Source organism: Curtobacterium sp. MCBD17_032 (genome assembly GCF_003234855.1).
In the GTDB taxonomy this organism is placed as follows: Bacteria; Actinomycetota; Actinomycetes; order Actinomycetales; family Microbacteriaceae; genus Curtobacterium.
Genome location: NZ_QKTO01000001.1, coordinates 1 through 452,252, shown reverse-complemented (window position 1 = coordinate 452,252; position 452,252 = coordinate 1). Strand labels below are relative to the sequence as shown.

Here is a 452,252-nt window from a genome sequence, read left to right as displayed (position 1 = left end):
TCGACGCCACCGGCGCCCGGGACGAGCGGACCGGTGCCCTCGACCTGCTCGCGCGGGGAGCCGGGGTCGTCGTCGTCTCGGCGGGGTCGGCTGGCATCAGCGCGCACACGCGGGACGGGGTCGTCTCCGTCCCGGCGGTCCCCGACGTCCACGGCAACCCGACCGGTGCGGGCGACGCCGCCACGGCCGGGCTCGTCCTCGCCTTGACCGCGCGCGGGAGCCGTCGCCCGGCGGGCGTCCCCGGACCGGACCTCCTCCGTCGGTCCCTCGGGTCCGCCGCCGCGTACGGCGCAGCCGCCGTCCTGCGCCCGGTCGCGGGCGAGGTCGACCTCGCCGCCGTCGACCGATTCACCAGCCAGCTCGACCGAACCGGGAGCACCGCATGACCACCGCCCTCGCCCTCACCGGCCTCCTCGACACCGCCCGCGCCGCCCGCCGGGGTGTCGGCGCCTTCAACGTCGTCCTCCTCGAGCACGCCGAGGCCATCGTGGCCGGTGCCGAACGGGCTGCGCTGCCCGTCGTCCTGCAGATCAGCGAGAACTGCATCCGCTACCACGGTGGGGTGACGCCGATCGTCACCGCGACCCAGGCGATCGCGCGGTCCGCGGACGTCGAGGTCCTGGTGCACCTCGACCACGTCGAGGACCGGGCGCTCGTCCACGCCGGCATCGACCTCGGCGTCGACTCGGTCATGTACGACGGCTCGCACCTCCACCACGACGCCAACCTCGCGGCGACCCGCGAGCTCGCCGACGCGTGCCACACCGCCGGCATCGCCATCGAGGCCGAGCTCGGAGAGGTCGGCGGCAAGGACGGCGTCCACGCGCCCGGCGTCCGGACCGACCCGGCTGAGGCCGCGGCGTTCGTCGCGGCGACCGGTGTCGACGCCCTGGCGGTGGCCGTCGGGACCTCCCACGCGATGCAGACCCGCGAGGCGTCCGTCGACCGCGACCTGGTCGGCCGGCTGCGGGCCTCCGTCCCGGTGCCGCTCGTCCTGCACGGGTCCTCGGGGCTGTCCGACGACGAGCTCCGCGGCGCGGTCCACGCGGGCATGACGAAGATCAACATCTCGACGCACCTGAACGGCCTGTTCACCCGCGCCCTGCGCGACGTGCTCGACGAACGACCGGACCTGGTCGACCCGCGCCGCTACGTCGCCGCGGGTCGGGACGCCGTGGCCGCGGAGACCTCCCGGCTGCTCACGCTGCTCGACGGGTGAGCCGGATGACCCGGGGCGCTCAGCCCCGGGTCCCGCTCTTCCAGATGACCGTCGAGCCCTTCCGGAGCACGAGGTTGCCGTCCGACTGCATCCGCAGGACCACGCCGGTCCCCCCGCGCTTCCCCGTGGCCGTGGACCACCGGGTCTGACCGAACGGACCCGCGAGCACGAGGTCGCCGCTCGGCAGCAGCAGGAGGGACGCCCCCTGTCCGCCGCCGGACTTCCGGAAGAGCACCCGGCTGCCGGAGCCGATGACGAGGCTCCCGTCGGAGCGCACACTGAGCCGCCGGCTGCCGGACGTGCCGTCACGCAGCGACTGCCCGGCGACGAGCGTGGCTCCGGCGACGAGCCGATCGGCCCCGGGGGCCTTGTTGCGCCAGAGCACGGCGCCGTTCCGCGCCGTCACGCGGACGTCCCCCGCGTCGTCGACCGTCAGGCGCGCGCCACCGGAGGTGGTCGTCACGGTCGTGGACCAGAGGACCGCGCCGGACGGGGCCACGACGGACAGCCGCCCGTCGGTGGCGAGCCGGAGACCGGCCCCCTCTGCCCGACCGCTGCTCTGCCAGAGACGTCGGCCGTTGCCCCACTCGACCAGGGAGCCGTCGCCCTGCATGTCGAGCCAGTACTGGCCGTTCGGCGAGTGGATCGACGTCCCGGACGGCACGGTGCCGGTCCCCGAGGTCACGGACGTGGCGTCCGCCCCGGCCGCGGCCGCGGTGGTGGCCGGCAGGGTGCAGTCCGCCGCGGTCGGGAGCAGGCGGCCGAGGGCGGACCAGTTCGGCGACCCGAGCCCGGTCGCTGCGTCCCAGCCGCGGACCGCGGACCAGGTGCCGTTGCCGCCGGAGACGACGTCGCGGAACGCGGCCGGGTTCGCGTACAGCGCTTGGTGCACGTCACCGACGCCGGCGGCGCACCCGCGGGCGGTCAGCGCGACGGCCAGCTGCCCGGCGAGCACCGGGGACGCCAGGCTCGTGCCGCCGCCGAGCACGAAGCCGTGCGCCGTCGACATGTAGACCGCGGGGCCCTTGGCGGGGTCGGCGAGGGCGGCGACGTCCGGCAGCAGGCGCTTCGAGCCGCTGATGCCGGTGCCCGTCTGCCATGCGGGCCGGGCGTAGGCCGAGGAGGTACCGCCACCGCCGGCCCCGAGGGAGTTCGACCACCCGGACTCGGTCCAGCCGGTCCTCGTCCGGCTCAGCGAGGTCCCGCCCACGGCCACGACCGCGGGTGAGGACGCCGGGTACGAGACGTCGCGGATGCTCGTGGTCGGGCCGGTCGGGCACCGCGCACCGTCGTCACCGGTGGCGGCGAAGACCGTGGCACCGGCCGCGACGATGCGCGACAGGGCCGCGTCGAGCGCCGCCCGTGCCCCGGCGGGGGTCCGCGTCTCGCAGCTCCCCCACGAGATGCTCACCGCGGTGATGCCGGCGGTCCGGACCTCGTCCGCGATCCGGCTGTAGGCGTCGTAGCTCCCCTGGAAGGAGTTCTGCGTGACGTACACCCGCTGCCGGGCACCCGGCGCGACGGCGAGCAGCGCCTGCTGGTCGAGCGCGACCTCGTTCTCGCCCTGGTTGCCGTCGCCCTCGTGCGGGTCCGCACCGTCGACCGCGATCTGGTCGAGCGCGGGGAGCTTCCGTCCGGTCACTGCGGCGTAGGCGCTCAGGTCGTTGCGGTCCCAGCCGGAGAACTGCACGGTCGCGATCGTCGCACCGGCACCCGCGGTGGCCGACCCGGAGGACCGGTACGCGCTCGCCAGGTCGGCGGGGGCGTACCCGCCGGGGACGGCCGCGTGGGCCAGTGCCGGGCGGGTGTCGAGCCCGAGCACGGCGACCACGGCCCCGCCGAAGGCCTGCGGCAGGGCCGGTTCGGCGGTCGGGTGCATGCCGTCACCGGTGCCGACCAGGTCGACGCCGAACAGGGCCTCCGCCTGCGCGGCCGTGCCGTGCGCCTCGACCTCCCATGTGTCCGGGTCCGTCACGGTGAACCCGGCCTCGGTCAGCACCGCTCGCGCACGGGACCGGGCGTCGTCCACGGGCGCGACCGCGTCCACCGCGGCCGCACGCTGGTCGGCGGTGTCCCCGGTCGTCTGCGCGGGCAGGGCGGCGAGGGCTGCCGGGTCGACCGGCCGGAGCACGAGCGTCAGGTCGACCGCCGTGTCCCCCGGCGTCGCGCCGACGGTCGCGTCGTTCGGGGCCGGCACACCGCCGGTGGCCGGTGCGGGGACGGGGGCAGCCGCGGCGACGGACGACGCCTGCGCGGGGAGGCCCGTGCCGGTGACGGCGAGCGCCACCACGACGGCGGTGGCGAGGAGGGTCGGCGTGCGGGGTGACATCAGCGCTCGCTTCCGGGATCGGAGACGACGGCCGTCCCGGGCCGCCGGTCCGCACGGCGACGGACGCTGCACGCTACCCCGGGCCGACGCGGGCGCCGCAGCCCCAGTTCCGGGGGCTGCGGCGGGAGTTCAGCAGAGCGGGACGTTCACCGCGAGGCCGCCCATCGCGGTCTCCTTGTACTTGGTGGACATGTCGGCACCGGTCTGCCGCATCGTCTCGACGACCTGGTCGAGTGACACGTGGTGCACCCCGTCGCCGCGCAGGGCCATCCGGGCGGCGTTGACGGCCTTGTTCGCGGCGATGGCGTTCCGTTCGATGCACGGGATCTGCACGAGGCCGCCGATCGGGTCGCAGGTCAGCCCGAGGTTGTGCTCCATGGCGATCTCCGCCGCGTTCTCCACCTGCTCGGGGGTGCCGCCGAGGACCTCGGCGAGCCCGGCAGCCGCCATCGAGGCCGCGGAGCCGACCTCGCCCTGGCAGCCGACCTCGGCGCCCGAGATGGACGCCCGCTCCTTGTAGATCGAGCCGATCGCGCCGGCGGTGAGCAGGAAGCGCACGACGGCGTCCTCCCGTTCCGTCGGGGACCCGTGTGCGATCGGTCCGACGTAGGTCAGTGCGTAGGCGAGCACCGCGGGGATGATCCCGGCGGCACCGTTCGTCGGCGCGGTGACGACGCGGCCGCCCGAGGCGTTCTCCTCGTTGACCGCCATCGCGGTGAGGTTCACCCACTCCATCGCGAACAGCGGGTCGTGGTCGGGGTCGTCGCGGGTGAGCTGCTCGTGCCAGTCGGCCGCGCGGCGCCGGACCGCGAGCCCGCCGGGCAGCGTGCCGCTGCGCCGGACGCTGCGGTCGACGCACTCCTCCATCACGGCGTGGATGCGCAGGAGTCCGGCGCGGACCTCGTCCTCCGTGCGGGTCGCGGTCTCGTTCGCGAGCGCCACCCCGCTGACCGGGAGGCCCGTGGTCGCGCAGGCGGACAGGAGCTCGGCTCCGCTGGAGAACGGGTGGGGCACGGTGTCCTCGACCGGGATCGCGGTGCCGGCGACGTCCTCGCCCGGCTCCTCGTCCCCGTCGCGGGCGATGAACCCACCGCCGATCGAGTAGTACGTCTCGACGGCGGTCTCGGTGCCGGTCGCGTCGAACGTCCGGAGCCGCATCGCGTTCGGGTGTCGGGGCAGCATCGTCAGCGGGTGCAGCACGACGTCGGCGAGCCGGAACGGCACGACGGTCCCGCCGGTCAGGGTCAGGCGTCCGGTCGACTCGAGGGCGTCGAGCGCGGCCGTCATCACGTCCGGGTCGACGTCCTCGGGCCGGTGCCCCATGAGCCCGACCGCGACGGCGCCGAGCGTGCCGTGTCCGTGACCGGTCGAGGCGAGGGAGCCGTACAGGTCGACGCGGATGGTGTCGACGGGGCGGTCCGCCGTCCGCGCGGCGAAGTCGGCGGCGGCGCGCATCGGACCCACGGTGTGGGAGCTCGACGGGCCGACACCGATGCTGAACAGCTCGAAGACGGAGACCGGCACGACGACGAGCCTACGCCGTCCGGACGGATCGGCCGCCGGCGCCCGACCTGCCGACGGACGGCGCCCTCAGCGGCGCTTCCCCTCCGTCGGCATCACGATCCAGAGCACGACGTAGGCGATCCAGAGCGGCCCGGGGAACAGGCTGAGCAGGACCCAGAGCACGCGGACGGCGGTGCGGGACCAGCCGAAGCGGTCGGCGATGCCGGCGCAGACCCCGGCGAGCAGGCGACCGGAGCGGGGGCGGTGGAGTGTGTTCGTCATGTCCCCGACGCTACGGGGTCCCGCTGCGCGGCGGCAGCCGGGCGGCACCCCACTGTGGGGTGGGGCTGGCCCCACCCACGCTGGACGGGCCTCCCGGCCGTCGCCCTACGGCAGCAGGACGATCTTGCCGCGGGTGTGCCGCTCCTCGAGCTGGGCGTAGGCGTCCTGCACCCGGTCGAGCGGGAAGGTCGCGGCGATCGGCACCTCGATCGACCCGTCGGCGACCATGTTCGCCAGGGCCGACAGGATCTCCGGGTCGGCGGTGTCCGCGCTGCCGGACGCCTTCGCACCGACCTCGGCCGCGGCCTCGAACGCGATGACCGTCTCGATGCGGTCGGCCGGGATCCCGAGCGTGATGCCGAGGTGCACGTACTCCGGGCCGAAGGTGTCGATGAGCGCGTCGATGCCGTTCGTCGCCAGTTCGCGGACGCGGTCCGCGAGGCCGTCCCCGTACGCGACCGGCCGGGCCTTCTTCCCGCGCAGCCAGTCGTGGTTCGCCTCGGAGGCGATCGCGATGACGTCGACGCCCTCGTTGGTGAGCAGCTGCGTGACGAACCCACCGACACCACCGGCGGCACCGGAGACGACGACGGTCTCACCGGCGCGGGGGTCGACGGCGCGGACGGCCGCCGCGGCGGTGGTCGCGATCACGTCGAGGCCGCCGGCGACCTCCCACGGCAGCAGGCGGGGCTTCGGGACGAGCTGTCCGGCGGGGACGGACACGTACTCGGCCTGGCTCGAGCGCTCCCACGACCAGCCGAGGACCTCGTCGCCCTCCTCGAACCCGTCGACGTCGAGGCCGATCGCGGCGACGGTGCCGGCGAGGTCGGTGCCCTGCCCGGACGGCAGACGCTCGGGGTCGTGGTCGTCCACCACGCCCTGGCGGATCGCCGACTCGCCGGGGTTGACTCCGGCGGCGCGGACCTTCACGAGGACGCGGCCGGGAGCGACCTCGGGGACGGGGACCTCGGCCACGTGCAGGACCGAACGGTCGCCCCACTCGTCGAAGCGGACGGCGCGCATGGTGTCAGGGAGAGCAGTCATCCCGCGTCACGGTACGCCAGCGAGCCACCCCTTGCCCGGTACAACCGTAGGTGGACCGCTCCATCGGCGGCTTCATGGGACACTGATGGCATGCCCATCCTCCACAAGGACATGCAGCTGTGCATCTCGCTCGCCGCCCGGCCGAGCAACATCGGCACCCGCTTCCACAACTTCCTCTACGACGAGCTCGGTCTCCCGTTCGTCTACAAGGCGTTCACCACCACCGACCTGCCCGGTGCCGTCGCCGGGATCCGGGCGCTCGGCATCCGCGGCTGCTCGGTGTCGATGCCGTTCAAGGAGGACGTGATCCCGCTCGTCGACGCCCTCGAGGAGTCCGCGCGGGCGATCCGCTCCGTGAACACGATCGTCAACGACGGCGGGGTCCTCACCGCGTCGAACACCGACTACGAGGCCGTCGCGTCGTTGCTCGACACGCACGGCGTCGACCGCTCCGCGCGGGTCCTGCTGCGCGGCTCGGGCGGCATGGCCAAGGCCGTCACCGCCGCGTTCCGGGGCGCCGGGTTCGAGCACCTGACCGTCGTCGCCCGCAACGAGGCGACCGGCAGCGCCCTCGCCGACCAGTACGGCTACGTGTGGGTCGCGGACGAGGACGGGGCGGGCGATGCCGACCTGCTCGTCAACGTGACCCCGCTCGGCATGCGTGGCGACGACGAGGCGACGCTGTCGTTCACACCGGACCGCGTCGCGGCGGCGCACACGGTGTTCGACGTCGTCGCGTTCCCCGCCGAGACCCCGCTGGTCCGGGCCGGTCGGGAGGCCGGTGCGCACGTGATCACGGGCGCCGAGGTCATCGCGCTGCAGGCCGCCCGGCAGTTCGAGCGGTACACGGGCGTCGCGCTGACGGCCGACCAGGTCGCCCGGGCGAGCGCGTTCTCGCGCGAGGAGTAGCGGGCGGCGTCGGGGTCTCTCCCGCGAGACGCCCCCGTCTGCCCGGGACGCCGCCACTGCGGCGAGACACCGCCGTCTGCGGCGGCGTCTCGCCGCGCTGCGCGGTGCCGCCCGCAGACGGGGGCGTCTCGCGCAGGCAGCGCGTCGGACCGGAGGCTCGGGGCGGGGCTGCACCGAGCCTCCCGTCCGTGACGTCAGCCGAGGCGCGACGGACGCTGCCGGTCCTGCTGGTCCTGCTGGTCCCCGGCCGAGACGCCCCCGTCAGCGCGAGACACCGCCAGCGCCACGAGACGCCGCCGCACTCCACGGCGTTCCGCGCACCGCGCGGCGCCGTCCGCTGACGGCGGCGTCGCGCCGCCAGACGGCCCCGTCTCGGCGCTCCCGGGTCAGTGGCTGCGCGCGCGCCCCGCGGCGACCCACCCGAGGCGGCGGGCGGTCTCGTGGTTCCGCAGCCAGATGCCCGGCTGCGCGATGAAGCCCGGCACGAGCGAGCCGGGGCCCTTCACCGGGTTCTCGCGGATCGTCACGCGGCTGCCGCGCGGGTGCGGTTCGACGTCGACCTCGACGCGTGCCTCACCGACCGGCCAGCCTCGTGCCTGGATGACCAGCCGTCGCGGCTCGTCGTACTCCAGGACGTGCGTCGTGTCGTTGATGACGAACGGCCAGACGCCGAACGAGTGGTGGATCTTCGTGCCGACCGCGGGCCAGCCCGGGTCCTCGCCGCGCATCCGGGAGGCGCCGACCACCCACGTGGGGTAGAGCCAGCCGTCGCGGAGGACGTCGAACACCTCTTCCGGCGTGCAGTGGATGATGCGGACGTTCTTCGCCATGTCAGCTCCTCGGTGCCAGGTCGACGTCCACCGGCAGCCCGTAGGTGTGCCGGAGGGCGCTCTTCGCCGCGTGCCAGCCTGCCATGCCGTGCACCCCGGGCCCGGGTGCCGCGGACTGCGAGGCCAGGTACATGCCTCCGCCCATCCGCCACGGGTCACTCGAGAGCACGGGACGCTTCACCAGCTGCCAGAAGCTCGCGGCACCGGAGGCGATGTCGCCGCCGGAGTAGTTCGGGTTGTACTGCGCCATGTCGGCCGCGGTCCGGCTGTTCGTCGCGACGATGGTGTCGCGGAAGCCCGGGGCGAACCGCTCGATCTGCCGGATGACGGACTCCTGGTGGTCGACCGTCGACCCCGCGGGGACGTGCGCGTACGCCCAGAAGACGTGTCCGCCCGCGGGGGCCCGGCTCGGGTCGACGACGGTCGGCTCGGAGCCGAGGACGTAGGGGCGGTCGGGGTCCTGACCGCGGGCGACCTGCGCCTCGGCCTCGGCGATCTCGGCGCGGGTGCCGCCGATGTGCACGGTGCCGGCGCGGTGGAGCTCGGGGTTCGTCCACGGCACCGGCTCGGACAGCGCGAAGTCGACCTTGGCCGCCGCGTTGCCGAACCGGAAGTGCCGCAGGGCACCGCGCTTCGGTGCGGGCAGCTGGTCGCCGGCGATCCGGAGCATGGACGGGACGCTCGTGTCGAAGAACACCGCCTTGGCCGGGGTGAGGTCACCGAGGGAGTGGACCTCCCGCCCGGTCTCGATCGTGCCGCCGTGCTCGACGAGGTCCGCGGCGAGGGCGTCGACGATCGCCTGGCTGCCGCCGATCGGCACCGGCCAACCGCGGGCGTGCGCGTACACACCGAGCGACAGCGCTGCGGCAGCGGTGGCGAGCGAGGGCATGTGCTGGATGGAGTGCGCCGCGACACCGCTGATCATGGCCGGGGCGACGTCGTCGCGGAAGCGGGCGTTCCACGCGCGGGAGCCCTGCTCGAGCGCGCGGAGGCCGAACCGGGCGACGGTGACCGGGTGCCGCGGGACGTGCAGCAGGGCGTCCGTGGCGAAGTCGGACACCTGGTCCGCGTTCCGCACGAGCGGGGCCATGAGCTGCCGGTAGGCGCGGCCGTCGATGCCCAGCGCGTCGGCGGTCCGGTCGAGGTCCTGGTACGCGATGCCGGCGCGGCCACCGTCGAGGGGGTGGCCGAACTGCACTTCGGGCAGCCGGAGCTCGATCCGCTGCTCCATGCCGAAGGCCCGGAAGAACTCGGACTGCAGCGCCATCGGGTGCACCGCGGAACAGACGTCGTGCAGGTAGCCCGGGAGCGTCAGCTCCTTCGTCCGGGCACCACCGCCGATAGTGTCGTTCCGTTCCACCACCTCGACGCTGAGCCCCGCCCGGGCGAGGGTCACCGCCGCGGCCAGCCCGTTCGGTCCGGCTCCGACGACCACCGCATCAACCATGCCGGTGAGCCTACGGAGCGACGGCTGGACGCGGTACCGGCACCCGGTCAGCTCGTGGTGGTGTCCGCCTCGGCCGGATCCGTGCCGTCGTCCGACCCGTCGACGTCCGTCGGGTCGTCGTCGCCGACCGCCCGACCGGTGCCCACCGGGTGCTCGGCGACGAGGGCCGCGAAGTCCTCGTCGAGGAGCTGCTGCACACGCTCCTCCCGCCCGACCTCGTAGTCGTCGGCCGGCCGCTGCGCCCATCCGAGCCGTCCGACGACGGTGGTGCCGATGTCGTCCCATGCCCGGGCACGGGCGGCGAGGACGATGCCGTCGACGAAGTACTGGTCGTCCCGGCGGGCGTCGAGCCGCCTCGCGAGTTCCTCGTAGGTCGCCTCACGCGTGCGGAGCTTCAGGTCGTCGCCGCGGCGGTAGTCGTGCTGGTGCTGCGAGCGCCCGCCCTGCTTGCTCGACCGGACCCGGATCGCCCGCATGCGCTCGGCGTCGGCGCGCTGTTCCTCGGCCATCCGGTGCAGCTCCTGACGGGTGGCGTCGGCGATCAGGGCGTGGTCGAAGTACCCCTGGTCGCGGAGGGCGTTCGTGATGATGCGGTTCGCCACGGCCACGGTGACGGCGGCCTTCGCGATGAGGAAGCCCTCGTCCACGGCGCGCTTCAGTTCGACCTCGCTGACGGGTCGGTCGCGCACGTCGGGCTTGCGTCGTCCGAACAGTGCCATGCGACGACGATACCGGCGACGGACGACGGTCCGCCTGGAGTCGGAGACGGATCAGCGTCCGGAGGGACGACTCCGACCCGACCCCGCTCGTAGCGTCGAGCACATGGTCACCACGTACGACTCCCAGCGCACCGGACTCGGCACCGCCAGCCTGGTGCTCGGCATCTGCTCGCTCCTCGCCGGGTGGACGTTCGTCGCCCCCGTGGTCGGGCTCTGCCTCGGCATCGCCTCCCGCGGTCGGGAACCCGCCGCTCGCGGGCGCGCCGGGTGGGGCATCCTGCTCAACCTCGTCGCGCTGGCCTTCTGGATCCTGCTGGTCGTCTTCGGGCTCGCGATGGGTGTGCTCGCGACCTGGCAGTCGGTGCTGCAGGGGTCCTGACCGGCGCGACGACGGACGGGAGGCCCGTGGCGACACCGCCACGGGCCTCCCGTCCGTCGTCTGCCGCACAGCGACCTACGGCTTCGTGATGAAGCCCTCCTGCACCATCCACTCGAAGGCGACGTCGGCAGGCTCGCGCCCCTCGACGTCCACCTGGCGGTTGAGTTCCTGCAGCACCGCGTCGGTGAGCTCCGGTGAGATCTGGTCGAACACGCCCTTCAACTGCGGGTACTCCTCGAGCGCCGAGGACGACAGGACGGGGGCGACGTTGTACGCCGGGAAGAACCCGCGATCGTCCTCGAGCACGCTCAGCCCGAGGGACTTGATGCGGCCGTCGGTCGTGAAGACCTCGCCGAAGTTGCACGTGCCGCGGTCGGTCGCCGTGTAGACGGTCCCGGTGTCGAGGATGTCGACCGCGTCCTTCGCCACCGCGCTGTCGCCGGAGCCACCGAGGTCGAGTCCGTACTTCTCGAGCATCGGCTTGAAGCCGTCCGCGCGGGAGTTGAACTCCGACTCGACGCAGAACGTGCGCTGGTCGGCGGGCAGCTCGGCGATCTGCGACAGCTTCGTGATGCCGCCGAGGTCCTCGACCGCCTCCTCGCGCACCGCGAACGCGTACGTGTTGTTCATCGGCGCCGGGGCGAGCCAGGTGAGTCCGTTGCCGGCGTCCTCGTCCTTGACCGCCTGCCACTGCTCGGTCTTGTCCGGGATGCCCTCCTTGTGGCCCATGAAGGTCAGCCAGGCGGTGCCGGTGTACTCGTACGTCATGTCCGCGTCGTGCGAGGTCATGAGCTGCCGGACGGCGACCGACCCGGGCACGTTCGTCTCGTCGGTGACGTCGAAGCCCGCTGCCGAGGCGGCGAGCACGGCGATCTTGCCGAGGACGAGCTGCTCGGTGAAGTTCTTCGACGTGACGGTGATCCCGGCGTCCTCGGGCAGACCGTCGATCTGCTCGATCGTGCCCGGCGCGGCGGCCGGAACGAAGGACGCGGCGGGCTGCAGACCACACCCGGCCAGGAGGCCCGTGGTGACGCCCGCCAGGGCGACGGCGGTCAGCAGGCGGCGGGGTCGCGGGCTGTGGGTGCGTGCCGTGCGGGTCATCGGAGTCCCTTCGGTCGGGCGAACGTCTCGACGATGCGGCCGAGCCAGTCGATGGACAGGGCGAGCAGGGCGATGAGGAGCGCGCCGGAGACGAGCACCTTCGGGAGGAACAGGTTCACGCCCGTGGTGATGAGCAGCCCGAGGCCGCCGGCACCGATGAACGTCGCCAGGGCGGCCGAGCCGACCAGGAGCACGAGTGCGGTGCGGATGCCGGCGAGCATGACGGGCACGGCGAGCGGCAGTTCGACCTTGAGCAGGACGGCAGCGGCGCTCATGCCCATGCCCCGGCCGGCCTCGACGAGTCGGGCGTCGACGCTCTCGATGCCGATGATCGTGTTCCGCAGCACGGGCAGGATCGCGTAGAGCACGAGGGCGACGACGGCGGCCCAGAACGTGAACCCGAGCCAGAACGCCAGGAGCACGACGAGGCCGACCGCGGGGGCGGCCTGGCCGAAGTTCGCGACCGCCAGGATCGCGCCGCTCGCCTTCCGCAACGGTCCGCGGGTGAGCGCGACGCCGAGCGGGATGGCGACGACGAGCACGATGACCGTCGAGACGACCGTGAGCAGGACGTGCTGCCACGCGAGGTCGAGCAGCCCGGACGGGTTCAGCGTGCTGCGCTCGGTCGCCGTCAGGTCCGCGGTCGCGAGCCAGACCGCGAACGCCCCGAGGACGGCGAGGATCACGACCGGCTGGATGACCAGCCCGCGCCAGCTCGTCCGCTGCCCGGTCGCCGGGGACGCGGTGACGACGTCGCTCACCGGTCGTCCCGGCCGTCGGACGGCACGGCGTCCGTGTCGAGCGAGTCGTCGGCGGACCCGGCGGGCTCGTCTCCGAGGGCGACGGCCGGGCTGCTCGGCATCGTCTGCAGGGGGTTCGTGTTCGTCCCGACCGGTGTGTACGCCTGGTCCTCGGCGGCCGCGGCGCGCGTGCGGGTGATGGCGTCCATGACCGTCTCGACCGTGATGACGCCCTGGAAGGCGTCCCGACGACCGGTCACGAGCGCGGCACCGGCACTCGAGACGAGCATGGTGTCGAGCGCGTCGTTCAGGGTGGACGCCTCGGACACGACGGGCAGGTCCGCCTCGATGCCCTCCGGGATCCGGTCGAGGCGCTCGAGTTGGCGACGTGACGGCCACCCGATCGGCCGCTGCCGCCGGTCGACGACGACCGCGTGCCCGTGGCCACCGGCTTCGCGCATGCGCTGCAGGACGGCTTCGGCCTGCTCGCCCGGCGAGCACGTCACGGCGTCGGCGAGCCCGACCTCGCGGACGCGGGTGAGCGTGAGCTGCTTCAGCCCGGCGCCGGAACCGATGAAGTTCTCCACGAACTCGTTCGCGGGCTCGGCGAGGATCCGCTCCGGGGAGTCGTACTGCACGATGTGCGCACCCTCGGAGAACACGACGATCCAGTCGCCGAGCTTCACGGCCTCGTCGAAGTCGTGCGTGACGATGACGATCGTCTTGTGCAGTTCGGCCTGGATCCGGATGAGCTCGTCCTGCAGGCGCTGGCGGGTGATCGGGTCGACGGCGCCGAAGGGCTCGTCCATGAGCAGGACGGGCGGGTCCGCGGCGAGCGCACGGGCGACGCCGACGCGCTGCTGCTGACCGCCGGAGAGTTCCCGGGGGTAACGGTCCCGGTAGGTGTCGGGGTCGAGCGACACGAGGTCGAGGAGCTCGTCGACGCGGGCGGCGATCTTCTCCTTCGACCAGCCGAGCATCTTCGGCACGACCGCGATGTTCGCCGCGACGGTCATGTGCGGGAACAGCCCGCCGGCCTGGATGACGTAACCCATCCGTCGGCGCAGCTCGTCGCCGTCGATCTTCGTCACGTCGTCGTCGCCGACGACGATGCGACCCTCCGTCGGCTCGATGAGGCGGTTGATCATCTTCAGCGTGGTCGTCTTGCCGCAGCCGGAGGGGCCGACGAGCATGACGATCTTGCCGGCCGGGATCTCGAGCGTGATGCCGTCGACCGCGGGCTTCGCCTGGCCCGGGTACCGCTTCGTGACCTGGTCGAGCAGGATGCTCCGGCCGGTGACGTCGGTGTCGGGCGCGGTGGTCGGGGAGTCAGTGCTGGACACGGATACCTCTCGAGGTGGTCAGGCGGCCGAGGCCGAGGAGCAGGAGGTCGAGGACCAGGGCGAGCAGCACGACGCCCACGGTGCCGACGATCACGGAGTTGAGGGAATTCGCGCCGCCGAGGCGGGAGAGCCCGGAGAAGATGAAGCTGCCGAGCCCAGGGCCGAGCGCGTACGCGGCCACGGCGGCGACGCCCATCACCATCTGCGCCGAGACCCGCACGCCGGTGAGGATGATCGGCCACGCCATCGGCAGTTCGACCTGCACGAGGGTGCGGAACCGGCTCATCCCGATGCCACGAGCCGACTCGACGACCGCGGGCGGGATCTCGTTGAGCCCGACGACCGCGTTCCGGAGGATGGGCAGCGCGGCGAAGAACGTCACGGTGACGACGGACGGCACGACCCCGAACCCGAGCGGCACGAGCAGCAGACCGATCACGGCGAACGAGGGCAGCGTCAACCCGATCGTGGACACCTCGTTCGCGGCGGACCGCAGACCGGGGATCCGGTAGACGAGCGCCGCGAGGACCACGGCGATGACGGTCGCGAGCACGACGCACTGGACCACCAGCGAGAAGTGCTGCCAGGACGAGAACCAGATCTGGTCCCATCGCTCGGCGATGTACTGGAACACCGGTTCTCCGCTCCCTCCGGTCGGCTGTCCGCCCCACGGAACGGGGTACGGACTGCCCCAAGCTACGCAGGTCGCCAGCCTCGGGCCGGCGGCGCGGCGGCCGTTCCTGCGTGGACACCCATGGATCGCGCGAGGAGAACCCCTGATGAGGGCACAGCTGTACCGGGGACCCTGGGAGAACGGTAACGATCGGGCGGGACGGTCGGCTACAGGCCGGATCCGCGCCTGCTGGCCTCTGCCAGGAGCGCGACCGACCGCAGGGCCACCCGTGCCTGCTCGTGCACTGCCACACGCTCGGCCGTGAGGAGCAGCCCGGCGACCTGTTCGGCGGTGCGGTCGCCACAGTCGTTCCACCGGGTGAGGTCCCGGACGCGGGCCATCCGGACGTCCGGTGCGGGACACCACGCCACCGGGGACCCCTCGGGCACGGCGAGCGCGTGCCACACCAGGTCGAGCGAACGCTGCACCGACTGGGCGTGCACGGCGTGCGGGCCGCCGGCCGCGTCGACGACGGCACCGACCAGGCATGCCCCGACGAGCGGTCGGCCGACGACCTCGGTGGCGGCGGCGCTCGACGCGGTGCGGGTCCGTCCACGGTCGTCCAGGTAGGCGAACCAGGCGTGCTGGATCCACCCGCGCTCCACGACGGCCCGCGCGTCCGAGAGCAGGCGCTGCAGGTCGACGAGTTCCGCCCGCGCTGCCTCGAGGCGTCGCAGTCGGGCGGCGGTCCGTCGGGCGGCGAGGGAGTCGAGGACCCGCCGCACCCGGCCACGCCGGTCGGGGACGGGCCGGGGGGAGGGAGCGGCGTCGGTGGCGACGTCGTGCTGGACGCGGAACTCGAGGGTCATGAGGCCCCTCCCGATCTTCACGTGCACGGATGGTGTGGGGAGACGGTAACCCCGCGCCCGCGGCGGCGGTAGCCCCCGCCGGACGGTCCTGCGTGAAGCGGAGGGCCGACTGGTCGGTCAGTCGTCGAGCACCGCGTCGATCGCCCGCCGCGCGACCGCGTGGAACGACGCCTCGTCGCTCACGGCGAGCGCCGAGGCGATCGAGACGGCCCACCCACGCGCGCGACCCCAGGTGTGCGGGTCGAGGCTGGCGTCCCGCGCGGTGACCCGACGTCGGAAATCGGCCCGGGCCTCCCGGCCGAAGGTGAGCCAGGCGGTGGCGAGGTCGACCGCCGGGTCCCCCGCGGTCACGTCGCCGAAGTCGACGACGGCGGTCAGGCGGTCGTCGGCCGGGGCGGGCCCGACGAGCAGGTTGAACGGGTGCAGGTCCCCGTGCACCCAGACGGGAGGCCCGACGTGTGCGGGCAGGTCAGCCGCCGCCCGCCAGACGGCTGCGAGTTCGACCGCGCGGGGGACGGGGTGCGACGCGAGCCGTTCGGTGACCGCCTCGGTCCTGGTGTGCAGCGGGACGGCGCGCACCGGGTTGACCGGTGCGTCCGCCGGCGCCGGGACGTGCAACGCGGCCACGAAGGCGGCGAGCGTCCCTGCGACGTGCGGGCTGCCGGTCCGGGCACCGACGGGGACGCCGGAGAACCACGGCACGACGCTCCACGACCACGGGAAGCCGGAGCCGGGTCGACCGGTGCGGACGGGGACCGGCACGGGGACGACGTCGCCGACGAGACGGGCGAGCGCGGGGAGCCACCGCTGCTCGTGCTCGACCAGCGTGGCCGCGGCCGCCCGCCGGGGCAGCCGGACGGCGAGGTCGGGGCCGAGCCGGACGATGACGTTGTCCCAGCCGTTCGCGACCACGGTGAGCGGGCGGTCGGCGAGGTCGGGGTGCTGGTCGGCCAGCAGTGCGCGGACGAGCACGACGTCGACGTCGACCTCGGCTCCGGGCGTGGGCATGACGGCGATGCTAGCCCGGCGGTCGTCCGGGTTCGTGTCGTACCGTGCCGCCATGCATGCTTGGCGGGAGCCCGCGCGGTGGGCGAGGACCGGACGGTGGCTGCTGGTGCCGATCGCCGTGCTCGACTGGTTCACACTCGTCCCGCAGCCGGTGTTCGTGGTGGCCTTCGTGATCGCCGTCGTGGGCTTGGTCGGCATGGGTGCGGCGCTCGTCGTCCGCGCGCTCCGACGGCGGCGCGGCACCATGGCGGGACTCGGAGTCCTCATGCTCCTGGGCGGTCTCGCGATGTTCGGGCTCGACCCGTTCCCCGGGTCGGTGCCGTTCCTCGACCCGTGGTGGCCGGAGGTCCTGACGCAGCCGCAACACGTCGGCAGCGCGTACTGGCAGCTCAGCGCCCTCGGCGTGGTCCTCGCCGGTTTCGGGCTGCTCGCGACCCTGCTCGTGGCCGCGTTCACCGACGGGCCGCGCCGCACCGTGCGCTGACGCGACGGATGCGCGGCCGCTGTGCCGTGCCGATCCGTGCGGACGCCCCGCGTGGAGGCCCGGTGCGGTCAGGGCCCGATGCGGTCAGGGCCCGATGCGGTCAACGCCCGGTGCGCTCGGGCGCCGCTCGGCGGGTGACGACGACGAGCGTCACGTCCGTCGCCGGGTCCTCGTGTCCGAGCAGTTCGGAGACGCCGTCGACCAGGGCCGCCGCATCGGGCGCTCCGGCGAGCGCAGCCGCGAGGGCGTCGAGGTCGGCGAGCCCGGGCACCGTCGTCAGGCCGTCCGAGGACACGACGAGCCGGTCGCCGACGGCCAGCTCCAGCGTCACCACGGGTCGTTCCTCCGCCGCATGGCCGACCCCGATCGGCAGCGCGGACGGGAGCTGTCGGGAGGTGCCGTCCGACCGGACGAGCAGTGCGGTCCCGAGCCCGGCGTCCACCAGGTCGACGTGGCCCGACGTCGGGTCGAGCCGGGCGTGCACGAGCCGGGCGACCGCGTCCGCGACCCGCAGGTCGGGGGCGACCTGGGCCTCCAGGCCGGGCAATGCGGACGCGAGCGGTTCGCCCACCCGCGCGACGAGCGCACCGCGCACGGTCGCCGCCAGCAGTGCCGAGGCGCCGCCGCCCGCCGCGACCGTCCCGACGGTCACCGCGAGGGTCCCGTCCGCCGCGACCCGCCAGTCGGCGACGTCACCGCCGCCGTCCGGACGTCGTGCCGTCATGGTCGCGAGCTCGAGTCCGGGGACCGTGACGGGATCGGGGACCAGACCGGCACGGACCCGTCCGAGTCGGTCGCGCTCGAGCGCGTGGCCGAGCTCGCGCTCCGCCCAGTGCGCCAGGTCCCGCAGCAGCGCGAGGTCCTCGTCGGAGAACTCGCGTGGCTGCGCGTCCATGATGCACAGCGTGCCGACGCGGGTGCCGTCGTCCGTCGACAGCGGCGCGCCCGCGTAGAAGCGGATGCCGTGCTCGGCCACGGCGGCCGTGTGGGCGAACCGCTCGTCGAGGGTCGTGTCCGGGATCACCATCGGCGCCGGGGTGAGCACGGTCGTGGCGCAGAACTGCTCGCTCGCCGGGACGCTCGAGCCCTGGTTCCATCCGAAGGTCGACTGCGTCGTGACGAGGTCGTGGTGGACCAGGTTGAGGAACGTCAGCGGCACGCCGAACGCCTCGTGGGTCATCCGGGTGATGCGGTCGAAGCGTTCCTCGGGCCCGGCACCGAGGACGCCGAGCGCCTCGACCAGTGCCGTGCGGTGCTCGGCGTCCTGCGGTGTGCTCACACGCCCTGTCTACGCGCTCCCTCGTCCGTGAACCAGTCCCTCGGGTGGGGGTCGGCCGTGAGCTGTCGTCGGGGGCCGGTCGGAGCGGCCCACTGCGCGGCGTTCGCCAGCACCCGCTGGATGTCCGGGTGGTGGTACACCGGGTACTCCTGGTCGCCGGGCGAGAAGTAGAACACCTTCCCGAGACCGCGACGGTAGGCGACGCCGGAGCGGAAGACCTCGCCGCCGGCGAACGTCGACAGGAAGACCTCTTCGTCCGGGCGCGGGATGTCGAAGTACTCGCCGTACATCTCCTGGCGGTCGATGACGATCGGGTGCGGGACCCCGGCGGCGATCGGGTGCTCGGGCGCGATCGTCCAGACGAGTTCCCGCTCCCCGTCGTTCCGCCACTTCAGCGAGCACGTCGTGCCCATCAGCCGGGTGAACGGCTTCGAGTAGTGGCCGGAGTGCAGCACCACGAGGCCCATGCCGGCGTGCACGTGCCGGACGACTCGCTCGACGACCTCGTCCGCGACCTGGTCGTGGGCGATGTGCCCCCACCAGAACAGGACGTCCGTGTCGGCGAGCCGCTCCTCGGTCAGGCCGTGCTCCGGCTCCTGCAGCGTGGCGGTCGTGACGGTGTGCGTCGACGCGTGCTGGCCGTGGGCCGGGTGCGAGCCGTCGGCGCCGTCCGCACCGGGGGCGAGTCGGGCCTCCAGGCCGGCGGCGACGACCGCGTGGATGCCGTCCGGGTAGTGCTCGCGGACGGTCTCGTCGCCGCGGGTCTCGTGGACGTTCTCGTTCCAGACGACGATGTTCACCGGACGACCTCCACTTCGTGCCCGGCCTGCGCCGATGCGTAGATCGCGTCCACCACGCGGCTGCGGTGCAGGGCGAACTCGCCGTGGTGCCCGTCGTGCAGACCGGAGCGGATGGTGGCGAGGAACTCCTCGATGACGCGCTGGTGGTGACCGGCGGGGACCTGCACGCCCGGGCGGGTGACCGTCGGGACGCCCTGCTCGTCGGAGTACAGGGTCACGGTGCCCTCGGTGGCGTAGTCGCGGACGAACAACCGCGCGCCGCCGGTCGAGCCGAGCAGCTCGACCTCGATGTCCTCGACGTCCTTCGAGTAGCTCGCCCACGACGCCTGCAGGAGCAGGCTCGCGCCGTTCTCGAACCGGAGCAGTGCGCTCGCGAAGTCCTCGACGTCGAACGGACGGCCGGTCGCGGCCGACACCGGGTCGCGGTCACTGCCGCCCCGGCCGGCGCGGCCGAGCTCGTTGTACGTCACGGCGCTGGCGGTCACGACGCGGGGCTCGCCCATCAGGTGCAGGGCGATGTCGAGCACGTGCGAGCCGAGGTCGATGAGCGGTCCGCCGCCCGCGGTCTCCTTGTTGACGAACCAGCTGCGGATGCCCGGGATGCCGGCACGCCGCATCCAGCTCGCACGGGCGTGGTAGACGTCCCCGATCGGTCCGGTGCCCGGCTCGGCGAGGGCGCCGTCGTCGGTGGCGTCGACGGCGGTCCCGGCGGTCTGCCCGCCACGCAGGTGCGTCGCGAGGAACTGGACGTCGGCACGGCGGCGGTGGTTGTAGGCGACCTCGAGGACGCGGTCGTTGCGGACGGCCGCGTCGACCATCTCCTGCGCCTGCTGGCCGGTCGTGGCGAGGGGCTTCTCGCAGAACACGTGCTTGCCGGACTCGAGCGCGGCGATCGCGATCGGGTGGTGCAGGCTGTTCGGCACGCCGATCGAGACGATGTCCAGGTCGTCCCGGGCCACGAGGTCCTGCCAGTCGGCGACCGCGTTCGGGACGCCCCGGCTGGTGGCGAGTTCGCGGAGCCGTTCGGGTTCCTGTCCGGCGAGGGCGACCACCTCCACGCCGGGGAGTGCGGTGAAGGCGTCGAGGTGCGTGGTCCCGGCGAAACCGAGCCCGACCACCCCGACGCGCAGCGTCTTCGATGCATCAGTCGTCTGCGACATGCGTCCACGCTACCGAGATCCGGCTCGAATCGATACGACGGGAAAAACCTGGTGTTCTTTGATCGATTCACCTACTTTCAGATCACATCCGCGCAGAGACGGCGGCACCAGGGGGTGCCGGCCAGCGTCCGCGCCGAGGACAGGGGCTCGTCCGATGCAGCACCGCACCATCACCACCGCCGCGCTCGCGGCCGTGATCGCACTCGCCGTGCCGACCAACGCGTGGGCGTCGCCCGGCGGGCACCACGCGACGCCGACCAGCAGGACGGTGTCGTACACCGCGAGCGACGCGGTCATCCCGAACCCGTCCCGTGGGTTCGACCACACCACCGAGACGCACTTCCGCGCCGACGGTACCGGGTACACCCCGCTCGACGCCGCGACCCTCCGGGGCTACCGCAGCGAGGGCGTCACCCAGATCGTCCGGGTGTTCTACATGGAGGCGTTCGTCGACCAACGGCGCCTCAGCCCGGCCTGGCTCCGGCTCGTGCAGCACGACTACGACACCGCGCGCGCGGCCGGGGTCGGCGTGATCACCCGGTTCGCCTACGTGCAGGGCGGCGCCTGGCCCTACACGGCGCCGTACGGGGACGCCGACCTGCCGACGGTGCTCGCGCACATCGAGCAGCTCACGCCCACCCTCCGCCGGAACGCGGACGTCATCCCCACCCTGCAGGAGGGCTTCATCGGCCTCTGGGGCGAGGGGTACTACACGGACCACTTCGCGAGCGACCCGGCGAACCCCGGCGTCCTGACCGAGGCCGACAAGGACGCCCGACGACAGGTGGTCGAGGCCGAACTCGCCGCCCTGCCGTCCAGCCGCTCGATCCAGGTGCGCACCATGCAGATGAAGCAGGACGCCCTGCGCACGCCGTCCGGGACCGCCGGGGCCCTCACACCCGCGCAGGCGCACGACGGCTCGGCAGCGTCGCGCATCGGCCACCACAACGACTGCTTCCTCGCCTCGCCCGACGACTTCGGCACCTTCCTGAGCTCCCCGCTGTCGCTCGACCAGGACTACCTCGGGGCCGAATCGCGGTACGTCCCGGTCGGTGGTGAGACCTGCGCGGTGAACGCGCCGCGGTCGGAGTACCCGTCGGCCTCGGCGGAGATGGCGAAGTACCACTTCAGCTACCTGAACCTCGACTACAACAAGGACGTCCTGGCGTCGTGGGGCGGAGCGGGGATGACGGACGCGGCCAAGAAGCTCGGCTACCGGTTCACGATGACGTCGAGCACCGTGACGTCCGGCAAGCACGCGTCGGTGTCGGTGTCGGTCCGGAACGACGGCTGGGCCGCGCCCTACAACCCGCGCCCGGTGCAGCTCGTCCTGACCGACGGCCGCCGCCGCGTGACCGTCCCCGTCCGGGCGGACGCATCGTCCTGGCAGCCCGGGACGACCGCGACCGTCACCGCCTCGCTCGCCCGGGTGCCGTCCGGGAAGTGGCGCGTGGCGCTCGCGCTGCCCGCACCGGAACGGTCGATCGCAGCCGATCCGGACTTCGCGATCCAGACCGCGAACGTCGGCACGTGGAACGCCCGCACGGGCGTGAACGACCTCGGCCAGGTCGTGTCCGTCCGGCGCTGACCGCAGCCCCTGCGACGCCCCGGACCGGTCGGTCCGGGGCGTCGTGCTGTCCCCCAGCGCGATCCGCCACGATGGACGACATGACGCCTCGATCCCTGTTCCGCGGCCTCGCGATCGCCGAACTCGTGACCTGGACGATGCTCCTGGTGGGCATGCTGCTGAAGTACGGCCTCGGTGCCGGGGACTGGCCCGTCCGGGTCGGCGGCGGCGTGCACGGCTTCGTGTTCCTCGCCTACCTCGTCGCCACGACCGTCGTCGCGGTGAACCAGCGCTGGTCGTTCGGCGTCACGGCCCTCGGTTGGCTCAGCTCGATCGTGCCGTACACGACGCTGCCGTTCGAGGTCGCGGTCGCCCGGCGTGGCATGCTCGACGGCCCGTGGCGTCGGGAGCCGGCAGCCGGGGAACGTCCTGGTCCGCTCGACCGGTTGCTGTTCGTCGTGGTGCGGCACCCCGTGCTCGCGGCCGTGGTCGGCGTCGTGCTCGTCGCGGCCGTGTTCGGCGTGCTGCTCGTGCTCGGGCCACCGGTGCCGTCCCGCTGACGACGGGCCGCCGGCCGGGCTCGCGCGCGGGAACGGGTCGCGAAAGCGACAGGTGTGCGCGGAAGGATCCCCGCGGATTGTCGCTTTCGCGCCGGGGTCAGCGTCGGGCCGCAGCGGGTCCGCGGGCCCGCCGAGCGCGAACGGACGGGAGGCCCGGTGCCAGCCGGCACCGGGCCTCCCGTCCGCGTGGAGCCGCGCCTACAGGCTCGCGAGCGCCGCGTTCAGCGTCGCCGACGGGCGCATGACCGCGCTCGTCTTGGCGTCGTCCGGCCGGTAGTACCCGCCGATGTCCGCCGGGTGGCCCTGCACCGCGACGAGCTCGTGGACGATCGTGTCCTCCTGCTCGGCGAGGGTCGTCGCGAGACCCTGGAACGCCGCGGCCAACTCGGTGTCCTCGGTCTGCGCGGCGAGCTCTTCCGCCCAGTACTTCGCCAGGTAGAAGTGGCTCCCGCGGTTGTCGATGGAGCCGAGCTTGCGGCCGGGCGACTTGTCCTCGTCGAGGAACGTCCCGGTGGCGCGGTCGAGCGTGTCCGCAAGGACCTTCGCCCGGGCATTGCCGGTCACCCCGGCCAGGTGCTCGAGGCTGACGGCGAGCGCCAGGAACTCCCCGAGGCTGTCCCAGCGCAGGTAGTTCTGCTGGACGAGCTGCTGCACGTGCTTCGGCGCGGACCCACCGGCACCGGTCTCGAACAGTCCGCCGCCGCCGAGCAGCGGGACGACCGAGAGCATCTTGGCCGACGTGCCGAGCTCCATGATGGGGAACAGGTCGGTCAGGTAGTCGCGGAGCACGTTGCCCGTGACGGAGATGGTGTCCTCGCCGCGGCGGATGCGCTCGAGCGAGAACCGCATGGCGTCCTCGGGCGACAGGACCTCGATCTGCAGGCCGTCGGTGTCGTGCTCCTGCAGGTACGTCCGGACGAGGCCGATCAGCGCGGCGTCGTGCGCGCGGGTCTCGTCGAGCCAGAACACCGCGGGCGAGCCGGTGGCGCGGGCACGGGTGACCGCGAGCTTGACCCAGTCCCGCACGGCGACGTCCTTGGTCTGGCAGGCACGCCAGATGTCGCCCTGCTCGACGTCGTGCTCGAGGACGGTCTCACCGGCTGTGTTCGTGACGCGGACCACACCGGCACCGGCGAGCTCGAAGGTCTTGTCGTGCGAGCCGTACTCCTCCGCCTTGAGCGCCATGAGGCCGACGTTCGGCACCGAGCCCATGGTCGCGGGGTCGAACGCGCCGTTCGCACGGCAGTCCTCGATCACGGCCTGGTAGATCCCGGCGTAGCTCGAGTCCGGGATGACGGCGACCGTGTCGTGCTCCTCGCCGTCCGGACCCCACATGTGCCCGGAGGTGCGGATCATCGCCGGCATGGAGGCGTCGACGATGACGTCGCTCGGGACGTGCAGGTTCGTGATGCCCTTGTCCGAGTCGACCATGGCGAGGTCGGGGCCGGCGTCGATGCCGTCCTGGAACGCCTGCTTGATCTCGGCACCGTTCGGCAGCGCGTCGAGCCCGGCGAGGATCGAGCCGAGGCCGTCGTTCGGCGTGAGCCCGGCCGCGGCGAGGTCGGCGCCGTAGCGGGCGAAGACGTCGGGGAAGAACGCGCGGATGACGTGCCCGAAGATGATCGGGTCGGAGACCTTCATCATCGTCGCCTTGAGGTGGACCGAGAACAGGAGGTCCTCGTCCGCGGCGCGCTGGATCTGCTCGCGTAGGAACGTCTCGAGCGCGGCCACGTGCAGCACCGTGCCGTCGACGACCTCGCCGGAGCGCACCGGGATCGGCTGACCGAGCGTCTGCTCGGTGCCGTCCTGCGCGACGAACGTGATCGTCAGGGTGTCCTCGGACGGGGCGATCCACGTCTGCTCGTTCGACCGGAAGTCGTCGACGCCCATCGTGACGACGTTCGTCTTCGAGTCGGCGCTCCACGCACCCATGCGGTGCGGGTGCTTGCGGGCGTAGTTCTTGACCGACAGCGGGGCCCGACGGTCCGAGTTGCCCTCGCGCAGGACCGGGTTCACGGCGCTGCCCTTGACGCGGTCGTAGCGGGCGCGGGCATCGCGCTCGTCCTCCGTGGTCGGCTCGTCCGGGTAGTCCGGCAGGTCGTAGCCCTGCGCCTGGAGCTCCGCGATCGCGACCTTGAGCTGCGGGATCGACGCCGAGATGTTCGGCAGCTTGATGATGTTGGCCTCGGGCGTCCCGGCCAGTTCCCCGAGCTCGGCCAGCGCGTCGTCCAGGCGCTGCTCGTCGGTGAGCCGCTCCGGGAACTGGGCGATGATCCGTCCCGAGAGCGAGATGTCGCGGGTCTCGACCTCGACCCCCGCGGTCTTCGCGAAGGACGCGATGACGGGCAGGAAGGAGTGGGTCGCGAGGAACGGGGCCTCGTCGGTGAGCGTGTAGATGATCTTGGCCATGCTGGCGGGTACTCCCTTGTTCGCGCGGTCCGTGCCCCCCACGCTACTCGCGGCGCGAGATGTCTCGACGTCGAGACACCGACGCTGGGGAAACTGTCGGCCAAGCTCGCGCCTGTGGACGCCGGCGCACTGCCGGACGTACGGCGGACCTCCCGGCCGTCAGACCGTCAGACGGAACACCCGCAGGCCGGCGGTGCGCAGCCCGGCGGTCCCGAGCCGGGTCCGCAGGTTGCGGAACGGCCGACGGAAGCCGGACACCGCCGTGGCCGCTCCGAGCTGGTGCAGGACCTCCGCCGTGAGGGCGCGCTCGAGCTTCGGCACGAGCCGGGTGCGGCCCGACACGGTGATGACGATGCGCACGGCACCTGGTCGGAGCATCGGCGCGATGAGCTCCGCCGTCTCCTGCGCACGGTGGAACGCCGGGTCGTCCCCGGAGCGGCGGATCGCGATGACCGCGAGTTCGGCGTCCGCCCGGCCGTCCGGGTCCGGGACGTCCTCGACGCCGACCACCCGCATGCGCGCTGCGTCGACCCCGGCACGCACGGCCGCCGACCGGAGGACGGGGAGCAGGTCATGGGTGCCGGCGAGCACGACCTCCGCCGACCGCAGGTCGATGGGTTCGTGCCGCTCCCGCGGCGATCGGGCCATGAGGGGTCCTCTCCGTCGCTTCCCCCGACCCTACCGACCGGCCGGCCGGGAGGCCCGGATCGCCCGTGACCGCCGGGTCGACTCCCAGCGGGGCCGCCGCCCACCCGCCGTGACGGCGACCACCGGCGACGCCGCGTGCTCGACGGAAGAGGGGCTGTACAAGCGGACAGCTTCGTGCAGAATGGGCTGCGGCCATGACTCCCCCCGACGCAGACCACCCCAGCAGCACGCCCGTCGTGCACCTGACCCGTCGCGCTGCCCTCGCCGCCGAACGGGCCGCGCGGGCGGAGCACACCGGGCGGACCCAGCCAGCCGCGGGCACCGGTCGGAGCGAGCAGACCGTGCCGGCTCCGTCCGCCGAGCAGGCCGTGCCCGCTGGGCAGCCCGCCCCGGCCGAGCCGCCCCGCGTCGCCGCCCCCGCGCCGCGCGCCCATGTCGACACCCGCATCCGCCGCGTGCCACGCCGCCGGGTCACCCTCGCGCCGCACCACCGGACGCCGGCCGTCGGCACCACGACACCGGCCCCGCCGAGCCCCCGTCGCGCCGCCCGCGCCAGCCGCCTCACGGTGACGAGCGCCGTCGCCGCCCTCGTCATGTTCGGCGCCTCCGCCATGCCCGCGCATGCCGGCACCGGCACCTCGGCCGCCACCTCGACGCTCGCACCGGCGGTCACCACCCAGGACTTCGCCGTCACCCAGGTCGCCCTCGCGAGCACGAGCCGCGACGGCTTCACGGTCGGCGGTGGCCTCGCGGCAGCCGACGCCACGGCCGGCGACACGGTGACCTACGGCGGCGCGGTCCGCTCGCCGTTCCCCGGGCCGGTGCGGATGAGCTCCGGGTTCGGGTACCGCACGGCACCCTGCGGCGCGTGCTCGTCCCTGCACCAGGGCCTCGACTTCAACCCGGGCATGGGAGCGCCGATCGGGGCCGTGGCCGCGGGGACGGTGCGGGTCTCGGGCGTGTACTTCTCGTACGGCGAGACCGTCATCATCGACCACGTCGTGGACGGCCGGAAGGTCTCGACCCTGTACGGCCACATGATCCCCGGCTCCTCACCACTGCGGGTCGGTGACCGTGTCGAGCCCGGCCAGTTCGTCGGCAGCGTCGGGTCGTCCGGGGTCTCGACCGGAGCGCACCTGCACCTCGAGGTGCTCATGGACGGCACGCTCCCGATCGACCCGGCCGCGTGGATCGCCGCGCACACCGGGCAGGCGCTCTAGGCCGGTCCGGGTCCCGCCGCGGCGGCGCCGCCGAGGGCGGAGCCGCCGAGTGGACAGCTGCGGCACAGCAGTCCTGCGGTGTCTCCCCAGTCATCCTGTGCAGGATCACAGGATGGACGATCACCACAGACCGCCCGCCCACCTGACGACCCCGCAGGCGTCCCGCTCCGAGCAGCCCCGCTGATGGGCGCCGACACCTGGATCGCCTTCGGACTCGTCGTCCTCTTCGTGCTCGTCGGCGGGGTGTTCGCCGCCGCCGAGATCGCACTCGTCTCCCTCCGGGAGTCCCAGCTGCAGCAGCTCGAGCGCCGCGGCTCCCGCGGGGCACGGGTCGCCGCACTCGGACGCGACCCCAACCGCTTCCTCTCCGCCGTGCAGATCGGCGTCACCGTCGCCGGGTTCTTCTCGGCCGCGTACGGTGCCGCGTCGATCGCGCCGGACGTCGCCCCGCTGTTCACCGCGCTCGGACTCGAGCAGGGCGCTGCCGAGGCGGTCGCCCTCGTGGGGATGACCCTCGTCATCGCCTACCTCTCGCTCGTGTTCGGGGAACTCGTCCCGAAGCGCCTGGCCCTCCAGCGCGCCGAGGGGTTCTCGATGCTCGTCGCACCGACGCTCGACCGCTTCGCCGTCCTCATGCGTCCGGTGATCTGGGTGCTCTCGACGTCCACGAACGCCGTGGTCCGGCTCCTCGGCGGGGACCCCGACGCCCGCAGCGCGTCGATGAGCACCGAGGAGCTCCGCGGCCTCGTGACCGACCACGACGCGATCGACGCGCAGGGCCGCCGGATCGCGCGCAGCGCCCTCGACGCCGGGGACCGCATCCTCCGGGAGTCCATGCGCCCGTGGTTCGACGTCGACGTCCTCGACGCCGATCTGCCCCTCGCCCGGGCGGCAGACCAGGCGATCGACCGCGGGCACACGCGGTACCTCGTCACGGCCGGATCCCGGGACGACGTCGTCGGCTTCGTGCACCTCCGCGACCTCCTGCGACCGGCCGACCCGAGCGCGGCCGTCGCGACCGTGGTGCGGCCCGTGCTCGCGATGCCCGAGACGAAGTCCCTGACCGGGGCGATCGCGGACATGCGTGCCGACGGACACCAGATCGCCCTCGTCGTCGACGAGTACGGCGGCAGCGCGGGCATGGTCACGCTCGAAGCCCTGCTCGAGGACCTGGTCGGGACCATCCGCGACGAGTACGACGACCGCGCCCCCGTCCGGCACGACGAGGTCGACGGGGCACTCGTCCTCGAGGACCTCGCGGCCGACGGCGGTCCGGTCCTGCCGGACGGCGACTACGAGACCGTCGGCGGCCTGGTCCAGGTCGCCCTCGACCGTGTTCCGCACGTCGGGGACGTGGTCGAGGTCGGCGGGCACCGGCTCGAGGTGACCGCCATGGCCGGTCACCGCGTCGCCCGCGTGCGGATCAGCGCAGTACCGGCCGGAGCAGCGGCCGACGTCCCGGGGTGACCAGCACCGGACGGGAGGCCCACCACCGGACCGGTGTCGGGCCTCCCGTCCGGCGGTCCCCGACCACCGCACCGTCGCGGCCGGCAGCGCCGGCACCGGCTCCGCCACGTAGCCTGACGTCATGGGTATCGACGTCCGCAACGAGATCCGCGACTTCCTCTCCAGCCGACGAGCGCGCCTCACCCCCGAGCAGGCCGGCATGCCGTCCTTCGGCGGCGGGACCCGGCGCGTCCCCGGGCTCCGGCGCCACGAGGTCGCGATGCTCGCCGGCGTCAGCGTCGACTACTACACGCGCCTCGAGCGCGGCACGCTGAAGGGCGTCTCGGAGGGCGTGCTCGACGGGCTCGCCACCGCGCTGCAGCTCGACGAGGCCGAGCGCGCGCACCTGGCCGACCTCGCCCGGCTCGCGAACGCCGGCGTGAAGAGCACCCACCGTGCCGTGCCGACCTCGGTCCGCCCCGCGGTGCAGCGGCTCCTCGACGCGATCACCGGGGCACCCGCATGGGTCCGCAACGAGCGGCTCGACATCGTCGCGACGAACACGCTCGGCCGCGCGCTCTACGCGCCCGTCTTCGCCGGGGCCGGACGCCCGGTCAACACCGCCCGGTTCGCGTTCCTCGACCCGGCGGCCCGCGACTTCTTCCCGCGCTGGGAGCAGACGGCCCGGGACGCCGTCGCCGTGCTGCGGACGACGGCGGCCTCGAACCCCTGCGAGCCGGGCCTGATGACCCTGGTCGGCGAGCTGTCGGTGAAGAGCGAGGAGTTCCGCACGTGGTGGGCCGAGCACGACGTGCACGTGCACCGCTCGGGCCGGAAGCACCTGCACCACCCGATCGTCGGGGACCTCGAGCTGTCGTTCGAGGCGCTCGACCTCGTCGCGGACCCCGGGCTCACGGTGTTCACCTACGGCGCCGACCCCGGATCGGAGTCCGAGCGCTCCCTCGCCCTGCTCGGCACGTGGGCGGCCACCGAGCTGGCGGAGCAGCGGGCGGCGTCCCGGTCCTCGGAGTCGGTCGACTGAGCCGCCCCGGTGCCCGTCGGTCCCGCTGTCGAGCCCCCGCCGTAGGCTGACCGCGTGACGAGGACTGCGGACGGATCAGCCGGGGACGCCGACTACGGCACCATCGGTGACGGGTACACCCGGTACCGCCGGCCGGAACCGTCGTTCGAACGGGCGATCCGGTCGGCACTCGGGCAGGCCCGCACCGTGCTGAACGTCGGGGCGGGTGCCGGGTCGTACGAGCCGCGGGACCGCGAGGTCACCGCCGTCGAGCCCTCCGCGACCATGCGGGCGCAGCGTCCGGTCGACCTGCCGGAGGCCGTGGACGCGTCCGCCGAGGACCTGCCCTTCGCCGACGACGCCTTCGACGCGGCGATGGCGACGTTCTCCGTGCACCAGTGGTCCGACCTCGACCGCGGCCTGGCCGAGGTCCGGCGCGTCACCCGCGGCCCGGTCGTCCTGCTCACGTGCGACCCCGCCCGCGTCGAGGACCTCTGGCTGGCCGAGTACGCGCCCGAGGTGATGGCGACCGAGGCCCGGCGCTACCCGTCCCTCGACCGGATCACGGCCGCCCTCGGCGGCGACGTCACGACCACGCGCCTCCCGATCCCGTTCACGTGCGTCGACGGGTTCTCGGAGGCGTACTACGGCCGACCGGAACGACTCCTCGACCCGGGCGCCCGCAAGGCGAACTCTGCCTGGGCGTTCGTCGACGAGATGACGGCGCAGCGCTCGGTCAACGCGCTCCGAACCGCGCTCGAGGACGGATCGTGGGACGCCCGGCACGGCCGGCTCCGCGTGCAGCCGTCGTACGAGGGGTCGCTGGTGCTCGTCGTCGCCCGACCGTAGGGTGGACGACGTGAGCACCCGTTCCGAGGAGGTCGTCGGCGTCAACGCCGGCATCAGGGCCTGACGCCCCCGCCGTGTCGTCCGACACGGCGTCATCGTCGACCCCTCTGAACGACCGCACCGCTGCCGCACGACGCTGCGCCGGTGCCAGAACGACAGGCTCACCATGCTCCCGATCACCCCGGAGGCCGTCCGTGCCTCCTTCGTCAACGCCTCCCGTCGCGAACTCGCCGACATGACCGTCCCCGACCTCGACGCCGTCGTGTGGGACGACCTCACCTTCCTCGGCTGGCGCGACCCGAAGACCGCCCGCCGCGCCTACACCGTCGTCCCGACGCTCGACGGCGACCTCGTCGGCATCCTGTTCCGGCAGGCCGAGGCCTCGCCCAGGTCCCGGGCCCAGTGCTCGTGGTGCCAGGACGTCAAGCTGCCGAACGACGTCGTCTTCTACGCCGCGAAGCGCTCGGGGTCGTCCGGCCGGAAGGGCAACACGGTCGGCACCCTGGTCTGCCAGGACTTCCAGTGCTCGCGCAACGTCCGGACGACCCCGCCGCCCGCGTACGAGGGCTACGACGTCGAGGCCGCGCGCCTCCGGCGGATGGAGGACCTGCAGCTGCGCGTCGCGGCCTTCGCAGCCGAGGTCTGACGGCATACCTGTCCGGTATATCCATGTCGTGTTCCACCCTCCGATGCGCCACTCTGGCGCTGAGGCTGACGTCAGTCCCGTCGAAGAGAGGAACACGATGTCCAGAACGAGTCGGTGGGCTCCGGTGGCTCTCGCCGCTGCCCTCGTCATGGCAGGAACAGTGGCAGCCCCGTCGGGCGCGCACGCTTCCGGACGGGAGCAGTCGGACTACGAGGAGCTGGTGTCCTCGCTTCCGTCGGTGACGTCTGAGACAGCTCACCGAGCGGTGGCAGAGGCACGGAGCGGAGGAGCGCTGGTCGGAACGACCGTGCGGCCTGACGGTTCGCGTACGTTCACCATCGCTGTCGGAGCGGAGTCGATCGACCTGGTGGAACCGAGGTCCACAGCGCGGCTGGGAGCCGGCCGCGACAGGAACGGCCTGTACGTCGACGTCAACTCGTACGACCAAGGGGCGATCATCGGTGGAGGAGCCGCTGCCGCGAACTCCGGACTGTGTCTGCTCGGTCCTGCGGTGTGCGCCGTCGCGACAGTCGCCGTCGTCCTGGCCTCGACTGCGATCACGACACACGGCATCCGCTGCGGAACGCAGGTCATGCGCGTCCACCTGAGTGGCAGGCCCGGCCCGAAGTGCGTGTGACCCGTCGCGAGGTCCACCGCTTCGTCGTCCATCCGCTGGTCGCCGGGAGCATCGCGACCGCGCTGGTCATCGGTGGAGCCGCGGTCGCGGCTCCACTCATCGGCACTGCACAAGCCACTCTCGGGGGAGCGGTCATCGGCGTGACCGCGGCGGGCAGCGGTGCGTACCTCGCTGCCGCCCACCGCGCACGGCGGCGACGCCCCCGCGACTGACCGCAGCACGCGATGAAGGCGGTCCCACGCAACGCGTTCGCGTTGCGTGGGACCGCCTTCGTCGTGTGGGGCGGGAGGGTCAGCGCCCGATGCTCGACATGTCGGGGTAGCGGTCCCCGGTCGGCAGCGGCAGCGCCGACAGGCGCTCGACCTGGTCGGCGGAGAGCGTGACGTCGGCCGCACCGACGTTCTCCTCGAGCCGGGAGACGCGCTTCGTGCCCGGGATCGGGACGATGTCGTCGCCCTGGGCGAGCAGCCACGCGAGGGCGACCTGGGCGGGCGTGCCGCCGACCTCGTCCGCGATGCCCTGCACCGCGTCGACGATCCGCATGTTCGCCGCGAAGGCCTCCTCCTGGAAGCGCGGGTTCGCCGACCGGAAGTCGTCCTCGCCGAGGTCGGACGGCTTCGTGATCGCGCCGGTGAGGAACCCGCGGCCGAGCGGCGAGTACGGCACGAGGCCGATCCCGAGCTCGCGGAGGGTGTCGAGCACGTCGCCCTCGGGGTCGCGCGTCCACAGCGAGTACTCGCTCTGCAGCGCGGTGACCGGGTGCACGGCGTGGGCCTTGCGGATCGTCGCGGCGGAGGCCTCGGACAGCCCGATGTGGCGGATCTTGCCCTCCTCCACGAAGCCGGCGAGCTGCCCGATGACGTCCTCGATCGGGACGGCCGGGTCGACGCGGTGCTGGTAGTACAGGTCGATGTGGTCGGTGCCGAGGCGACGGAGCGACCCCTCGAGGGCGACCCGGACGGACTCGGGGGCGCTGGAGATCGCCCGGGTCTGGGTCGGCGTCTGCTCGTCGGCCTCGTGGTGGTAGAGCCCGAACTTCGTGGCGATGACGACCTCGTCGCGACGACCCTTGAGGGCTTCGGCGAGGAGTTCCTCGTTCGTGTACGGGCCGTACGCCTCGGCGGTGTCGAAGAGCGTGACGCCGAGGTCGATGGCGCGCTGGATGGTCCGGATCGACTCGGCGTCGTCGGAGCCGGCGCCGGAGTAGAAGGCGCTCATGCCCATGGTGCCGAGGCCGATCGCGCCGACCTGGAGGTCGGAGAGGGAACGTGTCTGCATGCGTGGTCCTTTCATCAGGTCCGTTGTCTGCAGATCCCGGTGTACTCGCCCGGGTCGTCGCGGAGGGAGGCCCTGACCGTGCCCGTCTGCCGGGAATGCACCGAGCGGACAACGGGAAGCGGCAAGCGCGAGGCGGCCGACGAGGTCGTCGTGCGTGGGGAACCTCCAACCTCCTCGCGCCCAGGCCGCGGTGGTGGTCGTATCGACCCGTGAACCTGACCTTCCGGCTCCTGCTGCTGACCCTGCGCATCCGGTTGTCCCGGCGGCGGCTGTCGCTGTGGGACGAGTCGCGGACGCCGTTCCGCGTGACGCTCACCGACCTGGACCCGCTGCGGCACGTCAACAACGGGAAGTACCTGTCGCTGCTCGACCTCGGCCGACTCGACCTCATGCTGCGCTCCGGCTTCTGGCAGGTGGTCGGCGCGCGCGGCTGGTACCCGGTCGTGGCCGCACAGACGATCACCTACAAGCGGTCGCTGACGCTCGGGCAGCGCTTCGAGCTGCGCTCGCGGGTGCTCGGGGTGGACGAGCGGGCGGTGTACATGGAGCAGACGTTCACGCGGCACGGGGACGTCGTGGCCCGGGCGGTCGTGCAGGCCCGGTTCCTCCGCCGGACTGGAGGCACGGTCCGGCCCGACGAGCTGCTCGCCGCCGCCGGTGGCGCACCCCGCGACCTGACCCTGCCGGACTGGGTGTCCGCGTGGGCCGACGCCGTCCGCATCAGTGGTTCGGGAGGCGACCGCGTGCGACCATGACCGGCATGGAGATCGAGCCGTTCGTCGTCGCCGACGCCGCCGCCTGGCGCGCCTGGCTGGACGGGCACGAGGACACGTCCGACGGGGTCTGGCTCGTCCTCGCCAAGAAGGGCACGACCAGCCCGACGAGCCTGACGTACGCGCAAGCCCTGGACGAGGCGCTCTGCTCCGGGTGGATCGACGGGTCGAAGCGCGGGCTCGACGCGGCCACGTTCCTGCAGCGGTTCACCCCGCGGCGGAAGGCGTCCCTGTGGTCGAAGCGGAACGTCGGACTCGTCGCCGCGCTGGTGGAGGCCGGACGGATGCGGCCGCGCGGGCAGGCGGAGGTCGACCGCGCGAAGGACGACGGTCGGTGGGACCGCGCGTACGCGGGGGCTGCGACCGCCGAGGTGCCCGAGGACCTGCGGGCAGCGCTCGACGCCGCACCGACGGCCGCCGCCCTGTTCGCGGAGCTCGACGCGACGAACCGGTACGCCGTCGTGCACCGGGTGGTGACCGCCCCGAGCGACACCGCGCGGGCGAACCGCATCGCGAAGCTCGTCGGTGGCCTCACGCGTGGGGAGACGCCGTACCCCCGTCCCGGTGCGCAGCCTCCACGGGTCATCGACCCGGAGGCGTAGACCGGGATGCATGACCACTGGCACTGACACCACGAACCGTCCGGCCGCGTCCTCCGGCACCTTCCGCATCGGCGGGGACCTCGAGGTCAACCGCCTCGGCTACGGCACCATGCAGCTCACCGGCCCCGGCGTCTGGGGACCGCCGAAGGACCACGACGAGGCGATCCGCGTCCTGAAGCGCGCCGTCGAGCTGGGCGTGAACTTCTTCGACACGGCCGACTCGTACGGCCCCTACGTCGCCGAGGAGCTCCTCAAGGAGGCCCTCCACCCCTACGGCGACGACGTCGTCATCGCGACGAAGGCCGGCCTGACCCGCACCGGCCCGAACGAGTGGCCGCCGGTCGGCCGCCCGGAGTACCTGCGCCAGGAGGCCGAGATGAGCCTCCGCCGCCTCGGCCTCGAGCGCATCGACCTGTTCCAGCTGCACCGCATCGACCCGAAGGTCCCGCTCGAGGACCAGATCGGCGAGCTGAAGAAGCTGCAGGACGAGGGCAAGATCCGCCACATCGGGCTGTCCGAGGTCTCCGTCGACGACGTGAAGGCCGCGCAGGAGATCGCCACGATCGTCTCGGTGCAGAACCTCTACAACCTCACCGACCGCTCGGCCGAGGAGCTCCTCGACTGGTCCGAGGAACAGGGCATCGGCTTCATCCCGTGGTTCCCGCTCGCGACCGGCGGTCTCACCGGCGAGGACTCGCCGCTGACCGAACTCGCGAAGCAGAAGGACGCCACCCCGGCGCAGGTCGCACTGGCCTGGCTGCTCAAGCGCTCGCCCGTCATGCTGCCGATCCCCGGCACGTCGAGCGTCGACCACCTCGAGGACAACCTCCAGGGCGCGACGATCGAGCTCAGCGACGAGGAGTTCCAGGAGCTGTCGAAGCTGCACAGCTGAGCCGGCGCCGCTGCGGCGGCGACCAGCGACCGACGGGAGGCCCGTGGCGACACCGCCACGGACCTCCCGTCCGTCCGTGTCCGGGATCGTGACCGGCGTGACTCGTCGCGGCATACCGGACCGCACGCGCCGCTCTCGAACGCGGTGACGCCGTCTCCATGCGGTCCGCGTACGTGCGCGACGGCGTGGTCCGGCTCGACACCCGACCCCCCGCAGGGCGCCCAGCGGCACGGGCTCGAGACCGAGCGCTCCTTCCTGGTCGGGTCCTTCCCGGGCGGCATTACCGACGAGCAGACGGACACCCTCGCGGCGACCTGGCAGACCGCGGCGGGTGCCGACGCCGACCTCTGGTACCCGTGGTTCTCGGTGGAGAACGGCCCCGAGGACCCGTTCCGACCGATCGCGGTCGTCGTCACGCTCCTGGCCGGGATCGTCACGCTCGGTGCCACGACCGTGGCGATCGGGCTCGCGCGGGCCGACGGGCGTCGTGACGACGAGGTGCTCGACGCGGTCGGCGCCTCGCCCGGTGTCCGCCGCCTGGTCTCGACATGGCAGGCCGCGCTGCTCACGCTGGTCGGCTCGCTGGTCGGGGTCGCGCTCGGGACCCTGCCGCTCCGCGCCCTGACGCTCCGGTTCACACCGACACCGGACGGCGTCGTCCACATGCCGTTCGCCCCGGACCCGGTGTCGCTCGCGGTGCTCGGACTCGGGCTGCCGGTCCTCGTGACCGCGGGGGTCTGGGCGGTCGCCGGTCGGCGACGGCGTGTGGCGGTCCGACGGACCGCCTGACGACCAGGAGACCCGCTGCCAGCTGGCTGCGGGCCTCCTGTCCGGCGGTCACGTCGCCGCCAGCGGACACGGCGCGCTAGTCGGCGAGCCGGGCGAGCAGGGGCAGGAACAGCCCGGCCAGCCAGGACAGCACCAGCACCGACGCACCGATCGCGAGGATCCGTCGGCGTCGGCGCTGCCGAGGGGTCTCGTCGACGCCCCACACGCCGGCCCGGACGAGGACACGGTTCGCCTCGCCGACCAGGCGGCGGACCTCCGGGTCCTCCATGTCGAGACGGCCGGCCTCGGCGTGGTCGGCGATCGCGGTGGCCTCGTCCACCGTCAGCGCGGTGTCACCGGTCGGCCGGTCCCTGCGTCGCATGCGCACCACGGTAGCCCGCCCGGTGCGGTCGTCGACACCCCGGAACGGCCACCGCACCCCGCACTCGCGCGGTGCCGGGTCCGCTGCGCGATGTCGGGCGCCGCGACCCTCTACTCGGGGAGCGGTTCCGCGTACGTGCGGAAGTCGCCGCGCTCGGTGTGGATCGACCAGAGCCGCTCGGCGATCGCGGCGCCCGAGTGGGCCTCCTGACCGTCGTCGATGCCGAACGGGATGATGAGCTGGCCGACGTGGACCTGCTCGTCCCGCACGGCGTCGTGGAGCAGCTGCGCGTAGGCGCTCTCGCCGGCGAAGGCGACCGACGTGCCAGTGACGCGCGCGCCCGGACGGACCGCGCTGCCGCCGTTGACGAACAGGATCGTGCCGGAGCCGATCGCGCGCATGCCGGGCAGGACCTGGCGGACGGCGTTCACCGAGCCGTAGACGGAGAACTCGATCGGGCCGACGAGGTCCTCGGCGGTCGTCTCGAGCACCGGCCGCATGTACTCCTTCGCGGGCAGCGGGCTGTACTGCAGGACCTCGATCGGGCCGAGCTGCTCGGTGGCCTGCTCGAGCGCACGGCGGAGGGAGTCCCCGTCGCAGACGTTCGCGGCGAACCCGGCGGCCTGGTGCCCCTGCTCCCGGAGCGAGGCGGCGAGCTCGTCGAGGCGGGCCTGGTTGCGGGAGATCAGGGCGACGGCGAAGCCCTCACGGGCGAAACGTTCGGCGACGGCGAGCCCGAGGCCCTTGCCGGCGCCGACGATGGCGATGGTGGTCATGTGGTCCTCCAGGGACTGGTGGTGGTCGTTCCACTGAACCAGGCGGCCTCGTGCGGCAGTCAGGTCCGGTCCGGCACGCACGCGTCGGCCGACACCAGGGCTTCGATGCGCGCCGGTCGCCGCCGGCCGGACAGGTAGTCGTCGAGCGTCTCCCGCCGTGCCCGGAGCCGCTGTTCCTGTCGGAGCAGGTCGTCCCGGACCTGCTCGACCCGGGCGAGGAGGTCCGCCGGTGGGGCCCCGGCCCCGTCGCCCGCGACGCAGGGCATGACGTCACGCAGGAGCCCGGAGGAGAGCCCGGCCGCGAAGAGGTCCTGGATGAGCGCGACCATCTCGACCGCGTCCGGGTCGTAGTCCCGGTAGCCGTTCGGGCGTCGCCTGCTCGTGATGAGCCCCTCGTGCTCGTAGTACCGCAGCGCCCGCGTGCTCACGCCCGTCGCCTCGCTCAGTTCGCCGATCCGCACGGTCTTCGCCGCCTTCCGCTTGACCTTGACACTGACGTCAATGTCTACCGTACCCGCATGACCACAGCAGCACAGATGCGCGACCGCACCGCCCTCGTCACCGGCGGCTCCACCGGGATCGGGGCCGCCGTCGCCGACGCCCTCGCGCGAGCGGGAGCGCACCTCGTCCTCGTCGCCCGGGACGCCGCACGGCTCGAGCAGACCGCCGACGGCATCCGCGACCGGCACGGTGTCCCCGTCACGACCATCGCACTCGACCTGGCCGAGGACGGAGCCGTCACCCGCCTGCTCGACCGCCTGGCCGGCGACGGGACCGAGATCGAACTGCTGGTCGGCAGTGCCGGCGTGGCCTCGCGGGGCCTCGTCGTCGAGAGCGACCCGGCGGCCCTCCACAGGATGGTCGACCTCAACGTCGGAGCACTCACGGAACTCACGGCAGCGGTGGTGACGAGGATGGTCGAGCGCGGGCACGGCTCCGTCGTCTCGATCGCGAGCACCGGCGGGTTCGCCCCGGCACCGGTGCTGGCAGCGTACGCGGCCTCGAAGGCGTACGTCCTGTCGTTCACGCAGGCGCTCTGGGCCGAGACACGGCGAAGCGGCGTGCGGGTCGTCGCCGTCAGTCCCGGCCCGACGCGGACCCCGATGAACGCGGCCACCGGCCGGTGGGGACGGCGACCCGAGCAGGTCGCCGCGACCGTCCTCGCCGCGCTCGACGGCTCCGGCCCGTCCGTCGTCGACGGGCGGGCGAACGGGATCGCCGCGACCGTGCTGCGGCTGCTTCCGACCCGCGTCGTCACGGCGCTCGCCCTGCGCGTGCTGGCGCGGTAGCGGCTGCCGGCCACGGCCACGGCCACGGCCACGGCCACCCAGCGGTTGTGCACCTGCGCGGGGTGCAATCGACGGACACGCACCGGGAGGCACACCATGGGCAGGACACGTCGTACCGTCTCGGCTGCGAGCGTCGCGCTCGTCGCCCTGGCCATCACCGCCTGCACGGGTACACCCGAGGCCGGCCCGGACCGCGTGCCCCGGGCCTCCGCACCGACCGACCTGGCTGCCGGGCAGCTGGCGCCGGACGGCGAGACGACCGACGTCGTCACGGGGCTGGAGGCCCCCTGGTCCGTCGTGCGCACCGGTGACGGTCCCGACGCGCTCATCAGCCTGCGGGACTCCGCGGAGGTGCTCGAGCTGACGGCCGACGGCGAACGCCGCACGGTCGGGACGGTCCCCGGTGTCCGACACGGGGGCGAGGGCGGCCTGCTCGGACTCGCCCTGCACGAGGACGACCTGTTCGTGTACTCGACCGGCGAGGACGGCAACCGCATCGAGCGCTACGACCTCGTCGGGTCGGCCGGGTCGACCACGCTCGGTGACGCCACGACGGTGATCGACGACCTGCCGGCGAACACCTTCCACGACGGCGGGCGCATCGCCTTCGGCCCGGACGGCATGCTCTACGCCAGCGTCGGGGACGCCGGTTCGAGCGAGGACGCGCAGGACCGGGACTCGCTCGCGGGCAAGATCCTCCGCCTCACCCCGGACGGCGACGTGCCCGACGACAACCCGTTCCCCGGCTCCCCCGTGTGGAGCCTCGGGCACCGGAACGTGCAGGGCCTCGGGTGGAGCGCGGACGGCACGATGTTCGCGTCCGAGTTCGGGCAGGACGCCCGCGACGAGCTCAACGTCATCGAGCCGGGCAGCAACTACGGCTGGCCGGAAGTCGAGGGCACCGGCGGCGAGGACCGGGGGTTCGTCGACCCGGTCCAGCAGTGGTCGACCGACGACGCCAGCCCGAGCGGCCTCGCCGTCGTCGGGGACACCGTGTTCATCGCGAACCTGCAGGGCCGGGTGCTCCGCGGCGTCCCGGTCGACGACCCCGGTACCGCACACGAGTACTTCGCCGGGGAGTACGGCCGGATCCGCACGGTGCTCGCCGGGCCGGACGACACGCTCTGGTTCGTCACGAACAACACCGACGGACGCGGCGACCCGGGCGAGGGCGACGACCGGATCGTGCAGGTCCCGCTGACCACGGGCTGACCGCCCGGCCGGTCGAACGGCTGCCGACCGGCCCGAGCATCAGGGGACGAGCCGCTCTGCCCGGTAGCGGTCGAACAGCCGGGTGAAGGAGTCGAGCGTCCGGTGGTGCTCGGTGAACCCGGCGAGCCGGCTCTTCGACATGTCGGTCATCACCTCGATGTCGCGGCCGAGGTCGGCGTCGGTGTGCCACCACGACGCCAGGCGCTCCAGGTCGGGCTCGACGAGGCCGTGCTCGGCGACGACCTCCGCCCAGACCGGGGCCGCGTCCGCCATCTGCTGCTCGAACGGCCGCGGCGCGGTGTCGAACCCCTCGGCTTCGACGCCCAGGTGTGCGGCGATCCGCGGCCACATCCAGCGCCAGCGGAAGACGTCGCCGTTCGCGGTGTTGAAGGCCTCGTCGGCACCGGCCGGGTCGGTCGCGGCCCACACCATCTGCGCGGCGAGCAGGTCGGCGTCGGTGACGTCGGTCAGGCCGTTCCACTGCGTCTCGCTGCCGGGGAACACCATCGGGCGCCCGGTGTGGCGGCTGATCGCGGCGGCGACGGCGATCGTGAGGCCCATGTTCATCGCGTTGCCGACGGCGTACCCGAGGACGGTGTGCGAGCGGTGCACCGACCAGGTGAACCCCTGGCGCGCCGCGGCGGCGAACAGCTCGTCCTCCTGGGCGTAGTAGAAGTTGTCGACGTCGAGTCGGGGCTCGTCCTCGTGGAACGGGGTGTCCGGCATCGCGCCCTGGCCGTACGCCTCGAACGGGCCGAGGTAGTGCTTCAGGCCGGTCATCAGTGCGACGTGCTGCACCGGCGCACCGGACAGTGCGGCGAGGAGGTCGCGCACCATGCCGCCGTTCACCGCGATGTTCTCGGCCTCGGTGGCCTGGCGGGACCAGGCCGTGAAGAAGACGTGGGTCGCCGGGACGTCGGCGAGCGCCGATGCGAGGGACGCCGCCGAGCGGAGGTCGGCCGACTGCCAGGTCACCCCGGGGCGGTCGGCGCCCGGACGGCGCGAGAGCGCGGTGACGGTCCAGCCGTCGTCGACGAGGTGGTCGACGATCGCCGATCCGGCGATGCCGGTGGCGCCGACGACGAGGGCGTGCGGGGTCGCGGTGATGCGGGTCCTTCCATGGGGGCCGTGGACCGGAGACAACACCTGTCGCCTGGTTGTATTCCGGTGCCCGGTCGGGAGGATCGCCGGGACCGGCAGGACGGACAGCTCCGAGACGTGGTCTCCGTGAGGCGCAGGGGCGACGTCGCGGTCCCCTGGTCGGTCCGGAGGCCATCAGTGGACCGCTGGTCCGGAAGTGGCTATGGTGGTGGTGCGGACCCGCCCCACACTCGTGGACAGGCGGGTCTTGCTGTACGGCCGAGCGAAACCCCATCGTGGAACGGTAGGCGTAGTATCCCGCATCTCAGCGGAGGTGTCCGGGAGCCCGGGCCCGTGCGTGCCATGCGTCATGCCGAGGTCGGCTGATCACGGCGAGGCGCAGGAGGCCCGGCTCACGTCGCACGGGCCTCGCCCAGATGGAGTCGACTCGCCGCCCACGCGACGACCGCGGGGACGTGCGTGGCGACGACGACGGCCGCGCCGTCGGCAGCGAACTCGTCGAGGAGGTCGAGGACCGTCCGCGCGTTCCCCTCGTCCAGGGCGCTCGTGGGTTCGTCGGCCAGGACGACGTCGGGCTGCTTCACGAGGAGCCGTGCGAGGGCGACGCGCTGCTGTTCCCCGCCACTGAGCTCGTACGCGCGGTCGGTCGCCCGCCCCGCGAGCCCGACCCGCTCGAGCGCCGCCGCGGTCGGGACCCCGCGGCCCCGATCCCGTCGTGGCACACGCCCGATCTCGACGTTCGCCTGCACGGTCATGTCCGGGACGAGGCCGAAGTCCTGGAAGAGGTACCCGAGGTGGTCACGTCGGAGCAGGCGTGCCCGACGTCCGCTCCGCGCTGCGGTGACGCCGGCGATGCTGACCGTCCCGGCGTCGAGCACGTCGATCTGCCCGATGCAGTCGAGGAGCGTCGACTTCCCGGTACCACTCGGACCGGTCAGGGCGAGGACCTCTCCCGGTTCGACGTCGAACGACAGTCCGTCCCACAGGGTCCGACGACCGCGCCGCTTGCGGGCGTCCCGGACGCAGATCGTCACGACCCGGTCCCCCGGAGGCGCACGACCGACCGGGACGACCCGACCATCACGACGACGGAGACCACGCTCAGCATGAGCACGACGAACGCGGCCACCGCCGCTGCCGGGCCGGCGGCCAGCGCCGCGGGGTCGAGCACGGAGACCGCGCCAGTGCCGTCCGGTCTGCGCTGCCACCAGGCGTCCACCGTCACGACGGCGGCGACGGACAGGAGGGCGCTTTCAACCGTGAGGAGCAGCCGGTGCATGTGGAAGAACGACCTGCCGGCGGCGGCGTCCGCGAAGACCGACCGTCCGTGACGTCGCTGGTGCGCGGTGACGGCGAGGCCGGCGAGCACGACCGCGACCACGGCACCGCTGGTCACCGTGAGGACGTCGACGACCACGAGGGTCCCGGCGCGGCGTTGCTGCTCGGCGGCCACCTGCCCGACCGGCACGACGGCGCTGAACTCGTCCCGCAAGCCCGACTCGTCGATCGCCCGGTCCGCCGCGTGCTCGGAGGTGAACACCACGTCCCCGGTCGACAACCAGGAACCGAGTTGGTCCGGGGTGAACACCCGGGACGGGTCGGGTACGACGACGACCACGGCCCCCGTGAGCCAGGACCCCGTGGAAGCGTCACCCGGGTACGTGTACGACGGTCGGGGAGCGAGCGCACCACCCCCGACGCTGCTCTTCTGCACAGCCGATGCTCCGCGGAGTTCCCACTCCGTCAGGGCCCGGACGAGCGCGGCGCGGTCGATGTCGGCGCCGGAGGGTGTCCACACCGTGATCTCGTCCCCCGTCCCGGTGATCCGGTTGCCCGCAGCCGTCCGGAGGTCCTGACGCCGCAGGTACCCGGCGTCGACGAACAGGGCCGGCACCGTGCTGCGACCGACGCCGGTCGAGACCTCGGTGGGCGCGGACAGCAGCGCCCGGTGCTGGTCGAGCGCTCTGCCGGCGAGACGCCCGATCCGGTCCCAGTACGGCTGCGTGTGCGATCCGGGGCGCGGGTCCGGCGTCACCCAGAGCTGGACGGTGTCCCCGGCAGCCCGGAGGTCCCGCTCCGCGGACGCCGACCGGGCGAGCGCCGTCGCCGACGTCAGGTCGAAGACCGCCATCACCAGCACCACGACCGCCGGGAGCCGTGCAGCCTGTGCCACCAGGACGAGCGCGGAAGACGGCCGGTCACCGCGGAGCGTCAGCGCGATCGACCGTCGGGAGGCGATGACGGTGCCGAGCACGTGGGCGGTCAGGACCGGGACGAGCAGCGCGGAACAGCACACCACGGCCGCCACGGCGAAGACCGACCACACCGCGAGCCCGTTGTGCGCCCAGAGCACCAGCGCGACGACCGGCACCAGGGCGGACGTGACGACGAGCGTCGTCCGGACCTCCGCGACCTCGCTGAGCACGACCGCGATGACGCCGTGTCCGTGCAGTCCCCGGACGGCGGTCCGCCGCGGAGTGCCGACCGTCCCGACCAGGCAGAGCACGACACAGCCGAGGACCAGGGCCCCGACGAGGCCCTCGCTCCCGTCCGCGCCGCCGGTGATGCCGAGACGGGTCAGGACGGGGACGCGCTCGGACGTCGTCTCGAAGCCCGCCGCGACGAGGGCGTGCTCCGTCGCACGTGCCGCCTGTTCGTCGCCGACGACCTCGTACGGCCCTGCCGGGTCGTACCGGTCGAGTGCTGACATCGGTCGCACCGCAGTCGTGATCGACGGGTCGAACTCGGCGTAGCCGTTCCGGAGCCACTCAGCTCCCCGCGTCCCCGGGGCACCGGTCACGAGCGCTGTCCGTCGGCTCGTCGGCGCCGAACGATCGGCGACGGTCCGGACGATCGTCGCGTCGTGCTCGCGCGCGACGCGCTCGAGCGACGCCGCGACCGCACCATTCGACGTCGAGCCGGATCCCACGGCGGCCGTCACGACGGTCGAGACACCGACGACGCCGGTCTGGCTCAGCTGCTCGCACCCGAGGAAGGCGAGCACGACGGCCAGGACCGGTGGGACGACGTACGCCAAGCGCACACTCCGCACCCGTACCACGCTCAGCAGTTGTGGTAGTACGCCTTGTTGCCGCTGCGGGCCTTCGGCGTCGTCGCCAGTGCGTACCGGCCCCCGGGCACACCGCTGACCCGCTTGCTCTTCAGCCCGACGGCCGTCGCCCCGTGACAGCGTCGCTCGCGGAAGTAGTTGGACCAGGTGTCGTCCCGGCCGACCCCCCACTGCCAGAAGCTCCCTCCTCCGCCGTCGTCACGCCGACTCGCCGAGCCCCGCACCTCTCCGGTGGTACCGGTGCCCCCCGTGATGACGACCCCGCCGGATCCCGGGCCGGATCCGAGGACGTTGTCCGCCGACGCTCCCACGGCCGGTGCGTCGACCAGCCCGGTCGCCAGCAGCAGCCCGGTCACCACTGCGCTCTTCCTGTTCCTCATGTCGCTCCTCTCACGCCCCGGACGGGGCTCTGCGGAGCGTGTCAGACCAGCGCGTCGAGAGTCAAGTATGTTACATACACATCTCAGGCCGAGCTCGGCGTCGGTAGTGCAGTTCGACCGCTCCCCCGTCGAACACCGTCGTGCCGACGAGGTCGAGCACGCCGGTGTCGGACGCGACGGGCAGGAGCGACGTGCCGGCCCCGAGCGCGATCGGCATCACCGTGACGCGGAGTTCGTCGAGCAGCCCGGCCCGCTGGTACTGGGCGGCGAGCACGCCACCGCCGACGATCCAGAGGTCGCGGCCCCCGGCGGAGGCGACGACCTGTCCGTGGTGGTCCCGCACGTCGCCGCTGACCACGCGGACGTCGCCGTCCGTCGGGACCCCGAGGCTCCGCGACGAGAAGACCCATGTCACCTTGTCCTGGTACGGCCAGGTGTCCTCGTGCGCGCGGAGCCACTCGTAGGTCGTGGACCCCATCGCGACTGCACCGACGCCGGCGGTGAAGCGGTCGTGGTGTTCCTGGAACGCGTCGAATCCGAACTGCAGGAGCCAGTCGAGGTCGTCACCGGGCGCGGCGACGAACCCGTCGAGGGACGCCGCGACGGAGTAGATCGTGCTCATGCCGGGACGGTACCGAGCAGCACCGACAGCAGCGTCCGCCCGCTCCGGCTCAGACGACCAGTGGCCCGGCGACCGCCACCTCGTCGTCGTCGACGAGCCACCGCACCGCGTCGAGCACCGTCTCCTCCGCGGTGTACCGGGGCGCGTAGCCGAGCAGCCGCTGTGCCTTGTCGATGCTGAACACGTGGCTCCGCGACAGGTGCTCCCAGCTCGCCTCGGCGTGCTCGGCCGGGACGACCTGGCGGAACCGGTCCCACGAGACGGACTCGAGCCGGGCCTCCCGGCCGAACCAGGACGCGGCGAGCGCGGCGTACCCGCGCACCGTGAGCGCGGTCGGGGCGACGACGGTGAAGTCCTGCCCGGCGGCTGCGTCCCGGTGCTCGACGGCGAGCTCGAAGGCCTGGGCGACGTCGTCGGCGTGCACGTGGTGCATCGACTCGGCCCCGAGTCCGGGCACGAGCAGGGGCTCGCCGGCGGACAGCGTCTGCCAGACGGAGGGGTCGAGGTTGCCGACGGGGCCGATCGGCGCCCAGCCCGGACCGCTGATGTGGCCAGGGTGGAGCGACGTCGTCGCGACACCCCCAGCGGCGGTTTCCTCCTTGAGCATCCGGGCGATGGCGTCCTTCTGGATGCCGTACTCCCCCTGCGGCGGCGTGCCGTTGTCCTCGGTCACCGGGAGCACCGCGCTCGGCCCCGCCCGCCAGATCGACCCGCAGTGCACGAGGTGGACGTCGGTGCCGCGGAGCGCCGCGACCAGTGCCGCAGCGGACGCGACCGTGAAGCAGACGAGGTCGACGACGACGTCCGGCCGCAGCGCGACGATCCGGTCACCGAACGTGCCGTCGCGGTCCTCCTGCTCGCGGTCCGCCGTGACCTGCTCGACGTGCTGCCACTCCGGGGCGTCGACGTAGGCGGAGCGGGTGCCGCGGCTGATGGTCACGACGTCGTGCCCGGCCCGCACCAGTCGCGGGACGAGGAAGGTGCCGATGTGACCGGTCGCGCCGACGACGACGATGCGCTTGCTGCTCATGTCGTCACCGTACCCGCGGCACTCCGGCCTCCACGCGGAGCGGATGAGCGGACGGGCTCCTCGGCGTGCAGGGGCTACCGTCGGGGGCATGCAGCGACGCACCCTCGGCCGTACCGGCCGCGACGTATCCGTGATCGGTCTCGGCACCTGGCAGTTCGGCGGTGACTGGGGTCCGGTGGCCGCGGAGGACGCCTTCGCCGTGATGGACGCCTCCGCCGAGGCCGGCATCACCCTGTTCGACACCGCCGACGTGTACGGCGACGGCCGCAGCGAGCAGCTCATCGGCCGGTGGATCGCCGCGCATGCCGACGCCGGTGTCACGGTCGCCACGAAGATGGGCCGCCGGGTGGACCAGGTCCCGTCGAACTACGTGGCCGCGAACTTCCGGCAGTGGGTGGACCGGTCGCGGGAGAACCTGGGCCAGGACACGCTCGACCTCGTCCAGCTGCACTGCCCGCCCACCGCGGTCTTCGAGGACGACGCGGTCTACGACGCCCTCGACGCACTGGTCACCGACGGGTCGATCGCCGCCTACGGCGTCTCCGTCGAGACCGCCGACCAGGCCCTCACCGCGATCGCCCGACCCGGGGTCGCGAGCGTGCAGATCATCCTCAACGCGTTCCGCCTCAAGCCGCTCGACCGCGTGCTCCCCGCCGCCCGGGAGGCCGGGGTCGCGATCCTCGCCCGCGTCCCGCTGGCCTCGGGGCTGCTGTCCGGCAAGTACACGACGGACACCACCTTCGCGCCCGAGGACCACCGCACGTACAACCGCAACGGCGAAGCGTTCGACCAGGGTGAGACGTTCAGCGGCGTACCGTTCGAGGACGGCGTCCGTGCCGCCCAGGAGTTCGCGGCGGCCCTGCCCGAGGGCGTCAGCGTCCCGCAGGCGGCCCTCGCCTGGGTCGTCACACAGGACGGCGTCACGGCGGCGATCCCCGGTGCCCGCAACGCCGAGCAGGCCCGGTCGAACGCCGACGCCGGCTCGCTCGACCTGCCCGCCGACCTCGGGGCGACGGTCCGTGACCTCTACGACCGCTGGTTCCGCGCGACGGTGCACGAGCGCTGGTAGGCGCCGACACGACGACGGACGGGAGGCCCGGCTCACCAGGTGAGTCGGCCCTCCCGTCCGTCAGGTCGTGCGACCGGCAGACCGCGGCTCAGGCGCCGCGGACCACCGCACGCGAGCCGGCGATGACGGCCGCGTCCTCGGCGACGGCGACCACCGGGTCCGGCAGGACCGAGCCGACGGCCTTCCGGGCCGCCCACGCGACGTAGGAGCCGACGAGTGCACCGATCGCGCCGACGATGGCGCCCTCGATCCGCAGGTCGGACTTCCCGGACTTGGTGGTCGTGCCGAAGGCCGCTCCGACGAAGGCACCGGCACCGATGCGGCCGAGCAGTGCGGGGAGCGCGATGCGGTTCGGGGTCTTCGGCATCTTGTCGCCGATGATCTCGCCGGCGGCGCCCGCGACGAGTCCGGCGCGACCGAGCGACGAGTCGAACGTCTTCCACTTCTGCCAGTCGCCGGACAGACGCTTGTCGCCCTGGTGCAGGCCGAGGACGGCAAGCGGGGTCGCGGACCGGCCGCCGCTGAGGACCCCGAGCAACAGGGCGCGGGTGAGGGTGCTGGTGGTCCGGCTCTTCTTGGACATGCGGGTGGTCTCCTTCGTTCGCTGGCGGCGTCGTCACGGTCCGGACGCCGCCGTGGTGCGGACGTCATCGCAGTGCGGACGTCGGCTGCGCCCTCGACGCTACTCAGCTCGGCTGGTGACGGTCAGTGGTGGGCGGGCACGGCGACGGCCCCGGCATCGCGTGCGTCGTCGGGGACGACCGCTGCGGCGTCGTCCATCGCGTCGGTCATCTCGGCGAAGAACGCGCTCATCTCGGCGATCGTCGTCGGGGAGAGCCGGTCGGCGGCCGCGATCATGCGCGCGTGCACGGCGGTGAGGTTCGACCGCACCGTTTCGTCACCGGACTCGGTCGCGACGAGCAGGAAACCACGGCCGTCGTCGGGGTCGGGCTGCCGGACGACGTGCCCGGCGACCACGAGACGCTTCACGAGCGCCGTGGTCGATGCCGTGGTGATGCCGAGGTGTGCGGCGAGCCCGGTGGGCTTCACGGTGGTGCCGCGCTGCCGGGCCTGCAGGAGGAACCGGACGGCGGCCATGTCGGTCGCGCCCATCCGCATCGTGTCTCGGGTGCGCTGGCGCATGGCGACCTCGGCGGAACGGTAGCGGCGCATCGCGTTGAGCAGCTCGACGCCGGTCTTCGTCGGCCGGTCGGGGTACCAGTACCCGGACTCGTCGTAGGTCCTCGCATCGACCACGGCGTCCACCTCGTCCTCGGTCGCTCCACGTCCGGACGCTCGTGCGGCCGGTCACCCAGGAGTACCAGGTGGTCCCGTCGGCGACTCAGCCGGATCGGGGCCTTGTCCCCCGGACTCAGCCGTAGCGGTAGAAGCCCTCACCGGACTCGACGCCGTACTTGCCCTTGTCCAGGTACTCGGTGCGGAGGTGCTCCGCCCATGCCCGGGAATCCGGGTCGGACGACGCGCTGGCGATCGCGTGAGCCGTCCGGAGGCCGACGACGTCGAAGACCTGGAACGGACCGACGGGAGCGCCGGTGCCGATCCGCCAGGTCGTGTCGACGGTCTCCGGGTCGGCGACACCGCGGAGCACGAGCTTCGACGCCGCGTCGAGCAACGGCACGAGCAGGGAGTTGAGGACGTACCCGGGCTGCTCCTTGTGCAGGCGGATCGGGACCATGCCGATCTCCTCGGCGAACGTGGCGACCCGGTCGTACACGGCGGGGTCGGTCTGCTCGGTCCCCATCACCTCGGCGGTGTTCTGACGCCACACGTGGTTGGCGAAGTGCAGGGCGAGGAAGCGGTCGGGGCGTCCCGTGGCGTCGGCGATCGCACTCGGCAGCAGCGTCGACGAGTTCGTGGCGAAGACCGTCTCCACCGGTGCGACGGCGGCGAGGCGCTGGTAGACGTCGCGCTTCAGCTCGAGGAGTTCGGGCACCGCCTCGATCACGAGGCCGGCGTCGGCGACCGCCTGCCCCAGGTCGGTCGCGAAGGTGATCCGCGCGACGGCGTCCTCGGCGGCGGGTCGCTGGTCCTCGCCCACGTCGCCGAGGTACTGCTCGACGACCGCGTCGAGCCGACGCCGCCCCGAGCTGACCGCGTCGTCGCTGACGTCGTACACGACGACGGGGACGCCGTGGTTCGCGGTCTGGAAGGCGATCTGGGATCCGAGGACTCCGGCACCGAGGACGGTGACGGACGTGAATGTGGCCATGGCGACGAGTCTGCTCCGCCGGGCATGACGGCAGCGCCGACCGGACATCCGCGCAGACGGGAATGTCCGCAGCCGCTCGCGTGTACTGATGAGCACCCCCGAACGGAAAGGAGTCCGCCGTGATCGACGACGACCGCACCCCTGGTCAGCGTGATGACCTCACCCGCCTCCCGCAGGTCCGCCTGCAGGACGACGAGCACACCGGCTTCGGCCGCTGGCTCGGACTCATCAACGCCGGGGACTGAGACCCACCGGCCCTGCCCGGCAGACGGGCAGCGCCGCAGGCGTGCGCCAGCACCGACGGGAGGCCCGTCACCGGTCCGCGGACCGGTGGCGGGCCTCCTGTGTGTTGCCCCGGCGACCAGGGACCGGTACGCCCGCGCGGGTACGGTCGGAGCGTGGACGGGATCGGTGTGGTCGACGAGGCCGGGCGGTTCCGGTTGCTCGGCACCGCGGTGGCGGGTGCGGCGTTCGCCCTCGTGTTCACCATGCTCGTCGTGTCGTCGTTCCGCACCACGACCCCGCAGGTGCTCGTCTCGGTCGGGCTGCCGGCTGCCGTCGTCGGTGCCGTGGTCGCCGGCTGGTTGCAGCTCCGGTCCTGGCGCGCGGCGGGCGGCTACGAGCGCGTCGTGATGGTCGAGCGTTGGGTGACCGACCGGCACGTCCCGGCCGGCGTCCCCGCCGAGGTGTGGGTGCCGCGGCTGCAGGCCCTGGCGGACCAGCAGACCGCCGGATGGGGCAAGATCGTGCTCGCCGTCTTCTGGAGTGCGATGACCTGGTCGATGCGCGACCAGCACGGCCCCGTGGTGACCCTGCTGCTGCTCGGTCTCTGGGCCGGGCTCGCGATGTGGAGCGCGCTCTGGGTCATCCCCCGCGCCCGGGTCGCGCGCAGCATGCTGCAGCAGGGTGTCGTCGCGCGGGACTGAAGCGGCCGTCAGCGCGGCGCACGTCGCTCCCGGCCGGGATCAGCCGAGCGCGGCCGTCGCGGTGCGGAGCTCCTGCAGGACGTCGAGCGCGTGGCGTGCGAGACCGTCGTCGTCGCTCCGTTCGCCCTCGGACCACCGCGCGTACCCCTGCTTGAACGCGAGGACGCCCATCTCGCTCGCCAGGTGCGCGGTCGTCTCGGGCACCCCGCGCTCGAGCAGTGCCGCCGTCATCGCCGCTGCCATGCCGACGCTCTTCAGCGCGTCCCGCTCCTGGAGTTCGGTGCTCGCGGCGACCGCGGCCTTCAGTCGGGGACCGAGCTCCCGGTTCCGCGGCCCCATCTCGCCGGACGCCCGCTCGAGTCCGGCGGCGACGGCCTCCAGGGGGCTGGCGTCGGCAGGAGCGCCGGCGATGCCCTCGGCGAGCAGACGACTCAGGGTCTCCTGCCCGGCGACGAGCAGTTCGCGCTTGTCCGGGAAGTGCCGGAAGAAGGTGCTCTTCGTGACGCCGGCGCGTTCAGCGATCTCGGTGACGGTCGTCGCGTCGTAGCCCTGCTCGGTGAACAGGTCGACGGCGGCGATGACGAGCCGTTCCCGTGCTCCCGGTTCCCATCGCGCCATGTCGACCATCCTACTGACGGCACTGTTGTCCCGTCAGCGCAACCGACGGGACAAGAGTGCCATCACCGTCCTACAGTGATGGTACCAACGTCCCATCACTCGAGGAGTCCACATGCACGTCTTCGTCACCGGCGGCACCGGCACGATCGGCACCGCCGTCGTCGCCGAGTTGCTCGCCTCCGGCCACACCGTCCTCGGCCTCGCCCGGTCGAACGCATCCGCCGCCACGCTCGAGGCGGCCGGCGCCGACGTCCTGCGCGGCTCCCTCACCGACCTCGACGCCCTGCGCGAGGGAGCCACCCGCGCCGACGGCGTCATCAGCCTCGCCTTCAGCCGCGACTACGGCAGCGCCGAGGCGCTCGAGCAGGGGCTCACCGAGGAGCGCGACGCGATGGCCGCACTCGGTGACGCGCTCGTCGGTACCGGCAAGCCGATCGTCACCGTGTCCGGTACGCCCTGGGTGCCCGGACGCGCTGCGACCGAGGACGACCCACTCCCGGTCGAGGGGCCGGTCGCCAGCCGCGCGGCCGCGGTCACGGACCTGCTCGCGCTGTCGTCGCAGGGCGTCCGCACCTCGGCCGTCCGCATGCCCCGGACCGTCCACGAGGACGGGCAGGGCGGGTTCGCCGGGCTGCTCACCGAGGCCGCCCGTCGGACCGGCGTCGCCGGGTACCCGGGCGATGGGGAACAGCGCTGGCCGGCCGTGCACGCGCGCGACGCAGCCATCCTGTTCCGGCTCGCGCTCGAGTCGGCTCCCGGCGGGACCGCGTGGCACGCCGTCGCCGACGAGGGCGACCGGGTCATCGACATCGCCACGGTCGTCGGCCGTCGCCTGGGGCTGCCGGTGCGGTCCGTGCCGGACGACACGTTCGGTCCCTTCGGGCCGATCTTCGCCATGGACCAGCCGGCGTCGAGCGCGTACACCCGGCAGGCGCTCGGCTGGGAGCCGACGCACCCGAGCCTCCTCGAGGACCTGGAGGCGCTGCAGCCCTGAGCGGGCAGACGACGGACGGGAGGCTCGGTGCCAGCTGGCACCGGGCCTCCCGCTGTCAACGCCTGGGCTTCCGGTAGCGGTGACGCGCGACGGTCCCGACGTACATCCCGCTCAGTCCGGTAGTGAGGCTCGAGACCAGCACGCCGATCCACTGTGCCGAGGTCCCCACCGTCGCCGCGAAACACGCCGAACCGGCGACGATCGCTCCGACCGAGACGACGATCGCGAGCGTCAGGGTCGTGAAGACCTTCATGATCCCGCCAGCCCTACGCGCACCGTGGCGCCCGGTGCGACACCGCTGGACCGACGACCAGTCCGGCGGTCCCGAAAGCGCTGATGAGCGCGATGGCAGCGGAGGCACTCCACGATGTCCACGTCTCTTCCCCTCCGGGCCTGGGAGCCGCGCGACTGACGACTCGGGAAGCAACGGTAGTACGGGAACGCCACATGTCACGTGTTGATGTTTCGATTCCAGCCCTGAATGGTCGGGAGCCGACAGACGGGAGGCCCGGGACCAACCGGTCCCGAGCCTCCCGTCCGTCTCGTGGTCGCGTCGCGACCGCCGGTCAGTTGTAGTTCGCCACCCGGTTCGGCGACGTGTTGCCCGCGGGCGTCGGGACGGCCCCGCCGACCCCGTTGATGACGCTCGAGATGGTCCCGACGTCGCCGAGGGACACCGTGACGAGCCCGTGCGCCTTCACGCCGGGCGTCTGCGGCACCTCGAACGCGCGGTCGGCGTGCACCGACTTGTTCGTGTTGAAGAAGCAGTAGACACCGCCGCCCCAGATCTCGTGCGTGGTGACGTTCGACGCGACCTTGTACGCCGCGTACCCGGCCCCGGTCGGGCTCTGCCACGAGGCGTTGTCCGGCACGTCGTACGGCATCTCGTTCTGGAAGAAGATCGTCTTCCCGTTGTTGCCGTTCCACTGCACTTCGTACTTCTGGTAGTGCTCGACGAAGAGCCCGGTGGCGAGGACGTCGTTGCCGTTCACCTCGACGCCGGTCGCCCCGGTGTTGACCGTCCAGCCCGTGGCCGCGCCACCGTGGTCGGCGCGCCAGGCCCAGATGTGGTCGACGAGGGTGTCGTCGGCGTTGACCTGGAGGGTCGTCGTCGCCCTGCCCTGGATGCTCGAGCCGACGCGGAAGAAGACGTCCTGGATGCTCTGCGGGTTCGCCGCGTGGTCGAGGTGCGAGCCGCTCGTACCGAGACGGACCAGCTGCGCGCTGTTCTGCGAGCCCGCGTCGACCACGAGGTTCGACACGTTCACGCCGGCGACGTCGTTCGACGTCAGGACCGCGTTGCCGGCCGTCGGCACGAGCGTCGGGAAACCGATGCCCGTCACCACGGTGTCGGCCCGCGTGACGTTCAGCGCGGCGTTGAGCTGGTACGTGCCCGGGGTGAAGAACAGGTTGAGACCCTGGGCGAGTGCGCTGTTGATCGTCGCCGCCGAGTCACCCGGGTGCGCGACGTAGAAGTTCCGCATCGGGATGTCCGTACCCGCGGTGTTCGGCCAGGTCACACCACTGGAGTTCTGCTGCAGCGACGGGACGAACACGTGGTACTTGTTCGACGAGTCCACGTACAGGTACGGCTTCTCACGGGTCGTCGGCGTGGTGGCCAGCGTCGTGTAGCTCTTCGAGAAGTCGTTCGCCGGGGCGCCCTGCACGCCCGAGAACGTCATGTTCCAGTTGCCGCCCTGCCACGCGCCGAGCGTGGAGTTGCGGGTGTACCACTGCTGCTGCGACCCGGAGGTGACGGTGCCGTCGACCTTGCTGTCCGCGATGTAGCCGCCGGACGAGTAGCCCTGGCCGCCGTCCTGGTTCGAGGGGCCCATCGTCAGGTTGCCCTTGATGTGCACGCGCCGCATCGGAGCGGCCTGGGACACGGCCCAGCGGTCGGTGCCGCCCTCGGGGACGACCGCCACGTTCTCGACCGACCGCCAGAAGTTCTGCGTGGCGTTCGACTCGTCGCCGGCGTTCCATCCGGAGTCGACGTTGACCGCCCCGGTGATCGTGACGTCGTCCGGGTTCTTCCCGAGGCCCGCGACCGTCGTGTAGAAGCCGAGGTTCGCCCAGACGCGGTTGTAGCTGCCGGGCTTGAACAGGAAGACGTGCCGCTGCGACCCGAACTGCGCCGTCGTGCTGCGGAGCTGCGAGGTGAACGCGGCGTCGACGTCGGCCTGGATGGTCGAGGTCGGGGTCGATGGGCTGTAGACCTTGACGTTGCTCCCGAAGTCCGGGGTGTCGCTCGTCGTGACCGCCTGGGCCGAGATCGCCGGGACCAGGGCCCCCACGACGCCGACGCCCACGGCGAGGGCGACGAGACTTCTCATCCGTCGTTGCATGATGCTCGATTCATGACCGGTGCGGCGTCGTTGCCGCACGGACGCGACGGTAGACCCGACCAGCGGCGTTCCGCAGTCGGGCGAACGGCGGACAAGCGCGGCGCCCCCCGGAACGTGTTCGGCCGTCTGATCACCACCCGAAGGCGACCAGACGGCCGGTCTCACCACCCTGGGTGAGCGAGCAGGGCGCGGATACCCGGTCCACGCCCCAGTGACCATCCTGCCCGATCAGTCAGCGTGCCAGCGCCCCCACTGCCGGGGGAGAACGGTTGTTCTCTCGTCACGGTGCCGACGTCACCGGGATCTCCCAGTAGCTCGGCTGCTCGTACTGCTCCGCCCAGCCCCGCCGCATCCGGGCGGCAGCACGGTCGAAGGCGTCCACGGGGTCGGTGTCGCCCGTCAGCAGGGCCTGCAGGCGGAGACCGTCGTACAGGGCCAGCAGCTGCTGCGCACCCCGCTCGGGGTCCATCGTCGCCGGCTCCCGGCCCTCGCGCACGTCCGCGGCGAGCGCCGTGCGGATCGTCTCGCGGAACTGCCGGTACGCGGACCGGTAGTAGTCCGCACCGTCCACCTTCGGGTCGGTCGCCGCGGCGAGGGTGGAGGCGAGCAGACGCATCAGCCCCGACTCCTCGACGTGGGCGGCGAGCAGGGCGTGCATGAACGCCACCGTGCCGCGTTCCGTGATCATCGGGAGCAGGGGCGCCGAGACCGCACGGGTCCACCGCTCGACCGTCGCCGCGAGCAGGGCGTGGTGGTTCGGGAACAGGCCCTCGATCTCGGAGACGCTCATGCCGCTGCGCTCGGCGACCGCTTCGATCGAGAAGCTCGTCGTGCCGCCGTCGTGCAGGACCGCGATCGCGCCGTTCAGGGCGCGGGTGCGCGGGACCTCGTCGTCGGCCGCGCGCTGGTTCGTCAGCGGGGCGAGCGGGTGCTTGCGGAACCACTCGAGCAGGGCGCGGGCCCGCGAGGCGCCGAACTCGGCGTCGCTCGGCCGCTGCGTCTCGAACAGGTCGCTGAACCCCGGCACCTCGCGCAGGAGCGGGTCGAGGGGCTGGAACGCCATGGACCAGTCCGGGAAGGACCGCTGCTGCACCGGGTCGTCGCAGAGCACCCGGACGTTGGTGTGCCGGGGGTCCAAGCGGATCTGCTCGAAGCGCTCGCGGACGACGGCGTCCTCGCCCTCGATGATGCCGATGCAGTTGCTGTCGCGGTGCGCGAGCATCCCCGTGATGCCGAGCCGGGTGTTCTTCTCGCGTCCGACCGCCAGGATCTGCGCGAGTTCGGAGTCCGAGATCGGTCGGGTCTGCGTGCTGGTGTAGACGAGTGTGCGCACGGTCGGCCTTCCTGGTCGTGGCAGGGCGGGTGCCCGGGAACGAGTCAAGCGCGCGACGAGTGGCGGCACCAGTCCCGTGTTCGGGTCGCGTGGCAGGACGGCGCGGCGGCGCCGGACCGGAGGCACGAGCCGGACGGGAGGCGCGGGGCGGGCCGGCGCCGCGCCTCCCGTCCGGCTCGTGCCCGCCCTGGTCGCTTCGACCCACGGACGGTGTGGTGCGGCGACATCCCGAGGTCGGTGAGCTCGTCCGTGACGGTCACCAGGACCGCATCCGGCACCTCGGGGTGAGCAACGCCACGGTCGAGCAGGTCGAGGAGGCGCAGGCGATCGCGCCGATCGTGTCGGTGCAGAACATGTACAACCTCGCGAACCGGCACGACGACGAACTCGTCGACCGACTCGCGCGGAGGGGGTCGCCTACGTCCCGTTCTTCCCGCTCGGCGGGTTCAGGCCCGTGCAGGCGGACGCCCTGACGGCGGTCGCCGGACGGGTCGGTGCCACGCGGATGGCCGTCGCTCTGGCGTGGCTCCTGCAGCGCTCATCGAACGTGCTGCTCATCCCGGGGACGTCCTCCGTGGCGCACCTGCGGGAGAACATCGTCGATGCGGGGGTCCTGTTGTCCGAGCGGGACGTGACGGAACTCGACGGCATCGTGGGGTGACGACCTCACCACGGAGGGCCGGCCAGCTCATCCACCGTCGCGCTGGATGTCCGCGGCATCACCATCGCCGCACACCGACACCGCATCGATGCTGTAGCCCCGCACGTCGGCGAGGAAGTCGATCGACCCGGTCGGGCCGCCCACTCCGCGGACACCCGGCGTCGGATCTGCCCCACCACTCTCGTAGCGCTCGGTACTGATGCCCCGCTTCTTCCACAATGCCTCGACCGTTGCGACGTCCTTCGCCGGGTCACCCTCGGTCTGGCCGCGTGTCCTCGTGTACGCGTACGCAGCCCCGCTCCCGCCACTGTCTCGGTCACACGCCTCCACTGCAGGGCCGCTGTACACCTCCCAGCTCCCGCCGACAGCAGTCGCTGAATCATCGACGATGCCGGTCACCGCGTCCTTCGGCGGCTTCGTCGTGTCCGTCGTTCCCATCTGTGTCCCTCCGTTGCAGCCGACGAGCACCAGGGTCGTCGCACTGATGATCGTCGTGGCGAGAGCGAATCGCGCCACACTTCGTGGTCCTGCTCGCACCCTCAGCGCCTCGATTCCATGTAGTCGATGACGTCCTCCTGGAGCGCGGCAATGCCCTTCGGGTGGTACGCCGTCATCTCGTCCGACTGCCCTGTCGTGGCGTGAGCGACATCCCTGAGCGACTTCCGCGCCGCCGCTCCTCGACTGCGCTGCCCTCCGCACACTCGGAAACGCCGACGATGCTGAAGCGCCGCTCATCAGCAAGGAAGTCCATCGTCGTCGCAGGACCACCCCGGCCACGGATCCCGACGATGGGATCCGCTGCACCCGTTCGATAGCGCTCTGTCGTGATCCCCTTGTCCTTCCACAACTCCTCGACGGCGTCGACCGCCTGCATCGGGTCCGCGCTCGGCGCATCGTTCATGAGGATGTAGGTGTACGCGAGGCCGTCTCCGGCGACATCCCCGCAAGTCTCAGCCGTCGGCTTGCTGTAGACCGACCACTCGCCACCTACCGTCGACGCCGTTTCGTCCACGACTCCCAAGATCGACTTCTTCGCGTCTTCAGGTTCCACGCGCGCACTTCCGTCACAGGCGGTCAAGAGCAGCACCATCGCCGCTGCCGGTGCGATGGTGAGACCGCGGAGGCCGGTCTTCGGACTGTTTCCTCGGTTCATCAGTCTCCATCATCCCGGTCACGAGCCTCCATTGCCGGCCCGCTGTACGCCTCCCACGTCCTGCCGACAGCAATTCTCGAGTCGTCGACGACGGCGTTCTCCATGTGGCCGACGGCCTGCTCTCGGGAGGCAGCATCACCCTTCAGTGGTACGCCCTCATCTCGTCGCATTGCCGGGTCCCAGCATGAGCTCCACCACCCTGCGACTCGGTGCCCTCGGCAGCCCGGTCCGACCGAAGATGTGCCGCCGGTGACCAGTGACGTCGAGCATCGAGGTGGGTACAGTCGTGAACGTGCACTCGCGAGGGGGCACAGGGGGAAGGACATCATGGGGGACATCCAGTACGACGAGGCGGCAGCGGACGCGCTCGTGAAGGCATCGACGGCAGCCGCCGAGAAGCTCCGCGGGCAAGCCGCTGGCCGTCGGTCCGCCGTCGAGCAGGGCACGGACGACTTCTCCGGTGCCTACGCGACACGCTTCGAGGAATCGGCCCGGATCGAAGCCGAGGATCGGCCGAAGCTCGCGTCCGTGCTCGACGACCTGGGCGACCAGGTGAACGAGGTGACCGCTGCGGCGAAGCGGGAACGCGAGCGTCAGGCCGACCTGGCCGCATGGCAGGTCCGGCAGGACGAGCGGGAGCGCAAGGCCGCGGAGTCTCCCCTCGGCGTCTTCGAGGTGCCCGCGGGCATGGGGTTCGACTTCAAGCCGTCCGACACGCCCATCGCACCGCCGGCCATCTCGGCGTCGTTCTCGGCACGAGGGCGGACCCGCACCGGCGACGGGACGTCCGGGGGGAAGAGTTCTGCCGACCCCGACCACCTGCGGTCCTTCGCGACCGCCTAACGTGCGCTGGACCGCGGCGCCGCCGAGAAGCTGAGCACGCTGCGGAGTGCGTGGCACGGCTTCACGGGGTCGTGCGGATGGGCGCGGATCGAGTCCGCCACCTTCCTGACCGGGTTCGATCGGCTGCTCGAGGAGAACGGCGAGGACGCCGCGTGGGCGGAACGCATCGCCGAAGCGTTCGAGCGCGCGGGCGGCCACGGATCGCTCTCGAACGCGACGCTCGACGTCTCCGCTGCCGCCGAACTCCCGGCAGCCTTCGAGAAGATGCTGGATCCCGACCTCTCCCCGGCGGAGGTCGCGGCGCTCTGGGCCAAGCTCGGCTACTCGAAGGCGGACGCGAACGACCTCAAGGCCCTGCCGATCCCGGTGCTCAGTCGGCTCGGGAACCTGGAGGGCGTCGACTACTGGGCGCGGGACACGGCCAACCGAGTCGTGCTCGATTCCATGATCACCGCTGCCGAGAAACGGCTCCGTGAACTCGAAGCGTCGACGGCGTACGACGCCGGAGGATCGCAGTACGCGACCGCGTGGAAGAACCTCACCGCCCTCAAGGAGATCTGCACCGCCGCCAATGAGACGGCCAACGGAGGGAAGCGGTTCGTCACCATGTTGCGCGATGACGAGGTCCCTCCGCTCGCGGCTGTGTCGATCGGAGACCTCGACACCGCGACGAACGTCACCTGGGCTGTTCCCGGCATGGGAACCGACACCACCGGGATGACTGGTTGGACCGATGCGGCCCAGAACATCTGGAACGAGCAGGCGAAACACCATGGTCCTGTCGACCGAGCGGTTGTGTCTTGGGTCGGCTACGACACGCCTCCGCAGCCCGTCATCCACGGCCAGCTCGACTTCGGAGTCCTGGGGAGCAGTTACGCCGAGGCCGGTGGAGATGCCCTTGCTGATGCGCTCCGCGGCCTCGACGCGGTACGTGGCGACGACTCGTTCGCAGAGCACGTCGTGGCGCACTCCTACGGATCGACGACCGCGTCCTACGCGCTCACGGAGCGCGGAGTCCATGTGGACAGCTTCACGACAGTCGGATCAGCAGGCATCCCGAACTCCGTACCGAATGCTGACGCCCTTCACGCCGATCACATGTACGCAGGTCAAGCCCAGAACATATGGATACCTGAACCCGGGCGGGGCGACCGATGGGCACAGACAGGACGGCTGAGCTTCGTCCACAGCCAGGACCCGACGGACCCCGACTTCGGCGCAACCGCTTTCGGTACGGACGGTGTCGACGGCAAACCGGAACTCAACTCTGTCGATGACCACAGCGTCCACACCGACGAACTACGCGGTTACCTGGACCCGAACACCGAGGCCTTGTCCAACATCGGCTGGGCGACGACCGGACGCCCGGAGCGGATGACCGAACACCACCCGAAGGGGATGACGGAGTGGGAGAAAACAGTGTTGGAACAGATACAGGGGCAGCCTTGACCACATCTCTCGCTCGCCGCCGATGGATCACGGCGCTCACTGCGCTCTCCGCTTGCGCGACCCTCATACTCACCAGCTGCGCCAACGATCCCGGAGAGCCTGCCGTGCAACCCTCAGAAGCGAAGAAGTCGATCATCCAGCTCGTCGAGCAGTCGACCGCCGCTGTCGGTGGTGATTGGGCGGTCTTCAGCGGTCCGGCTGTACGGAACTGTGGACAGCCGGACGGCGCAGATGGAGCGGCCTACATCTACATCGTCGAGCGGATGGACACGGAGGGCGCCGACCCCGAGGCCGATGTGGCGGCGATGACGGCGTTGTGGGAACGGCTCCACATCAACGTCGAGCAATACCACAGTGGCGGAGCTGATCCCATCAAGGGAGTCCGCGGTACAGGTGGGCCGTTGAACTCGATCGCATTCGAAGCTGACCCGGAACGGTACAGCGTCACCGGAGTATCAGAATGCTCCGACGGTGATCCTCTCCGGTTGCGGCTCGAAGACTGAACAAACCCGACTGCTGCAGATGGTCCGGATCATCAAGGGGGTTCCGCATGAGCTCCGTCGGATGTGTCTGCATCGTGACGACGGTGTTGAGTATGACGCTTGTCACACGTACCTCGGAGGGAGCACTGTCCACCCATCCAACGCGGAGAAGTCGATCGTGGACCTTGTGAACGAGTCTGCCGTCGACGCCGGCGGCGCGTGGACGCTCTACCGGGGCCCCACCGCTGAGGCTTACGAGCAGCCCGGCGGGGAGGGAGCACACTTCCCTCTCGGACCTGTTGGCCGGCCTGAACGGCGTCGGTGGTCCCGTCACCCCCGTGGGCCTCGATGCGCACTCACAGGGCCACACCATCGGCGGATCGTCGAGATGCTCGAACGGCGACGCCGACGATTCCGAGGCCTCGTGAGGAGCAGCATCAGCGTCGCTCTCGTCCTGACGGCGTCCCTCACCATTGCCAGCTGTAGTGACAACCCCGGAGGCACCACCGTGAAACCGTCCGATGCGAAGAAGTCGATCGTCGACCTCGTCGAGGAGTCCACCACCGCGGTCGGCGGCGAGTGGACGCTCTACCGCGGTCCCGCAGCTGAGGTCTGCGAGCAGCCCGACGGCGGAGAGGGCGCACACTTCGTCTACATCCTCGAGCGGGAGGGCGCCGACGGCCCCACACCGGCAGCTGACATCAGCACCGTCGAGGAACTCTGGAAGAGCAAGGGGATCACGACCGAGCGCTTCCAGAGCGGGAGCGCGGACCCCTTGACCGGCGTGAACGGTAGGGGCGGTCCCGTCACCACGGTGGGCTTCGACGCGTACCCGCAGGGCTACACCATGACCGGCGTCTCGAAGTGCTCGGACGGCGACGTCAAAGAACTGCGTCGCGAAGAGTGACCCGGCCTCGATCGCGGAACAGGAGGACCACCACCGTCGCTCTGGTCCTCGTGGGTGCGGCACTCGCGCTCACCGCTTGTGGGAACGACCCGGCCGGACGCGTCGTGCCTCCCGGTCAGGCGAGGAGCACCGTCGTCGACGTCGTCGAGGAGACGACCGAGGCAGTCGGCGGTGACTGCACGCTCTACCGCGGCCCTGATGCCGAGGTGTGCAAGCAGCCGGACGGGCGGGACGGCGCTCGCTTCGTCTACGTCCTCGAGCGGAAGGGCACCGACGGCCCCACGCCTGCGACGGACATCCGCACGGTCGAGGAGCTCTGGGAGGGCAAGGGGATCACGACGGAGCGCTTTGCCAGTGGCGGTGCCGACCCGCTCACGGGTGTCCGAGGCGCCGACGGCTCCGTGACCTCGGTGGGCTTCAACGCCTACCCGCAGCGCTACAGCGTCACCGGCGTCTCGACGTGCTCCGACGGCGACGTGGCCGAGCTGCGACAGTCGGAGTGACGCCCCGGTCCGGCACGCCGCACGGCACTCCACGCTGACCGCAGCGAGCAGGGCCGCACCCTCCCGGGTACGGCCCTGCTCGGGATCACCTCACCGACCTCACTCGGTCCGGCGACGACGACGCGCCACGGTGACCCCGACCCCGGCGGTCAGCAGCAGGAGCGCCGCGAGCGCCGCGGAACCGATCTCGGCACCGGTCCAGGCGAGGGACCCGGGACGGTCGGCGATCGAGCCGCCAGCCGGTCCGGAGGCGGCGCCGCCACCGACGGTGTCGATCGGGCCGCTGCCCGTCCCACCGCCCGGCGTACCGGCACCCGGCGTACCGGGGCTCGGCGTCGGGCTCGGCGCCACGGGTGCCGCCGCGACGGTGACGACCACGGGGTCGGACGTGGAGGCGGCCGCGGTCTCGGTGGCCCCGAAGACCGCCACCAGGGTGTGGTCGCCGACGCTCAGGCCGTCGGTCAGCGTCAGCGTGGCGACGCCGTCCGTCACCTCGGCGGTGCCGAGGGTCACGGCGGCGGCGCGGGCTCGGGCCGACGGGTCGCCGTCGCGGAACGTGACCGTGCCGTCGGTGTCCCGGCCGGTGACCGTGGCGGTCAGGACGACCTCGTCGCCCTCGTCCGGTTCGGCCGGGGTGACGGACAGGACCGTCTCGGTGGGTGCGAGGACCGCGATGGTGGCCCGGGCCTCCCGGCCGGAACCGGCCCCCTCGGCGGACACGGCGAGCGCACCGAGGTCGGCGTCCTCCGCGACCCGCAGGGTCGAGGTGGCCGTCCCGGTGGCGTCGGCGACCACCGTGTCGGTGACCGTCGTGCCGGAACGGAAGGTGACGGTCTCGCCGGCGCGGAAGCCCGTGCCGGTGAGCTCGACCGACCCGCCGGGTGCGACGCTGTCGGCGGACGTGCCGAGGGTCACCGGGGTGACCGCGGCGGCGCGTTCGGCGCACACGTCGCCCTGCGCGCCGACGGGCGGCAGCTCGGTCGCCGGTGCCGTGACACCGTCGTCCTCGCGGACCGTCAGGTTGGTGAACGCCGTGGCGCCCATGACCGCGTTGCGGGTGTTCGTGACGCTCACCTTGAACGCCGAGCTCGGCGTCGCGGAGACCGCGGTGTTGCCCGCGGTCGGGACGGTGACGGCCTTGCAGGTCTCACCGGGTGCGAAGGTCACACGCTCCATGCCGACACCGACCGAGCCGGTGGCGGAGCCGAGCACGCTGACGTAGCCGGTGACCGGTCGGTCGGAGGCGCGGGACAGGTACACGGCGACGTCCGCCGTGCCGGGGCCGTCGCCCTCCTCGACCGTCGTGGGGGCGACGTCGATCGTGGTGCGGGTCGCCGCGACGGCGGTACCGACGCTCGGGGTGTCGAAGGCCAGGTCGGACAGGTACACGCCACCGGTCCCGGTGCCGTCCGCGCCGACGCCCGCGGTGAAGCGGACCTCGCGGACGTCCGTCAGGTCGACGCCCGTCATCGAGGCGGTGGGGATCGTGAGCTGCTGCAGCACGATCTTGTTGAGCGTGGTGTTCGTGCCGCCCGGCATCCGGTTGACCGCGAGCGGGTTGATCGCCGATGCGGCCGTCGACCAGCTGCCGCCGGACCCGTCGAGGACCGTGATCCGGAAGTCGGTGCCGGTGGGCACGGCCTCGTCGGGGGCGGTCTTCAGCGTCATCTGGGCGCTGCCGGTGACGTTGCGCGCGGAGGCGGGGACGGACACCCGGAGCTCACCGGTGCTCGGCACCGCGGGGTCCGTCGTCGACGCGCCCGTCCAGAGGAAGCGGGTGGTCGGGAACGTCGGCACGTTCGGGGCGAAGGAGCCCGGCGTCCAGTGCGGGACCTGGGCCGAGGCCTTCGTCGTGGCGCAGAACGGGTTCGACTGCGGCAGCGTCCGACCGGTCAGGTTGGTGCAGACCGCGGCCGTGGCACCGCCGACCGTGCGGACGAGGGAGCTGGACGTCGTGAAGTCGGTGATGAGCTTCGTCGTGGACGACGGCTGCGCGGCCATGGTGCGGACGTCGGCGTACGGCGTCGCAGTGGTCGACGGCTTCACCGAACCGTCGAACATCGACTGGAACTGGGTCTCGCCGCCCATCGTCAGGCGGAAGAAGCCGGTCATGTAGCTGACACCGACCTGGTACTGCTGCGCCGCGGTGAGGCGGGTGGGGTCGGTCGTCGAGCAGGTGGACGTGGTGTCGCTCGTCCGCCAGTCGTCGCCCGTGGCGGCCGGGTACAGGCCTGGGGTCCACACGGTGTTGAAGAAGTTGTGGTTGGCGCCCATCACCCAGACGGCGGACCGGAGCACGTCGTCGTCGAAGGCGTGCCGGGAGTCGTCGAAGAAGTGCTGCCCCTGCTGGTTCGACACGTCGCCGTCGCAGTACGGCAGGAAGACGGACGTCGGGACGTCCGGCAGCGTCATGCGGCCGAAGTCGACGGGGGCGAGCGGCAGGACCGCCTCGATGCCGTACGGCTTCGGGAGCGCCTGGTTGAGGGTAGCGGCCGAGACCACGCCCTCACCACCACGCGAGTGGCCCATGATGCCGACGTGTGTCAGGTCGAACCGGCCCTTCAGCGATGCTGCCGTGACACCGGCGGCGGCGGCCGGCTGGTCGGCACGGGTGGTGGCGCGGACGAGTGCGTCGTCGAGCGTGCGGGTCGTGGTCGTGGTCGTGCTCGGGGCGGCGTCGGTCGCCGTGGTGACGTCGTCGTACGAGACGGCTGCCCCGGCGTCGGCCTTGCCGAGCATCTCGAGCGTGTCGAGGACGAGCTGGCCTCGGGCCTCGGCGCCGTAGTCGAGCGCGAGCTGGTTGTCGTTCGAGTTCACCGCGTTGGCGGCGATCGACACGACGTTGTAGCCGCGGGTGGCGAGTGCGCGCGCGGTGCCCTCGTAGCCGAGGTACGAGCGCACGTTCATCTGCGTCGGACCGCACGGCCAGCGGAGCGGGTTCGCACCGGTGCCCGAGCACGAGGTGTGCCGCCCGTGCAGCAGCACGACCGTCGGTCGGTGCCCGGCTGCGCTCGTCAGGTACATCTTCCCGGTGAGCTCGCCGCGGATCCCGCCGATCGCCGCGAGCGGGACCGCCTGGTCGCCGAAGTCGTACTCGGCTTCGGTCACGGTGTAGGCGCCCGGGGTCGAGGGGTCCTCCACCGCGGCGGCCGTCGCGAGCGACCGCATCTGCCGCTCGAGCGTCCGGTTCTCCGGGACGGGCGGGGTGACGGGAGCGGTCGTGGTCTCGGTCGCCTTGTCCTCGTCGCCGCTGGACCACGCCTTCGTGACGTCCGACGCGCTGGCGACGGACCGGTCGGCGGTGAGGACCTGGAGCGTCTTCCCGTCGGCCGATTCCGTCGCGAAGCCGATGGGTTCGCCGTCGACGACGAGCGTGGGGGCGTCGTCGACCATCGGCAGCGGCTCGTCGAGGTCGAGGGACACCAGGTAGCCGCCGGGGGTGGTGGTCACGTCCCAGTCGCTGCCGGAGGCGACGACGGGGTCAGGGGTGGGCGCCGCGGACGCAGGGACTGCGGTCAGGGCGAGGGCGGGAGTCAGCGTGGCGGTGATCGCCAGGGCGGCGAGCCGACTCCGGGACAGGGTTCTGGACAAGGGTCTCCTCGAGTGAAGGGGTTCTCAGGAGACAGCTTCGAGGTTCCTTCGAGTCCGCTGACCCCCGGAAACGGGGTCGTAACGAACACTTGACGGCCGGGAAACACGCCGCCGACGGCTGGGCCGGAGAACGCGGACGACCGTCCCGACGGGTCGTGCTCAGGAGGCGGAGAGGAGCGCGTCCGTCTCCGCGGCCGTCGGCGCCGTCGCCGGCCCCGGCCGGGTCACCGCGAGCGCGGCCGCCGCGTTGGCCCGTCGGACCGCGTCCTGGAGGCCCGCCCCACGTCCCAGCGCCGCCACCAGCACGCCGGCGTGTGCGTCCCCCGCCCCGTTGGTGTCGACCGCGGCGACGGGGAACCCGGGGACCAGGACCGGAGCGCTGCCGTCCTCGACCACCCAGCAGCCGGCCGCGCCGTCCCGGACCAGGGCGGTGCCCCGGGCGGCGGAGGCGATCGCGGCGGTGGCCTCGGCGAGGGTGGCCGAGGTCGGGGACAGGAGCCGCGCCTCCCGGCTGTTCGCGCTGACGACGTCGGACCGGGCCGACACGGCGGACCACACCGCGGGCGGCAGGGTGTCGACGAGTGGCGACGGGTCGGACACCACCCGGACCGACGCCGGCACGGAGCGGAGCCAGTCGGCGATCGCCGCGCCGTTCACCGGGTGCGCCAGGCCGTAGCCCGACACGACGACGGTGTCGTCGTCGTGCAGGTCGACACGGTCGAGGTCGGCCCGGGTGAGCTGCCCCTCGGCGCCGACGCTCGTGACGAAGGTGCGCTCGGTCGTGGCGTCCACGAGTGCCACGCAGTACCCGCTGTCGACGTCGGGGAGTCCGGGCTGCACGACCGTCACACCCGAGTCGGCGAGGGCCCGACGGACGACGTCCCCGAACGGGCCGGTGCCGTACTGCCCGGCGAACACGACGTCCATCCCGTCGCGACGGGCGGCGACCATGGTGTTCAGGCCACCCCCGGCGGTGAGCTCGGACGCCCGGGCGATGACGTCCCCGCCCGGCTCGGGCAGCGCGTCGATGCGCATCACGATGTCGACGATGACGTTGCCGACCGAGACGAGGCGGCCCATCAGACGGTGTGCTCGGTGTGCGGGAGCGGAGCGGACTGGTCGGGCTGCTCGTGCAGCGTGCCGCGGGGTCCGCCGGTGAGCAGGTAGACCGCGGCCGCGACGACGAACGTGACGACCCAGCCGAGGCCGTTCGCGCCGATCCACGTGTCCGAGAACGCGCCGACGAACACCGGGTCGGCGTCGCCCACCTGGACGTTCGTGAACAGGAAGCCGACGACGATCGCGACGACCCAGGCGATGACCGCCCGCCAGGCGACCCCGCCGGCGTACCAGTAGCGGCTGCCGCGGCGGAGGTCGAGGAGCGCTACCGGGTCGTACCAGGTGCGGCGGACCATGTCGGCGATGAATACGCCGAGCCATGCGGTGATCGGCACGGCGAGCACCGAGATGAAGGTGATGAACGGGGCGTAGAAGCCGTCGGCGACGAGCATGAAGTACATCGCGCCCAGCGTGGTGATGACGACGTCGACCGCGACGGCCCACACCCGCGGCACCTTCACCCCGAGGGTCAGCGTGGTGAGGCTCGCCGAGTACACCGACAGGTGGTTCGACAGCAGCAACCCGCCGAACGCCGCGATCAGGTACGGCACGGCCATCCAACTCGGCAGCATGTCGCGGATGGCGGCGACCGGGTCGCCCGCCTGCGCCAGCGTCGGGTCGCCGGCGGACACCAGCGAGCCGAGCCCGACCAGGACGACGAGCGGGATGCCCGCACCGGCCGCACTCGCGGCGACGAGCTTGCCGGCGCGGACGCTGGTGCGGGTGTACCGAGCGATGTCGGCGCCCGCGGTGGCCCAGCCGATGCCGGTCCCGGCCGCGATCGTCCCGATGCCGATGACCATCGCGGCGACCGGGCCGGCGGGCTGCGCACCGACCACGTCCCAGTCGATGCGGGCGACGAGGAACACCGCGACGAAGACGTTCAGGGCGCCGAAGACCCACGTGGCCCACTTCTGCACGGCCACGATGAACGCGTGCCCGAGTCCGGAGATGAGGACGGTGGCGGCGACGAAGACCAGGATCGCGACGATCGTGATGGCCGGGTGCGCCTTGGACCCACCGTCCGTCCCGAACAGGATCGTGAACAGCGACAGCAGGACGAACGCCGCAGTCGTGGTGTTCACGGTCTCCCAGCCCAGACGGCTGAGGAGCGAGATGAACGTGGGGCCGACGTTGCCGCGGACGCCGAACACGGCGCGGCTCAGGGTCAGACCGGGCGCTCCCCCGCGCCGTCCGGCGATCGAGATGACGCCGACCACGGCGAACGAGCCGGCGGCACCGATCACCGCGACGAGCAGCGCCTGCCAGACCGTCAGCCCCTGGAAGGCGACGAGGGTGGCTCCGAGGGGCAGACCGAGGATCGAGATGTTCGCGGCGAACCAGACCCAGAACAGCGCGCCGGGCGTCCCGGTGCGCTCGGCGGCCGGCACCGGCTCGATGCCCCGCTGCTCGACGGTGGTCAGGGTCCCGGCGCGGGTGGTGGCGTCGGTCGGGGTGCTCGTCATCTGGTCCTCTTACGTCATCGGAAGGGTGCGAGGGGGAAGCCGGGCGGCGGCAAGGGGGGAACCGCCGCCCGGCGGTCGGGGACCGCTACCGGCGGGTGCCGGTGCGGAGGTCGAGAAGCTGCTCGGTGAGCTGCTCGAGGTGCAGGTCGTTGACGGTCTCCACCTGCCGGACGGCATCGGCGGACCAGGCCGCGGAGCCGTGCACGGCACCGAGGACCGCACCGGCCATGGCGGCGATCGTGTCGGTGTCGCCACCGATGCTCGCTGCCGTGCAGACGGTCCGCCAGGGGTCGAGGTCGAGCGCCACGAGTGCGAGCGCGGCGACGACGGACTCCTGCGACGCGACACTCGTGCCGATCAGGCCGGACACGACGTCGATCCGCTCGGCATCGGGGACCGTGGTCAGGTACCCGCGTGCCCACTCGGTGCGATCGGCGATCGAACCGCCTGCGACCCAGTGGCCGCGGGTCTCGCCGATCCGGGCCGCGGCCACGGCGACGTCGAGGGCCTCGGCGCGGCTGGCACCGTCGATGCCGGCCGAGACCGCTGCCGCGACCGCACTGGCCCCGGCGATGCCGAGCCCGGTGTCGTGGGTGACGCGGCAGGCGTCCTGCACGGCGTCCACCAGGCCGACGAGCCCGGCGGCACCGGTCCCGAGCGGCGTCGCGATCCCGACCGGGGTGATCCGCATCGCGGCACCGTTCGTCGTGCCCGTCGACCCGGCTTCGGACGCGGGGACGCCGTCGAGGATCCGCTGCACGGCGGTCTTCGTGCTCGGACCGAGCAGGTCGAGCGAGCCCTTGGCCGCCATCGTCCGCTCCCAGTCGATGAGTGCCCGGGCGAACCCGACCGGGTCGAGCCGGCCCTGTCCCTGCACGAGCAGCTCGGCGACGAGGACGGCCTGCTCGGTGTCGTCGGTGATGCTCGCGGCCGGCATGCCGTGGGCGATGCGCTGGTTCGGCCCGGCGTCGACGAACCCGTCGACCACGCCGTGGTCGGTGCGGATCTGCTCGAGCGACATCGACTGCGTCGGCATCCCGAGCGCGTCGCCGATCGCCAGGCCCCGGAAGGCGGCGAGGGCGTGCTCGGCGGCGGTGCTCGTCGTCGTCATCGTGCGCTCCCGAAGGTCATGTGGATGCGGAACCGGCTCGGGTCGAGCAGGCTGTCGACAGCCTCCACGAACGTGCCGTCGGCCGTGCGCGAGACGCGTCGACTGTGGAGGAAGGGCTCCCCGGCGGTCCTGTGGAGGAGCACCGCCTCCTCCTCGGTCAGCGGGAGCACGTCGACCCACTGTTCGGCGAGCGCCGGCACCAGGCCCGTCTCCGCGATGGTGGCGGTGAGCGACCCGTCGACGAGTCCCTCGTCGACGGCGCGGGCGAGCCTCCCGTACGGCGGCACCAGGCTGCGTTCCAGGGAGATGTCCGGTCCCCCGGCCACGTGGCGGACGCGGTCGACGGCGATGAAGTCCGCGTCGTCGAGCCCGAGCTCGGCGGCGAGCGCCGGTGCACTCACCGCGGCGATCCGGAGGACGCGGACGGCGACCTCGGTGCCGGTCGCCTCGAGGGACCGAGCCCAGCCGCTCCTGGGGTCGAGCGCAGCGCCGTCGAACGTGACGACCGAGCCGATGCCGCCGCGGATCGCGATGTACTCCTCGTCCGCCAGGTCGGCGAGGGCCGCACGGACGGTGCCGCGGCTCACCGCGAACCGCTCCGCCAGGTCGTGCTCACCGGGCAGTCGCTGCCCAGGCACGTACCGGCCCGACGCGATCGCGTCGCGGAGGGCGTCGGCGACCAGGCGTCGCTTCGGTGGGACGGGCATGCAGGAGAGACTACATGTACAAGACCTGTCCAGTCGAGTTCACGGGATCGCTACCGCGTCCCACGCGCCGGAGAGCCGGAGGGCGAACAGCGGCGGCTCGTCGTTCGGCCGGAACGTCGAACTCACGCCGAAGTCGAGGCCACCCGACGTCGGCACGCTGATGCCGGCGCCGATCTGTTGTGACGCTTCCACCGGGTCGATCGAGTCGGCCGAGGCGACCTTCTCCTCGAGTTCACTGACCGAGGTCTCCGGCAGGTCGAGCTGCCGGAGCACGTCGCGGTACCCGGCGACGCCTGCCGCGGCACCGTCCACCGGCACGGTGTGGACGTCGAGGTGGAACGACCGCCCCTCGGGCAGGGTCACCTCGCCCGATCGGTCGGTCATCTCCTCGTCGTTGTCCAGCGCGTCGAAGATCACCTCGGTCGCGGTGACGCGGACCTCCCGGCCTCCGGGCAGCAGGAACCGGACGGGCCGACCTCCCGGTGTCGTGGCCGAGTAGGCGCCGACGAAGGGGCTGGCCCCCTCGGTCCGGATGCCGAACGCCTCGACGGAGGGTGGCCCGGTCAGGTCCCAGGTCTCGACGCCGTCTCGGCGGCTCATCGCCGTGGGTGCCGGACCGGTGTGGCGCACGCCGTTCGTGACCGAGACGTCGCTGCGGGACGGTGCCGGCGAGGGCCCGCTGATGATGGGGACACATCCGGTGAGCAGCGCGATGGTCACGGTCGCGATCGCCAGGACGGACGCGCGACGGCCTACCCACGCCGTGCGTTCGGCGCAGGTCGTGTCCGGCCGCTGGTCGTCGTCCACGTGTCACTCCCCCGGTCTGCGGGCGACGGTCCCCCTCCGGGACCGACGCCTGCTCCAGCTTGCCGCGTGCCGCTGGTCCGTGTCCGGCCTGGCCCCCGTCACGCAGGCGGTCGCCACCGCGGACGGGAGGCCCGTCCCGGCCTGGCCACGCGCCTCCCGTCCACGACGCGGTCGCGACCACAGGCGGACGGGAGGCCCGGCCCGGCCTGGCCACGCGCCTCACGTCCGCGACGCGGTCGCGACTACAGGACGACGACCGTCGTGCCCGCCGCCGTCGCGGGCCGGTCCATCGCGGCGAGCGCGACAGGCACCTCCTCGAGCCCGATCGTCCGTCCGACCAGCGGTGCCGGGTCGAGGCGGCCCGCGGCGATCTCGGCGAGCATCGCCGGGTACTCGTGCGCGGACATGCCGTGGCTGCCGAGCAGTTCGAGCTCGAGGCCGATGACGCGGCCGAGGTCGACCTGCGGGGTGGCGTCCTCGCCCGCGAGGAGCCCGACCTGCACGTGTCGTCCGCCGGGGCGGAGTGCGGCGATGCCCTGCCGCACCAGGGCGGCCCGTCCGAGTGCCTCGACCACGACGTGCGCGCCACCGTCCGTGGCCGTCCGGATCCGCTCGTCGACGTCGTCGTGGTGGGCGTCGACCGTGGTGGTGGCGCCGAGCGTCGCGGCGAGGGCGAGCGCCTCGGCGGAGACGTCCACCGCGACCACCCGCGCACCGCGGGACACCGCGACGACGATCGCCGAGAGCCCGACGCCCCCGCAGCCGAACACGACGACGTGCTCGCCGGGAGCGGTGCGGGCACGGTCCACGACCGCGCGGTAGGCGGTCGCGAACCGGCACCCGAGGCCGGCGGCGGTGGCGTCGTCGACGGCGTCCGGCACGGCGACGAGGTTCGTGTCCGCGTGGTGCACGACGACGTACTCGGCGAAGGACCCGGGGCGGTCGAAGCCCGGCTGGGTCTGGTCCGGGCAGATGCTCTGGCGGCCGGCGACGCACGTGGGGCAGGTGCCGCACGCGTTCACGAACGGGGCGGTGACGCGTGCGTCGGACTGCCACTGCCGGACGTCCTCACCGACCCGCTCGACGACGCCGACGAACTCGTGTCCGGGGACGTGCGGCAGCGACACCGTGTCGTCGTGCCCGTGCCAGGCGTGCCAGTCACTGCGGCAGACCCCGGTCGCGACCACGCGGACCACGGCGGCATGCGCGGGGCACTCCGGATCGGGGACCTCGGTGACGGCGGGCATCGCGGAGAAGGTGTCGAAGGTGACGGCGCGCATGCGGACGATTCTCCCATCCGGGCCGCGTGCGCAACCGTCAGGGCAGCGCGGCGGACACCTCGTCGATCGTCTCCGTCAACGACCGCTCCCCCGTCCCAGCTGCCCACCGTTCGAGCGCGACCTGGAACACGAGCACGCCGACCTCGGCGACGACGGTCGCCTGCAGTGGGGTCTCACCCCGCTCGACGAAGGCGGCCTGCGCAGCCCGGACCAGGTCGGACCGCTTGCGGGCGTCCCGGTCGCGGAGGTCGTCGTTCCCCTCGATGACCCGGCGCCAGGCGGCGGTCTGCTCGTGGTTGCCGTCGAAGCGCGCCGCCGCGACCTGGTGCAGCACGTGCCGGACGACCTGCATCGGCTCGAGGTCCGCCGATGCGTCGGTGATCAGTCGTGCTGCGGTCTCGGGGATCTCGGACCCGGCGAACACGACCTCACGCTTGTCGGCGAAGTGCCGGAAGAACGTCCGGGTCGTCAGACCGGCGCGCGCGGTGATCTGCGGCACGGTCGTCGCGGCGAACCCCTGCTCGGCGAAGAGCTCGAACGCGGCGCGCTCGAGTCGTCCTCGTGCATCCGGAGCCCATCGCATCGTCCGATGGTAGCTGACGACACGTCGTGTTATGAGGCGTACGATGACATCGCGTGTCATCACGTCGATCGACACCCGGAGAGCGAGGAGCTCGCATGACCACCGACGGCCCCACCACGAACGCAGCACTGTTCCTGCTCAGTCCCCGTGGCCCCTTCGAGGTCCGCTCCACCCCGGTGCCGACCCCCGCCGCCGGCCAGGTCGTCGTCCGCGTCCGTGCTGTGGCGGTGAACCCGGTCGACGCGATCACGGGACCGCTCCGGCGCCTCGTGACCCCCTGGGTGCGCTTCCCCACCGTCCTCGGCAGCGACGTCGCCGGCGAGGTCCTCGCCGTCGGACCGGACGTCACCGACCTCGCGGTGGGCGACCGGGTGACCGCCTTCGCCGCGGGACAGGAGAAGCCGCGGAACAGCGGGGCCGAAGGCGGGTTCCAGCGGATCGTGACGGTCCTGGAGCGCGTCACGACGCGCCTCCCGGAGGACCTGTCCTTCGAGCAGGCGGCCGTCCTGCCGCTCGCCCTGGCGACCGCGGCGGCCGGCCTGTACGAAGCCGACCAGCTCGCGCTCCCCCTGCCCGCCGACGGTGCGGACCGGACCGACGAGGTCGTCCTCGTCTGGGGCGCGTCGACGAGCGTCGGGTCCAACGCCGTCCAGCTCGCCCGCGCGAGCGGCTACACGGTGGTCGCCACGGCCGGCCGGGCGAACCACGAGCTGATCCGCTCCCTCGGCGCCGAGACCGTCCTCGACTACCGGGACGACGACGTGGACGCCGAGGTCGTCGCGGCACTGCGGGGTCGGCGGCTCGCGGGCACGATCGCGATCGGTAGCGGGTCACTCGGGCACGCCCTGCGGATCACCCGTCGTGCGCCCGGCGCGAAGCGCATCGCGTCCGCCTACCCGGACCCGGTGACCGCGGTGCGGTCGCGGATCGCCCGCCTCCGCGGCATCCGCGTCTCCGCGATCTGGGGTGGGACACCGGTGGTCTCCCCCGTCGGTCCGGCCGTCTTCCGCGACTTCCTGCCCGCGGCGCTGGCCGACGGACGCTTCCGCGCGGCCCCGGAGGCGATGGTCGTCGGACACGGACTGGAGGCCCTCCCCGGCGCCCTGAGGACGCTGCGGGACGGCGTCTCCGCCCGCAAGGTCGTGGTGTCGATGAGCGACTGAGTCCGCGCCTCGAGGCGCCAGATCAGGCGAGCGAGCCCACGACGCGGTAGCCGTACCCGTCGGCAGCGAGGGGGCGGTGCAGCCGGGCGTGCGTCGCCGCCCACATCCGTCCCAGGTAGCGGAGGCGTTCCGGAGCCATGCCGCGGACGGTCAAGTCCACGTCCTGGGCTCCCGGCTCCTGCAGCACCAGGGTGCGCAGGGTGCCGGTCGGGTCGAGGGTGACGTGCTTGGCGGTGGTCGTCATGGTGGAGCTCCTTCGTCGCGTCCCGTCCGGGACCCGGAGGGTCCGTGACCCGGAAGGTCCGCCGTACGGAAGGTCGGGGGCGCGCTGTGTCCCACGCTCCTCGGTCGGGCATGCGCGTGGCCACAGGCGCAGCCGCGGTGCGGGTCGCTCGACGCGGCACCCCGGCGTTACCGACCGCCCTTCCCGAGCATCGCGACGAGCGCCGTCGCCAACCAGGAGTCGACGTCCGCCGGCACGGGTCCGGCCCCGGTCCACGGCACCTCCCCGCGCGCGATCGCCGCGAGGCTCCGCGCCTGCAGCGACAATCCGAGGTCCATCGCCTGGATCGGGTTGCCGGCCGCGGCCGTGAGGTTGATCATCCGTGTCCCGTGCAGCGTGACGACCTCACGCCCGTCGACCAGGCGGTGCAGGACGCGCGCGTCCGGGTCGGAACCCGGCCCCGACAGGCCTGTGGTCTCCGCGGTCACCGTGAGCAGGGCCTCCCGGTCGAGCTCGAGCCCTTCGTGACCGACGCCCGAGACGACGACGCCGTCGCGGAGCAGCGCGATCTCGGCGGAGCCGATGACGCCCCGCGCGCCGGTCGCGAGGAAGAGCAGTTCGGTGCCGGGCAGCACCGCCTCCATCGGGCCGACGCGGTGCCCGCGCATGATCGCCTCGAGCGCGCGGAACGGGTCCGTGTCGACGACGCTCACGACGGCCCCGAGGTTCCGGAGCGTGTCCGCGACGCCCTTGCCGCACGGGCCGTACCCGACCACGGTGGCACGGGCTCCCGGCACCATCGCGTTCGTGGCGTTCATGAAGCCCTGCACGATGCTCTGCCCGACGCCGTGCTCGTTCTCGACGATGAGCTTCAGCCGGCTGTCGTTGATGACGACGACCGGGAAGTCCGGTGCCTGCGGCAGGGCTCGGATCGCGATGCCGCCGGTGGTCGTCTCCTCCGTCGCGCCGAGGAACGTGCTCGACCGCGGCGCTCCCCTGGTCAGCTTCGCGATGAGCTCGCCGCCGTTGTCCATCACGAGGTCCGGCAGCGCAGCGAGCAACGCGTCGAGGTTCCGGTCGTGCTGCTCGGCGTCGTCGCTGCGGCCGCCGATCACCGTGACGCCGAGCGTCCGGAGGGTCTCCGCCGTCTCGGGCACGGTCGTGCCGACGTTCCCGGTGATCGTGACGCGGGCGCCCTGGTCGAGCAGCCACCGGCACAGGACGGCGGTCTTCGGCTCGATGTGGATGCAGATGCCGATGTGCAGCCCGGCGAACACCGGGGCGTCCTGTTCGATGCTGGCCGCGAGGAGCGGCATGGACCGGGTGGCCCAGTCGATCGCCGGGGAGCCGGAGGGGGTGAGGGTGCGTGCGGGCATGACGGTGCTTCCTGTTCCGAGAGGTGGGAGGTGCGGGTCGGGCCGGGTGCTCCCCCGCCTGCGGTGCAGGGTGGGGTCGTCGGCCTGGAGGCGCGGGGGGCGCCCGTCACGCGTCTACGGATGGAGCTCGCGGCGGCTGTCGTCGCTGCCGTACAGGTCGGCCTTCTCGGAGGAGACCACCGGCGTCCAGCTCGGGGCGGCGACCGCTGCGCGCTGGCGCGGCGGCACCGCGGTGGCGGTGCGGACACGCGTGGTCATCGGGGCTCCGGGAGGCTCGTGGGGACGGGTCGATCCTGTCACGTCCGGTGCGTGGCGTGGCCGTCCCGCGGATCTGGTCGCTCGCTAGTGTCACTGCTGTGAACGCACCCTCGCCGTCCGTGGTCGCCTTCTGGGAGGCGCGTCGCCGCGACGCCCCCGAACTGCCCGCGACTGTTCCCCTGGCGTGGTCGTTCGGTGCGACACCAGATCACGCGGACGCCCTGCTCGACCTCGTGCTCGCCGGCGTGAAGGACGGGACCGCGTCCTTGCTCTGGGACTACGAGGCCACCGGTGAGCCCCTGCCGGAGGTCGGCGAGTACAGCGTCATCCTCGACGGCACCGACGAGCCGCGGGCCGTGCTCGTGACGACCGACGTCCGGATCGTGCCGTTCGACCAGGTGGGCGCCGAGCACGCCCGCGCCGAGGGTGAGGGCGACCGCACCCTCGCCTACTGGCGCACGTCGCACGAGCGGTACTGGCGGGAGCACTCGGAGAACCCGCGGGGGTGGGCGTCGGACATGCCGGTGGTGTGTGAGCGCTTCCGGCTGCTCTGGCCGCGAGCAGGTGACCGGCTCAGCTCGTCAGTGTCCTGAGGACGCTGATGCCGGCTGCTGGTCGGCGCTCCCGCTGACCGGCTCCTCGGCAGGGCCCACCTGGGGCAACCGCGACTCGATCGCCCACACGACCGCTCCTGACGCGCAGGTCAGCCCGGCGAGCAGCAGGCCCAGCGCAGCGAGTGCTCCGCCCCACCACACGCCCGAGTCGTCCTCCGTGCAGCCCTGCCACGTCTGGCCCCCGTCGCTCTCGGTCGGCCCGACCTGGCACCAACCGTCGGCGGTCGAGGCGACGACACCGACGACGACGAGGCCGACGACCAGGCAGAGGGCGGCGAGAGCGGCGAGGGCGAGTACCCAGCGCCGCGCACCGGAGAGGTTCTTCACGGGGTGACAGTAGCGGGCTGGATCTCGATCGGCGATCGGGAGGGGCCTGTTTCCTGGCGCTGTTGCGTACCGTACGAACATTGCACAGTACGTGCGTGGCTCAACGCCGACGACTGAGTCGACGGCAGACCGAGGAAATCCGTCGCTCCCGGGACCCGGGACTCGGGAGACGGGGAGAGCGGGTCGCCAGCATGGGGGCGATGAACCAGCGCAACCTACGTTTCGATGGCCGATCGGCTATCAGGAGACGTCGCGTACTGACCCGACCTTTGAAGGACAGTCAGGCGATCTGCTTCCGCGCGAAGATCATCCCTGAGGTGGATGCCCCATGCTGTGTGCCCTCATAGTTTCCTCCGTAGACAAGGGTGTTCGGCACCCACCAACTCAAGGGGGAATTGATGTTGGAAGTCGGAAGAGCAACTGGGGTAGCTGGTGTGGGGCTCCTGTGCGTAGCGACGATGCTCGGCTCGTAAGCAGTCGCGTTCGCAGAGACCCAGCCGAGCGATGCGGAGAAGGCTACCGCAGCCATCGTCGAGGTCGCCCCAGAGGTGTTCGAGGGAGCTGCAGAGACATCGAGCACTGCTAGTGCAGCAACGGCCTACGCCACCGAGGACGTTGTGGTCGCCGTGCCGAAAGACGCGAGCGACGGCGCCGTCTTGAGCACGGGGGACCGCGAATTGACCGTCTCGCTACCGTTCGCAGAAGAAGCGGCGTCCGCTGACACTTCCACGGACGGAGTGGCGACGTTCGACAATGGGAACGCGTCGTCGACGACGCCCGTGGTACACGACGACGGAACCCTGCAGATCGTGACTGTCATTGACGACGCTGGTGCACCCACCAGGTACGACTACGACCTCTCGGTGCCCAGCGGTGGCGAGATGGTACTGCGGGAGGACGGCGTGGTCGTCATCATCGACGGCGACGGCGGCTTCGCGGGCGCAGTCGCTCCGGCCTGGGCGAAAGACGCTGATGGGACCGCAGTCCCGACCCGGTACGAGGTCGATGGGAACAGGTTGACCCAGGTCATCGACCATGCCGAAGCGGCGCAGTACCCGGTGGTTGCCGACCCGTGGCTCGGCATCACGCTCTTCACGAGCTTCAAGCGCGACACCTACCACAGCGACTACCGCTACAGCGCCTGGGTCACCGGCCCTGGTGCCATCGTTCTCAGCGGTGGTGGCGGGGTCGGCGGCTACGCCGCAGGCCAAGCTGTCTTCCGCGGATCCGGCTGGGATGAGTGGAAAGCCAAGTGGCCGGCGATCACGAACAAGGCCACCTTGCAGCAGCAGTACAACTGCCACGTCGCCGCCGGTCTTTACGGCCTTCCTTTCACACAGGACTACAACCTCGAGCGTTACCGCGTGAACCGGTCGAACTGGGTCAGTGGCGTCGCTTCCCACCGCTGCAACTGGTGATCGAACACCACTCTGGACAGGACATCGAGCACATGAAGAAGTTCATCATCACGTCAGTGATCGCTGCTGGGGTCGGAGCGCTCATCACGATCGGGTTCCTCATCGCGAGCGGCGTCGACTACCGGATCCAGGAAGACTCCGGTGTCGAACCCGGATACACGCCGGAGGTGATCGTTGGCGGGATCGAGGCCGGGCTGTGGCTGTTCGGCATCGGTGTGGTGGCGCTCATCGTGAGCCTCATCGTCGCTGGAGTCCACCGTCGACAGGAGCACGACAGGCCGGCGACGTCGACTCGATGACGCCGCTCTCCGAGCACGGCGCCGCCCCAGCTGCTCCAGCTGGGGCGGCGCCGTGCTCGCGCGTGGGAGCAACGCGCGAGAGTCTCCAGTAGGGCGACCCGGCGGTCCTGGTCAGCTGAGCCGACCTAGTCCACCGCCCAGGACTTGACGTGCTCCCACGGCATGTCCTCCCACCACTTCCCGTCCCAGTCGGCCTCGAACCGGAAGAGCGTGAACCACCGGTCGACGAACGACGCCGGTGCACTGATCGGCAGCCCCGCGATGAGCTCCCCGACCTCGTCCGACAGCCGGTCGTCGACGGCGAGCTCGAAGCTGGCGAGACCGAGATGTCCAGCGAAGAAGGAGTCCTGCACGTTCGGCGCCATCGTGTCCCGAAACGCGACGGCGCTCGTCCTCCTGGTCTCGCCTCGGCGCGGACGCTCGCCCGGCGCCATGAAGCGCCGGACCACCGCACGTGTCGCCGTCGCGACAAGACGGCTTCACCCGCGACAAGTTGCCGGTCTGAACGACAACTTGTTTCTTACTTCACAGTCAACCGAGGTCCAGTGTGGTCGTCGACGCAAAGTGTCGCGTCACATCGCATTCCGACTCGGGTTGCAGATTCGTTGTCGTGACCTTTTTGAAGCGTCTCGTGTCGCCTGCGGAAAACCCCAGGTCGAACGCCTTCAAGCGAGACCTGGCAGGGTCGTGTCGCTGGCCGAACTACCGCATCGAAGTCGCGAGCTGACCCATGTCGCGCTCACCGGCGGCGTCGCCCTGCAACAGGGTCGGTCTCCCGTCTGAGCGCTCTGTCTACGGTCGCTCACCACGCACGACTCGGGCAGCGGCTGCCAGCTGCTTCTGTGCTCAGCAAGGCGGTTCGGGATGCTGACCGCTCAGCTTTGGTGCGGAGCCTTCCTCGACGGACGCACGGGCTGCTTCCGCTGCGAGGTAGGCGGTGATGTCGATGGGCTGAGTCGGGGGGAGGTGGATGTCTCCGGGGCGGACGGGGTGCTGCATCAGCTGGTCACTTTCGTTCGACGAGCGGAGGACGAAGGGCCCCGGTGTGTTCACCGGGGCCCTTCGGAGTGTCAGCCGACGAGGACTCGTGGCTGGTCGTGCGCGGCGGGTGCCGCGTCGTCGTGCTTGTCGAGGGCATGGCCTTCGACGTCGACGTCGGGGAGGACCTTTTCCAGCCACTTCGGGATCCACCAAGCGGAGCGTCCCAGGAGGGACAGCGCAGCCGGCATGAGGACCATGCGGACGATGAACGCGTCTGCGGCAACACCGACGAGGAGACCGAACGCGATCGAGGCGCCGATTGCGAACTCTCCGGTCGCGAACCCGCCGAAGACGACGATCATGATGCTCGCCGCGGCGACGAGGACGGGTCCGGATCGGGAGAAGCCCTCGCGGATTGCCTGCTTTGGGTCGAGGCCCTTGCGGTACATCTCCTGGATGCGGGAGACGAGGAACACCTGGTAGTCCATCGCGAGTCCGAAGAGCACTCCGACGAGCAGCAGCGGCAGGATGCTCAGCATCGGGTCACCCTGCGGTGCGGGCAGGAAGTCCAGCCAGCCCCACTGGAACACCGCGACGCTCGCGCCGAAGGATGCGCCGACGGAGAGCAGGTAGCCGAGCGTCGCGATCACGGGGATGAGGAGCGATCGGAACAGGACGATGAGCAGGATGATCGAGATGACGACGATGACGATGACGTACTTGACCAGCGCCTGAGCGAGCTGGTCGTCGGAGTCGATGCCGATCGCGGTCTCACCGGTGACCTCGAGGTGCGCGCCGCTGATGGTGTCAGCGGCGTCACGGATCTGGTGCACCAGGTCCTTGGTGGAGTCGTCGATCGGCCCTTCGGTCGGGATGACGGTGATCCGTGCGTAGTCGCCGTCGGAGCTGACCTGAGCGGGAACGACCTGCTGCACGCCATCGAGAGCAGTGAGTTCCTTCTCGATCGCGGCGGTCTTCGAGGTGATGTCGTCGCCCTCGGCCAGGACGATCAGGGGGCTCTGGACGCCGCCGAACTCGTCGACGATGAGGTCGTAGGCGGTGCGTTCGGTGGACTCCGGGTCGGATCCGCCAGGGACGTTCGAGGCGGTCTTCATGCTGAGCATGGGGAGCGCGACGATGACGAGGACGAGGACGCCGCCCAGGAGGGACACGATCGGGCGCCTCACGACGAAGCTGCCCCACGAGCGGAGGACGCCTCGCTTCTGCAGGCCGTCTTCGGTGAAGAGTTCCCCGCGCTGCAGCGCCGCACGGTGCTTCTTCGACAGGGCCTTGACACCCATGAACCGCATCAGTGCCGGCAGCAGGGTGAGGGAGAGCAGGACGGCGACGGCGACGGCGAACGCGGCCGCGACACCCATCTCGGTGATGTAGCTGAGGTTCGCGACCAGGAGCGCGACGAGGGCGACGACGACGGTCATGCCGGCGAAGACCACGGCGGTACCGGCGGTACCGGTTGCCCGGGCGATCGCGTCGTCGACCCTTCGTCCGGAGCGGAGTTCGGTCTTGAAGCGGGACAGGATGAAGAGGCTGTAGTCGATCCCGACGGCGAGGCCGAGCATGGTGGCGAGGATGATCGCGTTGTCACCGATCGGGGTGAGTGCGCCGTAGGCGAGGACACCGATCAGGCCGACGCCGACGCCGTAGACGGCGACGAGGAGGTTGATGCCCGCGGCGAGGAGCGAGCCGAACGTGATCGCGAGGATGATGAACGCGATGATGACCCCGGCGCCTTCACCCGGGCCGGTGGCCGGGGCGCCGAGGGGAACGAGGTTCCCTCCGAGCTCGACGCCGAGCCGCGGAGGAGCGTTCTCCTCCAGGTCGAGGGCCGCGTCGTAGAACTTCGTCTGCTGGGCCTTCGTCAGGTCGCCGTAGGTCAACGTGGCGACGGCGATCGTGCGGTCCTTCGAGATGTACGGCTGTTCCGCGTTCAGTGGGTCGCTGACGGAATTGACTCCGTCGACTTTGTCGGCCTTCGCGAGGAACGACTCGATCTGCTTCGCAGTCGTCGCGTCCGTGACGTCGCCGGACTCTGGTTGGAACACCAGCTGCAGGGACGCGGTGTCCGCGCCGGTCGTGGAGGGGAACTCCTTGTTCATCCGCTCCAACGCCTGCGATGCCTTGGTGTCGGGGATGCTCGTGGTCGCGGCGTCCTTCTCGATGCCGCTGCCGACGACGAAGATGCCGATCAGCACGGCCATGATCAGGAGCCACGCTCCGATCACCAGCCATCGGAACCGGGCACTGAAGCGCCCGAGGTGGGACAGGAACGTGGACATGCGGTTTCCTTCGTCGTCGTGGTCCGCGAGGTGCGAACAACGTCAACGATCCCGGCCGGGACGCCTCGGTACGGCCTCCTTTTGCACCGTCCGAACTACTTCATCTGCAGTAGATCCTGCCCCCCGCTCGCACTGTCAAGACAGGCGACATCCTCCGCTGGCTGAGCGATGGGTGGAGGAAACGACCAGGTGGTCGAGTCAGGCGATGAGGCCAGCTCGGTAGGCATACGCGACCAGTTGGGCTCGGTCGCGGGCGCCGACCTTCGCCATCGCACGGCTCGCGTGGGTCTTCACGGTGAACGGTGAGACGAACAACTCCGCTGCGATGAAGTCGTTGTCGTGGCCCTCTGCGATGCTGAGGACGACGTCCCGTTCACGGGCTGTCAGAGCAGTGAACCGGTCGGCGAGGTCGGTGTCGATGACGCGGCTCGGGCTGTCGGTGACGTGCCCGATGAGCGCGGCAGAGGCAGCTGCGGACAGGGCACCTCCCCCGGCGATGACTTCCTGCAAGCTCGCGATCAGCTCAGCTGGTCCGACGCCCTTGCCGAGGAACCCGTTCGCGCCAGCCCGGAGCGCCGCGAGGACGGTGTCGTCGTGTTCGAAGGTGGTCAGGACGACGATGCGGGTCTGTTCGGACGGGATCCGCTCCCGGATCCGTCGCGTCGTCTCGACGCCATCGATCCCGGGCATTCGGACGTCCATGAGGACAAGGTCGACATCGTGGTCCCGGAGGAAGGCGAGCGCGGCGAACCCGTCCCCTGCTTCACCGACCACGGCGAAGTCGGGGTGCACGTCGATGATGGTCCGCAGTCCGAGCCGGATCATCTCTTGGTCATCGACCAGCAGCACGCGTGTCACAGGGTTGCTCCTTCGCTCCATGGGATCCGTGCCGTGACGGTGAAGACGTCGTCGTCGGTGCCGAGCTGCAGGGTGCCGCCGGCGGACTCGACGCGTTCGCGCATACCGACGAGTCCGTACCCGCTGCCGTGGGCGGTCCCCGGCGTGGACGCGATCGGGTTCGTGACGCTGATGATCAGGTCGGCCTCGTCCGTCAGCACCGTCAGCGCGGCCTCACCGGTGCCGTACCGGTGCGCGTTGGTCAGCGCTTCTTGCGCCACGCGGAACACCGTCACCCCGCCGGCCTCGTGCACTCGGCGAGCTTGGTCGGTGATCTGCGCGTCGATCGACAGGCCAGCGTCCTGGAACGAGGCGACCAGCTCGTCGATCGTCGACAGGCTGGGTGTCGGGCGGCCCGCGTGATCGTCGTCGGCGTCGTCGCTGCGGAGCATGGCCAGCGTCCGTTGCGTGTCACTGAGGATCGACTGCACCGCTGTGCGCGCCGCGACCAGCGACCGTTGGGTCGCGGCATCGTCACGGCCGGCGGTGACCTCGACCGCGCCGAGGTGCATGCTCACGACGGCGACCTGATGGCCGACGATGTCGTGCAGGTCACGGGCGATGCGGACCCGCTCCTCCGCCACTCGCCGCTCAGCTTCGGCCTCCCGGGTCGCGATCGCGTCGCGGGTGCGCTGCTCGAGCGACTCCCAGTACTGGCGCTGCAGCCGCAGCGCCGCGCCCACGGCACCACCGGCGACGACGGCGACGATGACCGCGACGGCGTCGAGACCGACCGCGCGGCCAGCGGACAGGAAACTCGCGAGCCCGAAGATGACGGCCATCGCCAGCGCCGTGATCCCGGTGCTGCGCGTGGGCGGCAAGCCGCGCAGGGTGAGTGCGAACAGGACGAACACCACGACGGTGCATTCACCGATCGGGTCCCGCCCTCCGACGATCACCACGACGACGCCAGCCATCGTCAACGCGAGACCGACCTGCGGCAGCCGGACGGCGACGAGCGCTCCGGTGAGGGTCACGAGTGCGCCGACCCCGGCGAGCAGACCATCGCCGTCGGTGGCGATGACGACCAGTTCCACGATCATCGCGGTCACGCTCACCCACAGCGGGAGGCGCTCGAGCACAGATCGCGCGCGCAGCCACAGCGGGCGTGGCGTCGCGGACACGCTGGGCGTCGGAACGGTCATCCCTTGAGTCTGAGGGAGGCCGGTGCCGGACACGTACTCCATCTGCATCAGGTTCTCCAGTTCCGGGGAACGACGCCGGCGGGTGTCGCTGCGCTGATGCTGTTCACCAGTCGCACCGATGAAGGGACACCCCATGACCACGCTTCTTCCCGCTCCACCTGCCACGGCGGCGATGTTCGTCTCGACGCCGGCGGAGCTCGACGACGGGTACGACCAGCAGATCCACCGTTCTCGAGCGGGGACGATCGCGCGCGTGCCGTTGCTGCCGCTCTGGGCAGCGGTCGCCACCACGAGCGCGGTGTTGCGGTTCGCCGGCTTCATGGTGCTGGCCACGTCGATGCTCCTCGAGAGCGCAGCGCGGGGCATCATCTCCCGCTGACCAACCCGCCCGTGCAACAACGCCTTCGAGCGCGCGGATCAGCGGAGGTGTTCGAGGAGGTGCGCGGTGAACGCGGCCATGAGCGTGTCGAGCGTCACCTTCGGGGTGGATCCGGCGTAGTAGAAGTCGTGGTCGACCCCGTCGAACCGTCGGGTCTCGACCGGCGCACCGACCTCCACAGCACGCGCGGTGAACTCCTCGATCGAGGGACGGAGCGTGTCGTACTCCGCGGTGACGACCAGGGTCGGTGGCAGTGCGCGGAGCTCGGCCTCGGGGAGGAAAGCGGGCGAGACGAGCGGGTTCTTGCGGTCCGTGCTCGGCAGCGGGTAGGCCGTGTCGACCATCTCGAGCATCGCGGCGTTGACGAACGGCTTCTCGGTCAGGAAGGTCGCTCCGGCGGGCGGGATCGACAGGTCCACGGCGGGAACGATGAGGGCGGCAGCGCGAACAGCAGGGCCGTGCTCGCGTGTCGATTGCGTGAGGGTGCCGAGGGCGAGGTTCCCACCTGCGCTGCTGCCGGTCACCGCGATCCGGGTACCGTCCCACCCCATGGTCTCCCCGGAGCGGGCGACCCACGTGAGCACGTCGAAGCACTCCTCCAACGCCTGCGGGAACCGGGCTTTCGGTGATGTGCTGTAGTCCACGTTCACGACGACGCTGCCCACTTCGCCCGCGATCCCTCGAGCGAGGTGGTTGTCCTGCAGCGGGTTCCCGATCACGAACCCACCACCGTGGGTGTTGATGACCACCGGCGGCGTGGCACCGTTCGCGGCGAGGGGGGCGTCAGCGGGAGGCCGCGTGATGGAGCAGCGGATCGAACGGTGACGGGTGGGGACGTGCACGATCTCGTTGTCGGGAACGGCACGGGAAGTGAGCTCCACCTTCGGTGCCCGGATGATGCGTGTGACGAGGGTCGACATCGCCCAGGTCCGGACGCGCATGCCGAGGGGGGCGGCCATGATGTGCTCTCTCTCATTCGGTCGGGGCTGCTGATGTGATCTGTGGGTCGAGCGTCCTCGCTGGTGCGTGCGACGGAGGCAGTGAGGGGGCGCCTCGCAGCGCCCCCTCACTGCGTCCCGGCTACTCGTCGCGCGGCGCCCCGGATCGGACGGAGTCAGGAACGGACGGTGCTGCCGTTGCGGCTGAGTGGCCACCGGCGGCGGCGTCCTGTCGCGCCTTCTCGAGTTCGTCGGCTTCTGCGCCGCCGATGGCTTCGCCACGAGCGACCATGCCGGCCGTGTCGGAGAGCTTGATCTGCGGCAGGAACAGGGCGAGCAAGAACGCGACGGCGATGAAGGGCAGCAGGTACCAGAACACCGGCGCGAGGGAGTCGGCGTACGCGTTGACGATGCCGTCCTGTACCGCCTCCGGCAGCTTCGCCACGGTCGCCGGGTCGATGCTGCCCGCCGAGGACGCGGCATCGGTCGCGGAACCGCCGGCGTCGCGGAACACGTCGGTCAGCGATGTGGTCAAGCGTGCGGTGAACAGTGCACCGAACACGGCCGTGCCGAGAGAGGCACCGACCTCACGGAAGTAGTTGTTCGTCGAGGTGGCGGTTCCGACCTGCGAGGCGGGCACCGCGTTCTGCGCGACGAGGACCACCACCTGCATGATCAGGCCGAGGCCCGCGCCGAAGACGAACAGGTACACGCAGATCAGCCAGATCGGGGTGTCCGCGGCGAGCTGCGTGAGGCAGAGCATCGCGGCCGCGACGAGGATCGTGCCGACGATCGGGAACGCGCGGTAGCGGCCGGTCTTCGAGATCAGGTTGCCGGACGCGATGGAGGTTCCGATGAGGCCGACCATCATCGGCAGCATCAGCAGACCCGAGACCGCGGCCGAGGTGCCGGATGCCATCTGCAGGAACGTCGGAACGAAGCCGATGGCGGCGAACATGCCGATGCCGAGCACGAGACCGATGCCGGTCGCGAGCAGGAAGGTGCGGTTGCGGAAGAAGGACATCGGGAGCACCGGGTCCTCGACGCGGGTCTCGACGAGCACGAGCAACGAAGCGGCGACGACGAGGCCCGCGAACCAGGCCCACGTCTCGAGCGCGTCCCAGCCGTGGTCCTTGTTGCCGCCGAACTCGGAGAAGAACACCAGGCACGTCGTGGCTGCGGACATCAGGAGCACGCCGAGGACGTCGATCCTCTTCTCGGCCTTCTTGGTCGGCAGGGTCAGTGCGAACCAGGCGATGCAGAACGCGGCGATCCCGACCGGGATGTTGATGTAGAACGCCCAGTTCCAGGTGAGGTGGTCGACGAAGAAACCACCGAGGAGCGGGCCACCGATGGCGGAGAGGCCGAAGATCGCACCGAGCGGGCCGAGGTACTTGCCGCGCTGTGAGGCGGGGACGATGTCCGCGATGATCGCCTGCGACAGGATCATCAGACCACCACCACCGAGTCCCTGCACCGCGCGCCACACGATCAGCTGTGTGAAGTCGCCGGCGAAGGCACACCCGGCCGAGGCGATCGTGAACAGGGCGATCGCGATGAGGAACAGGTTCCGGCGTCCGAGGACGTCCCCGAACTTGCCGTAGATCGGCATCACGATCGTCGACGCGAGCAGGTACCCCGTCGTCAGCCACGCCTGATGCGCGACGCCGCCGAGCTCGCCGACGATGGTCGGCATCGCGGTCGAGACGATGGTCTGGTCGAGGCTGGAGAGCAGCATCCCCGCGATGAGCGCGGAGAAGATGGTCCAGATGCGGCGCTGGGTGAGCAGGAGCGGTCCGTCTGACCGTCCTGCTCGTGTCGCGCTCTTGGTCGAGCTCATGGGGTGTGCTCCAGTTCGTTGGTCGAGTGGGCCGCTCCGAGCGGCGTGCTGGTCGGGACGGTCGCGCCGTCGGGGTTCGCCATCGCTGTGACGAGGCGGAAGTTGGTCCGGAGGATGTCTTCGAACGGTGGGCCGTCCTCATCGGCGAAGAAGCGCCACGCGGTCGCCTTGAGGAGCGCACCGACGATCTCAGCGACCAGGCGTCCGCGGTCGTCGGCCGGGTCGGTCCATCCGAACCGGGAGCGCAGGGCGTCCCCGACGAGTTCCATCTGCCGGTCGGTCGCGGACACGAACCGGGCCACGAGGGAGGGCTCGCGATCGAGCACGTCCCGCATGAGGGATTCTTCGCCGCGGTCGAGGCCGACGACGTGCAGGTGCTCGATGGCCAGGGCGACTGCCGCGTCGATGGGGGCGAGATCTGGATCGACCGCCGTTCCGGCAGCGAACGCGGTCAGGAGGTCGTCTTCGACGCCGATCTCGATGCCGAGCACGACGTCCTCCTTGGAGGCGAAGTGGTTGAAGAAGGTGCGACGGGACACGCCGACTTCTTCGCAGAGCTGCTCGATGGTGAAGCCGTTCAGCCCATCGGAGATCGTCCGACGACGGGCTGTGGCGATCATGCGACGGCGAAGCAGGCGGGTCCGCTCGGATGTCTTCACGGTCTGCAGTTTTGCACTTACAACCCGACAGTGCAAGTCTTCGTCACGCCCGTTGCGGTGAGTTCTCCAAGCTGCGGCGGGTGCCGAGAACACGAGAACGCTCCGTGGTGCCGTCTGTCGTCCGGCACCACGGAGCGTTGTCGTTCCGCGGATGGGTCAGGCCCTGTGGAGCCTTCGGAAGGTCTCCTCGAGTGTCACGGTCGGGTGACCGATCAACGTGGAGAGGACCGGCGAGGGGCCGTCGAGGGCGCCGTCGGCGACGGCTGCGTCGAGGCCGACGAGGAACCCGATCGTGCCCTCGTCGAGACCGGCGGACACCAGAGCCTGCTGGTGCTCCTGCGACGAGACATGGGCGTACGCGACGTCACGTCCGAGCACGCGGCCTGCGGTCGCGGCGAACTCCGCGCCGTCCCAGGCGGTGTCACCGGCGAGCTCGAGCGTCTCGCCACGGTGGGCACCCGTCGCAGCGACGACGGCGGCCGCTTCGGCATAGTCGGAGCGAGCCGCCGAAGCGATCCGTCCGGTACCGCTGCTGGCGAGCCACTGTCCGGTCGCGGCGATCTGGGCGAAGGCCTGCTCGTAGTTCTCGTTGTACCAGTTGTTCCGGAGCACGGTCGCAGTGACGGGCGAGGCCGCGAGGAGGTCCTCGGTGGCCTTGTGCTCGGGAGCGACGAACAGCGTCGACGTGTCGGCGCGGGGAGCGCTGGTGTAGACGATGTGCTGCACGCCGACCTGCTCCGCGGCGCGGATGGCGTTGGTGTGCTGCGGGATCCGCTGGCCGACCTCGCTGCCGGAGACGAGCACCAGGGTCTCGACGCCGTCGAACGCGGACGCGAGAGCCGCCGGATCGGCGTAGTCGGCAACGGCAGTGCGGACACCGGAGTCAGCGAACAGCGCGGAGAGGCGCTCGGCGTTCCGGCCGATGGCGACGACGTCGTCGGCTGCGATGCCACGAGCGAGGAGGTGTTCGACGATCAGGCGACCGAGGTTGCCGGTCGCACCAGTGACGGCGATCGTCACTTGATGACCCCGAGGCCGTCGGTCCAGCTGATCTGCTCGGAGACGGCGAGACCCATCTGGAGGTAGCCGATGCCTTCGAGTTCGTGGGCGCGGGCGAGGGGGCCGGCGTCGAAGGCGTCGAGACCACCGGCGGTGATCGCGTCGCGGAGAGCGGCCTTCGCGTCGGCGTCGTCGCCGGCGATGAGCACGGCGGTCTTCTTGCCGCCGACGCTCTTCGTGGCCAGCGCTCCGGCGAAGTTGGTGTTGAACGCCTTGACGACGTGCGACTCGGGCAGGCGGGCGGCGAGGTCCGCGGCGCCGCTGCCGGCGTCGAAGGCGACCGGCTGGAAGGTGGCGAAGTCGACGGTGTTGGTGATGTCGACGACGGTCTTGCCGGCGAGGGCGCTCTTGTACTTGTCGGCGATCTCGGGGAGGGCGGCGTACGGGACGGCGAGGACGACGATGTCGCCGGCGAAGGAGGTGGGCTCGTCGGAGTGCTTGATCGACTCGACGGTGGCGCCGCCGTCGGAGAAGACGGAGGCGATCGCGGTGCCCATGTTGCCGGTACCGAGGATGCTGATGCTGGTCATGATGCGTGCTCCTGTTTCAGAGGTGGTGCGGTTGGAGAGGGTGTGGTCAGAGCGCGGCGAAGCCGAGGATCGCGCTGACGATCGAGAGGATCGCCAGGACGATCGGGGCCGCCGGGGACTCCTTGCGGCGCAGGTGGACGACCACGGCGCCGAGCATGAGGACAGCGAGGAGGATCGCGGCGATCGGGGTGAGGACCGGTGCGACGTCGAGCAGCAGCGGCAGGATCAAGCCGATGGCACCGAGGACCTCCGCGAGGCCGATGAGCTTGACGTGGCTGCTGGCGAAGTCGGCTGCCCAGCCCATGCCGCTGCTGGCCAGGGCCTCCGCGGGACGGGCCAGCTTCATCAGGCCGGCTCCGAGGAACGCGAGTGCCAGGAGGCCGTTGATGATCCAGAGTGCGATGAGCATGATCTTCCTTGTGCTTGAACGTTGAAGTAACCAGGCCGACAGTACACAGCGTTTTGTTGAACGGTCAAGTTTTATCTGCGACGATGTGCGCATGGACGAACCGCGCTGGCTCAACAAGACCGAGGCGGCAGCCTGGATGGATCTCCTCGCGATCATCGAGCTGCTGCCCTCGGCGCTCGACGCGCAGCTCAAGCGTGACTTCGCGATGACCCGCTTCGAGTACAACGTCCTCGCGATGCTCAGCGAGTCACCCGACGACAGTGCTCCGATGAGCAGCCTGGCTTTCCTCACCAACGGATCACTCTCCCGTCTGTCACACGCGGTGACGAAGCTCGAGAAGCGTGGGTGGGTGCGTCGCGTGCCGTCCGAGACGGACAAGCGCTCGCTCGTGGCCACCCTGACAGTGGACGGACGAGCACTCATCGAGCGAGCGGCTCCGCATCACGTCGAGGAGGCTCGACGCGCGTTCTTCGATGCGATCCCGCCCGAGCGGGTCGGCGATCTCGCCGAGATCCTGCGGCCGATCGCCGCGAACCTCCTGACACCGGACGCCGACTGCGGGCCGGCGGCGCGCGCCGCCGCTGCGCCGGTCGCTCACGACTGATCGACGACTCCACAGGCCGCCCACTCCACAGACCCCCGACCGCCCGGACTGGCACTCGCCAGCCCGTTGCTCCGTCGCGCCCGCTCGTCCGATGCGGCCGCGCCTCCCAGAACGGAAACTCCCATGAGCACGATCGACACGACAACCCGCCGCCCGAGCCGCCTCCGCGGGGTCCTCGTCGCGACTGTCCTCGCAGCCGTCATCGGCAGCATCGCCAACGCGATCATCGCCGTCAGTGCCCTCGCGGCCGGCGCTGACCCCGCAGTGCAAGGCCTGACGCCGCCGGCCTACATCACCTTCACGGTCGTCGGGGTCCTGATCGGCGCGATCGGGTGGGCGCTCATCAGCCGTACGCGTTCGGCTGGGCGCGCGCTCGCGATCCTCGTCCCGGTCGTCCTGGTGCTCTCCCTCATCCCCGACGTGCTCCTCGCCTTCAGTGGTGGCTCCGCTGCGATGACCGCGGGAGTGGCGCTGGGCATCATGCACCTCGTGACGACGGCGGTTGCGGTGCCGATCTACCGCACGTTCCTCCCGATCGCACGCTGACTCCTCCTCCCGCCCGCCAGAAGTTTGTTGACAGTTCAACAAAACGGCGTACATTGATCCTAGGTACTTGATGATTCAAGTACCTAGGATCCGGCAGCAGCTCGCGGCCCGGGACCTACGCCGACGTCGAACTCTGCAGGAGCAGCAATGAACCCCCTCGACACTTCTTCGGACCCGCGTTCCGCCCCGAACGCGGCCGCGCCTGGCACGCCGGACCGTGAGGTCGCGGAGTTCGGTGCCGTGCACCTCGAGGTCACCGACCTCGGCCGTTCCACCGCGTTCTGGACCGATGTCATCGGTCTCGTCCTACGGTCCGAGTCCCAGGACGAGGTCGAGCTCGGCACGAAGGCACAGACCCTCGTCACCCTCCACCCGGGCGCCCAGACCGGGTTCCTGCAGGGCCACAGCGGGCTCTACCACCTCGCCGTGCACCCGCCGACAGAAGCCGACTTCGCCCGGATCCTGCTCCGCCTCATCCGGGTCGGCTGGCAGATCTCACCGACCGACCACATCATGTCGAAGGCGATCTACCTCCTCGACCCGGACGGCATCACGGTCGAGATCACCCTCGAGACGCCGGAACGTCTCCGCGGGTTCCACTTCGACGACAACGGCCCGTACGTGCTGCGCCAGGACGGCAGCCGTTCCAACGGTCGTGAGCCGCTCGACGTCCGCGCCGTCCTCGCCGCACTGCCCGATGACGACATCACACTCCCGGTGCCGGAGGGCACCAAGATCGGCCACGTCCACCTGTACGTCGGGGACCTCGAAGCCGCCTACGGTTTCTACCGCACGTTCGGGTTCAACCAGGCCGTCTGGGCACCCCGCTTCCACATGGGCGACCTCGGTGGCGGCGGCGCGTTCAACCACCGCATCGCAGTGAACACCTGGCAAGGCGTCGGCGCACCGCAATCCCCCGCAGGGACCGCCCGCATGCGCGCCTTCACCCTCCGCCTCGACACCCACGAGCGCCTCGACCACGTCCTCGGAACCGTCGACGGACCCATCGAGGAATCCGACGCCGGCTTCCTCGTCCGAGACCCCAGCCTGAACACGCTGCTGCTCTCCGCCAACTGACCGACACTCCCAGCCGAAGGACAAGACCATGAGCACCACCGGCGACAACAAGACCATCGCCCGTGCCTTCTACGACGCCTACAACACCAGCGATCTGCAGGCCGCGTTCGACACCTACATCTCCCAGGATCTGGTCAACCACACCAACGGCGGTGCGATGGACAGGGACATGTGGATGGGTTCCGACCTCGCCGCGAAGACCGCGGTCCCCGACCAGACCATGACGATCCTCGGCCAGTCCGCCGACGGTGACACCGTCTACACCCACTGGGTCCTCGAGGGCACCTTCAGCAACGGTGACCTGTTCGGCATCCCCGCCAACGGCAACGCGACCCGCCTCGAAGCCGTCGCCGTCGACGTCATCCGCGACGGCCAGATCGTCGAGCACAACGCAATCGGCGACTTCACCGCCTTCATGAGCCAGCTCACCGCTCAGTGAGCATCGTCCACGAACTGATGCGGTAGCCGGCTCACTCGACAGTCGGCGGAAGCGGAATGATCGCTGGCGGGACCGCACCGGATGTGAGGCGGCAGCCGAGGTCGACGTGGTCATCGACCACGTCCGGGGGCAACCGGCCGCGGACGTGATGCGATCCCTCGTCACGGCTCGACAGGACCGGGGGCGTCGGCTGGACTGGATCGCGATCGGCTCGACCGCAGGGCAGGAGACCCCAGTCCCGTCCGCAGCGCTTCGCGCATCTGAACTGAGCATCGTCGGTAGTGGGCAAGGCGCCGCCGGGCGTGCTGCGTTCGCTGCGGAGCTGCCCGGCATCGTCTCGCAACCGCAGACGGCACGGCGACCATCGACGCGCAAGCTGCACCGATCCGGGAGGTCGAGTCCCGCTGGGCCGGCGACGCTGCGACGACGGGACGCGTGGTGCTCACGACAGCCGCCCGGTAGAGGATGGGCTAGCGAACGCTCGCTACGTCCATGCCGGGTCCGCTTTCGGCCCGGCGCTCGAAGCCGTGGCGTTCGTAGAACTCAGCCCGACCTCGGGCCGCGAAGAGCTGTACGTCGTCCACTCCGCGGCGACGTGCCTCGTCGACTAGGCGCGCGAGGACTTGTCCGCCGATACCTCCACCTCGAGCCTCTTCGGTGACGATCATCTCGGTCACGAAGGCGTGCAGCGCCCCGTCACTGATGAGCCTGCCCATGCCGACCAGGCGGCCGGCGTCATCCCTGACGGTGCAGACGATCCAGCTCCCAGACAGAGCGCGCTCGAATCGGTCCAGAGTCCAGTCCCCCAACCAGTCTCGTCGTAGAGCGTCTTGAACTCCATCGCGGTCGGCGCGGAGAAGGAGTAGTCCATCCCGGAACGGTACTGCGAGACCGTCCCGCAAGCCGCTCGTCCACCGGTACGCGACTGGCGGCGACAACCACGACGACTTCCCTGTCCTGCTTGGCCGGAGTATCGCCGTCTCACACTGCACTACTGCGGCATGTCCACGAACCGCGAGAACATCCCGTGGAACGCCACCGTGATGGTGTCCGTCGGCCCGTTGCGGTGCTTCGCCACGATCAGGTCGGCTTCACCCTGCCGCGGGTTGTCCTTCTCGTACGCCGACTCACGGTGCAGCAGGATGACCATGTCGGCGTCCTGCTCGATCGACCCGGATTCACGCAGGTCGGAGATCATCGGCTTCTTGTCGGCACGCTGCTCGGGTCCACGGTTCAGCTGCGACAGCGCGATGACGGGGACCTGGAGCTCCTTCGCCATGAGCTTGAGCGCACGCGAGAACTCGGAGACCTCCTGCTGGCGGCTCTCGACCTTCTTGCCCGAGGTCATGAGCTGCAGGTAGTCGATGACGACGAGCTTCAGGTTGTGCTGCTGCTTGAGGCGCCGGCACTTCGCCCGGATCTCGACGAGGGTCATGTTGGGGGAGTCGTCGATGAAGAACGGGGCGTCGTTGATGCGCCCGCGGGTCTGCGCGATGGTGGTCCAGTCACGGGTGTCGACGGTGCCCTTGCGCATGTTCTGCAGCGGGACGCTCGACTCGGCGGAGAGCAGGCGCATGGCGATCTCGGCGCGACCCATCTCGAGCGAGAAGAACGCGGCGGTCTGGTTGTGCTTGAGCGCCGCGGCGCGGCACAGGTCGAGCGCCAGGGTCGACTTGCCGAGTGCGGGTCGTGCGGCCACGATGATGAGCTGTCCGGGGTGGAAGCCGTTGGTCAGGGCGTCCATCTGGGCGAACCCGGTCGGGACCCCGGTCATCTGCCCGTCGCGGCCCTTCGCGGCCTCGATCTCGTCGATCGCGGTTCCGATGGCCTCGGTCAGGGGGACGTAGTCCTCGGTCTGCACGCCGCCGGCGACGTTGTAGACCTCGGCCTGCGCGCTGTTGACGAGGTCGGTGACCTCGCCCTCGCTCGCGTAGCCCATCTGCACGATGCGGGTACCGGCCTCGACCAGGCGACGGAGGACGGCCTTCTCGGCGACGATGGCGGCGTAGTACCCGGCGTTCGCCGCGGTCGGCACCATGCTCGTCAGGCTGTGCAGGTACTCGGCGCCACCGCCGCGGGACAGCAGGCCCGTCTTCGTGAGCTCGTCGGTGACGGCGATGACGTCGGTCGGCTCACCGTGCGAGTACAGCGACAGGATCGCGTCGAAGATCACCTCGTGCTTGGGGATGTAGAAGTCGACACCGCGGGCGGTCTCGATGACGTCGGCGACGGCGTCCTTCGACAGCATCATGCCGCCGATCGTCGACTGCTCCGCGAGCATGTCGTGCGGGGGAGTCCGGTCGGCGTTCCGCTCGGCGTACTCCCGGGGGGCCGGCTCCAGATGCGCGATCGACACACGTGCTCCTCAGTGTTTGGCGGTGCTGGCGGACGGCCTGTGGACCGTTCCCGACCGAGCAGTTCTACCCCGGGCGACCGACATCCCCGAGTCGCTGGGTCAAGCTACGGGTACAGAGTTATCCCCAGCAACAGCACCTGTGGATAACTCTGTGGACGGAGTGCGGAACACGCCGGAGTCCTGTGTGGATGGTTGTGCACTTCGCTGTGGAGAACTCGGCAGGAGAACACACGTTCGACGCCTGAACTGGGATTTTTCGTTCCACACCATGTGTGGAGAACTCTGCTTCAAGTGGCGGTCGAAGGTTCCTGTTCGGGGCTGCGATTGTGCAGAACCGACTTGACAAACGGCCCTGCCACCCGGTTGCACTCGGGTTGCTCCCAGGCAGGCTCGGCACCGGAACGACGGAGGGCGGGCCTCCCGAGATGGGAGACCCGCCCTCCGGCGGTGCTGGTGCTGCCGCGGCAGCGACCGGACTACTTCGCGGCGACGACCTTCAGCGAGATGGTCGCGACGATGTCCTCACGCAGACGCACGGTGGCCTCGTGGTCACCGACGGTCTTGATGGTCGCGGGGACCTCGACCTTGCGCTTGTCGAGCGAGCCGACGCCCTGCGCCTGGACGGCGTCAGCGACGTCAGCCGGGCGGACGGAGCCGAACAGACGACCGTCCTTGCCGGCCTTGACCGACAGCTGGATGGTGGCGTTCTCGAGCTTCATCTTGAGGTCCTGTGCCTCTTCGATGGTGGCGAGCTCGCGCGCGGTGCGAGCTGCACGGATCGACTCGATCTGCTTCTCGCCGCCCTTCGACCACGACACGGCGAAGCCCTGCGGGATCAGGTAGTTGCGGGCGTAGCCGTTCTTGACGTCGACGACGTCACCGGCGGAACCGAGGCCGGAGACCTCGTGGGTGAGGATGAGCTTCGACATGTGTCGACCTCCGATCAGCGGCCGGAGCCGGCGTAGGGGAGGAGCGCCATCTCACGGGCGTTCTTCACGGCACGGGCGATGAGGCGCTGCTCCTGGACGGAGACGCCGGTGATGCGACGGGCGCGGATCTTGCCACGCTCCGAGATGAACTTGCGCAGGGTCGCGACGTCCTTGTAGTCGATGACGCCGACCTTGATCGCCTTCGCGGGAGCGGCGTTCTTGCCGCCCTTGCCGCGAGGCTTCCGGCGGTCGCCGGTGCTCTTTCCAGCCATTGTTCTTCCTTACAGAGAGAGAAGTTGTGTGTCCGTCAGACCGAGTGGTCGCGGATCAGAACGGGGTCTCGTCGTCGTAGGTGCCGCCGGGGGTGCTCCACACGTCGTTCGACTGTGCGTTGCCGCCGCCCTGCTGACCACCCTGCGGGGACCACGGTGCGTCGGACTGACCGCCGCCACCGTTGTTGCCGCCGAAGCCACCGCCGGAGTTGCCCCCGCCGCCGACCTGGCCGCGCCCGCCGCCACCGCCGCTGCCACCCGGTGCACGGGTGATCTGGGCGGTCGCGTACCGGAGCGAGGGGCCGATCTCGTCGACCTCGAGCTCGATGCTCGTCCGCTGCTGACCCTCACGGTCCTGGTAGGAACGCTGACGGAGACGGCCCTGCGCGATGACGCGCGAGCCCTTCGTCAGCGACCCCGCCACGTGCTCGGCGAACTCGCGCCACACACTCGCACGGAGGAACAGCGCGTCGCCGTCCTTCCACTCGTTCGCCTGACGGTCGAACGTGCGAGGGGTCGACGCGATGGTGAAGTTCGCCACGGCGAGCCCGTTCTGCGTGTAGCGCAGCTCCGGGTCCGCGGTGAGGTTGCCCACCACCGTGATGACGGTTTCGCCGGCCACGGGCTACTCGGCGCTCGCGGTCGTGGCGGCCGAAGCCGACGCGTTGGCGGCCTTGCGGGCGGCACGGGCCTCGTCGCGCTCCTTCTGAGCGGCGACCTGGGCCATGCCCTCTTCGGCGCGCAGGACCTTGGTACGCAGGACGGCCTCGGAGAGACCGAGCTGGCGGTCCAGCTCCTTGGCGGAGTCGGCGGACGACGTGAAGTTCACGACGGCGTAGATGCCCTCGGTCTTCTTCGCGATCTCGTACGCGAGCCGGCGACGGCCCCAGACGTCCACGTTGTCGACGGTGCCACCGTCGTTGCGGATGACCGCGAGGAACTTGTCCAGGCTGGGAGCGACGGTGCGCTCATCGATCTCGGGGTCGAGGATCGCCATCAGTTCGTACTGGTGCATGCGGAACCCACCTCCTCTGGTCTCAGCGGCCCCGGGCAGTTCCCGGGGCAGGAGGGTTGATGCATGTGCCTCGGCACGCTGCATGCGCGCGAGACAACCTGCCCATCGTAGCGGACGGCCTGGAGGCGCGCCACCGGCTGTGCAGAGCGACCGGCGTCGGTCAGACGGACGTGTCGCGCGTCGCCCACCAGGCGCGGAGCCGCGCCTCGGCGTCCTCGGGGCCGAGCGGCCCCTCGTCCATACGGGCCTCGAGCAGGAAGCGGTAGGCCTCGCCGACGGCCCGCCCCGGCGGGATGTCGAGGATCCGCATGATGTCGTCGCCCGTCAGGTCCGGACGCATGGAGTCGAGCTCCTCCTGCTCCGCGAGGACGGCGATCCGGGCCTCCAGGTCGTCGTAGGCGAACCCGAGACGGTCTGCCTTCCGGCGGTTCCGGGTGGTGACGTCCGAGCGGGTGAGCTCGTGCAGCCGCTCGAGCTGGTCGCCGGCGTCCCGGACGTAGCGGCGGACGGCCGCGTCGGTCCAGGCGCCCTCGGTGTAGCCGAAGAACCGCAGGTGCAGTTCGATCAGGCGGGACACCGAGGCGATCGTGTCGTTGTCGAAGCGCAGGGCGCGGAGTCGCTTCTTCGCGAGCTTGGACCCGACCAGGTCGTGGTGGTGGAAGCTCACGGCGCCGCCCGGTTCGAGCTTCCGGGTCGCGGGCTTGCCGATGTCGTGCAGGAGCGCGGCGAGCCGGAGCACGGTGTCGGGGGCGTCGCCGGGGTGACGCTCCGCCTCGTACCCGATCGCCTGGGTCAGGACGGTGAGCGAGTGCTCGTACACGTCCTTGTGGTGGTGGTGCTCATCGATCTCGAGCCGCATCGCCGGCAGCTCGGGCAGGATCCGCTCGGCGATCCCGGTGTCGACGAGGAGCCGGAGCCCCTCGACCGGGTCGGACGTGTTGAGCAACTTCACGAGCTCGTCCCGCACGCGTTCGGCGGAGACGATGTCGATCGAGTCGGCGAGGTCGGACATCGCGGCCCGGACCTCGTCGGACGCCGTGAACCCGAGCTGTGCCGTGAACCGTGCCGCCCGCATCATGCGGAGCGGGTCGTCCCGGAACGAGACCGGAGCCGCCTGCGGGGTCGCCAGGCGGCCGGCGAGCAGGTCCTCGACGCCGCCGTGCACGTCGACGAGCTCACGCTGGGGGAGTCGGAGCGCCATCGCGTTGACGGTGAAGTCGCGGCGGAGCAGGTCGTCCTCGATGGTGTCGCCGAACGTGACCTCGGGCTTGCGGGTCTCGCCGTCGTACACGTCACTGCGGTACGTCGTGATCTCGACCTGCTCACCGCGGACCAGCGCGGCGATGGTGCCGAACTGGCGCCCGACGTCCCACGTCGTCTTGGCGAGAGGTCCGACGATCGCCAGGATCTCGTCCGGCCGCGCGTCGGTCGTGAAGTCGAGGTCGGTCACCGGGCGGCCGAGGAAGGCGTCACGGACGGGCCCACCGACGAGGGCGAGCTCGTGACCGGCGGCGGCGAACGCCCGTGCGAGGACGTCGACGGTGTCGGTGGCGGCGAGTGCGTCGAGTCGTTCGACGGCCTGGGCTACGGACTGCATGACGCCGTCGATCATCCCAGATGATGGCGGTGAGCACCTGCGCGCCCGCCTGCTGTCATGGTCGCGCCTCATACACTCGTCGTGGCCCGCTCACGACCAGGGCCCTCTCACATGCAGATACTCCGTACCGTGCTCGCCGCCGCCGCGTCCGCCCTGGTCGCCACCGGTCTGGTCATCGCGCCCGCCGCGGTGGACGTCGCCGACGCCGCCACCACCACGAAGCCGGCTGACCCGAGCGCCGCACAGACGGGGACGACCTCGGTCGAGCTGACACCGACCGGCCGGGGCGTCCTCGAACTCGGTGACGACCTCTCGCTCTCGCTCACGGTGACGAACGACACGGACGTCGCGCTGCCGGCCGGTGAAGCCGACCTCGACATCATCCGTCGAGCCGTGGGGACGCGGGACATCCTCGCCGACTGGCTGGGCGACACCTCGTCAGACGGTTACGTGGGGGAGCGCATGGACCGGGTCACGGTCCCGGAGGTCCCCGCTCACCGGTCGGTGACGATCGACTCCATCTCCGTGCCGTTCGCCGACGTCGGCATCGGCACGCTCAACCCGTTCGGCGCACGGCGCATCGCGGCCTCGTACGCGGCCGGTTCGACGTTCGCGGTCGGACGCTCCGCCTTCACGTGGAACCCCGAGTTCGACCGGGCCCCGGTCGACGTCGCCGTCGCGATGCCGGTGACGGTGCCGGCCACCGAGGACGGCGTGCTGTCCGCCGGCGCCCTCGCCTCGGCGACCGCCGTCGACGGCACCCTCACCCAGCAGCTCGACGCGGCTGAGGGCCACAGCATCGCCCTCGCCGTCGACCCGCGGATCATCGCCTCGATCCGGCTCCTGGGGGACGACGCACCGAGCACGGCGACCGCCTGGCTCGAGCGCCTGCAGGGACTCCGGAACGAGAAGTTCCCGCTCGCCTACGCCGACGCCGACGTCGCCGGACTCCACCAGGCGGGGGCGCCGGGCATCGCGGCACCGATCTCCTTCGACCAGGCGATCGCCGCCGCGGTCGAGGACGACCGCTTCCCGGGAGCGACGCCGAGCCCGACCGCCACCCCCGCCGACGGTGCCACCACCGGGACCCCGGGCACCGATGCGTCCGACCGCACCGGCGCCGGGGCCACCGACACGGCGACCAGCCCCGCGAACCCCGGCACGCCGTCGACCGACGGCACGGGTGCCGGACCGGGCGCTCCGGCGATGATCCCCACCTCCGAGTCGCTCGTCGCCTTCCCCTGGACGGTCGACACGGTCGCCTGGCCCGCCGACGGCACCGTCGCCACCGACGACCTCACGGCCCTCGGCGCGGCCGGTTACCGGTCCACGATCCTCGCGAGCGGGAACACATCCGCCGGTGCCGGCACGACCGTCGCCGCCTCGGAGGAGATCGGCGCGACGCAGGGACTCGTCGCCGACCAGACGATGTCGGCGCTCCTGCGTGACGCCGCCGGGGCACCCGACGGGCGCGCCTACACGAACGCGATGACGGAGCTCTCCGCGACCCTGGCGACCGTGGCCGTCCAGGGCACCGCGACCGGGCCGCTCCTCCTGACGCTCGACCGGTCCTGGCCCACCGACTCCGGTCGACTCGACCAGGCCCTCGACACCCTCGAGAGCAGTGGTTGGGTCTCCCCGACGGACTTCTCCACCGTCGTCGACGCGACCCCCGGATCCCTGACGCTGCAGAGCGCCAGCGTCGGCGACGACCGAGTCGAGACGCTCCGCCGACTCGTCCGGTCCGAGCAGGACATCGCCGACTTCGCCAGCGCGGTGCAGGACCCCGCGACGGTCACCGCCCCCGTGCGGCTCGCGACCCTCGCCGCGGCCTCGAACGCGTGGCGGGCCGACACCGAGCGCCTCTCCACGGTGGTGGACCGACTCGTCGCCGACAACGACGAGGTCGTGCACAGCGTCGGCATCGTCAACTCGAGTGACATCACCCTGCTCGGCGACCGGTCCTCACTGCCGATCTCGGTGCGCAACCGGTCCGACCACGCCGTCACCGTCTTCCTGACGGTGTCGCCGTCGAACTCGTTCCTCCGCATCGAACAGAACGCTGTCGAGGTCACGATCCAACCCCGCTCCTCGACCCGCACCACCTTCCCCGTGCAGTCGGTCGCGAACGGCAAGGTCGCGCTGTCGATGTCCCTGACGAGCGCGACCGGAGCCCGGATCTCCAGCCCCGCGACGGTGGAGATCAACGTGCAGGCGCAGTGGGAGACCGTCATCACGGCCGTCGCCGCCATCGCGGTCATCGCCGTCTTCGGCTTCGGCATCGTCCGCAACGTGCGGCGCCGGCTGCGCCGCCGCAACGGGCAGGCCGAGGCGCAGGACGAGGACCCGAACCGACCGCTCGAGGTCCAACCGGTCGCTCCGGGGGAGTCCGCAACGGCCACCCGGCCTGGAGGCCCGACCACGGTCCCCGGGGCCGCCACCGCCATCGCCGCGGCCAGCTCCGGCACCGACACGGTCGGCGCCGACGGCGACCGCCTGGAGGACGCGATCATGCGCGCCGGGGTGCGGTCGAGCCTCCCGTCCGACGACCACGACGACGACCGCAGTCCCGACGGCCGCGGTCAGCCCGCCGACCGCGGGCACCCCGCCGACCGACGCGCACCCGAGGAGCCGACCATCAGCACCACCCCGCCCACCGCGACCGGGAGCGTCGACACCGCACCGGAGGGCGGACGCGACCTCGGGCGCGCGAGTGCCCTGCTCGCGGTCGGGACGATGGTGTCGCGCCTGCTCGGCTTCGCGAAGACGTTCGTGCTCGCGTACGCCATCGGGCAGGCGAACTCCCGTGCGGCGGACGCGTTCGCGGTGTCGAACCAGCTCCCGAACAACATCTACGCGCTCATCGCGGGTGGCCTGCTGTCCGCGGTGCTCATCCCGCAGATCGTCCGGTCGATGGGCCAGAACGGCGACGGCGGGCGCGCCTACGTCAACAAGATCGTGACGCTCGGCGGCTCGGTCTTCGTCGTCATCACGATCGTCGCGACCCTGCTCGCCCCGGTCCTGGTCCGCGTCTACGCGGCGCAGGCGGACGACGGCAAGGGCTTCTCGCCGGCGGCGACGGACCTGGCGGTCGCGTTCGCGTTCTGGTGCCTGCCGCAGATCCTCTTCTACGCGATGTACTCGCTGCTCGGGGAGGTCCTCAACGCCAAGCAGGTGTTCGGTCCGTTCACCTGGGCCCCGCTCATCAACAACGTCATCGCCATCGCGGGCCTCGTCGTCTTCATCGCGCTGTTCGGCAACCGCACGTTGAACGCGGGGACGGACGACTGGACGCCGCTGAAGATCGCGGTGCTCGCGGGCAGCGCCTCCCTGGGCGTCCTCGCACAGGCGGCCTTCCTGCCGTTCTTCTGGAAGCGCGCGGGTCTGACCTTCCGGCCCGACTTCCGCTGGCGGGGCGTCGGCCTCAAGGCCACCGGGACGGCGGCCGGATGGCTCTTCGCGATGATCCTCGTCACGCAGCTGGCCGGGATCGTGCAGTCCCGCGTGGCCTCGCTCGGGTCCGGGAACGCCGGCAACGCGGTGCTGCAGAACGCCTGGCTGCTCTTCATGCTGCCGCACTCGATCATCGCCGTGTCGATCGCCACCGCGTACTTCACGCGGATGAGCCACGACGCCGAACGCGGTGACCTGGCGGCGGTCCGGCGCAACCTGTCGCTGTCCCTGCGGATCGTCGGCCTGTTCACGGTCTTCTCGGCGGTCGCGCTCATGGTCGTGGCCGTGCCGTTCGGTCGGATGTTCTCGAACACCTTCGACGGCGCGCTCGCCATCGGCGGCGTGTTGCTCGCCTACATGCCCGGCCTGGTGCTGTTCAGCATGCTCTTCATCATCCAGCGGGTGTTCTGGGCCATGCACGACCACCGGACGCCGTTCCTCATGCAGCTCGTGCAGTCCGGCCTGTTCGTCATCGGTGCCCTCGCCGTGACCGCGCTGCCCGGCGACGTCATCGGTCTCGCCGTCGCCGCGTGCACGACCGTCGCCGGGTCCGCGCAGACGATCGTGGCGCTCGTCATCGTCCGGCGCCGACTGGACGGCATCGAGGGCCCGGTCGTGACCCGCTCGCACCTGCAGTTCGTCGCCGCCGCACTCGTGGCCGGGGTCGTCGGACTCGTCGTCGTCCACTTCTTCGGGGCCTTCCGCGAGGACGGGTTCGCCATGGCGGACTTCACGAGCGCGGCCATCACCGTCGTCCTCGCCGGGGTCGTCATGGTGGCCGTGTACTTCGGCGTCCTGGCCCTCATCCGCAACGCCGAGGTGCGCAGCGCCGTCGACCTCGTCCGGGCGCGACTGGGGCGCTGAGGCGGGGCGCGTCGGGGGACGTCCTGGCGCCCCGCGCTCACGGCTGCCCGGGAATGGCCCGCGGCTACCATGGGTTCTCTCGGTGGCACGCAACGGAAGGGCAGTCATGCGCGAGCTCATCATCATCGGTTCCGGTCCCGCCGGGTTCACGGCCGGCATCTACGCCGCGCGCGCTGAGCTGAAGCCGCTCATCGTCGCCTCGAGCGTCGAGACCGGCGGCGAACTGACCAAGACGACCGAGGTCGAGAACTTCCCGGGCTTCCCCGAGGGCGTCCAGGGCCCCGACCTCATGATCAAGATGCAGGAGCAGGCCGAGAAGTTCGGTGCCGAGGTCCTGTACGACGACGCCGTCTCGGTCGACCTCACGGGCCAGGTCAAGAAGGTCACGGTCGGCTCGGGCGAGACGTACGAGGCGCTTGCGGTCGTCTACGCGACCGGGTCCGCGTACCGGCACCTGGGCCTCCCGGACGAGGAGCGGCTCTCCGGACACGGCGTCTCCTGGTGCGCCACGTGCGACGGTTTCTTCTTCCGCCAGAAGAACATCGCCGTCGTCGGCGGCGGCGACTCCGCGATGGAGGAGGCGACCTTCCTCACGCGCTTCGCCGACAAGGTGACGATCATCCACCGCGGGGACTCCCTGCGCGCGTCGAAGATCATGCAGGACCGCGCCATGAACGACCCGAAGATCGAGTTCGCCTGGAACAAGCAGGTCACCGGCATCACGGGTGACTCCGCGGTCGAGGGCGTCACGCTCACGGACACGGTGACCGGCGAGGAGTCCTCGATGGCACTCGACGGCCTGTTCATCGCGATCGGCAACGACCCGCGCACCCACCTCGTGCACGGCCAGCTCGAGATCGCCCCCGAGGGCACGCTCGCCGTCGAGGGTCGGTCGTCCCGCGCGGTCGGCGTCCCCGGCGTGTTCATCGCCGGTGACGTGCTCGACCCGACCTACCGCCAGGCGATCACCGCCGCCGGCTCCGGTGCCGTGGCAGCACTCGACGCCGAGAAGTACCTCGCCGACCTCGACCACAGCATCACCGACGAGGCCGAGGGCGTCACCCCGACCGAGGCGATCATCGACGTCACCGCGCGGGTCTGACCCGGGCGCGGCCGGCCGGGGGAATGCCCGGTCGGTCGACCACGTTCACCTCACCGAACCGACTTCCGTCGAAGGAGCAAGCATGAGCAACGCAAAGGCCGTCACCGACGCCACGTTCGAGGCCGAGGTCCTCAAGTCCGACAAGACGATCCTCGTCGACTTCTGGGCCGAGTGGTGTGGCCCGTGTCGTGCGGTGTCGCCGATCCTCGACCAGATCGCGGCAGAGCACGCCGACAAAATCGAGATCGTCAAGCTCAACGTCGACGACAACCCGCAGTCGGCCATGAACTACCAGATCACGTCGATCCCGGCGATGAAGGTGTTCAAGGGCGGCGAGGTCGTCAAGACCGTCATCGGCGCCAAGCCGAAGCCGGCCCTCGAGGCCGACCTCGCGGACTTCCTCGCGTAGGCACCGCAGCACAGACCCGGACGCCCCGTCCTCCATTCCATCGGAGGGCGGGGCGTTCGCCTGTTCCCGGGCCGATGTCCACCCGCCTGGCGGGGCGGACGCGGGGCGGGCCTCCAGGCAGGAGCGGGCCACCGATCGACGATCGGCCTCGTCGCGGACCAACGGATGTCCGGTTGCATGTCGTACTGTGGCGAGAACGACCGAGTGGAGGTAACTCGATGACGAACGGCAACAGTCTCGACCCCTGGTACGACTCCTACGCCCAGCGCACCGCCGGGTTGAGCGCCTCCGAGGTCCGAGCCCTGTTCGCCGTCGCGTCGCGGCCCGAGGTGGTCTCGCTCGCCGGCGGCATGCCGTACGTGTCCGCACTGCCCCGCGAGCTCGTCACCGGCTCGATCGACCGTGTCATGCAGGACGACGCGGCCATGGCACTGCAGTACGGCGGCGGGCAGGGACTCCGCCCCCTCCGCGAGCACATCGTCGACGTGATGAGCCTGGAAGGCATCCGTGCCAGCCCGGAGGACGTCGTGGTCACCACGGGGTCCCAGCACGCCCTGGACCTCGTCACGCGGCTGTTCATCGATCCGGGCGACGTCGTGCTCGCGGAGTCGCCGTCCTACGTCGGGGCCATCGGCGTGTTCCGGTCGTACCAGGCCGAGACCGTCCACGTGACGACCGACGAGCACGGCCTGGTCCCCGAGGCCCTCCGAGAGACGATCGGCCGTCTCCGGGCTGCTGGCAAGCGGATGAAGTTCCTCTACACGATCCCGAACTTCCACAACCCCGCAGGCGTCACGATGAGCCGCGAGCGCCGTATCGAGGTCCTCGACATCTGTCGCTCGAACGACATCCTCGTGCTCGAGGACAACCCGTACGGGCTCCTCTGGTTCGACGAGCCCGCACCGCAGGCGATCCGGTCGATCGACGACGAGGGCGTGGTGTACCTCGGATCGTTCTCGAAGACCCTCGCGCCCGGGTTCCGCGTCGGTTGGGCCCTCGCGCCGCACGCCATCCGCGAGAAGCTCGTGCTCGCGAACGAGTCCGCCGTCCTGGCACCGAACTCCTTCGGCCAGTACGTCGTGAACGCCTACCTCGACGCCGCCGACTGGAAGGGCCAGATCGACACGTTCCGCGGGCTCTACGCCGAGCGCCGGGACGCCATGCTCTCCGCCCTGGGGGAGTTCCTGCCGGACCTGCGCTGGACGGTCCCGAACGGTGGCTTCTTCGTCTGGCTGACCCTGCCGGACTCCCTCGACTCGAAGGGCATGCTCCCGCGCGCCGTGAAGGAGCTCGTCGCCTACACACCAGGGACGGCGTTCTTCGCTGACGGTCGCGGAGCGGGCAACATCCGCCTGTCGTTCTGCTACCCGACGTCGGACCAGATCCGCGTCGGCGTCAAGCGCCTGGCATCCGTGGTCAACGACGAGCTCGAGCTCATCGAGACGTTCGGCCCGTCGGCACGTACCACGCCGTCGGTTAGCCGCTCGACGGTCAGCTCGCCGCCGCCGAACCTGTCCTGATCAGGACATTCCGCTCCATCGCTCGCCTTTCGCAGAGGATCCCACATGGCTGAGTTCGCCCGCCGCCACGTCGTCGTCGTCGCCGGGGGGATCTCCCACGAACGCGACATCTCCCTGCGGTCCGGTCGACGAGTCGCGGACTCGCTCGCCGGCTACGGCTGGCAGGTCGACCTCCGCGACGCAGACGCGTCACTGCTCCCCGCTCTGGCCGCGGACCGCCCCGACGTCGTGTGGCCGGCCCTGCATGGTGCCTCGGGAGAGGACGGTGCGCTGCGCGGCATCCTGGAGGCGCTCGACATCCCGTACGTCGGCTCACGCTCGACATCGGCTCGGCTGGCGTGGGACAAGCCGACGGCCTCCGCCCTCGTCTCCCGAGCCGGAGTCCGCACCCCGCGGTCGGTGACGCTGTCGCACGACGTCTTCCGGGAACTCGGCGCCGTCGGCGTGCTCCAGGCCATCGCCGCCGAGCACCCGGTCCCGCTCGCGGTCAAGCCGGCGCGGGGCGGCAGCGCGCAGGGCGTCACCCTGGTGGAGGACGTCGACGACCTGCCACGGGCGATGGTGTCGGCGTACACCTACTGCGAGGACGCCGTCGTCGAACAGCTCATCCGCGGCACCGAGATCGCCGTCGGCATCATCGACACCGGCGACGGGCCCCTCGCGCTCGCACCGGTGGAGATCGTGCCTCGCAACGGCGTCTACGGGTACGAGGCGCGCTACAACGCGGGGGAGACGACGTTCTACACGCCCGCTCGCCTGCCGGAGGAGGCCTCCAGCGCCGCCTCGGCAGCCGCCGTGCTGGCCCACCGGGCCCTCGGGCTTCGACACATCTCGCGCGTCGACATCATCGTGGACGGTGCGGGGACGCCCTGGTTCCTCGAGGCGAACGTGCTCCCGGGACTCACCGAGACGTCCCTCGTTCCGCAGGCGCTGACGGCTTCCGGGTTCGACCTCGGGTGGACATATGCCGAGCTCGCGGAGCAGGCCATGCGGGACCACGCGGCCTGACTCCTGCTGCTCGGCAATGTTCCACGTGGAACGTCGCGGGTTCGACCACCCGCGGTGAGCGGTGTCCGGTTCAGCTCCAGGCTCGAGCAGGATCCCAGCGGTCGACTATGGGGGTCGCGCTGCTGACGCCCGCGGACCTGCGTCGATGAAAGTCGCCTCTCCCACCGTCCACCGTCCGACCGGCTCCAGCCCTCGTCCAGCTCAAGCGTCGCCCTCACACGGGCTCGGAAGGGTGGGCGGTCATCGGACCAGCCAGACACACACCCATCGAGAGCCCACCGCGGCACACGGGTTCTGTTCTGCCATCGAGCGCCCGCCCGGAGGTCGCGGCTTGCTGCCCGACGCGCGAGTGCGCCCTCCGTGCCGGTCGGCACCACCCCGCGCACCGCACGCTCCTCCACCGAGCACGAGTCCTGCGCGCCCGCCCGCCTTCGTCGGCCACAGCCCTGCACATCTCGCCGACGTGATGGCAGACGGCGTCCACGGAGCGAGCCGACACCCTCTCGCCACAGCGCTGATGCCGTCGATCCATACCAGGTCTGTCGCCGCACGAGCAGCGGCGCCAGAGGGACAGCGCTCGGGTAAGACCGGTACGCGTCGACGTGTGTCACCTGCCGCGGGATCACCAGGACTCCGCGCCGTCACGGGCGGCGTACACCAGCACGTCCGTGGTCGCGATCGCCGCACCCCGATTCGGCACAGTACGCCACACAGGGCGGCGGTACCGGCAATGCTCGATGGTGATCGAGCATGGAGCCCAGTCACACCCACCCATCGAGCACGGGACCGATCGGACACGGGGCGTCCTGCTTCGGCCTCAGCGTCCTTCCTCCACGAAGTTGATGGGAATGAAGCGTGCCGCTGTATCGAGGCGGTCACCCCGAGACCTTCGGCTGCACCACCGCTGGCTTCGCCACGGACCGGGTGCAACGACGACTCGTCCTCGTGAGCGCGCAGGATCCCGGCGCCCGGGGGAGTGGCAGCAGCCCTCTTTCCAACCGGCCGTCGGACCAGCGTTCATGGCATTCCACGTGGAACATCTCGGGGAATTCCGGCCGCCAGCCGTTGCGGCCGGGACCGTGTCAAAGCGCTCCGCGGCTCCGCGACCAGGCTCGCGTCGGCCTTTGATGGCGCTCACCTCCGGCCGCCTCCACCAGGGGCGCGTGTTCCACGTGAAACCTCGCGGACCTGCCGGCGAACATCGCGTCGGCCCGCCGTCGCGAACCACGTACACCCGAGCGATCCAGGTGCCGTTGCATGTCCGGTACCTCACTCGGTTGACGCATGGCCGGTCAGCCAGCCGACGCCCACGGGGCGACGACCAGCGCGCCCAGCGCGGTGCCGTCCACCGCACGCGGAAGGTCCCCGCACCCGGGCGGATCGGCATCGCCACCGACTTGCAACCATGTCCTCAAGCCCGCAGGGGCCGGCAGCGCGGTGCGACTGCTTGCATGCTCACGGATCTCGATCGGCGCTCGCCCCGTCGTGGCGCCTCGCAGTCCGACGAGCTTCCCCACCCTCGGTCCGACCGACCGACCGACCGACCGTTGCGTGGAGTCAGGAGTGCGGCCCGCGGAGTGGCGCGCTCCTCACGCGACACCGTGCCGACGCGGACCCCAACGGCATCGCTCGTGGCGTCCAAACAGCCCTCTGCGGGCCCGGGACGGTCCTCGCGACTACAGGGGAGTCTCCTGTCCCGTTCGGCGCTCAGCGAGCCGCTCAGCCGCTGGCAGACCATAGCGGTCTCGCCGCGGCTGCCACGCGGGACAGACCGGACGTGAAGGCTTCCTCATTCTGTTCCGCAGCCGCTCGGTGAACTCTCACCATGCCGTGGAGCGTTGACCTCGAGATCGCGGGACGTCACGAGTGGTCGTCAGCCGGCCAGGTCCTCGATGCCGAGCTCCCCGAGGATCCGATTCAGATCGTCGGCGGTGGCGAAGTCGATCGTGACGGAACCCTTCCGTGCTCCGACCGCGATCTTCACGCGCGTGTTCAACCGATCGCCGAGTCGCTCCGCCATGTCGTTGAAGTGCACCTGCCGCTTCGAGGGCTGGGTCGGCGCCTTCGTCGGCGTCTTCGAGGACAGCTGCTGGGCGATGGCCTCGGCGGCGCGAACGGACAAGTCCTCGTTCACGATCTTCTCCGCGAGGTACTCCATCGCTTCCGCGTCCGGCGCTGCGAGGATCGCGCGGGCGTGCCCGGCCGAGAGCACGCCGGCGGCCACGCGGCGCTGCACGGGGGAGGGGAGCCGGAGCAGGCGGATGGTGTTCGTGATCTGCGGTCGGGACCGGCCGATGCGCTGCCCGAGCTGCTCCTGCGTGATCCCGAAGTCTGCGAGGAGCTGCTGGTACGCGGAAGCCTCTTCGAGCGGGTTGAGCTGAGCACGGTGCAGGTTCTCGAGCAGCGCGTCGCGCAGCATCGCGTCGTCCGGGGTGTCCTTGACGATCGCAGGGATCGTCGCCAATCCGAGCTCCTTCGTCGCCCGGAGACGACGCTCGCCCATGATCAGCTCGTACTGCGGCTCGGTCCCCGCAGCGCCGCTGATCGGCCGCACCACGATCGGTTGCAGGAGCCCGATCTCGCGGATCGAGTGGATCAGTTCCTGGAGTTCCTCCTCACGGAACTCCTTGCGGGGCTGTTGCGCGTTCGGGACGATGTCGAGCGGATTGAGGCTGGCGAGCCGCGCGCCGGGGACCGCCAGGAGTTCTTCTGCCGTTGCCGGCTGACCGGATGCGGCGTTCGCGTCCGCAGCCGTGGTGCCGCCCGTCGGGAAGAACACGTCGACGGGCCGCTCGTGCTCGTTCGCGGTGGGGATGAGCGCGCCGATACCGCGCCCGAGTCCGGTTCGCTTGGGTGCCATCAGTGCTTCGCTCCTCGTTCTGCGATCTCGGCTGCAGCCTCCAGGTAGGACAGCGAGCCACTCGAGTTGACGTCGTACGAGACCACACTCTGCCCGTAACTCGGCGCCTCACTGACGCGTACGGATCGCGGGATCATCGCCTTCAGTACCTGGTCGCCGAAGTGCTCGCGGACGTCGTTCGCTACCTGGTTCGCCAGGTTCGTCCGACCGTCGTACATGGTCAGCAGGATCGTCGACACGGCCAGGTTCGGGTTGAGGTGCCGCTCGATGAGGTCGATGTTGCGCAAGAGCTGGCTGAGTCCCTCGAGGGCGTAGTACTCGCACTGGATCGGGATCAGCACCTCCTTGGCGGCCACGAAGGCATTGATCGTCAACAGCCCGAGCGACGGCGGGCAGTCGATGAAGACGTAGTGGTAGGGCTCCTCGACCGAGGCCAGGTACTGGTCGAGTGCGGTCCGGAGGCGCTGTTCGCGGGCAACCAAGGAGACCAGCTCGATCTCCGCGCCAGCAAGGTGGATGGTCGCCGGGACACACCAGAGCGTCTCGGACTCGGGGGACCGCTGGACAGTGTCCGCGATCGGTGCCTCGTCGACGATCACGTCGTAGATGCTCGCCACCTCGGCCTGGTGGTCGATCCCGAGCGCAGTCGACGCGTTGCCCTGCGGGTCGAGGTCGATCACGAGCACTCGGGCCCCGCCGTGTGCGAGGGCAGCGGCGAGGTTCACCGTCGTGGTCGTCTTCCCGACCCCGCCCTTCTGGTTCGACACCGTGAAGACACGGGTCGCATCCGGCAATGGGAACTGCTGCGTGGCGATCGCCCGGCGTCGGCGGTTCAGGTCGGCTATCTCCCGCGCCAGGGGCGTCGAAGCGTCGTAGTCGGTCGATGAACTCAACGAGTGCCTCTTCCCCGGTCGGTGTTTCACGTGGAACATGGGCCGTGGGCCCGGACGCGACTCCAGCGCTCAGCGGCAGGCTGCGGTCAGACCTGACCGGTGGCGTCAATCAACTGTAGCCCGGAAGACGCGCGTGGTCTCCTCGACCACTCCGACTCCGAGCTCGAGGACCTCGACGTCTGCCAGGCGCTTTCGGAGGATGACCTTGCGTGCCGCTGCGACCTCGTCATCGACGCGAGCGCCCTTCATCAGGATGAGCTCACCGCCAGACCGGACGAGCGGAACGGTGAGGGGGATCAACTTCGAGAGTGCGCTGACCGCGCGAGCCGTGACCTGGTCCAGCACGAGATCGTCAGCGACGTCCTCTGCCCGAGCACGAACGACGGTCACGTTGTCGAGACCGAGCCGCGCCGCTTCACCGCGCAGCCATTCGACGCGGCGCTCCATCGGTTCGATGAGGGTCATGGAAACGTCGGGGCGCGCGATGGCCAACACGAGTCCCGGCAGCCCCGCACCCGAGCCGACGTCGCCCACGGTCCCGCCACTCAGGAGCAGCGGGGCGAGCAGCGCGGAGTTGAGGATATGTCGCGTCCACAGCCGGGGGAGCTCGAGTGGACCGATGAGACCGAGCTCCTCGCCGCGACGGGCCAACTCGTTCGTGAACGACCGGGCGACGTCGAGACGGTCGCCGAACAGTGTCGCTGCAGCTGCCGGTTCGACCTCGAGGACCGGAGCGTCAGCCGACCCTGCCTCGGTCATCGCGTGATGACCGTGTGCCGGTCGCGACCCTCGCCCTCGGACTCCGAGTGGAACCCCTTCTCGGACACCAGATCGTGCACGAGCTTGCGCTCGTAGGAGGACATCGGCGGCAGTGCCGCCGTCGTCGAACCCGCTTCGATGCGCTCGATCGCGGTGTCGACGAGGCGCTGGAGCTCCGTGGCCCGGGCGTCTCGCGACCCACCGATGTCCAGGATGAGACGGCTGAACTCGCCGGTCTCCGCCTGGACCGCGATGCGCGTGAGTTCCTGCAGCGCGGACACGGTGTCGGGCTTGGCGAGCACGCGGAGCGCCTCTCCGTCGTCCGTTACCGTCAGGTAGACACGTCCGGCGCGCTCCTCGATCTCGATGTCACCGTCGAGGTCGCAGATGTCGAGCAGCTCTTCGATGTAGTCGGCAGCGATGTCCGCTTCGTCGCGGCTCTCGTCGTCGCCGTCCTGGGCCGCAGACTGGTCGAGCACCTGCTCGTCCGCTGTGTCGACGACGGTGGTGTCCTGCTCGGTCACTTGCTCTTCCCGTTCTTCTTGGCGCGCGACTTGCCGACCGGCTGCTGGCGCTGCGTGGTGACCCGTGCCTGCACCTCGGCGACCGAGGCGCCCGTGCCGGCCTCGGTCAGGACCCCGGCCGATGCGGGAGTGCCGCGGCGCTGGGCCTTCTTGGCGAGCCGCGCTTCACGAGCCAGGGCCGCTTCCGAGCCCGGCGTCGGCATGCTGCGGATGACGAAGTACTGCTGGGCCATGGTCCAGATGTTCGACGCGAGCCAGTAGAACATGACGCCCAGCGGGAAGGAGAGACCGGAGATCACGAAGACCAGCGGGAGGATGTACAGCATCATCTTCTGCTGCCGGTACATCGGAGACTCCTTGGTCTCCGGCGACATGTTCTTCGCGACGAGCTGCAGCTGCGTGATGAACTGCGACGCGGTCATCACGACGATCATGATCCCCGCGATGATCCGGACTTCCCAGCCCGACGCGTTCGTGAAGGTCTCGTGCAGCGGGGCACCGAACAGGGCCGCGTTGCCGAAGTCGGCCGCGAGCTCGTTCGTGAGCAGACCGATGCCGGCCTTGTTGATCTGCGCCTCGTGCAGCACGGAGTACAGCGAGAAGAAGATCGGCATCTGGATGAGCAGCGGCAGGCAGGAGCTGAGCGGGTTCGTCCCGGTCTCCTTGTACAGCGCCATCGTCTCGCGGGACATGGCCTCGCGCGAGAACTGGTCCTTCTTGCCCTTGTACTTGTCCTGGATCTTCTTCAGCTGCGGCGCGACCTCGAGCATGCGGCGCTGCGACTTGATCTGCCGCACGAAGATCGGGATCAGCGCGGCACGGACCACGAAGGTCAGGAAGATGATCGACAGGACCCATGTGATGCCCGCGGACGGGTCCATCCCCATGGTCTCGAAGAGCCAGTGGAACCCGACGAGGATCGCGGACACCACCCACTTGAGCGGCCAGAGGAGAGTGTTCAGGATCTCCATGAGGAGGTCACGCCTTTCGAGTGCGCTGAGGGAACAGCACCGGTCGGGTCATCCCGGCCGTGTCCTGCTGTTGCTGCGGGCTCGGTGCGAGCACGAACCCGAACCGACTGACGTTGAAGGGGCGGCGACGTTCCCTGACGTCGTCGATCCCACCGGCGGCCCAGGGGTTGCACCGTGCGATCCGCCACGCTCCCATGGCCGAACCGCGGACGACCCCGTACTGCTGGATCGCCTCGAGTGCGTACCGGGAGCACGAGGGGTGGTACCGGCACACGTTGCCGTAGAGCGGCGAGACCACCGCTCGGTAGGCCCGGAGCACGACGACGCACGCGTTGCGCGGGAGCAACGCGACGACCCAGAGGAACCGGTTCATGCTGCCTTCTCCACACCCCGTGCGAAGGAACGCGAGATGTCTCCGAGCAGGGTAGGCCATCCGGCCTGCGCAGCGGCTGGCAGTGCGCGCACCACGACGTCGTACCCGGACGGAGCGCTCGGGAGCAGGTCGTGTGCGATCGCCTTCATCCTGCGCCGTACGAGGTTGCGGGTGACCGCGTTCCCGACGGTCTTCGCGACGATGAACCCGAACCTGGTGGGACCACCATCGTCATCGAGGCGACGGACCACGGACACGACGACGTGCGCCGTGGCGCTCCTGCGGCCACGACGCACGGTCGATCGGTAGTCGTCGCCTCGGACGATGCGGTTGGCCCGGGCCAACACGGCGAGGACCCCGCGGATCAGGCGGAGAGCTCGGTGCGCCCCTTGCCGCGACGTGCGGCGAGGATGGCGCGGCCGGCGCGGGTGCGCATGCGGGCGCGGAAGCCGTGCTTCTTGGCGCGGCGGCGGTTGTTCGGCTGGAAGGTGCGCTTGCTCATGATGATCTCCACACGGCTGCTCGCGGCGAGCCGTCACGTATGCATTGGTTGACGCGGATGGCGCGACCGAACGGCCGCAGTCAACTGGACAACGGTACGTGACGACGGCTGGGAGGTCAAACGTCCTCGCTCACGGCCGCACCCCGTGCCCGGGACGTCGGGGTTCTCCACACTGGGGACAACTCCCGTTGGGTGGGAGGCGGTGCGGTCCCGTACAGTTGGGGCACTGCACGGCTGGATGCCCGGTACTGCGGGGGAGTACCTCACCCGTCCCGGGCGGACCAGCCGGACACCACACTGTGGACAACCCTGTGGGAAGCTCGATGTCGGACCAGCGCCGAGGACACCGCGGCAGCCGTCCACGGAACGCGGGGACGGCACCACCCGTCCCCGCGTGTCGCCGGGTCTGGCCGCCACTGCCGTACCGAGGCGGGCGCGACACCACACCCGAAGCCGCAACCGAGCAACGAGACCAGGAGACGAGCGCGACATGACGCCGGCCGACCCCGTCGAGGACCTCTGGTCGTCAGTGCTCGGCATCCTGTCCGACGACGACCGCATCACGCCGCAGCTCCACGGCTTCCTCAACCTGGTCGAGCCGAAGGGCGTCCTGGCCGGCACCCTCTACCTCGAGGTGCCGAACGACCTCACCCGCGGGATGCTCGAACAGCGCATCCGGGTGCCCATCACCGAGGCGGTCTCCCGCATCGGGGACGACTCGGTGGCGAACTTCGCGATCACGGTGAACCCCGACATGGCCTCCGAGCCCCGGGTCGACGCCGTCGCAGTACCGTCCTACGCCGAACCGGTACAGGAGCAGGTGCAGCAGACCGCGGCTCCCCGGCAGTACATCGAGGCACCGTTCGTCCCGAGCCAGGTCGACTCCCCGGGGACGAGCGGGCGCCCCGAGTCCCGGCTCAACCCGAAGTACAACTTCGACAACTTCGTCATCGGCGCCTCGAACCGGTTCGCCCACGCAGCCGCCGTCGCGGTCGCGGAAGCGCCGGCGAAGGCGTACAACCCGCTCTTCATCTACGGCGACTCGGGCCTCGGCAAGACCCACCTGCTCCACGCGATCGGCCACTACGCGGAGAGCCTGTACCCGGGCATCCGCGTCCGGTACGTGTCGAGCGAGGAGTTCACGAACGACTTCATCAACTCGATCGCGAACAACCGCTCGAACCAGTTCCAGCAGCGGTACCGCGACATCGACATCCTGCTCATCGACGACATCCAGTTCCTGCAGGGGAAGGACTCCACACAGGAGGCCTTCTTCCACACCTTCAACACCCTGCACGACCACAACAAGCAGGTCGTGATCACGTCGGACGTCGCCCCGAAGCACCTCACCGGGTTCGAGGACCGGATGCGCAGCCGCTTCGAGTGGGGGCTCATCACCGACGTCCAGGCACCGGACCTCGAGACCCGCATCGCGATCCTCCGCAAGAAGGCGCAGTCCGACCACCTGCAGGTGCCGGACGACATCCTGGAGTTCATCGCGTCGAAGGTGTCGAGCAACATCCGCGAGCTCGAAGGCACGCTCATCCGGGTCACCGCGTTCGCGAGCCTCAACCGGACGGCCGTCGACATGGCGCTGGTGCAGACGGTCCTCAAGGACCTGATCACCTTGGACGAGGACAACGTCATCGCGCCGACGGACATCATCAACCACACCGCCGAGTACTTCAAGCTCTCGGTCGACGACCTCTACGGCTCGTCCCGGTCCCAGGCGATCGCCACCGCCCGTCAGATCGCCATGTACCTCTGCCGTGAGCTGACGAGCCTGTCGCTCCCGAAGATCGGTCAGCTGTTCGGCAACCGCGACCACACGACCGTGATGTACGCGAACAAGAAGATCGCCGAGCTCATGAAGGAGCGGCGGTCGATCTACAACCAGGTCACCGAACTGACCAGTCGGATCAAGCAGGACCGCCGGTACCGGTAGGCAGTCCCTCCACGCCACCCCCCGTCCAGGAGGCCCGTCCAAGACCCGGGATCGGCCTCCTTCTGCGTGCGTCCACCATCTGAGACGGTTCCATGCGCCGGATTCCCCACAGTGTGGAAAGCCTGTGGATAACTGTGGAGGACACGCCGCTCCGTTGTTCACAGCTGGAGGGCTGCTTGTGGAAACTGGGGATGGAAGTGGATAGACGAAGAATCCTCATCCAGAGGCCGTGCACATGCCGCCAACAAGTCACACCGGTGTAGTTCCCTGTCGACGAGCGGCATCCCCAGAGTTGTCCACAGTGTGCACAGGCGTTAAGACCATTACTCCTCTCTTCTCTCTCCCTCTCCCTGGGCCAACCCCTGGGGACGGCGGATGACACGGATCGGCGGTCTGCCGCCGCTGTGCCACAATGGGGCGGCCGGACAGTCAACCGATCGACAGGGGTCCACGCTGTGAAGTTCGAGGTCAACCGGGACGTCTTCTCCGAAGCCGTCTCCTTCGCGGTGAAGCTCCTCCCACAGCGCACGACCCTCCCGATCCTCTCCGGCGTGCTCATCCATGCCGACGGTGATCGACTCACGCTCTCCTCGTTCGACTACGAGGTGTCGGCGCAGACGTCGATCGCGGCTCAGATCGACGACCCCGGCACGGTGCTCGTCTCCGGTCGCTTGCTGAACGACATCGCGAGCCGTCTGCCGAACGCCCCGGTCACGTTCTCGACGGATGACTTCCGCATCACCGTCACCTGCGGATCGGCGCACTTCACCCTGCTGTCCATGCCGGTCGAGGAGTACCCGACCCTCCCGGAGATCGGCCCGCAGACCGGCGTCATCCCGGGGGACTCGTTCTCCGAGGCCGTCTCCCAGGTGGCCGTCGCCGCAAGCCGCGACGACGTCACCCCGGTCATCACCGGCGTCCAGCTCGAGGTCGGGGAGAGCGACGTCTCGCTCATCGCGACCGACCGCTACCGTGTCGCCGTCCGGACCATCCAGTGGGACTCCGGCCGACCCGGTGGTGACGACGACGCTGCGCCGACGCTGCACGCGCTCGTCCCGGCCCGCACGCTGCAGGAGGTCGGCCGTACGTTCGGCTCGGCCACGACCGTCTCGGTGTCGATCAGCGGTGGCTCCGACCGTGAGCTCATCGCGTTCCAGGCCGATGACAAGACCGTGACGTCGCTGCTCATCAAGGGCAACTACCCGCCGGTCCGTCGGCTCTTCCCCGACACTGTCCAGGACCACGCCGTGATCAACACCGCCGAACTGGTCGAGGCGGTCCGACGGGTGTCCCTCGTCCTGGAGCGCGAAGCCGCGCTCCGGTTCTCCTTCTCGGTCGACGGGCTCACGCTCGAGGCGATCGGTTCCGAACAAGCGCAGGCGTCAGAGTCGATCGATGCGTTGCTGACTGGTGAGGAAACGGTGGTCTCCCTGAAACCGGCCTTCCTCCTGGACGGGTTGAATGCGGTGCACTCCGAGTTCGTCCGGATCTCCTTCACCAAGACGGAGAACCCGAACAAGCCCGGACCGGTCCTGATCACCGGGCAGTCCTCGCGAGAGGAAGCTGCCACGGACGGGTACCGGTACCTGTTGCAGCCCAACCTGCTGCTGCGCTAGCCGCAACAGCCATCCAGCGCTGACGCGTGGACACCAGCATCAGCGCGACATCGACGAAGAAGAGGAAATCATGCAGATCGGTCTTGTCGGCCTCGGGAAGATGGGCAACAACATGCGTGCGCGTCTGCGCAACGCAGGGATCGACGTCGTCGGGTACGACGCCAACCCCGCCGTCTCGGACGTCGCCGACCTCGGCGCACTGGCAGAAGCCCTCACCGACAGCAAGCGTCTCGTGTGGGTCATGGTCCCGCACGGCAAGATCACCCACGACGTGATCTCCGACCTGGCCGGCGTGCTCAGCGAGGGCGACCTCGTCATCGACGGTGGCAACTCGAAGTGGCTCGACGACACCGTCCACGCCGAGCAGCTCGCTGCCAAGGGCATCCGCTACATGGACGCCGGCGTATCCGGCGGTGTCTGGGGCAAGGACAACGGCTACGGTCTCATGGTCGGCGGTGCTGCCGAGGACGTCGAGTTCGCGATGCCCGTCTTCGACGCACTGCGCCCCGAGGGCCCGCGCGAAGAGGGCTTCTCGCACGCTGGCGGCATCGGCGCGGGCCACTACGCGAAGATGGTCCACAACGGCATCGAGTACGCGATCATGCAGGCGTACGGCGAGGGCTACGAGCTCCTCGAGGCGAAGGACATCATCAAGGACGTCCCCGCCGTGTTCGCCGGATGGCAGCGCGGCACCGTCGTCCGCTCCTGGCTGCTCGACCTGATGGTCCTCGCGCTGAACGAGGACCCGAAGCTCGACGCCATCGAGGGCTACGTGGAGGACTCCGGCGAGGGCCGGTGGACCCTGGAAGAGGCCATCGAGCACGCGGTGCCGATGCCGGCGATCTCGGCGTCCATCTTCGCGCGCTTCGTCTCGCGTCAGGGCAGCGCGTCCCCGACGATGAAGGCCGTCGCGGCACTCCGCAACCAGTTCGGCGGCCACGCCGTCAAGAAGGCGTAACCGGTCGGGGTAACCCCCTCGACCCGTTTCGGCCCGCGTGCACGTCGACCATCTGCAACTCTCCGACTTCCGGAACTACCGGGAGGCGGACGTCGACTTCGCACGCGGGCCGAACCTGTTCGTCGGTCGGAACGGCCAGGGCAAGACGAACCTGGTCGAGTCGATCGGGTACCTCTCGACCCTCGGGTCGCACCGCGTCCCCACCGACGCGGCGCTCGTGCGACAGGGATGTGACTCGGCGATCGTCCGGGCACGGCTCGCGCACGAGGACCGCAGCATCCTCGCCGAGGTGCAGATCAACCGGACGGGGTCGAACCGGGCGCAGGTGAACCGGTCCGCGATCAAGCCCCGCGAGCTCCCGCGCTACTGCACCAGCGTGCTCTTCGCCCCCGAGGACCTGGCACTCGTCCGCGGCGAGCCGTCGGGGCGCCGGCGGATGATCGACGAGCTCCTCGTCCAGATCGCCCCGCGCATGCAGGGCGTGCTCGCCGACTACGACCGCACGCTCCGCCAGCGGAACACCCTGCTGAAGTCGGCCCGCGCGACCGGGGTGAAGGCCGGGGCGCTCTCGACGCTCGACGTCTGGGACGACCGGCTCGTGGCGTTCGGCGCCGAGATCATCGCCGCCCGCGACCACCTCACCCGCCGGCTCGCCCCGTTCGTCACGGAGTCGTACGCGACGGTCGCCGGTGAGCGGCACCAGGCGTCGATCGCCGGTGTCCTCAGCGTGCGGGGTGCTGATCCGGAGGACGCGGCGGCCACCGACCCGGTGCTCGGGACGCCCGAGGAACCGGTCACGACCGCGTCCGCGGCAGAGGCGTTCCGCGTGGCGCTCGAGCGCCGTCGGCGGGACGAACTGGACCGCGGCCTGACGCTGACCGGACCTCATCGGGACGACGTGCTCTTCGAGCTGAACGGGTTACCGGCCCGCGGGTACGCCAGTCACGGGGAGTCCTGGTCGTTCGCGCTCGCGGTGCAGCTGGCGTCGGCGACGATCCTGCGTGCCGAGTCCTCCCTCGGCGACCCGATCATCATCCTCGACGACGTGTTCGCGGAGCTCGACGAGTCACGGCGGGAGCGCCTGGCCGGGGCGGTCGCGGACTACGAGCAGGTGCTCATCACGGCGGCGGTGCACGGTGACGTGCCGGACCAGCTCGCCGCGCACACCGTGCGGATCGAGGCGGGTGCCATCGTGCCGGACGCGGAGGACGGGAGTCGGGCCTCCCGTCCGGGGGTGCCGGAGGCGATCGACGTCACCGCGGCGGCGGACGTGCCCGCCGCGGCCGAGCCGCACGAGTCAGACCCGTCCGAGTCAGACCCGACCGAGCAGGGTCCGGCCGTGCCCACGCCCACCGATCGCGCCCGGTCGGACGACCCCGCGCACCGGGCGGCACCCTGATGCCGAAGCCGTGGAAGCCGGCCGAGCCCTCGCGGGTGTACCAGCACTTCAAGGCCGTGTTCGGCGACCCGTCGAAGCGGGGGGTCGACGCGCGTCGGCGCCGGGCCGCCGGACAGGACCCGGATTCGGTGCCGTACGGGAAGGGACGGGAGCCCACCGGCCTCGGCGACGTGATGGGTGCGCTGACCGCCGAGCTCGGATGGACGGAGCCACTGGCACGCTCGGAACTGTTCGTCGACTGGCCCAGCGTGGTCGGGGAGGAGCTGGCGAAGCACTCCACCCCGGTCACCATCGAGGACGGCGCCCTGGTCATCCGGTGCGACTCGACGGCGTGGGCGACGCAGCTCCGACTCATGCGCGGGACCGTCACGACGACCATCGCACAGCGGTACCCGGCGGCGGGCGTGGAATCGATCCGGGTTTCCGGCCCGGACGCCCCCACGTGGAAACGGGGCCTCAGGTCGGTCCAGGGGCGCGGCCCCCGCGATACCTACGGTTGACCAGACGAAATCATCCTTCCGTCGGGGATTCGTCGCTCTGTGAGGCGTACGGCCCCCGGTCGGAGCCCTGCCTGCGGTAGACTGGGACGTGCAGTGTGCGGGTGTTCCGCGCGCAGGCAGGAGCACTCCCGACATGACATCTGAATCTGACGACGACCAGCGAGACCCGCAGAACGACGAGGCCCAGCCGCAGGCCCCGCAGAGCGAACCATCGTACGGCGCAGACCAGATCCAGGTGCTCGAGGGGCTCGAGGCCGTCCGGAAGCGTCCGGGCATGTACATCGGGTCGACCGGACCGCGTGGTCTCCACCACCTGGTGCAGGAGATCGTCGACAACTCCGTCGACGAGGCCCTCGCCGGCTACTGCGACACGATCGACGTCACCATCCGCGAAGACGGCGGTGTCCGCGTGGTCGACAACGGCCGCGGCATCCCGGTCGACATCCACCCGAACGAGGGCATCTCGACCGTCCAGCTCGTGCTGACCGTCCTGCACGCCGGCGGCAAGTTCGGCGGGGGCGGGTACGCCGTCTCCGGTGGTCTGCACGGCGTCGGGTCCTCCGTCGTGAACGCCCTCTCCAGCGAGCTCGACGTCGAGGTCCGGCGGCAGGGCCACGTCTGGCGCCAGAGCTACACGGACGGCGTGCCGGTCGCCCCCCTGTCCCAGGACGAAGCCTCCGACGTGACGGGCACCACGATCACGTTCTGGCCGAACGCCGAGATCTTCGAGTCCGTCGAGTTCGACTACGAGACGCTCCGGACCCGGTTCCAGCAGATGGCCTTCCTCAACAAGGGGCTGCGCATCACGCTGACCGACGAGCGGACGCCGGCCGAGGGCGAAGAGGCGCGCAAGGACTCCTTCCGCTACGAGCGCGGTCTCGCCGACTACGTCGAGTACCTCAACGCGCAGAAGAAGGCCGACCTCGTGCACCCCGACGTCATCGGGTTCGAGGCCGAGGACCCGGAGCGCAAGATCGCGCTCGAGGTCGCGATGCAGTGGAACACCTCGTACCAGGAGAGCGTCCACACCTTCGCGAACACGATCAACACGCACGAGGGCGGCACCCACGAAGAGGGCTTCCGCGCTGCACTGACGACCCTCGTCAACCGCTACGCGCGCGAGACGAAGATCATCAAGGAGAAGGACGACAACCTCACGGGTGACGACATCCGCGAGGGGTTGACCGCCGTCATCTCCGTGAAGCTCGGCGAACCGCAGTTCGAGGGCCAGACCAAGACCAAGCTCGGCAACACCGAGGCGAAGTCCTTCGTCCAGCGCGTGGTCGGCACCGAACTCGTGCACTGGTTCGAGAGCAACCCGTCGCAGGCACGCGACGTCGTCCGCAAGGCGATCCAGGCCTCGCAGGCGCGGCTCGCCGCCCGCAAGGCCCGCGAGACCACCCGTCGCAAGGGGCTCCTGGAGTCCGGCGGCATGCCGGGCAAGCTCAAGGACTGCCAGTCCAAGGACCCGACGGTGTCGGAGATCTTCATGGTCGAGGGTGACTCCGCCGGCGGTTCCGCCGTGCAGGGGCGCAACCCGATGACGCAGGCGATCCTGCCGCTGCGCGGCAAGATCCTCAACGTCGAGAAGGCCCGCCTGGACCGCGCCCTGGCCAACCAGGAGATCCAGTCGATGATCACGGCGTTCGGCGCCGGCATCGGCGAGGACTTCGACCCGGACAAGGCCCGGTACCACAAGATCGTGCTGATGGCCGATGCCGACGTCGACGGCCAGCACATCACGACGCTGCTGCTCACGCTGCTGTTCCGCTACATGCGTCCGCTCATCGAGCGCGGCTACGTGTACCTCGCGCAGCCGCCGCTGTACCGCCTGAAGTGGTCGAACGCGGCCGACCAGTACGTGTTCAGCGACCGCGAGCGCGACGCGATGCTGCAGTCCGGCATCGCCGCCGGCAAGCGCATCCCGAAGGACAACGGGATCCAGCGCTACAAGGGCCTCGGCGAGATGGACTACAAGGAGCTCTGGGACACCACGATGAACCCGGACACCCGCACGCTCCTGCAGGTCACGCTCGAGGACGCCGCCGCGGTGGACAGCGTCTTCGCGACGCTGATGGGCGAGGACGTCGAGTCCCGTCGCCAGTTCATCCAGCAGAACGCGAAGGACGTCCGCTTCTTGGACATCTAGGCCGGGAGGCGCGGCGCACACCGCGTCGACCCGTCCCGACCCCTCGTGGTCGCGCCCGGCGTGACCAACGGACGACGAGCCTCCAGGCTGTCAAGGAAGGCAACGCAAGCACATGGCTGACGACAACGAGAACGGCGCCGACGAGCCCGAGATCGTGCACGGCTCGAGCGGGGACATCGTCGTCTCCGGTGACCGCATCTCGCAGGTCGACCTGCAGTTGGAGATGCAGCGCTCGTACCTCGACTACGCGATGTCCGTCATCGTCGGCCGTGCGCTGCCGGAGGTCCGTGACGGCCTGAAGCCCGTGCACCGCCGCGTGATCTACGCGATGTACGACGGCGGGTACCGGCCGGACCGGGCCTTCTCGAAGTGCTCGCGTGTGGTCGGCGACGTGATGGGCCAGTTCCACCCGCACGGCGACAGCGCCATCTACGACGCGCTCGTCCGCCTGGTGCAGCCGTGGTCGCTCCGGTACCCGCTCGCGCTCGGCCAGGGGAACTTCGGGTCCCCCGGCAACGACGGCGCCGCTGCCCCGCGGTACACCGAGACCAAGATGGCCCCCCTCGCGCTCGAGATGGTGCGTGACATCGAGGAAGAGACCGTCGACTTCCAGGACAACTACGACGGTCGCACGCAGGAGCCGTCGATCCTGCCCTCGCGGTTCCCGAACCTGCTCGTCAACGGCTCGGTCGGCATCGCGGTCGGCATGGCCACGAACATCCCGCCGCACAACCTGCGAGAGGTCGCTGCCGGTGCCGTGTGGGCGCTCGAGCACCCGGACGCCTCGCGTGAGGAGCTCCTCGAGGCGCTCATGCAGCGCATCAAGGGCCCGGACTTCCCGACCGGTGCGCAGATCCTCGGCACGCGGGGCATCGTCGACGCCTACCGGACCGGTCGCGGCTCCATCACGATGCGCGCGGTCGTCAACGTCGAGGAGATCCAGGGCCGCACCTGCTTGGTCGTCACCGAACTGCCGTACCAGGTGAACCCGGACAACCTCGCGATCAAGATCGCCGAGCTCGTCAAGGACGGTCGTCTCGCGGGCGTCGCGGACATCCGCGACGAGACCTCGGGTCGGACCGGGCAGCGACTCGTCATCGTGCTGAAGCGGGACGCGGTCGCCAAGGTCGTGCTGAACAACCTGTACAAGCACACGCAGTTGCAGGAGAACTTCGGCGCCAACATGCTCGCGATCGTCGACGGCGTGCCCCGCACCCTCGCGCTCGACGGGTTCATCTCCGCGTGGGTCGACCACCAGATCGAGGTCATCGTCCGACGGACCCGGTTCCGTCTGCGCGAGGCCGAGAAGCGCGCGCACATCCTGCGCGGGTACCTCGCGGCACTCGATGCCCTCGACGAGGTCATCGCGCTCATCCGTCGCTCGCCCGACGTGGAGGAGGCGCGCAACGGCCTCATGGAGCTGCTCTCCGTCGACGAGATCCAGGCCCGTGCGATCCTCGAACTGCAGCTGCGTCGTCTGGCCGCCCTCGAGCGCCAGAAGATCCACGAGGAGGCCGAGGCCCTCGAGCTGAAGATCGCGGACTTCGAGGACATCCTCGCCCGGCCGGAGCGCCAGCGGACGATCATCGTCGAGGAGCTCACCGAGATCGTCGACCGCTTCGGCGACGACCGCCGGACCGAGATCATGCTCGGCTTCGACGGCGACATGAGCATGGAAGACCTCATCCCCGAGGAAGAGGTCGTCGTCACCATCACCCGGGGCGGCTACGTCAAGCGCACGCGGAGCGACCAGTACCGCTCGCAGCACCGCGGCGGCCGTGGGGTCCGTGGGGCCCAGCTCCGCGCGGACGACGTCGTCGAGCACTTCTTCGTCACGACGACCCACCACTGGCTGCTCTTCCTCACCGATCAGGGCCGCGTCTACCGGGCGAAGGCGTACGAGCTGCAGGAAGCCGGGCGCGACGCCAAGGGCCAGCACTCGGCAAACCTCCTCGCCATGCAGCCGGACGAGCAGATCCAGCAGGTGCTCGACATCCGTGACTACGAGGCCGCGCAGTACCTCGTGCTCGCCACCGAGCAGGGTCTCGTGAAGAAGACCGCGCTCACCGAGTACGACACGAACCGTACCGGCGGCATCATCGCGATCAACCTGCGCGAGGGCGACACGCTCCGCTCGGCCCTGCTCGTCGACGAGCACGACGACCTGCTCCTCGTGTCCCGCCACGGGATGTCGCTCCGGTTCACCGCGACGAACGACGCCCTGCGGCCGATGGGCCGATCGACCTCCGGCGTGAAGGGCATGTCCTTCCGTGGGGACGACTCGCTCCTCTCCGCGTCGGTCGTGTCGGACGACGGGTTCGTCTGGGTGATGACGGAGGGCGGCTACGCGAAGCGCACCTCGGTCGACCAGTACCGCATCCAGGGACGCGGCGGACTCGGCATCAAGGTCGCCCGTCTGGCGGCCGATCGTGGCGATCTGGTCGGTGCCCTCATCGTCGGTGAGGACGACGAGGTGCTCGTCGTGCTGCAATCGGGCAAGGTGGTAAGGTCTGCCGTGGCCGAGGTCCCCGCCAAGGGACGCGACACGATGGGGGTCGTCTTCGCGAGGTTCGCGGAGAACGACCGGATCATCGCCGTGGCCCGTAACAGCGAGCGGAACCTGGACGACCAGGAGGACGCCGAGATCGAGCCCGCCGGCCCGGTCGAGACCGTCAGCCCGGACGAAGCGGTCGCCGACGCCGCCGACGCAGAGCTCGTGGAGGAAGTCTCCGCGGAAGCGCTGCCCACCGACGCCGAGCCTGCCGAGGCCGGAGAGGACGAGTCAAGCAATGAGTAGTGTCGCCGAGAAGCTCCAGCGGAAAGCGAAGCGGCCGGTCGGGACTCGTCAGGTCCGACTCCGTCTGGTCTACCTCGACTTCTGGTCGATGGTGAAGATCTCCTTCCTCATCGCCCTCGCCGGCTCGATCGTCATCGTCGTCGCCACGGCCCTGGTCTGGGTCATCCTCAACCAGACCGGTGTCTTCGAGCAGATCGACAGCCTGTTGAAGGACGTCACCGGGCAGAACAGCTACTCGATCATGGACCAGTTCTCGCTGGGCCAGGTCCTCGGCTTCTCGATCGTCGTCGGCATCCTCAACGTCGTCGTGGGGACGGTGCTCGGCGCGATCGTCAGCGTCCTGTACAACCTCAGCGTGCGGATCACGGGCGGCGTGCTCGTGGGCTTCACCAACAACTGACCCGGTCCGGGTGGCGCCGATCGCCTCGATTTCGCTCCAGCGCGATCGTGCGGTAGGCTTTCATCCGGTCTGAGGGGCTATAGCTCAGGCGGTTAGAGCGCTTCGCTGATAACGAAGAGGTCCAAGGTTCAAGTCCTTGTAGCCCCACCACAACTCAACTCCCGCGTCGGTGTCACCGACGTGGCGGCCGGTTCGGTCGCTCCGGGGCCTTAGCTCAGTTGGTAGAGCGCCGCCTTTGCAAGGCGGATGTCAGGAGTTCGAATCTCCTAGGCTCCACTCGAGAAGCCCCTGGTTGCGACTGCGTCGCGGCCCAGGGGCTTCGTCATGTGCTCATCCGCGGCGAGCCGTGGGTCTGGCGTCGGAAGGTCACGAGTCGTCGGTCGGCGGGCCTCCAGACGACGGGTCGTGACCAGTGGACGGGAGTCCTGCGGGGTGTCCCGGCCGGTCGGAGCGCGGCGTGACCGCCCCGGGAACGACGAAGGGCCCCGGCACGGCGGTGCCGGGGCCCTTCGAACGAACCAGGAGGTCAGGCGGCGGGCTTGCCCGCGGTGTCCGCGTCGTCGGCGACCCAGAGGTCGTCGTCCGCGCGGAGCGTCTGGTACGCGGCGTAGGCAGCACCCGCGACCGCGACGACACCGACGACGATGAGGGCGACCCCACCGAACCCGATGCCCTTCTTCTGCGGCACGGGAGCCTGCTTGAGGAACTTCCCGCCACGCTTCTGTGCTTCCTGCACGATCTTCTGCACGCGGGGGTCCTTCGCCAGGTCCCCGACGCTGAGCACGGAGCCAGCGGTCGAGATGAGGCCGGGCACGACCTCCGACTGGAACCGGTGCGAGGCGCTCTGCGCGGCAGAGGTCGCTGCGTGCACACCGGAGGCCACCGCGGGACGGAGCCCGTTGTCGATGGCGTTCTGGACGCGGGGAGCGAGGTCCTTCCGGGCAGCATCGGCGGCGTGGCCCCGGGCTTCGGCCAGGATCGCGTTCGCGTGCTCGAGGACCTTCCGCTGCTCACCGAGGAGCGTGGCGGTCTTGCCCTTGAGCTTCTTGATCTGCTTCCGACGCTTGCGCGGGATCTCGATCGACATTCGGTACCTCCATGGGTCGACGTGCCCCCATCCTGCCACCAGGACGCCTGACAGGTCACAGATCACCGGCTGTGCGTCCCGTGCACATCCAGCGGCACATGCGAGAATCGGGACATGTCTCTGCACACCGCTGTCGCAACGATCCACACCAACAAGGGCGACATCCGCGTCAACCTCTTCGGCAACCACGCCCCGAAGACCGTCCAGAACTTCGTCGGTCTCGCGACCGGTACGCAGGAGTGGACGCACCCCGGCACCGGCAGGGTGTCGACCGACAAGCTCTACGACGGTGTCGTCTTCCACCGCATCATCAAGGACTTCATGATCCAGGGCGGTGACCCGCTCGGCCAGGGCATCGGCGGCCCCGGGTACCGCTTCGACGACGAGATCTCCCCGGAGCTCACGTTCCAGAACCCGTACATCTTCGCCATGGCGAACGCCGGCATCCAGGGCGGCCGCGGCACGAACGGCTCGCAGTTCTTCATCACGACGGTCGCGACCCCCTGGCTCCAGGGCAAGCACACCATCTTCGGCGAGGTCGCGGACGACGAGTCGCGCGCGGTCGTCGACGCAATCGAGGGTGTCCAGACCGACGGCCGTGACAAGCCCGTCGAGGACGTCGTCATCCAGAGCATCGACGTCGAGGACGTCTGACCCGGGTGACCGATCCGACCTCGGCCTCGTCGAACACCTGCTACCGGCATCCGGACCGACAGAGCTTCGTGCTCTGCCAGCGCTGCGGGCGGACCATCTGCCCGGAGTGCCAGACACCGGCGGCGGTGGGGGTGCACTGCCCCGAGTGCGTCCGTGAGCAGCGGGCGAGGTTCACGGAGAACCGTCGCGCGTCCGGCCCGAGCAGTCTGACCGTCGCGCGGCGCCGCTTCGCGACGGTCGACCAGAAGGCGACGGTCGTGTTGATCGCCGTCTCGGTGGTCGTGTGGCTGCTCGACCAGCTGTCCGGCGGCTTCCTGGCGCAGTGGCTCGCGTACAACTCCGCACTGGTGCCGACGCAGCCGTGGCGCATCGTCACCGCGTTGTTCGTGCACTCGGGCTTCTTCCACATCGCGTTCAACATGTGGGCGCTGTTCGTCTTCGGCCGGATCCTCGAGAACATGCTCGGCACGTGGCGGTTCCTGGCGCTGTACTTCATCGCCGGGATCGGCGGGTCGGTACTCGTGACGTTCCTGGCTCCCGGGACATGGGTGGTCGGTGCATCGGGGGCGATCTTCGGCCTGTTCGCGGCGTTCTTCGTCCTGCAGCGCAGCCTCGGCAACAACGCGGTGTCGTTGCTGGTGATCATCGGACTGAACCTGGTGATCGGGTTCCTGCCCGGGACGAACATCTCGTGGCAGGCGCACGTCGGCGGCATCCTGGCCGGCTTCGTCACCGGGTTCGTGTTCGCGCGGACGCGCAACGTGCGTCAGCGTGGCCTGCAGGCCACGCTGCTCGGCCTGGAGGTCGTGGTCGCCATCGCGCTCTGCTTCGTCGGGTACGCGCTCACCTCCGGCTGACGCCTACCAGCACGACCACGGGAACGCCCCGTCGCTTCTGCGACGGGGCGTTCCCCCTTGCGCCGGCTACCGATGAGGTGTTCGTGCGGCGGGCACCGGCCGCTCTCCACAGCCGCCCGCCGACTTCTCCACACCTGTGGAGAAAGCGGTGAGTTACACGCGTGTGATTATCCCCACTGTGGAGGAGCCTGTGGAGAACTCGCCACTCGAGGTGTGGAGCGATGTGTGGAGAACGCGGCTCCCTGTGGAGAACTGGCGCGGAGCCTCCAGGACCGTCTCCGGGAGGCGGCGCACTTGTGGACAAACGACGACGCCCGCCGCACCACGAGGTGCGACGGGCGTCGGACGGGCGGTGGCGCTCAGCGCCACCGGGTCGTCATGAGGAAGCCGATGAACATGATGCCGAAGCCGATGAGGATGTTCCAGGAGTTGAGCGTCGGGACGGGGAGCGTGCCGCCCGAGACGTAGAACACGATGACCCACGCGAGCCCGATGAGCATGAAGCCGAACATGACGGGCTTGAACCACACGGGGTTGGGCTGGTCCCCCGCGGTGTCGACCGAGTCGGCTCGGGTCGTCCGGGCGGGCTTGGTGCGGTCCTTGTCCATGGCCATGGCCGGTATCCTACCGTCACCAGGCGTGAGCGCGGGCCGACGGAGGCTGCTCACATCCCCCACGAGTACGGTGAACGGCCCATGACCAAGATCCTCGTCGTCGACAACTACGACAGCTTCGTGTACACCCTCAACGGCTACGTCCAGCAGCTCGGAGCCGACACCGACGTGGTGCGCAACGACGCGTTCCCCGACGACGAGATCGCGGACCGGATCGCCGAGTACGACGGCGTCCTGCTCTCGCCCGGCCCCGGTACCCCGGCGGACGCGGGCGTCTCGATCCCGACGGTGCGCGCGGCGATCGAGGCGGACAAGCCCCTGCTCGGCGTCTGCCTCGGGCACCAGGCCATCGCGGAGGCCCTCGGCGCGACCGTCACCCACGCCGAGGAGCTCATGCACGGCAAGACGTCGCAGGTCGACCACGACGACAGCGTGCTGTTCGCGGGCGTCCCGCACCCCTTCACGGCGACCCGCTACCACTCCCTGGCGATCGTGGACGGCACCGTGCCCGACGACCTCACCGTGACGGCGAGGACCGCCGGCGGCGTCATCATGGGCGTGCAGCACCGCGGAGCCCCGGTGTACGGCGTGCAGTTCCACCCGGAGTCGGTCCTCACCGAGGGTGGCTACCGGATGGTGGGCAACTGGCTCGAGACGACCGGCCTCGGTGGAGCGGCGGAGCGGGCAGCCGGACTCGGCCCGCTCATCTCCGGACGCTGATCGACACGGACGGACCGTCGCCGGCTGCTGATCGCGACGGCTGCTCACCCTGACGGTGTGCCCGGCGGAACGGTCCGTCAGTCGTCGTCGCCCTGGAACCCGGCGCCGTCCTGCCCGCCGTTCCCGTCCTGCCCGTTCCCGTCCTGGCCGTCCGACGGTGCTGCCGGTGCGTCGGGCTGTCGGGAGGGCTGCGACGACGCCGAGCAGTACGTCAACACGACCGTGCTGCCCTGGGCGACGTCACCGCGCGGAACGCTCTGCTGCGTCACGGTGTTGCCCGCGCAGACGTAGGTGGGCGCCCCTTGCACGGTGAGGCCGAGACCCCGCAGCGTCGCGTCGGCGGTCGTGAACGGCTGCTGTGTGACGTCGGGGAGCTGGACCTTGCCGTTCGACACGACGAGGTCGACGACGGTCCCCTTCGGCTGCGTCCCGTTCGACGACGGGTCGCTGCTCAGGACAGTGCCCTCGGGGACCGTCGGCGAGTAGTCGGACGTGACTGCACCCACGGTGAACCCCGCGGCTTCGAGCGCCTCGGTCGCGGCGTCCTGGGTCTGCGAGGTCACGTCCGGGACCGCGACCTGCTCCGGCCCCGTGGACACCACCACCCGGATCTCCTGCTTCCGCGCGACGGATGTGCCGGAACCGGGTTCCGACCGGATCACCGTGTCCTTCGGTACGTCGTCGGAGGGCTCCTCGACGCTCACGGGCGTCAGGCCCCGCGCGAGGAGCCGGTCCCGTGCCTCGCTGAAGGACTGGCCGGCGACCGACGGCACCTCGACCGAGGAACTCACCGGCGGCTTGCCCGGCTCGAGGTTCACGACGAAGTACGCGACCGCTGCGATCACCGCGATCGTCAGGAGGATGCCGAGCCAGATCCAGGCGACGGGTGGACGGCTCTGGGTGCGCTGCGGGGGCCGCTCCTGCGTGTCGTCGAGCTCACGGAACGCCACGTCCGCGGACGCCGCGGCGCGCGGGTTGACCCCGAACAGCAGGGAGGCGTCGTCCGCGGCAGCGGCCGCGAGCTTCTTCGACGAGGTCGGTACGTGTCCCGCAGCGGCCTGCTGGAGGTCGCGACGGAACTCCGCGGCGTTCTGGAAGCGGCGCGTGCGGTCCTTGACGAGGGCGTGCAACGTGACGGCATCGAGTGCGGGCGACACGGTGGAGGTGATCGTCGAGGGGGCGACGGGCTGCTCACTGACGTGCTGGTACGCGACCGCGACCGGGGTCGCACCGAGGAACGGCGGTCGGCCGGTCAGGAGCTCGAAGAGGACGATGCCGGTCGAGTAGAGGTCGGTGCGGGCGTCGACGAGCTCACCGCGGGCCTGCTCCGGGGAGAAGTAGGACGCGGTGCCGAGGATGGACGTGGTCTGCGCCACCGTGGCCGATGTGTCCGTGATGGCGCGGGCGATCCCGAAGTCCATCACCTTCACCTGGCCGGAGTGCGTGATCATCACGTTGGCGGGCTTGATGTCCCGGTGGACGACCCCGGCACGGTGGGAGAACTCGAGGGCGGTCAGGATGCCCTCGACGATGCGGGCCGCTTCCTCCTGCACGACCGGGCCCTCGGCCACGATCTCGCTGAGCGGACGGCCCTCGACGTACTCCATGACGATGAAGGGGACCTGCACCTCCGAGCCCGTGGACTCGCGGACGGTCTCCTCACCGGCGTCGTAGACGCGCACGATGGTCGGGTGCGCCATCCGGGCCGCCGCCTGCGCCTCCTGCCGGAACCGCGTACGGAACGCAGGGTCGTTGGCGAGGCTCGGCTTGAGCAGCTTGACGGCGACGCGCCGACCCAGTCGAGTGTCGGTCCCGACGTGGACGGTGGCCATGCCGCCTCGACCGATGACCTCACCGATCTCGTAGCGGTTCGCGAGGAGCGTGATCCCCGCGGTCACACCTTCTGGCACGTACTCCTCCGAATGTCCGTCCGGGCAAGTGTACGGCAGCGGTTTCTGGTGAGACCCTGGCCGGCGGCGCCCGGAGCCAACCGTTACCGGAACGTGCCGAGGCCCCGACGCGCATCGTGTCGGGGCCTCGGCGACGGTCTCCTGCCGGCTCAGTCCTGCGGGGTCGCGGTCGAGGTCGGCGCCGAGGTCGGGTCCGGCGGCTGCACCCAGGTGGCCGTGGCCGGGTCCGAGCTGCTCGACGCGGCGAGGTTGCCGCAGGTGACCGTGTACGACAGCGTGACGTCGGTGCCGGGCTGGTCGGCCTGGATGTCGACCGACGTCTCGGAGGTGTCACCGCTCGTCGCTCCGGAGCCGTCCTTGCCGCCGGACACGGTCCACGAGTACTTCGAGACGGTGTACCCGGTCGGGCACGTCGCGGTGGACCAGCTGAACGTCACGGCACCCGTCGCCGAGACCGCGCCGGCACTCGGGGTGTTCGGCTTGTTCACCGACGGAGGCGCGGTGTACTCCCGCAGGGTCACGAGCGCACCCTCGGCGAGGCTGCCGGTGGGGCTGATCGACTGCACGGTGTTCGCCTGCTCGGCCGAGGCGGCCGGGTCGCCGTCCTGCACCTGCACGTCGAAGCCGAGACCGACGAGCTCGGTGCGGACCTCGGCGGTCGGGCGCCCCACGTAGTCACCGGGGTTGATCGTCGTGCGCACCTCGACCGGGGTCGGGGTGCGGGTCGGGACCGGGGACGGCGTCCTCGAGGGCTTCGGCGTCGACGAGGAGGTCGAGGCACGTCCGGGATCGGCCTCCCGGTCCTGGTTCGCGAAGACGAGTCCGCCGACGACGAGGGCGGCGACGACCACGGCGGCGACGACCCACCAGATCCAGGCGCGGCTCTTCCGGTCCTCGTCGTCGTCCTCCGGTCCGACGGGCGTGCGAGGAGCGCCGCCGACCACCGGGGCGTTCGGCTGCGTGCCGATGAGGGCGGTGGCGTCGTCGTTCCCGGCGGGCGGGTTGAAGGCGACGGTCCCGGCCGCGGCCAGGGCGGGCACGGCGACGGTCGCGGCCGCGACGTCACCGCGACGGAGGGCCTGAGCGGCGCGCGCCAGGTTCGCGGCCGTCGCCGGACGGTCGGCGGGCTTCTTCGCGATGCAGGACATCACGAGCGCGGCGACCGGCTCCGGGACGGTGCCCGGCAGCGCGGGCGGCTGCTCGTTGATGTGCGCCATCGCGATCGCGACCTGCGACTCGCCCGTGAAGGGTCGGCGTCCGGCCAGGCACTCGTACGCGACGATGCCGAGCGAGTAGATGTCCGTCGACGGGGAGGCCGGGTGCCCGCTGGCCTGCTCGGGCGAGAGGTACTGCACCGTGCCCATGACCTGGCCGGTGGCCGTCAGGGGGACCTGGTCGGCGATGCGTGCGATCCCGAAGTCGGTGATCTTCACGCGGCCGTCGGGAGTGATGAGGAGGTTGCCCGGCTTGATGTCGCGGTGCACCAGTCCGACCGCGTGCGCGGCCTGCAGCGCGTTCGCCGTCTGCGCGACGATGTCGAGGACCTTGTCCACCGGGAGGGTGTGCTCCCGCTCGATCATCGTCGAGAGTGCCTCGCCGGGGACGAGCTCCATCACGAGGTAGGCGCTGCCGTCCTCCTCGCCGTAGTCGAAGACGTTGGCGATGCCCTCGTGGTTGACGAGTGCGGCGTGGCGGGCCTCGGCGCGGAACCGCTCGAGGAACCCCGGGTCGCCGAGGTACTCGTCCTTGAGGATCTTCAGGGCGACGGTGCGACCGATGACCAGATCGGTCGCCTGCCACACCTCTCCCATGCCGCCGATGGCGACCCGGGACGAGAGCTGGTACCGCCCACCGAAGGTGAGTCCGCTGGTGGGTCTCATTTGTTCAGCACCGCCTCCATGACTTTCTTCGCGACGGGAGCCGCGACCGTGTTGCCGACCCCGGACTGCCCGAGTCCGCCGCCGTTCCCGACGACCACGGCGACCGCGACCTCGGGGTCCTTCGCCGGGGCGAAGCCCGTGAACCAGAGCGTGTAGGGATCACCCGTCCCGCCTTCCGCGGTCCCGGTCTTGCCCGCGACGTCGACCCCGTCGATCTTCGCATTCGTTCCCGTGCCGGCGGCGACGACGCTCTGCATCGCCTCGGTCAGGTCAGCTGCCTGGTCCGACGACAGCGGAGCGCTGTACTGCTCCGGGGAGAAGGACTCGACGGTCTTCAGGTCGCTCGTCTCGATCGACTCGACGAGCGAGGGCTGCATGACGCGGCCGCCGTTCGCGATGCCGGACGCCACCATCGCCATCTGCAGCGGGGTCACGCGGTCGTTGGCCTGGCCGAACGCACTCAGCATGAGCTGCGCGGTCGACTCGGGCTCGGGGTACTGGCTGGGCGTGGCCGAGGTCGGGATGTCGATGACGTCGCCGAACCCGTAGGCGTCGGCGGTCTTCTTGATCGTGTCGTACCCCAGCTTCTGCCCCAGTTCCGCGAAGGGGATGTTGCACGAGTACTGGATCGCGACGCGCAGCTTCACCTCGTCGCCGCCACCACAGCTGCCGCCCTCGGCGTTGTTGATCCGCGAGCTCGTGCCCGGGAGCGTCAGGGTCGACGGGTTCGGCAGCGTCGAGTCGAGGGTGAAGTCACCGCTCGCCAGCGCGGCCGAGGCCACGACGAGCTTGAAGACCGAGCCCGGGGTGTACAGGTCGCCGGCGATGGCGCGGTTCTGCAAGGGCTTGGTCGGGTCGGCCTCGAGGTCCTGGTACCGGGCGATCACCTCGTCCGTGTCGTGCGAGGTGAGCGTGTTCGGGTCGTACCCCGGCTTCGACACCATCGCCAGGATCTTGCCGGTCTTCGGCTGGATCGCGACCACGGCGCCGGTGTTCGACCCGAGGGCGTCGAAGGCGGCCTGCTGCACGTCGGGGTCGATCGTCAGGTTGACGTTGTCACCACGGACGTCCTGACCGGTGAGGATCGCGTTGAGGTTCTGGAAGAACGACTCGTCCGAGTTGCCGGAGAGCACCGCGTTCTCGGCGCTCTCGATGCCGGTGTTGCCCTGGCCGATCGTGAAGTGCCCGGTGACGGCCGAGTACAGCTCGCCGTTGTTGTACGTGCGCTGGTACTGGTACTGGTCGTCGACCGCGGTGGACTCCGCGATGGGCTTGCCGTCGACGAGGATCGCACCGCGCTTGGTTGAGTAACTGTCGAGGATGGTGCGCGAGTTCCGGGAGTCGGCACGGAGTGAGTCCGCCGAGAAGAACTGGATCGACGTCGTCGACACGAACAGGGCCACGAACATGAGGACGATCACGGTCGAGACGCCGCGGAGTTGGCGGTTCATCGGCGCTCCTTCCTGGACCGGCGGCGGCCGGTGTCGCCCCGGTCGGCCAGCGCACCCTGCTGGATGCGCTGCTCCGCCGGGATGGAGTCGGTCAGCCGCAGCAGCATCGCCGCGATGATCCAGTTCGCCACGAGGGACGAACCACCGGCTGCCATGAACGGCGTCGTGAGGCCGGTGACGGGGATGATCCGGGTGATGCCGCCGACGACCACGAAGACCTGCAGGGCGATCGTGAAGCCGAAGCCGATCCCGAGCAGCTTGCCGAAGTCGTCCTGCGCCATGAACCCGACGCGGATGCCTCGGGACACGAGGATCACGAAGAGTCCGAGGATCGCGAAGACGCCGATGAGCCCGAGCTCCTCGCCGAGGGAGGCGATGATGTAGTCGGCGTTGGCGACCGGCGTGATGTACGGACGCCCCTGACCGAGGCCGGTGCCCGTGATGCCGCCGTTCGCGAAGCCGAAGAGCCCCTGCACGAGCTGGTAGCTGCCCTGGGTCTCGCGGGAGAAGATCTGCTGGTCGAACGGGTCGAGCCACTGCTCGAACCGGCCCTGCACGTACACGAGGGCGCTCGCCGCAGCGAGGGCACCGCCGATGAACAGGCCGAGCCCGATGACGACCCAGCTGAGCCGTGCGGTCGCGACGTAGATCATCACGAGGAACAGGCCGAAGTAGAGCAGGGCGGTGCCGAGGTCGCGCTGGAACACCAGCACGCTCATCGCGGCGCCCCACACGATGAGGATCGGCCCGAGGTCGCGCGCCCGCGGGAACGTCATCCCGAGGAACTTCCTGCCGACGATCGACAGGCTGTCCCGCGCGGTCACCAGGTACCCGGCGAAGAACAGGGCCATCGTGATCTTCGCGAGCTCGCCCGGCTGGAACGAGAACGGTCCGATCTGGATCCAGACGCGGGCACCGCCGATGTTCGTGCCGATGCCGGGCAGCATCGGCAGCAGGAGCAGCACGATGGTGAGCAGCATGAAGATGTAGCGGTACCGCTGCAGGAACCGGTGGTTGCGGACGAGCAGCAGCGTCGCGATGGCGAGGACCATCGCGAGCAGGGTCCACACGATCTGCTTGACGCCGATCGCGTCCCAGCCGGAGTCGCCGGCGTGGATGTCGATGCGGTAGATCTCGGCGATGCCGATGCCGTTGAGCACGAGCGCGACCGGCAGGACGAAGGGGTCGGCGTTCTTCGCGACGACGCGGAGCACGACGTGCATCACGAGGGCGAGACCGAGGATGGCGGCGCCCGTCCAGAAGACCGAGGTGTCGAAGATCCTGCCCTTGGTGCCGAGCTGCACCAGGACCATGGCGCCGGCGCAGATGCCGCAGGCGATGACGAGCAGGACGAGTTCGAGGTTCCGGGCCCGGGCGGGCTCGCGGAGCTTGATCGTGATCGCCTGGGTCAGCGACGGTGCGGTCGTGGCGCTCATCGTGCGCTCCTGGACGGGGAGGGGGACGGCGACGGGCTCCGCGTCGACGACGGGCCGGCCGTGGGCGAGGACGACGGACCGTCACCCGAGCCTCCGGTGCCGCTCTGGTCCTGCCCGGTCTCGGCCGCGGTGCGGAGCCGTTCGACGATCTCGCGGGCGTCGTCGAGGGACGTCGCGTTGATCGTGGAGCGGACGTTGTCACGCGTGAAGTCCGGCAGCTCGGCGATCGCGATGTCGGTGTCCTCGTAGACCTCGGACAGGGACACCGGCCCGATGGTCTGCTGGACGCCCTTGTAGATCGCGACCGAACCGTCGTCGGTGCCGACGTAGTAGTGGTCCTGCACGATCCGGTAGCCGATGAACACCGCTCCGACGAGGACCAGGACCGCGACGACGAGTGCGACCGACCACGAGATGCGACGGCGGATGCGACGACGACGGTCCTCGGCGATGAGCTCGGCGAAGTACTGGTCCGACTCGGGCTCGAAGTGCGAGTCCTCCGGGGCGGCGGAGACCTTGAGCGGGTGCAACAGGATCGTCGGGAGGCGGATCGGCTTCCGGCCGGTGGGTGCCTCGAAGGTCAGCGGAGCCGCGGCGGACCCGACCGTGGTGGCGGCGTCGTCGTCCTCGCCGGGCTCGGAGTCGGTGACGTCGAGCACGACGACGGTGACGTTGTCGGGGGCGCCGTGGTCGAGCGTCTCCTTCACCAGGCGCTGGGTGACCTGGTTCGCGTCCATCGTCGACGCGAGTGCGTGCCGGATGCGCTCCTCGGCGAGGTACGAGGACAGGCCGTCCGAGCAGAGCAGCCAGCGGTCGCCCGGGCGGATGTCCATGACGGCGGTGTCGACCTCGGGAGCCGCGTCGACGTCGCCGAGGACGCGCATCAACACGGAGCGCCGGGGGTGCACGGCGGCTTCCTCAGGAGTGATCCGGCCGCTGTCGACGAGCCGCTGCACGAAGGTGTGGTCCGACGTGATCTGCTGCAGTTCGCCGTCGCGCCACCGGTAGATCCGGGAGTCGCCGATGTGCGCGATCGCGAGCTGGTCACCGACGCGGATCATCGCGCTCACCGTGGTGCCCATGCCGGTGAGCTCCTGGTGCTCGAACACGGTCTCGGTGATGAGCTGGTTCGCGGCGATCAGGGCGGACTGCAGCGCGAACTCGGCGTCGTGCGCGGAGGGGAACTCCCGGTCGACCTCGCGGATGCGTCGGATGGCGATCGCCGACGCCACGTCACCGCCGGCATGCCCGCCCATGCCGTCGGCCACCGCGAACAGGTGCTGCCCGGCGTAGCCGGAGTCCTGGTTGTTCGCGCGGATGCGCCCCACGTGGGACACAGCGGCGCTCAGCGTGCGAGCCGGCATCCGGGACTACCGCCGCAGCTCGAACGTCGTTGTCCCGATGGTGATCGGGGTGCGTTCCGCGACGGTGGTGGGGGCGGTGACCTTCTGGCCTGCCACGAACGTGCCGTTCGTCGAACCGAGGTCGGTGAGCACCCAAGCACTGCCCTGCAGGTCGAGCCGGGCGTGGTTGGTCGAGGTGTAGTCGTCGCGGATCACGACGTTGCTCTCACTCGATCGACCGATCGTGATCGGACCGCCGCCGAGGGGCATCTCCATGCCCTCGCGGGCGCCCTCCGTGATGACGAGGCGGGTGGCGACCGGCGCGGCGGGGGAGGAGTTCCCTGCTGTCTGGCCGATCAGCTCGGTGAACGCGTTCGCGGAGGAGCTGTTCCGCGCTGCGGCCGCGCCGGCTCCGGCGGGGACCGGCGGTGTGGTCGGCGCGGAGGGGCCGGCCTTCGGGTCGGTGGGGATCGCCCGCATGCGCTGGCCGAAGAGGTCGCTCCGCAGCGCGAAGACGATCACGAAGACGAACAGCCACAGCACGGCGAGGAACGCGAAGCGCAGCACGAGCAGGGTCAGGCCTGTGGTCATCGCGCACCTCCGTCGTTCTCCGGGATCACCCGGAACACCATACGGGTACGACCGATCTCGATGGTGGAGTCCGGCTCGAGGATCGCCTGTCCGAAGCGCTCGCCGTTCAGTTTCGAGCCGTTCGTGGAGCCGAGGTCGTTGACCTGGGCGTGCTTGCCGTCCCACAGCACCTCGACGTGCTTCCGGCTGGTCCCGGTGTCGGCGACGGTGATGTCGGCGTCGGTGCCGCGCCCGATGACCGTGCGTCCGCGGTGCAGTCGGTGCCGCTGGGAGCCGATGTCCAGCACGGCCACCCAGGCGACGTCGCGCTGCACGGTGGTGGAGTCGATCTCGAGGATGCCGGTGGAGAGCGTGCCGTCCTGCTGGAGGCGGATCGTCACGGGGCCGGAGAACGAGTAGTTCTGTGCGACGGCGTGCTGCTGCACGCGTTGCGTGAGCTCGTCGAGCAGGGGGCGACCGACGTCGTTCATGCGCGTGTGGTCCGGCGGTGCGAGGCGAACCGTGAACTCGTTCGGCACGAGGATGCGCTCGCGGGAGACGACGGCCGCCTTCGTGTCGAGTTCACGTCGGAGGGCCGCAGCGATCTCGACCGGCTGCACACCGGAGCGGAAGGTCTTGGCGAACGCTCCGTTGACGGCGCGCTCCAACCCCCGCTCGAAGTTGTCCAGTAGGCCCATGGTCTCCACGTTCTCGGTCGCTGACCACTGCATGGTAGTGGTTGGCTCCGGGGGCCGTCTGTGCATGGTAGTGTTCTCGTCGCTGGCGCGAGTGGCGGAATTGGTAGACGCGCACGGTTCAGGTCCGTGTGCTGGAAACGGCGTGGGGGTTCAAGTCCCCCCTCGCGCACCAGGGCTCTCCGGTGGAGAGCAGCACGACGAAGGCCCCGATCGAGAGATCGGGGCCTTCGTCGTTCCCGGACCGGACCGGTCCGGCCATAGGACCCGTCCGCGCGATCTGAACACTCTTGACGGGCACACAGCGAGCCCGGCCGACCATCGCCCTCGAACGACGAACACATCCGTCACGAGGGAGCCACATGAGCGATCAGCAGCAGCAACCTCCGGGTTCCGAGCAGGCGATGACGCCGAAGCCGGACCACGGCGAGACGAGTTACACCGGATCGGGCAAGCTCACCGGCAAGCGTGCCGTCATCACGGGCGGGGACAGCGGCATCGGCAAGGCAGTGGCGATCGCCTACGCCCGGGAAGGCGCGGACGTCCTCATCTCGTACCTCCCGGAGGAGGAAGAGGACGCGCAGGAGACGAAGCACTGGATCGAGGAAGCGGGCCGGAAGGCCGTGCTGTTCCCCGGGGACGTGAGCGACCCGGCGTACTGCCGGAGCGTCATCGACACCGCGGTGTCCGAACTCGGCGGCATCGACGTGCTCGTCAACAACGCCGCGTACCAGATGACCCACGAGACGCTCGAGGAGATCTCGGACGAGGAGTGGGACCACACCCTCGCGACGAACCTCAGCGCCTACTTCCACCTCGTCAAGGCCGCGCTCCCGCACATGTCCGCGGGTGCCTCGATCATCGGGTCGAGTTCGGTCAACTCCGACAACCCGGTGCCGACACTGCTGCCGTACGACGTGACGAAGGCCGGCATCGCGAACTTCTCGGCCGCGCTCGCGCAGCTCGTCGGGGAGCGCGGCATCCGCGTCAACAGTGTCGCTCCGGGACCGATCTGGACGCCGCTCATCCCGGCGACCATGCCGCCCGAGCAGGTCGAACAGTTCGGCAAGCAGACGCCCCTCGGTCGCGCCGGACAACCGGCAGAGCTGGCCCCGGTGTACGTCCTGCTCGCGAGCGACGACGGCAGCTACGTCTCCGGTGCGCGGATCGCCGTCACCGGCGGCACGCCGATCCTCTGACCGCCCACCAGAACCGACACAGAAACAGGAGAACGATTTGTACTTCCACAAGCAAGAGCTCCAGTTCAAGTCCACCCCCGACAAGCCCGACGCGGTGTACGCCCGCAAGCTCCAGGAGGTGCTCGGCGGCCAGTACGGCGAGATCTCGGTGGCGATGCAGTACCAGTTCCAGGCGTGGAACATGCACATCCCGGGCAAGTACCGCGACATGGTGTTCGGCATCGGCGCGGAGGAGATGGGCCACGTCGAGATGCTCGCGACGATGATCGCGCAGCTGCTCGAGAAGGCCCCGCTCGGCATCACCGGCGACGCGGTGCAGGACGACCCGACGGTCGCCGCGGTCCTCGGCGGCACGGACATCCAGCACGCCATCGTCGCCGGCGCCGGTGCGCGTCCGGTCGACAGCATGGGCAACCCGTGGCAGGGCTCCTACATCACCGCCAGCGGCAACCTGCTCGCCGACTTCACGGCGAACGAGAACGCCGAGATGCAGGGTCGCGTCCAGGCTGCCCGGCTGTACCACATGACCGACGACCACGGCGTGCGGGACCTGCTGAAGTTCCTCATCGCCCGCGACACGATGCACCAGAACATGTGGGCGACCGCGGCTGCGGAACTCCGCGAGTCCGGTCTCGAGACCATGCCGGTGCCGAGCAACTTCCCGCAGCACAAGGAGAACCAGGAGGTCAACTACCAGTACCTCAACTTCTCCGACGGTGCCGAGGCGAAGAACGGCCCCTGGGCGAGCGGCCCCTCGTTCGACGGCAAGGGCGAGTACTCGTACCACGACGGCCCCACCACGTCGTCGCCGATGCCTCCGCCCACGCACCCGGACTCGCGCTTCTACGGCACGACCGAGCTGCCGAACACGGTCGAGAAGATCGCCGGCACGGTGCAGGACAAGCTCAACAAGGAGTAGTCCGACACCGGTCCGATCACGAGCCCTTCCTCGCCTCGAGGAGGGGCTCGTGTCGTTCCACCAGCCTGACTGGTGGTTCGGCGCGCGAAATGTACAGACGCACGAACAGTTCGTTGACCACATAGTTCACGATGTGAAAGAGTCTCCTCGTCCGGACGGACAGCAGTCTCTCGACGAGGAAGGCGCCATCATGCAGAGCACGTACCACACCACGTCACTCGACACTCGCTTCGGCGGCTCCCACCCGCGCGTGGGCCTGACCGACCCGGCCGTGATCGAGGCCTACGTCGCCCGACGGATCCAGGACCCGTCGCTGCTGTCCCGCCGCTCGGAGGTCTCGTACGCCGACTTCTTCGTCGCCCCGGCCGCCTGAGCCGAGCACGGAGCACCAGCACGACCGCCCGAGTGGGTGAGGGAGACCACGACCCATGCCGTTGACCGTCGTCCGACGCGAACACGTCCACCTCTACGCCCGTGAGCCGCGCACCCGGTCCGCGAAGACCGCCGTCGACGCACTCCTCCGCCTGCAGCATGCGGAGGAGGACCAGCTCGAGCGCGCCCGCGTCGAGAGCGGTCTCACGAAGAACGAGTTCCTCACTGTCCGGTACATGCTCCAGGCACACCGCGACGGCCGGTCCATGGGGCCGAAGGACCTCGCCGTCATGCTCGGGGTGTCGAACGCGTCGGTGACGAAGATCGTCGACGGGCTCGTGGAGAAGGGCGACCTCGTCCGCTCGCCGCACCCGACCGACCGTCGGGCGCAGGTGCTCGAGCCGACCGTTCAGGCGGCCCGGAAGATCGACGTGTCGTACGAGACCTTCCACCAGGCCGTCGTCGAGGTCGTCGACCACCTCTCGCCCGAGGACAACGAGGTCCTGACACGTTGCCTCGGCCTGGTCACGGCCGCGCTCGACGCGAGCCTGCCGACCCCGGTGGACGAGTACACGGCCGACGAGTCAGCCGTCCGCGCCCTGCCGGACCCGGTGGCGGCGGACGACGCGCACTGAGACGCACCGGACAGGAGGCCCGCACCGGCGGTGATCCGTGCCTCCCGTCCGGCACTGGCCGCGAAAACCTTCCAGCGGTAAGTTGGCAGGATGACGCACGCCGCCGATGAGGACGACGCGGTCCCGCCGCGCCGCGGCGGGTACCGCAAGGGCACCGAGCGGCGCGCACAGATCCTGGACGAGATGATCCGGATGGTCGCCGAACAGGGGGTCGACGCGTCCTCGCTCCGGTCCGTGGCGGACGCCCTCGGCATCACGCACGCGGCGCTCCGCCACTACTTCCCGAGTCGAGACGACCTGCTCCTCGCCGTCTACCGCGAGCACGAGGTCCGTGAGCAGGGTGCTCCGGAACGCATGAAGTCCGCGATCGGCGACATGCGGGAGAGCGCCGCCCGCAACCGAGCCGTCCCCGGACTCGTGCAGCTCTACACGACCCTCTCCGCCGACGCCGTGCAGGAGGGGCACCCGACCACGCGCGAGTTCATGCGTGACCGGTTCACCCGGTTACGCGCCGACCTCGCGGAGCTCATCCGCCGGGACCAGGCCGCCGGCCGGATCCGCGACGACCTCGACCCCGAGGACCTCGCGAGCCTGAGCATCGCGGCCTCGGACGGGCTGCAGGTGCAGTGGCTGCTCGACCCGGGCGCCGTGGACGGGGAGCGGGTGCTGCGCCTGCTCGAGCGGATCGTGCCCGCGGGTGGCGCGGAGAGCGACGCGCCGCACTGACCCCGGCGGAACACGGAACGGCCGACCCCTCGCGAGGAGCCGGCCGTTCCGTGTACAGCGGGTGGACTAGGCGTCCACGCCCGCCGTGAGCACGGCGGCTGCCGGGTCGAAGTCCTCCGCCAGCGGCGCAGGTCGGTCGACCGAGGAGCTGATCGTGACGGCCTGGCCGGACTCTGCCGCGTCACGGATGCCGAGCAGGACGTCGAGGACGTGCAGTGCGACCTCGCCGGAGGCGCGCTCCGGGCGGTCCTCGGCGATGGCGCGGGCGAGGTCGACGACGCCGGTGCCACGACCCCAGGTGGAGCCGACCGCCTCGAGCGTTTCGGGCTCCTCCTGGCCGGTGCGCCAGAGCTGCGAGGAGCCCTCGAAGGTGTTCGGGTCCGGGAGCGAGATCGTGCCGAGCGTGCCGTTGATCTCGACGAAGCCCATCCGCGGCAGGGCGTGCTGGAACGAGAACGTCGACTGGGCGGACTGCCCGCCGGCGAACTCGATGAGCGCGGCGTGGTGCGTGGGGACCTCGACGGGGAAGGTCTCGCCGGCGCGGTCGCCCGAGGCGATGGTGCGGCGGTCGAGCGACTTCGACGACACGGCCTGCACGCGGGACGCGGTGCCGAAGGCGTGCACGAGCGTCGTCACGTAGTACGGCCCCATGTCGAACAGCGGCCCGGCACCCTTCGCGAACAGGAAGTCCGGGTTCGGGTGCCACGCCTCCGGACCGGGGACGTGGAACATCGTCGTCGCGGTGAGCGGCTCGCCGATGTCGCCGCGGGCGATGGCCCGGAGCGCGGTCTGGATGCCGGCGCCGAGCACGGTGTCCGGTGCGGTCGCGACGCGGAGGCCCTTCGCCTTCGCGGAGGCCAGGACCGCGGCGGCCGAGTCGTGGTCGGTCGCGATCGGCTTCTCGCTCCAGACGTGCTTGCCGGCGTCGATGATCTGCTGGTCGACCTCGGCGTGCGCGGCCGGGATCGTCAGGTTGATCACGATGGCGATGTCCTCGCGGGCGAGGAGCTCCTCGACGGTGCCTGAGGCGGCGACGCCGTATGCCTCCGCCTGGGCGGCGGCACGGTCGAGCAGGACGTCGGCGACGAAGCGGACCTCGACGTCGGCGAACTTCGTCAGGTTCTCGAGGTACTGGGTGGAGATGTTGCCGGCACCGATGATGCCGATCCCGACGCGGCTCACGCGGCGTCCCCGGCGGTGTCGTTCGCCTGCAGCCAGGTGAGGGACTCGGCGATGCCCTCGAAGACGTCGCCCTTGTACGCGTCGAACTCGACGACGCGGATGGCCTGCGGCGCCGCCGCGAGGATGCCCGCCACGTCGACGTCGCCCTGGCCGGCCGGGGTCTGGTTCTCGAAGGCCCGCTGGAGGGCCTCGGGCACGATGAGTGCGCTCTCGGACGAGGGCAGCGCGGTGCGGATGTCGCCGTCGACCTTGCCGTCCTTGACGTGGATGGCGACGACGCGCTCGCCGAGACCGCGGAGCACGGCGGGGGCGTCCGCGCCGCCGACGGTGGCCCAGAAGGTGTCGACCTCGAGGACGGTCTCCGGGGACAGCTGCGACACGAAGAGGTCGTAGACCGTGCGGCCGTCGACCTTGTTCGTGAACTCCCACTGGTGGTTGTGGTACCCGAACCGCAGGCCGCGGGCGGCGGCCTCGGCGGTGAGGACGTTGACGCGCTCGGCGATCTTCGCGACGTCGTCGGCGGTCTGCCAGCGGTCGGTCGGGATGAACGGGTCGATGACGGTCTGGATGCCGAGGCGCTCGGCGGCGTCCCAGATCGGTGCGGTGTCCTCGGCGTCGATCACGGCGACGTGACCCGACGGTGCGTGCAGGCCGGTGGCGGCGAAGGCACGTTCGAGGTCGGCGGCACGCTCGACGAACGCGTAGGGCTCGACGTTCTCGTAGCCGATCTCGCGGACCCGGGCGATGGCCGCGTCGAGGTCTTCGGCGATGGCGTCGCGCAGTGAGTAGAGCTGCACAGAGGTGGTGGGCATTGCAGAGGCTCCTTCGATCCTGACTGGTGTGCGGCCGACGGAGACACTGCTCCACGGCGAGACGATGACGACGCTACCGCAGAAACCACCCGGTGTGTAGTTTTCGCGGTCGCGGAGTTCGCGCCGGCATGTATGCTCGCCCTCGAAAAACCGTGCGAGGTATGGTTTTCATCGACTCAAGGAGGCGTCATGAGCACACCCGAACCCGCGGAGACCCCGGTGCTGGTCCACCCGGAGCAGGGGATCACCCAGCCCGTCAGCACCCTGCGCGTCAGCGTCGGCTACCAGATCGCCCTGTTCCTCGGGCAGTTCGGGCTGTTCGTCGCCCTCATGGCACCGGTCTACGTGAGCATGCAGCTCAAGGCGGAGGCACTCGTCGGCGACGACGCCGCGAACGTCATCGGGTCGGTGCTGCCGATCGGCGCATTCGGCGCGCTCATCATGAACCCGCTCGCTGGCGCGCTGTCCGACCGCACCCGGACGCGCTGGGGTCGGCGGCGTCCGTGGATGCTCACCGGCGTGGTCGTCTTCGCGGTCGCCCTCGCCTGGATCGCGTACGCCCCGGACACCCTGCAGCTGACGCTCGGCTGGCTCCTCGCGCAGCTCGCGGCCAACACCGTGCTCTCCACGCTCACCGCGAGCTTCGCGGACAACGTGCCCGAGTTCCAGCGCGGGAAGTCGTCGAGCATCATCGCGCTCGCCCAGAACACCGCGGTCCTGGCCGGCACGTACCTGTCCGTGTTCTTCGTCGCGAACCTGCCCGTGCTGTTCATCGCGCCCGGCATCCTGGCGATCGTGCTCGTGGTCGTCTACGCCGTCGTCGCCCGGGACGAACTGCCGACGTACCCGCTGAAGAAGTTCACGTTCCTGAACCTCATCTCGTCGTTCTGGACGAACCCGGTCAAGAACCCCGACTTCGCGTTCGCGTGGTGGTCGCGCTTCCTCATCATCTTCGCGACGTTCATGTTCACCACGTACCGCCTGCTCTACATGAAGGAGCACATCGGCCTGTCGAGCGACGCCGAGGCCACCGCCGCCGTCGCGTTCGGCGTCCTGCTCTACACGATCGCGCTCCTGGTCAGCGCTGCCCTGTCCGGCTGGGCCTCGGACCGGCTCGGGCGCCGGAAGGTGTTCGTCGCCGGGTCCACCGCGTTGTTCGCCGTCGGGCTCATCGTCCTCGCCCACGCCGAGACGGTGAACGGGTTCTACGTCGCCGAGGTCATCATGGGCTTCGCCTACGGCATCTACTCCGCGATCGACACCGCGCTCGTCGTCGACGTGCTGCCGAACGCCGACCGGCCGGGCAAGGACCTCGGCGTCATCAACATCGCGAACGCCCTGCCGCAGTCCCTCGCTCCCGCCGCGGCGCTGTTCTTCCTGAAGTTCGGCACCGGGGGCACGCCCGACAACTACGAGCTCATGTGCTGGGCGGCAGGAGGCGTCGCCATCATCGGTGCACTGGTGGTGCTGCCGATCAAGCGGGTCCGCTGACGCGACCCGGACCGGACGGGAGGCTCCCCACCGGTCACGGCCGTCCCGCCGCTGGCGCGTCGGTCCGGGACCGGCCAACGTGGGCCGAGCGGCCACGCGGCCACGGGCCTCCCGTCCGTCGTACGGTTGCGGGATGACCACCGCGCCGACCCGCACCTTCACCGCACCCGTCGGCCGGATCGTCGGGCACCGTGACGGCGCGGTCGTCCGCGCGCTCGGCATCCCGTACGCCCGGTCGGAGCGATTCGCGCGTCCGGAGCCGGTGCCGCCGTTCGCCGAGGACTTCATCGCCGACACCCCCGCCCCCGTGCCGCCGCAACCGTCGACGCCCGTGCTCGAGGCGCTCATCCACCCCATCGAGGCCGAGGTCTCCGAGCAGTGCCAGGCGCTGTCGGTGACCGTGCCGGCGGACGTCCGCGACGACGAGCGGCTACCCGTCATGGTGTGGATCCACGGCGGTTCGTACGTCGTCGGCGGCGGGGACATCCCGATCCACGACCCGCGCGCCCTCGTCGAGGAGCAGCGCGTGGTCGTCGTGGCCGTGACGTACCGGCTCGGGGTGCTCGGGTTCCTCGGCGACGGGGAGCGGGTACCGGCGAACCTCGGGCTGCTCGACATCGTCCAGGCGCTCCGGTGGGTGCGCGGGAACATCGCGGCGTTCGGCGGCGACCCGGAGTCCGTCACCCTGTTCGGCCAGTCCGCGGGCGGCGACGCGATCGCCCACCTCATGGCGGCGGACGGCACGGCCGGGCTCTTCCGCCGGGTGATCGTGCAGAGCGCGCCGCTCGGGTTGTCCCGGCGACGTGCCCGGATGAACCGCGCCATGGTCCGGGCCGTCCGCGCGGTCGGGCCGGAGACCGGACTCGACGAGGTCCTGTCGCTGCAGGCCGCGGCGGAGCGGGTCGCGCTGCCCTACGGCCTCCGCGGCGGGATGCCGTTCGGCACGCAGTACGGGCACGCGCCGCTGCCGGCCGAGCGTCACCTCGACGCGGCCTGGCGCCGGGCAGCACCACACGTCGAGGTCCTGATCGGGTCCGCCTCGGACGAAGCCGCGCTCTACCTCCCGATGATCCCCGGCCTGGCGGCGCTCTGCCGGACGCGCACCGGCCGTGCGCTCGTCCGCTGGCTGCTCGTCCGACCCCTCACCGCGGTCATCTACGGCCGGGACGCCCGGGCGTTCGCCGCACGACACCGAGCTGCCGGTGGCCGTGCCGTCGTCTACCGGCTGCACCGCGGGGTCACGGTCCGACCGACCGGGGCCGTGCACATGAGCGACGTGCCGCTGCTGCTCGGCGACCGTCAGGCCTGGGCCGGCAGCCGCTTCGTGCCGGAGCGGGACTGGGCGGCCGTGGAGCGGCGGGGTCCGGGGATCCGCGCGGTCTGGGCGGAGTTCGCCCGCACCGGACGCGTCACCATCGCCGACGACGAGACGCTGACGTTCGACCGGGGCTGACCCGCCGCACCCCTCGAACTGGCGGTCGCGCCGTCGCCGCCCGCGACGGATGATCGACCTCATGCCCGACGCCGATCTCCGCCACCGCATCGTCACGGCAGCGGTCGAGGCCTTCCGGCGGTCGGACTTCCACAGCGTCGGCCCGGCCGAGGTCGCGGCGCTCGCCGACGTCACCGTCGCCCAGGTCACCGACGCGTACCCGGTCTGGGAGCTGCTCGTCGTCGCCGTCATGGACCGCTGGGACAACGGGGACCGCCGGCGACTGTGGCACCTGGCCGAGGAACAGGGGGCAGCCGCCTACCTCCGCGCACGCCTGCAGTCCGGTCTTGCCGACCCCGCGCTCGTCCGGATGCGCATCGCCACGCTGAGCGCCGCCTCCGCGCCGTCACACCCCGCTGCCGGGTGGTTCCACACCCAGTACGAGCACGCGTTCGACGACGTCACCCTGGCCCTCGTCCGCGACGTCGTGGCCGGACGCGAACCGCGCGGGACCTCCCCGAGACACGCTGCCGAGCAACTGGTCGCCCTCTACGAGGGGTTGCAGCTACAGGCCATGCTCCGGGACGACGCGGACCTCCTCTCCGGCTGGGACCGGGCCGTCGCCCGGATGCGCGCCGGATGGGGTGCGGTCGCGCTGGTCTGAGCAGCCGCCGGCGACCTGCCGGGACCGGCGGTGACGGCCGGGAGGCGCGGTGCAGGTGAGCCGGTCAGCCCTCCTGCACCGCGCCTCCAGTCCGGACCGCTGCGGACGCAGCGACGCGGTGTCAGCCGCGGATGAACGCGAGGATGTCGGGGTTGATGACGTCCGCGTGGGTCGTCAGCATCCCGTGCGGGTAGCCCTCGTAGATCTTCAGCGTGGCGTCGCTGAGCAGTTCGGCCTGCTTCACGGCGGCGTCCTGGTACGGCACGACCTGGTCGTCGTCGCCCTGCAGGACGAGGACGGGCACGGTGATGGCGCGGAGGTCCTCGGTCTGGTCCGTCTCGGAGAACGCCTTGATGCCCTCGTGGTGTGCGACGGCGCTGCCCGTCATGCCCTGACGCCACCAGTTGTCGATGACCGGTTCCGACGGCGTCACACCGGGACGGTTGTAGCCGTAGAAGGGGCCGGAGGCCACCGCGCGGAAGAAGTCGGCGCGGTTCGCCGCGAGGGCCCGACGGAACCCGTCGAACACCGAGATGTCCGTGCCCTCGGGGTTCGCCTCGGTCTTGAGCATCAGCGGCGGGACGGCGGCCACGAGGACCGCCTTCGCGACGCGTCCCTGCGGCTGGCCGTACTGCGCCACGTACCGGGCCACCTGACCGCCACCGGTCGAGTGACCGATGTGGATCGCGTCGTGCAGGTCGAGGTGCTCGACGACGGCGGACACGTCGCTGGCGTAGTGGTCCATGTCGTGGCCGGTGCCGATCTGCGACGAGCGCCCGTGCCCTCGGCGGTCGCTCGCGATGACGCGGAAGCCCTCGGCGAGGAAGTACAGCATCTGCGCGTCCCAGTCGTCCGAGGACAGCGGCCAGCCGTGGTGGAACACGATCGGCTGCGCGTCCGGGTTCCCCCAGTCCTTGTAGTAGATCTCTGCACCGTCGTCGGTGGTCACGAATGCCATGGTCGTCCTCCTGTTGTGGGGTGGGGTGGGGTGGGGTGGGGTCGGGGTGGTCTTGGTGGGGTCGTCAGTCGAGGTCAGCGACGGCGTCCGTGATGAACGCGGCGACCTCGGCGGGGTGGGTCTGCATCAGCAGGTGCGGGCCGTCGATCTCGATGACCTTCCGGCAGCCTGCGCGCTGGTACCCGAAGCGCTCGACGTCGGAGTTGATGGTGTGGTCGGCGCCGGCGACGATGCCCCAGGACGGCTTGGTCTTCCACGCGGCCGCGGAGGCGGGCTCGCCGAACGCGACGGCGGACAACGGACGCTGCGAGACCGCCAGGACCGCGGCCCGCTCCTGGTCGAGCCCGCCGGCGAACACGGCGGGGAACGCGTCGACGGCCACGGAGACGTCCGTGCCGGGCTCCGCCCCGTCGACCGGGTAGGGCGCGTAGACGAGGTTCGCGGCGAGGTCGCTGTCGGGGAAGCCGCTCTGGAGGGTGCCGAGGCTCTCGCCCTCCTCGAGGGCGTAGGCGGCGACGAACACCAGTCCGACGACGTTCTCGGCCATGCCGACGACGGTGAGCACCGCACCGCCGTAGGAGTGCCCGGCGAGCAGGACCGGTCCGTCGATCTGCTCGACGAACGACCTGATGGAGGCCGCGTCGCCGGACAGGCTGCGGTTGGACACCGGCGGGACGAGGACCTGGTGGCCCTGACCGAGCAGGAGCGCCGTGACGGGCGCCCAGCTGGCGGCGTCGGCGAAGGCCCCGTGGACGAGGACGATGGTGGGTGACGATCCCGGCATGGCGCGAACCTATCCGCGGGGACGGCCGGCGCACATCGGTCACGACGACTGAGATCGTGACCGACCGACTCAGCCGTCGACGGAGGTGCGCGCGGCTCACCCGGTCGCGAGGACGTCCGACAGCTGCCGCCGGTCGGAGATCCCCAGCTTCTGGAACGCGGCGTAGAGGTGTGCGCCGACGGTCCGGGGCGAGACGAAGAGGTGCTCACCGATCGCCCGGTTGCTCAGTCCCTGCGCCGCGAGCGTGCAGACCCGGAGCTCCTGCGGGGTGAGCAGCTCGTCGCGTCGTCCGGGTACCGCCAGGCGTTCCCCGGTGGCGCGGAGGGCGTCGCGCGTGCGTTCCTCCCACGCGGGCGCGGGCATCTCCCCGAACAGGGCGAGGGCCGCGTGGAGGGCGGCACGGGCGTCCTCGCTCCGGCCCGCAGCGTGCAGACGCCGTCCGAGACGGAGGAGCGTCCGGGCCTTCGCGTACGGGATCGACCAGCGCGCGTCCCGGACCGCGGCCCAGGTGGTCGCGAGTTCGTCGTCGGGGACGAGCGCGGCCCTGACGTGGTCCAGGGCGGTCCGGACCATCGGCGCGTGCCACCGGTCGTGGAGCTGCTCGAGGTCCGCGAGCCGCTGCTCGGCGTCCTCCCGTCTCCCGGAGTCCAGCGCGGCGTCGACGAAGTCGGGCGACGTGATCACCGCGAAGTCGGGGTGGTACGCGTCGTGTCCGGGGTCGGCGATGCACCGGAGGCGCTCGAGGGCCTTCGCGGGTCGGCCGGTCACCAGGTACGCCGCACCCTGACTCCCCAGGACGGTGGCGCGCATCGCACTCGACCGGAGCACCTGGGCGCCGACCTCCGTCCCCCCGGAGATGACGTCGACGTCCGGCTGTCGGCCGTCGAGGGCGTCGAACCACGCGAGCGCGCACCGTGCCGCGGCGGAGAACCCGGCGTCGCCGAGGTCACGGCCCAGCGACACCGCCTGTTCGGCGAGGAGACGGGCCTTCGCGACGTCCCCGGCCAGGTACGTCGTCATCGACGTCCCCATGAGCGCCTGCGGGAACGTCCGCAGTTCGCCGCGCGCCCGCATGCTCGCGAGGGCCCGGTCGAGGAGCACACGGGCGGTGTCGATCTCCCCGACCAGGTTGAGCGCGTACCCGAGGAGCCACGCCGACTCCTCGTCCTCGGCGGACGGGGCCGCCTCGAGGGCGAGTTCCAGGACCCGGTCGCCCCGGACCACCGGCTCCGTCCGCGCGGCGAGGAGGATCGACCGCGGGTCGTCCTCCGGCAGCGCGAGCGCCTCGACGACGGCGAGCATCGGGTCGCCGGGGCTCGGCTCCAGGGTGTGGTCCCACGCGATCGCGGCGAGGTGGAGGAGCGCAGCGGTGGCGTGCTCCACACCGCCGGCAACCTGCATCTCCGAGACGGCGTGGAGTGCCGGGCCGAGGTCGCCCCTGGCCAGCCCCGTCCGACCGGTGGGCAGCGTCTCGGCGACCCATGCCGCCCGTGCGGCCAGCAGCCGGTCCGGGGCCTCCGAGCTGGCCCGGTGCGCCAGGAGCGACGCCTCCGACGTCCGCCCGGACAGACCCGCCAGCTCCGCCGCGACGATCAGCCGTCCCACGCGCACCGCCGGGTCCGGAACCGGATGGCCCGAGGAGCGACCCACTCGAGGAGTCCGGACGCCGACGCTCGGTCCGTCCACGTCGGAGCCGGGACCCGCCCGAGTGCCCGACCGGCGGCCCGGGCGGCTTCCTCTGCGGTCGCACCGCTGGAGAGTGCCACGGCGAGGAGGGCGAGCCTGGTGGGCTGGTCCAGTTCCGCGTACCGGTCGCCGAACTCCTGTTCCACCCGGCCGACGACGGGCCGCTGGCGCGGGCGTCCCCCGGCCCGTGCAGACCGAGCTCGCGGAGCGCGAGTGGGTTCCCCGCGGCGCGGGCAATGAGCTCGCGCCGCGCCTGGCCCGTGGGCGCACCGGGGACCGCGTCGAGCAGCTCCGCGGCGGCCGCGTCGTCGAGCGGCGCGAGGTGCAGGCGTCGCAGCCCGGGCTCGTCCAGGGCGTCCGTGTTCCGCGTCGACATCACCATGACGATCGGGTCCTCCGTCACGCGACGGGCGATCATGCGCAGTGCCCATGCGGACGGGGTGTCGATCCAGTGCAGGTCCTCGGCGACGATCAGGAGCGGGGTCGCGGCCGCGGCGTCGGAGAGCAGGGTCAGCGCCGCGAGCCCGGCGAGGAGCGGTGACGGCTGCACGCCCGCGGCGACACCGAACGCGACGTCCAACGCCTGCCGCTGCGGCGCCGGCAGGTCCGGGATGCCCGCCCGCAGCGGGTACAGGAGCATGTGGAGGGCGGCGTACGGTTCCGCCGACTCGTCGAGCGTGCCGGTCGTTGTGAGGACCCGCACGCCACGGCTGTCCGCGTACTCGACCACGTCGGCGACGAGCGACGACTTGCCGATCCCCGCCTCGCCGTCGACCACGAACGCCGAACCACCGCTGTCCACGTCCCGGATCGCGGTGCGGAGGGCCGCGATCTCCCGCTCGCGCCCGATGACGGGCTGCGCCATCGTCATGCCGTCAGTATGCCAGCGGCGCTGCCCCGGTCACGTCCGGGGCAGCGCCGCACTCCCGCTGACCCGTCACCGCCCCCGCGCGATCCGCCCCGCCACCGGCAGCACCCCCACGACCGCCACGACGACCGCCGCGAGCGAGAACCCGGCCCAGGACGCGAGGTCGAACCCGGCTGCCGGAGCACCGGCGAGCCCGAACCCGACGCCGACCAGTGCCGGCAGGACGGCGAGGGTCCCGATCACCACGGCTGCGACCGCGGTGTAGGCCGTCTCGACCCCGGCCATCCGCAGCAGCTGGACGCGGGTGGCGCCCGTCCGCTGCAGCAGCCCGAACTCGTCGCGGCGACCCCGGGTGGTGGTGAGCAACGTGTTGCCCGCGGCGGCCGCCACGAAGGCGAGCAGGGCGACGACGAGGACCAGGGACAGTCGCCGGTCGCCGTCCCCTGACCGGAGGGCGGTCGTGACGTAGCCGTCGACCGAGGTGACGCCGACGCCGGTGGCGAGCAGGGCCTCCCGGACGGCGGCACGGTCACCGGCGGCCGTGTCGACGAGCAGCGTGCCGGCCGGGCCGCTCGTCCGGTCGCGCACGAGGACGTCACCGAACGCCAGGCCGCGGTCGTAGACCGCGACGACCCGCGCCGGGGTCGCCGGTCCGTCACCCGTCCGCATCCGGATGGTGTCCCCGAGGCCGGTCGGGGTGAGGGCGATGACGTCGCTGCTCACCGCGACGGTGCCCGGCTCGTCGAGCGCGCCGAGGGAGCCGTCGCGCACGGAGGGGTCTACGGCACGGTCGTCGCCGGACAGCGCACGGATCGCCGTCGGCTCCCACTCGAGGTCGCCGAGGGCGGGGAGGTCCTCGTCGGCCTGCTCGATCTGGATCGAGCCGGCGGTGTCCCGCATCGTCGTCGTCGCGCGGACGCCCGGCATCGCCGCGATCCGGTCCGCCTCGGCAGCGGTCACGCCGTCCGCTCCGGTCACGACGAGGTCGGCCTGGAGGCCCGCCCGCAGTTGGTCCCCCGTCGCACGCTGGAGCGCGGCATCCGTCCCGGTCTGCACCGTCCCGAGCGCGACGAGGAGCGCGAGCGGCACCACCGCGGCGCTGAGCCGGCGGGAGGCCCCGCGGGCGTTGAGGAGCGCGAGCGTGACCGCCGGTCCGGAGGCCCCGCGGAGGGCGCGCCGCGCACCCCACTGCACGAGGAGCGGCCCGGCGAGGGCCGCCGCGACCACGAGCACGATCGCGGAGGTGGCGCCGGTCGCACTGCCGACCAGGCCGGGGGTGAAGAAGGGCGTGGTCGCGGTCGCGAGGCCGATGAGCGCGGTGACCCCGGCTGCGATCCGTCGACCGCGCGAGAGCGTGGGGACGTCGGTCGTGCTCGCACGGACGGCGTCGGTCGGGCTCGGGCGGGTCGCTGCCCGCGCGGCCATCGCTGCGGCCAGCAGTCCGGTCGGCACGAGGACGACCAGCGTGCTGAGCAGCGGGACGACCGTCGGCGCGAGGGTGAAGCCCGCGGGGACGAGGTCGCTCGACGCCAGCAGCGGCGTGACGAGCGGTGCGACGAACGTGCCGACGACGGCACCGAGCGGGGCGACGAGTGCGAGCAGGACCAGGACCTCGGTCCGGACCGTGCCGCGGATCTGACCCGCGGTCGCACCGACTGCCCGGAGCAGGGCGAACTCGCGGCGCCGTTCGCGGAGGACCCCCGAGAAGACGCCCGCCACCATGAACACCGTGATGAGCAGCAGCGTCCCGGCGAAGGACCCCGCGACGGTGCTGAGGAACGGCGCTTCCGGGTGCCGGACACCGGCCTCGAGCCAGGCGGCCGTGACCGCGAGGAGCACGGCGGCCAGGGCGACCACGACGCCGGCGCCGAGGACGGCCGCGCGGTTGACGACGAGCAGCGAGCGGAGTGCGGCGCGCACGGCTCAGCGCCCCAGACCGACGAGGCGGGCGGTGACCGACTCGAGCGTGGGGGCGTGCAGCTCGTCCCGCACCCGACCGTCGGCGAGGAACACGACCCGGTCGGCGAAGGCCGCGGCCCGGGGGTCGTGGGTGACGAGCACGAGGGTCTGCCCGAGTGACCGCACCGCGTGCTGCAGGAGCTGCAGGATCCGTTCCGCGGTCGCGGTGTCGAGCGCACCGGTGGGCTCGTCGGCGAACACGACGTCCGGCCCGGCGACGAGGGCCCGCGCGATGGCGACACGCTGCGCCTGGCCGCCGGACAGCTCGCCCGGCAGACGGTCGGTCATCCCGCCCAGGCCGACGGCGTCGAGCAGCTCCCCGATCCGCTGCTCGTCGGCGCGGGTGCCGGCCAGTGTCAGGGGCAGCCGCACGTTTTCGCCGACGGTCAGGTGCGGCACGAGGTTGTAGCCCTGGAACACGAAGCCGACGTGGTCGCGGCGGAACCGCGTCACGGCGTCCGGGCGCAACGCGCCGAGGTCGACGCCCCCGATGACCACCCGGCCACTCGAAGGGGTGTCGAGCCCGGCGGCACAGTTGAGGAACGTGGACTTGCCGGACCCGGACGCACCCATCACGGCCGTGAAGCTGCCGGACGCGATGTCGAGCGAGACGCCGTCGAGCGCGGTCACGGTCGACGGGCCGTTCGGGTACGTCTTGGTGACCCGGTCGAGGTGCACGGCGGTGCCGGTGCGGGCGGGTGAGAGGACTGTGGACACGAGGACTCCTGACGAGGACGGTGCGGGACGGCGTGCGTTGTCCACGCTAGGAAGCCGCACGCCCACGGCCGACACCCGGAGGGTGGGACCCGGCGATGTTGCATCCTCCGATGCAGGCGCGGTGGTCGCGCGGCCGTCGGACGGGAGGCACGGCGCGGCTCGCCGGCATCGGCCCGCCTGCTGCGATGGTCGGGTCATGGAGTACACGGACTACGACACCCGGCTGGCGTCCTACGCCGTGGTGACCGACGGCGACCGGGTGCTGCTCGCGCGGCTGAGTTGGCCGGACGCGGGGCTCTGGACGCTGCCCGGCGGCGGGGTCGAGCTGGACGAGACCGTCGAGGAGGGTGCCGTCCGCGAGGTCCGCGAGGAGACCGGCTACGACGTCGTGGTCGAGGGGCTGCTCGGGATCCGGTCGCACGTCGTGCCGCCGGAGCGTCGGAAGCACCAGAACGGTCGACCGATGAAGGCCGTGCAGGTGGTGCACCGGGCTCGGGTGGTCGGGGGAGCGCTGCGCCACGAAGCGGTGGGGACGACGGACATGGCGCGGTGGGTGCCGCTCGACGAGCTCGGGGCGCACCGGCACGGGCTGCTCGTGGTGCAGGCGCTGCGCTGGGCCGGGGTCGGCGGGGGCACCACGGTCTGACCGCGGAGGACCGCCGGCACCGAGCGGTCCGGTGCGCTGGCCGGACCGGGGCGCAGCCGTCCGGTGCGCTGGCCGGTCGGGGCGCAGGCCGGTCCGGGTGGTGCCTAGGACCGGGAGACCTCGGGCTCCGGGTCGTACCGGATCGCGAGCACGGTGACGTCGTCCTCGTTGTGGCCGGCGCGACCGCGCTCCTCGAGCCGCTCGACGAGGTGGTCGGGGTCCGGGTCGGCGACGGCGAACTCCGCGAACCGGTCGACGGCTGCGAGGGAGTCGCCGAAGAGGTCGAGGACCCCGTCGCTGACGCTGAGGACCACGTCGCCCGGTCGGAGCACGGTCTCCTGCGTCGTCCAGGACGTGCCGACCCCGATCGGCAGGTCGGAGCTCCGGAGCCACGTGTGGCTGCCGTCGGCGCGGAGCAGCAGGGTGAGACCATGTCCGGCGTCGACCCATCGGGCGACTCCGTCGGTGCTGAGGTGCAGGTGGAAGCAGGTCGTGAACTGTTCGGTCGCGGGGGCGTCCAGGCCGACGTCCAGGCCGGTCGCCGTCCGGCTCACCGCCTCGTCGGGTGCCCCGACCCGGACGGACGACCGGAGGACCGACCGCACGACCGCCGCGATCATCCCCGCGCCGACGCCCTTGCCCATCACGTCACCGAGCGTGAAGGCCGCACCGTCGGAGGTCGGGAACCAGTCGTAGAAGTCCCCGCCGACCGACCGGGTCGGCAGACACACGCCACGGACGGTGAACTGCGCCGGGATGTCCGCGGCGGTGACGGGCAACAGCGAGCGTTGCACGAGCGCGGCTTGGCTGATCTCGGCCTCCGCCTGTCTGCGCAGGTCCGCCATGCTGCGCAGCCGGGCCGCGCCCTGCCGGGCGAGTTCGTTGGTGACGCCCGCCACCGCGGTGAAGATGACGAGGACGAACACCAGGCGCACGACCTCGCTCGCCCCGAGCTGCGTGGGGCCGAGGAACATCGGGACCAGGAAGGTCGCGGCCGTCCCGACGAGGGGGTAGACGATGTTCAACCGTCCGGGTCGGGCGGCGATCCAGATGAGCGGCAGGAGCACCGCGGCCAGGAACGGCGAGCGCGCATCGCCGGTGCCGAACCGCAGCAGACCGATCGCGACGAAGTCGAGCGCGGGGACGAGCAGCTCGAACCGTGCGAGCCCGGGTCGCGCCACGAGCAGTCCGGTGAACGCCAGCCCGAGGAGCGCGAGTCCCGTCCCGGCCCACATGCTCGGCGCGTTCGTCACCGTGAGCCAGGGGAGCAGCACGCTGCAGACCGCGGCGACCACGGACACCGCGGCGATGACCGCCTGGTTCGTCAGCGGGGTCGTCCTGGCCGAGGACCGCACGGCCAGCGGCGCCGCACGGTCGGGAGCGGTGACCTGTGCGACGGCCGGGCCGGATGTCGTCTGCGCCATAGGTGACGAACGCTACCGGCCGTCCGCCGCCGTGGGAACGCGCCCGTTCGTGGGGCACGGCGCCCGGCGACGGTGAGCGGACGCGTCGGGGGATCACCCTCCGTCCGGGCACTCGATGCACGAGGATGGACCCGTGCGCACCCAGGAGACCCTGTCCGTCGACCAGGCCGTGGCGCGTGCGGTGGCGCTCGCCGAGGCGGGCGGCCGCAGCGTCGTCGGCATCGCCGGCGCTCCCGGGGCGGGCAAGTCCACGCTCGCCCGTCGGGTCGTCACCGAGGTCGTGACGCGGCTCGGTCCGGGCGTCGCCGTGCAGGTGCCGATGGACGGGTTCCACCTCGCGAACGCGGCTCTCGACACCCTCGGCCGGCGCGGACGCAAAGGCGCGGTCGACACCTTCGACGCCGCCGGGTACGTCGCACTCGTCCGGCGGTTGGCCGCGACCGGGGGGACCGACGGCACGGTCTGGGCGCCCGACTTCGACCGTCGCGTCGACGAGCCCGTGGCCGGCAGCATCGCCGTCCCGCCGGAGACCGTGCTCGTGGTCTCCGAGGGCAACTACCTGCTCGACCAGACCGCCCCGTGGCGGGAGTTGCCCGACCTGCTCACCGAGACCTGGGCCTGCGTCGTCGACGACGCCGTGCGGATCGACCGCCTGGTCGGCCGACACATGCGGCACGGCCGCGACCACGAGGCCGCCCGACGGTGGGCCGTGGAGGTCGACGGCCTGAACGCCGAGCGGGTGACGGCGGACCTGCACCGGGCCTCCGTCCTGGTCCGGACCTGACCGGACCCACCGACGACAGCAGCACCGACCGACAGGAGCACGACGTGACCATCGCCATCACCGGGGCCACCGGCAACATCGGCGGCGCCGTCGCCCGCGCGCTCGCCGCGGACGAGGTGCCCTTCCGCATGGTCGTCCGCGACGCCTCCCGGGCCCCACGGCTGCCCGGGGCCGAGGTCGCCGTCGCGACGTACGCCGACGGCGCCGCGGCCCGCGCCGCCCTGGAAGGCGTCGACGTCCTGTTCCTGGTGTCCGGCGCCGAGGCCCGTGACCGGCTCGACCAGCACCGCACCGTCGTGCGCGCCGCGGCCAGTGCCGGCGTGCAGCACGTCGTCTACACGTCCTTCCAGGGCGCGGCCCCCGACGCGACCTTCACACTGGGCCGCGACCACTGGTGGACCGAGCAGGCGGTGCGCGACACCTCGATGGCGCACACGTTCCTGCGGGACTCGTTCTACCTGGACTTCGTCGAGGACCTCGTCGGCGAGGACGGTGTCATCCGGGGCCCGGCGGGCGACGGGGCGATGGCCGCCGTGGCCCGGGCCGACGTGGCACGTGTGGCGACCGCGGTCCTCCGTGCGCCGGAACGGCACATGGACCGCACGTACGACCTCACCGGACCCGCGGCGATCACGCTCGAGCAGGCGGCCGCGACCGTCAGCGCCGTCCGGGGCCGGCCGGTGACCTACCACCGCGAGACGGTGGAGGAGGCCTACGCCTCCCGGCAGCGCTGGGACCCGGAGCCGTGGCAGGCCGACGCGTGGGTGAGCACCTACACGGCGATCGGCGAGGGCGCGCTGGCGAAGGTGTCCGGGGACGTCGAGCGCGTCACGGGTCGGGCGCCGATGTCGCTGCGGCAGGTCTTGGAGGCCCGGAGCGCCTGAGCACGTCCGCTCCGGCCCGCGGGCGGCCGCGACACCCGGCGCCCGGCGCTCAGCGCACCTTCCGCGCGGAGACCGACCCGACGACGCCGAGGAGCAGCACCGCCACGAGGACGGTCAGCAGCGGAGCCGTCCAGCCGCCGGTCGCCCCGTGCAGGGCCCCGGCCACGAGCGGCCCCGCCGACCCGAGCAGGTACCCGCCGCCCTGCACGAACGCGGACAGCCGGCGGGCATCGTCGTCGTTCGACACGAGCCGCACGATGACGATGAAGATGATCGTGATGCCGCCGCCCTGGGCAGCGCCGCCGAGCACCGACCACAGCAACCAGAGCTGCGGGGCGACGAGCAGCCCGAGGGGCATCGCGAGCCAGAAGAACGCCACGAGGGCGATGATGGCGCGCGGTCGGAACCGGCTGGCGAGCACCGGCACCCCGAGCGCCCCGACGACCGCCAGGATCTGGAACACCGAGGAGCTCGCCCCGGACGACGCCGTGTCGAATCCGATCTCGTCGTGCAGCAACGTCGGGATCCAGGCGGTCAGCGCGTAGTACGAGAACGCCTGCCCGCCGAACGCGAGCATGAGCCCCCACGTCACCCAGCGCTTGGCGGGGTGCGGCAGGGTCGCCACGACGGGGGCCGCCGGGACCGTGCGGACCGCACCGGTGTCCAGGACCTGGTCGATCGGCCCGGTCGCCGGCACCGGTCCGGAGTCGCGGTCGGCACCACGCCATGCGGCACCCGCCCCGACCGTGAAGGTCCACGCGGCACCGGCGACGACCGCGAGCACGGCCCAGATCGCGATCGCGACCGGCCAGCCCCAGACGGCTGCGATCGGTGCCGTGCCGAGCGAGGTCGTCATCGACCCGACGTTGAGCGCGGACGTGTACACGCCCGTGACCAGGCCGACCCGTTCCGGTGACGTGTCCCGCCGGATGACGACCGGGATCACCACGTTGCCGATCGTGATGCCGATGCCGATCACCGCGGTGCCGACGAGCAGCGCGGCCTCGTGCGGGACCGACCGGAGGACGGTGCCGACGAGCACGATGAGCAGCGACAGCGACACGGCGCGCTCCGCGGTGAACCGGGCGATCACCCAGCTGGCGAACGGCGTCGCGAGGGCGAAGCAGAGCACCGGGATCGTGGTGAGGAGCCCGGCGACCGTCGCGGTCATGCCGAGGTCGGCTCGGATGTCCCCGATGACCGGCGCCGGCGCGACGATCGGGCCGCGGAAGTTCAGCGCGACGAGGACGATCGCGGCGGGCAGCAGCCACGCGGCCCCGCGGAGTCCGGCACGGCGAGCTGCCGCGCCGGTGGTCCCGCCGCCGCCGCTCACGTGCCCGGCAGCAGGATCGGCAGCAGGTCGAGCGGGGTCGCCGCCTGCGCGACGGTGCCCGCGGCCTCGGCGGGGGAGCCGTACCCCCACTCGGCGAAGACGGTCGGGACGCCGTGCGCCGCCGCCCCCTCGACGTCGTGCAGGCGGTCCCCGACGAGCACCGGACGGGTGATGTCGAACCCACGGGCGTCGAGCCGGCGCAGCGCTTCCTCGACCACGTCGGCCTTGGCGGAGCGGACCTCGTCGTCGCTCGCCCCCGTGATGACGTCGATGTCCCCGGTCAGGCCGTAGTGCTCGAGGATGTAGGTCGCGGGGGTCTCGGGCTTGCTCGTCGCGGTCGAGATCGGCATGCCGGCCTCGTGCAGGGTGTGCAGGACGACGTCGATGCCCGGGTACATCCGGGAGTCGAGGGCTCCGTGCGAGAAGTAGTGCTCGCGGTACACGGCGAGGGTGCGCTCGGTGAGCTCGTCGTCCATGCCCATCGCGATGCGGAAGGTGTCGAGGATCGGCGGTCCCACGAACGACATGAGCGTGTCCTGGTCGGGCACGGGGACGCCGACCTGCCGGAACGTGTGCGTCAGGCTCTCGATGATGCCCGGCGCCGAGTCGCTGATGGTGCCGTCGAGGTCGAACAGGACGGCGGTGAACGGGCGCTCCGGGCTGCTTGTCATGTCCCACCCAGCCTAGCCGCGCCGCCGGAGCGGCCCCGCGGCGAGGTGAGCCGCGCGCCGGGGGCGGGTCGGGCCTCCCGGCCCGCGCTCGCGGAACCGGGTCGCGGCGCCGGCGCTCAGAAGAGCCGCGCGTGCCCGCCCTCGATGCCGCGCATCTCGTCGTAGTCGAGGACGAGGCAGCGGATGCCGCGGTCCTCGGCCAGGGTGCGGGCCTGGGGGGCGAACGACTGTGCTGCCAGGACGCCCTGCACCGGCCGCAGGTGCGGGTCGCGGTTCATGAGCTCGAGGTAGCGGGTGAGCTGCTCGACGGCGTCGATGTTCGCGTTCCGCTTCATCTCGACCGCGACGCTCGCTCCCGCGTCGTCCCGCGCGAGGATGTCGACCGGACCGATGGCGGTCATGTACTCGCGGCGGACCAACGTGTGGCCGTCACCGAGGAGCTCGATCTGCTCGGCGAGGAGCTGCTGGAGGTGCGCCTCGACCCCGTCCTTCACCAGTCCGGGGTCGACGCCGAGGTCGTGCGACTCGTCGGCGACCACCTCGTGGATGCTCACGATGAGGCGGTCCTGCGTCTTCTTCTGCGTGACCGTCCACACCTGCGTGATGCCCGCGGACGCCTGGTCCTCGTCGGGTTCCGCGATCGCGACCGAGCACGGCGGGCTCATCCAGTTGAGCGGCTTGTAGCTGCCGCCGTCGGAGTGGACGAGGAGCGAGCCGTCGGCCTTCAGCATGAGGAGCCGGGTCGCGAGGGGCAGGTGGGCCGACAGGCGACCGGCGTAGTCGACGGAGCAGCGGGCGATGACGAGACGCACCCGGGAAGCCTAACGGGGATCGCACGGCGGCCCGGCGGGTCGCCTGTCGGTTCCTGGGCCCGATGCTCGTGGCGGACGCCGTCGGTGCCGTCGGCGCGGTCGGCTCAGCGTCGCCGGTCTGCCGTGTCGGTCCGGTCGGCGGCACCAGCCGCGTCGCCCGCGCCGGCCTGGAGGCCCGGGTCGCCGTCTGTCCGTCCGTCACCCGACCGGGTGGTCGCGGCATCCGAGCCGGACCCCGACTCCGTGGTCACGGTCCGCTCCCGGGCGGCGCCGGAGGCGAGACCGGCCGCGATGATGAACACGAACACGATGAGGAGCCCGTTGAGGAGGCCGACGTGTTCGCCGGCGAACCCGATGATCGGCGGTCCGGCGAGGAACGCCACGTAGCCGATCGTCGCGACGGCGCTGACCTTGGCGGCCGCGGTGCGGGGGTCGTCCGCGGCGGCCGACATCCCCATCGGGAACCCGAGCGAGGCACCGAGCCCCCAGAGCACGACGCCCACGATCGCGATCGGGACGTTCGGCACGAAGATGAGCATGCCGAGGCCGATGACGGCCACGACGGCGCTCGCGCGGAGGACCGGCACCCGACCGAACCGGTCGATGAGGGGGCTACCGGCGATGCGTCCGACGGTCATCGCGGCGAGGAAGACGGCGAGCACCGCCGAACCGCCGTCGTTCGCCAGGCCGTGGCCGTCGATCATCGCGAGGGGGAGCCAGTCGTTCGCGGACCCCTCGGCCAGCGCCATGCCGAGCACGACGACCCCGATGAGGAGGGTCGACGGCTGGCGCCAGATCGCCCACCGCGAGACCGGCAGTGCCACCGGGCTGGTGTCGGTCGGCTCGGGCTCGACGTGCCGGTCGTCGCCGAACCAGCGGATCGCGACGAGCATGGCCAGGCTGGTGAGGACGCCGACGACGACGAAGTGCAGCGCGACCGGGACCGCGAAGCGCTCGGCGAGGGCGCCGAGGCCCGCGCCCGCGAGCGTGCCGACGCTGAAGGCGGCGTGGAACAGCGGCATGATCGTCCGGCCACCGAGGCGTTCGGCGGTGGCGCCCGAGACGTTCATCGACACGTCGCACAGGCCGTTGCCGAACCCGAACGCGATGAGGCAGATCCAGATGGCCGCGAACCCCCAGTCCATCGTGACGGCGACGCCCGCGGCCACCATGCCGAGCGCCAGGCAGGCGGCGGCGACGAGGACACCGCGACGGGCACCGAGCCGCGCGACGATGTGGCCGGCGAAGGTCAGGCCGGCGATCGACCCGACCGACATGCCGAGGACGAGCAGGCCCATCGTGAAGGTCGAGGCGTCGAGCGAGTCCCGCACGCTCGGCACGCGTCCGAGCCAGGTCGCGATGTCGAGCCCGGACAGGGTGAACACCACGAACACCGCGTTGCGCCAGGCGCGGGTCGTCGGAGCGGGGCGGGTGCCGGCCGTCGTCATGGAACTGTCCGATCGAATCGATTCGAGTAGGGGTAGCCGTTACGCTAACGAGCGATGGACGACACGGCAAGTGACCTCGGCGCGTCGGGCTCCGGCCCGGATGCGGACCGCGCTGACGGTCCGGACGGCACCCCCGGGGCCGCGGACGCGCGTCGGCGACCCGATGCTGCCGAGGTGAGCCGCGCCTCCCGGTCCGCTCGTGCTGCCCGGCCGACGCTCGCCGCCGTCGCCCGTGCGGCCGGTGTCGCGCCGTCCACGGCCTCCCTCGCGTTCAGCGGCAGTGGCCCGGTCTCCGAGGACACCCGGCAGCGCATCCTCGCCGTCGCGGCCGACCTCGGCTACGATGGGCCGGATCCGCGGGCCCGCTCCCTCCGGCGCGGGCGCTCGGGTGTCATCGGCGTCGTGCTCGACGACCGCCTCAGCGACGCCTTCCGTGACCCCGTGAACGTCCTCACCCTGGACGGCATCGCCGAGGTCGCCGGAGCCGCGGGGGTGTCACTGCTCCTCGTCCGGAGCCCGCTCGACGACGAGCGCGGCATGGCACCGCTCGTCGACGCCCCGATGGACGCCGTCATCCTCATCGGGTGCAACGTCAGGATCGACCCGGCGGTCGCAGTCCTCCGGCGGCGCTCGATCCCCGTCGTCGCGATCGAGGCGGACACCATCGAGGGCGCCGTCCCCGTGCACCTCGACAACCGTGACGCGTCCGCACGCGCTGCCGTGTACCTGCACGACCTCGGCCACCGGCAGGTCACCGTCGTCACCCTGCCGCTCGACAGTGCCCGGGAACGCGGACCCGTCGACGCCGAGCGGGCGCGCGCGTCGTCCGCCTTCACCACGACCGAGCGGCTCCGGGGGGTCCGGGACGTCTACCCGGACGCGCCGGCGGTCGCGTCGGCGGGCAGCTCCGTCGAGGAGGGCCGCATCGCGGGCGCGACGCTCTTCGCACCGGGTGCCGAGCCGCCCACCGCGGTCGTCGCGCAGAGCGACCTGCTCGCCGTCGGGGTGGTCTCGGCCGCGCTCGAGGCCGGCCTCCGTGTGCCCGAGGACGTCAGCGTCGTCGGGTTCGACGGCATCCACGTGGACGACAGCCTGCTGTACCGCTCACCGATCCGGCAGCTGACGACGCTCGTGCAACCGTTCGTGCCGAAGGGCGAGGCCGCCGCCCGGGCCGCGCTCGCCATGCTCGACGGGGAGTCGCCGGAGCCGGCGTCCTTCCGGTCCGAGCTGCGGATCGGCGACACGACGGGACCACCGCGGACCTGACGGTCGTCCGCGGGGCCGGCCCGGCCGTTCCGCAGGCAGGCCGGGCGGACGTGTGCCGGGTGTGCTCCAGCCGTCCGGGACGCCGAGCTACTGCGGCATGTCGTCGAACGCCTCGAAGTCCGGGACGTCGAACGGGTTGTCGAGGTCACCGTCGTCACGGTCGTCGTCGGGGACGTCCTCGACCTCGAACGTGATCGGCACACCGGGGGTCACGACCACGTCGAGCGACCGGTTCCCGTAGAGCGTCACCGTCACGAGGTCCGCGCCGGCCCGGTCCGCCGCCACCACGGCTGCTTCCAGCGTGTGCAGGTCCTGGCCCTGTGCCAACGGGTGTGCGGTCCCGTCGACGGTCATCGTGATCCGGCGCAAGGGGTTCCCGTCTGTCGACCGTGCCCGAGTAGGCTGCGGCTACCGGCCATCCAAGCAACACGGTCCAGGAGCCATTCCCAGCTACCGGGTGGTTCGAGCAGCGGCGGCTCCCGTCATCACCCGGTGGCCTGGCGAGGTCGGCATGGGATCCATCAGCTACGACAGTCTGGTCGTCGTCGTGGACGACCGCACGCTCACCCATCTCCAGATCGTCATCGTCAACAAGCTGCGTCGGGGCGAGGCGTTCCTGATGTCCTGGAAGGACGCCGCGGACGTGGGGTCCGGGCGGAGCTCGATCTGGTTGCACCCGAACGTGCTCGTGCACTTCAAGTTCGACGGCAGCCGTGTCCCGGCGATCAACGAGCGGTGGTTGCGGGAACTCGCCGCTTCCGCTTCGAGTTCTCGGGGGCTGGTCGTCACGCGCGAGGACGGCGACGTGACGGACCTCCGTCCCAAGCCCGGTCCGCCACGCCGCACGACGGCACTCGCCGCCACCGCACCGGGCGACGAGACGGCGCCGTAGCGGGACCACCGCCCGCACAGCGCGGCGATCTCGGAGGGAGCGGAGTGGGATCCGTGGTCAGAACTGCTGGCCCGTGCCCGACGGGTTCCGGGTCCTGCCGCTCGCCTGGTCGTGCGTGGCTGCGTCCGGGGCGTCCATCGCCGGACCGACGCCGACGGGGACGCCTGCCTCGGGGTGGTTGAGGTCGAAGGCCGGGGACTCCGAGCGGATACGAGGGACCGCAGTGAAGTTGTGCCGAGGCGGCGGGCAGGAGGTGGCCCACTCGAGCGAGCGGCCGTAGCCCCATGGGTCGTTGACCCGCACGCGCTGTCCGTGGCGCATCGTCTGCACGATGTTGAGGAAGAACGGCAGCATCGAGGCGGCGGTGAGGAACGCACCGACCGTCGAGACCTGGTGCAGCCAGGTGAACCCGTCGCTCGGCAGGTAGCTCGCGTACCGGCGCGGCATGCCGATCACGCCCAACCAGTGCTGGATGAGGAAGGTCATGTGGAACCCGATGAACAGCATCCAGAAGTGGATCTTGCCCAGGCGCTCGCCGAGCATCTTGCCGGTCAGCTTCGGCCACCAGAAGGTGAAGCCGGAGAACATCGCGAACACGACCGTGCCGAAGACGACGTAGTGGAAGTGCGCGACCACGAAGTAGCTGTCGTGGACGTGGAAGTCGAGTGGCGGTGACGCGAGGATGACCCCGGTCAGGCCGCCGAAGGTGAACGTGACGAGGAACCCGATCGCCCAGAGGATCGGCGTCTCGAACGTCACCGAACCGCGCCACATGGTGCCGACCCAGTTGAAGATCTTCACGCCGGTCGGGACCGCGATGAGCATGGTGAGGAGCGAGAACCACGGCAGCAGCACGCTTCCGGTGGCGAACATGTGGTGCGCCCAGACCGTGACGGACAGTCCGGCGATCGAGATCGTGGCGTAGACGAGGGTCTTGTACCCGAAGATCGGCTTGCGGCTGAAGACCGGGAAGACCTCGGAGACGATGCCGAAGAACGGCAGTGCGATGACGTAGACCTCGGGGTGGCCGAAGAACCAGAAGAGGTGCTGCCAGAGCAACGGGCCGCCGTTGGCCGGGTTGTAGATCTGCGCGTCGAAGGCGCGATCGAGGAGGAGCCCGAACAACGCCGCTGCGAGCACGGGGAACGCCATCAGCACGAGGATCGACGTGATGAGCACGTTCCATGTGAAGATCGGCATCCGGAACATCGTCATGCCGGGAGCGCGCATCGTGATGGCCGTCGTGATGAAGTTCACCGCACCGAGGATGGTGCTGAACCCGGTCATGCTCAGGCCGGCGACCCAGAGAGTGCTGCCGAGTCCGGGCTCGAAGGTGGTGTCGGACAACGGCGCGTACGCCGTCCAGCCGAAGGACGCTGAGCCCGCCGGCGTGAGGAAGCCGCCCATCGCGATGGCGCTGCCGAACGCGTACATCCAGTAGGACAGGGCGTTGAGTCGGGGGAAGGCGACGTCCGGTGCGCCGATCTGCAGCGGCATGATCGCGTTCGCGAAGCCCGCGAACAGTGGTGTCGCGAACAGCAGCAGCATGACCGTGCCGTGCATGGTCATGAGCTGGTTGTACTGCTCACGGGTGTCGATGACGTCGAGTCCGGGTGTCGCGAGCTCGGTGCGCATGACCACGGCCATCAGCCCGGCGACGCAGAAGTAGCCGAACGCCGTCACCAGGTACAGGTTGCCGATCGTCTTGTGGTCCGTCGACGTGTGCCAGTTGACGGCACGGATGCCGGTGCGCAGCGGACGACGTCCGAGGAGTTCGTCGGGTTCCTCGCCGAGGGCCGGCGGTGTCGTGGTCTGCGTCATGGGGATCCTCCGACGATCGGTGGCTGCGTCGACGATCCGGCGGCAGTGGGGCCACTCTCGCCGTCATGTCCGCGGTTGCACAGGGGCACTGGTGGACGTGCCGCGTGATGCGGACTCCGGAGCGGCTTCCAGGGCGGAACCCGCGGGATCCGGCTCGGACCTGCTCCGGGCATGACGGGACGCGAGCGGTCGCGGCTCCCGGACGACGCACGCTGCGGTCGTCACCGTGGGGTCCGCACGGCGGTCTCCGGGAGGGTCGACGTGGTCGGCTGCGCGCGTGCGGCTCGGACGGCGACCTGGCCGAGGTCCCCGGACGTGGCGTGGACGGCGCGCTGGCGGGTCGCACCGTTGCCGGAGACGAAGGCCTGGTGGACGGCGTGTTCGACGAGCTGGTCGTCGCCGTTGGCCGTCAGGGCGGGTCGGAGGTGCTCGAGCAGCATCAGGACCACCTCGTGCGCGGGGAGCGGCCGGTTGGTGAGCGGTTCGATGAGGTGTCCGTCGAGTCCCTCGATCGCTGCGCGCCAGTTCGCGAGCCGGATGATGCACGCGGGCGTGGCGGCAGGCGGCTTCCCGGCGTGCCACTCCGCGACGGCGGTGTCCACGAGCGCCCGGACGAGCCCGGCGACGGCGACCGTCATCGTCGGGTCGAGCGGCACGTCGGTCACCCGGACCTCGACGGTCGGGTGGTTGCGGGACAGTCGGGCGTCGAAGTAGAGCATGGCCGGGTCGAGGAGTGCTCCGGTGCCGTTGATCGCGGCGGTGAGTCCGCGGTACCCGGCGACGGTCTCGTAGCGTTCCGCCGGTCCGGCGGTCGGCCATTGGTTCCACGTGACCGATCGGAAACTCGCGTGACCGGTGTCCTCGCCCGCGTGGAACGGCGAGTTCGCGGTCAGGGCGATGAGGATCGGCAGCCACGTGCGGATGCGGTCGAGGACCGCGACACCCTCGTGGTCGGACTCGACGGCCACGTGGACGTGCAGTCCGCAGGTGAGACTGTGCCGGGGCACCGCGCCGAACCGCTGCACCATGCGTTCGTACCGGTCGGAGGAACGCAGGTGGGGGACGGTGGGCAGCGGTGAGCTCGCGAGCGGCGCCGCGAGGGCACCGTGCTCGGCGGCGAGCCGCGCCGCGAGGGCTCGGTTGTCGAGGACCTGTCGACCGAGCGTCGCGAGCGTCGAGTGGGGGCGCGTGATCACCTCGAGCATCTCCAGCTGCATCTCGCCGGCGAACTCGGCTCCGTCGAGCGGCAGCCGGTCCGTCCGGGCACGGTCGAGCACGAGGTCCGCGATCGGGACCGGAGCCCCGGTGGTGCCGTCCACGAGGAGCAGCTCTTCTTCGACGCCGATGGTCCGCATGCCCTCAGCCAAGGCGTCCACCGCCGTGTCCCCTCTCCGTTCCCGCGTTCGGTGGCCCATGTCCGCCGTGCGAGTCGTCTGGGAGCACCGCAGCCCCCCGTGCGTGGACCCTGTGCGGGGAGCCCCTTCGACGTCAGGACGGAACACCATGGACTCCACGCCCTCCCAGCCGCTTCCCCACGAGGCCGACCCCTCGGGCGTCGGACGGTTCCTCGCCGACAACCGCGCGGCGGTGCTCGGCCAGCTCGGGGAGTGGGTGCGGATCCCGTCGGTCGCGTCACAACCGGAGCGCAGCGTCGACGTGGAGCGGTCCGCCCGGTGGCTCGCAGCGGCCATGCGCGAGGTCGGGCTCACCACGGAGATCCTCTGGGCCGGTCCGTCACCGACCGTGGTCGGCGAGTGGGTCGTCGACCCGGCGAAGCCGACCGTCCTGGTCTACAGTCACCACGACGTCCGGCACGCCAAGCCGGAGGAGTGGGCCGAGACGGAGCCGTTCCAGCCGGTGCTGCGCGACGGGCGGTTGTACGGGCGGGGTGCCTCCGACGCGAAGGGACAGGTGATCGCGCACCTCTGGGGGCTCCGCGCGCACCTCGCCGACCGGGGCGACGCGGGCCCGGCGGTGAACCTGAAGTACGTCGTCGAGGGCGAGGAGGAACTGGGGTCGACGCACTTCGCCTCGCTGCTCGCCCAGGAACGTGACCGCCTGTCGTGCGACGTCGTCGTCTTCTCGGACACCCTGCAGTGGAAGGACGGGGACCCGGCGGTGGTGACCTCGATGCGTGGGATGACCGGCGCGACGCTCACGGTGACCGGTCCCCTGCGCGACGTGCACAGCGGCGCGGCATCCGGACCCACACCGAACCCGGTCCACGCACTCGTCACCGTCCTGGCCGCGATGCACGACGAGGACGGGCGGATCACGTTGCCCGGGTTCACCGACGACGTGGAGGAGCTCACCGACGAGCGCCGGGCAGAGCTCGCCGACCTGGCGTTCGACACCGACGTCTGGCTCGAGCGCACCGAGACCCGGAGCGTCACCGGCGAGGCGGGCTACTCGGTCGAGGAACGCCTGTGGGCGCGGCCGGCGATCGAGGTGCTGACCCTGCTCGCCGGCGACCCGACGGGCTTCCCCCGGGCGGTGATCCCCCGCGAGGCGACGGCGGAGATCAGCATCCGCACCGTCCCCGGACAGCACGTCGCCGCCGTCGCGGACCAACTCCGGCGCTTCGTCGGGGCGACCATGCCCGAGGGGGTCGAGTACGAGCTGACCATCCCGGAGGAGTCCGGTCAGGACCCGTACGTCACCCCGGACGGTCCGGCCCTGGACGCGCTCGTCCGCGCCATGGAGCGCGGTCACGGGAGCAGGACCGCCGGCCGGATGGGGAACGCGGGCGGCGGTCCTGCGGAGCTCCTCGGACGCACCTTCGACGTGCCCGTCCTCTTCATCGGGACCGGTTTGCCGGAGGACCACTGGCACTCGAGCGACGAGAGCATCGACGTCGGGATGCTGCTCGACGGCGCGGCGTCGATCGCGTACCTGTGGGACGAGCTCGCGGACGTCGAGCGCGGGTGACGGCGCGCGGGTGGGACCCTCAGCCCCAGGCTGCCGGGACGGGGGCGTCGGCAGCGGCACTGAGCTGCGCCATCAGCCCGGCGAAGTCCTCGAGGTGCCAGGTGGTGACGATCTTGCCGTCACGGACCTGGTGGACGTCCATCGTCCGCATCTCGATCCGCTTGCCGGTGGGTTCGTGGCCCATGAAGGCGCCCTGGTGGGTGCCGGAGACGGTGTTGCGGACGGCGACCTCGTCGCCCTGCACGATCACGTCCTGGTGCTCGACGGTGTAGTCGGGCATCGCGTGCCGGAAGAGCGCGATCTGGGCGGCCATGCCGGCGGGCCCCTGCTGCTGACCGGGGGCGAGGGGCAGGTCGAGCCAGTCGTCGGCCAGGACCTCGTCGTAGGTGGTGGTGTCACCGGTGCGGAAGGGCTCGTAGAAGGCGCGGACGAGGTCCTCGGTCGCGGTGGGGTCGGTGGCGTTCTGCTGGTTCGTGGCGTTCATGATGGTCGGCCTTTCACGGGGTTGCGGGTTGCGGGGTGCGGAGGAGGAGCGGGTCGCGGCCAGCTGGGCTGCGGCCGGCGTGCTGGTCGGCCTAGCCGAGTGCGAGGACGAGGCCCGCGATGACGAGCACGAGTGCCGTCGCGCCGTGCACGCCGAGGGCCTGGCGGAGCGTCCCACCGTTCGTGACGACGATGACGGCGTCTCCGATCGGGGTGATCGCCGCGGCGAGGAGCGCCCAGCCGAACACGTGCGGGCCGGCGACGAGCAGGACCACCAGCGGCACGATGCCGGAGGTGATGTCACGGACGCCCTTGATGCTCGTGAAGGCCCGGCGTCGGTCCTGGTCGACGCCGAACCCGGCGGTGGCGATCGCCGGTGCCACGAGGAACCGGCCGCCGATGAAGAGGATGAAGAGGCAGCCGAGGACGGCGACGACGAGGGCGGCGAAGAACATGGAGGAGCCTTCCAGTGATGGCTAACGCTGTTATGCAACGAACCTACCACCACGTCGTCCGGTCGTCTACCACTGTTAGGTAACGAGCGAAGTAGACTCCACCCGTGTCCCCACGACCAGCCCCCGACCTCGATCTCCGACGAGACCAGATCACCCGAGCGGCCCGGAGCGTCGCCGAGGCCGAGGGGTGGGACGCGGTGACCATGCGCCGGCTCGCGTCCGAGATGGGCGTGACGCAGCCCGTCATCTACTCCGCCTTCGCGGGCGGCCGACAGGCGCTCGTCGACGCCGTCGCGGTCAGTGGGTTCGATGCGCTCGCGACGGCACTCGACGGCGTGCCCGCCGAGCCGCGGGCGAGGATGCAGGCCTACCTCGACTTCGCCACCGACCGACCGCGCGTGTACGAGGCGATGTTCTCGATGCCGTCGGGGCTCGAGTTCGGGACCGGGTCCGGACCGGACGCGCTCCGACGGGCGTTCGCCGCGCTCCGTGCGGCGTTCCCCGGGCCCGACGACACCGACGCCGAGGTGGCGTGGGCGACGGTCCACGGTCTGGCGACCCTCGAGCTCAGCGGGCGGTTGCCGGCCGCGCGGTCGCGCGCGCGACTCGACCGCGCTCACCGCGCCCTCGCCAGCGACGCGGACTGACCGCGGGCGCGGACGGCGCCGTCACCGGGCCCGTGCCGTCACCTGGCCAGTGCCGCCGCGATCCACCCCGACCGGTGCGCCCGCACGCCGAGCGTGACCGCGCGGACGCCGATGTACCCGAACGAGAACACGGCCCACAGCGCGGCCAGCCCGTCCCCGAGCCACCACAGCAGCGGCAGGTACACGGCCAGGTTCACGACCCCCGCGAGCGCCAGGTACCGGGCGTCACCCGCGCCGATGAGCACCCCGTCGAGCACGAACACGTACCCGGCGACCGGCAGCCCCACCGCGATGAGGACGAGCACGAGGGGGAGGGCCGCCCGTACCTCGGCGGAGTCGGAGAACACCGGCCCGAGCACGCCGCTCACCGCGGCGGTCAGCACCCCGAGCAGGACGCCGCCGACGATCCCGAGCACCACGAGCCTCCCGGTCACCAGGCGCACGCGCTCGACGTCACGCGCACCGAGGGCGTGACCGACCAGCGCCTGACCCGCGATCGCGAGCGCGTCGAGCGCGAAGGCGAGCGTGCTGAACACCGTCAGTCCGATCTGCGTCGTCGCGAGGCCGATCGTGCCGAGCCCGGACGCGGTCGCGATCGTCGCGAGCATCGCGACCCGCAGCGACGCGGTACGGAGGAACAACCACGCGCCGGACCGCAGCGCCCGCCCGACCCCGGACGCGCCGGGTCGGAGCGGCGCGCCCGATGCCCGCGCGGCGCGGACGGCGATGGCCACGTACACCGCGGCCATCGCCCACTGCACGACGACCGTGCCCGCGGCCGACCCCTCGACGCCCCACCCGAACCCGTAGATGAGCAGCGCGTTGAGGAGCCCGTTCGCGACGAACCCGATGCTCGCGACCACGAGGGGCGTCCGGGTGTCCTGCAGACCGCGCAACAACCCGGTCGAGGCCGTGACGACCAGGATGCCGGGCAGCCCGACCAGCGAGACGGTCAGGTACGCGGTGGCGGCCGCGGCGACCTCGGGTGTCGCTCCGAACAGGTCGACGAGCGGCCGGGCGAGCGGCCAACCGACGAGCGCGAGCACCACCCCGAGGCCGAGCGCGAGCCACATCCCGTCGATGCCCGCGCGCACGGCACCGCGACGGTCACCGGAGCCGAGTGCCCGCGCCACCGCCGGCGTGGTCGCGTAGGCGAGGAAGACCAGGAGGCCCGTCACCGTCTGCAGGACAGCGCTCGCGACCCCGACGGCCGCGAGCGACGTCGCGCCGAGGTGCCCGACGAGCGCCGTGTCGGTCAGCAGGAAGAGCGGCTCGACGACGAGCGCCCCGAGGGCGGGCAGCGCGAGCCGGACGACGTCGCGGTCGACGGCTCGTCGCGCGGTGCGGAGGTCGGTGTCGGACGCGGAGGGCACCAGGACATCCTGCCGTCGCTACGGTCGAGCCGTGGACGTCGCTGCTCTGGTCCCCGCCGTGGTCGGGATCGCACTGAGCCCGCTCGTCGTCGCCTCGGTCGTGTTCCTGCTCGGGCACCGCGGTGGCCTCGCACCGGCTGCGGCGTGTGCGAGCGGGTGGATCCTCTCCGTCGCTGCGGCGCTCGTGGTGGCGGTGTCCCTCGGCGAGCGGCTGCCGTCCCCGGCCGAGGGTGAGACGGACGTGCGGGCGGTGGTCGAGGTCGTCGCGGGTGTGGTGCTGCTCGGCCTGGCCGTCTGGCAGTGGGTGGTGCGCCGGCTGCCGGACGGGCGCCCCCGGAGCACGGGGTGGGCGGACGCGGTCGGGGCGATCGGACCGGTCCGCGCGTTCCTGATCGGCGTCGCCTGGTTCCTGACGAACCCGAAGGCGCTCGTGCTGTCCCTGACCGCCGGGTTGGTCGTCGGCGAGGCGGACCCCTCGCTCGGCACGCTGGCCTGGATCGGGACGGGCTACGTGCTGGTGTCCGGGTCGACCGCGCTCCTGCCGATCGCGGTCGCGGCGGCGCTCGGTCCGCGGGCCGACCGTCCGCTCACGGTCGTCCGGCGTGCCATCGCCCGCTGGGGCTCGCTGGCACTCGTCGTCGTCCTCACGGTGCTCGGGCTGGTCCAGCTGGTCGCCGGCGTGCTCGCGCTGCGCTGACGGGAGGCCCGTCCCGGCCGGTCAGGTCCGCTCGCGCCCGTCGGCGGTCACCGCGACGTCAGCCGCCACCACGTGGCACGGGGCAGCCGGTCGAACGCGCGGCGATCCGTGCCGACGAAGACGGTCTCGGCACACGCGGCCGAGACGGGCAGGTCGTGGAGCGAGTCCGTGAAGAACCGTGCGCGAACGAGCGGGACGTCTCGAGCCAGGAGGGTCGTGCGCTTCTGGCCGCCGACGTTGTGGAGCGCGAAGCGCAAGCCGCGCGGAGTCCGCTCGAGGTCCGACCCGAGCACCCGGACGTCCTCCATCCCCAGTGCTGCCATGAAGGCGCGCACGAGCCCGGTCTCACTCGCCGTCGCGATGACGGCCCGGCCCGATGCCGCCTCCGTCCGGAGCTCGGCGACGAGCTCGGCACGGAGCCAGCCGGACGCGATGAACCGCGCGACGACGCGCCGGCTCAGTTCGTCGTACCCGCTGTGGTCGAGACCGAGGAGCGCGGCTTCGACGACCGCGCTGTCCGCTCGCTGCCGAGCGCCAGGGTCCCGGGCCGTCACCCGACGGACGAGCGACGGCAGGGCCGCTGCCAACCGGCGCGGGTCACGCAGCAGGCGGAGCCGGCACACGGTCGCCATCGTGTCGCGGGTCGTGATCACTCCGTCGAAGTCGAACACGACCACGTCGTGAGCATCCATGGCGATCAGTGTGGCAGCAGCCGCGGAGGTCGATCACACCCACTGCGACGCGACGGCCGGTCAGGCCTCCCGGCGCCGCTCGACCGGCGGTTCGACGGGGATGCCACCCGTCGCGGCCCGCTCGGCGTCCGTCGCGTCCGGCGTCGCCGGGTCGGTGCCACGGGCCCGGCCCACCAGGTCCATCAGGTGGTAGACGACGATCGCGGCGATCGTGCCGATGATGATCCCGCCGAAGGTCGCCCCGCCGAACGCGAACGTGAAGTCCGCGATGCCCATGATGAGCGCGATGCCCGCGGTGAGCTGGTTCTTCGGCTTGGCGAAGTCGACGCGGTTCTCCACCCAGATGCGGATGCCGATCACGCCGATGAGCCCGTACAGCGCCGTGGTGGCACCACCGAGCACGCCGGCCGGCACGGTCGAGATGACCGCACCGATCTTCGGCGACAGCCCGAGCAACACGGCCGCGACGGCCGCGACCCAGTACGCCGCGGTGGAGAACACCCGTGTGGCCGCCATGACCCCGATGTTCTCGCCGTAGGTCGTCGTGGCCGAACCACCGCCGACCCCGGCGAGCACGGTCGAGACCCCGTCGGCGAGCAGCGCCCGCCCGGTCAGTGGGGTGAGGTCGCGACCGGTCAGCTGGCCGACGCCCTTGACGTGGCCCACGTTCTCGGCGACCAGGGCGAGCACGACGGGCAGGAACCCGAGGTAGACGGCGGTCTGGGACAGGTCGAACGCCGGGGCCGTGAAGGTCGGCAGCCCGACCCAGGCGGCGTCCCGCACGGCACCGAGGTCGACCTCACCCGCGACGAGTGCGGCGAGGTAGCCCACGACGACGCCGACGACGATCGACAACCGACCGACGAGCCCCTTGAACAGCACCGTGCACAGGACGATCGCGGCGAGCGTGATCGCGGCGATGACGGGTGCCTCCACGAAGTTGTCGCGGGCCGCGGGCGCGAGGTTGAACCCGATGAGCGCGACGATCGCCCCGGAGACCACCGGCGGCATCAGCCGGTCGATCCAGCCGGCACCCGCCAGGTGGACGATCAGCCCGACCACCGCGAGCAGCGCCCCGACGACGATGATCCCGGACAGCGCGAGCGGGATGCCGCCGATGTCCGTCGCGGCCCCGATCGGTGCGAGGAACGCGAAGGACGAGCCGAGGTAGCTCGGCAGTCGGTTGCCGGTGATGAGCAGGAACAGGATCGTGCCGATGCCGCTGAAGAGCAGGGTCGTCGACGGGGGGAAGCCCGTGATGAGCGGCACGAGGAAGGTGGCGCCGAACATGGCGACCACGTGTTGCACGCCGAGGCCGACCGTCCGGCCCCACGTGAGTCGTTCGTCCGGCGCCACGATCGCCGACGCGGACACGGTGCGGCCGTCGCCGTGCAGCTTCCAAGGGAGTCCCATGCGACGACCGTAGCGGGCGACCGGCGCTCCGTGGGCGCGGACCGTGCCCTGTGGAGGACCGTGACGTGGGACCGACATGCTGGATATGGTGTGTGGGACACCACGAGGAGCCCCATGCGAACCACCAGACACGTCGTTGCCCACGTCCTTGCCCCCGCCGTCGCCGCGCTCGCGGTCGGCGCGGTCGTCCTCACGCCCCTGCTCGTCGCGGGCCCCGCCCTCGCAGCGGGTGCCGACCGGCAGCCGGCCGGGACGCACCGGCCGGTGGCGTCCGAACCGCCCGCTCGCGTCGACTTCACCGCGGGGGTGCGGTCGACCGACCACGGCGCGGGCATCGTCACGGTGACCGGGACCGTCCCGCCGGGGGAGAGCGTCGAGGTCGCCGGGGACGTCGTGGAACCGGTCTGGACCGCAGGGGACGTGGACGGGCACTGGACCGCCCGGGTGCACGTGCACCCGGGTGAGCACGTCGTGCGTGCGACGTCCCAGGTGTCCGGGCAGTCGATCGACCTGCCGGTGCGGATGCTCGTCCTGCTGCCCCCGGCGATGGCGGCGACCGTCGACGGCATCGCACGGACCATCACGCTCGACGGCACCGGTCACCCCGGTGCGCACCTCGTCGTCCGCGACGGCGGTGCGACCCGTGCCGAGACGGACGTCGCCGCGGACGGCACCTGGCACGTCGTCCTGCGCGACCTGGCCTTCGGCCACCACCACGTGGCGGTCGGCCAGTACTTCGACGGCGCCCTGAACGGCGGGGTGGACGACGTCTACGACCTCTCCGGCGCCCCGGCCGTCGAGCACGCGACGGCATCGCGCCAGACGGAGCACATCGTCCTCGACGGGCGTGCCCCCGCGCGCAGCGCGCTCACCTTCACGGACCGACGGGGACCGGTCACGGGGGCGGACGGTGAGCCAGTCGTCGTCCACGTCGGGGACGACACCTCGTGGCGTGCGGAGCTCCCGATCCCGGACGACGTCCGCCTCGACGTCATCACGGTCACCGCTCACGACGGAGCGGACGAGATCGGAGCGACGGACGCCCACGTGGCGATCCCGTCCGCACTCACCGGCACGGTCGAGCAGCTCGACGACGGTCGTGTCCGCCTCAGTGGGACCGGAGAGGCCGGGGGCACGGTGACGCTCGAGGACGAGAGCGGGACGACCCTCACCGACGCGGACGGCGAACCCCTCCGGACCGCGATCGGTCGGTCGTGGGAACTCGTCGTCCCGCGCGATGCCCTGCCCGGGGCCGCCGTCGTCGCCCAGCAGCGCGTGCAGGACGTCGAGCAGGGCGCCCTCCGGCTCGTGCTGCCGGGCACGTCCGGCCGCCCGGGCCCGGGGACCGGGAGCGACACCGGTCCGTCGGCGGGAAGCGGCACGGCCCTCCCCGAGGGTGCCCACCGTCCGACCGCAGGCCGGATCCACACCGGAGACGCACGCGCCACCGCCGCCGGGCGGCTCGCGTACACCGGTGCGGACGTCGTGCGCCCGGCCGTCGCGTCCCTCGTCCTCCTCGCCCTCGGGGCCGCCGCCCTCCCGCTGGCCGGGGTGGTGCGCCGACGTGCGACCACCCGTCGGTGAGGGCCTGACAACGTGGACAGGTCGGTGAGCGAGCACCGGGTGGCGGAGGAGGGACCGGTGGCTATCGTGGAGCCCATGACCGACGTCGCAGGCACCACCGGAATCCGCACCGACGAACTCGACGAGTCGGTGCGACCGCAGGACGACCTCTACCGGCACGTCAACGGCAGGTGGATCGCCGACACCCCGATCCCGGACGACAAGGCCCGCTACGGGTCCTTCACGGTCCTGGCCGAAGAGGCCGAGGCCGCCGTCCGCACGATCATCGAACGCGCGCAGACCGCGGAGCCGGGCACCGAGCAGCGGAAGGTCGGCGACCTCTTCACGTCCTTCACGGACGAGGTCGCGCTCGAGTCCGCCGGGTCGGGGCCGATCGAGCCGCTCCTGGCCGACATCGCCGCGATCGAGGACAAGAACGACGTGCTCCGCATGGTCGGTCGCTTCGAGCGGCTCGGGCTGCCGAGCTTCATCCAGCTCTTCGTGGACAACGACCCGGGGGACCCGGACGCCTACATCGTGTTCCTCGAACAGTCCGGACTCGGTCTGCCCGACGAGTCGTACTACCGCGAGGACCGGTTCGCCGACATCCGTGAGAAGTACCGCGAGTTCGTCGGGTCGATGTTCCCCCTGGCGGGCTACGACGAGAGCGGCGACCGCACCGAGCACGTCATCGCCCTCGAGACCGCCATCGCCTCGGCGCACTGGGACAACGTCGCCACCCGCGACAGCCAGAAGACGTACAACAAGCTGCCCTGGGACGAGGTCTCGGCGCTCGCCGAGGGCGTCGACCTCCGCATCTGGTGGGACGCCATCGACGCACCGGCCGGCGCCTTCGACACCGTCGTGGTCCGGCAGCCGTCCTTCATCACCGGGCTCGCGCAGCTCTTCCGCGAGCAGCCGCTGCCGGTCTGGAAGGACTGGCTCTGCTGGCAGGTGATCCGGGCCTCCGCGCCGTACCTGACCAGCGCGTTCTCGGCGACCAGCTTCTCGTTCTACGGGACCGCCCTGACGGGTGCGCCGAAGCAGCGCGACCGCTGGAAGCGCGGTGTCTCCCTCGTCGAGGGCGCGATGGGCGAAGCGGTCGGGCGGATCTACGTCCAGGAGCACTTCGACGAGACCTTGAAGGCGACGATGGACGACCTCGTGGCGAACCTGGTCGAGGCCTACCGGCAGAGCATCACCGGGCTCGAGTGGATGACCGACGAGACCCGTGCCCGTGCGCTCGACAAGCTCGACAAGTTCACGCCGAAGATCGGCTACCCGGTGAAGTGGCGCGACTACAGCGCCCTGCCCATCCGCGCGGACGACCTGCTCGCCAACGTCCGGGCGATCGCGTCGTTCCAGGTCGACCGTGAGCTCGGCAAGATCGGCAAGCCGATCGACCGTGACGAGTGGTTCATGACCCCGCAGACGATCAACGCGTACTACAACCCGGGGTTCAACGAGATCGTGTTCCCCGCGGCGATCCTGCAGTTCCCGTTCTTCGAGGCCAGCCGCGACGCCGCCGCGAACTACGGGGCGATCGGTGCGGTCATCGGACACGAGATCGGCCATGGCTTCGACGACCAGGGTTCGCAGTACGACGGCGACGGTCGCCTGCAGAACTGGTGGACCGAGGCCGACCGCCAGGCGTTCGAGGAGCGCACGAAGGCCCTCATCGCGCAGTACGACGCCCTCGTCCCGACCGAGGTGCCGGACGGCCACGTCAACGGCGCCCTCACGATCGGTGAGAACATCGGCGACCTCGGCGGTCTCTCGATCGCGTGGAAGGCGTACCTGATCTCGCTCGACGGCGCCGAGCCCCCCGTGATCGACGGCATGACGGGTGCCGAGCGGTTCTTCCTGAGCTGGGCGCAGGCCTGGCGCATGGCGATCCGTCCCGAGGAAGCCGCACGCCTGCTCAGCATCGACCCGCATTCGCCGAACGAGTTCCGCTGCAACCAGATCGTGCGCAACATCGACGTGTTCTACGACACCTTCGCCGTCTCGGACAGCGACGCGATGTACCTGGCTCCGGCCGAGCGCGTCGCCATCTGGTGATGGTGGAGCCGGACGCGCCGAACTCGTCGCGCCGGCGCCGCCCGGGACGCCCCGCCGACGACGGCACCACCGCGGGAAGCGGGGGTGCCGCTCGGTCCGGCGGTGGCCGCGCCGGTGGTGGCGGTCGCAGTCGGGGGAAGCACCGTGGGGGTGCGGACGAGCGCTTCACGGCGACGACCGAAGCACTCGGTGCGATCGCCGTGGACGGTGCCGGGGTGAGCGCGTCGATCATCGACACGTCCACCGGGCGGGCGCTGCTCGCGATCGACGACCGTCTCGTGCAACCGGTGGCGAGCCTCGGGCGGGTGCTGCTCCTCATCGAGGTCGCCGCGCAGCTCGAGGACGGTCGCCTGCACGGTGACCGCCTCCAGCGGATGGCCCGCGACACCGCGACCGGCGCGGGCCTGTGGCAGTTCCTGCAGGAACCGACCATGCAGGTGTCGGACCTGGCGACCCTGGTCGGTGCGACCGCGGACGCCTGGGCGACGAACGCGCTGCTCACCACGGTCGGGATGGACGCCGTGCGGTCCCGCGCGGAGTCGCTCGGCATCGAACGAACGGCCCTGATCGACCGCGTGCGCGACCGCCGTGGGCCGGACGACGCCCCCGACGTGTCCGTCGCCGCCTCGGGTGAGCTGAGCTGGCTGCTCAGGGGTCTCGCGCTCGGCGAGGTCGTCGACGAGGCGGTGTCGAACCGGGTGCTCGGCTGGCTGTCGCTCGCCGCCGACCTGTCCCTCGTCGCGGGGTCCTTCGGGCTCGACCCGCTCGCGCACCGGGCCCTCGACCACGGTCTGCAGTCCGTCGCCGTCACCGGGTCCGGACCCGGCGTCCGCGCGGAGGCCGGGGTCCTCCGTGGGCCGGCGTCGTCGGTCTGCTACGCGGTCACGATCCGGTTCGAGGACGACTCGCTGCAGCGTCGCCTCGCGGTCGTCGACGCCCTGCGCACCATGGGGACCGAGGTCCTCGAGGTCGTGCACGCTCCCGCCGAACGCTGACGGGGGCCCGCCCCCGCAGAACCGAGACGCAGACCCGAGCGCCGGCCGTGCTCAGGCCGCTGCGTCCCCGTCCCGCTGCCGGTCGTGCGCCTCGCGCATCCGCTGCCCGGCCATCGCCCGCGTGACCCGGCCGTCGGCGGAGCGCGTCAGGGCATGCCACACCCCGACGACGCCGCAGACGACCGGGACGCTCACCACGGCGACCAGCACCCGCTCGGCCACGGAGTCGGGTCCGAGCGGTGTGGGCACGAGGTGCAGGAGTCCGAAGACCGCCGGACCGACGACGGCGATGAAGAGCCCGCGCCACAGTGACCGGACGGAGTCACGGAACCCCTCGTCGAGCGCGGCACCGTCCGCGAGTTCGACCGTCTGCCCGACCGTGAACTGGTGATCGCCGGCACGGAGGGCCTTCCGCTGGCCTTCGGGCAGGTCCGGCTGGCCGCGTCCGGGGCGCTCCCACTCGACGTCCTCGAGCCGCTCGACCTCGCCGTCGACGACGAACCAACCGCCTTCGAGGTCATCGGGGCCGGTGACGGTGCGGAAGGTGCTCACCCGGTCATCCTGGCGCAGGACGCTCCCGTGGCGCACGTCCTCCCAGGAGCGCACCGCCGTCCAGCGACATCGGGCAGGATCGGCAGCGTGCACGTCGACGACGACGTGCCGGACGGAAGGACAGACCCATGGCAGCAGGCAAGCACGAGGCAGCACGCGGCGACGAGGACCGCGCGGACGGCGTGGACGAGCGCGCCGGCGAGTTCGTGGACAGCGAGATCCCCGGCGAGCACCGCGTCACCGATGACGAACCGGTCGGCGAGTTCGTGTCGAGCGACATCCCCGGCGAACGGCGTCCGGAGTCCGAGGGCGAGCGCGGTGAGTACGTCGAGTCGGACATCCCCGGTGACGTCGAGCCCGGCGGCCCGGAGACGGCCGGCGAGTACACCGACCGCGACCAGTAGCGGCGAGGCGGGCCGACCTCAGTCGACGAGGTCGGCCTGCGTGAGCAGGCGCAGCGTCTCGACCCCGGCGGGCGGGCACCGCCCGGCGTCCGCGGAGGTGACCCATTCCACCTCGTCGACCTCTGCGGAGGCGAGGGGCGTGGCGGTGTCGAGCGCGCCTCCCGGCCGGGCCAGGAACAGCGTCATCGCGACGATCGTCCCGGGTGCCTGCCCGTGCGCGGGCTCGGTCACGGTCGCGAACTCGTCGACGTCGGCGGGCGTGAGCCGCAGCCCGGTCTCCTCGAACGCCTCGCGGACCGCGGCGTCCACGCCGGTCTCGCCGGGCTCGACCTTGCCGCCGGGCAGGTAGAGGACGTCGCGCCCGCGGGCGCGCACCATGAGCACGCGACGGTCGCGGACGAGCAGGAGGGCGCTGACCCGCAGCAGCGGGGCGGCGGCCGGGAGGCCCGGATCGCCCGACCCGGTCAGCTCGCGTCCGCCTCGTCGTCGCGCACGCGCGCGGCCCGGTCGGCCAACGGCACGACGGCGGACGGCACGTCGGCGACGGGCTCGGGGCGGACGCCGAAGAGGGCGTCGAGCGCGCCGGTGAAGTCGTCGCCCCGACCGGCACGGCCGAGTTCGCGGGCCCGGACCGAGGGGCGGTGGAGGAGCACGCCGACCAGGTGCCGGAGTGCCCGCTCGGTCTGCTCGGCGGACTCGGGGGTGGTGTCGCCGCGCCGCTTCACGCGGTCGATCTCGTCGTCGAGGATGTCGAACACGTGCTTGCGGAGGGCGACGAGTGCGGGGGTGGTCGACTGCTCGAGGGCCTGGGCGCGGAAACGGGAGACGGCGTCGTCGACGATCGCGCGTGCTTCGGTCTCGGCGTTCAGCTCGGCGATCGGGGCGTGGATGCTGATCGTCTCGAGGTCGAGCAGCTCGACGCCCTCGACGTCCGCTGCGTCCGGGTGCACGTTTCGGGGGAGCCCGAGGTCGATCACGATGCGACGGGCACCGTCGTCGAGGTCACACGCCTCGACGACCGGGACCTCGCTCGAGGTGCAGGTGATGACGACGTCGCTCGTGCCGATCGCGGTGCGCAGGTCGGTGGCGGCGACGAGGTCGTGCTTGGCGGCGAACCACGGCGCCCGGCCGGACGGCGAGAAGACCTGGATGTGCTGCGCGCCACGGTCGCGGAGGGCGGCGATGGTGGTGGCGGCGTAGCTGCCGGTGCCGACGAGGAGCACGCGGGTGGCGGCCCAGTCGGTGATCCGCGAGGACGCGAGCTCGAGCCCGAGGCGGACGAGCGACCGGCCGGCGGCGCCGATCCGGGTGCGGGTCTTGACACCGCGGGAGGTGTGCGCGGCCTCCTGGAAGAGCCGTTCGAGGTCGGAGGTGGTGGTGCCGTTCCGGCGCGCGTCCTCGAGGGCCCGGCGGACCTGTCCGGAGATCTCGGTCTCGCCGACGACGACGGACTCGAGCCCGCTCGACACGGCGAAGAGGTGCTGCACGACGTCGCCGCCGCCGAGCACCTGCACGGCGTCGAGGACCTCGTCGGCCTGCAGCTCGCTCGCCGCCGAGACGGCCTCCACCGTGGCACGGACGGCTGCGTCGTCGTCGCCGGCGATGTCGAGGTAGGCCTCGAACCGGTTGCACGTGGCGAGGACCACGGCGCCGTCGAGGACGTCCGAGTCCGTGACGAGGTGGCTGGCGGCCGCGGGTGCTCCGATGCTCAGACGCTCCAGGAGGTCGAAGCTGGCGTTGCGATGCGACGCCGTGAGACAGATGAGCACGTGTTCAATGGTAACCCCGGTGCCCCGAACACCGGGTCGGGGAGCCGTCCTGTTCGCGGTGCGAGAATCATCCGGTGACCGACGCGCTCCCGACCACCCATCCGCTCGCCGACGGCCGCACCACGGGCTCGCGGCTCGTCCGTGCCCTCCGTGGGGACCGGCCGGAGACGCTGCCGGTGTGGTTCATGCGGCAGGCCGGCCGGTCGTTGCCGGAGTACCGGGAGCTCCGCGTCGGGACGGCGATGCTCGACGCGTGCCTCGACCCGGCCCTCGCGTCCGAGATCACCCTGCAGCCGGTCCGTCGGCACGGAGTCGACGCCGGCATCTTCTTCAGCGACATCGTCGTCCCGATCAAGCTCGCGGGCGTGGACGTCGAGATCGTCCCCGGTCGTGGTCCGGTCCTCGGGTCGCCCGTCCGGACGGCGGCGGACGTGGACGCCCTGCGTCCGCTCGAGACGGAGGCCCTGGCCCCGATCACCGAGGCGGTCGCCCGGACGGTCGCCGAGCTCGGCAGCACGCCGCTGATCGGCTTCGCGGGCGCGCCCTTCACGCTGGCCGCGTACCTGGTCGAGGGCGGTCCGTCGAAGGACCACATCCGGGCCCGCACGATGATGCACGCCGAGCCGGAGACGTGGGCACGGCTGCTCGACTGGGCCGCCGACGTGTCGGGGGCGTTCCTCCGTGCCCAGGTGCTCGCGGGTGCCTCGGCGGCGCAGCTCTTCGACTCGTGGGTCGGGTCGCTGTCCCGCGCGGACTACGTCTCCCGGGTCGCTCCGCACTCGGCGCGTGCACTGTCCCACGTGACCGACCTCGGCGTCCCGCGCATCCACTTCGGCGTCGGCAGCGGCGAGGTCCTGGCCGACATGGCGACCGTCGGCGGCTCCGTCGGTGCGGTGGACGCGGTCGGCGTGGACTGGCGGCTGCCCCTCGACGAGGCCGTGCAGCGCGTCGGCAGCGACGTGACCGTGCAGGGCAATCTCGACCCGGCGATGCTCTCGGCCCCGTGGCCGGTCCTCGAGACGCACGTCCGCGACGTCGTCCGCCGCGGTGGCGTTGCCCGTGCGCACGTCGTGAACCTCGGCCACGGCGTCCCGCCCGAGACCGACCCGACCGTGCTGACCCGCGTCGTCGAGCTCGTGCACGCACTGGGCGACGGCACCGACGTCGGGACCGACGGGACCGACCGGGCCGCGTCGTGACCGACGTCGTCGTGGTCGGCGGCGGGGTCGCCGGGCTCGTCGCCGCGCGTGACCTCGCGAAGGGCGGTGCCCACGTCGTGTTGCTCGAGGCCTCGGGCGTGCTCGGTGGGATGGTCCGACGGCACTCGGTCGCGGGCCTCGACCTCGACATGGCGGCGGACTCGTTCGCGACCCGGACGGACGCCGTGTCCTCGCTCGCGATCGAACTCGGTCTCGGCAACGACATCGTCTCCCCGGACCCGCGGGGTGCGTGGCTGATGACCCGCGACGGGCGGACCGCCCCGATCCCGTCGACCGGGCTGCTCGGGATCCCGGGCACCCCGATGGCCGCGGACGTCATCGCGGTGGTCGGTGGCGCTGCGGCGTTCCGTGCACAGATGGACGCGCTGCTGCCCTCGCCGGTGGGCGCACGGGCGACGTCGCTCGGCGCGATGGTCCGGAGCCGGATGGGCGCGAAGGTCCTCGACGACCTGGTCGTCCCGGTCGTGGCCGGCGTGCACTCGACGCACCCCGACGACCTCGACCCGGACCGCGTGGCGCCCGGGCTCCGTGCCGCCCTGCAGCGCGAGGGGTCCCTGGCCCGTGCGGTGCTCGCGCTCCGGAAGCGTGCCGTCGCCGGGTCCGCCGTGCAGGGGCTCCGAGGCGGTATCGCGCGACTCGTCGACGAGCTCGTCGCCGACCTCGACACGTACCGCGTCGACGTGCGGCTGCACACGCGGGCCACCTCCGTCGGACGAGCGGCGGTCGAGACCGTGTCGGCGGACGGCACGACCGAGCGGCTGGCGGCGGACCACGTCCTCGCGACGGTCGCCGACCCGGCCCGGACGGCGGCCCCGCGTCGGTCCGGCATCGAGCTCGTCACCCTGGTCGTCGACCGGCCGGAGCTGGACGCTGCGCCACGGGGCACCGGGATGCTCGTGCACCCCGGCGCGACCGGCGTCGCCGCGAAGGCGCTCACGCACGCGACGGTCAAGTGGCCCTGGTTGGCGGAGCGGGCGGCCGGGAGGCACGTGCTGCGACTCAGCTACGCCCTGCCCCCGGCAGGTGCGGACCAGGCGACCGGCGCTGCCGGCGCGACGAACGCGGACGAGGTGGCCACGAGCCTCCCGGTCGACCCCGCCGGTGCGGTGAGCGCACGGGCGACGACGGACGCGACCGCACTGCTCGGGCTGCCCGTCGGGCCGGAGCACGTCGTCGGTGCGGCCCGCGTCCGCTGGTACGGACCGGACGCCGAGGCCGCCGGGCTGGCGGAGGGCGTGGTCGGGATCGGTGAGGCGTCCTCCGGGCGGGGGCTGTCCGGCATCGTCACCGCTGCCCGGGCGGCTGCTGAGCGCATCCTGGATTCCTGAGCGGACCGCTGACCCTCCGAGGGCTACTGTTGGGGGAACCGTCGGACACATGCCGATCGGTGCATGACCACGCACGGTGCCTTCACAGCACACTGACCCAACGGAGGAATCGCTCATGCGAGGAAAGCTCCTGTTCGTCGCCGGCGCAGCACTCGGGTACGTCCTGGGATCGCGAGCCGGACGGGCGCGGTACGAGCAGATCAAGACCGTCAGCGGCAAGATCTGGAACAGCAACGGCGTCCAGAAGAGCGTGAACCAGGTCGAGGACTTCGTGTCCGACCGCACCCCCGACGTCGCCGACTTCATCGGTGAGCAGACCAAGAAGGTCGTCCGCAAGGTGAGCTCGAAGGCGTCGTCCGGCAAGGGCTCGCAGATCTCATGACCGACACACGCGACCGGAAGTCGCGGTCGCTGTTCGGCCTCGTGAAGGACGTCCCCGACCTCGTCAAGGACCTGGTCAAGGGGGAGATCGCCCTCCTCAAGGCCGAGATGATCGGCAAGGCGAAGGTCTTCGCGGTCGCCGCGGGCATCCTCGTCGCCGCGTTGGTGATCGTGCTGTACGCGATCGGCGTCCTCCTCACCGCAGCGGTGATGGGCCTCGCCACGGTGATGCCCGCGTGGCTCGCCGCGCTGCTGCTCGCCGTCCTCATGCTGATCGTCGCGGCGATCCTCGGGTTCATCGGGTGGAAGCGGCTCAAGAAGGGCCTGCCGGTCACGCCGAAGCGCACCATCGCGAGCGTCAAGAACGACGTCAACGCGGTGAAGGGCCTCGGCCGGAAGCCCACCCCCGAGACGCTCCGTGCGTCACGGAAGCCGGACGTCGACGGCCGGTTCTGACGCCCGTCATCCCCACGACTCCCTCGGAGGACCAGTGACCGACCCCCAGCACGACGACCAGTCGAAGATCGCCGACCGCGTCGCTGCGACCCGTGCCCAGCTCTTCGACACCCTCGACGCGATCGAGGACAAGTTGAACGTGCCGAAGCAGCTCGGCATCGCCGCGTCCAAGGTCAAGCGCGGCGTCGACGCGAACCCGGTGCCGTACCTGGCCGGGCTCGCAGCGGGAGTGGCAGTGGTCGGGGGTATCGTCGTAGCGGTGCTCCGACGGCGGTGATCTCCACGCGGCGAGCCTTCGCGAGCCGCGGTGGACGATCGTCCCGGACACCCGCTCGGCGAAGGGGGCCGGCGAACCACACCCCCGGCGATCGTGGAGGACGACCCACCCATGAGCACTGACGTGCCCACACCAGCAACTCCCGCAGCACCCGCGGCCAGCGCAGCGCACGAGACGGACCCGGCCTCCGGGATCGACCCGAACCTGCTCACGGCCTACGCCCTCTGGGCGGTGTTCCGCCGTCCGGTCGGCACCGTCCAGCGCGGCGGTGCCGAAGCGGTCGCGGAGCTCGACGCAGTCGTCGCCGCCGGCGCCGAGCGCGGCGTCACGATCCGCGGCTTCTACGACGTCTCCGGCTTCCGGGCCGACGCGGACGTCATGATCTGGCTGCACGGCGACGACGCGCAGGCGATCCAGGCGGTCCTCCGTGAGATCCGCCGCACGGCCCTCTTCGCCGAGGCCGAGCCCGTCTGGCACGCCATGGCCATGCACCGGGAAGCCGAGTTCAACAAGCGGCACACCCCGGCCTTCCTGCGCGGCAAGGACCCGGAGCCGTGGATCACGGTGTACCCCTTCGTGCGCTCGTACGAGTGGTACCTGCTGCCCGAGGAGGAGCGCTCGGGGATGCTCCGCGACCACGGCATCGCCGGCGCGAAGTACCGCCGCGTCCTGACGAACACCATCGCCTCCTTCGCCCTCGGAGACTACGAGTGGATCCTGCCGCTCGAGAGTCCGGACCTGGTCGACCTGGTCGACCTCATGCGCGACCTCCGGTACACCGAGGCCCGCATGCACGTCCGCGAGGAAGTGCCCTTCTACACGGGTCGTCGCGTGACGACCGCCGAACTCCCGGAGGTGCTGTCATGACCGACACCAGCATGATCACGAACGGTCAGCCCGTCCTCGCCGCGACCGCTGCGGCCGCATCGGGTCCGGAGCACGTCGAGGTGCCCACCGCCTACGACGCGATCCTGCTCGCCGGCTTCGGTGGGCCCGAGGGTCAGGACGACGTCATCCCGTTCCTCCGCAACGTCACCCGCGGCCGCGGCATCCCGGACGAGCGGCTGGAGGAGGTCGCGCACCACTACCGCCACTTCGGCGGCGTGAGCCCCATCAACGCCCAGAACCGCGCGCTCAAGGCAGCGCTCGAGGGCGAGCTCGCCGCGCGGGGCATCGACATGCCCGTCCTCTGGGGCAACCGCAACTGGGCGCCCTACCTCGAAGAGGCGTTCACCGAGGCGGCCGACAAGGGCTACACCAAGCTCATCGCGATCGCCACGAGTGCGTACTCGTCGTTCTCCAGCTGCCGGCAGTACCGCGAGGACTACGCCCGCGTGCTCGACGAGACCGGCCTGATCGACACGATCCAGATCGACAAGGTCCGGCAGTTCTTCGACCACCCGGGCTTCGTCCGACCGTTCATCGACGGTGTGCGTGACGGCATGGCCCGCGCGATCGCCGAGAACGAGGGCCTCGACGTCGCCACCGAGTTGCAGGTGCTGTTCTCCACGCACTCGATCCCGTCGACCGACGCGGCCCGGTCCGGCCCCGACTACCGGGGCTTCGACGAGCACGGCGCGTACGAGGCCCAGCACCTCGCCGTCGGACAGGTCGTCCTCGACCAGGCGTGGGCGGAACTGCTCGAGCAGCCCGAGCACGCGCACCTGCAGGGCACGTCGAAGCCCGCCTGGAAGCTCGTCTACCAGTCGCGCTCCGGCCCCCCGTCGCAGCCGTGGCTCGAGCCCGACATCAACGACTACATGAACGAGGAGCTCAAGGGCGGCCCGACCCGCGCCGTGCTCATCGTCCCGCTCGGCTTCGTCAGCGACCACATGGAGGTCATGTGGGACCTCGACGAGGAAGCCACCGAGACCGCTGGGGAGCTCGGGTTCTGGTCACTCCGCACGCAGACGCCCGGCGTCGACCCGGCGTACGTGTCCGGCCTCGTCGACCTCGTGCTCGAACGCGTCAACGGCACGCCGACGGCCGAGCGTCCGCACCTGACCGACATCGGCCCCTGGTACGACGTGTGCCGCCCGGGGTGCTGCGAGAACGTGCGAGCGGGGTTCAAGCCCGCAGCCGCAGGCGTCGCCCCGTGACCGACGGGCCGACCCCGATCCGGCTCGGTACCCGGGCCAGCCGCCTGGCGGTCGCGCAGTCGCAGGACGTCGCCGACCGCCTGGCGAAGGCCGCCGGCCGTCCGGTGGAACTCGTCACCGTGACGAGCGAGGGCGACACGAACCGCGCCTCCCTGGCGTCCCTCGGTGGGACCGGCGTGTTCGCATCCGCGCTGCGCGAGGCGCTTGTGGCGGGCGACGTGGACGTGCTCGTGCACTCGCTGAAGGACCTGCCGACCGCGCCGTACCCGGGCCTGACGATCGGCGCCGTGCCGAAGCGTGCCGACGCTCGTGACGTGCTCGTGGCGCGGAACGGCGCGACCGTCGAGACCCTGCCCGAGGGCGCGAAGGTCGGTACGGGCTCGCCCCGCCGCGCCGCCCAGCTCAAGGCGGACCGACCCGACCTCGACGTGGTGGACATCCGCGGCAACATCGACACCCGCCTCGCCCGCGTGGAGGACGACCTCGACGCGGTGGTGCTCGCCGCCGCGGGACTCGGGCGGATCGGACGGCTCGACGCCGCGACCGAGCTGCTCGACCTCGGCTTCTGGCCGAGCGCCCCCGGGCAGGGTGCGCTCGCGGTCGAGATCCGCACGGACGAGGACGACCGGAACCTGCTCGCCGCGCTGCGGAAGATCGAGCACGCGCCCACCCGCCTGACGGTCACCGCGGAGCGCGAGGTGCTCGCGAAGCTCGAGGTCGGCTGCTCCGCGCCGATCGGGGCCACCGCGGTCGTCGATGCCGAGATGCTCCTCGTCTCGGCGACGGTGTACCGCCCCGACGGCTCCGAGTACCGGACCGCGTCCCACGCTGCGGTGCTCGACGGGTCCGCGCAGGACCGCCTCGACGAGGCCCTGTCCGTCGCGGACCGGGTCGCCGCCGAGCTGCTCGAGAACGGTGCCGCCGAACTGGCCGACCTGTCGAGCTCCGCCGGGTCGGACTCGGCCCGACACGATGCCGAGCACACCGTCGGCCCCGGCCTCGACACCCCCGGCACCGAGGGCCCGTCCGACACGTCCGCTCCCGCGACCGCGTAGGGCGACGATCACCACGGACACCACGCGGGACGACACGACCGGGCTCCGGCCCGTGGTCGTCGTCCCGCGCGGTGGGGCGTGGGGCGCCCGGGTGGCCGAGGCGGCGCGGGCACGCGGGCTCGACCCCCGCATCGTCCCGCTCGTCACGGACGCGCCGCCGCTCGACGCCGGTCCGCTGGACCGGATGGTCGCGCGGCTCGCGGCCGGGAGGCCCGGAGCGGCTCCCGACGCCGGCCGCCCCTCCCGGGTTCCACGAGCCCGCGACCTCGAGGCGTCGGGTTCCGACTTCGTGGAACCTCGACGACCCGCACTCGGCGAGTCGTCGCACCCCGACGGCGCGGGTGCCGGTGCCGGCGCTGGCGCCGCCGAGCCGGCGAACGCCGACCGCGTCGGCGACGACTGGCTCGTGGTGACCAGCGCGACCACCGTGCGGGTGCTCGCGGAACGCCTGTCGGGCCTCCCGTCCGGGGTCCGCGTCGCCGCCGTCGGCGAGGCGACCGCGCGCGCCGCCCGCTCGGTCGGGTGGACCGTGGACCTCGTGCCGGACGACCACTCGGCGGCCGGACTCGTGCGGGCGCTCCCGGCGGACGCCCGACTCGTCCTCCACCCGCGCTCCGACCTGGCCGCACCCACGCTCGTCGACGGCCTGCGTGCCCGGGGCATCGACGTGTCAGAGGTGGTCGCGTACCGTACGGTCGGGACCGGTGACGCGCCGGTCCCGGGCGACTCCGCGCCGGACGTCGTCCTCGTGACGAGCGGCAGCATCGCCCGCGAAGTCGCCCGTCGTCTCACCCCCCTCGACTCCCGCACCCGGATCGCCTGCATCGGCCCCGGCACCGCCGACGAGGCCCGTGCCGCAGGCCTGCCGGTGGACGTCGTCGCCGCCGAACGGTCCGCAGAAGCCCTCCTCGACGCCGTCGTCGAGGCCCTCGACCCATCCACCCCCGAACAGGAAGGCCACCCGTGACCGGCCGTTTCCCCCAGGTCCGCCCTCGACGTCTCCGCGCCACCCCTGCGATGCGTCGTCTCGTCGCCGAGACCCGGCTCCACCCCGCCGAGCTCGTGCTGCCGATGTTCATCCGCGAAGGCGCCACCGACGCGATCGACATCTCGAGCATGCCCGGGGTGCAGCAGCACTCCCTCGACTCGTTCCGCCGGGCGCTCACCGAGGCCGCGTCGGTCGGCATCGGCGGCGTCAACCTGTTCGGCGTCCCCGCGCACAAGGACGCCGTCGGCTCCGGCGCGACCGACCCGGACGGCATCCTCAACGTCGCGATCCGCGTGGCGAAGGAAGAGGTCGGGGATGCCCTCGTCGTGCAGTCCGACCTGTGCCTCGACGAGTTCACCGACCACGGGCACTGCGGTGTGCTCGCGGCGGACGGATCGGTCGACAACGACGCGACGCTGCTCCGGTACCGGGACATGGCCGTCGCCCAGGCCGAGGCCGGTGCCGAGCTCGTCTGCCTGAGCGGCATGATGGACGGCCAGATCGCCGCCGCGCGTGATGCGCTCGACGTCTCCGGGCACTCCGGCACCGCGCTGCTCGCCTACGCGGCCAAGTACGCCTCGGCGTTCTACGGGCCGTTCCGGGAGGCCGTGGCCAGCACCCTGCAGGGCGACCGTCGCACGTACCAGCTCGACTCCGGCAACGGGCGCGAGGGACTCCGCGAGGTCGAGCAGGACATCGAGGAGGGCGCCGACATCGTCATGGTGAAGCCGGCCATGAGCTACCTCGACGTCCTCGCCCGCACGGCCGACACCTCGCCGGTGCCGGTCTGGGCGTACCAGATCTCCGGCGAGTACGCGATGATCACCGCCGCCGCCCAGAACGGGTGGATCGACCGGGACGCCGCCGCGATGGAGGCCCTCATCGGCATCAAGCGCGCCGGCGCCGACGCGATCCTCACCTACTTCGCCGTCGACATGGCCCGCAAGCTCAACGAGGAGGCCGGCCTGCGCACCTCCGGCAGCTCGGCGGACGTCGCCGGCATCGCACCGACAGGGAAGGCACCCGAATGACCACGACGACGACCAACGACCAGCTGTTCGGCCGGGCGAAGGACAGCATCCCGGGTGGCGTGAACTCCCCGGTCCGCGCCTACGGCTCGGTCGGCGGTACCCCGCGCTTCCTGGTGTCGGCGAAGGGCCCCCGCGTCACGGACGCCGAGGGCCGCGAGTACGTCGACCTCGTCGCCTCGTGGGGTCCGGCGATCCTCGGGCACGCCCACCCCGGTACGGTCGAGGCCGTGCAGCAGGCCGCTGCCCGCGGGCTGTCGTTCGGTGCCTCCACCCCGGGCGAGACCGAACTGGCCGAGCTCGTGAAGCAGCGCGTCCAGGTCGACGGCGACGGGCCCATCGAGAAGATCCGCATGGTGTCGACCGGCACCGAGGCGACGATGACCGCGATCCGCCTCGCCCGTGGGTACACCGGCCGCGACCTGCTCGTGAAGTTCGCCGGGCACTACCACGGCCACTCGGACTCCCTGCTGGCCGAGGCCGGCTCGGGCGTCGCGACGCTCGCGCTCCCCGGCAGCGCCGGCATCACCGCCGAGACCGCCGCACAGACCCTCGTGCTGCCGTACAACGACCTGGACGCCGTCCGCCGCGCCTTCGACGAGCACTCGGAGCGCATCGCCGCCGTGATCGTCGAGGGTGCCCCGGCGAACATGGGCGTCCTCGCCCCGGAGCGCGGCTTCAACCGGGCCCTGGCGCAGATCACGCAGTCGCACGGCGCGCTGCTCATCGTCGACGAGGTCCTGACCGGGTTCCGCGACGGGCCGGCCGGATGGTGGGGCCTCGAAGCGGACGGCACCGTGCCCGACGGGACCGGGTGGAAGCCCGACCTCGTCACCTACGGCAAGGTCATCGGCGGCGGCATGCCCCTCGCCGCACTCGGCGGGCGTCGCGAGGTCATGGACTTCCTCGCCCCGCTCGGCCCCGTGTACCAGGCGGGCACGCTGTCCGGGAACCCGCTCGCGGTCGCCGCGGGCATCGCCACGCTCCGGGCCGCGACCGCCGAGGTGTACGCACACCTCGACCGGACGGCGGCGACGATCGCCGACGCGACCAGCGCGGCCCTGAGCGCCGAGGGTGTCGCGCACACCGTGCAGCACGCCGGGAACCTGTTCTCCTTCGCGTTCCTCGACAGCCCGCCGCGGAACTACGACGACGTCCGCGCGCAGGAGGCCTTCCGGTACGCGGCGTTCTTCCACAGCATGCTCGACTCCGGCGTGACCCTGCCGCCGAGCGTGTACGAGGCGTGGTTCCTCACGGCAGCGCACGACGAGGACGCGGTGTCGCAGGTCCTCGACGCGCTGCCGGCTGCCGCGAAGGCGGCGGCTGCCGCGACGGAGTAGCCGGACGACGGCGGACGGGAGGCGCGGGTCCGGACGGGGCCGTGCCTCCCGTCCGTCCGTCTGTGGCGAGCGCGAGACGCCGGCGTCTGCCCGCGACGCCGCCGAGTGCGCGGAACGCCGCCGTGTTCGGCGGCGTCTCGCGACGGAGGCGGTGTCGTTCGTTGACGGGGGCGTCTCGCGGCCGTGCGACGATCGCGTCCAGGCCGACCGGGAGGCGCGCCCCGCTCAGTCCGCCCGGCGTGCGTGCCAGCGCCCACCGCTCCGCTCGACCGCCAGCGGGAAGGCGAACGCGGCCGACACCAGCGCCGAGGTGATGACCTCGTCCGCCGGCCCCTGCGCCACGACGCCCCCGTCGCGGAGGAGCATCGCGTGCGAGGTCGAGGCCGGGAGGTCCTCCAGGTGGTGGGTGACCATCACGCTGCCGAGCTCCGGCTGCCGGACACGCAGCGCGTCGACGGTCTCGAGCAGGTGCTCCCGCGCGGCGACGTCGAGCCCCGTCGCGGGTTCGTCGAGCAGCAGCAGCCGCGGGTCCGACATGAGCGCCCGGGCGATCAGCGCGCGTCCCCGTTCGCCCTGGGACAGCACCGGCCACCGGGCGTCCCGGCGCGCGGTGAGGCCGACGTCGGCGACGTGCTGCTCGGCTCGTGCGACCTCGGCCGCGGTCGGCTCCCACCGCGTCATGAGGTCCGTCGTCCCCGTGAGCCCGGTCAGCACGGTCTCGAGGACGGTCAGCGGCGACAGCATCCGGTGCCGGGGGTCGACGTGGCCGATGTGCTCGCGGAGTTCCCGGACGTCGACGCGACCGAGCCGTCGCCCGAGCACCTCGACGTGGCCGGCCGTCGGGTGACCGGTGGCGCCGAGCACCGCGAGCAGGGTCGACTTGCCGGCACCGTTCGACCCGAGGAGTGCCCAGTGCTCCCCGCTCCGGACGGTGAGGTCCACGTCGTGGAGCAGGTCGCGTCCGCTCCGGGTGACGCGGAGGCCGGAGGCGCGGAGGAGGACGTCGGTCACGTCTCCATCCTCGCGCAGGACGCGAGACGGCCCCGCCACGGGGTGGCGGGGCCGTCTCTGTCGTCAGCGGGTCGGACTGGTCGTCGTCGGATCAGGCCTCTGCGGCCTTCGCCGCCCGTGCGGTGGCGAGGTGCTCGGCCATGGCGCGACCGAGTCCACGGACGAGGGCGCCACCGGCCTCGCCGTCGCGGCCCTTCGCGGCGGCGCGGAAGCCGTCGAGTGCCTGCGCGACGTCCCAGAAGACGAACTCGGGCTCACCGATGCGGACGAACTTCGCGCGGTTCAGCAGCGACTCGCTCGTCTTCACGAGGAGCTCGTTGCCCGACTTGGCGACCATGAAGGCGATCGCCTTGTCGATGTCGTCGTTGAGGGCGCGGTCCTCGGCCTCGGCGTGGGCGCGCATGTCGTCGAGGATCTTCCCGAACGCCTTGACGTCGGCGTCCTCGAAGCGGGGGAACGACCAGCGGGCGGCGAGCTCGCCGATGCCGAACAGCATCTGGAAGGCGTCGTCGTACTGCTCGGCGGTGGGGGAGGCGACACGGGTGTAGCGGTTCGCCTCCATCTCGACCAGGCCGTAGTCGACGAGCTTGGCGATCGCCTCGCGGATGGGGGTACGACTCACACCGAGCCAGGCGACGAGCTCGTCGTCGTTGAGGCGCTCCCCGGCCTGCAGGGTCCCGTCCTGGATCGCGGCGAGCATCTTCTCGAGGACGACGTCACGGAGGAGCTTCCGGGGCGAGTTCTCGACGGTCGACTTGGGTACCGGCATCCGGGTCTCCTCAATGAAGGTGTTCGGTACTCAAATCCTAACGTGACATTGTGCAAACGCTTGCTAAGCGACGGGCGGACGTCCGCCCGCGCCCCGCGCCGCTGCAACGGCGGGGAGGCCCGGATCACCGCGTGACGTCGACCACCGTCCGCCCGTGCACCCGTCCGGCGACGACCTCGGCAGCGACCTCGATCGCCTCGGCGAGCCCGACGGTCCGGGTCACCGCCCGGAGCAGCGCCGGGTCGAGGTCCGTCGCGAGCCGCGCCCACGCCCGCTGCCGGAGGTCGAGCGGCGCCTCGACCGAGTCGATGCCGAGCAGGGACACCCCGCGCAGGATGAACGGCAGCACCGTCGTCGGCAGCGAGGTGTCCTGCGCCAACCCGCACGCCGTGACCGAGCCGCCGTACTGCGTCGCCGCGAGGACGTTCGCGAGGGTCGCACCACCGACACTGTCGACCGCGCCGGCCCACACCGCGCGCTGCATCGGCTTCCCCGGCTCGGCGAGCGTCGCGCGGTCGATGACGTCCGCCGCGCCGAGCGCCCGGAGCGCGTCGCCGTTCTCCGGTCGCCCGGTCGACGCGGTCACCCGGTACCCGCGGGCCGCGAGCAGGGCGATCGCCACCGTGCCGACCCCGCCCGAGGCTCCGGTCACCAGGACCGGCCCGTCCTCGGGGGCGACTCCGCGCTCGAGCGCCAGGACGCTGAGCATCGCGGTGAACCCGGCCGTGCCGATCGCTGCCGCCAGGTCGTCGTCGATGCCGTCGGGCAGGGAGACGAGCGCGTCCACCGGGACCACGCACTGCTCCGCCCAGCCGCCGTGCCGGGTCTCGCCCGCGCCCGCGCCGGTCAGCACCACGCGCTCGCCGACCGCCACGTCCTGCACGTTCGGTCCGACCGCGGCCACGGTGCCGACCACGTCGATGCCGGGCACGAGCGGGTCGGTCCGCACGACGCCGGGGTCGCCGGCGACGGCCAGGCCGTCCTTGTAGTTGACGCTCGACCGCGTGACGGTGACCAGGGCCTCCCGGTCGCCGGGAACGGGCAGGTCGACGTCGGTGACGGCGGGGGCGGCGGAACGGGACACGAGGACGGCGCGGGTCATGCGCGCGACGCTACCCCGGGCCTCCCGGCCGGGCGCAGCCGCGCGTGCCGGACCCGTCGCCGCGGCCGGCGTCAGCCGAACATGATGGCGGCTTCGTCGTACCGGTCCTGCGGCACGGTCTTCAGCTCGCCGAGCGCGTCCTCGAAGGAGACGTGCACGATCTCGGTGCCCTTCAGGGCGACCATCCGGCCCCAGCGCTCCTCGACGACGGCGTCGATCGCCGCCAGGCCGAGCCGTGTCGAGAGCACCCGGTCGTAAGCCGTGGGGGTGCCGCCGCGCTGGATGTGCCCCAGCGTCGTGGCGCGGGTCTCGATGCCCGTCATCTCCTCGATGAGCGGGGCGAGCCGCTCGCCGATGCCGCCCAGCCGCGGTCGACCGAAGGCGTCGAGGCCGCGCTCGGTGTGGGCGGTGTCCTCGTGGTCGGGGACGAAGCCCTCCGCGACCACGACGAGCGGTGCACGCCCGCGGTCGTAGGCGGCCTGGACCCACTCCGCGATCTGCGCGAGGGAGGTCTTCTGCTCGGGGATGAGGATCGCGTGCGCGCCCGCCGCCATGCCCGAGTGGAGGGCGATCCAGCCGACGTGCCGACCCATGACCTCCGCGACCATGCAGCGCGAGTGGGACTCACCCGTGGTGCGGAGGCGGTCCATCGCCTCCGTCGCGATCGCCACCGCGGTGTCGAAGCCGAACGTGTAGTCCGTGGCGCCGAGGTCGTTGTCGACCGTCTTCGGGACGCCGACGATCTTGAGCCCGGCGTCGGTGAGGCGCTTCGCGGCGGCCAGGGTGCCCTCGCCGCCGATCGCGACGATGGCGTCGATGCCGTGCCGCTCGAGCGTCGCGGTGATGTTCTCGACGCCGCCCTTCGGGCCCTCGAACGGGTTCGTCCGGCTCGTGCCGAGGATCGTCCCGCCCTGCTTCGCGATGCCCTGGATGTCCTTGCGCCCGAGCGGCACGATGTCGCCCTCGACCACGCCCCGCCAGCCGTCCCGGAAGCCGACGAACTCGTGGCCGTGGATCGCGATGCCCTTGAGCACGGTGGCCCGGATGACCGCGTTGAGACCGGGGCAGTCGCCGCCGGAGGTGAGGATGCCGATGCGCATGGAGAGGACTTCCGATGTCGGGTTCGGTGGACCCCCTCATCATGGCCGACGTGACTCCGGGACCGCCACGCTGTGACCCGCGGTTGTGGACAACTTCTCGCGGTGCCGTGGGCGGCGGTCGCCGGTGTCCGTGCCGACGCTTACGATCCCTGCATGGCTTCCGTCCGATCCGCTGCGGCGTCGACCGGCGACGCCGAGCAGGATCGTGACCCGCTCGTCGACCTGCGCCGTGTCGACACCGTCTACCGGCCGGGAGGCCCGGTGGACGTGATCGCGACGCTGCGGCCCCTCTCGCGCGGCTCCGGTGACCCCGCCCACCGGGTGGTCGGGTCCGACGTCTGGCTCGCGTTGCGCACCCCGGAAGGACCCGCGTCCGTCCTCGTCCGGGCCGTCGGCGACGCCGTCGCGATCAGCGCATGGGGTGCCGGAGCCGCGTGGGCTGTGTCGCACGGACCGGACCTCGTCGGCCGCGGTGACGACTGGTCCGAACTCGACGTGTCCGCGCATGCGTTCCTGGAACAGGCGCGACACCGCCAGCCGGGGTTACGGCTCCTCCGGACGAACACGGTCGTCGCGATGCTCGTGCCCGCGATCATGGAGCAGAAGGTGACCTCGCGGCAGGCCTGGCGTGCGTGGCGGTACCTCGTCCGACGCTTCGGCACGCCCGCACCCGGCCCGGCTCCCGAGGGCATGGTCGTCCCGCCGGACGCCGACACCTGGGCGCGCATCCCGAGTTGGGAGTGGCACAAGGCCGGCATCGAGCCCGGGCGCTCGGCGACGGTGATGCGCGTCGTGAAGGTCGCGCCCGCACTCGAACGGACGCTGGCGCTCGGCCGCGGCGGGGAGCTCGTCGCGAGTCGGCTGCAGTCCATCCCCGGCGTCGGACCGTGGACCGCTGCCGAGACGGCGCAGCGGTCGCACGGGGACCCGGACTCGCCGAGCGTCGGGGACTACCACGTGCCCGCCCTCGTCGGGTGGGCGCTCACGGGCGGCCCGGTCGACGACGACGGGATGCTCGAACTGCTCGAACCGTGGCGAGGACACCGGGAACGGGTCGTGCGGCTCATCTCGGGGTCGGGGTTCCGGAAGCCGGCGTTCGGGCCGCGGATGACGATCCAGGACCACCGGGGGCACTGAAGAACCGCAATGTCGTGTTTCCGATGTTTGACATGTTGCCGGCGCAGCGGTCAGGCTCGATCCGGATGCAACGGCTGCACCCGGAAAGGAACCGATGGAACTCGCTCTGGTCGCTGCTGCCTCCGTGATCCTGCTCTCCACGAGCCTCCTGACATCGACGACGCCGGCCTCGGCGGTGTCGATGGATTCGGCGGCACAAGGTGGGTCGGCCGACATCGAACACCGGACTGCTGCACTCCTGGCTGGAGTCGACGAGAGCAGCCACGTGTTCGACGCTCAGAAGGCCCGCAGTGCTGGTGCTGTGGAGGTCGACGTCGTCGACTTCGCCGCCGGGTACCTGGCGGCCGGTGGGCGGACCCGGGACGTCCAGGTACCGGCATCGGACGTCGACCGGCTCCGAGCAGGAGCCGGAGGAACTGCGGTGTTCCGGGCGCAACTCGGCAGATGTCACCGGCCTCCAGGCCAACATGTACCTCAACTCCTGCAACGCGAACAAGATCGTCTCGGTGCTGGCTGGCGGAGCTGGAGTCGCGGCCATCGTCGGGTTCATCACAGGAGCGACCGGCATCGGAGCGGCTGCTGCGGGCATCGCTGCTGGGATCCTGACCATCGGGTCCGCCGCCATCGCGTACTGCAACGCGAAGGGTCGGGGAATCGGCTTCCACGTCCTGCCAGTGGGTGCACCGTGGTGCGCGTCGCAGTGACCGATCGAGCGAGCGACAGGTCTGTCCGCGTCCTCGAAGCGATGATCATCGCCGGGATCGCAGGGCTGGTCGGAGCGGGCATCGCTTCGTACGGCTGGGCGCTCGTGTTCGAGGAGGGCTCTCCCACCTGGGAGCAGATGATGCACATCGGCGATGCCCTCTGCTGGGGTGCCGTCGGGGTCGGGGTTCCCGGCTCGTTGTGGATGCACAGATGCCGTCGGTGATCCGGAACGGCTCGATCCCGTTGCTCCGCCAGCGTTGCCCTTCTCAGGACTCAGGGGTGGTCTTCGCCCTCGCCGGCCAGCACCGCGCGGTAGCCCTCGCGGAACGTCGGGTACCGGAAGGTGAAGCCGGTGGACCGGAGCAGCGCGTTCGACAGCCGCTTGTCGCCACCCGCCCGCCGGTCGGACGCCGGTCCGGACTCCGGGACCGGTGCCTCCAGTTCGTCGGCGAGGAACCGGAGGACGTCGTCGAGCCGGACCGGCTCGTCGTCGGTGCCGAGGTAGGTGGGCGCGGGGTCCTCGAGCGTCGCCAGGTGCACGATCGCGGCCGCGGCGTCGTCGCGGTGGATGCGGTTCGTGTGGGGAGATGCTCCCGTAGTCGGCGCGAGTCGGGCGGTGCCGGAGCGCACCTGGTCGATGAGCCGCTCACGCCCGGGCCCGTAGATCCCTGAGAGGCGGAGGAGCACCGCCTCCGGGGCTCGCTCACGGAGGAGCGCTTCGGCCTCCACGAGGACCTCCGCCGTGGGCGTCCCGCCGGTCGCCGGGGTCTCCTCGGTGACGACGCTGCCGTCCGACACGTCGTAGACCGCCGTGGAGGACACCACGACGATCCGCGGCGTCGCACCCGAGCGGTCGATGCCGTCCAGCACGTTCCGCAGGCCGTCGACGTAGGTCGCCCGGTACTCGTCCGGGTCCCGGCTGCCCGCGGCCAGGGCGACGACGACGATCGCGGTGTCGGCGTCGATCTCGGGCACGTCCTGGCGAAGGTCGGTGCTCCGGCCCTCGATCGGTGCGGGCAGGAGTTCCGCGCGACGACGGAGTCCGACGACGCGGTACGCGAGGTCGGCGAAGCGGAGGGCGGCCTCGGTGCCGAGGTCGCCGCAGCCGGCGATGACGGCGGTCTGGTGGTGCAGCATGGCTCGACCCTCGCACGGATGTGGTGCAGAAGACCGGATACGGACCCCGACGCAACACTGTGGACAGCTCTGAAGCCTGGGGCGTTGAGGCACACCTCCAACGCTGCACTACTGAGCAACCGAGACATCTGATCGGACGCTCGCGTCGAAAGGTCGTCTCCGGGCTCCGGCGGGTCCGGCCGGTGACGCGACGACCGCCTCGACCGCCGGGTCGGACGTGCTTGTCTTCAGTCGCGCGTTCCGAGCGGCCTGATCCCCATCTCGCCGAATGGAGGCGCACTTGTGCATGTTGTGCGCATAGATATTGCGCGCTTCGAGCAATCCTGGCAGACTGACCTCCTCGCAACCCGAGCCACGAGGACCCTTCCGGGGTCGAACGCCGCGGGTTGCAAGGGACGTTCACTGAAGAACTGCACCAGGTACTGGTGCCCACCGTCATCGTCGACTGGAGGACCCCCGCATGAGTGACTTCGATGGGCTCTTGCGAGCCCGGTCCGACGGGGGCGCCGAAGCGCTCCTACCCACACCGACGGTGCAGTGTCACGCGGCGAACCTCGCCTTCCTGCCCGGGGGAGACCTCGCCTGTGTGTGGTTCGGTGGCACGCAGGAAGGCGTCTCCGACATCTCCGTCCACCTGTCGCGGCTCCCCGCCGGGACGGACCGCTGGCTCGACCCGGTGCAGCTGAGCTCCGACTCTGCGCGTTCCGAGCAGAACCCGATCCTCTTCACCGCGCCGGACGGCGCCGTCTGGTTGCTCTACACCGCACAGATCGCCGGCAACCAGGACACCTCCGAGGTGCGGCGGCGGACCTCCCTCGATGGCGGCGTGACCTGGAGCGACCCGACGGCGCTCCTCGGCGACGACGCGCCCGTCGGCGTGTTCGTGCGGCAGACCCCCGTCGTGCTCGAGAGCGGTCGGATCCTGCTGCCGGTGTTCAACTGCCGGACCGTCCCCGGGGAGAAGTGGGTCGGCAACGACGACACCGCGTCGGTCTGGTACTCGGACGACACCGGGGAGACCTGGTCCGAGGTCGCCGTTCCCGAGTCGAGCGGGTGCGTGCACATGGACATCGTGCCGCGCGAGGACGGCGTGCTCTGGGCGTGCTTCCGCTCCCGCTGGGCGGACCACGTGTACGAGTCGTCGTCGACGGACGGCGGGATGACGTGGGAGCCGTGCCGGCCGATCGACCTCCCGAACAACAATTCGTCCATCCAGGCGCGCGCACTCGACGACGGTCGGATCGCGATGGTGATGAACCACGCGAGCAAGGACGACGCGACGAGCCGCCGGGTCTCCCTGTACGACGAGATCGACGACGACGGCCTGGCGGCCGATGCGGCCGACGGTGTTCCGCCGGTCGCGGAACCGTCGCTCGACGCCGACGGACCCAGCGCGTTCTGGGGTGCCCCGCGCGCACCGATGACGCTCGTCGTCTCCAGCCCCGACGGGCGCTCCTGGCCGACCGCCTACGACATCGAGAACGGCGACGGGTACTGCCTCTCGAACAACAGCCGCGACGGCATCAACCGCGAGCTGTCGTACCCCTCCGTGCTCCCCGACCCGGCGGGGGGACTGCACATCGCCTACACCTGGCACCGCAAGTCGATCAAGCACGTGTACCTGCCAGCTGACGTCCTCGCGACGATCGTGTCGACGCCGTCCACCTCCGCCGGTCCGGCCCTCTCTGCGAAGGAGCAGCGAGCATGACCCTCCCCATGGTCTTCGCACTCGCGATCACCGTCCTCATGATCGTGCTGATCATGATCGACCGCCTGCCGTTCGGCGTCCCGCCCCTGATCGCCTGCCTCCTCATGGTGGTGTTCAACGTCGTCCCGATCAACGTCGCCTTCAGCGGGTTCGCGAACGCGACGATCATCATGCTCGCCTCGTTCATGGCGGTGATCGCCGCGTTGCAGAAGACCGACCTCGTCTCGGGCTTCAAACGCATGATCACCCGACTCGGGACGAAGGGCGGGTTCCGGGCCTACGTCCTCATCGTCGTGTTCGTCATGCTGGGCTGCAGCATCTTCGGCACGGGGTCCACGGCCTACTACGTCCTCGTCATCGGCCTCCTGTCGACGCTCGCCTACAACAAGAAGCTGCCGCCGTCGAAGGTCCTCATGCCGGCCGGCTTCGCCGCGAACCACCCGATGCTCCCCTTCAACGTGGCGCTGCAGTACGGCATCGTCGTCGCGGTGCTCGAGGCGGCCGGCGTCCGGGAGAACATCGACCTGGTGCGGTTCTCGATCGTCAACCTCGTGCTCAGCCTCGGGTTCCTGATCTGGTGCCTCATCGCGTACCGGATGCTGCCCGACCACGCGATCACGGACGACGAGACCGGCACGGCGACCCCGACCGGGGCGAAGGAGCCGGCCTTGGCCGGTGCGCGCACGACCGCCGCAGCCGGAACGGACGCCTCCGGGGTGCACGCCGACACGGCGACCGACCCCGCGGCACCGGGCCCGCACGCCGCCGAGGCGAACGCGACCGCGATCGCCGCGTCGAGCGCGACCGCGACCGTGGCCGCGCCGAGGCTCGACCGCCGGAAGCAGCTGGCGACGTACTTCTGCTTCGTCCTGGCCATCGCCGGGATGATCTCGTACAGCTCCATCGGTGACGCGGGCTACGCGATCACGGGACTCGCCGTCGCGGTCCTGCTCATCACGCGGGTCCTCGACTTCACCGAGATCCGCGACGCGATCAGCCAGCCGATCATCATCATGTCCGCGGGCGTCATCGGCATCGCGGAGGCGCTCGGCGCGACGGGGCTCACGAAGCTCGTCGGCAAATCGGTCGCCGGGCTGCTCGGCGGCGACGTCAGTCCCTTCCTGCTGGTGTTCGCGTTCTGCGTCCTGACGAGCGTCCTCGCGACCCTCACGGGGTCGACGATCGGCACGGTGTACGTCTTCGCGCCACTGGCGATCGCGACCTGCGTCAGCCTGGGGCTCAACCCCGCGGCCGCTGCGGTCGCCATCGTCATCTCCGGCTGGAACGGCCACTTCTTGCCGATCGACGGGCTGCCCGCGATGGTGATGGGCGTCGGGAAGTACTCGCTCATCCAGTTCTGGAAGTTCACGATCCCGATGTACGTCATCCGCCTGCTGGCCCTGACCGCCGGCGCGCTCCTCCTCTTCCCGATGTGACGGAGAACCCGACATGGAGAACACCTTCGAGCTCGCGCACGTGGGCATCAACAACTCTGACGCAGCAGCCGCGCAGGAACTGTGTGACCTCTTCTGCCTCATGTTCAACCTCGATCCCCGCCAGGGGAAGAAGTCCGCGTTCGCCGGCACCTTCTTCGAGTGCGTACGTTCGCAGTACCTCGGGACGCACGGTCACATCGGGATGTCGACCGGTGACCTCGAGGCAGCGGTCGAGGAGCTCACCGCGAAGGGCTTCGGCTTCGACCAGGGAACGGCAGCCCACTTCGACGACGGGCGTCTGCAGAACATCTACCTCGCGGGTGAGTTCGGCGGCTTCGCCGTCCACGTGATGCAGCAGCCCCGCCCCTGACCTCCCACCGGCCGCCAGGCCACCCCGCCCACAAGGAGCACCTGAAGTGACCACCACGATCCGCGGCAGCATCCACGCCCTCGTCACCCCGTTCCACGACGACGAGTCGCTCAACCTCGACCAGATGCGTGCGCACACCGACCGCGCCGTCCGAGCCGGTGCCGACGGCGTCTTCTGCCTCGGGACGAACGGCGAGTTCTTCCAGCAGACGGAGGACGAGCGCCTCGCCGTCCTCGAGGCGGTCGTCGACGCCACTGCGGGCCGCGTGCCGGTCTACGGCGGCGCCGGTGCCGTCGGGACGAGGGAGACCGTGCGGATCGCCAAGCGCATGCAGGCAGCGGGCGCCGACGTGCTGTCCGTCATCACGCCCTACTTCGCGGCTGCGTCGCAGGACGAGCTGTACCGGCACTTCGCCGTGGTCGCCGAGGCCGTCGACATCCCGGTGCTCATCTACAACATCCCCGCTCGCACCGGGAACACCATCAGCCCCGCGACCGTCGCCCGGCTGGCGGAGATCGACAACATCGCCGGCGTGAAGGACTCCTCGGGCAACTTCGACGCGATCCTGCAGCTCATCGAGCTCACCGATCCCGAGCACTTCGCGGTGCTCGCCGGGACCGACTCGCTGGTCCTGCCGACGCTGCAGGCCGGCGGCGCGGGCGGCATCACGGCCGTCGCGAACGTCTACCCCCGCACCATGGTCGACATCACCCGGAAGTGGGCGGCGGGTGACCTCGAGGGTGCGCGCGCGGCCCAGGCATCCATCCGGCCGCTGCGCAACCTCTTCTCGCTCGGCAACCCGAACACGATCGTCAAGGCGGCCACGAACGCCGCCGGCGAGGCCGTCGGCCCCTGCCGCGCGCCCTTCAACCTGCTGGGGGACGCGGCCCTCGCGAAGATCGCGGAGACGGTCCGCGCCGACCAGGCGGCCGGCATGGGCTGAGGCGCCGCACCGCCGCGACCACGAGACGGACGGGCGCGCTCCGCTCAGCGGTGACGCGCCAGCGTCACGCGGAGCGCGCCGACCGAGCCTGCGAGGGAGGACGGTGCCAGCTGGCACCGGGCCTCCAGTCCGTCCCACGGTTGCGACGCGAGCAGCACTGGGGACCGGCGCCGGGCGCCGGTCGCCGCCGCGCCGTCAGCGGTTGTACGCCGGCATCGGACCACGCAGTGCGGCGGCGACGTCGTCGACGGCCCGCTGTACGTCCTCGGGCAGCGCACCCGCGGCCAGCGCGGCGAGGTTCGCCTCGATGTTCGCGACCCGCGACCCACCGATCAGGACCGCGTCGACGACGGGACGGCCGATCGTCCACCGCAGCGCGAGCTCGGCCATCGGCATCCCCGCGTCCTCGGCGACCGCGCGGAGCTGCTCCACGGCGCCGAAGACCTCGTCGTTCCAGTACCGGGTGCGGTACATGCCTGCGAGGGGCGAGGAGCCGAAACGCCCCTCCGCTGGCTGCTCGTCCGGGCGGTGCTTCCCGGTGAGGAGCCCGCCGCCGAGCGGGTTGTAGACGACCGTCCCGAGTCCGGCGGTCCGGGCAAACTCGGCGTACTCGTCGTCGATCCGGGTCGCGATGACGCTGTAGACCTGCTGGCCGAGGACGGGTGCGGCCAGCCCGAGGCCCGAGGCCGTGTGTCGCAGTTCCGCGATCTGCCAGGCCGCGTGGTTCGAGACGCCCCACGTGCGGACCGCGCCGGAGTCGACGAGCGTCCGGACGGCGGTGAGCGTCTCCTCGTGCGGGGTCGAACGGTCGGGCTGGTGCAGGTAGAGCACGTCGACGTGGTCCGTCCGGAGCCGACGCAGGCTCGCGTGCACGCATAGGTCGATCGCGGCGGCGGACAGGGGAGCGGCACCGTGGGCGTCCGGGTTCGCGATGCCGACCTTCGTCGCGAGCACGACGTCGTCGCGCCGACCGGCGAGCACCGAGCCGAGGATCTCCTCGCTGCGGCCGCCGGCGTACCCGTTCGCGGTGTCGATGCCGGTCCCGCCGGCCTCGAGGAACCGGTCGACCATCTCGGCCGCGGTCGGCTCGTCGACGCTGTCGCCGAAGGTCATGGTGCCGAGGACGGCGGGGGCGAGCCGACGGCCTCGGATGTCGATGTCGCGCAATGGGTTCCTTCCGTTCGGTCGCCCTCGGGCGACTCGTCGTCGAGCTGCGGGCAGACCACGAGCAGATCACGCTTGCGTGTTTCACGCAACTGACATAGCGTGTTTCGTGCATGATGCCGCATGGACGAACCGCCGACCGAGCCCGAGGAGGGGTCCGATGTCGAACCGCCTCGCCGTGATCGCTGACGACCTGTCCGGAGCCGCAGAGGTCGCGGCCGTCCTGGGCAGCGGTTCGGCGACCGTCGCCCTCACACTCCCCGCCGCGCTCGAGCACGTCGCGCGCGCCTCGTCCGACGTCGTCCTGGACTGTGACACGCGAGCCCTCGACCCGTCCTCGAGACGAGCGGTGATCGCGCAGGCCACGCTCCGCATGCGTGCGGCCGGCGCACCGGTCCGGCTGGTGAAGACCGACTCGCTGCTACGCGGCGGTGTCGGCGACGTCGTCGACGGCCTCTCCGACGCCGGCGCGCGCGTCGTGCTCGCCTCCGCGCTCCCGGCGCTCGGACGGACGGTCGTCGACGGTCGGCTCCTCGTCCACGGCAGGCCCGTGGCGGACGCGGGACTCCACGGCCTGGAGGCCCGGGTGGTCCCCGGTCCGCTGGCTGCGGTCGGACGTCGCGCCCGGTCCGTCCCACTCGCGGTCGTCCGTGCCGGCTCCGATGCCGTCCTCGACGCGGTCGTCCGAGCACATGCTGCCGGCGCGGTCCCCGTGCTCGACGCGGACTCCGACGAGGACCTCGACCGGATCGCAGTGGCGCTCGACGGTGCGGACTGCACGGTCGTCGGTTCCGGCGGGATCGCTGCGGCCATCGGTCGGCTCCGTGGAGCGCGGGCCCCGTCCGCGACCGCACCCGGATCCGGAGATCCGACGGGGGCGCCGGGAGAGCGTCAGTCCGTGCTGCTCGTCGTCGGCACGGCCAGCACGGAGGCCACCGAGCAGCTCGAGGTCCTCGCGGCGAACGGCGTCCCGGTCACGCCCGTGCCCCGTGAGGTCCTGCTCCGTGCCGTCGACCGCCGGGAGGTCGACGACATCGACCACCCTGCACTCCACGCTGTGCGGGCCGCCTTACGCAGCGGGAGCGCCGCGATCTGCGTCGAGGACCGACACGAACCGGTCCCGCACCTCGCCCGACGGCTCGCTGACGGCCTCGGCATCGTGGCTGCGGCCATCAGCGGGCGCGCCGCCCTGGTGCTGACCGGCGGGGAGACGGCCCGGTCCGTGCTCACCCGCCTCGAGATCACGGCCATCGTGCCGGAAGGTGTCGTCGAACCCGGATGCATCGTGTCCCGCGCGGACGACGGCCGCCGTGTGGTCACGCGACCCGGCAGCTTCGGGACCGTCACCAACCTGCTCGACGCCGCCACGATCCTCCAGGCCGCTCGAGAAGACCCCTTCACGGCCGGCGGCCGTGTGCAAGCGGCCGCACGCCGCACGAACGAAAGGCAGCACTGAAGATGAACGCAACTCCGATCATCGCCGTCACGATGGGCGACGGGGCCGGTGTCGGCCCCGAGGTCGTCGTCGAGGCCGTCGTGTCACCGGACGTCCTGGCTGTGTGCCGGCCCGTCGTCATCGGGGACCTCGGTCGCCTCCGCCAGGCCGCAGCGATCCGGGGCGTCGAGGTCACGTTCAACGCTGTCGAGGACGTCGCGGACGCCGCGTACCAGGACGGCGTCATCGACGTGGTGGACCTCGGACTCCTCCCGGAGGACCTGCCGTGGGGGCAGCTCTCGCCGGTCGCCGGCGATGCGGCCTTCCAGTACATCCGGATCGCGTGCGAGGCGGCGATGGCCGGGAAGGTCCAAGCCATCTGCACGGCTCCACTGAACAAGGAGGCCCTGCACGCCGGTGGCCATGTCTTCCCGGGGCACACTGAACTCCTCGCCGAGCTCATGGGCGTCGAGGAGGTGTCGATGATGCTCTCGACAGCCAAGCTGAAGGTCGTCCACGTGACCACCCACCTCGGTCTCATCGACGCTGTCGCGCGGATCGAGCCCGGACTCGTCGAGCGGACCATCCGGCGGGGCAACGAGGCCCTGGTGCGCGCGGGCAACCCGCACCCGAAGATCGGCGTCGCGGCGATCAACCCGCACGCCGGCGAGAACGGCCTGTTCGGGTACGGCGAGGAAGCGGAGAAGATCGCTCCGGGCGTCGAGGCCGTACGCGCCGACGGGATCGACGCCGTCGGACCGCTGCCCGCCGACACCCTCTTCTTCCTCGCCGGTCGCGGGGACTACGACCTCGTCGTCGCGATGTACCACGACCAGGGTCACGGCCCCGTGAAGGTGCTCGGGATCGAGGCCGGCGTCAACATCACGGTGGGTCTGCCGGTCATCCGCACGTCGGTCGACCACGGGACAGCGTTCGACATCGCGGGCACCGGCAGGGCCGATGTCGCTAGCATGATCGAAGCGCTCCGCCAGGCGGCCGAACTCGCCCCGACAGCGGGGGAGCCGAGCCCGGCCCAGGGCGTCTGACACGTCCCAAGTCCCCGCCGTCCGGAGGTGCCCGGTGTCGATCTCGGCCAGAGCGCGGCGCGATGCCATCGTCACGCTCGCAACGACGGTCGGACTCGCGAGCGTCGACGAACTCTCCGAGCGGTTCGGGGTCACGGCGTCCACCATCCGGCGCGACCTCGCGACCCTGCAGGAGCAGCGGAAGCTCACCCGGACGTTCGGGGGGGCGATGGCGGTGGCCGCGCACCCGGAGGCGTCGCTGCGCCAGCGGCTCGGCGAGCACTTCGACGCGAAGCGCGACATCGCCCGCCGGGCCGCTGCGACCGTGGCACCCGGGGCGTCACTGTTCCTCGACAACGGCTCGACCGTCGCGGCGTTCGCTCATGCACTGCCGATCGACGCCGACCTCACCGTCACCACCACCAGCGTCGGGGTCATCACCGACATGGCCGACCGCGACGACGTCCGACTCGTCATGCTCGGGGGCGAGTACCGGTCGTTGAGCAACGGGTTCGTCGGTCCCCTGACGGAGGCTGCGCTCGAGTACCTGACCTTCGATGCCGCGTACCTCGGTGCGGATGCGGTGTCGCCGGAGCGCGGGATCTGCGAAGCGGACCTCGGTCAGATCCGGCTGAAGGAACTCATCGCTCGTCGTGCGGCAGCCGTGTACGTCCTCGCTGACTCGTCGAAGCTCGCGCAGTCGGAATTCCACGCATGGACCCGACTCGGGAACGGATGGACGCTGATCACCGACGACGGCATCGCACCAGACCTCATCGAGCGCTTCGGAGCAGCGGGCGTCACCGTGGGCACGGCCTGACCTCCGCCACACGGAGTCAACGACTGCGGGAGCTCGCAGGGTCGCGACGCGCGCCGATGACGGAAGTCATCTCGGACACGACGCCCGCGTTCCCCGACGACCAGCGCGACGAGCGGCGTCACCGTGCAGTCGTGGACGCACAGGTCTGCCGTGGTCCTTCGAGAAGTGCCCGATCCTCACCGCGGAGCCCGAGGTAGGTGTCGCCGACGACGCGGAGCCACCGGGTGAGAGCGCACGCGAGACAGTCGACGTCGGCCTCCGGTACGCCACGACGACTGCCCTCCCGCCGTCGTTCACCGCCCGGCGAGATCGGGCGTCGGCCGGAGCACGTTGGCTGTTGCATCGATGTGGACCTCTGACTCCCGTCCAGAGTCGAGGACCACGTTGTGCACTGCGGTGGGGTCGATCATCACTGCCAGCACCGCGAGTTGACTGATTCCGGTGGCCAGGAGCGCGTCTACCTGACCGGAGAACGCGGACGCATTCGAGCGCGAGTGAGCGTCCTTGGCCACGACGTGATTCGTCGCGACGGAGTTGCCGGAGCCACGTACGAGCCGGATGATGACGGGCGCTTCGCCGGGGGGCGTCACGCGCTGCGAGTCGACGACTTCCGAGAAGTGGTTGCTGACGATGGTGTTGTCGCTGCCATCGACGCGGAGCAGGCCGTACTGGTCGTCGAGGCCGTTGTCGATGTCGAGGAACGGCGTCCACGGCTCATGGTCGCGGAGGAGGTGGTTCGCGGCGATGAGGTTCTCAGAGCTGTTCTCGGCGAGGACGACCATCCCCGGGTAGAACGAATGCAGCCGGTTGTTGGTGATGCTCGACCGAGTGACGCTGCTGAGGTGGACGCTGCTCGCCCCGCGGGGGAACACGTTGTTGGCCGTGATCAGGAGCCCGCCGTGGTGTTCGGCGTAGATGGAGTGGCCCTTGAAGCCGGCACCGATGAGGTTGTCGGTGACCTTCGATGCTTGTCCCCATCCGCGGAGCTCGATGCAGTTGCCGCACTCGGCGATGAAGTTGTCGTGGATGGAGAGGGCGTCGGCGTTGTGGATCGTGAGGCCGTGTTCGAGGTAGACCAGTCCCATCCCGTTGAAGCGGAAGGAGTCGTTGGCGCTGGCGACGTGGACCCCGGTCTTGCCGTTGACGTAGGTGTTCTCCGGGAGCAGGTCGGAGCCGTCTGCGATGAAGTGCATGCCGTCGATGCAGAAGTCCTCGAACTCGACGGAGCTGATCCGAGGACTGCCCTCGCGCTCCACGAGGAACGCGGCGCCGGCCCGCTCGTCCGCATCCTCCGGGAGTGGCATGTCGACGAGGATGCGGCTTCCGCCGGGCCAGAGCTCGTGCAGGTCTGGCCACTCTTCCTCGGGGACGTTGAACCGGATGCTGGAGGAGGTGAATCCGTGCCCGGCGCCGCGGATCTTCAAGAAGCTGATGTCGATGAGGACCTGTGTGCGGAGGCGGTAGTCCCCCGGCGGGAGGTAGACGACAGCGCCAGGCTTGCCGCCATCGCCGTCGGTGCCACTCTGTCGGCTCTTGACGTCGGCGATGATGCTGTTGAGCACCTCGCCGATGTCCTCGGCCGGATCGCCGACCGGCCAGGTGGTCACGTCGTAGTCGTTGCTGTTCGGCATGGTTGTTGGATCCTTTCGTCTCGTCGTTGCTGTGGCCACTGCGCGCAGCGGAACAGCAGGATCAGTTCGAGGGCCGCTACCGCGTGACAGCGACCGGGGCACGCAAGGGTGCGGCGAACAGTCCGGCTCTGGTGCTGACCTCGAGGACCGGTCCGTCGAGGAGGATCTCCACGACCCCATCACCTGCCGGCACCGTTCCACCTGCACCGGTCGCTGCCGCGATGTGCAGGTCGTCCCCGGTGCGGTTGATGGTGAGGATCGGTTCCTCATCTCTGGTGACGACCAGCTGTCCGAGATCGGGGTCCCAGTTGATGATGTCAGCGCGCCCATCGCTTGTGAGGTCGATGCGATCGAACGCGGTGTGCGTGTTGACGCCATCGCCGCTGACGACGTCAGGGTGCGGCCGCGCGACGAGCTCATCGCCGTCCAGCGTGAGCACGTGGGGCACGCTCATGGCACCGGTCCAGGTGTCCCCGGCGTGATCGCGGATCTCGCGGAGCCAGAAGACCAGCCCGGGCCGACCGTCGGAGTCGCGGTAGAAAGAAGGTGCGTAGTAGCTGTCCCCCCACGTCAGCCGACCCCATCGCTCGACCTCGAAGACGCCGTCCCGCCACTCCCCGAGTCCGTAGGCGACGTAGTGGAGCTCGTCGTCGTTCCAGACGGAGGTGATCAGCACGTCGACACCATCGATGGTGAAGACCTGTGGGCACTCCCAGAGCTTGCCGGTCCAGACCGGTTCGGTCAGCGAGGTGTTCCGCTGCGCGGCGACGCCGTCGTACTGCCAACTCTGGAGATCCAGCGAAGAGTACGACAGTGCAGCGGCGGTGGTGCCGTCGATGTTCGCTCCGACGAGCATCCGCCATCGGTCACGATCACGGAAGACGAACGGGTCGCGGTAGACCCGCACATCGATGTCCTCGGGGGGAACGGCGACGACGTCCCCCTTGGTCCACGTTGTCCAGTCCGAAGCGGTGGGCGTAGCGGTGCGGATCTGGCCGATGCTGAAGTCCGGCGTCTGGATCGACGTGTAGAAGATCGTCGCACGATCGCCGTCGATGACGAGGGAGCCTGACCAGATCCCGTCGTCGCCCTCGCCGGGCACCAACGCCACCGGCTGTTCCGTCCACGTCCGCAGGTCGGTGGACGTCGCGTGCCCCCAGTGGCAGGACGGGGCCCAGCTGGTCTGTTCCGGCACGTACTGGAAGAAGACGTGGTAGCTGCCGTCGTGCCAGGTCAACGACAGGGGGTCGTTGATCCAGCCGGATCGAGCGGTCAGGTGGATGCTGGGGCGATCGTCGTCGATCATGCGCAAGGGGTCCCCTCGGAGCGATGGGCCGTTCGCTTGACGGCCTCTGCGTAGATGTATATCTTGGGCCAAGTCGTTTTGGCAAAACGCTTTGTCATCGACACCGTACCCGATCGCAGCGCTGCTGCTGCAGACGAAGGAGACGAAGTGATGATGCTTCGTAAGAAGTCCGGCACGCGTGCCGGCAACAGAGGTCGCATCCTCGCCGGTACTGCCGTGGCCGTGGCATCGGCGCTGGTCCTCAGCGCGTGCGGTGCTGGTGGCGGCGACGGTGGCGGGTCGGCGAAGAGCTTGACCGTCCTCGTCGAAGCCGGGGGGCACGGCGAGCTCCAGCCGATCGCCGATCGCTACAAGAAGGAGACCGGGACTAAGGTCCAGTTCGTCGAGCTGCCCTACGACGGCCTCTACAACCGCGTCAACAGCGAGCTCAACTCCGGGTCGGTGTCCTTCGACGTCGCCGCGCTCGATGCGATCTGGCTGCCCACCTTCAAGGAAGGGCTGACGCCGCTGAACTCGCTCTTCACCGAGGACGTGGAGAAGGACCTCTTCCCGGCGGAGTTGCAGGAGGGCAAGATCGGCGGCGACTACGTCGGTATGCCCGCGTGGACCAACACAGAGATCCTCTACTACCGCAAGGACCTCCTCGACGACCCGGCGAACAAGACCGCGTTCAAGGAGAAGTACGGCTACGACCTCACGCCTCCGACGACGTGGGAGCAGTACCAGGACGAGGCCGAGTTCTTCACGAAGGACGGCATGTACGGCACTGCCACGAAGGGCGCTGTCGAGACCGAATACCTCGCTGCCCTCTCGCAGGCCGGCGAGAAGGACATGGTCGTCGACGACAAGGGGAACGTCACCCTCGGTGACGCTGCCAGCTTGAAGGCATTGGACTTCTACACGAGCATGCTGAAGTCGTCGGCACCGGGTGCGGCGCAGACCGACTGGGCGGCAGCGCAGAACCTCTTCTACCAGGGCAAGACCGCGCTCATGCTGTTCTGGGGCCACGCCTACCGGCAGATCCCCGAGGACTCGAAGGTCTCCGGCAAGGTCGGCGTCGCCCCGATGATCGCTGGCCCCGCCGGTGTTGCTGGCGTCCCCGGCCCCTACTACCTCAGCGTCCCGAAGGCATCGCCGAACCAGGACGCAGCCGAGGAGTTCATCAAGTTCGCGTACGAGCACAACGACCTGAGCGCGACCACGGACCTCGGGCTCGCCGCGCGGGTGTCCGCGTTCGAGAAGTACCAGGACAAGCCCGGCTACGAAGCGTTCACGCCGATGGTCGAGACCCTGCAGGCGGAGGGCACCATCCCGCGTCCGTCGAACCCCAAGTGGCAGCAGATCGTCGACAACGCGCTCGTGCCGATGCTGCAGCAAGCCGTCCGACCGGGTGCGGACAACCAGCAGCTCCTCGACCAGGCCAAGTCCAAGGTCGAAGACATCCTCAAGTAGAGCGTGGTGGCCCTACGGGGCCGCCACCTCCCCCGAACCGAAAGTCGCTCGTGCGCATAACCGACCGACGCTTCGCCGTGCTCATGATCCTGCCGGCGGCGCTGTTCCTGCTCATCTTCATCGGCTGGCCGCTCATCCAGTTCGTGACCAACAGTTTCTTCGACATCAACCAGCTCGCAGGCACTCGCCGGTTCGTCGGTTTCAGCAACTACATCACCGCGTTCACCGACCCGGACTTCGGCAACTCCGCCTGGCGCACCGCGGTGTACACGGCGATCGTGGTGTTCTTCGAGTTCGCCATCGGCCTGCTCGTCGCACTGCTCTTCGCCACGATCGGTGACCGCTCACGCGTCTTCCGCACGATCTTCCTCTACCCCCTGATGATCGCGCCGATCGTCGCGGGCCTGCTCTGGAAGTTCCTGCTCAGCGACAACTTCGGCATCGTCGGGCAGCTGCTCTACAGCGCCCACCTGCTGCCGTCCCCCAACGCGATCCAGTGGCTGAGTGACCCGAAGATCGCTCTGGTGTCGGTCTCCATCCCGGACGTCTGGCTGACGACGTCGTTCATCACGCTCGTGCTGTTCGCCGGCCTGCAGAACATACCCGGCGACGTCCTCGAGGCGGCCCGCCTCGACGGAGCCCGATACCCCACACTGCTGTTCCGCATCGTGATCCCGCTGCTGCGTCCCGTGATCGCCGTCGCGCTCATCGTCCGTGGTGTGGACGCCGCTCGCGCATTCGACGTGATCGTGCTGCAGACCAACGGTGGCCCACAGAACGCCACCGAGACGATGTCACTGCTGGTGTACCAGACACAGATCCGCTACGGCGACCCCGGCTTGGCAAGCGCGATGGGCACCATCTACCTCATCGCGATGCTGGCCGTGGCCATCTTCGCGATCTTCAAGATCTGGCGACCCGGGAGTGACCAGTGAACGGCCTCGAAACACAGCGCATCGGCACGAAGACCATCCTCTGGATCGCCCTGATCCTGCTCGTCGTGCTCTACGCGTTCCCCTTCCTCTACATGGTGCTCACCTCACTGAAGGTGCCGGTCGAGACGATCGCGGTGCCGCCGACCATCTGGCCGCGGAACTGGACGCTCGAGAACTACAGCTCGGCACTCGGCACCAGCGGAGTTCCGGCGTCCTTCATCAACAGCATCGTCACCGCGGCGATCAGCACCGTCATGTCCCTCGTGCTGGCAGTGCCAGCCGCGTACGCAGTCACCCGGTACCGGACCCGCTTCGGGCAGGTGTTCATCCTCGTCGCCCTCGTGACCCGCATGGTTCCGGCGATCGTCGTCGGGGCCCCTTTGATCACGATGTTCCGTAGCGTGGGCATCCAGGACACGTCATTCGCCCTCGCGATCGCCCACACCACGATCTCCCTGCCACTGTCGATCTGGCTGCTGTCGAGCTTCTTCCAGGCTGTTCCAGAAGAACTCGAGGAAGCTGCCCGTGTTGACGGCGCTTCCAGGATCGGCGCGTTGGTCCGCGTGATCCTGCCGGTGACCGCCGGCGGCCTCGCGGTCACCGCGATCTTCGCGTTCCTGGCATCGTGGAACGACTACATCTTCGCCCTGCTGCTCACCTCGGTGCGTGCGCAGACGACTCCACTCATGATCGCCGACTTCCAGACGCAGTTCGGTCTCGACTGGGGAACGATGACCGCCCTCGGCATCGTGTACTCGGTACCCGTCATCCTGCTGACGTTCGTTCTGCAGCGGCACATCGTCGCTGGTCTCACACTGGGCGCAGTCAAGGGGTGAGCATCGCCCACTCGGAGATCCCGCTTCCGGTGGACTTAGGGTGAAGATGCTCGCGTTTCACACCGGGAGCGGGACCTTCCCACGGTCGCGAGCATCAGCGATGGTGTGCTCGACCAAGACGGATGCCGCCGACCAACGCAGGGCCGGACGCGATCCGACCTCCCACGGAACGAAAGGATCGATGGTGGCTCCGAGACGCGTCGGCATCAAGGACGTTGCAGCCGAGGCCGGGGTGTCCGTCACCACCGTCTCCCACATCCTCAACGACGTCGACTTCCTCCGAGCCAGCGACGAGACCCGCGAGCGGGTCAAGGACGCTGCACGCCGCCTGGGCTACGGCCCGAACCGGATGGCACGGGGCCTGCGCATGCAGCGCTCTGAGATGATCGGCCTGCTCAGCGAAGAGATCGCCACGACCCCGCACGCCGGTCGGATCATCCTCGGCGCGCAGAACGCGGCCCGACGCCACGGGCTGACGCTGGTCATCATCAACACCGAGCGGGACGACGTCGCCGCGAACGCCACCGCCCTCATCCGGCAACAGGTCGATGGTGTCCTCTACGCCACGATGTACCACCGCGAGATCACCCCCCCGACCGAACTCGATGTCATACCGACCGTGGTCATCGACGCGACCGACAGCACCAGGAAGCACCCCGCGGTCGCCCCAGATGAACGCAGCGGTGCCCGCGCCGCGATGGGAGAGCTCCTCACTGCCGGGCACCGACGCATCGGCTTCATCAACAACGTGGACGACGTTCCCGCCACCCGTGAACGCTTGGCGGGGTACACGGAGAGCCTGCTGGAAGCCGGTCTCGACGTCGACGAGTCGCTCGTCCGCGCGGCCCCGTCCGAAACCCCGGGCGGCTACGACGCTGCGCGTGCGCTGTTGCAGCGTCCTGACCGGCCGACCGCCCTGTTCTGCTACAACGACCGCATGGCGATGGGCGCTTACCGCGCTGCAGCAGAGCTGCAACTCCGCATCCCCACCGACCTCTCAGTGGTGGGCTTCGACAACCAGGAGCTCATCGCAGAGGGGCTCTTCCCCGCGCTGACCACTGTGGCGCTGCCGCACTACGAGATGGGCGAGTGGGCCCTCGAACGCCTCGTCGAGCTGCAGAACGACCTCCCGACCGGCGAGCAGCAGCAAGCCGTCGGACCGGTGTTCTTGACCTGCCCGATCGTGCGTCGCGAGTCCGTCGCCGCACCATCTCAGTGACGTCCGGACGGTGACATCACCGTCCGCGGAAGGATCGCCATGACCACCTCCTACCGCCCTGTCATCGTCTTCGGCGAAGCGCTCATCGACGCCGTCGCCGACGGGTCGGAGACCCGCCTCACACCAGGCGGGAGTCCCATGAACGTCGCAGTGGGGCTCGCCCGCCTCGGCGTGCCCGTGACCCTCGCCACGCAGTTCGGTGACGATGAACACGGGCGTCTGATAGCCGAGCACCTCGCTCACGACGGCCTGACGGTCGACCGCGCCGACGGGCCGACCTCAGTTGCGCGTGCGGAGCTCCAAGCCGACGGGTCTGCTCGGTACGACTTCGACATCGTCTGGGACCGGGAATCGCCCGTGCTCCCTGCCGGGGTTGCGCCAGCTGTTGCGCACACCGGATCGTTGGGGGCCTTCTTGCAACCCGGTGGCCACGCCGCAGTGCAGCTGTTCCGTCAGCTTCCCGCGGCGACGGTGCGCAGCTTCGATCCGAACATCCGGCCGGCGCTCCTCGAGCAGGCCGATGCGCTGCAGCAGTTCGATCGCATCGTCGAGCGGACGCACGTGGTCAAGCTCAGCGATGAGGACGCCGACTGGCTCTACCCGAACGTGGACCCGGATGGCGTCCTCGACCGTCTCCTCGACGGTGGGGTGCGCCTCGCCGCCATCACCCGTGGTGCAGCCGGATCGATCGTCGCCGGCCGGGACACTCGCGTGCAGGTCACGGCGCCCGCGGTGACGGTTGTCGACACGATCGGAGCAGGAGACGCCTACATGTCCGGGCTGCTCTTCGCGTTGCTGCAGGGAGGCGATCTCCAGCGGATACAGCAGTCCGCTGTCGACACGACGTTGCTGACCCGCGTCGGGGGCGCGGCGGCAGCATCGGCGTCGGTCGCGGTGAGCCGTGCTGGCGCAAATCCTCCATCACGGGTCGAGCTCTCCGCAGCGACGACCGGCGCACTCTGACCGATCACGTCCGCACGGAAAGACAACGGGCCCGTCACGATGCGTGACGGGCCCGTTGTCTCCGAACGGTCCTACGGGGTGGGTCGGAATCCGTGGCTCGTGGAGGCGGCGGCGAACTGCGCCTCCGTTCCGCTGTCCAAGACGTGCGAGTTGGTCGTGCCCGCGTCGAGGACCACAGTGTGCAGCGTCAGGTTACTGATCACGTGATTGGCGCCGATGAGGTTCTGATCGCCGCTCGCGACGCGGAACACCGCTGCGGTCGTGCCGGCGGGCGCGACCTGCTCTGGCGGGATGATCACGGTCACGTGATTGCCGGTGATGGTGTTGCCGTCACCGTTCACCTGCACGACACCGAAGTCGTCCGGTCGGCCGTTGCCGACTCCGATGAACGGCCCGTACGTCTCCACCTGCCGCTCGAACATGTTCGAGCCGATCAGGTTCTCCTTGCAGTTCCCCTCGAGCGTGATCATGCCCGGGTAGAACGAGTGCAGCCGGTTGGCGGAGATGTTGCACCGCGTCGAGTTCTTGAGGTGCACCGAGTCGATGCCGCGAGGGAAGACGTTGTTGCCGGTGACGAGGAGACCATTGTGCTGCTCGGCGAACAGCGAGAACCCGATGGGTCCCGCTCCGAGGTGGTTGTCGGTGACCTTCGACGCCTGGCCGGACCCGGTGAGCTCGATGCAGTTGCCGCACTCGGCGATGAAGTTCCCGGAGACGTCGAGCGCGTCCGCGTCCTGCACGATCAGGCCGTGCTCGAGGTACACCATCCCCATCCCGCGCACCCGGGTTGCATCGGTCGCGGACGCGAACCGGATCCCGACCTTCCCGTTGCGGTACGAGTTCTGGTTGCCGGTGAACGACACCCCGTCGAGGCAGAAGTTCTCGAACTCGATCGAGCTCAACCGAGGGTCTCCCGATCGCTGCACGAGGAACGCCTCGGACTTGCCGTCGGCGTTTTCCACCTTGATGTGGCTGCCCCCGGGATTGATCTCGTGCCACGTGGACGTGTCGCCGGAGTTGTATCGGATGCTCGATGAAGTGAACCCGTGCCCGGAACCGCGGATGCAGAGGTAGCTGATGTCGACGACGACCCGCGTCTTTAGCGAGTAGGTTCCCGGCGGGATGTAGATCACGGCGCCGGGCTTGTCCGCCTGGTTGGTCTGGCGGCGCTTGATGTCCCCGATGATGCTGTTGATGACGGCACCGATGTCCCGCACCGGGTCGAGAGCGCCGGTCGGGTTCCAGTCGGTGACGTCGTAGACGTTCGGCTCCGGCGGGATGGCCACCGGCTTCTTCTTGTCGGCGGGCATCAGAGCAGCCCCACCGGGACGCGACGACGGCGAGGCTCGAGCTTCCCGCGGTGCCCGGCAGAGGGGCTCTGTCCCGCTGTCGCCTGCAGAGCGGGCACGTTGTGTGCGGCCACGGCGAGAACCGCCATCCCCGTCAGCACCGTGCGCCGAGACATCACGAGGTGTTCCATCATTGCTGCTACCCCTTCGTCGTGTGCCAAACCGATTTGGCATCTCGCCGACATGGTACTGCGACCCCAGCCGCAGGGAAAGGAGCGGATCGCAACTCGTCGTCGGCGGCGCGCGTCCGGCAGGGACGTCGCATCGTCGGCCCATGCGAGGCACCGGCAACGAGACGAGCCTCCCGTCCGTCGCGATGACGGCCAGGAGGCTCGGTGCACTCGGGTCGGCTGCTCAGGCCATCGGCGCGCGCACCTCGTCGACGTCGACGACCTCGTGCCGGAGGGTCTCGTCGACGACCTCGTCGTGCGTGACGGTGTGCGTGGTGAGCGTGACGCGCTCGACCGGCACGACGGTCTTGGTCACGACGAGCTGCTCCTCGTGCAGGACGACCACGATCGGTTCGCGGACGGTGTCGCCGGTGCCGGCCGGCAGGCGGGTCCCGCCGGTGATCGGCTCGCGGGTCAGGCGGATCTCCTCACGGCTGACGTCGACCGTGACGGTGCGCTGCTCGGTGACGATGTACCGCTCGAGTCGGACGCGTTCCGTGGCGTGACGCTCGGTGGTGACGGCGAGGCGCTCCTCGCTGCGGACCACCTCGACGTGGTCGTCGGCGTCGGACACGTGCTGCTGGTCTCGGTTCATGCTCTGCTCCGTTGGGCCGTGCGGTGCTCCGGTGAGGGAACGGGAGGGGCGGGTACACCTGTCGGCCCCGCTCGTCATGATCGGGGCCGACAGGTGTGAGCGGGCTCAGTCCCGGCGACGGACGGGGTCCTCGCCGGTGGTGCTCAGGAGCGGAGGTCGCGGTCGGTGGTCCGGGTGGTGCCGCGCACCTCGCTGTCGTGGAGTTCGATCTCCTCGTGGGCGACCTCCTCGTCGACGGTCTGCTGCTCGGTGACGGTACCCGTGCCGAGGCGGACGCGCTCGACGGGGACGGTCTCCTTGGCGGTCACGACGCGCTCCTCGGAGAGGACGACCTCGTGCTCCCCGGCACCGACGAGCCGGCACCCGGACGCTGGTACGCCTACGGGCTCCGGAGCACGGGAGCCAGTGACGTCGGCGCGCAACCCCTCGCGGCACCGGCTGCCTCCGGTGGTCCGGTCACGGCCCACGCGGACGTGGTGGGCGACGGTGGTGCCGGGCAGCTCCGGGCGACCGGGGCCTCCGTCCGGTCCGCACAGGACCGCGGTGCGGTGCGACTCGACCGGGTCGTGCTCTTCCCCGGCACCCGCCTTGCGGGTGAGCTGCGCGACGTGCAGGTCACGGTCACCGGGACGGCCACCACGGTGACCACCGGCGGCGGTCGGATCGCCGGCACGACGATCCCGGCCGGTCCGGTCCCAGCGGACACCCGGATCGCAGTGCCGGGAGGCGCGGGCACGCTCGTCCTCAACGAGCAGCGCACCACGGACGGCGACCGGTCCGTCACAGCCGTCCACTTCACGGACCGCTCCGGACTCGGTGCCGACGTCTCGGCAGCCGTCGTCACCACCGAGCGGGTCGATCCGCCGGTCGGCGGCGGGACTCCGGGAGGCGGGGACGCCGGTCAGGACGACGGCGCGCCCGGGCAGGGCGGCAACGAGGCAGCGCCCGGCGCGCTCTCGCCCGACGGGTCCAGCCCGGCGGGGACCAGCGGGACCAGCGGGACCGGCGGGCAGGCCCTGGCCTTCACCGGTGCGTCCGTCCGGTCGGCGCTGATCGCGGCGGCGCTCCTGCTGACGGCGGGAGCGGCCACGGTCGTGCTCCGCCGCCGTCGTCACTCCTCGTGACCAGCAGCGGGAGGCCACTCGTCGGCCTCTCGCTGTGCGGCGACGCGTGACACGGTGCGGCCCGGGCTGCTGCAGTGCGTCTCCGCGACGCCTGCAGCAGCCCGGCCCGCGTCCCCGCGACTCCTGGGCTGGCCCCGACCGCGTCGGTCAGCGCCGTCAGCGGGCGGCGACCACGAGTCGACACCCGGCGGAGCGGTTCAGTCGTCGGATCTCGCGTCGTCGCGCTCGCCGGCCCGGCGGATCGCGTCCGCGAAGCGGGAGGCGAACCGGGTGACCACGGCGGCCTCGTCGTCGGAGAGCTCGTCGATGACGGTGATCAACGGCGTGTGGATGTGCCCGTACGCCCGGGTGAGGTCAGCAGTCGCGCTCTCGGTCGGCACCAGCACGACGCTGCGACGGTCGCGCGGGTTCGGTCGTCGCTCGACCCGCTCGGCGCCGCTCAACCGGTCCACCAGCTTCGTGACGCCGGCCGTGGTCAGGCGGAGTTTCGCCGCCAGTTCCGTGGGGCTGAGGAACCGCTCCGTGCGCCCGGCCTCCACCAGGTGCAGCAGGGCCACCGCGTCGACGGGACGCATCTGCAACGCCCGCAGGGCCTGCTCGTCGGCGTCGTGCACGCTGTCACTCAGTGCCTGCAAGGCTTCGATGGCGGCCGCTCCCGCCGCACTGCGGGGCTCCTCTGCTCCGGAACGGTGTGCATTGCGCGTGTGGTCCTCGTTCGACATCAGATCGGCCCCTCGTCTCCACCTGCCGACGATGCTGCTCTCCTCGTTCAGACGAAGCAAGCGGAGTGCGTATTGTGCCGAGTACGGAACTGGGTGAGTAATAAGCCGGGTTAGAGGAGTGTCGACATCACGCGGCCACCGGACGCTCGGTGGCACTGAACACGAAGGAGACACCATGTCGAACACGACAGGGAACACCGCACGCCACGACGACGTCGTGCGCCGCACCTGGAACGAGACCAAGTCCGCCCTGAAGACCACGGAGTTCTACGCGTGGATCGTCGTCTCGCTCGCGATCCTCATCGCGTCCGCCGTCGTCGACAACGCGGACGAGGGCCACACCGGCTTCGGCGCCGACCAGGCCTGGCTCTACGTCGCGCTCGTGACGATGGCCTACATCCTCAGCCGTGGCATCGCGAAGGCCGGCGTCCGCAAGCCGGAGCACGACGACGACGACCGCCGCGACGGCAACGGCCGTTCGAACTAGTCGAGCGACATCGCGCCCCGGCTCCGGCCGGGTGCGCGCACCAGCACGTCACACGTGCGACTCCGGAGATGGTGGACCGGATCGAGACAGGCCGTCCCGCATCCCAGCGGGACGGCCTGTCGTCGCCCTTGCGACCGATCGGTCGCCGCTCCGCCCTGAGGCGCCGGGGCGGACAGCGCGGCTCCTACTCGACGGCCCCGTTCGAGTAGCGCGTCACGGTCTGCGGCTGCCCGGACACGGCTCCCGTCGCGGCGGACCCCTGGCCGTTGATGACGTGGTCGATCGTCCCCGCGTTCGTGTTGAGCGCGACGGTGGTCATGTCGTGCATCACCACGCCCGGTCGGTCCGGGACCTCGAAGGACTGCGTCGCGTGGAGGGTCGGGTTCACGTTGGTGAAGATGTAGCTGCCGAGACCCCAGGCTTCGTGCGTCTTGACCTTGTCCGAGACCTTGTACGCCGCCCAGCCGTCGACCTTCTGGTGCCGCCACGATGCCTGGTCCGGTGCGTCGTAGGGCAGCTCGTTCTGGAAGAAGACGGTGCGGCCGCGCTCCCCGTTCCAGATCACGTTGTACTTCTGGTAGTGCTCGACGAACAGGCCGGTGGCGGTGACGTCGTCACCGTTCACGACGACTCCGGTGTCGGCCGTGTTGACGGTCCAGCCGACGGATCCGGCGACGCCGTGGTCGGCGCGCCAGGCCCAGATGTCGTCGAGGATCGTGTGGCTGCTGTTGACCTCGAGGCTCGTCGTGGCCTTGCCGACGTGCGGACCGCCGATGCGGAAGAACACGTCCTGCAGGGCGGTCGGATCGGCGGCGCTGCCGGCGGTGGCAGGGTTCCGGTCGACCTTGTGGTGGCCGCTGCCGATCTTCAGCAGCGTCGGCGAGTTGACGGGGCCCGCGTCGAAGGTCAGGCCGGCGATGTCGACACCGCGCACGTCGCCGACGACCATCGGGACGGCGCCGTTCTGGGCGGTGAGCGTGGCCAGGCCGAGCCCCAGCACGACGGTGTCGGCGCGCTTCACGGCGATGCTCTTCGCGACGTCGTAGACGCCCGGCGTGACGAGCAGGTTCTTGCCCTTCGCGAGGGCGGCGTTGATCGTCGTCACCGAGTCCGTGGGGTGCGCGACGAAGAAGTCACCGAGGGGCAGCGACCGGCCGGGCGTGTGCCCGTCCGCCCAGCTCGGGCCGACCGAGTCCGTCGCGGCGCTCGGCACGAACACGCGGTACGCCCCGTGGTCGTCGACGTAGAGGTACGGCTTCTCGCGGGAGACCGGCGTCGCCGTCAGCGTCGTGTACGGCGGCACCGGGAAGGACTGGGCCGGCGCGTTCAGGTCGCCGGAGAACACCTGGTTCCAGACGCCGTTCGACCATCCGGCACCGAGGTCGGTGTTGCGGACGTAGAACTGCTGCTGCGACCCGTTCAGCGCGCCGCCCTCGAGCTCCGAGTCGGCGACGAACCCGCCACTGGCGTAGTTCGGGTCCTCGCAGTACGGCATGAACGTCGTGTAGTCCTGCACGTGCACGCGCCGCATCGGCGCTGCCTGCGAGACGGCCCACATCTCGTTGCCGGTGTGGCAGGCGTCGGCCGTCGGGACCACGTGGATCGTCAGGTTCGACACCGACCGCCAGAAGGTGTCGAGTGAACCGCTGCCGTTGCGTCCGGTGGCCGTGACACCGCCGTTGATGGTCACGCCGCTCGGGTCCTGGCCGAGGCCGTCGACCTCCGTGTAGTACCCGACCCGGATGTCGAGCGGGTTCGTCGCCGAACCGTAGGTTCCCGGCTCGAACAGCAGCGCGTACCGAGCCGTGCCCATCTCGTTGTCGACCTGCTGCTCGTAGACGGCGTCGACCTTCGCCTGGATGTCGGCCTGCGGCATGTCCGGGGAGAAGACGAGCACGTTCTGGCCGAGGTCGCTCGTCGGTGCATGCGCGGGCGGTGCGGCGACGGCCGTCTGCGTCGTGCCGAGGACGCCGAGCGCCGCGGCGCTCACCGCCACGGTCGCGCCGATGACGCGTCTGCGGGTTCGTGCCCGTCCGAGGGGCGCTGGGGCGAAGGGGTTCACCGGGACCTGCTTCCTTGCAGATGTGGGGCGGCCGACGGCGTCCGGGTGACGTCGCTGTCACCCGGGCGGACGACGACGGCCGCGCGGGTTGGAGTGGCGGAAGCGTAACCCCGGCCGGACGTCGCACCGACGACCGCTGCCGAGGGGGCTCGTTGCGCGGATGATCCGGCTGCTCGGCGGCTCTCCGTGGACGGTCGTCGGGCGATCGGACACGACGACCGGTCCTCGACGGGCCGATCACGTCGGGAGGCCCGTGCCCGCCCGTCAGTGCGCCCCGCCCGTCGGTGCGCTCCGCCCGTCGGTGTGCTCCGCCCGTCGGTGTGCTCCGCCCGTCAGTGCGCCCGACCCCGCAGGCGGCCGATGCCGAGCACGATCCCGACGACGACCATGCCGAGCACGAGGCCCGCGACGGCCGAGATCGCGGTGTCGACGATCCACGTGATGACGGGCCCGGCGCCTTCGACCGCGTGCTCGACGTGGTGCAGCAGCTCGTACGGGCCCGCCCAGAACGTCTCCGCCATGTTGGCGATGACCAGGTGCCCTCCGACCCAGAGCATCGCCACGGTCCCGACGATGCTGATGAACCGGAACACCGCGGGCATCGCGCCGACGATGCGGGCGCCTGTGCGCCGGGTGCCGCGCGACGGGTTCTTCATCATCTGCAGGCCGATGTCGTCGACCTTCACCAGGAGCGCGACGGCGCCGTAGACGATCAGGGTCATGCCGAGACCGATGACCGCCAGGGCACCGAGCGTCGGCCAGAAGCCGAGGTCCGGGTCCAGGCTCGCCAGACCGATGAGCATGATCTCGGTGCTGAGGATGAGGTCCGTGCGGATCGCCCCGAACACGAGCTTCGGTTCGGAGACGGTGGCGTCCGCGCCGGCCTCGTGGTGGACGCCGAACCACTCGGTGACCTTCTCGGCACCCTCGAAGCACAGGTACGTGCCGCCGATGACGAGCAGCCACGGCAGCACCCACGGCGCGAACGCCGACAGCAGGAGCGCCAGCGGGATGATGATGACGAACTTGTTGAACAGGCTGCCGAGGGCGATCCGCCCGACCACCGGCAGCTCCCGGGCCGGCTGGAGGCCCTGCACGTACTGCGGGGTGACGGCGGCGTCGTCGATCACGACACCCGCGGTCTTCGCGCTGGCCTTGAGGGCCGCGCTGAGGATGTCGTCCACGACGGCGAGCAGTCCGACTGACATGTGGTGGTCTCCTCGTCGATTCCCGAACACTGTCCGATCGCACAGACTACTGGCGGCTGCCCGCGAACTCGTCTCCCGGCCGCCGAGGCGCGAGGATGGCCGGATGACACGCGCCGAGACCGTCCGCGACGCCGTCGTGGCCGAGGTCGCCCGGACCGGCTTCCGAGCGCACGGTCTACACGTCCTCGTGGGCGACGAAGCCGCCGAGCACCGCTGGACGCCCGACGTGCGGGAGGACGTCCAGTCCATCGCCAAGGGCGTCTGCGTGCTCGTCGCCGGCATCGCCGTCGGCGACGGTGCGGTCGACCCGGACGCCCCCGTGTCGGAGTACCTCGTCGACCAGGAGTTCGGCGACGGGACCGAGGCCGTCACCCTCCGACACCTGCTGACCATGAGGAGTGGCGTCGACCTGCCGTGGACGCCGGCCCTGCTGACCGACTGGCCGGACCTGGCCCGCGAGTTCCTCCGGCGACCGTCCCGAGGGCGGGTGTTCCAGTACGCGAACGCCAGCACGTACACGGCGATGCGGGTGCTCGAGACCCGGGTCGGGGACGTCGGCCGCTTCGCACAGGACCGGCTGCTCACCCCGCTCGGCATCGCCGATGTCGAGTGGGAACGCTGCCCGAACGGTCGCATCGCAGCCGGCGGCGGGCTCCTGCTCCGGACGGCGGAGGTCGCGCTCGTCGGCCGACTCGTCCGGGACGGCGGTCGGCTCGCCGGTCGGCAGCTCGTCCCGGCGGTGTGGGTCGAGGCCATGCACGGCGACTGGGTCCCAGCCGGTCGCGACCCCGGGTACGAGCGGTACGCGCTCGCCGGATGGGACGGTCCGGGCCGGCTGTGGCGCCTGCACGGGGCGAACGGGCAGCTGGTGCTGTTCGACCAGGCGGCCGACGCCGTCGTGACGATCACGGCCGACGACCACGCCGGCGCGGACGCCGTGGCGGCAGCCGTCGGGGAGGTGCTCGCGGACTCCGACCGCTGACGACGTCGCCGGATGTCGGTGGCATCCGCGAGGCTCGATCCAGTTCGCTGTTCCTGTTCGGGTCAGGCGCACGAGCCAACGGTGTCGGTACCTGTGGGCAGGTACCGACACCGTCTTCCGTCCGCGTCGCCCTGCTCGGGCTCAGCCGGCAGCGTCGCGCGCCAGCACCGCCACGGTGACGTCGTCCTCGGCGTGCTCCGCGGCCCGGAGCCGCACGGTCCGCAGGAACGCGGCCGTGTCCGGCGCCCGCCGCAGCGTCCGCCCGATGTCGGTGAGCGTGTCGATCGTCCCGTCGCCCAGGTCGAGTGCCCCGTCGCTCGTGACGACGAGCGTGTCCCCGCGTCCGAGGACGAGCGAACCGGCACGGAACGCGACGCCCTCGGGGTGCAGGCCGAGCGGGAGGTCCCGCGACCGCAGGATCTCCGACGTGCCGTCCGCCCGGAGGTGCAGCACGAGGCCGTGGCCGGCGTCGACGAAGTCCACCCGGCCGGTGCTCGGGGTCAGCTTCGCGTGGAAGAGCGTCGCGAAGGCCGAGGCACGGCTGAGGTCCTCGCTGATCCGGGGTTCGATCGCCGCGACGGCCGCGACGGGACCGAGGTCCTCGTGTTGCCGGAGCGCTGCGCGGAGCCCGGCGGCGAGCAGCGCCGCGGGTTGCTCCTTGCCCATGATGTCGGCGAGGGTGAACGTCACGGTGTCGCTGCCCGTCGTCCAGTCGTGGACGTCCCCGCTGAGGTCGCCGTACGGCACGCTGAGGGCGGCGAGACGGTAGCCCGGCACGTCCACGGGCTGCGGTGCGAGCGCGTCGACGACCTCGAGCAGCCGGTCGCGCTGGAGGCCCTTCGCCAGGGCCTGCTCGGTCCACCGGCCCAGGTCGATCAGGGCGGCTTCGTCCTGCGGGCTGAACTCCCGCGGTACGACGTCCATCAGGCACAGGGTCCCGATGGCGACGTCGCCCGGCATGGTGAGCGGCACGCCGGCGTAGAAGCGGATGCCGCGCCCGGTGACCCCCGGCAGGTCGGCGGTGCGTGGATCGGCGGTGGTGTCGGGGACGACGGTCGGCCCGGGGCGCTGCACGGTGAACTGGCAGAACGACCATCCGAGCGGCACGGGCGCGGCCTCGCCCGCGGTGTTCGGCGTCAGCGTGTGCAAGAGCGTGTCGTCGAGCAGGTTGACGTACGAGAACGGCACCCCGAAGAGGTCGCGGGCGATGCGGACGATGCGTTCGAGGCGCTCGTGCGGGGCTGCGTCGACGATGTCCAGCGCCGCCACGAGTGCCGCTCGTGCGGACCGCGAACCGTCCGTGTCCATCTGCTCCCCCGCGAAGTCGATCGTGGCATCCTCCCACGCCCGCTCCGGCCGCTGTCAGCCGTCGCGCAGCCCGCGGTCGGCGTCGGTGTCGGTGTCGACCGGACCGAGCGCGTCGAGGACCCGCTGCGAGACCGACCGGAGGGTCTCCGCGTCCGTCCCCACGGGCCTCCAGAACAGCTGCTCGAGCGCCGCGGTGTGCGCGCGGATGCCGGCGAGGACCGCTCGGCGCCCGTCCGGCGTCATGACCACCCAGCTGCCGCGGCCGTCGGACGGGCAGTCCGCGCGCGCGACGAGGCCGCGGGCGACCATGCGCGTGACCTGGTGGCTGACGCGGGACTTCTCCCAGCCGATCCCTGCCGCCATGTCGCGCACCCGCAGCCGGTGCTCGGGGTCACGGTGCAGCCCGATGAGGATCTCGAACTCCGGGATCGAGATGCCCGCGCCGCGCTGCACGGCGAGGTCGAGCGCCCGGTCGAGGCCGCGCCAGACGTCGTGGAACGCGTCCCACGTGGCCCAGTCGTGGCCGTCAGCGCCGTGCTCCACCATCCGGCCAGCGTATCGACGGCAGGGCGGGGCGGACCGGGGATCCTCCGTCCGGCTGACTCCTGGGCGGCACACGGCGGCCTCCGAGGAGACGTCGGGGGAGCGGCATACGATCGAGTCCATGCCGCCCGCACGCCTCCAGGACTGCACCGACGACGCGCTCGCCCTCGTCGGGCGGTGGCTGGACGTCTCGCGGGGTGCGAAGCCCGACGCCGGTGCGGCCCGGCTCGCCGAGGTCCTGCGTGACGAACGCGGCCTCGACTTCGCCCGCGGGTTCGTCGACAAGGTGATCCGCCCCGACGACCCGAAGGTGGCGGCGCGGAACCTCGAGAAGGCGAGCCGGGACGTCCCGGACTTCCTCGCCTGGTACCTCCGCGGAGCTGTCACGGTCGGCGGCGGGTTCGCGACCATGGCGCCGTGGGCGGTCATCCCGACCGCACGACGCGTGCTGCGTCGCCTCGCCGGGCACCTGGTGGTCGATGCACCTCCCGCCAGGCTCGGGTCGGCGCTCGCCAAGGTCGCCGCGCACGGGACCCGCGTCGACGTCGTCCCGCTCGGGCCCGCCGTGCTCGGCCCGGCCGAGAGCGCTCGCCGCCTCGGGTGGATCGCGGACCTGCTCGGCCGTCCCGACGTGCCGGCCGTGTCCTTCGCGCTGTCCGAGGTCCTGCCGCCGTGGTCACCGTGGGCGGTCGACACCGCCACCGAGCAGGCGGTCGAACGGCTCGTCCCGGTGTTCCGCGCCGCGGTCGCCGGGGGCAGCACGGTCACCTTCCGGACCGGTGACCCCCGCGACCTCGAGCTCACCGCTGCCGTCTTCCGGGTCCTGCTCGACATGGACGAGTTCGCCCACACCACCGCCGGCATCACCCTGCCGGCGGAACTGCCCGACAGCGCCGGGGTGCTCACCTCGCTGACCACGTGGGCGACCGCGCGGCGCCACCGCGGCGGAGCACCGATCCGGGTCCGGCTCGTCGCCGGCGCGCGCGGCGCGACCGAACTCGCCGACGCGCTCGTGCACGATCGTCCCCTCGCCACGTACGCCACACCCCAGGCGACCGACACCGCCCTGCTCCGCCTGCTCGACACCGCGCTGACGCCCGAGCACACGAACGCGGTCCGGGTGACGCTCGCCGGCCACGACCTGTTCGCGATCGCCGCCGCGCGGGTGCTCGCCGACCGCCGCGGGGTGCGCGACGCGCTCGAGGTCGAGATGCTCCTCGGGATGACCGGCACCGCCCTCGACGCCGTCCGCGCCGACTTCGGGACCGTCTCCGTCGGCACGCCCGTCGTGCAGCCCGACGAGTTCGACGCGGCGATCCCGTACCTCGCGCGCCGGCTCCGCGAGTCCGCGACCTCGACCGCGTTCTCGATCGGCACGGACGACGCCGTGGCCGCACGCGAACGCGAGCGTTTCGTGGCCGCCGTCGCCGCGCTCGACGACCCGGCGCCGACGACCCTGCGCACCCAGGACCGTCGCGCGCCGCTCGGTGCGCCCGCGATCACCGCCGTCCACCCGCCGGCGGCGGACACCGACCCGACGATCGCCGCGAACCGGGAGTGGGCTGCCGACCTGCTCCGTCGGGTCCCCCGATCGCAGCTCGGTGTCGCGACGATCCGCGGCGCCCGGGTCACCGACCGCCAACGACTCGAACGCACCATCGCCCGGACCGCGCAGGCGGGCGTCAACTGGGGGCGCCAGGACCCCCACGACCGCGCCGAACTGCTCGACCTCGTCGCCCACGGACTCGAGGTCCGTCGTGCCGACCTGGTCGAGGTCGTGGTCGCCGAGACCGCGATGACCCTCACCGACGCCGATCGGCAGGTCAGCGCCGCGGTCGACGCGGCGCACCACGCCGCCGACCGTGCCCGGCACCTGACCGACGTCGCCGGCGCCGTCTTCGTCCCGCCGCGCCTGACCGTCGTCGTGTCGCCGTGGACCTCCCCGGTCGCGACCCCCGCCGACGGGGTGCTCTCGGCGCTGGCCGCCGGCAGCGGTGTCGTGCTGAAGCCGTCTCCCCTCGCCAAGCGGTCCGGGGCCGTGCTCGCCGACGTGCTCTGGGACGCCGGGGTCCCGCACTCGCTCCTGCAGCTCGTCGACCTCGACGTCGACGAGCTCGGTCGTGAGCTCGTCGCCCACCCCGCGGTGGACCGCGTGCTGCTCACCGGGTCCTCGGACACCGCCCGGTCCTTCCGGTGGTGGCGGGCGGGGCTGCCGCTCATCGCGGACACCGGTGCGGTGAACGCCGCCGTCGTGACCCCGGCGGCGGACGTCGACCAGGCGGTGCGGGACGTGGTCACCTCGGCGTTCGGGCAGTCCGGCCAGGCGACCGGGGCGGTGTCGCTCGTCGTCCTGGTCGGCTCCGTCGGCGAGGACGACCGCTTCCGACGCCAGCTCGCCGACGCCACCCGGGCGCTCCGGGTCGCCTGGCCGACGGACCCCGCCGCACAGGTCGGGCCGCTCCTCGTCGAGCCGACCGGGGCCGCCCGCGCCGCGCTGACCGAGCTCGCTCCGGGGGAGTCCTGGCTCGTCGAGCCGACCGTCCTCGACGAGTCCGGGCGGCTCTGGTCGCCCGGCGTCCGCCTCGGCGTCCGTCCCGGCAGCGCGTTCGCGCAGACCCCCGTGCCCGTCCCCGTGCTCGGCGTGGTGCACGTCGAGACCCTCGACCAGGCGATCGCGATCCAGAACGGCACCGAGCACGGCCTGGTCGAGGCCCTGCACACGCTCGACGTCGACGAGGTCGCCACGTGGACCGACCGGGTGGCCGCGGGCACCCTCGTCGTGAACCGCCCCACCACGGACCTGGTCGTCGGTCGGCAGCCGTCCGGCGGATGGGGCCGGGCCGCCGTCGGCGCGGGAGCGAAGCGCGGCGGCCCCGAGTCCGTCGCCGTGCTCGGCCACTGGGCACCCGTCCCGCGCGCGGTGCACAAGAGCATCCAGCTGCACGGCCTGCCCCCGCGGGTCACGGCGCTCATCGAAGCCGCCCGGAGCGGTCTGTCCTTCGAGGAGTTCGACCTGGTCCGCGCCGGTGCGACGAGTGACGCCGAGGCCCGGGAGGTGCGGTTCGGCCGGTCCCGCGACACCGCCGACCTCCGCGTCGAACGGAACGTGCTCCGGTACCGTCCGCAGTCCGTGGTCGTCCGCCAGTCCGAGGGCGTCGGCACCGGCGAACTCGTCCGGACCCTCGCCGCCGCGACCGCCGCCCGGGCGCACGTCCTGCTCAGCACGGCCCGCGCCCTGCCCGGACCGCTCACCCAGCTGTTCGCCGGGCGTCGCTCGCCCCTCGACGTGGTCGACCACCTGGTGGAGACGGACGAGGAGTTCCTCGCCCGGGCTGCGTCCGGCGCACTCCTCCGCGAGGACTGGTCGGGCGGCGTCGACGAACCGCAGGACGCGCTCGACATCGTGCTGTCCCAGGGCTTCGAGCCGCGTCCGCACACCGCGTTCGCCGGGCCCGGCTCCCGGATCCGCTTGCTCGGCGGCGACGCCCTCGCGGTCGAGGAAGCGCTCGGAGCGGGCATCGACACCGCGATCCACGACGCGCCCGTCGTCGAGGCCGGCGTCGTCGAGATGGCGCACTTCCTCCGCGAGCAGACCGTCGCCGTCACGGCGCACCGCCACGGCGACGTCGACCCGGAGTTCGCCAGGATCCGCCTCTGAGTCGGTCCGGGCCGGTGGTCGTGCCGGACGGGAGGCCCGCCCGACGTCCGGTGCGCGGCCCACGTGGGGCGGGCCTCCCGGCCGGACCCCCGCGGACCTGTGGCGTCCCCGTGAGGGCACTGCCGCATCGGCGTAACGTCGCGACCATGACTGCAGCAGAGCGCGACAACGGAGTCCAGACCGAACCCATGATGGACGGTGCGACCGACGCCACCAACGAGGACAAGCTGCACGGCCTCGTGGAGCAGGTCCAGCACGACCACGGCGACGAGGGTGCCGGCGTGATGGCCGACCACCTCCGCGACCGTCTCGACGAGACCGGCGTCGAGGCCGAGGACCCGGCGTCCGAGGTCGAGTAGTCCTGAGCCTCCGGACGTGACGGAGCCCCGCCGACCAACTGGTCGGCGGGGCTCCGTCGTGTCGGCGCGCCCGACGTCAGTCGACGACCTCGATCAGCGCGGTCTGCTCCTCCGGAGCGCCGGCGCCGTCCGGGACGAACTGGAACCGCACGCCGTGGCGTCCGGCGGCGAGGGGGACGTCGACCGACCACCGGCCCTCGGACGCCCGGGTCTCGCCGATCTTCTCGCGGAGGCGGAACGCGACCACGCGGCCCTCCGGCGCGGTGCCCTCGAAGTGGACCAGCCCGTCGTGGCGCTGGTACTGCGCCGCGCGCTCGAAGGTGAACGGGGTGCTCGGTGCGGAGTCGACGAGCACGATCGCCTCGACGCTGTCGCTGATCGGGCCGCCCCGCTCCGGGCGCAGGTCGAACCGCAGGCGGAGTCCGCCGGGGGCCGTCACCGGCACCTCGATGCTCCATCGGCCGTCGTGGACCGTCGTCGTCCCCAACGGGCCACCCCGCACGTCGGACACCGTCACCTCGCCACGGGTCGCGGTCCCACCGACGGTGACCTTCCCGTCGACGGGCTGGAGGGGACGGGTGCGGTCGACGTCGACCGTGAAGGCGTCGTCGGACGGGACGGTCGATCCGTCCTCGTCACCGGGTCCCTCGCCCGGACCGGGGTGCCCGTCGTGACCGTCACCGGAGCCCTCCCCGGGGTCGGGGTGCCCGTCGTGACCGCCACCGGTGCCACCGCCGTCGCCGTCGCCGTCGCCCGGACCGGGGTGCCCGCCACCGGTGCCACCGCCGTCGCCGTCGCCGTCGAAGAGGTAGTGGTCCACGTCCACGTCCGAGGACGCGGCACCGAGGGTCTGCCGCACCGAGACCTCGTTCTCACCGCGGACGAAGTGCACGAGGACGGTGGCGATCCCGTCGGCACCAGCGACCGCGGTCTCGGTCCGACCGTTCGCCGACGCCGCGACCTCAGCGCCTGGCACGGCGTGGTACCGGATCCCGTGGTCCGTGTCACCGGCGACGATCGCCCGGCGCAGGCGCTCGAGCCCGCGCTCGTCGGTCTGGTCGACCGGGGCGCTGAGGCCGAGTCCGTGGAAGTCGACGTCGACGGTCCGTTCCACGCCGTTCGTGACGATCGTGTACCGGGCCGTGTCCGCACCCGTGGGTTCGAGCCGGAAGACGGCGTCGTTCCGCGGGGTCGCCGACTCCGCCTGGACGACCTCGCCGGAGGCATCGCGGAGCTGGACGGCGGTCCGGGCGGAGACGCTGACGGCCAGACGGACCCAGCGCTTCGCACCGGAGGCGTGCTGTTCCTGGGTGACGCCGGTGACGACGGAGGAGGCCGCTGCGGCGACGGTCCGGACGGTCGGAGCGAGCGGGGCTGCGTTCGCCGGGGCGGCGAGGAACGACGGGGCGAGCAGGCACGTGCCGATGACAGCGGCAGAGCCGAGGAGGACCGGATGGACGTTCACGGTGCACCTTCCTGGAGAGTGATGTGGACTCCAGGATTCTCAACGTGAATGATGTATTTCACATGAGTGTGATGCTGACTTTCGCTCGCCTGGATCAGCGTCGGCGACCGCTCCCGACCAGCCCGATCTCGAGCACCGTCAACAGCGTCGCGATCCACAGCTGCCGGAGCGCGAACCGCCGGGACTGCCGGTCGACCAGCGCGAGCGGCACCATCGTGAGCCCGTGCACGGCGTCCACAGCGGCACTGAGCGTGTGTGCCTCCGGGCTGTCGGCGCGTCCGGCGATCGTCGCCTGCGCGAGCTGCCGGACGCCGAGGACCCGTCCGAGCACCGCCGGACGCCCGAGCGCCCGCCGTGCCCCGAACAGGTGTGCCACCCCGAGGCCGGCGCGGAGGACCTCGACGACGACGGCACGGTCGACCGGACCGCCGCGGCCGATCCGACCGGCCGAGCTGCGGCGGCTCATCGGCGACGTCCTGCCGCGGTGGCGAGGGCGACCCCGGCGACGCCGAGCGCCGCTCCGAGGATCCCGTTGCCGAGCCGGCGGTGCTCGACCCACCAGGTCTGCGGTGACCAGTCGTGCGACTGCTCGTCGAAGGCCCCGTGCGCCCCGTGGTCACCGAGTACCGGCTCGTACAGGTTGACGCCGATCTCCTCGCCGTCCTTGTCCGGGATCTGCTGCCCGCTGACGAGTGTCTTCGCCGCGTACCAGTCCGCGAAGCGCCCGCTGATCCGGTTGGCCAGGATCGTGTAGACGGTGGACTCCCCGACCCAGGTGCGACGACGAGGGCGCTCGGCGGTCGCGGCGATGGCGCGGGCACCGACCTCGGGCTGGTAGATCGGGGCGACCGGCTGCGCGTGGTGCGGGAGCGACGACTTCACCCACCCGAACTGGATCGTGTTGAGGGCCGGCATGTCCACACGGCTGATCCGCACCTTGCTGCCCTGCTCGATGAGCTCGGACACGACCGACTCGGTGAACCCGACGATGGCGTGCTTCGACCCGCAGTAGGCACCCTGCAGGGGGATGCCGCGCGAGCCCAGCGCCGAACCGACCTGGATGACGTGCCCGGCATCGCGCGGGACCATGCGCGTCAGGGCGGCGCGCGTGCCGTTGACGAAGCCGAGGTAGTCGACGTGCGTCGCGTGCTCGAAGTCCTCCGGCGCGGTGTCGAGGAACCGCCCGAACACCCCGACCATCACGCCGTTCACCCACAGGTCGATCGGGCCGAGTTCGGCCTCGACTCGGTCGGCGGCGTCCTCGACGGCCTGGCGGTCGGCGACGTCGGCCACCAGCGCGAGCCCACGCTGGCCGGCGGCCTCGACCTCGGCGACGGTCGCGTGCACGCCGTCCGCTCCTCGGGCGAGCACGGCGACGTCCCAGCCGCGAGCCGCGAGTTCCCGGACCGTGGCCCGTCCCAGTCCTGCCGATCCGCCGGTCACCACAGCCACTCGTGTCATGCGTCCCTTCTACCGGACGCTGCGACGCCGGTCGTCAGCCGTTGTCCCCCGTCCGCCCGGCCCCCGGCCCCGCCGGCCCGCCGCCGGGCCGAGCCTCGGCTGGCCGGACGACCCGCGCCTCCCGGAGCCCGCGACCTGTCCGCCGGGCCGAGCCTCGGCCTCGCCACGCCGGCCGCGGGCCCGGCCCGTCTGCCGGGCCGAGCCTCGGCTGGGCGGACGATCCACGCCTCCCGGAACCCGCGACCTGTCCGCGGGGCCGAGCCTCGGCCCCGCCGCGCCGGCGGTGGGCCGGCCCGTCTGCCGGGCCGAGCCGGTCAGGCGCGTGGCCCGGCGAACCGCGTGACGACGCCGGGCGAGTACAGCACCGAGTCCGGCTCGAGCTCGGTGAGCCCGAAGGGCAGCCCCGCGGCGCGGACGAGGTCGTCGTGCACGCCGACCAGGCTCGCCCGGTGCACGACCCAGGCGTCGTGTTCGTTCGGCCACCAGGACGTCCGACCGGCCCGCCCCACGTGCATGCCCCAGCGGGCGGTGAGGAACGACTCGAGCGGTGTCGGTTCCACGATCGGTGCGCCGACCTCGACCTCCACCCGGGAGCGCAGGTGCGTCCCGTGCCGGTGCACCGCGTACCCGAGCCGGTCGCCGGTCCGCCGTCGGGCGACCCGCGCCCAGTGGTACGGCGTGCCGGTGACGACCCGTGCGGCGACGGCGGGCAGAGCCTTCCCGGCGTCGAGCGACAGGAAGACGACCCCGCGCCGACCGGTGTCGTCCCGCGTGTAGACCCGGACGTTGACCTCGAGGAAGTCGCCGAGGCTGCCCGTCCGGCCGAGCGGCCCGAACGGCGGGAACCGGGTGTCCTCGAAGCTGAACGCGATCAGTCCCACCCACGTCGTCACCCCGTCGTCGGAGCCGTCGGGAGCCATGGTGTCCGGCCGGGTACCCGCCGGCAGGAGCGGCGCGACCGCGGACACGTCCACCCGCCAGTGCACGAAGACGACGTCCCGCCAGGCCTGCTCGATCCACGGGCGCCCCGGCAGTGCGGGTGCGGTCGGCGAGACCGGGTCGACGGGCCCGCCCGGGAGGCCCGCCGCACCACCCGCGCGCACGGTCGCCGTCACCGGACGCTCCCGTCCGGCGCCTCGGGCTCGATGTGCCCCACCGCCGAGACGTCGTCCCAGCCCTCCTGCGGCGTCGCGCACGTGCCGCGGAAGACGTACTGCGACGGCCGCTTCCGCTCGTTCGACACCCAGTCGATCGCGGGTCGTCGTCGCTCCGGTGGGGTGTACCCGATCCGGTACACGGCCATCAGCTCCAACTCCGGCGGCACCTCGAGCAGCTGCTCCACCTCGTTCCACGACTCCTCGATCTCCATCGGGAACGAGACGAACTGGATGCCCAGGCCGAGCTCGGTGGTGGCGAGCCAGATGTTCTCCATCGCGGCGCCCATGCTGAACACCGAGTAGAAGGCGTTGCGGGCCTCCTTCCGGTACTCGTCGCGGTCGAGCATGACCCCGAGCAGGAGCGGCGACCCGGCGACGAGCTTCCGGTTCTCCTCGCCGAGGGTCTGCGGCACCCGGAGAGCGTTCATGAGGAACTGCCCGCGCTTCGTGAACACCTGACTCGTGAACGGGCGCAGCGGCGCGGGGAGCTTGTCGAACAGCATCCCGGAGCGGCGCTCGTCCATCTCGGCCTGCGAGAACCGGAAGTACGGCTTGTACCGCTCGAAGAACGTCCCCTCGGACATCGTCTTCGTCATCGTCCGGCCGCTGATGTCCGCGATCCGGTCGATCGTCTCCCGCTCCTCGACCAGGACGAACCGCCACGGCTGACTGTTGAGCTGCGACGGTGCCCTGCCGGCGAGCTCGACGAGCAGGCGCTGGTGTTCCTCGGACACGGGGTCGGGCAGGAACGCCCCGTTGGTGGTGCGTCGGCGCCGGATGGCCTCGATGAGTTCCACTGCTGTCCTCCGGGCTCGGTCGACTGGCGCGGTCAGCGCCGCGCGAGGACCGCCCCCAGGTAGGACGGCGCCGCGGCGACCGCGGTCTTCCAGTGTGCTCCACTCCGGGGGTTCGTCCGTGGAGCGAGCGCGAGCGGGACGAGCGCGGGCAGCAGGAACAGACCGGCGCGCGACCGGGTCCAGACCGGCGTCGTGGCGGCGGCGCCGGTCAGGGTCGCGGTGACGACGAACAGGCCGTGGTGGACGATCCGCAGCCTGCGCGTGCGGATGAGGCGCACCGCCACGGCGGTGCCCCACAGGCAGTTCAGGACGTACGCGACGGCCGCAGCGGTGACCATCCGCCGGGCGGTGCTCGACCCGGGAGGCCCGCCGCGCCTCCCGGCTGTCGTCTTCCGTCCCATGGACGCGAACCTAGCCCCTTCCGCAGGACGCACCATCGGCGTCTCCTCGCAGCGGTGTCGCGCTGCGAGGAACCGCTGACGTCGCGTGTCGCGGCGGAGGGGCTCAGTCGGAGCCGCGGCTGACGAGCTTCGACAGCACGATGGCCGAGCGGGTGTGGTCCACCTGGGGCGCGAGCCGGACGCGGTCGAGCGCTTCCTCGAGCGCCGGCAGGTCCCGCGACCGCATGTGCACGACGGCGTCGGCGCTGCCGGTGACCGTGCCGGCGTCGACGACCTCGGGTACGGCGTCGAGGAGCGTGCGGAGTTCGTCGGGCGAGACCGTGCCGCGGCAGTACAGCTCGACCCACGCCTCGGTCCCGCGGTCGTCGACGGCGGGGTCGACCTTGATCGTGAAGCCCTGGATCACCCCGTCGGCGACGAGCCGGTCGACGCGCCGCTTCACGGCGGAGGCGGAGAGCCCGACGACCGAGCCGATCTCGCCGTAGCCCGCGCGGGCGTTCTCCCGGAGCTGGTCGAGGATGCGGTGGTCGAGCGAATCCATTGTGCCGATCCTACGCGGACTCCTTGCGAGACCGGCCCGCACGACGCAGGAAACGTGCGCCCGGAGCGCGGCGTCGGTGCTGTGCCGGGCCGCCCTCCTGTGCCAGACTCAGGACAGGCGTCGACCTGGTCCGCCTCCGGCGAGTGAGCCTGCGTCTCGTCGGAGCTCTCACCGTGGTGGTTCCTGGCAGGCTCGGGCCCCGGTCCTGGAGGACCTCGTGTCGAACACCGCACCCCAGCCCACCGTCGCGCCGCAGCGGACGGCCACCAAGCGCACCATCCTCATGTGCAAGCCGACCCACTACACGGTCAGCTACCGGATCAACCCCTGGATGCACCCGGAGGAGCCGACCGACACCTCGAAGGCCGTCGAGCAGTGGCAGTCCCTGGTCGACGTGTACGAGCAGCTCGGCTTCGACATCTCCTACATCGAGCCCGTCGAGGGCCTGCCGGACATGGTCTACGCGGCCAACGGCGGCTTCGTGCTCGACGGCGTCGCGTACGGCGCGAAGTTCCAGTACCCGGAGCGCCAGCCCGAAGGCCCGGCGTACATGGACTGGTTCCGCCAGGCGGGCCTGACCGTCGCCGAGCCCGAGGAGACGAACGAGGGCGAGGGCGACTTCCTCCTCATCGGCGACACGATCTACGCCGGCACGGGGTTCCGTTCGGACAGCACCTCCCACGAGGAGCTCGCCCGGGTGTACGGCCGCGAGGTCGTCACCCTCAAGCTCGTCAACCCGAGCTTCTACCACCTGGACACCGCGATCGCCGTGCTCGACCCGGAGCCCGCGGCGGACGGCACGAGCAACATCGCGTACCTCGAGAGCGCGTTCGACGAGCCGTCGCTGGCGATCCTGCGCGAGCGCTTCCCGGACGCGATCATCGCCACCGAGGAGGACGCCGCGATCCTCGGGCTCAACTCGTACTCCGACGGGTACAACGTCGTGATCGCCTCCCGGGCCACCACGTTCGCGTCGCAGCTGCGCGAGAAGGGCTACAACCCGATCGGCGTCGACCTGTCCGAGCTGCTCCTCGGTGGCGGCGGCGTGAAGTGCTGCACGCTCGACCTGCACCCGGTCGGCACCGGCACCTCGGTCGCACGAGGCGCCTGATGCCCGGCGCGACCGGGGCGAACACGGCCGCCGCGCTCGCCGTGGAGGACCGGGCCCTCGCCCACAACTACAGCCCGCTGCCGGTCGTCATCGCGTCCGGACACGGCGCGACGGTCACCGACGTCGACGGCCGCACGTACCTCGACGGGCTCGCGGCGTACTCGGCGGTGAACTTCGGGCACGGCAACCCGCGCCTGGTCACCGCCGCACGCGACCAGCTCGACCGCGTGACCCTGACGAGCCGCGCGTTCGTCAACGACCGGCTCGGGCCGTTCGCCGAGGCGCTGACCGCGCTCACCGGCACCGAGATGATGCTGCCGATGAACACGGGCGCCGAGGCCGTGGAGTCCGCGATCAAGGTCGCCCGCGCCTGGGGTCACCGCGTCAAGGGCGTCCCGCAGGGCCGGGCGACGATCATCGTCGCGAGCGGCAACTTCCACGGCCGGACCACGACGATCATCTCGTTCTCCGACGACCCGTCCGCGCGAGAGGACTTCGGCCCGTACACGCCGGGGTTCCGCACCGTTCCGTACGGCGACGCGGACGCACTCCGGGCGGCGATGGACGACACCGTCGTGGCCGTGCTGCTCGAGCCGATCCAGGGCGAGGGGGGCGTGGTCATCCCGCCGGCCGACTACCTGCCGGCGGTCCGCGAGGTCTGCGATGCGTTCGGCGCGCTGTTCATCGCCGACGAGATCCAGTCCGGGCTCGGCCGCACCGGTCACACCCTCGCCGTGCAGCGGGTCGGCGTCACGCCGGACCTCATCACGCTCGGCAAGGCGCTCGGCGGCGGGATCGTCCCGGTGTCCGCCGTGGTCGGGCGCGCGGACGTGCTCGGGGTCCTGCGCCCCGGGGAGCACGGCTCGACGTTCGGGGGCAACCCGCTCGCCGCGGCCGTCGGGTCCGAGGTCGTCGCGATGCTCGCCGAGGGCACCTTCCAGCAGCGGGCGCTCGACGGCGAACCGGTGCTCCGCGGCTACCTCGACGAGCTCATGGACGAGGGCGTCGTCGCACACCGGGTCGCCGGACTGTGGGCCGGGATCGACATCGAACCCGCGCTCGGCACCGGCAAGGACGTCGCGAAGGACCTCGCGGCCCGCGGGGTGCTCGTGAAGGACACGCACGGGTCGACGATCCGCTTCGCCCCGCCGCTCGTCGTCACCGACGAGGAGATCGGCACCGCGATGCAGGCCCTCGGCGCCGCGCTCCGCGCTCGCGCCTCGCGCGGCGTCTGAGCGGCGGGCGCGGCGCCTGCGCCCGCGCCTAGCGGCACCGCGCCGGGCCCGGCGCAGACCGGACAAGCACAACAGGAACCGGCTCGAACCACGGACGTCCGTGGTGCGAGCCGGTTGCTGTTGGGCCGCGCCGGTCGGCACCGTGCCGGTCGGTGCCGTGCCCGGCGGCGCCGCGTCGTGCCCGGCGGCGCCGCGTCGTGCCCGGCCGGCACCGTCGCGTCCGGCGGCACCCCGCCTGCCGCGCCGGCGCCGGCCGCACCGCGCCCGGCACCCCGCCGACGGGAGGCGCGCCGCCCGCCCGCCCCGCGCCTCCCGGCCGGCTCACGGTCGCGTCAGGCGCGCCCCGGCGCGTACGCCTCGGCCAGCCGGTCCATGAGCGCGTCCTTCTCCTCGTCGACGACCTGCGCCTCCGGGTGGGCGTCGTACCAGGCCACCAGCTCGCGGGCGCCCTCCCGGAACGTCGTCCGCGCGGCCCACCCGGGCACGAGCGTCCGCACCTTGCTGTTGTCGAAGACCATGCTGTTCGCCTTGTCGCCCACGACGCCCGCGCCCCACTCGGCGTCGGCGGCCATGATCGCGTCCGAGGGGACGTGCACGATCGTCGGCTCGGGCGCTCCCGCGGCGGCCGCGACCTCCTGGTGGATGCGGTCCCACGTCGGCGACTCCTGGCCGGTGATGTGGAAGGCCTCGCCGATCGCCTCGGCCCGGTCGAGCACGCCGACGAACGCGACCGCGAAGTCCCGCACGTGCGTGAGCGTCCACAGCGAGGTCCCGTCACCCGGCACGACGACCGGCTTGCCCCGTCGCATCCGGTCGACCACGGTCCACCCGCCGTCGAACGGCAGCAGCGTCTCGTCGTAGGTGTGTGACGGCCGGATGATCGTCATCGGGAAGTCGTCCTGCCGGTAGGCGGCGACGAGCAGGTCCTCGCAGGCGATCTTGTCCCGCGAGTACTGCCAGTACGGGTTCTTCAGCGGCGTCGACTCCGTCACCGGGAGGTGCGTCGGCGGGGTCTGGTACGCCGAGGCCGAGCTGATGAAGACGTACTGCCGGGTCTTCCCGGCGAACAGGTCGATGTCGGCCTGCACCTGGTCGGGCGTGAACGCCACGAAGTCCGCCACCACGTCGAAGGTGCGGTCACCCAGTGCCGCCGCGACGGCCGCACGGTCCGACACGTCGGCCTGGAGGCGCGTCACCGCGTCCGGGAGCGCCCGCTTCTCCGTCGTGCCCCGGTTCAGCACGCTGACGTCGAAGCCCTGGTCCACCGCCTCGCGGACACAGGCGGCGCTGATGACGCCGCTCCCGCCGATGAACAGCACGCTCGGTCCGGTCATGGATGCTCCCTTGCTCCCGGCGGTGCATCCGCGCACCGCGTCCCTTGCGATCCTGCACCGTCGACGCCGCGTACCGTCACGGGCGGTGCCGCACCGACGCGGCCACGACAGGAGTGACAGCACATGGAGTACCGCTACCTCGGCAACTCGGGCCTCAAGGTCTCCGAGATCACGTACGGCAACTGGCTCACCCACGCCTCCCAGGTCGAGAACGACGCGGCGATCGCCTGCGTCAAGGCCGCCCTCGAGGTCGGCATCTCGACGTTCGACACCGCCGACGTCTACGCGAACACCGGCGCCGAGACGGTCCTCGGCGAGGCGCTGAAGGGGGAGCGCCGCCAGTCGCTCGAGATCGCCACGAAGGTGTTCGGCCCGACCGGTCCGAAAGGCCACAACGACACGGGACTGAGCCGGAAGCACATCCTCGAGTCGATCGACGGCTCGCTCCAGCGGCTGCAGACCGACTACGTCGACCTGTACCAGGCGCACCGCTACGACCACGAGACCCCGCTCGAGGAGACGATGCAGGCGTTCGCCGACATCGTCCGCCAGGGCAAGGTCCTGTACGTCGGCGTCTCCGAGTGGACGGCCGACCAGCTCCGTGCCGGCGCCGCACTGGCGAAGGACCTCGGGTTCCAGCTCATCTCGAACCAGCCGCAGTACTCCGCGCTCTGGCGGGTCATCGAGGAGGAGGTCGTCCCCACCTCGAAGGAGCTCGGCATCTCGCAGATCGTCTGGTCCCCGATCGCCCAGGGCGTCCTGACGGGGAAGTACCAGCCGGGTCAGCCGCTGCCCGAGGGCTCGCGCGCGACCGATGACAAGGGCGGCGCGAAGATGATCGAGCGCTTCATGAACGACGAGGTGCTCACCGCCGTGCAGGAGCTCAAGCCGGTCGCGGACGAGCTCAGCCTGTCGATGGCGCAGCTCGCGGTCGCGTGGGTCCTGCAGAACGAGAACGTGGCGTCGGCGATCATCGGCGCCTCGCGACCGGAGCAGGTGCACGACAACGCCGGCGCTGCCGGGGTGCAGATCCCGGCCGAGCTGATGTCCCGCATCGACGACGCCCTCGGGTCGGTCGTCGAGCGCGACCCGGCGAAGACGAACGACAGCAGCCCGAAGACCCGCGAGGCGTAAGCCGCGCTACCCGGCCGGGAGGAGCCTCCCGGCCGGCTTCACACGACAGGAAGCGGCTCGAACCGCGGGACCCCGGAGTTCGAGCCGCTTCCTGTTGTGCGGCGCCGAACGGCACCGGGGCGGGGCTGCGCCGGGCCGACCACGGCGCCGGGCCGGGGCACGACACCGGGCCGGGGCACGACACCGGCACCAACGCAAAAGAGCCCCTCACTCTCGTGAGGGGCTCTTCACCGTGGCTGGACGCGGCGTCGATCCGCGGACCTTTCGATTTTCAGTCGAACGCTCTACCAACTGAGCTACCCAGCCGTGGCGACCCTGACGGGACTTGAACCCGCGACCTCCGCCGTGACAGGGCGGCACGCTAACCAACTGCGCTACAGGGCCATGTGGAATTGCTGTTGTTGCTTCGGTTTCGTTCTGTTCTGCTTGCTGTCCCCCGATGAGGAGTGACCCCAACGGGATTCGAACCCGTGCTGCCGCCGTGAAAGGGCGGTGTCCTAGGCCACTAAACGATGGGGCCGCAAGCAGTGCATCGCGCTACCGATGGACAAGCATACGGACGGTCGGCCCTCTTGCCAAATCGAGCCCGTCCGACGTCGTCCTTCGGCGTGTCGCGGGTCCCCGGTGGCACCGGAGTGGCACCGGGGGCTGGACCTCCACGGACCTTCAGCAAGTGAGCCGAGCGGAGTCCCACGGTCACGCCCACACCGGTGGAAGCATCGACGGCGGCCGCTACCCCTCCACGGGGGTGTTCCCGGGCTCGGTCGTGTTGTTACTGTTGCGGTTGTTGACAGTGGGACGCGCGCCGCTCCGCACTGTTACGAAATCGAGACAATGACGACATCCTCAACGCCCGCTCACCCCCGCCGCCGCTTCGTCGCCGCCGGGGTGTCCGTCGTCCTCGCGGCCGGCGCCCTCGTCGCACTCGTGCCGAGCGGCGCCGCGTCGGCTGCGAGCTACCCGAGCTGGGCCGACGTGCAGGCCGCCAAGCAGTCGCAGGCCGCACAGTCCGACAAGGTCTCGGAGATCAAGGGCCTCATCGCCGACCTCGAGTCCGCGTCCGCGGCCAAGGAGAAGGCCGCCGCTGCCGCGGGTACCGCCTACCAGGACGCGCAGACCGAGTACGACCGCAAGGCCCTCGAGCAGCGGAAGCTCCAGGAGCAGGCGGACGAGGCCGACAAGACCGCCGCCGCGTCCGAGGCACAGGCGGGTCAGCTCGCCGCGCAGCTCGGCCGCTCGAACGCCGAGGACGTCACGACGGACCTCCTCACCAAGCCCTCGGCCTCCGGTGACCTGCTCTACGAACTCGGTGCCATGTCGAAGCTCACCGAGCAGGCCGACGGCATCTACTCCGAGGCGAGTCAGGACCGCGGCACCGCCCAGGCGCTGGCCGACAAGGCAGCGGTCGCCGAGGACGCGCTCGGCGAGCTCGCCGAGCGGGCCCAGGCGAAGATGCGTGCCGCGCAGGACGCGGCTGACGAGGCGCAGTCCGCGGTCGCCGCCCAGCAGGCGAACCAGGACCGTCTGGAGGCCCAGCTCGCGGCCCTGACGTCGAAGACCGAGACGACGCAGGCCGAGTACGAGAAGGGCGTGCGCGCCGAGAAGGCGCGGCAGGCCCGGATCGCGGCCGCCCGGGCAGCAGCCGCCGCTGCAGCGGCACGGGCCCTGCCGCCGGCCGCGACCCCCGGTGTCCCGGCACCCGCGACCGGGAACGTGCCCGCGGCCTCGTCCGGGTGGGTCCGCCCCGCGGCCGGCTACCAGTCGAGCCCGTACGGCCTCCGCGTCGACCCGTACACGCACGTCTACACGCTGCACGCGGGCGTCGACCTCGCGCCGGCCTGCTACTCGCCGATCTACGCCGCGACCTCCGGCACGGTGACCTTCGCCGGGAACGGCGGTGGGTACGGCAACGAGGTCGTCCTCGACAACGGCGGCGGCATCTCGACGGCCTACGGGCACATCGTCGACGGCGGGATCATGGTCTCGTCGGGGCAGCACGTGACCGCCGGACAGCAGATCGCCCAGGTCGGCTCGACCGGCTGGTCGACCGGCTGCCACCTGCACTTCGAGACCCGGGTGAACGGCGCCGCCGTCGACCCCGTCCCCTTCATGGCAGCGCGGGGGATCTCGGTATGAGCACGAGCACTGCCAGGAGGCACTGACCCCATGAAGAAGCCTGCACGTTCCCTGGTCTGCGGGATCGCCACCGTCTCGATGCTCAGCCTCGGGCTGTCCCTCGCGGTCGCCGTCCCGGCCCAGGCCGCACCCTCCGCTCCGTCGTGGGAGGACGTGCAGGCGGCCAAGGACGACCAGGCCGCGTCGCAGCGGACGGTCGACGAGCTGACCGACCGCCTGTCGTCGCTGCAGGCCACGGTCGACCGCACCGGCGCGACGGTGCAGCAGGCCGGGCAGACGTACGCCCTCGCCGCGTCCGAGCAGCAGGAGGCGAAGGACACCCTCGACGGCCTCACCGGCCAGTCGGAACGTGCCCGGGCCGCCGCCGACGAGTCGGCCGGTCAGGTCGCCGCGCTCGTCGTGGAGCTGTCCCGCTCCGGCGGCGGCGACCTGTCCACCTCGATGCTCGTGGACGCGCACGACGCGTCGGACCTGCTGTACCAGGTCGGCACGATGTCGCACCTGTCCGAGCGGTCGGCGACGGTGCTCGAGCGGGCGCAGGCCGACCAGCGGACGGTCGAGTCGCTCGCCGCGCAGCAGCGGCAGGCGACGGCCGCCCTCGCAGACGCGACCGCCGCCACGAAGGACGCCCTCGACACCGCGAACGACGTCGCCGCCGCCGCGCAGGCAGACCTCCAGGCCGGTCAGGAGGAGCAGGACGAGGTGCTCGAGCAGCTCGCGTTCCTCAAGGGCACGACGGTCGCGACCGAGCAGGCCTACTGGTCGGCGAAGCAGGCCGAGGAGGCCGAGATCCAGCTCGCCGCCCAGGCGTCACGCGATGCCGCCCGTCCGACCGGCTCGGGAGCAGGACGCCCCACCGCGGACGACGACGACGACGGCGGGACGAGCGCCGTACCGTCGGCCGGCAAGCCGTCCGCGTCCAAGCCCTCCGCGTCCAAGCCGTCCGCGTCGAAGCCCTCAGCGTCGAAGCCGTCGGCGTCGAAGCCGGCCGCTCAGAAGCCGGCGGCCGCGCAGCCGTCCGCCCCGAAGCCGGCAGCACCCCGACCGGCAGCACCCGCCCCGCAGCCGGCAGCGCCGAAGCCCGCCGCGCCGAAGCCGGCCCCGGCTCCCGCCGCGCCCAAGCCGGCCCCGGCGCCGAAGCCCGTCGTCAGCAGCCCGTCGAAGGCGGCCGGTGCGATCGCCTACGCGCGCGCGCAGCTCGGCGATGCATACGTCATCGGCCACGCCGGACCGGACACGTGGGACTGCTCGGGCCTCGTGATGATGGCGTACAACTCGCAGGGCATCGCGACCGGCGGGCACAACGTGGTGTGGCAGTACAACCACTTCGCCTCGATCGGCCGACTCGTGCCGCTGTCGCAGCGCCAGCCGGGCGACATCCTCTTCTACTCGAACAACGGCGCCGCGTCCGGTGGGTACCACGACTCGATCTACACGGGCAACGGCCGCATGGTCGAGGCCGCGCGCCCCGGCGTCGGGGTGGTCGAGCGGGCCGTCTGGACCCCGAGTCAGCTGCTGCCGTACGTGGCTCGTCCCAGCGGGTCCCTCTAGCGAGCACGACGCCGCAACGAACAACGCGCCCCGTCGGAACGGGGCGCGTTGTTCGTCGGAGGGCGCGAGGCCCCGGCGTCAGTGACCGGTCGGCACGTACGCGGCCTGGCCGGCCTGCACGATGGCCTCGGCCTCGGCGGCGTCGCCCCAGCCCTCGGCCTTGACCCACTTGTTCGGCTCGAGGTCCTTGTAGCGCTCGAAGAAGTGCGCGATCTCGGCCTTGGTCTGCTCCGGGACGTCCGCGATGTCCTGGATGTGCGCCCAGCGCGGGTCCTTCGCGGGGACGACGAGGACCTTCTCGTCCTTGCCGGCCTCGTCGCTCATCTTGAAGACGCCGACCGGACGGACCTTGACGCCCACGCCGGGGAAGGTCGGGAACTCGAGCAGGAGCAGCGCGTCCACGGGGTCGCCGTCGTCGGCCAGGGTCTTCTCGAAGAAGCCGTAGTCCGTCGGGTAGACGAACGAGGTGAAGAGCACGCGGTCCAGGTACACGCGACCGGTCTCGTGGTCGACCTCGTACTTGTTGCGGCTGCCCTTGGGGATCTCGACGACGACGTCGTACGCGGCCATGTGCACTCCTTGGTTGTTCCGGTGGTGGTCTGTCGGCCGTCGGGACGGCCCGGCTAACGTTACCGGGTGAACACTCCGCGCCCCCGGCTGGACCCCGCGGTCGCCGGGATCCGGCGGTCCGTCCGGTCCCTGCTCGACCGCGCCCGCGCCGACGGCACCGTCGCGCCGGGCGACCTCGTCCTCGTGGCCCTCAGCGGCGGCCCCGACTCGCTCGCGCTCGCGGCCGCCACCGCCTTCGAGGCGCCGAAGCAGGACCTCCGTGCCGGCGCGGTGGTCGTCGACCACGCGCTCCAGGCCGGGTCCGAGGCGGTCGCGGGACGGGCCTCCCGGCAGGCCGCGGAGCTGGGGCTCGACCCGGTGACCGTCCGCCGGGTCACCGTCGGCCCCGACGGCGGTCCGGAGGGCGCCGCCCGGGAGGCCCGCCACGCGGCCGTCGCCGAGGTCGCGGCCGCCACCGGGTCACCCCTCGTGCTCCTCGGGCACACGCTCGACGACCAGGCCGAGACGGTGCTGCTCGGCCTGCTCCGCGGCAGCGGACCGGACAGCCTGTCCGGGATGGCACCGTTGACGGCCCGCACCGCGGGGCCGGCGTACGGACGTCCGCTCCTCGGGGTCCGGCGGCACGTGACCCGGCAGGCCTGCGCGGCCTCCGGCCTGGTGCCGTGGGACGACCCGCAGAACACCGATCCGGCGTACGCCCGCGTGCGGGTCCGGACCGCGCTGATGCCGGTGCTCGAACGCGAACTCGGCGCCGGCGTCCCGGAGGCCCTGGCCCGCACGGCCGACCAGCTCCGCGAGGACGCCGCCGCGCTCGACCACTTCGCCGAGGAGATGGCCGAGGACCTCGCCGAGCACTCCGAGGCGGGCATCTCCCTGTCCGTCCCGGAACTGGCCGCGAACCCGCCGGCGCTCCGGCAGCGACTGGTCCGGCTCGCGGTGGAGAGCGAGTTCGGGGTCACGCTGTCCCGGACGCAGACGCTCGAGGTGTGCCGACTCGTGACCGACTGGCGCGGGCAGGGGCCGATCGACCTGCCGGGCGTCCGGGCCACGCGGTCCGGGGAGCGGGTGTCCTTCGCCGCCAGGGAGCCGCACGCGGGCGGTTAGGGTGGTGTGGTGGAACTCTCCGACGTGCAGGCAGACCTCTCCGAAGTGCTCTTCACCCCCGAGCAGATCGACGACAAGATCGCCGAGCTGGCCGCCGCGGTGGACCGGGACTACGCCGGGCGCGACCCGCTGCTCGTCGGCGTGCTGAAGGGCGCGGTCATGGTCATGGCCGACTTCTCCCGCCACCTCAAGATGCAGGCGCGGATGGACTGGATGGCCGTGTCCTCCTACGGTTCCGGCACGAAGTCGTCCGGTGTGGTGCGGATCCTCAAGGACCTCGACACCGACCTGCACGACCGCGACGTCATCATCGTCGAGGACATCATCGACTCCGGCCTGACGCTGTCCTGGCTCAAGCAGAACCTCGAGTCCCGCGGGGCCGCGAGCGTCGAGATCGTCGCGCTGCTCCGCAAGCCCGAGGCCGCCAAGGTCGAGGTCGACGTGAAGTACGCCGGCTTCGAGATCCCGGACGCGTTCGTCGTCGGGTTCGGTCTCGACTACGACGAGCGCTACCGCAACCTGCGCGGCATCGGCGTCCTCGCGCCGCACGTCTACTCCTGACAGCGAAGCGGGAGTTCGCCCGCAGAGGACACCCATTCTCGCCACAGAGTGACCGCCGTATGCTGACTCGCACGCACTTCAGGCAGAGAAAGGTGTCGGGCCGTCGGGCCCGGATCACATGGACTTCAAGCGCATCCTCCGCGGGCCGTACATCTGGATACTGGTCGCGCTCGTGGGGATCTTCATCGGATGGACGTTCATCGCCCAGTCCGGTACCCAGGAGATCTCCACGCAGAAGGGCCTCGAGCAGCTCTCGGACGGCAAGGTCTCGGCGGCCGTCATCAACTCCACGGAGCAGCGCGTCGACCTGACCCTCCGCGGTGACGGCGGCACCGAGCAGTTCTACTACTCGACGCCCCGCGGGCCCGAGGTCGTCGAGGCGGTCTCGCAGGCCGACCTGCCGAAGGGCTACAACGACCACGTCCAGCAGTCGAACGTCCTCGTGTCGCTCCTGCTCACGCTGCTGCCGTTCCTGCTCATCGGTGCCCTGTTCTGGTTCCTGCTCTCGAGCGCCCAGGGCGGTGGCTCGAAGGTCATGCAGTTCGGCAAGTCCAAGGCCAAGATGAACAACAAGGAGAACCCGCAGGTGACGTTCGCCGACGTCGCGGGTTCCGACGAGGCGATCGAGGAACTCCACGAGATCAAGGAGTTCCTCAAGGAGCCGGCGAAGTTCCAGGCCGTCGGCGCCCGGATCCCGAAGGGCGTGCTGCTGTACGGCCCTCCCGGCACCGGCAAGACCCTGCTCGCCCGCGCCGTCGCGGGCGAGGCCGGTGTGCCGTTCTACTCGATCTCCGGTTCGGACTTCGTCGAGATGTTCGTCGGTGTCGGCGCGAGCCGCGTCCGTGACCTGTTCGACCAGGCCAAGCAGAACTCGCCCGCCATCGTCTTCATCGACGAGATCGACGCCGTCGGTCGTCACCGCGGCGCCGGCATCGGTGGCGGCAACGACGAGCGCGAGCAGACGCTGAACCAGCTCCTCGTCGAGATGGACGGCTTCGACGGCAAGACGAACGTCATCCTCATCGCGGCGACGAACCGCCCCGATGTGCTCGACCCCGCACTCCTGCGCCCGGGTCGTTTCGACCGGCAGATCGGCGTCGACGCGCCGAGCCTGCAGGGCCGCAAGCAGATCCTCGAGGTGCACGCGAAGGGCAAGCCGCTCGCCGCGAGCGTCGACCTCGAGCTGCTCGCCCGCAAGACGCCCGGGTTCACCGGCGCCGACCTGGCGAACGTCCTGAACGAGGCCGCGCTGCTCACCGCCCGCTCGAACGCGCAGCTCATCGACAACCGTGCGCTCGACGAGGCCGTCGACCGCGTCATGGCCGGTCCGCAGCGCCGCACGCGCATCATGTCCGACCAGGAGCGCCTCATCACGGCGTACCACGAGGGCGGCCATGCCCTCGCGGCCGCGGCGATGCGCCACACCGACCCGGTCACGAAGATCACGATCCTGCCGCGCGGCCGGGCCCTCGGCTACACGATGGTCCTGCCGCTCGAGGACAAGTACTCGGTCACCCGCAACGAGCTGCTCGACCAGCTCACGTACGCCATGGGCGGTCGCGTCGCCGAGGAGATCGTGTTCCACGACCCGACCACGGGTGCGTCGAACGACATCGAGAAGGCCACCGGCACGGCGCGCAAGATGGTCACCGAGTACGGCATGAGCCGTGCCGTCGGGTCCGTCAAGCTCGGTGCCGGGTCCTCGGAGCCGTTCGTCGGCCGGGACATGAGCGGTGGCACCGGACGCGACTACTCGGAGAACATCGCCGAGACCGTCGACGCCGAGACCCGCGCCCTGCTCGAGGCCGCGCACGACGAGGCCTACCAGGTGCTCAACGCCAACCGCGACATCCTCGACCGTCTGGCCGGCGAGCTCCTCGAGAAGGAGACGCTCGACGCGCCGGAGCTCGTGGAGATCTTCAAGGACGTGCGCAAGCTGCCCGAGCGCCCGCAGTGGCTCTCGAGCGACAAGCGCCCGGTGAGCGACCTGCCCGCGATCGAGGTCCCGGGCAAGGCCGCCGCGACGGCCGAGGAGCCCGTCGGCATCGACGCCTCGAAGCCCCGTCGTCACCGCCCGTTCGGCAACCCCGGTATCGCCCCCGCGTAGGCCGGCATGACGGACCTGCCGACGAGACGGTCGCGTCGGCTCGCCGAGGTGAGTCGGGCGCGCGAAGCAGCAGCAGGACCGGCGACGGTCGCGATCGACCTCCGAGCACCAGCCCCGGTGCCGGAGGTCGTGACCGGCCGTCGCCGTGACCGCTCCACCGGGGACCCCACCCGGGTGATGGGCATCCTCAACGTGACGCCCGACTCGTTCAGCGACGGCGGCCTGCACCTGGCGGTCGACGCAGCGCTCGAGCACGCCCGGCACCTCGTCGCCACGGGTGCCGACATCGTGGACGTCGGTGGGGAGTCGACGCGGCCCGGTGCCGAGCGGGTCCCCGCCGAGGTCGAACAGGAACGCGTGCTCCCGGTCGTGCAGCAGCTCGTCGCCGAGGGCGTCGCGGTGAGCATCGACACCATGAACGCGAGCACCGCCGCACGCGCGGTCGACCTCGGCGCCGCGATCGTGAACGACGTCTCCGGCGGACTCGCCGACCCGGACATGGTGCACGTGGTCGCCGACTCCGGTGTCGGGTACGTCGTCATGCACTGGCGTGGCCACAGCGACCGGATGCACCGGAACGCCGAGTACACCCACGCGGTCGAGGAGGTGCGGCGGGAGGTGGAGATGCGGGTCGCGGAGCTCATCGTCCTCGGTGTCCGTCAGGAGCAGGTCGTGATCGACCCGGGGCTCGGCTTCGCGAAGCAGGGGCGGCACAACTGGGAGATCCTGGCGGGCTACGACCGGTTCGCGTCCATCGGGCTCCCGGTCCTGGTCGCCGCCTCCCGGAAGCGGTTCCTGGACGGCGTCGGCAGCCCCGCCGGGGCGCCACCGGCCGAGCGGGACCTGGCCACGGCGGCGATCAGCCTGCTCGCGGCCGAACGCGGCGCATGGGGCGTCCGCGTGCACGACCCGGCGCCGACCCGCGCCGTGCTCGACGTCTGGGACGCCTGGAGGGCAGCTCGATCATGAGGGACACCATCCGCCTCGTCGGGGTCCGCGCACGCGGCAACCACGGGGTCTTCGAGCACGAACGCGCCGACGGGCAGGACTTCGTCGTCGACGTCGCGGTCGAGGTCGACGCCACCGCGGCCGCCGACTCGGACGACCTCGCCGAGACCGTGCACTACGGGGTGCTCGCCGAGCAGGTCGTCGCCGAGGTCGAACGCGACCCGGTCGACCTCATCGAGACCCTGGCCGAGCGCATCGCCGCCGTCGTCCTGACCCACCGGGCTGCCCTGGCGACCGAGGTCACCGTGCACAAGCCGCAGGCGCCGGTCACGGTGCCCTTCACCGACGTGTCGATCACGATCCGTCGTGCGCGCGCGAGTGCGCCCGACGGGACCGAGGAGGAGGAGTGACGCGCGCCGTCATCGCCCTCGGTGCCAACCTCGGCGACCGGGGAAGCACCCTCCGAGCCGCCGCCGCCGCGATCGCCGCGCTGCCCGGGGTCCGTCCGGTGGCGTCCAGCTCCGAGGTCGAGTCCGTCGCCGTGACCCTCGACGGCCCGGACACGACGAGGCCCCGCTACCGGAACGCCGTCGTGGTGGTCGACACCGACCTCGCGCCGGACGAGCTCCTCGACGGGTTGCACGGCATCGAGGACGAGCACGGCCGGACGCGGGACGTCCGCTGGGGCGACCGGACGCTCGACCTCGACGTCATCGCGATCGACGACGAGCGCATCGACACCGCGACGCTCACCGTGCCGCACCCTCGGGCGCACGAGCGCGCGTTCGTCCTGGCCCCGTGGGCGGACGCCGACCCGGACGCCGTCCTGCCCGGTCACGGCCCCGTCGCGTCGCTGCTCGCGGCCGTGGGTGACGACACCGAGCGCGTCGACGAGCCGCGGCTGTTCGACGCGACCGCCCCCGCCGCCGAGGTCGTCTCGTGAAGCCGACCCGGGCCTCCACGCTGATCGGCGTCGCGGTGGTCGCCGCGGTCGCCGGGTTCGCCCTCGACACCGCACTCACCGCGCGGCAGTCCCCGACGCTCCTCATGTCGGTGCCCCTCGGTCTGACGCTCGCGTTCATCGGCATCGCGCTGCTGTTCATGGCCGCGCCGATCCGCCGGCAGACCCGCGGCCGCGCGGAGCGCCGGGTCGACCCGATGTACGCGACCCGCGTGGTGTTCCTCGCGAAGGCCTCGAGCATCTGCGGCGCGCTGTTCGGCGCGTTCGCCCTCGGACTGCTCGTGTACCTCCTGACCCGGTCGGTCCTGCCTTCGCTAGGCTCGACCCTGCCGAACGCGGTGGCCTTCGGCGGCGGGATCGTGCTCACCGTGTGCGCCCTCGTCGCCGAGCGGATGTGCATCGCGCCGCCCCCGGACGAGGACGACCACGACGGGCGGGGCGCCACCACGGCCTGACCGGTGCTGCCGGTCGACGAGGACCGATCCCCGCAGACCAGGAGACCCGATGCCGCTCGAACGACTCGACGAACACGGTCTCGGCCTGCACGACGTCACCTGGACCCGGGTCTCCGCGAAGCTCGTCTGGACCGACCTGGTCGGCACCGTCCTGGTCGGCGTCGTCGTCACGGCGGGGCTCGTGCTCCTCGGGGTCGCGAGCGGCGGCACGGGCGGCACGGCGGGCCTCGTCTGGTTCGTCCTCGCCGCCGCGGTCGCCGCGATCACGCTCGTCACCGCCGCCCTCACCCCGCGTCGGATCCGGTCGATCGGGTACGCGTTGCGCGAGGACGACCTGGTGCTCCGCCGCGGGCTGATGTGGCAGCGCTTCACGGCCGTGCCCTACGGACGGCTGCAGCTCGTCGACGTGAACCGGGGACCGCTCGACCGGGTGCTCGGGATGAGCGAGCTGAAGTTCGTCACCGCGGCGGCCTCGTCGAACATCCGCATCCCCGGCATCCCGGCGGACCAGGCCGACGAGCTGCGCGACCGGCTCGTCGAACTCGCCGAGTCCCGGCGCGCGGGTCTGTAGGCCCGTCATGACGTTCCGACCCGACGCTCCGCTGCCCGCACCGCCCCGCTCGGGCGATGCGGCCGCGGCCGCTCCGCTCACCGACGGCGAGTGGCACCGCCTGCACCCGCTCACGCCGCTGCTCAAGGGCGGGATCTTCCTCGTCGTGATCCTCGGCTACGTCCTCAACAACCTGCGCGACCAGATCGTCGAGGTGTTCATCCCGGGCGGGGGCGGTCCGCAGGAGGACGGCGACCCCGTCCGCTACGTGTACGAGCACGGCGTGGTCGGCTGGGTGCTGCTCGGGATCGCGGTCCTGCTGCTCGTGCTGATCGGGTTGTTCTACCTCTCGTGGCGGATGCACGAGTTCCGCGTGACGGGCGAGATCGTCGAGGTGCGCTCGGGTGTGGTGTTCCGGACGCACCGGAAGGCCCGGCTCGACCGCATCCAGGGCATCAACATCTCGCGGCCGCTCATCCCGCGGCTGTTCGGCACCGCGAAGCTCGAGGTCGCACAGGCCGGCAACGACGCCAACGTGCAGCTCGCGTACCTGGGAGCGAAGGCCGCGGACGACCTCCGGCAGCGCATCCTCGTGCTCGCCTCGGGCGCGAAGGACCCGGAGCGTGACCCGCGAGCGGCCGCTGCGGGGCTCGGGAGGCCGCACGGGCGCGTCGGGGAGTTCCTGGCACCCGAGCTCGACCCCGAGGCCGTGCAGGCGACCCGGGTCGTCCGGGTGCACCCCGGACGGCTCATCGCGTCGATGCTCCTCTCCGGCACGACGGTCGTCATCCTGCTCCTCGTCGTCGCGATCATCGTGAGCATCAGCCTGACCGGGCAGTACTTCCTGCTCGTGTCGCTGTTCCCGGCCGTCATCGGTGCCGGCAGCTACTACGTCCGCAAGTTCTCGAAGTCGCTCCGGTACACGATCGCGGAGACCCGGGACGGCATCCGGATCGGCTTCGGGCTGTTCTCCACCTCGAACGAGACGCTGCCGCCGGGCCGGATCCACGCGGTGAGCGTCGCCCAGCCGCTGCTCTGGCGTCCGTTCGGCTGGTGGGACATCCGCATCAACCGGGCGACGAACGCCGGCAACGGTGCGTCGACGAACCAGCAGGCCTCGTCGATCGTGCTGCCCGTCGGGACCGCGGCCGACGTCCGACAGGTGCTCGAGATCATCCTGCCGGAGCTCGTCGGCACAGCGGTCGTCGGCCCGACGGCGTCGATGGAGCGGTTGCGCGAGGGGTCGGCGGAGGCCGTGGGCGTCGTTGACGACAGCCTCACCACCACCGGCGACCAGGGCGGCTTCGTCCACTCACCCCGGCGCGGTCGGTGGCTGCGCCCGTTCTCCGCGTCCCGCAACGGGTACCGCTTCGTGCCCGGGGCCGTGCTGCTCCGGCTCGGAGCCGTGTGGCGGTCGCTCGTGGTCGTCCCGCTGCCACGGGTGCAGAGCGTCAGGGTGACGCAGGGACCGCTCGAGCGCGTGCTGCGCGTCGCGTCCGTGCACGTGCACACGGTCGCCGGCCCGGTGTCGGCCCGCGTCGGCGCGCTCGACGCCGGCGACGCGCAGCGCCTCTGGTCCGGCACGACCGAGCGCGCGGTCGCGGCGGCCGCGGCCGACACCTCGCACCGCTGGCGGGACGGCCAGGAGGCCCGACCCACCGCCGACCCGTCGGCGCACGGTCCCCATGGGGCCGGGCCGGACGGCGGAGGCCGGGCCGACGGCCGGCCGGTGCCCGCGTGGTTGACGCAGGACGGGCCTCCCGACTGGCACGCCGTCCCCACGCCGGGAGCCCCGCGATGAGGGCCGGGCGCCTCGGCGTCGGCGTCGTCGGCGCCGGACGGGTCGGTCCCGTGCTCGGTGCGGCGCTCGCGAACGCCGAGCACGCCGTCGTCGGCATCACGGCCGTCTCCGAAGCCGGACGTGACCGGGCCGAGGCGATGCTGCCCGGGGCGCCGGTGCTCGGGACGCCGGAGCTCGTCGAGCGCAGCGAACTCGTGCTCCTCGCCGTCCCGGACGATCAGCTCCCGTCCCTCGTGCAGGGCCTGGCGGACGCGGGCATCTGGCAGCCGGGGCAGCTCGTCGTGCACACCAGCCCGGACCACGGCGTCGACGTCCTCGCCCCGGCCATGCGTGCCGGCGCGATCCCGCTCGCGATCCACCCCGCGATGGCGTTCACCGGGACGAGCGTGGACCTCGCCCGACTCCGGGACGCGTACTGCGCCGTGACCGCCCCCGCGCCGGTGCTCCCCATCGCGCAGGCCCTCGTCGTGGAGATGGGCGCCGAGCCGTTCGTCGTCGCCGAGCGGGACCGGCCGGCGTACGCGGACGGGGTGCGTGCGGCGGTGGGCTTCTCGACGGCGATCGTCGACCAGTCCGTCGGGGCGCTCGCCGGGATCGGCGTGGAGCACCCCGGGCGGGTGCTCGGGGCGCTCGTGCGGTCCGCCGTCGACAACGCACTCACGGCGGCCGACGGACAGTCCAGGCTCTGAGGGACGGCCGGGGGAGTGCAGCCGGGCGGGTAGCATCGACGCGATCCCCCACGACCTCCGGAGCCGCACCCGCATGACCGACGAGACCGCCCCCGCCCTCACCGACACCGCGGCCGACACCGCGGTCGCCGACGCTGCCGCACTGGCCGAGCAGGAGACGAGCGAGCAGCGCCAGGTCCGACTCGACAAGCGCGCACGGCTCCTCGAGTCGGGTGTCGACGCCTACCCGGCCGAGCTGCCGATCACGACGACGATCCCGGCCGTCCGCGCGCAGTACGCCTCCCTGGAGACCGGCGAGGAGACCCAGGACGTCGTCGGCGTCGCCGGCCGTGTCGTGTTCTCACGGAACACCGGCAAGCTCTGCTTCGCCACCCTGCAGTCGGGTGACGGCGCCCGCATCCAGGCGATGGTCTCCCTGGCCGAGGTCGGCGACGAGTCGCTCGCCCGGTGGAAGGAGTTCGTCGACCTCGGCGACCACGTCTTCGTGCACGGCCGGGTGATCTCCTCACGTCGTGGCGAGCTGAGCATCATGGTCGACGAGTGGGCGATCGCGGCGAAGGCCATCCTGCCGCTGCCGAACCTGCACAACGAGCTCAACGAGGAGACCCGGGTCCGGCAGCGCTACCTCGACCTCATCGTGCGTGAGGACGCCCGGAAGACCGTGCGCGCCCGTGCCGCGGTGATGTCGTCGCTCCGCCAGACCTTCACGTCGCACGAGTACCTCGAGGTCGAGACCCCGATGCTCCAGACCCAGCACGGCGGCGCCTCGGCCCGGCCGTTCGTCACGCATTCGAACGCCTTCGACACCGAGCTCTACCTGCGCATCGCGCCGGAGCTGTTCCTCAAGCGAGCGGTCGTCGGCGGCATCGACCGGGTGTTCGAGATCAACCGCAACTTCCGGAACGAGGGAGCCGACTCGTCGCACTCGCCCGAGTTCGCGATGGTCGAGGCGTACCAGGCGTACGGGAACTACGAGCAGATGGCCGACCTGACGCAGGAGCTCGTGCAGAACGCGGCGAAGGCCGTGACCGGTGGGTCGCTCGTCGTCACGCTCGCCGACGGCACCGAGTACGACCTCGGCGGTGAGTGGGCACGCATGGACATGTACGGGTCCCTGTCCGAGGCATCAGGCCACGAGATCACCCCCGAGACACCGCTGTCCGAGCTGCAGGCGCTCGCCGAGGCCGAGGGCGTCGAGGTCGCGCACGCCACGCACGGCAAGTACGTCGAGGAGCTCTGGGAGCACTTCAACGGCGACGAGCTGCACGCGCCGACCTTCGTGATGAACTTCCCGGTCGACACCTCGCCGCTGACCCGGCAGCACCGCACGCGACCGGGCATCGTCGAGAAGTGGGACCTCTACGTCCGCGGGTTCGAACTCGCCACGGCGTACTCCGAGCTCGTCGACCCGGTCGTGCAGCGGGAGCGCTTCGTCGAGCAGGCGAAGCTCGCGGCCGGCGGCGACCCCGAGGCGATGCGTGTCGACGAGGAGTTCCTCCGCGCGCTCGAGCACGCGATGCCGCCGTCGGGTGGCATGGGCATGGGCGTCGACCGGCTGCTCATGGCCGTCACCGGCCTCGGCATCCGCGAGACGATCCTGTTCCCGCTGGTCAAGTAGAGCCGGCTCCCCCGGGGAGGCCCGGTGCGCGTCGGACGCACACCGGGCCTCCGGACCGAGCGGGGTACCATGAGCACGTGCCGAATGGACTCGTGAGTGGGATCGTCTTCGCCCTGACCCCGACCGTCCTGCTCGGGCTCATCTTCTGGTTCGTCATGCGCGCGATCATCCGCGCCGACCGGACCGAGCGCACCGCCTACGCGAAGATCGAGGCGGAGGAGCGCGCCCGCTTCGAGCGCGAGCGCGGCATCGCCACCACGGCCCCGTCCAGCGCCGAGTAGTCGGGCCAGCGCCGAGACGTCAGGCCAGCGCCGAGACGTCGGGCCAGCGCCGAAGAGTCGGGGTCCGTCCGCCTGCGGCACCGTCCGGTGTCCTGCCGGTCACCCGTCGTTCACGCCGTCGTCGTCCTGCGGTGTGAGCATCGTCGGCATGACCGTCCTGCACCCCTCCGCCTCCCGCAGCCTCGTCGGCGACATCGAGAGCGAGTACGACGAGTTCGACCGCGACGCCGACCTCGAGGTCTCGAAGGCCAGGGACGGGTGGCTCGAGCCGTCCTGGTGACACCGCCGCGGCATCCTCTTCGGGGTACGTCGACCGGATCGCCCGATCCGGCACGACGTACCCCGTTCCCGTTGTCCGGATGACGTTGCACCCCGGGGTACAGGTGTCCCCCTCGGCGCCCAGCGGGAGTTGCACCCGTGTGATTCCGCCCCGATCGGCGCACTGACGGCGATCGGCAGCAGGTGTCCGGCGGGGTGGCGACTCGCCTCCGATCTGTCCCCCGGTCGTGAACCACGGAGATCCCTGGGAATCGATCCGGCGGGTTTGTGGGGTACAGCCCCGGACCACCAAACTCGGTCTCAGCCCACGAAGGACCATCCGTCACAGGCAGGGAGAGTCACCATGGCGATCGCAACGGCCGCACCCAGCACCACCTCGCGCCGCACCAAGAAGGCAGCGACCAAGACCACCTCCACCGAGGCGACCACCCTCGACACCGTCGCCGAGGTCGAGGCCGACGAGCAGCTCGCCGGCGTCCGCGGTGCCTCCGTCGACCAGGTCGGCGACTACCTCCGCCACATCGGCCGTCTCGCGCTCCTCACCGCCGAGGAAGAGGCGGACATCGCCCGTCGCATCGAGGTCGGCCTCTTCGCCGAGGAGAAGCTGCACAACGAGCAGGGCCTCGACAAGACGCTCGAGCGCGAACTGCGCTGGCTCGTCCGCGACGGTGAGCGCGCCAAGGAGCGGATGATCACCTCGAACCTCCGCCTCGTGGTGAGTATCGCCAAGCGCTACTCGCAGCGCGGCCTGCCCTTCATGGACGTCATCCAGGAGGGCAACCTCGGCCTGGTCCGTGCGGTCGAGAAGTTCGACTTCACGCAGGGCTACAAGTTCTCGACGTACGCCACGTGGTGGATCCGCCAGGCGATCTCGCGCGGTCTCGCCGACAAGGCCCGCACGATCCGCATCCCGGTGCACACCGTCGAGCTCATCAACAAGATCTCGCGCACCGAGCGCGACCTGACCGTCGACCTCGGCCGCGCGCCGACGCCCGACGAGGTCGCCGCCGAGCTGAGCATGAGCGTCGAGGAGCTCGTCGACCTCAAGGGCCGCTCGCACGAGCCGGTCTCGATCCACACCGTCGTCGGCGACTCCGACGACAGCGAACTCGGCGACTTCATCGAGGACGAGGACGCCGCGAGCCCGAACGAGCTCACCGAGACGACGCTCCTGCACCGCGACCTGCGCTCCATCGTCGCCGAGCTGCCGAGCGACGAGGCGAACGTCATCCGCATGCGCTACGGCCTGGACGACGACAAGCCGATGACCCTCGACGAGATCTCGAAGATCGTGCACACCACCCGACAGGCGGTCAGCCGTGTCGAGTCGCGTGCCAAGCTGCGCCTGTTCGCCAAGGCGGTCTCGCAGGACATGCAGCTGTACCTGACCGAGTAGGTCAGCAGGCTCCGGCCGGCCCTGACGGGTCCGGCCAGGGGATCCGGGTCGGTCCGTGGGAAGACGATCCGTGGGGTGATGGGATGAGGCCCGTCCGGTGCAGACCGGGCGGGCCTTCCGTCGTTCCCGGGCGCGGTCGGTTCCGTGCACCCACGGGGCCGGGAGGCTCGTCCCCCGTCAGTCCTCGGTCTCGCGTCGGAGCTTCTGCCGCAGGTCGTGCGGGATGAGCTCGATGAGCTGGTCCGGCCGGAGCGGCAGGTCCAGGAGGCCGAGCTTGAGCCGTCCGGTCCGGCCGTGCCGTTCCGCGTCGAGCCGCACCACGCTGCCGGCGTCCTTGCGGAGCCGCACCTCGAGCTGCGCGCCGGTCGCGACCTCGCCGACGACCAACCCGTCGACCTCGAGCGCCGCGCTGCGGGTGCCCTCGGCGATGTCGAACCGGTAGCGCTCGCGGGCGGCGAGCACGACCGAGCGGTCGATCCCCGCCATCGGGGCCACCGGCGTGACGACGGACCCCGACAGTGCGGGGGACAGGACCGGGCCACCCGCCGCGTAGTTGTAGGCGGTGGACCCGGCGGGCGTCGCCGCGACGACGGCGTCTGCGCGGTAGTACCCGTACATGAGCCCGCCGACGCTGAGGTCCGCGGACACCTGGCCGGCACCGGGGCGGCGGACGATCGTGATGTCGTTGAACGCCAGGTAGTCGGTGCGGGCTCCACCCCACGAGAGCCGGGCCTCCAGCGCGTGGTGCGGCTCGAGCTGGTACTGCCCGGCCGACAGCCGTTCGAGCGCGGCCTCGAGCTCGGGCGGCTCGATCTCCACCAGGAACCCGACGTTGCCGTAGTTGACGCCGAGCACCGGCACGGGCCGACGGGCGACGAGCCGCATGGCGCCGAGCATCGTGCCGTCCCCGCCGAGCGCGACGACGAGGTCGACCCGTTCTGTGAACTCGTCGTCGTCCACGACGTCGATGTCACTCCGGAGCCGGGCCGCGTCGATGCTCCGCGCCATGAGCCGGCCCGCGCCGGACGCGTTCCAGCGGTCGAGGATGTCGACGGACTCCTGGACGTTCTTCGACGGGTGGACGACGAGGCCGACGACGGGCTGCTCCATGCTGCGGATCGTACCTGGCGGCGGTCGGGAACCGTCGGGCGGGAGCCGTCTGCGGGAGCCGGGACGGGCCTCCCGGCCGGGCCGGTGCGCCGTGCGCACCGAGGTCACGCCCACGGCGAACAGGGGCAGCCCTACCGGGGAGCGCTGGTTAGTCTCGATGTACGTGACCGGACTCAGACGAGTCCGGCTGTCGGCCCCCGTTCCAACGGGGCCAAGGGAGAGCACATGTTCGAGAGATTCACCGACCGGGCCCGTCGTGTTGTCGTCCTCGCTCAAGAAGAAGCGAAGATGCTCAACCACAACTACATCGGTACGGAGCACATCCTCCTCGGCCTCATCCACGAGGGCGAGGGCGTCGCCGCCAAGGCGCTGGAGTCGCTCGGTATCTCGCTCGACGCCGTGCGCGAGCAGGTGCAGGACATCATCGGGCAGGGCCAGCAGCAGCCGACCGGGCACATCCCGTTCACGCCGCGCGCCAAGAAGGTCCTCGAGCTGTCCCTGCGCGAGGCGCTGCAGCTCGGCCACAACTACATCGGGACCGAGCACATCCTGCTCGGCCTCATCCGCGAGGGCGAGGGCGTCGCCGCCCAGGTCCTCGTCAAGCTCGGCGCCGACCTCAACCGGGTCCGCCAGCAGGTCATCCAGCTCCTGTCCGGCTACCAGGGCAAGGAAGCGGTCGCCGTCGGCGGCGAGCAGCAGCAGAACGCGCAGCAGGGTTCGCAGGTCCTCGACCAGTTCGGTCGGAACCTCACCCAGGCCGCGCGCGACGGCAAGCTCGACCCCGTCATCGGGCGCGAGAAGGAGATGGAGCGGGTCATGCAGATCCTCTCCCGCCGCTCCAAGAACAACCCCGTCCTGATCGGCGAGCCCGGTGTCGGCAAGACCGCCGTCGTCGAGGGCCTCGCCCAGGCGATCGTCAAGGGCGACGTGCCTGAGACGCTCAAGGACAAGCAGCTCTACTCGCTCGACCTCGGGTCGCTCATCGCCGGGTCCCGCTACCGCGGTGACTTCGAGGAGCGCCTCAAGAAGGTCACGAAGGAGATCCGCACCCGCGGCGACATCATCGTCTTCATCGACGAGATCCACACCCTCGTGGGTGCCGGTGCCGCCGAGGGCGCGATCGACGCCGCCTCGATCCTCAAGCCGCTCCTCGCCCGCGGTGAGCTCCAGACCATCGGTGCCACCACGCTCGACGAGTACCGCAAGCACTTCGAGAAGGACGCAGCCCTCGAGCGCCGCTTCCAGTCGGTGCAGGTCAACGAGCCGTCGCTGCCGCACACGATCAACATCCTCAAGGGCCTCCGCGACAAGTACGAGGCGTTCCACAAGGTGTCCATCACCGACGGGGCGATCGTCTCCGCGGCGAACCTGGCGGACCGCTACGTGCAGGACCGCTTCCTGCCGGACAAGGCCATCGACCTGATCGACGAGGCCGGGGCTCGCCTGCGGCTGTCGATCCTGTCCGCGCCGCCGGAGCTCCGCGAGTTCGACGAGAAGATCTCGACGGTCCGCGGGCAGAAGGAAGCCGCCATCGAGGAGCAGGACTTCGAGAAGGCCGCGAGCCTGCGCGACGAGGAGAAGAAGCTCCTCGGCGAGCGTCTCCGCCTCGAGAAGCAGTGGCGTGCGGGTGACGTCGCCGCGTCCGGCACCGTCGACGAGGGCATCATCGCCGAGGTCCTGGCGCAGGCCACGGGCATCCCGGTGTTCAAGCTCACCGAAGAGGAGACTTCGCGTCTCGTCTTCATGGAGAAGGCACTGCACCAGCGCGTCATCGGTCAGGAGGAGGCGATCTCGGCACTCTCCAAGACCATCCGCCGCACCCGTGCCGGCCTGAAGGACCCGAACCGCCCCTCGGGCTCGTTCATCTTCGCCGGCCCCACGGGCGTCGGGAAGACCGAGCTCGCCAAGGCGCTCGCCGAGTTCCTGTTCGACGACGAGGGCGCACTGATCTCCCTCGACATGTCGGAGTTCGGTGAGAAGCACACCGTCTCGCGCCTGTTCGGTGCCCCTCCCGGGTTCGTCGGGTTCGAGGAGGGTGGCCAGCTCACCGAGAAGGTGCGCCGCAAGCCGTTCTCCGTGGTCCTGTTCGACGAGATCGAGAAGGCCCACCCGGACATCTTCAACTCGCTGCTGCAGGTCCTCGAAGAGGGCCGCCTGACCGACGGTCAGGGCCGCGTGGTCGACTTCAAGAACACCGTCATCATCATGACCACGAACCTCGGTTCGCAGGGCATCGCTGGTGGCCCGGTGGGCTTCCAGGTCGAGGGTGACTCGGCCGTCGGCTACGACCGCATGCGCTCGAAGGTGAACGAGGAGCTCAAGAAGCACTTCAAGCCCGAGTTCCTGAACCGCGTCGACGACACGATCGTGTTCCCGCAGCTCTCGCAGTCCGAGCTGCTGCAGATCGTGGACCTGTTCGTGAAGCGCTTGTCGGACCGCCTGCTCGACCGCGACATGACCGTCGAGCTCACGCTCCCGGCCAAGGAGCAGCTCATCAAGGTCGGCTTCGACCCGGCACTCGGTGCCCGACCGCTGCGCCGCGCGATGCAGCACGAGGTCGAGGACCAGCTGTCCGAGCACATCCTGCAGGGTGAGCTCACCGCCGGCGACCACGTGAAGGTCGACTTCGCGGACGGTGCGTTCCAGTTCGAGACCGGGCGTCAGCCGGGCCGCGAAGAGGTCCTCGCCGGCGCTCCCTCGCTCGAGAAGGCGCCGGAGGCGCCGACCGGCGAAGTCGAGGGCTAGCCAGCCCAGGCACAGCACAGACGGGAGGCCCGGTACCAGCTGGTACCGGGCCTCCTGTCCGTCGTGTGGTCGACTCGGTCAGATCTGCGCGTCACCGCGGTCGGCGTCGCTGGCATCGTCATCGCCAGCGACGCCGTCGGAGTCGCCGGTCAGACCATCGGCGAGGCCGTTGGTCTGGTCGAAGACGTGCCCGATCGATTCGTCGTCGAGGTCCGCGAGTGAGCTGCGCTGCTCCGCGTCGCGGTCTGGGTTCGTGTCCTTGTCCATGGGCTGGACGGTACGCCGGAGCCCCCGTGCTGTTCTCAGCACGGGGGCTCCGGTCTCGGTGTCAGGGACGGTCCGGGTCAGGCCTGGACGTCACCGCGCCAGCCGTCGGCAGTGGGGGCTGCCTCGACGCGCTCCTTGTAGTTCTGCAGGTCCTTCTTGACCGCGTGGCCGCCGACGCCGACCGCGGAGCCGATGTGCTCGAGGATGCCCGAGGGCTCCCAGTCGATCTGCACGGTGACGCGGGTCTCGGCGTCCGAGAGCTTGTGGAAGGTGACGACACCGGCGTGCTCGGTCTCGCCGTCCTTGACGGTCCACGCGACGCGCTCGTCCGGGTGCTGCTCGGAGATGACGGCGCGGAACGAACGCTCCTGGCCGGCGACCTTGACGGTCCAGTCGGTGGTGGTGTCGTCGACCTGGACGATCTTCTCGACCTCGTCCAGGAACGTGGGGAACTCCTCGAAGCGGGTCCACTGGTCGTAGGCCGCACGCACGGGGACGTTGACGTCGACGGTCTCGATGATCTGGGGCATTGGTGCTCCTCCTGCTCGTCGTACTGGTGTACCTGGGACGGTAGGCCGATGCGCCTGTGGGGCGTCCCGGTGTGTGTCCCCCGATGACGCGGCCCGATCGTCGCCCGCGCCGTAGGCTGTGGCGGATGACTGAGCACGGACGGCATGCCTTCTCCGAACGGGACGAGCACGGGATCCTGGTGCGCCCCGCGCTGGCATCCGACGTCCCGCACATCCAGCGGCTCATCGCGCCGTACGTCGACCGGCGGATCCTGCTCGGCAAGGAGAACGTCGTCCTGTACGGCTCGATCCAGCAGTTCCGGATCGCCGAGGGGCCGGACGGCGTGCCCATCGGGTGCGGTGCCCTCGCGGTGTTCTGGGACGACATCGCCGAGGTCCGCACACTCGCGCTCGACCAGGACTGGATCCACAAGCGCGTCGGGCACCGGATGCTCGAGGCGCTCGAACACGACGCACGAGAGCTCGGCATCGCGCGGATCTTCTGCCTGACCTTCGAGGTCGACTTCTTCGCGAAGCACGGGTACCTCGAGATCGGCGAGACCGTCGTCCCGCCCGAGGTGTACGCCGAACTCGTCCGCTCGTCGGACGAAGGGGTCGCGGAGTTCCTCGACCTGGCCCGGGTCAAGCCGAACACCCTCGGCAACACCCGCATGCTGAAGATCCTCTGACGGCTCTATCCCTGCCTCGGCGGGGGTCCCCGACCGGTGCGGTGCAGGTGTCTACCCTGTGCGCATGTCGTCGATCCGCCGTCCCGTCGGTCCCGAACGTCCCGCGGTCTACTGGCGCCGTCGCGCCCTCGTGCTCGGGGTCGTCCTGCTCGTCGTGGTGGTCGTCGTGCTCATCGTCGTCGGCCGCGGGAACGGTGCACCCGGTGCCGGTGCCGGTGCCGGAGCCTCGGGGACGCCATCGGCGACCGCAGCCGCACCGGCGGGCTCGTCGGCGCCGCCGTCGTCCGCTCGGTCGTCCTCCACGCCGCCGTCGTCCGCTCCGTCGTCGTCCGCTCCGGCCCGGAAGGACGGGGCCGCGTGCGCCGAGGACCAGATCGTGCTGACGCCCGTCCTCGACGAGCGCGTCTACGCGGCGACGGACGACCCGCAGATCGCGATGACGATCGAGAACACGGGTTCGAACTCGTGCCACATGGACCTCGGGTCGGCGCAGCAGGTGCTCACGATCACGTCCGGTGCCGAGCAGTACTGGTCCTCGAAGGACTGCCAGACCGGCGGGACGAGTCAGGACGTCACCCTCAAGGCCGGCCAGGAGCTCACCACGCCGGCGATCACATGGGACCGCACCCGGTCGTCGTCGACGACGTGCGACGCCGCACGGGCGGCCGTGCCGGCGGGCGGGGCGAGCTACCACCTGCAGGTCGCGGTGGGGGAGATCGAGTCGGCGGAGTCGGTGCAGTTCGTGCTGGAGTGACGGAAGCCGGCCGGTGCACGCGAGCCGGTGGTAGCATTAGTGCAAGTGGATTGGGAAAGCCCGATCGGCGTGCGACCCCCGGCTCTGTCCGGGGGTCTTCGCTGTCAGGGGTAGACCTTCAGCCCCCATCCTCGGACGTCGCCCGCGGGCGACTTCGGCATGCGTTCCAAGACACGCTCCCACGCTCGGTTGGGTTGCTTTGGGTGGAGGAGGTGCGTCCCGATCGGCCGCGCGACCAAGTCAGCGATCTGGAGTCCTGAGCTGTTCGTCTGCTTGCTGGCGATGGTGAACCGGAACGACTCCGGCATACCGCGCATCTTCGTGGTTGCCATGATGCGGTCGAACTCGTCCTCGAGTTCGCGGTCTTCGCGCTTGCCGCGGCTCTCGAACACGAGGACCGTCTCCTGCCGGGCCACACCCCGCTGCTGCAGCTGGAGGAAGACCCGTTCGAGGCCGTACTCCAACGCGACGTGGTACGGGCTGATGTCAGCGCCGACGCGCTCCTTGAACTCGAGTTTCCGGATGGCGGTGGCGATGACCCCGAAGCGCTCGTCGAAGACTGAGTCGATCCGGGACATGAACCGTTGCCGCACGTCGGACCGCAGGAGGACGTCGAAGGGCGGCAGGGACTTGCGGATCTCCCGCTCGTGGAACACGACCATGTCGTGGTTGAAGAAGTCGAACTTGATGCGCTGCATGAGGGGGACGACGCGGTCCACGTACACATCGATGCGGAAGACGCAGAAGGCGAGGACGAAGACCGGGAAGTCCGCGTTGATGCTCGTGAGGCTGTGGTCCCCGCTCTCGTCCACGTAGACGACGTAGCCGCTCGACATGGAACGTCACCATATCAGTAGGTCGCGTAGCGCCCCGCGACGACGAAGCGCCGGGCCGGAGGATGACTCCTCCGACCCGGCGCTCACGATGACCGAGGTCAGCCGATGACGGTGATGTTCTCCGCCTGCGGGCCCTTGCGGCCTTCGGTGATCTCGAATTCGACCTTCTGGTTCTCCTCGAGCGACTTGTAGCCGTTGCCACCGATCGCGGAGAAGTGGGCGAAGACGTCAGCGCTGCCGTCGTCCGGCGCAATGAAGCCGAAGCCCTTTTCGTTGTTGAACCACTTGACAGTTCCAGTTGCCATTTCGGCGTTCCTTACTTTCTTACGTGCGCGGCGAGAGAATTCCACCACCGCGGGTTTCGACGACGTTGCCATCGAGTTGTGTGCGGCACCCGGCATCGAGCGGGGCGACGGAGATCAGAGGTTCAGTGCAATCGGTAGGCACTGACCATCGGGCAGGTGAACGGGTCGCGCGCTGCGAGACCGACCCGGTTGAGGTACCGGACGACGATCCCGTAGGAGCGGAAGATCGTGGTCTCCGTGTACGGGACCCCGTGCTGTTCGCAGTGCTCACGCACGAGGGCCTTCGCACGACGCAGGTTGGGCCGCGCCATGCTCGGGAACAGGTGGTGCTCCGCCTGGTGGTTGAGGCCACCGAGCAGGTGGTCCACCCACACGCCACCAGTGATGTTACGGGAAGTCCGGACCTGGCGCGAGAAGAAATCGATCTTGGCACCTTCGGCGATGACCGGCATGCCCTTGTGGTTGGGTGCGAACGACCCGCCCATCATGACGCCGAAGACCGCCATCTGGACGCCGAGGAAGGCGAACCCGATGCCGAGCGGCATCACGGCGAACACGAACCAGGCCAGCAGACCGAAGCGGGCGAGGAGCAGGACGGCCTCGAGCCGGCGCTCCTGCGGGGTGCCCTTGGCGGCCTTGCCGGTGACGACGGCGCGGATGGAGAGCCAGTGCAGGTTGGCGCCCTCGAGGGTCAGGAGCGGGAAGAACGCCCACCCCTGGACCATCGCGAGGCGGCGGAGGAGTCCGCGACGCTCGACGGCGTCCTCCTCGATGAACACGACGCCGTCCGGCGCGATGTCCGGGTCCTTGCCGATGGTGTTCGGGTTGCCGTGGTGACGGTTGTGCTTGTTCATCCACCACGAGTAGGACAGGCCGACGACGAAGACGCCGAGCCAGCGACCCGCGTGGTCGTTCCACTTGCGGGAGGCGAAGATCTGGCGGTGCGCGGCCTCGTGCGAGAGGAACGCGAACTGCGTGAAGAGGACACCGAGCACCGCGGCCGGGATGAGCTGGAACCAGGAGGCCCCGAGCATGGCGGACACGACGAAGGTCGCGGCGGTGAGGACGGTCAGGACGCTGAAGACGGCCCAGTAGAAGCCGACACGGCGTTCCAGCAGGCCTTCGGTGCGGACCCGCTCGAGCAGGTCCTTGTACGTCGACGTCGGTGTCGGCGCTCCCGGGGTCCGGGCGGTGGTCGGTCGGTAGAGGGTGGGCGATGGTGCCGGCATGGAAGCTGCTTCCCCATCAGGAACAGCCCTTCGGCCGTACAACGAGAGTTCCCGCGATTGCGATTGGTCCGAAGCTAGTGGCGTTGGCTGAGTTCTCACCCCGAGGGGTGGCCTGAGTGCGCCTACAGGATCATCGCGAGCTGGACTCCGATCATCGCGGCGTAGCGTCACGACCATCGACGAAGGGCTGGGCCATGAAGTACCTCATCTACGGGGTCGCCTCGGTCATGACGAGCGACGAGGCGGCGTACGCCGTACTGGACTACGCGACGGCGCTCGCGCAGTCCGGACTCGCGGACCGGGTGGACGTCCCGTCGGTCGACGACTACGGCATGACCGCCACGTCGAGCTTCGTCCTCGCGCCGGCGATCGGTGTGCTGGTGCAGTCAGCACCGGACGACGAGCTGGCACCGGAGACCGACGCCTTCACCGCCGACCTGCGGTGCCGCACACACGCCGTCCAGGCGGGTCGCGCCTCCTGAGCGGACGCCCCGCGCGCAGCGTCGGGCTGCTTGACTAGGGGTGATGGCACAGAAGGAACAGCGCTTCCGGAGCGAACAGCTCGAGGAGGCCCTCGCGAAGCAGGACGTGGCCGCGGTCGCGTACGCCCTGCGCAACGACATCGTGATCGTCCCGCGGCTCGTCACCGGGAAGAAGGACATGCAGGTCCGGGTGTTCGGCCGGGAGGGGTCGGACAAGCGCATCCTGCTGCTCTTCTCGTCGGCCGACGCCTACACCGCGATGGTCCCGGGGGAGAAGCTCCGGCAGGTCATGGTCTACGACGCCGAGCGGCTCGAGGAGTTCCTGGCGGCGCACCTCGACTCCCTCGAGGGCGTGTTCTTCGACATCGCCGGCCCGCACACCATGCAGGCCGAGCCCGCCGACCTGCTCGCGGCACTGCGCGCGTAGCGCCGCCCGGACCGACCGCGACCCGCTCGGATACCGTCGGGCCATGGGATCGATCCTGCCCGGCGTCATCGCCTTCGCCCTCGGCACGGTGCTCGCCGTCGCCGGCCTCGTCCCGTGGGCCGCGCGCGAGTACCGGCGACACGGACGGCTCGGCGTCCGCCGCGGCCTGCTCGCGTTCGGGACGCTCGTCTACGCCCTCGCGCTCGTGACCTACACACTCCTCCCGCTGCCGGACGACATCGCCGCCGTCTGCCGTGCCGATCCCCAGCCGCAGCTCCGGCCGTTCACCTTCGTCGGTGACATCGCCCGCGAGGGCGGCATCACCGGCCCGCGGTCCCTGCTCGGCAACCCCGCCGTCGCGCAGGTGCTCCTCAACGTGCTGCTGTTCGTGCCGCTCGGTGCGCTCGTCCGGCACGCGGTGCTCCGTCGGCGGCTCGTCGCGGGCCTCCTCGCCGGTGGCGCCGCGGGCTTCGTGCTGTCGCTGCTCATCGAGTTCACGCAGCTCACCGGCGACTGGTTCCTGTACCCGTGCGCCTACCGACTGTTCGACGTCGACGACCTCATCGCGAACACCGCAGGCGTGCTGCTCGGGACCCTGTTCGCGCCGGTCGTCGGCATGCTCGCCGGTTCGACGCGGCCGGCGGAGAGCCGGGCGCCGCGACCGGTCACGGCCGGCCGGCGGTTCTTCGGCATCCTCGCCGACGTCCTCGCCATCTGGTTCACCACCGGGCTGCTCACGTCGGTCACCTCGGTCGGTCTCGAGCTGATCGGGGTGCCGGACGGCGGACCGCTCGCGACCGCGCTCGGCATCACCGCCGCGTTCGCGGCGCCCGCGCTGCAGCTCGTCATCGTCCTGGTGTCCGGTCGGACCTTCGGTGAGCACGTCGTGCGGCTCCGGCCGGTGCCCGTGCCGGGAGGCGCGGCTCGGCTCGTGCGGTGGGCGCTCGGCTCCGGCGGGTGGTCGGCGCTCGTCGCCAGCGGGTTGCCGTTCTCCGGGCTGCTCGCGTTCGTGCTCGCGGTGGCGGCGGTCATCGGCGTGTGGGCGACGCGGGACCGGCGCGGGTTCGCGTCGGCCGTCGCGGGCACCGGGATCGAGGACGACGTCGACGCCGAGGCGGTGGCGGTCGAGCCGCGGTCCTGACGGCGGGGTGGTGCTCCCGCGGGGTCAGAACGCTGCGTCGAGCTCGCGTTCCCGCGGGGACTTCGTCATCGAGAACGCGACCCGCAGGGCCTCGCGGAGGTGCTCGGCGTCGGCGCCGAGGACGGTCGTGAAGCCGAGCCGGCCCGCCTCGGCCGCGCGCTGCTCGGCGCCCGTCGCCATGCGGATCTCGCCGGCGAGGCTGATCTCACCGACGGCCGCGAGCGTGTGCGGGTACGGGCGGTCACGAGCCGCACTCGCGAGTGCCAGCACGATGGCGAGGTCGGCGCCGGGTTCGGTGAGCTTCATGCCGCCGACGGTCGAGACGTAGACGTCGGCGTCCGAGAGCTTGATGCCGGCCCGTCGTTCCAGCACGGCGAGGAGCATCGCCACACGAGAGGCATCCACCCCGTTCACGACCCGACGCGGCTGCGGCGCCGAACTGGGGACGACGAGGGCCTGGATCTCGACCGGCAGCGCGCGGCGTCCCTCCATCGCGACCGTGATGCACGTGCCGGACACCGGGGCGCCGTTGCGGGACATGAACAGACCGCTCGGGTCGGGCACCTCGTGGATGCCGTCGCCCGCCATGTCGAAGCAGCCGACCTCGTCCGTCGGACCGAAGCGGTTCTTCAGCGCGCGGACGAACCGGAGCGCGGTCTGACGGTCACCCTCGAATTGGCAGACCACGTCGACGAGGTGCTCGAGCAACCGGGGTCCGGCGATCGTGCCGTCCTTCGTGACGTGCCCGACGATGAGGACGGGGAGCGCGGCCTGCTTCGCCACTCGGATCAGAGTCGAGGCGACCTCCCGCACCTGGGACGTGCCACCGGCGATGCCGTCGACGGACGCGGACGAGATCGTCTGCACGGAGTCGGCGATGAGCAGGTCCGGCTGCACCTGTTCGATCTGGCCGAGGATGACGCCGAGGTCGACCTCGCTCGCGAGGAAGAGGTCGTCGTGCATGGCGCCGGTGCGCTCGGCGCGGAGCCGCACCTGGTCGACGGACTCCTCGGCGCTGACGTAGAGGACGCGCTTGCCCATCGAGGCCGCACGCGACGCGACCTCGAGCAGGAGTGTCGACTTGCCGACCCCGGGCTCGCCGCTCAGCAGGACCGCGGCACCGGGGACGATCCCGCCGCCGAGCACGCGGTCGAACTCGCCGATGCCGGTCTGCCAGCGCTGCACGGTGCCGCCACGGGCCTCCGTGATCGGCCGTGCGATGCGGTTGCCGGTGACGGCGATCGACGCCGTGCCACGGGTGCTGGCGGTCGCCGCCGAGGCGTCCTCGACCGTCCCCCAGGACTGGCACTCGCCGCAGCGACCGACCCACTTGATGCTGGTCCATCCGCACTCCGTGCAGCGGAACGAGGACTGGGGGCGGGCCATGAGACGAGGTTAGGGCGCTCCGCCGACATCGGTCGGCTCGTCGGCGCGGTCGCCGACGAACGTGTCGGCGCCGGTGTCGACCTCGGCTCCCTCGCCGGTGTCGGCCCCGGTTCCGGTTCCGGTTCCGGTGCCGGTGCTGGTGTCGACGGGGTCGCCGTTGCCGTGGCGGCCCGGCAACGGGACCGATCCGGTCACACGCTGGCGCAGGCGCTCGAGGGAGTTCGGCCGGTTCGCCGTGTCGAGTGCCGCGGCGTCGTCGGTGTCCTGCTCCGCGCGAGCGTGCGCGACGTCGCCGGCCTGGCTGCCGAGCTCCTCGGCTTCCCGCGCGGAGAGGTACCGGCGGATCGCCGCGACGGTGTCCACACGAGCGTCGACCGCCGGTTCGAACGCGCTCGCCCAGATTTCGTACCCGCGGTCGTTCGGGTGGAACAGGTCCCCGTACGTGTTGAAGAACGTCCGCCGGATCCCGACCCGCTTCGTGATCGTGTGCAGCGGCGCCACCGTCAGACCGAGCTCGCCCGCCACCCGGTGGATGATTTCGTTCGCGACCGCCACCTTCCGCTCCCGGTCCGGAACGAACATGCACGGCAGTTCCCCGACGATGGCGTGCGACGGCACCGCCCCGTAGATCGCCCGGATGTTGCGCTCGAACTTGTCCGGATGGAAGTCCGCGATGTCGTTCGCCCCGATGGAGACCGTGCAGACGTCCGGGCTGTACTGGTGCAGCTTCGGGAGCTGGTGCTGCTTCGCCCCCCAGGTCGTCGCACCGGACACGCTGAGGTTCACGACCCGCACGGTCATCCGCGAACGGTGTCGGATGCGACGAGCGAGCAGGCCGACGTACCCACGACCCGGAGCCGTCGCGCCGACCCCCTGCGCGGCGGAGTCGCCGATCGCCACGTACGTGAGCTGGCCGTCGTGGTGCAGTCGTTCGCGCCACCAATCGGCGTGCACGGGGAGCATGTCGACCACCCGCTGGGACGCTGCCCGTTGCCCGCGGATGCCCGCCCGCGCGCCGAAGCCGGCGGCTCCGCTGACGACGGCCGCGCCGACGACGGAGGACAGCAGGGCGACGAGGGTGCGCGTTCTCATGGCGGAGACGGTACGCGCGGAGCCTCGGATCGCGGTCACCGGCGCGGAGGTCTGGGGAGGAGGCGGCGGACGCCGCCGCGTGTGGACGGGGGGCGCGTCGGGTGGCGTGACGGGCCTCCCGGATCGTGTAAACTCTCTCCCGGTACCGTGTCCGAGCGGCCTAAGGAGCATGTCTCGAAAACATGTGTGGGGGCAACTCCACCGTGGGTTCAAATCCCACCGGTACCGCCACAGGGTCATTTGCAAGTCTGAGGTATCAGCGTTTGCAAGTCTCACCCAACAGAAGAGCCCCCGGCAGATGCCGGGGGCTCTTCTGTTTGTCCGGGTCAGGCCGGGGGTTCCGGCAGCGCGGGCTCCTCGTAGGGCACGAGTTCGCGGGGCGGCGGGTTTCGGAGGTAACGGGTTTCGCCGCGACGGTCTCGGGACCGCTGCAGGTACTCGCCTTCCTTCTTCCTCGGCTGGGGTGCCCGTCCGGCTGCTGCTCGCAGCTGCTGCTCTCGGAGCGCGTTCTCGAAGTTGATGATGCGCGTCATGTTGGACCGGACGGCGAGGAGTGCGAGTGCGAGCTGTTGGGCGGCGAGTCCACGCATCGGGCGGTTCGTGGTGACGTGGAGCTTGTGGTCGCGTTGCAGCAAGTCGTTGGTGGATTCGCTGCTGCTGCGGTCGGAGCGGTAGGTCTTGAACCACTGGCGGCCGTTGTGGCGGAGCATCTGCCGCTGCTGCACGTGCTCGGTGGGCTTCACGGTGACGCTTGTCTGGCAGCACACCCGGTAGTCCTTCTGCCGGTCGCTGATGTTTGCCCGCTGAATACGGACACGGTCTGCTTCATCGTCCGGCACAGCTTTCGGGTGAAGCTTCCGCAGCGGGCAGGACGCCGTTGGTGAGATACCGGAAGCGGGGCAGCTGAGCCGGAGCGTGCCGTCGGGCTTCTTCTCGTGCACGCTGAGCTCGTAGCGCTCGAGCTTCTCGAGTTCTTTCCAGTACTCCGCATCGGTCAACTGACCGGCTTCCCATCGTTTAGTTACCTCGAGCAGGTCGAACGGAGTGGACGGGCAGACGTAGCGTCCCTCGACCATGATTGCGCCGCCGAGCGCCCCATTGGTGATTCCCTTCTGCCGGTCGACATAGTCCTTGACCACGGGGATGCGTCGACGTACGAGTTCTTCGTGGAAGGCGTCTTTGAGCTGCGAGTACCCGCGGTCGAAGGAGAATCGGGTCAGTTCGTACCCGCGCGCTTGTAGGGAGTCGAGCAGGTCGATTGCGTGGTCGCCGATGCGCTTGTTTGGGGTGCCGAGGCTGATGGCGCGGATGAGCTGTGGTGCCTGCAGCTTCTTGTCGAGGTCGGGGTCCTCGATGACGTCGATGATGATGTTCGCCATGTAGGACAGTTCCCACTTGACGCGGGATACACGCTTCTCGTCGTCGGCGTTGCGTTTCTTCGCGCCCTTCTTCTTCGGCGCCCAGTCGGCCTCGAGCGCGAGCACCCGCCGTCCTTCGGCCTTGTCAGTGGTCGTGTCGAGCTTGTTCCGCATCGGCACTTCGTTCCCGTCCTTGTCCCGCTTCCACCGTGCTTGGTGCACCCCGGCGGTCACCTGGCTCTGGTCGATGGTGAACGCTGTCTTCCTGCGTCGGAACTCCGGCGCCTGCTGCCGAATCGACATCTCGACGAGAGCGTTCATGAACCACTCTCCCCGGGCGCGCATCCGCGCAACGAACGCTTCGTCGAGGTTCGCTTCCCACGCCTGACGCTCTTCCAACGTCATCGCCTTCCATTTGGTTCGCTGGAACCCGTCGTTTGCCACGTACGGGTCGAACGTCGCGATGATGCGGTGGATGGCGCGGTGGGCGAGGAAGTACCAGTTCTTGAACGGGTTGTCGTAGAGGTGGGCGATGCCGAGTACCTCACGTGCCTCGGGGGTGAGACGGTGTTCCAGCGCCCGTTCCATGTCGCGGACACGGACGGTCGACTCCTCCATGACGAGGATGAGCGCGACGGTGAGGATGACGGCGTCGGAGATGTCGGGCTGCGGCCCGCCGGCACGTTTCCCCGCCACCGCCCGGTCGAACCGTCGCCATCCGACGAGGGCCGGCAGGACGCGCGACTGCAGTAGGCGGTTCAGCCATGTCTGTGCAAGGTCCGCGTCGATGGGCGTCATGGAGCCCGCGCCGGCGGCAATTTCCCGGTCGGTGAGGCCACCGTCGGTCGAGGCTGCGAGCACCTCGAGGGTAAGGGCGACAGTGTCGTCCCAGGACAGCGATTCCATCGTCATCGGGCGTCACCGCCATCCTGCTTGTCGCGGCGCTCCTGCAGCTGCTCCCGGAGCTCTGTGAACGTTGCGGAGTCCGGGGCGGCGGCCGGCATGTAACGCGACGCTGAACGTCGCTTGTTTCGCGGAACCTCGGCGCGGAATCGCTTTGGCATCCAATCCGCCTCCAGCGCTGCGATACTGCAGCGTTCCGTGTGGACGTGCTCCGCCGTCCTGGGCACGGATGACTGCGCGCTTCCGGCTGGCACGGCGGTCTGGTCCAGGTGGAGCGCGACGTCTGCACGGCGCAGTGCAGTGTTCGCGAGGTCGTGCGGAGCCAGTGGTCGGTTCTGCCCCTCGATGTCACGACGCAGCTTCCGGTGTGAGGTGGCCCGCTCGCGGTCAAGTGCCGTGGGACGCATGTGAGCCGACGGCTGGCGGAGTACCGCGTCCCAGTCGGTCAAGTCGGCCGGTGCGACGCGCGGCAGGTAGCGGCGGAGCGTCTGAATATCGGGCATGCCGGCGGCCTGCATGAGCACGCCGAGAGGGAGTACCGGCAGCTGGCTGAGCACCCACGTGTCGCGGAGTCGCTGCGCGAACGGGGCGGGGTGCTCGCCGACGCAGAACCACGTCAGTGTGCGAGGTCGAGTGTCGTCAGCCACGCTGGGGAAAAGGACGTGCCTGTCGGCTTCGAATGAGTCGATGACGTCGTCGATGTACGTTGCCCACTCGGTCTGGATTGGGACGATGCGCGGGTATCGACCCGTGACGCGGACGCTGTAGCCGGTTGCGGTGCGGACGATATCGCGGCCGCGAACGTGTGCGCATTCGACGGACTGCAGGCCGGCACCGCCGGCGAGGGCGAGGAACGTCTTCGCATAGCGGCGGTGCACTGCGTTTTTGCGTGCGGTGGCCCAGCTTTCGATTTCGGCCAATTCTGCCGCCGTGTAGGGGACGACTCCGTGGCTGATGCGTCCGCGATTCTTCCGGTTGTGGTCGACGTCAGCGACGGCACTGGCGACTCGGAACAGCAGCGAGTGCAGCGTCTTGTGCAGGCTCGCCTGCTTGTTCGGGGACCGCATGCGGATGTAGCGGCCGAGCAGCGTCGGGTGGAACAGTTCGGTCCGGTTGAGAGGGGCGCGCTCTTCGTTGACGGCCCACAGGATGTAGTGGGTGACGACGGAAAGCATGCGGAGGCCGACGGTCGCGTTCGACGGGCCGGAGTCGAGTACCGCCTGGCGTGCGAAGTCCTTCACACGGTCCCAGTCACGCGGCACGACGGTGGAGGGGCGGTACTGCATCAGCGCCTCCCCTACACTCGGCGAGTCGTGGTCATTAGTAGGAACAAAGTGTGCTACAGGAGCTGCGGGAGCGGAAGGGGTGGTGTGGTTTCGTTCGGTCATGCCAGGGCTATGCGCGGCCTTATCTCCCGGCCGGGATCTGGAGTGTCAGATCGCGCCGAGGAGCGGTCTGGGATGCGCACCCTCTCGTGGGAAAACCCCTGATCACGGATCAAACGTCCGCGGCGCTTCCCCGCCTGACTCCTCTAGGAAGTCCACTTTTGCGTCTGTTCATCCCGGGCGTGTCGCAAGCCCGAGGCGGTACTTCAACTGCTCGACCATCGCGCCTCACGGCTGCAGCCGAACCTTCGGCGGAGCGGAGGAACGGCTCCTGCTCGTAACTACCCCGGGTTCTCGCGGGGAGCCAGCTAGCGTCCCATTGAGCTGAACGGGGGCAGCACCAGAGGGATCCTCGCGCCGATAGCTCCCGGGCAGATTGAGTTGATCGGCGATCAGCCGGCTCACCGAGATGTCACGAAGTGACGACTGCCACATCCACCCGGAATGCTCCGGTCAACTGTTTCGAGCGCTCGACGTTGCGTCTGCGCGGTGTTGCTGCATTCAGCGACGGCGCCCCTGCGACCCCGATGCCGTCGTCACGGTCCGCCAAGCGCAGCCAGCGGGCCAGGCAGGACTCGGAGACACCGAAGTCCTTCGCGACCTGCCGCACTGACGTCTCGCCCTTCCGGGCGACCGCGATCACGTCACGGCGGAACTCTTCCGGATACGCCTTCACCATGGCGCACATCCTTTCAGCAGGAGCCAATGCCCCTACCTCTCAGGAGTCAACCGAGCCTGCAGCAGTCCCCCGGGCCGTCAGTCATGAACGAACGGCAGTACCCGGTCGAGCGCTTCTGCGGATTGCAGCCCGGCGGTTCGCAGCAGCAGCTTTAGTGGGGTGCCTCGTTCAAGGTGTCCGACCAGCCATGTCGCTCGCATCCGTCGGGTCTGCAGCGGTACTTCGGGTCCTGTGCGTGAGACGAAGTCGGTGATGAGGTTGATGTTGCCGCCGCGCTGGTCGGTACGGAACGCCCATCCTTCGCCGTCCATGAACTGCAGCCGTGCGTGCAGGCCCGCGTCCCACTCGTGGAGTACCGGTACCTCGCGTTCGTTGTCGCCAGCGACTCGAACGATCAGTGCTGCGCCTACTTCGGCAACGTGCTCGAGTCGCTGCCGGATGATTTCCGCCCCGGTTAGGCCGGCGCCGAAGCCGAGAGACAGTAGCGCAGCAGCTGAGGTTCGCCGTTCGACGGACGTTTGCGCTCGCGACCAGCCTTCGAGGGTCGCTTGTTCGGCGACCGTGTAGGGCGTGACCGCGTCCGCTTTCCCGAGGGCCTTGAACTTCCCGACCGCATCGTCGCCGAGGAGCGCTTCGGAGACGCGGCGAAGCCGGGCTCGGATGGTGTTCCGGCTGGCACGATTGTAGCCGGCGAGGTGATGCGTCACGAATCGATTGACCATGTACGGGTCGAACACGGACGCGTCGTCGAGTGGCGCGTATTCACTGCGGGAAAAGTGAGTCAGGCGCGTAACTGCGGGGTACAGCTCTCTCGCGTTGTACGTGACCAGAGGTTCTGCTCTGGCGACGACGTCATGGACGTATGGTGCGATGGCGTCCCAGTCCTGTGCCGGGAGCTGTGGCCGGTATGGACGACTTAGCTCAGCCATGGCGTTGCTCGTCGCTCTGCGCCTTGCCCTCTACGCTTTCGGTATGGGTCGTCCGATGCGTGCATTGCCGGTGGAGCTTGCGGACGCGCCGTGGCCGGAGGTGCCTTCCTCGGACCAGTTCGGGGAGATCGCTCGTCAGTTCGTGTTGAACGTCCGCGACGCGATGGCGGGGCGAAGTCTTCGGGCGGTCGCTGCGGATGCCGGTATCGGGCATGTCACCCTGCAGCGGGTTCTTGCCGGTCAGGCGTGGCCGGACCTTGTGACGATCGCGCGTCTTGAGGTGGGGTTGGATGCGGCGTTGTGGCCGAGGCATCCTGTGTCGTGAATCGGTCGTTGAAGCGGTGGGCCATCTCGTAGAACGCCGCCCACCCCGCTGGGCTTCGTTCCTGCGGTTCCGGCGGGTACCAGTCACCGTCAACGAGATCGGCAAGTTCCTGCATCGACGTCCACGTGTTTGGGTCATGCTCGTCGAACGTCGGGGGAGTGCGATGGGTGGGGAGGCCGCAGCGTTCGTCGTAGTCGTTACGGTCCGCGACGAACTCGAGCGCGATACGGCGCAGGCGCCGACGGAGCTGCGCGTCCCGGCCGACGGACGAGATGCTGACTTCTCGTGTGTCGAGGTCCAGTCGGGCGGCCGCATGTGCCTTGCCGTGAGTAACGATGATCGTGACGGCGGAGCCATGAGCGATCGCTTCCACGACTACGCCTTCCGGTGGCAGCACGGACGTTGGCCAGCCCAGTCGGGGGATCTCGCGTCCTCGAAGGAGGGACGCGATCTCCCTCAGCACCCCAACACCGTCGGTCATAGTTACGAACATACGCCTTCTCGGAGGAAGCGTCCATCCCTACATCCTTGGCAGCGGCGGCCCCAGGAAGGACGACATCGAATGGTGCAGCGGTCCTACTCCTCTCGCCATGACGTGTGATTCCGCGACGGCGAAGTCCAGCTACGCTTTCCCTGCCTCGCATGAGGCCTTGCCCGAGCATGGGGTGGAGGAGAACGATGATCGGCCGGTCGGAAGAACTCGCCACGCTGCGCAGCATCATCACTCAGGTCGTCACGACCGGTCAGGCCGTCATCGTTGAGGGCGAAGCAGGTATCGGAAAGTCGGCGCTGATCTCCGAAGCCGTTCAGTTGACCGTCGACGCGGGGTTCCGTCAGCTGCGGTGCACGGGGATGCAGAGTGAGACGACGGCCGGGTTCGCGAGTCTGCATGAACTGCTACACCCGGTGCTCGGTCAAATTCACACGCTCCCGTCGCGACAGCGGGGAGCGCTGTTAACCGCGTTTGGGTTTGAGGACGGGCCCGAGCCTGACCGGCTGCTCATCAGCCTCGCGGTGCTCGGCTTGCTTGAAGAAATTGCTTCACAGCAGCCAGTGGTCCTGATTGTGGAGGACTTACAGTGGCTGGACGCGTCCACGGTCGAGGCCATCACGTTCGTTGCGCGGCGGCTCACGACTGCGCCGATCCTGATGCTGATCGCTGCTCGAACGAGCGGCGAAGTCTTAGCTGGTGACCCGCTCACCGGGCTTCCGCTCACGCGAATCAACTTGGGACCGTTCACCGTCGGTGAGTCGCGCGAATTTTTGGACACCGTACCTGTCGAACTCACTCGCGAGCAGCGCTCGAGGGTGCTGGACGAAGCAGCGGGCAATCCGCTGGCTCTGCGGGAATTCGCGACCTCTGTGAGCACGACAGCAGGCGATGATGCGCTCTCGCCGTTCGGCCGGCTCCCGACGACACGACGACTCGAACAGAACTTCCTCGGCACGGTTTCGGCGCTTCCGTTCGGCTGCCGCCGCATGCTTCTCCTCGCGGCCACGGCACACGACCCCGTCGTTAACGAACTCTTCGCGGCGGGGCAACTTCTCGGCCTTGCACCGTCGGAGCTGGATGCCGCGGAGCGTGCGGGTTTGGTTTCCGTCTCCGGTGGACGTCTCAGTTTCCGGCACCCGTTGGTGCGGTCGGCTGTGTATGGGGCCGCCACGACGACCGAACGAGGACAGGCGCACCACGCGCTCGCGGAGGTGAGTACCGACTTCTCTCGGGCCGCCTGGCACCGAGCCGCGGCATCGGACAAGCGCGACGAACGCGTAGCAGCGGAACTGGAGGAGGCAGCCGAACAAGCCCGGCGACGGGGGGCGCAACCTGAGGCAGTCGCAGCCCTTCATCGGGCGGCGACGCTGACCCCAAATGTCGGCGACCGTGTGCGGCGACTCGCCACTGCGGCGGAGATCGCGCGTCGAGCCGGAGCGACCGCCGTGTCGGCCCGCTTGGTGGAGGAAGCGATTCCGCTGGCAGGCGACGAGCAGGTGGTGGTCGGGCTGACCTCGACGCAGTTGCTACTCAGCATGACCGCAGGCACGCCGGGGCCGAGCGGCGTGGAACTGATGGGGCTGGCACGCCGCCTCGGGGGCGCGGAGGGCACCGATCACCCCGCGGAGCGGATCGCCGTGCTCTGGACTGCCGCTGTCGGCTACTACGGGCAACCTGCCTCCGACGAGGCGCGGCACCGGGTGGAAGCAGAGGTCCTCGCTATTGAGCCCAGCAGGTGGGACCCGTACCGGCAGATGGCACTGGGCCTGCTCGATCCGGTTCATCGAGCGGCCGAGCTTCGGCCGGAACTGCCTCGGCTCGCAGCCGCCCTTTCGGAGGACACCCTCGGGTTGCAGAGCCTGGCGCTAACATCCGAGTCCTTACAAGACCTACCGATGGCGTTCGAGAGCTGGAGCATGGCGGCCGATCGCGCTCGCCGGACCGGATTCCAGAGCGATGAATGCCAAGCGCTCCGCGGGCGTGCGAACATGCACCTGATGCTCGGCCGGCTGTTGCCAGCTCTCGACGACATCGAACGCGCGATGCGGATGGTGGAGGACCAGGCGTTGCCTGTCACTGAGGCCGCAGTTACTGCCATAGCTGCACGGGTGATGGCGTGGCAGGGGGACCTTGTTCGGGCTTCGGCAATCCTGGCGAGGAGCCGGGAACGAGCCGCTGAGGCCCCCTTGGCCTTGGTGAGTGCGGATCAGGCGTGGGCGGGCGGACTGATCGCCCTGGCAGAGCAGCGATATCAGAGCGCGTGGGCCGAACTTGCCGATGTCGCGAACCACCCTGTGACTGCCATGTGGGCAGTTGCCGACCTCACAGAAGCAGCGGTGCGGGCTGGTGCACATGTTGCGGTCACCCCGATCGTCGAGAGCGCTGCCCGGGATGCAGAAGTGATGGGAGCGGCGCATCTCGACATGTTGATTGGCCGGAGCCGCGCCCTGCTTGCGCCTGAGGACGACGCCGAGCTGCACTTCCGCTCAGCAATCAACTCCGGGGTGGCCGCGGGCACTCTGCTGGAACTCGCCCGAACCCGCCTCCTCTACGGGGAGTGGTTGCGTCGACAGCGCCGGCCGCTGCATGCACGCGAGCAACTTGGACAGGCCCTCCGAACCTTCGAAGCTGCCGGTGCTCGAGCACTAGTTGGCCGGGTGCTGGCGGAGTTGCGCGCAGCAGGCGTCGCGACACCGAGCGCATCACACCGTCATCGATCCGACGCAATCTCACTGCTGACTCCGCAAGAGCTTCAGATCGCGCGGCTGGCGGCACGGGGAATGACGAACCGCGAGATCGCCGACCAGGTCTACCTGTCGCATCGCACGGTGAGCACCCACCTGTACAAAGCGTTCCCGAAGCTCGGCATCACCGCAAGAGGGCAACTACGGGAAGCGCTGAAGCGGGCCGATGATGGACAGAGCGAACTTCCACGCGAGCACGACTGAGCCGCCGCCACGACGTCCTGCAAGCCGGACGCCGCGGCGGAGACTCACGATCAACGAAGCGCAGCAGATCCGAGCGACCAGAGCTGTTCGGCGTTCTCGGCATCCACCGCATACCGAGCGACACCGCGGTCGTGGCCGGCGCCGTCCTCCAACTGCTCCGCTTCCTGATTGTCCTCGAAGTACCGTCCGGTCACACCCTCGACCAGCGGTGACGCGACGAGCAGCGCCGACGTCGCAGCGCCCTGGGCGGGGGTCTTAAAGAAGTCCTGCTCAATGCGGTTGCCGTCGGAGTCCAGCGCACCCATGGCGCGGAGGGTGTCCTCGTCGAGGTGTCGCTGCAGACGCGTGGTGATCCATCCCGGCATTAGGGAGTTCGCACGAACTCCGTAGTCCCGCCACCGGTCCGCGATCCCGGCGGCCAGGAGCACGTCGGCCGTCTTCGACTGGGCGTAGGCGCCCCACCGGTCATACGGACGCACAGCGAAGTTCGGGTCCTCGAAGTGAAACGGCGACCGGAGGTGCGCCGTCGAGCTCACCGTGACGACCCGAGCCCCCTCCGCGGCGAAGAGATGATCCCGCAGACCGAGAAGTAGCGCGAAGTGGCCGAGGTAGTTCGTCGCAAGCTGCATCTCCCAGCCGGCGCCTGAGGTGCGCTTCTCCGGTAGCGCCATGATCCCCGCGTTCGCGACGACGCCGTGCACGGGCCCGTCTTGCTCCGCGGCGAACAGAAGCACCGAGTCGAGGTCACCGAGATCGAGTGGACGGACCGTGATGCTCCCGCCGTTCGTACCTGCGGCTCCGGCAGTGGCGGACAGCGCTCGCTCGCAATCACGGACGCCGATTGTCACGTCCGCACCAGCTCCGGAGAGGGCACGAACCGTCTCGAGTCCGATACCGGAGGCACCTCCCGTGACGACGTAGTGCCGACCGTGTAGGTCGACTCCGGCGAGGACTTCGGCGGCGGTGGCTTCCGGGCCGAACGGCGTCGTGAGCAAATCAGTCATGGTGGTTCTCCTCACGAGCGGTACGCAGACGGTCGAGAACGCGAGCCATCTGCTGTGGCATGTCGCCCGGCTTGCGGGCGGTGATGAACTGGCCGTCCTCGACGACCGGCGCGTCGACGTACGTCCCGCCCGCGGCGCGGACCTCGTCCGCGACCTCGCGCCATGACGTCATGTTTCGTCCTGCGACGAGTCCGGCGGAAGCGAGGACCTGAGGACCGTGGCAAACGGCGCCGATGACTTTGCCCGAGGCTGCGAAGTCGCGGACGAACTCGAGGGCCTCGGGCAGGGTGCGCACCTCTGCCGGTGCGAGTCCTCCGGGGATGAACACGGCGTCGTAGTCGGACGGATTGGCCAGCGCGATGGGCTGCAGGCCGGTCGAGAGTGCAAGTCCCTTGTATGCAGTGACGGTTTCACCGGTCGGGGTGAGGACGTCGACGTCGTAGCCCTCTTCCACGAACCGGTAGTAGGGGTAGAAGAACTCGACGTCCTCCACGCGGTCGGCAGTGACGATGGCGATGCGGCCGAGCGGCGCCTCGTCTTGGCGGATGGCAGCTCGGTTGTCGGTGACCTGGGGGTCGATGGTGGTGGGCAAGGCTCTCTCTTCTCTCTGTTCGGCGGTCGTATCTGACCGGCATGGTTTGACAACCATCAAACCGTGGCCATCATTCCTGGTAGGTTCGACGTATGTCAAACGTTCCGACGCAGGATCATCGCGACCCGTTTCCGCTGCCGGCCGTCGCCGACCTCGACCTGGTGCAGGTGCTCAAAGCAGCGGGAGACCCGGCCCGGCTGGTCATCCTCGAACGGCTGTCCGACGGCGAGTACCACCCGTGCAACCTCACCGACTACCGGCTCGAGATCCACAAGGCAACGCTGTCTCACCACTTCAAGGTCCTCCGCGAAGCCGGATGGACCCGTACACGCGTGACCGGTCGCGAGTACGCCGTTCAACTCCGCCGGGACGCACTTGACGCGCGATGGCCCGGGCTTCTAGGCGCTGTGATCACCGCCGCCCTCCGTGACAACCCCGAGGCCGAACTACCTCCGGCGTAGCGGTCGGTCGTAGTCCGACGCGAACGCCGCTGAACGAGAGAGTGATGTTCGAGCATCCGCCTTGTGGAGAAGTTGGCTCCGGTGTTACCGAACAACGGCGACCGGGACGCCTTCCCGGGGAGCGCACCGTGCGCTTCCAATGATCGTCGTTCGGTGTGGTCCAGGTCGCTGCCTGGGTAGTCGGGGCCCGCACGCTCAGTGGCCTGTTGTGCCCGCCGAGCGGAGCGACGAGTCAGTCGAGACGGGTCAGGAGGTTTCGCTTTCGCACGTCCACCAGCGAAAGCGTCCGGTACCCAGCACGGGGGAAAAAGACAGTGAGTCGGTCGTCCTCGGTGCTCATGATGTTGCCGTCGCCCCACACCGGATGGCGCACGGAAGCGTCCGGAGGCCACTCCTCGTCGTGGGCACCGTCTGCTGGATGGGAACCAACGGCGTAGGCAGTGCCCGCGGTGCAGGTGTCGCAGTTTCCGCAGGGGTGTGCCAGCTCGCCACCGAAGTACCCAAGGAGGAACTGTCGTCGGCACGCGCGCGTCTCCGCGTATTGACGCATCATGTCGATGCGCGACTGCTCGACGTGCTCACGCTCATCAGCGCGCTGCTCGGCGGCCTGGATCGCTTCCCCTAAATTCCAATTGTGCTCGGCGATATGGGCAAGCCCGCTCTCCTGATCGAGAAGGACGGACGCCTCGACGAGGAGATTGGCCGCTCGGCCTGCAGCGTGATCCGACAACCCTGCGGCGGTGGCCAGGGCCGATCGCGACAGGTTCCCACTCCGTGGGACGGCAGTGAAGACTGCACGGACAGCTTCCGGATTTGGGCTGCCGGAGGCGAAGAACCGTCGGATGCCGAGGTCGCCGGACAAGTAATGCAACGTCGCGACTGCAGCCGATCGGTCGCGGCCAGCGCGACCAATTTCTTGGTAGTAAGCGTCAACGGACTCGGGGATGTCGGCGTGGATGACGAACCTGACGTCAGGTTTGTCAATGCCCATACCGAAAGCAGTCGTGGCGACGACGACGTCGACATCGCCGTTGAGGAAGCCCTTGTGGACACGGGTGCGCTCGTGGTCGGGCAAGCCTGCGTGGTATGGCTGTGCATTCCGCCCCGCAGCGCGCAGCGCTGCTGCGTAGGTGGCAGTCTCAGCGTGCGTGGCGACATAGACGAGGCCCGCGCCGTTCGTGTTGGCAACCTGGCGAACGACGGCATCCGCCTTTGTGCCGCGGTCTTCGTGCCGCACCACTTCCAGCCGGATCTCCGGCCGGTCGAAACCGGCGGCAACCACGAGTGGTTCCCGCATCCCGAGACGTTCTAGGATCTCCCGCCGGACCGGCGCGGATCCTGTCGCGGTCAGTGCCAGGACCGGTGGCCGTCCCAGACGCGCGATCGCTGCGCCGAGAAGGAGGTAGTCGGGCCGGAAGTCGTATCCCCAGGAGGAAACGCAATGCGCCTCGTCCACCGTTACCAGTCCCACTCCCGCGGCTCGGAGTCGGGTGACCACCGAGTCATTGGCAAGCTGCTCGGGAGCGAGGAATACGTACCGTGCGCGCCTGGTAGTGATGTCATTCCACGCAGCGTGGATGTCCCTGACGTGCATTGAGGCGTTGATCATGACCGCTGGTGGCGTATCGGGATGACGTTTCAACCCGGCGAGCTGGTCTTCCTGTAGCGCAACCAACGGCGACACCACGACGATCAGGCCTTTTATCGCGAGGCCTGCCACTTGGTAGATCGCTGACTTCCCCGACCCGGTCGGTAGCACGGCGAGAGCATCCCGACCAGCCGTGACGGCGTCGATGACGTTGACCTGTGCGGGGTGCAACTGCCACCCGAAGACCTTCGAAGCGCGGGCGCGAAGCGACTCCTCCATCAGAGGCCGACTCGCCACGGAGTGTCGAACGGCTCGCGTTCGGGTACTGAGGGGCCGCACATCAGGTCAACCGTTTTCTGGTCAGGGGAACCCACTGATTGCCCACCCGACGGACGGCAGGTCCGTGGCCGGGGAGGATCAGTCGAGCACGAGGGAGTGCTTGTGCTGAGACGAACGCCCGATCGGGGTCGCTCGTGAAATAGGCGGGGATCATGCGCGGCCGTGCTTCCCAACGCGATGGTTGGGTGGCGTGGTGCGTGATGATGGCGTCGCCGGTCACCAAAGCTTCGGTGCCCAGTAGCTCGTACGCGGTTGAGCCTTCGGTGTGTCCCGGTGCACACACCGGTCGCAGCCCTCGGTTTTGGAAGTCGGCAGCGGTGAACGCTCGCGCGGATGGGACCCTCACTCGCGCAAGCCCACCCGACGCTACTGCGAAGCTCAGCCACCTGATGACTCGGAGCGACGCAACACGACCGCCGATGTCGGTGAAGGTGACCTGCTCGCGGTCCGGCCCTTGCACATTCGCAATCTCGCTTGCTGCGACGAGGACATCGACTTCAGGGTAACGCTTCAGAATTTCGGGGACACCTCCGACGTGATCCACATGTCCATGCGTGATAAAGATGCGTTTCAGTTCGGAAGGGTCATAGCCGGAGATGCGAATGCTGTCAACGACCAAAGCACTGTCGGCGGGATAGCCTGCGTCGATGAGGGAGACACCGTCGCGTCCGGCGAGGATCACTCAATTCGAAGCTGGCCCTTCAACAAAAACTACCCCATCTGCGATGTCGACTAAGGCGCGGATGTCACGATGTCTCACGTGTCGACAGTAAACGCTTTCGCTCTGTCGAGTGGCACTTTTTGATCCGTCAAATGACGTAGATCTTCGAGCAAAGTGTCTGCGGAGGAGCGGGCGTGGCAACGTTCGGGACCGAGGCGGGTCTGTGTAGAGGGGGTCGTCAAATAGCTCATTCAGCTGTACGCTCTGCCACCGGATTCGGCGCTACTGCCCGCTCCCATGCAGGTAATCATGTACGGATTGCACGGGTGCGAGAGTGAGGTCGGTCAGGATGTGGGAGGCACTGAGGACCTCGAGCACTGGTAGATCTGCCATCGGTACGAGGGCATGCTCGAACAATTGCAGGCGGGCCGGCCCCGTCCACGCTTCCTTGACCGTGATGTCGCTGATCTCAGTCCGGACGAGGTCGGCTGCACTAAGGCCCTGTGTGAACACGTTCGGGACGAGCTTGACCATGAAGGTCGGCACTGTGATCTGTGCAGCTGCCTCGTCCAGGGCGAGAGGCTCCCACTTGTAGGCCATCGTCGCCGTAGCGATTCGCTCCGAACCGCGATCGAGGGTGCCAACGAGTGCACCCTCTTCGACGTGCAAACGCGGGGCGCCGAGTGCCTTCGGGTACGCGCTGAGTTCGCGGCCCGAGACCGTCGCGGCGAAGTTGTTGAGGTACATCGAGTGCAAGTACTCACCGTGCTCGCCGTCGAGGGACACCTGGATAGCCTGACCCGACTCGACGTACGGACCGTATCCATCGACGTCGCCCATTTTCATGACCTCGAACCGAACCAGCGGCTCCGTCACCGTCATCGGTTCCGGCACGACTTGCCGTAGCGCTTCCGGGTCGGTGCGGTAGACGATGTTGAAGTACTCGCGGTCGATGAACCGGGTCGCGCGGAGCGGGTAAACGGGAGTGGCGAGGGGAGTGGTGCCACGGCGCAGAGCGTCGAGCGGATTCATCCTGCAGACCTCCCTAGTGCGGTATGGATCGGACCGAGTCGGATCGCGCCGAATGGCTGACGTTCACATGATCAACACCGTCTCGGATCCGCAGCATCCGTCGCATGACGTAGTTAGTCCTCTGGGATGTCGCTGTCCTCGACGCTCTTTCTCAACGGGTGCGTCGCGACCGCTCACCGAGTTGAGGCCTGCGAGGTGACCAGAGGGGAAGTGCCTCCGACCGGTTCGCCGGACCACCGAGCGACGGCACCATACGTCACGTAACGGATGCGCGTTCGGCATCGTCCTGGAAGCGTTCGTGGTTGAAACATCACTGTTGCCCCCCACTCTGAGGAGTACACAACATGGCCGGAAACCCGAAGAACATTGCTCTCGAGCCCGCAGGTCAGGAGTTCGTCGACGCGACCGCGAACCCGCCGTTCCTCTACCAGCTGCCGCCGGCGGAGGGGCGAAAGGTCGTCGACTCGGTCCAGGACTCGCCGATCTTCAAGCCGGAGGTTGATGAGGAATGGCTCGAGATCGCGGGCGGTCCCACTGGCACGGTGAAGATCCGTATCGTCAAGCCGGCTGGCACGACGAGCAACCTCCCGGTGATCCTCTACGTGCACGGCGCTGGCTGGGTGTTCGGTGACGCGCACACTCACGACCGTCTCGTTCGGGACCTCGCCATTGGCTCGAACGCGGCGGTGGTCTTCCCCGAGTACGACCGCTCCCCGGAGTCGCCGTACCCGGGTCCACTCGAGCAGTCCTACGCAGCGGCGAAGTGGGTCGTCGAAGAAGGCGCCAACAAGGGTCTCGACGTCTCCCGATTCGGTATCTCCGGCGATTCCGTCGGCGGCAACATGGCGATCGCGATCTGCCTCCTCGCCGCCGAGCGCAACGACGACATCGTGTTCCGCAAGCTCGTCGCGTTCTACCCGGTCACGAACGCCGCGTTCGACACTGGCTCGTACGAGGAGTTCGCGGAAGGGTACTTCCTCAGCCGTGACGGCATGAAGTGGTTCTGGGACCAGTACACAACGAGCGAGGAAGAGCGCGCACTTCCGACGGTTTCCCCGCTTCGCGCCTCGCTTGAGAAGCTCGCAACCATGCCGGAGACGCTCATCATCACCGCCGAGGCCGACGTGCTTCGCGACGAGGGTGAAGCGTTCGCTGCTCGTCTCCGCGAGGCGGGTGTCAAGGCGACCAACGCCCGCTTCGGCGGTATCCACCACGACTTTGTCATGGTCAACTCGGTCCACGACACCGAAGCATCCAAGCACGCGCTGATGCTGGCGACCGCGTCGTTCAGCGCCGCTCTGGCCTGACTCGCAGGGGCAGGGCGATCTGATTGGTTCGTCCTGCCCCGACGGTGCCGCGGTCCATGAGCGCAGCCGCCGAGGCAGCTAACTGCACAAGCGATCAAGTAAGGAATGAGCGGCGTGGACAGCGTGGTGCTTCGGCCAGCAGGGCTGACCCGCCTGGACGGACAGGTCGAGACTTGGCGTGGTGTGAACGGGGCGATCGTCACCGACGACGTCACGCTTGAACGGCTCCGTAGGCTCGCAATCCCGCCAGCGTGGACGCACGTGTGGGCGAGCAGCGACCCAGATGCTGCCGTCCAGGCCACCGGTCTCGACGCGCGGGGGCGGACGCAGTACCGGTACTCACTTGAAGCACGAGCGCGAGCTGACGAGAACAAGTTCTCACGAATGCTTGAGTTCGCCGAAGCGCTCCCGGCCCTTCGGCAAACCGTGCAGAGGCACTTGACCGCGCCAGTCGAGAATCACACGACGCTGCACCGCGTCGTGGCGTCCGTTGTGCGCCTTCTCGACTTTGGGCTCTTCCGTATCGGTAACGAGCGGTACGCCAAGAGCAACCACACCTATGGACTTTTGACCCTCCGCCGGCGGCATGTTCGCGTCTCGGGAAGCGTGATGAATTTCGAGTTCGTAGGGAAGGAACACCTTGAGCATGACGTCCTGGTCGAAGACGCCGATGCTGCCGCTGTGGTGAGAGCGCTGCTCAATCGATCCGACGACCCGTCCGAACGATTGTTCGCCATTGGTGCCCCGCCAGCTCAGCGAGCGCTCAGCAGCGCAACCGTCAACTCCTACCTCCACTGCCACAGCGGACAAGCCGCAACCGCGAAGGTTTTCCGGACATGGGGAGCGACCGTTGCCGCCGCGACCGTCGCCGCTGGGGCGCCTCTGAGCGAAGGGCTGCCACGTCATCGCGCTCTGGCGCTCAACGCCTTCGAAGCTGCTGCTGAAGTACTCGGAGATACTCCGGCCGTGGCTCGGGCGTCCTACGTTCACCCGGCGGCGCTATCGGTTGGAACGGGCAATGCGGTGCGTGAAGCCGTCGAGCGTGTCCTCACGGACAAACCAGCGGCGACGTACCGAAGCGCGATGCGAGACCCAACAGTGCAGGCGACCGTCCTCAAATCGCTCCTGACGTCAGTCAAAGCAAACTCTTCAATGGTGAAGAAAGGTTCCTCAACATGAACTCCAACCCGAAGGTCAGCATTGGCATCATCGGTGCCGGAAACATCGCCACCGCGATCGCGACGCGTGCCGCTGCGACCGGGCGACACGACGTGCTGCTGAGCAACAGCCGAGGTCCTGAAACCCTCGCGGAACTCGTCGCCCGGTTGGCTGGAGTCAGGGCAGGCACGGTTGAGCAGGCCAGCCAGGCGCAGATCGTCGTCCTTTCCGTGCCGTGGAGCGCAATCCCAAAGGCGGTCGGCGCAGTTTCGGACTGGACAGGCAAGACCCTGATCGACACGACGAACCCGATCGAACCTCCTACGTTCCGCGCCGCTGAACTAAACGGGAAGACCTCGAGCGAGGTAGTTGCAGCCCTGACGCCGGGGGCGAAGTTGGTCAAGGCCTTCAACACACACAACCCGGGAGCACTGGCAAGCGACCCGTCAGTTGCCGGAGGCACCCGAGTGATGTTCTACTCCGGTGACGACCCCGAGGCGAAGCAGTCCGTTCAGGAATTCATTTCTGGCCTAGGGTTCAAGGCCGTCGATCTCGGTGGGCTCGCAACCGGGGGTGCCATGCAACAGTTCCCGGGAGGTCCGCTCGCCGGGCGGGACCTCGTCCAGTTGTAAGCGTTCCGGTATCGACACGCGCTTCGCCTGAGGCCTCGGCAGTGCCGCACGCCGGCGGCACCACGAGCGGCTCGTCAAACCTGCTCCGCGGGGCAGTCATAGCCCGGTGGAACTTAGCCGTCGGGCTTGGAGTTGTGACCCGTTCGGCTGACTGTTCACGTTGCGGCAATGTGGGCTGGGCAGTCTTTCCGCATGACACAATCCACGAGCTCGCACTGGTTCGGTCACTGCGCGACGGCTGTCCGAGGGTGGCTGCTCTCCCAGCCAGGCTCCCCGCTCCCCACCGAGGTGTTCGACGCCGTCATCGGAGCAGGCGGCGTGCCCGTTCGGATCGAAGCGCCAGACGGAAGCCGATCGGAGGCGTATTACCTGCATCCCGCCGACAGCGCGTACCTGACCGAGCTAGCCAGGGCAGGTCGTTGAATCCGGCGTCTCGATGTCACGACGGTTTGCCGCCCGCCTCGAGAGTGTGCACGGACGGCCGGATCGCCAGTGCACAACCCTGTGCTTCGTGCCGGACGTGCGCCCGCTGAGTGTTGCTTGATTAGTAGCAGCGCTCGTCTGCCCGCCTCACCGAGAGCGTTCGTCTGTTCAGCGCCTTGTGGTCCTGAGATGGTTCGACGCGCGTCCGCGGAACCGGACTCGCATCGAGGTGCTGAGGCACTCGGGCGAACGAGCCCTAGACCTTGGCCGTGCCACCGGTACACTGCTCGAACTTGCGCTTGCGCCAAGCAGTGTTTAACTGTGAGCTCTAACCGGCAAGGCCCGGAAGGACCGTGGCTCTCCGCGCCGTCGCAACTCGAGGAGTGCCATGGACCCGGTATCGACGATCACTTGGATCGTGCTCTTCGTGCTCCTAACGGTCACTGTCTCAGGGCTCTCCGGAAAAGTCGGCTGGTCCGCCCCCGTGGCCCTCGTCTTGGTGGGCGCGGTCCTCTCGTTCGTGCCGCAGGTACCGGCCATCGAGATCGAACCCGAACTGGTGCTTTACGGAATTCTTCCTCCGCTGCTATTCGCATCGGCTATCCGCACTTCGTTCTCTGACATCCGCAGCGGCGGGGACAGCATGTTGCTGCTGTCCGTAGTGCTCGTTGCTGTAACTGTTGCAACGGTTGGAGTGACCGTCTGGCTTCTCGTGCCTGCGGTCCCACTCGCCGCCGCCCTCGCCTACGGAGCCGTTGTCGCTCCAACTGACGCCGTGGCCGTCACTGCTGTGGCAGGACGATTACGCTTGCCCCGACGGGTGCTTTCGGTACTCGAAACGGAAAGTCTGTTCAACGACGCGGCAGCGCTCGTGGCTTTGAATGTGTCCATCGTCGCGATCGCCAGTGTTGTCGAGCCATGGATGATCGGAGCCGAGTTTGCGCTGGCGGTTGCGGGCGGAATCGGCGTCGGACTCGTTGTCGGTTTCGTTATCGCCCAGGTCCGGCGCAGGCTCAGCGCTCCTGTTCTCGACACTAGCTTGTCGCTCGTGACTCCATATCTGGCTTTCATCCCGGCTCAAGAGGTCGGCGGGTCGGGAGTCGTCGCGGTGGTTGTTGCCGGACTCGTTCTCGGCGCGAAAAGCCCGCAGATTCAGTCCGCGCAGGCTCGCATCGCCGAGGCGATAAATTGGCGCACCATCAGATTCCTGCTCGAGAATGCGGTCTTCCTCGTTATTGGGTTGAGCTTGTCGGGGATCATAGCCGGACTTGAAACTTCGTCTGTGGGCTTTTGGGCGATAGTGGGCCTTTCCTTGGCGGTCCTGCTGGTCCTCGTGCTCTCTCGCTTCGCCTTCGTGCTCACTGGCACGCTGTTGTACCAGTACGGGTCCGCCTTGATTCGACGCCGCGCCTGGGGCTGGAGGACGGGCGTCGCGCTGTCGTCCGCGGGAATGCGCGGCGTCGTCACGCTTGCAGCGGCATTCCTTCTTCCCGAAACGACGCCAGAACGGGAGTTGTTGCAGTTTCTCGCCTTCATCGTTGTGGCCGGGACGCTCCTCGGCGGCTTGGCGCTGCCCGTCATCGTTCGTGCTTTGCGCCTGCCTCCGCCGAACGCCGACCAGGAACGCGTTGAGCGTCAGTTGCTGATGGCAGAGGCGCAACGTGCAGGGCTTGATCGGCTCGCCACTGAAGAGACGGAGGGAGTCGAGGATCGAGTGATGCAGAGACTTCGCACCAACGCGTCGTTCCTCACTGATGCCCTGGAGAACCCGACGCCCCCCGCGTCAGAGCCGCTCCCTGACAGCTATCACCGCCTGCGCTACTTGATGCTTTACGCGGAGCGCGATGCTGTGGCCGCCGCTCGCTCGGAAGGGCGTTATCAGGACCCAGCGGTCCGCTCCGTCCTGGCAAGCATCGACGCCGAAGAACTCGCCCTCCGTGTCAATGCGCCTACAAAAAGCTCTGACGACGAATAAATCCCACTGGAACTGCCACTGATGCTCATAAACAGGGGCGGCGGCCCGTGGTGCCGGTACTGGCTGTGTCGACGGGCCAGCTAGCGTTGCCGAGACTTCCCGTGGCGAGCTGCGGAGCCACGGGAGGAGGAGGAACAACTGCCGGCTCGACGCGGAGCCAAGTTACGTCAGGGTACGGATAGCGCTCAGCGGCTGTGACCTCGAGCATTCATGGTGAGCAGTGTCCGCTCTCATGATTTGGAGGTCCGGTGCCTGATAACACCACGAGCATCGTCCAGGCAGCCGCAGAATCGCCGCTCGCGGACCCGGTAACGGTCCCGGCGTTTCTCTGGGAGGCCCACCCAGAGTGGCGGAACGGGATCGCACACGGTGACCTCGCCGACTCGGGCGGCCTGATCTACCAAGGAGGCCAGTGGTGACAAGCGACGAGTCTCTCGGGGGGCAACTCAATCGTGAGGTCGCTCCCAGCGGTACGGGTTGCGTTGAGTGCACCATCGATGGGTCGTGGTGGGTCCACTTGCGTCGCTGCGGCGCCTGCGGCCACGTCGGCTGCTGCGACGACTCAATGAATCGGCATGCCCGGTCCCACGCGTCCCACACCGGCCACCGGTTCATTCAGTCCTTCGAACCGGGGGAAGACTGGATCTGGGACTTCGCTACACGATCGATCGTCTCGAACGGTCCCGCGTTAGCTCCGCCAACAGCGCATCCGTCCAGCCAGCCGGCCCCGGGACCCGAAGGATCGGTGCCACCTAACTGGATGGATCAGCTGAATGATCGCAACCAGCGGGAAGCGCAGTAATAAGCTTCAGCCGTAACGTCGGTCCGGGCTGTTGGACACGGGCGCGAGCGTCTGTTCCGGTCTCTACGTCAACTGACGGATGCGTCCCCCTTCGGTATCGAGCAATATTCTTCAAGGGATTGAAGGCGCAACTCCGTAGGTTGCCCACCTCCTGTGTCGCTCGTGAAGGGAACAAATGATGGGAACAGTCGTCTATCAACATGGGTGGGGTTCCCCGGAGGTGCTAGAGATTGCACAACGTGTGGCGCCGCGGCCTGGGCGGAATGAACTTGGAATTAAGCAGGAAGCGGTTGGTCTGAACCATTTGGATCTGCTTTTCCGTCGTGGCCCGTTTCGGCCTCCGAGTGACCCATTCGTCAATGGCTTCGAGGGTGCTGGCGTTGTGACTGCTGTTGGTTCGGGGGTTGAATCATTCCAGGTGGGCGACCGGGTAGGGTACTTCTCCGCCAGCGGGGCTTATGCGGCGGAGCGCACTGTTAGCACGAGCGACGTGGTCCGGCTGCCTGCCGCGACTTCCTCGCTCCGGGCTGCGGCGTTGATGACGAAAGGTTTGACTGCTCGGATGGCGCTGCGCCAGGCATACCAGGTGCAATCCGGAGACGTCATCATCGTCACTGGAGCGACGGGAGCGATCGGCTCGATCCTTACGCTGTGGTGCACGTCACTGGGCGCCAAAGTAGTTGCAGTTGTTGGATCCGCGGCTAAGGCAGAACAGGCGGTGGCGAACGGAGCAGTTGCGACCGTCGTCAACGGTACCTCAATCAAAGCCGTGGTCGACTCGGTCACGCTTGGAGGCGGAGCCGACGCCGCGCTAGACGGCGTCGGCGGTGACCAGGTAAGCGCGCTCATTCCCGCTGTTCGCCGAGGGGGCTACATCGTCTCATATGGGAATGCTGCGGGGAGGGCTAACCCCGACCGCGTGGAACTTGAACGACGAGCAATCTCGTTCGATGATCCGCCGCTGAGCAAGTACCTGCACGGCCAAGAAGAAGCTCAGCGTGCTGTCGACGACATCTTCCGCGCGGATGACCATGGTGTCTTCGCGGCGCTTCCGGTGCGAGAACTCGAACTCACGGAAATCCGTCGAGCTCATGCGGACCTTGAGGAGCGCCGGATCCTCGGTGTCACGGTTCTCACCACCTAAAAGGCAGATGCGGCTTTAGCGGCTCCACACGCTGCTGAAAATCCTGGATTCGTTGGCAACGAAACGCCCGAACGGGCAGTGAGAAAGAGGGAATCTAATGGAGTACTACGAAGGTAAGGTCGCCGTTGTCACGGGAGGTGCCCGCGGCATCGGAGCAACAATCGCAAAGAAGCTTGCAGGGTACGGTATGCACGTAGCGTTTAGCTACGTGCAGTCCGCCTCGGCGGCAGAGGAAGTTGTTGAAGCCATTCAGCAACTAGGGCGCAAGGCAAGGGCCTACCGTGCAGACCAAGGCGACCCCGAGTCCGTGTCCGCATTCATCCGTTCGGCAGCCGACGATTTCGGACACATCAACGTCCTCGTGAATAGTGCGGGCGTATTCACGACGGGTACGGTCGACTCCGGAGCGATCGATCAGCAAGCATCGGACCGGCAGATCGATGTGAACTACCGCGGTGCGGTCGCTACGGTGAAAGCCGCGAGCAGCCACATCGTCGATGGAGGGCGGATCATCGCGATCGGTACGAGTGCCGCGTACAAGCCGCTGATCTCGCCGGGCCTGGGCGAGTATGTCGCAACGAAAGCGGCGCTTGCGGCTTTCGCGAAGGGCGCCGCATTGGACCTCGCAGGCCGCGGTATCACCGTCAACATCGTCGAGCCTGGTCCGATCGACACAGACATGAACCCTGACGGGACCGATTCCGCCAGCGCCATGAAGGCACGTGTTCCGCTCGGGCGGTACGGAACCGCCGACGAGGTCTCGGAACTTGTCGCCTATCTCGCGGGTCCACATGCAAGCTTCATCACCGGGTCGCAGATCATCATCGACGGCGGCCTCACTGCCTGACCGAACGTGAAACGCTAACGGCCCCGAGCGAAAGCTCGGGGCCGTTAGTTCTGTCATCAGGGAGCGGTTCGTGGGCCGCGACAATCAGAGTCCGGGTCGACAGCCGTTCTTGACGTTAGTGCCTTACGGTTCTGTTTTTATTGCTTGAGGTCGCGCTGCCCCGCTCAGCGCGACCTCGAAGGCTATTCGGAAGCTACGAGGACGGCCCTGATCGGTTGGCGGAGCGCAAGCAGGACGGGGATGGCGCTAGCGGCGACGAGGACGATGGCGCATGCAGCAGAAGCAAAGCCCGCTTGACCTAGGCCGAAGTCTGGTGCGGTTGCCGCTACTCGGCTAAGACTCAAGGCGACGGCGCCTGCGGTGAGGGCAAGAACAATCGCGCTAGCAAGAATTGCAGTGACGACGAGGATGAGAGCTTCCCAGACCGCACGAAGGAGGACCACTGTTCGGGTGCCGCCCGCAGCTTGAACGAGTGCAGCTTCTTGCTCGCGCGTTCGAGTTGCCATCAGAACGGTAGCTGCCGCTCCGGAAAGGGATACGAGGAGTGAACCTCCGACAAGCAGGAGGAAATTTGCTGGCGCAAGATATCCCGCGGTGTTGCCCGTCGCGGCGGCGGTAGCATTGCCCAACGTGGCAAAGCCGGCGTAGAGCGATCCTGGCAGGGCGATGGTCACGAGAAGGGCGTTGATAGTCGCGGTACTTCTCGTCGCTTGGAACTGCGCCGCGTTCCGGGCAAGGAACCAGGAGGCGGACAGTCGGGCGGGTACCAGGGTCGTCCACATCCGGAGGATGGCGGGAAAAACGGCGGGGCCGGCGGCCGCCATGGACGCCGTGAACAACGGTCGGATTACGAGTATCTGATTTCCTCCGCTGACGCTGTCACCGCTGACCAGAGACCACGTCATTGCTGCGGCGATCGACAGTGTCGCTGCCGCGACCAACCAACGCACCAGAGTCATCGTCCCGCGGCTCTGTGTCGACTCGCGGAGGACTTCGATCGGCCGTACGGAACCTACTCGCCGCGTGGCTGGAAACCCGCCAAAAGAGACGACGACAGTTACGACAGCAATCACGATCAGGCCACTGATCAAGTTGAAGTCGATGTCAATGTCCCGTAGGCCCATAGACGCTGAGAGCCCGAAAGTAAGGAACGCGGGGATGAACGGCGCTGCGATAGCGGTGCCGGCGGCGGCACCGATGAGGGCGACGATCATCAACTGGGCCCGAACGATCCACGTGACCCGCTTCCCAGTGATGCCGATGAGTTGCCAAAGAGCATAGCTGCGTCGCTGCAGATTGACAGTGAGTTGAGCGACGCTACCAAGTACTACGATCGCTGCGATCACAGTGAGAACGACCACCGCCGAGGCGAGGACAGTAAGCGCAGCAAGGGTGTAAAGGGTTAAACCGATACCCGGGACTGCTGCAGGTTTGGTTGACTCCTGACGGGTAGGGGCGTTGGCTCCTGCTGGAAGGATGTGCGCCATGGTGAAGGCGTATCCGGAAGAGTTCCGCCGTGATGTGATTGCGGTCGCCCGGAAGGGTGAGACGTCGGTGCGGCAGGTCGCGAGGGACTTCGGTGTCTCCGAGTCCTGCCTGGCCCGCTGGCTGCGGCTCGCGGACCGTGACGACGGCGTCAATGTTGCAGCGGCGCCGTCGGCGAAAGCCGTTGAGCAGGCGGAGCTGCGGGACGCGCAGAAACGGATTCGGCTCCTCGAGCAGGAGAACGAGATCCTCCGTCGGGCGACCGCGTATCTGTCGCAGGCGCATCTCCCAAACTGATGGACCCGCTGGTCCTCGAACTCGCCGCCGACCGGATCCCGGTCGCGGTGGCCTGCCGGGTGCTGGGCTTCTCGAAGCAGGCGTTCTATCGGTGGCGTGCCAGTCCGGTGACCGATCGCGACTGGGCGGACGCCCACCTCACCAACGCCGCGATCGACGCGCACCGCGACGACCCGACGTTCGGGTACCGGTTCATCGCCGACGACCTGCATGCAGCCGGCCATCGGGTGTCCGAGCGTCGGGTGTGGCGGTTGTGCTCGCAGCAGCAGCTGTGGTCGTTGCATGCGAAGAAGCGCGGCCTGAATCGCAAGGCCGGGCCGCCGGTGCATGACGACCGGGTTCGGCGTGCGTTCACGGCGCCGGACCTCGACAAGCTGTGGTTGACGGACATCACCGAGCATCCGACGGGTGAGGGGAAGCTCTATCTGTGTGCAGTGAAGGACGCCTGTTCCCGTCGGATCGTGCGCTACTCGATCAGCGATCGCATGCGGTCCTCGCTCTCTGTCGCGGCCCTACAGATGGCGGTGGACCGCCGGAACCCGGCCGGGACGGTCGTGCACTCGGACCGCGGCAGCCAGTTCCGGTCTTGTTGAAGCGATTCGGGCACACAGTGGTGGGCACCGCAGAGGACGCCCCGCAACTCATCGACCGGGTCAGAGTCCTCGCGGACGCCGGAGACCTCCCCGATGTCGTCCTTACCGACGTACGGATGCCGCCGACGGGCACCGACGACGGCATCCGGGCAGCGATCACGTTGCGTCAACGGTATGAAAATCTCCCAGTCGTTGTGCTGTCGCAGTACGTCGCCGACGCATACGTGCAGGAACTGCTCGATGACGGCCGCGGCGGCGTCGGCTACCTGCTGAAGGACCGCATCGGGAAGGTGCCGTCGTTCCTTCGCTCAGTCGAGACAGTCGCCGATGGCGGGGTCGTCGTCGACCCCGAGGTCGTACGCCATCTCACCGGTGACCGGGCTGCAGTGACACCGTTGACGCGGTTGACGGAACGGAAATACACGGTCCTGACGCATATGGCGGAAGGTGCATCAAACACGGATATAGCCCGGTTGCTGCACCTGTCGGATGCTTCGGTAGCAAAACATGTCGGCAACGTTTTTATGAAACTCGACCTCCCACCGGAAGACACGAATCGTCGAGTGCGAGCAGTGCTGACCTACCTGCGGGAGAAGCGTTCATAGTACGCAAGCAACCCAGTGCTCCATCCGTTTGACGGGGTAGTGCCAGCTCTACCATGATTCACAAACGGCTCTACTGACTCCGCGCTTCATCGCAGGTCTACTAGATCTTGTGACACCAACGGACAAGCGGAAGCAGCACTCCGACGCAGATCAGTGGAAGTCCGAGCGGGCGACGGTCGCCGTCGTCGGCGCAGGCGCAATCGGTTCCACTCTCGCAGACTCTTTGAGCCACAACGCCAGAGTAATCCTGTGCCGCCGGAGTGCACCCCGCCCGATGCGGCTTTGCTTCTCCGGGCTCGAACGGGTCATTGGAGCTGAGGTTTGGGCGGAGCCCGAGCAAGCCGAACCCGTCGACTGGGTAGTTATCGCCACGAAAGCGCAGGACACCGGCCTGGTCGGCGACTGGCTGCGCCGCCTCGTGGGCCCGCACACGAACGTCGTTGTCGCGCAGAACGGCATCGACCATGAAGCCCGGCTGCCGGCATGGATTCCCCGCTCCCAGATCCTGCCCGCCGTCGTGTACACCGCTGCGGAACGAACCGGACTCGATCAGGTAACGGTGCACAACTACGGCAGCTTGGCGTTGCCAGAGACTCCGGTCGCGCTGCAATTCGCGGAACTAGTCAGGTCTCTCGTCAGCGTGCATTTCGAGGCAGACTTCCAAGCAGCCAGCTGGTGCAAATTGATCATGAACGCCGCGATCAGTTCCGTCACTACGTTGACATCTCGCTCAGTGTCAGTGACGGCGAACTCTGCTGTCGCTGAACTCGTAGACGGCCTCCTCGAGGAGGGGATCCGCGTTGCCGCCGCCGCGGGCGTGCGCATCAGCAGCACCGAACGTGGTGGGATGCTCACCCAGATTCGTCAACTTCCGCGCGCACACCGCACCTCCCTCGAGGTGGACGCAACGCTCGGTCGGCCCACGGAATACGAGTTCCTCAGCGGAGCGCTGCTGCGATACGCCGTAGCAAACCGCATCGCCGTACCGCGGCTCGCGTCCGTACATGCGCTACTCAGCGCGCTGCTGCAGCCAGCCCGGACACAGCTGTAGTCCAAGTGATGGCGAGAACGGACGCATGACGACGCGGCCCGGTTTGCCCCTCACCTTCGAACCTATCCCTCATCGAATTCCGCATCTGACCCCGCTGAACCTGGCGACCAGCGTCAAGGCACGTCTCACTGCAGCCGTTCGGCTGCATGCATCCCCTATGGAAGGAAAGTCATGCGTCTCCTCTTCGCCGCAGTTCCCGCACTCGGTCATCTGCTACCCCTCGCCCCGTTCATTCACGCCGCCCGCGAGGCCGGCCACGACGTCGCGGTACTCACCAGCGCTGGCATGGCACCAGCGATGGAACTGGAACTACCGGGTGTGACGCTGCTGCCGGCAGGTCCGATGCCGCCAGAGCTGTTCGCTGAGGTCGCCCGCCGCGTCCCGGGTAGCGACCCCGCCGCGGCACCAGAACCGGCCGCGGTCGCCGAGTTCTTCGCCGGCGTTCGCGTCGACCTCTCCGCCGACACTGCCATCGAGGAAGCCACCCGATGGCAGCCCGACGCGATCATCGCTGACGCGGTCGACTTCGTCGGACCCCTCGTCGCAACCGCGCTCGCTATTCCGCACGCGCTCGTCGCATTCGGTCCGGCGCTCCCCCCGGAGTTCACCACCCCACTGTTCTCCGTCGTTGCGTCACGGTATGCGGACCGAGGCTTGGCGCTGGTACCGCCAGCGGCAATGTTCGACCCGGCGCCGTCACTGCTGCAGCCCGACGGTTGGGTTCCGCCGGAGTTCGTCATCCCGTTCCAGCCGGCACCACACCAGCGGGAAGACAGTGCAGCGGCGAACCTGTTCGCGAGTGCCGGTGAGCGCATCCCGGTCTTGCTCACTCTCGGCACCGTATTCGGGAACGACACACTTCTCGGCGCACTCGTATCGAACCTCGAATCGGAGCAGACCGACGTCGTCGCGACAGTGATGGAGAAGGCCGAGCAGCACCACAACACGGACCACGTCCGCTACGAGGCGTTCCGCCCACTTGCCGAACTGCTCCCCGGCGCGAGCGTCGTCGTCAGCGCCGGCGGCGCGGGAACGGTCCTTGCAGCGCTGAGCCAGGGGATCCCCCTCGTCGTGATCCCACAGGGCGCAGACCAGTTCATCAACGCCGAGCGCGCCGCTGCCGCCGGCGCAGCCAAAGTGATCAGCGACCCGGCCGACACCTTGGATGCGGTGCTCGAGGTGACCGCCGATGCGCAGTACGCCGCCGCCGCCGCCGCAATCCGCGACCAGATGCGAGGTCGACAGACACCCCGTCAGGCCATCGAAACGTTCCTCGCGCAGGTCGCCGCTGCCGCCAGCCAGTAGCACCAACCCACACGACGCCGGCCGGACACGTCACAGCTTCGAGCAAGCAGACGCGTCCGGCCGGTCTGCATGTGACCATCAGTGCCCGCTCAGACCAGTCGGACCACCGCCGAAAACTGTTCCGCAACGTGCTGTTGTTCTCGCCGGCATCCTGCGAGCCCCTGGGCTCACAGGATCGACGGTGGTTATCGCGGCTACGCGGCTACGCGGTTCGCCGCGATGACGCTCACTGAATGAACTCGTGACCTGAACTACCTCAACTTGTAGCTACTGCCGGGTCTGATTGGCCGGGCTGCCGACGTCGATGACGGGGTGGCAACGGGGGCGCTGAAAGGTACGTCAAGTCACGGATGCCCTGCACCAGCCATCGTCCCCATGCTGAGTGAAAGCCGAGGACGTGCGGAGGATGCGTCAATCACTTGGTCGCAGGAACAACGAAAGAGACACCATGCAAGAGATCACCTTCGGCCTCGATACTTTCGGCGACGTGCCAACCGACGACGCCGGCGTCTTCGTCAGCCACGCGCGATCAATACGCCAGCTCGTCGACGAGGCGGTACTGGCCGACGAACTCGGGGTGGATGTCTTCGCAGTCGGGGAGCACCACCGCCCCGAGTTTTCCGTCTCGTCGCCCGAGGCGGTCCTCGCCGGTCTCGCCACCGTGACGAAGCGCATCCGCCTCAGTTCAGGCGTAACGGTGCTCTCATCCGACGACCCGGTCCGCGTCTTCGAGCGCTTCGCCACCGTCGACGCACTCTCCGAGGGACGCGCCGAGGTGATCCTCGGCCGCGGATCCTTCACGGAGTCCTTCCCGCTGTTCGGCTACGACCTCGCAGACTACGACGTCCTGTTCGAGGAGAAGATCGCCCTGTTCGCCGAGCTCCTCCGCGAGGAGCCCGTCACCTGGAGCGGGACGACCCGCGCGCCGCTCGTCGACGCCGACGTCTTCCCGAAGACCGAGCACGGCCTCCGCACCTGGGTCGGCGTCGGCGGCTCTCCGCAGTCGGTCGTGCGGACCGCGCAGTACGGGTTCCCGCTCATGCTCGCGATCATCGGTGGGCAGCCCGAGCGCTTCGCACCGTACCTCGACCTGTACCGCCGGGCGGCGGAGCAGTTCGGTACTACGGCGCACCCGGTGGGCATGCACTCGCCTGGCTTTGTCGCCGACACGGACGAGGAGGCCGCGGAGCTGTTCTGGCCGCACTATCGGGTCGTCCGCGACCGGATCGGTGCCCTCCGAGGTTGGCCGCCGGTGACCCGCGCTGAGTTCGATGCCGAAGTCTCCACCGGTTCGATGTACCTGGGCGCGCCGGAGACCGTCGCGCAGCGGATCGCCCGTGCCGTGGACGCGATGGGCGTCGGTCGCTTCGACATGATCTACACCTCCGGCGGCCAGTCGATGCGAGCCCGCACCCGCGCGGTGGAGCTGTACGGTGGCGTCGTCATTCCCCGCGTGCGCGAACTGCTCGCCGAGCGCGCGGACAATCGTGAGGCCTCGGCGTGACCGGCAGCGACGCACCGCTTGACGGATCCTCGTTGCCGGCCCCGGCCCCGGCATCCCGGACCGCGTCCGGCTGGTCCTCTCCGTCATCACCCCACTAACAGAGCCTTTGAAGGCCAACGAAATAACTGTCTGAGCCGGCGTCGTCGTTCTCGCCTTACCGGACGGGCGTCTCGGCAGAGTTCCGACCGAGTGCCTCATCAACCCACTCGCTGGTGGACGAGGCAACCGCCTCCGCCGCAGCTCACTCTCCGTGAGCGCCAACGGCGCGCTGCCGCAGCACGCCCCACCTTCTTCCCGCTCCACGCGGGAGAGCATCACAACACCACCTCGAAAGGGACCAGCCCTATGTCAGAACTCCGTATCGCCGTCATCCTCGGCAGTACCCGACCCGGCCGCAATGGGAAGGGCGTCGCCGATTGGGTGATGACACAGGCGGCCGATCGCGAGGTCAGCTACGACCTCGTCGACCTTGCCAACTACCCACTGCCTCACCTTGACGAGGCTGCGCCACCCGCCACTGGCGCATACGCAAACGAGCACACCAAGCAGTGGTCGGCGAGGATCGCGCAGTACGACGGGTATATCTTCGTCACCCCCGAGTACAACCACTCCACCTCCGGCGTGCTGAAGAACGCCATCGACTACCTCTACAACGAGTGGAACAACAAGTCGGCTGGCTTCGTCTCCTACGGCAGCCTCGGCGGTGCACGCGCCATCGAACACCTCCGCGGCATCTCCGCCGAACTACAGCTCGCGGACGTACGTCAGCAGCTCAGCTTCTCGCTCTTCACAGACTTCGAGAACTACAGCACCTTCACGCCAGGACCGCAGCACACCGATGCTGCCCAAGCTCTGTTCGACCAAGTCGAAGCCTGGGCCGGCGCACTGAAGACGCTACGAAGCTGACCCCACCAGGCGCAGGAGCGCGCCCGCGCTGATCACGCCAAGGAAGCGAAGCACCCGCCCGACTTCGGCCGGCCGGGTGCTTCGCCGTGTGCGAGCAGAACGCAGACTTGAGAGAAGCTTGAAGTGCTTTCACTTCGTGTCATGCGTGCGCGGCAACCCCAATTCGAACGAAGTCCGCCGTGTGCCAATGTCGCGAAGCAGACTCGCTAGATGTACCCGGCCGTGACGTTGGGCACGCTTCCGAGGTTGTGATCTGAGCATCCCTCCTGGCTTGATGGAGCTGTTGAGTTCAACCATCGCCAGGGGCCCGCGTCGGTCCACGCTTTTGCCCGACTGAACGTCCACGGTCGCCGGCTGCTCGGCAGCCGTTTGATCGGTGATCGCCATCCCGTCAGACATGTCGCGAAGGAGGAGCGGTCACCGCCTGCGTCGCGACGTCCCGTCGCCGCGCGGTGGCGGTCCGCGCTCGGTGCGCTAAGGACAGGGCCGCAGCCGCGGCGACGATCCACGCACCCAGCGTGAGCAGCGCGCCCGTTGCGCCAGCCCCGTCGAAGTAGCTGAACCCGGTGATGGCGCCGAACGCGGCCCCGGGCGGTAGGGCCTGTCCGACGGCGGCGAGCACGGGCGGCAACAGGTGTGTGCTGATGGTCGCACCGCTCGTCGCGTTGCCGAGGGTGGTGAAGAGGAGCGTCGAGACGATCACGCCCATCGGCCCGATGATCGAGGTGATAGCCAGCGTCGACAGCGAGACGGCGACGGCAAGGAGCGAGAGCACCACGATCACGGCACCTGTCGACGCGGGGACGGCGCCGTCGACCGGTCCGGCGATGACCGCGACCACCGCGGCCGCGGCGATGCTCCCGACCACCGTCACGACGATCCGGGTGCGGAGGCGCGCGAGGGCGTTGAGGGAGTTCATGACCTGGGCCAGGATGAACGCCGCCAGGGTCGTGCCGAAGACCAGGTAGAACCCCGCGATGCCCTGGCCGTCGTTCGTCGCGAGCGGGACGAGGTCCTGCGTGCGGGTGACCGAGGCGCCGGCGCCCGCGGCGACTCCGGTCAGCATCGTGGTCGCGGCGGCCGTCGCGCTTCGCCCTTCGGCACCCGCGGTGTACAGGGTCCAGCCGCGCGCCCCGGGGACGAGGGCTGCGACGGCGTCGCGGGACCGGACACGGTCGCGGGCGTCGGACGGTGACCCGGCGGTGCGAACGTCGGCGCGGTCGCCGAGCGCGTCCCCGGCGGCGTCGGCCACCTGCGTGCCGACGATGGCGACGGGCAGGTGATGGGGGGACGGGGCTTTCTGCAGGCCGATGTACAGGCCGGCGAACGCCCCGGCGACGGTCATCGCGACGAGGACCTGGGTGATGAGGACGGGCAGGATCCGGCGGAGCGGAGGGAAGCCGATGGGCTTCGCAACAGAGTTAGTAATCGATTCATTACTCATGGCATCGGATGATACCCTTATGGCATGACGACAGCAAGGGGCTCGGTTCCCAAAGTTGCGGAGCGCATGGCTGGCAGCCAGCGGCGGAAGGCAACGCTCACCGCGGCGGCCGCCGTGTTCGCTCGAGAGGGGTACCACGGCGCCACGACGGAGCGGATAGCACAGGCCGCGGGCATCAGCCAGCCGTACGTGGTCCGGATGTTCGGCTCGAAGGAGAATCTGTTCCTCACCGTCGTCGACGGGTGCCTCGAAGCCGTGTTAGAGGCGTTCCGGGCGGTGCTCGACGACGGGCAACCGGTTCCGGTCGCCGCACGGCTCGGCGCGGCCTACCGCGAGCTGGCGACCGAGGACGGCGTGCACCTCATCGTGATGCAGTCGTACATGCTCGGCGCGGACCCTGTGATCGGACCGGTCGCCCGCGACGGCTTCACCCGGATCCTGCGCTTCCTGATCGGGGATGCCGGCCTGTCGGAGTCCGCGGCAGAGTTGTTCCTGGCCCAGGGGATGCTCATCAACACCCTGCTCGGCATCCGTCTGAGCGACCAGGACGACCCCCTCGCGCGGCGGTTCACGGAGTCGGTGTTCGGCCCGGGCACCGCGGGACCCGGGCCGATGGAGCGCTGAAGAGCGCCGAGGTCAGGCGACGCGCTCACCGTGGGCGCGCTCGACCCGTTCGACCAGTTCCCCTATCGCGGCGGCCGCGCTTGGGCGGTTCGCGGTCTCCTCGCCCAGCCGCCGTGCTGCGTCAAAGTGGCTTCGATCGGCGAGCAGCCGGTGGACGGCGGGGCCCACGGCGCCCGGCTCGTCGACCACGATCGCGACCCCGGCTTCGGCCGCACGCGCCGCATTGATGAACTGGTCGGCACCCTGCGGGAGCAGCACCATCGGCACACCGACGCTGACAGCCGCGAGCACGGTGCCGGCGCCTGCTGCCGCGACGACGAGGTCGACGCCCTCGAGCAGCTCGCGCATCGGGCGGAACGGCACGAAGTGGACGTGCTCGGTGTCGTCGAGGTGCTCGCCGATGACCCCCACCGTCGCCACGACGTCAGCCTCGTCCGGGTGGAAGCCGTCGATGATCGCCGTCAGGAGCGCGGCGTCGCCGAACACGGTGCCGAGGGTCACGAGCACCCGCGGCCTCCAATCGCTGGCCGGGAACGGTGCGAGCGGTGCGTCGGACGCAGCGTTCGGGCGGCTGTGCGGCTCGGATCGGAACGGGATCGTGACGGGCGGCTGCGTCCATCCGGCTGCCTGCAGCGAGGCGGGCGTCGGGTCGAGCAGAGCCACCGGCGGGGTTGGCGCCACTCCGCGCTGCGCGTAACGGGGAAGCACGAGCTCGGTCATCGGGTGACGGAACTCCTCGGGAACCTCGGGGCCGAAGGCGACGACCGCATGCGGTACGCCGAGTTCCGCGGCGACGAGCGGTCCGACCAGGTCGACGGCGTCCGCGACGACCACGTCGGGTGCCCACCCGTGTGCTGCGCGCACGGCGTCGTCGATGGTCAGGTCCACGCGTGCGCCGGCGAAGAACTCGGCGACGGCCGCCGGCTCGGGTCGGTTCGCGGGGTCGCTGCCGGGGATACGTCGGGCCACCTCGGCGAACAGGTCGGGAGGCATGGGTCCGGCCGCCAGGACCGGCACCGCCGGCAGTTCGGTCGACATGGCCTCGCGCATGCCACCGCTGGTGAGCAGGGCAACGTCGTGGCCGGCCGCCTGCGCGGCACGGGCGAGCGGGACGAGGGGCAGGAGGTGTCCGAGCGCGGGGACGCCGGAGAATAAGATGCGCATGAGGAGTCTTCCTGGTTCGGGGTCAGTCGGCGGCGAGGACGAGCGGGATGCTGCGTCGGCGTCCGGTGACGAGGGGGATCGTGCCAGCGGCCACCATGAGCGCCAGGCTCACGAGGGCGGCCGGGAGTGCGGCCTGCAGGCCCAGGTGGGGCTGCGTTCCGGGGACGGTGACCGCGAGCGCGACGGCCTGTCCACAGGCAGTCAGCACGAGGACCACGGCGGCCACGAGGACCGCAGTGCCGACGAGGATGACGGACTCCCAGGCGGCACGCGCGAGCACGGTGGCGCGGGACCCGCCGGCGGCCTCGACCAGCGCGGCCTCCTGCTCGCGGGTGCGTCCTGCCATCAGTACGGTGGCGGCCGCGCCGAAGAGCGACACGAGCAGCGGCCCGCCGAGCATGAGCAGGAAGCTCTGCACGTCGAGTCCACCACCCGAGGATCCCGTGGTCCGCTCGACGGCGTCGCCTACGGTGTCGAAGCCGGCAAAGAGGCTGCCGGGCAGGGCGATCGTGATGACGAGCGCGCTCACAGTGGCGCTGCTCCGGTCGACAGAGAACGCGGCGGCGTTGCGGGCGAGGAACCACGAGGCCGACCGGTGCGCGGGCACCACCGAGGTCCAGGCCCGGAGGGCGGCGGGAAACACCACGGGGCCGATCGCAGTGCACGCCGCCGTCAGGAGCGGCCCGATCAGCAGCACCTGCCCACTGGTCCGGACGCCAGCGTCGACGATGGATGCGGTCAGCAGCCCGGCGAGCAGCAGCGCGACGGCGCCCCCGGCCCACCGGGTCCACGTCGTCCGGGTGCGGACGGACTCGGGCTCCCGCAGGACCTCGATCGGGCGGACGAGGCCGGCTCGGCGCGACGGCCGGAGACTGCTCAGGACGACCACGACCGTCACGGCGAGCACCACCGCGACGGCGCTGGTCGGACCGAACCGTTCGTCGAGGTTCCGGAGTCCGTCGGACTGCGACAATCCGAAGTGCAGGAACGCCGGCACGAACGGCGCCACGATGAGGCAGCCGATCGTGCTTCCGACCAGCGCCACGACGGCGAGCTGCAGCCGCACGATCACCGTCACCGTGCGGGACGGCACCCCTACCAGCTGCCAGAGCGCGTAGCCCCGGCGCTGCAGGTCGATCGTCAGGCGGGTGACGCTGCCCAGGACGGCGGTGACGGCGACGATGGTCAGCACGACGACGAGCGATGCCAGCGTGGCGAGGCCGCCGGCTCGGAGCAGGTCCATCGTCGTGCCGGACCCGATGATCGCGAAACCGGTGTCGAGCATCCCGGCGGCGATGGCGGCGGCCGCTGCGGTGGCCGCGCTGACCACGAGTGCGCCGATCCAGATTCCGGCGTTCTGCCGCAGGTCGCTCAAGACGAGTCGGAGCATCTCAGGCCTCCTGGGCGGCGGCGGTCAGGGCCTCGAGTACCTCGGCGGCGTCCGGGTGTGCCAGCTCGCGGTGCACGGCGCCGTCGCGCAGGACGAGCACACGGTCGGCCCGCGCAGCCGCTTCGAGGTCGTGCGTGACCATCACCACCGACCGGTCACCGTCGGCCACCCGGCGCAGCAGGTCGAGGACCGCGTCACCGGCGGTGGTATCGAGGGCGCCGGTTGGCTCGTCGGCGAACACGACGTGCGGTTCGGACGCCAGGACCCGGGCGATCGCGACCCGCTGCTGCTGCCCGCCGGACAACGCGCCGGGTCGGTGGTCCCCGCGGTCGGCGAGTCCGACCGAGGCGAGCGCGGCGTCGACCTGGGCCGCGGAGACCGGGCGGTGGGCGAGGCTGGCGGGTAGCGCGATGTTCTGCCGTGCGGTCAGCGACGGAATGAGGTTGAACGACTGGAACACGAAGCCGACCGTCGAGCGGCGGAGTGCTTGCAATTGCTTCGGTCGGAGGGTCTCGAGGCGTTGCCCGGCGATCGACACCGACCCGCTGTCGTAAGGCTCGAGGGCGGACAGGCAGTACAGCAGCGTCGACTTGCCGGAGCCGCTGGGCCCGACGACGGCGACGAACTCACCGGGGAGCACGGAGAGTGAGACACCCCGGAGCACCGGGACCCTCGACTGTTCCGGGCCGAGGAACGACTTCGTCAGGTCGTGTGCCTGCAGGAGGGGTTCGGTCATGGTGTCAGTCCATCTCGTTCTCGGCGGCCGGTCACTGGTGCGGACAAGAGGGTCGGGGTGGAGCCAGCTCCACCCTCGGGAAGCGTCAGACGTCGGTCCGGGCAGCAGCCGCGTGCAGGAGCGCCAGCACCCGGGCGTACCGGCGCTCCTGGTAGACCCCGTGCACGGTGGCGAGCATGACGGCCGTGACAACGCCGGCAGCTAGGGACGTGGACTGCGTCCACGTGCTCGCGGTCAACAGGGCCGCCCCGGCGCCGGCGACGATGCAGTTCACGACCGCGATCGCGCTCGACAGCGTGAAGAACACCCCACGCCAGGACAGCCGGAGCCCGATGTCGAGCAGCTCGTTCGGCGCGATCCGGTCCTCGGGTACCGGGAAGTACCGCGGGGCGCCCGGCAGGATCGTGCCGTACCAGCGGCGGATTCGCTGCATCGAGGCGAGGGCGACCACGTCCTCCAGCGAAGTCTGGACGAGTCGCTCGTAGGTGAAGACGCCGAGCAGCACGACGACCGGGATCACCACTGCGAGGTAGCCCGTGGCGAAGTCGGTGTCGGCTAGGAACCCGAACGCCACCAGGGCACTCGACAGCGTCGTCAGGTAGATCGCGGCCCGGGTAGACGACTCGGAGACGGTGATGCCGCGCGCCGTCTGGAGCACGAAGTGCTCGGTGACCAGCGCCGTGAAGAACGCGCTCGGCGCATCCGGTAACCGCCGGGCGGCATGGTCGGCCTGGCCAGCGGTGTCGTCCGTCGCGTTGCCCGCTGAGCGTTCCGGCACCGGCGCCTCCCGATCGTCGTCGTGGTCGCGACCCGGTCTCGGGCCGTCGTCATGAGACTCGCAGCTGGCCTGTTGACCGGGCATCCGTTGGGTGACGTAACCGGCGCCTCGAGGCACCCCTTCGGTCGCGTCAGTCCACCGGAGGGGACGCGGCCAGCGCCGCGGTCAGCTCGGTGCGGCTCGTGACACCGAGCTTCGGGAACACCTTGTACAGGTGTGTGCTGACGGTGCGGTGCGACAGGTAGATGCGGTCCGCGATCTCCCGGTTCGTCATGCCGGTGGCGGCGAGCCGTGCGATCTGCAGTTCCTGGGGCGTGAGCTGCTCACTCGTCGACGACGTCGTGGTGCCGGTTCGGTCCGGCGCCTCGCCGGCGGCGCGGAGTTCCGCGGCGGCCCGGGCAGCGAAGCCGGCGGTGCCGGCGGCGTCGAACGCGCCGAGCGCCTCGCGCAGGTGCGGCCGTGCCCCGACCACCCGGCGTTCCCGACGCAGCCACTCGCCGAACAGCAGCTGGGTCCGGGCGAGCTCCACCGGGGCGTTGCCGGATGCACCGGTGATGAGCCAGCTGCTCACAGTCGTCCTCCGGGCTGAAGTCGGTGGTGCAGCCAACTTTGCCCACTGGCCAATCTCGTCGTAGTTCGTCGAGACGTCGCTCGTGACGCTATTCGGGTGGAATCGGGTAGTGGCGAGACGGCGCTCGTGGCGGGGGTGCGGAGAGCTCGGTGAAGCGCAGCGCTTCTGTAGCGGAGTGGGGCGGGCATGCTAGGCCGGAGTCAGTGGCGTGTGCAGGTGCTCGCTCGGGTGAGGTCTTCTTCGCGTGGAAGCCAGACGAAGCCAGGCGCTTGTCCTGTTACGGATGCCATGGCGGACAGGGCCGGGCAGGCTGGAGCTGAGTGATCGCGGCGTCAACGGTGGCGAGCTGATCCGCGTAGACGGTTGCTCGGTACCAGGACGGGTCCGACGACGATCGCCGGAGTCGGCGACTGGTTGCGTGCATGGGTGAGCCAGCTGCGCCATCGCCATCGGGAGCCGAGAAGGGAGACGTCGCCGCAGACGAAGAAGCGCTCACTCCAGCCCACCACCTCGAGTAGTTGCGCCTGCCCCGCTTCTCGGCCGTCGTTGATGTCGGAGAAACGGCCGATGGCGGCCCACGTGTTCCTGTCGGACTTGGCCCAGATGATGTTCCTGCTTCTCGGAGCGTGTCGAGCGGCTCCCACAGGGCGTTGCTGTCGTTGTCGCGGTACCAGAGTTCCCCGTCGTCGGGAACGTCGGCTGCGTGGGGGGTTCGGAAGGAGGGTGAGGGCCCCGGCGGGCTAGCGGGTGGGGGTCATGGGCGGTCAGCTGGGGAGGTTCCAGCGGAGGTCGTAGCCGTTGTCAGCGAGGAACTGCAGCCGGTCCCGCACCTCCTGCAACGATGCTGCGTCGTCGGCGTTGCGGTAGTCGGAGCGGAGGAGCGTGTTGGCGGTGATGATGTCGTCGGTGCGGTCCGTGTATCCGGCGGCGGCTGCGGTGAGGAAGATCGTCGCGTCCGCGGGCCGGATGAGTTCGGCGCCGGAGAAGCCGATCGTGTCGGGTTCGAAGCCGAGCGCGGCCATGTCGACTTCCTGTTCGGTGAACGCCACGACCCGGTAGGGCATCTCACGCTTGCTGATGGCGGGATAGTCGGGCCGGTCGGAGATGGCACGTCCGGAGATGCGGCAACCAGCTGCGCTGAGCCGTTCCGCTTGCTCGACGAGCGGCACGTTGGACGTCCACCTTGTCCTGACACCGCCGGGTCCTGGGTAGCAGGCGATGGCGAAGTCGACGAGCCCGCCGACCTGCCGGGACTCCCACCCGATGTCTGTGCGGTGCACGCGTTTCCCGAGGCGTGCAAGCGCGTCGTCCACCTGCCCGGCAGTCAGCCCGGACTGCACGAGCTTGTCGAAGGTGGAGCCGTTGACGGCGAGCATCCGTGCGACGGCGAACGCCACGTAGATCGGTGCCGCATCCTTCCACCGCTCCTTCGTCCCAAGGGCTTGTCTGCCGTCAATCCAGACCCGGCGCCGGTCAACGTCGACTAACAGCACCGTCGCGGTCTGTTCCGCGAGCGCGATCTGCGTCGTAGTGACAGTCCGCGGTGCCAGGAGGAGCAGTTCCGCATCGTTCGGGTCGTCGTCGCGGGGGCGTTGGGTGAGGGTTGGGAAGCGTGCGCGGCGGCCGTCGGCGAGGCGGATCGTGTCGTGCGACTCCACGACCGCGCGAAGCCCCGCGAGCTTGAGGACGGCGAGGGCGTCGGTGAGGTCGGTGGTTTCGCCAAGCCCGTACGGCATCGTGATCTGCGGCCGACCGCTGTAAGCGTCGGCGACCCATTCGAGTGCAGGCCCCATCAGCTGCGTTCCTCCGGGGTGTCGGGTCGGATGAGGGCCATGAGCCAGCCCGCTTCGGCAAGGAACGGCCCCCACCCGTCCCGGGTGTCGCCGGGGGCGGGTTCGCACCGGTAGCCAGAACCTCCGTCAGCGCTGTGAACGATGATCTGACGGAGTTCGGGGCTGGTCGGGTCGCGAAAGTACATGTGTCCGTGTGGGCCGGCGAGGTCGAAGGCGACGCTAAGCAGGAACAGGTCCGGGCGGCTCGCGGCGCTCACCATTCCCGTCCCCGGAACAGGGCGATGACTGTCTCGAGCGGGCGCCCTTCTGAAATCCACTGCAACGGCGTCAGGGCGTCGGCGTCGACGGTGAGGTGTGTGCAGGGTGTGGTCATGAACTCGGTCATCGCTGCCGCGTCCAGCAGCGGCTGCGGTGCTGCCGCGTAGAGCACTTCCAGTCCTGGGAGCAGGACGGAGCGGTCGCCGAACTCAGGGAGAGCCGGGGCAAGGATCTGCCAGTCGGGGATGCGTTCTTCGCCGTCGAGGTCGAAGCTCAGCAGCCGGCACGAATCGAACAACTCAACGACCTCGTCGCTGCTGATCTGTAGGGCGGCAGCTACTTCTGGTTCGGTGAGGGTTGTGTTGAGGAGATGCCTGCGGATGCGGGCCTGTGTTGTCTGCCACCAGTCCTCGGGCACGTCCGCCGGGCCGATCGCGCTGTGGTCGGGATGGCGGGGGATCTGTCGGCCTTCGTCGGCGTACGCGGACAGCTGCTCGCGGGTGACTTCACCGCGGGCGTACATCCACAGCTGCGACTGCCAGGGCATGGCGTCCGGGAACCCTTCCAAGTAGCCGGAGTGGATCACCGCCCGGACGGCTTTCTCCCGCTTCGCGATTTCGGAGGCTGGGATGAGGAGGGTCTGGACGATGCGGTTCGCTTCCCGCGTCGCCGGCACCGTTAGGTCCGACTGGACCGTGTTGTGCTTGTCGTAGAGCTCGTAGCCGGGCTCGACGTCGATGGGGCGGACGAGGATCTGCGCCAGGTGCGCGTCCGGGTTCTCGGTGTCCTCGAGGAGGACGTGCCCCCAGAGGATCCGGTCGTTCGACAGGTGCATGGACACCAGACGCATCATCAGCGGGTACCTCCAAGAAGTCGGGCGAGAGAGAACAGAGCGGTCAGAGCTGCGGGAAGTCGGAGCGAGCACGGCCGAGACGTTCTGGCGCCCAGGTGAGGATGAACCGCATGATGCGGTCCGCTTCAACCATCGCCGGATCTGACGGGTCGTGCGCGTCGGGGTCGACGTTGCTGAGTCGGAACCACGGCGCCTGGTCGGCGTGGTCGACGAGGACGACTGAGGGCTTGTCGTTGGGGTGGGTGGGGTTGGTGAACATGACGGAGCCGAAGAAGCGGCTGTCGTCGAATGCCAACGTCATGGACAGCAGCTGCAACATCATCGGATTCGTTCTTCTCAGCTGCCGGAGGGGTGCCAGCGGAGGTCGTGGGCGAGGTCGGCTTGGAAGTGCAGTAGCTGCCGTAACGCGTTCACCGCGTCGGTGTTCACGGCCACCCAGCTGTCTTCGCGGATGACGTGCGCGGTGATGAACTCGTCCGTGCAGCACCCTTGATTGGTCGCGGTGAGGGTGGTGGTGTCCTGCGGGATGACGACCGCGACGGTGGCGTCATCTGCTGATGCGGGCTCGTAGCCGAGCGCCTGCATGTCGGGATGCTTCGCGAAGAACGCGGTGAGTCGGTTCGGCGGGACCAGGACGCCGGACTGCTGCGCGGCCCAACGGTCCGACATCACCCCACCGAGGGCGATGAGCTCATCTGCTTGCGCGTCGACGGTGTCGTCACGGTGCCAGCAGGTGCGCACGCCTCCCGGGCCCGGGTATGCGGCGAGAGCCCAGTCGACGAGCGAGTGCCGGTCCGTCGCTTCCCATCCCAACGGCGTATGGAACACGTGCTGCCCGAGGGCAGGAAGGGCTGCACGGACGTCGTCCGCCGGGATGCCGATGTGTTCCGCGATGGCATGCGTGCCGCCGCCGTGCAGGGCGATGGTCCGGGCGATGGCGAACACGGTCCGCCAGCCCGGTGTCGCGTCTTGTTGTGTTGACGTTCCGTGTACTTGCCGGCCGTTGGCCCAGACGCGTTGCCGTTTCCCGTTCACGACCACCAGGTCCTGATACCGGCGCACCAGTGACAGGACTCCGCCCTCCGATCCACCTGGCAGGAGGATCACATCTTCGTGGCGGCCGTCCCTAGCTCCGTCATGAACGGTGGTGGTGGGATCCGGGGTGGCGAGGAACGCAGTCCGGCCGTCCTCGAACCGGAGCCGGTCGAACGCTTCCACGCGGGCGGGCATCCCTGCGGCGGCGAGGGCGGTCAGCGTTTGGGTGATGTCGATGGTCCAGCCGAGTCCGAACGGCAATGACAGGACCGTCTGCTGCTGCCGGATGTCCTGCACCCACTTCCGGTCAGACATCAGCAGGGCCAGCCGCTTCCACACCACGGCCCATCGAACGGAGTTCCAGTAACACGTTCATCACCTGGGTCGCCGCTTCCACCAGGGGGTTCGTCGGATTGGTCAAGGGTGCCCCGTTGAGGAGACCGAATGTCCACCTGTCGTCGGACGCTCGAACGGTGACGTGCCGTTGCAGGAGCGCCGAACCGGTGGAGTTCGTGAACGTCATCCCCACCAGCGTCGGCCAGATGACGGCGTCGAACTGAGCAGTCAACGACAGCAGCCGCAACGGGATCGGCTCGAACCTTGCCGTCAGACGCTCAGGCATCGCCAGCCAACCGCGGGTCATCCTCTGACAGCCGTTCCAACCCGAACCCGGACGCCTCGAGGATCGCGTTTTCGCTCTCCTCGGTGGCAACGAACGACCCGATCTGCGCGTTGGCCGCGACGAGAGCTCCGATCCGACTCCGCGCGTCCAGCACGACAGCCGCGACCTCGTCGTTGGTGGAATCGGAGGTGCGTTCAGGGTTCGACGGGTGCAGGGCGGGGAACTCGAGTTGCTGCACCGGCGGATGCCACTTCACCCCGATGCGCAGGATACGGCCGTCGGCGTCGTTGCGGTAGAACATCGCACCGAACGGGTGACCCTGATCGAGGGTGAGGTCGGCGCCGTAGAGCGTCCACCCTGTCGCGGCGTACGACGGCTCCCAACGCTGCACGATGAGGGCACCGACACCCATCTTCAGGCCCGGGATGAGTGCCTGGCCGTCCTGCACGTCGGCGTAGAGCTCGCGGAGGTCAGCGGCCCGGTGATTGCGAAGCGACGCGAGCGGGATCCGAGTGGATCCGCGCATTGGGTCCAGCTGTCGCCTGCGGTTTTCATCATCATCGTCAGTACTGGCTCTCACCCTGCATCCCTTCGTGATCACGAGGTCTCGCCGCTCGTGTTCATAGTAAGGAACGATGCCCGGTCCGTCTACATCTGATCGACCACGCCCTCTGCCTCGGGACCTATGCCGGCGCCATCAGGCAGCTGCGCCGGATGGCCTCGCAGAAGACGGCGTGATCGAGAATCGACGCTCTCGATGCGGCTGAGCACGCGATAACAGGCTGATCAGCTGGTTTCTGCTTCCCGTTGTGAGCGCAGGGGTGAGTCACCAGGATCCGCGTCAATCCGGGGGAGCAGGGCGGCCGACGGGGGCTTCCTTACTTACTTACCTCTACCTCTCTCTTATATGTTGGTAGTAGGTATATAGCTGGGTTCGGTACACATACGTCCCTATCCCAGTAGCCGTACCTCCCGCGGAATGCGTCGAGATCGCAAGACGCCGTGATCGAGGACGCTCGGCCTGCAGGATGCGGCCAGTCGACGAGATCAACCGCCGTTCCGCGCATAGCCGCTTCGACGCCGCACCCCGTGGTGTGAGAAGGAGCAGCACATGCAGGAACGAACCTGGTTCACCGACGACCTACCGGACGGGGTCAGCATCGCGACGGTCATGGATGACATCTCCGTCGTCGTTGACCCTTCCGGACTTGTCACGATCGACGGGCCCGCTGGAGGGTCCACGACCCTCGACTTCGACGACGCCGTCGTTCTCAGCGCCGTCCTCATCGAAGGAGTCCGCATCCTCCGCGAGAAGGGCTGCGTCGAGCGGGATGCCGTCCTCACTTGGCTGAGAGACCACGGGGCCCGCTGACACGCCCGTCCACGTCACGCCGGGTCGTCCGCGCATAGAGGGTGCAACCGAAAGGGGCACCCCATGCCGACAGCATCCCGCGCAGACCGACTCGACGCCTTCATCGCCGCCGCCACCGCCAAGCACGACGGGAAGTACGACTACTCAAGGGTCCCCGAGACCTTCGTCAACGCACATACGAAGGTGACCATCGGCTGCCCGGACCACGGGGACTTCGACCAGGAACCAAACGAGCACAAGCGCGGACAACGCTGCCCGGACTGCTCCGGCCGTCGGAACTCGCGTGCGTCAGTCCGCGGCGCCCGCTTCGTCACACGAGCCGCTGGTATACACGGGAACCGGTACGACTACTCCGCCGTCGCGTTCGTCGACCAGCACACCGAGGTCACCATCATCTGCCGACGGCACGGCCCATTTCTGCAGCGACCGACGAACCACCTCGACCACGGCGGGCCGAGCGGGTGCCACCGCTGCGCAGAAGAGCGCCGGCCGGCCGCGCTGAAGGACGCGTGGACAAAGCGCGACCGTTCGCAGCGCCGCGACGCAGACACCGGCGAGTACCTCGCAGCATGAACAGGAACGACCGGGCCGCCGTGGGGAACGGTGACCCGGTCGTGGGGCTCGTGTGTGACGAGCCGCATTTCAGCCCAGCGACGGTCAGTTCGCCGCGACGTACGTGTCGCGAACGTGCTAGCTGATCCGACCACGCGCGGCGACCTTTTGACCGTTCGCCGACGCCAACTCGCGGATCTTCGTCAGCTCGTCAGGAGTGCTGGGACCCTTCGACGCGGGGCAGGAGAATCCCACCCGTGCAGCCGCCTGGTTCGAACGGACTAACCGGGTTCAAACCGACTGACCGGGCTGCTCTCCGCGCGCTAACGAAGGCGTCGCCCCTACTCAACCCGAACCACCGGTACGACTCGCGTCCCGTCCTCGTCCCGCCAGACACCTGATTGCGGAGCGTTGCGCCTAGCGTCGCCGGGTCCGCCAGCTGGCTAACTCGTTCGACAAGTTGGCGAGCACCAAAGTCGTTGCCGCGTCGACCTCGCGATACGAATAGGCGTCATCGGTTGTCGCTTCAACCAAGCCGTATCCTGGCCGATCAAGGCGCATACCGCTGAGCTTTGGGGGGATGCCATAGTGCATCGACCGATTGCGAAGCTGCCGAAGACTAGCGAGAAGCTGCGCCTCCGAGGAGTTCAGCACCGCTTCGAGCCCGGCACGCAAACCTGGCGCATCCGAGTTCGGGAAACGACCGAGCAGCTGCCGCACGGCGCTCAGCGCGTGCGTCGCTGCCACGAACCGCAGACGGAACACACTCCCGCCGAGACCCCGTTCACCGGGCGCGAAGACGTGCAACGCCGCATTGACGGAACATTCCGCGAACATCGCGACGTCTCGCGCACCGGCCGGCAGTGCTGGCTCGTATGACTCATCAGCAAACGCTGCCGCGGAGAGCTGCACGAGCTCCGGCCGTGACGCTTGCACATGCGGAAGACCATGGATTGCCGTGTTCGGGCGTCCGAACGACCGTTGCAACTGGATGACTCGAGATCCCATGCTCTCGCCGAGATCGTGGGTTCGACTTCCGGAAGCCTGATCGAGGGAAGCAAGCGCCTGGTAGCTGGTCAGTCGAGCCGAGGCGAACGCGCGACCGTCGCTTTCCAGGAACGCGAAGTCGTTGTTGGCCCCGAAAGTGGCGCTCTGGTCTCGCCCGATGCGGTTGAACTCCTCGACAACCGAGTCAACCGTCTTCTTGTTGTCATCGAGCAGTTTGACGGTGTGCCGCGCGACCGCAATCTCCTCGTCCCACCCGACCGACAGCGCCGCCGCGGCGTCCGGTCGGCGTCGACGCAACTGGTCCAGACCCTCATGAAGGATGCGTGCGACCTGCGGCGCGACAGCAAGCCCGACCGTCTCTGACCATGGCGAGGCGGCCTCCGTCATCACCAAGGAGACGACGAGGCTTACGTCGTCCGCAAGCATCGCGACGTCAACCTGTTCTGGCGTCGGCGCTTGACCCGCTCGGCGCCTCGCCTTCGCAGCGCTCCCACTCATACCCACCATGATGCCGGAGGTCAGCGAACTGCTCCCCGCCGGAACACAAGCCGAGTGGCGGGTGCGATGCTCAGGGACCCGCTCGCCATCGTGAGGCCGTGGCGGCGTTAAGTGACGGCGCGCTCAAACGCTCGGTGCCGCTCTAACAAGCCGTCGACGTACTCGGCCCGGACCGGCGACACCTGCTTGAACACGGGATGAAGCACGATGTGCCGCTCTGCCGGCATCACTGAGGGCAGGCTGAAGCGGCCAGCGGTTAGCACGACCGGCCGGCCCTCACAGGCGAGGAGCAGATCCTCACAGTTCAGACGTCGACCAACCCGGGGCAGACCCGTCGTCATGATCGCCTCCGGCTGTCATCGCTAAATCGTCCAGTAACGTGAGGGCGATGGAAGAGCTCGCGCGTTTCGGAAGGGCGTCACTCGCGCAGGTCGCCGAGTTGATGGGTCGTAGTGAAGAGCAGGTGGCGGAAGCCGCAGTCCGCCTAGAAGGCGACGGCGCCGTCGTGCGTGGCATGCTCGCGGCGTCAGCGGTCACCGCGCTCATCTCGGAGGTGGAACCAGCTCGACCACTGCAGGACGCAGAGGCGCTACTACGCAACGCCTTCCGCCTGGCGCGAGAGAACGCGAAAGCCGATTGGGCATCGATGGCCGTCCCAGTGCTCAAGAATCGACTGCTGCAGTTGACCGACGGCACATTCCGCGAGAAGGACTTCGGAGCGCCGAGCATCTGGCACTTCGTGACGCTGTTCCCCGGGCTGGTGGCCTGCGAGGGGGTCCGACCATCCGAGCGCGTGCGACTGCGTGAACCCGAGCTGATCGAGACGGACGACCGAGATGAATCCGCCGAGCTCGACCCAGTCGGGAAGGGTCGCATCCGCGACGACCTCTGGCGCGCAGTATTCGACTACCGGTCCGGTAAGACGTACGCCTGGGACGAAACGCGGGGCCGGGCCAGCGATCACGCGGACCCTGATAGCGCCGGCATCCGTGTGCCCACGATCACAGCCGCAGAGCTCCGGACGTTGCGCCAAGAGTTCGTTCGTACTCAGGAGACGGTGTCGGAGCACGACGCTGCACGGTTGGCGGAATGGGTCGACGGCGCGGGGGCGACCGCGGCGCTACCCCGGTTCTACCGTCCGCTCTGGAACGCTCACCTGAAGAGCCACGCCGCTGATCGCCTGCGCACCTTCTTTATCCAAGCAGGCCTCGACGTCCCGTCCGACCTGATAGCGCATGCCAGTCCTCCTACCGCACCAGTCTCCGATGTGGAACACGCCCGCCGAAGGGCGCACGCGTACATCGACGCGATGACTGGGGAAGAGCTGGGCCGCCTATCCATCGAGCTGAGCGTCATCGCCCGAGTGCGGATCTCCGACGAAGGGTGAGCGGCGACCGAGTCCGCGGCATCTGCATCGTCGCGCCGCCCCGTGGCGGAGACCCCAACCATCGGATCACGCCAGCACAGGCGACGTGGGTCGACGCTGTGCGCGCACACGCCGTCGCTCGCGGAGAAGAGGTGAAGATCTTCCGGACGGTCTTCCGCCGATCCGCTGTACGCAACGACTCGGGCCGGTCCTTCCACGTGTTGGACCCGTGGGAAGCCGACAGGTTCTACCGCGATATTCACCGCGGCTACGACGCCGTATTCCAAGCGGGTCAGGCCCGTATCTCACTGCAGCCGACGAAGCCGCTCGAGTCATCGCACCTGATACCGGTCAGTCGTCTCGTGCGTCCCAAGGCCTTCTTCGTCCAGTTCGACGGGTTCACTCCTCCCGCGAACAGCTTCGAGGACTTCGACTCCTGGGCTGCGGCCGTGGACTGCGGCACACATCGCGACTGCCGAGTCCTACCGCACCACATGTTCTCGCCGAGCACGGATTGGCAGGCGCTCGAGACCGAAGACCAACGACAGGCCTTCGAAGCCGCGCACGGAGGGCCGACGCACCTTCACGATGAAAAGTCGCGCCCGTGGAATCAGACCAACGCCTGGCACGGCAACGACACGCTCGAGGTGGCGCGTTTCGATCTGCCCACCGGCTTCCACTGGGATGTGGTGTCCGCCCGCAACACTTCGAGGATGTCGTCGCTGACATCAGCGTGGCGGTTCGACGGGAAGGCCTACCTCAACATCAGCCCCGACGGCTTCATCCGCGCAGGCCAGAGCAAGGGCGCAACGGCAACCAAAGAAGACGAAGCGCCAAGACCAGCTCCTCCAGAACCGGCGACGCCAAGCAAGCGCGAGCGGGACCGCGCACGCCGTGAGCGGCAGCGGGCGCAACGCCGCCGCTAGTTGCATCCACCCAGCCTCGGCGCATAGAGTAACTGGTGATCCGGTCCGCGGAAGCGGATTGGAAGGACGGTGCGGGGTTGCTTCTCGCGCCTGAAGACACCAAGAAGCAGTGAACGTGAGCAAGCCACGGTCGTCTCGAGCCGTGAATGCGATTCATCCAAGGTCGTGGGGACCTCACGTAAGCGCCAACGCGCCTCTGTTGGTTGTCCAGAATAGGCTCGACCTATCTTCTAGTGCCCCGGCTTATCGTCCGGGGCACTTCTCTTTGTCCTACGCCTCGCCCACGACATGCGCGAGGCGACGTCTGCTTGCAGTACGGGAACGGCGGCGGATGAAAGGCAGTCCTCGCGACCTGCTCTACCAATGTGCTCATTTGCGATCGGCGCCCTACTCGAGCCGCACCACCGGTACGACCCACGTCCCGTCGGCGTCCTGCCAGCCGCCGAGTTCAGGACGGACACGCCATGCAGACAGCAGCATCGTCACCTTGAGCTCGTCCTCTGGCTCGTGGATGTTCCCGCTGAACCCGATGAGGTCACCAGCTTTGTCTCCGGTGCCGGTCGCGTCGGGGTCGAGGCGCAGGCGCCAAACGCGATGGTGCGGCTCGTACGAGATGTGGGCAATACGGACAGTCATGGTGTAGCTCCTAGTGTTACGGCTCCAGCTTCGGTGCTGTAACCCCTACTATCGGCACCGATCGTCGCTACTGACGGCCCGGGTGGCGCATGTGGCTCACACGTTGAACTGGTCCTCGTTCCAGTGGTCAAAGTGGTACACCGACTGCTCGCTTACGGGACGCTCCGACGTTGCTGCCGCCAGCGCGTCAGTGTCCTCCTGTAGCTCAGCGAACCATTCCTTCCAGTCCGAGTCCTCATCGTCCGGGAACGACGCCGGGTAGGTGTCGGCAAATACTTCCGCCTGACCGAGGATCATCGCCAGGGCCAGCTCCTGCAGCACGCTCGTCGCCGTCGGCAATGACACCGCAGCGCGCTCGCGGAGGAGCCGAACCGCTCCTCGAAGCGCGAACATGAACTCGTAGTCGTATCGGGTGAGGAACTGGGCCGGAAGTTCGTCGACGAACCACGACACGTCCAACTGTCCGAGGTGGGAGCCGCGGGGGAGTCGGGCGAGTTCGCGAAGCTCGTCAGTCGCGGTGTCGTAGACGAGGTCGCTGCCGACTGCGAATACGGCGGCGGCCGAATCGCCGAGCCTTTCGGCGAGCGGAGGCGACCAAGCCTTGTGCGAGTCATCAACGTCGAGCATGTCGTCATCGTCCACTGGGGCGCCTGCGGCTTCCAGACTTGCCCACCCAAGCGCGCGGCAGACGCCTCGTACCTTATCCGCGCGAATCGACGCTCCGCTTTCGTACCGCGCCCAGCTCTTGGCTCCGACTCCGGCCCGGGTAGCGGCGACCTCGACCGTGTGCCCGAGGCTGATGCGACGGGCGCGGATCGCCTCGCCGATGATGGTGTCGCTGGACTTGACTCGAGGGGGCATCCGACATCCTTCGGTACTGACTGGTAAGTGACTAGACAGTATCAAGGGCTGCATCAGCGATGCAAGGGTGCGGTCGGAGGGGTCCTGGAGGGCGGCCACGGCCGTGAGCCGCAAGCACTCACCGAAGGGGTGGCTCGGGTTTGTGGGCCCATTGCGAGCAAGTCGGTCCTCATCGAACAAACTGCCCCTGACCTGGGCTTTCGGCAAAGGGGGGAAAATGAGGGCGGCCCCAGGGGAAACCCAGGTTGAGGCTTTCATGGAGGACCGCTCGATCCGCACCACCGCGCGGGTCCGTAAGACCTGCAAATGACCCGCCGCCACAGAAGACCCCCGTTCAAGCGGGGGTCTTCCTGTTTCCGGACGCGGCTCTGGTGCTCCTTCCGCGCGGAGCTCGCGCGGTATCCACGCCCTACCGCGCTGAGACTGGGCTCGTCGATCCGGCGTCCTTCACTGCGTGACGGATCGGCGCCGCGCCGTCTTGAGCGAGCACCAGAGCGCTGCACCGAACTCCTCTCCTCAGCGCGCGACTCTGCCGCTGCTGCCTCCCCCCTCTGCGGGGTGATCCGCCAGAGTTCGCCAGACGAGGTGTCTTAGGCACCCCCGCCCGTCCCCGAGCGTGCGCAGCGAGGTGCTGATCTTCGATCTGCTGTGAGGCGGAGTGGAAGTTCGTCGGACCGGTCTACGCGCCGCGGTCACCGAGCTCGCCGCCGTCGGCGAGGTGCAGGAGGAGAGCGCGTGCATGCTCTGCTGCTGATGACGGTTCGTCGCCGTACGCGACGGCTGCAGCGATCCCTTCCGCCGCGCGTCGGACCACCAGGATCCGATCTGCCGACAGGCCGTCGGCGGCCAGGTTCTCGTTCCACCAGTGCGTGTCCGCGGTCGTGATCTCGCTGACCTTCGGGATCTGGTAGATCCCGGCCCACGAGGGGGCTGCCGTGAAGTACTGCAGCGTTGCGTCGGCTCCGGAGGTCATCGCGCGGACGTAGGCGCGGAGGAGCTTGCCCGGGCGGTTCTCGGTGAGGTCGAGGTGTTGGAGCACGCTGTCCCGAAGCTGTTGCTGGGCGTCGTCGACGAGCGCCACGATCAGGGCTTCTCGGTTCGGGAAGTGGTGGAGGAGGCCGCCCTTCGAAACGCCGGCGTGCTTGGCGATGTGCTCGAGCGAGACGCCCGTGCCCCGGACGGCCATCGCTTCCGCGGCTGCAGCGAGTACTGCAGCTCGAGTGCGCCCGGCGTTGCGGGTCGATCGCGGTGACGACGCATCGTGCTCTGGCATGGCCTGCTCCTCGGCATGTGACAGGGGGACGGTTTCCGTCTCCCTGGGCAAGTGTGGGCCCAACCTGCTCAACTCCTGACAACAGTCTACATACGTTCTCCAACCGACCATTTGGTCGGTACAGTCGCCGTCGTGACTTCGACGACTTCCGCACCGGTGACCGCTCGCAGCTGGGCAGCGCTCGGGATCCTCACCCTGGCCGTGCTCTTGCTCGCGATCGACGGCACCGTGCTCTCCCTCGCCGTGCCGGCGCTGACGGCGGATCTCAAGCCGACTGCCACGCAGCTGCTCTGGATCGGCGACGTCTACTCGTTCGCGCTGGCCGGGCTGCTGGTCACGATGGGCAACGTCGCGGACCGGGTCGGTCGGAAGCGGCTGCTCCTGATCGGTTCGCTCGGCTTCGGGCTGTCGTCGCTGCTCGCCGCGTTCGCCACGAGCCCGGAGATGCTGATCGCCGCCCGCGCGATCCTGGGCATCAGCGGCGCGACGATCATGCCGTCGACCCTCGCGCTGGTGCGGAACGTCTTCTCCGACCCGGCGCTGCGCACCCGCGCGATCGCGGTGTGGGCGGCGGGCGCCACCGCCGGCGCCGCCGTCGGGCCGATCGTGGGCGGCGCGCTCCTGGAGCACTTCCACTGGGGCAGTGTCTTCCTGATCAACGTCCCGATCATGGTGCTCGTCCTGGTCGGTGGCGTGTTCTTGCTGCCGGAGTCGCGGGACCCCCGCGGCGCACGCATCGACCTCCTGTCAGCGCTGTCGTCCTTCGTCGCGATCGTCGCGATCGTCTACGCCATCAAGCACGTCTTCGCGGAGGGTCTGGACTGGAGCGTCGCCGTCGCTGTGCTGGTGGGTGTCGCTGCGGGATGGTGGTTCCTGCGCCGTCAGCATCGACTGACCCGGCCCCTGATCGACGTGTCCCTGTTCCGGTCGCCGGCGTTCAGCGGTGCGGTGATGGCGAACACGGTGTCGATCTTCGCGTTCGTCGGGCTGCTGTTCTTCTTCTCCCAGTACCTCCAGCTCGTGCGCGGCCTGAACCCGCTCCAGGCCGGACTGACCGAGTTGTCCGCGACCGTCGCGTCGATCATCGTCATCGCGCTCGCCGGGTTCATGCTCGGCAGACTCGGCCGCGGACGCGCCATCGGCGTCGGTCTCGGACTCGGCGCGATCGGCCTCGGAGTCCTCGCTCTCGCGGAAGGGCTCGACGGCCTCGCCGGCATCATCATCGGCTTCGCGATCGTCGGGTTCGGAGCGGGCCTGGCGATGACACTCACCACCGACGCCGTCGTCGGTGCTGCCCCTCGCGACCGCGCCGGAGCAGCATCCTCCATCGCCGAGACCGCGTACGAACTCGGTGCTGCCCTCGGCATCGCCGTCCTCGGTTCGGTGCAGCTCGCCTTCTACCGCGGCAACCTGCCCGCGATCGCCGACTCCGACGTCGGACAAGCGATGCGGGAATCACTCGCGACCGGTGTCACCCAGCTCGACACCACGAACCAGGCCGTCATCGCCGTCATCGAACAGGCGCAGCACGCCTTCACGGTCGGGATGCAGTGGACCTCCGTGATCGCCGCAGTACTGCTCGTCGTCGCAGCCGTCATCGCGTGGCGTGCGATCCCGTCCCGCCCCGAGACCCCCGTCGAGCACTGAGGGTCGAGGAGATCACCGTCGTGGAGATCGTCGACGTCGGCCGTGCTGACGTCCCCCGCCGCGACCACACCGCAGGCAGCCGCGCAGCGACCGCGCGTCCGCGACCGCCGGTTGATCCGGCTCCACCGCCTCCCGACGCTCACGAACAGAGAACTCCATGACCACCACTTCCCGATCCGTCGACGTCGTGATCGTCGGCGCCGGCCTCGCCGGGCTGTCCGCCGCCGACCAGCTGACCCAGCAGGGCCACGACGTCCTCGTCCTCGAGGGCCGCGAGCGCGTCGGCGGCCGCATCCACACCACTTCAGTCGCCGGCGTGCCCGTCGACGCCGGCGCCACCTGGGTCGCACCCGACCACACCGCCATGCACGCGCTCATCGACCGACTCGGCGGCAGCACCGTCCCCCAGTTCCACGACGGCAAGGGCCTGATCTCGTTCGGTGGCCGCCGCCGCGCAGAGAGCGCACTGGCCCTCGCGCCCTGGGTCGTCCTCGACCTCGCCCGCATCACGGGGAAGCTGCAGAGGATCGTCGACCACCTGCCCACCGTGGACGCGTACAAGCACCCCCGGGTCGAGGAGTACGACGCAGTCTCGCTCGGCGACTGGCTGACGAAGCAGCACGCCCTGAAGGACACGCGCCGCTTCGTCGACATGATCAGCAAGGTGCACTGGGGCGCCCCTGCAGGGGACATCTCACTGTTCAACGCGTTGCGGTACTTCAAGACCCTCGGCGGGCTCGAACACATGATGTCCGTCGAAGGCGGCGACCAGCAGGACCGCATCGCCGGCACCGTGCACACCCTCGTCGAGCGGTTCGCCGAGACGCTCGGCCCCCGCGTCATCGTCGACGCACCCGTGCGGAAGATCACGACCCACGGCACCACGGTGACCGTGGAGACCGACAGCCTCACCGTCGACGCCCGCTACGTCATCGTCACCGCCGCACCGGCCCACCGGTCCGCGATCACGTTCGAGCCGGCCCTGCCCGAGCAGCACCGCGGGCTGTCCCGCACCTGGCGCCTCGGCGCCCTCAGCAAGGCGTTCGTTGCCTACGACCGCCCCTTCTGGCGCGACAGCGGACTCTCCGGCGAGGCTGTCTCCGACGACGACACCGTGTTCCTCACCTTCGACGTCAGCTCCGGACTCGACCGCCCGGGCATCCTCATGGTCTTCTGCGACCCCCGCGGCTTCGACTCGTACGACCGCGGAGAACGATCCGAGCGGGTGCTCGCGCACCTGGTGCACCTGTACGGGTCCGAGGCGCTCAGGATCACCGACTACGAGGACTTCGCCTGGGGCAACGACACCTTCGCCCCCGGCGGCCCGAACCCGGCCGTCGCACCGAGGGCATGGACCACCTTCGGACGGTTCCTCCGCCAACCGGTCGGACACGTCCACTGGGCGGGCACCGAGACCGCCGACGAGACATCGGGGACCATGAACGGCGCCGTCCTCTCCGGCCACCGCGCGGCCACCGATGTCGCAGCACTGTTGGCCGTGACGTCAGAGCCCTCCGCCCCGAGCGTGTCCGCATGCTGATCTGCGGCCCGCACCGCACCCCGATCACCGACCAGGGACACCGGCCATGAACACCATCCCCCGGACGGACGAGCCGCGCCCGACGCTCCCTCGGCCGACAGCCGCTGGAAGGGGTTGTCGAGCACGCCGTTGACCGCAGCATGCGGGTTGATCCGGACGTCCTTCGCGGCAGCGTGCAGCACCAGTGGGCTGTGCTCGCGAGCGCGTCGTTCCCCTGGCAGAACGGGACGGCGAAGCCCGACTGGTGCTCGGGGACGTCGAGCGCCGTGGAGTTCCACGAACCGACGATCGAGTGGGGCCCCACACACCTCGGCCGGTTCTCCGGTGTCTCCGCACAGTCCTTCGGCGAGTACCCGAAGGCGACCCTGCAGCAATGACCAGACGGGCCGCTCGGACGTCACCGCCCCGGCAGCACGGCCTCTCGCGCCAACCCCACGACCACCCCGTGCACGATCCGCGCCGCCCGCGCCGCAGCGTCGTCGAGGTGCTCCCGGAACTCGTCGCCGTCCGGGGCGCACAGGTCGCTGATGCCGCGGACCGACACGAACGGCATGGCGTGCACAGAGGCGAACTGCGCGATCGCGGCGGACTCCATGTCCACGGCGGCGACGGTCGGGAACGTGCGGCGGAGGACATGGGCACGGCCGTCGGTGACGAAGACCTCGCTCGAGCCGATCGGCGCCGTGCGGACGACGTCGTCGGTCGTGACACCGTGGGCGCGACGGACGAGGTCGAGGTCGGCCGCGTACTCGGGCGGCATGCCCGGTACCTGGCCGAGCGCGTACCCGAAGGCGGTGGCGTCGGCGTTGAGGTTGACGTACGAGCCGCCGACGACGACGTCGCCGAGTCGGACGTCGCGGGCGAGCCCACCGGCGGTGCCCACGCTGATGACGGGGACGCCGGGGCCGAAGTCGTGGAAGGCGTGCGCGACGGCGGCGGTCGCGTTCGTGAAGCCGATGCCGCTCCGACGCACGGCGACGGTGGCGCTGTCGACGTCGAGGAGGTGGTGTTCGTCGTGCCCGCCGGTCGGGCCGTGCAGGACGGGGCCACCGCCGAACAGGTCGGTGAAGGCCGAGACCTCTTCGCTCATCGCGGCGATGACGACGGCCGCGGGTCGTCGGGTGGCGTCCACCCTGCGATCTTCCCACAGGGGGGCGCGGCGGTCGGGCGAGGACGGGGCGGAACGCCTCGGGTACTGCCGCAGACCCCGGCGGAGGTGTGAGGATGTGCGCATGGTGACTGACGGCACGGGTGCGAGTTCGGCGATCTCCGGCCCCGCGTGGGAACGCACGGTGCTGCTCGTCGTCCCGCCGAACGACGTGGACGAGGTGCACGACTCGGTCGACGACCTCTGGCACCGCAACGCCGACCTCGGTCCGAGCGAACGGATGCGGTTCGAGACCGCGCTGCTGGAACTCGCGGGGAACGTCATCGAGCACGCCGAGGGGAACGAGCGGCTCGTGTGCCAGCTGACGCTGCGTCGGACGGCGACGACGCTCGAGGCGGTCCTCAGCGACAGCGGTGCCGAGGTGCAGGTACCGTTCCGGACGGAGATGCCGGACCCCGAGGAGATGGCCGAGTCCGGTCGCGGGATCGCCATGATCGAACTGCTCATGGACGACTTCTCCTACGAGCGGGACCCCGAGGGCAACCGGTGGCGGCTCGTGATGGGCCTGCCGGAGCCGCTCCAGCGCGAGCACGACGTCGCGGAGGACACGAGCGGCGACGGCGCGCGCTGACGCGGCTCACTCGCGCCCGCAGAACCGACGACGGACGGGAGGCCCGGTACCAGCTGGTACCGGGCCTCCCGTCCGTCAGGTGGTCGCGCCGTGTGCGACGGGCCGGCCGGTCAGGCCGTGGCGGCCGCCTCGCTGCGCTTCGGCAGCACCCAGCCCGGGCGCACGAAGTGGCACGTGTAGCCGTTCGGGATCTTCTCGAGGTAGTCCTGGTGCTCCTCCTCGGCCTCCCAGAAGGGGCCGGCGGGGGTGACCTCGGTGACGACCTTGCCCGGCCACAGGCCGGATGCGTCGACGTCGGCGATGGTGTCGAGGGCGACGTCGCGCTGCTCGTCCGAGGTGAAGAAGACGGCGGAGCGGTAGCTCATGCCGACGTCGTTGCCCTGGCGGTTCTTCGTCGACGGGTCGTGGATCTGGAAGAAGAACTCGAGGAGCTCGCGGTACGAGATCACCGTGGGGTCGAAGACGATCTCGACGGCCTCGGCGTGCGTGCCGTGGTTGCGGTAGGTGGCGTTCGGGACGTCGCCGCCGGAGTAGCCGACGCGGGTGCTGATGACACCCGGGCGACGGCGGAGGAGCTGCTGCGCTCCCCAGAAACATCCGCCGGCGAGGATCGCGGTCTCGGTGGTGGTCATCGGTACCTCCGTGGTTCGTGACGCTGGCTGCGACAGTACCCGGTGCAACACACGGACGGCTCCGTCTGTTCCGCGAGGGCGGGGGACGCTGCACGTCGGGGGCGTCCGGTGCCGCCGCGCGTCGGGTGCATGTGCGTCCGGCGGAGGACCTGAACCCGGTCGCACCCGTCGCGCGTTGACTGGCCGGATGAAGGACATCCAGTACGCCGGTCGCGCGATCCGGACGAGCGACGCCGCCGCGGACGCCGTCATCCACTACGCCGCGGTGCTCGGGGCGAACCGGAAGACCGACACCGTGGACGTCCCGACTGTCGACGAGCACGGCACCCCGACGGTCGAGACCCTGTTGATCGGGCCGGCGAGCGAGATCACGCTCAGCGCGGCGCCGGACGACGACCGGGACCGCGACCTCGACGACGCGGCGTTCGTGGAGCACGTGCGCCGGATGGCGGACGCAGCGGGACCCGCACGCCCGGTCAACGAGGACCCGGACGTCCGACAGGACGACTACGACTTCGACTGACCGCCGCGGCCGCCGCGGCCGACGGGTGCGCGCCCGCGGCACCGGGGTCAGCGACGTCAGCGACCTCAGCGGCGCAGGGTGTTCCTCGGGTACTCGCCGTAGGCGGTGCGGTACGCGGCGGAGAAGCGGCCCAGGTGTGCGAACCCCCAGCGTCGAGCGATCGTCTGCACGGCGGCGGTGGTCGGGTCCGCCTGCAGCAGCTCGCGTCGGACCTGCTCGAGCCGCACCTGCAGCAGGTACTGCATCGGGGTCATCCCGAGGTGCCGCTGGAACGCCTCCTGCGTCGCGCGGACGCTCAGCCCGGCGGCGCCGGCGATCTCGGAGACGCTCATCGGCTCGGCGACGCGCTCGTGGATGAACTCCACCGCGGCGCGGAGGCGAGCGCGGCGGGGCAGGAGCACCGCCGGCGGCAGTGCGGTCACGGTCGGCGGGTACATCCGGAGGAACGCGAGCGCGGTCCCGCGGACGAGGGTGTGCCAGAGCAGGGTGTCGACCCCGCCGGCGCGCAGTTCGCGGGAGAGCAGCGCGAGGCTGTTCCGCCAGTTCGCGACCGCGACCGGGTCGAGGGGCCGCAGGTGGTCGAGGCCGAGTTCCGCGACCTGGCCGGTGTGGAACTGCTCGTCGGCGACCTCGTGCACGACCCGCCGGGACAGGTGCACGACGCGCTGGTCGTAGTCCTGGTACTCGAACACGAAGTCGCGACACGTCGGGAAGAGCATCGGCACGTCACCGGTCATCGGCACGCGGTCCTGCAGCACGTCGGGGACACCCTGTCCGGCGGTGAGCCACTGGACGATGTACTCGTCGGACGCCGGGATGGCGCCGCGGATGAACCCGTCGATCTGCGCGCGTCGGAGCGTCAGGTCCGAGTCGCCGACGGCGGAGTAGCGGTACCGGAACGGCTGCTCGGTCGCCCGGGCGGCCCACTGCCGTCCGGCGTAGTAGCCGCTGAGGTCGAGGACCGCCGCGTCGGGGGCGTCCCCGATGGCCTCGATGCGCACGGTGCTGCGATGCGTGAGACCCGTCCGTTCTCGTGGGTCGTCGATCATGGTCATCGTCGGTCCGATCCTCTCGCTCATGCGCTCGTGCTGGCCCGACCGGCCCTGCATCGGGAGCGAGCGGCATGTCTCGCGAACACCCCGTCACCGACCATACTGACCAGGACTCACCCTCACGAGGGGTTGACTGCAGTATCCACCTGCGGTAATGGTCCGGTGCGCTGTGCGGGGACCCATCCGATGGGGCAGAGTCGGTACATGCGCACCGAACCCGCCGCCGCCCTCCGCGCCGCCCGAGACACCCTCATCGCCGCCCGCACCGACAGCGCCGCGGCGCGCGAGGCGTTCCGGTGGCCGGACGTCGGGGCCACGTTCAACTGGGCGATCGACTGGTTCGACGTCGTCGCGGCGGGCAACGACCGCGACGCCCTGGTCATCGTCGAGGAGGACGGGCGGGAGTCGCACACCACCTACGCCGAGATGTCCGCCCGCTCCCACCGGCTGGCGGCCCGGTTCCACGACCTCGGCGTCGGCAAGGGCGACCACGTACTGCTCATGCTCGACAACCAGCTCGAGCTCTGGGAGTCGATGCTCGCCGTCATGAAGACCGGCGCGGTCATCCTGCCGACCTCGACGATGCTCGGCGCCGCCGACCTGCAGGACCGCATCGACCGCGGCCAGGTCGCGCACGTCGTCACCACGCTGCGCGAGACGCCGAAGTACGCGGACCTGACCGGGGACTTCACCCGCATCGTGGTCGGCGGCACCGCGGACGGGTGGACGACCTACCCGTCCGACCTCGGCGAGCCGGCACCGGCGGGGGAGTGGCGGCCGGAGGTGGTCACCGCGGCGTCGGACCCGTGCCTGGTGTACTTCACGTCCGGCACGACCGACAAGCCGAAGATGGTCGTGCACACGCAGACGTCCTACCCGGTGGGACACCTGACGACGATGTACTGGATCGGGCTCGAGCCCGGCGACGTCCACCTGGCGATCAGTTCGCCGGGGTGGGGCAAGCACGCGTGGAGCTGCTTCTTCGCGCCGTGGATCGCCGAGGCCACGGTGTTCGTGTACAACCAGGAGCGCTTCGACCCGGCGGCCCTGTTGCACCAGCTCGAGCGGGCCCAGGTGACGTCGTTCTGCGCCCCGCCGACCGTGTGGCGCCTGCTCATCCAGGCCGACCTCGGCAGCCGGCCGACCGCCCTCCGCGAGGTCGTCTCGGCCGGCGAGCCGCTCAACCCCGAGGTGATCCGGCTCGTCGAGGAGTCATGGGGCCGCACGATCCGTGACGGCTACGGCCAGACCGAGACCACCGCGATCGTCGGCAACGCACCGGGCGACACCCTGCGGCCCGGTGCGATGGGCCACGGGCTGCCCGGGGTCGCGATCACGCTCCTCGACCCGGTGACGGGCGAGTCGGGTGCGGCCGAGGGTGAGGTCTGCCTCGACCTGACGACGCCGCCGGTAAACCTGATGGCCGGGTACCTCGGCGCTCCGGAGCGGACCGACGACGCGCTCCGCGACGGCTTCTTCCACACCGGCGACGTCGCCACCCGGCACGAGGACGGCTCGCTGACGTTCGTCGGTCGGACCGACGACGTCTTCAAGTCGTCGGACTACAAGGTGTCGCCGTTCGAGGTGGAGAGCGCGCTGCTCCAGCACCCCGCGGTCGCCGAGTCCGCGGTCGTCCCGGCCCCGCACGAGGAGCGCCTGACGGTCGTCAAGGCGTACGTCACGCTCGCGGCCGGGTGGGAGCCGACCGCCGAGACCGCGCGGGACATCCTGGCGCACGCCCGCACCGCGATGCCGGCCTGGCAGCGCGTCCGACGCGTCGAGTTCGGTGCGCTGCCGAAGACCGTGTCGGGCAAGATCCGCCGCGTTGAGCTCCGCGCGCGCGAGCAGGAGGCGTTCGGCGGTCGGCAGCTCGAGGGGGAGTGGCGCGACGACCAGTTCCCGGGCCTCCGCACCGGCCGTCGCGACGGCTGACGACCCGGCGGGTCATCGCCCGCCGACCGCGGCCGCATCCGGGAGGCCCGTGGCCTGGTGACGACGGAGGGCGCCGGTCACGACGCGGACCGCGGCGAGCTCCTCGGGTGTGAACGCGTCGACGAAGACCCGTCGGACCGCGCGGAGGTGCGCGGCCGAGGAGCTCCGGTAGAGCCGGGCGCCGTCCGCGCTCAGGGTGACGGCGGAGCCCCGACCGTCCGGCCCGACGCGGCCGCGTGTGACGAGGCCCCGTTCCTCCATCCGCCGGAGGTGGTGGGAGAGCCGACTGCGCTCCCACCCGACCTCGTCGGCGAGCTCCGCGGAGCGGCGGGTGCGGTCCGGTGCCTCGCTGAGCGCGAGCATCACCCGGTAGTCGCCGTCGGAGATCCCGGATGCGGACTGGAGTTCCGCGGCGAGCGCGCGTCGGACCGCCTCGGACGTCTCGATGTAGTCGCGCCAGGTGGTCAGTTCGTCGACCGTCGGTGACCGCCGACCCCGTTCCGGCTGCCCGTCGTCACCCATGTGGCCTCCTCTTGACACTCCGACGGTAGCGGCACATGATTGACGCGTCAATCACTTGGTTGAAGCGACAACGAAAAGAGGCACCATGCCCGACATCACCTTCGGCCTCGACACCTTCGGCGACGTCCCGACCGACGACGACGGCGCGTTCGTCAGCCACGCCCGCTCGATCCGGCAGCTCGTCGACGAGGCGGTCATCGCCGACGAACTCGGCGTCGACGTGTTCACGGTCGGCGAGCACCACCGGCCGGAGTACTCCGTCTCCTCCCCCGAGACCGTCCTGGCCGGTCTCGCCACCGTGACGAAGCGCATCCGGCTCGGGTCCGGCGTCACGGTCCTGTCCTCGGACGACCCGGTCCGGGTGTTCCAGCGCTTCGCGACGGTGGACGCGCTGTCCGAGGGCCGTGCCGAGGTGATCCTCGGCCGCGGGTCCTTCACCGAGTCCTTCCCGTTGTTCGGCCACGACCTCGCCGACTACGACGTCCTGTTCGAGGAGAAGATCGAGCTGTTCGCGCAGCTCCTGCGCGAGGATCCCGTCACCTGGAGCGGGACCACCCGTGCACCGCTCGTCGACGCAGACGTCTTCCCGAAGACCGAGCACGGCCTGCGCACCTGGGTCGGCGTCGGCGGGTCCCCGCAGTCGGTCGTCCGGACCGCGCAGTACGGGTTCCCGCTCATGCTCGCGATCATCGGCGGACAGCCCGAACGCTTCGCGCCGTACCTCGAGCTCTACCGCCGGGCCGCCGCGCAGTTCGGCACGACGGTGCACCCCGTCGGCATGCACTCGCCCGGGTTCGTCGCCGACACGGACGAGGAGGCGACCGAGCTGTTCTGGCCGCACTACCGGGTCGTCCGCGACCGGATCGGCGCCCTGCGCGGCTGGCCCCCGGTGACCCGCGCCGAGTTCGACCGCGAGGTCGCCACCGGCTCGATGTACATCGGATCGCCGGAGACCGTCGCACAGCGGATCGCCCGTGCCGTCGACACGATGGGCGTCGGTCGCTTCGACATGATCTACACCTCCGGCGGGCAGTCCACCCGCGCCGTCGAGCTGTACGGTGGCGTCGTCGTCCCCCGGGTGCGCGAACTGCTCGCCGAGCGCGGCGACACCCAGAGCCAGGAGGCCGCAGCATGACCGGGACGGACACGACGGCGACCCACCCCTTCCGGACCGTCGCGGTCCTCGGCGCCGGGAAGCTCGGGACGGTCCTCGCCCGCCTGCTCGTCGGCGCCGGGTACCGCGTGCTCGTCGCGGGCTCGGGCGACCCGGACCGCATCCGCCTGATCCTCTCCGTCGTGGCGCCCGGCGCCGAAGCCGTCCGCGCAGCCGACGCCGTCGACCAGGCGGACGTCGTCGTGCTCGCCCTGCCGCTCGGACGACTCGACACGGTCCCCGCGGAGCGCCTCGGCGGCAAGGTCGTCATCGACGCGATGAACCACTGGTGGGAGGTCGACGGGCACCGCCCCGACCTGGAGGACGGCCGCGTGTCGACGAGCGCGCTCGTGCAGGCGCACCTGCCGGGGGCCACCGTCGTGAAGGCCTTCAACCACATGGGGTACCACGACCTCGACGCCGGACCGCGACCCGCGGGAGACCCCGAGCGGAAGGCGATCGCCGTCGCGGGCGACGACGAGGCGGCGGTCCGGGCCGCCGCGGCGCTCGTCGACGAGCTCGGGTTCGACGCCGTCGCGACGGGCTCGCTCAGCGACAGCGTCGCGCTCGAACCGCACGCCGAGGCGTTCGGTGCGAACGTGTCGGCCCCGGAACTCGTGGCGCTCCTCGAGCGGTTCCCGACCACGGACCGGGGGCGGGCCGTCGCGGCCGCGCGGGCGGGCCTCCCGGCCTGAACCGGCGGTGGCCGGCGCCGCGTACGGTCGCGTGCATGAGCGACACGACGAACGGAACCGGCCCGAGCGACGTCCCCGACGAGGAGGCCCGCCGCACCGACGACTTGCCCGACGGCTCCGCCTCGGGGAACGCCACCCAGGACCCGCAGCAGGACAGCGACGTGGACTCCGGCGGGGAGCCGGCCCAGCCCGAGGAGGGCTGACCCGTGCCGCGGAACCCTGCGGTCGCGGCCCGGGCCACCGGCGTCACCCCGCCGGGAGCCGACCGGGGCTTCCGCCTGGCCCTGCTCGACGCCGGCGCGGACCTGCTCCAGCCGACGGACCCGCTGAAGGGCTTCGACGTGTACGTGGTCGGTTTCCACTGCGTGAAGGGCGAGCCCGACGTGCAGATGGAGGCGCACCACTACTGCAAGGTCGTGAACGCCGAGATGCTGCAGTGCGTCCTGTTCGACGGCAACACCGCGGACGCGAACCTGATCGGCGTCGAGTACATCGTCTCCGAGCGGCTGTTCGACGGGTTGCCCGAGGACGAGAAGCCGTCGTGGCACCCGCACAACCACGAGGTGTTCTCCGGTGAACTCGTGGCACCGGGATTGCCGATCGCGGTCGAGACCGAGCTGATGGGGCACCTCGTCAACTCGTACGGCAAGACCTGGCACACCTGGCACAGCGCACCCATGGGCGGTCACGAGGCCGACCCCCTGCCGGTCGGCGACCCGATGCTGATGTGGTCGTTCAACCGCGAGGGCGAGGTGCAGACCGCCCTGCAGGAGGACCGGAACACCGCGATGCACACCGATCCGGAGCCGCGGAAGGCCTCGCGGGCGAAGCACCTCGACCGGGCGCACCCGCAGCGCGGCGTCGGCACCATGCGCGACGACTTCACCGGCACCACCCCGACCCCGGGTGTCGTCGACGCGGAGGACGGCCGACCCTGACGCCGGCGCCGGCCCGACCGTCCCTGAGTGGACAGCGGGACGGCCCTCCCAGCCGCGCGGGAGTTCGCTGGCATCCGGTTCCTCGCCCGTCCACCACGGGTGTGCCGGGCCGACGGACCGGAAGCGGTGCCCAGATGCTGTCGTTGATCTACTCGAGCGTCGCGACGGACACGTTCGACGACGCCGCCCTCGCGGATCTGCTCGCACAGAGCCGGGACGCGAACGAGCGGAACGACGTCACCGACATGCTCCTGTTCCGGAACGGGTATTTCCTGCAGCTGCTCGAGGGTCCCGACGCCGCCGTCCGCGGCAAGATGTCGACCATCAAGACCGACCCGCGGCACACGAAGGTCACCATGCTGGTCGAGGAGCTCATCGAGGAGCGGCAGTTCCCCGAGTGGACGATGGCCTTCGCGCCGACGTCCGAGTCCGACCTCGACGCCGTGCCCGGCTACCGGTCGACCTTCGAGGACGTCGAGGCGGTGTCCACGGAGTCGCCGGCACCGGGGGCCGTGCCGGCGGTCGCCTCGCCGGCGCTCCGCGAGCTCATCCGCTGGTTCCAGACGCGACCGGACCGCTTCCGCGCCGCCTGACCGGGCGCGCACCGGACGGGAGGCCCGTGGCGACCGTGCCACGGGCCTCCCGTCCGTCAGGCGGCCACGTCGAACACGACCACCCGCGCATTGTGTGCGCCGATGTGCTCGGCGACCGGCGTGTGTGCCGGGTGCGGCAGGTACGCGTCGCGTGCCGCCGCGTCGCGGAACCGGACGACGAGCATCCAGTCGAAGCCCTCCTCCTTGCCCTCGGGGCTGACGCTCGGGCCGCTCGCGACGGACACCACCCCGCCGATGCCGGGCAGGTGCTCGTGTGCGAGCGCCGTCGCCCGCTCCGGCACGGCGGCGTCCTCCGTGTTCCACTCCACCAGCACGACGTGCACGATCCCGGTCATCGGTGACCCTTCCTCCGCTGCACCCCCGGCCGTCCGACGGTGTCCGGACCGAGCCTGCGCCGCCGGGCCTGGACGTACCCCGGAGCGGCACCGGACTGGGTGTCCTCGGAACGGCGCGGCCTACCGTCCAGGGCACACCACGACGAGAGGGAACACCATGGCAAGTGGAGTGGCAGCAGTCTGGGTCCCGGTCAGCGACATGGAGCGGGCGGTCGCGTTCTACCGCGACACCCTCGGCCTCACGGTCACGGACCAGTCCGACGACTGGAGCGAGATCGACGCCGGCGGGCTCATGATCGGGCTGAACGGGCGCGAGTCGGCCGGCGGGTCGGGTGACGGCGGAGCGGTCGTCTCGTTCCAGCCCGACGGCAGCATCGAGGACGAGGTCGCCGCGCTGCGGAGCCGCGGCGCGGACATCCAGGGCGAGATCAGCGAGCACCCGTGGGGCAAGATCATCCCGTTCAAGGACAGCGAGGGCAACGACCTGCAGCTGTACGCGCCGCCGCAGGGCTGAGCGGACGCACGACGGACGGGAGGCCCGTGACCGGCTGGTCACGGGCCTCCCGTCCGTCGTGCACTTCCGGGACAGGTCTTCCACGTCTTGCAGCGTGGCGACCGTCGCGGTGCCGGCGGCCGACCGCCTGACGGGTGCCACGGCAGCGGGCCGCGGTGGACACGACAGAACCCCCGGGGTGACCCCGGGGGTTCCGTGGATGCTGCTGGTGCGGTGCGACCGACGCTGGGGTCAGCGGGCGGTGCGGGCCCCGGAGCGCGGGAGGACGATGCCGAGGATGATCATCGCGACGGCGAGGATCAGGTGCAGCACGTTGTCGGCGCTGTTCAGCGGCACGAAGTTCGCGGCGCTGGACATGCCGGCGGTGAAGAGGCCGTAGATGAAGAGCACGGCGTAGATGATGCCGCCGACCAGCAGGTACTGGCGCGAGAAGCCGAACGAGCGCGCGGCGATCAGGCCGACGATGCCGAACAGCAGGTGGACGATGTTGTGCAGGACGGACACCTGGAACAGGCCCAGGAGCTGCGCGTTCGAGTCGTTGCCGGCGGCCATCATGCTGCCCATGTCCATGGTCAGGCCGGGGATGAAGCCGGCGATGCCGACGATGAGGAAGACGACGCCGAAGACCAGCGCGCCCTTCTGGGTGAGCGTCCGGCCGTAGCCGTGGTCGGTGCGGGTCGATGCGTTGGTGGTCATGAAGGAACCTTTCGTCAGGAGTCGACGCGGTCGGTTGCCATGCGCCTCGCAGGACATTCGGAGTGGACCAGCAGTCGGTTTGGTGGGAGAACCCAGCAGTACACGAAAAATGGTCGTCATGACCGGAGGAGGCGCTTGACGGCCAGACTCGCCTCCTGGATCTTTTCCTCCGCAGCCGGTCCGCCCTGGGCGACGGCGTCCGTCACGCAGTGGCGCAGGTGGTCCTCGAGGAGGCCCATGGACACCGCCTGCAGTGCCTTCGTCATCGCGGACACCTGGGTGAGGATGTCGATGCAGTACTCCTCGTCCTCGACCATCCGCTGGAGTCCGCGTGCCTGGCCCTCGATCCGGCGCAGCCGCTTGCGGTAGTCGTCCTTCGCGGAGATGTAGCCGTGGTGCTGGTGCTCGGTCGTGTCGGATGCGGTCGGTTCGGGCATCGGGAACAGATCCTCGTCGTCGGCGTTACGGTAGTGGTACCCCCCGAGGGTATACGCCAACCCCGGGTGCCCGACCCGCGCGACCAGGAGGACCACATGACCGACCAGCAGACCGCCACCTACGGCATCGACGGCATGACCTGCGACCACTGCGTGATGAGCGTCGACGAGGCGTTCCGCGAGCTCCCCGGGGTCACCGACGTCCGGATCGAGCTGGTGACCGGCGGCCGGTCCTCCGCCATCGTGACGAGCACCGGACCCCTCGACCACGACGCCGTCGACGCCGCGATCGACGAGGCGGGCTACACCCTGGCCGCGCGCTGATGTCGGGCACGACGACGGGCGCACCGGTCGAGCTCGCGATCGAGGGCATGACCTGCGCCTCGTGTGCGAACCGCATCGAGCGGAAGCTCAACAGGATGCCCGGTGTCTCGGCCACCGTGAACTACGCCACCGAGACGGCCACGGTCTCGCTGCCGGACGGCACCGCGGTCGACGACGCCATCACGACGGTGGAACAGGCCGGGTACGGCGCGCGTCTGCCGGAGCCCGAGCAGCCGGACGGCGACGCGCTCGCCCCGCTCCGGCGTCGCCTGGTCGTCTCCACCGTGCTCGCGGTCCCGGTCGTCGCGCTGTCGATGGTGCCCGCGCTGCAGTTCCCCTGGTGGCAGTGGGTCGCCCTCGTCCTCGCCGCCCCCGTCGCGACCTGGGGAGCGTGGCCGTTCCACCGCGCCGCTGCGCTGAACGCCCGGCACGGTTCGGCGACGATGGACACCCTCGTCAGCCTCGGCGTCGTCGCCGCCGGGCTCTGGTCGGTGTGGGCGCTGGTGTTCGGCGGTGCCGGCGGACCCGACATGCACATGGCCTTCGCGTTCACGGCGCCCCGGGGTGCCGCCCCGGAGCCGTACCTCGAGGTCGCCGCTGCCGTGACGGTGTTCCTGCTCGCCGGCCGGTACGCCGAGGGCCGCGCGAAGACCCGGTCCAGCGCGGCGCTCCGTGCGCTCCTGGCACTCGGCGCGAGCACCGCACGGGTGCTCCGCGACGGCCGAGAGGTCGAGGTGCCGGTCGGGTCGCTCCGGGTCGGCGACCGGTTCGTCGTCCGGCCGGGGGAGCGCATCGCCACCGACGGCACCGTCGTCGCGGGCACGAGCGCCGTCGACACGAGCGTCATGACCGGGGAGAGCGTCCCCGTCGAGGTCGGACCCGGCGCTGCCGTCACCGGCGCGACCGTGAACGTCGGCGGCATGCTCACCGTCGAGGCCGTCCGCGTCGGTGCCGACACCGAACTCGCACGGATCGGCAAGCTCGTGACCGAGGCGCAGACCGGCAAGGCCGACGTCCAGCGGCTCGCCGACCGGGTGTCGAGCGTGTTCGTCCCCGTCGTGCTCGGCCTCGCCGCGCTCACCCTCGTCGGCTGGCTCCTGCTCACCGGCGACGTCGAGGCCGCCCTGACCGCCGCCGTCGCCACGCTCGTGATCGCCTGTCCCTGTGCGCTCGGCCTCGCGACCCCGACCGCGCTGCTCGTCGGCACCGGTCGCGGCTCGCAGCTCGGGGTCCTCATCCGCGGCCCGCAGGTGCTCGAGGCCACCCGGCGGATCGACACCGTGCTGCTCGACAAGACCGGGACCGTCACCACCGGGACCATGCGGGTGACCGAGGTGTTGCCGGCCGACGGCGAGGACCCCGACGCGGTCCTCCTCGCCGGGGCCGCCGCCGAGTCCGGGTCCGAGCATCCCATCGCCCGGGCCCTGGTCGCCGCTGTCCCCGACGTGGCGAGGCCGGAGGCGTTCACGTCCACCGCGGGCCTGGGCGTGCAGGCCGTCGTCGACGGCGTCCTCGTGCTCGTCGGGCGGCCGACCTGGCTGCGTGACGCGTGGTCCGTCCCGATGCCCGACGCGCTCGCCACCGCGGCCGCCGACGCCGAGCGGGCCGGTCGGACGTCGGTCGCCGTCGCCTGGGACGGTCGGGTCCGCGGCCTCGTCGTCGTCGCCGACACGGTCGCGCCCGGTGCCGCCGAAGCCGTCCGGCACCTGCACGACCTCGGTCTCGAGACCATGCTCCTCACCGGTGACGCCGACGGGGTCGCCCGGAGCGTCGCCGCACAGGTCGGCATCACCCGCGTCACCGCCGGTGTCCGACCGGAGGACAAGTACCGCATCGTCACCGAGCTGCAGGCCGCGGGCCGGACGGTCGCGATGGTCGGCGACGGGGTGAACGACGCGGCGGCGCTCGCCGCTGCCGACCTCGGCATCGCCATGGGCACCGGGACCGACGCCGCGGTCGAGGCGGCGGACATCACCCTCGTGCGCGCCGACCTCCGGGCAGCGGTCGACGCCGTCCGGCTCGCCCGCCGGACCCTCCGGACGATCCGCACGAACCTGTTCTGGGCCTTCGCCTACAACGTCGCCGCGATCCCGCTCGCGATGGCCGGCCTGATGAACCCCGTCATCGCGGGAGCCGCCATGGCACTGTCGTCGGTCTTCGTGCTGACGAACAGCCTGCGCCTCCGCCGCTTCCGGTCCGTCGACGGGAGTGCACGGTGAGCGGGCACGCGCACGCCACGACCACGTGGTCGACGGCCGCCCAGGCGACGCTCCACTGCCTGACCGGGTGTGCCATCGGCGAGGTCCTCGGCATGGTGATCGGCAGCGCCACCGGTTTGCACAACGCCGGCACCGTGGTGCTGTCGATCGTGCTGGCCTTCGTCTTCGGGTACGCGCTCACCATGCGCGGTGTGCTCCGCTCCGGGCTGGCGCTCGGCGCAGCGCTCCGGGTGGCGCTCGCCGCGGACACGGTGTCCATCGCCGTCATGGAGGTCGTCGACAACACCGTGGTCGTCGCGATCCCGGGGGCGCTCGACGCGGGGCTCGACCAGTGGCTGTTCTGGGGCGCCCTGGCGCTCTCGCTCGCGATCGCCTTCGTGGTCACGACCCCCGTCAACCGGGCGCTGATGCGCCGTGGGCTCGGGCACGCGAAGGTGCACCCGCACCACTGAGCGGTCGCGGTCGCCGCCGCCGAGCGACCCCACGACGGACGGGAGGCCCGGTACCAGCTGGTACCGGGCCTCCCGTCGTCGTGTGGTCGCGCGCGCCGCGTCGCTCAGGCCTCGGCGTCGCCCTCGGCGGCGTCGTCCTCTTCCGGGTTGAAGTGCGAGGCGTCGCCGACGAACCCGGCGGCGAGGCCCTCGGGCTCGTTGGGGACCGTGCCGTCGTCGCCCAGACCGTCCGGCTTCGGCGTGCCATCGGGGTCGTGCGCCGTGCTGTCGTTGCTCATCGTGTGCTCCTTCGCAGTGCTGGCCGGGTGCGGGACGTCCGTCAGAAGGCGGGGGTGCCGCCGGCGACCGTGATCGTCGACCCGGACTGGTAGCTCGATTCTGGACTGACGAGGTGGACGTACGCCGCACCGAGTTCGGCCGGCTGACCCGGTCGGCCGAAGGGCGACTGCTGCCCGAAGGTCGAGACGGTCTCGGCGTCGTCGGAGCCCGGCTGCAGCGGGGTCCACACGGGGCCCGGCGCGACCGAGTTCACCCGGATGCCCTTCGGCGCGAGCTGCTGGGCGACCGCCTCGGTGAAGAGCTTGATCGCGCCCTTCGACACCGCGTAGTCGACCTTGTCCGGCGACGGGGTCGACGCCTGGATCGAGCCCGTCGTGACGATCGTCGAGCCCGGCTCGAGGTGCGGCACGGCGGCCTTCGTCAACCAGAACAGCGAGTAGATGTTCGTCTTGAACGTCGAGTCGAACATCGACGTCTCGAGGGTCAGGATGTCGTCGTTGCTGTCCATCCGTCCCGCGACCATCACGAGCGTGTCGAGGCCGCCGAGCTCGTCGACGCCCGTCTGCACGAGGTCGATGCAGTACTGCTCGTCCGAGATGTCCCCCGGGAACAGCACGGCCCTGCGGCCCTCGCCCTCGAGCAGGTCGCGGACCTCCTCGGCGTCCTCCTGCTCGTCCGGCAGGTAGGACAGGACGAGGTCGGCACCCTCGCGGGACAGCGCGATCGCGGCGGCGCGGCCGATGCCGGAGTCCGCCCCGGTCACGATGCCGCGGAAGCCCTGGAGTCGGCCCGTGCCGACGTAGCTCTCCTCGCCGTGGTCCGGCTTCGGGTCCATCTTCCACGCGGCCCCCGGCAGCGACTGTTCCTGCTTCGGGAACGGCGGCACCGGGTACAGGGTGGTCGGGTCCTTCTTCTCGTACTGGCTCATGAGTCCACTCTCCTCGGCGGTCGACTGACGGATCTTCAGTGCAGGGCGGTGAAGGACGCGTCGCGGACGAGCAGGGTCGTCGCGTCGCCGTCCACGGCCTGGTCGGGGTCGCTCGACAGCCCGAGGGTCCAGGTCCCGCCACCCGGACGCTCCGGCAGCGTGAACTCGACGGTCGTCTCCGAGGCGTTCAGCAGCACCGCGACCGTGTCGTCACCCTCGCTGAGGACGAGGATGACCGCGCGGTTGCCGCCGTCGGTCCAGTCGCCCTCCTCGAAGTCGTTGGCGTCGGCGCGGAGCACCTGCACGGTCGAGGGCGAGATGCCGGGCGCGGTGCGGTACCACTCGGGGCGGAGGGCGACGTGCTCCTTGCGGAACGCGATCGCGGCGGTGGTGAAGGCGAGCAGGTCCTGGTCCGCGGCGGCCCAGTCGAACCACGAGATCTCGTCGTCCTGGCAGTACGCGTTGTTGTTGCCGCCCTGCGAGCGGGCGATCTCGTCGCCGCCGAGGATCATCGGGATGCCCGCGGAGAGCAGCAGCGTGCCGAGGAAGTTCCGACGCTGCCGGTTGCGGTAGTCGTTGACGCTCTCGTCGTCGGTGGGGCCCTCGATGCCGCCGTTGAACGAGGTGTTGTTGCTCTCGCCGTCGTTGTTGTCCTCGCCGTTCGCCTCGTTGTACTTCTCGGCGTACATCGTGAGGTCGGCGAGCGTGAAGCCGTCGTGCGCGGTGACGAAGTCCACCGAGCAGAGCGGCGAGCGGCGCGACCCCTCGTAGACGTCCGGGCTGCCGAGGACGCGCTGGACGGCGTCGCCGAGCGTGCCCTCGTCACCGCGCCAGAAGCTGCGCAGGTCGTCGCGGTACTTCCCGTTCCACTCGGACCAGTCGGCCGGGAACCCGCCCACCTGGTAGCCGGCGGTGTCCCACGGCTCGGCGATCATCTTGACGTCGCGGAGCACCGGGTCCTGGTGGATGATGTCGAGGAACGCCGAGTGCTTCTCGGCCTCGCCGTCCTGACGGGTCAGCGTCGTGGCCAGGTCGAAGCGGAAGCCGTCCACGTGCATCTCCTCGACCCAGTAGCGGAGCGAGTCCGTGATGAGCCCGAGCGCTGTCGGGTGCGAGACGTTGAGGCTGTTGCCCGTGCCGGTGGTGTCGAAGTAGTTCGCCTCGTCGCCCTCGACCAGGCGGTAGTACGACTGGTTGTCGAGGCCCTTGAAGGACAGCGTCGGGCCCATGTGGTTGCCCTCGGCGGTGTGGTTGTAGACGACGTCCAGGATGACCTCGAGGCCTGCGGCGTGCAGGGCCTTCACCATCTCCTTGAACTCCGCGACCTGCTGGCCGGCGGTGCCGGAGGCGGCGTACTCGTTGTGCGGGGCGAAGAAGCCGATGCTGTTGTAGCCCCAGTAGTTCCGGAGGCCCTTGTCCTGCAGGGTGGAGTCCTGCACGAACTGGTGGATCGGCAGCAGCTCGACGGCGGTGACGCCGAGGTCGGTCAGGTGCTTGATCGCGGCCGGGTGCGCGAGGCCCGCGTACGTGCCGCGGATCTCCTCGGGCACGTCGGGGTGCTGCTTCGTGAAGCCCTTGACGTGCACCTCGTAGACGACCGTGTCCGCGAACGGGGTGTCGAGGCGGGTGTCGCCCTCCCAGTCGAACGAGCGGTCGGCCACGACGGAGCGGGGCATGGCGGCGGCGGAGTCGGACTCGTCGATCTGGTCCGGCTCGTCCATGTCGTGGCCGAACAGCTCCTGGCCCCAGGCGTAGTCGCCGTCGATCGCCGTGGCGTACGGGTCGAGGAGGAGCTTGGCCGGGTTGTGCCGCAGGCCGTTCGCCGGGTCCCAGGGGCCGTGCACGCGGAAGCCGTACTTCGTCCCGACGGTCACGTCCGGCACGACGTCGTGGAAGGTGTAGCCGGTGCGGTTCGTCAGCTCGGTCCGGTGCTCGGTGCCGTCGTCGTCGAAGCGGCAGAACTCGACGCGTTCGGCGGTGCTGGAGAAGACGGCGACGTTGGCGCCGCCCTCGACGAGGGTGACGCCGAGCGGGTTCCGTGTGGAAGAGGTCATGCTCCGTTCTACCGGTCGCCGACTGAGCCCGCCGCCGATCCACGTACCCCGGTCCCGGGCGCTCCGCCCCGGCCCGACGGGTCCGGTCGTCCGCCGGGCCGGTCGCACTCGCCGGACCGGCATGGGAAGATCAGATCGTGACCCAACTCCACCCGGTCCCGGGGAGCCCCGACGGGTTCCGTGCCGTCCGCCTCGAGGGCACGAGCGCGACCCGCCCCGCCGTCCTCGACGAGGCCTACGGCACCGGGGCCGGCATCGGGGACGAGCAGTCGGCATTCCGGTACACCGGTGCGGGGGACGCCGACCTCACGCTGAGCGGCTCCGCCGTCGAAGGTCCACGGTCCGGCACGATGGAGCCGCGCCCGACGCACATCCTGTTCTGGATCGGTGACGGCAGCGCGACGATCGCGGAGGAGGACGGCACCAGGTTCGTGGTCCGGCCGGGGCAGCCGTTCCTCCTCGCCGCCTCCGTCCGCTACCGCTTCGAGGCCGCGACGAGCCGTGTCTCGATGCTGCACCTGTCCGACCGGCTGCTCCGGGCGGCGCTCGCCGAGGACGGGACGCAGGTCGTCGGGCCGCTGCGCTTCCGTCGGACGACCGCGGACACGGACCTGGCCGGCCTCCGGACCGTGCTGCAGTCCCTCGGGCGGACGATCACCGACCCGGACGTGGCCGGCAGGCAGCGGGCGGAGCTGAACGCCCGGGTCGCCCGGGTCGTCATCGGGACGTTCCCGGTCGACGTGCCGGCGACGACGAGCAGCGAACGCCTGCGGGACGCCCTGACGTACATCCAGGAGAACGCGCACACCGTCGTCACGCTGGCGGACATCGCCGCGGCCGCCGGGATGAGTGCACGCGGACTCCAGCAGGCGTTCAACCGGTCGGTGGGCGTCTCCCCGCTCTCGCACCTGCGGAACGTCCGGCTCGACGCCGTGCACGAGGAACTCGTGCGGGCCGAGCCCACCACGGCATCGGTGGCCGAGGTCGCGCGGCGGTGGGGCTTCGCCCACCTGGGCCGGTTCTCCGGGGCGTACCGGGACCGGTTCGGGGAGCTGCCGAGTGCGTCCCTGCGCGCCGACCGCGGCGGCCACGCGGACACCGACGGGGTGGTCGGCGCCGGCTCCTGAACCGGTTGCACCCGAGGCCGCACGCGGTCCCGTCGACCGGTCACGGAGACGCCGCCCGGCGCCGGCCCGGTCAGGTCCGGTACGCGTCCACCGCCGCCCGCGCTGCCCGGACGACCTCGGCGTCGGTCTCGAAGTGCCCGGTCCCGGTGTCCCCGGCGCCCATCGGGACGCCTCCGTGCGCGGTGTCGGCGAGGCGCTTGGCGGACAGGTGCACGGCCGCCGCCCCCGTACCGAGCAGGACCGGGACGTCAGCGGGTGTGACCCCGGCGCCCGCCATCACCTGCACCTCCCCCGCGACGGCGACCATCCGCGTGATGGTGTCGGCTCCGACGAGTGCGGTGGCCGCGCCACCCGAGGTGAGGACCCGCGTGAACCCGAGGCCGCCGAGCCCGGCAGCTGCGGCGACGGGGTCGACCGTGTGGTCGATCGCCCGGTGCAGGGTGACCTCGGCGTCGGGCCGCTCCGAGCGGGCGGCGTCCGCGAACCGGGCGAGCACGTCGGTGTCGAGCGTCCGGTCCCGACGGAGCGCGCCGACGACGACCCCCGCGGCACCGGAGCGGAGGACGGCGACGAGCTCGCGGACCATGAGGTCGACCTCGACGGGGTCGTGCACGAAGCCGCCCGGGCGGCAGCGGACCAGGACGTGTACGGGCGGCCCGACCGCGACCGCGGCCTCCACGAGCCCCTGCGAGGGTGTCACGCCGCCGAGCTCGAGTGCGCTGCAGAGCTCGACCCGGTCGGCCCCACCGGCGCGTGCGGTCGCGGCGCCGGTCGGCGAGGTGACGGCGATCTCGAGCGCTCGTGGCGTGGCCGGTCCGGCAGCGGGGCGGTGGGCGCTCACGCGCGCACGCCGAGCGGTCGGTCGGACGCCGGGATGATCCGCGCCGTCAGGTCCGGCGGCTCCGGGAACGTCCGGTCGAAGGGGAACACCGGCCGTTCGATCCGGTGGTGGCCCAGGCGTTCCAGGTCCTGGTCGACGCCCCCGGGCGTGAGCGCGAGCATCCAGTCCGCGGCCATGTCGTACAGCTCGGGTTCGAGGTAGCCGATCTTCACGACGACCAGGTCGGCGCTCCGCGGGTCGAGGTCCAGGTCGGTGAAGTCGTGCTCGTGGTGGTACGGCTTCCGCAGCTCGGTGAGGACGGCGAACACGCTGCCGACCTGCAGCACGACCTCGGTGCGGGCGTCCCGGTCGCCGTGGTGCACCGCGTGCACCCGTCCGGTCATCGTGAGCGGGCCGGCGTGCAGGTCGTCGACCTCGGCGCCGGCGGTCACGGTGACGGTCGCCCCGACGCCGGCCTCGACGCAGGCGGCGACCGCGGCGGGGCCGGGGACGCTCGCGTACAGCACGACCGGGCCGTCGGCGCTCCGGAACTCCTCGCGGGCGAGCAGCTGCGTCAGCCCCCACGTCATGTCGCCCGAGCCGCCGGCGGTCGGGTTGTCGCCGGAGTCGGACACGAAGTACGGACGTGCGGCACCGGGGGCGAGGGCGGCGGCCAGGCACTCGTCGAACGTCCCGGTCGGTGCGACGAAGGCGAAGTCCTCCCGGGCGTCCCAGAACGCCCGGGCCAGGCGTTCGGCACCGGCGGCGACCGCGGCTTCGTCCCACCCGGTGACGACGGTGACGGCACGGTTCCGCGGCTGGTCCGCCCAGGCGTACCCGACCCAGATCGCTGCGTCGAGCACACCGTCGGTCGCCTCGACGTCGGCCACCTGTGCGTAGACGGACGCCGCGGGCTCGATGCGGGTGGAGGTCTTCTCGCCCGGCAGCAGGACCGGGACCGGGATCCACGCCTTCACCGGACGCCGTGCTCCGGCCGGGCGGGTGGTGAGCACGTCGACCAGGTTGCGGACCGCGCGCTCCTTCGTCTCGAGGGCGTCCTCGTGCGGGGCCATCCGGTAGCAGGTGATGAGGTCGCACTGGTGGGCGAGCTCCCGCGAGACGTTGCCGTGCAGGTCCATCGACGCCGAGACCACGACGTCCGGCCCGACGACGGCGCGGATGCGCTCGAGCAGTGTCGCCTCGGCGTCGTCGAGCCCCTCGACCACCATGGCGCCGTGGATGTCGAACCACAGGCCGTCGATCGCGGTCTCGGCGGCGATCGCGGACAGCCGGTCGGTGATCTCGGCGCTGAGCTCCTCGAAGGACTCGCGGAGGACCACGCCACCGGGCAGCGCGTGTCCGATCAGTGCACCGCGGAAGTCGGCGCGCTCGGACAGCGGCGCGAGGAAGTCGTAGCGCGCGACCACCTCGTCGCCGCGGTCCGGGTGGAAGGCGGCCGCCGGTGTGCGGGTCGGCGTGAACGTCGACGTCTCGATGGCCAGGCCGGCGATCGCGATGACCGGACGACGGTTGTCGGCGGTGGTTCCGGTGTCAGACACGGGTGCTCCTGTTCCTGGTGGTGCGCAGCGGGACGGGGGTGGACCGTTCCTCGAGCGATGCCGCCAGCCCGCGCTGCAGGGCGAACTGGCCGGCCCCGACGAGTCCGGCGTCGGCGCCGAGCGATGCGCGCTCGATGACGAGGTGCTGTGTGACGAGCGGGTGGCAGCTCTCGTACAGCTGGCTCCGCACGGCGGCGACGAAGGGGTCGAGGGTGGAGAGGATGCCGCCGAGGGAGACGGCGTCCGGGTTGAAGAAGTTCACGTTCGCGGCGAGGACCTCGCCGAGGTACCGGCCCGCGAGACGGACGGCACGGGTCGTCTCCGGGTGCGCCTCGGACGCCAGACGGACGACGTCCTGGGTGGTCCTGACGTCGACCCCGGCCTCGCGGAGGATCCGCACGAGCGCGGCGCCGGACGCCACCGTCTCGAGGCACCCGGTGTTGCCGCACGAGCACGGGGTGTCACCGGCGGCGTCGATCCGGACGTGGGTGATGTCCCCGGCGGCACCGGTCGAGCCGCGGTACAGGTGCCCGTCGATGACGATCCCGGCGCCGATCGCCGACCCGGCCTTGACCGTGATCGCCTGGCGACGGGTGACCGGCTGCACGGTCTGCTCGCCCGCCGCCATGCAGTTCGCGTCGTTGTCGATCGCGGCGGGCACCCCGAAGTGCTCGGTGAGCCACGCGGCGACGGGGAACCCGTTCCACCCCGGCATCCGGCTCGGCAGGTCGACGACGCCCGCCTCGACGTCGACGGGACCCGGGAGGCTCAACCCGACCCCGCGCAGACCGTCGCGTCCGCGCGCCGCCACCAGGTCGTCGAGGAGCGCCGCGAGCGCTGCCAGGCCGGCGGACGGACCGTCGGCGAGGGCGAACGGGACGGTCGAGACGGACTCGAGCGCGCCTCCCGGCAGGACGATGCCGATCCGGACGTGCCCGCCACCGACGTCCGCGGCGACCGCGTACTCGTCCGTCCCGCCGATCCGGAGGACCTTGCGGGGGCGGCCGCCCGTGGAGACGTCGGTGCCCTCCTCAGCGAGGATGCCGTGCCCGAGGAGCTGGCCGACCACGTGGGAGACGGTCGACGGGGCGGCGCCGAGCAGTTGCGCGATCTCGGTGCGACTCGACGCCTGGCCGCTGGCGATGAGTTCGAGGACGCGGGAGCTGAGGTCCGGCACGACTTTCTCCAATCCGCGGCGACGGACGCGCTGACCGCCCGACCTGCCCGAGCCTACGGGGCGGACGGGCCGCTCCACGCTTTCCGTCGATCCGCAGAAACACACTATTTACACGAGAACGTTTGTTTTTCCAACGACTTCGGCCATTGACTGTGCGGACCACGCCGACCCTCGCTCAAGGAGTCCACATGACCAAGCCCCGTCGCTGGGCCCTCTTCACCGGAGCCGCGCTCGCGGTGGGTGCACTGCTCGCCGGGTGTTCCGGGGGCGGTTCCGCCAACACCGGCACGACGTCCGACGAGATCGACTACGCGTTGCCGGCGAACTTCACGCCGAACTGGATCCTGCCGATCGGCACCGCGGCGCACCTCAACACGAACAACGGCTCGATCGCGCAGTCGCTGTACGAGCGCTTGATCGCCTACGACGGGTCCACGGGCAAGATCGCGTGGAACAAGGCCGGGTCCGTCGCGACCGATGCCGACTTCGCCGACGACGGCAAGAGCGTCACGATCACGCTGGGGGACCGGCACTGGTCCGACGGCGAGGCGATCACGAGCCGCGACGTCGAGTTCTGGTTCAACCTCATCAAGGCGAACGCGCAGGACTGGGGCTCCTACTCCGAGGGCAAGGCCCCGGACAACTGGAGCTCGTTCACGACGGTCGACGACACGCACTTCACCATCGCGTTCGACCAGGCGTACAACCAGGACTGGATGCTCGCAAACCAGCTGAGCTACATCATCCCGCTGCCGCAGCACGCCTGGGACAAGACGAGCGCCTCGGCCGAGGTTACCGACGCCGACCGCACCCCGGCCGGCGCCAAGCAGGTGTGGAAGTACCTCAACACCGCCGCCGGCAAGATCGCCGACTACGACTCCGACCCACTGTGGAAGACGATCTCCGGCCCGTACGGCTTGTCGTCCTTCACGACCGCGGGGAAGGTCCAGCTCACCGCGAACGGCAAGTACGACGGTGGCGAGAAGGCGTCCATCACGACGGTCAACCTGCTGCCGTTCACCACCGCCGACGCCGAGACGAACGCGCTGCGCTCCGGAGCGGTCGACTACGGCTACATCAACGCCACCGACCTCGACCAGAAGGACTCCTTCACGGCGAAGGGCTACGAGGTCGACCCGTGGACCGGTTGGGCGATCACGTACATGCCGTACAACTTCAACAACCCGGACATGGGCGCCGTCTTCAAGCAGCTGTACGCCCGCCAGGCCGTGCAGATGTCGATCGACCAGGAAGCGCTGTCGAAGGTCGTCTTCAACGGCACCGCCACCTCGACGTACGGTCCGATCCCGCAGGCACAGGAGTCGGACTACGTCTCCGACGTGCAGGAGGACAACCCGTACCCGTTCAGCACGAAGAAGGCCAAGGCCTTGCTCACCAGCCACGGGTGGACCGCGAAGGGCGGCACCATGGTGTGCACCGACGCCGGCAGCGGCGCGGACCAGTGCGGCGAGGGCGTGGCCGAGGGCACGGAGTTCACCATGCAGGTGCTGTCGCAGTCCGGCTCCACCGTCACCGACAACATGATGAGCGCCGTCCAGTCGTCGCTCGCGAAGACCGGCATCGGCTTCACGATCAAGACGGCCCCGGTGTCGAGCGTGCTGTCGCAGACCCCGACCTGCACGTCGGACGAGGCCAGCTGCGACTGGGACCTGTCGTTCTTCGGCACCGCGGGCAGCTGGTACTTCCCGGCCTACCCGACCGGTGAGTCCCTCTTCTCCACGAACGGCTCGGCGAACTTCGGCAGCTACTCGAACGCGGAGGTCGACGCGCTCATCGACGCGACGACGACGTCGACCGACTCGGCTGCCGTGCAGGACTACAGCGCCGCGGTCGCGAAGGACCTGCCGGTGATCTGGCTGCCGAGCCCGGACTACCAGGTCTCGGTCGTCAAGAAGGGGCTGACGGGCTTCGAGCAGGACTCGCTGGCCAACTTCCACCCCGCCCAGTGGAAGTGGAGCAAGTGAGCCGCTGACGCGGCCGCTCCGGGGAGGCTCGGTACGCGCCCGTCGCGCACCGAGCCTCCCGGGTCCTCACCCATCCACCTCGACGACGGAAGCCGCATGACCACTGCCCTCTCCCTCACCCGCCGCGTCCTCCAGGCGCTCGCGGTGGTCCTCATCGTCACGATCGTCGTGTTCTGCCTGCTGCACGCGCTGCCCGGCGGACCCGCCCGCGGCGTCCTCGGCGTCTCGGCCACCCCGGCCCAGATCGCCGCGTTCAACCAGGCGCAGGGACTCGACCAGCCCCTCCCCGTGCAGTACGTCCGCTTCCTCGGACGGTTGCTCACCGGGGACCTCGGCACCTCGTACACGCTCAACGAACCGGTGGCGCAGCTCATCCAGGAGCGCATCCCGAAGACCCTCGTGCTCACCGGGCTCTCGGCGGTGCTCGGGCTCGTCGTCGCCATCCCGGTCGGCATGTGGCAGGCAGCGCGTCGCAACGGCGCGATCGACTACGCCGCCACCGCACTCGCCTTCGTGTTCTACTCGACGCCCGCGTTCTTCCTCGGCCTCGTGCTCATCGTCGTGTTCAGCCAGCAGCTGCCGTGGCTGCCGTCCCAGGCGCCGAGCGGCACGACCCTCGCCGAGGTGTTCCGGCAGCCGGCCGGGCTCGTCCTGCCCGTGCTCACCGGCGCCCTCGCGATGATCGCGGTCTTCAGCCGGTACATGCGTGCCGCGACGCTGGAGAACCTGCAGGAGGACTACGTCCGCACCGCACGCGCCGGAGGGTCGTCGACGGCGACGATCCTCCGGCGCCACGTGTTCCGGAACTCGCTGACCCCCGTGGTCGCGATGCTCGGCTACTACCTGCCGGTGCTGTTCGGCGGCGCGCTCGTCACCGAACAGCTGTTCAACTACCCCGGCATGGGGCTGCTGTTCTGGAACGCCGCCCAGACCTCGGACTACCCGACCCTGCTCGGCTGCGTCCTCGTGATCTCCGTCGCGACCGTCATCGGCACGCTGCTCGCCGACGTCGCCCAGTCCCTCATCGACCCCCGTGTGAAGGCAGGCCGCGCATGACCACCGTCCAGCTCGCCCCCGAGACCCCCGGTGCCCCCGTCACGGTCGCCGCGACCGGCTTCCGGCTCGCCGCGCGGCGGTTCCGCCACAACACCCTCGCCGTGATCGGCCTGGTCGTGCTCGTCCTCATCGTGCTGTTCTGCTTCGTCGGGCCGTTCCTGTACCCGACCGACCAGACCCACACGATGCTCGAACAGGCGAACCAGCGCCCGGGCGGCGGCCACCTGCTCGGCACCGACGCCGTCGGGCACGACGTGCTCGGCCGGCTGATGTACGGGGGCGGGGTGTCGCTGCTCGTCGGCATCGCCGCGGGTCTCCTGGCGACGGTCGTCGGCACGCTCTGGGGCTCGGTCGCCGGGTACGTCGGCGGCTGGGTCGACGCGACGATGATGCGCGTGGTGGACGCCGGCATCGCGATCCCGGCCCTGTTCATCCTCCTCGTCATCTCGGCCATCACGACTCCCGGCGTGTGGGGGCTCGTCGTGATCCTCGGGCTCGTGTCCTGGCTCGTGCCCTCCCGGCTCATCCGTGCCGAGACGCTGACGCTGAAGAACCGCGACTTCGTGCTCACCCTCCGCGCGATCGGCGGCTCGCACGCCCGCGCGATCGGTCGGCACCTGCTGCCGAACTCGGTCTCGACGATCGTCGTGGCCGCGACCTTCCAGGTGGCGGACGCGATCCTCCTGGTCGCCTACGTCTCCTACCTGGGGCTCGGCGTGCAGCCGCCGGCCACGGACTGGGGCGGCATGCTCTCGGCGGGCCTCACCGCCGCCTACTCCGGTCGCTGGTGGCTCATCGTGCCGCCGGGACTCGCCGTGATCCTCGTCGTCTGCGCCCTGAACGCGGTCGGCGACGGACTCCGGGACGCATTCGACGTGAAGGGCCGCGGATGACCGCCACCGAACCGATCCTGGCCGTCGAGGACCTCGGCGTGCACTTCCGCACCGAGTCCGGTGACGTGCACGCCGTGCAGGGCGTGTCCCTGACCGTGGCACCCGGCGAGACCCTCGCGCTGGTCGGCGAGTCCGGCTCCGGCAAGTCCACCGTGGCGCTCGCAGCGATGGGGCTGCTCTCCGGCAACGCCGCCGTCACCGGCAGCGCGGTCGTCGACGGGCACCAGGTCGTCGGCGCGTCCGACACGGCGCTCCGCGGGGTGCGGGGGAAGACCGTCTCGATGGTGTTCCAGGAGCCCGCGACCGCACTCGACCCGCTCACCCGGGTGGGCGCACAGATCGCCGAGGTCGTCCGGAACCACCGGCAGGTCTCCGCGGGGGACGCCGCCCGCCAGGCCGTCGACCTGCTCCGCCGCGTCGGCATCCCGTCGCCGGAGGAGCGCGCGAAGGCCTTCCCGTTCCAGCTCTCCGGCGGGCAGCGGCAGCGCGTCGTCATCGCGATGGCGATCGCGAACGAGCCGGCGCTCCTCATCGCCGACGAGCCGACCACCGCGCTCGACGTCACGGTGCAGGCCGAGATCCTGGAACTGCTCCGGGCGCTCGCCGCCGACACCGGCACCGGCGTGCTCCTCGTCACGCACAACATGGGCGTCGTCGCCGACTTCGCCGACCGGGTCGCGGTGATGCTGCGCGGGCGGATCGTCGAGACCGGCGGCGTCGAGGACGTGCTCCTCCGCCCGCAGCACGAGTACACCGAGCGGCTGCTCGCCGCGGTGCCGCGGCTCGAGACGGCGGCGTCGGCGCAGGACGCCGCCGGGTCGTCGACACGCCGCCGAGAACCGCGGCGCGTGGAGGTCTCCGAGGCGTCTCGCGTGCCCGACGCGGCTGCAGCGTCGGACGGGAGGCCCGACCGCACCCCGGTGGTCGACCTGCGCGACGTGTCGGTCACCTTCGGCCGCGGCGCCCGCGCCGTGCACGCCCTCCGCGGCATCGACGTCGAGGTCCACGCGGGGGAGACCGTCGGTCTGGTCGGCGAGTCCGGCTCCGGCAAGTCCACGGCGGCCCGCGTCGCCCTCGGCCTCGTCCGACCCACCGCCGGCAGCGTCCGGCTGTTCGGCTCCGACCTCCGTCGCACCCGGGGCCGCGACCGCCGCGCGCTCCGGTCCGGCATCGGGGTCGTCCTGCAGGACCCGGTCGCTTCCCTCGACCCGCGCATGTCCGTCGCCGACTGCATCGCCGAACCGCTCGCCGTCCACCGTCGAGGGACGTCCTCAGCCGACCGCCGCCGCCGGGTGGACGAGGTGCTCGACGCCGTCCGGCTGCCGCGCTCCCTCGCGACACGGGCCCCGCGGGAGCTCTCCGGCGGGCAGCGTCAGCGGGTCAGCCTCGCCCGGGCGCTCGTGCTCGACCCACGGCTGCTCGTCGCCGACGAACCGACCAGTGCGCTCGACGTCAGCGTGCAGGAGGCCGTGCTCGAGGTCCTCACCGAGCTGCAGGGTGACCTCGGCTTCGCGTGCCTGTTCGTCTCGCACGACCTCGCCGTCGTGCAGCAGTTCGCCGAACGCGTCGTCGTGATGCGGGCCGGCGCCGTGGAGGAACAGGGGCCCACCACGTCGACGCTCCTGCACCCGACCACCGACTACACGCGACGGTTGCTCGCCGCGGTGCCCGTCCCCGACCCGGTGGTGCAACGGCAGCGCCGGGCCGAGCGCCTGGCCTCCCTCGCCGCGGTGGCACCGTGACCGGCGCGGTCCTCGCCGGCATCGACGTCGGCGGGACGAACACGAAGGTGCTCCTCGCCACCCCCGACCTCGAGGTCCTCGACCGCATCGACCTGCCGACCCCCGCGCACGACGGTGGGGACGCGGTCCTCGACGCGGCCGAGGCGGCGGTGCGGTCCCTGCTCGACCGGCACCGGGCCTCCTTGGCGGGTGTCGGGGTCGGGGCTGCCGGCGTCGTCGACCCGACCACGGGCACCGTGCTCGTCACCGGGAACTCGTTCACCGGGTGGGCGGGCTACGGCGTCACCGACGCCGTCGCCGCACGGCTCGGGGTCCCGGCGACCCTCGACAACGACGTGAACGCGTTCCTGCTCGGCGAGGTCGCCACGGGTGCGGTCGCCGGGGAGCCCGACGTCCTCGGCATGACGCTCGGGACCGGGGTGGGCGGGGCGCTCGTCCTGGGCGGGGTGCTGTTCGGCGGACCGCACGGTGCCGCGGGGGAGATCGGTCACGTCCCCGGCTTCGGTGACACCGTCTGCACCTGCGGGGCGCGCGGGCACCTCGAGACCGTCGCCGGTGCCCGGGGCATCGCCGACCGGTACGCCGAGCGCTCCGGTCGCCGGATCGGCACCCACGAGGTCGCCGCGGCGGCGCGCGCGGGCGACCGGGACGCGCAGGACGTGTTCGCGACCGCGGGGTGGGGCATCGCCCGGGCCGTGCTGCTCACCGCCGGCATCCTCGACGTGACGACCGTCGTCATCGGCGGCGGGGTCGCCCGGTCGTGGGACCTGCTCGAGCCGGCCGTCACGGCGGCGCTCGCGGCCGAGCCCCCGGTCAGCGGGGCGGCGATCCGGGTGGAGCAGTCGGTGCTCGGCGCTGACGCGGTGGCGCTCGGGGCAGCGGCGCAGGTGCGGCGGGTCGTGCTCGGGGGCTGACGCCTCAGCGCGGTGTCACGCCCGGACGGTGCGGGCTGAGCGCTCTCTGATCTCCACCCGCTGGTCTCCCGGCTCGGCCCGGTCGGTCGACTGGGAGCATGGCCGGATGACCGATGCGACGCTCGTGACGCCTGCCCGCCGTGAGCCCGCGCAGCGCGGCATCCTCGTCCGGACGTCCCACCCGCTCAGCGTGATCGCGATGGCGGTCGGCGCGGTGGTCCTCATCACGATCGTCGGCTTCCTGCTCGGGGACGTCGACCTCGGGCTCGCACGGGCGCTCAACGCGCTGCACGTCGGCGCGCTCGGGGCGTTCACAACCGCGGCCTACCACGTCATCAGCCCCGTGCCGGCGATCGGGATCACGATCGTGGTCACCGGCGTCGTCTGGCTCGTCCGACGGGACGTGCGACCGGCGGCGGCCTTCGCGGGGACGGTGGCGATCACCTGGGTGCCGTCCGACCTCGTCAAGGAGTTCGTGCAGCGGCCCCGCCCCGACACGTCCGCGCTCCCGCACCCCTTCGCGACACAGCCGGACCCCTCGTACCCGAGCGGGCACACCGTCTTCATCGTCGCGATCGTGATCGCGCTGACCTGGGTGCTCCGGGACACGCGGTGGCACGGGATCGCGGTCGTGCTCGGCGCGGTCGTCGTGATCGTGGTGGTGCTCTCGCTCACGATCGACGCCGTGCACTACCCGACGGACACGGTCGCCTCGGTCCTGTGGGCGCTCGCCGTCGCGCCGGCCGCGCGCCTGGTCTGGGTGGACTGGGCGATGTCGCGCATCCCGGTGCTGCGGCGGCCCGGGACCGAGGCCGAGGTCGGGCTCAGCCGACCGCGCGCCCGATGAGCTCGGCGACGGTCCGCTCGTCGTCCTGCGAGAACTCCGGCGTCACCGCGAACGACGTCGGCCAGAACGAGCCGTCGTCGAGCGCAGCCGGGTCCTGGAACCCGAGGGTCGCGTAGCGCGCCCCGAACTTCGTGGCGTCCTGGAAGAAGAACACCACCGTGCCGTCCTTCGCGTACGCCGGCATCCCGTACCAGAGCTTCGGTGCCAGGTCGGGCGCGACCTCGAGCGCGATCCGGTGGATCCGCTCCGCCAGCCCGCGGTCCGGCTCGGGCATCGCGGCGATCTTGTCGACCACGGCCTGCGCGGCGAGGGCGGCCTTCTCCGCCTTGGACGTGCCGCGCTTGCGGCTGGCCTTCACCTCGGCCGCGTGCTCCCGCATCGCGGCACGCTCCTCCTCGGTGAAGGTGCTGTCGGAGGTCTCGTCACGTGCTGCCATGGGAGGTCCCTTCGTCGGTGCGCATCACGGTAGCGCCGTGGCAGGCTCGGGTCCATGACCTACATCGCTGCCGACGACCGCTACGACTCGATGACGTACCGCCGAACCGGCCACTCCGGCCTCGACCTGCCGCTGCTGAGCCTCGGGTACTGGCACAACTTCGGCGACGACGTGCCCTTCGAGACGCAGCGCGCCGTCAGCCGCCGGGCGTTCGACCTCGGCATCACGCACCACGACCTCGCGAACAACTACGGCCCGCCATACGGTGCCGCCGAGGTGAACTTCGGCCGGCTCATGCGTGAGGACTTCGCCCCGTACCGGGACGAGATGGTGATCTCGACGAAGGCCGGTTGGGACATGTGGCCCGGCCCCTACGGCCAGGGCGGCGGTTCCCGCAAGTACGTGCTCGCCTCGCTCGACCAGTCGCTGCAGCGCACGGGCCTCGACTACGTCGACGTCTTCTACTCACACCGCCTCGATGCATCGACACCGCTCGAGGAGACCATGGGCGCCCTGCACACCGCCGTCCAGCAGGGCAAGGCGCTGTACGTCGGCATCTCGTCCTACGACGCCGACCGCACCCGCCAGGCCGTCGCGATCCTCCGCGACCTCGGCACGCCGCTCCTCATCCACCAGCCCTCGTACTCGATGCTGAACCGTTGGATCGAGACCGAGGGGCTGCTCGACGCCGCCGGTGAACTCGGCTTCGGCGTGATCGGGTTCACCGCGCTCGCCCAGGGGCTCCTGACCGGCAAGTACCTGAACGGTGTCCCGGACGGCAGCCGGGCCGCAGCGGGCAAGTCCCTCGACCCGTCGACGATCACCCCCGAGGTCGTCGAGCACCTGAACGCCCTCAACGCGGTCGCGGAGGCGCGCGGGCAGAGCATGGCGCAGCTCGCGCTCGCCTGGGCCCTCCGCGACGAGCGCGTGACCTCGCTCGTCATCGGTGCGTCGCGCGTCGAGCAGCTCGAGGACAACGTCGCGGCGCTCGCGAACACGACGTTCTCCGACGAGGAACTCCGCACGATCGACGAGCACACCGTCGGCATCGCCGACGTCGACCTGTGGGCGGGCGCCCGCGCCGGCGAGGTCTCCTAGCCGTTGCGGACCGGACGGGAGGCTGGGCCCCAGCCCGGAACGCGCCTCCCGTCCGGCAGGTACCCTGGACAGGCAATCCAGCAACAACCGTGTATCTACCGGACGCCGGCACCCCGGCGGACAGCGGCGGCACCCGATGGGTCCGTCCGACAGGGGCGGGCCGAGAAGGCACACCCCCACCATGCTCCAACCGCGTTCCACCAGCGCGTCCCTGATCACCCTCGCCGGGCGGTCCTACTTCCCCATCGCCTTCATCGCGCGGCTCCCGTTCGCGATGATGGTCGTCGGCGTCCTGACCCTCGTCGTCGCCGCGCGCGACTCGGTCGCCCTCGGCGGCATCAACTCCGCGTCCGTCGGCATCGGCTCGGCGCTGTTCGGCCCGCTCGTCGGCGCCGCCGCGGACAAGTACGGCCAGCGCGCCGTGCTCGTCCCCGTCGGGCTCGCCAACGCGGTGCTGCTCGGCGTGCTGCCGTTCGTCGTGCAGAGCACCGCGCCGGACCTCGCCGTCCTCGCCATGTCCTTCCTCATCGGCGCGAGCGCGCCCCAGGTCGCCCCGATGTCGCGGACCCGACTGGTCGCGATCATCCGCGACCGGATGGACCCGAAGCGGCACGAGCGGGTCCTCAGCGGGACGATGGCGTACGAGTCGGCGGCCGACGAGACCGTCTTCATCGTCGGGCCGTTCCTGGTCGGCGTCCTCGCGAGCGCGATCGCGCCATGGGTGGCCGTCGCCGGTGCCTCCGTGCTGACCTTCGTCTTCGTGACGGCGTTCGCGCTGCACCCCACGGGTCGGCTCACGCTCGCGCACAGGTCCGACCCCCGCCCGGCGCCGGCCCGCGAGCTCCTCCGGCCCCGCCTGGTGGTCGTGGTCGTCGGCATCCTCGGCATCGGGTTCTTCTTCGGGTCGACCCTGACCGCACTGACCGCGTTCATGGCCGACCACGGCGGCTCGTCACGCGCCGGCCTGCTCTACGGGCTGATGGGGATCGGGTCCGCGGGGCTCGCGCTCGGGTCGGCGGCGTTCCCGCGGGCCTTCCGGCTCGGCTGGCGGTGGCTCGTCTTCGGCGCCGTGCTCCTCGGCTCCGCGGTCGTCTTCGCGACCGCGGACTCGGTGCTCGCGGTCGGGATCGTCCTCGCGGTGATGGGCATCGGCATCGGTCCGACCCTGGTGACGCAGTACAGCCTCGGGTCCGACCGCTCGCCGATCGGGCGCTCGGCGACGACCATGACGATCCTCGGGTCGGCGGTCATCGTCGGGCAGTCCATCGCCTCGGCCGTGGTCGGTGAGGTCGCGGAGCGCGCGGGTACGCCCGCTGCGATGGCGTTCCCGGCGATCTCGGCGGCCGTGGTCGTGCTGGCCGCGGTCGCGAACCTCGTGCTGTCCCGACGGGATGCCGTGCGCTGACCCGAGCTCGCTCGGGTACCTGCACCGGTTCTCAGCCGTCAGCTCTCCTCCCGCACTCCGGTCGTCGGGATGATGAGCCCGTGCGTCGCATCACCGTCATCGGTCTCGGGTCCGTCCTCGCTGTCCTGGTCGCCGCGGTCGTCGTCGTGGCCGTCCCCGGCCCGTCGGGCCCGACCGCGCCGTTGCCGCCGGCCGAGGCGTCGGCGAGCACCGTGGGCCGGGCGTTCCTCGACGCCGCCGTCCGCCGTGACTGCTCCGGGATGCGGGCGCTCTCGATCCCCGACGACACGAACTGGTGCCCGGCGAGCCTGTGGGACCGGTGGACCGGCGAGGGCGACCCCACCATGTCCTCCTGGGCCGGCCTGCGGGACGTCTCGGCCCCCACGGACACCGAGCAGTGCTTCGAGGTCACCCTCCGGCAGTCCGGGCTCACCGGGATGGCGGACGGGGAGGACACCTGGGGCTTCTGTGAGCGGCACTCCCGGCACGGCTGGCGGATCGTGTCGGAGGGGGTCGGGTGAGACGGCCCGCTCGCGCATCCACCCGCGGTCCGTGTAGGGTTCCGTCACCGAGGTAAAAGGCGCTGCTCTCAGCGGCGCACGAGCACGCGGCATCGAACGAGTCGCCACTTCTTCCCCAGAAGGAGTGTGCCCCGTGTCGCCCGACCCCGTGTCGCCCGACCCCGTGTCGCTCAGCCCCGTGTCGCCCAGCCCCTCTCGCTCCGGTGGTCGCGCGCCGGACGGACGACCACCCCGCCTCGCCGATGCCTGGACGGCCCTGGCGGGACTCTCCGCGGTGTTCCTGTTCGAGATGCTCGACAACTCCGTGCTCAACGTCGCCCTGCCGACGATCGGCCGTGACCTCGGGTCGTCGACGACGGGCCTGCAGTGGGTGTCGGGCGCCTACTCGGTCACCTTCGGCGGCCTCATGCTGCTCTTCGGAGCCGTCGCCGACCGGGTCGGTCGCCGCCGCGTGATGCTGTCCGGCCTCGTCCTGCTCGCCCTGGCGAGCCTGGCCACCGCGATGGTCACGACGACCGCAGCGCTCATCGTCGTCCGGGTCGTGATGGGCGTCGCCGCGGCGATGACCACCCCCGGGTCGATGGCGCTCGCGTTCCGGCTCTTCGACGACGATGGGCTCCGGCTCCGGCTGCGGGCGCTGACCGTCATCTCGACGGCGGGGCTCGTCGGACTGGCCGTCGGACCGACGATCGGCGGCTTCGTGCTCGCCGTCGCCCCGTGGCAGGTGCTGCTGCTGGCCGACGTGCCGGTCGCCCTGCTCGCCCTCATCGGGATCCGCCTCGGCGTCGCCGGCGACGAGTCGGCGGGACTCCGGCGTGACCCCGTCGACGTCGTCGGTGCCCTGCTCGGCACCCTCGCCACGGCGGGGGCACTCGTGACGCCGACCCTCCTGGTCGACGCGAGGAGTGCCTCCCTCCCGGGGTGGCTCGTCCTCGCCCTGACCGTCCTGGCCGCGACCGGCTTCGTCGTCCGGGAACGGACGGCACGGCACCCGCTCGTCGACCTCCACCTGCTCGCGCGCCCACTGGTGTCGAGCGGCCTCGCGTTCAAGGCCGCATCGGGACTCGCCGTCGCCGGGCTGTCCTACCTCGTCACGCTGCAGCTGCAGTTCGCCTGGGGCTGGTCACCTGCCGCGGCCGCCGTGGGGACGCTGCCGCAGGTCGTCGTGCTGCTGGCCGGCGGCCGCCTCGTCGGGCCGTTCGTCCAGCGGGTCGGCCTCCCGCGGGCCGCGTGGACGAGTGCGGCCGCGGTCGTCTCGGGGCTCGCGGTCTTCGGCGCCCTGAGCCGCCACGGCTACGTGTGGGTGCTCGTCGCGCTCGTGCTCGTCGCCGCCGGGATGCGGGTCGTCGGCGTCGTCGCGGGCGCATCCGTGCTCACGGACCTGCCCGCAGACCGGACCTCGGTCGGCGCCGCGCTCGTCGACACCGCGAGCGAGCTGGCGGGAGGTGCCGCGGTCGCCGTGGCCGGGACGATCGTCGCAGCCTCCGTCACGGGGAGCATCGCCACGACCACCTGGACGGCCGGCCGCCTCGCAGCGTTCCAGGACGCCCTCGCCGTCGCCGGCGTCGGACTGGCCGCCGTCGCCGCCCTGCTCGTCCTCGTCGGGATGCTCCGGAGTCGGCGCGCCGAACGGCCGGAGGGCACGGCCCCTCCCGCGGTCCGAACGGACCGTCCCGCCACCCCCGTCCCGCCCGACCGGAACCGCCCGACAGACCAGAACCGCCCGATCGACCAGACCACCATCCCCACCGAGGAGACCACCAGTGCCTGAGACCACGCCCCTGCCCCGCCCGCCGTTCGACCCCGAGTTCGTCCCGTTCCTCACCGCCGTGGACGAGCGCGGCCGCTTCCACCTCACCACCGAGATGCTGCCGCGGATGCGGGAGCTCGAGGTGACCGAGGAACAGCTCGACGACGGACTGCGCGCCCGCGGCCTCGAACGGCGCAGCATCACCGTGCCCGGGCACCTCGGCGACCCGATCGCCCTCGCCGTCATCCAGCGCATCGGCCGGACGGGACCGGCGGCCTGCGCGTTCGCGATCCACGGCGGTGGCATGGTCTTCGGACACCACCTCGGCAACCTCGAGTCGTACGACGAGTGGCTGCTCGTGCACGACGTCGTCCTCGTCAGCCCCGACTACCGCCTCGCTCCGGAGCACCCAGACCCCTACCCCGTCGAGGACTGCTACGCCGGGCTCGTCTGGACCGCCGAGCACGCCGACGAGCTCGGCGTCGACCCGGACCGCGTCGTCCTCGTCGGACAGAGCGCCGGCGCCGGCCTCGCCGCCGGCACCGCGCTCCTCGCCCGGGACCGCCAGGGACCGACCCTCATCGGGCAGGTGCTCGTCAGCCCCATGCTCGACGACCGGGACACGACCCGCTCGGCACGGCAGTTCGACGGTGTCGGTGTCGCCGACCGGGAGATGACCTCGTTCGGCTGGGACGCCTACCTCGGTGACCGTCGGGGTGGCGAGGACGTCTCCGTCCACGCCGCCCCGGGCCGCGCGACCGATCTCACCGGGCTCCCGCCCGCGTACGTCGACTGCGGCAGCGCCGAGGTCTTCCGTGACGAGACCGTCGCCTACGCGAGTGCGCTCTGGGCGGCGGGCGTCCAGGCGGAGCTCCACGTGTGGCCGGGCGCGTTCCACGGATCGACGAGCATGGTGCCGGGAGCGGTCCTGTCGCAGCGCGCCGTCCGCGCCCTCCGCGAGTGGACCGGACGCCTCCTGGACCGGGCGGTCTGACCGCGGTGTGGGCCGGGCCGGGTCGACCGGCCCGCCGGCGGGCCGCCCTGCCGGTGGGTCGCCCTGCCGGCGGTCAGGCCTCGGTGTCGTCGACCAGCAGGTCCTCGTGCCGGTAGTCGCCCGAGCGCAGCCCGGCGCGGGCGATCATGTGCGTCGACACCGGCACGAGGGCGAGCTGGAACACCATCGCCGGCAGGACCACCCAGAACGCCGTCCAGGTCCAGACCGCGACGACGACCGCCGCCAGACAGCAGGCAAGGCCGAGCACCTGCGGCTTCGACATCGCGTGCAGCCGGACCAGCGGGTCCGGGAAGCGCACGATGCCGATCGCCGCGGCCAGGGACAGCGATGCCCCGACGAGCAGCAGCGCGAGGGCGATCCAGGCGCGGATCCCGGCGTCGTCGAGGAACGCCTGGAGCATGTCCGTCATCTCGGTCATCGCCGACCTCCTGCCGTGTGGCCGTGCTCGTCCTCGGCCGCGGCGTCGTCGGCCTGGCCGGCGACCGCAGCTTCGTCCGCTGCCTGGACGGCATGCTCCGGCGTGGTGGCGTCCATGCCCTCGTCCTCGGGGTCGGTGGAGGGCGTGACGGCCCGTGCGACCGCCACGGTCGCGAAGACGCTCGTCGCGGCGATGACGACGAGCACCGGGACCGCACTGAGGTCCTGCCGGACGACGATCGCCGCGGCGATGACGAGCAGCACGGTGGTGAGCACCATGTCCGACCCGATCATCCGGTCGAGGATGGTCGGTCCGCGGACGATCCGGCCCACCGCCAGCGCGAGCGTCGCGCCGAGGAGCAGGAGCACGAGGGCGATCCCGACGCCCATGACGACGACGGCGGCGGTCACCGGGTCACCTCCGGCAGCGGCTCGGACAGCTCGGACACGTCCTGCTTCGACCCGATCGCGCGGATGACGAGCGCCTCGATGGTCATCGCCTCACGCCGGGCGTGGTCCACCTGATCGGTGCGTTCGGTGTCGAGCACGTGCAGCAGCAGGCGCCGGCGCCGCAGGTCCTCGTCGATGACGTAGGACCCCGGGACGAGCGAGATCGCGATGGTGGACAGCGTGAAGGTCATCTCCGAGGTGGTGTGCAGCTGGACGAGGACGATCGAGCTCGTCCGGACGCCCCGCGGCCGGACGGCCACCCACGCGACCCGGAACGACGCCGCGACCACGTACCCGGCCCACACGACGAGGAACCGGAGCACGTGGAGCACGGAGAACCGGGCGGACAGCGGGACCGGCGGCAGCGGCAACAGCTGCGTGACGAGCAGCGCGACGACGAGGCCGCAGAGCAGGGTGAGGGGTGTCCAGTTGCCCCACAGCAGCGCCCACAGCACGGTGAGGCCGGCGACCAGGGGCACGTCGTACCGCCACGCCAGGGCCATCCGGCGCGCGTTCGTGTAGCGGCGGGAGTCGCTCATCGCGCGTCACCTCCGAGCACGGCCTGCACGTAGCGGTCCGGCGACTCGAGTGACTCGGCAGCGCGGGTCGCGTAGCCGTAGAGCGGTCCGGCGACGACCGTCAGGGCGACCGAGCCGAGCACGGCCACCGTCGTCACCGCGACCATCATGCGGGGGAGCGAGGACCGGGCGTGCTCGGAGGACGGCGCATCGCCCTGGCGGTGCGCGTCGGAACGGGTCGGGTCGTCGAGCGTGCCGACCGAACCGTCCCCGGCCGGGGCGCGGACGACCGCACCGGGCGTACCGGCGGGGGCTGCGCCTCCCGTCCGGCCGTCGGCCGCGTCCTCGCCCGCGTCCTCGGGCACGGTGACGGGCGCCGGTTCGGGCGCCCGGAGGTGCTCGTGCGGCTCCGCGACGCTCGCGTGCGGCGCGGCCGCCTCGGCGGCGGGCTTCGGTCGCCAGAAGGCGGCGTCCCAGACGCGCATCAGCGCGTACAGGGTCAGGAGGCTCGTCACGACCCCGGCACCGATGGTCACGTACGCGAGGGGCGAGCCGTCCTCGGCCGCGGCGCGGAACAGGCCGAGCTTGCCGATGAAGCCGGAGAACGGCGGGATCCCGCCGAGGTTGAACGCCGGGACCAGGTAGAGCGCCGCGAGGAGCGGGGCCGCCCGGAGGAGGCCGCCGAGCGAGCGTGTCGACGTCGTGCCGCCCACGCGTTCCATCAGCCCGGACACGAGGAACAGGGTCGTCTGCACGACGATGTGGTGCACCGTGTAGAAGACCGCCGCCGCGGTGCCGACCACCGACCCGAGGCCGATGCCCATCACCATGAAGCCGATGTGGCTGATCAGGGTGAAGGACAGCAGCCGTTTCACGTCGGTCTGCGAGACCGCGCCGAGCACGCCGACGATCATCGTCAGGGCGGCGACCACCATCAGGACCGTGTTGAGCTGCGGCCGCGGGAAGATGATCGTCTCCAGCCGGATGATCGCGTAGATGCCGACCTTCGTCAGCAGGCCCGCGAACACCGCCGTCACCGGGGCCGGGGCCGTCGGGTACGAGTCCGGCAGCCAGAAGGCGAGCGGGAACACCGCGGCCTTGATGCCGAAGCCGATGAGCAGCATCGTGTGCAGCAGGAGCTGGACGTGCTCGGGCAGGTCGGCCATCCGCTCGCTGATCTGGGCGATGTTCACGGTGCCGGTCGCGCCGTAGACCAGCCCGATGGCGGCGAGGAAGATCGAGGACGAGATGAGGCTCGTGATGATGTACGTCGTGCCGGCCCGGACCCGCTGCACGCTGCCGCCGACGGTGATGAGCACGTAGCTGGCGACCAGGAGCATCTCGAACGCCACGTACAGGTTGAACAGGTCGCCGGCGATGAACGAGTCGAGGACGCCCGCCGCGAGGACGAGGTACGTCGGGTAGAAGATCGTGACCGGCGCGTCCTCGTCGTCGTCCGCCAGGCCCTGGCCGATCGAGAACAGCAGGACGACGAGCAGCACCGACGCCGACACGGTCAGGAGCAGGGCGCTCAACCGGTCGACCACGAGCGAGATGCCGTACGGCGCCTGCCACCCGCCGACCTGCACGACGATGGTGCCGTGCCGGTCGACGAGCACCATGAGCGTGACCGCGACCGCGACCGCGATGACGAGCACCGCGACGGTGATGGCGCGCTGCAGCTGCTGGTGCCGGAGCAGGCCGAGGGCGACGGCGGCCCCGAGCAGGGGGACGAGGACCAGGAGCGGGACGAGGGCGGTCACGGGCGGGCCTGCTCTCGGTCGGTGTCCTGCGGGGCGCTGATGTGCGGGTCGTCCTCGTCCTCGGGGGCCTTCGGGTCCGGTGGTGCCGCGTCGTCCTCCTCGGCGAGTTCCGGGTCGTCGTCGGTTGGGTCCTGGCGGTCCTGCCGGATCGCGACGTCCGCCTCGTCCACCGCGACCTCGTCGGCGCGGGACAGCCGCCACGAGCGGTGGATGAGCGCGAGGAGGAACGCGCTCACCGCGAAGGTGATGACGATCGCGGTGAGCGCGAAGGCCTGGGGGAGCGGGTCGGTGATGCCCTCCGCGGACTTCCCGATGGGCGGGCCACCCGCGGCGCCCGACATCGTCAGGAGCAGCAGGTTCAGTGCGTTCCCGAGGAGCAGGAAGCCGAGCAGCATCCGGGTCAGGGAACGCTCGAGGAGCAGGTAGACGCCGCACGAGAACAGCACGGCCATCGCGATGACGAGGACGAGGGTGACGGTCATGCGCTGGTTCCCTCCATGGTGTCGGCGGCGGGTGTGCGACGGTCCTCGATGCGCTGGCGGTCCACCTCGGCGCCGAGTGAGCGGAGGACGTCGAGCACGAGCCCGACGACGACGAGGTACACGCCGATGTCGAAGAACGTGGCGGTGACGAACTCGACGTGGCCGAGCACGGGCACGGTCGCCTCGAAGAACTCGGAGTACAGCGCCTCCTTGCCGGCGACCATCGGTACCAGAGCCGTGACCGCGGCCGTGGCGACGCCGAGCCCGAGCAGGCGCCCGGCCCGGATCGGCGCCGCGGCCCCGAGCTCGGCCGGACCGCCGGCGAGGTACCGGGCGGCGAGGGCGATGCCGGCGATGAGACCGCCCGCGAACCCGCCGCCGACCGCGTTGTGCCCGGCGAAGAGCAGGTAGATCGACAGCACGACCAGGCCGTGGAACAGCAGGCGCACGACGATGTCGAGCAGGGCGGAGCGGCCGGTGGGGATCGCCGCGCTCGTCGGCAGCCAGGCGCGCGGCTCCCCGTCGGCGCGGTCGTCACCGTTCGCGACCCCGGCCGGCATGTCCCGGAGTCGGGGCAGGGTGTCCTCGCGGGACTTCACGAAGATGAGGCTGGCGACGCCGGTCGCGGCGGCCACGACGACGGTGAGCTCCCCGAGGGTGTCCCAGCCGCGGAGGTCGACCAGTGCGACGTTGACGACGTTGAGCCCGTGGCCGAACGAGCTCGTCAGCGCGGGCAGGTCCGGCCAGAGCGGCCGGGCGGTGCGGGCCGAGGCGGCGACGATGACGACGATCGCGAGGGTGAGGCCGGCGAGCGCGGCGAACAGCGCCCGGAGGACCCGGAAGCGCGACGGGTTGGCGGTGCCGATCTTCGGGGGCAGGCGCCGGAGCACGAGCACGAAGGCGATGAGCGTGACGGTCTCCACGACGAGCTGCGTCAACGCGAGGTCGACGGCGCCGTGCAGCAGGAACAGGATCGACGTCCCGTACCCGGTGACCCCGACCAGCACGGCGGCCGCGAACCGGGTCTTCGCAGCGAGCACGGCCACCGCGGCGAACGACATCACGACGACGACCGGGAGCTGTCCCCACGTGTCGGCGAAGCGGACGTGGAACTCCCACGGGCCGCCCACGACCAGGTTGAGCAGCGCGCCGGCGACGAAGACCGACAGGATCACCGTCAGGTAGTACGGCAGCGAACCGCGCTGCAGGCTGGCGGTCAGCCAGGTGGCGAACCGGTCGAGTGCCCGCATGAGCCGGCGGTAGGTGCCCGACGCCGAGGGGGACCCGGCCAGGCGGTGCTGCACGGCCTCCACCCGGGTGCGGACGAGGAACAGGGCAACACCGGCGACGAGCGTCAGCGCGGAGATGCCGAGCGCTGGCTCGAGCCCGTGCCACAGCGCCAGGTGCGGGACCTCGCCGGAGCCGTGCCGGGCGGCCGCGGCGGCGGACTCGAAGCCGTGCGCGACGAACGGGGTCGCGAGGCCGAGCGCGAGTCCGGTGACGCCGAGCAGCGACGGGACGGCCCCCATCCCGTGCAGGGCGTGCGGCTCGGTCTGCGGGACCCCGGCCTTGCGGGCGAAGGTGCCCCAGAAGAACCGGCAGGAGTACGCCACGGTCAGGGCCGAGCCGACGGTGATGCCCACGAGTGCGGTCCAGGCCCACACCGCGTCCGTGCCGTGCAGCTCCTCGACGAAGCCGGTGAGCACGGCCTCCTTCGCGACGAAGCCGACGAGCGGCGGGATCCCGGACATCGACGCGAGCGCGAGCACGGCGACCGCGGCCAGCCAGGGGAGGCGTCGGCCCAGACCGCTGAGCTTCCCGAGGTCCCGGGTGCCGGCGACGTGGTCGACCGTCCCGACGACCAGGAACAGCGTCGACTTGAAGGTGGCGTGGGCCACGAGCAGCACGATGCCGCCGAGTGCGATCTCCGGCGCACCCCACCCGGCGGCGAGCAGCAGGAAGCCGAGCTGGGCCACGGTGCCGTAGGCGAGCAGGAGCTTGAGGTCGGTCTGCCGGAGCGCCCGGTACCCGCCGACGAGCATCCCGAGCACACCGAGGACCGTCACCGTCTCGCGCCAGCCGTCCATGAGCGCGAACGCCGGGGCGAGGCGCGCGACGAGGTAGATCCCCGCCTTCACCATCGCGGCGGCGTGCAGGTACGCGCTCACCGGGGTCGGCGCGGCCATCGCGGCCGGCAGCCAGAAGTGGAACGGCACGATCGCGGACTTCGTCAGCGCGCCGACGAGCACGAGCACGACGGACACCGACACCGCGGTGCCGGTCGGGGGAGCGGCGACGATGCCGGACAGCGAGGTCGTCCCGGCGGCGACCGAGATGACCACGAGACCGGCCAGCATCGCGAGCCCGCCCGCGGTGGTGACGACGAGCGCCTGCATGGCCGCTGCACGACTGGCCCGCTTCACGGCGTCGTGGCCGATGAGCAGGTACGAGAAGACCGTCGTGGCCTCCCACAGGACGAACAGCACGATGACGTCGTCGGCGATCACCAGGCCGTACATCGACCCGGCGAACGCGGTCAGGACGCCAGCGAACCGACCGAGTCCGGGCTCGTCGGCGTCGAAGTACGACGCGCAGTAGACGAGCACGAGTGCGCCGACCGCGGTGACGACGAGCGCGAGCACCCACGACAGGGCATCGACCCGGAACGCCAGGTCGAGCGCGAGTTGCGGGATCCACCGCACCCGCTCCGTGACACCGTCGCCGAGTGCGGCGGACGTCTGTGTCACCGTCAGGACGGCGGCGGCCGCGGGCGCGAGAGCGGCGACGAAGAACACGCGTCGCCCGAGCAGGGGGGTGAGTGCGGGGACGACGAGTGCGATCACGCCGAACGCGATGAGGACGGTGGACAAACGGGCACCTCCTCGGGGGTCGGGCTGCAGTCCGGCTCTCTTGGTACCTCACAGCCTACGGAGAGGTGCATGAGCAGAGCCTGTGCGGCCGGACAGGATCCTCCGCGCCGGGGGAGACTGCTCGGTCCGGCCGACGCGTCCAGCCTGCTCGTCCGGACGCGTCCTCGCCCGCCGATCTGGGATGATCGGGTGGACGGCGCCTTCCCGCGCGCCGCGGAGGGTGACCGGGTGGACGCAGCAGAACAGGCGGTGCTGCACCTCGTCGGCACCCCGTGGGCGTTCCTCGCCGTCGGTCTCGTGCTCGCCGTCGGCAGCGTCGCGGTGTTCCTGCCGAGCCAGGCGATGGTGGTGGCGATCGGCACGCTCCTGGTCGGTGGCGACGGCGGGCTCCTGCCGGTCCTCCTCCTCGTCGTCGCGGCGACGATCGGCATGGTGCTCGGCGACCTCGGGCTCTACCACCTGGCCCGGTCGGCCGACCTCGGCTCGAAGTCGTGGTTCGCGCGGCCGAAGGTCCGGAAGGCCCGGGAGGCGATCGACGAGCGCTACCGCGCAGCCCCCGGGCGCATCGCGGTCCTCGGCCGGTTCATCCCGATGGGACGGCTCACCACGAACCTGGTCGGTGCCGACAGCGGGCTCGACGCCCGACGGTTCCTGTTCGCCTGCCTGCTCGCCGACGTGGTGTGGGCGGCGTACTGCGTGGCGATCGCGGCGGCGACCGGGAGCTGGAGCCGTGACCAGCCGTTCCTCGTGACGGTGGTGGCGGTCGTGGCGTCGATCCTGCTCGGGCTCGGCATCTCGGCGGTCGAGAAGGCCGTGCGCCGACACAGCGGAGCGGTCGCGGCGCGCTGAGAGCCCCCGGCGACCGACCGGCCGCGACGGACCGGGTGCCGCACCGACCCACGCCCGTAGGGTGGCGGGACCGTCCGCGTCCGGAGGAGGACCCGTGTCCGAGTCGATCACCGACCTCGTCCCCGACCCCACCGCGCTCGAGACCCTCGACACCGGCAGCACCTGGGCCGAGGGGCCGTGCTGGATCCCGACGACCCGCACGCTCCGCTGGTCGGACATCCCCGGCGACCGGATCATGCAGTGGTCCGCGGCGGAGGGCACGGTGTCGGTGTACGCCGACGACGTGGAGTACACGAACGGCCGGACCCTCGACCGGGACGGATCGGTGGTGCAGTGCTCGCACGGGCTGCGCCGGGTCGAGCGTGACCGGGACGGCACCGTGACGCCGGTCACGTCGTCCTGGGGAGGGGTCCGCTACAACTCGCCGAACGACGTCGTCGTCACCCGGGACGGCAGCGTGTGGTTCACCGACCCCGCGTACGGCATCACGCAGCCCCGCGAAGGGCACCCCGGCGTGCGCGAGTACGGCGACCACTGGGTGTTCCGCTGCGGACCGGACGGCGAGGACCTCCGCCCGGTCGTCCTCGACGTCGACGAGCCCAACGGCCTGGCGTTCTCGCCCGACGAGCGCGTGCTGTACGTCGCGAGCTCGGACCGGAACCGGCCGGTGATCCGCGCGTACGACGTCGGAGTGGACCCGGACGCGGCCGGGGCGCCGGGCCTCCGGGTGAAGAACGGCCGCGACCTGGTGCGTTCCGCCCCGGACGAGGGCGTGCCGGACGGCATCCGCGTCGACGAGGCCGGACGGATCTGGTCGTCCTCCGCCCTCGGGGTCGTCGTGTACACCGCGGACGGGGCCCGGATCGGCATGGTCCCGGTCCCCGAGGTCGTGTCGAACCTCTGCTTCGGCGGCGACGACGGGCGCACCCTCTTCATCACGGCGACGACGTCCGTGCACCGCATCCGGACCACGACCCGGGACGCCGCCCGTCGCTGACGTATCCTGACCCGGCCATGCAGTGCGACTACTTCGACCGCGGGGTGTGCCGGTCGTGCACCCTCATGGGTCAGCCATACGGCGACCAGGTGCTCGACAAGGAACTCCGGACGCGGGAGCTCCTCGCCGACGCGGTCGAGGCCGCCGGCGGACCCGGATCGGTCGAGTGGCTCCCTGCGGTCACGAGTCCGGAGTCGGGGTACCGCAACAAGGCGAAGATGGTCGTCGGCGGCTCCGTGCAGCACCCCACCGTCGGGATCCTCGACGAGCGTCAGCGCGGCGTCGACCTGCGCCACTGCGGGATCTGCACGCCGGGCATCCAGCGGGCGCTCCCGGTGCTCGCCGGGTTCGTCTCGTCCGCCGGACTCATCCCGTACGACGTCCGCCAGCGCCGCGGCGAGCTGAAGTACGTGCTCGTCACCGAGTCGCCCGACGGCGGGCTCATGGTGCGGTTCGTCCTCCGCTCCGAGGGGCAGCTCCCGCGGCTCCGGGACCACCTCGACGAGCTCCGTCGGGTCCTGCCGCACGTGGTCGTCGTGACCGCGAACCTCCTGCCGGAGCACAAGGCCGTCACGGAGGGGGACCGGGAGGTCGTGCTCACCGAGCAGCAGACGCTCCCGATGCGCCTCGGCCCCGTGACGATGCACCTGCGCCCGCAGAGCTTCTTCCAGACGAACACGTCCGTCGCGACGCAGCTGTACGCGCAGGCGTCCGCGTGGATCGACGAGGTCGACCCGGCGTCGATGTGGGACCTGTACTGCGGCGTCGGCGGGTTCGCGCTGCACGCGGCACGGCCGGGTCGTGCGGTGACCGGCATCGAGACGAGCCGGGAAGCGATCGTGTCCGCGAAGCAGTCCGCCCGCGAGGCCGGCCTGACCGACGTCCGCTTCGCCGCGGACGACGCCACGGCGCACGCCCTCCGCGCCCGTCCCGACGCGACGCCCGAGCTCGTGGTCGTCAACCCGCCACGGCGCGGCATCGGGGCCGAGCTCGCAGGGTGGTTCGAGTCGTCGGACGTGCGCCACGTCGTCTACTCGAGCTGCAACCCGGTGACCCTGGCGCGCGACCTCGCGGCGATGCCGTCGTTCCGGTTGCGGCGGGCACGCGTGCTCGACATGTTCCCGCAGACCGGGCACCTCGAAGCGGTCACCCTGCTGTCGCGGGACTGACGGTCGGGAGGTGCGGTGCGGGCGTGCCGCGAGCCTCCCGTCCGTCCCGGATACGGTCCGGACCGCGATTGCCAGGGAACTCGGAAGGTCGTGTACCCGGGTACAACCCGATCGCCAGCGGCGCGGCGATCGGGCTCCACCCGATGCGGGGAGGGGTACATACCACTGATGGGCAGAACCCTTTGTCTCGGTTTGATAACGAGCGAGATCTTCCTATGGTTGCCCCCCGTGACACCGGCGCGGAGGCTGCCCCCGGTGACGCCATCAGACTGACCGCGATCGGTCGGGGTGGGCAGCCGGCGTCGGGAACGACGAGTGCGACCCCGGTGGAGCAACGACATGAAGAACCACACCCGAACCCGCGCCCTCGTCGGCGGACTCGCCTTCGCCGGCCTCGCCGCGACGGGCGTCGGTCTCGCGGCTGCACCGGCGAGTGCGGCCAGCGGCTCGACCTGGGACGCCCTGGCAGCATGCGAGGCCAGCGGCAACTGGGCCGCGAACACCGGCAACGGCTACTACGGCGGCCTGCAGTTCACGCAGAGCACCTGGGCGGCGAACGGCGGCACCGGCAGCCCGGCCGCCGCGAGCCGCGAGACGCAGATCGCCGTGGCCGAGAACGTCCTGGCCTCGCAGGGCTGGGGCGCCTGGCCGGCCTGCTCCGCGAAGCTGGGCCTGAGCGGCACCAGTGGCGCGGCGCCGGCACCGGTCCAGCAGCCGGCCGCGCCGGCACCGGCCCCCGCCGCCCCGGCGGCGCCCGCGCAGCAGGCGGCCCCGGCGCAGCAGGCGGCGCCCGCACCGGCTCCGAAGGCGGCCCCGAGCACGCCGGCTCCGTCGGCGACCGCGAGCAAGCCGGCCGCGGTGCCCACGAGCGGCAAGACCGTCAAGGTGGTGTCCGGCGACACGCTCGACTCCATCGCGACGAAGCTCGGCATCGAGGGTGGCTGGAAGCAGCTGTGGGCGGCGAACACGTCGACCATCGACGACGCCAACCTCATCTACGCGGGGCAGACCCTGCAGCTCCCGGCCTGACGCAGCGCGTCACGCGGCCGATCGGAAGCGCCCCACGACCTCGGTCGTGGGGCGCTTCGTCGTGTGCGGCCCGTGCCGATCGAGCCCGTTCCGCCTCGGCCCGTGCCGACTCAGCCCGTGGCCGTGGCGTGCCCTGCGGCGTGCTCGGCGAGCCATCGGCCGACCTCGTCGGACCGCAGCGCGATCGACAGGCTGGTCAGTTCGGGACGGTCCACCTCGACGTAGGCCTGGCCGTCCGGGCTGGTGCCGCCCCCGGCCGTCGGCAGTGTGAACGTCTCGAGGTCGTGCGGGCTGATCCCGCGGAGCGACCAGCCGAGGTCGACCAGGGCCGCGAAGGTGAGCCCCGGGTCGACCGACAGGTGGGCGCTGGTCGCGCTCACGAACCGCTGCACGGCCGCGGGGTCGGTCAGGGTGTCGCTCGACAGGACCCGGTCGAGGAGGGCCCGCATGAACGCCTGCTGGTTGCGGACACGGGTGCGGTCGGCGTCCGGGAAGGCGTAGCGCTCCCGGACGAAGGTGAGTGCTGCTGCCCCGTCGAGTTCGTTCGGCCCCTGGACGAAGTGGTGCCCGCGGGCGTCGAAGGCCTCCGGGGACTGCACCGTGACCCCGCCGAGCGCGTCGGTCATCCCGACGAAGCCGGCGAAGTCGATCTCGGCCACGTGGTCGATCCGCACGCCGAGGAGCTGTTCGACGGTCTGCACGGTGAGCGGGACGCCACCCCACGAGTAGGCGGCGTTGATCTTCGCCCTGCCGTGTCCCGGCACGTCGACCCAGGAGTCGCGGAGGATCGACATGAGGGAGACGTGCCTGCGGTCGCCCGAGACGTGCGCGAGCATCAGGGTGTCGGACCTGCCACCGGCTGCGCCGTCGTGCTGCGGGTCGAGCCGTTCCCGCGAGTCCGACCCGATGAGCAGGACGTCCAGCGCCTCCCCGTCGTCGTGCGGTCGTCCTCCGCTGGGGAAGGGGTCATCGAGCACCGTCCGTCCTGCGTCGTAGCGCTGGGCCAGACCCCCGATGAAGGTGCTGAGGACGACGGCGAGCACCGTGGCGACCGCGGTGAGCGACCCGACGGTGGCGAGCAGTGCGACGAGCAGCGGGCGGTGACGCGAGGTGCGAACCGCGGCACGGCGACCGGACATCCGACTCCCTGGGGACAGGTCGGCCCTGGCGCCGACACCACCAGTGTGTCACATGTCAGATTGCACGAGCAGGGCCGGTGTCCGTCCGATGGGCCCGCGCGCCGGCGAGGATCGCTCCGAGCCGTCGGCGCAGCTCCGGGTCGTCCGGCAGGACCTCGCGCTCGATGTGCCGCGCGGTCTCCCACATCCGTCGTCCGTGCTCGGTCACCGTCACCACCCGGCGGCGTCCGTCGTCCGGGTGTGGGCCGCGCTCGATCATCCCGTCGCGCTCGAGTCGTTCGAGGGTGCGGGACATGGTCTGGGGCTGGACCCGGGCGGCCCTCGCGATGACGTCGGCACCGGTCGGTCCGTTCCGGAGGGCGATGTCGAGGGCGATGAGTGCGGCGTGCTGCAGGCCGATGGCCCGGAGTCGCTCGTCCCATTCACGTTCGACGGCGCGGGAGGCCGCGGCGAGCAGGCGGCCGATCGGCCACTGTGCGGACTCGTCCTCCATGGCCCGAGTCTACGATGGGGCGCACGGCGCTGCGGGGCGACGAAAAGTGATCAGCATGCTGACGATCAAGGTACGCTGTGCCCGTGCCCCGACTCCTCCGCATCGTGATCCCCGCCCTCGTGGTCCTCGTCTGGCTGGTCCTCGCCGCGGTCGGCGGCCCCTTCGCCGGTCGGATCTCCGAGGTCTCGACGACCGACCAGACCGCGTTCCTGCCGGCGTCCGCGGACGCGACGACGGTGCAGGAGCGCAGCCGGGACTTCCGGGACGCCGGCGGCGCACCGGCCATCGTGGTCCTCGAGCGCGACGGCGGCCTCACCCGCGCGGACACCAGCACGGCCGCGTCGCTCGCCGAGGCGCTCGCGGACCGGGACGACGTCGACGCCGTGAGCCCGGTCATCCCCAGTGCGGACGGCGACGCGGTCGAGATCGTCGCGACCCTCACCGCAGCCGCCGACCCCGGCGACACGGTCGAGGCCGTCCGCGCCGACCTCGAGGACACCCTGCCGGAGGGGCTCAGCGGGTACGTCACCGGGCCGGCGGGCTTCACCGCCGACCTGACCGCGGCGTTCGCCGGCATCGACGGGCTCCTGCTCGGCGTCGCGCTCGCCGCGGTGCTCGTGATCCTCGTCGTCGTGTACCGCTCGCCGCTGCTGCCCGTCCTGGTGCTCACGACCGCGGTGTCCGCCCTGACGGCGTCGATCCTCGTCGTCTGGGTCCTCGCGGACGCCGGGGTCGTGACCGTCAACGGGCAGGTGCAGGGCATCCTGTCGATCCTGGTGATCGGCGCCGCCACGGACTACGCGCTCCTCTACACCTCCCGCTACCGCGAGGCCCTGCGCGACCACCGGACCGGCTGGGACGCCACGACCGCCGCGCTCCGCGGCAGCGTCGAACCGATCGTCGCCTCCGGGGGCACGGTCGTCGTCGGGGTCCTCTGCCTGTTGCTGTCCGACCTGGACTCCAACAAGGCGCTCGGGCCGGTCGCGGCGATCGGCATCGCGTCCAGTGTCCTCGCCGCGCTGACCCTCCTGCCCGCGCTGCTCCTGTGCTTCCGCCGAGCCGCCTTCTGGCCCCTCCGGCCGGTCGCGGGCAGCGCCCACCCGGTCCTCACCGGACCCGACGCCCGCGGGCTGTGGGCACGCGTCGGTCGCCTCGTCGGCCGACGACCGCGGACGGTCTGGATCGTCAGCACCGTCGCGCTGCTCGGCATGGGCACCGGGCTCCTCGGCCTGCGCGCCGACGGCGTCCCGCAGAGCGACCTCGTCGTCGGGCAGTCCCAGGCGCGCGACGGTCAGACCGTGCTCGCCGAGCACTTCCCCGGTGGATCGGGCAGCCCGGCGCTCGTCCTCGGCGACGCGGACCGCATCGACGCCCTCGCGGACGCGGTCGCCGACGCCGACGGGGTGGACAGCGTCTCCGCGGTCGCGCAGGACGCGCCGTCGGGCACGGTCCCGGTCCGTGCTGCCGATCCGGCCCGGGACGGGGCACCTGCTGCCGCACCGACGGTGTCCCGCGGGCAGGTGCTGCTCGAGGCGACGCTGTCGGACCCGGCGGACTCCGAGGCCGCGGAACGCACGGTCCGCACACTCCGCACCGAGGTAGAGCGTGTCGACCCGGGAGCGCTCGTGGGCGGCGTCACGGCGACGGCCGTCGACACGGACGACACCGGCATCCGGGACCGCACCGTCATCATCCCGGTCGTGCTCGCGGTGATCCTGCTCGTCCTCATGCTGCTGCTCCGGAGCGTCGTGGCGCCGCTCGTCCTCATCGGCAGCGTCATCGTGTCCTTCGCCGCCGCACTCGGCGTCGGCGCGCTCGTCTTCGACCACGTGTTCGGGTTCCCCGGTGCCGATCCCTCGGTGCCGCTGTTCTCGTTCGTCTTCCTGGTCGCGCTCGGTGTGGACTACAACATCTTCCTCATGACCCGGGTCCGCGAGGAGACCCTCCGCCACGGTCCGCGCGAGGGCGTGCTCCGCGGGCTCGCCGCGACCGGTGGGGTCATCACCTCTGCCGGGGTGGTGCTCGCCGCGACCTTCGCAGCGCTCGGTGTGATCCCGATCCTGTTCCTCGTGCAGATCGCCTTCGTCGTCGCGTTCGGCGTCCTGCTCGACACCGTCGTGGTGCGCTCCCTCCTCGTCCCGGCGCTCGTGCTCGACCTGGACCGCCGGGCCTGGTGGCCGTCGCGCCTCTCGCGCCGACCCCGTGACATGTGACACGCTGATCGCATGCCAGTGCCCTCGACCCAGCCCGCCGCGGAGCGCAAGCTCCTCCGCGACACCGTGCAGGACAAGATCCGGACCGCGATCATGGACGGCACGCTGGAGCCCGGTGAACGGCTGAACGACGACGACCTCATCGCCTGGCTCGGCGTCTCCCGCACCCCGATCCGCGAGGCTCTGGCCGAGCTCGCCCGGGCCGGCCTCGTCGAGATGGCGCCGAACCGGTACACCCGCGTCGCCGCACCCACGGCGGCCGAACTGCTCGATGCGTACCGGACGCTCGGCGTGATCTACGGCGGTGTCGTCCGGCTCGCGGTCCCCCGGTTCACCGATGCGGAGCGCCGCCAGGTCGTCCGGACGCTCGACGACGTGCTCGAGCGGCTCGGCGCGGGCCAGCAGGCCGAGATCGTCCGTGACGGCGCGGACATCTACGCGATGTGGGCGGACGCCTGCGGCAACGCGTCCCTCGCGCAGCTGTGCCGGGCCACCACCGACGGACTGGCCTTCCGGCTCCGGGTCCCCGAGATCGCCGAGGTCGTGCCGCCGGACGAGATCACGCCCGCGATCCGCGACCTGCGCGACGCGGTCGTGGCGGTCGACCCGATCGCCGCGGAACTCGCGATGGAGGCCGCGCACCTGCTGCCCAGCCGGAGCTGAGCCGGCGGGGCCGGCCGGGTGGGGGGCCGACCGCCCGGTGCTCAGCGGGGCAGGACCCCTGTGGCGAGCCCGACCGACCAGAGCGCGACGATCGCCACCACCGCCGCGAGGTGCCACCACCGGTGCATGACGAGCACGGCGGCGAACTCGCGCAGGAAGGCGCTGGGCACCGCCTGCCTGGCCGTCGGGGCACCGAGCACGCGGGCGTCCAGCCCGGTGCGCCGAGCCGTGATCGCCGTGCGCATCACGTGGTAGTCGTTCGTGACGACGAGAATCCGTCCGTGCACACCGGCGTCCCGGAGGACCCGGTGCGAGAACAGGAGGTTCTCGCGGGTGTTCCGGGAGCGCGGCTCCCGGAGGACGAGCGTCGCGGGGACGCCGTGGTCGACCAGGTACTCGGCCATCGCGTCGGACTCGGTCCGGTCCTCGTCCTCGCCCTGCCCGCCGGACGCGACGACCACCGGTGTGCGCCCGGTGGCCTCCGACCGTCGGGACACCTCCACCGCGCGGTCGAGGCGGGACCGCAGCATCGGCGACACCTGGCCGTGCACGAGCCCGCACCCGAGCACGACGACCGCCTCGGCCTGCTCGGTCACGCGGACGTGGGCGTACGCGAGCGCGGCGCCCAGGAAGGCGAGGAAGACGAGGGCGACGTACCCGGCGACCGCCAGGACGAGCACGAGCACCGCGGAGCTGGCGTGGGTGTCGACCGACGCGAGCACGACGACGAGGGCGTCGAGCGTGAGCAGCGCGGTCCCCGCGACGAGTGCGAGGAGCCTGGTGAGGCTGCGGGCACCGCGGCGGAGGGCACGGACGCCGTTCCCGACCAGGAGCGCGGCGACGAGGGCGCAGCACACGGCGAGGACGGACAGGAGCACCCTGCGACCGTACTGGGCGACCATGTGCGGACGGCGCGTGGTGCGGGGTGGTGGCCCGGGCCTCCCGGAGGGGTCCGTACAGGTCGTCCAGCCGGAACCCATGTCATCCGCGAGCCCCACCGTTATGGTTCTCCCCGTGACGAACGCACCCGAGGAGACCAGGCCGCGCCGTGCCGACCGCGCCGTGCCGCCCCGCCACGGGCGCCGGAAGCACCACTGGGGAGTCGTGCTCCCCGCGGTGGCGGGCGTCCTGACCATGGCCGTGCTGCTGAGCGGTGGGTACGCGGCCTACGCGTACAACCGGCTCGCGAGCAGCGTCACGAAGGTGGACGCCATCGGCAGTGCGCCGCCGGCGGAGGACGACGTCGACGGCAGGGCGATGAACATCCTGCTCGTCGGGGACGACCACCGGCCGGACAACGCCACCCCCGAGCAGCTCGCCGAACTGAGCACCGAGACGGACGGCGGTGCGACCAACACCGACACGATGATCGTCCTGCACATCGCGGCCGACGGTCGCAGCGCGACGATGATCTCGTTCCCGCGTGACTCCTACGTCGACATCCCGGGCGTCGGCAAGGGCAAGCTCAACAGTGCCTTCGAGTACGGCACCCGTGACGGCGGCGGCGAGAGCGGCGGTGCGAAGAAGCTCATCGCGACGATCCAGGGCCTCAGCGGGCTGACGATCGACCACTACGTGCGGGTGTCGCTGCTCGGCTTCTACGAGATCGTCAAGCAGCTCGGCCCCGTGAACGTCTGCCTGAACCAACCCGCCAAGGACGCGTACTCCGGCGTCGACCTGCCCGCCGGGGTCTCGGAGCTGGACGCCAAGCAGGCGCTGTCCTTCGTCCGTCAGCGGCACGGCCTGCCGAACGGCGACCTCGACCGCCAGGTCCGGCAGCAGTACTTCCTGTCGCAGGAGGCCCGCAAGATCCTGTCGGCCGGCACGCTCCTCAACCCCGTGAAGACCACCAAGATCATCGACGCGATCGGCAGCTCGGTCGAGACCGACCAGGGGCTCGACCTCCTCTCGCTCGCGCGGCAGACGAGCAACCTCCGCCCGGCGAACATCAAGTCCGCGACCATCCCGATCCTCGGCACCCCGACGATCTACCCGAACGGGTACGCCCTGTCCGTGGTGGAGGTCGACACCGCCGGCATGCCCGCGTTCGTCCAGGGACTGGTGGGGGAGCCGCCGGCCTACACGGAGGCGAAGGCCGCCGACCCGGCATCGGTCTCCGTCACGGTGACGAACGGCAGCGGGGTCACCGGTGCCGCCGCCGCGGCGAGTGCGGTGCTCACCCAGCGCGGGTTCCAGGTCGGTGCCCCCGGGTCCTCGCCCACCACGGCGACGACGATGGTGCAGTACCCGGTCGGCCAGGAGGCGCAGGCGAAGGCCGTCGCGTCCGTCGTCCCCGGCGCGGTGCCGGTCCAGAGCACGACGGTGCAGGGGGTCACGCTGGTCCTCGGTACGGACGGGAAGACGCCCTCCGCCCCGGCCGCGGAGACGGCGGAGCCGACGCAGCCGTCGTCCCCGGCGGAACCGTCCGAGGAGGCGGCAGCGCCGGAGCCGACCGAGCCGAGCCCGTCGTCCACCGCAGTGCACGAGTACGGCCAGGAGGGCGTCTGCATCAACTAGCGTTCCCCGCCCTCGTCCAGGGTGGCATGTCACATTCTCGTCGTGGACGAGGAACTGGAGCGGCGCCGGGACGAGGAACGCGCCCTGCTGTCGCGGGTGGCTGCCGGAGACCGGGCGGCCTTCCGGCTGGTCGACCAGCGGTTCCGCCCCCTGGTGGAACTCGTCGCCCGGAGGGTGTCGGGGGACAGCTGGCTCGCGGAGGACGTCGCCCAGGACGTGATGCTCGAGGTCTGGCGTCTCGCTCCTCGCTACGACCCCGCGCACCCGGTGGCCACGTGGATCCGGACGATCACCACGCGTCGGACGATCGACCGGGTGCGGAAGGCCCAGGCGGACCGGGAGCGTGACCGTCGGATCGGAGCGCGGGACGCCGAGCTCGTCGACCACGGTGCCACGGAGCGCGCGGAGGCCGTCCTCGACCGGCGCGACCTGTACCGGGCGATCGGCGCGCTCCCGGAACGGCAGCGACGAGCGGTCGTCCTGCGGTACCTCGCCGAGTTGTCCGGGCCCGAACTCGGCCGGGCGCTCGGCGTCCCGACCGGCACGGCGAAGACCCGGGCCCGCGACGGGGTGATCACGTTGCGCCGCGCTCTCGGTGGCCCGTCGACGCACGACGGGCAGCGGTGTCCCCGTGCCTCCGGGTAGGTTCGACGGGTGACCAGCACCGCGCGCCCGATCACCCTCATGACCTACAACATCAAGAACCCGGACCCGGCGCACGACTGGCCCGCCCGGCGTCCGGTCGTCCTCGACGTCATCCGCCGCCACGACCCCGACCTGGTCTGCGTGCAGGAGGCCTTCGACCACCAGATGGACGACCTCCGGGCCGGGCTGCCCGACCACGGTGACGTCGGGCAGGGTCGCGAGGGCGGCACCGCGGGCGAACACGCCGCGGTGTTCTACCGACGCGACCGGTTCCGTCCCGCCGGGTCCGGGTCGTTCTGGCTGTCCGACACCCCCGACGAGCCGGTCTCGAACACCTGGGGCAGCAAGTACCCCCGCATCGCGAACCACGTGCAGTTCCTCGACGCGGAGGGCCCGGCCTTCACCCTGCTGACCACGCACATGGACCACGAACCGGGCCCGCACGGGGACGAGGTCCGCGGGCGCAGCGCGGCCCTGATCGTCCAGCGGCTGACCACCGTCGAGGGGCCGGTCGTGTTCGCCGGGGACTGCAACGAGCCGTCCGGGTCGGGGCCCGCGTCGCGGGTGTTCGCCGAGGCCGGGTACACCGACGCGTGGACGGTGGCCGGTGACCCCGACGACCGGACGGCGTCCTACAACGAGTGGCAGCCGCCGGTTCCGAGCGGGGAGCGCATCGACTGGGTGCTCACCCGCGGGGTCGCCGGGGTCGACCGCGTGGTGATCGACCACGACGGGCCCGAGACCTGGTTCGCGAGCGACCACTTCCCGGTGGTGGCGACGATCCGCGTCTGAACCCGACCGGCACGCGTCCGGTCAGCAGCCCCGTTCCGCGCGGACCGGCATCGGGGACCCGATGACCGTCACGGTGGTGTCCTGCGTCAGCACGGACACGCCGTTCTCGCCGGTGCCCTCCCGCTCGGACGGCCACCCCGGGGCGAGCAGCAGCTGCCAGGCCTCGGCGTCCTCGGACCCGAGCGACTCGCGCTCGTCCGCCGCCGCGTCCTCGATGCGGGACCGGACGTCGTCGCCGACCTGCACGCCGTCCGGTCCGGAGAGCTCGACCGGCGTGCCGAGTCGGGAGCGGACGTGGTCACGCAGGACGCGGATCTCGACCCGGTTCCCGGCGGCCGCGGGCTCGCGCAGGGCGGCGACACGGAGGGCACCGCCCCAGGTCGACGTGGTGCTCGCCGGGACGCACCGCCCGGCGTCGCCGACCGCGGTCTGCGTCCGCGCCGGCGTGCCGAGCAGGCGGTTCAGGACGCCGACGGTGTGCTTCGCGTCCCGCATGGACACGACGGACACGGTGCGGTCGTCCGCCCGCAGGACGATGGACTCGGCGTCGAGTTCGATCGCGTCGACGGTGCGGAGGGCCGCGGCGGACACGGGGCGCCAGCTCGGGACCGGGGTGGAGGTCGCGCTCGCCTCGGCCGCAGCCGCCCGGTCGTCGTCGTGCCCGGGCAGACGGTCGACGGAGGCACCACCTGCCACGAGGGCGAGCACCACGGCGCCGATCGCCGTCACGGTCCTGGGAGTCACCCGCTCGACGGTAGCCGCCCGCGCCGTCCTGGACGACGGGTGTTACCGAACCGGGGCCGCACCGTCACCGGACCGTGACATTCCGAGCGTGGCGATCGCGTCCGGTCCGGGCACCTGCGACGACCGTCGCGTACCGTCGACGACATGGCTGAGTACGTGGTGGACAGCACGGGTGACAACGCGGCGCACGGCGTCGACCTCGTCGACGGCGACACCCCGCCCGTCCGGATGATCGTGCACGGGGACCTGCCGGACACGCTCGACCACGACGGCCGCACCTGGGCGCGCACGGGTGACGCCGAGGACCAGGGTGACGACGCCCCGCCGATCTCGGTGTACCGGCCCGTCTGAGCCGCACGGCCCCGTCGGCCCCGGTCGGCGCGTGAGCCGGACCGCGCGGCGGGGGACAGCCTCCTGAGCGGAGGCGGGTGCGGAGGTGCGTACCGTCTGGCCCATGACGGACCAGCGGATCGACCAGTACACCATGCAGGACCCGACGAAGCTCTACGCCGACAAGAAGCCGGACGAGCAGTACCTCGAGGGTGCCGGCACCGACGCCGAGATGGCGGAGAACGTCCCCGCCGACCACGGCGAGGACACCTACCGCGGCTCGGGCCGACTCGAGGGCCGCAAGGCGCTCGTCACCGGCGGCGACTCGGGCATCGGTGCGGCCGTCGCCATCGCGTACGCGCGCGAGGGCGCCGACGTCGCCATCGGCTACCTCCCCGAGGAGCAGGAGGACGCCGAGCGTATCGTCGCCCTGATCGAGGCCGCCGGTCGCAAGGCCGTCGCGCTCCCGGGCGACATCACGGACCTCGCGTTCTGCGAGCAGCTCGTCGCCGACGCGGTCGAGCAGCTCGGCGGCCTCGACATCCTCGTGAACAACGCCGGCAAGCAGCAGAACGTCGACGACATCACGAAGATCTCCGACGAGGAGTTCGACGAGACCTTCAAGACGAACGCGTACGCCACCTTCCGCATCACGAAGGCCGCCGTCCCGCACCTCAAGCCGGGCTCGACGATCATCAACACGACGTCGATCCAGGCCTACGCGCCGTCGCCGCACCTCGTGCACTACGCGGCCACCAAGGCCACCGTCAACAACCTCGCCAAGGGCCTCGCCGCGCAGCTCGCGCCGAAGGGCATCCGCGTGAACGCCGTCGCGCCGGGCCCGATCTGGACCCCGCTGCAGCCGGCCGGCGGCCAGCCGGCCGACGCGCTGCCGTCCGCGGGCGAGCAGACGTACCTCGGGCGCTGGGGCCAGCCCGCCGAGCTCGCACCGGCGTTCGTGTTCCTCGCCAGCGGCGAGTCCTCCTACGTGGTGGGTGAGACGCTGCACGTCGACGGCGGCATGCCGACGCCGTAGTCGCAACGCGGCGCCCGACGCCGTGCCGGACGGGAGGCCCGTGGTCACGTGACCACGGGCCTCCCGTGGTCCGGTGGTCCGTCCCGCCGTCGCCCGGTCAGCGCGTCCCGCAGGTCCGTGCCATCGTCTCGAGGAGTTCCCGGGCCGCGAGGGCCGCCGCCAGCTCGACCTCGACGGGGTTGATGCCGACGGCCTCTTCGAACTCGCGGCGCCGGGCCTGCAGTGCGACGGGCACCTCGGGGCGCTGGGGCAGGACGGCGATCGCGGCGGCCGCGGCCTCGAAGGCGCCGTCGGGGCGGCCGAGGTGCTCCCACATCGTGCGGACGTCGTGCGCCACCTGCTCGGCGGTGCTGCCGAACTCGAAGCCCGCGGAGGCCATCGTCGCGAGCCCGTGGGCGGTGGAGTCGTTCGGGGACATGGCGGCATCGTCACACATCCCGGCGGGACACGCCCGTGCCGGAGGAGCTCGGTGCGCGTCCGCGCGGTGTCCCCCATGTTGCCGACCCCCGTACCGGGGATGCTCGTCGCCCGTGATCTACGGGAAGATCGACGTGCGGACAGGACGTCCGCACCCCCGGACGCCTCGGCCACGACCTGACCGTGCTCGTCCCGGACACGGAGGGCACGATGCTCGAGGACACCAGCGCCGACACGATGGCCGCGGCCGCCGCCGCGGCGACCCTGCACCTGCGGATCAGGATCGTGGGCGCGACGGTCGACCTGCTCCGTGACGTCCCCTTCCACGAGGCGCGCGCCGAGCACGTCGCCGAGCGGCTCGACATCAGCACCTCCGAGCTGCAGCAGCACTTCCCGTCGTGGGACGGACTCGTCCTGGCAGCCCTGGACCGCTGGAACGGCGGGCGGATGGACGAGGTGACGCGTGAGGTCGGGGACGGCAGCACCGTCGACCTCCTGCGCGCGATCGTCGCCTCGAACGCCGAGGACCCGGCGCTCATGCGGCTGCTCGTCGCCCTGCTGAGCGTCGCGGGCAACCCGGAGCACCCGATGTCGACGTACCTCCGCTCCCGGTACCAGCTGTTCTTCGCGCAGGTGAAGCGCGGCCTGGAGCACGACATCGCGGTCGGTCGTGCGCCGCACACGATGGACCCCCGCCGTGGCGCGGAGCAGCTCATCGCCCTGTACGAGGGGCTGCAGCTGCAGGCGCTCCTGCGCAGCGAGCTCGACCTCGTCGCCGCCTTCGACCGCGCGGTGGCCCGGCTCGAGCGCGGCTGGATGGAGCGGTACGAGGCGCACGCGCAGCGTCGGCTGTCGACCTGGTCCGACGTGTCCTGGTCGGACGACGACAACTGGTCGGCCTGACGACGGTCGGGTGACCCGGGTGCGGGCTGGCCGTTCGCCGCATCCGCTGGGCCGGTGCCGAGGCGCCTCCGGGTAAGCCGGGAGGCCCAACGGAAGGAACCGATCGTGGCAGCACCGAACCCCATCCAGATCCAGAAGTACCTGAGCGGCATCGACTACCCCGCCTCGAAGGACGACATCGTGTCGACGGCCGAGGGCGAGAACGCTCCCGACGACGTCCTCGAGGCGCTCCGCGCGATCCCGGAGGGCGACTACGACGCCCCGACCGCCGTCTCCAGCGCGGTCACGGACGCGAACTAGGCGGTCACGCCCGCGCCGAGCCTCGCGCTGGCGGACAGGTCCCGCGGCCAGGAGCCCGGATCATGTCCGCCGGAGCGAGGCTCGGCTGCGTGACGCGGTCTCCGGCGGCGTCGTCCGGGTGCAACGCGTCACCAGCGCGGGACGGACCCGTTCCCGGGGTCGTAGCCGGAGTCCCGGATGACCGGCATGGCGGTGGTGTCGCTGTGGACCGAGTGCACCTCGACCCGGCGGCCCCGGCGGAGCGCACGACGGGCCCCCGGCGTCGCGAAGAGCCCGCCGAGGACGAGCCCGGCCCCGATCGCCAGGGCCACGGTCACTGCCGACCCGAAGTCGAGCACCGAACTCGACGACCCGCTCATCACGTTGAGCAGGGCGTTCGACACCGCGACACCCGGCAGCAGTGCGCCACAGAAGGCCGGTACCGCGATCGCCGCGACGGCCGTCCGCATCCGCACCGCGGCGAAGGTCGCGAGCACCCCGAGCAGGACCGACGCGACGAAGGTCGCCCCGAGCAGCGGCAGGCCGAACGCCCGGAGCTGCCAGAGGGCCGCCCCCGCAGCCACCGAGAGCACCACCGCGACCGGGATCACCCGGGCGCTCGCCTGCTGCACGAAGCAGTTCGCCCCCGCCGAGACCACCGTCAGGGACAGGGACGCCCAGAGCGGCAGGGCCTGCGTGACGATGCCGGACGGGTCGACCTCGAGCCGCAGCCAGTGCGTCATCGCGATGCCCGCCGGCACCCCGACGACGATCGCCGCGATGAGCATCCCGATCGTGAAGGCCCGGGCCACCGCCATCGCCCGGAACCCGGAGATCGCGTCCTGTGCCCAAGTGACGAGCTGCACGTGCGGCAGCAGGAGCACCACGAGGGCGGCCACCATCGTCGCCGCTCCGGTCGGGGTGAGCACGTCCGCCCAGATCGCGAGCGTGCCGATCACCGAGGCCACGGCACCCTGAGCGCCGGAGACGAAGAACTGCGGGTAGCCCCGCCCGGTCAGCCACCGTCCGGACACGATGATGCCGAGCATGAGGACGAACGCCCCGACGCCCGCACGCCAGCCACCTCCGGCCTGCATCGCGATCGAGGTGCCGAGGACCGAGAGCCCCACGTCCGCGAGCCACGTCGGCCACCGTGGCGGCATGCGGAGCACCGCGACGAGGGCGCTCACGGCACTGGTCATGTCCCGGTCGTCGTGGACGACGTCGTCCACGATCTGGTTCGCCCACGCCAGGCGTGCCAGGTCCGCGCCGTCCGAGCGGGTGCTGCGCACCTTGACGAGCGGCGGCCCGTCGACGGGGGAGTACTGGATCGTCACCGCACTGCCCGAGAAGTCGAGGTCGAGCGGCGCGAGGTTCCACTTCGTCGCGACCGCGATGACGGCCGCCTCGACGCTCCGGGTGTCGGCACCGGAGGCGAGCATGACCTCGGCCAGGTCGAGACAGAAGTCGACGATCTGGCGGGCCGAGTACTGCTCCCGCAGCGAGCGGGTGTCCGGCGCGACGTCCTCGTAGACGGTGCCGCGGAGCCGCGCACGGATGTCCCGCATGTCGTGCTGGGCGACGCTCCGCGCCCTGGGGCGTGGACGGGGTGGACGGCCCGGCCACGGGCCGGGGAGGAGCGGTTCGGCCATCAGGCCATTGTGCATCCCGCCGGTGGGGAGACGGACGGGAGGCCCACCCACCGTTCGGTGGGCGGGCCTCCCGTCATGCGCGTGCTCGGCGATTACTGCTCGAACGTGGCGTGCAGCTCGATGTCGACGCCGGTGAGGGCCTTGCTGACCGGGCAGGTCGCCTTCGCCTCGTCGGCCGCCTTCAGGAAGGCCGCCTCGTCGATGCCGGAGACCTCGCCGGAGACGGTGAGGACGATGCCGGTGAGCTTGAAGCCGCCGGCCGCGTCCGGGCCGAGCGAGACGTCGGCCGTGACGTCGAGGGACTCGACGGTGCCGCCGGCCTCGCCGAGGATCGCCGAGAACTGCATCGCGTAGCAGGACGAGTGCGCTGCGGCGATGAGCTCCTCGGGGCTGGTGGTCCCGCCGGCCTCGTCAGCGGCGCGCTTCGGGAAGGACACGTCGTAGGTGCCGACCTTCGAGCTGGAGAGTTCGACCTGGCCGGAGCCGTCGTTCAGGCCGCCGTTCCAGGCGGTACGTGCGGTGCGCGTGGGCATGGCCGCTCCTTTCGTCGGGGATGCGGGCCGGATGCGACCCTCGACCAGAGTCAACCGGAGAACGGTCGTTCTCGCAACCGATGCACAGGCGGGACGCAGGATGCCACCGCTGCTCGTCCCACGGCCCCCGCACTCGCTCCGCCGAGATGGACGACAGGTGTAGCTTTGCGGCATGCGTGCAGTCGTGTTCGAGCAGTACCGGACGTTCCCCTCCCTCACCGAGGTCGAGAAGCCCACGCCCGGGCCGGGGGAGGTGCTCCTCAAGGTCGCCGGTGCCGGTGCGTGCCACTCCGACGTCGCCGTCTACCGCGAGTTCCAGGAGGGGCAGCCCGGCGCACAGCGGCCCGGGTTCGTCCTCGGACACGAGAACTCCGGCTGGGTCGAGTCCGTCGGGGACGGTGTCACCGGCTTCGCGGAGGGCGACGCGTACCTGGTCTACGGGCCGGTCGGCTGCGGGCACTGCCGGTACTGCTCGAAGGGGCAGGACACGTACTGCGAGAACGCCGCCACGAACCCGTACATGGCCATCGGCCTGGGGCGGGACGGCGGCATGGCCGAGTACGTGACCGTGCCCGCCCGCAACCTCGTGCCGCTCGGCGACGCCGACCCCGTCGCCGCCGCACCCCTGAGCGACGCGGCCCTCACGCCGTACCACGCGGTCAAGAACTCCCTGCCGAACCTGGCCGGCGGCGGGAAGTACGCGCTCGTCGTGGGCCTGGGCGGCCTCGGGCAGATCGCCGTCCAGATCCTCACCGCCCTCACCGGCGCGACCGTCATCGCGACGGACATGAAGGAGGACGCCATGGCCCGCGCTGCCGAGCGCGGCGCGATCACCGTCCCCGGCGGTCCCGACCAGGTCGCGCGGATCCGTGAGATCACCGGCGGCAAGGGCGTCGACACGGCGTTCGACTTCGTCGGCGCGACCCCGACCATCAAGACCGCGCAGGCGTCGATGGCCGTCGGCGGGCGCTGCACCGTGGTCGGCATCGCCGGCGGCACCACCGAGTGGGACTTCTTCTCGACGCCGTACGAGTCGACGATCACGAACACCTACTGGGGCACCATCGAGGACCTGCACGACGTCGTCGCGATGTACCGCGCGGGGCAGATCGAGCCGGACGTCGAGCGGTACGCCCTCGCCGACGCGCTCGAGGCGTACCGCAAGCTCGAGGCCGGCGAGCTGTCCGGCCGCGCGGTGGTCGTCCCGACGCTCTGACCGCTCGGGAAGGGCACCCGCCTCGGCTTGTAGAGCTGCCCCGGCGTCCCGCTGGGGGAGGACGTGCACTCCGGGGAGATGCTCTACGCATCGTGGGAGGACGTCACGATCGGCATCGCCGGCCCCCGCGTGGGTAAGACGACCTCGCTGGTCGTCCCGGCGATCCTCGCCGCCCCCGGCGCCCTGTTGGCGACGTCGAACAAGCCCGACACCGTCGAGACGACCCGGAAGCTGCGCGATGAGGTCGGCACGACGTGGGTGTTCGACCCGCAGCAGGTCGTCGACGAGGAGCCCACCTGGTGGTGGAACCCGCTCTCCTACGTCACCGACGACACCACGGCCGCGAAACTGGCCGGGCACTTCGCCTCCGGTTCCCACGAGCCCGGCGACAAGGGCGATGCGTACTTCGACCCCGTCGGCAAGAACCTCCTCGCCGGCATGCTGCTCGCAGCCGCCCTCGACGGACGCGCGATCACCGACGTGTTCACGTGGCTGACCGACCCCGACAACCGCGAGATGGTGGCCGTCCTCCGGAACGGTGGCTACCCGCTCGTCGCGGACGCCGTCGAGTCCGAGACGCGCGCCTCTGAGCGGCAGCGCGCCGCCGTCTACGGGACGGCCGGAAGATGGCGGGCTGGCTGCAGAACAGCTGCATCGGCCGGTGGGTGACGCCCGTCGGCGGGAACATGCGCGGCGACCGTCGCCCGTAGTTCAACCCCGACGAGTTCGTGCGCGGCACCGACACCCTCTACTCGCTCTCCAAGGAGGGTGAGGGCACGGCCGCGCCGCTGGTGACCGCGCTGACGGTCGCCGTTGTCGAGGCAGGCGAGCGCCTGGCGAAGACGCAGCCCGGCGGCCGCATGGCCACGCCGCTGCTGTGCATCCTCGACGAAGCCGCGAACGTCTGCCGGTGGAAGGACCTCCCGGACCTGTACTCGCACTACGGGTCGCGCGGGATCCCGATCATGTCGATCTTCCAGTCCTGGTCCCAGGGCGTCGAGTGTTCTCCCTCGCCGGCATGCGGAAGCTGTTCAGCGCCGCCAACGAGGTCGTGTACCTCGGCGGTGTCAAGGAGATTGAGTTCCTGCGCGAGTTGTCCGAGCTGATCGGCGACTACGACCACGAGACCATCTCGTACTCGATGAACAAGGGTGTCCGGTCGACGAGCGTGCAGAACAACCGCCGCCGCATCCTTGACCCGTCCGAGTTGGCGGAGCTGCCCCGTGGCCGCGCGATCTTGATCGCGTCGGGTTTGCGGTCCTCGATGGTGAAGACGGCGCCCTGGTACGAAGGTTCCGACGCTGAGAAGGTTCGTGCGTCGATCGCCGCCTACGAGGACGCCGCCCGCGCCGAGCGCACGGAGTCGCTAGCGTCCTCTCTGCCGGCAGAGGGCAACCCGTGGCTGAACGCCTCGACGGTGCAGCCGCTCGAGGCGGAGGACGGCCGATGAGCGCCGTCGCGGAGTGGGACGGCCACATCGACGAGGACGACGACGTGCTCGAGGAGCCCGAGACGTTCTACGGCTCGGCCGACGAGTTCGTGCGGGAGTTCCTGACCGTCACCTACCGCCGCGAGGTCAGCCCGAAGGGCGACTTCCGGTGGGACCCTCGCTGGTGGATGCACCCGGAGGCCGTGGCGCGTCTCGATGCGCTCTGGCGCAGCTGGGAGCACTTCCGGAACGACGGAGCGACCGGGATGAGCGTGTGGTGGCGTGACCACGCCGATCACCACATGGGCGTCCTCCTGAGCTCCGTGGGGCCGTTCGCGAAGACGTCCGGGACCACGGAGCCGGGTGACCCGCTGCCGTACACAGCACCGCCGCCCGGGCTATTCGTCGATGTCCGCACAATCGAGGGCTAAGCGCCAGCGTTCAGGAGGTGGAGCTGTCGGACGTCCACGTGCGGGTCAGGCCCCGCGCTCGCATCACTTCGGCAGCGTCGTACGCATCATCGACGAAGCGGCGTGTGAGGTTCGTGTAGTGCTCCAGGTCGCGGGCGTTCCACCCCGTCAGCACTTGAGCGATCATGTCGTCGCCGAGGTCAAACACGTGCTGCGCCGCCTCAACGCCAGCCGGGGTCAGCCCAACGAGTGAGGCTCGCGCATCCGCTGGGTCTGGCGTGCGCTTCAACCAGCCGTTCCCCTCCAGTCGGCGCAACATCTTGCTGACATTCGATGCCCCGGTCTTCAACCGCTCCGCGATCTGTGACGGCCGAAGGGGGCCAGAGAACCCGAGCAGGCGGAGCAGCTGATGCGACGACTGGTCAAGCGGCTCACCTGATCGCGTCAACACCTCCGACTGGAACTGCGGGGACTCCCACAGGTAGATCAGCCGACTGAGGTCCGTCAGGAGGGCAGAGCGGTACCTCGTCTCGCGCTCCGGGTCGCGGGCGTTCCGAGCAGCTGGCATGCCCTGACACTACTGCGGTGCGCACCCTTCCGCTGGGAGTTAACTGTCCTCCGCGACAGCACATACTGTCGCGTGCGACACTATTTACGTACCGCCCGTCAGAGCTCGCTCAACACAACTGGAGAAGAACTATGACCGAGATCCCCGCAGGCCCCGTGAAGGACTTCATCGGCGCGACGAACCGACACGACGCTGACGCGCTGCTCGCCGTCTTCGCAGCGGACGCGTCCGTCACCGACGACGGCACCACCTACACGGGGTCCGCAGAGATCGAGCAGTGGATCCGGGAGCACCAGATCGCACCAAGAATCACTCTCGGGCCGACCGCGTACGAGAACGGCGACGGTAGCGCCGTTCAGCTCACCGCATCTGCGGACGGCGACTTCCCGGGAGGCCCGCTGCCGTTCGCGTTCCGCTTCACGCTCGACGCCCAGAGCGTTCAGGCGCTCGAGATCCGTATCGCGGAGTAGCCCGGTCGTGCGGGGAGCTCCGACTCCCCGCACACTCGCACTCGCCTTGAAGGAGGCCTGGAGGCCTGATGGGCGCAATGGACGAGTTGATCAATCCCACCGTGGTCGATAATCTCGCGTCGATCATGCGGGACCACGGTCGCGTGGACACCACAGCGCTCCTTGCTACCGCCGAGACGCTGTCCGGACGGAGATTGCGTGCCCGCGTTGACACGGTGCGTGCAGGGATCCTGGCGACGCTGCCGTCCTCGTACCGCGGTACCGTCGCCCTCACCGACGCGATGTTCGAGGACTCCCGTCTGGACGGGTGGATGATTTGGCCGCTCTCGGAAGCCCTAGTGCACCGCGCACTCGATGGCTCCACCACGGTCGCGTTCGACGACGTGCATCGTGTCCTGGCCAAGCTCACAACGCGCTTGAGCGGTGAGTTTGCCATTCGGGACCTCCTCATCGCCGACCACCGGCGTTCCCTCGCGATCATCGGCGAGTGGACGGGATCGCCTGACGATCATGTGCGAAGGCTGGCAAGTGAGGGGACGCGCCCACGTCTGCCGTGGGCCAAGCAGGTGCCGGCGCTGATTGCCGCTCCGGGCGTGACACGGTCGATCCTGGACAAGCTCGTGGCAGATCCCAGCGAGTACGTACGTCGGAGCGTCGGCAACCACCTCAACGACATCAGTCGCGATCACCCCGACACCGCTACCGCGATCGCAGCAGACTGGACCGCGGAGCACTGTGCCACTCCGACGGTCCGCCGCGGGCTTCGCACGCTCATTAAGCGGGGCGACCTCGACGCCTTGACGCTGCTGGGATTCTCGACCACGAAGCTCGGGCTCGAGCCGCCGGCACTCCACGCTGACCACGTTCACATCGGCGAGACGTTGCCCTACACAGTCACTGTGCAGAACCTTGGCGACAGCGACGCGAACGTCGTCATCGACGTGGTCCTCACCTCTCCGACCGCGACCGGCGGAAGCACGGAGAAAGTCTTCAAGCTCGCCAGACGGTTGATCCCGGGGAACGGCACCGTCACGGTCTCGGGAAAGCGGAGCTTTACCCCGCTCAGCACTCGCACCATCCGGGCAGGGCGGCACTCGCTCACCACTCAAGCCAACGGGCAACGATCCGCACCGACCTTCTTCGACGTGAACGCATGACTATTCGCGGCACCGGACGCGAACCAGAAAGGACACCATGACCAACCCCCTCGCCCTCAGCGGGAAGCGCGCGCTCGTCTCCGGCGGCACGAAGGGCACCGGACGCGCCGTCGCCGAAGCACTCGTCTCGGCTGGTGCACACGTCACCGTTCTCGGCCGCAGCGCCGCCGATCCCTCACACCCAGCGCAGACATGCCTGCAGGTCGACGTCACGGACGCTCAGGCTCTGAGCACCGTCGCGGACCGCACCGGCGACGTGGACATCCTCGTCCACGTCGCAGGCGGATCTAGCGGTCCGGCGGGAGGATTCCAGGCCCTGGACGACGAGCACTGGGACGACGAGCTCAGACTCAACCTGCTCAGCGCAGTCCGACTCGACCGGGTCATCATCCCCGGCATGATCAGCCGCGGCAACGGGGCAGTGATCCATGTGTCCTCCATCCAGGCCCAGATGCCCCTGTACGACGGGACCCTCGCCTACGCCGCCGCGAAAGCGGCCCTTAGCACCTACAGCAAAGCCCTCGCCAATGAGTGCGCACCTTACGGAGTCCGCGTTAACACCGTCTCGCCGGGATTCATCCGGACGCCATCAGCTGAAGCGCTCATCAACCGGATCGCGACAGCTAACGGCACGGACCTCGACGCGGCCCGCCAGTCACTGATGGGCTCGCTTGGCGGCATCCCCCTCGGCCGCCCCGCAGAACCCGAAGAGGTTGCCGCCACTGTTGCGTTCCTCGTCTCGAGCGCAGCTTCGGGCATCGTTGGCGTCGACCTCAACGTCGACGGAGGAACCGTCCCGACACGATGATCACGCTGGCGCGTATCGATAGCCGATCGCCGATCGCCTATCGAGACGGCGGCGGCAGTCGAGTGATTCAATGCTGACGTCGGCAGCGGCAGCGTTGAACCTCGCTCGTCCGCGGGCGTTGCGCTCAGCGTCAATGAACAGTGGGTTACCGAGCGCTGCGACGAGCCTGCCGTATGCATCCATCAAGCTCCGGTACCCGCTCAAGTCCTCCGCCTCGATGGCGCGACGAGCTGCGGTCGCTTGGGCGGCGACCTCGACTCTGACCGTCCTGTCGACACCGGCCGCTTGCTCGAGCGCGAGTCGGTGCAGGCTGGCGAGGACTGGCGAGGACTGGCGAGGACTGGCGAGGACTGGCGAGGACTGGCGAGGACTGGCGAGGACTGGCGAGCGTAGTCGTACCCGCTCACTGAGAGCGAGCTGACCTTCGTGTACCGGTCCGCGGCCATCTCGACGAACCCCTCAACCACGAGACGCGCGATCGCCTCCCGAACAGGGGTGCGGGAGACACCGAGCCATGCGGTGAGCTGATCGCCCGCAGATCTGCACCTTCCCCCGACGCAGCCGATCGACATCACACATCTGCTCGTCTCAGGCCCGACCGGCGACGAGACAATCGCATGACGCGGACGGTGACGATGACCTGCCGCGAGGTGCGGCACCTTCGCCGGCCCCCATCCGCCTGGCAACGTGCTGGCCTGACACCCCCGCACGAGCACGCCGTGCTCGCCGATCAACTCGTCATCCAGCACCCCCGCGCATGCGACTGCCGCTGCGACCCCACCCACATCTGAACCGTTCATCCGCCTGCTCGGCAGCGGTACGGCGCACCGTACTGTCCGTTCAGGTGTCGTTGCCCCAGCTCACGTGCATCTCGCCCCCTGCGGTCTCCCTGTCGTAGCAGTGCGATCCTGCGTGCCCGTCGAGGAGTTGGCACTGGAACGTGGAGTAGACGGCTTGGCAGCTGGCGAGACCTCGGCGGACTCCGGATTCGGTCGGCACGCATCGAACTCTACGGTCCTGCCTGTGCGGTCAGATCTGCACGCTGGATCTGGTCACTTCTCGTCGCAGCCGCCCGGTCCGCTATCCGGGATTCGACGTCTTCGTCAGATCCTTCACATCGTGAACCTTTTCGCTTCTATGGTCATCTCATGTCCGGAGCACCGGATCGAACAGGCCGGCAACGGCCAGAACAAGGAGACATCGTGACCACGATCACCGCTCCCGAGACCACCCTCGCAGCGAAGCGCCCCTCCTTCGCCGCATCCCGCGCTTCGCAGCGCAGCCCCTTCACCGAGGTGCAGGAGCAAGCGCGCCAGCGGACCCTGATGATCCTCGCTACGGCGACCGGGATCCTGTCCGTCACGGTCGCAGCGTCCGCTGCCGTCGTGCTCGGCCTCGCCGCCTAGTCACCATGAGCACCACTATGACCTTCACGGACGTCGATCTCGCGCTGACGCAACCGATCGACGTGCTCGCCCTCATCACAGAACAGGATCGCACCGATGCGTGACACGCTCTCTCTCGACACTCTCCGCCGGCGCCCGGTCGAATGGCGACGTCGCGGCCTGACGCCGCCGTCGGAGCTCAACGCGATCGTCGCTGCCCGCATCGACGGCACCGGTACCACGTTCGTTCCGGCTGAGCCCTCCTACGCTGACTTCTTCGTCGTCGCCTAGAACGAGTTGATGCGCGCATGATCGAGCAGCACCTGCCGGGGCTTCGGCCAGAGCACCGAGAAACGTGGCGCCGCCTGCACCGCCTTCAGGGCACCGTAGCCGCCACGCCTGGCGATACCGACCTGTCACGCAGTTCGCGTTCGCGTCCGTCTGGCCCGTCAGACGGACGGTGCTGAGCGGACCCACCGCAAAGGTCCGTACTCTGCATATGTCCGGCTCCTTACGAACGCATATGAATCCTCCTTCGCTGATCGCCACCGCTCCTGACCGCACCGCGGTCCAGGACGCAATCGTGGTGTCCGCGGATGCGTTGTTCACCGCCGAGGGTGTCACCCCGGTAGCGGTCGAGCGCGTGGCAGACGGAGCACACGTCACACCCGCAGAGCTTCGAGCCGTGTTCCCGTCGAAGCAGGCACTCGTCGTCGCTGCCCTCCGGTACCGCCACGACGAGTGGATGACCGCCCTCATCGCCGCGGAGGCGTCCTTCGAGGATCCGCGCGACCAGGTCCTCGCTGTCTTCAGCTACCTCGAGGACTGCTTCACCGATCGCAGCTACCGGGGATGTGCGTTCATCAACGGTTACGGCGAACTCGGGCGGCTCGACCCCGTCGTTGCAGGGCTTGCCAATGATCACCTCCGCCAGCTCGAACAGCACATCGCGATGCTCTGCGCCGCCGCTGAGATGCCAGCGCACCTCGCCCCCGCGCTGACGCTCCTCGTTCAGGGTGCCCAGGTCGAGGCCGCGATCCACGGCAACATCACCCCTGCGCGTACCGGCAGGATGGCGGCCGCGATGCTGATGTCCGTGTACGAGGCACCATCCCTGTTCTGATGGCAGATTCCGGACACTGACACGGCCCGAACTACGTCGGGGTGTGACACTTTTCCCGGTGCCCGATGACTGACCCGACCCCCGCTTCCATCCGCGTCGACGAACGCGGCGATGACCTCGACGCTGCGAAGCAGACCCTCGCGACCGCGTACGCCGGGATCGCCTGGGCAGCGGACACAACCGACACACCGTTCTCGTACCGGTACGCCGCCGCGGGGGACGCTTCCATGACGCTCCGCGCCGTGCAGTTCGACGGCCGGCTCACCGGGGAAATGCCGCAGGGCGACGACTTCGTCGTGCAGTGGATCACCCGCGGCAGCGGCGTGCTCGACGTCGGCAGGAACGAGATCCACCTCACCCCCGGCCAGCCACAGATGTGGCCCGGGCACGCGTTCGACTTCGCCTTCGAGGACTACGACCAGCGCCTCGTCCAGGTCAACCGGACAGCGGTGGACGAGATCGCAGCGGAGCGCGGCCTGGCGGTCAGCCGGACGAACTTCGACCACACGGCGCGCCCCGACGACGGCGCGATGCGGCAGTGGCGGCAGACGGTGCAACTCATCTCCGCCACGACCATGGACCGGAACGCCTCTCCGCTGCTGCAGGCCGAGATGAGCCGCCTCGCCGCCGTGTCATTGCTGGAGCTGTACCCGCAGGCCACGGCGGAGATGCCCGCCGAGCTGCTGCTGCCGCAGAACGCACGGATCCGGATGGTCGCGGAGTACGTCCACGCGCACGCGCACCTCCCGATTACCAGTACGGATCTGGCGACGCTTGCGAACCTCAGCCTGCGTGCCCTGCAGGTCGCGTTCAACCGGGTGCTGGGCATGTCCCCGAACGCCTACATCCGCTCGGTCCGGCTCAGTCGGATCCGGCAGGAACTGTTGCACGCGGACCCGGTCACGACCAACGTCTCCGATATCGCCCGCGCATGGGGGTTCGCCCACGCCGGCCGGTTCTCCGCGGCGTACGCGCAGCAGTACGGGGAGTACCCGCGCGACACTCTGCGCAGCAGCTAGACGACGAGCCATGGCCGTTGCCCCCGGCGGTGATTCAATTCGCATGAGTGGGCATCGCGGAATGCGCAGCATGACAGGAGGACCGCACGCCGTACTTGGGGTGCGGGCCTCTTCGCAGAATGACTAGGACGTCACGTCGTCCTGACCGGTGGTGAGGTCGGAACGGGTGTCGGCGTGGATCGGCTCACTGTGACCGAACGTCGCCGCCGCGGCGCGGAGACGCGCGACAAACTCGTCGTTTTCGAGCTCGAGGTCGTCCTCTTCGGCGTCCTCGATGACGATTTCGCTGGACGGTCCGATGAGGATCTTGGTCGTCGTCATGGTTCCGTCGGCCGCAATCGCGGGGACCGCGACGGTGTCTGCACGGTCTCCACCGGAGAGAGCCGCCGCGTACTCGATGACCGCGTCGGCAACGTCATCGCTGGTGAGGATCGTGCTGCTGTCGTAGTGGATGTGTTTCATTGGTGCTCCTTCCCTTCCTATGGAAACGGAAGAGCTTCATGGCTCGCTCAGTTTCTCCGATCCACGCACATCGCCGGTCGCCCAGTGAGCAGGGTGCCAAGCGGAGTTGCGGCTTGGCCGCGGTCACCAGCCGAGTGCGGCCCGACGGGTATCCCGGGGGAGTTCCCCGAATTCCTCCCGGTAGGCGGCAGCGAACCGGCCGAGGTGCGCGAAACCAGCCGCACGCGCGGCGTCGGCGACAGTCACATCCACATGCCCGGCCTGCAGCTGCTCGCGAGCGAGCAGTAGGCGGATGCGACGCAGATACGACAACGGAGTCATACCGTGGTGCCGCTGGAACGCGTTCTGCAGGCCGCGGACGCTGAGGTCACCAGCTGCGGCGACGTCACCCACGGTGATCGGCTCGGCCGCATGCTCGAGGAGGAACGTCTCGGCGCGCGCGAAACGTGCGCTGCTCGCTGACCGCGGTGGTCGCTGCGTGACAGGCCAGTGCGGGATCGCGGTCAACAGCCCTCCGGCAGCGAACCGGGTCAGCTCACGCTCCCGGTCGGCGGGGACTTCCTCCGGCCCGTGCAGCACCTCTGATGCGACGGTGCGGATCATCAGCCACCAGGCGGCGAGGGTCGGACCCTCCGGCACGTGCTGTGGCTTGAACTCCAGTGGGCCCGGCGCCCACCCCCCGCGTTCGGCTGCGACGGCTTCGACGGTCGCACGGTCGATGCGGATGACGTCCTTCTGGAATGACTCCCACCGGAACGGCTGCGGAGCATGCCGATACAAGGTCGGACGGCCGATCGGCACCGGGCGACCGTCCACGGAGCCGCGACCGGACTTCAACCAGACCAGCACCATCGCACTGTCCGGTTCAACCTCTCCGGTCAATACCCCGGTGCAACTGGTCGACTCCAACGACAGCAGCCGTGTCCCACGGACGCGTTCCTCGAAGGAGAACGACGCCCCATCGGGGATAGCTTCCAACCCGTGGGTGACGTGGGTTTGGGCGACGACGTCAGCAGCGACCGCTGGGTCGGACGTCCGGGTCTCCCTCCGGATGCGGCGCATCGTGTCTTGCACTGTCCGATTTTCGTGGGAAGCAGGACGATCGCACAATCAACACTGCGGACCGCCCGGAAGTGGACATTGTGCAGCGTCAGCCGAGCAGGCGCGCAACCGCCCGGGCGGAAAGGCACGCGCCGAGCTGCTCACTCTGTTCCGGCGAAGAGACCCTGCTGCACGGCGGCGGTGCGCATCTCCAGGTCGCGGACGAACACCGCGTCGTCCGACTCAAGCTCGTCATCAGGGGCGGGAACTGCCAGCACCGGAATCGCCGGCCCGAGCACCATCGCGACACGGATCGGCATCCCGTGCGCGTCGATGCTCGGGACGCGGACCACGTCGGTGATGCGGCTCTGCGCCAACGCGCTGCAGTACGCCAGCGTCGCGTCCGCAGCAGCATCGCTCGTCAGCAGTGGGACGCCCGAATAGGTCAAGTAGTGCATGGCATTCCCGGTTCCCTCGTGTTCCTGGTTTCACGGTAGGACGCCCGATGGCTACTGCGATCGGCTAACGGAGCACTGCCCCGATCACCGCGCGCGGTGGACAACAAGGGCGACGAGCGAAGGCCCCGACGGATCTCCACCTACCGAGCCTTGCCGGAGAAGTGGGTTACGCGTCCGAGGGGCGGCAGGACAACGCACGAGTGCTGGGGTTCGTTCCGCGTCATTGCCCGGCAACGGTCCTGGATCCCATCGGTTCGGGGATCATCTGGAGCCCACCGTTGCTGTTGACCGATTGCTTCAGGACGTCGAGCCACGCCTCGTTGACGACCGGGGCCCTGCTGCCTTCGAACTTGAAACGGAGGCTCACGGTGGGGAAGATCCAGATGGTGCTCCGACCATCACCTTTCGACACGGGTTCCTTCCAGGAGAACGCGAAGCTTTCCTGGCGGCGCAGTTTGCTGATGATGACGATCTGGAGGTGCGCGAGGGTGCGGTCGTCCATCTGGATCTCGGCGCTTTGACCGTCGTAGATCAAGTACCCCATGTGGTTCTTCTTTCCGGTAGTGGTACGCGGTTGCAGTGACGCCTCAGAGGCGTCAGCGGGGTCGCCCGGTGGGTGCAGGTTCTAACAGCGGAGCTGTCTGGAGCGAAGCCCCGGTGGAGCGAACTGGTTCGCTAGTTGGCGTCGGCCCACTGGGGGCCTTCGTCGAGGTCGGATTCACTGGCGGCAGGACTGGTCAGCGTCCGTGCGTCGCCTGCCGGGTTGAGTAGTCCCGTCGGTCGTGCGGAGTCGAGGAGCCGGACGGCGTCAGCTGAGCTGATGACCCAGGTCATCGTGGCGGTGACCGTCGCGGTCGTGTCATCGCTGAGGTCGTCGGCGATGAAGTTCACCGCGACCTGGCTGACCTGCTCCGCGTGGATGGTGACGTTCTTGATGCCGTCCACGATCGCTCGGTCGTCGTAGGGAAGGTTGGAGAGAGCCATGCGGATCCGATCGGTTGCAGGTGAGGTTTGAACGGCCGCGACCGAAAGATGGGTGCTGGTGGCTGTGCACGTGGAACAGGAGAAGGGGCACACCCTCGAGCAGCTGCTCAGGCACTTCAGTCACATCCTGAGCTGAGCGAGACCGGCATCTCAGTGGGGCGGCCCCGCTCAGGGGTGCAAGCGGCGAGCAGAAGCTTCTCACCTGCTTCTGGGAGCCGACACATGTGGATGTGTGGTGTCCGAGAAGGGGCAGCCAGGCAGCCCGCGTGGAGCGTTCTGATTCTGCTGGCACCGAGACGCCACCCTCCGGATCATCTTGCGGACGCAGCGCTGGCCAACGTCGGTTGTTGTTAGCCGGTTCGGTGTTGGTCGTCTTCGTCGTGGTGCAGGTTGACGCGGCGGTCGAGGATCGCTTCGGCGAGGGTGTGGAGCGGTTGAGCGTTCGCGAAGGCACGTGCATGGATGATGAGGAGTGCGTTCTCGACGGACACGTCGAGTTGCGCTGCCACCATCCCGGTTGCTTGTTGAATGTGTCGCCCGGACGGGTGTGCGACGGACGGGACGGTAGGGGTGGCACCGGTGTCCATGTCGCGGACGGCGCCGGCGAGGATGCGTTGCGCGGTGAGGCCGGCCAGATGTGTCGCGTTGGTGATCTCTGCCGATGAGAGCGGTTTCGTGTCAGCCAGGTACAGGGTGACAGCGCCGATGTCGAGTGAGCTGGTGAAGAGGGGGAAGGACAGCACCCCCGACCAGCCCGTTCGTTGCAACATCAAGAGGGCCGTCGGCCAGTCTTCCGCGCTGGCAGTGGCGAAGTCGTACACGGTGACGGGGCTCCGATCCCGGAGCGCTGACCAGCCCGGGCCTTCCCCGAGTGCGACCTGCTGTTCGTCGGCGGTTGCAGCGCTCGGGCCGGATGCGGCGACGAGCGCCGTTCCGAAGATCCCCCCGAAGGTGGAGATCGCCGCTGCCGCAACCGGGAGGGAGTTGACGAACGGGCCGGTGAGGTCGTCCGGCGGGTGCTGCATTGCATCATCGGACCTGAGCATGGGCGCTCCCATCGAGGTGGGCTGCAGCGCGGGGTCCAGGTACTGAAGCGATTGCGATGAGTGTACGTCTCGAACCTGTCCGCGCCACCCCTGGTGGAGCAATGATCGACGGCACCGGCATCAGCAGCGGTCTCTCTGGAATCCGAGGGTGACTGCTAGGGGGTCGGAATTGGCGGCGGCCGGTTTGCGGGCCCTCGATTGGACGAGCTCCCCTCAACTGCGCTGTCTCCTGCTCGGAGCAGCGGCTCGGTCAAGCCGGCAGGGAAAGGCTCGTTCTGGTCGCTGTCCTGACGGAGCGCCTCGGCGAACCGCGTGGCGAAACGTGCCACCACGGTCGCTTCGGCGTCGGAGAGTTCGTTGATGACGGTGATCAACGGTGTGTGGATGTGGCCGTACGCCCGCGTCAGGTCCGCGGTCCCGGTCGCGGTCGGAACCAGGGCCACACTGCGGCGATCCCGCGGGTTCGGACGGCGATCCACGCGCTCGGCTCTGCTGAGACGATCGACGAGCTTGGTGACCCCGGCAGTGGTGAGGTGCAGTCTCACAGCGAGCTCGGTCGGTCTCAGGAACCGACCTCCGCGGCTGGCCTCGACCAGGTGCAGCAGTGCCAGCGCGTCGATCGGACGCATCTGGAGCGCGCGGAGCGCTCGCTCGTCAGCGTCGTGCACGCTGTCGCTCAGCGACTGCAGGGCCTCGATGGCCGCCGCCCCGGCCTGACTGCTGGGCTTTTCTGCGCAGACGCGATGCGCGTTGCGGGCGTTGTCCTCGCTCGTCATCAGATCCCTGGACGCATTCAGCGGCTTGGGACGCGTACGAAGTAGAGCGTCATCGCTGATGCGATGCCGCCAGCGATGATGAGCGCCCACGCAAGCGCCACGATCAGGCCGTCCCACGGACTGATCAGCAGCGCGATCCCGAGCAGGATCACCGCCGCCGCGCCGATGAACGCGACCCGATGCGGCTTCTGCGTCGAGATCTGTGTCACGCATGAACGCTACGCGGACCCCCGCGGCAAGAACGCTCAGGCTCGGCCGCGTGCCACTAAAAGGGTTGCTGCAAGTCAGCACCCTGCTGACGGACGGACGGGCGGACGGGCAGCGGTGCTTCTGACGTAACCGAACCCGCGACGTCCGCACTGCTTCATGCCGGATGGGTAGCTGAGGTCAGGTGAGGTCGTCGGGGTGAAGCCGGTCGCCTGGATGGGGCGTGCGAAAAACCGGGTCCCCGTCCGGCTGGAGCGCTTCCCGTCGGTCCGCACCAACGGTTCCGGGCTCCTGGTTGTCGATGCCGGCCTCGACTTGCTCAGCTTGGCCTCGTTCACGATCGATCTCGCTGAGGGACTCGGAGTCCACCGGAACTCCCTCGGGGTCGGGTTGTCCGACAGGGTTGAATGGCGCGCTCATCGACATGGCCTTCAGTCTCGTCGGTAGCAGCTGGAGCTCGCCGCAGTTGCGTTTCACGTGCGCTTCAGTGAGTAAGCAGTGCGCCGTCAGACCTGTTCGCCCCAGTTGATGTGCAACCCGCTGGACTGGACCGGTCGTGGGGGACTGCTGCAGGTTTGGTTGACTCCTGACAGGTAGGGGCGTTGGCTCCTGCTGGAAGGATGTGCGCCATGGTGAAGGCGTATCCGGAAGAGTTCCGCCGTGATGTGATCGCGGTCGCTCGGAAGGGTGAGACGTCGGTGCGGCAGGTCGCGAAGGACTTTGGTGTGTCCGAGTCCTGCCTGGCCCGCTGGTTGCGCCTCGCGGACCGTGATGATGGCGTCGGTGTCGCGGCGTCGCCGTCGGGGAAAGCGGTGGAGCAGGCTGAGCTGCGGGAGGCGCAGAAACGGATCCGGCTGCTCGAGCAGGAGAACGAGATCCTCCGCCGGGCAGCGGCGTACTTCGCCCAGTCACAACTCCCAAAATGATCTACCCGCTGGTCCTCGAACTCGCCGACGACGGTGTTCCTGTCGCGGTGGCCTGCCGGGTGCTGGGCTTCTCGAAGCAGGCGTTCTATCGGTGGCGCGCCGATCCGGTGTCGAAGCGGGACTGGGACGACGCGCACCTGACCAACGCAGCGATTGATGCGCACCGCGACGACCCAACGTTCGGGTATCGGTTCATCGCCGACGACCTCGTCGCGGCCGGCCACCGGGTTTCGGAACGGCGGGTGTGGCGGCTGTGTTCACAGCAGCGGCTGTGGTCGTTGCACGCGAAGAAGCGTGGCCTGAACCGGAAGGCCGGGCCGCCGGTGCACGACGACCGGGTCCGGCGTGCGTTCACGGCGCCAGACCTCGACAAGCTCTGGCTGACCGATATCACTGAGCACCCGACTGGTGAGGGCAAGCTCTACCTCTGCGCGATCAAGGACGCCTGCTCGCGCCGGATCGTGGGTTACTCAATCGGCGATCGTATGCGGTCCTCGCTTGCCGTCGCGGCCCTGCGGATGGCGGTGCACCGCCGGAATCCGACCGGGACGGTCGTCCACTCGGATCGCGGTAGTCAGTTCCGGTCGAAGAAGTTCGTCCGCTCGCTGGGTGATGCCGGCCTGCTCGGATCGATGGGCCGAGTCGGTGCGTGCGCGGACAATGCTGCGATGGAATCGTTCTTCGCGCTCCTGCAGAAGAACGTCCTGAACCGGAAGCGTTGGGCGACTCGGGAAGAGCTCCGGCTGGCGATCATTACCTGGATCGAAGCGACCTATCACCGGAAGTGGCGGCAACGTGGCCTGGGGAAGTTGACCCCGATCGAGTACGAGACGATCATCAACCCACAGGTCGCTCTCGCGGCCTAGACGAACGAGTCAACGAAACCTGCAGCAGTCCCGAGTCAGCAGGGACCCAAACACCACACTGAATTCGTGCTTCCCCGTGTGTCGCATTGGGGTATACCCCAGCACCACTCAGTGCGCGGCGCGGCACGGCGGATGCAAGCTCGTCGACCTGCCCTACTATCGGCGACAGAGGTGGAGGGAAGCTCATGAATCAGGTACCGATCCGAAACATACTGGGGGACTTCAACCCCGAGATGCTCGGAGATCCCACCGAAGAGTTACTGCCATTCGCCGCGTGCAGGACGCCGGTCGAAGTAAGGGCAGTCCTCAGGGAAGCAGTCGAGCGGGAAGTGACGGCGATCCTGGACAGAATTGCTGAACTCGACGCCTTCGATCTGATTGAACTCATCAGGATGCGCGAGTTTTCGATCGTTCCAGATCCGCGCTTAGGACCCGTCGATGGAGCGTCACTACCCGTCGAGATTCTCGCCGCAATCCTCGTATCAAGACCTTCGCGCATGCTGAGTGATGTTCCGAGGGAGGCAACCCGACCACATGAGGTGATCGGTGAGCTACACGAGCGTTGCATGAAGCTTGCGCGAATGGCGAGCTACCGGCTGCTTACCGAGGGCCGCCTGCGCGCCGAGCCAATAGCTCGCCTTGCCAGTGAATATCAAGGTGCGGTACTAAATATTCGAAACCTTCAGTACGATCATATCCGCGATAATCACGATCGCGCCTTGTTTGCAACGCCCATCGTGCGCGAACTGATGTCGAGCCGCCTCGGATATAGCTACGACGACATGCTCTCTATACGAACCGCCTTGACAGACATTTCTGCTGAACGCCTCACGCGGCTTCGAGATGAAACCGGCGAGATTATGTCGAGTCACCGAGACGTGCATCCGGCGGAACTGCCCGATGAAGTTGCCGCCCGCTTCCGACAGGGAATGATTAGCCTTATGTTCCTTCCGGGCGATCGAGCTATCATTTCTGCCCTAGACATTGCAAAAGCAGCAGGAGTTGCGCCGGGCATCGCTTCAGCGGTTCTTAGCTCTTTCTCGCAAGATTTTGATAGCACTGCATCAGCAGGCGACCGAGTGTTTGACCTGCTAACCCGTGAGAATCTGTTTCTGACGCGTCCGCTGATTCACGACGGCGAGGGTGGATACGTCCTCACCTCGAACGATATCGGGCTCGATATACTGCGGCGTTTGTTCGAGCGATCACTTGCTGCTAACTCAACGGACGTCCGTAGATATGACCAAAAGGCACGACAGCCGGTCAGTGAGTCTTTGACCATCAAGTATCTAGAAGCTGTTCTTGGAACGAAGGCTTGGCGGGTTGCGTACCACTACATGGCACCGAAGAAGCAGGCTCACATCGACGCCCTAGGTCCACAAGCGGAAGACCTTCGGTCCTCGTCGGACGAAGTGGAGGGCGACGCCCTGTTCATCGTGGACGATGTGGCAATCATCGTCGAGGTCAAGGCTAAGGCCATCGCGGATCAAGCCCGCAGAGGGGACGTGAAGCGTCTCACGAACGACCTCAAAGCCACTATTCGCCATGGGGCAGAGAAAGACCGAGCGTCTCCGTTTGCTTATAGAGCAAAACGGAGGGTTTTGGGAGCGCGGAGGGCAGTGGGCGGACTTGAGTCACGTGCGAGAAATACGCAGCGTCGTAGTCCTCCTTGATGACATCGGTCCGCTGGGAACCAACCTCGCCGACCTCCAGGCGGCGTCGCTCCTGGGTGAGGATCGCCCACCCCTAATTCTGTCTTTGCATGACCTCGCCGTGATTGCAGAGATTGGTGAGCGGCCATCGGAGTTCCTTCTGTATATCCGACGGCGGACCGATAGTCCGGTGAGGGGCTTTTATCGAGCCCTGGATGAGCTAGATCTCTATATGCTCTTTCTGGATGGCGACCTCTTCGTCGAGGAAGATCCAGATGAGGTTAAAGCTGCCCATCCTTCAATAGCAGACGCCAGCAAGCGCGATCGCAAGCGCCGTCAAAAGTCAGCGGTCGGTACGATGGTGAGCGACAACTGCATGCAGCTCAATACCTGGATGGTGCGCGATAGGCTTCCCGAGGGCGAGACGGTCACAAAGCCCGCCATGCGCGCCTCTGCGGAGGTACTACGTCTGGTAGACGACGTTCATCGTTCCTCACGACCAGGGTGGTTCAGGTTGGGGGCGGATGTGTTGTCTCTGTCAGGCGGGGCTCAGTCCGGGCTGATTGGCTCCTTGCGGACGCTTGCTGAGCGCGTGCGCTTAGACCGGAAGTACCATCACGCGGTGCTCGGGTATGCAGGAATATGGGGGTATGCCGCAATCTTCCCGGCCGTTGTCCCGAGAGGCATGCCCGTCGCGATAGGAATGGAGCGACTTGCTCAGTACGTTCGGGTAAAGCAGTATCAGATCAAGGCTGACCGCGCATATGGCTTGCTGTTCGGTGAGGACGGTGCGCTTCTCGATTCTGTCTATTCGAATTCAGTAACTTCCTCAGATCCCGTGTTGGACGAACTGGTACGAGAAATGAATTTGACGCCGGGAGGTGGTGTGCCTCGGGTTGGGCGGATACCTCCGTCAGCTCGGCGTGCGACGAAGAGGCTGAAGCGTCCGAAGAAGCGCTAGTGGTGAGGGCCCGTGGCGCTTTGAGTTGAAATAAGAGACCGATACCGGCGAGACAGCAACGGCCGGTTACCTAATGGTTGACCGGCCGTTGCGTGTCTGGGGGAGTGGCGTCAGTGCGCTGCGTCGTACGCGTCCCGGACGGCCTGGCTGATCCTGCCGCGGGAGGAGACCTCGTGGCCGTTGGCTGCAGCCCACTCGCGGATCTTGCCAAGCTCCTCGGAGTTCCCACGCTTCGGCGCGCTGCCGGAGGATGCGCGGCCGCTGCGGTTGCCGGTCTTGCGGGCTGCGGCGATGTAGTCGGAGAACGCTTCGCGGAGCTGGTCCGCGTTGTCGTCGGTGAGGTCGATCTCGTAGCTGGTGCCGTCGAACCCAAAGGTGACGGTTCGGCCCTTGCCGTCTTCGATGGTGTCGCCAGTCAAGTCGTCGACGAGCTGCGTGGTGACTTTCTGCGCCATAGGAACGCCGCCTTTCAGTAGGGGAAGTGCACGTCCACTGTGGCACACGCCCCATCACTTCGATCCTCCAGGGGGCGAGTTGCTGAACGGACTCAGGGAGAATGAAGACATGTCCGCCTCCTCGCCGGTGCCATCGAATTATGCTGCCGCTCTCGCTGACCTGAAGCAGCAGGTACGTCGCGCCCGCTTCACGGCTCAGCGGCGTGTCAACACTGAGCTGGTGCGGCTGTACTGGGGGATTGGCAGCACTATTCGACAGCGGCAGCAGCAGGACGGCTGGGGCACGAAGGTGATCAGTCGGCTTGCGGACGATCTTCGCGCAGCGTTCCCGGACATGCAGGGCTTCTCGCCCCGCAACCTCGCGTATATGCGCGCCTTCGCGGTCGCATGGAGGAGCGAGGAGGTTCTGCAACAGGCTGTTGCACAACTGCCGTGGGGGCACATCACCGTCCTCCTCGACCGGCTCGACGACCAGCACACCCGGGACTGGTACGCGGCGCATTCGGTTGAGCACGGTTGGTCGAGGAATGTACTCGAGCACCACATCCGCACAGAAGCTCACATTCGTGTTCAGGCGGCGCCGTCGAACTTCGCGGCGACGTTGCCTGCGGGGGAGTCTGACCTCGCGCAGCAGCTGACGAAGGATCCATACGTCCTGGATTTCCTCGCGCTGGACAGCGACGCGAAGGAACGCCACCTCGAGCAAGCGCTCATCGACCGCATTATCGACACGCTCCGCGAGCTGGGGGAGGGGTTCGCGTTCGTCGGCCGGCAGGTGCACTTCGACGTTGACGGCGACGACTTCTACGTCGACCTTCTCTTCTTCCACGTCGAGCAACTCCGCTACGTGGTCATCGAGCTCAAGACCGGGAAGTTCAAGCCCGAGTATCTCGGCCAGCTCGGCTTCTACGTCGCCCTCGTCGACGACAAGCTGCGTCGCAGCCAGCACGCCGACACCGTGGGGCTGCTTCTCGTGGCGGACAAGAACGACGCTGTCGTCCGCTACTCACTCGGCGCGCACCACAGCCCCATCGGGGTCGCCAGCTACGACCTGCTCCCGCCTGCGGTGAAGGCGGCGCTCCCCTCGGAGGCGGACCTTGCCGCAGCGCTCGACCGAGCTACCAGCGACAGTGATTCCGAGGAGCCTCGCTAAGCGCAACCGCGTGGCCACGTGGCCGACGTTGAGCGGTCGGCACGCGGAAGTGGCCGACATCGTCGACCGGCGGTCGAGTCGAAAGCAAAGGCCGCTTCGCCCTATGAGGGCGAGGGACTCGTCCGGCGGAGGTCGACGACGGCCGGGCCGACAGTCGAGCGTGCCAGATCGATGCCTGCTGCGCCGGTGGGGAGCAGCGCACTGAGCAGGCGGATGCGAAGCGCCACGACCGTGTATCTGCCGGTCCGGGCCGATGTTGCGGTACGCCCTCCGGTCGTCTCGTCGTGCACGTTGACTGTGACGGACAGCAGGCCTGGGAGCCGGTCGGTGACGCTGCCGACCGCGCCGAGGAGCGGCCGTGCGACAGCGGTGATGGTGCTGCCGAGGGAACCGACCGTCGTGAAGAGTGCCGACGTCAACGTGGACACGATGACGGCTGGAAGGCCGGTGATGAGCCCGGAGACCAGTGCGCTGACGACGCCGGTGAGCAGGCCGAGGTTCAGCCCGAGCAGGGTCGTGCCGACGGTGAGGTTGGACTGGCGGTTCATGATGGCTTCGACGCCGCTGTTCATGCGGATGTTGAGTTGCACGAGCGGTGCGGTGGCGAGATTGAGGTTCACGTCGAGGGCGACGCGAACCTGAAGCGTGTTGATGGCGGCGGTGAGTGCTGCGGTGACGCGGGCTGTCCAGGCGTCGAGGAGTGCGCCAACGCGGGTGGAGATGCCGTTGAGGACTGCGGCGTTGACGACGAGTTCGGTGTTCGGAGGGAGATCGTTGAGTCCGGTTTCGCGGTCTCCGAGCAAGTGAGCAAGGTCGACACGGATCTTGCCGGAAGCTAGGTCGACGCTGACGGTCCCGTCGGTGAGGGTATCAGTCAGAAGCGGACGGACAGCACTAGCCAGGTCGACTCCGTCGACGGTGACGGTGCCAGAGACGGTGCCGAGGCGGAGCCCGTTGGTGAGCGCTCCGACGATGTCCTGCTGAAGCGCCCGGGAGAGGAGCCCGTTCGTGCCGGAGAGTTGTGCGATGGAGCTCTGCAGGGTCGTGACGGTGGTGTTGACGCTGCTGACGAGCGATCCGACGAGAGGGCTTTCCATGCGCAGCCCGAGGCCCGCGATGCCGTAGTCACGGACAAGGCGCGCACCGGCGGGGAGAGCGGCGGATCGGGAGACGGAGCTGACCGTCGTGGCATCAGCGGGGCTGCTTTTCGCAGCGTTGGTGCTTGCGTCGCCCCAGATCGCGTCGCGGAGCAAGGCGCAGCCGTCGAGCTCTGCGCTCGATGCGACGGCGCCGACCTCGAGGCCGACGTCGCTGACCCCGCTGAGTGCGGGAAGTGCCTGGCGGAGAGTGAGTGACGCCGGATCTGGAAGACGGTCGATGGGAGTCGAGTCGGTGACGAGAACGCCGCCGGAGTCGTTGACGAGGCCGGATGCTGCGGTCGATTGCCCCGTGGCTGTGGCCCTCGCGTACTGATTCACCGCTCCGGCAGAACCGGCCGGGAGGCCGACTCCGAGCCCGGAGAGATCGAGTCCGAGGACATCGCCGAGAACGCTGGCGTTCAACGGGTTCCCGAACGCGGCGACGGTCGGTGTGCTGGTGATCTCCGGAGCGGTGACCGGATCCACGGTCGCGCTGTTCGTGCTGGGCTTGGTTACGTCGAGGCCGTGGACGCCGGCCACGGTGTCGAGGTCGGTGCCCGCGAGCGTGCCGCTGAGGAATCGGCTTGATGACTGTGTCGTGTAGTCGGAGTCGGAACCACATCGGAACGCCGAGGTACCGATGCCAGCGTGTGTCCACTCCTGGTCATTCCAGGACGCCGCGGTCGATGTGGCTCCTGGGAGGATGACCGCCACCACCGCGATGACGGCCATGACGGCGGAGCCGCGCGCTCGTCGGCTAGCGAAGCGGCGGCCCTGCGAATGCGCGCCGGTCATGATGCTCCTCGGAACCGTCGTCGTCGAAGCGTGAGTCCGATGGCGATCAGAGCCGCGCCGGTGAGGCACGGTACGACGATTCCGGTGCCGGTCCATGCCAGGACGGAGGAGGCGGGACGCGACGACGTCGATGAAGTCTTTCCTCGCTCCGCACCGGTAACCGTGGGCGTCAGCGCACCCGGAGGGGAGCCGGTGTCGGTCGTCGCGGTGACCCCGATGCCAACGGTCGCAGTCAGTCCCATAAGGCTCTCATCGCTCGCGGCAGCAGCAGTGTCGGGGAGGGAGAACTCGACGAGCAGGAACGTCTCACCGTCCGCGCGCGGATGCGGAACGGTGAGCGCCGTGCGCCCCGCCGGAGAGGTAGGGCTCGAGTGGACGATGGGGTGCGGGTCGGCGCACCGAGGGGCGGATCGCACCTCCTGCCATTCCTCATCACACGCTGTCACCGCGACCTGGAGCCCGCGGGGGTGGGTGACGAGGTCGCCGTCCTTTCGGACGTCGAGGTCGAGTCGCACCCTCCCGTCACGGTCGACGCGGGTGTGAACCTGCCAGAACGCAGGCTGCCCTGGTGCGAGATCGGGGATGTCGAGGCGGCTGCGGTCGGTGTCGAGTGTGAGCCCACTGGGGGCTCCTGTTTCGGGAACCGGATGCCAGACCGCCGCGGCGGCCGCCGTGGTGCTGAGAATCCCGAAACCACCACACATGAGAGTGCCGGCGGCGAGGACGCCGAGCCACCGTGAACCGGTCATGCTGCGTCTGGTTTGCGTCGTGGCGGCCAGAACGTCCAGATGATCACGGCTCCGACCACCACAACGAGCAGCCCGTGCAGCGGGCGGCTGTCGAGTGCCTGGAGCACGGAACCAACGGCGGGCGCTGAGGCGATCGTGAGTTGCGCGTCGCGCACGACGTAGGGGGCGCGATCGGGAGTGGCGTTCGCGTCCCCGCGGAGGGTCAGCGAGCGTGCTTCCCGGTCCGCCGGAACGTCGTCAACAGCGATCACTCGGTGGGTGACAGGCAGCACGGAGCCGGTTCGGGGAACCGTGACGACTTGTCCCGTCTGTATCTCGCTCGCCGGCACGGAGCGGGCGACGACGACAGCTCCTGTGGGAATCGTGGGACTCATCGACCCGGTCGTGACGACGATGAGTGACAGCCCAGCGAGGGTGGCAATCGCCCACCAGGCGACGCATGCGAAACCAATAATGCCGGTGACGGTGACCACACCCGTGCGGACGATGTGATGCAGCGTTCGCTTCGCTGGTGAGCGCCTTGGTGCCGCGGTGGAGGCGAGCTCGGTGTGCACCTGGGTCACGCTGATTCGGCCGTGAACTCCCACGCTGGTGCCACGGTTCGCCCTTGCAGGGCATCGAGTTCGACGCCCGTCGGCAGCGCGGGAGTGGCTGGCAAGGAGACCTCGAAGCAGTACGCCTGGGCGGATCCGGAATTCGCTGCCAGCGCTTGCGTCGTCGCGGCCCCTGCCGTGCCCAAAGGACCGCTTGCGATGACGGCTGCAGGGTCGTTGAACGTTGCTGCGCCGCAGGATGCGGACGTCGCCGTCGTGGCGACGCGGACCTGCAGTGCGTCCCACAGGATCTCGTCCGTGTCGGCGGTGGTGATGCCGGCCGCGGGCGTCGCGGACTCGAGGCGGAGCGATCCTGCGACGGAGCCCGAGACTGTTCGGAGCGCCACCGCGGCATAGGAAGCTTCACCCGGCGACAGCGCGAGCGCGTCGGCCGTGAACGTCATGCCCTGGCCCGGGTTCGCTTCCGCCTGCGTCCATCCGGCTGTGAAAGGCGCCCCGGCGACGCTCTGCTCGACCTCGAACGTCGAGGTACCAACCCCTGCGCCTCCAGCGCCGTTCCCGCCGAACACCCATTCCGTGTCCGTCCACGCGGCGAGGGTGAGTCCGACCCCGCCGACGACGAGGGCACCGCCAGTTGCAAGGGCGAAAATCTTGGTGCGCCGAGAAGCGGGCGCGGTGGACTGTCCTGACATCGTTGCTCCTGATCCTGATTCCTGTCCGCGGACGGTGGCAGGAGTGGTTAGTTCCTGCTGCCATGGCGACCTGGTGAGGATCCCCGACAACTCCGTCAGCGATGTTCCGGCGATCTTGTCAGCAACGCCACGCCCCCGCAAGACGAAAGCGACGCGTCGTGCACGTTCGTGAGCTTCGCGAAGCGAACGGATGCAGGCCTGGGTCGCAGGCCATGAGGGTGTCCCTGCAACGAGATACTCCGTCCGAATCGTGGTAGAACCCCTGCTGTGAGCGTTCCAACCTTTGTCGACGTTGCGACGGAGAACGCTGATGAAGCCGCTGAGGCGATCAGCCAGAGCTTCGGGTACACGGCAGCTCTGTCCACGGGGGCGTTGTCGTACCGTCAGCGGGTCGTCGTCGGCGATGCCGTCACGATCGCCGACCTTGGTCTGGGCGCTGAGGTGCAGGTCGATCTCGATGCCACTGATGAGGTGATGCTCGTCCAGGTGGATTCGGGCACCTACGCCTACAACCCGTGGGGATCAGAGCAGATGCTCGGTCAAGGTGAGGCGTTTCTGATGCCGCCGGATCAAGACATGCAGTTCAGCATCGACCACGCCAGGGTCTCGACATGCTCCTTTTCAGCAGCACTGCTCCGGCAGATCGCCAGCGAGTTGTGGGACGTTGATCACGTCCGGCTGCGAGAGGGGGCAGTACGCCCTGTCGATGCGGCACAGCACTGGTTGTGGCGGCGGACCGTCGAGGAGTACCGGCATCAGGTCTTCGAGACACCGGCGATCTACGCCGATGAGCTACTGCGCAACCAGGCATCTCGGTACCTGATCGTCAGCGCCATCACTGCGTTCGGCCTCGTCGAGACACCGATCCGTTCAGCGGCCGCACCGAGTGCTGCGGTGCGACGCGCCATTGCGTACATCGACGATCACCTGCGGGAACCGATCACAGCGCAGGACATCGCCTCGGCCGCCCGGCTGTCGCAACGAGGGCTGTCACTAGCGTTTCAACGGGAACGGGGCCAGTCGCCCATGCAGTACGTGCGGCTCGCTCGTGTGGCCGGCGCCCGGCGGGATCTGCTGTCGGCGGATCCCACTCGAGGTGGTTCAGTGACAGCTGTCGCTGCAGCCTGGGGGTTCAGCAATCCCGGACGTTTCGCTGCGCTGTACCGAGCAACGTACGGCGAGACTCCGCGCGAGACCCTGGCCCGCTGACATCCGCGCTCCTGGTGGGACGGAGAACGAGGGTTGGTGAGGCCCCCGCCCTCCCTTCCCAGGACCCTGATTCCTTCCTGGGGCATTGTCATCTTGCCAGCCCAGAGCTTGGCGTCATGCGATTCCGGTAACGATTTCAAAGCGTTATGCCTTCGCTGCGATTTGCAACGTTGCACGGTGCCGTTTCCGTCCAACTGATACCGTTTACGTCACGCACCGGTTGGTTACCGGAGCCAAGGCGGCGTGGCGCGACTCCTGATTCGTTACGCCACGCCGCCGCTTCATTTCTCCGCTCGAGAACGCCAGATGCCACTCCTGCGCGATCGCCGAAGATGAAGCGCGCAACCTGTAGAAACCGCCTGTGACGGTGACACACACGTCCATTGCGCAGGTTGCACGTGGCGTCGCATGCGCATGCTTGCGTACCGCTTGCATAGCGCTAGCACTGCGTCGCAGCGCCACGGCGTCCAGGCGCGAGACTCCAGTGCTGCAGCACGCTTACAGTGGCGGCTGTGAATGATGTGACGGCTCGGGCGGCTCTTGTGCACGAGCTCGACGTCATCGGGGAAGACCCGGCTGAGCGGTTCGACCGCGTTGCTCGGCTGACGCGGGACGTGTTCGGTGCGCCGATGGCGTTCGTGAATCTCGTCGATGACAACACCGTGTACACCCTCACCCCGCAGACATCGACTGGTCGGCGGGAGCTACCCGCGAGCGAGAGTTTCTGCGCGGAGACCGTGCTTCACGACGAGCCCACTGTGGTGTCTGACGCTCGCACTGATGACCGGTTCGCGACACTGCCAGTGGTGCAGACGCTTGGAATTCGCTTCTACGCTGGCGCGCCCATCAAGGTGCGAGGCACACGAGTCGGGTCGGTGTGCGTCATGGATACCCGCCCGCGAGTCCTGGCCGACAGCGACGTCATCCTGCTTCAGGACCTCGCCACCTGGGCAGGCCGGATCCTCAGCGACGGCGGCAGCGCAACCGATTCGGGAACGGACGCCAGCGCCCTCATCCCTGGTCCGGTTCAGCTTCCCGGCTACGATCTGCGCGCCGAAGTAGTCCCGTTCAGTGGTGCCAGCGGGGACTTCTACGATTGGACACCCACGACGTATGGGGTGGCCATCACGCTTACTGATGTGATGGGCAAGGGCATGGAGGCGGCCAAACACGCCGCTTCCATCCGCGCGGCGTTCCGCGCCCAGGACCAGGAACGTCCCGCCACCGACGTGATCGGTGCCACGGACCGAGAGGTCGGGCCGGCGCTCGTGCGAGCGGATTCGTTCGCGACGGCGTTCCATGCGCACCTCGACACTGCCACGGGTTGGGTGGATTTCGGCGATGCCGGTCATGGCATCGCGATGCACCTTTCAGCACACGGGCAACCGGTACGGCTGCTTCGATCCCGGGACCTCCCACTCGGGCTGCATCCCGGCGCGATGCGCCGCTCCTCCGGGTTCCTGGTCCTGCAGCCCGGAGACGCGCTGATCGTCTGCAGCGACGGCGTCCTCGACCTGTTCGACGGGACTCTCGCGTCGCTTGATCGGCTTGCCGAGATGTACTGGGCTGCTCCAGACGACTTCCTTCGTCGAGTCCGCGCCCTCATCGCCGAACGCAGCCCTGACGACGATGTCACCACGCTCGTTCTTGCACGGCATGGCGCAGCGCCAACGCAAGACCCGTCGAGCTGACGAGGACAACGAGGCATCTCGACAGTGGCCGGCTGATCGCGGCCGTCACGATCAACTCAGCGGCGCCACGCTGTCGGCAGGATCCTGACATTTTCTTGAGAACACCTCGCGCTCTCGGCCGTCGAGGCGTACCGTGCCGGTCAACCACTCTACGTGCGCAGCCGAGATCAGGAGGTGAGCGCATGGACGCGTCGATGCGTCGACCCCTGCGGGCAGTGATCCGTTGGGCCCTTCTGGGTTCCGGGATCGCTGCGGCGGTTGTGCTGCTCTCGCTGCTCCTGGGCGCTCGCCCGGCCGCGGCGGCGGAAAGCCCGCTCCTCGGAGCGACGTCAACGAGTGGTCCGCAGACCAGCACGCAGCAGCGCAGTAACGGGCTCGTCAGCGGCATCACGTCGAGCGTCGGCGGGGCCGTACGGGGCGTCTCGAGCGGCGTCGGCCAGGTGCTCGACACTGCGGTCACTCCAGTCCGGACTGTGGTCGCACCCCCGGTGCCGGCTCCGGCCGCACCCGCTCCCGCAGCGCCCGCTCCGGCCGCTCCCGCCCCGGCCGCACCCGCTCCCGCAGCGCCCGCTCCGGCCGCGCCCGCGGTGCCGGTCGCCGCCAGTCCCGCGCCGAGCCACCCGGCCCCAGCCCAGCACGCCCCGGCCCCGGCGCCGAGCACTCCGGCCCACACTGCTCCAGCGCCGAGCGCGCCGGACGACAGCGCATCGGAGGCACACGCCCCGGCGACGCCGAGCACGACCACCACCGGCACCCGCCCGACCACGTCAGTCACCGACGGCGTCGTGGGTGAATCCTCCCGTCCGATCACCGACACCGTCGATGCGGTCCTCAGCCCGGTAACCGGCACCGCCGCCACCGTCCTCCACCCCGTGACCAACACCACCGCCACCGTCCTTCACCCCGTCACCGGGGCGGTCGGAACGGTCGCAGGCGGCGGCCCGGTCACTGCAGTGGTCAACACCGTCGACCGGGTGGTCGGGAGCCTCCCGGTCGTCGCTCCACTCCTCGGCGACGACACGCTTGGCGGCATCACCGCCCCAGTCACCGCTGTCGTCGACGACGCGCTCGACTCCGTCGGCGGCATCGTCACGCAGGTTCCCGGCGTCGTCGCCCAGATCCCCGCCATCGTCGACGAAGTTCCGGACGTCGTCGGCGAGCTGCCCACCGGTCCGGTCCTGCCCGGCGGGCCGCTCCTGCCGGGAGGCTCGCTCCCCGGCGTCGACGTCCCCTCGCTCCCGACGGTTCCCGGCTCCGGCATTGATCCGGTCTCAGCGCCCACGCCCGTCGCGACAACGGCCCCGGTCGGGAACCGCACGCCGGCCCGCTCTGCGCACGGCAGCACCGGCGGCGCCGTAGCCGACGCCCCCACCGCGCAGGTTACAAACGGCACTATGTCGGCCCGTGGCACCACCGACACCCGCGCCGTCGTCCTCGGTCACGTCGCCTCCGGCACAGCGGCCACTGCGCCCATCACCACCGACACCCCCGCCGCGATCATCGTGGACGGTGCGGCGCTCGTCCTCCCGCTCGGTGGCGCACCGGTGCACACGCCCTTCGACGGCGGCACCGCCGGCACCACGGGCGGCAGCACCTCCGCCGGTGGCTCCGCGGGCGCGAACGTCCTCGGCACCGTCGGTGCCGAAGCGCAGACCTCTCCCCTCGCCGCGGGTCTCCGCGGCCCGGTCTCCGACGAAGCCGTCCCGGCTTCGCTCGTCGGCGACCACGACGTCGCTCCCGATTGAGATCGGCGCACCTGCCCGTCATGGCAGGACGCGCCATCGGCCGCAGCATGCGGTCGACCACCCATCTCGATCAGGAGTGAACGACCATGAACAAGAACGTCTCCCGAGGGCTCTTCTTCGCCCTCTGCGTGAGCGGGCTGACCTTCGGTGGAGCCGTCGCGGCGAACGCGGCGACGACCACCGGCGAGGACGGCACCGTCTCCGGAACCCAGGTCGCGCCGACCGTCGACGCGCCCGTCTCCGTCACCCGCAACGCCTTCGGCATCGTCAGCGACGCGGTATCCACCGCTGCCGCACCGGCAGCTCCGGCTCCGGCTCCGGCTCCGGCGGCACCTGCGCCCGCGGCACCGGCGCCTGCGGAACCAGCACCCGCAGCACCGGCACCTGCTCCCACCACGAGCGGGGCCGACGGCATCGCGTCCGGCACGCAGGTCGTGCCCGACGTCAGCGCTCCCGTCACGGTGACCGGCAACGCCGTCGGTGTCCTCGGGGACGCGGTGGCCGCACCGGCCCCCGCTGCTCCGGCTCCCGTTGCTCCGGCTCCGTCTCCGGCGCCGGCCACCCCTGCCTCTGCTCCGGCAGCAACCGCACCCACCACGTCCGGTGAGGACGGGCTGCTCTCCGGCACCCAGGTCGCCGGCGCGGTCGACGTGCCGGTCACGGCGACCGGCAACGCCGTCGGGGTCCTCGGTGACGCTGCCGCCACCGGTTCGACCTCCGGGTCGGCTCCGGCCGCTCCGGCAGATCCGGCCGGTGACACCACGAGCGGCTCGACCTCCGGGGAGGACGGTGCGCTCTCGGGCACCCAGGTCCTGCCGGACATCACGGTCCCCGTCACGGTCTCAGGCAACGGGATCGGAGTGCTCGGAGACGGATCGGCCACCGGGACCTCCGCGGCCCCGGCTGCTCCGACCGGTGGTTCCCCGACCGGCTCGACCTCCGGGTCGGACGGGCTCATCTCCGGCACGCAGTTGCTCGGTACCGTCTCGGTCCCGATCACGGTGACGGGCAACGGTGTCGGTGTCCTCGGCGACGGATCGAGCTCGGCCACGGGCTCGACCCCGACGGCCGGCACGGGTACGACGCCGGCTGCCGGTGGTACGACGTCCGGTGAGGACGGCATCGGCTCCGGCACCCAGGTGTCACCGGTGGTCTCGGTCCCGGTGACGGTCGGTGGCAACGGGATCGGCGTCATCGGTGACGGCACGAGCACCGGGGGCGGCACGACCGGTTCGGCCCCGACGGCCGGCACGGGTACGACGCCGGCTGCCGGTGGTACCACGTCCGGTGAGGACGGCATCGGCTCCGGCACGCAGGTGTCGCCCGTGGTGAACGTCCCGGTCACCGTCGGTGGCAATGGCATCGGCATCTTCGGAGACGGCACCAGCACCGGCGGCACCACGACCGGCACGGCCCCCACCACCGGCACCGCCCCGACGGCCGGTGGCACGACCTCGGGCGAAGACGGCATCGGCTCCGGCACCCAGGTCACCCCGGTGGCCTCGATCCCAGTCACGATCGGTGGCAACGGGATCGGCATCGTCGGAGACGGCACCAGCACCGGCGGCACCACCACCGGCACGACCCCCACCACCGGTACGGGCACCGCTCCGGCGGCCGGTGGCACCACCTCCGGCGAGGACGGCATCGGCTCCGGCACCCAGGTCACCCCGGTGGTCTCGATCCCGGTGACGGCCGGCGGCAACGGCGTCGGTGTCATCGGTGACGGATCGGCCTCGGGCACGACCCCTACGACCGGCACTGCTCCGGCGGCTGGCGGTACGACGTCGGGTGAGGACGGCATCGGCTCCGGCACGCAGGTCTCGCCGGTGGTCTCGATCCCGGTGACGGTCGGTGGCAACGGCATCGGCATCTTCGGAGACGGCACCAGCACCGGCGGCACCACGACCACCCCCACCACCGGTACGGGCACTGCTCCGGCTACCGGTGGCACGACCTCGGGCGAGGACGGCATCGGCTCCGGCACCCAAGTCACCCCGGTCGTCTCGGTCCCGGTGACGGTCGGTGGCAACGGCATCGGTGTCGTCGGTGACGGCACCAGCACCGGTGGCACCGCCACCGGTACCACCCCCACGACCGGCACCGCCCCGGCCGCTGGTGGCACCACCTCGGGTGATGGCGGTGTCGGCTCCGGGACGCAGATCATCCCCGTCGTGAACATCCCGATCACGGTCGGTGACAACGGCATCGGCATCATCGGAGACGGCACCACGACCCCGGCCACCGGCACCACGCCCGGAACCACGCCGGGTACCGACCCCGGCACCACCCCGGGTACCGACCCCGGCACCACCCCGGGTACCGACCCCGGAACCACCCCGGGTACCGACCCCGGCACCACGCCCGGCACCATCCCGGGCTCGACGCCGAACACCGGGACCACTCCCGGTGACACGGGCAACACCCCCGACACCGGTACGACCCCGGTCGTAGACACCATCCCGAACACCGGCACCACGCCGCTCGTCGACACCGACACAGCCCCGGTCGTTACGGCAGACGTAGTCCGGTCAACCCCGACCCTCGTGTCCTCCGCTCCGGCAGCAGCTGCAGCGACCGGGGCAGAGGCGACGGCGAACACCGCCGGCACCCTCGCCTACACGGGCGCGGGCAACCCGGCGTCCCCGGCGCTGGCAGCGGTCCTGCTGCTGCTCGCCGGACTCGGGACACTGACCCTGCGACGCCGTCACTGAAGGGCAACCATAGAGGACAGGGTGCGGAGCACCGGGAGACCGGTGCTTCGCACCCGCCTGCCCGAACGGGACAGCGCGACCACCGGCCTCGAGAAGTTTGAGGCGCCTTTGGGGGCAGCGAGAAACGTGCGCTGGCCTCAAAGGGTGACGGCACCGGCTCAGTCAGTTGAGTGCTACTCCTCCGTATGAGCCGGAGATACGCCGATAATGTATGTTATGTCAGAGGTGGTCCCAGGTAATGAGGGCGGGCTTGCTTTCCACGCCGCCTGGCCACTCCCCTTTCTCGCCCGCGGCCGCCAACGAAAGCGGAGACGTGTTCACAGCCTCCGGCGAGTACGGCAACCGGCAGGAGCTCGAATCCACCGTTGACGGGGAGATGCGTATCGCACCACTGTTGTCGCCCTGGCTGCGGATGACGACACTGATCTGCCGTCGATGGGACGGTCGACTGCAGTCGCGGGGTCAGGGTGTTCCTGTCCCCGCCGCTCACACTGACTGGATACCGCCTCAACGTCTGCCCTCGCGTCGAGGTCAGCGCCCAACCGCGTACCCCTGCGCTCCCCGCGAGTTCGCGGCAGCGCCGACGATGCCGGTCGCGGGGTCACGGGTGACGCAGGACAGGCGACCCAGGCTCCAGTCGCCGGCGCGCGTGACGACGTGACCACGGGCCTCCAGGCCGGCGATGACGGTGTCGCCCAGCCGGTCCTCGACGACGAGACCCGCCGGCTCCCAGGTGCGCGGCCAGAACGAGCCGGGGAACGAGGTCGTGTGCAGCGCCGGGGCGTCGATCGCCTGCTGCGGGGAGTACCCGCCGACGATCCACCGGAGCAGGAACAGCAGCTGCCACTGGTCCTGTTGGTCCCCACCGGGGGAGCCGAGCGCGGCGACCGGGAGGCCGTCACGGAGGACCAGCGTCGGCGTGAGCGTCGTGCGCGGGCGCTCGCCGGGACGCAGCGTCGACGCCGTGCCCTCCTCGAGCCATGTCATCTGCAGGCGTGTGCCCAGGCAGAAGCCGAGTTCCGGGATCGTCGGTGAGGACTGCAACCAGCCGCCGGACGGGGTCGCGCTGACCATGTTGCCCCAGCGGTCGACGACGTCGATGTGGCAGGTGTCGCCGCGGGTCACACCGTCCGGGGCGACGGACGGTTCTCCGCGGTCCTCGACGGGGACGGCTCGCTCCTCGGCACGCCGGACGCGGACGGTCGGCTCGCCGACACCCTGACCGGTCACCGCGCCAGCCGCCGCCGCCTCGGCCTCGGTGCGGACCGGGGGCAGCGCGTGCGCGACACCGGCGACCGAGCCCGGGCGGAGCTCGGCGGAGGCGCGGTCGCCGATGAGCGCACGACGCTCGTCCGCGTACGCGTCCGAGAGCAGCACGTCGAGGGGGACGTCGCCGTCGCCGTAGAACGCCTCGCGGTCGGCGAGCGCGAGCTTCTGCGCCTCGACGACGGTGTGCGCGCCGAGCGCGGTCGACGGGTCCAGCAGGGCGTCGTCGAGCGGCTCGAGCAGGCGGAGGGTCTGCAGGAGCGCCGGCCCCTGACCCCAGGCGCCGGTCTTCGCGATCGTGCAGCCGCGGAAGTCCGTCGTCGTCGCGGGTTCGTACGAGGCCCGGAACGACGCCATGTCCGACGCGCGGAGCACGCCGGCGTGGTCCGTGCCCGAGGAGTGCCGGTGCGGCCGGCGTGCGGCACGGTCGACGGCCTGGGCCACGGCGCCCTCGGCCCACTCGGTCCGGGCGGCGTCGATGCGGGCGGTCCGGCTGCCGGCACCCGCGCCGGCGGCGACGAGTCGGTCGAACACGGCGGCGAGCGGCTCGTTGCGCAGGAGGTCCCCGGCGACCGGCACCGCTCCGTCCGGCAGCCACTGCGCGGCGGAGGTGGGCCAGTGGGCGCGGAACAGGTCCTGCACGGCGCCGATCGTGCGGACGACGGCGGGCGCCACCGGGTGGCCGTCGCGGGCGTAGCCGACGGCGGGCGCGAGGACGTCGGCGAGCTCCCACGTGCCGTGGTCGCGGAGGAGGAGGAGCCACGCGTCCACCGCGCCGGGGACGGCCGCGGCGAGGGCCCCCGAGCCCGGGACGAGGTCGAGCCCCTCCGCGCGGTAGTGCTCCGGCGTCGCACCGGCCGGCGCCGGCCCCTGCCCGACGAGCACGACGGGAGCGGGGTCGGCCGCCGTGGCGAACACCGCGGTGAGGTCGCCACCGGGACCGTTCAGGTGTGGCTCGACGACGTGCAGGACGAAGGCACCGGCCACGGCTGCGTCGAAGGCGTTGCCGCCCCGTTCGAGGACGGACTGTGCGGTCGCGGTGGCGGTCCAGTGCGTCGACGCCGCCATCCCGAAGGTGCCCTGCAGGTCGGGTCGGGTGGGATGCGCTGCGGGCGGGGCGAAGGCGGGGTTCGGCGTCGGCATGGACCCATCCTGCGCGCTCGCGGCGCTGCCGGCCTCGACCGCGGAGCGCACGGGACACGCCGCGTGTCCCCGGAACTGGGGTTCACCTCCGGCGCCGCAGGTCTTGTGTGGCCCTGCCGGAGAAGCGACCATCGTTCGGCGGCGGGTGTCAGGCGCGCCGCAGCACGGTCACGCAGGGGCGTGGCCGCCGTCACGACCGTCTCCCCGGTCCTGTGCAAGGGAATCATGCGCTCCACCTCCTCTTCGTCCCGTCCCGGTCGGCGAACGGTCCGCGCGCTGCTCGCCGCGGTCCTCGCGGTCGCAGCGGTCGGCACCGGTCTCGTCGGCACCGGTCTCGTCGGCACCGCAGAACCGGCCGCTGCTGCGACCGCGGTCTGGAAGGGCACCGTGCCGGCCGGCACCACGCTCCGGCCCGGCGACTCCGTCACGTCCCCGAACGGCCAGTTCCGGCTCGTCATGCAGGGCGACGGCAACCTGGTCGAGTACGGCATCGCGAACGCGGTGATCTGGGCCTCGGGCACGGACGCTCCCGGCGCCGTGGCGGTGATCGGCAAGAACCGCGCGGTCGACCTCGTGCGCGGCAGCACCCGCATCGCCCGGTGGGCGCAGGGCGGGACGGGCCAGTCGACGTCGTTCGAGGTCCGTGGTGACGGCACGATGGCGCTCCTCGTCGGCACCACGGCGATCGTGAACTGGAACGGGTACCAGGACCGGGTGCCGGCCGGCTCGACGATCCTGCCCGGGACGACCCTCCGCTCCGGGCCGACGAACGCGAACACCCTCACGATGATGGCCAACGGCGTCTTCGTCCAGCGCAACGCCGGCAAGAACGTCTGGCTGACGAACACCGTCAAGCAGTACGGCGCGACCGCCGCGGTGCAGCAGGACGGCAACCTCGTCGTCTACTCCAAGGAGGGCAAGGCGCTGTGGGCCTCCAACACGAGCCGCAAGGGCGGCGGTGCGCTCCTGGTCCAGGTGGACGGGAACGTCGTGCTCTACGGGAAGGACGACAGCCGGAGCTGGTCGACGCGTCGCGTGACCGGGCTCGCCTGGCCGGTCGTCGGCACGACGATCACCGGCCGGTTCGGCGACGACCGGGGCGCGGGCCACAACCCGCGCTACCACCAGGGCGCCGACGCCCCCGTGCGGGTGGGCACCCCCGTGTACGGCTCGGGGACCGGCACCGTGACCACCGTGGTGAAGGGCCACGCTGCCTACGGCAACTACGTCGTCGTCACCTACGGCATGACGTCCGTGCTCTCCGCGCACCTCAGCACCATCGCCGTGAAGAAGGGGCAGGTCGTCCAGATGGGCACGAGGATCGCGGCGTCGGGCAACACCGGGCAGTCGACGGGGCCCCACCTCCACGTCGAGGTACGGCAGGGCAACACGCTGGTCGACCCGCTGAAGGTGCTCAAGTTCCGCTGACCGTCGCGCCCGTAGGCTGACGGGGATGCGTCTCCGTCCCGTCGCCCTCCTCCCGGCGGTGCCCGCGTGACCGGCACCGCCGAGGACGTCATCGCGGCGTTCGCCCGCACCGCCGGTGACGTCGCAGCCGCGCGACGGATCGCGCGGCAGTACGGCGACCTCGACCCCGCGGAGCGGTCGGCGCTGCTCTGGAGCGAGGACCCGGGTGCCCGATCGGTCGCGGTCGTCCTCCTCGTGCAGGCCGCACGCGACCGGGCCGACCCGGACCTGACGGACGAGTACCTGTCGGCACTCCGCGCAGAACGCCTCGACGACCCGCTCCTGGTCGACATCGCGGCGGAGCAGCTCGTCGGGGTCCCGCTGCTCGGCGGGTCGACCGGGCCGTTGTTCGCCCTCGCCAAGTCCGACGTCGCGCTGGTCCGTCGCGCCGCCGTCGTCGCGACCCTGGCGTTCGTGAAGCAGGGCGACGCGGACGTGGCGCTCGCCGTGGTCGGACGACTCGTGCGTGAACGGGGCGACACCGTGCAGTCCGCCCTGGGCTGGGTGCTGCGCGAGACGGGCAAGCGAGCGTCGGAGCCCGGCCTCGTGGCGTTCCTCGAACGGCAGGGGCGCTTCCTCGGCCGGTCCGCGCTGGAGACGGCCACCGAGCACCTGCCGCCGGCCGAACGCGACCGACTCCGCACCCCCCGCTGACGACACCGCCCTTCCGCGGACAGCACCGGACGGCGGGACCCGCCGTCCGACAGGATGGACACCTCGACGACGGGAGACCAGACGTGCACGAACACGGCGGTGTGCTGGGGACCTTCACCCTCATCACCCTCACGGTGGCCGGGGCGCTCTACGTCACCGGCGCGGTCGGGCAACGGCGTCGCGGCGACGAGGCGTGGCCCCACCTGCGGACCGTGTCCTGGATCGTCGGGCTGCTCGCGGTCGCGTCGGTGCTGGTCGGTCCCCTCGGGCACGCCGGCAACCACGACCTGGTCACGCACGTCCTCGGTCACGTCGTGATCGGGATGGTGGCCCCCCTGCTGCTGGTGCTCGGTGCCCCCGTCACCCTCGCCCGACGCACGCTCGACCCCGTGCCGGCGAAGCGCCTCGGACGGCTGGTCGGGGGCTGGCCGACCCGGGCCCTCGCGTTCCCCGTCGTCGCCGGCGTGCTCGACCTCGGGTCCGTCTGGCTCCTGTACACCGGCCCCGTCGCGGGTGACTCGACGCGAGACCCCGCCCTGCACTCCGTCGTGATGCTCTGGTTCCTGGTGGTGGGTCTGCTGCTGACCGGGTCGGTCCTCGGTCTCGCTCCGGGCCGCCTGCCGACGGAGGCGCTCCGCGGCGCGCTGCTCCTCGCCGCCGTCGTCGTGCCCGGCGTCGTCGCGGTCGTGATGTCCCGACAGGGCGTCCCCGGTCTGGCGGACGACCCCACGGTGCAGCCCGCCGCCGCTGCGCTCGCGGTCGGGGCGGTCCTGACGGCACTCGCGCTCGCCGCGGTCGTCGTGCTGCCGCGGGTCCGCGCGCGCCGGGCGGACCCGGTCGCCACCGTCTGACGCGCGGTCCGGTCGGTGCGCCCGCCGGACCTCGCTGGGAGGCCGCCACACGCCGGAGCGTAGCCATGACGGGAACGCGGGTCGCGCCTCCCGGCGGGCCCACCGCCCACGGAAGGACCGCACATGCGCGCACTCACCTGGCAGGGCACCGAGAAGGTGTCCGTCGAGACCGTCCCCGACCCGACCATCCAGGAACCGACCGACGCGATCGTCCGGATCACCTCCACCGCCATCTGCGGCTCCGACCTGCACCTGTACCGCGTCCTCGGCCCGTACATCGACAAGGGTGACGTCCTCGGCCACGAGCCGATGGGCATCGTCGAGGAGGTCGGCTCCGCCGTCACGAACCTCGAGGTCGGCGACCGGGTCGTCATCCCGTTCAACATCTCCTGCGGCCACTGCTACATGTGTGAGCGCGGGCTGCAGTCGCAGTGCGAGACCACCCAGGTGACCGAGTACGGCAGCGGCGCGTCCCTGTTCGGCTACACGAAGATGTACGGCCAGGTCCCCGGCGGCCAGGCCGAGTACCTCCGCGTGCCGCACGCCGACTACGGCCCGATCAAGGTGCCGCACACCGGCGCGGACGAGCAGTGGCTGTTCATGAGCGACATCATCCCGACCGCCTGGCAGGCCGTGCAGTACGCCGACGTCCCCGAAGGCGGCACGCTCGCGGTGCTCGGCCTCGGTCCGGTCGGCCAGTTCGCCGCCCGCATCGGCAAGCACCTGGGCTACCGCGTGCTCGCCGTCGAGCCGGAGCAGGTGCGTCGCGACCTCGCCGCGAAGTACGACATCGAGACGTTCGACCTGTCGAAGGACCTCGTCGCCGAGCTCGTGGACCTGACCGACGGCCGCGGCCCGGACGCCGTCGTCGACGGCGTCGGCATGGAGGCGCACGGCAACCCCGCCGCTGGGTTCGCCCAGCGCGCCGCCGGCCTGCTGCCCGACAAGCTCGCGCAGAAGGCCATCGAGACCGCGGGCGTCGACCGCCTCGACGCCGTGCACACCGCGATCGACCTGGTCCGCCGTGGCGGCACCGTCTCGCTGAGCGGCGTCTACGGGGGCATGGCCGACCCGATGCCGATGATGACGCTGTTCGACAAGCAGATCACGATCCGCGAGGGACAGTGCAACGTCCGCCGCTGGGTCGACGACCTCATGCCGCTCGTCGAGGACCCGTCCGACCCGCTCGGCACGCTCGACCTGACGACGCACAAGGTCTCGCTCGAGGACGCGCCGCACATGTACGAGGTCTTCCAGAAGAAGGAGGACGGCTGCATCAAGGTCGTCCTCGACCCGGCGCTGCCCGCGGGCTCCTCGGCCGCGGCATGACCAGGGTCGTCATCGTCGGCGCGACCGGGAACGTCGGGAGCGCGCTGCTCCGACGCTTCCGGGACGCCGGCGCCGACCTGGTCGGGGTCGCCCGACGGCTGCCCGACCTGCGCGCCCGGCCCTACGACGCGGCGCTCTGGCACACGGTCGACGTCGGCGCGTCCGACGCCGTGGACCGGCTGACCGCCGTGTTCCGTGGCGCGGACGCCGTGGTCCACCTCGCCTGGGCGCTGCAACCGACGCACGACATCCCGGCCCAGCACCGCACCGACGTCACCGGGACCGCGAACGTGCTCGCCGCCGTCGCAGCGGCCGGGGTGCCGCAGGTCGTCGTCGCCTCGTCGGTCGGCGCCTACCGCGGGGTGGACGTGGCCGGCAAGCGCACCCCGGTGGACGAGACCTGGCCCGCCGACGGCATCCCGACCGCCACGTACTCGGTGCACAAGGCGGAGAACGAGCGGGCGATGGACGTGTTCGAACGCGAGCACCCGGACGTGGTGGTCACCCGGATGCGCCCGGGACTGGTGTTCCAGCGTGACGCTGCCGCGGAGATCCGGGGGCTGTTCCTCGGTCACCTCGTGCCGATGCGCGCCGTCCGGTGGCTGCGGTTCGCCGTGCTGCCCCTGCCGTACCCGTTCGTGTTCCAGGCGGTGCACGCCGACGACCTCGCCGACGCCTTCTGGCGCGCGATCGACCGGCAGGCCGGTGGCGCGTTCAACGTCGCCGCCGCGCCCGTGCTCACCCCGCCGCGGATGGCCCGGGTGCTCGGGATGCTCGGCGCGGTCCGCGTGCCCCTGTGGCTCGTGCGCGGGTTCGTGACGCTGACCTGGAGGCTGCGCCTCCAGCCGACGGACGCCGGCTGGGTCGACATCGCGGCCGGTGTGCCGGTGATGCGGACCGACCGTGCGCGCGAGGTCCTCGGGTGGGAGGCCCGGCACAGTGCCGAGGACGCCATGCGTGACCTGGTGGCCGGGTTCGCGGACGGCCACGGCGTGCCGGAGACGCCGCCGCTGCGCGGCTGAGGTCGGCGACGCGACCGCGGTCCGCTGGACGAGCGGCCTGGTCGGGGTCCCGGGCCGTGCTCGGTGCTCGGTGCCGGGCCGTCGGCGGCGTGCCGCGAGCGGCGGCCAGCCCGACCCCTGGTCAGCCCGACCCGTGGTCAGCCCGCCCCGTGGTCAGCGGGACGGTCCGGCCGACCCCGGGTCGGGTGCCGCGGTCGCCGCCTGCTCGTACAGGCCCGTCGCCAGGTCGTTGAGGACCGCGTGCAGGTCACCGCGGTGCCGTGTGTCGACGGCGCGGAGCATCGCGGCGTAGCGACGGCGGTAGTCCGCGACGACCTCCTCGCCCGCCGGCCGGAGGCGCAGCAGTGACCCGCGGCGGTCGGACGGGTTCGGCGTGCGGTCGAGCAGTCCCGCTGCTGCCAGCCGGTCGATCATGTTCGTCACCGCGCCGGAGGTCAGGCCGAGGAAGCCCGCGACCTCGGTCGGTGTGGAGTACCCGGTGTCGCTGACGAGGACCAGCGCGCGCAGGCCGCTCTCGTGCACGCCGGCGCGGGCGCTCAACTGTCCGACGAGGCTCGCGTTCGCGCGGACGACCGCGTCGAACGCGGCCATCAGGTCGGTCGCGCCGTCCTGGTCCTGTCCCGTTCCCACCTGGCCTCCGTCCCTCCCTCGTTGCGGCAGAGTACCGGGCCGTCACGTCCGCGCCGGACGCAGTGCGCCTCCCGTCGCGGGCTGCCCCCCGCTCTGGGGGCGGTGGCGGCCTTCCGTGTGGTTCAACCGGTGACTATCTTGATCATCAAGCAATCACGACACCGAACGGTTGCACCCCCACACCACTGACCGAACGAACATCGAGGTACCCCGTGTCCAACCCGCTCCGCACCTCCCCGCTGAAGCGCCTCCGCTTCGCCCCCGTTGCGCTCCTCGCGGGCATCTTCGCGGCCGTGCTCCTGTCCCTGTCGCTCACCGGCACCCTCTCCGGGTTCGCCGCGAGCATCACGAACAGCAGCAACACCGCCGCCAGCGGCACGCTGATCATGCAGGAGCAGAACGCCAACGCGTCGGTCACCTGTCTCAGCACCGACGGCGGCTCGGTCTCCACCAACTCCGCGACCTGCTCGACCATCAACAAGTTCGGTGGCAGCACGACGATGACCCCGGGCAACACGGTCAACACCCCGATCACCATCAAGAACACGGGCACCGCCGCCGCGAACACCTTCACGCTGACCCCCGGCGCGACCTGCACGCAGACGGCGAACGGCACGTCGAACGGCACCGCGACCGACCTCTGCGCGAAGATGAACCTCGTCATCACCTCGGGCTCCACCACGGTCTTCTCCGGCACCCTCGCCAGCTTCAAGGGCGCCGCCGCGATCTCGCTGCCCACCGCTCCCGCCGCCGGTACGAGCGTCCCCTTCAACTTCGCGGTCACGCTCGACTCCTCGGCCGGCAACACCTACCAGGGCCTCGCCGCCTCGGTCCCGATGACCTGGACCTTCACGGCCTGATCCGCCCTGCCCAGACCGGCGACGCTCGACCGACCCCCCTACGGTCGAGCGTCGCCATCACCCGTGACCACGACCTCCCAGGACGGAGCAGCACATGAGCCAGACCTCGGCCATCCCGCTCAGCGGGACACTGCCGCGGCCGCTCCTCCGCGGGCGGACGTTCAGCCGCTCCGAGTCCGTCCTCGCCTGGTCCGTCGCCGTCGTCGCCGCGGTCCTGTTGACCGCAGCCGTGCTCTTCCTCGGCAACGGCGGCCGCTGGTTCGTCGTCGAGACGCCGTCGATGGGTGAGACCGCCCCGGTCGGCACGCTCGTGCTCGACATGCCGGTCCAGGCATCGTCGCTCCGCGTCGGCGACATCGTCTCGTACAGCGTCGCCGCGAACCCGGGCGTCGTGTACACCCACCGCATCATCGAGATCGACCCCGACGGCGGCATCCGCGCCCGCGGCGACGTGAACGGTGCGGCCGATCCGTGGACGCTGACCCAGGACGACCTGGTCGGCGCCCCGGTCCTGCTCGTCCCGCACCTGGGCTGGCTCTTCAAGGCCACCCCGGTCCTCCTGGTCGGGACACTCCTCATCTGGGGTCTGACCAGCGCCTTCACCGACCGGGTCACCCGGAGCAGCCTGCGCATCGCCGGCGGCGCACTCACGGTCTCGTACGCCGCCTTCCTGCTGAAGCCCTTCGTCAACGTCACGACGATCTCGAACAGCACGTCACCCGGCTCCGTCGAGGCGACCGTCGTCTCCTCCGGCGTCTTCCCCGTCCGCGTCGACGCGGTCGGGGGGAACGCCGTGCACCTCGTCGACGGCGAGGTGGGGCGCGTGACCATCACCGAGCTCAACCGCCACGGTCACTACCAGCTCATGTCGAGCATCGACCTCGACCCGGTCGGCTGGGCACTGCTCGTCGCGGCGTGCCTGGTCCCGCTCGTCCTCTGCCTGGTGGTCGGACGTGTCGAGACGGTGCGGCCCTCGTGAACCCCGGTCGTCTCCGCGACGGCAAGGTCGTCGCGCTGCTGCTGGTCGTCGCCCTCGCCGTCGTCCTGCTCCTCAACCAGTTCGCCCCGACCCGTTCCGCCTTCACCGCGAAGGTGACGAACGGGTCGAACTCCGCCGGCACCGCGGCGTCGAACACCTGCACCGGCGCGGTCGGCTTCGACGCCACCGCCAGCAATGCCCTCTTCGCGTACAAGCTGACCGAGCCGTCGGGCTCGACGACCGCGGCCGACTTCTCCGGCAGGGGCGCGAACGGCACCTACCAGGGCGGGATGGTCGCCAGCACGCCGAGCCCGATCGCCTGCCCCCGTGACGCCGGCAGCGCCTGGCTCCTCGACGGGGCGTCCGACTTCGTCTCCACCCCCGCGGCGCAGCGGAACCCCGTGACGTTCAGCGAGGAGGTCTGGTTCCGCACCTCGGTGGCGGGCGGCCTGCTCATCGGGTTCGGTGGCAGCCAGGTCACCGTCTCCGGCCAGCACGACCGGCAGATCTACCTCAACACGAACGGACAGCTCGTGTTCGGCGCCTACAACGGAGCCACGCAGGTGGTGACCTCGCCGAAGTCCTACAACGACGGCGTGTGGCACCACGTCGTCTCCACGATGTCCGCCACGACCGGCATGCGGCTGTACGTCGACGGTGCGCTCGTCGCCTCGAACGCGAACTACACGACGCCGGAGAACTACACCGGCTACTGGCGGATCGGGTACGACACGATCTCCGGCTGGCCCGGAGCGCCGGCGAACCCGTACTTCACGGGTTCCATGCGCTTCGCCGCGGTGTACAACTCCGTGCTCACCGCGGCGCAGGTGAGCAGCCACTACGCCGCCGGGCGCTGACGCCGGGCCCTGAGGCTGGGCGCTGACGCCGGGCCCTGACGCCAGGCGCTGACGCCGGGCTGGGTCGTGGGTCGGAGCTGCCGGACGCGGGCCGGGAAGGCGGTGGATGCGGGCCGGAGGCGGCCGACGGGGGTCGGAGCTGGCCGACGCGTGCCGGGAGAGCTGGCTGACGCGTGCCGGAAGAGCTGGCCGACGCCGACAGGAAGAGCTGGCCGACGCCGGCCTGAGCTGGCCGATGCAGGCCGGGAGAGCTGCCCGACGCCTGCCTGAGCTGGCCGACGCGGGCCGGAAGAGCCCACCGCCGCCGGTCGGGAACCGGCCCGGTCGGTCAGCGGGCGCAGGAGGTGCGGCCGAGTCCGAACAGCCGGATCGTGGTGATCCGCACGGTGGACGGCGACGTGGCCGTCCACGTGTCGGTGAGGTCGGTGCGCACGCTGACGGTCGACGTCTTCCAGACGAAGAAGTCCGACGCGCCCAGCGTGACGTCCCGCTCGCCCGCACCGGTGCTGATCCCGCTCGCGGCCCCGTCGACCAGGACGGTGAAGCGTTCGGGTGCGACCCCGGAGTAGGTCCATCCCACGTCGACCGCGGCGTTACCGACGTTCGTGCAGGTGAGCCCGGTCACCGGGGTGGCGACCGCGGTGGTGATCGAACTGGCCCCGGTGGTCGTGGTCGCTGCGAAGGCAGCGGCCGCCGCGGGTGCGGGCAGTGCGACCCCGACGACGGCACACACCGTCGCCGCGACCACGACGGCCCGGGCGCGGGGGCGGCGCGGACGTGCGGCACGGTGACGGCCGTGGTGCGGGAGCCGGTCGGTCGGGTCGTCGGTGCGGGTGCGCACGGCGGGCACCACGGCGAACCCGGCGAGCACGACGATCCCGGCGGCCAGTGCGACGAGGGGCACGGTCCGGTGCTCTGCGGCCCAGACGACCGGGAGCCCGACGAGCGGGACACGCAGGTACCCGACCCCGACGACCGAGGACCGCGCGACGGCGGTCGAGTCCGCCTCCGGGTTCGCGTCGCCCTTCGTGACGAGCTCGCCGCGGGCGTCCACGTCGTGGAGGCGGTGCAGGCGCAGCACGCCGGCGTGGTCGGGGTCCGGGAAGAGCAGCACCTGACCCGCGCGGAGGTCGTGGGCCGGGACCGGCTTGCTCACGACGACGTCACCGGGCAGCAGGGTGGGCTGCATGGAGCCCGTCATCACGGTGGTGGTGTGCCACCCGAGTGCGAGCGGAGCGATGCCCCAGAACGCGACGCCCACGAGTGCCGCGATGACGCCACGAGCGGCGAGCACGACCGTGAACCGGAGCCACGACGACGAGCGCATGCCGATCCTCCTGTCCGGTGGGCGTGCGATGGTGGGCAGGGACTAGAGGTTCTGGGCTTCCCAGGTGAAGCCGAGGCTGGCGGTGGCGCCCATGAGGGTCGCGGGTGCGTCGGGGGAGACGGTGTACGTGATCTGGAAGGTCCGCGTCTCGGGCTTCGTGCCCGCGGTCTTCCACGTCCCGAGGCCGGACGCGTAGTCCTTCCGGGTCGACACGAAGGACGCGAGCGAGCCGTCGTAGAGGGTGCCGTCGGTCCCGGTCGCCGCCGTGAACCCGTCGCAGGTGCCGTAGCCGCCGCCGGTGCCCTGCTTGACCTGCAGGGTCACGGACGAGGCCAGGGCCTTGGTCTGGGTGACGTCCTTCGCGTACATGCGGACGGCGCTCGGCAGGCTGCCGCTCGAGGTCACCGCGATGCAGTTCGTGCCGGTGGACCCGGGCTTGAGGTTCGACGCGGAGAACAGCGCGCCGTTCGAGGCGTCGTTCGTCAACGCGACCGTACCCATCGACCAGTTGTCGGCACCGTCGGACGAGGTCGCCGAGAAAGCCGAGTAGCTCGCCGTGGAGACGGCGACGCCGGCGGCGAGCAGCGCGGCGGGGATCACGGCGAAGGTGCCGAGGCGAGCGAGGGTGCGGGTAGGGCGACGCATTTCCGGGTTCCATCCTGATCATGTCACCTCGATTTTCGAGGCATCTGCGACTATACGCCTCGATTTTCGAGTTTGTCAATCTCCGTGATGAACGGATGTCGACTAGGGTTGCCTCGTGACCGCACCTCCTCGGCGCCCCTCGACCGCCGACTTCGACCGTCTCCTCGACGAGGCCGTGGCGACCTTCTACGGCGCACAGGTCGAGCACGCGCACCTCATGCAGCACCTCGCCGTCCGGCACGGCCTGAACCCGGTCGACCTCCGCGCGCTGCAGTTCCTCGGTGCGGTCGACGACGACCGCACGCCGAAGGAGCTCGGCGGGTACCTCGAGATGGGGACGGGGGCCGTGACCGCGCTCCTCGACCGGCTCACCCGGCAGGGGCTCCTCGACCGCGTCCGGAACCCCGATGACCGGCGCAGCGTCCGGATCGAGCTCACGCTCGACGGGGTCGCGGTCCTCGGGTCCGTGCGGGCCGCGTACCGCCAGGTGCTCGAGGACGCGGTGGCGCCGGAGTCCTTCGAGCTGTTCATCGACTTCACCGGACGGATGGCCGACGCGATCCGCGCGGCCGCCCGAACGGACGACCCCGACTGCTGACGCCCCGTGCCTGACGCGCCGAGGCGCGTCCGCGGGAGTCGGCCGTGGACGGCAGACTGGGCTGCATGGCACGGAAGTCCGGCGTCGCGGCGCCCCGCATCTCCCTGACCGAGCCGGCGGACCTCGAGCCGTGGACGCCCGGTGTCGGGGACGTCCTCACCGGTGACCGGATCGACGGCAAGCGCATCGACGTGCTCGACCTGGTGGGGGAGCGCCTGCCCGACCTCGAGCTCGAGGAGTGCGTGGTCGGGACCCTCCGCGCCGACGGCACCGACCTGCGCGGGTTCCGCATCCGGGACACCGTCGTCGAGGTGCTCGACGCCCCCGTGCTCCGCGCCCAGAGCGGCGCGTGGCGCGAAGTGCGGATCGCCGGCGGGCGGATCGGGTCGGCCGAACTGTACGACAGCTCGTTCAGCGCGGTGGAGTTCGTCGGCATGAAGCTCGGGTTCGTGAACCTCCGCGCCTCGGTCCTCACCGACGTGGTGTTCCGCGACTGCGTCATCGACGAGGTCGACATCGCGGACGCCCGGCTGCAGCGCGTGGCCTTCCCGGGCAGCACGATCCGGGAGGTCGCGGGGGCGAACACCCGCATCGAGGACGTCGACCTCCGCGGCGCCGACCTCGACCGGGTGGAGCGGCTCGACGGGCTGCGCGGTGCGACGATCGGCGGCGAGCAGCTGGTCACGCTCGCGCCGCTGCTCGCCGCACAGGCCGGGTACCGGGTCGAGTGACGGCCACCGAGGCGTCCGCCCCGACACTGCTGCTGCCTCCCGACCTGCTCGGCCGGTGGGACCTGCACCGGACGGTGCACGACCGCCTCGCCGGGGTGACGGGCACGGTGACCGGCTCCACCGAGATGACGGCCGAGGACGACGGGTCCGTGCGCTGGTGCGAGGCGGGGACGATGGTCCTCGGCACCACCGAGACGCCGGTGTGGCGCACCCTGTCCGTCCGTCGCGGCACCGGTGACCGGTGGTCCGTGCACTTCGCCGACGGCCGGCCGTTCCACGACTGGGCGTGGGGCGACCGTGTCGAGCACGCCTGTGCGCCGGACGACTACTCGGGCCTCCTCACCGGGACGCCCGAGCGGTGGCGGGTCCGGTGGGAGGCCCGTGGTCCGGCCAAGGACCTGGTGCTCGACAGCGTGCTGACGCCGACACGGTGACGCCGCCGCAGCCGCGCAGCAGCAGTCACGCGGCCGCAGCCACGCGCCCGGACCGATCAGCGCAGCAGCGCCGCCGCCACGTCCGCCTGCAGCAGGTCCCCGTGCACCGCGGCCCCGGTCTGCGTACCCGCTGCCGCCGAGCCGATGACCGTCAGCATCGCGTTCGCCGCGTTGCCGGCCGCGTAGACGCCGGGGACGTCGGTCTTCCCGAGCGCGTCGACGGCCAGGACCCGGCCGAACCGGGTCCCGTTGGCCTCCTGGTCCACCGGCGTCAGTCCGAGCCCCGCGGCCCAGTCGACCCGGGCCTCGACACGACTCGCGGCCGCCAGAGCGTCGAGTCCGACGACGGACCCGTCCGGCAGCTCCACGCCGCTGAGCCGGTCGCCGTCGGGCAGCACTCGCGCGACCGGGGAGTGGATGACCGTGATCCCCCGTGCAGCGAAACCGGCGAGGACGGTGTCCTCGACGGCGCCGGGATCGGCCACGAAGGCCGTCACGTCCTCGCTGAGGGCCCGGAACATCTGCACTTGGTGCGCTCCGGCCGGGGTCGTCACCAGGACGCCGATCCGTCGGTCGCGGACCTCCCACCCGTGGCAGAACGGGCAGTGCACGACCCCGCGGCCCCACTGCTCGGCCAGTCCGGGGACGTCCGGTAGCAGGTCGACGCCACCGCCGGCGATGACCACGCGGCGTGCTGCGACGACCTCGCTGCTGTCCAGGGTGAGCCGGAACCCGACCGGGTCGTCGTCGGTGACGGGCGTGGCGGACGCGGCCACGATCCTCCCGTCCGTGACGGTGACGCCGTAGCGGGCCACCTCCTCTCGGCCGACGCGGACGAGGTCGAGGGGTGCGGTGCCCTCCTGGCCCAGGTAGTTGTGGACGCCCTCGGCGGGGGCGTTGCGCGGCTCGCCCGCGTCGACGACGAGCACGGAGCGGCGCGAGCGCCCCAGGATGAGCGCTGCGGACAGGCCGGCGGCACCGCCGCCGACGACGATGACGTCATGTGGTTCGGACATGGGGGGATCCTCCGCCGAGCGGATGGTCGGTGGCAAGCTCCGTTGCCGGCATGGCAACATGGGGGCATGGCACACGCACGGGAGGCCCGCCCCACGGAGCCGACGACGGCCGACGTCGTGGACGCGGTCGGCCCACGGCTCCGGGCGCTCCGCACGCGACGGGGCACCACCCTCGCCGCACTCGCGGAGCGCACCGGCATCTCGGTGAGCACCCTGTCCCGGCTGGAGTCCGGCCAGCGGAAGCCGACGCTCGAACTGCTGCTGCCGCTCGCCCGCGCGTACCAGGTGCCGCTCGACGACCTCGTCGGGGCACCGGCGACCGGGGACCCCCGGGTGCACCTCAAGCCCGAGCGGCACGGTCGCCGCGTCGTCATCCCGCTGACGAAGCGGACCGGGGGCGTGCGCTCGTTCAAGCAGCTCATCGAGCCGCACGACCACGGCTCGGACACGACGTTGAAGACCCACGAGGGCTACGAGTGGCTCTACGTGCTGTCCGGACGGCTCCGACTGGCGCTCGGTGACGAGGTGTTCGACCTCGGCCCGGGCGAGGTCGTCGAGTTCGACACCCACACCCCGCACTGGGTCGGCAACGTGACCGACCAGGTCACCGAGGTGCTCTGCCTGTACGGGCCGCAGGGGGAGCGGGCGCACGTCCGGTCCAGCCCGCGGGCGGACTGAGGGCACGGTCGCCGGACACGACGACGGCGGCGAGCCGCAACACCATCGCGTTGCGCCTCGCCGCCGACGTGCGCTCCGCGGTCAGCCGACGGCGGCTCGGTAGCGCTCGAGCACCTCGGGGTGCGGGTCCGCCGGGATCGCCGTCGTCGGGATCGACCATCCGGGCAGCGACCCGGTGACGACCCACGCGGCCTGACGGGCAGCGCCCGCGGCGACGTACTCACCGGGCTCGGGCACGAGGACCTCGCGGCCGAACACCTGCGCGGCGACGACCCGGACGGCCTCGTTCTGTGCGGCACCGCCGATGAGCAGGAGCCGCTCGACCGTGACCCCCGTGCGCTCCACCGCGGCGAGCCCGTCGGCGAGGGCGCAGAGCATGCCCTCGGCCGCCGCCCGGGCCAGGTGTGCCCGGTCCGTCGTCGCCGGCGTCATGCCGAGCAGCGACGCGGTGGCGTCCGGTCGGTTCGGCGTGCGCTCACCGACGAAGTACGGCACGAGGACGAGCCCGTCGGCACCCGCCGGTGCCTGCAGTGCCAACCGCCCGAGCTCGGCGTGGTCGACGCCGAGGAGGCCGCCGACCACCTCGAGCACGCGGGCCGCGTTGAGCGTCGTGACGATCGGCAGGCGGGCACCCGTGGCGTCCGCGAAGCCCGCGACCGTGCCCGTCGGGTCCTCGATCGCGGTGTCGGTCACGCCGAACACCGTGCCGCTCGTCCCGAGGGACACCGCGACGTCGCCCGCCGCCAGGCCGAGGCCGAGTGCTGCACCCGCGTTGTCGCCCGCACCCGCCGTGACGACGAGCCCGCGGGAGGCCCGCGCACCGCCCGGCAGGTCGACGTCCTGCTCGAGCGTGCCCATCGCCTCGGACGGCGCGACCACGCGCGGCACGATCACCGCGTCGCCGTCGTCACCGGTCTCGGCTCCGCGCAGCGGGCGGCCCAGGGCGAGCTCGAACAGCTCCGGGTCGTACTCGCGGCGGGCCGGGTCCCAGTAGGCCGTGCCGCTGGCGTCCGAACCGTCGGTCGCCAGGGCGTCCAGGTCCGGGCCGAGCGGGCTCTCGTCCGCCGGGCCGTAGCCGCGCAGGCGCCAGGACAGCCAGTCGTGCGGGAGCGCGACGGCGGCCACGCGGGCGACGTGCTCCGGCTCGGCGTCGCGGAGCCAGCGGAGCTTCGTGGCGGTGAACGAGGCCACCGGGACGAGACCCGTGCGGGCGACCCACGCCTCCCGGCCGAGTTCCTCGACCATGTCGGCGGCGGCGGCCGCACTGCGGACGTCGTTCCAGAGCAGGGCCGGGCGGATCACGTGGCCGTCGGCGTCGAGCACGACCATGCCGTGCTGCTGCCCGCCGATGCCGATCGCGGCGACGTCGTCGAGGCCACCGGCATCGGCGACGGCGGTGCCGAGGGCGTCCCACCACGCGGCGGGGTCGACCTCGGTGCCGTCCGGGTGGGAGGCGCGGCCGGTGCGGACGACCTCGCCGGTCGATGCGCGGCGGATCACGACCTTGCAGGACTGCGTGGACGAGTCGACCCCGGCGACGAGGAGGTCCTCATCGCCGGGGTCGGTCGCGCTGGAGGCGAGGTCAGCCACGAGCGCCCATGAGGTGCTCGAGGGCGAGCTGCTGCAGCTTGACGAAGCCGAAGCCCTTGCCGCCGAAGTACGCGTCAGCGTCGAACTCCTCGTAGGCGGAGGTGTCGGCGAGGAAGTCGTCGTACGACTCGCCCGCGTTCAGCGTCGGCTGCGCGAGCTCGGTGACCTTCGACGCCTCGAGGGCTGCCTGCACCTCGGGGTCGGCGCGGAACGCCTGGGCCCGCTCCTTGAGGAGCAGGTACATGCGCATGTTCGCGGCGGCCGAGTCCCAGACGCCGGTGATGTCCTCGGTGCGGGACGGCTTGTAGTCGAAGTGACGGGGCCCGTCGTACGCGCGGCCACCCTGCGGTGCGCCGTGCTCGAGGAGGTCGACGAGCGAGAACGCGTTCTGCAGGTCGCCGTGACCGAAGACGAGGTCCTGGTCGTACTTGATGCCGCGCTGACCGTTGAGGTCGATGTGGAAGAGCTTGCCCGAGTACAGCGCCTGCGCGATGCCGGCGGTGAAGTTCAGGCCCGCCATCTGCTCGTGGCCGACCTCGGGGTTGACGCCGAACAGCTCGGGGCGCTCGAGGGTGTCGATGAACGCGATGGCGTGGCCGAGCGTCGGGAGCAGGATGTCGCCGCGGGGCTCGTTCGGCTTCGGTTCGATCGCGAACTTGATGCCGTAGCCCTTGTCGGTGACGTACTGGGCGAGGAGGTTGACGGCCTCGCGGTAGCGCTCGAGCGCGGCCTGGACGTCCTTGGCGGCGTCGTACTCGGCGCCCTCGCGGCCACCCCACATGACGAACGTCTCGGCGCCGAGCTCGGCGGCGAGGTCGACGTTGCGGAGCACCTTGCGGAGCGCGAACCGGCGGACGTCACGGTCGTTCGAGGTGAAGCCGCCGTCCTTGAAGACCGGGGCGGAGAAGAGGTTCGTGGTCACCATCGGGACGACGAGGCCGGTCGACTCGAGCGCGCCCTTGAGGCGGTCGATCTGCGTCTGCCGCTCGGCGTCGGTCGAGCCGAACGCGAAGAGGTCGTCGTCGTGGAAGGTGAGGCCGTAGGCGCCGAGCTCGTCGAGCTTCTCGACCGCCTCGACCACGTCGAGCTGGGGGCGCGTCGGGCCGCCGAAGGGGTCCGAACCGTTGTACCCGACGGTCCAGAGACCGAAGGAGAACTTGTCGTCGCGGGTGGGCTGCACTGCCATGGGGGTCTGCCGATCGTCGTCGAGCGGATTTGTTGTCAGCCAGAACATATGCGCTGGCGCGTCCCGGCGCAACCCCCGGCCCAGCGGGAGACGCGGGTCGGGCGCGCCCCGCGCCCCGGACCGCGCGCCCTGTGTCGGCCAGGTCAGAGGTCGTAGACCCCGTCGAGCACCCCGACGCGCTCGTCGGCCGCCCAGCCGCGACGCAGGCGCGCGGTGACGTCGCGGAACGCGGCGAGCACGTCGAACCCGTCCCGGAGCATGGCCTGCAGCTGGAGCCCCTCGTAGAGGGCGAGCAGCTGGTCGGCGGCGCGGCGGGGGTCGGCCGTGACCGGCTCGCGACCGGCCGCGATGTCCTGCTCGAACAGGTGCCGCACCGTCCGGTGGAAGCCCTCGTACTGGTTCCGGTAGAACGGCGCCGCCGGGTTGGACGTGTCGGCGCCCTCGGTCAACGTGCTCACCAGCAGCCGCATCATGCGCGGGTCGGCGAGGTTCGCCGCGATGAGGCGCTCGAGGAACACGACGGCACCGTCGCCACCGGACTCGGCGAGCAGCGGCGCGATCCGACCCTCGTGCCAGCGCATCACCGTGACGGCGAGCAGGCTCTGCCAGGTCGGGAACTGCCGCTGCAGCACCTCCGGGTCGACGCCCGCGGCCTCGGCCACCGCCGCGCCGTCGGGCCGGAGGGTCTCCCCGGTGCGGATGAGCTCGATCGTGGCCGCGGCGATGTGCGAGCGGAGCCGGGCGTTCTCCAGGTGCTCGTCGGGTCCGTCCCCGAGCGCGGGCTCCGCCTGGTCGTCGGGTTCCGCCTGGTCGTCGGGCTCTGCCTGGGTGTCGGGCTGGGCCTGGTCGTCGGGCTCCGCGGAGCGGGCATCGGTGGTCATCGCAGCCTCGGTTCGTCGTGCGGGCCCCCGGGGGTGGACGGGGCTGTGCACCACCAGTCTGGCGAGGGTCCCGACCGTCCTGCCTGCCCCAGTAGGCGGGGCAGCGGCCGCCCGTGCTGCGATACTCGCTGCATGGGCGTCGGCGCGGGAGCTGGGTCCGGCTCGCGGCCGACCCTCGAGACGATCGCCCGGCGGGCATCGGTCTCGCTGGCCACCGTGTCGAAGGTCCTGAACGGTCGACCCGGCGTCTCCGGTCCGACCCGGCAGCGGGTCGAACACCTACTGGCCGCCTCCGGCTACGCCCACCGGGACCGTGCGCCCGAGCCGGGGTCCCTCGTCGAGCTCGTCGTCGAGGACCTGGCCAGCGAGTGGTCGATCGAGATCGTCCGCGGTGTCGAGCGGGTCGCGCGCGAGCACGGCTACGCGCTGTCCCTCTCCGCGCTCGGCCCGGACCACGCGGTCGGTGAGGACTGGATCACCGGTGTCCTCCACCGCCGCCCGGTCGCGGTGGTCCTGCAGTTCTCCGCGCTCACGGCGGGGCGGCGCGACCAGCTCCGTGCACGCGGCATCCCGTTCACGGTCGTCGACCCGGTCGGGGACCCGCCCGCCGACGTCCCCGTGGTGGGCGCGACGAACACCGCCGGGGGAGCCGCCGCGACACAGCACCTCCTCGACCTCGGGCACCGCAGGATCGCCGCGGTCGCCGGGCCCCTCGACATGCGCTGCGCAGTGGACCGGTTGGCCGGGCACCGCGCGGCGCTCGTCGCCGCCGGACGGGAGGCCCGCACCGGCTCCGGTGCGGCGCCGTCGGACGCCGACGGGACGGCCGGGCAGGTGGTCGTCGCCGACTTCAGCCGCGCGGACGGCGAGCGCGCGGCCCGTGTGCTCCTCGCGGCCGACCCCCGTCCGACCGCGATCGTCACGGGCAACGACCTGCAGGCCCTCGGGGTGCTCGACGCCGCACGGGCGTCCGGCCTCCGGGTGCCCGAGGACCTGTCGGTGGTCGGGTTCGACGACGTGGCGCCGGCACGGTGGGCACGGCCGGCGCTGACCACGATCCGGCAGCCGCTGCGGGAGATGGCCGAGCGCGCGACGCGGACGGCGCTCCGGCAGCACGGGGGCGGGGGCGACGAGGGCCCGGTCCGGGTCGAACTCGCCACGTCGCTCGTGGTCCGTGACTCCACGGCCGCGCCCGGACCCGTGCCGCGCCACGAGCCCCCCGTCCGTCCCGACGTGACGACGGTCGAGATCATCGGCGGACCGGAGGCCCTGCGGGTCGGACTGCACGACCCCGATCCCCGGTGGGCGGAGACGTTCCGAGCACACCGGCGACGGATCGGCGCCGCACTCGGGGCGTCCGCCGTGCAGATCGAGCACATCGGGTCGACCTCGGTGCCCGGGCTCGCCGCCAAGCCGATCGTCGACCTGGTCGTCGTCGTGCCCGACGTCACCGACGAGGCCGCGTACCTCGACCAGCTGCTGGCCACCGGCTACGAGCTCCGGGTGCGCGAACCGGGTCACCGTCTGGTGCGGACCCCGGAACGCGACGTCCACGTGCACGTCTACGAGCGCGGCGCACCTGCGGTCGACGACTACCTGCTGCTGCGCGACCGCCTCCGGTCCGACGCCGACGACCGGGCGCTGTACGAGCGGACGAAGCGGGCGCTCCTCAGCGAGCGGTGGGACGACATGAACGACTACGCGGACGCGAAGACGGACGTCATCCGGGCGGTCATGACGCGCGCGCGGGCCGCACAGACCGGACCGGCCGCCTGACCGGTCGGCGCGCTGCCGGTCGGCGCGCTGCCGGTCGGCGCGCTGCCGGGCGTCGTCCCGCGGTCACAGGTCGTGGAAGCGGCGGCCGGCGGCAGTGTCGTTCCAGGTCGTCCGGCCGTGCGCGTCCGTCCACGTGTGGAGTCCGCCGTGGCCCTGCGGGAGCCCACAGCGCCACCGGTCGAACACGCTCGTGCAGCGGGCGTCGGTCGGGAGCGGGTCGTGCATCGGCGTCCTCCAGTCGTCGGGGTCCCCTGGTGTGACGTGTCCAGCGGGCGTTCCGTCACAGATCCCGTCCGACCGATCCGCACCGGGCGGCGTCGTCCCGCTCGGTAGGGTCGGGCGCATGAGCATGGACCACGTCGACGTCGACTGGGAGCACGCCCGCGACACGAACCGCGCGAACTGGGACGACCGGGTGCCGATCCACGAGGGCGCCTACGCGCGCGACGCCTTCGCCGACCCGGCCCACCGGTCGGACGTCGTCCGCGAGGACCTGCCGGCGCTCACGCCCTGGCTCCCCGGCCGGTCCCTCGACGGCCTGGACGTCTGCCACCTGCAGTGCCACATCGGCACCGACACCGTCTCGCTCGCGCGGGAGGGAGCGCGCGTGACCGGCGTCGACTTCTCGCACCCGGCGCTCGTGTCGGCGGCGGCGCTGGCCGAGCGGTCCGGGGTCGACGTCACGTGGGTCGAGTCCGACGTCCTCGATGCCCGAGCCGCGGTGCCGGGCGACTTCGACGTCGTCTACACGAGCATCGGCACGATCTGCTGGCTGGCCGACCTGGACCGGTGGGCCGCCCAGGTGGCCGCCCTCCTGCGACCCGGCGGGGTGTTCTTCATCCGCGACGGCCACCCGGCGATGTACGCCCTGGACGAGGACGCCGACGAGCTCGTCACGCGCCACCGGTACTTCCCGGACGGGACCGCCCAGCAGTGGGAGGACGCGACCACCTACGCCGGCGACGGGACCGTGTCGCAGCCCCGCACGTACGAATGGCCGCACCCGCTGTCCGAGATCGTGAACGCCCTGCTCGGTGCCGGCCTCCGCCTCCGTCGACTCGACGAGGGCCGGACCCTGCCGTGGCGTTTCAGCTCCCGCATGGAGGAGGCCGGCGACGGGTCGTGGACGTGGCCCGAGCCGGACCGCGACCGCATCCCGACGACCTACACGATCGTCGCCACCCGCGACTGACGCTCCGTCGGGCAATGCCCCGTCGACGTCCTGTCACCCGCGCAGCGCCGCGACCGGCGTACCTCGCACCGCTCGAGCGGCTGGCCCGAGTGCAGCGGCGAGACCGGTGCCGGCCGCGCCGGCGAGCACGACGACGAGCAGCCACGCGGGCACCGTCGGCCCGACGAGCACCGCACCGTTCGTCGCTCCGAGCAGGGTGTAGGCACCGGCCCACCCGTACGCCGTCCCCAGGACGACGCCGAGCACGACGGCGATCGCGATCGTCATGGCGGTCTCGACGAGGACGAGCGACCGGATCTGCCGGGTCGTCGCGCCGACCACCCGGAGGAGCCCGAGCTCCCGGCTGCGCTGCGCGATCGTCAGCGCCGTCACGGCCACAACCCCGGCGGCCGCGATGATCCCCGCGGCGCCGACGAGTCCCGCGAACATGACCGCCAGCTGGTCGAACTGGGTCTGGATGTCGCGGTAGTAGACCGGGTCGGCGGCGGCCTGACGCTGCAGCATGGTGGCGTAGGTGGCGAACCCGACCGAGAAGGTCGACATGAGGGTCACCGCGATGACGAGGCCGACGGTCGCGCGGGCCGTGCGTCTCGGGGCCCGGAGCGAGTTCCGCGCGGCCATCGACGCGATGACGCTGTGTGCGGTCGCCGACACGGCGAGGCGGAGGACGGCCGGCAGGAGCACCGGGGACGCGATGACGACCCCGGTGAACGACACGGCCCCGCTCGTCACCGCGAGCAGCAGCGCGCCGACGGTCGTGGCACCGAGCACGAACGCCACGCCGATGCCCGCGGCGCCGGCCAGGAAGAACACGACCGCCACGACACTCCGGGTCCTGGTGGGCGCCTCGCCGGGCAGGGGTTCGACGGCGGCGTCGAGCGCCCGCAGCGGCGGGATCGTGAGGACGTCGCGGGAGCCGATGCGGAAGGCGATGGTCGTGATGGCGGCGACGAGCGCGGCGATCGGCCCCGACGCCGGCGGCAGCAACCACCCGAGCGGCGGGAGCACCGACGTCGCCGCCGCGAGGGCGAGCACGCCGTTGGCGACGACCGTGCCCGCGACGACCCCGACGAGGGCGCCGAGGACGCCGCAGGTGAGGCCGACGCCCGTGACCTGCCGCCGGAGCTGGACGCCGGTGGCGCCGAGGACACGCTGCAGGGCCAGGGAGCGGGTCTGACCGGCGATCACCGTCGCGCAGGTGTTCGACGCGACGACGGCGCTGACGTACAGCGCGATCGCGATGAACACCCATGCCACGACCGGCAGGATCGCCGCGACCGTCGCGCTCTCGCCGGTGCGCCGTCCGAGTTCGACGATCCGTTGCGCCGCCTCGGAACCGGTCACCACGAGGGCTCCGAGTCCGGCGGACAGGGCGGCGACCGCCACCGTCGAGCGACTCTCGACGCGGACGCGGATCCAGCTGGGAGGCCGACGACGAGCCGGTCGGCCGCGATGACGGGACATGGTCAGGACGCGCCGTCGCCCGTGTTCGGCGTCCAGGCGACCCAGCGGTGCCCCGTCGCCGCCAGGGACCAGTCCCCGCACCGGACGACGGTGTCCGCGGCGTACACGTCCGGGGCCCCGGGGACGGTCATGACCGGTGCCGACTTCCTCGGCACGGTGTCGCAGCCGTCCGTGGCGACGCCGGCCGGACTGGTGAACACGATCGTCTTCGGCGCCGCCGACGCGTCCTCCGCGCCCGTCCCGGTGACCGAGGTGATGTCCGTCGCGTCCGACGGCATCCACTCCGGCGCGGACGTCAGGTCCGCGCGGGTCTCCGCGTGACCGGTGACCTCGTCGTGCAGCGTGTCGCTCAGGGCGGAACACCCGGTCAGGGACACCACGCAGAGGGCGAGCGCGGCGATCGTGAGGGGCTTGGTGGGGATGGAGGTGTGGGACACGGTGTGCCTTTCGTCGTCGTACCGATCCCACCGGACCGGGCGGGTCGTCGGGATCGGTGCAGCGGAGGACCGGTGTGCTCCTCGGGGATGACATCCGTGACCACGCGCCTGCCGTGACCCGGGCACGAAAGTTTTCCGATCCTCCCGTCCGGCTTGTCCCGGCCACCCGCCGGTCCCTACCGTCGACGGCGGACGCACGATGCGAGGGAGCATGCGATGACGGAGGACCGGTTGCGGGTCGCGATGGTCGGCCACGGCTTCATGGGGGCCGCGCACTCGCAGGCGTGGCGGGTGGCGCCGCGGTTCTTCCCGCTCGACCGCGAGCCCGAGATGAGCGTCGTCGTCGGTCGCGCCCCGGACCGCACCGAGGCAGCCCGCGCCCGCTTCGGATGGCAGCGCGCCGAGACCGATTGGCGTCGCGTGGTCGAGGACCCGGACATCGACGTCGTCGACGTCTGCTCGCCCGGGTCGTCGCACGTCGAGGTCGCGATCGCGGCGCTCGAGGCCGGCAAGCACGTCCTGTGCGAGAAGCCGCTCGCCAACACCGTCGCCGAGGCGGAGGCCATGGTCGCCGCCGCCTCGTCCGCCGCGGACCGCGGGGTCCGCTCGATGGTCGGTTTCAGCTACCGACGTGTCCCCGCTCTCGCGTTCGCCCGCCGGCTCGTGCAGGCCGGGCGGATCGGCGAGGTCCGCCAGGCCCGCGCGCTGTACCTGCAGGACTGGCTCACCGACGCGGACGGTCCGATGACGTGGCGGCTGGACGCCGCGCTCGCCGGGTCCGGCTCGCTCGGCGACATCGGCGCGCACGCCGTGGACCTGGTCGAACACGTCACCGGCGCCACGCTCGGCTCGGTGAGCGGCACGCTCGAGACCTTCGTGCACGAGCGGCCGCTCCTGGCCGACGGCGTCGGCCTCTCCGGCACCGCCTCGGACGAGCGCGGGCAGGTCACGGTCGACGACGCCGCGTGGTTCCTCGGGCGCCTGACGGGAGGCGCGGCGCGGCCGGGCGGGACCGTCGCCTCGTTCGAGGCCACCCGGTACGCGACCGGGAGGAAGAACGGCTTGACGATCGAGATCAGCGGGTCGGAGGGCGCGATCGTGTTCGACCTCGAGGCGATGAACGAGCTCCGCGTGTACGACGCGACCGCACCCGCCGGTGAGCAGGGCTTCCGGCGGGTGCTCGTCACCGAGCCCGAGCACCCGTACATGGCGAACTGGTGGCCGACCGGGCACACGATCGGGTACGAGCACACCTTCGTGCACGAGGTCGTCGACTTCGTCACCGCGATCACCACCGGGCAGCAGCCCGAACCGTCCTTCGCCGTCGGGCTCCACGTGCAGGACGTCCTCGACGCCGTGCAGCGGAGCGCCGCCGACGGCAGCGCGTGGACCCCTGTCACCGGTCGATGACCGGCCCCACCCGATGACCGACCACTCCCTCGATCCGCAAGGAGCACCTCCCGTGCAACGTCAGGCACTCGTCGTCCGCGGTGGTTGGGACGGGCACATGCCCGTCGAGACCACCGAGCTGTTCATCCCGTTCCTCCGCGACAACGGCTTCGACGTCCGCGTCGAGGAGGGCACCGCTGTCTACGCCGACCAGGCGGTGATGGACACGGTCGACCTCGTCGTGCAGGTGAACACGATGTCGACGATCGCGAAGGAGGAGTTCGACGGCCTGCAGCGCGCGGTCCTCGCCGGGACCGGGATGGCCGGGTGGCACGGCGGCATCGCGGACTCGTACCGGGACAACGCGGACTACCTGCACATGATCGGCGGCCAGTTCGCCCACCACGCGGGCAAGCACCCGTCCGAGCGCGTCGGCGAGCAGTCCGACAACTACATCCCGTACACGGTGCACATGACCGACCTCGGCCGGGAGCACCCGATCACACGGGGGATCGACGACTTCGATCTGGTCAGCGAGCAGTACTGGGTGCTCAGTGACGAGTACGACGACGTGCTCGCCACCACCACGCAGGAGGCCCGGAGCTGGGACGCCTGGAACCGCCCGGTGACCTCGCCGGCGATCTGGACGCGGCAGTGGGGGAAGGGGCGGGTCTTCGTGTCGGCACCCGGGCACCGCATCGAGATCGTCGAGTCGCAACCCGTCCGCACGATCATCGAGCGCGGTCTGCTGTGGGCCGCCCGATGAGTGCCGCACCCCTCCGCGTCGGCATGGTCGGCGTCGGGAACATCAGTCGGCAGTACCTCGAGCAGTTCCCGTCGCTGCCCGACCTCCGGCTCACCGCGGTCGCCGACCTCGACACCGCCCGGGCAGCGACGGTCGCCGAGGAACAGGGCGTGCAGGCGCTCGGGGTCGACGAGCTCCTGGCGTCCGACGACGTCGACGTCGTCCTCAACCTGACGATCCCGGCCGCGCACGCCGACGTGGCGCTCCGGGCGCTCGCCGCGGGCAAGCACGTCTACGGGGAGAAGCCCCTCGCGCTGCACACCGCCGAGGCCGCTCCCGTCCTGGCCGCTGCGGACGCCGCGGGTCTCCGGGTCGGCAGCGCCCCGGACACCGTCCTCGGCACCGGCGTCCAGACCGCCCGTGCGGCGCTCGACGAGGGACGCATCGGCACGCCGGTCGGAGCGGCGGTGTCGTGGAGTGCGCCCGGCCACGAGCTCTGGCACCCGGCCCCCGGCTTCTACTACCAGCCGGGCGGGGGACCGCTGCTCGACATGGGCCCGTACTACCTGACGAGCCTCGTCACGTTCTTCGGCCCCGTGGTGCGCGTCAGCGGCAGCACGACCCGGTCGACCCGGCAGCGCACGGTCGCCACCGGCCCGGACGCCGGCCGGGTCCTGCCGGTCGACGTCGACACCCACGTCGTCGCGGTCCTCGAGCACGAGGGCGGGGTCGTCTCCACCATGACGGTGTCGTTCGAGGTCTGGGCGACCGAGGCGCCGCTGTTCGAGGTGCACGGCACCGCCGGATCGCTGTCGGTCGCCGACCCGAACCGGTTCTCGGACCCGACCCGGATCGCCACGGCCGAGGACCGGACGTTCCGGGAGCTGCCGGAACTCGCCGGCCACCGGGACGCCGGACGTGGTGTGGGGCTCGCGGACATGGCGCGGGCGATCGCCTCGGGGGAGCAGCACCGGGCTTCCGGTGCGCTGGCGTTCCACGTGCTCGACGTCATGGAGTCCATCGCGACCGCGGGGCGGACGCACGCGGTCGTCGCCGTCGCGAGCCGTGCCTCCCGGCCGGCGGCGGTGCCGCTCTCCTGACCGCGGGCACGCACGCGCGCACCGGCGCGTCCGTCGGTCCGGGATCCTGCTCGACCTCCAGGTCGCAGCGGCGTCGACCGTGCGCTCCACCGTCCCGCGGGAGGACGGGCGTCAACCGCAGACCGCGCCGGTGACCGGGCAGCGGTTGCCGTCGAGCTCGTCGCTGTACTCGTCGCCGTCGCCGAGCAGGACGTGCCGGTACGCCTGGTCCCCGATCGGCTCCGCTGACCGGACGGCGTCCTCCAGCACGCTGACGTCCACCTCGACCCGCGCGCTGACCGCGACGAGGGTGTCCCCGACCACCGCCGAGACCTCCTGCCCGTGGGCACTCGTCCGACGGCCGAACCCGGCCTCGACCGTGCACGAGGACTCGACCTCGGACCCGCCGTCGCTGCCGACCCCCTCGACGGGACGACCGCAGACGGGCGTGTCCGCCGCCATCGTGACGACGGTGAGGTCGTCACCGCTCGTCTGTCCGGGTGCGTGCCCCTTCGACGCCGGCGACGTGAACACCTGCAGGAACCCGGGGAGGCGCTTCTCGATGTTCGCCTCATAGACCGACCCGTAGCCGGCAGGGGCGACGGTGACGGGCCGGAAGTCGGCGCCGATCGCGGCCTGCGCACGCGCAAGGGCCTCCTGGTCGCGTTCGACACCGAGCTGGTGGGCCTGTACGCCGAGCACGACGGCGAGCACGACGACCACGATCGTCCCCGCCGCCGACGCCACGAGGCCGACGACACGGGTGCGACCGGGGTGGACGAGGAGCGCGGGGACGGTCGCGAGCACGGCGCCGACGAGGTACAGGAGGGGGGACGGTGTCACGTCGAGCTCGGCGGCCCCGCTCCCGGTGGCACGCCCGACCGCGCCGAGGACACCGGGCAGGACGTCGACGACGAGCACCGCGGGCACCACGACGAGCGCGGGCAGGCCCAGCCAGGCCGCCCTGGTCCTGCCGGTCCCGACGACGGCCACCACGGCGAGGGCGACCCCGGTGGCGGCTGCCGCACCCAGCAGCGCCACGAGGCCGGCGACCCCGGTGAGGAGGACCAGGACGCCACCGACGTGCGCGGCGTGCGCCGCTCCGATCCCGACGACCGCCGCCAGCAGGGCATGCAGCCACGGTCGCGCCGATCTCCCGCGGCGCCACCACGTGCCCGCGTGGGTGGACCCGTCCGTCATGTCCCGAGCATGGCAGAGCGGACGGCGATCAGGAACGGCTCAGCGCGCCGCATCCGCCGCGGCGTCCGCCTGCACCGCGAACTGGGTCCGGTGCAGCTCCTCGTACCGCCCACGCGCGGCCAGCAGTTCCTCGTGCGTCCCGCGCTCCACGATGGAGCCGTCCTCGACGACGAGGATCAGGTCCGCGCTGCGGATGGTGGAGAGCCGGTGCGCGATCACCATCGCCGTCCGTCCCTCCAGCGCCTCGCTCAGCGCCGCCTGCACGGCGGCCTCCGAGGTCGAGTCGAGCGCCGCCGTCGCCTCGTCGAGGATCACGACGCGCGGTCGGGCGAGCAGGAGCCTGGCGATGGTCATCCGCTGTCGCTCACCCCCGGACAGCCGGTAGCCACGCTCGCCCACCATCGTGTCCAGCTGGTCCGGCAGGGACCGGATGAGCGGCTCGAGCCGCGCTCGGCGGACGGCGTCCCACACCTCGTCGTCGGACGCCTCCGGCCGCGCCAGGCGGAGGTTGGCGCCGATGGTCTCGTGGAAGAGGTGGCCGTCCTGGGTCACCATGCCCAGGGTGTGCCGCATGGAGGCGAACGTGACGTCGCGGACGTCGGTCCCGCCCAGCCGGACGGCGCCGCTGTCGACGTCGTACAGGCGCGCGAGGAGCTGCGCGATCGTGGACTTGCCGGCACCGGAGGTCCCGACGAGGGCGACGGTCTGTCCGGGCTCGATCCGGAAGGACACGCCGTGCAGCACCTCCTCGCCGCCGCGGGTGTCCAGCGTGGAGACCTCCTCGAGGGAGGCGAGGGACACCTTGTCCGCGGACGGGTAGGCGAAGTGGACGTCGTCGAACTCCACGGCCACGGGACCGTCGGGGACGGTGACCGCGTCGGGCTGCTCGCGGATGAGCGGTTCGAGGTCCAGGACCTCGAAGACCCGCTCGAAGCTCACCACTGCGCTCATGATCTCGACCCGAGCGTTCGCGAGGCTGGTCAGCGGCACGTACAGACGGGTGAGGAGGAGCGCCAGGGTGACCACCGCGCCGGTGTCGAGCTGGCCGGCGAGCGCCAGGAAGCCACCGAGCCCGTACACGAGGGCGAGGGCGAGGGCGGACACGAGCGTCAGCGCGGTGACGAAGACGAACTGCAGCATCGCGGTCCGGACCCCGATGTCGCGGACCCGGGCGGCGCGCACGCGGAACTCCTCGGACTCCTCGTCGGGGCGGCCGAACAGCTTGACGAGCGTGGCGCCGGGTGCCGAGAACCGCTCGGTCATCTGCGTGCTCATCGCGGAGTTGTGGTCGGCGGCCTCCCGGCGCAACGCGGCCAGGCGGCTGCCCATGCGGCGCGCGGGGATCAGGAAGACCGGGAGCATGACCACCGCGAGCACCGTCACGAGCCAGGACGTGCTGAGCATGACGGACAGGGTGAGGACCAGTGCCACGAGGTTCGTGACCACGCCGGAGAGCGTGCCGCTGAAGGCCTGCTGCGCGCCGATGACGTCGTTGTTGAGGCGGCTGACGAGGGCGCCGGTGCGGGTGCGCGTGAAGAACGCGATCGGCATCTTCTGCACGTGGTCGAAGACGGCGGTCCTCAGGTCCAGGATCACGCCTTCGCCGATCCGCGCCGAGTACCAGCGCGTCACGAGCGACACGACGGCGTCGCCCACCGCCACGAGCGCGATGACGACGGCGAGCCAGACGATCGTGGCGACCGCGCCCCGGGCGACGATGACGTCGACCACCCGGCCGGCGAGCACCGGCGTCGCCACGGCGAGCACGGCCCCCACGACGGAGAGGGCGATGAAGACGACGAGCTTGGCCCGGTAGGGCACGGCGAACGTCAGGATCCGCCGCACCGACTCACGCGAGAAGCCGTGTTCGCCGTTCTTGGCGGTCGAGATCTTGTACAGCGAGCTCCAGGCCGCGCTCTCCATGCTCATGGCAGTTCCTTCCGTGGCAACGGGCCCGACCGACGGGTCGGGGTCGCCCGAGCTCGGGGGCCTCCCCAGCGGCGGCGAGCAGGCAGTCAGGATACGGCGCGGCCGGTGCGAACACGCGGCCACGAGTCATCGGTGGCTCGTGGCGCGCTCCATCCGGGGGCCGCACCGACGAATGGGTTGCGCGAAGCGCTTCGACGCTGTTAGCGTCGCCGTCGCGAGCTCGTCGAAGCGCTTCACAAGCCCTCCGACGGCCGACTGCGAACGACGACGACCGGCACGAGGAGGTGCGCACATGGTGACGATCCACGAGGTGGCGAAGGCCGCAGGCGTGTCGATCTCGACCGTCTCCTACGCCCTCTCCGGCAAGCGCGCGATCTCCGCCACGACCCGGGCCCGCATCGACCAGGCCGTCGCCGAGCTCGACTACCGTCCGAACGCCGGCGCTCGGATGCTCGCCGGGGCCCGCACGAACATCCTCGCCCTGTCCGCCCCGATCCGGGAGGACGCGCACCTGCCGACGCACATGCGCTTCGTCACCGCGGTGGTCGAGGCCGCCCGGGCGCACGACGACGACGTGCTCCTGCTCGCCCGCGACGACGAGGTCACCGGCATCCGCCGCGTGGTGGACAGCTCACTCGTCGACGGGGTCGTCGTGCTCGGGGTGTCCACGGACGACGAGCGCGCCGAGGTCGTGCGCCGGTCGGGAGCCGCGGCGGCGTTCGTCGGTGTCCCGGGCGACACCACCGGGCTCACCTGCATCGACCTGGACTTCGCCGAGGCCGGGCGGGCATCCGTCCGGGAACTCGCCGCCGCCGGGCACCGCAGCATCGGGGTCATCGGCCACCCCGCGACGTACGTCGAGCGGCACACGGGCTTCATCCGCCGCTTCGCCGACGCCTTCGAGGACGAGTGCCGGACGGCCGGCGTCGCCACGCTCGCGATGTACCCGTCGCTCGACCGCGCCGACCAGCGTCGGGCCGCGGACGAGCTCCTCGCCGGCCTGCCCGACATGACCGCGCTCGTGTTCCACTGCAACGAGCCCGTCGTCGAGGCCGTCCTCGCCCACCTCGTGTCCCGGGGTGTCCGCGTCCCGGAGGACGTGTCCGTGCTCGCCGCGTGCGCGAGCTACGACACCGACGTGCTCGAGGTCCCCCTGTCCACCATCCCCCTCCCGCTCGAGGAGATGTGTCGCGGCGCCGTGGAGGGCGCCGTCCGTCAGGTCGACGGTGTCCGTGAACCGGGCGTCACGCTCCTCCGACCGCGGTTCATCGACCGCGGGTCCATCCGACCGGTGCACTGACCGGCACCGCTCAGCGGCGCTCTCGACGGTCCGTCGTCGAAGCGCTTCGACAACCGAACCAGCCCCATCCCCCTACAAGGAAGTAGCGACATGAAGAAGTCACGCCTGCTCGGCGCACTCGCCGGGCTCGCCGCGACCGCCGTCGTCCTCACCGGCTGTTCCGCCGGCGGGAGCGCCGACGACCGCAGCAACGAGGACGGCAAGACCCTGGAGCTCTGGCACTTCGAGTCCGAGGACTCCGCCATGGGCAAGGCCTGGAAGGAGTCGATCAAGGTCTTCGAGAAGGAGACCGGCGCGAAGGTCGAGTTCCAGGAGAAGAGCTTCGAGCAGATCCGGAAGACGGCCAGCCAGTCGCTCAACTCCGACCAGGCCCCGGACCTGATCGAGTACAACAAGGGGAACGCCACGGCTGGCCTGCTCGCCAGCCAGGGCCTGCTCAGCCCGCTCGACGACGCCGTGGAGAAGTACGGCTGGGACGACAAGCTCGCCAAGTCGCTGCAGACCACGGCCCGGTACGACGAGAAGGGCGTGATGGGCTCCGGCTCCTGGTACGGCGTGCCCGACTACGGCGAGTACGTCGAGTTCTACTACAACAAGGAGCTCTTCGAGGAGTACGGCGTCGAGGTCCCGAAGACCGAGGCCGACCTCGAGAAGGCCATGGCGACGTTCGAGTCGAAGGGCATCACGCCCCTCGCCGAGTCGGCCGCGGAGTACCCGCTCGGCCAGCTCTGGTACCAGCTCGCACTGACCAAGGCCGACCGTGACTGGGTCGACGACTACCAGCTGTACAAGAACCCGGTCGACTTCTCGGACGAGCAGATCAGCTACGCCACGAAGACGATCCAGGACTGGACCGACAAGGGCTACATCTCCGCCGACGCCACCGGCATGAAGGCCGAGGACGCGGGCACCGCCTTCATCAGCGGCAAGTACCCGATGTTCTTCTCCGGCTCGTGGTGGTACGGCCGGTTCGGCACCGAGATGCAGCAGGACTGGGGCACGTTCCTCTACCCGGGTGCCGAGATGTCGCCCGGCTCGTCGGGCAACCTCTGGGTCGTCCCGACCAAGGCGAAGAACAAGACCCTCGCCGAGGAGTTCATCGACATCACGCTCCGTCCCGAGATGCAGGCGATCATCGGCAACAACGGTGGCGTCCCGGTCGCGGCGACCGAATCCGACATCACGGACGAGAAGAGCAAGGAACTCATCGCCAACTTCAACACGCTCACCGAGCGTGACGGCCTGGCGTTCTACCCCGACTGGCCCACCTCGACCTTCTACGACCAGCTCAACGCCGGTCTGCAGAGCGTCCTGAACGGCAGCAGCTCGCCGAAGCAGGTCAACGAGGAACTCGGCCAGCAGTACGCCGACGGCGTGAAGGCCGTCACCGGCTGACGCCCTCCAGTCAACCGCTCCGCCGCTGACGCGGCCACCCGCCGGGAGGCGCGGTGCAGGTCCGACCCGCACCGCGCCTCCCGGCCCCCTCACCCCCGCACGACCCAGTCGGCGGGCCGCTTGACCC

General features: G+C 70.6%; 449 protein-coding genes, 7 tRNA genes and 4 pseudogenes (1 of these 460 running past the window's edge). 235 read left to right on the top strand and 225 right to left on the bottom strand.

Translation table 11 applies throughout. The features are described from left to right. A protein-coding gene (locus tag DEI91_RS02245; RefSeq protein WP_111050727.1) for a 1-phosphofructokinase family hexose kinase crosses the window boundary here: on the top strand, positions 1-386 show its end. It extends 565 nt beyond the left edge of the window; the window shows 386 of its 951 coding nt (coding positions 566-951); its start codon lies beyond the left edge, outside the window; the stop codon is at positions 384-386. Then, complete coding sequence (locus tag DEI91_RS02240; protein ID WP_111050726.1) at positions 383-1,219, top strand: class II fructose-bisphosphate aldolase; 837 nt, start codon at positions 383-385, stop codon at positions 1,217-1,219. Before DEI91_RS02245 ends, DEI91_RS02240 begins: the two co-directional genes overlap by 4 nt. Before the next feature lie 19 nt (positions 1,220-1,238). On the opposite strand, the gene DEI91_RS02235 is transcribed toward DEI91_RS02240, so the two are convergent. The 4 genes from DEI91_RS02235 to DEI91_RS02220 all read right to left on the bottom strand — a co-directional run bounded on the left by DEI91_RS02235 (position 1,239) and on the right by DEI91_RS02220 (position 6,377). Next, a complete protein-coding gene (locus DEI91_RS02235) occupies positions 1,239-3,548 on the bottom strand; it encodes a S8 family serine peptidase (RefSeq protein WP_111050725.1) in 2,310 nt (769 codons plus the stop codon). Between the two features lie 129 nt (positions 3,549-3,677). After that, positions 3,678-5,072 carry an L-serine ammonia-lyase gene (locus tag DEI91_RS02230; protein ID WP_111050724.1) on the bottom strand — a complete coding sequence of 465 codons (1,395 nt, stop codon included), beginning with the start codon at positions 5,070-5,072 and terminating at the stop codon, positions 3,678-3,680. Positions 5,073-5,138: 66 nt separating this feature from the next. Then, complete coding sequence (locus tag DEI91_RS02225; protein WP_110824345.1) at positions 5,139-5,333, bottom strand: PspC domain-containing protein; 195 nt, start codon at positions 5,331-5,333, stop codon at positions 5,139-5,141. 105 nt (positions 5,334-5,438) lie between these two features. Further along, positions 5,439-6,377, bottom strand: a complete 939-nt coding sequence (locus DEI91_RS02220; RefSeq protein ID WP_111050723.1) for an NADP-dependent oxidoreductase — start codon at positions 6,375-6,377, stop codon at positions 5,439-5,441. A 90-nt stretch (positions 6,378-6,467) separates the two neighbouring features. Here DEI91_RS02220 and DEI91_RS02215 point away from each other — a divergent pair, with 90 nt between their 5' ends. Further along, positions 6,468-7,286 (top strand): shikimate 5-dehydrogenase, encoded by an 819-nt coding sequence (locus DEI91_RS02215; RefSeq protein ID WP_111050722.1) that lies wholly within the window; start codon positions 6,468-6,470, stop codon positions 7,284-7,286. Positions 7,287-7,672: 386 nt separating this feature from the next. Here the strand turns inward: DEI91_RS02215 and DEI91_RS02210 are convergent, their stop codons facing one another. From DEI91_RS02210 to DEI91_RS02200, 3 genes are read right to left on the bottom strand one after another with little or no spacing between them, the layout of a single operon-like run. Next, on the bottom strand, positions 7,673-8,116 hold the full coding sequence (locus tag DEI91_RS02210; RefSeq protein WP_111050721.1) for an SRPBCC family protein: 444 nt from the start codon (positions 8,114-8,116) through the stop codon (positions 7,673-7,675). A 1-nt stretch (position 8,117) separates the two neighbouring features. Further along, complete coding sequence (locus DEI91_RS02205) at positions 8,118-9,563, bottom strand: NAD(P)/FAD-dependent oxidoreductase (protein WP_111050720.1); 1,446 nt, start codon at positions 9,561-9,563, stop codon at positions 8,118-8,120. A gap of 47 nt (positions 9,564-9,610) precedes the next feature. Further along, entirely contained in the window at positions 9,611-10,282 is a 672-nt protein-coding gene (locus tag DEI91_RS02200) for a hypothetical protein (RefSeq protein ID WP_111050719.1), read from the bottom strand. A 103-nt stretch (positions 10,283-10,385) separates the two neighbouring features. Here DEI91_RS02200 and DEI91_RS02195 point away from each other — a divergent pair, with 103 nt between their 5' ends. Beyond that, positions 10,386-10,661, top strand: coding sequence for a hypothetical protein (locus DEI91_RS02195; RefSeq protein ID WP_111050718.1), 276 nt, complete (start codon positions 10,386-10,388; stop codon positions 10,659-10,661). A gap of 75 nt (positions 10,662-10,736) precedes the next feature. Here the strand turns inward: DEI91_RS02195 and DEI91_RS02190 are convergent, their stop codons facing one another. From DEI91_RS02190 to DEI91_RS02165, 6 genes are all read right to left on the bottom strand, one after another. Next, positions 10,737-11,762: a glycine betaine ABC transporter substrate-binding protein gene (locus DEI91_RS02190; protein WP_111050717.1), complete on the bottom strand. Its 1,026-nt coding sequence runs from the start codon at positions 11,760-11,762 to the stop codon at positions 10,737-10,739. After that, entirely contained in the window at positions 11,759-12,523 is a 765-nt protein-coding gene (locus DEI91_RS02185) for an ABC transporter permease (RefSeq protein ID WP_111050716.1), read from the bottom strand. Before DEI91_RS02185 ends, DEI91_RS02190 begins: the two co-directional genes overlap by 4 nt. After that, positions 12,520-13,845 carry an ABC transporter ATP-binding protein gene (locus tag DEI91_RS02180; RefSeq protein WP_111050715.1) on the bottom strand — a complete coding sequence of 442 codons (1,326 nt, stop codon included), beginning with the start codon at positions 13,843-13,845 and terminating at the stop codon, positions 12,520-12,522. The genes DEI91_RS02185 and DEI91_RS02180 overlap by 4 nt, the downstream gene beginning before the upstream one ends. Continuing rightward, complete coding sequence (locus DEI91_RS02175; protein ID WP_110824355.1) at positions 13,832-14,479, bottom strand: ABC transporter permease; 648 nt, start codon at positions 14,477-14,479, stop codon at positions 13,832-13,834. Before DEI91_RS02175 ends, DEI91_RS02180 begins: the two co-directional genes overlap by 14 nt. Positions 14,480-14,685: 206 nt before the next feature. Next, a complete protein-coding gene (locus DEI91_RS02170; RefSeq protein WP_146244174.1) occupies positions 14,686-15,348 on the bottom strand; it encodes a hypothetical protein in 663 nt (220 codons plus the stop codon). A gap of 96 nt (positions 15,349-15,444) precedes the next feature. Next, positions 15,445-16,335: an aminoglycoside phosphotransferase family protein gene (locus DEI91_RS02165; protein WP_111050871.1), complete on the bottom strand. Its 891-nt coding sequence runs from the start codon at positions 16,333-16,335 to the stop codon at positions 15,445-15,447. Positions 16,336-16,387: 52 nt separating this feature from the next. Between DEI91_RS02165 and DEI91_RS02160 the strand changes: the two genes are divergently transcribed. After that, positions 16,388-16,819: a hypothetical protein gene (locus DEI91_RS02160; protein ID WP_146244173.1), complete on the top strand. Its 432-nt coding sequence runs from the start codon at positions 16,388-16,390 to the stop codon at positions 16,817-16,819. 100 nt (positions 16,820-16,919) lie between these two features. Here the strand turns inward: DEI91_RS02160 and DEI91_RS02155 are convergent, their stop codons facing one another. The 3 genes from DEI91_RS02155 to DEI91_RS02145 are packed head-to-tail and all read right to left on the bottom strand — an operon-like array spanning position 16,920 to position 20,058. Continuing rightward, the gene (locus tag DEI91_RS02155) at positions 16,920-18,098 is read right to left on the bottom strand and encodes a PP2C family protein-serine/threonine phosphatase (RefSeq protein WP_111050712.1); all 1,179 of its coding nucleotides are present in this window, start codon (positions 18,096-18,098) and stop codon (positions 16,920-16,922) included. Further along, on the bottom strand, positions 18,095-18,898 hold the full coding sequence (locus DEI91_RS02150; protein ID WP_111050711.1) for a ThuA domain-containing protein: 804 nt from the start codon (positions 18,896-18,898) through the stop codon (positions 18,095-18,097). Before DEI91_RS02150 ends, DEI91_RS02155 begins: the two co-directional genes overlap by 4 nt. Further along, positions 18,895-20,058, bottom strand: coding sequence for a Gfo/Idh/MocA family protein (locus DEI91_RS02145; RefSeq protein ID WP_111050710.1), 1,164 nt, complete (start codon positions 20,056-20,058; stop codon positions 18,895-18,897). Before DEI91_RS02145 ends, DEI91_RS02150 begins: the two co-directional genes overlap by 4 nt. A gap of 154 nt (positions 20,059-20,212) precedes the next feature. On the opposite strand from DEI91_RS02145, the gene DEI91_RS02140 reads away from it, so the two are divergent. Beyond that, on the top strand, positions 20,213-21,646 hold the full coding sequence (locus DEI91_RS02140) for a DUF4832 domain-containing protein (RefSeq protein WP_111050709.1): 1,434 nt from the start codon (positions 20,213-20,215) through the stop codon (positions 21,644-21,646). An 80-nt stretch (positions 21,647-21,726) separates the two neighbouring features. After that, positions 21,727-22,185, top strand: a complete 459-nt coding sequence (locus DEI91_RS02135; protein WP_111050870.1) for a DUF3817 domain-containing protein — start codon at positions 21,727-21,729, stop codon at positions 22,183-22,185. 198 nt (positions 22,186-22,383) lie between these two features. Here the strand turns inward: DEI91_RS02135 and DEI91_RS02130 are convergent, their stop codons facing one another. Together DEI91_RS02130 and DEI91_RS02125 are read right to left on the bottom strand one after the other, a co-directional pair. Beyond that, positions 22,384-24,594 carry an NADP-dependent isocitrate dehydrogenase gene (locus tag DEI91_RS02130; protein WP_111050708.1) on the bottom strand — a complete coding sequence of 737 codons (2,211 nt, stop codon included), beginning with the start codon at positions 24,592-24,594 and terminating at the stop codon, positions 22,384-22,386. A gap of 159 nt (positions 24,595-24,753) precedes the next feature. After that, positions 24,754-25,242, bottom strand: a complete 489-nt coding sequence (locus tag DEI91_RS02125) for a hypothetical protein (protein WP_111050707.1) — start codon at positions 25,240-25,242, stop codon at positions 24,754-24,756. 194 nt (positions 25,243-25,436) lie between these two features. Between DEI91_RS02125 and DEI91_RS02120 the strand changes: the two genes are divergently transcribed. The 6 genes from DEI91_RS02120 (at position 25,437) to DEI91_RS02090 (ending at position 31,273) form a co-directional block, all read left to right on the top strand. Continuing rightward, positions 25,437-26,462 (top strand): M23 family metallopeptidase, encoded by a 1,026-nt coding sequence (locus DEI91_RS02120; RefSeq protein WP_111050706.1) that lies wholly within the window; start codon positions 25,437-25,439, stop codon positions 26,460-26,462. A 183-nt stretch (positions 26,463-26,645) separates the two neighbouring features. Further along, a complete protein-coding gene (locus DEI91_RS02115) occupies positions 26,646-27,929 on the top strand; it encodes a hemolysin family protein (protein ID WP_111050705.1) in 1,284 nt (427 codons plus the stop codon). Between the two features lie 121 nt (positions 27,930-28,050). Continuing rightward, a complete protein-coding gene (locus tag DEI91_RS02110; protein ID WP_111050704.1) occupies positions 28,051-28,950 on the top strand; it encodes a helix-turn-helix transcriptional regulator in 900 nt (299 codons plus the stop codon). Between the two features lie 54 nt (positions 28,951-29,004). Next, on the top strand, positions 29,005-29,778 hold the full coding sequence (locus DEI91_RS02105; RefSeq protein WP_111050703.1) for a class I SAM-dependent methyltransferase: 774 nt from the start codon (positions 29,005-29,007) through the stop codon (positions 29,776-29,778). Between the two features lie 166 nt (positions 29,779-29,944). Next, positions 29,945-30,424 (top strand): FBP domain-containing protein, encoded by a 480-nt coding sequence (locus tag DEI91_RS02100; RefSeq protein WP_111050702.1) that lies wholly within the window; start codon positions 29,945-29,947, stop codon positions 30,422-30,424. Positions 30,425-31,057: 633 nt separating this feature from the next. Beyond that, complete coding sequence (locus DEI91_RS02090) at positions 31,058-31,273, top strand: hypothetical protein (RefSeq protein ID WP_111050700.1); 216 nt, start codon at positions 31,058-31,060, stop codon at positions 31,271-31,273. A gap of 79 nt (positions 31,274-31,352) precedes the next feature. On the opposite strand, the gene DEI91_RS02085 is transcribed toward DEI91_RS02090, so the two are convergent. Next, entirely contained in the window at positions 31,353-32,339 is a 987-nt protein-coding gene (locus tag DEI91_RS02085) for an aldo/keto reductase (protein ID WP_111050699.1), read from the bottom strand. Between the two features lie 209 nt (positions 32,340-32,548). Here DEI91_RS02085 and DEI91_RS02080 point away from each other — a divergent pair, with 209 nt between their 5' ends. From DEI91_RS02080 to DEI91_RS02065, 4 genes are all read left to right on the top strand, one after another. Then, positions 32,549-33,094 (top strand): thioesterase family protein, encoded by a 546-nt coding sequence (locus DEI91_RS02080; RefSeq protein ID WP_110900325.1) that lies wholly within the window; start codon positions 32,549-32,551, stop codon positions 33,092-33,094. A 5-nt stretch (positions 33,095-33,099) separates the two neighbouring features. Beyond that, the gene (locus DEI91_RS02075) at positions 33,100-33,714 is read left to right on the top strand and encodes a YdeI family protein (protein ID WP_220038011.1); all 615 of its coding nucleotides are present in this window, start codon (positions 33,100-33,102) and stop codon (positions 33,712-33,714) included. Positions 33,715-33,724: 10 nt separating this feature from the next. Then, positions 33,725-34,606 carry an aldo/keto reductase gene (locus tag DEI91_RS02070; protein WP_111050697.1) on the top strand — a complete coding sequence of 294 codons (882 nt, stop codon included), beginning with the start codon at positions 33,725-33,727 and terminating at the stop codon, positions 34,604-34,606. Between the two features lie 144 nt (positions 34,607-34,750). Further along, positions 34,751-35,395: an FtsX-like permease family protein gene (locus tag DEI91_RS02065; RefSeq protein ID WP_111050696.1), complete on the top strand. Its 645-nt coding sequence runs from the start codon at positions 34,751-34,753 to the stop codon at positions 35,393-35,395. 76 nt (positions 35,396-35,471) lie between these two features. Here DEI91_RS02065 and DEI91_RS02060 read toward each other — a convergent pair whose 3' ends face one another. The 3 genes from DEI91_RS02060 to DEI91_RS02050 form a co-directional block, all read right to left on the bottom strand. Beyond that, entirely contained in the window at positions 35,472-35,756 is a 285-nt protein-coding gene (locus DEI91_RS02060; protein ID WP_146244172.1) for a hypothetical protein, read from the bottom strand. Between the two features lie 110 nt (positions 35,757-35,866). Then, a complete protein-coding gene (locus DEI91_RS02055; RefSeq protein ID WP_111050694.1) occupies positions 35,867-36,532 on the bottom strand; it encodes an SDR family oxidoreductase in 666 nt (221 codons plus the stop codon). A gap of 59 nt (positions 36,533-36,591) precedes the next feature. After that, complete coding sequence (locus tag DEI91_RS02050; RefSeq protein ID WP_111050693.1) at positions 36,592-36,993, bottom strand: MerR family transcriptional regulator; 402 nt, start codon at positions 36,991-36,993, stop codon at positions 36,592-36,594. A gap of 57 nt (positions 36,994-37,050) precedes the next feature. Here DEI91_RS02050 and DEI91_RS02045 point away from each other — a divergent pair, with 57 nt between their 5' ends. Both DEI91_RS02045 and DEI91_RS02040 read left to right on the top strand, forming a co-directional pair. Next, positions 37,051-37,821: an SDR family oxidoreductase gene (locus DEI91_RS02045; protein ID WP_111050692.1), complete on the top strand. Its 771-nt coding sequence runs from the start codon at positions 37,051-37,053 to the stop codon at positions 37,819-37,821. A gap of 96 nt (positions 37,822-37,917) precedes the next feature. Further along, positions 37,918-39,033: a sorbosone dehydrogenase family protein gene (locus DEI91_RS02040; RefSeq protein ID WP_111050691.1), complete on the top strand. Its 1,116-nt coding sequence runs from the start codon at positions 37,918-37,920 to the stop codon at positions 39,031-39,033. Positions 39,034-39,072: 39 nt separating this feature from the next. Here DEI91_RS02040 and DEI91_RS02035 read toward each other — a convergent pair whose 3' ends face one another. The 6 genes from DEI91_RS02035 to DEI91_RS02010 all read right to left on the bottom strand — a co-directional run bounded on the left by DEI91_RS02035 (position 39,073) and on the right by DEI91_RS02010 (position 45,236). Beyond that, positions 39,073-40,176: an SDR family oxidoreductase gene (locus tag DEI91_RS02035; RefSeq protein ID WP_258374255.1), complete on the bottom strand. Its 1,104-nt coding sequence runs from the start codon at positions 40,174-40,176 to the stop codon at positions 39,073-39,075. 350 nt (positions 40,177-40,526) lie between these two features. Continuing rightward, positions 40,527-41,168, bottom strand: a complete 642-nt coding sequence (locus tag DEI91_RS02030; RefSeq protein ID WP_111050689.1) for an ATP-binding cassette domain-containing protein — start codon at positions 41,166-41,168, stop codon at positions 40,527-40,529. Beyond that, positions 41,165-43,171 (bottom strand): hypothetical protein, encoded by a 2,007-nt coding sequence (locus tag DEI91_RS02025; RefSeq protein ID WP_111050688.1) that lies wholly within the window; start codon positions 43,169-43,171, stop codon positions 41,165-41,167. Before DEI91_RS02025 ends, DEI91_RS02030 begins: the two co-directional genes overlap by 4 nt. Before the next feature lie 26 nt (positions 43,172-43,197). Continuing rightward, positions 43,198-43,584 (bottom strand): lactococcin 972 family bacteriocin, encoded by a 387-nt coding sequence (locus tag DEI91_RS02020; RefSeq protein WP_111050687.1) that lies wholly within the window; start codon positions 43,582-43,584, stop codon positions 43,198-43,200. Positions 43,585-43,654: 70 nt separating this feature from the next. Beyond that, on the bottom strand, positions 43,655-44,206 hold the full coding sequence (locus tag DEI91_RS02015; protein ID WP_111050686.1) for a dihydrofolate reductase family protein: 552 nt from the start codon (positions 44,204-44,206) through the stop codon (positions 43,655-43,657). A gap of 49 nt (positions 44,207-44,255) precedes the next feature. Then, positions 44,256-45,236: an NAD(P)-dependent oxidoreductase gene (locus DEI91_RS02010; protein WP_111050685.1), complete on the bottom strand. Its 981-nt coding sequence runs from the start codon at positions 45,234-45,236 to the stop codon at positions 44,256-44,258. An 88-nt stretch (positions 45,237-45,324) separates the two neighbouring features. On the opposite strand from DEI91_RS02010, the gene DEI91_RS02005 reads away from it, so the two are divergent. Continuing rightward, positions 45,325-46,305 carry an aldo/keto reductase gene (locus DEI91_RS02005; protein WP_111050684.1) on the top strand — a complete coding sequence of 327 codons (981 nt, stop codon included), beginning with the start codon at positions 45,325-45,327 and terminating at the stop codon, positions 46,303-46,305. An 88-nt stretch (positions 46,306-46,393) separates the two neighbouring features. On the opposite strand, the gene DEI91_RS02000 is transcribed toward DEI91_RS02005, so the two are convergent. The 3 genes from DEI91_RS02000 to DEI91_RS01990 all read right to left on the bottom strand — a co-directional run bounded on the left by DEI91_RS02000 (position 46,394) and on the right by DEI91_RS01990 (position 48,535). Then, positions 46,394-46,888 (bottom strand): DUF4126 family protein, encoded by a 495-nt coding sequence (locus tag DEI91_RS02000; protein WP_111050683.1) that lies wholly within the window; start codon positions 46,886-46,888, stop codon positions 46,394-46,396. A 122-nt stretch (positions 46,889-47,010) separates the two neighbouring features. Next, a complete protein-coding gene (locus DEI91_RS01995; RefSeq protein WP_258374254.1) occupies positions 47,011-47,562 on the bottom strand; it encodes a MarR family winged helix-turn-helix transcriptional regulator in 552 nt (183 codons plus the stop codon). A gap of 115 nt (positions 47,563-47,677) precedes the next feature. Continuing rightward, the gene (locus DEI91_RS01990) at positions 47,678-48,535 is read right to left on the bottom strand and encodes a 3-hydroxyacyl-CoA dehydrogenase (protein ID WP_111050682.1); all 858 of its coding nucleotides are present in this window, start codon (positions 48,533-48,535) and stop codon (positions 47,678-47,680) included. 119 nt (positions 48,536-48,654) lie between these two features. On the opposite strand from DEI91_RS01990, the gene DEI91_RS16585 reads away from it, so the two are divergent. Both DEI91_RS16585 and DEI91_RS01985 read left to right on the top strand, forming a co-directional pair. Then, positions 48,655-48,780 carry a hypothetical protein gene (locus tag DEI91_RS16585; RefSeq protein ID WP_258374253.1) on the top strand — a complete coding sequence of 42 codons (126 nt, stop codon included), beginning with the start codon at positions 48,655-48,657 and terminating at the stop codon, positions 48,778-48,780. A 153-nt stretch (positions 48,781-48,933) separates the two neighbouring features. Beyond that, positions 48,934-49,461 (top strand): hypothetical protein, encoded by a 528-nt coding sequence (locus DEI91_RS01985; RefSeq protein WP_111050681.1) that lies wholly within the window; start codon positions 48,934-48,936, stop codon positions 49,459-49,461. A 39-nt stretch (positions 49,462-49,500) separates the two neighbouring features. On the opposite strand, the gene DEI91_RS01980 is transcribed toward DEI91_RS01985, so the two are convergent. Then, a complete protein-coding gene (locus tag DEI91_RS01980; RefSeq protein ID WP_111050868.1) occupies positions 49,501-50,079 on the bottom strand; it encodes a TetR/AcrR family transcriptional regulator in 579 nt (192 codons plus the stop codon). A gap of 112 nt (positions 50,080-50,191) precedes the next feature. On the opposite strand from DEI91_RS01980, the gene DEI91_RS01975 reads away from it, so the two are divergent. Further along, positions 50,192-51,073, top strand: a complete 882-nt coding sequence (locus tag DEI91_RS01975) for an SDR family oxidoreductase (protein ID WP_111050680.1) — start codon at positions 50,192-50,194, stop codon at positions 51,071-51,073. A 55-nt stretch (positions 51,074-51,128) separates the two neighbouring features. Here DEI91_RS01975 and DEI91_RS01970 read toward each other — a convergent pair whose 3' ends face one another. The 3 genes from DEI91_RS01970 to DEI91_RS01960 form a co-directional block, all read right to left on the bottom strand. Then, positions 51,129-51,326, bottom strand: a complete 198-nt coding sequence (locus DEI91_RS01970) for a hypothetical protein (protein ID WP_111050679.1) — start codon at positions 51,324-51,326, stop codon at positions 51,129-51,131. Between the two features lie 313 nt (positions 51,327-51,639). Next, entirely contained in the window at positions 51,640-53,406 is a 1,767-nt protein-coding gene (locus DEI91_RS01965; RefSeq protein WP_111050678.1) for a hypothetical protein, read from the bottom strand. Positions 53,407-53,698: 292 nt separating this feature from the next. Beyond that, positions 53,699-54,751: a BLUF domain-containing protein gene (locus DEI91_RS01960; protein WP_181439436.1), complete on the bottom strand. Its 1,053-nt coding sequence runs from the start codon at positions 54,749-54,751 to the stop codon at positions 53,699-53,701. Positions 54,752-54,966: 215 nt separating this feature from the next. On the opposite strand from DEI91_RS01960, the gene DEI91_RS16805 reads away from it, so the two are divergent. Together DEI91_RS16805 and DEI91_RS16800 are read left to right on the top strand one after the other, a co-directional pair. Then, the gene (locus DEI91_RS16805; protein ID WP_309148036.1) at positions 54,967-55,224 is read left to right on the top strand and encodes an aldo/keto reductase; all 258 of its coding nucleotides are present in this window, start codon (positions 54,967-54,969) and stop codon (positions 55,222-55,224) included. A gap of 32 nt (positions 55,225-55,256) precedes the next feature. Continuing rightward, positions 55,257-55,412: an aldo/keto reductase gene (locus DEI91_RS16800; RefSeq protein WP_309148035.1), complete on the top strand. Its 156-nt coding sequence runs from the start codon at positions 55,257-55,259 to the stop codon at positions 55,410-55,412. 27 nt (positions 55,413-55,439) lie between these two features. Here the strand turns inward: DEI91_RS16800 and DEI91_RS01950 are convergent, their stop codons facing one another. Continuing rightward, positions 55,440-55,850 carry a hypothetical protein gene (locus tag DEI91_RS01950; RefSeq protein ID WP_146244171.1) on the bottom strand — a complete coding sequence of 137 codons (411 nt, stop codon included), beginning with the start codon at positions 55,848-55,850 and terminating at the stop codon, positions 55,440-55,442. 172 nt (positions 55,851-56,022) lie between these two features. Then, positions 56,023-56,463, bottom strand: a complete 441-nt coding sequence (locus DEI91_RS01945) for a hypothetical protein (protein ID WP_146244170.1) — start codon at positions 56,461-56,463, stop codon at positions 56,023-56,025. Between the two features lie 429 nt (positions 56,464-56,892). Here DEI91_RS01945 and DEI91_RS01940 point away from each other — a divergent pair, with 429 nt between their 5' ends. The 5 genes from DEI91_RS01940 (at position 56,893) to DEI91_RS01915 (ending at position 60,749) form a co-directional block, all read left to right on the top strand. Further along, positions 56,893-57,408 (top strand): hypothetical protein, encoded by a 516-nt coding sequence (locus DEI91_RS01940; RefSeq protein ID WP_111050674.1) that lies wholly within the window; start codon positions 56,893-56,895, stop codon positions 57,406-57,408. A 264-nt stretch (positions 57,409-57,672) separates the two neighbouring features. Beyond that, positions 57,673-58,857 (top strand): alpha/beta hydrolase, encoded by a 1,185-nt coding sequence (locus DEI91_RS01930; RefSeq protein ID WP_111050672.1) that lies wholly within the window; start codon positions 57,673-57,675, stop codon positions 58,855-58,857. Then, positions 58,854-59,360 carry a hypothetical protein gene (locus DEI91_RS01925; RefSeq protein WP_146244169.1) on the top strand — a complete coding sequence of 169 codons (507 nt, stop codon included), beginning with the start codon at positions 58,854-58,856 and terminating at the stop codon, positions 59,358-59,360. The genes DEI91_RS01930 and DEI91_RS01925 overlap by 4 nt, the downstream gene beginning before the upstream one ends. A 487-nt stretch (positions 59,361-59,847) precedes the next feature. Beyond that, complete coding sequence (locus DEI91_RS01920; protein WP_111050670.1) at positions 59,848-60,246, top strand: hypothetical protein; 399 nt, start codon at positions 59,848-59,850, stop codon at positions 60,244-60,246. 50 nt (positions 60,247-60,296) lie between these two features. Continuing rightward, positions 60,297-60,749 (top strand): hypothetical protein, encoded by a 453-nt coding sequence (locus DEI91_RS01915; protein WP_111050669.1) that lies wholly within the window; start codon positions 60,297-60,299, stop codon positions 60,747-60,749. 99 nt (positions 60,750-60,848) lie between these two features. Here DEI91_RS01915 and DEI91_RS01910 read toward each other — a convergent pair whose 3' ends face one another. The 8 genes from DEI91_RS01910 to DEI91_RS01875 all read right to left on the bottom strand — a co-directional run bounded on the left by DEI91_RS01910 (position 60,849) and on the right by DEI91_RS01875 (position 71,413). Continuing rightward, positions 60,849-64,340, bottom strand: coding sequence for an Ig-like domain-containing protein (locus DEI91_RS01910; protein WP_146244168.1), 3,492 nt, complete (start codon positions 64,338-64,340; stop codon positions 60,849-60,851). Positions 64,341-64,499: 159 nt separating this feature from the next. Further along, positions 64,500-65,420: a PfkB family carbohydrate kinase gene (locus DEI91_RS01905; RefSeq protein ID WP_111050667.1), complete on the bottom strand. Its 921-nt coding sequence runs from the start codon at positions 65,418-65,420 to the stop codon at positions 64,500-64,502. Then, entirely contained in the window at positions 65,420-66,925 is a 1,506-nt protein-coding gene (locus DEI91_RS01900; protein ID WP_111050666.1) for a cytosine permease, read from the bottom strand. The genes DEI91_RS01905 and DEI91_RS01900 overlap by 1 nt, the downstream gene beginning before the upstream one ends. An 85-nt stretch (positions 66,926-67,010) precedes the next feature. After that, the gene (locus DEI91_RS01895; protein WP_111050665.1) at positions 67,011-68,036 is read right to left on the bottom strand and encodes an ADP-ribosylglycohydrolase family protein; all 1,026 of its coding nucleotides are present in this window, start codon (positions 68,034-68,036) and stop codon (positions 67,011-67,013) included. Next, positions 68,033-68,743, bottom strand: a complete 711-nt coding sequence (locus tag DEI91_RS01890; RefSeq protein WP_111050664.1) for a GntR family transcriptional regulator — start codon at positions 68,741-68,743, stop codon at positions 68,033-68,035. The genes DEI91_RS01895 and DEI91_RS01890 overlap by 4 nt, the downstream gene beginning before the upstream one ends. Before the next feature lie 39 nt (positions 68,744-68,782). Beyond that, on the bottom strand, positions 68,783-69,550 hold the full coding sequence (locus tag DEI91_RS01885; RefSeq protein WP_111050663.1) for a hypothetical protein: 768 nt from the start codon (positions 69,548-69,550) through the stop codon (positions 68,783-68,785). A 242-nt stretch (positions 69,551-69,792) separates the two neighbouring features. Next, complete coding sequence (locus DEI91_RS01880) at positions 69,793-70,830, bottom strand: zinc-binding dehydrogenase (RefSeq protein WP_111050662.1); 1,038 nt, start codon at positions 70,828-70,830, stop codon at positions 69,793-69,795. 37 nt (positions 70,831-70,867) lie between these two features. Then, positions 70,868-71,413 (bottom strand): TetR/AcrR family transcriptional regulator, encoded by a 546-nt coding sequence (locus DEI91_RS01875; RefSeq protein ID WP_111050661.1) that lies wholly within the window; start codon positions 71,411-71,413, stop codon positions 70,868-70,870. A gap of 95 nt (positions 71,414-71,508) precedes the next feature. Between DEI91_RS01875 and DEI91_RS01870 the strand changes: the two genes are divergently transcribed. Then, positions 71,509-72,576 (top strand): zinc-binding alcohol dehydrogenase family protein, encoded by a 1,068-nt coding sequence (locus tag DEI91_RS01870; protein WP_111050660.1) that lies wholly within the window; start codon positions 71,509-71,511, stop codon positions 72,574-72,576. A 22-nt stretch (positions 72,577-72,598) separates the two neighbouring features. Here the strand turns inward: DEI91_RS01870 and DEI91_RS01865 are convergent, their stop codons facing one another. The 3 genes from DEI91_RS01865 to DEI91_RS16125 form a co-directional block, all read right to left on the bottom strand. Continuing rightward, complete coding sequence (locus tag DEI91_RS01865) at positions 72,599-72,820, bottom strand: hypothetical protein (RefSeq protein ID WP_111050659.1); 222 nt, start codon at positions 72,818-72,820, stop codon at positions 72,599-72,601. 167 nt (positions 72,821-72,987) lie between these two features. Beyond that, a complete protein-coding gene (locus DEI91_RS01860; RefSeq protein WP_111050658.1) occupies positions 72,988-74,175 on the bottom strand; it encodes an adenosylhomocysteinase in 1,188 nt (395 codons plus the stop codon). 114 nt (positions 74,176-74,289) lie between these two features. Continuing rightward, entirely contained in the window at positions 74,290-74,433 is a 144-nt protein-coding gene (locus DEI91_RS16125) for a hypothetical protein (protein WP_181439434.1), read from the bottom strand. Between the two features lie 98 nt (positions 74,434-74,531). Between DEI91_RS16125 and DEI91_RS01855 the strand changes: the two genes are divergently transcribed. Beyond that, the gene (locus DEI91_RS01855) at positions 74,532-75,026 is read left to right on the top strand and encodes an ASCH domain-containing protein (RefSeq protein ID WP_111050657.1); all 495 of its coding nucleotides are present in this window, start codon (positions 74,532-74,534) and stop codon (positions 75,024-75,026) included. On the opposite strand, the gene DEI91_RS01850 is transcribed toward DEI91_RS01855, so the two are convergent. Beyond that, positions 75,015-75,374 (bottom strand): hypothetical protein, encoded by a 360-nt coding sequence (locus DEI91_RS01850; protein WP_111050656.1) that lies wholly within the window; start codon positions 75,372-75,374, stop codon positions 75,015-75,017. The two genes, DEI91_RS01855 and DEI91_RS01850, sit on opposite strands and share 12 nt — an antisense overlap. 548 nt (positions 75,375-75,922) lie before the next feature. Here DEI91_RS01850 and DEI91_RS01845 point away from each other — a divergent pair. Both DEI91_RS01845 and DEI91_RS01840 read left to right on the top strand, forming a co-directional pair. Continuing rightward, a complete protein-coding gene (locus DEI91_RS01845; protein ID WP_146244167.1) occupies positions 75,923-76,792 on the top strand; it encodes a hypothetical protein in 870 nt (289 codons plus the stop codon). A gap of 32 nt (positions 76,793-76,824) precedes the next feature. Continuing rightward, complete coding sequence (locus DEI91_RS01840) at positions 76,825-77,091, top strand: hypothetical protein (RefSeq protein WP_111050654.1); 267 nt, start codon at positions 76,825-76,827, stop codon at positions 77,089-77,091. A 125-nt stretch (positions 77,092-77,216) separates the two neighbouring features. Here DEI91_RS01840 and DEI91_RS01835 read toward each other — a convergent pair whose 3' ends face one another. From DEI91_RS01835 to DEI91_RS01820, 4 genes are all read right to left on the bottom strand, one after another. Next, positions 77,217-77,456, bottom strand: coding sequence for a hypothetical protein (locus DEI91_RS01835; RefSeq protein ID WP_111050653.1), 240 nt, complete (start codon positions 77,454-77,456; stop codon positions 77,217-77,219). A 705-nt stretch (positions 77,457-78,161) separates the two neighbouring features. Continuing rightward, on the bottom strand, positions 78,162-80,369 hold the full coding sequence (locus DEI91_RS01830) for an MMPL family transporter (protein WP_111050652.1): 2,208 nt from the start codon (positions 80,367-80,369) through the stop codon (positions 78,162-78,164). A gap of 198 nt (positions 80,370-80,567) precedes the next feature. Beyond that, positions 80,568-81,227, bottom strand: a complete 660-nt coding sequence (locus tag DEI91_RS01825) for a response regulator transcription factor (protein ID WP_111050651.1) — start codon at positions 81,225-81,227, stop codon at positions 80,568-80,570. Then, positions 81,224-82,411, bottom strand: coding sequence for a sensor histidine kinase (locus tag DEI91_RS01820; RefSeq protein ID WP_146244166.1), 1,188 nt, complete (start codon positions 82,409-82,411; stop codon positions 81,224-81,226). The genes DEI91_RS01825 and DEI91_RS01820 overlap by 4 nt, the downstream gene beginning before the upstream one ends. Before the next feature lie 133 nt (positions 82,412-82,544). On the opposite strand from DEI91_RS01820, the gene DEI91_RS01815 reads away from it, so the two are divergent. After that, on the top strand, positions 82,545-82,790 hold the full coding sequence (locus tag DEI91_RS01815) for a hypothetical protein (protein ID WP_146244165.1): 246 nt from the start codon (positions 82,545-82,547) through the stop codon (positions 82,788-82,790). Between the two features lie 38 nt (positions 82,791-82,828). Here the strand turns inward: DEI91_RS01815 and DEI91_RS01810 are convergent, their stop codons facing one another. The 6 genes from DEI91_RS01810 to DEI91_RS01785 all read right to left on the bottom strand — a co-directional run bounded on the left by DEI91_RS01810 (position 82,829) and on the right by DEI91_RS01785 (position 88,225). Continuing rightward, positions 82,829-83,749 (bottom strand): alpha/beta hydrolase, encoded by a 921-nt coding sequence (locus DEI91_RS01810; RefSeq protein WP_111050648.1) that lies wholly within the window; start codon positions 83,747-83,749, stop codon positions 82,829-82,831. Between the two features lie 121 nt (positions 83,750-83,870). Further along, complete coding sequence (locus tag DEI91_RS01805) at positions 83,871-85,568, bottom strand: MDR family MFS transporter (protein ID WP_258374252.1); 1,698 nt, start codon at positions 85,566-85,568, stop codon at positions 83,871-83,873. Next, entirely contained in the window at positions 85,565-86,227 is a 663-nt protein-coding gene (locus tag DEI91_RS01800) for a TetR/AcrR family transcriptional regulator (protein WP_146244164.1), read from the bottom strand. The genes DEI91_RS01805 and DEI91_RS01800 overlap by 4 nt, the downstream gene beginning before the upstream one ends. 156 nt (positions 86,228-86,383) lie before the next feature. Further along, positions 86,384-87,247, bottom strand: a complete 864-nt coding sequence (locus DEI91_RS01795; protein WP_111050646.1) for an SDR family oxidoreductase — start codon at positions 87,245-87,247, stop codon at positions 86,384-86,386. Next, complete coding sequence (locus tag DEI91_RS01790; RefSeq protein ID WP_111050645.1) at positions 87,244-87,816, bottom strand: NADPH-dependent F420 reductase; 573 nt, start codon at positions 87,814-87,816, stop codon at positions 87,244-87,246. The genes DEI91_RS01795 and DEI91_RS01790 overlap by 4 nt, the downstream gene beginning before the upstream one ends. Before the next feature lie 46 nt (positions 87,817-87,862). Then, positions 87,863-88,225 carry a DoxX family protein gene (locus DEI91_RS01785; RefSeq protein ID WP_110826189.1) on the bottom strand — a complete coding sequence of 121 codons (363 nt, stop codon included), beginning with the start codon at positions 88,223-88,225 and terminating at the stop codon, positions 87,863-87,865. 91 nt (positions 88,226-88,316) lie between these two features. On the opposite strand from DEI91_RS01785, the gene DEI91_RS01780 reads away from it, so the two are divergent. From DEI91_RS01780 to DEI91_RS01765, 4 genes are all read left to right on the top strand, one after another. Then, on the top strand, positions 88,317-88,829 hold the full coding sequence (locus DEI91_RS01780) for a MarR family winged helix-turn-helix transcriptional regulator (RefSeq protein ID WP_110826190.1): 513 nt from the start codon (positions 88,317-88,319) through the stop codon (positions 88,827-88,829). Positions 88,830-88,952: 123 nt separating this feature from the next. After that, a complete protein-coding gene (locus DEI91_RS01775; RefSeq protein WP_220038005.1) occupies positions 88,953-89,375 on the top strand; it encodes a DUF6069 family protein in 423 nt (140 codons plus the stop codon). A gap of 147 nt (positions 89,376-89,522) precedes the next feature. Further along, positions 89,523-90,452: a VOC family protein gene (locus DEI91_RS01770; RefSeq protein ID WP_110889419.1), complete on the top strand. Its 930-nt coding sequence runs from the start codon at positions 89,523-89,525 to the stop codon at positions 90,450-90,452. Between the two features lie 28 nt (positions 90,453-90,480). Then, positions 90,481-90,891 carry an ester cyclase gene (locus DEI91_RS01765; protein ID WP_111050644.1) on the top strand — a complete coding sequence of 137 codons (411 nt, stop codon included), beginning with the start codon at positions 90,481-90,483 and terminating at the stop codon, positions 90,889-90,891. 470 nt (positions 90,892-91,361) lie between these two features. Here the strand turns inward: DEI91_RS01765 and DEI91_RS01760 are convergent, their stop codons facing one another. The 7 genes from DEI91_RS01760 to DEI91_RS01730 form a co-directional block, all read right to left on the bottom strand. After that, positions 91,362-91,793 carry a GNAT family N-acetyltransferase gene (locus tag DEI91_RS01760; protein ID WP_181439433.1) on the bottom strand — a complete coding sequence of 144 codons (432 nt, stop codon included), beginning with the start codon at positions 91,791-91,793 and terminating at the stop codon, positions 91,362-91,364. Between the two features lie 89 nt (positions 91,794-91,882). Then, the gene (gene dnaB / locus DEI91_RS01755) at positions 91,883-93,247 is read right to left on the bottom strand and encodes a replicative DNA helicase (RefSeq protein ID WP_110825788.1); all 1,365 of its coding nucleotides are present in this window, start codon (positions 93,245-93,247) and stop codon (positions 91,883-91,885) included. Between the two features lie 476 nt (positions 93,248-93,723). Then, positions 93,724-94,176 carry a 50S ribosomal protein L9 gene (gene rplI, locus DEI91_RS01750; protein ID WP_110825787.1) on the bottom strand — a complete coding sequence of 151 codons (453 nt, stop codon included), beginning with the start codon at positions 94,174-94,176 and terminating at the stop codon, positions 93,724-93,726. Positions 94,177-94,190: 14 nt separating this feature from the next. Next, a complete protein-coding gene (gene rpsR / locus DEI91_RS01745) occupies positions 94,191-94,448 on the bottom strand; it encodes a 30S ribosomal protein S18 (protein WP_056121021.1) in 258 nt (85 codons plus the stop codon). A 55-nt stretch (positions 94,449-94,503) separates the two neighbouring features. Further along, entirely contained in the window at positions 94,504-95,070 is a 567-nt protein-coding gene (locus DEI91_RS01740) for a single-stranded DNA-binding protein (RefSeq protein WP_111050642.1), read from the bottom strand. 3 nt (positions 95,071-95,073) lie between these two features. Continuing rightward, positions 95,074-95,463, bottom strand: a complete 390-nt coding sequence (gene rpsF / locus DEI91_RS01735) for a 30S ribosomal protein S6 (RefSeq protein ID WP_111050641.1) — start codon at positions 95,461-95,463, stop codon at positions 95,074-95,076. Positions 95,464-95,623: 160 nt separating this feature from the next. After that, a complete protein-coding gene (locus DEI91_RS01730) occupies positions 95,624-97,060 on the bottom strand; it encodes a CCA tRNA nucleotidyltransferase (protein ID WP_111050866.1) in 1,437 nt (478 codons plus the stop codon). Between the two features lie 111 nt (positions 97,061-97,171). Here DEI91_RS01730 and DEI91_RS16440 point away from each other — a divergent pair, with 111 nt between their 5' ends. The 5 genes from DEI91_RS16440 to DEI91_RS01705 all read left to right on the top strand — a co-directional run bounded on the left by DEI91_RS16440 (position 97,172) and on the right by DEI91_RS01705 (position 105,416). Further along, positions 97,172-101,377 (top strand): DUF6049 family protein, encoded by a 4,206-nt coding sequence (locus DEI91_RS16440; RefSeq protein WP_220038004.1) that lies wholly within the window; start codon positions 97,172-97,174, stop codon positions 101,375-101,377. Between the two features lie 106 nt (positions 101,378-101,483). Further along, positions 101,484-102,479 (top strand): thioredoxin-disulfide reductase, encoded by a 996-nt coding sequence (trxB, locus tag DEI91_RS01720; protein WP_111050640.1) that lies wholly within the window; start codon positions 101,484-101,486, stop codon positions 102,477-102,479. 82 nt (positions 102,480-102,561) lie between these two features. After that, positions 102,562-102,888 carry a thioredoxin gene (gene trxA, locus DEI91_RS01715; protein ID WP_110825783.1) on the top strand — a complete coding sequence of 109 codons (327 nt, stop codon included), beginning with the start codon at positions 102,562-102,564 and terminating at the stop codon, positions 102,886-102,888. A 218-nt stretch (positions 102,889-103,106) separates the two neighbouring features. After that, the gene (locus tag DEI91_RS01710) at positions 103,107-104,408 is read left to right on the top strand and encodes a PLP-dependent aminotransferase family protein (RefSeq protein ID WP_111050639.1); all 1,302 of its coding nucleotides are present in this window, start codon (positions 103,107-103,109) and stop codon (positions 104,406-104,408) included. Positions 104,409-104,453: 45 nt separating this feature from the next. Beyond that, positions 104,454-105,416, top strand: coding sequence for a D-alanine--D-alanine ligase (locus DEI91_RS01705; RefSeq protein WP_111050638.1), 963 nt, complete (start codon positions 104,454-104,456; stop codon positions 105,414-105,416). A gap of 1,873 nt (positions 105,417-107,289) precedes the next feature. Here DEI91_RS01705 and DEI91_RS01700 read toward each other — a convergent pair. The 8 genes from DEI91_RS01700 to rpmH form a co-directional block, all read right to left on the bottom strand. Further along, positions 107,290-108,276: a ParB/RepB/Spo0J family partition protein gene (locus DEI91_RS01700; protein WP_111050637.1), complete on the bottom strand. Its 987-nt coding sequence runs from the start codon at positions 108,274-108,276 to the stop codon at positions 107,290-107,292. Beyond that, on the bottom strand, positions 108,276-109,208 hold the full coding sequence (locus DEI91_RS01695; RefSeq protein ID WP_111050636.1) for a ParA family protein: 933 nt from the start codon (positions 109,206-109,208) through the stop codon (positions 108,276-108,278). The genes DEI91_RS01700 and DEI91_RS01695 overlap by 1 nt, the downstream gene beginning before the upstream one ends. A 66-nt stretch (positions 109,209-109,274) precedes the next feature. Further along, positions 109,275-109,928, bottom strand: coding sequence for a 16S rRNA (guanine(527)-N(7))-methyltransferase RsmG (rsmG, locus tag DEI91_RS01690; protein WP_111050635.1), 654 nt, complete (start codon positions 109,926-109,928; stop codon positions 109,275-109,277). Beyond that, positions 109,925-110,452, bottom strand: coding sequence for a R3H domain-containing nucleic acid-binding protein (locus tag DEI91_RS01685; RefSeq protein ID WP_111050634.1), 528 nt, complete (start codon positions 110,450-110,452; stop codon positions 109,925-109,927). Before DEI91_RS01685 ends, rsmG begins: the two co-directional genes overlap by 4 nt. Further along, positions 110,449-111,423, bottom strand: coding sequence for a membrane protein insertase YidC (gene yidC, locus DEI91_RS01680; RefSeq protein WP_111050633.1), 975 nt, complete (start codon positions 111,421-111,423; stop codon positions 110,449-110,451). The genes DEI91_RS01685 and yidC overlap by 4 nt, the downstream gene beginning before the upstream one ends. Positions 111,424-111,430: 7 nt before the next feature. Beyond that, positions 111,431-111,796 carry a membrane protein insertion efficiency factor YidD gene (gene yidD / locus DEI91_RS01675; RefSeq protein WP_111050632.1) on the bottom strand — a complete coding sequence of 122 codons (366 nt, stop codon included), beginning with the start codon at positions 111,794-111,796 and terminating at the stop codon, positions 111,431-111,433. Continuing rightward, positions 111,793-112,143: a ribonuclease P protein component gene (gene rnpA / locus DEI91_RS01670; RefSeq protein ID WP_111050631.1), complete on the bottom strand. Its 351-nt coding sequence runs from the start codon at positions 112,141-112,143 to the stop codon at positions 111,793-111,795. The genes yidD and rnpA overlap by 4 nt, the downstream gene beginning before the upstream one ends. Positions 112,144-112,160: 17 nt before the next feature. Further along, a complete protein-coding gene (gene rpmH / locus DEI91_RS01665; RefSeq protein ID WP_043595303.1) occupies positions 112,161-112,298 on the bottom strand; it encodes a 50S ribosomal protein L34 in 138 nt (45 codons plus the stop codon). A 490-nt stretch (positions 112,299-112,788) separates the two neighbouring features. Between rpmH and dnaA the strand changes: the two genes are divergently transcribed. The 10 genes from dnaA to DEI91_RS01615 all read left to right on the top strand — a co-directional run bounded on the left by dnaA (position 112,789) and on the right by DEI91_RS01615 (position 124,338). Beyond that, complete coding sequence (dnaA, locus tag DEI91_RS01660) at positions 112,789-114,243, top strand: chromosomal replication initiator protein DnaA (RefSeq protein WP_111050630.1); 1,455 nt, start codon at positions 112,789-112,791, stop codon at positions 114,241-114,243. Positions 114,244-114,698: 455 nt separating this feature from the next. Beyond that, positions 114,699-115,859, top strand: a complete 1,161-nt coding sequence (gene dnaN / locus DEI91_RS01655; protein WP_111050629.1) for a DNA polymerase III subunit beta — start codon at positions 114,699-114,701, stop codon at positions 115,857-115,859. A gap of 49 nt (positions 115,860-115,908) precedes the next feature. Then, positions 115,909-116,817 (top strand): phosphogluconate dehydrogenase (NAD(+)-dependent, decarboxylating), encoded by a 909-nt coding sequence (gene gnd, locus DEI91_RS01650; protein WP_375537662.1) that lies wholly within the window; start codon positions 115,909-115,911, stop codon positions 116,815-116,817. Between the two features lie 37 nt (positions 116,818-116,854). After that, the gene (gene recF, locus DEI91_RS01645; protein WP_111050627.1) at positions 116,855-118,216 is read left to right on the top strand and encodes a DNA replication/repair protein RecF; all 1,362 of its coding nucleotides are present in this window, start codon (positions 116,855-116,857) and stop codon (positions 118,214-118,216) included. Continuing rightward, a complete protein-coding gene (locus tag DEI91_RS01640) occupies positions 118,216-118,716 on the top strand; it encodes a DUF721 domain-containing protein (RefSeq protein ID WP_111050626.1) in 501 nt (166 codons plus the stop codon). The genes recF and DEI91_RS01640 overlap by 1 nt, the downstream gene beginning before the upstream one ends. Positions 118,717-118,849: 133 nt before the next feature. After that, positions 118,850-120,865 (top strand): DNA topoisomerase (ATP-hydrolyzing) subunit B, encoded by a 2,016-nt coding sequence (gene gyrB, locus DEI91_RS01635; protein ID WP_111050625.1) that lies wholly within the window; start codon positions 118,850-118,852, stop codon positions 120,863-120,865. Between the two features lie 112 nt (positions 120,866-120,977). Further along, positions 120,978-123,662 carry a DNA gyrase subunit A gene (gene gyrA, locus DEI91_RS01630; protein WP_181439432.1) on the top strand — a complete coding sequence of 895 codons (2,685 nt, stop codon included), beginning with the start codon at positions 120,978-120,980 and terminating at the stop codon, positions 123,660-123,662. Beyond that, positions 123,655-124,062: a DUF3566 domain-containing protein gene (locus DEI91_RS01625; protein WP_111050624.1), complete on the top strand. Its 408-nt coding sequence runs from the start codon at positions 123,655-123,657 to the stop codon at positions 124,060-124,062. The genes gyrA and DEI91_RS01625 overlap by 8 nt, the downstream gene beginning before the upstream one ends. Positions 124,063-124,135: 73 nt before the next feature. Next, a tRNA-Ile gene (locus DEI91_RS01620) sits at positions 124,136-124,212 on the top strand. A 53-nt stretch (positions 124,213-124,265) separates the two neighbouring features. After that, positions 124,266-124,338, top strand: a tRNA-Ala gene (locus DEI91_RS01615). 250 nt (positions 124,339-124,588) lie between these two features. On the opposite strand, the gene DEI91_RS01610 is transcribed toward DEI91_RS01615, so the two are convergent. Beyond that, positions 124,589-125,149: a hypothetical protein gene (locus tag DEI91_RS01610; RefSeq protein ID WP_111050623.1), complete on the bottom strand. Its 561-nt coding sequence runs from the start codon at positions 125,147-125,149 to the stop codon at positions 124,589-124,591. A 114-nt stretch (positions 125,150-125,263) separates the two neighbouring features. Here DEI91_RS01610 and DEI91_RS01605 point away from each other — a divergent pair, with 114 nt between their 5' ends. Together DEI91_RS01605 and DEI91_RS01600 are read left to right on the top strand one after the other, a co-directional pair. Beyond that, a complete protein-coding gene (locus tag DEI91_RS01605; RefSeq protein ID WP_111050622.1) occupies positions 125,264-125,803 on the top strand; it encodes a peptidylprolyl isomerase in 540 nt (179 codons plus the stop codon). A gap of 5 nt (positions 125,804-125,808) precedes the next feature. Further along, entirely contained in the window at positions 125,809-126,660 is an 852-nt protein-coding gene (locus DEI91_RS01600) for a rhomboid family intramembrane serine protease (RefSeq protein ID WP_111050621.1), read from the top strand. A 359-nt stretch (positions 126,661-127,019) separates the two neighbouring features. Here DEI91_RS01600 and DEI91_RS01595 read toward each other — a convergent pair whose 3' ends face one another. Further along, the gene (locus DEI91_RS01595; protein ID WP_111050620.1) at positions 127,020-127,274 is read right to left on the bottom strand and encodes a cell division protein CrgA; all 255 of its coding nucleotides are present in this window, start codon (positions 127,272-127,274) and stop codon (positions 127,020-127,022) included. A gap of 81 nt (positions 127,275-127,355) precedes the next feature. Here DEI91_RS01595 and DEI91_RS01590 point away from each other — a divergent pair, with 81 nt between their 5' ends. Then, positions 127,356-127,994 carry an aminodeoxychorismate/anthranilate synthase component II gene (locus tag DEI91_RS01590; RefSeq protein WP_111050619.1) on the top strand — a complete coding sequence of 213 codons (639 nt, stop codon included), beginning with the start codon at positions 127,356-127,358 and terminating at the stop codon, positions 127,992-127,994. Positions 127,995-128,071: 77 nt separating this feature from the next. On the opposite strand, the gene pknB is transcribed toward DEI91_RS01590, so the two are convergent. From pknB to DEI91_RS01555, 7 genes are all read right to left on the bottom strand, one after another. Continuing rightward, positions 128,072-129,904, bottom strand: coding sequence for a Stk1 family PASTA domain-containing Ser/Thr kinase (gene pknB / locus DEI91_RS01585; RefSeq protein ID WP_258374251.1), 1,833 nt, complete (start codon positions 129,902-129,904; stop codon positions 128,072-128,074). A 149-nt stretch (positions 129,905-130,053) separates the two neighbouring features. Next, the gene (locus DEI91_RS01580; RefSeq protein ID WP_111050617.1) at positions 130,054-131,784 is read right to left on the bottom strand and encodes a serine/threonine-protein kinase; all 1,731 of its coding nucleotides are present in this window, start codon (positions 131,782-131,784) and stop codon (positions 130,054-130,056) included. Further along, complete coding sequence (locus tag DEI91_RS01575; protein WP_111050616.1) at positions 131,781-133,235, bottom strand: penicillin-binding protein 2; 1,455 nt, start codon at positions 133,233-133,235, stop codon at positions 131,781-131,783. Before DEI91_RS01575 ends, DEI91_RS01580 begins: the two co-directional genes overlap by 4 nt. Then, positions 133,232-134,671, bottom strand: coding sequence for an FtsW/RodA/SpoVE family cell cycle protein (locus DEI91_RS01570; protein ID WP_111050615.1), 1,440 nt, complete (start codon positions 134,669-134,671; stop codon positions 133,232-133,234). The genes DEI91_RS01575 and DEI91_RS01570 overlap by 4 nt, the downstream gene beginning before the upstream one ends. Continuing rightward, positions 134,668-136,035 (bottom strand): Stp1/IreP family PP2C-type Ser/Thr phosphatase, encoded by a 1,368-nt coding sequence (locus DEI91_RS01565; protein ID WP_111050614.1) that lies wholly within the window; start codon positions 136,033-136,035, stop codon positions 134,668-134,670. The genes DEI91_RS01570 and DEI91_RS01565 overlap by 4 nt, the downstream gene beginning before the upstream one ends. 6 nt (positions 136,036-136,041) lie before the next feature. Beyond that, complete coding sequence (locus tag DEI91_RS01560; RefSeq protein WP_111050613.1) at positions 136,042-136,605, bottom strand: FHA domain-containing protein; 564 nt, start codon at positions 136,603-136,605, stop codon at positions 136,042-136,044. Then, the gene (locus DEI91_RS01555) at positions 136,602-137,282 is read right to left on the bottom strand and encodes a DUF3662 and FHA domain-containing protein (RefSeq protein ID WP_111050863.1); all 681 of its coding nucleotides are present in this window, start codon (positions 137,280-137,282) and stop codon (positions 136,602-136,604) included. Before DEI91_RS01555 ends, DEI91_RS01560 begins: the two co-directional genes overlap by 4 nt. Before the next feature lie 85 nt (positions 137,283-137,367). On the opposite strand from DEI91_RS01555, the gene DEI91_RS01550 reads away from it, so the two are divergent. The 6 genes from DEI91_RS01550 (at position 137,368) to DEI91_RS01525 (ending at position 141,130) form a co-directional block, all read left to right on the top strand. After that, positions 137,368-137,454 (top strand) — tRNA-Leu (locus DEI91_RS01550). 187 nt (positions 137,455-137,641) lie between these two features. Then, positions 137,642-138,478, top strand: coding sequence for an SDR family oxidoreductase (locus tag DEI91_RS01545; protein ID WP_111050612.1), 837 nt, complete (start codon positions 137,642-137,644; stop codon positions 138,476-138,478). A gap of 37 nt (positions 138,479-138,515) precedes the next feature. Beyond that, positions 138,516-139,397 (top strand): manganese catalase family protein, encoded by an 882-nt coding sequence (locus tag DEI91_RS01540; protein WP_111050611.1) that lies wholly within the window; start codon positions 138,516-138,518, stop codon positions 139,395-139,397. A 190-nt stretch (positions 139,398-139,587) separates the two neighbouring features. After that, positions 139,588-139,770 (top strand): hypothetical protein, encoded by a 183-nt coding sequence (locus tag DEI91_RS01535; RefSeq protein ID WP_110825752.1) that lies wholly within the window; start codon positions 139,588-139,590, stop codon positions 139,768-139,770. A 55-nt stretch (positions 139,771-139,825) separates the two neighbouring features. Further along, a complete protein-coding gene (locus DEI91_RS01530; RefSeq protein ID WP_111050610.1) occupies positions 139,826-140,404 on the top strand; it encodes a MarR family winged helix-turn-helix transcriptional regulator in 579 nt (192 codons plus the stop codon). A 90-nt stretch (positions 140,405-140,494) separates the two neighbouring features. Next, a complete protein-coding gene (locus DEI91_RS01525) occupies positions 140,495-141,130 on the top strand; it encodes a TetR/AcrR family transcriptional regulator (RefSeq protein ID WP_111050609.1) in 636 nt (211 codons plus the stop codon). A 66-nt stretch (positions 141,131-141,196) separates the two neighbouring features. Here the strand turns inward: DEI91_RS01525 and DEI91_RS01520 are convergent, their stop codons facing one another. Both DEI91_RS01520 and DEI91_RS01515 read right to left on the bottom strand, forming a co-directional pair. Next, positions 141,197-142,312, bottom strand: coding sequence for a Gfo/Idh/MocA family protein (locus tag DEI91_RS01520; protein WP_111050608.1), 1,116 nt, complete (start codon positions 142,310-142,312; stop codon positions 141,197-141,199). Beyond that, the gene (locus tag DEI91_RS01515) at positions 142,309-143,124 is read right to left on the bottom strand and encodes a sugar phosphate isomerase/epimerase (RefSeq protein ID WP_181439431.1); all 816 of its coding nucleotides are present in this window, start codon (positions 143,122-143,124) and stop codon (positions 142,309-142,311) included. Before DEI91_RS01515 ends, DEI91_RS01520 begins: the two co-directional genes overlap by 4 nt. 189 nt (positions 143,125-143,313) lie before the next feature. Between DEI91_RS01515 and DEI91_RS01510 the strand changes: the two genes are divergently transcribed. The 3 genes from DEI91_RS01510 (at position 143,314) to DEI91_RS01500 (ending at position 146,711) form a co-directional block, all read left to right on the top strand. Further along, complete coding sequence (locus tag DEI91_RS01510) at positions 143,314-144,615, top strand: MFS transporter (protein ID WP_111050606.1); 1,302 nt, start codon at positions 143,314-143,316, stop codon at positions 144,613-144,615. A 133-nt stretch (positions 144,616-144,748) separates the two neighbouring features. Beyond that, positions 144,749-146,068, top strand: coding sequence for a carboxylesterase family protein (locus DEI91_RS01505; protein ID WP_111050605.1), 1,320 nt, complete (start codon positions 144,749-144,751; stop codon positions 146,066-146,068). A gap of 61 nt (positions 146,069-146,129) precedes the next feature. Continuing rightward, positions 146,130-146,711 carry a TetR/AcrR family transcriptional regulator gene (locus DEI91_RS01500; protein WP_146232829.1) on the top strand — a complete coding sequence of 194 codons (582 nt, stop codon included), beginning with the start codon at positions 146,130-146,132 and terminating at the stop codon, positions 146,709-146,711. Between the two features lie 121 nt (positions 146,712-146,832). Here the strand turns inward: DEI91_RS01500 and DEI91_RS01495 are convergent, their stop codons facing one another. The 3 genes from DEI91_RS01495 to DEI91_RS01485 form a co-directional block, all read right to left on the bottom strand. Continuing rightward, positions 146,833-147,669 (bottom strand): alpha/beta fold hydrolase, encoded by an 837-nt coding sequence (locus tag DEI91_RS01495; protein WP_111050603.1) that lies wholly within the window; start codon positions 147,667-147,669, stop codon positions 146,833-146,835. Between the two features lie 64 nt (positions 147,670-147,733). After that, the gene (locus DEI91_RS01490; protein WP_111050602.1) at positions 147,734-148,453 is read right to left on the bottom strand and encodes an alpha/beta fold hydrolase; all 720 of its coding nucleotides are present in this window, start codon (positions 148,451-148,453) and stop codon (positions 147,734-147,736) included. 96 nt (positions 148,454-148,549) lie between these two features. Next, complete coding sequence (locus tag DEI91_RS01485; RefSeq protein WP_146244163.1) at positions 148,550-150,058, bottom strand: helix-turn-helix transcriptional regulator; 1,509 nt, start codon at positions 150,056-150,058, stop codon at positions 148,550-148,552. A 268-nt stretch (positions 150,059-150,326) separates the two neighbouring features. Here DEI91_RS01485 and DEI91_RS16580 point away from each other — a divergent pair, with 268 nt between their 5' ends. After that, entirely contained in the window at positions 150,327-150,680 is a 354-nt protein-coding gene (locus DEI91_RS16580; RefSeq protein WP_258374250.1) for a hypothetical protein, read from the top strand. On the opposite strand, the pseudogene DEI91_RS16890 reads toward DEI91_RS16580, so the two are convergent. The 3 genes and pseudogenes from DEI91_RS16890 to DEI91_RS01465 all read right to left on the bottom strand — a co-directional run. Beyond that, positions 150,576-151,004: pseudogene (locus DEI91_RS16890) on the bottom strand (AAA family ATPase); the annotation flags it as partial. The gene DEI91_RS16580 and the pseudogene DEI91_RS16890 overlap by 105 nt on opposite strands. 72 nt (positions 151,005-151,076) lie before the next feature. After that, a complete protein-coding gene (locus DEI91_RS01470) occupies positions 151,077-152,927 on the bottom strand; it encodes an ABC transporter permease (protein WP_111050599.1) in 1,851 nt (616 codons plus the stop codon). Between the two features lie 3 nt (positions 152,928-152,930). After that, on the bottom strand, positions 152,931-153,683 hold the full coding sequence (locus DEI91_RS01465; RefSeq protein WP_258374249.1) for an ABC transporter ATP-binding protein: 753 nt from the start codon (positions 153,681-153,683) through the stop codon (positions 152,931-152,933). A gap of 196 nt (positions 153,684-153,879) precedes the next feature. Between DEI91_RS01465 and DEI91_RS01460 the strand changes: the two genes are divergently transcribed. Then, complete coding sequence (locus DEI91_RS01460) at positions 153,880-154,329, top strand: NUDIX hydrolase (RefSeq protein ID WP_110889443.1); 450 nt, start codon at positions 153,880-153,882, stop codon at positions 154,327-154,329. A gap of 104 nt (positions 154,330-154,433) precedes the next feature. Here DEI91_RS01460 and DEI91_RS01455 read toward each other — a convergent pair whose 3' ends face one another. After that, positions 154,434-155,753 carry a PP2C family protein-serine/threonine phosphatase gene (locus DEI91_RS01455; protein ID WP_111050597.1) on the bottom strand — a complete coding sequence of 440 codons (1,320 nt, stop codon included), beginning with the start codon at positions 155,751-155,753 and terminating at the stop codon, positions 154,434-154,436. A 133-nt stretch (positions 155,754-155,886) separates the two neighbouring features. Here DEI91_RS01455 and DEI91_RS01450 point away from each other — a divergent pair, with 133 nt between their 5' ends. Next, the gene (locus DEI91_RS01450) at positions 155,887-156,537 is read left to right on the top strand and encodes a nucleoside/nucleotide kinase family protein (protein ID WP_258374248.1); all 651 of its coding nucleotides are present in this window, start codon (positions 155,887-155,889) and stop codon (positions 156,535-156,537) included. Positions 156,538-156,581: 44 nt separating this feature from the next. Then, positions 156,582-157,421: an SDR family oxidoreductase gene (locus DEI91_RS01445; RefSeq protein WP_181439430.1), complete on the top strand. Its 840-nt coding sequence runs from the start codon at positions 156,582-156,584 to the stop codon at positions 157,419-157,421. A 49-nt stretch (positions 157,422-157,470) separates the two neighbouring features. On the opposite strand, the gene DEI91_RS01440 is transcribed toward DEI91_RS01445, so the two are convergent. The 4 genes from DEI91_RS01440 to DEI91_RS01425 form a co-directional block, all read right to left on the bottom strand. After that, a complete protein-coding gene (locus DEI91_RS01440; RefSeq protein WP_111050595.1) occupies positions 157,471-158,754 on the bottom strand; it encodes a CynX/NimT family MFS transporter in 1,284 nt (427 codons plus the stop codon). After that, positions 158,751-159,425: an HAD hydrolase-like protein gene (locus DEI91_RS01435; protein WP_111050594.1), complete on the bottom strand. Its 675-nt coding sequence runs from the start codon at positions 159,423-159,425 to the stop codon at positions 158,751-158,753. The genes DEI91_RS01440 and DEI91_RS01435 overlap by 4 nt, the downstream gene beginning before the upstream one ends. A gap of 116 nt (positions 159,426-159,541) precedes the next feature. Next, entirely contained in the window at positions 159,542-160,237 is a 696-nt protein-coding gene (gene nucS, locus DEI91_RS01430; protein ID WP_111050593.1) for an endonuclease NucS, read from the bottom strand. Positions 160,238-160,341: 104 nt separating this feature from the next. Further along, positions 160,342-161,685 (bottom strand): MFS transporter, encoded by a 1,344-nt coding sequence (locus tag DEI91_RS01425; protein WP_111050592.1) that lies wholly within the window; start codon positions 161,683-161,685, stop codon positions 160,342-160,344. A gap of 54 nt (positions 161,686-161,739) precedes the next feature. On the opposite strand from DEI91_RS01425, the gene DEI91_RS01420 reads away from it, so the two are divergent. Further along, on the top strand, positions 161,740-162,951 hold the full coding sequence (locus DEI91_RS01420) for a LacI family DNA-binding transcriptional regulator (protein ID WP_111050591.1): 1,212 nt from the start codon (positions 161,740-161,742) through the stop codon (positions 162,949-162,951). 87 nt (positions 162,952-163,038) lie between these two features. Here DEI91_RS01420 and DEI91_RS01415 read toward each other — a convergent pair whose 3' ends face one another. Next, positions 163,039-163,305 carry a hypothetical protein gene (locus DEI91_RS01415; RefSeq protein ID WP_146244162.1) on the bottom strand — a complete coding sequence of 89 codons (267 nt, stop codon included), beginning with the start codon at positions 163,303-163,305 and terminating at the stop codon, positions 163,039-163,041. Positions 163,306-163,462: 157 nt separating this feature from the next. Between DEI91_RS01415 and DEI91_RS01410 the strand changes: the two genes are divergently transcribed. Next, on the top strand, positions 163,463-163,843 hold the full coding sequence (locus DEI91_RS01410) for an ATP-dependent DNA ligase (RefSeq protein ID WP_181420301.1): 381 nt from the start codon (positions 163,463-163,465) through the stop codon (positions 163,841-163,843). A 57-nt stretch (positions 163,844-163,900) separates the two neighbouring features. On the opposite strand, the gene ctaD is transcribed toward DEI91_RS01410, so the two are convergent. Beyond that, complete coding sequence (gene ctaD / locus DEI91_RS01405; RefSeq protein WP_111050589.1) at positions 163,901-165,664, bottom strand: cytochrome c oxidase subunit I; 1,764 nt, start codon at positions 165,662-165,664, stop codon at positions 163,901-163,903. Positions 165,665-165,885: 221 nt separating this feature from the next. Next, positions 165,886-167,019 (bottom strand): glutamate--cysteine ligase, encoded by a 1,134-nt coding sequence (locus DEI91_RS01400; RefSeq protein ID WP_181439429.1) that lies wholly within the window; start codon positions 167,017-167,019, stop codon positions 165,886-165,888. Positions 167,020-167,167: 148 nt separating this feature from the next. Between DEI91_RS01400 and DEI91_RS01395 the strand changes: the two genes are divergently transcribed. Continuing rightward, on the top strand, positions 167,168-168,592 hold the full coding sequence (locus tag DEI91_RS01395) for a M20/M25/M40 family metallo-hydrolase (protein WP_111050587.1): 1,425 nt from the start codon (positions 167,168-167,170) through the stop codon (positions 168,590-168,592). A gap of 19 nt (positions 168,593-168,611) precedes the next feature. On the opposite strand, the gene DEI91_RS01390 is transcribed toward DEI91_RS01395, so the two are convergent. Together DEI91_RS01390 and DEI91_RS01385 are read right to left on the bottom strand one after the other, a co-directional pair. Beyond that, the gene (locus DEI91_RS01390; RefSeq protein ID WP_111050586.1) at positions 168,612-169,076 is read right to left on the bottom strand and encodes an ester cyclase; all 465 of its coding nucleotides are present in this window, start codon (positions 169,074-169,076) and stop codon (positions 168,612-168,614) included. Positions 169,077-169,167: 91 nt separating this feature from the next. Beyond that, positions 169,168-169,530 carry a DUF4267 domain-containing protein gene (locus tag DEI91_RS01385; protein ID WP_111050585.1) on the bottom strand — a complete coding sequence of 121 codons (363 nt, stop codon included), beginning with the start codon at positions 169,528-169,530 and terminating at the stop codon, positions 169,168-169,170. A 104-nt stretch (positions 169,531-169,634) separates the two neighbouring features. Between DEI91_RS01385 and DEI91_RS01380 the strand changes: the two genes are divergently transcribed. Then, positions 169,635-170,177, top strand: a complete 543-nt coding sequence (locus DEI91_RS01380) for a TetR/AcrR family transcriptional regulator (protein WP_111050584.1) — start codon at positions 169,635-169,637, stop codon at positions 170,175-170,177. 38 nt (positions 170,178-170,215) lie between these two features. On the opposite strand, the gene DEI91_RS01375 is transcribed toward DEI91_RS01380, so the two are convergent. Next, on the bottom strand, positions 170,216-171,550 hold the full coding sequence (locus tag DEI91_RS01375; RefSeq protein WP_258374247.1) for an MATE family efflux transporter: 1,335 nt from the start codon (positions 171,548-171,550) through the stop codon (positions 170,216-170,218). Between the two features lie 31 nt (positions 171,551-171,581). On the opposite strand from DEI91_RS01375, the gene DEI91_RS01370 reads away from it, so the two are divergent. Then, on the top strand, positions 171,582-172,247 hold the full coding sequence (locus tag DEI91_RS01370; protein WP_181439428.1) for a GAP family protein: 666 nt from the start codon (positions 171,582-171,584) through the stop codon (positions 172,245-172,247). Between the two features lie 47 nt (positions 172,248-172,294). Here DEI91_RS01370 and DEI91_RS01365 read toward each other — a convergent pair whose 3' ends face one another. Further along, positions 172,295-172,939 (bottom strand): HAD family hydrolase, encoded by a 645-nt coding sequence (locus tag DEI91_RS01365; RefSeq protein WP_111050582.1) that lies wholly within the window; start codon positions 172,937-172,939, stop codon positions 172,295-172,297. Between the two features lie 60 nt (positions 172,940-172,999). After that, the gene (locus DEI91_RS01360) at positions 173,000-174,352 is read right to left on the bottom strand and encodes a uracil-xanthine permease family protein (protein ID WP_111050581.1); all 1,353 of its coding nucleotides are present in this window, start codon (positions 174,350-174,352) and stop codon (positions 173,000-173,002) included. A gap of 114 nt (positions 174,353-174,466) precedes the next feature. Between DEI91_RS01360 and DEI91_RS01355 the strand changes: the two genes are divergently transcribed. From DEI91_RS01355 to DEI91_RS01345, 3 genes are all read left to right on the top strand, one after another. Next, positions 174,467-175,936, top strand: coding sequence for a hypothetical protein (locus DEI91_RS01355; RefSeq protein WP_111050580.1), 1,470 nt, complete (start codon positions 174,467-174,469; stop codon positions 175,934-175,936). 75 nt (positions 175,937-176,011) lie between these two features. Beyond that, on the top strand, positions 176,012-177,976 hold the full coding sequence (locus DEI91_RS01350) for a M13 family metallopeptidase (RefSeq protein ID WP_111050579.1): 1,965 nt from the start codon (positions 176,012-176,014) through the stop codon (positions 177,974-177,976). Then, positions 177,976-178,971, top strand: coding sequence for a serine hydrolase (locus DEI91_RS01345; RefSeq protein ID WP_111050578.1), 996 nt, complete (start codon positions 177,976-177,978; stop codon positions 178,969-178,971). The genes DEI91_RS01350 and DEI91_RS01345 overlap by 1 nt, the downstream gene beginning before the upstream one ends. Before the next feature lie 51 nt (positions 178,972-179,022). On the opposite strand, the gene DEI91_RS01340 is transcribed toward DEI91_RS01345, so the two are convergent. Continuing rightward, entirely contained in the window at positions 179,023-179,523 is a 501-nt protein-coding gene (locus DEI91_RS01340; protein WP_146244161.1) for a hypothetical protein, read from the bottom strand. Between the two features lie 128 nt (positions 179,524-179,651). Here DEI91_RS01340 and DEI91_RS01335 point away from each other — a divergent pair, with 128 nt between their 5' ends. Beyond that, complete coding sequence (locus DEI91_RS01335) at positions 179,652-179,927, top strand: hypothetical protein (protein ID WP_111050576.1); 276 nt, start codon at positions 179,652-179,654, stop codon at positions 179,925-179,927. 18 nt (positions 179,928-179,945) lie between these two features. Here DEI91_RS01335 and DEI91_RS01330 read toward each other — a convergent pair whose 3' ends face one another. Continuing rightward, the gene (locus tag DEI91_RS01330) at positions 179,946-180,350 is read right to left on the bottom strand and encodes an NUDIX domain-containing protein (protein WP_258374271.1); all 405 of its coding nucleotides are present in this window, start codon (positions 180,348-180,350) and stop codon (positions 179,946-179,948) included. 41 nt (positions 180,351-180,391) lie between these two features. Continuing rightward, the gene (locus DEI91_RS01325; protein ID WP_110825720.1) at positions 180,392-181,696 is read right to left on the bottom strand and encodes a glutamyl-tRNA reductase; all 1,305 of its coding nucleotides are present in this window, start codon (positions 181,694-181,696) and stop codon (positions 180,392-180,394) included. A gap of 74 nt (positions 181,697-181,770) precedes the next feature. Here DEI91_RS01325 and hemE point away from each other — a divergent pair, with 74 nt between their 5' ends. The 11 genes from hemE to hemL all read left to right on the top strand — a co-directional run bounded on the left by hemE (position 181,771) and on the right by hemL (position 191,868). After that, entirely contained in the window at positions 181,771-182,895 is a 1,125-nt protein-coding gene (gene hemE / locus DEI91_RS01320) for a uroporphyrinogen decarboxylase (RefSeq protein ID WP_111050575.1), read from the top strand. Further along, a complete protein-coding gene (locus DEI91_RS01315; RefSeq protein WP_111050574.1) occupies positions 182,892-184,244 on the top strand; it encodes an NAD(P)/FAD-dependent oxidoreductase in 1,353 nt (450 codons plus the stop codon). The genes hemE and DEI91_RS01315 overlap by 4 nt, the downstream gene beginning before the upstream one ends. Before the next feature lie 115 nt (positions 184,245-184,359). Beyond that, a complete protein-coding gene (locus DEI91_RS01310) occupies positions 184,360-184,626 on the top strand; it encodes a hypothetical protein (RefSeq protein WP_110825717.1) in 267 nt (88 codons plus the stop codon). After that, the gene (locus tag DEI91_RS01305) at positions 184,623-185,081 is read left to right on the top strand and encodes a phage holin family protein (protein ID WP_110825716.1); all 459 of its coding nucleotides are present in this window, start codon (positions 184,623-184,625) and stop codon (positions 185,079-185,081) included. Before DEI91_RS01310 ends, DEI91_RS01305 begins: the two co-directional genes overlap by 4 nt. A gap of 34 nt (positions 185,082-185,115) precedes the next feature. Beyond that, on the top strand, positions 185,116-185,358 hold the full coding sequence (locus DEI91_RS01300; RefSeq protein WP_181419485.1) for a DUF3618 domain-containing protein: 243 nt from the start codon (positions 185,116-185,118) through the stop codon (positions 185,356-185,358). A 111-nt stretch (positions 185,359-185,469) separates the two neighbouring features. Then, positions 185,470-186,225 (top strand): hydrogen peroxide-dependent heme synthase, encoded by a 756-nt coding sequence (hemQ, locus tag DEI91_RS01295; protein ID WP_111050573.1) that lies wholly within the window; start codon positions 185,470-185,472, stop codon positions 186,223-186,225. Next, on the top strand, positions 186,222-187,457 hold the full coding sequence (locus DEI91_RS01290; protein ID WP_181439427.1) for a ferrochelatase: 1,236 nt from the start codon (positions 186,222-186,224) through the stop codon (positions 187,455-187,457). The genes hemQ and DEI91_RS01290 overlap by 4 nt, the downstream gene beginning before the upstream one ends. After that, on the top strand, positions 187,454-188,512 hold the full coding sequence (hemC, locus tag DEI91_RS01285) for a hydroxymethylbilane synthase (protein ID WP_111050572.1): 1,059 nt from the start codon (positions 187,454-187,456) through the stop codon (positions 188,510-188,512). The genes DEI91_RS01290 and hemC overlap by 4 nt, the downstream gene beginning before the upstream one ends. Positions 188,513-188,564: 52 nt before the next feature. Next, positions 188,565-189,479, top strand: a complete 915-nt coding sequence (locus DEI91_RS01280; RefSeq protein ID WP_181439426.1) for a uroporphyrinogen-III synthase — start codon at positions 188,565-188,567, stop codon at positions 189,477-189,479. After that, positions 189,476-190,531, top strand: a complete 1,056-nt coding sequence (gene hemB / locus DEI91_RS01275) for a porphobilinogen synthase (RefSeq protein WP_258374246.1) — start codon at positions 189,476-189,478, stop codon at positions 190,529-190,531. The genes DEI91_RS01280 and hemB overlap by 4 nt, the downstream gene beginning before the upstream one ends. Next, complete coding sequence (hemL, locus tag DEI91_RS01270) at positions 190,528-191,868, top strand: glutamate-1-semialdehyde 2,1-aminomutase (protein WP_111050569.1); 1,341 nt, start codon at positions 190,528-190,530, stop codon at positions 191,866-191,868. Before hemB ends, hemL begins: the two co-directional genes overlap by 4 nt. 225 nt (positions 191,869-192,093) lie before the next feature. On the opposite strand, the gene DEI91_RS01265 is transcribed toward hemL, so the two are convergent. The 4 genes from DEI91_RS01265 to DEI91_RS01250 all read right to left on the bottom strand — a co-directional run bounded on the left by DEI91_RS01265 (position 192,094) and on the right by DEI91_RS01250 (position 195,850). After that, complete coding sequence (locus tag DEI91_RS01265) at positions 192,094-192,879, bottom strand: ABC transporter ATP-binding protein (RefSeq protein ID WP_111050568.1); 786 nt, start codon at positions 192,877-192,879, stop codon at positions 192,094-192,096. 91 nt (positions 192,880-192,970) lie between these two features. Next, a complete protein-coding gene (locus DEI91_RS16435; protein WP_111050567.1) occupies positions 192,971-193,648 on the bottom strand; it encodes a GntR family transcriptional regulator in 678 nt (225 codons plus the stop codon). A 124-nt stretch (positions 193,649-193,772) separates the two neighbouring features. Continuing rightward, positions 193,773-194,750 (bottom strand): MDR family oxidoreductase, encoded by a 978-nt coding sequence (locus tag DEI91_RS01255; RefSeq protein ID WP_111050566.1) that lies wholly within the window; start codon positions 194,748-194,750, stop codon positions 193,773-193,775. 71 nt (positions 194,751-194,821) lie between these two features. Beyond that, positions 194,822-195,850, bottom strand: coding sequence for a 6-phosphofructokinase (locus DEI91_RS01250; RefSeq protein WP_111050565.1), 1,029 nt, complete (start codon positions 195,848-195,850; stop codon positions 194,822-194,824). A gap of 153 nt (positions 195,851-196,003) precedes the next feature. Here DEI91_RS01250 and DEI91_RS01245 point away from each other — a divergent pair, with 153 nt between their 5' ends. From DEI91_RS01245 to DEI91_RS01235, 3 genes are all read left to right on the top strand, one after another. Beyond that, entirely contained in the window at positions 196,004-196,987 is a 984-nt protein-coding gene (locus DEI91_RS01245; protein ID WP_181419489.1) for a DNA-3-methyladenine glycosylase, read from the top strand. Positions 196,988-197,454: 467 nt separating this feature from the next. Next, positions 197,455-197,691 carry a hypothetical protein gene (locus DEI91_RS01240; RefSeq protein ID WP_146244160.1) on the top strand — a complete coding sequence of 79 codons (237 nt, stop codon included), beginning with the start codon at positions 197,455-197,457 and terminating at the stop codon, positions 197,689-197,691. After that, positions 197,688-197,915 (top strand): hypothetical protein, encoded by a 228-nt coding sequence (locus DEI91_RS01235; protein ID WP_111050563.1) that lies wholly within the window; start codon positions 197,688-197,690, stop codon positions 197,913-197,915. The genes DEI91_RS01240 and DEI91_RS01235 overlap by 4 nt, the downstream gene beginning before the upstream one ends. A gap of 50 nt (positions 197,916-197,965) precedes the next feature. Here DEI91_RS01235 and DEI91_RS01230 read toward each other — a convergent pair whose 3' ends face one another. Beyond that, positions 197,966-198,829: an NAD-dependent epimerase/dehydratase family protein gene (locus DEI91_RS01230; protein ID WP_111050562.1), complete on the bottom strand. Its 864-nt coding sequence runs from the start codon at positions 198,827-198,829 to the stop codon at positions 197,966-197,968. A gap of 460 nt (positions 198,830-199,289) precedes the next feature. Between DEI91_RS01230 and DEI91_RS01225 the strand changes: the two genes are divergently transcribed. The 4 genes from DEI91_RS01225 to dapA are packed head-to-tail and all read left to right on the top strand — an operon-like array spanning position 199,290 to position 203,286. After that, positions 199,290-200,537 carry an exo-alpha-sialidase gene (locus tag DEI91_RS01225; RefSeq protein WP_111050561.1) on the top strand — a complete coding sequence of 416 codons (1,248 nt, stop codon included), beginning with the start codon at positions 199,290-199,292 and terminating at the stop codon, positions 200,535-200,537. Further along, the gene (locus DEI91_RS01220) at positions 200,534-201,973 is read left to right on the top strand and encodes an SLC13 family permease (protein ID WP_111050560.1); all 1,440 of its coding nucleotides are present in this window, start codon (positions 200,534-200,536) and stop codon (positions 201,971-201,973) included. Before DEI91_RS01225 ends, DEI91_RS01220 begins: the two co-directional genes overlap by 4 nt. Positions 201,974-201,986: 13 nt before the next feature. Next, a complete protein-coding gene (locus tag DEI91_RS01215) occupies positions 201,987-202,343 on the top strand; it encodes a 2-dehydro-3-deoxyphosphogluconate aldolase (RefSeq protein ID WP_111050559.1) in 357 nt (118 codons plus the stop codon). Positions 202,344-202,389: 46 nt separating this feature from the next. Then, positions 202,390-203,286: a 4-hydroxy-tetrahydrodipicolinate synthase gene (dapA, locus tag DEI91_RS01210; RefSeq protein ID WP_111050558.1), complete on the top strand. Its 897-nt coding sequence runs from the start codon at positions 202,390-202,392 to the stop codon at positions 203,284-203,286. 195 nt (positions 203,287-203,481) lie between these two features. On the opposite strand, the gene DEI91_RS01205 is transcribed toward dapA, so the two are convergent. After that, complete coding sequence (locus tag DEI91_RS01205) at positions 203,482-204,453, bottom strand: aldo/keto reductase (RefSeq protein WP_258374245.1); 972 nt, start codon at positions 204,451-204,453, stop codon at positions 203,482-203,484. Positions 204,454-204,610: 157 nt separating this feature from the next. On the opposite strand from DEI91_RS01205, the gene DEI91_RS16575 reads away from it, so the two are divergent. Genes DEI91_RS16575 through DEI91_RS01190 form a run of 3 tightly spaced genes read left to right on the top strand, consistent with a single transcriptional unit; the run spans position 204,611 to position 207,730 of the window. After that, entirely contained in the window at positions 204,611-205,906 is a 1,296-nt protein-coding gene (locus DEI91_RS16575; protein ID WP_181439425.1) for a four-carbon acid sugar kinase family protein, read from the top strand. A 2-nt stretch (positions 205,907-205,908) separates the two neighbouring features. After that, positions 205,909-206,931, top strand: a complete 1,023-nt coding sequence (gene pdxA, locus DEI91_RS16570; protein ID WP_111050555.1) for a 4-hydroxythreonine-4-phosphate dehydrogenase PdxA — start codon at positions 205,909-205,911, stop codon at positions 206,929-206,931. Between the two features lie 34 nt (positions 206,932-206,965). Continuing rightward, on the top strand, positions 206,966-207,730 hold the full coding sequence (locus DEI91_RS01190) for a DeoR/GlpR family DNA-binding transcription regulator (RefSeq protein WP_111050554.1): 765 nt from the start codon (positions 206,966-206,968) through the stop codon (positions 207,728-207,730). A 293-nt stretch (positions 207,731-208,023) separates the two neighbouring features. Here DEI91_RS01190 and DEI91_RS01185 read toward each other — a convergent pair whose 3' ends face one another. After that, a complete protein-coding gene (locus DEI91_RS01185) occupies positions 208,024-209,361 on the bottom strand; it encodes a NosD domain-containing protein (protein ID WP_111050553.1) in 1,338 nt (445 codons plus the stop codon). 76 nt (positions 209,362-209,437) lie between these two features. Beyond that, positions 209,438-210,988, bottom strand: coding sequence for a glycoside hydrolase family 32 protein (locus DEI91_RS01180; protein WP_258374244.1), 1,551 nt, complete (start codon positions 210,986-210,988; stop codon positions 209,438-209,440). Between DEI91_RS01180 and DEI91_RS01175 the strand changes: the two genes are divergently transcribed. The 5 genes from DEI91_RS01175 to DEI91_RS01155 all read left to right on the top strand — a co-directional run bounded on the left by DEI91_RS01175 (position 210,959) and on the right by DEI91_RS01155 (position 216,072). After that, positions 210,959-212,119 carry a sugar ABC transporter substrate-binding protein gene (locus tag DEI91_RS01175; RefSeq protein ID WP_258374243.1) on the top strand — a complete coding sequence of 387 codons (1,161 nt, stop codon included), beginning with the start codon at positions 210,959-210,961 and terminating at the stop codon, positions 212,117-212,119. The two genes, DEI91_RS01180 and DEI91_RS01175, sit on opposite strands and share 30 nt — an antisense overlap. Before the next feature lie 50 nt (positions 212,120-212,169). After that, positions 212,170-213,054 (top strand): carbohydrate ABC transporter permease, encoded by an 885-nt coding sequence (locus DEI91_RS01170; RefSeq protein ID WP_110900824.1) that lies wholly within the window; start codon positions 212,170-212,172, stop codon positions 213,052-213,054. Next, positions 213,051-213,890, top strand: a complete 840-nt coding sequence (locus DEI91_RS01165; RefSeq protein ID WP_111050551.1) for a carbohydrate ABC transporter permease — start codon at positions 213,051-213,053, stop codon at positions 213,888-213,890. The genes DEI91_RS01170 and DEI91_RS01165 overlap by 4 nt, the downstream gene beginning before the upstream one ends. 184 nt (positions 213,891-214,074) lie before the next feature. Further along, the gene (locus tag DEI91_RS01160; protein WP_181439424.1) at positions 214,075-215,109 is read left to right on the top strand and encodes a LacI family DNA-binding transcriptional regulator; all 1,035 of its coding nucleotides are present in this window, start codon (positions 214,075-214,077) and stop codon (positions 215,107-215,109) included. 39 nt (positions 215,110-215,148) lie between these two features. After that, positions 215,149-216,072: a carbohydrate kinase gene (locus DEI91_RS01155; protein ID WP_111050549.1), complete on the top strand. Its 924-nt coding sequence runs from the start codon at positions 215,149-215,151 to the stop codon at positions 216,070-216,072. 71 nt (positions 216,073-216,143) lie between these two features. Here the strand turns inward: DEI91_RS01155 and DEI91_RS01150 are convergent, their stop codons facing one another. The 3 genes from DEI91_RS01150 to DEI91_RS16565 all read right to left on the bottom strand — a co-directional run bounded on the left by DEI91_RS01150 (position 216,144) and on the right by DEI91_RS16565 (position 218,494). Continuing rightward, the gene (locus DEI91_RS01150) at positions 216,144-217,382 is read right to left on the bottom strand and encodes a NosD domain-containing protein (RefSeq protein ID WP_111050548.1); all 1,239 of its coding nucleotides are present in this window, start codon (positions 217,380-217,382) and stop codon (positions 216,144-216,146) included. Between the two features lie 393 nt (positions 217,383-217,775). Further along, on the bottom strand, positions 217,776-218,186 hold the full coding sequence (locus tag DEI91_RS01145) for a YsnF/AvaK domain-containing protein (RefSeq protein WP_181439423.1): 411 nt from the start codon (positions 218,184-218,186) through the stop codon (positions 217,776-217,778). A 143-nt stretch (positions 218,187-218,329) separates the two neighbouring features. Then, complete coding sequence (locus DEI91_RS16565) at positions 218,330-218,494, bottom strand: DUF2382 domain-containing protein (protein WP_258374242.1); 165 nt, start codon at positions 218,492-218,494, stop codon at positions 218,330-218,332. 27 nt (positions 218,495-218,521) lie between these two features. Here DEI91_RS16565 and DEI91_RS16560 point away from each other — a divergent pair, with 27 nt between their 5' ends. Beyond that, positions 218,522-219,310: a hypothetical protein gene (locus DEI91_RS16560; RefSeq protein WP_258374241.1), complete on the top strand. Its 789-nt coding sequence runs from the start codon at positions 218,522-218,524 to the stop codon at positions 219,308-219,310. A gap of 197 nt (positions 219,311-219,507) precedes the next feature. On the opposite strand, the gene DEI91_RS01130 is transcribed toward DEI91_RS16560, so the two are convergent. Beyond that, positions 219,508-220,032 carry a MarR family winged helix-turn-helix transcriptional regulator gene (locus DEI91_RS01130; protein ID WP_181439422.1) on the bottom strand — a complete coding sequence of 175 codons (525 nt, stop codon included), beginning with the start codon at positions 220,030-220,032 and terminating at the stop codon, positions 219,508-219,510. 175 nt (positions 220,033-220,207) lie between these two features. On the opposite strand from DEI91_RS01130, the gene DEI91_RS01125 reads away from it, so the two are divergent. Then, positions 220,208-220,519, top strand: coding sequence for a hypothetical protein (locus DEI91_RS01125; protein ID WP_111050543.1), 312 nt, complete (start codon positions 220,208-220,210; stop codon positions 220,517-220,519). A gap of 184 nt (positions 220,520-220,703) precedes the next feature. Here DEI91_RS01125 and DEI91_RS01120 read toward each other — a convergent pair whose 3' ends face one another. Together DEI91_RS01120 and DEI91_RS01115 are read right to left on the bottom strand one after the other, a co-directional pair. Next, positions 220,704-222,581 (bottom strand): adenylyl cyclase, encoded by a 1,878-nt coding sequence (locus DEI91_RS01120; RefSeq protein WP_181439421.1) that lies wholly within the window; start codon positions 222,579-222,581, stop codon positions 220,704-220,706. A gap of 332 nt (positions 222,582-222,913) precedes the next feature. After that, positions 222,914-223,789 carry a DUF808 domain-containing protein gene (locus DEI91_RS01115; protein WP_111050542.1) on the bottom strand — a complete coding sequence of 292 codons (876 nt, stop codon included), beginning with the start codon at positions 223,787-223,789 and terminating at the stop codon, positions 222,914-222,916. Between the two features lie 103 nt (positions 223,790-223,892). On the opposite strand from DEI91_RS01115, the gene DEI91_RS01110 reads away from it, so the two are divergent. Then, positions 223,893-224,771: a serine hydrolase gene (locus DEI91_RS01110; RefSeq protein WP_111050541.1), complete on the top strand. Its 879-nt coding sequence runs from the start codon at positions 223,893-223,895 to the stop codon at positions 224,769-224,771. A 141-nt stretch (positions 224,772-224,912) separates the two neighbouring features. Here DEI91_RS01110 and DEI91_RS01105 read toward each other — a convergent pair whose 3' ends face one another. Together DEI91_RS01105 and DEI91_RS01100 are read right to left on the bottom strand one after the other, a co-directional pair. Then, a complete protein-coding gene (locus DEI91_RS01105; RefSeq protein WP_111050540.1) occupies positions 224,913-226,079 on the bottom strand; it encodes a PP2C family protein-serine/threonine phosphatase in 1,167 nt (388 codons plus the stop codon). 54 nt (positions 226,080-226,133) lie between these two features. Continuing rightward, positions 226,134-226,625 (bottom strand): MarR family winged helix-turn-helix transcriptional regulator, encoded by a 492-nt coding sequence (locus DEI91_RS01100; RefSeq protein WP_181439420.1) that lies wholly within the window; start codon positions 226,623-226,625, stop codon positions 226,134-226,136. Positions 226,626-226,743: 118 nt separating this feature from the next. Here DEI91_RS01100 and DEI91_RS01095 point away from each other — a divergent pair, with 118 nt between their 5' ends. Next, positions 226,744-230,280, top strand: coding sequence for a proline dehydrogenase family protein (locus tag DEI91_RS01095; protein ID WP_111050538.1), 3,537 nt, complete (start codon positions 226,744-226,746; stop codon positions 230,278-230,280). 146 nt (positions 230,281-230,426) lie between these two features. Then, positions 230,427-230,639, top strand: coding sequence for a hypothetical protein (locus tag DEI91_RS15860; protein ID WP_146244156.1), 213 nt, complete (start codon positions 230,427-230,429; stop codon positions 230,637-230,639). Positions 230,640-230,715: 76 nt separating this feature from the next. Here DEI91_RS15860 and DEI91_RS16120 read toward each other — a convergent pair whose 3' ends face one another. From DEI91_RS16120 to DEI91_RS01060, 7 genes are all read right to left on the bottom strand, one after another. Continuing rightward, a complete protein-coding gene (locus DEI91_RS16120; protein ID WP_111050537.1) occupies positions 230,716-232,104 on the bottom strand; it encodes a hypothetical protein in 1,389 nt (462 codons plus the stop codon). Positions 232,105-232,198: 94 nt separating this feature from the next. Further along, on the bottom strand, positions 232,199-232,570 hold the full coding sequence (locus tag DEI91_RS01085) for a hypothetical protein (RefSeq protein WP_111050536.1): 372 nt from the start codon (positions 232,568-232,570) through the stop codon (positions 232,199-232,201). Then, positions 232,567-233,565, bottom strand: coding sequence for an SDR family oxidoreductase (locus tag DEI91_RS01080; RefSeq protein WP_111050535.1), 999 nt, complete (start codon positions 233,563-233,565; stop codon positions 232,567-232,569). The genes DEI91_RS01085 and DEI91_RS01080 overlap by 4 nt, the downstream gene beginning before the upstream one ends. A gap of 314 nt (positions 233,566-233,879) precedes the next feature. Further along, positions 233,880-234,680 (bottom strand): YqjF family protein, encoded by an 801-nt coding sequence (locus DEI91_RS01075; RefSeq protein ID WP_258374240.1) that lies wholly within the window; start codon positions 234,678-234,680, stop codon positions 233,880-233,882. Next, positions 234,677-235,519 (bottom strand): nitroreductase family protein, encoded by an 843-nt coding sequence (locus tag DEI91_RS01070; RefSeq protein WP_111050534.1) that lies wholly within the window; start codon positions 235,517-235,519, stop codon positions 234,677-234,679. Before DEI91_RS01070 ends, DEI91_RS01075 begins: the two co-directional genes overlap by 4 nt. Before the next feature lie 32 nt (positions 235,520-235,551). Next, a complete protein-coding gene (locus DEI91_RS01065; RefSeq protein ID WP_146244155.1) occupies positions 235,552-235,920 on the bottom strand; it encodes a hypothetical protein in 369 nt (122 codons plus the stop codon). A 103-nt stretch (positions 235,921-236,023) separates the two neighbouring features. Continuing rightward, on the bottom strand, positions 236,024-236,461 hold the full coding sequence (locus tag DEI91_RS01060) for an Lrp/AsnC family transcriptional regulator (protein WP_110825680.1): 438 nt from the start codon (positions 236,459-236,461) through the stop codon (positions 236,024-236,026). Positions 236,462-236,678: 217 nt separating this feature from the next. Between DEI91_RS01060 and ddaH the strand changes: the two genes are divergently transcribed. Together ddaH and rocD are read left to right on the top strand one after the other, a co-directional pair. Continuing rightward, positions 236,679-237,572, top strand: a complete 894-nt coding sequence (gene ddaH / locus DEI91_RS01055) for a dimethylargininase (protein ID WP_111050532.1) — start codon at positions 236,679-236,681, stop codon at positions 237,570-237,572. After that, positions 237,572-238,807 carry an ornithine--oxo-acid transaminase gene (rocD, locus tag DEI91_RS01050; protein WP_111050531.1) on the top strand — a complete coding sequence of 412 codons (1,236 nt, stop codon included), beginning with the start codon at positions 237,572-237,574 and terminating at the stop codon, positions 238,805-238,807. The genes ddaH and rocD overlap by 1 nt, the downstream gene beginning before the upstream one ends. 332 nt (positions 238,808-239,139) lie before the next feature. Here the strand turns inward: rocD and DEI91_RS01045 are convergent, their stop codons facing one another. After that, positions 239,140-240,141, bottom strand: a complete 1,002-nt coding sequence (locus tag DEI91_RS01045) for an SDR family oxidoreductase (RefSeq protein WP_111050530.1) — start codon at positions 240,139-240,141, stop codon at positions 239,140-239,142. A 123-nt stretch (positions 240,142-240,264) separates the two neighbouring features. On the opposite strand from DEI91_RS01045, the gene DEI91_RS01040 reads away from it, so the two are divergent. Further along, the gene (locus tag DEI91_RS01040) at positions 240,265-241,275 is read left to right on the top strand and encodes an aldo/keto reductase family protein (protein WP_111050529.1); all 1,011 of its coding nucleotides are present in this window, start codon (positions 240,265-240,267) and stop codon (positions 241,273-241,275) included. 233 nt (positions 241,276-241,508) lie between these two features. Here DEI91_RS01040 and DEI91_RS01035 read toward each other — a convergent pair. The 3 genes from DEI91_RS01035 to DEI91_RS01025 form a co-directional block, all read right to left on the bottom strand. Beyond that, a tRNA-Phe gene (locus DEI91_RS01035) sits at positions 241,509-241,581 on the bottom strand. 1 nt (position 241,582) lies between these two features. Then, a tRNA-Asp gene (locus tag DEI91_RS01030) sits at positions 241,583-241,659 on the bottom strand. Positions 241,660-241,722: 63 nt separating this feature from the next. After that, positions 241,723-241,795, bottom strand: a tRNA-Glu gene (locus DEI91_RS01025). Positions 241,796-242,109: 314 nt separating this feature from the next. Between DEI91_RS01025 and DEI91_RS01020 the strand changes: the two genes are divergently transcribed. Beyond that, positions 242,110-243,411 carry a M23 family metallopeptidase gene (locus DEI91_RS01020; protein WP_181439419.1) on the top strand — a complete coding sequence of 434 codons (1,302 nt, stop codon included), beginning with the start codon at positions 242,110-242,112 and terminating at the stop codon, positions 243,409-243,411. A gap of 30 nt (positions 243,412-243,441) precedes the next feature. Next, positions 243,442-244,962 carry an NlpC/P60 family protein gene (locus DEI91_RS16795; RefSeq protein ID WP_111050527.1) on the top strand — a complete coding sequence of 507 codons (1,521 nt, stop codon included), beginning with the start codon at positions 243,442-243,444 and terminating at the stop codon, positions 244,960-244,962. A gap of 78 nt (positions 244,963-245,040) precedes the next feature. Here the strand turns inward: DEI91_RS16795 and DEI91_RS01010 are convergent, their stop codons facing one another. Further along, positions 245,041-245,532, bottom strand: a complete 492-nt coding sequence (locus DEI91_RS01010; protein ID WP_110825673.1) for an inorganic diphosphatase — start codon at positions 245,530-245,532, stop codon at positions 245,041-245,043. Between the two features lie 66 nt (positions 245,533-245,598). On the opposite strand from DEI91_RS01010, the gene tilS reads away from it, so the two are divergent. The 14 genes from tilS to DEI91_RS00945 all read left to right on the top strand — a co-directional run bounded on the left by tilS (position 245,599) and on the right by DEI91_RS00945 (position 258,282). Continuing rightward, a complete protein-coding gene (tilS, locus tag DEI91_RS01005; RefSeq protein ID WP_111050526.1) occupies positions 245,599-246,636 on the top strand; it encodes a tRNA lysidine(34) synthetase TilS in 1,038 nt (345 codons plus the stop codon). A gap of 9 nt (positions 246,637-246,645) precedes the next feature. Then, positions 246,646-247,197: a hypoxanthine phosphoribosyltransferase gene (hpt, locus tag DEI91_RS01000; protein WP_110889508.1), complete on the top strand. Its 552-nt coding sequence runs from the start codon at positions 246,646-246,648 to the stop codon at positions 247,195-247,197. Between the two features lie 118 nt (positions 247,198-247,315). After that, a complete protein-coding gene (gene ftsH, locus DEI91_RS00995) occupies positions 247,316-249,304 on the top strand; it encodes an ATP-dependent zinc metalloprotease FtsH (RefSeq protein WP_111050525.1) in 1,989 nt (662 codons plus the stop codon). Between the two features lie 6 nt (positions 249,305-249,310). Then, entirely contained in the window at positions 249,311-250,273 is a 963-nt protein-coding gene (folP, locus tag DEI91_RS00990) for a dihydropteroate synthase (protein ID WP_111050524.1), read from the top strand. Next, positions 250,270-250,662 (top strand): dihydroneopterin aldolase, encoded by a 393-nt coding sequence (gene folB, locus DEI91_RS00985; RefSeq protein WP_111050523.1) that lies wholly within the window; start codon positions 250,270-250,272, stop codon positions 250,660-250,662. The genes folP and folB overlap by 4 nt, the downstream gene beginning before the upstream one ends. Then, positions 250,659-251,195 carry a 2-amino-4-hydroxy-6-hydroxymethyldihydropteridine diphosphokinase gene (folK, locus tag DEI91_RS00980; RefSeq protein ID WP_111050522.1) on the top strand — a complete coding sequence of 179 codons (537 nt, stop codon included), beginning with the start codon at positions 250,659-250,661 and terminating at the stop codon, positions 251,193-251,195. The genes folB and folK overlap by 4 nt, the downstream gene beginning before the upstream one ends. Beyond that, on the top strand, positions 251,192-251,668 hold the full coding sequence (locus DEI91_RS00975) for a DUF3180 domain-containing protein (RefSeq protein WP_111050521.1): 477 nt from the start codon (positions 251,192-251,194) through the stop codon (positions 251,666-251,668). The genes folK and DEI91_RS00975 overlap by 4 nt, the downstream gene beginning before the upstream one ends. Positions 251,669-251,717: 49 nt before the next feature. Further along, positions 251,718-252,239, top strand: coding sequence for a PH domain-containing protein (locus tag DEI91_RS00970; protein ID WP_111050520.1), 522 nt, complete (start codon positions 251,718-251,720; stop codon positions 252,237-252,239). A 7-nt stretch (positions 252,240-252,246) separates the two neighbouring features. Further along, positions 252,247-254,019 carry a PH domain-containing protein gene (locus tag DEI91_RS00965; protein WP_111050519.1) on the top strand — a complete coding sequence of 591 codons (1,773 nt, stop codon included), beginning with the start codon at positions 252,247-252,249 and terminating at the stop codon, positions 254,017-254,019. Continuing rightward, on the top strand, positions 254,016-254,708 hold the full coding sequence (locus DEI91_RS00960; protein WP_111050518.1) for a Rossmann-like and DUF2520 domain-containing protein: 693 nt from the start codon (positions 254,016-254,018) through the stop codon (positions 254,706-254,708). Before DEI91_RS00965 ends, DEI91_RS00960 begins: the two co-directional genes overlap by 4 nt. A gap of 73 nt (positions 254,709-254,781) precedes the next feature. Beyond that, positions 254,782-256,326 (top strand): lysine--tRNA ligase, encoded by a 1,545-nt coding sequence (lysS, locus tag DEI91_RS00955; protein ID WP_220038002.1) that lies wholly within the window; start codon positions 254,782-254,784, stop codon positions 256,324-256,326. Between the two features lie 77 nt (positions 256,327-256,403). Beyond that, the gene (locus DEI91_RS00950; protein ID WP_111050517.1) at positions 256,404-256,607 is read left to right on the top strand and encodes a hypothetical protein; all 204 of its coding nucleotides are present in this window, start codon (positions 256,404-256,406) and stop codon (positions 256,605-256,607) included. Positions 256,608-256,755: 148 nt separating this feature from the next. Further along, positions 256,756-256,887, top strand: coding sequence for a hypothetical protein (locus DEI91_RS16545; RefSeq protein ID WP_258374239.1), 132 nt, complete (start codon positions 256,756-256,758; stop codon positions 256,885-256,887). A gap of 342 nt (positions 256,888-257,229) precedes the next feature. Continuing rightward, positions 257,230-258,282: a sigma-70 family RNA polymerase sigma factor gene (locus DEI91_RS00945; protein ID WP_111050516.1), complete on the top strand. Its 1,053-nt coding sequence runs from the start codon at positions 257,230-257,232 to the stop codon at positions 258,280-258,282. Between the two features lie 177 nt (positions 258,283-258,459). On the opposite strand, the gene DEI91_RS00940 is transcribed toward DEI91_RS00945, so the two are convergent. Then, positions 258,460-259,392, bottom strand: a complete 933-nt coding sequence (locus tag DEI91_RS00940) for an NAD(+)/NADH kinase (RefSeq protein WP_111050515.1) — start codon at positions 259,390-259,392, stop codon at positions 258,460-258,462. 225 nt (positions 259,393-259,617) lie between these two features. Here DEI91_RS00940 and DEI91_RS00935 point away from each other — a divergent pair, with 225 nt between their 5' ends. After that, entirely contained in the window at positions 259,618-262,137 is a 2,520-nt protein-coding gene (locus DEI91_RS00935) for an ATP-dependent Clp protease ATP-binding subunit (protein ID WP_111050514.1), read from the top strand. 78 nt (positions 262,138-262,215) lie between these two features. Here the strand turns inward: DEI91_RS00935 and DEI91_RS00930 are convergent, their stop codons facing one another. Next, entirely contained in the window at positions 262,216-262,404 is a 189-nt protein-coding gene (locus tag DEI91_RS00930; protein WP_111050513.1) for a hypothetical protein, read from the bottom strand. A gap of 77 nt (positions 262,405-262,481) precedes the next feature. Beyond that, on the bottom strand, positions 262,482-262,934 hold the full coding sequence (locus DEI91_RS00925; RefSeq protein WP_111050512.1) for an SRPBCC family protein: 453 nt from the start codon (positions 262,932-262,934) through the stop codon (positions 262,482-262,484). Positions 262,935-263,059: 125 nt separating this feature from the next. Here DEI91_RS00925 and DEI91_RS00920 point away from each other — a divergent pair, with 125 nt between their 5' ends. Together DEI91_RS00920 and DEI91_RS00915 are read left to right on the top strand one after the other, a co-directional pair. Continuing rightward, positions 263,060-263,602: an amino-acid N-acetyltransferase gene (locus tag DEI91_RS00920; protein ID WP_181419499.1), complete on the top strand. Its 543-nt coding sequence runs from the start codon at positions 263,060-263,062 to the stop codon at positions 263,600-263,602. Positions 263,603-263,666: 64 nt separating this feature from the next. Next, positions 263,667-264,356 (top strand): hypothetical protein, encoded by a 690-nt coding sequence (locus DEI91_RS00915; RefSeq protein ID WP_111050511.1) that lies wholly within the window; start codon positions 263,667-263,669, stop codon positions 264,354-264,356. A gap of 104 nt (positions 264,357-264,460) precedes the next feature. Here DEI91_RS00915 and DEI91_RS00910 read toward each other — a convergent pair whose 3' ends face one another. The 3 genes from DEI91_RS00910 to DEI91_RS00900 form a co-directional block, all read right to left on the bottom strand. Next, complete coding sequence (locus DEI91_RS00910; protein ID WP_111050510.1) at positions 264,461-265,192, bottom strand: DUF3800 domain-containing protein; 732 nt, start codon at positions 265,190-265,192, stop codon at positions 264,461-264,463. 98 nt (positions 265,193-265,290) lie between these two features. Continuing rightward, a complete protein-coding gene (locus tag DEI91_RS00905) occupies positions 265,291-265,497 on the bottom strand; it encodes a cold-shock protein (RefSeq protein ID WP_065963953.1) in 207 nt (68 codons plus the stop codon). Between the two features lie 122 nt (positions 265,498-265,619). Next, complete coding sequence (locus tag DEI91_RS00900) at positions 265,620-266,726, bottom strand: acyl-CoA desaturase (RefSeq protein ID WP_111050509.1); 1,107 nt, start codon at positions 266,724-266,726, stop codon at positions 265,620-265,622. 194 nt (positions 266,727-266,920) lie between these two features. On the opposite strand from DEI91_RS00900, the gene DEI91_RS00895 reads away from it, so the two are divergent. From DEI91_RS00895 to DEI91_RS00885, 3 genes are read left to right on the top strand one after another with little or no spacing between them, the layout of a single operon-like run. Continuing rightward, a complete protein-coding gene (locus tag DEI91_RS00895; protein ID WP_111050508.1) occupies positions 266,921-267,208 on the top strand; it encodes a hypothetical protein in 288 nt (95 codons plus the stop codon). Positions 267,209-267,251: 43 nt separating this feature from the next. Beyond that, positions 267,252-267,635 carry an SseB family protein gene (locus DEI91_RS00890; protein ID WP_110858042.1) on the top strand — a complete coding sequence of 128 codons (384 nt, stop codon included), beginning with the start codon at positions 267,252-267,254 and terminating at the stop codon, positions 267,633-267,635. A 43-nt stretch (positions 267,636-267,678) separates the two neighbouring features. Beyond that, entirely contained in the window at positions 267,679-268,776 is a 1,098-nt protein-coding gene (locus DEI91_RS00885; protein ID WP_111050507.1) for a VanZ family protein, read from the top strand. 24 nt (positions 268,777-268,800) lie between these two features. Here the strand turns inward: DEI91_RS00885 and radA are convergent, their stop codons facing one another. Together radA and DEI91_RS00875 are read right to left on the bottom strand one after the other, a co-directional pair. Further along, positions 268,801-270,162 carry a DNA repair protein RadA gene (gene radA, locus DEI91_RS00880; protein ID WP_111050506.1) on the bottom strand — a complete coding sequence of 454 codons (1,362 nt, stop codon included), beginning with the start codon at positions 270,160-270,162 and terminating at the stop codon, positions 268,801-268,803. 9 nt (positions 270,163-270,171) lie between these two features. After that, positions 270,172-271,254 (bottom strand): SGNH/GDSL hydrolase family protein, encoded by a 1,083-nt coding sequence (locus tag DEI91_RS00875; RefSeq protein ID WP_146244154.1) that lies wholly within the window; start codon positions 271,252-271,254, stop codon positions 270,172-270,174. A gap of 141 nt (positions 271,255-271,395) precedes the next feature. Between DEI91_RS00875 and DEI91_RS00870 the strand changes: the two genes are divergently transcribed. Next, positions 271,396-271,485 (top strand) — tRNA-Ser (locus DEI91_RS00870). 95 nt (positions 271,486-271,580) lie between these two features. Here DEI91_RS00870 and DEI91_RS00865 read toward each other — a convergent pair. The 5 genes from DEI91_RS00865 to DEI91_RS16415 all read right to left on the bottom strand — a co-directional run bounded on the left by DEI91_RS00865 (position 271,581) and on the right by DEI91_RS16415 (position 277,206). Continuing rightward, entirely contained in the window at positions 271,581-273,524 is a 1,944-nt protein-coding gene (locus tag DEI91_RS00865) for a hypothetical protein (RefSeq protein ID WP_111050504.1), read from the bottom strand. Continuing rightward, complete coding sequence (locus DEI91_RS00860) at positions 273,521-274,801, bottom strand: hypothetical protein (protein ID WP_110904433.1); 1,281 nt, start codon at positions 274,799-274,801, stop codon at positions 273,521-273,523. The genes DEI91_RS00865 and DEI91_RS00860 overlap by 4 nt, the downstream gene beginning before the upstream one ends. A gap of 511 nt (positions 274,802-275,312) precedes the next feature. After that, positions 275,313-275,579 carry a transposase gene (locus tag DEI91_RS16420; RefSeq protein ID WP_220038001.1) on the bottom strand — a complete coding sequence of 89 codons (267 nt, stop codon included), beginning with the start codon at positions 275,577-275,579 and terminating at the stop codon, positions 275,313-275,315. A 77-nt stretch (positions 275,580-275,656) separates the two neighbouring features. Beyond that, positions 275,657-276,316 carry a hypothetical protein gene (locus DEI91_RS15850; protein ID WP_146244153.1) on the bottom strand — a complete coding sequence of 220 codons (660 nt, stop codon included), beginning with the start codon at positions 276,314-276,316 and terminating at the stop codon, positions 275,657-275,659. Between the two features lie 407 nt (positions 276,317-276,723). Next, on the bottom strand, positions 276,724-277,206 hold the full coding sequence (locus tag DEI91_RS16415; protein ID WP_146244152.1) for a hypothetical protein: 483 nt from the start codon (positions 277,204-277,206) through the stop codon (positions 276,724-276,726). Between the two features lie 305 nt (positions 277,207-277,511). Between DEI91_RS16415 and DEI91_RS00845 the strand changes: the two genes are divergently transcribed. Next, the gene (locus tag DEI91_RS00845; RefSeq protein WP_111050503.1) at positions 277,512-280,274 is read left to right on the top strand and encodes an AAA family ATPase; all 2,763 of its coding nucleotides are present in this window, start codon (positions 277,512-277,514) and stop codon (positions 280,272-280,274) included. A gap of 50 nt (positions 280,275-280,324) precedes the next feature. On the opposite strand, the gene DEI91_RS00840 is transcribed toward DEI91_RS00845, so the two are convergent. Both DEI91_RS00840 and DEI91_RS00835 read right to left on the bottom strand, forming a co-directional pair. After that, positions 280,325-281,278 (bottom strand): SDR family NAD(P)-dependent oxidoreductase, encoded by a 954-nt coding sequence (locus DEI91_RS00840; RefSeq protein WP_111050502.1) that lies wholly within the window; start codon positions 281,276-281,278, stop codon positions 280,325-280,327. Continuing rightward, positions 281,271-281,870, bottom strand: a complete 600-nt coding sequence (locus DEI91_RS00835) for a type 1 glutamine amidotransferase domain-containing protein (protein ID WP_181421640.1) — start codon at positions 281,868-281,870, stop codon at positions 281,271-281,273. The genes DEI91_RS00840 and DEI91_RS00835 overlap by 8 nt, the downstream gene beginning before the upstream one ends. A gap of 92 nt (positions 281,871-281,962) precedes the next feature. Here DEI91_RS00835 and DEI91_RS00830 point away from each other — a divergent pair, with 92 nt between their 5' ends. After that, complete coding sequence (locus DEI91_RS00830) at positions 281,963-282,331, top strand: helix-turn-helix transcriptional regulator (protein ID WP_110904427.1); 369 nt, start codon at positions 281,963-281,965, stop codon at positions 282,329-282,331. Between the two features lie 232 nt (positions 282,332-282,563). Here the strand turns inward: DEI91_RS00830 and DEI91_RS00825 are convergent, their stop codons facing one another. From DEI91_RS00825 to DEI91_RS00815, 3 genes are all read right to left on the bottom strand, one after another. Then, positions 282,564-284,198 carry an ATP-dependent DNA helicase RecQ gene (locus DEI91_RS00825; protein ID WP_111050501.1) on the bottom strand — a complete coding sequence of 545 codons (1,635 nt, stop codon included), beginning with the start codon at positions 284,196-284,198 and terminating at the stop codon, positions 282,564-282,566. Positions 284,199-284,259: 61 nt separating this feature from the next. Then, a complete protein-coding gene (locus DEI91_RS00820) occupies positions 284,260-284,940 on the bottom strand; it encodes an MBL fold metallo-hydrolase (protein ID WP_111050500.1) in 681 nt (226 codons plus the stop codon). A gap of 261 nt (positions 284,941-285,201) precedes the next feature. Beyond that, complete coding sequence (locus DEI91_RS00815; protein WP_111050499.1) at positions 285,202-285,951, bottom strand: acetoacetate decarboxylase; 750 nt, start codon at positions 285,949-285,951, stop codon at positions 285,202-285,204. 344 nt (positions 285,952-286,295) lie between these two features. Between DEI91_RS00815 and DEI91_RS00810 the strand changes: the two genes are divergently transcribed. From DEI91_RS00810 to DEI91_RS00780, 8 genes and pseudogenes are all read left to right on the top strand, one after another. Next, on the top strand, positions 286,296-287,258 hold the full coding sequence (locus tag DEI91_RS00810; RefSeq protein ID WP_110904423.1) for an alpha/beta hydrolase: 963 nt from the start codon (positions 286,296-286,298) through the stop codon (positions 287,256-287,258). Positions 287,259-287,372: 114 nt separating this feature from the next. After that, complete coding sequence (locus tag DEI91_RS00805) at positions 287,373-288,437, top strand: DNA topoisomerase IB (protein ID WP_181439418.1); 1,065 nt, start codon at positions 287,373-287,375, stop codon at positions 288,435-288,437. Beyond that, positions 288,434-289,048 carry an NADPH-dependent F420 reductase gene (locus tag DEI91_RS00800; RefSeq protein ID WP_110904421.1) on the top strand — a complete coding sequence of 205 codons (615 nt, stop codon included), beginning with the start codon at positions 288,434-288,436 and terminating at the stop codon, positions 289,046-289,048. Before DEI91_RS00805 ends, DEI91_RS00800 begins: the two co-directional genes overlap by 4 nt. An 811-nt stretch (positions 289,049-289,859) precedes the next feature. Next, positions 289,860-291,446, top strand: coding sequence for a sodium:proton antiporter (locus DEI91_RS00795; protein WP_111050497.1), 1,587 nt, complete (start codon positions 289,860-289,862; stop codon positions 291,444-291,446). Positions 291,447-291,858: 412 nt separating this feature from the next. Next, a complete protein-coding gene (locus DEI91_RS00790; RefSeq protein WP_309148034.1) occupies positions 291,859-292,248 on the top strand; it encodes a UBP-type zinc finger domain-containing protein in 390 nt (129 codons plus the stop codon). A gap of 175 nt (positions 292,249-292,423) precedes the next feature. After that, positions 292,424-292,741: pseudogene (locus DEI91_RS16885) on the top strand (alcohol dehydrogenase catalytic domain-containing protein); the annotation flags it as partial. Between the two features lie 69 nt (positions 292,742-292,810). After that, positions 292,811-293,392: a zinc-binding dehydrogenase gene (locus tag DEI91_RS16540; RefSeq protein ID WP_258368899.1), complete on the top strand. Its 582-nt coding sequence runs from the start codon at positions 292,811-292,813 to the stop codon at positions 293,390-293,392. A gap of 97 nt (positions 293,393-293,489) precedes the next feature. Beyond that, positions 293,490-294,239, top strand: a complete 750-nt coding sequence (locus tag DEI91_RS00780) for an SDR family oxidoreductase (protein WP_110904417.1) — start codon at positions 293,490-293,492, stop codon at positions 294,237-294,239. Positions 294,240-294,421: 182 nt separating this feature from the next. Here the strand turns inward: DEI91_RS00780 and DEI91_RS00775 are convergent, their stop codons facing one another. Further along, on the bottom strand, positions 294,422-295,726 hold the full coding sequence (locus DEI91_RS00775) for an FtsX-like permease family protein (RefSeq protein ID WP_111050853.1): 1,305 nt from the start codon (positions 295,724-295,726) through the stop codon (positions 294,422-294,424). Between DEI91_RS00775 and DEI91_RS16535 the strand changes: the two are divergent. The 6 genes and pseudogenes from DEI91_RS16535 to DEI91_RS00740 form a co-directional block, all read left to right on the top strand. Then, positions 295,725-296,608, top strand: a pseudogene (locus DEI91_RS16535) (IS3 family transposase); the annotation flags it as partial. The gene DEI91_RS00775 and the pseudogene DEI91_RS16535 sit on opposite strands and share 2 nt — an antisense overlap. Positions 296,609-296,634: 26 nt before the next feature. Then, positions 296,635-297,219, top strand: coding sequence for a response regulator transcription factor (locus DEI91_RS00760; RefSeq protein WP_258374238.1), 585 nt, complete (start codon positions 296,635-296,637; stop codon positions 297,217-297,219). 109 nt (positions 297,220-297,328) lie between these two features. Beyond that, the gene (locus DEI91_RS00755) at positions 297,329-298,270 is read left to right on the top strand and encodes a ketopantoate reductase family protein (protein WP_181439414.1); all 942 of its coding nucleotides are present in this window, start codon (positions 297,329-297,331) and stop codon (positions 298,268-298,270) included. Between the two features lie 171 nt (positions 298,271-298,441). Next, complete coding sequence (locus DEI91_RS00750) at positions 298,442-299,575, top strand: glycosyltransferase (protein ID WP_111050491.1); 1,134 nt, start codon at positions 298,442-298,444, stop codon at positions 299,573-299,575. A gap of 448 nt (positions 299,576-300,023) precedes the next feature. Then, positions 300,024-301,079 (top strand): LLM class flavin-dependent oxidoreductase, encoded by a 1,056-nt coding sequence (locus DEI91_RS00745; protein WP_111050490.1) that lies wholly within the window; start codon positions 300,024-300,026, stop codon positions 301,077-301,079. A gap of 345 nt (positions 301,080-301,424) precedes the next feature. Beyond that, positions 301,425-301,985: an NADPH-dependent FMN reductase gene (locus DEI91_RS00740; protein ID WP_110904413.1), complete on the top strand. Its 561-nt coding sequence runs from the start codon at positions 301,425-301,427 to the stop codon at positions 301,983-301,985. A 391-nt stretch (positions 301,986-302,376) separates the two neighbouring features. Here DEI91_RS00740 and DEI91_RS16530 read toward each other — a convergent pair whose 3' ends face one another. After that, positions 302,377-303,429, bottom strand: coding sequence for a hypothetical protein (locus DEI91_RS16530; RefSeq protein ID WP_258374237.1), 1,053 nt, complete (start codon positions 303,427-303,429; stop codon positions 302,377-302,379). Between the two features lie 24 nt (positions 303,430-303,453). Here DEI91_RS16530 and DEI91_RS00730 point away from each other — a divergent pair, with 24 nt between their 5' ends. Beyond that, the gene (locus tag DEI91_RS00730; RefSeq protein WP_110904411.1) at positions 303,454-304,053 is read left to right on the top strand and encodes a TetR/AcrR family transcriptional regulator; all 600 of its coding nucleotides are present in this window, start codon (positions 303,454-303,456) and stop codon (positions 304,051-304,053) included. Positions 304,054-304,065: 12 nt separating this feature from the next. Here DEI91_RS00730 and DEI91_RS00725 read toward each other — a convergent pair whose 3' ends face one another. The 11 genes from DEI91_RS00725 to DEI91_RS00670 all read right to left on the bottom strand — a co-directional run bounded on the left by DEI91_RS00725 (position 304,066) and on the right by DEI91_RS00670 (position 313,833). Beyond that, positions 304,066-305,217 (bottom strand): glycosyltransferase, encoded by a 1,152-nt coding sequence (locus DEI91_RS00725; RefSeq protein WP_111050489.1) that lies wholly within the window; start codon positions 305,215-305,217, stop codon positions 304,066-304,068. A gap of 22 nt (positions 305,218-305,239) precedes the next feature. Then, positions 305,240-306,607: an FtsX-like permease family protein gene (locus DEI91_RS00720; RefSeq protein ID WP_110904409.1), complete on the bottom strand. Its 1,368-nt coding sequence runs from the start codon at positions 306,605-306,607 to the stop codon at positions 305,240-305,242. Position 306,608: 1 nt separating this feature from the next. Next, entirely contained in the window at positions 306,609-307,343 is a 735-nt protein-coding gene (locus DEI91_RS00715) for an ABC transporter ATP-binding protein (RefSeq protein WP_110904408.1), read from the bottom strand. Positions 307,344-307,428: 85 nt separating this feature from the next. After that, positions 307,429-308,121, bottom strand: coding sequence for a hypothetical protein (locus DEI91_RS00710; protein WP_110904407.1), 693 nt, complete (start codon positions 308,119-308,121; stop codon positions 307,429-307,431). Between the two features lie 130 nt (positions 308,122-308,251). Beyond that, positions 308,252-308,692, bottom strand: a complete 441-nt coding sequence (locus DEI91_RS00705; protein ID WP_258374236.1) for a helix-turn-helix transcriptional regulator — start codon at positions 308,690-308,692, stop codon at positions 308,252-308,254. 764 nt (positions 308,693-309,456) lie between these two features. Beyond that, positions 309,457-310,560 carry a hypothetical protein gene (locus DEI91_RS00700; protein WP_146244151.1) on the bottom strand — a complete coding sequence of 368 codons (1,104 nt, stop codon included), beginning with the start codon at positions 310,558-310,560 and terminating at the stop codon, positions 309,457-309,459. Positions 310,561-310,738: 178 nt separating this feature from the next. Continuing rightward, positions 310,739-311,596: an antitoxin VbhA family protein gene (locus tag DEI91_RS00690; RefSeq protein ID WP_111050487.1), complete on the bottom strand. Its 858-nt coding sequence runs from the start codon at positions 311,594-311,596 to the stop codon at positions 310,739-310,741. 43 nt (positions 311,597-311,639) lie between these two features. Next, the gene (locus tag DEI91_RS00685; protein ID WP_111050486.1) at positions 311,640-311,918 is read right to left on the bottom strand and encodes a hypothetical protein; all 279 of its coding nucleotides are present in this window, start codon (positions 311,916-311,918) and stop codon (positions 311,640-311,642) included. A gap of 14 nt (positions 311,919-311,932) precedes the next feature. After that, positions 311,933-312,973 carry a hypothetical protein gene (locus DEI91_RS00680; RefSeq protein ID WP_146244148.1) on the bottom strand — a complete coding sequence of 347 codons (1,041 nt, stop codon included), beginning with the start codon at positions 312,971-312,973 and terminating at the stop codon, positions 311,933-311,935. Next, complete coding sequence (locus tag DEI91_RS00675) at positions 312,939-313,253, bottom strand: hypothetical protein (RefSeq protein ID WP_146244147.1); 315 nt, start codon at positions 313,251-313,253, stop codon at positions 312,939-312,941. Before DEI91_RS00675 ends, DEI91_RS00680 begins: the two co-directional genes overlap by 35 nt. Beyond that, the gene (locus tag DEI91_RS00670) at positions 313,246-313,833 is read right to left on the bottom strand and encodes a hypothetical protein (protein ID WP_146244146.1); all 588 of its coding nucleotides are present in this window, start codon (positions 313,831-313,833) and stop codon (positions 313,246-313,248) included. Before DEI91_RS00670 ends, DEI91_RS00675 begins: the two co-directional genes overlap by 8 nt. A 531-nt stretch (positions 313,834-314,364) precedes the next feature. Here DEI91_RS00670 and DEI91_RS00665 point away from each other — a divergent pair. Together DEI91_RS00665 and DEI91_RS00660 are read left to right on the top strand one after the other, a co-directional pair. Then, complete coding sequence (locus DEI91_RS00665; RefSeq protein WP_110901818.1) at positions 314,365-314,625, top strand: hypothetical protein; 261 nt, start codon at positions 314,365-314,367, stop codon at positions 314,623-314,625. Between the two features lie 63 nt (positions 314,626-314,688). Then, positions 314,689-315,198, top strand: a complete 510-nt coding sequence (locus tag DEI91_RS00660; RefSeq protein ID WP_110901819.1) for a hypothetical protein — start codon at positions 314,689-314,691, stop codon at positions 315,196-315,198. A gap of 396 nt (positions 315,199-315,594) precedes the next feature. On the opposite strand, the gene DEI91_RS00655 is transcribed toward DEI91_RS00660, so the two are convergent. Next, positions 315,595-316,611: a hypothetical protein gene (locus DEI91_RS00655; RefSeq protein WP_111050482.1), complete on the bottom strand. Its 1,017-nt coding sequence runs from the start codon at positions 316,609-316,611 to the stop codon at positions 315,595-315,597. 460 nt (positions 316,612-317,071) lie between these two features. Between DEI91_RS00655 and DEI91_RS00645 the strand changes: the two genes are divergently transcribed. Together DEI91_RS00645 and DEI91_RS00640 are read left to right on the top strand one after the other, a co-directional pair. Then, positions 317,072-318,070, top strand: coding sequence for a hypothetical protein (locus DEI91_RS00645; protein ID WP_146244145.1), 999 nt, complete (start codon positions 317,072-317,074; stop codon positions 318,068-318,070). 131 nt (positions 318,071-318,201) lie between these two features. Then, positions 318,202-318,975 (top strand): hypothetical protein, encoded by a 774-nt coding sequence (locus DEI91_RS00640; RefSeq protein WP_146244144.1) that lies wholly within the window; start codon positions 318,202-318,204, stop codon positions 318,973-318,975. Between the two features lie 387 nt (positions 318,976-319,362). On the opposite strand, the gene DEI91_RS00635 is transcribed toward DEI91_RS00640, so the two are convergent. From DEI91_RS00635 to DEI91_RS00625, 3 genes are all read right to left on the bottom strand, one after another. After that, positions 319,363-319,611, bottom strand: coding sequence for a hypothetical protein (locus tag DEI91_RS00635; protein WP_110901823.1), 249 nt, complete (start codon positions 319,609-319,611; stop codon positions 319,363-319,365). Positions 319,612-319,707: 96 nt separating this feature from the next. After that, on the bottom strand, positions 319,708-320,472 hold the full coding sequence (locus DEI91_RS00630; RefSeq protein WP_181420702.1) for a helix-turn-helix transcriptional regulator: 765 nt from the start codon (positions 320,470-320,472) through the stop codon (positions 319,708-319,710). Between the two features lie 679 nt (positions 320,473-321,151). Continuing rightward, a complete protein-coding gene (locus tag DEI91_RS00625; RefSeq protein ID WP_181439413.1) occupies positions 321,152-321,745 on the bottom strand; it encodes a TetR/AcrR family transcriptional regulator in 594 nt (197 codons plus the stop codon). 132 nt (positions 321,746-321,877) lie between these two features. Between DEI91_RS00625 and DEI91_RS00620 the strand changes: the two genes are divergently transcribed. The 3 genes from DEI91_RS00620 to DEI91_RS00610 all read left to right on the top strand — a co-directional run bounded on the left by DEI91_RS00620 (position 321,878) and on the right by DEI91_RS00610 (position 325,309). Continuing rightward, positions 321,878-323,392, top strand: coding sequence for an MFS transporter (locus tag DEI91_RS00620; protein ID WP_111050852.1), 1,515 nt, complete (start codon positions 321,878-321,880; stop codon positions 323,390-323,392). 157 nt (positions 323,393-323,549) lie between these two features. After that, positions 323,550-324,932 (top strand): flavin monoamine oxidase family protein, encoded by a 1,383-nt coding sequence (locus DEI91_RS00615; protein WP_111050476.1) that lies wholly within the window; start codon positions 323,550-323,552, stop codon positions 324,930-324,932. A 173-nt stretch (positions 324,933-325,105) separates the two neighbouring features. After that, positions 325,106-325,309 carry a hypothetical protein gene (locus tag DEI91_RS00610; protein ID WP_111050475.1) on the top strand — a complete coding sequence of 68 codons (204 nt, stop codon included), beginning with the start codon at positions 325,106-325,108 and terminating at the stop codon, positions 325,307-325,309. A 20-nt stretch (positions 325,310-325,329) separates the two neighbouring features. Here DEI91_RS00610 and mtnN read toward each other — a convergent pair whose 3' ends face one another. Beyond that, complete coding sequence (mtnN, locus tag DEI91_RS00605; protein WP_181439412.1) at positions 325,330-326,064, bottom strand: 5'-methylthioadenosine/S-adenosylhomocysteine nucleosidase; 735 nt, start codon at positions 326,062-326,064, stop codon at positions 325,330-325,332. 100 nt (positions 326,065-326,164) lie between these two features. On the opposite strand from mtnN, the gene DEI91_RS00600 reads away from it, so the two are divergent. Next, on the top strand, positions 326,165-326,671 hold the full coding sequence (locus DEI91_RS00600; RefSeq protein ID WP_181439411.1) for an ATP-binding protein: 507 nt from the start codon (positions 326,165-326,167) through the stop codon (positions 326,669-326,671). 110 nt (positions 326,672-326,781) lie between these two features. Here DEI91_RS00600 and msrA read toward each other — a convergent pair whose 3' ends face one another. Further along, complete coding sequence (gene msrA / locus DEI91_RS00595; protein ID WP_111050472.1) at positions 326,782-327,303, bottom strand: peptide-methionine (S)-S-oxide reductase MsrA; 522 nt, start codon at positions 327,301-327,303, stop codon at positions 326,782-326,784. Positions 327,304-327,490: 187 nt separating this feature from the next. Between msrA and DEI91_RS00590 the strand changes: the two genes are divergently transcribed. After that, complete coding sequence (locus DEI91_RS00590; RefSeq protein ID WP_111050471.1) at positions 327,491-327,826, top strand: hypothetical protein; 336 nt, start codon at positions 327,491-327,493, stop codon at positions 327,824-327,826. A 65-nt stretch (positions 327,827-327,891) separates the two neighbouring features. Here DEI91_RS00590 and DEI91_RS00585 read toward each other — a convergent pair whose 3' ends face one another. Next, positions 327,892-328,905 carry an AraC family transcriptional regulator gene (locus DEI91_RS00585; protein ID WP_181439410.1) on the bottom strand — a complete coding sequence of 338 codons (1,014 nt, stop codon included), beginning with the start codon at positions 328,903-328,905 and terminating at the stop codon, positions 327,892-327,894. Positions 328,906-329,082: 177 nt separating this feature from the next. Here DEI91_RS00585 and DEI91_RS00580 point away from each other — a divergent pair, with 177 nt between their 5' ends. Then, positions 329,083-330,810 carry an AMP-binding protein gene (locus DEI91_RS00580; RefSeq protein ID WP_111050851.1) on the top strand — a complete coding sequence of 576 codons (1,728 nt, stop codon included), beginning with the start codon at positions 329,083-329,085 and terminating at the stop codon, positions 330,808-330,810. A 12-nt stretch (positions 330,811-330,822) separates the two neighbouring features. On the opposite strand, the gene DEI91_RS00575 is transcribed toward DEI91_RS00580, so the two are convergent. Beyond that, the gene (locus tag DEI91_RS00575) at positions 330,823-331,332 is read right to left on the bottom strand and encodes a MarR family winged helix-turn-helix transcriptional regulator (RefSeq protein WP_111050469.1); all 510 of its coding nucleotides are present in this window, start codon (positions 331,330-331,332) and stop codon (positions 330,823-330,825) included. A gap of 85 nt (positions 331,333-331,417) precedes the next feature. Here DEI91_RS00575 and DEI91_RS00570 point away from each other — a divergent pair, with 85 nt between their 5' ends. The 5 genes from DEI91_RS00570 to DEI91_RS00555 all read left to right on the top strand — a co-directional run bounded on the left by DEI91_RS00570 (position 331,418) and on the right by DEI91_RS00555 (position 334,711). Continuing rightward, on the top strand, positions 331,418-332,467 hold the full coding sequence (locus tag DEI91_RS00570) for an LLM class flavin-dependent oxidoreductase (protein WP_111050468.1): 1,050 nt from the start codon (positions 331,418-331,420) through the stop codon (positions 332,465-332,467). Then, a complete protein-coding gene (locus DEI91_RS00565) occupies positions 332,464-333,180 on the top strand; it encodes an NADPH-dependent F420 reductase (RefSeq protein ID WP_111050467.1) in 717 nt (238 codons plus the stop codon). Before DEI91_RS00570 ends, DEI91_RS00565 begins: the two co-directional genes overlap by 4 nt. Before the next feature lie 35 nt (positions 333,181-333,215). Continuing rightward, positions 333,216-333,383 carry a hypothetical protein gene (locus tag DEI91_RS16105; RefSeq protein WP_181439409.1) on the top strand — a complete coding sequence of 56 codons (168 nt, stop codon included), beginning with the start codon at positions 333,216-333,218 and terminating at the stop codon, positions 333,381-333,383. A gap of 3 nt (positions 333,384-333,386) precedes the next feature. Then, complete coding sequence (locus DEI91_RS00560) at positions 333,387-334,118, top strand: OBAP family protein (RefSeq protein WP_111050466.1); 732 nt, start codon at positions 333,387-333,389, stop codon at positions 334,116-334,118. Between the two features lie 134 nt (positions 334,119-334,252). Beyond that, the gene (locus DEI91_RS00555) at positions 334,253-334,711 is read left to right on the top strand and encodes a BLUF domain-containing protein (RefSeq protein ID WP_111050465.1); all 459 of its coding nucleotides are present in this window, start codon (positions 334,253-334,255) and stop codon (positions 334,709-334,711) included. A gap of 56 nt (positions 334,712-334,767) precedes the next feature. On the opposite strand, the gene DEI91_RS00550 is transcribed toward DEI91_RS00555, so the two are convergent. After that, complete coding sequence (locus tag DEI91_RS00550; RefSeq protein ID WP_111050464.1) at positions 334,768-335,067, bottom strand: Dabb family protein; 300 nt, start codon at positions 335,065-335,067, stop codon at positions 334,768-334,770. A 169-nt stretch (positions 335,068-335,236) separates the two neighbouring features. Here DEI91_RS00550 and DEI91_RS00545 point away from each other — a divergent pair, with 169 nt between their 5' ends. Then, complete coding sequence (locus DEI91_RS00545; protein ID WP_258374235.1) at positions 335,237-335,581, top strand: VOC family protein; 345 nt, start codon at positions 335,237-335,239, stop codon at positions 335,579-335,581. A gap of 231 nt (positions 335,582-335,812) precedes the next feature. On the opposite strand, the gene DEI91_RS00540 is transcribed toward DEI91_RS00545, so the two are convergent. Next, positions 335,813-336,277 carry a DUF4383 domain-containing protein gene (locus DEI91_RS00540; RefSeq protein WP_110825632.1) on the bottom strand — a complete coding sequence of 155 codons (465 nt, stop codon included), beginning with the start codon at positions 336,275-336,277 and terminating at the stop codon, positions 335,813-335,815. Positions 336,278-336,393: 116 nt separating this feature from the next. Continuing rightward, positions 336,394-336,714, bottom strand: a complete 321-nt coding sequence (locus DEI91_RS00535) for a metal-sensitive transcriptional regulator (protein WP_111050850.1) — start codon at positions 336,712-336,714, stop codon at positions 336,394-336,396. A 96-nt stretch (positions 336,715-336,810) separates the two neighbouring features. Here DEI91_RS00535 and DEI91_RS00530 point away from each other — a divergent pair, with 96 nt between their 5' ends. From DEI91_RS00530 to DEI91_RS00520, 3 genes are read left to right on the top strand one after another with little or no spacing between them, the layout of a single operon-like run. Beyond that, positions 336,811-337,038 carry a heavy-metal-associated domain-containing protein gene (locus DEI91_RS00530; RefSeq protein ID WP_111050462.1) on the top strand — a complete coding sequence of 76 codons (228 nt, stop codon included), beginning with the start codon at positions 336,811-336,813 and terminating at the stop codon, positions 337,036-337,038. Further along, the gene (locus tag DEI91_RS00525) at positions 337,038-339,257 is read left to right on the top strand and encodes a cation-translocating P-type ATPase (RefSeq protein WP_111050461.1); all 2,220 of its coding nucleotides are present in this window, start codon (positions 337,038-337,040) and stop codon (positions 339,255-339,257) included. The genes DEI91_RS00530 and DEI91_RS00525 overlap by 1 nt, the downstream gene beginning before the upstream one ends. Further along, on the top strand, positions 339,254-339,709 hold the full coding sequence (locus DEI91_RS00520) for a DUF4396 domain-containing protein (protein WP_111050460.1): 456 nt from the start codon (positions 339,254-339,256) through the stop codon (positions 339,707-339,709). The genes DEI91_RS00525 and DEI91_RS00520 overlap by 4 nt, the downstream gene beginning before the upstream one ends. Before the next feature lie 104 nt (positions 339,710-339,813). On the opposite strand, the gene DEI91_RS16100 is transcribed toward DEI91_RS00520, so the two are convergent. Genes DEI91_RS16100 through glgX form a run of 3 tightly spaced genes read right to left on the bottom strand, consistent with a single transcriptional unit; the run spans position 339,814 to position 342,970 of the window. After that, the gene (locus DEI91_RS16100) at positions 339,814-339,987 is read right to left on the bottom strand and encodes a hypothetical protein (protein ID WP_181439408.1); all 174 of its coding nucleotides are present in this window, start codon (positions 339,985-339,987) and stop codon (positions 339,814-339,816) included. 41 nt (positions 339,988-340,028) lie between these two features. Continuing rightward, positions 340,029-340,916: an SDR family oxidoreductase gene (locus tag DEI91_RS00515; RefSeq protein ID WP_111050459.1), complete on the bottom strand. Its 888-nt coding sequence runs from the start codon at positions 340,914-340,916 to the stop codon at positions 340,029-340,031. A 35-nt stretch (positions 340,917-340,951) separates the two neighbouring features. Then, entirely contained in the window at positions 340,952-342,970 is a 2,019-nt protein-coding gene (gene glgX / locus DEI91_RS00510) for a glycogen debranching protein GlgX (protein ID WP_111050458.1), read from the bottom strand. A 137-nt stretch (positions 342,971-343,107) separates the two neighbouring features. Here glgX and DEI91_RS16410 point away from each other — a divergent pair, with 137 nt between their 5' ends. Next, positions 343,108-344,097 carry an AraC family transcriptional regulator gene (locus DEI91_RS16410; RefSeq protein ID WP_220038000.1) on the top strand — a complete coding sequence of 330 codons (990 nt, stop codon included), beginning with the start codon at positions 343,108-343,110 and terminating at the stop codon, positions 344,095-344,097. 70 nt (positions 344,098-344,167) lie between these two features. Here DEI91_RS16410 and DEI91_RS00500 read toward each other — a convergent pair whose 3' ends face one another. The 3 genes from DEI91_RS00500 to DEI91_RS00490 are packed head-to-tail and all read right to left on the bottom strand — an operon-like array spanning position 344,168 to position 347,653. Next, complete coding sequence (locus DEI91_RS00500) at positions 344,168-344,938, bottom strand: copper homeostasis protein CutC (RefSeq protein ID WP_111050457.1); 771 nt, start codon at positions 344,936-344,938, stop codon at positions 344,168-344,170. Continuing rightward, positions 344,935-346,476 (bottom strand): M81 family metallopeptidase, encoded by a 1,542-nt coding sequence (locus DEI91_RS00495; RefSeq protein WP_111050456.1) that lies wholly within the window; start codon positions 346,474-346,476, stop codon positions 344,935-344,937. Before DEI91_RS00495 ends, DEI91_RS00500 begins: the two co-directional genes overlap by 4 nt. Next, the gene (locus tag DEI91_RS00490) at positions 346,469-347,653 is read right to left on the bottom strand and encodes an ROK family transcriptional regulator (RefSeq protein WP_111050455.1); all 1,185 of its coding nucleotides are present in this window, start codon (positions 347,651-347,653) and stop codon (positions 346,469-346,471) included. Before DEI91_RS00490 ends, DEI91_RS00495 begins: the two co-directional genes overlap by 8 nt. 188 nt (positions 347,654-347,841) lie before the next feature. On the opposite strand from DEI91_RS00490, the gene DEI91_RS00485 reads away from it, so the two are divergent. The 6 genes from DEI91_RS00485 to DEI91_RS00460 all read left to right on the top strand — a co-directional run bounded on the left by DEI91_RS00485 (position 347,842) and on the right by DEI91_RS00460 (position 355,090). Further along, on the top strand, positions 347,842-349,638 hold the full coding sequence (locus tag DEI91_RS00485) for a peptide ABC transporter substrate-binding protein (RefSeq protein WP_111050454.1): 1,797 nt from the start codon (positions 347,842-347,844) through the stop codon (positions 349,636-349,638). 96 nt (positions 349,639-349,734) lie between these two features. Beyond that, entirely contained in the window at positions 349,735-350,694 is a 960-nt protein-coding gene (locus DEI91_RS00480; RefSeq protein ID WP_111050453.1) for an ABC transporter permease, read from the top strand. After that, the gene (locus DEI91_RS00475; RefSeq protein WP_111050452.1) at positions 350,691-351,587 is read left to right on the top strand and encodes an ABC transporter permease; all 897 of its coding nucleotides are present in this window, start codon (positions 350,691-350,693) and stop codon (positions 351,585-351,587) included. The genes DEI91_RS00480 and DEI91_RS00475 overlap by 4 nt, the downstream gene beginning before the upstream one ends. Continuing rightward, the gene (locus tag DEI91_RS00470; protein WP_111050451.1) at positions 351,584-353,329 is read left to right on the top strand and encodes an ABC transporter ATP-binding protein; all 1,746 of its coding nucleotides are present in this window, start codon (positions 351,584-351,586) and stop codon (positions 353,327-353,329) included. The genes DEI91_RS00475 and DEI91_RS00470 overlap by 4 nt, the downstream gene beginning before the upstream one ends. Continuing rightward, positions 353,326-354,243, top strand: coding sequence for an ROK family protein (locus DEI91_RS00465; protein ID WP_111050450.1), 918 nt, complete (start codon positions 353,326-353,328; stop codon positions 354,241-354,243). The genes DEI91_RS00470 and DEI91_RS00465 overlap by 4 nt, the downstream gene beginning before the upstream one ends. Positions 354,244-354,349: 106 nt before the next feature. Further along, a complete protein-coding gene (locus DEI91_RS00460; protein ID WP_111050449.1) occupies positions 354,350-355,090 on the top strand; it encodes a phosphatase PAP2 family protein in 741 nt (246 codons plus the stop codon). Here the strand turns inward: DEI91_RS00460 and DEI91_RS00455 are convergent. Continuing rightward, entirely contained in the window at positions 355,068-355,526 is a 459-nt protein-coding gene (locus DEI91_RS00455) for an iron chaperone (protein WP_111050448.1), read from the bottom strand. The genes DEI91_RS00460 and DEI91_RS00455 overlap by 23 nt on opposite strands. Positions 355,527-355,580: 54 nt before the next feature. On the opposite strand from DEI91_RS00455, the gene mgrA reads away from it, so the two are divergent. The 5 genes from mgrA to DEI91_RS00430 all read left to right on the top strand — a co-directional run bounded on the left by mgrA (position 355,581) and on the right by DEI91_RS00430 (position 361,294). Continuing rightward, on the top strand, positions 355,581-356,624 hold the full coding sequence (gene mgrA / locus DEI91_RS00450) for an L-glyceraldehyde 3-phosphate reductase (RefSeq protein WP_111050447.1): 1,044 nt from the start codon (positions 355,581-355,583) through the stop codon (positions 356,622-356,624). A gap of 181 nt (positions 356,625-356,805) precedes the next feature. After that, a complete protein-coding gene (locus tag DEI91_RS00445) occupies positions 356,806-358,029 on the top strand; it encodes an MFS transporter (protein WP_111050446.1) in 1,224 nt (407 codons plus the stop codon). 80 nt (positions 358,030-358,109) lie between these two features. Beyond that, positions 358,110-358,550 (top strand): hypothetical protein, encoded by a 441-nt coding sequence (locus DEI91_RS00440; protein ID WP_111050445.1) that lies wholly within the window; start codon positions 358,110-358,112, stop codon positions 358,548-358,550. 133 nt (positions 358,551-358,683) lie between these two features. Beyond that, a complete protein-coding gene (locus DEI91_RS00435; protein ID WP_309148033.1) occupies positions 358,684-360,321 on the top strand; it encodes an MFS transporter in 1,638 nt (545 codons plus the stop codon). Then, positions 360,314-361,294, top strand: coding sequence for an alpha/beta hydrolase (locus DEI91_RS00430; protein WP_111050444.1), 981 nt, complete (start codon positions 360,314-360,316; stop codon positions 361,292-361,294). The genes DEI91_RS00435 and DEI91_RS00430 overlap by 8 nt, the downstream gene beginning before the upstream one ends. Positions 361,295-361,367: 73 nt before the next feature. On the opposite strand, the gene mnhG is transcribed toward DEI91_RS00430, so the two are convergent. The 6 genes from mnhG to DEI91_RS00400 are packed head-to-tail and all read right to left on the bottom strand — an operon-like array spanning position 361,368 to position 367,815. Beyond that, positions 361,368-361,733, bottom strand: coding sequence for a monovalent cation/H(+) antiporter subunit G (gene mnhG, locus DEI91_RS00425; RefSeq protein ID WP_111050443.1), 366 nt, complete (start codon positions 361,731-361,733; stop codon positions 361,368-361,370). Beyond that, positions 361,730-362,143 carry a hypothetical protein gene (locus DEI91_RS00420; protein WP_111050442.1) on the bottom strand — a complete coding sequence of 138 codons (414 nt, stop codon included), beginning with the start codon at positions 362,141-362,143 and terminating at the stop codon, positions 361,730-361,732. The genes mnhG and DEI91_RS00420 overlap by 4 nt, the downstream gene beginning before the upstream one ends. Next, on the bottom strand, positions 362,140-362,721 hold the full coding sequence (locus tag DEI91_RS00415; RefSeq protein ID WP_111050441.1) for a Na+/H+ antiporter subunit E: 582 nt from the start codon (positions 362,719-362,721) through the stop codon (positions 362,140-362,142). Before DEI91_RS00415 ends, DEI91_RS00420 begins: the two co-directional genes overlap by 4 nt. Further along, positions 362,718-364,463, bottom strand: coding sequence for a Na+/H+ antiporter subunit D (locus DEI91_RS00410; RefSeq protein ID WP_111050440.1), 1,746 nt, complete (start codon positions 364,461-364,463; stop codon positions 362,718-362,720). The genes DEI91_RS00415 and DEI91_RS00410 overlap by 4 nt, the downstream gene beginning before the upstream one ends. Continuing rightward, positions 364,460-364,945, bottom strand: coding sequence for a Na(+)/H(+) antiporter subunit C (locus tag DEI91_RS00405; RefSeq protein ID WP_111050439.1), 486 nt, complete (start codon positions 364,943-364,945; stop codon positions 364,460-364,462). Before DEI91_RS00405 ends, DEI91_RS00410 begins: the two co-directional genes overlap by 4 nt. Continuing rightward, positions 364,942-367,815, bottom strand: a complete 2,874-nt coding sequence (locus DEI91_RS00400; protein ID WP_111050438.1) for a Na+/H+ antiporter subunit A — start codon at positions 367,813-367,815, stop codon at positions 364,942-364,944. Before DEI91_RS00400 ends, DEI91_RS00405 begins: the two co-directional genes overlap by 4 nt. Before the next feature lie 228 nt (positions 367,816-368,043). On the opposite strand from DEI91_RS00400, the gene DEI91_RS00395 reads away from it, so the two are divergent. The 4 genes from DEI91_RS00395 (at position 368,044) to DEI91_RS00380 (ending at position 371,859) form a co-directional block, all read left to right on the top strand. Then, positions 368,044-368,664 carry a DedA family protein gene (locus DEI91_RS00395; RefSeq protein WP_181439406.1) on the top strand — a complete coding sequence of 207 codons (621 nt, stop codon included), beginning with the start codon at positions 368,044-368,046 and terminating at the stop codon, positions 368,662-368,664. A 94-nt stretch (positions 368,665-368,758) separates the two neighbouring features. Beyond that, entirely contained in the window at positions 368,759-369,661 is a 903-nt protein-coding gene (locus DEI91_RS00390) for an SMP-30/gluconolactonase/LRE family protein (RefSeq protein WP_258374234.1), read from the top strand. Between the two features lie 17 nt (positions 369,662-369,678). After that, positions 369,679-370,830, top strand: coding sequence for a 23S rRNA (uracil(747)-C(5))-methyltransferase RlmC (gene rlmC, locus DEI91_RS00385; protein ID WP_111050436.1), 1,152 nt, complete (start codon positions 369,679-369,681; stop codon positions 370,828-370,830). A 339-nt stretch (positions 370,831-371,169) separates the two neighbouring features. Continuing rightward, positions 371,170-371,859 (top strand): transglycosylase family protein, encoded by a 690-nt coding sequence (locus tag DEI91_RS00380; RefSeq protein ID WP_111050435.1) that lies wholly within the window; start codon positions 371,170-371,172, stop codon positions 371,857-371,859. A gap of 110 nt (positions 371,860-371,969) precedes the next feature. Here the strand turns inward: DEI91_RS00380 and DEI91_RS00375 are convergent, their stop codons facing one another. Next, a complete protein-coding gene (locus DEI91_RS00375; RefSeq protein ID WP_111050434.1) occupies positions 371,970-372,998 on the bottom strand; it encodes an LCP family protein in 1,029 nt (342 codons plus the stop codon). 55 nt (positions 372,999-373,053) lie between these two features. After that, positions 373,054-373,491, bottom strand: coding sequence for a MarR family winged helix-turn-helix transcriptional regulator (locus tag DEI91_RS00370; protein WP_111050433.1), 438 nt, complete (start codon positions 373,489-373,491; stop codon positions 373,054-373,056). A gap of 83 nt (positions 373,492-373,574) precedes the next feature. Here DEI91_RS00370 and DEI91_RS00365 point away from each other — a divergent pair, with 83 nt between their 5' ends. After that, positions 373,575-375,704, top strand: coding sequence for an efflux RND transporter permease subunit (locus DEI91_RS00365; RefSeq protein ID WP_111050846.1), 2,130 nt, complete (start codon positions 373,575-373,577; stop codon positions 375,702-375,704). A 12-nt stretch (positions 375,705-375,716) separates the two neighbouring features. Then, complete coding sequence (locus DEI91_RS00360; protein WP_111050432.1) at positions 375,717-376,367, top strand: GntR family transcriptional regulator; 651 nt, start codon at positions 375,717-375,719, stop codon at positions 376,365-376,367. A gap of 41 nt (positions 376,368-376,408) precedes the next feature. Here DEI91_RS00360 and DEI91_RS00355 read toward each other — a convergent pair whose 3' ends face one another. Continuing rightward, positions 376,409-377,245, bottom strand: a complete 837-nt coding sequence (locus DEI91_RS00355) for a YdcF family protein (RefSeq protein ID WP_181439405.1) — start codon at positions 377,243-377,245, stop codon at positions 376,409-376,411. A gap of 136 nt (positions 377,246-377,381) precedes the next feature. Between DEI91_RS00355 and DEI91_RS00350 the strand changes: the two genes are divergently transcribed. From DEI91_RS00350 to DEI91_RS00340, 3 genes are read left to right on the top strand one after another with little or no spacing between them, the layout of a single operon-like run. Next, complete coding sequence (locus DEI91_RS00350) at positions 377,382-378,884, top strand: LCP family protein (protein ID WP_258374233.1); 1,503 nt, start codon at positions 377,382-377,384, stop codon at positions 378,882-378,884. A gap of 42 nt (positions 378,885-378,926) precedes the next feature. Next, positions 378,927-379,529, top strand: a complete 603-nt coding sequence (locus DEI91_RS00345) for a sigma-70 family RNA polymerase sigma factor (protein WP_181439403.1) — start codon at positions 378,927-378,929, stop codon at positions 379,527-379,529. A 9-nt stretch (positions 379,530-379,538) separates the two neighbouring features. Next, entirely contained in the window at positions 379,539-380,321 is a 783-nt protein-coding gene (locus tag DEI91_RS00340) for an endonuclease/exonuclease/phosphatase family protein (protein WP_111050428.1), read from the top strand. Between the two features lie 21 nt (positions 380,322-380,342). On the opposite strand, the gene DEI91_RS00335 is transcribed toward DEI91_RS00340, so the two are convergent. Continuing rightward, entirely contained in the window at positions 380,343-381,065 is a 723-nt protein-coding gene (locus DEI91_RS00335; protein ID WP_146244141.1) for a hypothetical protein, read from the bottom strand. 144 nt (positions 381,066-381,209) lie between these two features. Between DEI91_RS00335 and DEI91_RS00330 the strand changes: the two genes are divergently transcribed. Further along, complete coding sequence (locus DEI91_RS00330) at positions 381,210-381,416, top strand: hypothetical protein (RefSeq protein WP_111050426.1); 207 nt, start codon at positions 381,210-381,212, stop codon at positions 381,414-381,416. A 103-nt stretch (positions 381,417-381,519) separates the two neighbouring features. Beyond that, positions 381,520-382,431, top strand: a complete 912-nt coding sequence (locus DEI91_RS00325) for an SDR family oxidoreductase (protein ID WP_111050425.1) — start codon at positions 381,520-381,522, stop codon at positions 382,429-382,431. Positions 382,432-382,528: 97 nt separating this feature from the next. Here the strand turns inward: DEI91_RS00325 and DEI91_RS00320 are convergent, their stop codons facing one another. Next, positions 382,529-382,849, bottom strand: coding sequence for a hypothetical protein (locus tag DEI91_RS00320; protein ID WP_111050424.1), 321 nt, complete (start codon positions 382,847-382,849; stop codon positions 382,529-382,531). 182 nt (positions 382,850-383,031) lie between these two features. Here DEI91_RS00320 and DEI91_RS00315 point away from each other — a divergent pair, with 182 nt between their 5' ends. Both DEI91_RS00315 and DEI91_RS00310 read left to right on the top strand, forming a co-directional pair. Next, positions 383,032-383,751: a TetR/AcrR family transcriptional regulator gene (locus DEI91_RS00315; protein ID WP_111050423.1), complete on the top strand. Its 720-nt coding sequence runs from the start codon at positions 383,032-383,034 to the stop codon at positions 383,749-383,751. Positions 383,752-383,856: 105 nt separating this feature from the next. Continuing rightward, positions 383,857-384,051, top strand: coding sequence for a DUF2795 domain-containing protein (locus tag DEI91_RS00310; RefSeq protein WP_111050422.1), 195 nt, complete (start codon positions 383,857-383,859; stop codon positions 384,049-384,051). Positions 384,052-384,179: 128 nt separating this feature from the next. Here the strand turns inward: DEI91_RS00310 and DEI91_RS00305 are convergent, their stop codons facing one another. After that, positions 384,180-385,682 carry a threonine/serine exporter ThrE family protein gene (locus DEI91_RS00305; protein WP_111050421.1) on the bottom strand — a complete coding sequence of 501 codons (1,503 nt, stop codon included), beginning with the start codon at positions 385,680-385,682 and terminating at the stop codon, positions 384,180-384,182. Between the two features lie 92 nt (positions 385,683-385,774). After that, positions 385,775-386,215 carry an OsmC family peroxiredoxin gene (locus DEI91_RS00300; RefSeq protein WP_111050420.1) on the bottom strand — a complete coding sequence of 147 codons (441 nt, stop codon included), beginning with the start codon at positions 386,213-386,215 and terminating at the stop codon, positions 385,775-385,777. 172 nt (positions 386,216-386,387) lie between these two features. On the opposite strand from DEI91_RS00300, the gene DEI91_RS00295 reads away from it, so the two are divergent. From DEI91_RS00295 to DEI91_RS00285, 4 genes and pseudogenes are all read left to right on the top strand, one after another. Further along, complete coding sequence (locus DEI91_RS00295; protein ID WP_111050419.1) at positions 386,388-387,431, top strand: NAD(P)-dependent alcohol dehydrogenase; 1,044 nt, start codon at positions 386,388-386,390, stop codon at positions 387,429-387,431. Positions 387,432-387,494: 63 nt separating this feature from the next. Then, positions 387,495-388,100 carry a type IV secretory system conjugative DNA transfer family protein gene (locus DEI91_RS16520; protein ID WP_258374232.1) on the top strand — a complete coding sequence of 202 codons (606 nt, stop codon included), beginning with the start codon at positions 387,495-387,497 and terminating at the stop codon, positions 388,098-388,100. A gap of 191 nt (positions 388,101-388,291) precedes the next feature. Continuing rightward, positions 388,292-388,881 (top strand): annotated as a pseudogene (locus tag DEI91_RS16510) (TraG/TraD/VirD4 family protein). Then, a complete protein-coding gene (locus DEI91_RS00285; protein ID WP_111050418.1) occupies positions 388,878-389,291 on the top strand; it encodes a DUF4913 domain-containing protein in 414 nt (137 codons plus the stop codon). Before DEI91_RS16510 ends, DEI91_RS00285 begins: the two are co-directional and overlap by 4 nt. A 10-nt stretch (positions 389,292-389,301) precedes the next feature. Here DEI91_RS00285 and DEI91_RS00280 read toward each other — a convergent pair whose 3' ends face one another. Continuing rightward, positions 389,302-389,838, bottom strand: a complete 537-nt coding sequence (locus DEI91_RS00280; RefSeq protein WP_111050417.1) for a MarR family winged helix-turn-helix transcriptional regulator — start codon at positions 389,836-389,838, stop codon at positions 389,302-389,304. A gap of 131 nt (positions 389,839-389,969) precedes the next feature. On the opposite strand from DEI91_RS00280, the gene DEI91_RS00275 reads away from it, so the two are divergent. The 3 genes from DEI91_RS00275 to DEI91_RS00265 all read left to right on the top strand — a co-directional run bounded on the left by DEI91_RS00275 (position 389,970) and on the right by DEI91_RS00265 (position 392,273). Then, positions 389,970-390,308: a nuclear transport factor 2 family protein gene (locus DEI91_RS00275; RefSeq protein WP_111050416.1), complete on the top strand. Its 339-nt coding sequence runs from the start codon at positions 389,970-389,972 to the stop codon at positions 390,306-390,308. A gap of 77 nt (positions 390,309-390,385) precedes the next feature. Next, positions 390,386-391,465, top strand: coding sequence for a DNA alkylation repair protein (locus DEI91_RS00270; RefSeq protein ID WP_181439402.1), 1,080 nt, complete (start codon positions 390,386-390,388; stop codon positions 391,463-391,465). A 37-nt stretch (positions 391,466-391,502) separates the two neighbouring features. Next, on the top strand, positions 391,503-392,273 hold the full coding sequence (locus DEI91_RS00265; protein WP_111050414.1) for an SDR family oxidoreductase: 771 nt from the start codon (positions 391,503-391,505) through the stop codon (positions 392,271-392,273). A gap of 200 nt (positions 392,274-392,473) precedes the next feature. On the opposite strand, the gene DEI91_RS00260 is transcribed toward DEI91_RS00265, so the two are convergent. Then, positions 392,474-392,845 (bottom strand): GntR family transcriptional regulator, encoded by a 372-nt coding sequence (locus tag DEI91_RS00260; RefSeq protein ID WP_111050413.1) that lies wholly within the window; start codon positions 392,843-392,845, stop codon positions 392,474-392,476. Positions 392,846-393,475: 630 nt separating this feature from the next. On the opposite strand from DEI91_RS00260, the gene DEI91_RS00255 reads away from it, so the two are divergent. The 4 genes from DEI91_RS00255 to DEI91_RS00245 all read left to right on the top strand — a co-directional run bounded on the left by DEI91_RS00255 (position 393,476) and on the right by DEI91_RS00245 (position 395,800). Beyond that, positions 393,476-393,679, top strand: a complete 204-nt coding sequence (locus DEI91_RS00255) for a hypothetical protein (RefSeq protein WP_111050412.1) — start codon at positions 393,476-393,478, stop codon at positions 393,677-393,679. A gap of 96 nt (positions 393,680-393,775) precedes the next feature. After that, entirely contained in the window at positions 393,776-393,949 is a 174-nt protein-coding gene (locus DEI91_RS16090) for a hypothetical protein (RefSeq protein ID WP_181439401.1), read from the top strand. 454 nt (positions 393,950-394,403) lie between these two features. Then, on the top strand, positions 394,404-394,781 hold the full coding sequence (locus tag DEI91_RS16505; protein ID WP_258374230.1) for a hypothetical protein: 378 nt from the start codon (positions 394,404-394,406) through the stop codon (positions 394,779-394,781). A gap of 65 nt (positions 394,782-394,846) precedes the next feature. Further along, positions 394,847-395,800 (top strand): AraC family transcriptional regulator, encoded by a 954-nt coding sequence (locus tag DEI91_RS00245; protein ID WP_111050410.1) that lies wholly within the window; start codon positions 394,847-394,849, stop codon positions 395,798-395,800. Between the two features lie 123 nt (positions 395,801-395,923). Here DEI91_RS00245 and DEI91_RS00240 read toward each other — a convergent pair whose 3' ends face one another. The 8 genes from DEI91_RS00240 to DEI91_RS16085 form a co-directional block, all read right to left on the bottom strand. After that, positions 395,924-396,262: a hypothetical protein gene (locus tag DEI91_RS00240; protein WP_111050409.1), complete on the bottom strand. Its 339-nt coding sequence runs from the start codon at positions 396,260-396,262 to the stop codon at positions 395,924-395,926. 123 nt (positions 396,263-396,385) lie between these two features. Next, positions 396,386-397,336, bottom strand: coding sequence for a helix-turn-helix domain-containing protein (locus tag DEI91_RS00235; protein WP_111050408.1), 951 nt, complete (start codon positions 397,334-397,336; stop codon positions 396,386-396,388). Between the two features lie 128 nt (positions 397,337-397,464). Continuing rightward, the gene (locus DEI91_RS00230) at positions 397,465-397,761 is read right to left on the bottom strand and encodes a hypothetical protein (protein WP_111050407.1); all 297 of its coding nucleotides are present in this window, start codon (positions 397,759-397,761) and stop codon (positions 397,465-397,467) included. A gap of 220 nt (positions 397,762-397,981) precedes the next feature. Further along, the gene (locus tag DEI91_RS00225; protein ID WP_111050406.1) at positions 397,982-398,305 is read right to left on the bottom strand and encodes an ATP-dependent DNA ligase; all 324 of its coding nucleotides are present in this window, start codon (positions 398,303-398,305) and stop codon (positions 397,982-397,984) included. A 131-nt stretch (positions 398,306-398,436) separates the two neighbouring features. Beyond that, positions 398,437-398,745: a hypothetical protein gene (locus tag DEI91_RS00220; RefSeq protein ID WP_111050405.1), complete on the bottom strand. Its 309-nt coding sequence runs from the start codon at positions 398,743-398,745 to the stop codon at positions 398,437-398,439. 350 nt (positions 398,746-399,095) lie between these two features. Continuing rightward, complete coding sequence (locus DEI91_RS00215) at positions 399,096-399,770, bottom strand: GAF and ANTAR domain-containing protein (RefSeq protein ID WP_111050404.1); 675 nt, start codon at positions 399,768-399,770, stop codon at positions 399,096-399,098. A 176-nt stretch (positions 399,771-399,946) separates the two neighbouring features. Next, on the bottom strand, positions 399,947-400,567 hold the full coding sequence (locus DEI91_RS00210; RefSeq protein ID WP_181439399.1) for a MarR family transcriptional regulator: 621 nt from the start codon (positions 400,565-400,567) through the stop codon (positions 399,947-399,949). Between the two features lie 17 nt (positions 400,568-400,584). Further along, positions 400,585-400,776, bottom strand: coding sequence for a hypothetical protein (locus tag DEI91_RS16085; protein WP_181439398.1), 192 nt, complete (start codon positions 400,774-400,776; stop codon positions 400,585-400,587). 627 nt (positions 400,777-401,403) lie between these two features. Between DEI91_RS16085 and DEI91_RS00200 the strand changes: the two genes are divergently transcribed. The 3 genes from DEI91_RS00200 (at position 401,404) to DEI91_RS15835 (ending at position 405,179) form a co-directional block, all read left to right on the top strand. Further along, positions 401,404-402,566 (top strand): IS3 family transposase gene (locus DEI91_RS00200; protein ID WP_111050845.1). Its coding sequence is split into 2 segments (ribosomal slippage): positions 401,404-401,683 and positions 401,683-402,566, totalling 1,164 coding nucleotides; the frame shifts between segments, so codons are not numbered across the junction. A 185-nt stretch (positions 402,567-402,751) separates the two neighbouring features. After that, positions 402,752-404,239, top strand: coding sequence for a hypothetical protein (locus tag DEI91_RS15840; RefSeq protein WP_146244139.1), 1,488 nt, complete (start codon positions 402,752-402,754; stop codon positions 404,237-404,239). Further along, positions 404,205-405,179, top strand: a complete 975-nt coding sequence (locus DEI91_RS15835) for a hypothetical protein (protein WP_146244138.1) — start codon at positions 404,205-404,207, stop codon at positions 405,177-405,179. Before DEI91_RS15840 ends, DEI91_RS15835 begins: the two co-directional genes overlap by 35 nt. Positions 405,180-405,289: 110 nt before the next feature. On the opposite strand, the gene DEI91_RS00195 is transcribed toward DEI91_RS15835, so the two are convergent. Further along, a complete protein-coding gene (locus DEI91_RS00195; RefSeq protein ID WP_111050401.1) occupies positions 405,290-405,634 on the bottom strand; it encodes an Lsr2 family protein in 345 nt (114 codons plus the stop codon). A gap of 109 nt (positions 405,635-405,743) precedes the next feature. On the opposite strand from DEI91_RS00195, the gene DEI91_RS00190 reads away from it, so the two are divergent. Further along, the gene (locus tag DEI91_RS00190) at positions 405,744-406,787 is read left to right on the top strand and encodes a YhcG family protein (RefSeq protein ID WP_111050400.1); all 1,044 of its coding nucleotides are present in this window, start codon (positions 405,744-405,746) and stop codon (positions 406,785-406,787) included. A gap of 101 nt (positions 406,788-406,888) precedes the next feature. On the opposite strand, the gene DEI91_RS00185 is transcribed toward DEI91_RS00190, so the two are convergent. From DEI91_RS00185 to DEI91_RS00175, 4 genes are read right to left on the bottom strand one after another with little or no spacing between them, the layout of a single operon-like run. Further along, positions 406,889-408,721 (bottom strand): choice-of-anchor G family protein, encoded by a 1,833-nt coding sequence (locus tag DEI91_RS00185; RefSeq protein ID WP_181439397.1) that lies wholly within the window; start codon positions 408,719-408,721, stop codon positions 406,889-406,891. Next, positions 408,718-409,470 (bottom strand): hypothetical protein, encoded by a 753-nt coding sequence (locus DEI91_RS15830; protein ID WP_146244136.1) that lies wholly within the window; start codon positions 409,468-409,470, stop codon positions 408,718-408,720. Before DEI91_RS15830 ends, DEI91_RS00185 begins: the two co-directional genes overlap by 4 nt. Next, entirely contained in the window at positions 409,467-410,024 is a 558-nt protein-coding gene (locus DEI91_RS00180) for a signal peptidase I (RefSeq protein WP_181439396.1), read from the bottom strand. Before DEI91_RS00180 ends, DEI91_RS15830 begins: the two co-directional genes overlap by 4 nt. Positions 410,025-410,029: 5 nt before the next feature. Further along, the gene (locus DEI91_RS00175; RefSeq protein WP_111050398.1) at positions 410,030-410,716 is read right to left on the bottom strand and encodes an acyl-CoA dehydrogenase; all 687 of its coding nucleotides are present in this window, start codon (positions 410,714-410,716) and stop codon (positions 410,030-410,032) included. A 267-nt stretch (positions 410,717-410,983) separates the two neighbouring features. Between DEI91_RS00175 and DEI91_RS00170 the strand changes: the two genes are divergently transcribed. From DEI91_RS00170 to DEI91_RS16075, 4 genes are all read left to right on the top strand, one after another. Beyond that, a complete protein-coding gene (locus DEI91_RS00170) occupies positions 410,984-411,925 on the top strand; it encodes an AraC family transcriptional regulator (RefSeq protein WP_111050397.1) in 942 nt (313 codons plus the stop codon). 512 nt (positions 411,926-412,437) lie between these two features. Continuing rightward, positions 412,438-413,616, top strand: coding sequence for a GAF domain-containing SpoIIE family protein phosphatase (locus tag DEI91_RS00165; protein ID WP_181439395.1), 1,179 nt, complete (start codon positions 412,438-412,440; stop codon positions 413,614-413,616). An 872-nt stretch (positions 413,617-414,488) separates the two neighbouring features. After that, positions 414,489-415,361, top strand: a complete 873-nt coding sequence (locus DEI91_RS16080) for a hypothetical protein (protein ID WP_181439394.1) — start codon at positions 414,489-414,491, stop codon at positions 415,359-415,361. Between the two features lie 86 nt (positions 415,362-415,447). Beyond that, positions 415,448-418,075 carry a cell wall anchor protein gene (locus DEI91_RS16075; protein ID WP_181439393.1) on the top strand — a complete coding sequence of 876 codons (2,628 nt, stop codon included), beginning with the start codon at positions 415,448-415,450 and terminating at the stop codon, positions 418,073-418,075. A gap of 531 nt (positions 418,076-418,606) precedes the next feature. Here DEI91_RS16075 and DEI91_RS00150 read toward each other — a convergent pair. Then, positions 418,607-420,484 (bottom strand): gamma-glutamyltransferase family protein, encoded by a 1,878-nt coding sequence (locus DEI91_RS00150; RefSeq protein ID WP_111050843.1) that lies wholly within the window; start codon positions 420,482-420,484, stop codon positions 418,607-418,609. Positions 420,485-420,709: 225 nt separating this feature from the next. On the opposite strand from DEI91_RS00150, the gene DEI91_RS00145 reads away from it, so the two are divergent. The 5 genes from DEI91_RS00145 to DEI91_RS00125 all read left to right on the top strand — a co-directional run bounded on the left by DEI91_RS00145 (position 420,710) and on the right by DEI91_RS00125 (position 425,807). Beyond that, positions 420,710-421,912 carry a peptidoglycan DD-metalloendopeptidase family protein gene (locus tag DEI91_RS00145; protein WP_181439392.1) on the top strand — a complete coding sequence of 401 codons (1,203 nt, stop codon included), beginning with the start codon at positions 420,710-420,712 and terminating at the stop codon, positions 421,910-421,912. Positions 421,913-421,978: 66 nt separating this feature from the next. Next, on the top strand, positions 421,979-422,605 hold the full coding sequence (locus DEI91_RS00140; protein WP_111050395.1) for a DNA alkylation repair protein: 627 nt from the start codon (positions 421,979-421,981) through the stop codon (positions 422,603-422,605). Between the two features lie 83 nt (positions 422,606-422,688). Further along, positions 422,689-423,456 carry a cytochrome c oxidase assembly protein gene (locus tag DEI91_RS00135; RefSeq protein WP_181439391.1) on the top strand — a complete coding sequence of 256 codons (768 nt, stop codon included), beginning with the start codon at positions 422,689-422,691 and terminating at the stop codon, positions 423,454-423,456. A gap of 123 nt (positions 423,457-423,579) precedes the next feature. Further along, on the top strand, positions 423,580-424,785 hold the full coding sequence (locus tag DEI91_RS00130) for a zinc-dependent alcohol dehydrogenase (protein WP_111050393.1): 1,206 nt from the start codon (positions 423,580-423,582) through the stop codon (positions 424,783-424,785). Further along, a complete protein-coding gene (locus DEI91_RS00125) occupies positions 424,782-425,807 on the top strand; it encodes an NAD-dependent epimerase/dehydratase family protein (RefSeq protein ID WP_111050392.1) in 1,026 nt (341 codons plus the stop codon). Before DEI91_RS00130 ends, DEI91_RS00125 begins: the two co-directional genes overlap by 4 nt. A gap of 153 nt (positions 425,808-425,960) precedes the next feature. Here DEI91_RS00125 and DEI91_RS00120 read toward each other — a convergent pair whose 3' ends face one another. Continuing rightward, positions 425,961-426,437 carry a MarR family transcriptional regulator gene (locus DEI91_RS00120; RefSeq protein ID WP_309148032.1) on the bottom strand — a complete coding sequence of 159 codons (477 nt, stop codon included), beginning with the start codon at positions 426,435-426,437 and terminating at the stop codon, positions 425,961-425,963. 212 nt (positions 426,438-426,649) lie between these two features. On the opposite strand from DEI91_RS00120, the gene DEI91_RS00115 reads away from it, so the two are divergent. From DEI91_RS00115 to DEI91_RS00105, 3 genes are all read left to right on the top strand, one after another. Next, positions 426,650-427,297, top strand: coding sequence for a hypothetical protein (locus DEI91_RS00115; RefSeq protein ID WP_111050391.1), 648 nt, complete (start codon positions 426,650-426,652; stop codon positions 427,295-427,297). 94 nt (positions 427,298-427,391) lie between these two features. Further along, positions 427,392-428,276: a S26 family signal peptidase gene (locus DEI91_RS00110; RefSeq protein ID WP_111050390.1), complete on the top strand. Its 885-nt coding sequence runs from the start codon at positions 427,392-427,394 to the stop codon at positions 428,274-428,276. After that, a complete protein-coding gene (locus DEI91_RS00105) occupies positions 428,273-429,133 on the top strand; it encodes a LamG domain-containing protein (RefSeq protein WP_111050389.1) in 861 nt (286 codons plus the stop codon). Before DEI91_RS00110 ends, DEI91_RS00105 begins: the two co-directional genes overlap by 4 nt. A gap of 328 nt (positions 429,134-429,461) precedes the next feature. Here the strand turns inward: DEI91_RS00105 and DEI91_RS00100 are convergent, their stop codons facing one another. Together DEI91_RS00100 and DEI91_RS00095 are read right to left on the bottom strand one after the other, a co-directional pair. Continuing rightward, entirely contained in the window at positions 429,462-430,460 is a 999-nt protein-coding gene (locus DEI91_RS00100; RefSeq protein ID WP_111050388.1) for a signal peptidase I, read from the bottom strand. A 42-nt stretch (positions 430,461-430,502) separates the two neighbouring features. Continuing rightward, positions 430,503-431,105, bottom strand: a complete 603-nt coding sequence (locus DEI91_RS00095; RefSeq protein ID WP_111050387.1) for a hypothetical protein — start codon at positions 431,103-431,105, stop codon at positions 430,503-430,505. A gap of 115 nt (positions 431,106-431,220) precedes the next feature. On the opposite strand from DEI91_RS00095, the gene DEI91_RS00090 reads away from it, so the two are divergent. The 3 genes from DEI91_RS00090 (at position 431,221) to DEI91_RS00080 (ending at position 432,868) form a co-directional block, all read left to right on the top strand. After that, the gene (locus DEI91_RS00090) at positions 431,221-431,703 is read left to right on the top strand and encodes a MarR family winged helix-turn-helix transcriptional regulator (protein ID WP_258374229.1); all 483 of its coding nucleotides are present in this window, start codon (positions 431,221-431,223) and stop codon (positions 431,701-431,703) included. A gap of 65 nt (positions 431,704-431,768) precedes the next feature. Beyond that, the gene (locus tag DEI91_RS00085) at positions 431,769-432,434 is read left to right on the top strand and encodes a pentapeptide repeat-containing protein (RefSeq protein ID WP_111050386.1); all 666 of its coding nucleotides are present in this window, start codon (positions 431,769-431,771) and stop codon (positions 432,432-432,434) included. Further along, entirely contained in the window at positions 432,431-432,868 is a 438-nt protein-coding gene (locus DEI91_RS00080; protein ID WP_111050385.1) for a DUF6314 family protein, read from the top strand. Before DEI91_RS00085 ends, DEI91_RS00080 begins: the two co-directional genes overlap by 4 nt. Before the next feature lie 56 nt (positions 432,869-432,924). Here DEI91_RS00080 and DEI91_RS00075 read toward each other — a convergent pair whose 3' ends face one another. Beyond that, the gene (locus DEI91_RS00075) at positions 432,925-433,884 is read right to left on the bottom strand and encodes an NAD(P)/FAD-dependent oxidoreductase (RefSeq protein WP_111050383.1); all 960 of its coding nucleotides are present in this window, start codon (positions 433,882-433,884) and stop codon (positions 432,925-432,927) included. 66 nt (positions 433,885-433,950) lie between these two features. On the opposite strand from DEI91_RS00075, the gene DEI91_RS00070 reads away from it, so the two are divergent. Then, positions 433,951-434,562, top strand: coding sequence for a helix-turn-helix domain-containing protein (locus DEI91_RS00070; protein ID WP_111050381.1), 612 nt, complete (start codon positions 433,951-433,953; stop codon positions 434,560-434,562). Positions 434,563-434,643: 81 nt separating this feature from the next. On the opposite strand, the gene xylB is transcribed toward DEI91_RS00070, so the two are convergent. The 3 genes from xylB to DEI91_RS00055 all read right to left on the bottom strand — a co-directional run bounded on the left by xylB (position 434,644) and on the right by DEI91_RS00055 (position 438,219). Then, on the bottom strand, positions 434,644-436,152 hold the full coding sequence (gene xylB / locus DEI91_RS00065) for a xylulokinase (protein WP_111050379.1): 1,509 nt from the start codon (positions 436,150-436,152) through the stop codon (positions 434,644-434,646). Beyond that, the gene (gene xylA, locus DEI91_RS00060; protein WP_111050377.1) at positions 436,145-437,338 is read right to left on the bottom strand and encodes a xylose isomerase; all 1,194 of its coding nucleotides are present in this window, start codon (positions 437,336-437,338) and stop codon (positions 436,145-436,147) included. The genes xylB and xylA overlap by 8 nt, the downstream gene beginning before the upstream one ends. A 143-nt stretch (positions 437,339-437,481) precedes the next feature. Then, positions 437,482-438,219 carry a TetR family transcriptional regulator C-terminal domain-containing protein gene (locus DEI91_RS00055; RefSeq protein ID WP_111050375.1) on the bottom strand — a complete coding sequence of 246 codons (738 nt, stop codon included), beginning with the start codon at positions 438,217-438,219 and terminating at the stop codon, positions 437,482-437,484. Positions 438,220-438,351: 132 nt separating this feature from the next. On the opposite strand from DEI91_RS00055, the gene DEI91_RS16790 reads away from it, so the two are divergent. Then, entirely contained in the window at positions 438,352-439,995 is a 1,644-nt protein-coding gene (locus DEI91_RS16790) for a GrpB family protein (RefSeq protein WP_111050373.1), read from the top strand. A 63-nt stretch (positions 439,996-440,058) separates the two neighbouring features. On the opposite strand, the gene DEI91_RS16070 is transcribed toward DEI91_RS16790, so the two are convergent. Beyond that, positions 440,059-440,220 (bottom strand): hypothetical protein, encoded by a 162-nt coding sequence (locus DEI91_RS16070; protein WP_181439390.1) that lies wholly within the window; start codon positions 440,218-440,220, stop codon positions 440,059-440,061. A 118-nt stretch (positions 440,221-440,338) separates the two neighbouring features. On the opposite strand from DEI91_RS16070, the gene DEI91_RS00045 reads away from it, so the two are divergent. Beyond that, positions 440,339-441,187, top strand: coding sequence for a bifunctional 2-polyprenyl-6-hydroxyphenol methylase/3-demethylubiquinol 3-O-methyltransferase UbiG (locus DEI91_RS00045; protein ID WP_111050371.1), 849 nt, complete (start codon positions 440,339-440,341; stop codon positions 441,185-441,187). A 33-nt stretch (positions 441,188-441,220) separates the two neighbouring features. Here DEI91_RS00045 and DEI91_RS00040 read toward each other — a convergent pair whose 3' ends face one another. Both DEI91_RS00040 and DEI91_RS16065 read right to left on the bottom strand, forming a co-directional pair. Further along, positions 441,221-442,573, bottom strand: a complete 1,353-nt coding sequence (locus tag DEI91_RS00040) for an ABC transporter permease (protein WP_181439389.1) — start codon at positions 442,571-442,573, stop codon at positions 441,221-441,223. Positions 442,574-442,653: 80 nt separating this feature from the next. Beyond that, entirely contained in the window at positions 442,654-443,088 is a 435-nt protein-coding gene (locus tag DEI91_RS16065; protein ID WP_181439388.1) for a hypothetical protein, read from the bottom strand. A 216-nt stretch (positions 443,089-443,304) separates the two neighbouring features. On the opposite strand from DEI91_RS16065, the gene DEI91_RS00035 reads away from it, so the two are divergent. From DEI91_RS00035 to DEI91_RS00025, 3 genes are all read left to right on the top strand, one after another. Continuing rightward, positions 443,305-444,498 (top strand): Gfo/Idh/MocA family protein, encoded by a 1,194-nt coding sequence (locus DEI91_RS00035; RefSeq protein WP_111050367.1) that lies wholly within the window; start codon positions 443,305-443,307, stop codon positions 444,496-444,498. Positions 444,499-444,595: 97 nt separating this feature from the next. After that, positions 444,596-445,243: a ThuA domain-containing protein gene (locus DEI91_RS00030; RefSeq protein WP_258374265.1), complete on the top strand. Its 648-nt coding sequence runs from the start codon at positions 444,596-444,598 to the stop codon at positions 445,241-445,243. Beyond that, positions 445,240-446,322, top strand: coding sequence for a Gfo/Idh/MocA family protein (locus tag DEI91_RS00025; RefSeq protein ID WP_111050839.1), 1,083 nt, complete (start codon positions 445,240-445,242; stop codon positions 446,320-446,322). The genes DEI91_RS00030 and DEI91_RS00025 overlap by 4 nt, the downstream gene beginning before the upstream one ends. A gap of 111 nt (positions 446,323-446,433) precedes the next feature. Here the strand turns inward: DEI91_RS00025 and DEI91_RS00020 are convergent, their stop codons facing one another. Both DEI91_RS00020 and DEI91_RS00015 read right to left on the bottom strand, forming a co-directional pair. Continuing rightward, a complete protein-coding gene (locus DEI91_RS00020; protein ID WP_111050363.1) occupies positions 446,434-447,501 on the bottom strand; it encodes a hypothetical protein in 1,068 nt (355 codons plus the stop codon). A 39-nt stretch (positions 447,502-447,540) separates the two neighbouring features. Further along, positions 447,541-449,430 (bottom strand): ABC transporter ATP-binding protein, encoded by a 1,890-nt coding sequence (locus DEI91_RS00015; RefSeq protein ID WP_111050362.1) that lies wholly within the window; start codon positions 449,428-449,430, stop codon positions 447,541-447,543. A gap of 292 nt (positions 449,431-449,722) precedes the next feature. Between DEI91_RS00015 and DEI91_RS00010 the strand changes: the two genes are divergently transcribed. Both DEI91_RS00010 and DEI91_RS00005 read left to right on the top strand, forming a co-directional pair. Continuing rightward, the gene (locus DEI91_RS00010) at positions 449,723-450,730 is read left to right on the top strand and encodes a LacI family DNA-binding transcriptional regulator (RefSeq protein ID WP_181439387.1); all 1,008 of its coding nucleotides are present in this window, start codon (positions 449,723-449,725) and stop codon (positions 450,728-450,730) included. A 90-nt stretch (positions 450,731-450,820) separates the two neighbouring features. Then, positions 450,821-452,125, top strand: a complete 1,305-nt coding sequence (locus DEI91_RS00005) for an extracellular solute-binding protein (RefSeq protein WP_111050360.1) — start codon at positions 450,821-450,823, stop codon at positions 452,123-452,125. Positions 452,126-452,252 lie beyond the last annotated feature (127 nt).

Bases quoted from the DNA above. Each gene is read 5' to 3' on its own strand.
- DEI91_RS02240 (WP_111050726.1), top strand. From the start codon at position 383: ATGACCACCGCCCTCGCCCTCACCGGCCTCCTCGACACCGCCCGCGCC.
- DEI91_RS02235 (WP_111050725.1), bottom strand. From the start codon at position 3,548: ATGTCACCCCGCACGCCGACCCTCCTCGCCACCGCCGTCGTGGTGGCG.
- DEI91_RS02225 (WP_110824345.1), bottom strand. From the start codon at position 5,333: ATGACGAACACACTCCACCGCCCCCGCTCCGGTCGCCTGCTCGCCGGG.
- DEI91_RS02220 (WP_111050723.1), bottom strand. From the start codon at position 6,377: ATGACTGCTCTCCCTGACACCATGCGCGCCGTCCGCTTCGACGAGTGG.
- DEI91_RS02215 (WP_111050722.1), top strand. From the start codon at position 6,468: ATGCCCATCCTCCACAAGGACATGCAGCTGTGCATCTCGCTCGCCGCC.
- DEI91_RS02210 (WP_111050721.1), bottom strand. From the start codon at position 8,116: ATGGCGAAGAACGTCCGCATCATCCACTGCACGCCGGAAGAGGTGTTC.
- DEI91_RS02205 (WP_111050720.1), bottom strand. From the start codon at position 9,563: ATGGTTGATGCGGTGGTCGTCGGAGCCGGACCGAACGGGCTGGCCGCG.
- DEI91_RS02200 (WP_111050719.1), bottom strand. From the start codon at position 10,282: ATGGCACTGTTCGGACGACGCAAGCCCGACGTGCGCGACCGACCCGTC.
- DEI91_RS02195 (WP_111050718.1), top strand. From the start codon at position 10,386: ATGGTCACCACGTACGACTCCCAGCGCACCGGACTCGGCACCGCCAGC.
- DEI91_RS02190 (WP_111050717.1), bottom strand. From the start codon at position 11,762: ATGACCCGCACGGCACGCACCCACAGCCCGCGACCCCGCCGCCTGCTG.
- DEI91_RS02165 (WP_111050871.1), bottom strand. From the start codon at position 16,335: ATGCCCACGCCCGGAGCCGAGGTCGACGTCGACGTCGTGCTCGTCCGC.
- DEI91_RS02160 (WP_146244173.1), top strand. From the start codon at position 16,388: ATGCATGCTTGGCGGGAGCCCGCGCGGTGGGCGAGGACCGGACGGTGG.
- DEI91_RS02145 (WP_111050710.1), bottom strand. From the start codon at position 20,058: ATGTCGCAGACGACTGATGCATCGAAGACGCTGCGCGTCGGGGTGGTC.
- DEI91_RS02140 (WP_111050709.1), top strand. From the start codon at position 20,213: ATGCAGCACCGCACCATCACCACCGCCGCGCTCGCGGCCGTGATCGCA.
- DEI91_RS02135 (WP_111050870.1), top strand. From the start codon at position 21,727: ATGACGCCTCGATCCCTGTTCCGCGGCCTCGCGATCGCCGAACTCGTG.
- DEI91_RS02130 (WP_111050708.1), bottom strand. From the start codon at position 24,594: ATGGCCAAGATCATCTACACGCTCACCGACGAGGCCCCGTTCCTCGCG.
- DEI91_RS02125 (WP_111050707.1), bottom strand. From the start codon at position 25,242: ATGGCCCGATCGCCGCGGGAGCGGCACGAACCCATCGACCTGCGGTCG.
- DEI91_RS02120 (WP_111050706.1), top strand. From the start codon at position 25,437: ATGACTCCCCCCGACGCAGACCACCCCAGCAGCACGCCCGTCGTGCAC.
- DEI91_RS02115 (WP_111050705.1), top strand. From the start codon at position 26,646: ATGGGCGCCGACACCTGGATCGCCTTCGGACTCGTCGTCCTCTTCGTG.
- DEI91_RS02110 (WP_111050704.1), top strand. From the start codon at position 28,051: ATGGGTATCGACGTCCGCAACGAGATCCGCGACTTCCTCTCCAGCCGA.
- DEI91_RS02100 (WP_111050702.1), top strand. From the start codon at position 29,945: ATGCTCCCGATCACCCCGGAGGCCGTCCGTGCCTCCTTCGTCAACGCC.
- DEI91_RS02085 (WP_111050699.1), bottom strand. From the start codon at position 32,339: ATGCAGACACGTTCCCTCTCCGACCTCCAGGTCGGCGCGATCGGCCTC.
- DEI91_RS02075 (WP_220038011.1), top strand. From the start codon at position 33,100: ATGGAGATCGAGCCGTTCGTCGTCGCCGACGCCGCCGCCTGGCGCGCC.
- DEI91_RS02070 (WP_111050697.1), top strand. From the start codon at position 33,725: ATGACCACTGGCACTGACACCACGAACCGTCCGGCCGCGTCCTCCGGC.
- DEI91_RS02060 (WP_146244172.1), bottom strand. From the start codon at position 35,756: ATGCGACGCAGGGACCGGCCGACCGGTGACACCGCGCTGACGGTGGAC.
- DEI91_RS02055 (WP_111050694.1), bottom strand. From the start codon at position 36,532: ATGACCACCATCGCCATCGTCGGCGCCGGCAAGGGCCTCGGGCTCGCC.
- DEI91_RS02045 (WP_111050692.1), top strand. From the start codon at position 37,051: ATGACCACAGCAGCACAGATGCGCGACCGCACCGCCCTCGTCACCGGC.
- DEI91_RS02040 (WP_111050691.1), top strand. From the start codon at position 37,918: ATGGGCAGGACACGTCGTACCGTCTCGGCTGCGAGCGTCGCGCTCGTC.
- DEI91_RS02020 (WP_111050687.1), bottom strand. From the start codon at position 43,584: ATGAGGAACAGGAAGAGCGCAGTGGTGACCGGGCTGCTGCTGGCGACC.
- DEI91_RS02015 (WP_111050686.1), bottom strand. From the start codon at position 44,206: ATGAGCACGATCTACTCCGTCGCGGCGTCCCTCGACGGGTTCGTCGCC.
- DEI91_RS02010 (WP_111050685.1), bottom strand. From the start codon at position 45,236: ATGAGCAGCAAGCGCATCGTCGTCGTCGGCGCGACCGGTCACATCGGC.
- DEI91_RS02005 (WP_111050684.1), top strand. From the start codon at position 45,325: ATGCAGCGACGCACCCTCGGCCGTACCGGCCGCGACGTATCCGTGATC.
- DEI91_RS02000 (WP_111050683.1), bottom strand. From the start codon at position 46,888: ATGTCCAAGAAGAGCCGGACCACCAGCACCCTCACCCGCGCCCTGTTG.
- DEI91_RS01990 (WP_111050682.1), bottom strand. From the start codon at position 48,535: ATGGCCACATTCACGTCCGTCACCGTCCTCGGTGCCGGAGTCCTCGGA.
- DEI91_RS01980 (WP_111050868.1), bottom strand. From the start codon at position 50,079: ATGGCGCGATGGGAACCGGGAGCACGGGAACGGCTCGTCATCGCCGCC.
- DEI91_RS01975 (WP_111050680.1), top strand. From the start codon at position 50,192: ATGCACGTCTTCGTCACCGGCGGCACCGGCACGATCGGCACCGCCGTC.
- DEI91_RS01970 (WP_111050679.1), bottom strand. From the start codon at position 51,326: ATGAAGGTCTTCACGACCCTGACGCTCGCGATCGTCGTCTCGGTCGGA.
- DEI91_RS01965 (WP_111050678.1), bottom strand. From the start codon at position 53,406: ATGAGAAGTCTCGTCGCCCTCGCCGTGGGCGTCGGCGTCGTGGGGGCC.
- DEI91_RS16800 (WP_309148035.1), top strand. From the start codon at position 55,257: ATGGCCGTCGCTCTGGCGTGGCTCCTGCAGCGCTCATCGAACGTGCTG.
- DEI91_RS01950 (WP_146244171.1), bottom strand. From the start codon at position 55,850: ATGGGAACGACGGACACGACGAAGCCGCCGAAGGACGCGGTGACCGGC.
- DEI91_RS01940 (WP_111050674.1), top strand. From the start codon at position 56,893: ATGGGGGACATCCAGTACGACGAGGCGGCAGCGGACGCGCTCGTGAAG.
- DEI91_RS01930 (WP_111050672.1), top strand. From the start codon at position 57,673: ATGCTGGATCCCGACCTCTCCCCGGCGGAGGTCGCGGCGCTCTGGGCC.
- DEI91_RS01905 (WP_111050667.1), bottom strand. From the start codon at position 65,420: ATGGGCCGCCTCGTCTCGGTCGGCAACGTCATCGTCGACATCGTGATG.
- DEI91_RS01900 (WP_111050666.1), bottom strand. From the start codon at position 66,925: ATGACGAGCACCCCGACCGACGCCACCACCCGCGCCGGGACCCTGACC.
- DEI91_RS01895 (WP_111050665.1), bottom strand. From the start codon at position 68,036: ATGACGACGACGAGCACCGCCGCCGAGCACGCCCTCGCCGCCTTCCGG.
- DEI91_RS01890 (WP_111050664.1), bottom strand. From the start codon at position 68,743: ATGCCCGTCCCACCGAAGCGACGCCTGGTCGCCGACGCCCTCCGCGAC.
- DEI91_RS01880 (WP_111050662.1), bottom strand. From the start codon at position 70,830: ATGCGCGCCGTCACCTTCGACACCTTCTCCGCGATGCCCGCCGTCACC.
- DEI91_RS01875 (WP_111050661.1), bottom strand. From the start codon at position 71,413: ATGCGATGGGCTCCGGATGCACGAGGACGACTCGAGCGCGCCGCGTTC.
- DEI91_RS01870 (WP_111050660.1), top strand. From the start codon at position 71,509: ATGACCACCGACGGCCCCACCACGAACGCAGCACTGTTCCTGCTCAGT.
- DEI91_RS01865 (WP_111050659.1), bottom strand. From the start codon at position 72,820: ATGACGACCACCGCCAAGCACGTCACCCTCGACCCGACCGGCACCCTG.
- DEI91_RS01860 (WP_111050658.1), bottom strand. From the start codon at position 74,175: ATGCCCGCACGCACCCTCACCCCCTCCGGCTCCCCGGCGATCGACTGG.
- DEI91_RS16125 (WP_181439434.1), bottom strand. From the start codon at position 74,433: ATGACCACGCGTGTCCGCACCGCCACCGCGGTGCCGCCGCGCCAGCGC.
- DEI91_RS01840 (WP_111050654.1), top strand. From the start codon at position 76,825: ATGAAGAAGTTCATCATCACGTCAGTGATCGCTGCTGGGGTCGGAGCG.
- DEI91_RS01835 (WP_111050653.1), bottom strand. From the start codon at position 77,456: ATGGCGCCGAACGTGCAGGACTCCTTCTTCGCTGGACATCTCGGTCTC.
- DEI91_RS01830 (WP_111050652.1), bottom strand. From the start codon at position 80,369: ATGTCCACGTTCCTGTCCCACCTCGGGCGCTTCAGTGCCCGGTTCCGA.
- DEI91_RS01820 (WP_146244166.1), bottom strand. From the start codon at position 82,411: ATGACCGTTCCGACGCCCAGCGTGTCCGCGACGCCACGCCCGCTGTGG.
- DEI91_RS01815 (WP_146244165.1), top strand. From the start codon at position 82,545: ATGACCACGCTTCTTCCCGCTCCACCTGCCACGGCGGCGATGTTCGTC.
- DEI91_RS01810 (WP_111050648.1), bottom strand. From the start codon at position 83,749: ATGGCCGCCCCCCTCGGCATGCGCGTCCGGACCTGGGCGATGTCGACC.
- DEI91_RS01805 (WP_258374252.1), bottom strand. From the start codon at position 85,568: ATGAGCTCGACCAAGAGCGCGACACGAGCAGGACGGTCAGACGGACCG.
- DEI91_RS01790 (WP_111050645.1), bottom strand. From the start codon at position 87,816: ATGACCAGCATCAGCATCCTCGGTACCGGCAACATGGGCACCGCGATC.
- DEI91_RS01785 (WP_110826189.1), bottom strand. From the start codon at position 88,225: ATGCTCATCGCACTCTGGATCATCAACGGCCTCCTGGCACTCGCGTTC.
- DEI91_RS01780 (WP_110826190.1), top strand. From the start codon at position 88,317: ATGGACGAACCGCGCTGGCTCAACAAGACCGAGGCGGCAGCCTGGATG.
- DEI91_RS01775 (WP_220038005.1), top strand. From the start codon at position 88,953: ATGAGCACGATCGACACGACAACCCGCCGCCCGAGCCGCCTCCGCGGG.
- DEI91_RS01770 (WP_110889419.1), top strand. From the start codon at position 89,523: ATGAACCCCCTCGACACTTCTTCGGACCCGCGTTCCGCCCCGAACGCG.
- DEI91_RS01765 (WP_111050644.1), top strand. From the start codon at position 90,481: ATGAGCACCACCGGCGACAACAAGACCATCGCCCGTGCCTTCTACGAC.
- rplI (WP_110825787.1), bottom strand. From the start codon at position 94,176: ATGTCGAAGCTCATCCTCACCCACGAGGTCTCCGGCCTCGGTTCCGCC.
- rpsR (WP_056121021.1), bottom strand. From the start codon at position 94,448: ATGGCTGGAAAGAGCACCGGCGACCGCCGGAAGCCTCGCGGCAAGGGC.
- rpsF (WP_111050641.1), bottom strand. From the start codon at position 95,463: ATGCACCAGTACGAACTGATGGCGATCCTCGACCCCGAGATCGATGAG.
- DEI91_RS01730 (WP_111050866.1), bottom strand. From the start codon at position 97,060: ATGCAGTCCGTAGCCCAGGCCGTCGAACGACTCGACGCACTCGCCGCC.
- DEI91_RS16440 (WP_220038004.1), top strand. From the start codon at position 97,172: ATGCAGATACTCCGTACCGTGCTCGCCGCCGCCGCGTCCGCCCTGGTC.
- trxB (WP_111050640.1), top strand. From the start codon at position 101,484: ATGCGCGAGCTCATCATCATCGGTTCCGGTCCCGCCGGGTTCACGGCC.
- trxA (WP_110825783.1), top strand. From the start codon at position 102,562: ATGAGCAACGCAAAGGCCGTCACCGACGCCACGTTCGAGGCCGAGGTC.
- DEI91_RS01710 (WP_111050639.1), top strand. From the start codon at position 103,107: ATGACGAACGGCAACAGTCTCGACCCCTGGTACGACTCCTACGCCCAG.
- DEI91_RS01705 (WP_111050638.1), top strand. From the start codon at position 104,454: ATGGCTGAGTTCGCCCGCCGCCACGTCGTCGTCGTCGCCGGGGGGATC.
- DEI91_RS01700 (WP_111050637.1), bottom strand. From the start codon at position 108,276: ATGGCACCCAAGCGAACCGGACTCGGGCGCGGTATCGGCGCGCTCATC.
- DEI91_RS01695 (WP_111050636.1), bottom strand. From the start codon at position 109,208: ATGTTCCACGTGAAACACCGACCGGGGAAGAGGCACTCGTTGAGTTCA.
- rsmG (WP_111050635.1), bottom strand. From the start codon at position 109,928: ATGACCGAGGCAGGGTCGGCTGACGCTCCGGTCCTCGAGGTCGAACCG.
- yidC (WP_111050633.1), bottom strand. From the start codon at position 111,423: ATGGAGATCCTGAACACTCTCCTCTGGCCGCTCAAGTGGGTGGTGTCC.
- yidD (WP_111050632.1), bottom strand. From the start codon at position 111,796: ATGAACCGGTTCCTCTGGGTCGTCGCGTTGCTCCCGCGCAACGCGTGC.
- rpmH (WP_043595303.1), bottom strand. From the start codon at position 112,298: ATGAGCAAGCGCACCTTCCAGCCGAACAACCGCCGCCGCGCCAAGAAG.
- dnaA (WP_111050630.1), top strand. From the start codon at position 112,789: ATGACGCCGGCCGACCCCGTCGAGGACCTCTGGTCGTCAGTGCTCGGC.
- DEI91_RS01640 (WP_111050626.1), top strand. From the start codon at position 118,216: ATGCCGAAGCCGTGGAAGCCGGCCGAGCCCTCGCGGGTGTACCAGCAC.
- gyrB (WP_111050625.1), top strand. From the start codon at position 118,850: ATGACATCTGAATCTGACGACGACCAGCGAGACCCGCAGAACGACGAG.
- gyrA (WP_181439432.1), top strand. From the start codon at position 120,978: ATGGCTGACGACAACGAGAACGGCGCCGACGAGCCCGAGATCGTGCAC.
- DEI91_RS01625 (WP_111050624.1), top strand. From the start codon at position 123,655: ATGAGTAGTGTCGCCGAGAAGCTCCAGCGGAAAGCGAAGCGGCCGGTC.
- DEI91_RS01610 (WP_111050623.1), bottom strand. From the start codon at position 125,149: ATGTCGATCGAGATCCCGCGCAAGCGTCGGAAGCAGATCAAGAAGCTC.
- DEI91_RS01605 (WP_111050622.1), top strand. From the start codon at position 125,264: ATGTCTCTGCACACCGCTGTCGCAACGATCCACACCAACAAGGGCGAC.
- DEI91_RS01595 (WP_111050620.1), bottom strand. From the start codon at position 127,274: ATGGCCATGGACAAGGACCGCACCAAGCCCGCCCGGACGACCCGAGCC.
- DEI91_RS01590 (WP_111050619.1), top strand. From the start codon at position 127,356: ATGACCAAGATCCTCGTCGTCGACAACTACGACAGCTTCGTGTACACC.
- DEI91_RS01580 (WP_111050617.1), bottom strand. From the start codon at position 131,784: ATGAGACCCACCAGCGGACTCACCTTCGGTGGGCGGTACCAGCTCTCG.
- DEI91_RS01575 (WP_111050616.1), bottom strand. From the start codon at position 133,235: ATGAACCGCCAACTCCGCGGCGTCTCGACCGTGATCGTCCTCATGTTC.
- DEI91_RS01570 (WP_111050615.1), bottom strand. From the start codon at position 134,671: ATGAGCGCCACGACCGCACCGTCGCTGACCCAGGCGATCACGATCAAG.
- DEI91_RS01565 (WP_111050614.1), bottom strand. From the start codon at position 136,035: ATGCCGGCTCGCACGCTGAGCGCCGCTGTGTCCCACGTGGGGCGCATC.
- DEI91_RS01560 (WP_111050613.1), bottom strand. From the start codon at position 136,605: ATGACCACAGGCCTGACCCTGCTCGTGCTGCGCTTCGCGTTCCTCGCC.
- DEI91_RS01555 (WP_111050863.1), bottom strand. From the start codon at position 137,282: ATGGGCCTACTGGACAACTTCGAGCGGGGGTTGGAGCGCGCCGTCAAC.
- DEI91_RS01545 (WP_111050612.1), top strand. From the start codon at position 137,642: ATGAGCGATCAGCAGCAGCAACCTCCGGGTTCCGAGCAGGCGATGACG.
- DEI91_RS01535 (WP_110825752.1), top strand. From the start codon at position 139,588: ATGCAGAGCACGTACCACACCACGTCACTCGACACTCGCTTCGGCGGC.
- DEI91_RS01530 (WP_111050610.1), top strand. From the start codon at position 139,826: ATGCCGTTGACCGTCGTCCGACGCGAACACGTCCACCTCTACGCCCGT.
- DEI91_RS01525 (WP_111050609.1), top strand. From the start codon at position 140,495: ATGACGCACGCCGCCGATGAGGACGACGCGGTCCCGCCGCGCCGCGGC.
- DEI91_RS01515 (WP_181439431.1), bottom strand. From the start codon at position 143,124: ATGCCCACCACCTCTGTGCAGCTCTACTCACTGCGCGACGCCATCGCC.
- DEI91_RS01510 (WP_111050606.1), top strand. From the start codon at position 143,314: ATGAGCACACCCGAACCCGCGGAGACCCCGGTGCTGGTCCACCCGGAG.
- DEI91_RS01505 (WP_111050605.1), top strand. From the start codon at position 144,749: ATGACCACCGCGCCGACCCGCACCTTCACCGCACCCGTCGGCCGGATC.
- DEI91_RS01500 (WP_146232829.1), top strand. From the start codon at position 146,130: ATGCCCGACGCCGATCTCCGCCACCGCATCGTCACGGCAGCGGTCGAG.
- DEI91_RS01495 (WP_111050603.1), bottom strand. From the start codon at position 147,669: ATGGCATTCGTGACCACCGACGACGGTGCAGAGATCTACTACAAGGAC.
- DEI91_RS01490 (WP_111050602.1), bottom strand. From the start codon at position 148,453: ATGCCGGGATCGTCACCCACCATCGTCCTCGTCCACGGGGCCTTCGCC.
- DEI91_RS01460 (WP_110889443.1), top strand. From the start codon at position 153,880: ATGGAGTACACGGACTACGACACCCGGCTGGCGTCCTACGCCGTGGTG.
- DEI91_RS01455 (WP_111050597.1), bottom strand. From the start codon at position 155,753: ATGGCGCAGACGACATCCGGCCCGGCCGTCGCACAGGTCACCGCTCCC.
- DEI91_RS01435 (WP_111050594.1), bottom strand. From the start codon at position 159,425: ATGACAAGCAGCCCGGAGCGCCCGTTCACCGCCGTCCTGTTCGACCTC.
- DEI91_RS01425 (WP_111050592.1), bottom strand. From the start codon at position 161,685: ATGACGACGGCCGGCACCCGCCCCGCTCCGACGACCCGCGCCTGGCGC.
- DEI91_RS01420 (WP_111050591.1), top strand. From the start codon at position 161,740: ATGGACGACACGGCAAGTGACCTCGGCGCGTCGGGCTCCGGCCCGGAT.
- DEI91_RS01415 (WP_146244162.1), bottom strand. From the start codon at position 163,305: ATGACCGTCGACGGGACCGCACACCCGTTGGCACAGGGCCAGGACCTG.
- DEI91_RS01410 (WP_181420301.1), top strand. From the start codon at position 163,463: ATGGGATCCATCAGCTACGACAGTCTGGTCGTCGTCGTGGACGACCGC.
- ctaD (WP_111050589.1), bottom strand. From the start codon at position 165,664: ATGACGCAGACCACGACACCGCCGGCCCTCGGCGAGGAACCCGACGAA.
- DEI91_RS01400 (WP_181439429.1), bottom strand. From the start codon at position 167,019: ATGCGGACCATCGGCGTCGAAGAAGAGCTGCTCCTCGTGGACGGCACC.
- DEI91_RS01395 (WP_111050587.1), top strand. From the start codon at position 167,168: ATGGACTCCACGCCCTCCCAGCCGCTTCCCCACGAGGCCGACCCCTCG.
- DEI91_RS01390 (WP_111050586.1), bottom strand. From the start codon at position 169,076: ATGAACGCCACGAACCAGCAGAACGCCACCGACCCCACCGCGACCGAG.
- DEI91_RS01385 (WP_111050585.1), bottom strand. From the start codon at position 169,530: ATGTTCTTCGCCGCCCTCGTCGTCGCCGTCCTCGGCTGCCTCTTCATC.
- DEI91_RS01365 (WP_111050582.1), bottom strand. From the start codon at position 172,939: ATGGATGCTCACGACGTGGTCGTGTTCGACTTCGACGGAGTGATCACG.
- DEI91_RS01360 (WP_111050581.1), bottom strand. From the start codon at position 174,352: ATGGGACTCCCTTGGAAGCTGCACGGCGACGGCCGCACCGTGTCCGCG.
- DEI91_RS01355 (WP_111050580.1), top strand. From the start codon at position 174,467: ATGCGAACCACCAGACACGTCGTTGCCCACGTCCTTGCCCCCGCCGTC.
- DEI91_RS01350 (WP_111050579.1), top strand. From the start codon at position 176,012: ATGACCGACGTCGCAGGCACCACCGGAATCCGCACCGACGAACTCGAC.
- DEI91_RS01345 (WP_111050578.1), top strand. From the start codon at position 177,976: ATGGTGGAGCCGGACGCGCCGAACTCGTCGCGCCGGCGCCGCCCGGGA.
- DEI91_RS01335 (WP_111050576.1), top strand. From the start codon at position 179,652: ATGGCAGCAGGCAAGCACGAGGCAGCACGCGGCGACGAGGACCGCGCG.
- DEI91_RS01310 (WP_110825717.1), top strand. From the start codon at position 184,360: ATGCGAGGAAAGCTCCTGTTCGTCGCCGGCGCAGCACTCGGGTACGTC.
- DEI91_RS01305 (WP_110825716.1), top strand. From the start codon at position 184,623: ATGACCGACACACGCGACCGGAAGTCGCGGTCGCTGTTCGGCCTCGTG.
- hemQ (WP_111050573.1), top strand. From the start codon at position 185,470: ATGAGCACTGACGTGCCCACACCAGCAACTCCCGCAGCACCCGCGGCC.
- DEI91_RS01290 (WP_181439427.1), top strand. From the start codon at position 186,222: ATGACCGACACCAGCATGATCACGAACGGTCAGCCCGTCCTCGCCGCG.
- hemL (WP_111050569.1), top strand. From the start codon at position 190,528: ATGACCACGACGACGACCAACGACCAGCTGTTCGGCCGGGCGAAGGAC.
- DEI91_RS16435 (WP_111050567.1), bottom strand. From the start codon at position 193,648: ATGCCGGTACCCAAGTCGACCGTCGAGAACTCGCCCCGGAAGCTCCTC.
- DEI91_RS01255 (WP_111050566.1), bottom strand. From the start codon at position 194,750: ATGACCCGCGCCGTCCTCGTGTCCCGTTCCGCCGCCCCCGCCGTCACC.
- DEI91_RS01250 (WP_111050565.1), bottom strand. From the start codon at position 195,850: ATGCGCATCGGCATCCTCACCTCCGGCGGCGACTGCCCCGGTCTCAAC.
- DEI91_RS01245 (WP_181419489.1), top strand. From the start codon at position 196,004: ATGGCTTCCGTCCGATCCGCTGCGGCGTCGACCGGCGACGCCGAGCAG.
- DEI91_RS01240 (WP_146244160.1), top strand. From the start codon at position 197,455: ATGTACCTCAACTCCTGCAACGCGAACAAGATCGTCTCGGTGCTGGCT.
- DEI91_RS01230 (WP_111050562.1), bottom strand. From the start codon at position 198,829: ATGCTGCACCACCAGACCGCCGTCATCGCCGGCTGCGGCGACCTCGGC.
- DEI91_RS01225 (WP_111050561.1), top strand. From the start codon at position 199,290: ATGAGTGACTTCGATGGGCTCTTGCGAGCCCGGTCCGACGGGGGCGCC.
- DEI91_RS01220 (WP_111050560.1), top strand. From the start codon at position 200,534: ATGACCCTCCCCATGGTCTTCGCACTCGCGATCACCGTCCTCATGATC.
- DEI91_RS01215 (WP_111050559.1), top strand. From the start codon at position 201,987: ATGGAGAACACCTTCGAGCTCGCGCACGTGGGCATCAACAACTCTGAC.
- DEI91_RS16575 (WP_181439425.1), top strand. From the start codon at position 204,611: ATGTCGAACCGCCTCGCCGTGATCGCTGACGACCTGTCCGGAGCCGCA.
- pdxA (WP_111050555.1), top strand. From the start codon at position 205,909: ATGAACGCAACTCCGATCATCGCCGTCACGATGGGCGACGGGGCCGGT.
- DEI91_RS01185 (WP_111050553.1), bottom strand. From the start codon at position 209,361: ATGCCGAACAGCAACGACTACGACGTGACCACCTGGCCGGTCGGCGAT.
- DEI91_RS01155 (WP_111050549.1), top strand. From the start codon at position 215,149: ATGACCACCTCCTACCGCCCTGTCATCGTCTTCGGCGAAGCGCTCATC.
- DEI91_RS01150 (WP_111050548.1), bottom strand. From the start codon at position 217,382: ATGCCCGCCGACAAGAAGAAGCCGGTGGCCATCCCGCCGGAGCCGAAC.
- DEI91_RS01145 (WP_181439423.1), bottom strand. From the start codon at position 218,186: ATGAACCGAGACCAGCAGCACGTGTCCGACGCCGACGACCACGTCGAG.
- DEI91_RS01130 (WP_181439422.1), bottom strand. From the start codon at position 220,032: ATGTCGAACGAGGACCACACGCGCAATGCACACCGTTCCGGAGCAGAG.
- DEI91_RS01125 (WP_111050543.1), top strand. From the start codon at position 220,208: ATGTCGAACACGACAGGGAACACCGCACGCCACGACGACGTCGTGCGC.
- DEI91_RS01115 (WP_111050542.1), bottom strand. From the start codon at position 223,789: ATGTCAGTCGGACTGCTCGCCGTCGTGGACGACATCCTCAGCGCGGCC.
- DEI91_RS01110 (WP_111050541.1), top strand. From the start codon at position 223,893: ATGACACGCGCCGAGACCGTCCGCGACGCCGTCGTGGCCGAGGTCGCC.
- DEI91_RS01105 (WP_111050540.1), bottom strand. From the start codon at position 226,079: ATGGACACGGACGGTTCGCGGTCCGCACGAGCGGCACTCGTGGCGGCG.
- DEI91_RS01100 (WP_181439420.1), bottom strand. From the start codon at position 226,625: ATGGTGGAGCACGGCGCTGACGGCCACGACTGGGCCACGTGGGACGCG.
- DEI91_RS01095 (WP_111050538.1), top strand. From the start codon at position 226,744: ATGCCGCCCGCACGCCTCCAGGACTGCACCGACGACGCGCTCGCCCTC.
- DEI91_RS15860 (WP_146244156.1), top strand. From the start codon at position 230,427: ATGACTGCAGCAGAGCGCGACAACGGAGTCCAGACCGAACCCATGATG.
- DEI91_RS01085 (WP_111050536.1), bottom strand. From the start codon at position 232,570: ATGAGCCGCCGCAGCTCGGCCGGTCGGATCGGCCGCGGCGGTCCGGTC.
- DEI91_RS01080 (WP_111050535.1), bottom strand. From the start codon at position 233,565: ATGACACGAGTGGCTGTGGTGACCGGCGGATCGGCAGGACTGGGACGG.
- DEI91_RS01065 (WP_146244155.1), bottom strand. From the start codon at position 235,920: ATGGGACGGAAGACGACAGCCGGGAGGCGCGGCGGGCCTCCCGGGTCG.
- DEI91_RS01060 (WP_110825680.1), bottom strand. From the start codon at position 236,461: ATGGATTCGCTCGACCACCGCATCCTCGACCAGCTCCGGGAGAACGCC.
- rocD (WP_111050531.1), top strand. From the start codon at position 237,572: ATGCCCGGCGCGACCGGGGCGAACACGGCCGCCGCGCTCGCCGTGGAG.
- DEI91_RS01045 (WP_111050530.1), bottom strand. From the start codon at position 240,141: ATGACCGGACCGAGCGTGCTGTTCATCGGCGGGAGCGGCGTCATCAGC.
- DEI91_RS01040 (WP_111050529.1), top strand. From the start codon at position 240,265: ATGGAGTACCGCTACCTCGGCAACTCGGGCCTCAAGGTCTCCGAGATC.
- DEI91_RS01020 (WP_181439419.1), top strand. From the start codon at position 242,110: ATGACGACATCCTCAACGCCCGCTCACCCCCGCCGCCGCTTCGTCGCC.
- DEI91_RS16795 (WP_111050527.1), top strand. From the start codon at position 243,442: ATGAAGAAGCCTGCACGTTCCCTGGTCTGCGGGATCGCCACCGTCTCG.
- DEI91_RS01010 (WP_110825673.1), bottom strand. From the start codon at position 245,532: ATGGCCGCGTACGACGTCGTCGTCGAGATCCCCAAGGGCAGCCGCAAC.
- ftsH (WP_111050525.1), top strand. From the start codon at position 247,316: ATGGACTTCAAGCGCATCCTCCGCGGGCCGTACATCTGGATACTGGTC.
- folP (WP_111050524.1), top strand. From the start codon at position 249,311: ATGACGGACCTGCCGACGAGACGGTCGCGTCGGCTCGCCGAGGTGAGT.
- folB (WP_111050523.1), top strand. From the start codon at position 250,270: ATGAGGGACACCATCCGCCTCGTCGGGGTCCGCGCACGCGGCAACCAC.
- DEI91_RS00970 (WP_111050520.1), top strand. From the start codon at position 251,718: ATGCCGCTCGAACGACTCGACGAACACGGTCTCGGCCTGCACGACGTC.
- DEI91_RS00965 (WP_111050519.1), top strand. From the start codon at position 252,247: ATGACGTTCCGACCCGACGCTCCGCTGCCCGCACCGCCCCGCTCGGGC.
- DEI91_RS00960 (WP_111050518.1), top strand. From the start codon at position 254,016: ATGAGGGCCGGGCGCCTCGGCGTCGGCGTCGTCGGCGCCGGACGGGTC.
- lysS (WP_220038002.1), top strand. From the start codon at position 254,782: ATGACCGACGAGACCGCCCCCGCCCTCACCGACACCGCGGCCGACACC.
- DEI91_RS16545 (WP_258374239.1), top strand. From the start codon at position 256,756: ATGACCGTCCTGCACCCCTCCGCCTCCCGCAGCCTCGTCGGCGACATC.
- DEI91_RS00945 (WP_111050516.1), top strand. From the start codon at position 257,230: ATGGCGATCGCAACGGCCGCACCCAGCACCACCTCGCGCCGCACCAAG.
- DEI91_RS00940 (WP_111050515.1), bottom strand. From the start codon at position 259,392: ATGGAGCAGCCCGTCGTCGGCCTCGTCGTCCACCCGTCGAAGAACGTC.
- DEI91_RS00935 (WP_111050514.1), top strand. From the start codon at position 259,618: ATGTTCGAGAGATTCACCGACCGGGCCCGTCGTGTTGTCGTCCTCGCT.
- DEI91_RS00930 (WP_111050513.1), bottom strand. From the start codon at position 262,404: ATGGACAAGGACACGAACCCAGACCGCGACGCGGAGCAGCGCAGCTCA.
- DEI91_RS00925 (WP_111050512.1), bottom strand. From the start codon at position 262,934: ATGCCCCAGATCATCGAGACCGTCGACGTCAACGTCCCCGTGCGTGCG.
- DEI91_RS00920 (WP_181419499.1), top strand. From the start codon at position 263,060: ATGACTGAGCACGGACGGCATGCCTTCTCCGAACGGGACGAGCACGGG.
- DEI91_RS00915 (WP_111050511.1), top strand. From the start codon at position 263,667: ATGTCGTCGATCCGCCGTCCCGTCGGTCCCGAACGTCCCGCGGTCTAC.
- DEI91_RS00910 (WP_111050510.1), bottom strand. From the start codon at position 265,192: ATGTCGAGCGGCTACGTCGTCTACGTGGACGAGAGCGGGGACCACAGC.
- DEI91_RS00905 (WP_065963953.1), bottom strand. From the start codon at position 265,497: ATGGCAACTGGAACTGTCAAGTGGTTCAACAACGAAAAGGGCTTCGGC.
- DEI91_RS00900 (WP_111050509.1), bottom strand. From the start codon at position 266,726: ATGCCGGCACCATCGCCCACCCTCTACCGACCGACCACCGCCCGGACC.
- DEI91_RS00895 (WP_111050508.1), top strand. From the start codon at position 266,921: ATGAAGTACCTCATCTACGGGGTCGCCTCGGTCATGACGAGCGACGAG.
- DEI91_RS00890 (WP_110858042.1), top strand. From the start codon at position 267,252: ATGGCACAGAAGGAACAGCGCTTCCGGAGCGAACAGCTCGAGGAGGCC.
- DEI91_RS00885 (WP_111050507.1), top strand. From the start codon at position 267,679: ATGGGATCGATCCTGCCCGGCGTCATCGCCTTCGCCCTCGGCACGGTG.
- radA (WP_111050506.1), bottom strand. From the start codon at position 270,162: ATGGCCCGCCCCCAGTCCTCGTTCCGCTGCACGGAGTGCGGATGGACC.
- DEI91_RS00875 (WP_146244154.1), bottom strand. From the start codon at position 271,254: ATGAGAACGCGCACCCTCGTCGCCCTGCTGTCCTCCGTCGTCGGCGCG.
- DEI91_RS00865 (WP_111050504.1), bottom strand. From the start codon at position 273,524: ATGACGATGGAATCGCTGTCCTGGGACGACACTGTCGCCCTTACCCTC.
- DEI91_RS00860 (WP_110904433.1), bottom strand. From the start codon at position 274,801: ATGCAGTACCGCCCCTCCACCGTCGTGCCGCGTGACTGGGACCGTGTG.
- DEI91_RS16420 (WP_220038001.1), bottom strand. From the start codon at position 275,579: ATGGTGAAGGCGTATCCGGAAGAGTTCCGCCGTGACGTGATCGCGGTC.
- DEI91_RS00845 (WP_111050503.1), top strand. From the start codon at position 277,512: ATGATCGGCCGGTCGGAAGAACTCGCCACGCTGCGCAGCATCATCACT.
- DEI91_RS00840 (WP_111050502.1), bottom strand. From the start codon at position 281,278: ATGACTGATTTGCTCACGACGCCGTTCGGCCCGGAAGCCACCGCCGCC.
- DEI91_RS00830 (WP_110904427.1), top strand. From the start codon at position 281,963: ATGTCAAACGTTCCGACGCAGGATCATCGCGACCCGTTTCCGCTGCCG.
- DEI91_RS00825 (WP_111050501.1), bottom strand. From the start codon at position 284,198: ATGGAGGAGTCGCTTCGCGCCCGCGCTTCGAAGGTCTTCGGGTGGCAG.
- DEI91_RS00815 (WP_111050499.1), bottom strand. From the start codon at position 285,951: ATGAATCCGCTCGACGCTCTGCGCCGTGGCACCACTCCCCTCGCCACT.
- DEI91_RS00810 (WP_110904423.1), top strand. From the start codon at position 286,296: ATGGCCGGAAACCCGAAGAACATTGCTCTCGAGCCCGCAGGTCAGGAG.
- DEI91_RS00800 (WP_110904421.1), top strand. From the start codon at position 288,434: ATGAACTCCAACCCGAAGGTCAGCATTGGCATCATCGGTGCCGGAAAC.
- DEI91_RS00795 (WP_111050497.1), top strand. From the start codon at position 289,860: ATGGACCCGGTATCGACGATCACTTGGATCGTGCTCTTCGTGCTCCTA.
- DEI91_RS16540 (WP_258368899.1), top strand. From the start codon at position 292,811: ATGGCGCTGCGCCAGGCATACCAGGTGCAATCCGGAGACGTCATCATC.
- DEI91_RS00780 (WP_110904417.1), top strand. From the start codon at position 293,490: ATGGAGTACTACGAAGGTAAGGTCGCCGTTGTCACGGGAGGTGCCCGC.
- DEI91_RS00775 (WP_111050853.1), bottom strand. From the start codon at position 295,726: ATGGCGCACATCCTTCCAGCAGGAGCCAACGCCCCTACCCGTCAGGAG.
- DEI91_RS00750 (WP_111050491.1), top strand. From the start codon at position 298,442: ATGCGTCTCCTCTTCGCCGCAGTTCCCGCACTCGGTCATCTGCTACCC.
- DEI91_RS00745 (WP_111050490.1), top strand. From the start codon at position 300,024: ATGCAAGAGATCACCTTCGGCCTCGATACTTTCGGCGACGTGCCAACC.
- DEI91_RS00740 (WP_110904413.1), top strand. From the start codon at position 301,425: ATGTCAGAACTCCGTATCGCCGTCATCCTCGGCAGTACCCGACCCGGC.
- DEI91_RS16530 (WP_258374237.1), bottom strand. From the start codon at position 303,429: ATGAGTAATGAATCGATTACTAACTCTGTTGCGAAGCCCATCGGCTTC.
- DEI91_RS00730 (WP_110904411.1), top strand. From the start codon at position 303,454: ATGACGACAGCAAGGGGCTCGGTTCCCAAAGTTGCGGAGCGCATGGCT.
- DEI91_RS00725 (WP_111050489.1), bottom strand. From the start codon at position 305,217: ATGCGCATCTTATTCTCCGGCGTCCCCGCGCTCGGACACCTCCTGCCC.
- DEI91_RS00720 (WP_110904409.1), bottom strand. From the start codon at position 306,607: ATGCTCCGACTCGTCTTGAGCGACCTGCGGCAGAACGCCGGAATCTGG.
- DEI91_RS00715 (WP_110904408.1), bottom strand. From the start codon at position 307,343: ATGACCGAACCCCTCCTGCAGGCACACGACCTGACGAAGTCGTTCCTC.
- DEI91_RS00690 (WP_111050487.1), bottom strand. From the start codon at position 311,596: ATGATGCGTCTGGTGTCCATGCACCTGTCGAACGACCGGATCCTCTGG.
- DEI91_RS00685 (WP_111050486.1), bottom strand. From the start codon at position 311,918: ATGATGTTGCAGCTGCTGTCCATGACGTTGGCATTCGACGACAGCCGC.
- DEI91_RS00675 (WP_146244147.1), bottom strand. From the start codon at position 313,253: ATGCCTGAGCGTCTGACGGCAAGGTTCGAGCCGATCCCGTTGCGGCTG.
- DEI91_RS00665 (WP_110901818.1), top strand. From the start codon at position 314,365: ATGCAGGAACGAACCTGGTTCACCGACGACCTACCGGACGGGGTCAGC.
- DEI91_RS00660 (WP_110901819.1), top strand. From the start codon at position 314,689: ATGCCGACAGCATCCCGCGCAGACCGACTCGACGCCTTCATCGCCGCC.
- DEI91_RS00655 (WP_111050482.1), bottom strand. From the start codon at position 316,611: ATGCTTGCGGACGACGTAAGCCTCGTCGTCTCCTTGGTGATGACGGAG.
- DEI91_RS00645 (WP_146244145.1), top strand. From the start codon at position 317,072: ATGGAAGAGCTCGCGCGTTTCGGAAGGGCGTCACTCGCGCAGGTCGCC.
- DEI91_RS00635 (WP_110901823.1), bottom strand. From the start codon at position 319,611: ATGACTGTCCGTATTGCCCACATCTCGTACGAGCCGCACCATCGCGTT.
- DEI91_RS00630 (WP_181420702.1), bottom strand. From the start codon at position 320,472: ATGCCCCCTCGAGTCAAGTCCAGCGACACCATCATCGGCGAGGCGATC.
- DEI91_RS00625 (WP_181439413.1), bottom strand. From the start codon at position 321,745: ATGCCAGAGCACGATGCGTCGTCACCGCGATCGACCCGCAACGCCGGG.
- DEI91_RS00615 (WP_111050476.1), top strand. From the start codon at position 323,550: ATGACCACCACTTCCCGATCCGTCGACGTCGTGATCGTCGGCGCCGGC.
- DEI91_RS00600 (WP_181439411.1), top strand. From the start codon at position 326,165: ATGGTGACTGACGGCACGGGTGCGAGTTCGGCGATCTCCGGCCCCGCG.
- msrA (WP_111050472.1), bottom strand. From the start codon at position 327,303: ATGACCACCACCGAGACCGCGATCCTCGCCGGCGGATGTTTCTGGGGA.
- DEI91_RS00590 (WP_111050471.1), top strand. From the start codon at position 327,491: ATGAAGGACATCCAGTACGCCGGTCGCGCGATCCGGACGAGCGACGCC.
- DEI91_RS00585 (WP_181439410.1), bottom strand. From the start codon at position 328,905: ATGAGCGAGAGGATCGGACCGACGATGACCATGATCGACGACCCACGA.
- DEI91_RS00580 (WP_111050851.1), top strand. From the start codon at position 329,083: ATGCGCACCGAACCCGCCGCCGCCCTCCGCGCCGCCCGAGACACCCTC.
- DEI91_RS00575 (WP_111050469.1), bottom strand. From the start codon at position 331,332: ATGGGTGACGACGGGCAGCCGGAACGGGGTCGGCGGTCACCGACGGTC.
- DEI91_RS00570 (WP_111050468.1), top strand. From the start codon at position 331,418: ATGCCCGACATCACCTTCGGCCTCGACACCTTCGGCGACGTCCCGACC.
- DEI91_RS00565 (WP_111050467.1), top strand. From the start codon at position 332,464: ATGACCGGGACGGACACGACGGCGACCCACCCCTTCCGGACCGTCGCG.
- DEI91_RS16105 (WP_181439409.1), top strand. From the start codon at position 333,216: ATGAGCGACACGACGAACGGAACCGGCCCGAGCGACGTCCCCGACGAG.
- DEI91_RS00555 (WP_111050465.1), top strand. From the start codon at position 334,253: ATGCTGTCGTTGATCTACTCGAGCGTCGCGACGGACACGTTCGACGAC.
- DEI91_RS00550 (WP_111050464.1), bottom strand. From the start codon at position 335,067: ATGACCGGGATCGTGCACGTCGTGCTGGTGGAGTGGAACACGGAGGAC.
- DEI91_RS00540 (WP_110825632.1), bottom strand. From the start codon at position 336,277: ATGACCACCAACGCATCGACCCGCACCGACCACGGCTACGGCCGGACG.
- DEI91_RS00535 (WP_111050850.1), bottom strand. From the start codon at position 336,714: ATGCCCGAACCGACCGCATCCGACACGACCGAGCACCAGCACCACGGC.
- DEI91_RS00530 (WP_111050462.1), top strand. From the start codon at position 336,811: ATGACCGACCAGCAGACCGCCACCTACGGCATCGACGGCATGACCTGC.
- DEI91_RS00525 (WP_111050461.1), top strand. From the start codon at position 337,038: ATGTCGGGCACGACGACGGGCGCACCGGTCGAGCTCGCGATCGAGGGC.
- DEI91_RS16100 (WP_181439408.1), bottom strand. From the start codon at position 339,987: ATGAGCAACGACAGCACGGCGCACGACCCCGATGGCACGCCGAAGCCG.
- DEI91_RS00515 (WP_111050459.1), bottom strand. From the start codon at position 340,916: ATGAGCCAGTACGAGAAGAAGGACCCGACCACCCTGTACCCGGTGCCG.
- glgX (WP_111050458.1), bottom strand. From the start codon at position 342,970: ATGACCTCTTCCACACGGAACCCGCTCGGCGTCACCCTCGTCGAGGGC.
- DEI91_RS00485 (WP_111050454.1), top strand. From the start codon at position 347,842: ATGACCAAGCCCCGTCGCTGGGCCCTCTTCACCGGAGCCGCGCTCGCG.
- DEI91_RS00480 (WP_111050453.1), top strand. From the start codon at position 349,735: ATGACCACTGCCCTCTCCCTCACCCGCCGCGTCCTCCAGGCGCTCGCG.
- DEI91_RS00475 (WP_111050452.1), top strand. From the start codon at position 350,691: ATGACCACCGTCCAGCTCGCCCCCGAGACCCCCGGTGCCCCCGTCACG.
- DEI91_RS00470 (WP_111050451.1), top strand. From the start codon at position 351,584: ATGACCGCCACCGAACCGATCCTGGCCGTCGAGGACCTCGGCGTGCAC.
- DEI91_RS00460 (WP_111050449.1), top strand. From the start codon at position 354,350: ATGACCGATGCGACGCTCGTGACGCCTGCCCGCCGTGAGCCCGCGCAG.
- DEI91_RS00455 (WP_111050448.1), bottom strand. From the start codon at position 355,526: ATGGCAGCACGTGACGAGACCTCCGACAGCACCTTCACCGAGGAGGAG.
- mgrA (WP_111050447.1), top strand. From the start codon at position 355,581: ATGACCTACATCGCTGCCGACGACCGCTACGACTCGATGACGTACCGC.
- DEI91_RS00445 (WP_111050446.1), top strand. From the start codon at position 356,806: ATGCTCCAACCGCGTTCCACCAGCGCGTCCCTGATCACCCTCGCCGGG.
- mnhG (WP_111050443.1), bottom strand. From the start codon at position 361,733: ATGACCGAGATGACGGACATGCTCCAGGCGTTCCTCGACGACGCCGGG.
- DEI91_RS00415 (WP_111050441.1), bottom strand. From the start codon at position 362,721: ATGAGCGACTCCCGCCGCTACACGAACGCGCGCCGGATGGCCCTGGCG.
- DEI91_RS00405 (WP_111050439.1), bottom strand. From the start codon at position 364,945: ATGACCGTCACCCTCGTCCTCGTCATCGCGATGGCCGTGCTGTTCTCG.
- rlmC (WP_111050436.1), top strand. From the start codon at position 369,679: ATGCAGTGCGACTACTTCGACCGCGGGGTGTGCCGGTCGTGCACCCTC.
- DEI91_RS00380 (WP_111050435.1), top strand. From the start codon at position 371,170: ATGAAGAACCACACCCGAACCCGCGCCCTCGTCGGCGGACTCGCCTTC.
- DEI91_RS00375 (WP_111050434.1), bottom strand. From the start codon at position 372,998: ATGTCCGGTCGCCGTGCCGCGGTTCGCACCTCGCGTCACCGCCCGCTG.
- DEI91_RS00370 (WP_111050433.1), bottom strand. From the start codon at position 373,491: ATGGAGGACGAGTCCGCACAGTGGCCGATCGGCCGCCTGCTCGCCGCG.
- DEI91_RS00360 (WP_111050432.1), top strand. From the start codon at position 375,717: ATGCCAGTGCCCTCGACCCAGCCCGCCGCGGAGCGCAAGCTCCTCCGC.
- DEI91_RS00330 (WP_111050426.1), top strand. From the start codon at position 381,210: ATGGCTGAGTACGTGGTGGACAGCACGGGTGACAACGCGGCGCACGGC.
- DEI91_RS00325 (WP_111050425.1), top strand. From the start codon at position 381,520: ATGACGGACCAGCGGATCGACCAGTACACCATGCAGGACCCGACGAAG.
- DEI91_RS00320 (WP_111050424.1), bottom strand. From the start codon at position 382,849: ATGTCCCCGAACGACTCCACCGCCCACGGGCTCGCGACGATGGCCTCC.
- DEI91_RS00305 (WP_111050421.1), bottom strand. From the start codon at position 385,682: ATGGCCGAACCGCTCCTCCCCGGCCCGTGGCCGGGCCGTCCACCCCGT.
- DEI91_RS00300 (WP_111050420.1), bottom strand. From the start codon at position 386,215: ATGCCCACGCGCACCGCACGTACCGCCTGGAACGGCGGCCTGAACGAC.
- DEI91_RS00295 (WP_111050419.1), top strand. From the start codon at position 386,388: ATGCGTGCAGTCGTGTTCGAGCAGTACCGGACGTTCCCCTCCCTCACC.
- DEI91_RS00285 (WP_111050418.1), top strand. From the start codon at position 388,878: ATGAGCGCCGTCGCGGAGTGGGACGGCCACATCGACGAGGACGACGAC.
- DEI91_RS00280 (WP_111050417.1), bottom strand. From the start codon at position 389,838: ATGCCAGCTGCTCGGAACGCCCGCGACCCGGAGCGCGAGACGAGGTAC.
- DEI91_RS00275 (WP_111050416.1), top strand. From the start codon at position 389,970: ATGACCGAGATCCCCGCAGGCCCCGTGAAGGACTTCATCGGCGCGACG.
- DEI91_RS00270 (WP_181439402.1), top strand. From the start codon at position 390,386: ATGGACGAGTTGATCAATCCCACCGTGGTCGATAATCTCGCGTCGATC.
- DEI91_RS00265 (WP_111050414.1), top strand. From the start codon at position 391,503: ATGACCAACCCCCTCGCCCTCAGCGGGAAGCGCGCGCTCGTCTCCGGC.
- DEI91_RS00260 (WP_111050413.1), bottom strand. From the start codon at position 392,845: ATGTCGATCGGCTGCGTCGGGGGAAGGTGCAGATCTGCGGGCGATCAG.
- DEI91_RS16090 (WP_181439401.1), top strand. From the start codon at position 393,776: ATGCGTGACACGCTCTCTCTCGACACTCTCCGCCGGCGCCCGGTCGAA.
- DEI91_RS16505 (WP_258374230.1), top strand. From the start codon at position 394,404: ATGACCGCCCTCATCGCCGCGGAGGCGTCCTTCGAGGATCCGCGCGAC.
- DEI91_RS00245 (WP_111050410.1), top strand. From the start codon at position 394,847: ATGACTGACCCGACCCCCGCTTCCATCCGCGTCGACGAACGCGGCGAT.
- DEI91_RS00240 (WP_111050409.1), bottom strand. From the start codon at position 396,262: ATGAAACACATCCACTACGACAGCAGCACGATCCTCACCAGCGATGAC.
- DEI91_RS00230 (WP_111050407.1), bottom strand. From the start codon at position 397,761: ATGCACTACTTGACCTATTCGGGCGTCCCACTGCTGACGAGCGATGCT.
- DEI91_RS00225 (WP_111050406.1), bottom strand. From the start codon at position 398,305: ATGGGGTACTTGATCTACGACGGTCAAAGCGCCGAGATCCAGATGGAC.
- DEI91_RS00220 (WP_111050405.1), bottom strand. From the start codon at position 398,745: ATGGCTCTCTCCAACCTTCCCTACGACGACCGAGCGATCGTGGACGGC.
- DEI91_RS00215 (WP_111050404.1), bottom strand. From the start codon at position 399,770: ATGCAGCACCCGCCGGACGACCTCACCGGCCCGTTCGTCAACTCCCTC.
- DEI91_RS00210 (WP_181439399.1), bottom strand. From the start codon at position 400,567: ATGACGAGCGAGGACAACGCCCGCAACGCGCATCGCGTCTGCGCAGAA.
- DEI91_RS15840 (WP_146244139.1), top strand. From the start codon at position 402,752: ATGAATCAGGTACCGATCCGAAACATACTGGGGGACTTCAACCCCGAG.
- DEI91_RS00195 (WP_111050401.1), bottom strand. From the start codon at position 405,634: ATGGCGCAGAAAGTCACCACGCAGCTCGTCGACGACTTGACTGGCGAC.
- DEI91_RS00190 (WP_111050400.1), top strand. From the start codon at position 405,744: ATGTCCGCCTCCTCGCCGGTGCCATCGAATTATGCTGCCGCTCTCGCT.
- DEI91_RS00185 (WP_181439397.1), bottom strand. From the start codon at position 408,721: ATGACCGGCGCGCATTCGCAGGGCCGCCGCTTCGCTAGCCGACGAGCG.
- DEI91_RS15830 (WP_146244136.1), bottom strand. From the start codon at position 409,470: ATGACCGGTTCACGGTGGCTCGGCGTCCTCGCCGCCGGCACTCTCATG.
- DEI91_RS00175 (WP_111050398.1), bottom strand. From the start codon at position 410,716: ATGTCAGGACAGTCCACCGCGCCCGCTTCTCGGCGCACCAAGATTTTC.
- DEI91_RS16075 (WP_181439393.1), top strand. From the start codon at position 415,448: ATGAACAAGAACGTCTCCCGAGGGCTCTTCTTCGCCCTCTGCGTGAGC.
- DEI91_RS00150 (WP_111050843.1), bottom strand. From the start codon at position 420,484: ATGCCGACGCCGAACCCCGCCTTCGCCCCGCCCGCAGCGCATCCCACC.
- DEI91_RS00145 (WP_181439392.1), top strand. From the start codon at position 420,710: ATGCGCTCCACCTCCTCTTCGTCCCGTCCCGGTCGGCGAACGGTCCGC.
- DEI91_RS00130 (WP_111050393.1), top strand. From the start codon at position 423,580: ATGCGCGCACTCACCTGGCAGGGCACCGAGAAGGTGTCCGTCGAGACC.
- DEI91_RS00125 (WP_111050392.1), top strand. From the start codon at position 424,782: ATGACCAGGGTCGTCATCGTCGGCGCGACCGGGAACGTCGGGAGCGCG.
- DEI91_RS00110 (WP_111050390.1), top strand. From the start codon at position 427,392: ATGAGCCAGACCTCGGCCATCCCGCTCAGCGGGACACTGCCGCGGCCG.
- DEI91_RS00100 (WP_111050388.1), bottom strand. From the start codon at position 430,460: ATGCGCTCGTCGTCGTGGCTCCGGTTCACGGTCGTGCTCGCCGCTCGT.
- DEI91_RS00095 (WP_111050387.1), bottom strand. From the start codon at position 431,105: ATGCGTCGCCCTACCCGCACCCTCGCTCGCCTCGGCACCTTCGCCGTG.
- DEI91_RS00085 (WP_111050386.1), top strand. From the start codon at position 431,769: ATGGCACGGAAGTCCGGCGTCGCGGCGCCCCGCATCTCCCTGACCGAG.
- DEI91_RS00075 (WP_111050383.1), bottom strand. From the start codon at position 433,884: ATGTCCGAACCACATGACGTCATCGTCGTCGGCGGCGGTGCCGCCGGC.
- DEI91_RS00070 (WP_111050381.1), top strand. From the start codon at position 433,951: ATGGCACACGCACGGGAGGCCCGCCCCACGGAGCCGACGACGGCCGAC.
- xylA (WP_111050377.1), bottom strand. From the start codon at position 437,338: ATGGCAGTGCAGCCCACCCGCGACGACAAGTTCTCCTTCGGTCTCTGG.
- DEI91_RS00055 (WP_111050375.1), bottom strand. From the start codon at position 438,219: ATGACCACCGATGCCCGCTCCGCGGAGCCCGACGACCAGGCCCAGCCC.
- DEI91_RS16790 (WP_111050373.1), top strand. From the start codon at position 438,352: ATGGGCGTCGGCGCGGGAGCTGGGTCCGGCTCGCGGCCGACCCTCGAG.
- DEI91_RS16070 (WP_181439390.1), bottom strand. From the start codon at position 440,220: ATGCACGACCCGCTCCCGACCGACGCCCGCTGCACGAGCGTGTTCGAC.
- DEI91_RS00045 (WP_111050371.1), top strand. From the start codon at position 440,339: ATGAGCATGGACCACGTCGACGTCGACTGGGAGCACGCCCGCGACACG.
- DEI91_RS00035 (WP_111050367.1), top strand. From the start codon at position 443,305: ATGACGGAGGACCGGTTGCGGGTCGCGATGGTCGGCCACGGCTTCATG.
- DEI91_RS00030 (WP_258374265.1), top strand. From the start codon at position 444,596: ATGCCCGTCGAGACCACCGAGCTGTTCATCCCGTTCCTCCGCGACAAC.
- DEI91_RS00025 (WP_111050839.1), top strand. From the start codon at position 445,240: ATGAGTGCCGCACCCCTCCGCGTCGGCATGGTCGGCGTCGGGAACATC.
- DEI91_RS00020 (WP_111050363.1), bottom strand. From the start codon at position 447,501: ATGACGGACGGGTCCACCCACGCGGGCACGTGGTGGCGCCGCGGGAGA.
- DEI91_RS00015 (WP_111050362.1), bottom strand. From the start codon at position 449,430: ATGAGCATGGAGAGCGCGGCCTGGAGCTCGCTGTACAAGATCTCGACC.
- DEI91_RS00010 (WP_181439387.1), top strand. From the start codon at position 449,723: ATGGTGACGATCCACGAGGTGGCGAAGGCCGCAGGCGTGTCGATCTCG.
- DEI91_RS00005 (WP_111050360.1), top strand. From the start codon at position 450,821: ATGAAGAAGTCACGCCTGCTCGGCGCACTCGCCGGGCTCGCCGCGACC.